Origin of the sequence: Legionella rowbothamii (assembly GCF_900639985.1) — a bacterium.
Taxonomy (GTDB): Bacteria; Pseudomonadota; Gammaproteobacteria; order Legionellales; family Legionellaceae; genus Legionella; species Legionella rowbothamii.
This window is the reverse complement of record NZ_CAAAIM010000001.1, coordinates 865,073-1,271,492: the sequence shown is the minus strand read 5'-3', so window position 1 is coordinate 1,271,492 and position 406,420 is coordinate 865,073. Positions and strand designations below refer to the sequence as shown.

Genomic DNA, 406,420 nt, shown 5'->3' with positions numbered 1-406,420 from the left:
AATTAACCCTATTTCTCCCGCACATCCTTGCATTGACGTAGATTGGGCCTATCGCCCAACATAGCGCGCTGGCGCGGCTAGATGCTTTGTTGGGTCATAGGCCTAATCTACAGGTTAGAAACAAGCCTCAAGGGCTGAAAGAGAGCTAATCGGGAAATTAACTAAATAAAAAAACACTCGCTAGTGCGGAAAAAGTGAAGCAATCCAAGTTTTATGCTTCGAGTTGCTATTTTATACAGAAAATGTCGGAGAAATGCAGCTTAAATGCTGGTTCCAAGCTCTGCCATAGCGGCTGTTAAGGAAAACCTGTTGCTGCTGGCAGTCAGGTTATGCCCCTACTGATTTAAATACCTATCTTTTAGACGCACATAATGCCGAGCAGAATAATCTAATTGCTCTAACTCGGTTGCTGTTAGTTTTCGTACCGCACGTGCGGGATTTCCAAGGTATAAATAGCCGCTTTCTAGAATTTTTCCTGGAGAAACCACACTCCCTGCTGCAACCATAACGTGATGTTGAATATGAACGGCATCTAAAATGAGAGCCCCCATCCCAATGAGGCAATAATCATCGATCGTACAACCATGCAATACTGCTTGATGTCCCACAGTAATCCCTTGACCTAAAATCAAAGGCTTACCTCCTGAAGTATAAGGACCATCATGAGTAACGTGGAGAATCGCACCATCTTGAATACTGCAGGCATTACCTATTTTTATGAAGTTTACATCCCCACGTAAAACCGCCATTGGCCAAATGGAAACATCATCTCCTAAAGTTACATCACCAATTACAGCGGCTTGTGAGTCTATATAGACTTTATTACCTAGGGTAGGGCTTTTGCCCTGGAAACTACGAATAGAATGATTCATCTTTATTACACCATAGTTACAAATTCTTCAGCACTTGTTGGGTGAATAGCAACTGTGTTATCAAAATCCTTTTTACATGCACCCATTTTTACTGCCACACCAAAACCCTGCAACATTTCATCTGCACCTAAGCCGATTACATGCAAACCAATTATTCGCTCTTCCTTGCCAAGGGTTACTAGTTTCATGACTGTTGGAATCTTATCATCACTTGAAGCATAGTACATGGAATTAAAACGTGTCTGATAGATTTTAATCTGTTCCTTACCATATTTTTTTATTGCTTGCTCTTCAGTTAGCCCTACTGTTCCAACAGGAGGGTGGCTAAATACCACAGATGAAATATAGTCATAATTTAAATGAGAATCCGGTTGCTCACCAAATAAGCGATCAGCCAGTCTGCGTCCGGCAGCTATAGCCACTGGAGTGAGAGCGGGTGCCTCAGTAACATCCCCAATCGCATAAATTCCTTGTGTACTGGTATTTTGGAATGCATCAACCAGCACTAATCCATGTTCATCAGTTTTAACTTCTACGGCATTTAAATTTAAAGTATGAGTTCTAGGCTTTCTACCTACTGCAGCAATGATCACATCCAAATCAGAAAGCAGGGCGCCGCTTTTGCAGGCTATGGCTTTTCTACCATCACTATGTAGAGTTACTTCACATGCTCTATGATTTTGATGTACATGGATCCCTTGTTGTTGCATAACTTCTAAAAGAGTATCACCTAAAACATGATCAAAACGACTGAGAGGTTTTTCTCCTCTCATAAGTAAATGAGTTTCAGAACCGAGACCATTTAATACCCCGGCCAGTTCAACTCCAATATAGCCACTTCCAATGATGGCTACTTTTTCAGGTTGTTTCGTTAATGAAAAAAAACCATCAGAATCAATTACATGCTTCATGCCTGTGAGCATGGGAATGACAGGCTCGCCACCAGTGGCAATAATGATATGATGTGCATGGTAAATTTGTTCGTTTACTTCCACTGAGTTTTTATCATGAAATGCGCCATAACCCTGAATGTGGGTAATTTTAAATTGTTCAAAACGTTTTGTATAACTTGCTCTTAGGCGATCAATATATGCGTTACGTTTGTTAACTAAATCATTCCAATCTAATTTAACTGCAACGGGATCAAAGCCATAATCCGGTGCTCGATGCATTGTTTCTGCCATCATAGAGGCATTAAACATCATTTTTTTAGGAACACAACCTAAATTAACGCAGGTTCCACCTAAATGGTTAGGTTCAACTACTGCTACTTTGGCTCCGTGCTTTGCTGCTCGCACCGCACTGGCAATACCACCACTACCGCCCCCAATAACGATTAGATCAAATTGATTGTTTTTCATGATTAAATTCTTTAAGAAATAAAATTATAGTAGCAGGAACTGAATTGCTTACCAACTGATAATTTATTAGATCTAAACGCTATCAATCGAAGAAGCTATTAATTGAAGCACAGAATCGACGTGTGCTTCGAAATTATGATCATTACTATCAATTTTGAATGTAGACAGTTCTTCATAGAGATGATTTCGTTGCTCATGGTGTTTTTATAGGAACTCTTCAAGTGTACCATCTAATAAAAATGGTTGTTGGTTTTGGGCTAGGCGAGTCATTTGGATTTGTCGATTAAGCTGTAAATAGATAACTTGCTCATCTGCATCGATATAGTTCCAACCGAGATTTTCGGAAATAGTTTTTGTTAATAAAATTTTGCCTGCTCCAGGATGGCCAACAATAAATCTTCGAGTATCTGAGTTCATCTTTTATCACCAGTATTTATCTGCATAATTGTATGCAGACAGTTCATTTTGTTAATCAATAGGTATAAATACTATGTGGGAGTACAAAAATTCCGGCTTCATTATGCGCATCAAACGATCCTTGTGTATAATTAATGTACGCACTGTGTTTTTGTTGGTATGGCCATGGGTAAAAGAAAGAGAAATCGATACAAAAGCCATCACGATAATCTTACTAGGGAAGAGATCAAAAAGGAAGAAGAGGTTAAATCTAAAGGTAACTATTTTCAACAAGGATGTGATTTTGTCGGTCAAAGTATCAAGGGGTATTTAACCAAAGAGAACTTAATAATCGCTGGAGGCGAAGCATTTAATTACCTTATGTTGACTATTGACCCCTATCAAAGTGAGATTAGTGATATTGCTGCTGAGGCAAAAAAAGTACTGCATGCAGGCTCAGCGTTTGAATCATTTGCTCAAGGCAACGGTATTAATGTCGAAAATATTCCTGGTTATCATGCTTGTAATACATATATTCTAAACTCTCAAATGGGATATAGTGAGGTCATCGACGATGGTTTAGGCCTCAATGTAATCCAAAATCATAATAAGCTCATCGGGCAAATGATTACCGCAGCCGCAATTAATGTAGCTTCTCAAGTTCCTACAATGATATCGACTCTAGGTCAAAGTGTTACATCGACTTTTCGGTTCTTTGGTTATGGGGTTGGTTATGTAAATAATGCTGCGGCAAAAGCAGATCAAGAAGCCCTTAATTCCTCAGAGCAAGTAAATCCCAAAATGCCTGAATATGGAGCCGAGGGCACGGAAAAATTTAAAGATTTTAAAGATAAATATAACTCACAGAAAAAAGACGAAGAAGAGCTTTTAAGTGATGTTGCTACGAAGCCTTCTTCATCCGGTTTTTAAGCGCTGGGATATGCAATTTTTTGAGTTAAATAAAACATACCCAGCGAATGCTAAGCCTGAACGCACACACGAAGGTTTTGCGAGCTAATGCTGAATTTCTTAGTTTACAGTAAAGATTTTTTTACAGTTGTTATCTGATACATTAGGGTTTTTTACCCCATAAAATGCCCCTTTATCCAAGTCCTCACAGACTTGGTCTGGACTTAATTGATCTAAGCATTCTGCCAATGTTTGATTTTGGCAATTAGGTAAAATAGGATCTAGGGTGCCCAGAGCATGATATTGTTCATTCTTCCATTCATGCAATGAACTCGTGTAGTAGGTGGTAAAGTCTTTGATTCGCAATTCTGGGGTTAAGCTAAATATTTTAAGTGCAGAGTAGTTATGGTGATTACGGCTGATACTTGGAGTGGCATAATCGTATAAATTCATTCCATTGTCTAATCGAATTCTGCGGAATTCTTCCATATGGGTGTGGGAGCTCAGCAAGGTAATTTGGCCATATAAGTTACTGTATTTGTTTAATATTTTTATAAAATCTTGTTCATATTGTTCATACCAAATAGGTTCTCCTAGGTAAGAGCGCCCTGGTGGTTCATGCATCGCAATAAGTAATTGTTTTGCACTGTGGCTTTTTAATTGTTCTTCTAGCCAGCCTAATTGCGTTTGTGCATCGGCGTCTTGGTTTTTGTATTTAGATAAAAATCCATGTCTTAACCAAGATATTTTAGTCCATTGGGTAGCATTTAAGGCGAATAGGATAACCTCTTTGTTATTAGGAATAACATAGCTGGAATAGTAGCCATCGTGATACATGTGGCTGTCATCAATTATTAAACCTTTACAATGAGCACAAGCCCCATCCCAATCAGTAGCATAGGTCAATGGAGAAATACCATTTTTTTCAAAAGGTTGATAGTTTCCTTGCAGAGAATCATTATTTCCTGGAATATAAAATATAGGTTTTTGAGCTACATCACTGCGATATAAGCTTTGAAAAACGGTTTTTTCATATTCTGCTTTCGCTGCGGTAAACAGCAGAGCATGAGCAGGAATATCACCTAAAAAAAGGATAAAATTTACCGTAGGACTTAATTCTTTTATTTTATTTTCGGTAAGTTTAAGCAGCTCGGGTCCGGCGTCTTGGCCATCGCCTAGGCTATTTTTAGCGCCATAATGGATATCGCTCACCGTTAAAAATTGTATTGGGGCTGCATATGTGAAGCTTAATAGGAAAAAGGTGAGGAGCACGCTACGGATTACAAAGCTCAATTTTTTCTCCAAAATAGATGTTAAGGGAGTTCAACTTCGCCCGGGCTTGGGTAGGTAGTCCGGGATCAAAGCTTGAGCTGGCGTTGATCCCGGATTGCGCCACGCTTCCATCCAGGCTAGGAAGTTATCCCTCAGTATTATACACTCAAGCAGCTCAAAAAGGCCATTTTTGTTCTATATGCATATTTTTTATGCGGATTCCTTAATCGTCCACACGCGCACTGCTTGGTTGTTCGTATCTTTAGATTGCACCCACAGTAATGCGGGTTTAGCCGCAGGATTAATGGCTAGGGTTTTAGAGGACAACATCACGGCAAAAGGATATTTTTGCACGACGGATTGCAGTGATGCCCATACCTTATTGGCATCTGATAGATTATCCGTTACCACCAATTCATCGCCACGGTAGATAATACTCACTGCTTGACCACGAAGCACAGTACGTATCGCTGACTCTAAGCGTCTCCATTTTGCCTGATGTGCTTTCTGCCGTTCTATTTGGTTCGGTTTTAATTGAAAATTAACGGGTTTATGGGCAGTCACAAGCTGGGGCGCGTGATTTATTACGGGGCTAAGTTTAAGAAAATAAGTACATAAAGCATCTAATACTGGGCGTCCAGGGCCTGATGATTTCCCTGGTTGTCTATTCACATACATGGCAAAAGCCAAGGTATGACCATTGGCAGTATATAAGTAACCAGATAGGCTATTTATTCCAGTCATCGTACCCGTTTTTGCTCGTACAAAACCTTGTTGTGTGGGAACACGGAATCGCTTTTGTAGGGTTCCATCACGCCCAGAAACAGGTAAAGCGGCAATGTACTCATAAGCAAGAGGGAAGCGTTGGTATAAAAACGTTAATAGCGAAATCGTTTGTTCAGGCGTTACCAAACTATAGCGGGATAGTCCTGAGCCATCTGTAAATATAGAACGACTAAAATCAATTCCAGTTTGTGTTTGTAAAAAGCTTTTGATAAGTGGTTCGGCCTCTTTCCAGTTCACCGGAGCACCATTGAGTTTGGCTGCAGCGTGTAAATATAAACTGTCAGCGTATAAATTATCGGATGGCTTGAGCGTGTCTGCCATCAACTCAGATAAGGCTTTTGATTGTTGGTTGGCAATTAATAACGCTCCTGCAGGTGTTTTACCTAATTGAACTTGGCCATTAAGTTGAATATTGGCTTGGGTTAAATTATTTTTAATCATTCCTTGGGCATAAGCTAGAGGATTTTTTATTGCCATTCGTTGCTGTACGGCCCATTGACCTACCCCTACACAGCCACGAGCAGTGAGGTGATTTTCTTGGTCTAATGAAAAGCCCACACCACACCCCTCTGCATTAGCCTTAGTGATGGCCTGATTGTTAATGCTGATGGCAGCACCGTTATCATTTGCTTCAACAATTGCCTGATCGCCTGCTTTGGCTCCAGGGTTTACCGTGACAGTTAATCGGTTCGCGTCAATCATCACCGGAGCGTTAGGGGCACCATAACTATAAGATAAATCAGTGCTCAGCCATCCTGGGGGATAGGCATCGACATTCGCTAGGTTGCTATCAATATAGACATTGCCTTGAATGGCGTGGATGTCCCAGTCTTTTAAAGCAGAAAGTAATTCTTTTAAATCATCACGTGAGAAGGAGGGATCGCCACTGAGCTTTAGGTAAATATCACCATGTAATACACCTTGCTGCACTTTTCCAGAACTGATGCTTAATTGATTGGTAAAATGATAATCTGGACCGAGCACCATCAATGCCGCTGCTTCAGAAAACAGTTTCATATTGCTGGCTGGGATGTAAAAACGGTCCGCATTGCGGCGATATAAGGTTTCCCCGGAGGTTAAATCAATAACGACTATGCCAAGATTGACATTAGGGTTTACTCGCTTAATTAATGCGTCTACGTCACTTTGTACACTGCCACTTTGAGAGCCTGACGATAACGCCAGCAAACACAAGCCAGTTAGCATCCGTTTTATCAATGTTGGTTCCTTTTTTTAGGATAATTGTTTTTATTAGGGTTAGAGGCTGCTTCTGGAAGCAGATCTTAATCATATCGTAAGCCCAGGCGCTCCAAAAGCCCTGCAAGCGTGTCATTGTTAAAAAATTTCACTTTAAGCCAGCCGCCATCGCCATTATCGTCGATTATTTCTACAGGGGCGCCTACTTGCTCTGCCAAAATAGTTTGTAAGCGCTCAATGTCACGATCTTTTTTGTTATTCTTCACCGGCGTTGAGTTTTTGCTCTTTTGTTCTTTCACAGCCTGTTCTAATTGACGAACAGACCATTGTTCCTGTACCGCCTGCTCAGCTAAATATTCTTGGTCCATTGGGTTTAAGCCAATCAAGGTGCGAGCATGTCCTAAGCTTAGGGCGCGATCGCGAAGATAATCTTTAACAAAAGGAGTTAGGCTTAATAAACGCAAGATATTAGCGATATGACTCCGTGATTTGCCCACCAATGTAGCAATTTCATCTTGATGGTAGTTAAATTCATCCATTAAACGACGATAGGCACCGGCTTCTTCAATGAGATTTAAATCTTCGCGTTGGATGTTTTCAACCAAGGTCAGTGCACAGGCTTGTTTGTCATTGTAATTGCCTATTAAGCAGGGAACTTGTTGCATTCCCGCTATTTTCGCGGCACGCCAACGTCGCTCGCCGGCAATAATTTCATAACGCTCTTTGGCTATAGAACGTACGATAAGTGGTTCGATTAAGCCTTGAGAAGCAATGGATTGTGCCAATTCTTTTAAGGCGTCGGGATTGAAGTCTTGTCGAGGTTGATATTGACCTGCTTGGATGTTTTCTATAGGTAAATAATGAAATTCACTGTGCATTTAATGCAACTGCATGAGTAATTTGTTCAATTGTTTCATATCTAGGTGCGTGGAGGCAAGTGTAGGACGAAACGAAGAGGTGAATACGGGGCTGAAACGCTAATAAGGATTGGGCCTAGTGCAAGCATCGTTTGCTGGGCTTTTGAGCCTAGCAAACGATATAAATTTAAAGCAATCCGTAAACAATCGCAGAAATTGCAATCACGCCCATAGTAATGGTGAACAGATTGCTGATTTTGTGGATGCGATATTTTTGCATTGCAGGTACTTTTGCAATAGCATACATCGGCATAATGAATAACAGTACCGCAATAACCGGCCCACCCAGGGTTTCAATAATTTTGAGTATATTCGGATTAATGGTGGCTGTGATCCAACAAGTAATAATCATAAATACTTCGATAATCAATTGCAGTTTATCTTTACTAATAGTCTTTCCAGACGATTTTAATGAGTTAACAATAATGCTGCTTAGGCCTTCTTTAGCCCCTAGGTAATGGCCCAAAAAAGACTTGGAAATAGCAATAAAAGCAATAATTGGAGCGATGCACGCGATTAATGGGGTTTTAAAATGATTCGCAAGATAAGACAAAATAGAAATATTTTGTTGTTTCGCTTGCATTAAATCTTGAGGAGATAGGCTAAATACACAGCTGAATACAAAAAACATGACCGAAAAAACCATCATTAAATGGCTGTATTTCATTATATCGGTACAACGTTCATCCGCTGCAGCACCATGGCGCTCTTTTTGGCTGACCGCAAAAGAAGAAATAATGGGTGAGTGATTAAAGGAAAATACCATGACGGGAATAACTAACCATAGGGTCATTAGGAGCCCATTCCCACCATTTGCATGTAAGGAATTACTGTGTTGCAAAATGGCATTATTCCAATTGGGAATTAAATATAAAGATAGGAATAGTAAAATAGTCGCGAAGGGGTAAACCATTAGTGACATTGATTTTACAATAAATTCTTGGCCAAAACGGATGATTGCCATTAGAGCAAGTATGAGAATAATTGCTAAAAGAGCTCGGGGTGGGGCGGAGACGTCCACTTGGTTAACCAGAAAACTCTCTACAGTATTCGTAATAGCGACGCTATACATTAACAAGATGGGGTAAATTGCAAAAAAATATAAGGCCGTTAGAATTCGGCCAGAAAACGTACCAAAGTGCTCTTCCACCACATCTGTAATGTTGTTTTGCGCGGAGGAGCCAGACAAAACAAATCGACATAAGGCTCGATGCGAAAAGTACGTCATCGGAAAAGCCAATATGGTCATGATAATTAAGGGTAAAATGCCATTTAAGCCAGCGTCAATAGGGAGGAAAAGAGTTCCTGCACCTACTGCAGTACCGTAAAGACTTAGCATCCAAACTGTATCTTGTTTTTCCCAAGGAGTAGAGCTTTGATTTGCTCCCGATATGGGTACTGTCACTGATTCATTTATCGCCATACATCTTACCTTAAAACGGGCTTGTATCACTGTTCCGAATACAAAGAGGTCCTAATTGTACATAATACTATCATTTTGTGTCTAATTCTTCAACAAAAATGATATTTTTATGCTGCATATTACTTTAATACTACAGATTGGTTAGCATTGTAAAGCGTTGGATACGAAGCCCGTCTTCACTGGAGTAAGACGGGCTTCGTATTTATTAATAGTCTAATTTCGTTCCATAGAGTCTGTCTCCAGCATCACCTAAACCTGGGATGATGTACCCTTTCTCATTCAATTGCTCGTCAATGGCAGCAGTGAAGATGGGAACGTCGGGGTGTTCGTCATGGAAGGTAGCTATGCCTTCGGGAGCGGCAAGTAGGCAGAGGAACTTAATGGATTTGGGTTCCCTCTCTTTAATTTCTTTAACTGCAGCGATTGCTGAGTTTCCAGTAGCAAGCATCGGATCTACAACAATTACATCACGATCGTGCATGTGCTCGGGTAATTTAATGTAATATTCAATAGCTTCTAAGGTTTTGGGATCACGATATAAGCCAATATGGCCGATGCGAGCAGTCGGGACAAGCTGTAACATACCATCAACTAGACCATTTCCCGCACGTAAAATAGAAACAAACACCATTTTTTTGCCTTTGAGGACTGGAGATCGCATTGTTGTCATCGGTGTTTCAATGTCGGCATATTCTATTTCCAGATCGCGAGTAATTTCATAGGCCAACAACATGCTTACTTCATGCATCAAGGTGCGAAACTTTACGCAGCTGGTTTCTTTTTGGCGCATAATCGTTAATTTGTGTTGAATTAACGGATGATTTACTACCACAACTTCTTGATTTTGCATGATAACTCCTAAAATACAGTACCATCACTTATAATTTGTAGTGGAGGGGTACCTTGATTACGTTTTTCCCTGGCAATACGCCGTCCTGCTTCCCAGGTACCTCCTTGCAAGATTTTTGCAAGTGGTAACTCTTGAGTACTTTTGTGTAGATTTTTTCTAATTAAGTCAGCAAGCTCATCTAATAAGGCTACGGTTAAGGCGCGCCATTCCACTACCAGTTCCGAACTGGGATCATGGGCTTGCTGTAAGGCATTCTGATCTTTAACTCGAAGCAAACCTGTGTCAATCAATAATCCCCCGTTGCGATATTCGGGTAAGCCGGTTAATGCTTCAAGCTGTGTCACCTTAATTCCAGCCTGCTCTAAGGGTTCCATAAGTGAGTATGTGAGCCATTGCGATAATTTATGAAAGGGGACATATTCCGAGCCTAAGGTTTGGCTTTTTAATGCACTATGCAGCCACACATCACCCAGGGCTACACCTTGATAACTAAGCCGTGCTGGCCATATCGTATTGAAAGCGCCTAGTACTGCTTGAAAAATTTGTGCAGCTTCCAGCTGGCCATGTGTTGCCATTGAACTGACATAGGTATAGAAATCACCCAAACGTCCAGCTTCACCAAAATATTCAGTATTTTCTTGTATCGCTTTTCCTAAGCGGTTTAATAAAGCGACTCTCCCTGAAACACCTTCAAGAGGATTGCTATTCGTGATTTGAAAACCATGTTGCAGATCCTGTTCACTAAATTCGATTAAGCGTTGAGCGTCTACCCTGAATAGTTCGTGGGGATGAGTGCTAAAGCCCCCACTTTGATAAATGTTTAGGCTTGCTAGAGCTAAGCCTTCTGAACGTGAAAATTCTTTTTCAGAGGCTCGCTCTTTATAACTCCATGAAGGACCGGCTCCAGCATCTAAAAACACACTGATAATTACCAATTCATAAAGAATCTTTCCTCGCTCTGCAGGACTGAGTGGACTGAGTTGTTCCTGCATTTTTTTGATGCGATCAATACCTCCTGCCTCAAAATGACGCCAGCGACTGTGATAGGGGATATCTAAATCGGGGTATTGTTCTTGAATTACTTCAGTAACAAATGAAGCAGTCGCAGCCATTTGTTCTGGCTGCAAGCTAAAATGATTAAGTTTGTTTTGTTTGGCAAGTTCCAAAATGGCATGAGCGCGATGGCGTATAGTACGTGGATCGCGAAGCATAGTTAATACGGGATCTTGTGTTTGTTGTTCCTTATTCATGAAGCTCACGTCCTTTGGTTTCAGCTAATTCATTAATGTCGACGATACGTTCTGGTGAATAATAGCCTGCAGCACGTTTTGCATTCATTTCTACTTGGGCATCAGGAGGAACTAGTTCATCAGGAATCGTGACTCGCTCAATGACCTCGATTCCCGATTTAATGAGGGCATCGTATTTCATATTGGACATCGAAACAAAACGGTGAATTTTGGTAATACCAAGCCAGTGGAGGACATCAGACATAAGCTCTTGAAAACGCATGTCTTGAACTCCAGCAACGCACTCAGTACGTTCAAAGTACTTAGCTGCCGTATCACCACCTTTTTGGCGTTTACGTGCGTTATATACTAGAAACTTAGTGACCTCCCCTAAGGCTCTACCTTCCTTGCGATTATAAACGATAAGCCCTGCTCCTCCTTTTTGGGCCGATTCAATGCAGAGCTCGATACCATGGGTTAAATAAGGTCTGCAGGTACAAATGTCTGACCCAAATACATCCGAACCATTACATTCATCGTGAATACGACAAGTTAATTCTATTTTAGGATCATGGATGGTCGTTACATCACCAAAGAAATACGCGGTAAGCCCTCCAATTGGCGGTAAAAAGACATCAAGGTCGGTACGAGTTACTAATTCTGGAAACATACCAGCGGTTTGTTCAAATAGGGTGCGGCGTAGGGTGGATTCTGAAACTTGAAAACGCTCAGCAATTCCTGGTAAATACCAAACCGGCTCGATTGCTGCTTTGGTCACGGTCACATCGCCTGATTCTTTTAATATTTTTCCATCTGGTTTGAGCCGTCCTTTTTGCATGGCAGTATGTAATTCGGGAATATTAATATGGGCTTTGGTTACTGCAATTGTGGGTCTAATGTCATAACCGGCCTGAATTTCCTCTGCAAACTCTGTGGCAACTATGTGTCCCCAGGGATCTAATGAAATAATTTTTTGTGGGTTATGCCATTGTGCATGTGGGCCAATAGAGACAGGTGGGGTTGTGTCGGTCAGGTCCGGAACGTGTTCTGGATCTAAAACACCAGCTGCCACAGCAAGTGCTCGATACACTGAATAAGAACCAGAATGCGTGCCCACTGCATTACGATTACGAATATTCGTTAAGGAGGCAATAATTGGCCCCCGCTCTTTAGCTGTGGGAGCACCCCATTTAATTTTTAGCGATGGAGCAGAGTGGACTGAAGGATGAGAAGATAGGACTATGTGTCCTTTGGATTTTTTTTTAAAATCGTCGTGCGTCATGGTGTTAATCCTTTAAATATAATCGCCTATTTATTAAAACTTATCATAGCAGAACCACTGCGGAGGTAAAGGGCTGATTTATTGAGTTTATTTTGTTCATGACGTAATATTATTGACACTTAAAATGTCCCATTTTTGCTTTTAAATCCTAAGGATCTTATTTACATGTATAGTAAACAACAAAACCCTTTTCGTTTTACTGGAGTCAAGAAGTACACGTTATTAACAAAAGACATTGAAACGATTTTCCAAAGCATTGAGCGTGGTGATGTGTCAGCGCTAGAGCCTTACACCATGCATTTAATTAGTTCTGCAAATACCGCGAGTATCAAAGATCCAAAATATAAGCTAACCATGGTTCAGTATGCGGCTATGGTGGGGCGGCTTAATATTTTACAGTGGTTTTTTAAACAAGGTATAGCAACGGAATCATCGTTTACAGAAAATGCATTTGATATCAATGGGCTTAAGGATCTAAATTCGATTTTGATTGCAGCCATACATGGCCATAAGAATATCCTAATATGGTTGCAGTCTTGTCTGGGATCCAAGGTTCTAGCTGCTCAGCGAACCACTGTAGAACAATTAGACATTGTTTTATTTGCAGCAATCTACGGACATTTGGAATTGTTCAAATGGTTAGTAGCACAAGACTATGATGTAAATGTTAGTGATTGCTGGGGTAATCCGCCTTTATTATGTGCGGCGAGAAATGGGCATGTTGTGCTGGTTAAATGGATGGTGGAGTTTCTCAAGGTACCTTTGGACGTTAAAAACATGCATGGAGATGGGACTATAAACCTTGCTGTAGCCAATGGGCAGCTGGAGCTACTGAATTATGTGTATGAGAAAAAGCCTACTTTTTTGAATGAGCGAAGCGCAACAGGCATTACACCTGCGATGTGTGCTGCAAGGTATAATACGTTAAATGTATTGCAATGGTTATGTGAAAAACAGGGACTCCTCCCCATTGCTAATCAGCGGGCTAAAGATGGGACAACGGTTTTTTCGGCAGCTCTGTCTTATGGTAGCTTGGATGTATTTCAATGGTTAGTGACTCAGGTGTATGGCAATGGTGAGTCTCCTGATTTATATGGTTTTTTACATTTTGCTGCTAGGAGAGGACAGTTAGAGATAGTGGAGTGGTTGATTACGGTTAAAAATCTTGTTCTTGATGAAAAAACGGTAATGAATGCCCACAAGAGCATGAATGGAGCGCTGCTTATGTGGTTGGGGCAATACCAGCAAAGCAAATTATCTCATTCTAATTCGCTTCCCTCGGCGGCAAAAATTGTTTCAGCTATTGATCTTGGCGATCTTGAGGCATTGAAAACAATGCATCTGCAGTATCCTTTAAACATGCTCGCAGAACAATACCACTTAAAACTTGTCCCATATGTGGCGACTAAAGGTCAGCTTGAAATTTTGCAGTGGCTAATTAATGACAATATATTTTCTGAATTTTCTCTTACCGAAGGAGAAAATGCGATTTTGCTTGCGATAAGTGGAGGTCATGTCAACATAGTTGAATGGGTTCATCAACAATTGGGACGACAGGTCATTACTGCTCAATATGCCAAGGACTATGATGGAGTTTTATTGGCGGCTTATTATGGGCATCTGCTGTTATTAAAATGGTTCTTTGAGCATAATTACTTTTTTGGTGTTCATGCGAAATCAGGCTTTTCTCCTCTATCAGCAGCCATAAAGGGGAATCACTATAAGGTCGTCGAGTGGTTACTTAATGAAGGCCCGAATGTATATGAGTTGGCAGGAGAGATCGGGGATGTTCGAAATCCTGTTTGGTTAGCAACTAGTTTAGGGCATTTAGATATCCTCCAATTACTGGATCGAAAAGGTTATAGCTTGAACTGTGTTAATGCGGATGGGGATACAGTGGTGCACCTTGCTGCAATGAATGGTTTTTCTCCGGTTGTTTTGTGGTTAGTGAATGAAAAGCAATTTTCCTTTAATGCGATAAAGAATAAGGTAGGTTATACCCCGGCGACTTGTGCTGTAATCATGGGTAGGAATCACTTGCTAAAAGAGCTGTGGAACGCCGGAAAACTAGGTATCTCTATTCCTGAGCAAGCTGATTCATACGACGCTGAGGAACGTTATTCTCAAAAGCATGTTATCGAGTTTATTGGGTTGCTGGATATGCTTTCTAAGGAGCAGCCTTATGGGAGCTATAATAAAAAATTACTTGAAAAAAAAGCAGGAGTGCCTTCTGAGCCTCTGTTTACCTTAGTAAGTTGTTTACATCATCATGATGCTAGCTTGTTAAACCAGGAAAATATTCAGCAATTAGGTGTTTTATCTGTAAATAATTTAAGGCGAATCAGCATGTTAGTAGATAATTTGCTAAAACATAATTTGCTTAATAATCTTTCCTTTACAAGCGCACTGCAACGAATTTTAGTCAAAGTACCTTCACCTGCTGAAACGAACATTTTTCAGGTAACAGGATCTGATGATCAGTTAAAAACAGAGACTACCTTAACCAATGGGCATCGTTTTTGGATGAGTAGAGACAATACGCTCTTTGCTAGGGGCGGGCAAGGGACAATTCGACAAGCTTATTCCTCCTCTCAGGATGTGGAGCCTGTTTATTGTATCAAGCAGATACAATCTGGTGTTGTATCTGATTTAAAAGAGGCTGCGCGACGAGAGGCTAAAAATCATGGGCTACTTTCAAGAACGGCTTTCTTTTTTTCTGATCGAGAAGTGGCTTTTGTTGTTTCTTCTTGGCAACCTGGGCAGGCATTAGGGAGATATTCCAGAGCGCAGCTTCTAAATTTGCCCTTTGACATGCGTTTAAAATGTATTATTACCGCATTGCGTGATCTGAATCAGTTGCATTCACGTTATCGAACTTATAATGATATTAAACCCCTGAATTTTATTCTTGATGTGCCGGGGCAAGCATTGAGATTAATTGATTTTGGTTCAGTGCTTAAGCATGGTTCTACTAAGAAGACGATGTATACTGAACTTTATCGAGATCCTGTACATAAAATAGGTTTTCCAAATGATACTTATGGCATGGGGCTCATTGTTGCTGTGCTCTTTCCTGAATTATTTGCCGAGAGTTTTATTTCAGACTCATCGCAGCTTCTCGTTAATCCCAATTCGGCTTCTCCTAAGCACAAGGCGATTATCAAATTGGTACAGGCTTTAACAGATAAGGATATTGAGAAACGATGTACCATTGCGGATGCTCTAAGTTACAGTGAATCGTTGATAGAGAAATTGCCATCGCTTGATGAGGAAAGTTTAGATGCCATGGCGCAATTGACGATTTCTCGTACTACTATTAGGGTTGAGGATGTATTACGTGATGCACGTCTTAGCAGGAAGTGATTATTCTTCCTGCTGTTTTGTGTAAGAGTTAACTTGCTATTTTGTTCTCTTGCATGATGTAATTTGATTTTCAGTCGTGATTTGTGGATTGCGGCTTGATGAACTTCAAGGATCATTTAATGTCCAAACCCGATCGTCGAATAGTATCTCCCTTTTTAATTTTTGTTGTGTTATTGCTCATGGTCTTAATGCAAACAACCACCGATCAATACGTACCATCGTTACCTGCGATTACCAAAATTTTTAATAGCAGTGAAGCTGCAATTCAAATGACCTTGTCGTTATTTATGCTGGGATTAGGAATTTCGCATGTATTTTATGGGCCTTTATCCGATAAAATTGGTCGCAAACCACCACTAATGTTTGGAATTGGTTTAAGTATTTTTGGGAGTTTATGCTGTTTTCTTGCTACTTCGGTTTGGATGTTGATTCTTGGACGTTTTTTACAGGGGTTTGGAATTGGGTGTTGTAGTTCTGTAGGTCGCTCCTTAGTCCGTGATTTATTTACCGGAAAAACCTTGGCAAAAATTGGCTCTTATGTCGGAATTGTTAGTGTTTTTATTATCGTTGCTTCACCTATCTTAGGTGGGTACATTCAGGAGCAATTTGGATGGCGTGCTAATTTTTTATTTTTATTGTGCTTTGGATTGGTGATTTGGGTGCTCGCGTTCTGTGCCTTGCCTGAAACGAATAAAAATCTTAACCCTGATGCGACTAAGTTTAAGGTAATGCGAGCAAATTATTTTATTTTATTACACTCTAAAGTATTCCTAGGTTATACCCTCTGCTCTTGTTTTGCTTGTGCAGGCATTGTTTCCTACCTGATTATTGCACCTTTTTTCTTTCAGGATGTTTTAGGATATACACCTATGGAATTTGGTCAATTAACGATTTTTATTGCTGCAGCTATTGGTTTTAGTGGCATTATTAATAGCCAGCTAGTGATGCGTAAGGGTATCTCTTATATGGTCTTTATAGGAGTATTACTTATGGCGCTTGGCGGGGCTTGTCTTATGGGCTTAGCCTTACTCGGTGTCACTACGATGTGGAGCATTATCCTTCCCGTTGCCATATTTTGTATGGGAGCGGGGTTCACTTTTATTAATGCATTTGCCGGGGCGTTTCATCCTTTTCCGCACATGGCGGGCACTGTAGCTGCATTGTATTCCAGCCTGCAAGATTTAACTGCTGCATTAACGAGTGGCATTATTGCCGCGGTTAAAGGCTATGGGCAGTGGTCATTGGCCGTAATCTTGTTGATCTTGGGGCTAGGTTCGATTGCAAGCTGGGTTCTCGCTTCCCGTGAAAATAAATGACTTAGCCTTGAGGTAATGTGACACCATGGTTCATGTTGTCACTTATATTAGGATCTATGCTTATTTTTTAGACAAAATACTGTTAAAATTAGCCTCCATTTTTAGGAGAGGCTCATGCTATCAAAAGCGCAGTTGCTGCAATTTATTGATGAATGCCAAAAGTTACCACTTATTCTCTCACCCGCGTTAACTGAAAAAGAAATATATTGGATGAGATTAGAAACTACCGTTGGCTTTGATTTTTTTAAGAATTTGGCTAAGCAATTCAATTTTGAAACAGAGCTGGAGGATGTCAATGAGCTCATTAGAAGGTATTTAACTGAGCGAGGAGCCTCCCTAGGTGAGAAAAGCAGTATTGCCTATTTGAATCATCCTTTTTTACCTATAAATCAGCTTTGTCTTAAAGTTGCGGAGGCAATTGCACATCCTGATGAATCAATTTGGACGATTTTAATGCCATCCGTTGATAAATTATGCCGACCCTTGATGTTTTCATTTAAAGAAGATACCGAGGATGATGGACATTTTCCTCTTGAGTATTATGCTTTAGATCAAACTCAGACTAAATTAATTCCAATAGCAGAAATTTTTAATAGCGCTGAGGCGAATACTAATGCGCTGTTTCCAGATTTTCAGGAAAATTCAACGATGCTTCGCTACAAACTAGGTGGACGCGATTTTTTGACCCTAGAACAAATAGGCGGCGAAGCTACCCTTAGATACATGCGGGCGCTAAGGCAAAGCCATAACCGGCAATTTGATGATCAGAGTATTGGTTTTGCTATTAGAAAATTGGTCCAGGACTTGAAAAGAGGGGCTGTGGGGGATGCTGGCACAGAGTTTGTTGCTGATAATGAGGTGCTCGCAGCCCCCATCCATAGTTTTTATGCTTTATGGAGATCATTACCTGAAAATATTAAGGCACAAGTAGCTCCCTTGACATTGCAGCATTATGGTTATGCCAATGTTTCTCTAGAATGCTATTTTTTAACCCTCTTTGCACGATGTTTGGGATGTGCGCTCACTGAGGAAGAATCACAGCGACAACACGAAGCAGATATTTTGCCTTGCGCACAGCAGATTTCAGAGTCACTTGATGAGTATTTAACGCAGCATAAGCAATTATATGCGATCAAGATTAATGGCCAGGATACTGAAGTACAAGCGCTTCCTGACTTAAAGAGATTACGCGATGAAGCCCTAGGCGCTTTAAAAATACGTGGCCAACATCTGGGGCAAGATGACAGTGATTTGTGGAGTCATGTGGCCGTATTATTGACGTTTTCAGGTTATTCAACACTGACGATTGCGCAAATAATAGCACCAGAAGTACAGCATATGGACGATTTGCTGCCGTTAATACTTATAAGTCCCAAATTATTTGCAGCAGTAGTGGGCTGTATCCATCCAAGATTAGGGTTGCTCGAGTTTGATGTGCAACACATACATGAAGTATTACGCTATTTTTCCGCAGAAAATCAACAAATTATTATCCAGGCTCGATCGGAGGAGCTCAAAAAATTTATTTGTGAAAATCCGGAATATTATTTTGTGATTTACAAAGTCTTGAGACCAACAATTCAGGCTAGTTTTGATCAATCTTACTTAAATTGCCTGAGTGATGAAATACAATCGGGTAAGCAATGTGTGTTTCTATTGAGCAAGTTAAATCCGAATCAGCTTGCTAGTATGTTGACCTATTTGCAACCGAGACTCTCTGGGATATTTAAGGATTTTGATTTTGCACAGTTTCTTATATATCGAGCAGAAGGACATCACCAACTGATGATTGATGCTCTTTTTGAACTATTGAACCAATGGTTTAACCCCAATACCTATTTAAGATGGGAGCAATCTTGGGATAGAGCGAGCAAAACTTATTTTCTTAATCGGTACTTCGAGGAAAGAAAGGTCGGCACTTCCTTTAGTGCGCTGCTAAAATTTTTGCAACAATGGGAAGGCAAATGTTTAATACATGAGAGCATCTTAGAATATTGTAAGGCACCGCTAAAAATATGGGTAAGCGATAGTGAACATTTATCTATATTTCTTCACCATTTAGAGTATCCAAGTAAAATCTTAGGTGAGTTCGCTCATTTAATTAATCACAAAGAACTATTTTGTCATTGGCTTAAATTTCTTCCTATTACTTCTAGGCTGCAAGCTATTTCTGCAGTTAATTTCTCCACATTTATTCATTCATTTGCTGTGCTCCAAGAGATAACTCCTAATTTAAACAAAGAAGAGTGCTCAGTTGTACTTAAGCAATTAGTGGGCCATTCATGTCTAAGTGATTCCAATGAATTAGTGGAGTTGAGAAGTACAAAAACTTCATATTTTATTGGGGCATTGGAGAATTATGCTTCTCAATGTAGTGACCAAGGTCGCTTGGAGGTTGCAAATAATTTATTAAAGAAACTTCATAATCCAAAGACGCCATTAGCTGAACTTATAGAGCGGTTTCAACAAGCAAGGAAAAAAATCGATACTGAATACAGCACTGGTCCTTTCTTATTCTTCTCATCTTCTGTAAATAGTCGTTTGCATACAATATTGAAGCGAGCTGAGCAAGAGTTACAAGAACTCCTTGATCTTTCGATGATATTTGACCCCGTTGGTGCAATTGAACAGTTAAAAAAATGGGAATTTCCGGAAAGAATTAGTTTATTTATTGAACGACTGAAGCGCCATCGTGTGGAGCATGAATTTACCTCGAAATGGGTAGATGATTTGATTGAGCAACTTAGCAGTGATCCCGAGAGAGCTTCGGATGAGCTCGTAAAGTTACTAGAGAGCGTCCAGGAACGTATAGTGTCGAGAACAAAAACTATTGGATTAATATCTAGTTTTGTGGAGTCCAGCGCAAAAAATGATAGTCTCTATCTCTTATTGAATCAATTCATAAAAGAAATTAAAGAGTCTTCTTCTCTAAATATGGATGAGGCAAAACAGAACAACATATAGCGTTGCTGTTTGGCTTCATTGCGCTCCCCATCAACTTGCCTCCATGCAAAAGGAAATAAGTATGGGGGCTTGCTTATCCTGCTTAAGGATTAATACAGCGATAAACATACAGTCCATGCTCTTTATGTTTGAAGGCATAGGTACGTGTCGGTATTCTTTGGCAGTGGGCAAAATGTTGGGCTAAACAGGCACTACGATCATAAATATCAATATACAGTGCCTCTTTTAACGTTTTGTCGCTAATTTGCTTATTAATCGCGGTACTCCATTCCGCATATTGATTTTGTTGTGTATCACAACCTAAAGTATAAACCGCAGGGTTATTATTAAGGAAAAATAGCATGCGGGCAGCAAACCAGCCCGAAGTAAAAACTGGGCTGGTCAGTTGAGGATAATCTTCATTAAATTGCTTGATTAAATGATATGGGATCAGTTTTTTCGCTTTAACGATAGGATAAGTATGCGTATTATCGATGATGATAAAAAAGCTTATTAGTGCATAGACTCCAACTAACAGGCTGGCTAATTTACGATAGGAAAAGATCTCAAAACAATATCCTAGCAATAAGGCGCTGCTGATTAGATAAGGGGCTAGCCAATATTCTCGAATTTCTGCTTTACTTGCTGTGTATAAATAAAAGCAAAGAAAGGTAATACTCACGATCCGGCATAATTTTACGATTAACTCTTTCTTCGCATTCAATTTTCTTGTGCTCCACAAAAATGGAGCGAGAAGCATCACATTTAAACAGGGAAGAAATTGTGTGACGAAGGTTTTGCCTGCATTAACGAAGGGATTAATTTCTGTATTAAGTTGATGAGTGCTCAGTTGATAAATGAACGAGAGCCATTGGTTTTGATAATTCCAAATCAGAACGGGGCTAAAAATAGCGATGGAGAGCAATAAAGCCAAATAAAAGTGTTTGTTTTTAAAAATCGAACGATATGGGGTGGAAATCAAGAAAATGAGTAGGGCGAGAATTAAGACGATGCCTGAATATTTTGAAAGCATCATTAAGCCTGCGCTAGCTCCAATAAGATAAAGCTCTTTATTCTCATTTGTTTTTAAGAATTTTACGGTGCAATAAAGGGTAAGGGCCCAAAATAAGGTTAGTGGGGTGTCATAGGTTGTTTGTTTTAATATATCTAGGGTGACCAGGGGGGAAAATAGCCAGGATAGTGTGGCAATGTAACTGGCTTCCTTCGATAAGAAAAAACGTGCTGTTTTATAGATAATCCAACTGGTTAGTGCTGTAGTTACTATGCCTATGAGGCTCAATGCAAAGAGAGTATGGCCAAAAATCAACGTGGCTAGTTTGATAAGATAGGCGATCATCGGGGAGCCGTCGTAATAAGACAAGGCGAGATGACGGCTCCATTCCCAATAATAGTAGGTATCAAATGATAATAAATTGATAGGAGCAAGTCCTAATAGCACCACGAAGTAGAGCGCAAGAAGAAGATAGGTACCACGTGCATAGGTCATAGAATTAGCAGTCGCCTTTAATTATTGAGAGCAAGCTTTTCTCCCCATATATGGCGAGAGTACGTGAAATAATTTAAAAGGGACATTAAACCAATACCAACCCCCATAATTATATTTTCTTGCAGTGCTCCATCTCCAAAACAAAGGACGCCCAGGCGTAGCCAATAGCTTTGTAAGTAAATAATACTAATCGAATAAATCGAAAAGAGAGCTAATCGTTGTACTTTTAGTGCGCGCGAAACGGAGTAGTGCGTGCGAAAAGTAATTTTATTATTCAAAATAAAGTTATTAACGATGGCAGCAAATACGGCAAGCTGCGAGGCACTAAATGGTGAAAGGTGTAAGTAGTTACGCAACAGGTTATAAACCCCAAATTGTACAACCATGCCCATAGAGCCCACCAAGCACATTTTTAAATAGCGTCTGAGTTCGTAATAGCGAAGGGTAAAGACAACGCGTAAGGAGTCAGAAATGCTATTTTTGGGTAGTTTACTGTCTCCTAAATCCCGATCAATAAACTCAATAGGAAACTCGCGAATTCGCGCTTTATTTTTGTGGAGTAACCATAATAATTGTAATTTGTAAGCATAATGATTTGTTAAAAATCGCTGCGGAAGAATTTTTAACAGGTGCTGGCGTCGCGTCGCACGAAAGCCACTAGTAAAATCTTTATATTTAGGGGTAAGTATGGCTCTGGCAATGTAGTTACCTAAAACGGAAAATAACTTACGGTGAAAAGCCCAGTCTTTAGGAATACTACCACCCGGGACATATCGACTGCCTACCACACAATCGCAGTGTTCTAGTTGTTCTAAAATTGGGGCAATATATTTAGGCTGGTGAGATAAATCGGCATCAAATTCAAAGACAATATCTGCATTCATTTCATTGAGTGCATAGTTCATGGCTTGCAGATAAGCAGAGCCTAACCCCGATTTCGCTGATTCGGAACATAAATGTAAGCTTGAGTAGCGAGCTTTTAATGACTGAACGATGAGCTGGGTGTTATCAGTAGAGGCGCTATCAAAAATTAATATATGCACCTCATAATTAGAAATAGAGCTGGTTGCAGTAAAGACTTGCTCTATGGTGGTTTCAATGACCGAGGCTTCGTTGTATGTCGGAATAATGACAACCACTTTTTCCTTGGTTAAAAACGCATCCATGTGCGCATCAAGAGCTTTATTTGCATCGAGAGTCAATTTTATATCCGACAGAGGACTATTTTCGCTAGAGTGTATCAATTAATTTTTGGAAAAAAAAGGTTTGTATTTATTCCTATGGCAGGGGGTTGTGTTGTAGCTTGGATGGAGTATAGCGCAATCCAGGATATGCTTGAATTAGGTGTCGCGCCCGTATTAGGCTTTCGCCAATATGGGCTCCAGATTTCTTCTTTACACTGACTCTAATTGTTTCATCACATCTGATTTAAAGGTATTACTAAAGACCATCACTTTGTTAAATTTGGCACTATCTTTGGCAAAATAAAATAAATCAATAAAATGAGCGCCGACTGGCTGTTGCTTTTTGTTCTGCCAATTAAAATAAAAAGAGGCAATAAGTACTTCCGAATTATTTCGTGACGAAAATAATTGCGGCAATTCGGCTGATGGATGGTTTATGGTGTCAGTAAACAGCTTTTTATAGAACTTGGATGAGGTTTCTGCAATACCCGAAGAAGAGATTACAGTCCCGTCTTCAGTAAATAGCTTGGTAATGCCATCATAATCCCCCTTTCCTAAAAGAGCGACATAGGTTTTCATATTTTCAAGCCGTTGTTGTTCTAGAGTTTGCGTCGCTTCCGCGATGCAGCAGAAAAACATGAACAGAAAACAATAAACAAGACGATGCATAATAGTTCTCCTGAAATAAAACACTCCTTGATGCTTTATAGTAACAGTGATATTAGCATTCGTAAAATATAGAGAGTAGAGAGACCTAGTTGCAAGCAATTAATGCCACAGACCCAAGTTATTTTACCAATACTCTTCACGAATTACCGCAGCTTGGCCACGGTAATTTAGTCTTCTATACGCCACATAATACAGAGCTTGGTCAATTACTACTTCAGCAGAAACTATTAATTGCAAGCAAGCTTATAGTTTTGTACCAAGCGTTAAGGTTACCGATTCAATCGCGTTTTTTGCTCTTTCTCTAAAATGCTGCAGATACGGTTGGGTGGAATGGAAATCGAATGCTTCCTTAGATTCAAAGCATTCAGTCATCGTAAAGATACTTGAATTTTCCACATTTTGATGCAGATTATAGCTGATGCATCCTGGCTCCGCTCGAGTCGGCTCCAGCAAGGTTAATAGGGCTTGATAGAGCTCTTCTTCCTTACCAGGTTGGGAGATAAATTGTGCAATGCAGAGAAAATTTGCCATTATTCATTCCTTAGTTATGGCTAATAATAGAAATCTCATTGTCGGAGATTTCTATTAAGCACGCAATAATTGCTTAAAATTTACTTTGAATGGAAACCGCTTTTTCACATAGGTTACGTAAGGCGGTGGCTATTTGCTTGGCTTCATTGCCATTCAGGTGATAGTCCTCTTTTAATTTTATTGGATCAGTAAAGTTCAGCCAAACTTCGCCATTTTGGTCTTCGGTAACCATTATTCTTAAAGGTAAGTCTAGCGCGATTGCTGGGTTCTCATGCATTAATGGGGTGCCTTTAGCAGGGTTTCCTATAATGAGAACTTCAGTAGGCAATAAGGATTGATTGACTTTATTTGCCTCAGCACCGTGATCGATATGAGCAAAAATTTTACCCCCTTGCTTAGTTACTATCGAACTTAGGCGCTCAATAGTCTGTTGTACTGAATAGGGGCTTTGGAGTGTTTCTGCCTTTAAACCACCGTCCATTGCGGCTAATTTAATATCAAAGGCGGCTGCAATTTTACGGGCTAAAATATCGAGATCAGCAATGTTTTCTTTATTGGCTAAGAGCGTCACACAAACTAATTCATTTGCCGCGGTAAAGCGACTTAAAAAAGCGGAAAATCCGGGGATATTTCCTTTAATCTGCATCAGTCCTGGATGGCCGGGAAACGACCAACCCGCATTTCCAGAAATTTTTTGTTGATTATCCAGCATAGGGTTTTGATATAAGAAGGCTCTATTTTCGGCATTTTTAATGAGAATGCCCCCTGCCAGGCCAATATCCCATATGCTAATGTCTTCAGCAGACGCGAGGATCCCGCTATTGGCAAAAGTGGATGTCCAGCTTATTTCAGGTACAGTTGTAGTGTTCGCGGAATGCCCAACAGCATGTTCTGTAGGATCAACGAAAACGGTTTTTTTTAAAAACTCGCTGTGCTTAAATGGGTTGGTGCCGTTACCTGTTTCATTTTCTAGGGATGATAAAGTATTGATAAAAAAGGTGCGTTGTAATCCCATAGGTTCAATTTGATTTTTAGTCACATAAGCTTCATAACTCATGCCACTAGCTTGTTCTACAATAAGCCCGAGCAGATAAAAATTAGAGGCACTAATTTGACTTTCTGTTCCTGATGGAAATAATAAAGCCTCGTCTTTGATAAAATTAATAATCTCTACAGTAGAATATTGATGGTGGTAAGAAAAGCCTCCACAAGTTGTATAATCAGGTATCCCGGAACTCTGTGTTATCAAATGGCGAATATTTGTTTTTTCCCATGATTTCGGTGCTGATGAGGGTAGATAGCTTATTATGGAATCATCAAGGTTTAATTTCCCGTCTTCTTCAAGCTGCATAATCGCTACGGCCGTAAATGCAGTGGTTATTTGTCCTATATTAAATAGCGTACGGGTTGAAACCAGGCGCCTAGATTGAGTATCCGCTAATCCGTAGCCTACGACACGCGTAATATATGGAGCCTGTACAATGGCAAGGGACATCCCAGGAATCGCATTTTCTTCCATGTATTCAATAATGAGATCATCTACAGATTTTCCTTGATAGATTGTGCGAAAATCCCCACGGCTACTTCCTTGGCTCTCCATTGTTCTCTCCTTTTAACGAATCATTATTTTTTCTGTGGCTCAGATAAATTGAATATTGGTGCGGTATATACCGGTTTTTTTCCCACATCAAATGCAAGAGGGATGTAGGGAAGATTTAAGATAAAGAGAGAGGCCATAAAAAATAAAGCGATGGCAATATTTCCTGACTGAATCCAGGCCCTTTCTCGCTCGGCAGCAACACAAGCACTGAGTGCATAAAGCAGCCCATAGAAAAAGACTGCTAGCAAGCAAATAATTCCATTGATATCCATATAAACATTCTTGCGATAAATTTGCAGCAGCATCATTAGAATTAAGAACAATAAAATTACGCGGTATATTTTGAGTAGCCATTTTAACCATAATGGTGCAGCGGTTTCTTTTTCTACATCCCCATCTTGGTAGTAGGCATTAAAAAATAAAATGCCTATAAAAACGAGCGCGATGAGAATAGGTAATGGGTTAATATAATCGGGCAAATTGTGGGCAGCAGCAGGGCCTATTTGATAGAGAATAAAATAGACAATACTTGTTAATGCGAAGAAGGGTAAGAGGTAATACATCATACGTAATAATAAGAGCCGTAGACTGTATATAATATTTATATTTTGTTGCCCAACCCCTAAGCCAATAAAGAATAAGGTGGAGTTTAAAATTAAAGAAAAATGGATGTTAGTGGAATATAAATTCCATAGATATTCATAACCTAATGTGGAAAAAAGAAGGGCCGCCAGCAAAACAAGTAAATTAGCTAGGCTGGCAAATAGTCCGGCGACACATAAGAGAATGAACATATTCCATACTGCAGCAAATAATGTAGGATAAGTTATTTTCCAAGTATTATTATGATGAATGGCATAATGAAACGAAAGGCCAATATAAACATATACCGGGAATGCCCAGGTAAATATAAGTAGATGCTCGGTCAAGTCATATCCTGTTTTGCCTAGGAAACAGAAGGATAGAATTAACGCACCAAGGAAACTAGTGGCGAGTAGGCGCAGGCGGTGCGTTTCATTATAAGCCAATGTGTAGAGCAGCGCGAAAATAGTTGAGAAGGTAATAATGTAGATGCATGAAAATAAAATCGAGTATCCATTAGCCATTGATGCACTACCCCACGCTGACTCCTGCAGACGATACGCATAATCCAATACAAATCCCAGGACTAGTCCTATTAGGGTAAAAATATAGATTTCTTTTTTCGCAGCCATTATTTGTTTTCCTTAGAGACCTCATATTAATAATAGTTGATTTCCATGTGCTTTCCTGGATCAATTTAGGACACTTGGCTTTTGTTTTGGTCTTTGTTCAGGTAGAATAAAATTTTAAGTAGGCAGGAATATGAGGGGCTATGCAAAGCAAAGAAGAGCGTGGCATACAGTGGCTAGGGGATAGAGCAAACACCGAATCTGGGCAAGCAAAATTACACACTGCCTTATTAATGCATAATTATATCCAGTCAGTCACTAATTTAGGGATGATTAAAGAGGCGTTCACGGATAGTTTCAATTCAGAGTTATTTATTCGTTTGGATATTTTTAATGCTCGGGAGCGAGGCGCTGTATTATTTGCTAAATTGACTGTCGATGAAGCTTTAGAGCAACTGCAGTCTGCTGGAAATGAGCACTTGCGTAATGCCTTACAGGATTTAAGTGAAATTACCGGGAAGCTTTTTAATACCAAGATACCCTCAACAGCGGATGTAAGGAAATTACTGCAGATAGTAAATAATATATTGGATTTAGATAACTCCTTATTTACAGATAAAGCATTGGCGACAAATTTACTTTTTACCCTCTTTCTTATTCTTAATTTGGGCGAGCCGACACTGCAATCTTTGAGTTCCTGGACTTTAAAAGCGGTATCTTGGGTTATTCCCATAGCCGAAATACGAGAAAGTATTGCCACCTTATTGCAAAAAGCAGAAGCAAAGGCCTTGATTCTTATACCAAAGACAGAGGAGGCTGATGAGCTTAATGTGGTTGGGTTTGCCCAATCCTATTTTAATCAACGTTGCCTCTCATTGCTCACCGAACAACCTCCTGATGAGCAGCTCAGAAACAACGATGAATTTACAACTCAAAAGAGGCTAGTGCTAGTTGAAGAAACTATGGCGCAGACTTCTGCAGGTCTTTTGAGTTTATTGTCTTTACGAAGCAGTAACCATGAACTTGGATTAAGGATTAAATCACTGAAAGCATTTCTTGACGTGGTAGTCGAAAATGAGAGTCGTGTTTCTGGCCGTATGTATTTTTTAGATCTGGTAGCTAATAACGCAGCGGCCTATCAAATCTTGCTAACAACCTTGCCACAGCAGAAGAAAAACGCTTTTGAGACGATGGTAAAGCACTTAACCATCATCAATGAGAAAAAAAATCTAACACAGCAAATGTCCTATGGCCTGAGTTGGCTTGCGGTGCCGGTAACGCATGGTTATCGCTATGTTACACCACAAAAAATACAGGATGCCGCATTAACATGGATGCCATCTACTTGGGATAGTGAATGTAAGGGGGTGCTCAAGCAATCGCTAATCGATACTCTTGATGAGCTTAACGGCACACTTCAATCTCAGCAAGAAGAAATTACCCGTATTAACAATCAGCTATTTCTGCAGGATAATGATTTAAAACGTCAAATTTTAAGTGAATCCGATGAAGGGCTTCTGCAGCTCCAGCAAACAGTGACGCTCGCAGCACGTGCAGTGCACACTTATCAAGCTCTATTGCATTCAATGAAAAAAAATCAAGATTTTCTTCATAAATACCAAGCTAATGCGGAGACTCTGGGACATTTTATCCAGATACATAATAGTTTTTGGGTTAAACTTTCTAACTTTTTCGCGCAAATTTGCTGGCTATTTAAAACCGATGCCGCACGAATGCTGGATACCGTCACTCAATGCAAAACTAAGCTTGATGATTTAAATGCCAAATATCAAGAAATGATTGATAGTTCTCTTAAAAAAATTGATCAGAATGAGAATGTTGATGCGAGTATCAAAAGGCAATTAAGAGAGCAGTTTAAAATGGAGATGGAGAGAGAGGAGCGTATTGAGCCTCGTAATCGTCCAACTGGAGAGCGTTCTATTCGTTTATTGGTTAAGAGTTTGGACCGTTTATTTGCTACTAATCCTCAGCCACTAACGCCTGCTTTGGATGTTAAAGAATGCATTGACGACGTGTCGTGTGAACTGCTTAATTTCTAATTGGCTAAAAAAAAGGACTTGTGTTATTTTTTCTTTTTGGTTAAGGTTTGCCCAATTTAAATCATGATAAGGAAACCTCGTATGTTTACTTTTTTTAGTCAAGAAAGTAGTTTTGATCAAACAATGCAAATTTTAAATGCCGGTGCTTTAACTTTAGCCGCAGTACAAATGATAGTAGATCCCAGTACTTCATTCCGTTTTGGTTTTGATCTTGCAATTCATGGTTTAACAATAATTGCATTTAGAAATAAAGATAATTTCTGGGGACGTTTAGCGGCGTCTGGAGCAAATTGTGCCAGATTAGGTGCCATTTATGCTGATGCAACGAGCCAAGGCGTGTTTGGCGTGGCTGAGGCCGCTGATGTGGTATTACATAGTACCAATATAGTGGGTACCCTTTTATCTGGTTCTTATGAACAATCTGAAATGGTTCCTAGCCCTAGTCATAGATAAAATATAAGTCCTAGACCTTGCATTGAATTCTACCTATTGGGCCATGGGCCCAACCTACAATTTATAAATTCCCTCCAAATCTTCTCACTATCACCTAGCTAAATTTGAGCTATATTAAACAGTACAGGACTTAATAATAATAAAAAAGGACATGTCATGAGCGCTTTTCTGCTATTGGCTTTAGCAGTGTCATCCTATTTACCACCCTTTCCCGTGCAATTTATTGAGCAGCAGCAAAAAAAGGTGAATGATGATATTCGCTTTATTAATGGATTAGTCCCTATTGTCTCGGCGGGGCACTCGAGTGCTCAAGCCATTAATGAGATGAATCTCATGCTTCATAATGAAGCACCTCATTTAAATCAACAAGTTATTAATAAAGTATTAATGACCTTAAAATGCGCAAATGAATATAATGTGGATCATAACAATATCCTCACGATTATTGATTATTCAATGCCATCAAATGAAAAGCGTTTGTGGGTTTTTGATTTAAGGGAAAAGAAATTATTGTTTCACACTTATGTGTCTCATGGCATTAAATCAGGTGCCTTAATTTCCAATTATTTTTCCAATCAATACAATAGCAAAGCCAGTAGCATCGGGGTTTATCAAACGTTACAGTCCTATTATGGACGCGATGGGCTTTCATTGCGCCTGGATGGTTTAGATCGTAGTTTTAATGACAATGCATCAAATCGTTCTGTGGTGATGCACTCAGGCTGGTATGTTCAAGAGAGCTTCATTAAGAAATATGGGCGTCCGGGCCGTAGCTGGGGATGTCCTGCTTTACCCTTAGAGAATTCTAAAGCCATTATTAATACGATTAAAGATAAATCTTTATTGGTAATTTATTATCCCAGCGATAACTGGTTTAGCAAATCAAGATTTTTAAATTGTGATAAGGATGTGGCCTCCCACCTTGCTAATCCGACGACTTTGAGCATTCCTGCTACTGCTCCCGACGATCAGCGTGAGGCGATTCTATTTGTTAGCAGTGGCTATCGAGGTAAAGCTACTGAAACTAACCCAGTGGCGGTGATTTCAGCAGATGCTTATCAACGTATATTTCACACTACTGCGCCATTAAAGCGTATGTTAAGACGACAAATCAACAATGCGGAATATATTGCCTTAAGTACGTCAGAGTTGAATTATTTAGCGAATAACCATGCTGCTGATTTAAGTTCAATCTACTTTGTGATCCCCACTATGAAAGAGGTTCGCGGTGGGTATTTTGAAACGCAAATGCAGGTGGTTAATTTAGGTAGGATCAAAGAAGTAAAAGCAAATGGAACTCAGGGAACTAGTTTTACGATTTCCTTTGAAGGGAGGCCAACAATTAATTTAAATGCTTCGAATCAGTTTATACGATGGGTGGGATTGTAATTATTAGATAGGCTGGGCTTTACGGCCCAGCCTATACATCAGCCAGGTTATACCTCTTCCGGCCGCTCATCGCTATCACGTAGCTCAACCCACATTGCATTTAATATTGCAAAAGCACAGGCCAGGCCTGTGCCTAAAATCCAGGAAAAATACCACATAAAATAACCTCCTAATAGGCCGTTTCTTGATTTTTAGTAATCGTTTCTTCAGTTACTTTCCCACGCAAAACACGATAAACCCAAGCGGTATACGCTAAAACAATCGGTAGGAAGATGACTACTCCGACCAACATAATAAATAGGGTTAATTGGCTTGAGGAGCTATCCCAAACGATTAGACTTTGTTCAGGGTTCGTAGAGGAGGGAAGTATGAATGGAAACATGCTCACACCTACGGTGGCAATAATTCCAATCACTGACAGTGCGCTGCACACAAAGGCAAGTTTTGCCCAACGTGTGGTGAGCAAAGCACAAAGTGCAGCTAAAATTCCCACGGCAGGAACGATTATAGTGATTGGCGCATTCCGATAATTATTAAACCAGGCATCCGCTTGTAGACTGACTGTTTTATAAAGTGGATTGGATGGACCATCATGCGGTACAACAGCAGTTAATGCATAGCCATCAATACCATAATGCAGCCAAAATCCTGCTGCAATGAAAATAATGATTGATAGTAGGGCGCAAATTTTTCCTGCTCGTACAGCGCGGCGTTGTATATGGCCTTCTGTTTTGGCGTTAAGGAAAAAAGCCCCATGCATGGCCAACATGAACACTGAGAGAAGACCACAAACTAAGGCAAAAGGGTTAAGCAAAGCCCAAAAAGTGCCGGTATAAAATGGACGTAATTGCACATCAAAATGGAAGGGTACACCTTGTAATACATTACCTATAGCTACCCCAAAAATAAGTGCGGGGACAAAGCCACCAATAAATAAAGCGTAGTCCCAAACCGTACGCCATAGCGGATTATTCACTTTAGAGCGATATTTAAATCCTACTGGACGTAAAATCAATGCCAGTAAGATCAAAAACATGGCCAAATAAAACCCTGAGAATGAGAGAGCATACAAGGCTGGCCAAGCCGCGAAAATAGCACCACCACCGAGAATAAACCAAACTTGATTCCCCTCCCACGTTGGGGCAATGCTGTTAATCATAATCCGGCGTTCCATGTCGGTCTTAGAAAGCCAGGGCAGCCACATCGCTACCCCTAAATCAAAGCCATCAAATACTGCAAAACCAATCAATAATACTCCAAGCAGTACCCACCACATAACTCGTAATGTTTCATAATCTAAAGGCATCATCTTCTCCTAGTGAGCCATATTATCGGGGCCAAGACGGATGTATTTAACCATCAAATACACTTCAACAACCGCGAGCGTGCTGTAAAAGAGCACAAAACCTGAAATTGAGGTAAGCACTTGTGTGGTACTGACAGAAGAAGTTCCCATCATAGTGGGTAATACCCCTTGCACCACCCAAGGTTGGCGTCCATATTCGGCAACAACCCAGCCTAATTCTGCAGCAAGCCAAGGTAAGGGAAGTGCGCAGAATGCGAGACGATGGTACCAGCGAGTGGTATGTAATTTATGTTTTGCAGATAGGTAAAAGCCTACAGCAAAGAGCAAAATAAAGAAGAACCCACAGGCAACCATAATGCGGAATGAAAAGAATAGCGGGATGACATTCGGCTTTAGATCATGGGCTGCTTTATCAATTTGCTCTTCATTTGCGTCCACTACATTTTCAGTATATTTTTTCAACAGCAATCCATAACCTAAATGGGCATTGTGCGCTAGAAAGTCTGCTTTAGCTTGGATATCATTAGGATCTTTTTGGAGTCTGGTTAAGGCTTCATAAGCAAGCATTCCTTCTTTGATTCGTTCTTTCCCCTGAGCAATGAGTTCGGTAATGCCTTCTAGGGGTTGATTAAAACTACGGGTGGCAATTATTCCTAATACATATGGAATTTCGATTGCATAGTCGGTAGTCATTGTTTTTTCATTGGGAAGCCCAAATAAGGTTAGTCCTGCAGGGGCTTTTTCGGTATGCCATATCGCTTCTATTGCCGCGAATTTCATTTGTTGAACATCGTAATCAAAATGGCCACTTTCATCACCTAAGACTACGACAGCTAAGGCAGATGCTAGCCCAAAACTCGTCGCAACCGTCATGGAGCGTTTAGCGAAGGCAAGGTTTCGTCCTCTTAATAAGAAATAGGCGCTGATGGATAAAACGAAAATAGATCCAGTTACATAGCCGGCACTAATGGTATGAACGAATTTGGCTTGAGCTACTGGATTGAATATAACCGCAGCAAAGTCGGTAACCTCCATACGCATGGTTTGGAAGTTAAATTCAGCACCAACCGGGTTTTGCATCCAGCCATTAGCAATTAAAATCCACAAAGCAGAGAGATTTGTTCCTAAGGCCAACATCCAGGTGCAACACATATGTTGTACTCGACTTAATCTGTCCCAGCCAAAGAAAAACAAACCAACAAAGGTTGCCTCCAAAAAGAATGCCATGATTCCTTCCAGGGCTAATGGAGCGCCGAATACATCGCCGACATAATGGGAGTAATAGGCCCAATTCGTCCCGAATTGAAATTCCATCGTTAAGCCTGTTGCAACCCCAAGAACAAAGTTAATTCCGAAGAGCATGCCCCAGTATTTTACCATTTTTCGCCATATTTCACGTCCAGTCATGACATAAACTGTTTCCATAATGGCCAGGATTAATGACAGACCTAAGGTCAGCGGGACAAATAGAAAATGATAAAGAGCGGTTAAAGCAAATTGTAGACGGGAAAGATCTACCAGGTCAGTACCAGGTATCATGGTTCACCTCACTTGTAAAAGCGAATCTGGAACAGAGTCGCATAAATAGAACACTATTTTGGAGCTTTGGATGGTTCTTTGGCATAGGTACTGCCCAATAACCATTGCTCCGTATTTTTATTTGGTTTTTCTACATTTTTGAAACAGACAGCCCACAGCACGAATAACAGGAAAAATTTTACTGTTAAAGTCAATAAGATATCACGAGTCAGTGGTTTTATCATTGCATCACTTCTCCTTTTTTAACATACCAAACTTTAATGATTCGGCGATTTGATTGGCTCTTTGAATTATTTGCTCAGCAGCCTCTTTGGGTAGATGATTTAGCGCTTCTTGTTGGAATAAATTTAGCCACCGGACAAAGTGTATTTCTTGAATTTGGGTGCGTTCTTTGAGTACTACATGCTTTTGGTAGGCATTACCGTGATATTCATTGGTTTTTAGCATGACACTATTCCAAAATTGGCATAGTAGAGGAATATGCTCGTCCCAATTGACTTGGGCTACTTCATTAAAGACCGGTCCAAGGAGGGTATCAGCTTGTACTTTTTGATAAAAGTGAGTTACGAGTGTCTCAATATGTGTTTTGGCCAGCGTGGTCATAATCTACTGCCAATTGATGTAACTTCAACAATATAGAGGACACATGTTGTGGAGCGTGTATTGGAAAGTTACTAATTTTCTAGGTTGAAACTAATGATAATAAAGTTATATTTTAAATGCAATTTTTAATACAAGTTTATAATTACTTTAAGCTATTCTCAAGGTTATTCTCATTGGACTCAGGGGGGATCGATGATAAAGAAGTGCTGTGTTGCCTAAGAAAGCTAAACTTTTTTAAGGTTTCTAACGATTTTTGATCACCGTGAGCTGTTTTTAGAGCTTGCCCGTCATAGAGGCTTATTAATAGCTCAAATTCTTTTATTAAGCTTTCTAAGTCTTGTCTTAACTCTGCTTGTTGTTGTAGTGATTCGTGTAATTGTTTTTGCGTACTCTCCAGATCCAGATTTATTTGAGAGGTACTAATGGCAAAATGGGAGAGATCTTTTTCTTTACTAGTAACAAATTCCTGTAGTTTTTGTTTAAGTAGGTCTTGATGCTCCTCTTTGAGCAGCACAGGGTTTGATAAAGAAATTACAGTGTTTTTAAGCGCAGATACGGTACGAACCATCTGTTCATGTTCTGATTCCAGTTGAATGCGGATTTTTTCTAATTGATTTATTTTTTCAGAAAGTTGGGTCTGAGTTTTTTCTGATTGCTCAGAGACTTCCGCTAATTGGTTTTGAGTGGTTTGAAATAATTCGGATTGCTCTGAGTTGGCGTCTTTTAGGCGGGTGATTGTTAATTCATGAGTATTTATAATCTGTTGTAATTTTTTTTTTGCTTCGGTTAGTTCATTTATTTGTTCAGTTAGGGTTTGGGTCTGCCTATTTAAATGCCCAACATTTTGTTGCAACTGTTGGTTTTTTTCTTGTATGCTGTCAATTTCATTTTTTAATTGCTCATGGACGTTTGTGATTAAACCAATTAGATTACCAAGCAAATTCGTAAGATTTCGCATAATAGTTTTAAACCTCTGAGTATTATTCTGGAGTAAGCTATGATGATCCGTTAGCAAGAACGCAACCGCAGTATAGCCGCTCAAAGCAATCAGACTGACCGCCATGCTGAAAATTACGAATGAGAATGCCACTAATAAGCCTCCACTGATTTGCACCCATAGTGGCCATTGCCCCCAATACGCTGCCGCACGCGAAAGCACGCTTTTATTATCAGCAAATGAATCAATTGCAGCCTCGAGGTCAAGCTGTAATTTTCCCAATTTTTTACACATCTGATCTATTTGATGTAAGGGTAGTTTCTGATTCAGAGTATTATCTTTGGAAACATTAATTCCCTTAGCAAAAGCCATTCTTAAGTCCTTCTTTATAAGCAAGATTAATATGAAAAAACGCGGCCGCATTATTACACATCTATACCTCAGAACCAAACAGTAAAATACTATCTCATGCAGTACATAATGTTATTTTTAAATACAATCTGAGCTATACTAAAATTAAAGAATAAATAAAAATGGGGAATCTATCATGAGCGGAAATATGATGAGTAAAGTTCTACGTACAGCGGTTTTTGCTCTAGGCTTATTTGCTAGTGCGGCATGTAGCGCACATGGTGGCGGCGGCTGGCACGGCGGTGGCGGCGGTTGGCACGGCGGTGGTGGCGGTTGGCACGGCGGTGGCGGCGGTTGGCACGGCGGCGGCGGCGGTTGGCATGGTTACTATGGTGGTGGTGGTTGGTGGGGCCCTGGTGTAGTAATTGGTGCTCCCCTGGGAGGTTATTACTATGACTCCGGGTGCCAAACTGTTCGCGTATGTAACAGCTATGGCCATTGTTGGCTGCAAGAATCCTGTTATTAATCCTTCAAGCTAAATGCAAAAAGCCGTGAGCAGTCTCTTCACGGTTTTTTAATTTATGTGTATCAGAGTAATCCCTGTTTGTTGGTGTAAACCATAAAAAAATGGCCCGAATTCTCGGTCAAGGAATTCGGCGACGGTAGTTTTATCTTTACTATATGGCTATGGTTAGAGCTTACCCTACAATTGTCCTATTCTGTGGTATTATTGTGCATTTTATTGTTTACATTGAGACATTATGGAAAATACATTGGAATACTTGAAGCATTTAAAGTGGGAGCATATCGCGTTTTCTTTAATGCTCCTCTTTTTTGGTTATTTTATTGCAAAAAAAATTAGTGCTTTAGTTGGAAAGTTCATTGAGAATAAATTTTCAAAACATCATGCTATGCTTTCTAGTCGTGTTGTTTATTATGGGTTATTTTTATTATTTTTGGTTTCTGCTCTGCATGAAATGGGGTTTAAGCTTACTATTTTATTAGGTACGGCAGGGTTATTTACCGTTGCGCTAAGTTTTGCATCCCAAACTGCCGCATCAAATCTTATTAGTGGGGTTTTTCTGCTATTTGAACGTCCTTTTAAAGTTGGGGATGTTATTTCGATTAAAGATATTAAAGGAACCGTTGAAACAATTGATTGGTTATCAACTAAGATCAAAACCAGTGACAATCGTCTGATTCGTATCCCTAATGAGGGTTTAATTAAATCGGAAATTACCAACTTGAGTATCTACCCGCTAAAACGAGATGAAATTGTTTTACGTATTGATTCCATTCATAATATTAGTAATATTAAAATGCTGCTGAGAGATATTTGTGATGAATGTGGTCATATCTCACCCAAGTCAGGCACGAAAATTTTATTATCGCAAATGTTGGATAAGGGCGTCGAATTGAAAGTGTTATATTGGTCAAAAACTGATTTAGCATTGGTTCGTGATGAATTATTAACCGCAATTCAGTCTTCTTTTGAACGTGAAGCGATTACATTTGTGCCAGAGCGGGCCCTGGCTTAAAGGTATAGGCTTTCAATTGTAACGAAAACGTTGTCATTGCGGACCTTGGCGAAGCAATCCCGTGCGATGCTTCGTTAACACTGTTACTTCCCTGCATTCGCAATGACGGTATTTTTTACTTCCAACGATTACATCTTTCGGGCATAAGAAGTTGATTCTTCCGCTGCAGAAAGCTCGATTATGCTAACTGGGTCCAACGTATTCTCTTTCTTATCAGTCAAGATATTTTTCGGTAATACGGGGCTAGCTCTTAGCTCATGCCCGTTGATTAACTCTAATACTTCTTCCATAGACGGAGGTTCTTTAGACACTAAGGCCTTAATCAATTGCCGTAACTCCTGGCCTTGTTCCCCACGAAAAACAGGGTGATTAAAATTATACATATTACGCCAATCGCTGTGAGATGTAGGAAATTGCATTGGCAATTCACCACAAGCCAATTCATAAAGTGTTGTAGCTAAGGTCTGGCATTGAATCTTTTCTAAGTTAATCTGATTTTTATTAAATACGCTGGATTGAAAATAGGCTTGGCTGGTGCTGGTGCGATTGCTGGGGATTTCAAGCTCAGAAGAGGCTATTAAGCCTTTGATGTCACTAATAACGATACCCTGCTCATTATTTAATAATATGTTTCCTGGTTTTAAATCGGTATACCAAATTTGTTTTTCATTAATGGCAATAAAAAACTCAGCTATTTTTTTTGTATAACCAAAGAGTTCTTTATGAATATCTGCAGTGGGAATATATTTTAAGTCGTTCCTTTTTCTTAATACATCAAAATGTTTTTGTAAACTACCTGAAGCATAAAATTCACTGTATTCTAGATAAGTTATTTCTTGTTGATCTGCAGAAACAAATTCTATTAAATAAGGTTGAGGTATTTGGGGGAGATCTTGGATTTGCTCGCGAATAAAACGAGGAGAAACTCCAGAATCCTCCTCATTTTTATCCATCCTTAAAAAGCGGACGACGAAACTATCTTCTTCATGATTGACTTGCACAATCGGATTGTTATTACTTTTTATTGAGACGACTTTATACTCCTCATCGACTTTGTCAAGCTCACCTTCTACAAGGGTCCTAAAGCTATCTTTTCCTGTATAGCTCTCATAAATGGTGGGCAATTGTATCTGCGCTGTTAGATCCAAAATTTTGTCGCGCAATTGGTTATTGCTTATTTGATGGTGAATTTTATTTTGGATGTTTTCGATAGGGTTCTCAATAAACCATATGGCAAGAGTCGAGGCCAAATCATTTTTCTGAAGCCTTTTTTGATAGTAGTTATTAAGCTCTGTTAAATAATCTAATGCCTTTTGTGGATCTGACCTATAGTACTTATTAATTTTTCGAATGAATTCATTGACCTTATCTATTTGTAATCGTTTGGAACTGAAGAATAATCCACTGTTTTTTATTGGCGTTAACATTTCTTCCCTAAACCTTAATCCTTTTATTATGATCTAAATATAGACTATATGGTCATTAATGGTTCTTTTTAAAGAAAGAAGAAAAGGTCGTACGCTAAGTGCCGTGATGTAAGTCTTCAAAATAGGATCATTGTTTTTCGATAGTAAAATTCGGCTCTAATAGTCAGAGAGTAACTGTTTTTCTTGCTGTTATGGCTCATAGACGTTAGGCAGGGCACACCCATTAATGATGGTGATGCATTGAATAATCTTAGTTAGCTTTTTTTGAAAAGGATAAAGAAAGGGTTAGTAAATTTAATTCGGGACTACTTTTCGTTTTTAACCTTTCTCTAGAAATAAACAATGGTTAATAAATCGTGCACGAATAAAAGCTAATAATGACGAAGGCCACCTAAGTGGCCCTCCAGCAGCCGCTTTCTTAATAAAAAGAACTTGGCTACATTTTAATTATAGGTATTAAATCAAATTGTGTCAAATTTAACCAGGTAAATTATTGTAAAATATATTGTTCAATTGGGTTCTATACTTAAACTAAACGCAATGTTTAGGCTCTTTAAGATTGGATTTTGGCTCAATTCGATCGACATTAAGGATAGTAAACTTTATTTAAAAAAATTTCTTGCCCTTTACAAGGATTAACTTGATGATTTTTTGGATTAAAATTGTATCCCTGATTGCTGGATGGCTATTTTTTTATAAGATATTAAAGTCGAGAAATAGAAACTTACCTAAAATAAAGGCCACCATTATTACGCTCCTATTTGCCTCTTTAATATTTCAGTTTGGCAGTGATTTCTATGCGAAGCTAAATAGATTTATGTTTTCTATGAATGCTCAAGGAGAAATACCTATTAGCGCATCGATATTAAAAATTCGTCCAAATCAGAACGCAAATTACTGCTTACAATTTACCGATAAAAATCATAAAAAATTATCCATTATTTCTCAAGGAGTCGATGGTCAGTATTGTGGTGAATTTTGGAGGCTCAAAAAGGATCAGTATTTATTATTACCTTACAAAATACTTAATGAGAAACAAGTTCTATATTGGGCTTCTCCCACTTTAGAAATTATTGCCCCAAGAACGGGCTCAGAAGAGGAGTTTCATAAAAATTAAGATGACTTGGGGGGCATCGAAGAGAATCATTTTCGCCAGTAATATATTCTGCTCATCATCGCTCGGAGATGATGAAATGGCGCTTATTTGTACTTTTTTATAAAAGAAACCTTGCTTCAGATAATGAATTAGGCTTCCTTCTTTTTATCTGCTTGCTTAGCTCGGGATGTGGTTTTGGTTTTCCTTTTGTTTCCCATGCTTTCTTTGAGTAGGGAAATAAAGTCAACCACTGAATCCTTGTTTTGACTAGGCGCTTTTGAAACTTTTTTGCCTGATTTTTTAAGTTTCTGAGTTTCCTTGTTCAACCATTTTTGCATGGTCTCGCGATATTCATTATGGTATTTTTCAGGTTCCCAGGAGTTGGTCATGTCTTTAATTAACGCTTCGGCCATTTTTATTTCTTTGTCAGCAATTTTATAGGTTTTGAGTTCCTCTCGAGGAACATTCACTTCCTCTTCTTCACGAATTTCATCGGCAAAATGGATCAAATATAAGAGCAATGCGTGCTCATGGGGAATAATAAGACTCAACGATTCTTTGCTGCGAATAATTACTTTAGCTACACCTACTTTATTCGTATTTTTAAGCGCTTCCCGCAAGAGTACATAAGCTTTTTTGTTTTTGCTTTCGGGTTGCAGGTAGTAGGGCTTTGAATAATAAAGATTATCTATTTCCTTTAAAGTGACAAATTCCTCAATATTAATGGATTTGAACACATCAGGACTTGCCTTTTGAAACGCGCTTTCATCTACAATAATGTAGCTGCCTTTTTCATATTCCCAGCCTTTTACTATATTTTCCCAGTGAACCTCTTTTCCGGTATCCTCATTTACTCGTTGGTATCGTACTCGAGAGTTAGTTTTTGAATCCAGAAGATGAAATTTAAGATCATTGTTTTCTTCAACCGAAACTAAGGAGACAGGAATAGATACTAGCCCAAAAGAAATCTCGCCTTTCCAAATTGATTTAGCCATCATGCCTCCAGTTAATAGGGAGAACTACATCCAATTTATCCTTTATCAGTGCTTAATATTCAGATTAAATTTTGGTAATTTCCTTAGCGGTAAAATTACACTAGTTGATCTAATCGTAAAGACTGTTTAATTAACCAAAAATCTTGCCAGGGATCTTCTTTTAGTTGCTCCAACCGTTTGGGCAAGGTTTTTATAGTATAGCTATTTTCCTCAATTCGCGTGCTAAGTTCCTCCCAAGCAAGAGGGGTGGAAACCGGGGCATGAGGTCTCGCACGTGTAGAATATGCAGCAATTGCAGTAGCTGTTCGTTGATTTCTTAAATAATCCACAAATATCTTCCCTGCTCGTTTGGACTTAGTCATGGTGCTGATGTATTCATTAGGTTTAAGCTTTTCTAAAAACTTAACAAAAACATGGGTAAACTCTTTAATGGTGTCCCAATCGTATTCTGGAGTAATAGGGATTACGACATGGAGTCCTTTGCCCCCAGTGCTTTTGACAAAAGATTTTAGCTGGTATTGAGCTAAATACTCACGAACTTCCCTGGCGGCTGTTACCACTTGTTTCCAAGGAACATCTGGAGCTGGATCTAGGTCAATCACAAGTATGTCGGGTTGTTCTATTTGATCGATGCGACTACCCCAAGGATGAATTTCAAGGACCCCCATTTGTACTAAACTCAACAATCCCTCTCGATTGTTAAGGTAAAGGTAGCGTTCATGTTCAGCATCAGTCGGATCTTCAAATGGGGTTAATGTATCTGGGGTCGATTCATTAAAATGGCGCTGGTAAAAGCATTTTGTGTAATTAGAAGGGCAGCGTACTAAAGTCAACGGCCTTAAAGTAATGTAAGGCAAAATGTAGTCACTAATTGCTTCATAATAGGTAAGCATCTCTTTTTTAGTGATTTTATCCTCAGGATAGAGAATTTTATCTGGATGGGTTATCACAAAAGGGGCCTCTGATTTTTTTGAAGATGCTTTTGCTTTTTTTATTTCTGCTAAAGGTGTTTCTATTTCACGTATCACATCGCTCGCTTTTTTATCTAAACGTATTCCTTTAAAACTTGGATGACGGATGTGGCCGTCTTTGGTCCATTCCGTGAATTCAACTTCACAAACCAAGTTTGGTTCCAGCCAATGTGCAGTCGTATAACCTGGGGGCTTGCTGTTGAATGGATTTTTTAATGCTTTATTTTCTTGTAAAAGCTTATTGATTTCATTTAAGGATTTTTCAGTAAACCCCGTGCCTACATTGCCTGCAAAGTCCAATGTTCCTTCTTTATTGTAAGCACCTAAAAAAAGCGACCCAAAATGAGAACGTCCTCCTTTGGGCAAGGTGTAGCCTCCAATCACAAATTCTTGTCGTTTTAAACATTTTATCTTTAACCAACCCTTGCTTCTTTTTGAAAGGTAAGGTTCTGTACCGAGTTTGGATACTATCCCTTCCAATGCGTGGTTGCACGAGTACTGAAAAAGCTCTTTACCCTCTTTCATAATGTGATCACTATAATGAAGAGGGGGGCTATTTACCGAGAGTATATTTTTTAAAATGGCTTTACGCTCCACCAAGGGTAGGTGTCTTAGGTCATACCCCTCAAAATACAGAATATCGAAAACGAAATAGACAACGGATGTCTTTTTTTGATTTTTTAAAGAATTTTGCAGTAGTTGAAAATCGGAACGGCCTTTCTCGTCTAAAACGACGACTTCACCATCCAAAATTATTTGTTTGAAAGGTAAACGACTCACTGCCTCAACGATTGATGGAAAGTCCCTGGTCCAGGAATTATTATTTCTCGATTTGAGCTCTACCTCAGAGCCATTTTTATAGGTAAGGATGCGATACCCATCAAATTTAATTTCATGCAGCCACTGGTCACCAACTGGCGGGTTATCAACTAAAGTAGCAAGCTGAGGTGCAATAAACCTTGGGAATTCACTTTGAACTAACCCTTGGGGGAGGGTAATTGTCGGTTTTTGTTGATGTTGTATTTTACGTTTTCTTTGAGGTTTTACTGTTTGTTCTCCAGTAGTACTCCAAATACGGTCATAATTGGTGGCAATTTCGTCCATAGTGTAATTAGAAACAACACTTCTATCCAGAGCTTTGGTAATGTCATATTTTTCTTGGCTTTGTGCAAATTCGTCTTCGTGTTTAATTAAAAACCAATGTTTTTCATCTTTAAAACGAATTAAATCCCACCTGCCATTAAGCTTTTCTGCATGAAGCCGGAATCTTAAATGGCCTTTCTGATAGGCTTCATAAGGTTTTTCATCTAAAGGCTCCCAAGTTCCTTTATCCCATAACATGACCGTACCCCCTCCGTACTGCCCCTTAGGAATAATTCCTTCAAAACTGCCGTATTGAATGGGGTGATCTTCGACATGCATCGCTAAGCGTTTTACTTTTGGATCTAAAGAAGGCCCTTTAGGGATAGCCCAACTTTTTAAAACGTCATGAAGTTCTAAGCGAAAATCGTAATGTAAATGGCTGGCTGCATGTTTTTGAATAATAAAAAGACGAGAATGCTCTTTACTTATTTTGCCTTTAGGCTCAGGTGTTTTTGAGAAGTCTCTCTTTTTGTAATATTGACTAAGCCCCATAATCATTCCTTTGATTTGTTAGTACTCTCTTACAAGAAGATAACTTAGAGATTACTCATGAGTTAACTGCAAGTGCCTCATGAACTTTTTACCCTGACACGGAGTTCATTTAGGATATTGGCCAATAATCATAGTTAGAATTGATTTCGGCTGCTTATTTATCCTAGTGTCTTCATATACCATTTATTCTAGAAGCTAGATTATTTTCTGTCTAATCGAAGTAATTATTAATAGGATTAACCCCATTATGGATTTATGGGGTAGAAGTATTTTGCTCAAATTAACTTATTAATAAATAAGTATTTGAAATCTTTGAGCATTAAAGAAGGCTCTAAACTTACAACAGATAGATGTTTTGCAGTATTTTAGTAAAAGGCCTCATAGAGGCCTATGTACGCTACTCTTCCACAGTAATTTCGATTTTTTTCTCAGCAGCAGCTTCTTTTTTCGGAATTCTGATTTCAAGAACCCCATGAGAATAACGTGCGGTGATTTTGGCATCATCCGCAGTCTGAGGTAGGCTAAAGCGACGATAAAACTGTCCTTGAGTGCGCTCTCTTCGGGTATAGCTTTGATGCTGTTCTGTTTTTTCAAACTGACGCACACCTTTTAAAGTTAGAACGTGTTGTTCTAAAGAAATACTAATGTCTTCTTTTTTCACCCCAGGAACATCTGCGAGGACTAAAAAGCAATCTTTCTCTTCTTTGATATCGACCAAAGGTGACCAGCTACTGGTCTCAATGTAGGACGAGTCCTCCTGCTTTTCAATGTTAAAAAAATCATTGAGAAAATGACCCATATCACGGTACATGGGCATAGTTCTTCTTAATGTGTTCATGCTGTCTCCTTAAAATATGTTTTTGGTTGATTATTTAGATAAGGGTTCTTATATAAAATTCAAGACTAATATCTAAAATTTTTGATATGGATATGTTCTTAATATAGAGATGTGCAGTTTCCGGAGCTAAAATTCCTGTACAGAAAAAAACTAGGCAAAGTGGAGTTGTATTAGTTTGTGGAATCCGCTTAATTTGAATACTAAGCTGGTAATAATCAATTGCCAACTCAGTGGGGATAATAAAGCCCTTAAGACTATCTTAATTTTAATCAAGTAAAATAAACGCCTATTCATAAAACAAGCGTTTATATTAATGAAGCGTCATCTTATTCCTACTTCACCGAACGAACGAAAAAGGCCTAAACACTGCAATGTTCAGATAATCTCATCTTCATTTATAGACAATATAGATATAGATAATATAGAGCTTACTTTAAGCATTCCTCAACAATCCGATCTAGATTATATAGAACAAAATAGCTTAATAATAACTAAAAGCATAGATGCAGAAGCTATTTATGCGGTGGAAAATGGAGGAAGTTATAAGGATGAAGATGATGATATCCATATCCCTCTTATCTTGTTGCACAACAAGGAGATTGTGAGCTATATGCAAATGACAATATCCTCAATGGCAAATGATGCCACTATTGATTGGTTAGCTACCGCACCTGCTGCTCAAGGAAATGGATTTGCAAAACTGTTCTTATTAACAGTGTTAAAGGTGATAAAAAGCTATGGGATTGAGCAAATTAATTTAGTTTCTAGTGAGGAGGGGTTGCCCTTATATGTTAAATGTGGTTTTTTACCTGCCAATAAAGAGCTGCTTGTTTTTCTGCAACGGGGGCAGAGTCTATTCGACTCGATTACTCATATGGAGCATTTTATTGCGAATAGGAGTGATGTCAATCTCGAATTATATATGGCTTTTTCTGACGCCCATTGCAAGACAACATTGCAAAACTACTTAGCTGAGAATAGCACTATGCTTGCAAAAATTAATTATGAGCCTCAGGTGCAAACACTAATACAAAATGCTTGTGCTATTGAGCCTACGGGGGGGCCCTCACTATCGCACGCGTCTGGAGAGGAGCATACTCGTTCTCCCTCCTTACAACTTTCTTTAGTCAAGACATTTTTTACTCAGGAAGAAATGAAAGAGATAGGCTTATCCTTAGAAAGAATGCCTACGCCATAGGGCGCGTCGCTTAGGCTGGGGTCATTTATTAGGTTCCACCGCAAAAAAGGACAATAAGTTATACTTAAACGTCAGTCTTTCTAGCAATTGGTTAGTATATTTCACTTGATTGTCACACCACCTAATAATCTGTGGAACGCGTTAAAAGAGCAGGGTGAGGAGCCTCACTAATTTGCCACTAAACTCTTCATAATGCCACTTTCCACAAAGTTCCATTTAAAGAGTTGCTCTGTGGGATGGATTATCCTGATCCTTGATGTCCTTTTCTGGTTGACTAAATAAGGCGTTTCGGTTTGATTTTTTTTCCTGAAGTTCTATTTTGTTTATCAGGTCAACAAGCTCTTTATTCACTCTGTTTTCCTTAATAGCTTCTTTGAGTCCCCATCCATTAGAAGAGATTACCTGTCCCAAGATTTCTTTCCGTATTTTTTCATCTTTTAAGGATATAATTTGTTTCAATAGTGGGTTGATCTGATTGGTAGTTGAAAATAGTGCGATTAGTAATGCATTCCAACCTCCTCGACTACATTGTTTTAAAATATTGGCTTTATCTTGTGGATCAAAGGTATTGAGGATTTTCAATAAGGTTTTGGCATATTTAGGGTGACAATGAAGTGTGGTCATTAGAGAATTCCATCCATTAGGATCGCTCTGAGCCAAGAGATTTATTTGGTCTGTTTTATCTTCGGGCGTATTAAGTAATGTGTCTAACATTTCAGGATTAAAGCGTGCAGCAATTAAAAGCCAGGTATAACCATTTGAACTAACAAATTTTAATTTTTGATTTGAAATGGCCTGTATTTTTTTCCAACTCTCTTGTATTGATAATAATGAAAAACAATGCATTATGGCTTTTTCGTAGAAACGCTCAACAAATACCTCTACTGCCATGAGTACATTTTTGTCATCAGAATGAGCCAAACAAAGTGATTCTGCAATAAGATGATTATCCATTAGTTGGTTGGTTCCTAATTGATTTGCATCAATTAATTGCCATGGTGTATTGCGCTCACTCGGAAAATAACCAACAGTAGTAGTATGATTACCATTATTCAATACAAATGCCACTGGGAATCTGATTTTTTCCTGCTGCATTATTCGATGCATTTCTGCAAAAAAAATAGTTAATTCAATTTGATTATATATTCCCGAAAAACGGATTGGGGTTACTACATTTGCAAGACAGTGAGGGTTAGCTCGGGGATACATTAATAATGCATTGGCAGAACCTGATTCAGGTTTTTTTTTAAAGAGTTCTGGAAGCATATAAGCATTTTGATAGATGATTACTCCATCAAAAAAAGCAAAAATCTCTTCTTTAATAAAGAAATCTTTTTTCGCTTCATCTGCAAATGAATCTACAGGCGTTGCATGTATCTTTCCTATTCGTTGAAAAAAACTCTTAGTATCTTGGGCTAAAATAGCTTGCATTCCCATAAGCCCAATCCCAAAGCATAGTCCCTTATCGTATAATTTATAACCAGATTTTTCCATTCGATCTAAAATCCATTGTTGATTAACTGATATTGGATTTGAATTGACAAAAAGGTTAGATAACCATTCCAAATAAGATAAACTCCAATTTAGTACTAGCATAAAAAAGCCTGTGTTTTTTAGGGACCTGTTATGATTAACTATAGTTCACAGTCACCTAAACACGCTGTTTTCCTTTTAAAGTATTTAGATTATTTTTTAGTATACAGAGCTTCTCTGAGGGGGAACGTTCTATTGTTAGTTTAGCTGCACCGCAAGGTTTAGGTAATTTTTTATCAAGCTCTTCGGTGACACTTGAGGCAAGATATTATTGATACAAATTTAAATGAGGGTGATTTTAATCACCCTTCAATACCCTAAGTTTTTATGTATTTGGCCACCTGAAGTGAAACGAAAGCAGGCTAATTATCTTTATTAAGACCAAGAGTATCATTTAATCGTTAATCTTCCATGACATTATTTTTTAAATTTCGCATATAAATAACCAACCCCAGCAGCCAGTAATACTGAAAATAAGGGTTGTTTTCGAATAGATTTTGTCATGGAAGCAATAGTTTCTTCGACATATCCTTCTGCTGACTCATAAAGATCAGTTGCCGTAGTACCTATTTGTTCTCCTAGTTCATCTGCTGTCGGTTTTGTTTCATAGTAAGCATTCGTTACATTATTTTTTGCAGTATCGTAAAGCTTAGTTGCTTTGTTTTTAATTTCTCTAGCATTCTCATTAAAATCACTCATCATGTTCTCCTATTAAAAAAACAAAGATGTGTTGCATTGCACTACACTAAGCTTAATAAGGAATAGTCATTTGTCAAATCATAAAAAAGATGAACAAATAATTGACTTGCTTGCGGATAACGCGTATCGACAAGGCTCAACTATAAACGTAATTTTAGGCTGTTTATCAAATTTTTATAGGTTTCACAATGAATTAGGAAATACAGATGTCACGATTACTGAGCCTCAAAGTCTACCTGGTAATCGCTATAAAGCATTATTACCCCATGTCTATAAAAATAAGCCCGTACAGAAACGAATTATATCGGTGAAACAATATAAATCCCCACTCAAAGTAATTACACATGAGCAATTGATTCTTTTAAGCGATGCTTGTATAAATTATCGAGATAAGTTCCTTGTTTGGCTTTTATATGAAACGGGGCTTCGTATAGGTCAAGCATTAGCATTAAGACATGAAGATATTACTTGTTGGGATAATGAGATTCGCGTTAAATATCGATGTCAAAATATTAATCAAGTAAGAAACAAAACGCAAAAACCTACTCTGTAATGAACTTATATTGCGAATATGTTAGCTCATTAGATCAGCATAAATTAACTGAATATGTCTTCATTAATTTGTATGACTATAGTTCCTTACGATATTCAGCAGTAAAAAAACTTTTTTTATTATTGAGTAAAAAAGTTGGCTTTCATATACGACCACACATGCTACGTCATACACATGCAACATCTTTAATTAATGCTGATTGGGATATGGCATTAGTTCAAAAACGATTAGGCCATGTGAGCGTACAAACTACTATAAATACATACACTCATATTGATAATAAAAAAATGAAGAGCGCTTTCAAGCTTTATCTTACTAACCAGGAGAAAAGCCAATGAAAGCTCATGCTATTTATCAACATCAAAATAATGATATCGATGAACTATTGAATAAAGACGTTTGGCTTGCTAGCGATATTGGTCTAAAGCCAGATGGGGTACATTCCATATATTCTTTATCTTTTTGCAAAATAACCACTCATTGGCTAAAAAATGCGGCAATGAAATTTGTTAGACTTCAAGCTGCAACAAGAAGCTTTTCAACTTGTCGCGGTTATATTAGAAGCTTCAATCATTTTACAGACATTTAATACTCGTTCAGCTTCAGCTAAACAAAGGTGAGTACAGACACAATTTACCGCGTTGGATCTTTTTTGCGAACCAAGGTGAGTTTACTACTGGTGATTACCTGGAGATAATGAACAAGGCAAGTTCATTAAGTCTGCTCTCTAATGCCATTCTATACTGGAACACCTCTAGGATCAGCAACATTGTCGATGAACTGAGGACACAAGGTGAAACAGTGGATGATAACTTACTGGCCCATATTTCCTTGTTACCCTATAAGCATGTACTGCCGAATGGGACTTACTTCGCCAAAGGGGAGACAATATCAGATAAGAATTAACAGATCTTTAGCCTACGTTTTCGGAGCTGGGGAGTTTTGTACTGAGATTTACGGTTGTGAATAGAACTACAAGGGTGAAACCGTAAATTTCTGTTCAAATGCCCCCGCTAGTCCCTTTTAGAGGATCGTTTACATTTTAATTTACTGTAATTTTTGCGACAAAACCAAGATAACCAGGGGTTTTTGGTTTTAAAAAGCTCTGATTGTTCGACTAAAAGGCATTTAATTTGGTTTTTTCGAAGAGGCGATAGGAAAGGATGAACCTACACCTGGTTTTAATGATTGGATAACTTGTAATTATTATAAAATGCTCGAGGATCTTTTATTTAATAATGAATATTATCTTGAGAGGATTGAAGAGCATTTCGACTATCTACGTGAAACTTGGAATAGAATGAGAGGTAAGAGGGCAATAAAAGAATATCAAGGATTGAAGTTCTTACGAGGATTTGAAGCAAGAGTTGCTTCTGATGTTGACGCAGTTGACCCAGTTAACCCTAGTGATCCCAATATAGTTTTACATAATTTACAGGCATTAGCGGATTTATTTAGGATTATCTTATACAAACGTGGACTAAACAAACACGTGGATTGCCCACCGATTAAGGATAAATTACTGGAGGAATTACTAAACGATAACGTTGCTCTTGCCAAGTGGCAAAGAGCAGAGATATCTCGCGAAGTTTTGCTTACCGACTTATTTGATTTATTGAATGCCGTGGATTCTCGACTTACCGTGGGAGATTTTTTCACCGCTACGAACGTACAATTTAACCGAAATGAGGATTCGCTCAGTTTCAAGCTAACGCTTTCTAATGGTTCAACGACGGAAATAGTGTTGAAATTAGATAAAAGGACTAGTCGATCGGCGTATGTATATCGTGAAGACAGTGGTCTAAGTTTTAGTGAACTATTTAATGATTTAATAAGCGGTATCAGAAGAGACGAGCTCTCTGAACAATTACGCAACCTCCCGTTATCTTTTTTTGTAAACTATGGCAATTATTCTTATAGCGAAACCAGAAAGCTCTTATCTTACCACAGAGGCTATTCAGTAGGGGAGCAGTTAAAAAAACAACGTGATTCTAGTGAGCAGCTCTATTTGTTTGAGGACGAAGCCCCTATTTCCCTAAAAATTTATCAAACATTCAAACACTTACGCGCCTTGGCAGAATTTGTTGCTCCTTTGTCAGAAGAACTTGAGATTGAAAATAGAAGAACTCATCTGACCGATCTCACTTGGGAACTTTCTAACATGTTACCTGCTTTTGAAGGTTATCTTAAAGGAGTGGCCGTAAGAGAGTTAAAAGCAATTTTGGATAATCAAGATTTAGATGATAACGAGGCAGTTAAGAAAGTAGAGGAACAATTAAAAAGGGGGGTAACTCTTGAACTATTAATGAAAAATCGCCAATCAAAACAAGAATCGGATTTAAAATTTTTATCCATTATTTCTATTTTCATCGGTATCGGTATTTTTACTACTTTAGCTTTAGTTTTTAAACGTTTGTACGACTCAGGCGGTAAGAGTATTAATTTCTTTAAGCCATTATCACAAAATTTGTATGAAACAATAGAGCAGATTACTTCAGAGCTTGAAGATGATCCTGAACCATCAAATTCCTCCATTTTATTGTAAATGTTGTGCACATCTGGGATCGTGGTTTGAATTTAAATATTTTTTGGTTTGTGTTCAATTCAGGATTCAAGGTCTGACCTAGGAGTGGTTCAATTAAACCACCGTTTTAGTGAACTCTTGAATATCTGTATTGAAATTGAACTTTCGTGGGTTTCGGCGGTTTAAAAAACTGTTTCAATTAAATATTGTTTAATTTATTGCAAAGGCGCACTTTATTGAACTGAAGCAGGATAATCATGAGATTAACTAAAGGATAGAAGTACCTCTAAGCATCACCGAAGTATTGAGCAACATCGGAAAGTTAATAAAATAGAGATATTAAATACAAAATGGTGTGTAGGGAAAAAAATGATATAAGAGTAAGACTCCATAAAAATAGCCCTACGTAAGGAAAAAATTTAAAAATCGTCTCTAGAGCATACCTTATAACTAAATATGAGTATATTGTTCTGCCCACCTTTAAAGCATATCCTGGTGGTTTATATTCACCATCATAAAAATTATCTGATACTTTAAGTACTAAAAAGCCATTTATGTAATAAAGATTTCTATGAGGAGTTATTTTAGTGGGGTATATTTCAATTAAATTATTATTTCTAGGTATTTTTTTTGCTTCTATATACTTGTGAAGTTTTTTTAAAAAATTCTTAGTCGCTGTGTCGGTAATTTTCTTATCTATTAATTCTTCATAAGTCCAGTATAAAAAAAACAAAATTCCAAAGAAAAAGATAATTTTTAAATTTTTATTTGAAAGCCAGTCCAAATCAATAGACCACAGTCTTGGGATGATTGGTTTTTTTAAAATATACTGTTGTGTGGTAACAATAAGAAGACCTAGAAAATATTTTTTCATGATTCATCCTAATTTCTCAAAAAAACTTATGATTTCCTCGCTATCTCCTATATATATAATTTTGGTTTTATATTGAGCATCAAATTTTTGCTCTTTTAAAAAAGCGCTCCATTTTTTGTCTGTTATATATAAATCAGAAACGGAGAGCATATCGGCAGTATGCTGAATATCCATTAGATCGCCTGATTTAATTTCATTTTTGCTTGTTTTCATCTTAGCTAGTAATGCACATTTTAATGCTACATGGGGCAACTCTTTATAATAAGGCGAATTATAGAAGGCTTTGAGTTCGTTTATAGCCGTTAAATCATTATTATTTAGGGAGCACCACATTAATAAGTCCCATATTTTGTAAGTCGAACTTAATAAAAAATCCAAAGGAGATAGGAGATTCACACTTGGATTTTGCTCTAGAAGAGTATTGTATCTTTGATTTAATTCCTTATTAAACTGCTGCTGATATTCTATATTTTGCTGTATATTATTAGCTCGTTCTTGATTTAAAGAGGTAATTAAATCCCTTTTTATGGATTCCTGAGTTTGCATTGACTGGATAAAAGGATTGAAAGAAGGATAAATTACTATCTGCCTAGCAAGAGTTTCTCTCATCTCTACTACTGGATCATAATCAAAATAATCTAAATAGGATAAGCATATCTCTTTTTTATTCGCTAGGTAACTTTTCATCCCTGCTCGTGTTTGAATATTTTCAATATCCCACGATGAGCTAGCTAGGATTCCTAAAGTAATCGATTGCATGGTATCAAACCACTCTCTATTTTTATCTTCTCCAATTATTTCTAAACCTTGCTCAGAAATGGGGATTAAAATCTTCCCTTCTAGCACTCCTTTTTCCAAATATGGAGATAATAAGGAAATGTTCTTTAATTCAGATTCATTTAATCTATGTGGATTATTATTTAATTTGGTTAGTAGCAACATAACAGAGGTATCTAACCATACTATTGGAATGGGACACTTGGTGATTTTAATCAATAATTTTCTCCTAACATGATGTCATTTTTCTTTAAGGTATTTGTATAAAGTTGGTTTCGAAACCCCTATAAACTCGCATATTTTATTTATGCTATGTTGTTTTCCTTCATAAAGCTGTAAAGCTAATTTTGCTTTATCGTTGGATAATTTTTTAGGACGGCCACCATTCCTACCTCTTGCTCTTGCAGCCTGAAGACCAGCGTGAGTACGCTCTCTAATAAGGCTGCGCTCAAACTCAGCTAATGCACCAAAGATATGAAAAATTAATTTTCCTGAGCTTGAAGATGTATCAATTGATTCATGTAGGCTTTTTAATCCAATTTTTTTAGAATCGAGCAGGGCGACCATTTCAATTAAGTCTTTAAGAGAACGGCTTAATCTATCTAGACGCCAGACAACAAAAACATCTCCTTCACGAGCAAACTCTAATGCGGCTTCTAAGCCTGGTCTTTGAATTTTACTTCCAGTCATGTGATCTTCAAAAATTCGCTCACAACCAGAAGTTTTTAAAGCATCATTCTGTAAGTTTAAATTTTGATCATCCGTTGAAACACGTGCATATCCAATTAGCATAATATTTCCAGTTAAAAATCTCGATAAAATTTATATTAAGTTAACGTAGAATATTTTACCATATTTATTTACCAAATTTGGACTTATAAATTAAAAAATTTTAATAGTTTTAAAAAAGTAAAATAAACCCCGTTTACTTAACTCTATTAGCATAACAATTGTGTCTGCGCGCAGACATATTGTAGGGGAAGGAAGTGGATAGAGAACTCTCTAGCATAAATGAAGAACAGTTGTATTCTGATATCAGTCAATTGATAGAGGTCACTCAGCAACGAACCTTGCATGAAATTAATAGGGCAGGGGTTCTATTATATTGGCATATAGGGCGGCGTATTAATCACGATATATTAAAACATGATCGAGCGGCTTACGGCGCGAATGTTATAAAACTCTAGCAGATAAGTTACAGACAAAATTTGGAAAAGGTTTTGGTTTGCGTGTTATACATCGGTGTGCTCAATTTGAAAATTTTTTTCTGATGAGAGAATTGTTTTATCTCTAAGTCAGCATTTGAAATGGACTCATTTTGTATCTCTACTAAACATTAACAACAAGCTTAAAAGAGAGTTCTACGCTGAAATGTGTCGAATTGAAAGATGGAGTACAAGAGAGCTCTCAAAAAAAATTGACGACATGTTATATGAAAGAACAGCAATTGCTAAGAAAGCTGACGACGTGATTGAAAAAGAAATTTCAAAATTACGTGAAACGCAAATATTAGAGCCTGATTTAATTATTCAAGATCCCTATATATTCTCATATTTAAGTTCTGAAGTATTAAATGATGAGAAAACATTAGAAGATGCGATTTTAAAGGACATTGAGGAATTTTTATTAAGCATGGGGAAGGGATTCACTTTTCAAGAGCGGCAGAAAGTAATTGAAATAGATGGCGAATTTTTTAGAATAGATTTACTGATGTTTCACCGAAAATTACGCTGTATGGTAGCGATTGAATTAAAAAAAGGTAAATTTAAAGCTGCAGATAAGGGACAAATTGAATTATACCTACGATGGTTAGAGAAGCATGAAATGCAACCTGGATAAAATCCACCAATTGGAATTGTTCTTTGTTCAGAAAAATCTGATGAGCGAGTTGAGTTATTACAATTAGAGAAAAGGGGAGTCAGAGTTTCTCAATTTATTACAGAGCTTCCGCCTAAAGCCATATTTGAGAAAAGGTTGCACGAAGCCATTGAGCGCGCAAGGGAAAAAGAATTTAGTCATAAATTACAGGAATAAAATAAAAGCTGAGCCTTTAATAAATTTTTAACTAAGGAATGCCATATTGATAAGATAGAGGCCTAGGGCTTTGATTTTAATGATAATTTTACTGATTATTGTAATAATTACCCCACAGCAGCGTCAACTTAATGGTGTTATGGGCTGTTGCTTTGAGAAGACCAGTGATTGAGATTTAGTCTTACAGTGCGATTTTTGAATTTTTAGACTAACCTAGTTGTCAAGTATGGTGTAAAATTTAATTGATCTTATATTGAATGAAAGAGACTAATGGATATTTTACAATGTTTAAAAAGTTTCACTACTGTGGTTGAATGCAATAGTTTTGCTGCTGCTGCCAAAACACTATCTATTTCTTCCTCCAAGATAAGTAAGCAAATTACTAACTTAGAATTGGAGTTAAAAACCAAATTATTTATTCGTTCCACGAAGCAATTAATATTAACTGATAAAGGGCAAATGTTATATGAGAAGGTTGGGAATTTATTTGATGAATTAAAAGTGATTAAAGAAATAGCTCTTCAGGAGCTTCCAATAGGTTTAGTGACTTTAAAATTGTGTTTAACGGTTGGCCCCGCTGTACTTTATTTGACAAATTTAACAACCCAGTTTATGCAGGCTAATTCTGGAATTACAATCGATCTTCAAATTGGTTCAAATATTGTTGATATGTATGAATATAACTTTGATTTGGCTATAACATTCGATGTAATTCGACAACCTAACATGGTTTGTAAAAAATTATTTTCTATTCAGAGATATATTTATGCTTCTCCGGAATATTTGGAGACGCATGGCTACCCGTCTACCCCAGAAGACTTAATCAATCACAATTGTTTAATTAATACTCTCTATGGACTGCAAAATAAGTGGATACTAAACTCGCAAATTATTCATGTATCGGGAAACTTTAAAAGTAATAATGCTGAGGTCTTAAAGCAGGTAGCTGTAAATGGGGTTGGTTTGATTTGGGTCCCTTATTTTTCCGTGCGAGAAGAAGTACAGGCAGGTAAGCTACTGCCAGTATTACCGAATGACAACTCTCCTGAAATTATGCTTTATGCAATTTATAAAAAGCATAAAAGAAATAATGAATACATTGATTTATTCTTGCAGTATCTATGCGAAAAAATAGTCACGGATGGAATAATTGAGCTTGATTAGTTAGGGTGCATTTAGCTAAGTTACCTCATTAATCATCTTCTGATGAGAGTATAGTTATTTCATTTAAAACCCCTTTCCTAATTTCTTTTAAAATACCACAGCTAAAAGATAACAATCTTTTGGCGATTTGATTTAGAGTTGATTTAAATGAAAGATTTAAGACCCGCAATCTGGTGAAGCGCTTGCAGGCTTATCATACTAGGTGTATGTTGGATCTTGAGGATTCTAAGAGTGAGGGTATTGAAATGGACTCAATGATCGAACTGATAGGATATGTTGCTTCTTTCTTAGTTTTTGCAACGTTTTATGTTAAGAAAATTTTAACATTACGTTTAATTGCGATTAGCTCCAATGTTGCATTTATTCTATATGCTCTTGGTAGTGACTTGCATCCCATTTTTCTTTTACATTCATTGTTATTGCCGTTAAATTTATACCGTATTTTTGAGTTAAAAAGAAATACAAGTAATTTAAATAGCGCGAATGTAGAGGCGGCAAGTTAATTGTCTCGAACATAGTGAAGGATCTTTAGCAGAGAGCCTTCACCCGGTTCAAGATTATTTAACATTTAATGTACGTTATCCTGAGAAGTTTCTGATGAAGGATATCCTGAGGGTGGCACGTTCCACGCCACATTCAGGAGTTCCTTGTTTTACTCGCGATGGTGTTGCTTCCCTACGTGTTCAATGGGGTTGTTGGATCATTTATCTTAAGGCTTTTGCAGTACGTAATTGTTTCGCCGGTTTCTGGGGCCATGAATTCTCTTGTGGTGAGTCCGTGGGCAATCAGGCGGCGGTTTAGATTAATTACCGGGTCATTTATTTTTTCCATGGACAAACGAAACGTTTGGTGGTGAGTTGCGATGCTTAAGCTGCTTTGCAAATCAATGCTGGCTAAAATAGCTTCTTCAGGATTCATATGATGGTCTTGCATAAACCAGCGTGGCTCATACGATCCTATAGGCAAAATGCTAATGTCCGGTGCACCTAAGCGTTCTTGAATCAACTTGAAGTGAGAACCATAGCCTGAATCACCACAGAAATAGACCTTCAGGGCATCACATTGAATCCAAAATCCACCCCAAAGCGCAGTGTTGGTATCTTTAAATGTGCGCATTGACCAATGTTGTGCAGGAACTAAAGTAATCGCATGCATCTTAGTTAATGCTTGGGTTTGCCACCAATCCAATTCAATTACCCTAGGAAATATTTTTGTTTTTAGGTACTTACGGTTACCTAAAGGAACGATAAATAAGGGTTGAAACATCTGTTGTAATTTTTTGAGTGCGGGTAAGTCCATATGGTCATAATGATTATGGCTAATGAGCACCACATCAATTGTTGGTAACTCATCTAACTCAATACCAGGTCTACGAACTCTTTTGGGGCCTAATAAATATATTGGCCCCGCTCTTTTAGAAAACACAGGGTCAGTTAAAATATTCATATTGTGTAGTTGAATCAGATGGCTTGCATGATTTACATAAGTAATTGATACCTCATCGTTTTTTAATTGTCCTGCCAGTTCCGGTGTTGCCTTATTTTCAACAAAACTAGGCCAGGGATTTTTGCCTTTACGTTCTCTAAGCATTTTCCATACGTGTCCCCAACTTTTGGTCGTGTTGAGTCCAGGGTTGAAAAAAAGCTTACCATTGCAGTGATCTGATTTAGGATAATGCGAAGCAGAGACATTCAGCTCTGGTTTGGTTAGGGTGTCATCAGTGCTTGGAGGCATATCATTACGTCCTTCATATTGTTTTTGAAAATTATAGCCCAGGGTTTATTTACATTCCTACTTTCAGGGCCAAAATTGCTCTATTTTGAATAGACGCCGCTAAAGCAGCTTGGCGGCTTCATGTCACCCTGAGCTGGCAAAATAAACTGGGTCATGCCGCATTCATCGGTCCGATATAAAGGGATGTTTAATGTATTCATACTCGTTAATGTTTTACTGTGAGGGAAATGAAATCGGTTATCAAAACCTAGAGAGGCGATTGCGTAACGAGGAGCAACCTCCAATAAAAAACGATATGAGGATGAGGTTTTACTGCCATGATGGGGAACAATTAATACTTCTGAGGCTAGCTGAGGACCATATGTTGTTACCAAATAATCTTCTGCTTCTTTTTCGACATCCCCTGCTAATAATACCCGTCCACTCGCGCTCGTCACTTGCAGGATACAGGAATTATTATTTTTGTTTTTAAAGGGGATATTAATGGGTAAAAAGCGAAATCGTACTTGATCCCATTGCCATTCAGGGTAGTTATGACATTTTACCCCATGCCGGTAGTAGTGTGGTTCATTTACCAGAAGTTGTTTGACGGGGATTGCTGCCTCGATTGATTGCAGCCCACCTCGGTGGTCTTTGTCGGGATGGCTTATAACAATGACATCGAGGCTTTTGATGTGTAAGGTATCAAAATAGGGTAAAACAACCATTTTTCCCAGGTCACTGCCTTGAAAAAATCGATCTCCAGTATCATAAAGCAGCACATGATTTTGAGTGCGAACGCTTACGGAGAGTCCTTGGCCTACGTCTAAAACATCAATCCATGCTTCACCTGGTTGAATGAGTGGCCGAGGAGGGAAAAGAGGAACTAGTAACCATAACCATGCAAACCAGCGAAAAGGGTTAATAGGTAATAAAACCCACATGAGCAAAGCGCCCATTAAGGCTAAGGTGAATTCAACAGAGTGCAATGAATAATTGATATTCATTGCAGCTAACTGCTCAGTCCAATGTAATCCCTGCAATAAAAAATTGATTGACCACGATAATGGCTGCATGATTAATCCCGCCCAAGATGATGCGCTAATCAGCATTGTTACTAAGGCTAGAGGGACAATAACAAAGCCTACTAAAGGAATAGCAAACAAGTTAGCTAAGAACCCATTAATTGACCCGTAAGAATACCAATGCAAGGTAAGAGGCATTAAACCGATTAAACAGCTTAATTGTATGGCGAGACTACTTTTATAGCCTTTAAATCGCCAACGTTGTTGGGTCAGGAATAAGCAAGATACCGCGAGGAACGAAAAATAAAATCCTTGCATAAATACTGCATGTGGCTCGATACACAGCACTAAAAAGAGGGCATAACGCCATATTTGCCAGGGGGTAAAACGTTGTTTTCCCATACTACACAGTGCATAAAAAAAGCAGCCGATCAAGGCACGTTGTACGGGTGGCTCGAATCCGGCTAAAAAAGCATAGAATAAGGCAATGAGCAAACCACAGCCACTGGCAATATAGGGAGCGGGGATATAGAGACAGGCTTTGGAACTCCGTGACCATAACCAGCGGCTAAGCCAATAAATGAGACCGGAAATGAGAGCAATATGTTCACCTGAGATTCCAAATAAATGAGTGGTTCCGGTGCGTCGGAATAGTTCCCAAGATTCTTGGCTAATGTGTCGCGTTAAATTTAAGGTTAGGGCTTCGATAATTCCTGCTGTTGTCTGATTTGGCGCTAATTGGGTCAGTTTATCCCCGAGAGAGGCACGTAATTCAACCCAGCCAAAGTTTAGGTTTGTTTCTTTAATTAATTGCGCGCCACGAGCACGTATATAACCAGTCCACATAATGTGACGCTTGTTAAGCGATGTCACATAGTCGGCGCTCCCTGGATTAAGGAAATTGCGTGGTTTTTTTAGTTTTACTGAAAATTGCCACTGTTGTCCTGCCTGTAATGCTGGGGCCTTAGTGTACCACGCTAATTGGACTAAGCCTTGGGCCGGATGTTGATTGACTTGTGCTAACTCAAAGAGAAATTGTGTTTTATGCGGGTTTTGCTGTGGAATCGATGCAATTTTTCCCCGAATAGTAGCATGTTGAATGACTGCGCTATTGGGAAGTCCACTGGGCATAATAAACCATTGATGAGCCCAGGTGATGCCACAACCTAAAAAGAAAAAGAAAATAATAGAGTAGCTGGGGGTAATGTAAAACAGCAGTAAGGTAATTGCGGGTAAATAAAAATTAAAGGTATAGGTATAAAGTATGCCGAAGAAAAAGCAAAAAATTTCCATTTAAATTTCAGTGTTGGACTATCCAGCACGCATAGTAGGAAATTCGTAACTGCCTGTAAAGTAAATTTTATTTAGGGCACCCAGCAATCATTTTGGATTACACCCTCAGCATCGGTAGCTATTTTTTTATTGCTCTGATCAATTAAAAATTCAGCGCAATGCTGATCTTTTGTTTGCACTCCTGTAGCTATTGCCCTTAGGGTATATGCTGTTAGGCTAGGTTTGATTAGGCTAATTAGATAATAACCTTGGGAAGACTTATGGGGGTAGGGGGTTAAGTGAGCGCACTCTTTAGCGTAGGAGTGGTTTTGTGCATAGCAGGTCTCTAGTATCATTTGTTCTTGAGTTAAGCTCGTCAAGGCATCTACGCGGTGCGTTTTTAAGAGAAAAGAGACATAGGAGGGATAAGCCATTATAGCAAAGCTTGCTAGAATGCATAATGCAATTAATAGTTCGATTAAACTAAAGCCAGATATTGTTTTTGAATTCAAGGTACCCCCTAAGACTAAAACCTTATCTCGAACGTAGTGAGGTACCAGAAGCTGAAACTCCCTCACTATGTTCGAATGATGTATCTAACGTTCTCAGCGCTTAATCAAAATATGAAGGGCGCGAAGTAATCACTTCCTCTTCTTCCGAGTCACTAGGCTGAGCTAACGAGCTAACGAAGTTAATAGGCTTTCTTTTTTTCAGTGGGGGTGGGGTTGTATTTGGGCCAAATTCTTCACCAAATTGTCGAGCTGCTGTTTCTTGTTCAAAGATTAGAGGAGCTAGTGTTTGTTGCTGACCAACGGGTGAAGTCATTGTTCTGGGCCCAAAAAGTGGCAACGAAGAGTTTTTCAATGCCGTATATGTTCTCATGAGTCTTGCTGGCCGTTTAAATGTATCTGACATGCTGGGCTCAGCAGATGGAGCAATGTCTTCAAATACTAGCTTTCTTTTTACTGGCTCATCGTTTCCAAATTGTAGCTTTCTTAATACTTTATTTTCCCTAGATACTGCACTATTTTCTTTATCAACATCGGCAACGAGACTACCTCCCTCTCTTTCGTAGTGCACTACTTGGGTTTTAGCATTTTGCTTTTCCCAACTTACAGTTAGCTTAGTATTTTCCGAAAAAGTTTTTAACCATGCTTTAATATCGGCTCTCGAGCAGAGATGAGTTTCTATTACTTTACCATTGTGACCTTGCTCCTCAATAGTTAGGACTTCAGGTAATTGAAATGGAAGTTTGTCCTCATTGGCAACAAGGATTGCTAAAATCCATTTAAGGGAATTAAATGAAGGGCGGAAATCACCACTTTTATTATTAAGTTTGAGCAACGTGGAATAGTCATAACTAAAAAACAGATTCCCTGCGGTTTTACAATAAGCGGCATTTCGGGGAGAGCCTGTCATTTTATAATGAGCAGGTGCGGGTGGAGCACTAGTGTGAGTTTCTCTAGCAAACCATGCTTTTCCATTTATATCGACCAGGTAACGTAAATCAGGAATTTCGTTACCTTTTTTCTTTTCAGCTAACAACTCTCCTAAAGTTGCTAGCGAATGAATAGAAAACACCCCGTTTCGTGTTGTTTTTTTCAAGTTATTTGATAGAAATCTATCGTTTTCGCTTGGTGGTGTAGAGAAAAGTTGCTCTAACTTCGATTGCATAAAAAACGCCTTTTATCAATAAGATATGTTAAAAAAGGCGCGAATTTTACCACAAAAGTCACTTTTTATCCATTATTTTGATCGTATTTTTTCCGAATCGTTTTTTTTCTGCCTTTTTCTTGTTTTCTGGTGATGGTTTTCTATTTTTCGGAGGACCTTTTCTTACTTGAGTTGGCAATGATGAACTAGGAAGGTGATGATTGGGTTCAAAGTCATCAATTTCAATACGATCTAACTTGCGTTTAATTAATTTTTCAATCGCCTGTAATTGCCCAACTTCATCAGCGCAAACTAGGGATACGGCCATACCAGATGCTCCTGCACGACCTGTACGCCCAATACGGTGTACGTAATCTTCTGCTACTTGTGGCAAATCAAAATTGACAACACAAGGCAGTTGGTCAATATCAATTCCGCGAGCAGCAATGTCCGTAGCGACCAGAATATGTAATTCACCTGATTTAAAATCAGCTAAGGCTTTAGTGCGTTGCGATTGTGATTTATTACCATGAATTGCTGCAGCATAGATATGCTCCTCAGACAATTGTTTTACCAGTTTATTGGCACCGTGCTTGGTTTTCGCAAAAACCAAGGTTTGCCCCCATTTATTTTTATGAATTAAATGACTTAATAGAGCCGCCTTACGACTTTTATCGACAGGGTGTACGGTTTGTTTGATTTTGATAGCGGTCGTATTTCGAGGCGCAACATCGATTTCAACAGGCTGGTTCAGTAATCCTTTTGCTAATGCACGAATACCATCAGAAAAGGTTGCGGAGAATAATAAATTCTGGCGATGTCTTGGTAGCATGCTAATGATGCGTTTGATGTCGTGGATAAAGCCCATGTCTAACATACGATCTGCTTCATCTAAAACCAGGGTTTTAATTTCATTGAATTGGATGGCGCGTTGCTGATGTAGATCCAATAAGCGTCCTGGAGTTGCTACTAAAATTTCCACCCCGCTACGTAATTTCATCATTTGCGGATTAATTTTTACACCGCCAAAAACTACGGTTGAACGTAGAGGTGTATAGCAGCCATATTGTTTGACACTCTCGTACACTTGGGCTGCTAGTTCACGGGTGGGGGTGAGAATTAATACTTTAGCCTGGTTGGCTTTGGCTCGAGGCTGGTCGTGGAGGTTTTGTAAAATAGGCAATACGAAGCTTGCCGTTTTTCCCGTTCCTGTTTGTGCAGAGGCAAGAAGGTCATGGCCGCGTAAAATGGCAGGAATGGATTGCGCTTGAATAGGGGAGGGCTCAGTGTATCCTGATTCATTGATGGCGCGCAGCAAAGGTTCGATTAAACCTAAGGATGTAAAACTCATGGTATTTCCTTAAATAAAGATGGAGTGGTAGTTCAAATCGTGTTTTAACAGGTCAATGTGAATAAAATATGGATAAGTGTACCATAATGGGGGTGTTTAGGGGAATTAAATTTTAGGTACGTCATTCTGATGAGCCGTGTAGGCTGGGCTTTTCCGCCCAGCCTACACAACTCAGCTCACGAAATAAAAGATTAATCCCAGGCAACAAAGGCATCAATATCCTTAGTATTCTTTCCCAGTTTAGGTTGCGGCTGGGGGTGAAGTTGTGGCTTGGAGCAATGCATTGATGACTTAAATGTCTTTAACGCCCTTTCTAGGCTGACAAAAGTATAGCCATTTTCTTTATATAACTTAATAATATCCGGTAACACATAGGCATTAAGCAAATTCGCATGGATTAATAAAATTTGGGCTTGTTGACCATTGTGATGCTCCTCTGCTCGCAGGGTTTGTTCCCAAATAAAATCCAAATAAAAGGGTTTTAACTCCTCAAGGTAGGTACGTCGATTTAATTCAGGTACCGCAAGCAATCTTTGGTTGAAGACAAAGTCTTTAGAATCTACAGTGATTGGTGCTACTTGGTAATTCTTTTTCGCGAGAAAACAAAGGATCGCGTCTTTCTTTTGTCCTGAGCTCATTGATAAATAAGGGTAACGGAAATATTTTGGTTCCGTTAATACTGGGGATAAAATCGCATCTGCCTCGCCAATTTCACGAATCGCCTCTTTAGTTCCAAGTCGACCAAGATTAGCATGTGTCAAGGTATGATTCCCTAAGCCAAAACCAGCATCACGAAACTTGCGGAGAATTTCCCAGTTATCTTTACGCACCTCACTGGCAATAATAAAGCCTGTTGCGGGAACCCGCTGTTTGTTCATGGTTTCAATCATCATATTTAAATGAAAATTTCGATACTCGCCAACAAAGGGTAAATCATCGATGGTAATTGAGATGAGCTTTTTTGAGTGTGGCGCCTTATGATTGCTTAATTTTTGAGGCTCATCAGTTGATGCTTGCATTGAAGGTAGTGCAAAACTTACTGTGGGGAGGGCTGAAAAAAGCATTAAAGCGGGAATTATATTTTTAATTATTAATTTAATTTTCATCAGTGCAAGATACAACAATATTAAAGAAAGCGGCATTGTAACAAAATTTAAGAACTTAATCTAAAGGGGAAAGATGAATCATAAATTATAAGTAAATCTGAGTAGTCGCCAAAACAGCTACTACTCAGAAAAGGAACAGGTTATCCGTTATTGTAAGCTTGTCGTGGGTGCATCTAGAGGTAAGCTATCCGTGTTGGCTGTATCTGGAGTTTCTGCCTTTTTGCCTAACAGACCAAAGGAATTATATGCGCCTTTAATCAAACTAACAGCACTCCAAGCAGAAGTTACAGGCTGCTCTACTTTTTCGCTTTGCTTCATGGTGATGAAAATTTGTTTGCATGCGCTATCCCGACTAGAGCAAATCGCCTCAAAGAACAAATTCAGTACTTCAGGTAAGTTGAATCCTTCAATCTTGGCAAATGGATGGGATTCATTGATTACCTTTTCTACGGGTTTTTTTTGCTCGGTTTGCTTGTTTTCCAGAGTTACATAGCGAATAAAATTATTTGCTGCGTGCAATAAAGACTCATGATCTAGGTGGGATATGCTCTCTGCTCCAAGTAGCTCACCAAACTTCTTATGGATCTCAGAGTTATCAGGAGAACGCAAAAGGTAAGTTTTTTGAATTTGTTTACGGACTAAATACATTGATCCTGCGAGGATGGCGGTTTTTTCTGTATCTTTAATGCCTAAATTTTCCACTAAAGCACAAATTTTTTCTAGGAAATTAAGTTGAGTAGCTCGAGCTTGTACCTCATTAATTGTCCCTTTCTTTTTAGAAACCAACTCTGCAGTGATTATGCCTTCAAGCTCTTTTTTCAGTTCAGCAAAAGATTTAAATCTTTCGGTAGCTGAGGAAGGTGTTTCTTTTTCAACTTTGAATGCAGAGATGTCAATAACACTTTTTCCATTTGCAGCTAAACCATCAACTACTGTGGTACGCGCATTTTTTTCAAATTCATAAGCTTTTGTGAGTATTCTTTCTAGAGCATCTTTTGGTAATGCGGAAAGCATGTGATCTTCTTTAAAGCCTTTGCGTGCATCACCCTCTGGAAAAAGCTGGGATTTCATTAATGCATTGAACATTACATAGAACGTTTCATAGTAATTGGGGCTTGGAAGATTATCAATAGCAACAGATGCACCTACACCTAGAGCTTCGGCGATGCGAGAGGAGAGTATCGTGGCGCGATTACGGTTAATAGAACTAATATCGTGTTGAGCTATTAACATGGCTCCGTAATATGCCAATTTGTAGTTATGGATATTCTCATTAAGCCTACTTTCAAGTTTTTTCTTGGCTTTTTCGGCATCTTCTTTTAGTCTGGTCGGGCTAAACTTTGGTTTTTCACCGTCTTGCTTTGTTTTTTCAAGCTCTAGCTTTAACTTTTCGTCTATTTTAGCGAGCTTTTCCTCTGTATCTTTCGTGACAATATTAATTTGTTCTTCTATCTTTAGTAAAACAGTCTCCTGTAAAATCATGGCTGAACGCATGTTTGGTTCTTCAAGTCGATCAAAAGACATAGCATTTTCGTATTCGAGTACAACCTCTTTTGTGCGGTTGAAATGATCTTTTAATTCCTTCAAAGTTTTTAACTCAAACGTCATGTTTTTCTCCCAAAATCCATTAAAAGTCATGTAAGTTCATCTTACAGCACCCAGTGTAAACTAAACTAAACCGCTCGTCATGTATTTTCATTATACAAATTATGGATTTGAAAAAAGAATAATAAATACAGCGTGTTATTACTTAAAAAAGAGAGTGTTTCTCCTACTTAAATAGAAAAAAATGTGAAAAAATTTGTATTAATTTTAATAACAGGTAATATTCTGCTTCATTTTTAAGAGACTATTTACTTTTCTTGTTGTTTAGGCTAGAGAAAAGGTAAACAGCACTTTGTGGTAAAATTTTTTTGTAGCTCATCTAGTTTGACTACTAAATGTAATATTGAGTGGGGGGCAGTTTTGAATATAGAAAACGATAAACTATTACAAAGGCAATTTTTAAATCATGCATTATTTGTATTGTCTTTCCTTCTAATCTGTCGTGTTGTCTCCATGTGCTTTATTCCTCTTAACGATGTTTCTGAAGCTCGTTATGCGGAAATTGCACGTAAAATGCTGGAAACTGGAAATTGGGTCACTTTATTTCATGATTATGGCGTTCCATTTTGGGCAAAGCCCCCTTTGTCTACCTGGCTTTCTGCGCTTTCAATGAAATTATTTGGTGTGAATGAATTTGCGGCACGTTTGCCGGGTTTGCTGTTGTCTATAGGAACGCTATGGCTGGTTTGGGATCTGGCTAAAAAACATAGCGGTCAAACTGTGGCAACTTTAACGGTTTTAATTCTTGCAGGAACTCTGTATTTTTTCCTTGATGCAGGGACCGTAATGACGGACCCATCCTTAATTTTTTGCACAACCTTGGTGCTAGTTTCCTTTTGGCGTGCAGTCGTCGATGACCATAAACTCTGGTCCTATGCTTTTTTCGTTGGTGTTGGCTTAGGTTTATTAGCAAAAGGGCCTGTCGCAACCGTGTTAGCTGGGATGCCGATTTTTTGTTGGGTCTTATTGCGTAACCAATGGCGTAACTTATGGAACAGACTGCCCTGGATAAAAGGAACTCTTCTTACCTTCGCAATAGCACTTCCGTGGTATATCTTGGCAGAAATGCGTACTCCAGGGTTTTTAAATTATTTTATTGCCGGAGAACATTTTCACCGATTTATTACGCCTGGATGGACGGGTGATAAATATGGATTTGCTCATAAAGAACATTGGGGAATGATTTGGGTTTTTGCTGCAGTGGGTAGCTTCCCTTGGGGATTGCTTGGTGCTACGTGGTTTGTAAGTTACCGCAAAACCTTGCCTTCTTTATTTCGTGATGAGGATGGATGGTTAGGCTATCTATTCTTATGCACAGTTGTTCCGCTGATATTTTTTACTTTTTCTAGCAATATCATTTACACCTATGTATTTCCTTCATTACCCGCATTTGCTTTGTTTTTCACTGAGTATTGGGTAAGGGCGGGGGCGATGTTACGCGCTAAAAAGTTAGTGCTGGGTTTATCCGTAAGCTGTGGCGTACTATTTTTAGCGGCAGCGATGGTGTTTAACATGATTCCCGAGGTCGTTTCTAAAACACAAAAAGCAGTTGTGGCCGCTTGGCAAGCGCAAAAGCCGGTATCTGGCGGCAAACTTATTTATTGGGATTATAAAACTGAATATTCAGCTCAGTTTTATGCTGCCGGTAATGTAGATTTTGTTTTTAGGAATAATCAACTTTGCAAGCTACTCTCGAACAATGAGGAAAATTATATTGCAGTAAGCCCCAAAAAAATATCTCAAATAGAGCCTGACTTATTGGCGCGTATGCAGAAAGTAGCGGAAATTGTTAGCAATGGGCAGTCGTTAGTGCTGTTGCGTAGTTCGGGAATACACTGTTAGTAATGCGAACGAATTGGGGAATCTAACTCAATACGGAGCACTATTTTTTTACGCGCCATCGTGATTGAGTACGGAGTGAGGCAACCCATGGTTTATGGCCTTGATCTGGGAGAGCTTCGCTTCGTTACATAAAGATACCAATTTGATTTAATTTTTGTTATACTATTGCGCAATTTTTAAGCCATAATGTGAGGAGTATTTGTGTCGCATTCTGTAGCAATGGATTCGAGAACTTTTGTACCTCGTGGTGATCTGATGGCTTGGGTTGTATGCCTTTCCGCCGGACTGTTTTTTTTATACGAGTTTTTTCAGCTCAATATTTTTGACGTAATTAATCAGCCCTTACGTAATGATTTCAGTATTGATGCGACGCAATTAAGTTGGATGTCTAGCGCTTATTTATGGGCTGACATTTTATTTCTTCTTCCCGCTGGCGTTATCCTCGATCGCTATTCTACTCGCACCGTTATTTTATCTGCTATGTTGGTGTGCATTCTCGGTACGGTAGGTTTTGCTCTAACGCACTCATTTATTCTGGCCTCATTCTTTCATTTCCTTTCCGGAATAGGTAATGCTTTTTGCTTTTTATCCTGTGTCGTGTTAGTCGCTCGCTGGTTTCCACCTCGACGACAAGCCTTGGTTGTGGGTTCTTTAGTTACCATGGCATTTATTGGGGGCATGATGGCGCATACCCCTTTTGCATACCTTAATGAGCTATTTGGTTGGCGTCAAGCCTTGCTAATTGATGGTGCTGTAGGTGTGGTTTTATGGCTGTGGATCTACTGGATTGTTCAAGATAGACCTCACGATGCTCCTGTGAAAAATCAGAGCAATGAAGGAAACGTTCTTGCAAGTTTTATGAGCGCATTATCCAACCCTCAAAATTGGTTAGCCGGATTATACACTTCCTTTTTGAATTTGCCGATTATGGTGTTGTGTGCTTTATGGGGGGCTAGTTATTTGCAAGTGGCCCATCAACTGCCGGAAATGGCTGCCAGCAATGTGGTCAGTTTAATTTTTATGGGCAGCGTGATTGGTTGCCCATTGGCTGGCTGGTTGTCTGATTCACAAGGTCGACGTAAACCTTTGATGATTATGGGCGCACTGGCCACTTTACTGACCGTACTTCCGCTCTTTTTAAATATTGCGCTTTCTCAGCTGACTTTAAGTATTATCTTTTTTACCCTAGGCTTGTTTACCAGTACGCAAGTAATTTCATATCCTTTAATTGCAGAAAGCAATTCTGCAGACAATACCGGCGCCTCTACCGGTATCGCTTCAGTCATTATCATGGGCGGTGGTGGCGTGGGACAAGTATTATTTGGCTGGTTAATGGCCCATCATGCAAATACAGCAACAACATATACAGTTACTGATTTTCAATTTGCTATGTGGATGTTTCCCATAACTGCGGTTGCGGCACTAGTAGCCGTATTATTGACCCGTGAAACGTATTGCAAGCGTTAATTCTGAGGAGTAAAAATGCACATGGTGGATGAATTTCGAGGATATGAGGACGTAAAATCATCATATTTACCCTGGATGGTATGTTTTGCTGCCACGTTATTCTTTTTTTATGAATTTATCCAAGGAAACATGTTTGCCTCCATCGCTGCAAACATCATGCAAGATTACCAAATTCAGGCCGATAAAATGGCTTGGTTATCCAGCATCTACTATGTATCGAATGTGCTCTTTCTTTTTGTTGCCGGAATAGTCCTAGACCGATTTTCAATTAAAAATACCCTACTCATCGCCATGTTCTTATGTGTAGCGAGTACTTTTTTATTAGCTCACTCTCATTCATTTGCAATTGCATTGTTTTCCCGTTTTATTACCGGTATGGGTAGTGCTTTTTGCTTTTTAGGTCCGGTTCGTTTGGCATCCCACTGGTTTCCTCCTAAGCGAATGGCTTTAGTAACGGGAGCTATTGTGACTATGGCGATGGCTGGTGGCATGTTAGCTCAGTATCCTTTAACCAAATTGGTAAGTATGGTTGGATGGCGTCAGGCGGTGCAGGATGTAGGGATTTTAGGATTTGCAATGCTTGTTGTGATGTTTTTTTGGATCAAAGAAAGACCACAGGTAGCCGTTAAAAAGGCTGTTCCTGCACTTGATGTATTAACCGCAGCCAAGAAAGCTTATTTTAATCCTCAGTATATCCGTGCTGCATTTTATGCAAGCCTTATGAACATGGCGATTGCTGTATTTGGGGCGATGATGGGCTCTTTATATCTGCAGCAACGTCTGGAAATTAATGCAGAAGAAGCTTCAGTAATCAATGGAATGCTTTTTTTAGGTGCGATTATTGGTTCTCCTTTAGTTGGATGGATCTCTGATAAAATTGGATTACGAGTTATGCCTATGAAAGTTGGTGTCCTGGTATCCTTATTAACTTTATTAGCTATTCTTTACGTCCCTGTATCTTTTGGTGTGATGATCGTCTTATTTTTCTTACTGGGATTATTTACCTCAGCTCAAGTAATTAGCTATGCCTTAGTTGCAGAAAGCAGTTCCCCAGCAATGACTGCAACGGCCGTGAGTGTGGTTTCCATTTTGACTCAAGGCGGTTACATTGTTTATCAAAACATTTTTAGCTATTTATTAACCAATCATAGTGGCATGCATCTGGTTAATGGTACCCCAGTTTATTTATTAGATGCCTATCAACATGCGGCAATTATTTTACCAATTGGTTTATTAATTGCATTTCTCATGCTATTTGGTTTAAAAGAAACACGTTGTCAACAAATTGAGGAATAAGCATGACTGGACGAGTTTGTATTTTACTCATGGATTCTTTTGGTATTGGTGCAAGCCTTGATGCCGCACGTTATGGTGATGAAGGTGCAAATACCTTTGTACATATTCACGAGGTATGTGAGCAGGGTGGGGGCGATAAAGCGGGTTTACGTCAAGGCCCATTAACTTTGCCCAACTTAGCTAAATTAGGTCTTTATCATGCGGCGCTTGCCAGTTCTGGATTAAGATTTGTTGAGTTATCTACGTTTGCAGATCCAATTGGCTATTATGGCTATGCTGTTGAGCAAAGCTTAGGTAAAGATACTCCAAGTGGACATTGGGAAATTGCGGGTGTTCCCGTAACTTTTGAGTGGGGTTATTTTCCTGAACAGTCCTCTTGCTTCCCTAAAAAATTAATTGATACATTTCTTCAACGTACAGGTCTTCCAGGGGTTTTGGGCGAGAAGCATGCATCTGGAACTACTATTCTTGATGAACTTGGTGAAGAGCATATGCGTACGGGTAAACCTATCGTGTATACCTCTGCCGACAGTGTGTTTCAAATTGCAGCTCATGAAGAAAGTTTTGGTTTAGAGCGTTTGTATGATATTTGTGAAATTGCTCGAGAACTAGTTGATGAATATCAAATTGGTCGTGTTATTGCGCGTCCTTTTATTGGCAAACCTGGCTCCTTTAAACGTACTGGAAATCGCAAAGATTATGCAACCCTACCTCCTGCAAAAACCTTACTTGATCATTTAAAAGATGCAGGCCGAGAGGTTATTGCCATAGGCAAAATCGCGGATATTTATGCCCATCAGGGCATAACACAAACAATTAAGGCAGATGGCAACATGGCCTTATTTGATGCAACTTTAGAGGCGATGAAAACAGCACCTCAAGGCAGTCTAGTTTTTACAAACTTTGTCGATTTTGATTCTTCATATGGCCATCGCCGTGATGTGATTGGTTATGCGCATGCCCTTGAAGAGTTTGATGCACGCTTGCCAGAATTAGATGCTTTATTACAACCTGATGATTTAGTCATTATTGCTGCTGATCATGGCTGTGATCCAACGCGCCCCGGTTCTGATCATACTCGAGAACATATTCCTGTTCTGGTTTATGGGCCTAGCTTAAAAGGGCGTTCTATTGGTCGTCGAGATACTTTTGCAGACATTGGACAGAGTATTGCCCAACATCTGGGATTAAATAGCTTATCTCATGGCCTATCTTTTTTAATTTGACCCTATTGTTTTTTTATTTTTCATCCCCATGTAGGTCTTAAGTATTTTTGTCATTCCCGCATTAGCGGGAACTTTCAATTAGCCTTAAGTTTAGTTGACGAACACTACTCTCGAATTACCGCAGTTTGACCGCGGTATCCATAAGTCGGAGTCCGAAGTGAGATACCGCTGGATACGGCGGTCAAGTCGTGGTAATTCGGCTTTCTGATGTCAAGTGAAAACTAGGGGTAATTGAACAGTTGGAATGACATGCCAACGTATAGTTAACCTAAATTCGAGGATTTTATTTTGGAACAGTTTCGTGGGACAACCATTCTTTCCGTAAGGCGTGGCAACCAGGTCGTTATCGGTGGCGATGGTCAGGTTACCTTAGGTAATACAGTGATGAAAGGGAATGCGCGTAAGGTTCGCCGTCTCTATAAAGATCAGGTGATTGCTGGTTTTGCTGGAGGCACGGCGGACGCATTTACTCTTTTTGAACGTTTTGAAAGTAAGTTGGAGATGCATCAAGGCCATCTGGTACGTGCCGCGGTTGAATTAGCTAAAGATTGGCGAACCGATAGAATGTTACGCCGTCTTGAGGCGGTGCTTGCAGTTGCTGATAGTAAGTCTTCTTTGATTATTACGGGTAATGGTGATGTCATTGAGCCTGAAGAAAGTTTGATTGCGATTGGTTCTGGTGGCCCATTTGCCCAAGCTGCCGCGCGCGCCTTGATGCAAAATACTGAGTTATCCGCTGTAGACATAGTTCGTAAAGCACTGACTATTGCCGGTGAGATTTGTATTTATACCAACAACAATTTAACCATAGAAGAGTTAAACAATGTCAGCAAATAATAGTATGGTAATGACTCCACGTGAGATCGTTCAAGAATTAGATAAACACATTATTGGGCAAGATGATGCCAAAAGAGCGGTAGCTATTGCATTAAGAAACCGTTGGCGACGTATGAAGATTCACGATGCTGCTTTGCGTAATGAAATCATGCCGAAAAACATTTTGATGATTGGCCCTACTGGTGTAGGAAAAACAGAAATCGCTCGACGGTTGGCTAAATTAGCTCATGCACCTTTTATTAAAGTTGAGGCGACTAAGTTTACTGAGGTAGGCTATGTTGGCCGCGACGTCGATTCAATTTTGCGTGATTTGGCGGATATTGCGATTAAGCAAGAACGTGAATTAGCAATGAAAAAAGTCGAGCACTTGGCTGAAGAGGCAGCCGAAGAACGCATTCTTGATGTTCTATTGCCACCTGCTCGCGGGAGTTTAACGTCTAGTGAAAAAGACAGTACTGCCCGACAAGTATTCCGTAAGCAATTACGGGAAGGCTTATTGGATGAAAATGAAATTGAAATTGAAGTATCTGCAACTCCTGTTGGTATTGAAATTATGGCACCTCCAGGTATGGAAGAAATGACAAGCCAGTTGCAGTCGATGTTCCAACAAGTAGGAACCCATCGCACCAAAACACGTAAAATGATGATTGCTAAGGCGATGAAACTTTTACGTGAAGAAGAAGCAACCAAATTAATTAATGAAGATGATATCAAAATTCGCGCTATTGAAAGCGTAGAACAAAATGGGATTGTCTTTATCGATGAGTTGGATAAAGTTGCCAAGCGTTCAGAAAGTGGTGGTGGAGATGTTTCTCGTGAAGGGGTGCAAAGAGATCTCCTACCCTTAGTAGAGGGAACCACAGTATCTACTAAATACGGAATGATTAAATCTGATCATATTCTTTTCATTGCGTCCGGTGCGTTTCATGTAGCAAAACCTTCTGATTTAATTGCTGAATTACAGGGGCGTTTACCGATTCGTGTGGAGCTTTCTGCCTTATCGGTGGATGATTTTGTGCGTATTCTTACCGAACCAACCGCCTCATTAACCTTACAATATACGGCACTGATGGCAACAGAAGGGCTAACTTTGAGCTTTGATGAGTCTGGGATTCGACGCATTGCCGAGGTTGCGTGGCAGGTCAATGAGCGCATGGAAAATATTGGCGCACGTCGTTTATATACGGTTATGGAACGTTTATTAGAAGTGGTTTCTTTTGAAGCTACTGACAAATCAGGCGAGTCTGTCCACGTGGATAAAGCCTATGTTGATAAGAACTTGGGCCAATTAGTTGCAGATGAAGATTTAGCACGTTATATCCTTTAAATTTCCATCCGTTTTCGTTCTAGCGTGGCTTAATATAGGCTGGGCTGTTAAGCCCAGCATTGTGAGTTGCTCAAACTGTGTTTGTTAGGCTTTTCGACCCTGCTACACCTTTCGCCATAATTTTCTTTTAGTAAATCCCATCAGTTGCAAGCATCTGGCTGCAATTCTATAGTTTACTCATTTCCATTCTAATGTATGATCCATCTCCTAGAAGAAAATCATGGAGTTATTGATGTCTAATCCTTATATTCTCATATTGTACTATTCAAGAACTGGCTCCGTGGCTCAGTTAGCTCAATATATTGCCCGAGGGGTAGAGCGAGTTATTGGAATGGAAGCGCGCTTGCGCACAGTACCTCCAGTTTCCACTACCTGTGAAGCAGTAGACAGTTCGGTTCCTGATAGTGGGGCCCCTTATGCAACTTTAGATGATCTGCGCCATTGTCAGGGATTGGCTTTAGGTAGTCCCACTCGTTTTGGGAATATGGCCGCTCCCTTGAAATATTTTCTCGATGGCACTTCTGCTTTATGGCTAGCCGGAGACTTAATTGATAAACCTGCTTGTGTTTTTTCTTCCTCGGCAAGCATGCACGGGGGGCAGGAAAGCACCTTATTAAGTATGATGCTACCCTTATTACATCAGGGAATGGTTCTTTTAGGAGTACCTTATTCTGAGCCATCCTTAAATGATACAACAACTGGTGGAACGCCTTATGGAGTAACACATGTTTCTGGTGTGGCTAATAATCGTACTCTAAGTGGGGATGAAATCATGCTGGCTAAGAATTTAGGCGAGCGCTTGGCACATGCCGCTCTTAAAATGGGTAAATAAGATGAAAGTAATTTGTTTTAATGCCAATGGTATTCGTGCTGCTGCACGCAATGGGTTTTATGAGTGGTTGGCTGCTCAAAATGCTGATTTTGTCTGCATTCAAGAAACTAAAGCTCATACAGAACAACTAGTACCTGAAGAATTGTTCTTCCCTCGTGACTATTTCTGTGATTATTATTCAGCGCAAAAGAAAGGCTATAGTGGGGTGGCGATTTATGCACGTCATAAGCCCATTCGCGTTGTCAAAGGTATTGGGTATGATTATTGCGATAACGAAGGGCGTTACATTCAATTTGATTATCCTAAATTAAGCGTTATTTCGCTTTATTTACCTTCGGGAACCAGTGGTGATGGACGTCAGGAAGTTAAATATGCCTTTCTGGAGCAATTTGCAAAGCATTTAATGCAATTAAAGAACGAAGGGCGCGAATTGATTATTTGCGGGGATTATAATATCGCTCATAAGAAAATTGATTTAAAAAACTGGCGCTCTAACCAGAAAAACTCCGGATTTTTACCAGAGGAACGTGCCTGGATGGATGAGTTATTTGGTTCGATGGGCTTTATTGATGCTTTTCGGGTACATAATCAAGAAGAAGAACAGTACACGTGGTGGTCTTATCGCAGTAGAGCTTGGGAAAAAAATGTAGGATGGAGAATCGATTATCAGGTTATTACTCCTGGTTTAACTGAAAGTGTGGTGGATAGCTGCATATTTCGCGAAGCTCGTTTGTCCGATCATGCACCATTTATGATTGAATACAAAGGGGATTGGTATGCTTAAATTAGCCAGTTGGAATGTCAACTCATTAAAAATCAGGTTAGAGCAGGTACTGGCCTGGATGGATTCGACACAAATGGATGTTCTTGCTGTACAGGAAACCAAATTAATTGATGAAAACTTCCCTGAGTCTGCATTTACCGAAATGGGTTACCATGTGGTATATGCGGGCCAGAAAACGTATAACGGTGTTGCCGTAATCAGTCGTTATCCTATTACTGAGGTACTAACGGATATTCCAGATTTAGATGATCCTCAGCGACGTATTCTGGCCGTAACGGTTGCAGGGATACGCTTAATTAATTTGTATGTTCCAAATGGTTCTGAGCTTACTTCGGATAAATACGAATATAAATTAAATTGGTTACAGAAAGTAACCCTTTTTATCCAGCAACAATTGAGTATTTATACGCAAGTTGCAGTAGTTGGGGATTTTAATATTGCCCCTGAAGATCGAGATGTACATGATCCTGCAGAATGGGAAGGCTGTGTATTGGTAAGTCCGCCTGAACGAGAAGCTTTTGCTGGATTGTTACAACTTGGCTTACATGACAGTTTTAGGAATTTTGAACAGCCTGAAAAAACATTTAGCTGGTGGGATTATCGTGCCGCGGGTTTTCGACGCAATAGAGGCTTACGTATTGACCATGTGTTGTTAAATCAGGGGTTGAATGCTTTGTGTCGTAGTTCGAATATTGATGTTGAGCCGCGTAAGTCAGAAAGACCATCGGATCATGCGCCAGTGTGGGTTGAGTTGGAGGTAGTGGGGGACGTTGACCAATAATACGCTGGCGAATAGTACGTCATCTTTCGTCGTAGCTTCCGCAGAATGACGGGCCTACAACAAAAATAAATTTCTGTGCTATAGTAAAAGATTGGGCACAGTCCCCATGCGAGCCAATACTAGAAAAAATTGCTTTACAGAAATTTTTCTGCTATTGTTTCGCGTCATTTGTATAGAATATGGTGCTTGGCAATAGGGTCCAGGTGGCGATATTCATTTGAACTATAAGAGAGTAGTGTTATGAAAGCAACGATTCATCCAAATTATGAAGTTGTTAAGGTTACTTGTAGCTGTGGCGAGACCTTTGAAACTCGTTCAACTTTATGTAAAGATTTAAATATTGAAGTATGTTCACAATGCCATCCTTTCTATACTGGAAAGCAAAAATTAGTTGATACTGGTGGTCGTGTTCAGAAGTTCCGTGATCGTTACAGTCAACGTGCTGCTGCCGCTGCATCAAAAGAATAGTTGTGAAGCGCGCATTTTTGCGCGCATTTAATTAACTTATTGAAAAATTATTATCATCATGGTAGTTTTTTACTAAGTTGCCAGGGCATTGACGCTCAAATCTCCTCTCAATTCGTGTTTTCTCCGCGACTTCCTCCCCGGAAATTAGATGTTTGGTAGCTAGCATTGCTACTTTAACTCCTCTTCCGGATTAGTCGCGACAGATCGATGATGATTGGAGGGTGAGCAAGCCCTATTTTGTATTGGTTTTTATTTAAGAGAGTAAGTACCTTGGATAATGAAGTTTTAAAACAGTCAGCATTGGATTATCACGAGTTCCCCATTCCAGGAAAGCTCAGTGTTCACCTTACTAAGCCAACTAACTCTCAGCATGATTTATCTTTGGCCTATACCCCGGGCGTTGCAGCTCCTGTATTGGCCATAGCAGAAAATCCTGAAAATGCTTATCGCTATACTAACAAAGGTAATTTAGTAGCTGTAATGACTAATGGTACCGCGGTACTTGGTTTGGGTGACCTCGGGCCTCTTGCCAGTAAGCCGGTTATGGAAGGCAAGGCGGTTTTATTTAAGCGGTTTGCTGATATCGATGTGTTTGATATTGAAATTGATGCCCATGACCCGCAAGCATTTATTACTACTGCCAAAAATATTGCTCCTACCTTTGGTGGAATTAACTTAGAAGATCTTAAAGCGCCAGAGTGCTTTGAAATTGAACAAGCGTTAATAGAACAATTAAGTATCCCTGTATTCCATGATGATCAGCATGGCACAGCCATTGTTGTTGCTGCAGGTTTGTTAAATGCCTTAGATTTACAAAAGAAAACTTTGTCTGATGCAAAAATTGTATGTATTGGAGCAGGGGCTGCAGGTATTGCATCCATGCGTTTACTTGCTGCTTTGGGAGCAAATAAAGAGAACATGACGCTTTTGGATACTAAAGGCGTTATTCATTCAGAGCGTACCGATCTTAATCCTTATAAGTTTGCTTTTTCCCGTACTACATCATCCCGTACTTTAGCTGATGCTTTGGTTGATGCAGATGTGTTCATCGGCGTTGCCAAGCCTAATTTATTAGATGCAGATTTATTAAATTTAATGGCGCCTAATGCTGTTATTTTTGCGTTATCCAATCCTGATCCGGAAATAAGACCGGAGGTTGCTTATCAAGTTCGTAATGATGTAATCATTGCAACAGGTCGTAGTGACTATCCTAATCAGGTAAATAATGTGTTATGTTTTCCATATATTTTCCGTGGTGCACTGGATGTGCGCGCAACATGCATTAACCAAGCCATGCAAATTGCAGCAGTTGAAGCAATACGCCAATTGGTGCATGAGCCGGTTCCCCAGGTAGTGAAGGATAATTACCCAGGCGTTACAGATTGGGAGTTTGGGCCTAATTACATTATTCCCAAGCCCATTGACCCTCGCTTAAAAGAGCGGGTTCCTGCAGCTGTTGCTAAAGCGGCAATTGCTAGCGGCGTGAGCCAAAATAATCATTATTTAAAATAACGGTAACTTCTCGGTAGTTATCCTGGGCTGCAGTATGAGATTTACAGGATGAAGCGTTCTGCCTAATCAATGAAGTGCTTTGCTGTACCTTGGATAAAACCTTGGAGTTAATACAAAGAAAAGCGTGATCGCTCTGGCGCACGCTTTTACTTAACCCAATAGTTAAGGAGATGACTTTGCTTTCTGAGAATCGTAAGAATTACACCCTAATGGGGTGGTTTATTTGTGCTCTTGGGGCAATATTCTACAGTTATGAATATTTACTAAGAATTGCACCTAGTGCGATGGAACCGGCTTTGCGGACCCACTTTGATTTATCTGCAACTGGCTTTGGGCACATTTCTTCCATCTATTATTATGCCTATGTTCCCATGCAATTACCGGTAGGTTTGTTGCTTGACCGTTATGGTCCACGTCGTCTATTAACTCTTGCATGTGTTATTTGTGTGCTCGGTACCTTCTTGTTTACAGGAACTGCAAATTTTTGGGTGGCTGCTTCGGGACGTTTTTTAGTTGGTCTAGGTTCGGCATTTGCCTTCGTTGGTGTATTAAAGCTTGCGACGATTTGGTTACCAGAAAACCGTTTGGCTATGGTTTCTGGAATGACTGCAGCATTAGGTACTATAGGTGCGATGCTCGGTGATAACTTCTTAGAAATTTTTGTAGAAAAGTTAGGTTGGGTTAGAACGCTTAATACCACTGCTGCTTTCGGTATTGTTTTGACATTTATCTTATGGGCGGGCCTTCAAGATAAGAAAGGACGTCATAGACAAAGTGGCACGGTTTCTTCCTTCAAAAAAGGTTTAGCCGATTTAGCAATTATTGCCCGTAACAAGCAAATTTGGGTTAATGGCATGTATGGCTGTTTGGTTTATTTGCCAACAACCGTTTTTGCTGAATTATGGGGTATTCCTTATTTAAAACATGCTCACGGCTTATCAGCTCACGCAGCAGGACTTGCCAACTCATTGCTGTTCCTAGGTTTTACCTTAGGCGCCCCATTGATGGGTTATATTTCGGATCGTTTCGAGCGTAGAAAGTTTCCCATGCTCGTTGGTGCTACTGGTGCCATGATCATGATGTTAATTATTTTGTATGTTCCTGGTTTAACGGAAACCAATGTACAAATCTTAATGTTTTTATTGGGTTTATTGTATAGTGCGCAAGCAATTGTATTTGCTGTGGGTCGCGAATTAAGTCCTGGTGAGGCTGCTGGTACTGCAATGGCAATTACTAATATGATCGTTATGTTAGGCGCAATGTTGTTGCAACCATTGGTTGGACATTTATTAGATTTTAGTTTTTCAGCACGAAGCGAAGCGACTGGAGCTATTGTAGAAAACGTCCATAAGTTGTACACTGTGGCTGATTATCAGTTCGCACTATCTATTATACCCCTAGGTATATTTATTGCGGCCATATTAACGTTCTTTTTACGAGAAACTTACGCTCTAGTAGATAAATAAATATGAATGCTAAAAAACAATTGATATTTGGTTCGCTCATCTGCTTTGTTGGGGCAGTGTTCTATTGTTATGAGTTTATCCTGCGTATTATACCAGGTGTGCTGCAGGCGGAGCTCAGTATTGCTCTGGGGCATATTTCTGCAACAACATTTGGCCAAATATCAGCGCTCTACTATTTTGCATATTCACCAATGCAAATGCCAGTAGGGATGCTTATGGATAGATATGGGCCTAGACGATTACTTACCTTTGCATGTATTTGTTGTACTGTAGGCTCATGGATGTTCACCTTAACATCATCCATGTTTTTAGTGGGGGCCGGCCGCTTTTTAGTAGGGTTTGGCTCATCCTTTGCTTTCGTTGGGGTTTTATCTTTAGCATTGCATTGGCTACCTAGACGTTATTTTTCGCTTGTTGCTGGTTTAATGACTACTTTAGGAATGTTAGGGCTGGTTTATGGTGAAGTAAAAATCACTGAATGGTCTCAACGTGTTGGTTGGGAACAAGTATTATTGTTCATTGCCCTCATTGGTTCTGGCTTGAGTGTTTTGATGTTGCTAGTGGTACGTGATGGACCTACAGGTCATCAATCCAATAAACATCCCTTACCTGAGTTTTTCCATAATGTTCTTAAAGTTTTAATGGCTCCAGAGGTGTGGTTAATCGGTTTTGTAGGAGCTTGTCTTTATACTTCCTTATCGGTGTTTGGGGAGTTGTGGGGTAAGACCTATTTAGAACAGGCACATCACTTAACTAAGGTTGAGGCCGCTAGAACAGTATCGGCTGTATTCTTAGGTTGGGCTGTAGGTGCCCCTATAGCTGGATATCTTTCTGACCGTACGGGGAGAAGATTATTACCTTTGGTTGTGGGTGCTATTCTTTCATTAATTTGTATTAGCTTAGTATTATATATGCCAGGATTATCTTATAAGTCACTTAATATTCTATTGTTTTTGTACGGTGTATTTAGTGCTACAGAAATCATTGTATTTATTATGGCTAAAGAGTGCAGTGGGGCCAAGTTGTCAGGTACGGTTTTTGCTGCGACTAATATGATTGTGACGTTAGGGGGGGTTGTTTTCCAACCTTTAGTAGGTAAGTTACTAGATACTTTTGGTGACAGTGGTATCGTAGGGGGCGAGCATATTTACACCGTTGTGGATTATCAGGTTGCCTTATCGATATTACCTATTTCTCTTTTATTAGTTACAATTCTTGCCTTTTTTATTAAAGATCATTCCCCAAATTAAAAAGCGAAACCTGGTTGCTTCCAACCAGGTTTTCTTTATTACCTCAACTAAAAATAGCCAATAACTCTTTAACCGGTCGACGTAAATCCGTCCGACAATTGATATACCGTGATACAGGGAAACTTTTAATTTTTGCTTTGCTGTAATGATAGCGGGTAAATTCAGTATCATGATTTGATAAGATAACCGGAATACCTTTCGCTGCCGTTTCTTTGGCTAACTCAGTCAGCTCAATCTGATCTTCTGTAGTAAATAGTTTTTGGTTATAAGGTAGGAGCTTTGTTTTTTCTGAGAGCGGCACATAAGGTGGATCGCAATAAATTACATCACCTCGTTCAGCTTGCTCAAAAGTCTTTCTGAAATCTTGATGAATAAATTGAGTGCTTTGGCATTTTTCATGGAACAATTGCATTTCTTTATAAGGAAAATACGGTCTTGTATAAAGTCCAAAGGGAACATTATATATGCCTTGAGAGTTATAGCGGCATAAGCCATTATAACCATGGCGGTTTAGATATAGGAATAAGGCTGCTCTTTGAGAAGTATAGGGCGCCTGATTAAACTCGCTGCGAAAAGGATAATATTTCTCTTTGCAATTAAATTCAGGGGTAAAATAGCTACGGCACTGCTCAATAAACTCATCACCCTCCTGTTGCAGATAAGTAAAAAGATGTACTAAGTCCAAATTACTTTCTGCTAACAAATAAGACGAGTAAGCCGTATTCATAAAAATAACCCCTGAGCCGGCAAAAGGTTCAATTAAACGCTGGCCCGCAGGCAGAAAGGGGATAATTTTATCCAGACAATTATATTTACTACCTGCCCACTTTAGAAAAGGTCTTATTTTGATCATAATTTTATGGGGGATGAATTCAGAAGCAAGTATTGCTCATTTTGGAGAAAAAAAACAGGATTTTATACCGGGCCTTCATGTTTTTTTGAGGGACCAGTGAACTTCTTAAGATGCTTAAGCTATCTATGTTGATTGGAGGCTAGTCGATAAGTGAGTAATTTGCAGGTTGGTTCCCTGCAAAGCCCAACAATCACACTTATTGCCTACACCTTGTTCTAAAGTTTCGCCGGTAGGCTCGTCAATACGTTTAGAAATGTCACGGGCTGTTTTTGAGAATATACCCAAGGTAGAATATATTCCATGAGCAATTCGTGCTCCTGTAAGATTGCTTAGAAACTTAAATATTTTATCTTCTGGTGAGAATATAGCGTGAGCTAACTCTTTTAATTGAGCAGTTTGCTTATTTGTATTGTGACCATTAAAGAGGATACCTAAGGAGTCTTCGTGGAATTTCCTAAGATCTGTTATTTCTTGAGTGCTTTTTGCTTGTCGTATTCTTTCGACGAAATATTTATGTAGTTGATTGATCAAGTAGCATTCACGTTTGAATTTTTCTTGGTCTTTGATAAATTGCATCTCATCTCATCTCATCTCATCTCATCTCATCTCATCTCATCTGCAACTGCGCTGGGAACTAGGTTATGAACTTGAATACGCGTGTTGTCATGAGTAAGCTTTTCTATCTAGAGTGTTTTACCACCGAAGCCATATTCCGCCCAGGAGTTGATAGTAGTTTATTTTTTAATTCTCCTATCACTCGATCAGCAATCTCAGATTGTTCTTGATAGTGTTTTTTTATGCTTATTAGTGTCCCTTCATCTGCTTCAATGGCTGAGTTAGGTATTCTGGCTGAGTATACATCTGGCGACGGAAGGAAGCAGTAAGCCTTGGGATTCGCGTAAACAGTTGCGTTCTCCATGTTATACCACGCAGTGGGCTGTAAAGCCCAGCAAATGCAGTTTGCCCAACTGCAATGCTCGACTTGGCAGCCTGCATCGGCTGGTGCTCAAAAATTAGCTTTACATGCTTAAGACAGTTTCATTAGAGGACTCTAAATAAAGATCGGCTTTGAGATTTTTTTGTAATGAATCTAAAGCTGCTAATGTTTTTCTTAGCGCAGCGGATAGGGGGCTCATTGTTATTGCATTCCAAATAGGGTGTTTTCTTGCATAAAGAACATCGGCATGGCTTATTATGGTGGATGTTTTTTGATAAAAATCACTTAGTTCGTCTAGGCTTGTAGCGCGTAGCAATTCTTCTAATAGGCACTTATATTTCTCTTGTAATGCCGTTTCTTTTTTGGAAATTGGAATTGGAGGATTATTAGAGTAATCATTGAAATACTTTTCTAAGGTAGGGCGAATAGTATTGAGGATGCGCGCAAAGTACATGCGTTGGGTGATTTGTATGAATGCCGCATCAACATTCCTTTTTTTTAGTCCCGATGTTTCTAAATACGCAATATTTAACTTTTGAGCCTGCTGTTGAGCTTGTTCCTCTGAGACCCTGCGCTTTTGTGTTAAATCTGATTTACATGCTATGAGCATGATAGGGAGGTTCGGTTGTGCTTCCCGCAGCTTTTCGACGTAGTTGCTTACTCTGATCAATGAAAATGGATTGGTTACATCAAAGCAGACTAGGGCGCCATTGGTATCCGGAAGGTATCTTTTAACCAAATGCCAAAGGCCAGGGTCTCCTCCGGCATCCCAAATTCTTAAATCAAGCTGCGTGTTAAAAAGAAAAAGAGAACGTACTTTTTGATCAACGCCGCAGGTTGCATAATAGCAGTCAGGGTCAAGTTCCTCGACAAACTTTTGCAATAAAGTTGTTTTTCCAACGGCACGATCACCAAGGAGCAGGAGCTTAAAAAAACTATTTAGGTCTTGTTTTTGCTGCATCTTACACCTCACATCTATTTGTACGGTTGATTACCGAGCTATAACCGCTGCAGTCATACGAACAATACAAGTTTTTTTCCCTGCTTCGTTAGAAATAATAACTTCCCAAACTTGAGTTGTTTTGCCGATATGGATTGGGGTGGTTACTGCTGTGACGATGCCTTCTTTAACCGCACGCAAATGATTGGCATTGATTTCTAGGCCAACACAGTAATAGTGTTGTAAGTCCACAACCCCATTCGCGGCAGTACTGGCAATGGTTTCAGCTAAGGCAACATTGGCTCCCCCATGCAGAAGGCCGAGCGGTTGTTTGGTCCGTTCAGTTACCGGCATGGTAGCTTTTAAAAAATTATCGCCTATTTCGACGAATTGAATACCAAGAAATTCAGACATGGTATTTTTCCCAAACTCATTCAGCTTTTCGAGAGAAACTTCTTTAAACCAAATAGCCATTTTGATCTCCTTTCTTCCTTTAGATAAGATAAACTGTATTATAGATAAAACCAATAAGAATCTTTTATGAATAATCAATCCTGCATGCGTTGTTTTATTTCAGGTAAGGTGCAAGGGGTTTGGTATCGTTTCTCGACGAAAGAACAAGCCCTACAATTAGGAGTTAATGGCTGGGCTCGCAATTTGCCTGATGGTCGAGTTGAGGTTTTTGCTTGCGGATCACAGGAAAAATTGGAACAGTTGTATCTTTGGCTGCAACAAGGGCCACGCTTGGCTATTGTGAAAGACTGTTCTCGTGAGGATTTGCCTTGGGAAGAGTGTGAGGGGTTTTATACTTTTTAAGTGAAAATGTAAAGCTATGTCATCCTGAACACCTCCCCAATGTGGCATTGCCGCTATGGATTAGCATGTACCCTATTAAGGAGGTCCTTCATCACAATACTTCAGGATGACATCGTTTATTACCGCAAAGCAATCCCGGCAATATCCACGAAATACACATTTTGGCTGGCTAAGCCGATTTCATGCTTATTGATAATAAACCACAACGCTTTTTGAGTTTGATAGATATTGCGAATAGAAAAGCCATTATCCCAGCAGGAGTCTGGTTTTTGTTTTAAAGTTAATTTGTTGACGCCATTGAACCAAAATTCCAGATCAATTGAATTTGGATTCTCTGAGCAATATTCAGAGGGAATACTTTTTACCATGAATTTTTTTGTACCCCCATTGATAATATCAACCCAACCGGCCACCGACTCTGGTCGATTATCAGTAATTGCCATATGTGCTTCAGAGATGTATTGATTTTCTAGATCAATCTCATATTCTTTTAAAACAGTACGGTTTTTTTCCAGAAGGTGGTCGACCAGATCGGCAAGTTCTTTTTCATCCCCATCCATACGATAAGCACCATCTTGGAACAATGGCTCTTCTACTCCTGCTTTTTTAATAATTAAGCTTGCAAAAGGAGCATGTGAGGAGGGGCCGAAATGGGTCAGCATAAATGCCGCGACTGTGCCCTCTCGTGTGGTGCCAACCAGCGCATAGCGGGCAATTGAGGGTGGTGCTGCATGAGCTTGATTAAATAAGAAAAATAAAACTAACACTAAATAAAATCGTATAACTTGAATCATATATCGTCCATAATTGATAATCCGACTTAAACCAATCTTGAATTTTAGCCATTATCGCCATGAGGTCAATAGTGATATATTCCAATCTGCATTTCGAAAGGGAAAAAATGTCTATAATTAACTCATAATTGTTTTTGTTTAATGGAATTGCCATGACCCATCGTGTTATTCAAAAAACGGTAGATATTTATCAATATCCAAAAGAGTTTGAAGGAAATTCGGGCTCTGTAACTATTGGCGATCTCCATGGAAATGCGGTTAAATTACTCCATTTTGCCTTACGTCATGATGTTGTTAAATTTAAAGCCGGTGTAGAAAACCCTGAGCAAAGCTTTGCTAATTTCGTTGATTTATACGATAAAATGGGTGCTGCGGTTGAAGTTATAAAAAATAGCGAATTCACAATAAAATCACAACAAGACCTAATGGGTCGCCATCGGAAAAATCTAGATCGGCATGCAGAATTAACCGTTAAGGCAGAGCGAACACCAGAGGAGGATAAGGAGCTAGCCTCTATAAATCCTGAGCAATTGAAAGGATTTATAGTTGGTAATGAGCAAAAAATTTCTGAAGAAAGGCAAAAAATAAACGATAGTAAGAAAATATTACCGGGTCTGGTTGACGAGTTTCATCAGTTTTTAGGACAAATTGAAGTTAAAGATAAAAAAGCAGTGGTCCGGCTTATTGGTGATGAACTTGCTGACCGAGGCAGTAATGACTATTTTACCCTGCGTTTCTTGGAGTTATTAAGTGATAATGGCGTTAAAATAAATATTACTATTTCTAACCATAGTAATGAGTTTGTTACAGCATATGAGAATCTACTTAAGGAGCGGGGACTCAAAGCAAGAGGGGATGTTTCTGATCCAGATAAACTATCTTTCTTAGGTTTGAAATTGTTGGTTGACGAGGGCATAGTTCAAGAGTCTGCTATCACTGAGATGGTCGAGAAGGTCTATAAACCTACCTTAAAAGTCATTGATTATACTTTAAGTGATGATGGAATTAACTTATTTACACATGCCCCAGTGCGTTTTGAGATTATTCAACATGTGGCTAACAAGCTAGGGGTGGTTTATGACGATTCAACCAAAGAGGCATTAGCCGCGACCATTGATAAGATAAATGTTAAATTTAGCCAGGCTGTTGCAGAAAATCGCATTAACGAACTATGTGATACGTCCAACATTGGAATATTAGAGAATTTAACTCCTCAAGAAATGGCGGCATCACCTTTAGTCAATCTTATCTGGAATCGATGGTCAGCAATGGCGGATACAGAAGATGCTCGTCCCAGCGAGAAAAATGGATACACAATTGGCTATAACCATGGGCATGATCCCTATCAAAGTCAGTTTGAAAATGTTAATAATTTGGATACTTCATGTGGGAAAGGTGCTCCAAGACAAATTGCAAAGAAATTGGCTGAAGCGCAAGCAGTAGTGGATTCACCCACAGAATCCCCTGAAATTAAGAAACTGGCTCAAGGTTATATTAACGGGGTAAATAGTTACAAAGTACTTGATTCTGATGAGAAAAGTATGGAGCATCAGTTTACGCCAGAAGCAATTGATAAAGAGTTTAAACAAAAGAATCAATCCTTTTTTGAGGCTTTATTTGATAAAGTGGCTCAAGCAGCCAAAAGTGTGGTTGACGGCGTTAAAGGCTTATGGGGAAAAGTCAAAGAAACGATTTCTAATTTGGTTAACCCGGATGCCAAAGAAAAACCGCTTCAAGAGGCTTTGGCGAAAATGAGGCAAGAAGTCCAAGTGTACGAAGGTGCACGAAACCGGTTGGAGTTGTTTTTAAATAATGTAACTGAGAAGTCATATTCCTATGCTGATGCCAAAGCCGATATGGCCCTAATGAAAAATGGTGCTGCAAATATAAAAGAAATGACTATCCCCCAGGGAATGGAGGCATACGCAAAGCAATATGAATTTGCAAAGAATGTGAGTGATAAACTAAATTGGACAGCCTATTCGGAATGCAACAAAATTCAAAAAGGTGAGGTAACGTATAATAGATTATCTGAACGCTTCGACGATGCTTTAAGGAAAATAGCACAACAACAAAAGCATGAGCCATCTTCCTGGGCTAGAACGCAGCCACAAGAACGCCATAGTTTAGTGGTGAATGATAAGCCCGGCAGCACCATAGACGCCTCCCATGAGATTAAAGACGCACTGCACATACATAAAGAAACGGATGGAAGAAGCAACAATGAAGACGAGCAAGAGCAGATTTCAATCAGTAACCCATAATCCTATGGGCATAAAGTTGAGGATGGAGCCAGCCTGCTCAGGGAGCAGGGCTACTTACCCAACCCAAAGCAGTCGATCTCGATTATGAAAAAGTAAACTGCTTCAGGATAACTTTTATGGACTCAAATTTTGTCACTATATTTTTAGGTTTTATTGAGGGATTTGGTTTAATTATTTCCCCATGTATTTTACCCATTTTACCGGTATTTCTTGCTGCTTCATTAACAGGTTCTAAAAAGCGGCCTATTGGTATGATCATAGGTTTTACTTTCTTTTTTGCCCTATTAATTTTTTTCTCTCGTCAATTAGTAAATTATTTAGGAATTAATTTTGAGGTCATACGCAGCATGGGCTATATTTTTCTGCTGCTCTTTGGTTTGATTATGCTTTCTGATTACTTAACTGAACAATTCAGCAGGATAACTCAAAAGCTTGCTCAGGTTGGCTCGATTTTTTCTTCTTTGAATAAGGCTGAAGGAGGCTTTTTCAATGGAATTCTTTTGGGAGGATTAATTGCCATTATTTGGACTCCCTGTGCGGGCCCTATTTTGGCTGCAATTATTGTACAGACGGTGGTGCAAAAAACGACTCTGCTGAGTTTTTTCACGCTGCTGGCTTTTGCTTTAGGGGCTGTCATTCCCCTGTTTATTCTTTCCCTCTATGGGAAAAAAATAATGAGTACTTTTATCTTTTTTAAAACACGGGCTGCGTTGTTTCGTAAATTATTGGGGGCAATCCTGATTGCCAGCGTAGTGTATATGATCTATTTCGAAAATACTTCCGCATCGACTACCATATCGACGGGAGTTAAAACGTCTAACGCCTTAATTGATGGTTTATGGCGCCCATATCCTGAGCCACAGATTGCTGGAATTGCCACTTGGATCAATTCAGGCCCTTTGAGGCTAAATGATTTGCAGGGAAAAGTTGTTTTAGTTGATTTTTGGACCTATTCTTGCATTAATTGCTTACGTACTTTGCCTTATATTAAAGCCTGGTATAACCGATATCATGACAAAGGGTTAGTTATTATTGGGGTACATACACCTGAATTTGATTTTGAAAAAGATGTGGGAAATGTCCGTGCTGCAGTTCAACGAGATGGTATTCTATATCCGGTCGCGCTTGATAATCAGTATAATACTTGGATTAATTTTAACAACCATTATTGGCCTGCGCACTATCTAATAAATAAAAAAGGAGAGGTTGTTTATGAGCATTTTGGGGAAGGAGATTATGATGTCACTGAAAATAATATTCGTTATTTATTAGGCATTAATGAACTAACCACCTTAAAAAATGAACCAGCACACGCAGCTCAGGCATCGCAAACACCAGAAACTTATTTAGGATATGAGCGCGCAGATTCTAATTTTAGTCCTAAACTAATAAAGAATAAGGTTTTTCAATATCAATTTCCGCTGCAATTAGTCGAGAATGGTTGGGCTTTAAATGGAGCATGGCAAGTTAATGCAGACAGTATTACCGCTGCAAAAGCATCAGCCGCATTGAAAATACACTTTAATGCCCGCAAAGTATTTTTAGTCATGGGGACGAGTACTGGCAAAGCAATTAAAGTGAATGTAGTACTTAACCATAATCGGATAAAAAATATTTTAGTTGATAAATATTCAATTTATGAGGTAGTAACTCAAGCACAATTTTCTAGCGGTGATTTGGAAATTATTGCTACAGAACCAGGAATTAAAATATACACGTTTACGTTTGGCAGTTGATTATTTAAGGAAGATGCTTATGCCTCATATAAAAGTTAATGATATTTCAATGTATTACGAAATTTATGGCCAGGGGGAGCCTATTGTTTTTATAGGTGGATTTACTGCAGATCATGTTGTGTGGAGTGCAACAATAGGTCATTTCAAGGATTATCAAGTTATTTTATTCGATAATCGGGGGGCGGGGCAAACAGATGCTCCCGATGGTCCATACAACATCGAGCAAATGGCAGATGATGTTGCTGCACTATGTGAATCATTAGGAATTTTGCGCGCACATTTTGTGGGTAATTCTATGGGCGGTTTTATTTTACAAACATTGATGATGCGTCATCGTGATTTGGTAAAATCAGCAACTATTTCTAACTCTGTACTAAGTCCTCGTGCACCATTTCAAATTTATCTGGAGGCACTTCGCGAATTACGGAAAAGCAACGTTTCAGATGAAGTCCTAATCAAAATGGCCTGCAGCTGGTTTTTTTCTTATCAGTTTCTCGCTCAGCCTGGAATGCTGGAAGTATTAACGCAAATGGGCGTGAAAAATCCATATCCGGTTACTGAGAAAGGCTTTGAGGGACAATACGCTGCTTTAGATAAGTTTGATTCGAGTTCATGGGCCCAGAAAATTAATGTACCGACTTTGGTATTGGCAGGAGATCAAGATTTGGTTTTTAGAGAGGGGTTGGTAAAACAGCTTGCTGCTTATATTCCCAATGCACGATATTACTGTTTTTCCGAGTGTGGTCATTTGCCGCAAATAGAATATCCAGAAAAATTTGCCGAGTTTGTGGATATTTTTATCAAAAGTTTGAATTAATTAAACCCGATGCTGGTAGCCCCGCATCGGGGGGGCACGAACGGTGTTTCCTGGGGTTGTGTCAGCCCAGCCTGCCGGTATTTCTAAAGTATAGAGACTATGGTTGACCCACAAAATGTTGAGGACTCAAATTCTCATACATTGCTGAGGCTTCCCCATACACATCCTCAGGATGACGTGCTGCCTACATCCGTCTTCTCCTTGACCTCTTTTTTAGCAATAAAAATAATTTTAGTCACTTCAGCAACAACTTCACCGGCTTCGTTAGTAATCTCGACCAAAAACTCAGGCTGAATTTTTTTCTTTTCTTCTACTTCTTGGCGAATTTGTTCAACCTGCTCTAAAGGTAATGAGAATTTGGCATAAATAGTACCTTTAGCGGGTATCTTATAGCGTATCGAAGCTGATTTATCCCAGACAATATACCCTTTACCCAATAATTGCATAAACATCAGCATGTAAAAGGGATCTGTCATGGAATACATTGAGCCACCGTAGTGGGTGCCTACATAATTTTTATTCCAAAAACGCATTTTCATTTGTACGACAATGTTGGTGAAATCAGGGCTAAAACTTTTGACACTGATTCCCGCACCCCAAAAAGGTGGCCATATTCGCATTAGTTTTAATAGAGTTGAAAATTTCATAAAGTACTCACTCAGTGGTGGTATTTTCTTAAATAATTAATTATAGATTAACACGTAAATGAATATATAGAACAAGCTGAGATTGTGTTACCATTTTCCCCTGGCTACTAAATTATCAAAATGTATGGAACCTGATATTATTTTTATTGGCGCAGGCCCTATCGGGCTTTTAGGCGCAATTCAATTAAAGCTGCAATGTCCTGAAATAGAAATCAAGATGTTTGAAAAGTACAAAGAACCTTTGCGTACCCATGCAATGTATGTAAATCCTAGCTCGTTTGCTGGAATGGATCGAAGCGAAGGATTTGGCGATATTCTTGATGCGATCCCCTCCAAGGTAATCATTAGTGATTTAGAAAAAACCTTAAGAGAATTTGCAATAAAAATTGGTATCGATATTCAATATCAAGAAATTAAAGAGTTTAAGACTTTGCAAGAGCAGTATCCTAATACCCATTATTTTGTGGGTAGTGGAGGGTTACGAGGCATTATTCACCCACAAGTTTTTCTAGGTAAGAAGCAGATTAATGAAACGCTACGCTATGCCGTTGAAGTAAAGTATAAAGTAGAGGGGGCGGTTCGTTCTTTAAATAAGCTTACCGAGTTGCCTGGAGTATTGGCGAATACAGAGCATGTAGTTTCTGAATATGTTGGCCACCTGAAGGATGGGCTTACCCCAGTTTCGTTGAGAATTTTTATCTCAGAGAATGATTATGAAGTAATGCAGAGGGCTACCTTTAAGTCACCTTATACGCTTGAAGACAAAGCGAAAATTCCTGAAGATTTATACACAACGATAACTCTTTATTTAAAAGCCAGAGAGCATCTTGCTAAAGAGCAAATCAAAGAGGGCAGTTTAAAAATTTCATCAATTACGATGTCTATTTATGCCAGTAAATCTTTTTGTACACAGGTTGACGAGAATATAATATTTCAACTCGGGGAAGAGGCTTTTGCTTGCCCTTTTTACCGTAGTTTTAACGATAATGCGTGTTGTGTTCCTTATTTTGCTAAAGCTATGACGGCCTTATTTAAAAAGCAGAATATAACGGCTGAAAGCAGTTCCAGTTTAATGTTTAAACCAACAATAGAAGATCCGCTTAGCTATTATTACCGTAAAGTACAAAAATTAGTTCAGCAAGAAATTTACACTATTCATGCTTTAAATTTTGGTTTAAAAGTGATTGAATCGTCGTTTGTTTCATCTCGATCTACACCTGAAATATCCTCCTCTAAGTTGTATACGACGCAAGGTGGGAAAGAATTTATGGGGGAGGTGAAGAGGATAAAACGGGAGAAGGATGGTGATGAATCAGAACCAACTTCAATTAGTAGATGTGTTTTGATGTAAACTTAAACTACTTGGCTGGATGGCTATAACTTGTAGGTCGGGCATGGACCCAACCTACAAGCTATTAATATCATTATTAAGTTCTTTAATAATCAGCATCACCGCATCATCCATAATTGTTCTTTTTGTCTCACTGTATATGAGATCAAACAATGGACAGGAGCTTTCATCTATATAGCCCATTGGCTCTATTGAACTGATATCTCTCTTGATTTTAGAAAGGATGTTTTTTTTATCAAATGAGAGATGTTCTAAGCCGATAAGTTTATCAATGGTATTAATTAATGCTGAGGATTCAAACGCCATGAAAATGCGTTCTTCCTTGAGTTTTTCTTTGATCAGCCGCCGCATTTCTGGAGATGCTTCATTTTGGAAGAAAAGATACTTAGAGTAAACAATTCCCTCCGTATCTTCTTTGATTTTACTGGATATTCTTATTGCCTCAGCGGTACTTTGATTCCTTAGAAAATCCCCAATGCGTTTAATTAAGATGCTATTAAATTGATGATAATTGTTGTCTAATTCACTTGTGATTGAGCTAATAGTCAAAAGTTTCGCCCGCACATCAATAATGCAATAGAAGATAAGAACTACGGCGGCATTAATAAACGTTTCCGAGATGATGGTCAAAAAATTTTCATTCAATGTGAAGAGCGGAAAGCTATTTTTAAATAAGCTAAAGGTTAAGCTTGGTTTTGATGTCTCGGTCACAATAAAAATGAAATAAAAAACAAGACCTAATATAAAATACTTATGTCGAACTATCTTTTTCCAGAGCATTTCTTAGAGATTACTTTCTTAAAGTTTAAAATTATGGAGGAGAAAACTCAGCCAACAATGTACTAATTATAATTTAATGTGGCGCATACATCTAGGGGGTCTTTACAGATAGGCACGAAATTTTCCAGCATACTCATACAAATTTTTAGATAAGTTTCCCCTAATCTCCTAGAGTTTTTTATGGAGCTTCGATGAGGGTATAACTAATACCGATAATAAATCCAGCATTCAGTGAACTCACTAATGAGCTATTGAGGCTTTACGATTGGGATCTGCTTAATCCCCGAGGTTTTAAAATGATTTATTTTTGCACAACTAGGGCTATGCTATTATATTATCATAATAGTACAATAAAGATTCAAATGTATATTAAACGATATGGTGAGGAAATAAGCTTAGAGATAAGTGAATAAGGGAGGGTCAACGATAGTGAGGGCACTTCATACTATATTACTCACAATAATTCTGGCCACCCGGCCTTAGCTGTGTTTGCTGGGAACATTTTTAAAAAATTATTAGGCGACTATCAACCTAGTTATTATTTGACCTCAGATATTGGGAGAGCCTGTAATCTACTAGAGGAATTCGCACTTTTTCAGTTATCGCAAAGCTCTCTTCTTAGTGTTGCATATAAGGGGTCTAGTTATCCTTTTAGCAGGATTAAAAATTTTTCTGCCATCATTATCGCAGGGTATTATTTGGGTGAAGTTGATTGGGATAATTCTAATATTGGGTTTGTTCCTGCAAAGGGTGATGATACTAACCACTATGATTTAGTCGCAGTGAGAATAGATCCTGGAAATAGTTTTCAGTTTAACCAAGTAGCAGTCTTTAATGTTGATCATTTTGAAGAGGTCTTGGATGATCCATTTCGAATGATTATCGGTGGTATTAATTACCAAGCATTTAAAGATGGACACACAGAAGGAATTAATGATTATTATTTTAGTGATTTATTTGAGGATTTGTCAGCGACTGGTAAGGAGTTAGATGGCTTAGAAGAGAATGAGCAATTGGATAGATCTCATACTACGAACGGAGTATTAGCCTCTTTAAATAATCTTGGTTATCGAATTCCTGAGCTTAAAGAGCTGCTTAATAATACTCAAGAAATTGAAGAGGTAATGAAAAAAATCACATACTTAGAAGATGGTGTGCTTGAATATCTTGCCGAAGAATCTGGTTTGAGCCAAAGGAAATAGACAAAATAATGGGCCTTCTCAAAAACCGACGCTCGCTTACAAATTGTGCTGGATGAATCTGATTAAGATGGGGGCACTTTCGTGGTGAGCGGGTTCGGGTCATGTAGGTACATCGTGGTGCCAGCATCGGCGATTTGTTGTTCATAAATGAGAACCAGAACATTTCCTTGATGTACCTCTAAATGAATTTCTGGTGCTTGAGTTCGGTTAAAGCATGAGTTTGTTCCTGGGAAGCTTAATTGGGTGGCATTAAGTTCCCATTGTAATCCTTTTGACGAGAGGGTGGCTTGTGGGATCCCCATTAATGAAATTTTGGTTTGAAGAGGCAACCCGCAATTTAATTGTGAGTTTTCATTAAGAACCAAACCTGTTATTGGTGGTGAATACAAAAGACAATTTGTTTCTAGAAAAATATTAATATTATTTAATATGTGATCTAAATAGCCCCCATTAACTCCGACAACAATCGCAGGTAATAAGTCTTTTTCTTTTAGGTAAGCTAATGCTTTTTGATAATCATTACTGCTTTGATCAGGGAGGCGTAAGTGAGAATGGCTGTCCAATAGTTCAGGGTGAACGGAATCCAAATCACCGATAATTAACTCAGGATGAATACCAAATCCATGCAGGCTATTTGCAGCACCATCAGTAGCAATTATTGGTAGATTCATTTCAATGAAGAAGGATGATGCGGGTAACTCACCATTAAGGCATAAAATAGAGCGATAGTCGGTTAAATTAAGGGCGTTGAACATCATACCGTCTCTTTAATAGGATAAGGAGGAGGCTAATTAATAAACCCGCAATATTTGAGCTAATTACGAAAAAGGAGTTCGTGCCACTCCCATATATAATCCATGCTATAGAACAAATTAGATAGTTAATGAGCATTAACATTGACAAATCTTGGGTGGATTTAGTTTTAACGGATTTGATAATTTGCGGTAATAAGCCAATAAACGAAGTAATAAAAGCAACAATACCAGAACACATAATAAGAGACACATTTTCCTCCGCTCAGATGAATGAGATCAGGTTCAAAGGGTTGGTTTATCCTCTCAGCCAGATTGCTCATGGCACCCCTAATGTACAAATATTATTCTATCATGAATGAAGCTAAGTGCCAATTAGAAAAATTTGGTAGGGGTTTTCCACGATGAGGCTAATCCTATTTGCAAGAAAACCTCTTAACTTGTTAGACTAATGAAACGATGTGTCTTATTTTAGGAGGCTGCCTTATGATAACGATCGATCTACTTAAAAATCATCTACATACGTTACCGGATTTAGCAAAAATATGGTACGACGGACTAGGACGTATCTGGTTGCCTGAGGTATCTTTAGACCAAGCCGCTGAACGTTTTCGTGATCATGCGAACTCCGATACGATGCCTCTGACTTATGTCGCACTTCATGAAGGCCAAGCGGTTGGCATGTGTAGTTTACGTGAAAACGATGGGATTCGGCCTGATTTGACGCCGTGGTTAGGTTCACTTGCAGTGGATGAAGTTTATCGAGGGCAGGGTATTGCCCGTCAATTGGTAGAGGTTATCAAGCAAGAAGCAAAAAAATTTGGCTTTAGTACGCTGTATCTTTTTGCGTTTGATCACACAATTCCTGATTACTATCAATCTTTAGGATGGGAAATTATAGGAACAGATCAATTTAAAGAGCATCCGGTAACAGTCATGAAAATATCTGCATTCTAATCGGATGATTTCATTCATATTTTGATTATTTTGTTTTAATTTTTTTGCAATTGGAATAATTGTATACTAAATTTATTTTCACTAGCGAAAATTATTTCACTAGTTTAAAAATATAATTTAGGAGAAATTCTAATGAATAAGGATATTTTTGAAGGAAATTGGAAAGAAATCAGCGGCAAAATGAAACAAGTTTGGGGTAAGCTGACTGATGACGATCTTAAAAAGATCGAAGGTAACCATGAAGAGATCTATGGTAAATTGCAAAAACACTATGGCTATACCAAAGATGAAGTTAAGAAATTAGTTCATGATTTCCAAAAAAGAAAATTTCATTAAAAGTTATTGAAGGAACACGTCATGTCATCCTGATTGCGACGAAGGATCTTCCGAGATGGGCATCGAGCCATATTCAGGAGCTCCCTCATCCTGTCGGGATGACGTGTCGCCTTAGAGCAGCCGGTCCTTGTCCGAATCACCATTTAATACATAAGCGCAATAATAAGCAACCCTGTGGCAATAAAACCGATTAAGGCTAAGCTTGAGTTCCCACCAGGGATGAGATGGCCTTCTGTAGCCATGACGCAAGTTTTTCGACCTTTCCATGCCATAATTGCTGGCAAGAGTAATAATAAAATTACACAGCAAACCCCGGCATAGCTTAATGCATGCAAATAAATTCCAGGATTCAATAGCACTACGGCTAAGGGTGGAAGAAAAGTTAAGGCAAGAATGTATTTACCTTGGCTTCCTGATTTTTTTAGTTTTAAGCCATCAGCGAGAAAATCAAATAGTCCCAACGAAACCCCTAAAAAAGCGGTAAGCATACAGATGGAGGTAAAAAATCCAAAAAAACCACTAATCCATTGGCTTTGTACGGATTGGCTTAATGCTTCTGTTAAGCCGCTCGTTGCATGTTCTGAACTCATTAGGGCGATTAAGCCGTTCTCACCTTCACGTGAAACAACCCCCATGATTACCGCATCCCAAACGATATAGCAGGCTAGGGGGATTAATGAGCCTAAAAGAATTACTCGTCTTAATGAGCGGATGTCTTCACCAAAATAATCTCTTAAGCTGGGAATAATTGATGCATAACCAAAAGAAGTAACTAAGATCATTAATGTTCCTGTAAAGGCACGCGCGGAACCCCCCGTTAATCCTTCAGAGGAGGCATGGGGACTGATAATGACCACAAGTAAGGCATAGACACCTAATTTACCAAACATTAATCCACGATTGACATAATCTACGGAGCGAATTCCTTTATATACAATCAAGCTAAAAAGTATAGTGAATAGTATGGAGGTAAGGCTCGTGGGTAAATTAATACCTACCTTATGCAGTAAATTGTTAAATACATCACTTCCTCCGGAAATGTAGGCAGAAAGTAAGGTGTATAGTAAAAACAGATAGGTGATCCAAGCAATAATTTGTCCAGGCATACCCAAAGTTGATTTTGCCATAGAAATCATATTACTACCTGCTGGGAGGCGCAGATTGACTTCGAGAACCAGAAGGGCGCCTGCAGTCATGACTAACCAACAGAAAAATAAGAAGAAAATAGAATTAGTAAAACCTACTTCCGCTGTAGATACTGGCAGAGCAAGCATTCCACCGCCTATTGATGTACCTACAATGAGTAATATCCCGCCGATTAATTTTGAATTGGTCATGTGATATACACCAAAGATGTTCAAATATAGAGCAATATGCTACTTTATTTTTCATTCAAAGTCAATAATAGGCCTTGCAGGCCTATTTAACTTCCCAATAATCCCCAGAGTTCGTGTGCTAAAAGTAAAATGGAAATGAGGAGCACGGCAACCTGAGTTATTTTACCACCAGGAACGATAAAGGTTGAGCTGTGGTTTTTTCTTCCAAAATAACACATTAATGCAGGTAAAAATAGTAGCAAGATAATACAGAAAATACCGGCGTAACCTAAGGCATGAATATAGGCTCCAGGGTAATAGATTACGATGAGTAAAGGGGGAACAAAGGTTAAGAAAAATAATCCAATACCATGACGGCCATGGGTACGTAATTTTAAGCCATCAGCCAAGAAGCTATATAAACATAAAGACACTCCTAAAAAAGCAGTGAGCATGCAGATGGAGGTAAAGAAATTAAATAAAGCGCTAATGGTAGGGCTTTGTACTCTGTTTGACAGTAATGAGGCTAAGGCACTGGTTGTATGTGGATTTTGTATCAAGCTCTCAAGGTTTTGACTGCCTTCAGCAGGAATGGCCCCCATAATTACCGCATCCCATGCTAAATAACAAAATAAAGGAATTAAGGAACCAATAAGGATAACCTTTTTTAGCTGTTTGATGTCGTCATCAAAATACTCTCTAAGATTTGGGACGATAATCGCAAAGCCAAATGACGTAATTAAGATCATGATTGTACCGCCAATATAACGGATATTCCCGTGTTGGAAGTTTTGTACGTCAATGTAAGGAGCAATAAGAACAATTAATAAAAAATAAACAGCTAATTTGCCAAACATCAGGGCTCGATTGGCATAATCGACATAACGAATGCCCCCATAAACAATTAACCCAAACAATAAGGTAAATAGGCAACTTGCTTGCCAATCGCTAAGATGCAAATCAACCTTGTGCAGTAAACTATTTAGTACATCAGCGCCACCAGAAATATAGGCTGAAAGTAGGGTGTACAATAAAAAGAGGTAACTGATCCAGGCTGCTAGCAACCCATAATTTCCTAAAGTAGCTGCTGCCATAGAAACCATATTTTTACCCTTGGGTAGGTACAGATTGGCTTCAAGGATAAAAAATGCGCCTAAGGTCATAAAAACCCAGCACACGAATAAAAACGCAGAGGACTGCCAAAAACCAGTAGCTGCATTGGCAACAGGAAGGGCAAGCATGCCACCTCCTATAGATGTTCCAACAATTAAAAGAACTCCACCTATGAATCGTGAATGCATGAGTACACCTTAAAACATCGTTGAATTGTAGCCCGCATTCGCCCAGGGAATACAGGGATTTTGCTTCCTTTCCAACCCGTATTGATCTGCAGAAAATACGGGCTAGATTATTTATTTCATCGCGAAATTTACTTTATTTGGCCTCATAACACAGCATTTTTGCGGTGTTCTGCCAATAAACCATTGAATTTCAATGCGTCGATTAAATGCGCTACCATGGATAAATGCATTATCGCCTACAGAATTTTTATCGCCATAGCCCTCTGGGTGTAAGCGGGTGGCCTGAACGCCATTGGCCCATAAGAAAGTCATCATGCTTTCTGCCTGGGCTTGTGATAGTCGGTTTTTACGGTATTCGGTTCCCACATTATCCGTAAATCCTGCAACATAAACCGGGTTATCAGGGTAGAGTCTTAATAGGTCAATAATATGGTTAAGTCCAACATAACGTACTTCATTGAGGCGAGGGCTTTCAAACATGAAATACTTATCTGTGGGGATAATTAAGGTCATGGTATCGCCGTATTGAACAAATTGAATATCACATTTGTTTAGGTTTCTGATAATACGGTGTCTGGGATTAGTGCCCGCTCCTAATATAGCTCCAACAGTACCTCCTACGGCGGTACCTGCTAATGCTCCAGGAACTGTTCCCGTGGTGGCTGCCCCAATAGCTGTTCCCATCGTTGCACCAATTACTGCACCACGAGCAACAAAATTACGGGGTTTAAAATTATTATAAGGAGGATGTGCACAACTACTTAGTAGACAAGCAATTAGGCCACTGTAAATAATTTTTGTTTTTGTTAATTTGAGTGGCATGGTCACTCCTTAGTTTGCGCGATTTTATCATTATTAAACATCTAGTTAAATTTCGCAATGTAGATACGCTATTTGGAGTGTAGAATTACTTATTACAGCCATTAAATGCTCTAATGGCTGCAAAAATGTCAATTAATGAGAAACAACAAGACTATCTTGTAGGCCATGGAAATCGCTATGGTGCATTATTGGTACTTCAGATTCTCTTGGTTCTTTAGGTTGGAAAAATGAAAGTATTGCTCTTTCTGAATCATATTCTGCACTATGTCGTGCAGTGCCTTTAAATCCCTTTAAACACTCGAGACAATTGCCCGCAGCTTTCAAAAATACCCCCCCAACAGCGATTGATACGGCAAGGCCTAAAGTGGGTTGTACAATTAGCATGGGTAATGCAACAAGGAAAATAGAGGCGTACATGGTAATGGTTGCGGAAGCCCAGAATATAAGCTCGCAGACATTATAACAGTTATGGAAGAAGGCATTTATTCTTCGCGCATCGTATTCACGACCAATCGCTTCATTTGACGCTTTAAAAAATTCCTCAATTTGATCAGGGGATGTGGGTTGTTGATGTCCAATATTGTAGGCGTTATTTAATAAGGTAATGTAGTTTTCGTAACTGTTCACAATTGCATTTTGCGTTTTTTCATTTTTTGCTGTACGTAGAGAAGTATTGTAGTAGCCTTGTATGGCATTGATGTGTTTTTGTATTTTACTAACCGTTTCTTCATCATTTATTAACTGGTTAAGTAGTTCTTTTGTTGCTTCTAATTGGTCATGGTAACCATTAATACGGCTTTTAGCGTCTGTATAATATAAGGGCATGATCGATCTCTTTAAAATTAATAAGAAATTATTTGTACAAAACTATTGCGACAAACGAGTAGACGACATCAAGTGGTTTTATAACACAATGAGAAAAAAAACCAAAGTAAATGGTCTCTTTTTGTACTTATGAGGGATGTGCCTGGAATCGGCATAGGCTTTGGAAAGAGCATTGTTGGCAAATTGTTAATTGAGCGGGTTGAGGGGCGCAATGGCCTTCCTGAAACTCTTCTGCTAGATGAGTTAATTGATTGTGCCAATGAGTGCGACAATCGTCCCAGGTTTCTTCTTTTTTTAATGAACTGATACCACTAACGGCTTGTTTTTCTTCACTAAAACCACTGCAAACAATTTTTCCGGCTTTAATTTGCAACAAGAGCAAGGCATTAATTTCTTTATCCAATAATGCATACAGTAATAATTGCGGTTCTTTAGGGCGGTCTTCATACCACGGTCTGCTGCTAGGGAGGCTACTCTTATAATCAATGACCCACTTTTTATCAGCAACCTCATCAAGCCGATCCACTCGAACATTGAAATCTAAGCCCGCCAAATTAATAGTAAATGATTGTTCCAAGCCTGAAATAGTAAATGGGCTGCGTTGCTTTTCCCATTCTAGATAACTAAGAGCTAATCGTTTAAGACGCGTATATTCGACAGTTCGCACCAGTTCTGGAAATGTTTCTGGATGTAGTTGGGTTAATGGTTCTAAAGCCCTGTGAATGGCAGTATCAATATGCTGTTCTAAGCTAGTGGCATCTAAAGTAAATAATGCCTGTTGGCTTTGCAATTTTTGCCATAATAATTCCATGACTTTATGAATTATTTGTCCTCTGGTTTTTGCATCCAGGCCATCATTGGTTTGTGATGATTCTTTTGCACGTAATCGATGCTCAGCAAAGGATCTAAACGGACATTTAGCCTGATTAGCAAGTAGTGCTGTGCCACCAGAAATTTGCTCCTCAGCTTTGAGGGGTAGCAAATAATGTTCTTCACGATTTATTAATTGCGTTTCTTGTTGGCGATTGATTTCGTGTTCTAAACGAATAAATTCAGGATGTTCGGTAATCAACGAGCAGGGTAAATTAGGTGTATCACCTTGTAATTCTGCATAACTGAATATCACCGATTTGGCACTTTGTTGTAAGCGGTTCAGTGTTTGTTTGGCAAATTGTAATTCCCGTGCCGGAATACTATGGGGCATATGCCGGTCACGTTGCAGTTGAGGCGGAATAAATGCAGATAAATTTACTCTTTGCGGGAGGCATTGATCGGTTAGGCCCGTCATCCAGAGGTGATCAAATTCACAGCCTGAAGCTTCCAATAAACCCGAAATTTGGATGATTGAGTCAGTTTTTTGGGCTTGGAAAATAGTGTTTTCTACAAGTTGTTCTAAAATTTCTAAAGCTTCTGTCTTAGTTAAATGGGGACAGAGTATGCTTAACTGTCTTAATTCATCAAAAAGAAGGGAAAAGCGCGAAAAACACTGATAATTTGCCGAGTTTAATCCGCAATCGCCGGGAAAAGCCATAATATTTAAACGTTCTTGAAAAAGCCGTATCCAATCATGCAGGGAGGCTTCCTTAGGGTAGGTGCTGATTTGGCTAATTAGTGCGGCAAGCTTTGGCGTATAGGTTTCAATGTCTTTAATAAACTGTTCGAAAGGAATATTTTGATCTTCCAACAAAACACTATTTTGCAGATATTCAGCACGAGCAAGGAATTCTTCTTTTGCACTTCCCAAGTAGGGGGATTGCAGTAGCAATGCGGCTTGGTGCGCTCTTAGATATTTGGTATCTAGATTTAACCAGCATAAGGCATGAGCAACTAGAGGGAATTCATTTAATGCTTGACCTAAGGATACATTAAACACAGCCGGATCAAAATGTTGCGCCAAGAGTCTGCGTATTGTTGAGGGTTTTTGTTGTAAGTCGGGAATCACAACGCCAATACGCTGGCTTCCTTCCAGAATTTTTAGCTGTAACCAGCTAATTAATTGGTGGTACTCTTCTTTTTCATCCTTGGCCACAAGTACTTTGATATCAGACGTTCGAATTGGTAGGTCGTATTGGTACTGGGGAAATCCTTGTTGTTCAAGGTGTTGATGCAGTTGGTTTTGTTGTGGGGTGAAATCATCAAAGCAAGCCCAAATCACTGGTCCGGAGAATAATGGGCTGTGGGCATTAATTAAATAAGGAACGAGCTGGCATTCCGCAATTAAATTTTTTTTATTTAATTCCTTATTAAATGATTGCCACCATTGTTGAAATTGTCGTGTTTGAGGCGTGTATTGAAAACTAGGATCATCTGAGGCAATTTGCCATTGCTCGCAGCGTTCCCAAGCGCTGATTACGGCCTGTAATAATCCGTCGCTGTAGGTAATATCAGCGCGTGATTTGATTAACTTACGCCATAAATAAAGGCATTGATTGCTGTTTAATAGAGTAGGATATGTCGCTAAGGGGGCAATAAAATTAAGCTGCGCATAAGCTTTCACCAGGGCAACTCCGTACGGCAGACAAAGCGGTTTGTCTACCGTATTGCTGTTTTGCGCATAGAAATACTGTTGGGTTATGGCGTCACTAAGTCGATTGTTAGGCGTTATAACCGTTGCGCCTTCGGCTAATAAAGCAAACAGCTGCTCTTTATTGTTTAAAACATGCATTAATTAGTTATATCCCTGGCTTATATTTTTTTATGGTGCGTCGCATGTGCTTTATGCAAAGTTTTAGTCCGAGTATGAGCTGATACAAACCGTGGCAGACGCATGCTTTTTCTTTTATCAGTATGTAAGATATCGTATACCAGCCACCCACGTAAATATAGAGCGGCACACCCTGATGCAATAGCAAGTAAGATACCAAAGAGTATATAGCTGTATCCGAGAATAACAAGATAGGAGTAGGTTAAATTTTTAAAGCTACTGACTGAAAATAAAGCCGTACTGCCTTTGTCCATAAAAAACACAAGGCCCAACGCAAAAAAGGGCAGTGAGACGATAACCATTATAAAACCGAGAGCAAAGGTTTTTGCATAATAAGGCTTAGGACAGTGGATGATTTGTTTACCAAATAAAGCGCCTGTTGCGGATGCCACGATCATCCCCACTATAATTGCTTCAAAGAGTGGCACAAACTCTTCAATTCCAATTAGGGATAGGAATGCATCAATCAAAATGGTTCCTACTACAGATAATAATCCAAAATATATTGCACCCAGCAAACGGGGGTTGGAAAAGTACAGTGCTGGATCGTGTGTTTTCATGATCTGCTCCTAAGCAATGCTCATATATGTATAATTTTAGTACAATTTTTTATCCTTGATCTGATTGAATCATGAATAAAAGATAAAGTAGGTATCAAAAAGACCTGTAAAACGTATATACTTGAGTACAAATAATTATAGATAGTTAATGTTATGCAAAAATTCGGACACTTTATTTTAAAATTATTTGGTTGGAAGATTGTTGGTGAGTTGCCTAAAGATAAAAAATACCTGGTGGTGGTCGCTCCTCATACCAGTAATTGGGATTTTATGGTTGGGTTATTTGCCCGTTTCTCGCTGGGCACAAAAATTAATTTTTTAGCAAAAAGTCAGCTTTTCTTTTTTCCTTTAGGCTTTATTTTAAAAATGCTGGGCGGGGAACCTGTAGATCGCTCTAAAAAGAATAATGCGGTAGACAAAGTGGTGGAGTTATTTCACGCTCAAGATGAGTTTCGACTCGCGATTACTCCTGAGGGCACCCGTGGACCGGTAACTCGCTGGAAAGAAGGTTTTTACCATATTGCGTGCAAAGCAAAGCTTCCATTAGCTATGGTTGCTCTTGATTATGCGTCGAAAGAGGTTCGCATTCGTGAAGCATTTTGGCCTACTGGCGACATAAGCGCGGATTTTCCCCAGATATTGGATTACTTTCGCCAGATAAAAGGATGTTATCCTAAAGTAGTACCAGACTATTTACCTTATAAGAAAGATTAATTTAGAAGGGCCATAGACTGAGCTGCAAAGCACAGGGCACCCAGTGTATACTGCTCTTGCTGCTGGGCTTTGCAAGCCCCGTCTGCATTAATCAAACATTTACAAATGGTTACTTTTTTATAAAAACCAGGGATTTAGGTGACGTGAAAAAGAAAATAGTATTAACCGCTAGCTTACTGCTGTCTTTTCATTGTAATGCTGCTGATTTAATGCGTGTGTTTCAAGAGGCATTGGCCCATGATAATTTATATCAAGAGGCTATTCTCAGGACTTTATCTCATAAGGAAGATATTGCCATTAGCAGAGCAGATCTATTACTGAATGCTCATCTGGAACTTCAACCCTCCGCAGATAAACAATATAGTTACGGCGCTATAGTGCCTGAAATACAACCTCCGCGTAATACTTTGCGCAGTTATGAAATGCGGCTTAGCATAACGCAACCAATATTTAATTTTGGTGCTTTTTCGCGATACAAGACTTCTAAAATAGCGGCTCAGGAGGCTGTAGCACGTTTGAATTCTGATTTACAAGATTTAATGTTGAGGGTTACGGATGCTTATTTTAACGTGTTACGCAGTGAAAAAAGAGTGTCTTATCTTAACGCACATAAAAAAGCGCTAATGAGGCAATTGTATGATGTGGAGCAAAAACTCAAGGTAGGGAAAACCACCAAAAGTTATGTGTATGTGGCAAAATCTTCCTACAGCGCTGCGGAGTCTGATCTCATATCAGCAGAGGCTCAGTTAGCTTCAGACAAGGAATATTTAACGCAGCTTACTTCTTTTGAATATACTTCTTTAGCTGATTTGCATAAAAAAATACCGTTGCTCTCCCCACAGCCTGCCAATATAGACAAATGGGTACATAAGGCGCTTACTGGAAACTGGGTGGTTAAGGCAAACGAATTAAAGCTACGATCCTCTCGTGAAAAAATAAAAGCCCACTATGGGGAGCATTTACCTACAGTTAATGCCAAATTATTATATGATGATAACGCCTTTCACTATTCAGAAGGCAGTTTGATTGTTGCTGCAGGGTCAAGCCGTGCGCGTAATGCTGGCGCATTTCTTAATGTAAATGTTCCCCTTTATTCCGGGGGATTCGCGGTTGCTTCGATACGCAAAGCTAAATATAGTTTCCGTATCGCTCAGCAAAAATTGGAACATTCGGTCAGAGAGGTAACTTATGAGACGCGTAAGAGCTATCGAAATGTTTCAGCAAATATTAAGAAAATTCGCTATGCTAGTGATGCAATTCAATCGGCACAAAGCTCACTGGATGGTTTAAGGCAACGTTATGTTTCGGGGGCAGGGAGTTTGACTGACGTATTGGCGCAACAAACGCAATTGCTGGATGCACAAATGCAATATGAGTCTGCTCGTTATGATTATATTATTAATTTATTACGTTTGAAAAAAGAGGCCGGAACGTTAAGTGCTAATGATTTGTTTGCAGTGAATCAATGGTTGCAGCATGGCTGAGTTCTAAAGGCACATTATTCTATTTACTCTATATACACCAAGTTCGTCCTTGTGAGCCTTGAAGTCACCTGGCATTCGGGCTTGCTTCGATTTGCTCGCAATCACGGCGATAAAAATCTCTGTTAATCCAAGGTCTTACGGTAAAACTTATAACTAATAAAAATAAGCACAACAGCAAATACAATAATCGGCCAAATATTAGGTAAAATATCCATAAAACTCGAGTTCTTTAGCATGACATCCCCGCTAATTTTCAGAAAGTAGGTGCTGGGAAATAAATCACTAAGCCATTGTGCCCAGGTTGGCATAGAGGCTGTCGGAAATAAAAAGCCTGAAAATAAAACCGCTGGGAGGGTATAACTTCCGGCGATTTGTGCTGCTTGGAATTGGGTTTTGGCTATGCACGAGGTTGCGATTCCAAAGGACAGGTTAGCAATAATAAAGGGGAATGCGGCCAGAGTAAGCAAAAGAATGCTGCCATAAAAAGGAACCTTAAAGAGAAAAATCGAAACAAGCAATATAGAAAAAAATAGAATATAACCTAAAAGAATATTAGGTAATAGTTTGCCTATGATGACCTCAAGGGGGTAAATGGGGGTGATCAATAACATTTCCATGGTGCCGCTTTCGTATTCTCCTGTAATGGAAATCGCCATCACTAAAGCTAGGGATATTGTTAATATGGTTGCTAATAAGCCTGGAAGAGTATGATATTGAGCTTTAACCGCAGGATTATATTTGGCGTGGGTATCGATAACAAAACCTGGTTCTTGGGGCTCAAGATACTTTAAAGGCCCCAGGGCAATTTCTTTTAAGGTATTTCGAGCAATTGATGCGGAAGCATGGAAGGCATTATTGATTACCGTAGGATCGCTGGCATCTCCTTCTAAAAGAATATGGGGTGAATCATTACGAATCAGATCACGAGTAAAATCTTGGGGAATGTGGATAACAAAATGAACAATCCCTTTTTTTAGCAATTGCTCTGCTTCAGCTTCGTCCTTAATGACGTCTTTAATCTTAAAATAACTGGTATTACGAAATGATTGAATCAAGCTGTCAGTGATTGGAGATTGGTCTTTGGCAACAACAATAGTCGGAATATGTCGTGCATCATGATCAATAATGAGGCCAAATAATACTGCTTGTAAAAATGGAGTAATAAGCACAAAGATATAGGTGCGATAATCACGTAATATTACCCTTAATTCCTTTTTAAACATGCCCCATAGCCGTAAAGAGCGATAATTTTTAAAGTCCATAGCTTAGGATTTCCCTGCTTGATGTTTTGTCATCCAGACAAATACGTCATCCAGCGAAGGCTGAATTATTTGCCAGGTAAAGTTTGGGTTCCCTACAAATGGCTTAAGGGCTCTATTTAAGATTTCTTGATTTTGGCCGCTGATATGTAGCGCATCCAGTAAGGTTATGACTTGCTCTATTCCTGGAGTTGCTTCGAGCTGTTTAGCCAGTAATAAAAGATTCTTTCCTTGTACTTTCCAGGTCGTTAGATTGATATCACGAATGATTTCTTTAATTTTTCCGCTGAGCAGTAAATTCCCATCGGAAATATAGGAAATACGGTGGCAGCGTTCAATTTCATCCATATTATGAGAACTGAGTAATATGGTCATGCCTTCTGAAGATAAATCACGCATGATTTCCCAAAAATCCATGCGAGACTCTGCATCGACACTTGCGGTAGGTTCATCCAAGAGTAATAAGAAGGGCTGGTGTATTAACGCACAAGCAAGCGCTAAACGTTGTTTCCAGCCTCCGGATAGGCCTCCAGCTAATTGATTTTTTCTTGAGCTAAGCCCGAGATGGGTCATGATTTGTTGGGCTGATCGTTTCCGATCAAAAACTCCATAGAGCTCGGCCATAAATAAGATATTTTCATAAACTGTAAGTTGCTTATATAAGCTGAAGTGCTGTGGTATATACCCCACGTGGCGACGAATGGTTTTGGATTGCGTCAATATATTATAGCCAAGACATGTTCCTGATCCGGTATCTGGAGTCAAAAGGCCACATAGCATACGAATGGTGGTGGTTTTTCCTGAACCATTGGGACCTAGAAACCCATAAATTTCTCCAGGTCGGACTTGTAAACTTACATTAACAACGGCAGGCCTATGCTCAAAATTTTTCCCTAAGTTTTTAACATCAATAATTAAATTCTTTTCGTCCATATTTAGTTATTATTATCCAGAAATACAGTAACTGGTTGGCCAGGATGGACCGCTGAGTTATTTTCTGTAAGGGGTAGGGCTTCAATTCGGAATACTAGTTTATTGCGTTCTGTATCGCTAAAAATCACGGGGGGAGTATATTCTTCCTTTGGAGATATGTAGGTAATTTTTGCTTTAATTGCTTCGGATTGTCCATCACGGGCAACATACACAAGCTGATTTAGCTTGATGGTGCTGAGTAATGGTTCAGGAACGTAAAAAATTATTTTTGATGAACCTGACGTAAGTAATGAAAGCACCGGTTTATTGGCTTGAACTTGTTCATGTTCAGAGTAATAGGTTTGAAACACTAGGGCATTTACTGGTGCCGTAACGGTTTTTTGCTGTGATGACCATTGGGCTTGACTTTGTTTCGCTTGTACTTCTAACAGATTTGCTTCAGCAGCTTTTTTATTGGCTGCTGCTGTAGTGAGGTCATCGTTGCTTTTATCCAACTCTTCTTTGGATATGACCTCTTTTCTAAACAAAAATAGATTGCGTTCGTGGTTCTTTTTTTGCAAAGAATAGTTTGATTCATGCTTCTTTTGCTCATCGAGTGCTTGTTGTACCCGTGCATTCGCAGCGAGTAGCTCCGTATTTTCAGGGGCGGGTTCTAAGGTGAATAGTGGTTGCCCTTGTTTGATGGTATCACCTGCAGTTACATTGAGCTGCCTTAATTCTCCCGAATAATAAGCAGAAATATAAGTAAATTTTCCTTGAATATACCCAGGAAAGGCAATTTTTTTGCTGTTTTGGCAACTGGCAAGTGTTAAACAAGCAAAAAGTGTTAAGAGAAAAACTCGGTAAATGTTCGCTTTCACGAATGGATTATCCTTTCCAAAAATGTGTTATTTTTTTGATAAATTTTTTCAACAAAGGGGTTGGGGGCGGTTTCACAGAACGTACAATTAAGTCAAAATCCCTAAATCCCAAATTGTGCAGTTTTATCATGATTACATAAATTTCATCATGATTTAATTCTATTAACCCACTATTTAATATATTTTCTAATGTATTTTTAGCACTAATTTGTTTAAAAAGCACCTGCTCCAGACGAGAAATATTAGGTTTATTTTGTTCGTGTAGATAAACTACGTTTGGGCTCAACTGAGTATTTTCATTCGTTACGGAGTTTGAATGATGTTGGGCTCGTTCAACCAATTCCTTAATCTTTTCTGTAGATACCTTACTTAGTGCATGACGCATTAGATTCATGAATATAAACCGTTCACTTACTCTTTGTAGCGAAGGATAGATTGTTTCATGATTTTTTAAGAATTTATAAAAACTAAGTAAGTCAACGCGTAATAAAACCATATCAGTTATTGCGATAACTGATGCGACCCTCACTCCTTGTTGGCAATGAAATCCAGATTCATTTAACCCAATTGCATTATTAGGGCCTAAAGTAATTACATGACGGGGAGTGGTTTTCTTGATTCTTTTTAAGGATTTTGATACGGAGGCTGTTCCTGAAACAATGAGGAAGAAGCCATCAAAATAATCCCCTTCACAGACTATGACCTCATTAGGTCGTACGTGAACTTCCTCTACCAACAGGGCAAGTTGATGGATTGAATCAGGAGGCAGTAAACAAAAAACGGGATATTTAATAATATGCTGTTTACGTGCTTCAATAGGAATATAGTTTTCTACAGCAACTTCTTTCATGAACCAACCTTGTACAACACGATTCATAAATATATTTATGGAGTATAGAACAAGGAAATTGATTTTCCAGGTTATTTTGTATTTAATTTAGTCCATTTGTGTCTTTGTCGTTTTGTTTTGTTTGATTTTTTTCCATTTTTGGAGTTGACGCATTTTAAATGGAGGACTCCTATCCCGTATTAGGGCATCGCCTAAATATGGGGTAGGAGTTCGATTTATTTCTTGCAGAATTATCCTTTTAGGGCAGCTTTTCCTCGATAAGGTAGAAAAGAAATTTCATTAATTCGCAATAATTGATTGTATTTGGCAATCCTGTCAGTACGGCACAAAGAGCCTGTCTTGATTTGCCCACAACCGGTTGCAACTGCTAAATCTGCAATAAAGGTATCTTCTGTTTCTCCAGAGCGATGAGACATCACACAACGATAGCCATTTGTATGAGCTAATTGAATAGTTTGTCGGGTCTCACTCAATGTTCCTATTTGATTTACTTTAATAAGAATAGCATTGGCAATACCTTGATCAATCCCTTCACGTAGAATTTTAGGGTTAGTAACAAATACATCATCGCCAACTAATTGAATTTTTCCGCCAAGTTGACGCGTTAATTCCTTCCAGCCTGCCCAATCTTTTTCATCCAGGCCATCTTCAATACTGATAATTGGGTAGGTGGAAACTAGATCAGCATAATAGCTTACTAATTGTTCTGAGCTAAATTGCTGATTCTCCGAGGCCATATGATAGCTGCCTTGCTTATAAAGCTCGGAAGCGGCCACATCAAGGGCAAGTACTATTTCATCGCCTAATTTAAAACCTGCCTTGTTAATCGCTTCGCTCAGCAGATCTAAAGCTTGACGATTTGATTTGATATTGGGAGCAAACCCTCCTTCATCACCTACCGCTGTATTTAAACCTTGCTTTTTTAATACGGATTTCAGCACATGAAAAATCTCTGTACCCATCCGTAAGGCCGTTGGAAAATCGGGAGCTCCCACCGGCATAATCATAAACTCTTGAATATCGACGTTATTATCAGCATGGGCGCCGCCATTTAACACATTCATCATTGGCACAGGCATGCTCATTATTTCGCCTTGATTCAATGCGGCGTATAAAGGCTGGTTAAGGGTATTAGCCCGGGCTCTCGCTGCGGCAAGAGAGACGGCTAGAAGTGCATTGGCGCCTAAACGGGATTTATTTTCAGTGCCATCCAACTGACGTAAAGCTTGGTCTAACACTTCTTGATCTTCAACAGAACTATTTTTTAATGTTTGATTAATTTCGGTGTTTACTGAAGTAACAGCGTGTTGTACTCCTTTGCCACCATAACGTTTAGGATCATTATCGCGCAATTCACACGCTTCGCGACTTCCTGTTGATGCTCCAGAAGGTACACTTGCTCTTCCCATGTGTCCATTATTTAAAATAACATCTGCTTCAACTGTAGGATTGCCTCGTGAGTCTAAGATTTCCCGGGCGTGGATTTTAGTTATTTGCATGTTGTTTCCTGATTATTGTTATTTTTGTTATTTGGTATTTTTACTATTTTGGTCCGAATGAAACAACTTCCAACCTACAATCATATAGAAACGTTCACAGGGATACCAATTTCGTCCTTGCGAAGCAACTCGGAGTATGGTGTTAGAACGCACTTCTAGTTGCTTCACTGAGTTCCCAATGACCTCAGCTTTTTGAAAACATACCTTAAAAATGTACAGCACCTAATTTTTTCAACGCCTGCGCTAACGGAAATAAAGGAAGTCCAAGAATCGTGTCTTCATTTCCTTTTACTTCTTGAAATAACCATTTGCCTTGGGCTTCATAGTGATACGAGCCGCAGCTATGATAAGGCTTTTCGCTCACGAGGTAGGCTTCAATGGTTTGTTTGCTTAACTGGTACATAGTTAAATCGCTTATTTCATGATGTTGCCAAAGAATTTGTTTATTTTTTGCAATGCAAAGACAGGAAATTTGCTGATGATTTTGGCCGCTTAAAAGACTTAACTGCTCAATTGCTGTTTGATGATTAAGTGGTTTATTTAGCAAGACTTCGCCAAGTAAACATAATTGATCGGCAGCAATAACAAAATGTTCTGGATAACGTTGGCTTACCTCCAGTGCTTTGTGAGCAGCAAGTACATAGCCTAACTCGATCGTATTTAGGCTGCCAAAAGATTCTTTAAGTGTGTCTTCATCACAATGAGAGGGGATAATCGTAAACTCCAATCCCAGCGATTGCAGCAATTTACTGCGTATGCTGGAATTAGAAGCAAGGATTATCGGTTGCTGTCGTAAAAATTTAGACATAAATAGCGACCGTAGCCATTAATGAGAACCCAATGATTACAAAACTAAAATCCCTTAGATTGCAACAACGCTCTACCATAACGCAGCGCTCTAAACCATGTAGAGTGCCTAAATAAAGGAAGGTTCCTGCAGAAGCCGCCATTAAAATAGGATCAAAAATGGAGTTTGTTTCTACTCCATGGCCAAAATACCAGCCAAAATAAATTCCTAAAGGGGTCATGAAACTAAACAGGATAAAGAAGATCAGGTTTTGATTCATCGTCATTGAACTTTTATTCAGTTGCACTGCAATAGCGAAACTCTCCGCCCACTTGTGAGTAATAATTGCTAAAAAAAGCATAATAATCACGGAGTTATAATGAGCCAAACCCAAAGCAGCACCAAGCATGATGGAATGAACGGAGAGCATTCCCCAAGCTAATAAGGCAAAGGCAGGATGTTCTGCATTATGGTGATGGTAGAGCTCTTTACCTAAATGTTCAAACCACAGGAAAATTAGAAAGACGGCTCCAGTAATAATGAAGGCAAAGGGATAGTTATAACCCATGGTTTTAAACATGGAGTTCGCTTCTGGTAGCATATGCAGTAAGGCTGCGCCTAAAAATACACCCGTAGCCAAAGTTTCTCCAACTGGAAAATCAATATGCTTATCGTCTTTAATGCGTTTTTTAAAGGGATACCAGCCTGCCAGCAAAATTACGACGAAAATGGAGCATGCAAAGATTATTTTTAAACTGGTAGCAGAGAACATGAATCATGCCTATCGGTTGATATCGTAAAGTTTTGGGGGCATATTTTACCTAAAAAAAGACTGGAGGTCACGTAAATATAGAGCGGGAAGGGAATACCATATTGCCACAGCTTGAACGAGATATCCTGATGCACCTATGGACAAAGCGGTCAAGTCATGGTGAGCGGAAATCTTGGTAAGAAAAACTAAGGCAAATGGCGATCTTTGTGTGCTATTTCGAGAGCTTTATTAGGTAAGGAAAACTTATTAAAGTTATTCCTGCTGCATGATTTCATGCAAACTAAACAACCGGATCTCTTTAATATCTGATTGTAATTTCAATGCCAAAATTACTTGTTCGTGTAATTCGTTCCATTGGGTAAAATGTTCTTTGCAAACGATATCAATGCTGATTTTGCCATCCAAATAATGTAGGTTCCAAAAGAGTATCTGTGGAAAATTAAGATGTACCTCAATGAGCAATTGCTCATAAATTACTTTACGGCTTGGTAAGTGCAGCGAAGGGCTTGAGATTTCATCATCCTCAGGATCAACATGGACAATAACATCAGTCACACTATCAATTTGGTTAACGAGCGCCTGGTGTACATGTTGTGCGATGTAATGTCCCTCGGAGACTGATATTTTTGGGGAAACTAAAATATGGACGTCGATGAGCACATTTTCACCCATAAAACGACTACGCAATTGATGGATTTTTTCTACTCCAGGTACATTTTGAATCACTTGTTCAATTTGAGCTAAGAGCCCAGGACTTACTGCGGTATCGACCAGTTCTTTAATGCTGTGCCAACCATAATCCCAGCCCATTTTGGCGATCATTAGAGCCACAATAATGGCAGCTACTGTGTCGAGATAAGCGTAGCCTGCTAAGCTCCCTATGAGTCCAATTAATACCACCATTGAGGAGGCAGAATCAGTGCGATGATGCCAGGCGTTGGCAATGATTAATTTAGAGCTAATGCGTTTGCCTACGTGTAAGGTGTAATGAAATAAGGCTTCGTTTGCCACAATAGAAACGCATATTACCGGTAAAGACAGCCATTGTGGCATTGTGTAGCTTGTATGTATTAGTTCGTATACAGAATCCCAGGCAATGCCCACTCCTGCAAGAATAAGTAATAAAGACAATAGGAACGTTGCTGCAGTTTCAATACGCTGATGGCCGTAAGGATGGGTATCGTCTGCATCAAGGCTACCGTATTTGGAGGCTAATAATACCATCCCATCGGCAATGAGATCAGAAAAAGAATGCAATCCATCTGCGATGAGTGCATGAGAATGAAATAAGGTGCCACCGATTAACTTAATTACGCCTAAGAGTGCGTTAGAAATACCGCCTATAAGGGTAACTTTTTTAGCTTGCCAGTATCTATCTTGTTGAGTCATAGAGGGGTCTTTTTTTTGTCTGTAGTTATTTAAACATGGTTAGCAATTATTTTGTATTAAAATTTAAAAACCATTGTTCTATACACGTTGTTTTACACCCTATACACAGACTTATCCACAGAATTTGTGGATAAGTTTTTTAACGTTTAAGACAAACAAAGGATGTACGGGCCTAGTAAAATAAGGGTTTTATGGTGTTTATTATAGAAGATGTTTCTTTATTACTCGCAGGGCGAAGAAGAGATATCCACAGAAAGATTTGCTAGGTATGGAAATCGGGGTTGGGTATATTAACAAAGAAAAAAATAAAAAACAGTCTTGACTTGGCATTTTTTTAAAATATTTTTGAAATATGAATCAGCCTTGCAGAAATTGTTCGAAATTACCTAACCAACGTTGGGTAATCATTTTTGCGGTGACTGGTGCATTTAGTACTAAATGTTTAGCTATGGGAGGTAAAAGCGCTAATAATTCGCGATCACGATTGAGATCGGCAATTTTAAATTGGCGGTATCCAGTTTGTCGGGTGCCTAAGACTTCTCCTGCACCACGTAATTCCATATCTTTTTCTGCAATAATAAATCCGTCATTGGTTGCGCGCATGATTTTTAAACGTTCCGCTCCTTGAGGCGATAGAGGCGATTGATACAATAAAATACAATGCGATTGAGTGCTTCCTCTACCAACACGTCCACGTAACTGATGTAATTGCGATAAGCCTAAACGCTCAGCATTTTCAATAATCATTAAACTGGCATTGGGCACATCAACCCCCACTTCAATAACGGTGGTTGCAACTAATAAATTAATTTCACCTGCTTTAAAGGCAGCCATGGTTGCATCCTTTTCAATAGCCTTCATTCGCCCATGTACTAAGCCCACTCGTGCATTAGGAAGTTGAATCTGTAGGTTTTCAGCTGTTTCGGTTGCAGCCATACATTGAAGTTTTTCTGACTCTTCAATAAGAGTGCAGACCCAATACACTTGACGCCCATCAGCGATGGCAATGTGTAAACGTTCAATAATGGTTTCACGTTTATTCTGACTTAAGACGGCGGTAGCGACTGGAATGCGTCCTGGTGGTAGTTCATCAATAATCGAACTATCTAAGTGGGCAAAATGAGTCATGGATAGGGTTCGGGGAATCGGGGTCGCAGTCATTAATAATTGATGGGGAATGAGTTGATCCTGTTGTCCTTTTTGTTGCAATGACAAGCGTTGCTCGACACCAAATCGATGTTGTTCGTCAATAATAACTAGCCCTAAACGCGCAAAAGTGACTTCCTCTTGAAATAGAGCATGAGTACCAATAATCAGTTGGCAACTGCCATTGGCTAAGGCTGCAAAAGACTTGCGACGCTCCCCAATTTTCATCTTACCACTTAACCTGTAAATCGTGATGCCTAAAGGTTCAAGCCATTTAATCAGATTATTTGCATGTTGTTCGCTTAATAAATCAGTAGGAGCCATAAAGGCTACCTGTTGGTTATTAGCTACAGCCTGCAGCGCTGCCAGTGCTGCCACAATTGTTTTTCCTGCACCGACATCGCCCTGTACTAAACGTAACATGGGTTTGTTTTGCGTCAAGTCTTGGCTGATTTCCTGTACAACGCGTTGCTGCGCCTGAGTAAGAGGAAAAGGTAGCGAATCAATAAATCGTTGGCTTAAGACGCTATTCACTGGTAAAGGGATAGCATGCAAGGCCTTACGTGACTCGCGAGCAAATTGCATGCTAAGGCGTTGGGCCAACAATTCATCAAAAACTAAGCGTTTTAGAGCTGGGTGCTTTCCTTCTTCAAGGGATTGAACAGAAATATCTGGAGGGGGATTATGTAATAAGTTAATTGCTTCGGCTAAGGGATAAAAACAATGCGTCTGCAATAAGGCCTCATCCATCCATTCTAATTGTTGCAATTCTTGCGTGCATTGGTTCAGAGCAATCTGCACAATTTGCCTAATTCGGGCCTGGCTTAAGCCTTGAGTTGAAGGATAAATAGGGGTTAAGGTTTCATTGACGGTGCATTCTTCATTTTCATCCAGCAATTGATATTCTGGATGCGTCATTGTTAACTGACCATTGAATTCACGTACCTCCCCAAAAGCATGAATCATGGCGTTATTGTTTAAATTGGTGATTTGCTGTTTGTTAAAATGAAAAAACTGTAGCTTAATTATCCCCGATTGATCATCAACATAGCAATGTAACATGGAGCGTTTACCCAATTTTACTTCCGTTTTACATACTCGTCCGGTAATAACTGCCCAATCATTAGGCCGTAAATCTTGGATGGGGGTAATTCGGGTGCGGTCTTGATACTTATAAGGTAAATGAAAAAGCAAATCCTGCACGGTATAGATGCCGCATTTCGTCAATTTGGCTGCCAGCGCAGGGCCGACACCTGATAATGAGTCGCAAGGGTTGGATAGCACAATAATTAATTGGAGTAAAAAATTTTAGGGGCCAGTTTAACCTGAATTCTAGGTTTATGACACAGATTCAGAAAGAAAGCTTAATTTTTTACTTGCTATAATTGCTCAAAAAATTTACAATAATAGTATTTAGCACAAGGATTCGTCAAAGTGTTCTTTCAAAAAAAAGTTGTTTCTTTAAATGATTATTTAGCCTTAAACGCGCTAGAACGCATTTTTTTAAATGAGTTTATAGCGATGTCTATTGAGGATAAAATTAGTACAGTTGAAGATTTAATTTGCCAAAATCAATTTGATTTTATTGTTAAATTAAGCTCTAACGAGATTATATTCCGGGAAATTTGTCTTGACCAACGATTTAATTCAACCTGGGAAAGTTGCTGGAGTACCTTTGGTGTAATAATTACTGGTGACCCTAATCGCGCATTTTTTGATCAGCCATGTAAAAATGTCTTTGATTTATTTTTAGGTGTTTATCTTTATAACAAGTCGCGGGCTTTTAGAGACACGCCCTCCATTGAGAACGCTTATTTGGTGACAGCAACTAAATACGGTTCCATTCATGCTTTGCAGCGTTATTGTTTTTCTCTTTATGAACGCCTGGATAATGAAAATGAACAATTGGATATGGCAGTAACCCCAAGGAAAATAGAAGGGCTAATAAGAGCTATTAAAGAATTCTTACCTTTTTACAGAGCCTATGCTTATTTGATGTTGGCTGAGGCCTATATTCGATATGGGAGACTTAAGCCTGAGTTAGCATCCGAGGCCACAAAAAGTGCATTAACGGCGTGCAGCCATGCAAAAAAATTAAATAAAGAAGGGGACCCCGTTGTTTTTAATGCCAGCTTGGGGGCTGGCTTGGCTGCCAGTAACAGCAAAGGCTATGCAACCCCTGAAGAGGCTGCAGAAGCGATTGAAAGCCAACTTTATGCTGAAGCCCCTAAGAGGCAGCAAGCTCCCTAAGAATTTATTAAAGAGGAAATTACACTTTTTGGCTAGCCGTATGAATCGTCTCATTACAATTATCTTCTTCAGGAGGGGGGGCAAAAATAGAGTTACTCATCGATTGCACTAAAAGTCCAATATGTAGCTGAGGTTTTGTAGCCAGGCTTGGAGCAGTAGTAATTGGTTGCACTTCAGGAACAGCAAATAAATCATCCAGGTTCTCTGAGTCGTCTACTCCAATATCATCCTCAGCTTCATCGGAATTACTTACTGGAATCATTGGTATAAATTGTTGGCGCAAATATTCACGTTTGTCTTCATCACGCTCCAGTGTTGCCAGAAACTTGACATCGACTTGGTGGGGGGAAATGAGTGGCAATAACTCTAGAGAGATTAGGCCTTTCTCAAATAAAACACTCAATGCTTTATTTTGGAAAAAGCTTTTTGTTTTTCCAGCAGTTAATAGCTGAACCAGATTATCAGAAGAGATATTTAGCTTATCATCAAGTTCATGCTTTACTATAGTCGCCAAGAAAATTAAATTTGATACAACAACACGACACGCTGATTTATTTACACCTAAATGATGTCCTTTTTCAATTAAAGCATTAAACACAGCTGTAGGATTGAGTAGTCCTTTTTGCATTAATATCAAAAGATTTTTATCAGTAAATATTGTTTTAAAATCTGGAGTTTTTAATAAACCCTCCATAATATGGGCTTGATAAAAAGCCAACTCAAAAAGAGGGTGCGAGTTGTTTATACCAAACTCTGTTGCAAAAGGATAATCTTTTTCTATCTCTAATGCGGCGAAAAGTAGCTCATGAACTAGTGGATAGCGCTCTTTGTAACATATATTAATAAGTGCCTCAGTATTAAACACAGCCTCTGATTCGAGCTCTTTAACGGCGATTCCGGCATGATGTGCAGCAAGATATTTTATCGCCTTATTACGGATTTTACCCTGATTGGCACCTTTTTGAGGTAGAGGATATAAGGTTTCTTGTAAAGATTGGGCGAATTTGGAGCCAGCAAGCAGGGTGCTATTCAGTTCTTCAGGCTTGTCTTCTTTTTGTTTAACATCTCTAACATAATTAAATAACGTATTAACACTTTGTGAATAGACCATATACATGGGGGATAATTCAGCCCAGCCTAGGTAGGTTACATCAGCAGTTGAGTTGTTCGTTTTTTCTTCCAATAATGGAAGAATGTTCTCATCTTCTGCAGTGAGTAATAAGTGTTGTAAAGAAAATATGGGGCAATGCACACTATCTGCTTGATAAGTCGCGCCACCTACAACGATAAACTGGACACCAAGTGCCTTTGCAAGACTCTCAAATTCAGAATAGTAACCGTTATGACCACGGTAATGATCGCCGACAAAAGCTAAAGGTGTCTTGCCGGAACGGATAAACAGATCTACGGCACAATAATGGATAGTATCAGGGGTTCGTTGTTTTAATTTACTTCGTTCACCCACCTCAATAATAAATTGATAATGACCTGGCGTCGTCATCAAGGGATGGTTTTTAAGAAAATTCGAGAACTGATCTTTATGGATTAAGTGTATATTCAGTTCCTTATTTTTATTATATAGAGCCTTCATGAAGTGTATTGCCTCTTCACTGGCGATATAATCGGACTCGTGATTGGCTAGTTCAGCCAAATCATCACATATTAACTCAGATAGAGAACGTCTCATTTTGATTCTCGGTTTAAATATTTAGTACTGAATCCTAACAAAAACTTATTAAGGGAATATTAATAAGCAAAGAACTTAGCGCAAATTTTATTAAAAATGGAGATAATTTGCTGATTGATGAATTTTATTTTGACCAAATGGACCTTTATTTTGATTTTTGGGGTTAATCACGAGCCAAGGGCGGTTCATTTAAAACCTTTTCATCTGGCACGAAAAAGAGCATAATAGCCATCATTTTTTTGATGGAAAATAAGTCGCATGAAACAAACTGTAGAGCATCTTTTAAGACAGGCTTTAGCCAATTTGCAACAATCAGGAGAAGTCCCTGCTGAATTGAACGTAGATATTAAAGTGGATCGTTCTAAAGATTCAGCTCACGGTGATTATGCCAGTAATCTGGCTTTGACATTAGCGAAACCCTGGCGCCTGGCCCCTCGTAAAATTGCAGAGCTTTTAGTTGGAGCTTTACCTGAAGATGCTTCTATAGAAAAGGTAGAAATTGCTGGTGCCGGTTTTATTAATTTCTTCCTCCGTAACGATGCGCGTTCAAAAATTATTACTCAGGTTTTAACCCAGGCTAGTGAGTTTGGCCGTAGTACTATTGGTCAAAATCAAAAAGTTCTGGTCGAGTTTGTTTCTGCAAACCCTACGGGTCCCTTGCATGTGGGGCATGGACGTAGTGCCGCTTTTGGAGCCACCTTATGTAATGTTTTAAGTGCTGCCGGGTATGAGGTTAGCGCAGAGTATTACGTTAATGATGCAGGACGGCAAATGAATATTTTAGCTGTCAGTGTTTGGTTAAGATACTTAGAGTTAGCTGCTGAGCCTGTTGTTTTTCCTGCGAATGCTTATAAAGGCGAGTATGTTATTGAAATCGCTGAAATTCTATGGTCAAAGCATGGTAAGCAATTTGTACGCCCATGGGCTGAAGTGCTTGAAGGCATGCCAGCAGATGAACCACAAGGTGGCGATAAAGAAATTTATATTGATGCGATGATCGAACGAGCTGCCTCCTTAATAGGAAAAGATGCCTTTGCTTTGTTTCATCAACATGCATTGAATACGGTTTTAGATGACATTAAAGATGATTTGACTGAATTTGGCGTTCACTACACCAATTGGTTTTCGGAACAGTCTTTATTTGAAGATGGTTCTATAGAAAAAGGAATTCAGGCACTTAAAGATGCGGGGCATACCTTTGAACAGGAAGGAGCTTTATGGTTTAAGGCAACTGAATTTGGCGATGAGAAAGACAGAGTACTTGTACGTGCTAACGGACAAAAAACTTATTTTGCTTCGGATGTAGCTTATCATTGGAATAAATATGATCGGGGTTATGACCGAGTAATTAATATTTTCGGTGCGGATCATCATGGATATGTAACTCGTTTACGTTCTGCAGTGAGCGCTCTGGGCCATGACGAAAATGCCTTGACAGTACTGTTGGTTCAGTTCGCGATCCTTTATCGAGGCGGTGATCGGGTGCAAATGTCTACTCGTAGCGGCTCGTTTGTTACCTTACGAGAGCTCCGTGATGAGGTGGGCAATGATGCCGCGCGTTTCTTTTATGTAGCGCGAAAATCAGAACAACATATGGATTTCGATTTGGATTTAGCAAAGTCAGAGTCCAGTGATAATCCGGTATACTACATTCAGTACGCTCATGCACGTATTTGCTCCGTACTAAGACAATTAAACGAACGTGGCTTATCTTGGGATAAAGCAGTAGGGCTGGAAAATATTAATTTATTAGATCAGCCTCATGAAGCGGCATTGATTGCATTAATTGGTCGTTATACTGAGATTGTAGAACAGTCCGCCATTCAATGTGAGCCCCATCAAATTGCTTACTACTTACGTGAATTGGCTAACGGATTACATAGCTATTATAATGCGGTACAACTTTTATGTGAGCATGAGCAATTACGCTATGCACGTTTATGTTTGCTAGAAGCCGTCCGTCAGGTATTAAACAATGGCTTGGAATTATTGGGCGTATCCGCTCCTGAGAGTATGTAATGGGAAGAGAATATAGCACTAAGCGGTCTGGGCGTGCGCACACTAGTGCGCCACAACAGATTTTAGTAATGGCGGTGTGTTTTTTGCTAGGTTACTTTACTGCGACTGTTTTTGATGTTGATGCCATTAGCCATTGGGTTAATTCTCAGGTTTTGGCTCATCATGAGGCCCGCAAAGAAGCCCCAAAGCCTCAGCCTGGACGCCAGGCTGCAATTCCTCCTAAACCGAAGTTTGAGTTCTATACTCTATTGACCAATGAAAAGACTCCTAATTCGCAACAAGTAGCAAACAATGCCGCGGCAGCTCGTCCTGCGGCCACGACGACTGCTGCAACAGCTACTGCCGCGGCTGCGCCTAATGGGAGCGCTACAACGGCACAAACCGCGGTAGCTGCCACTACATTAACTGCAACGGCGCCAAAGCCTGCGATTGCTAAAGTGCAGGTGCCTGCATCCGCCCGCGTTGCTGAAGTACGTCCTGTAGCGCCCGCTGCTAGCAGAGGCTCTTTTTCAGTGCAGGTTGCAGCCTTTAAGGCACGCCACGATGCGGAGCAAATGAAGGGAATCTTAACGCTTAAAGGGTTTAATGTGAGCGTTATTCCAATTAATCATGCTACGAGAGGAATTTGGTACCGGGTTGTGGTTGGGCCGTATCCGAATCGCTCCTTAGCACAACGAGCGCAAGGAGATTTAGCGCGAAACTCACGTTTACGTGGAATGGTTACTGCAGGTTAGGGATTTATAATCCTGATGTAGTTCCGTATTACGCTTGTTTAATACGGACTAACATCGCGATTGATTCTTTAAATCGACAATTGTTCTAACTTGTGTAGTAATTCTATTGCTGTATTGCGTTTTTCCGGTTTTGGAGCAATGCATGATTTAATGAGTGGTCCAAAAAAACCACATTGAGGGTAGGTTGGCGTCGTTGTTTGTGTAACAGAACCAAAAAACGATTTTTTAGTATGGGGGCGGCGATGTTGCTGTTCTTCCTCCACAAATTCATCAAATCTACCCGCTAAGACTTCATCTTCAGTTCTATGTGGCTTACGACCCGTAGCAAGCTCCCATAAGATAATGCCTATACTAAAAATATCACATTTAGGGCCTGAAGTTCCTTTACCTTTAATTAATGCTTTTGCAGTTTCTGGGGCAGCATAGTTCAGGGTGCCGCCTTCTGCGCCTCGTACCACACCGGAAGCAATGGTCGTGCCTAAAATAGGAATAGTAAGTGCATGAACTTCTTTAGCAATGCCAAAATCACCAATTTTGGCTTTAATATCAGGTGTGTTTTCAAATCGATCAACCAGAATATTTTCTGGCTTTAAATCTTGATGAACAATCACCTCTTTTTCAAATATGCCTTGCGATAGATTATGCAAATGCATCACTCCTGTTACAATTTGAATCGCAATGGATAATTTGGTTTTCCAGGATAAGTTGGGGAGGTTATCTAGTAAGTCACGCAGCGAACCACGCATAAACTCTGTAATGATCCATGTTGTATGATTTACTCGCGCTTCTGCTATTAAACTAATGATTTGTGCATGAGGATTTGCTTTTTTTAATAAGATAAGCTCATGTTTTTGCAGTGCCTCATATTTAGCATCTTTGGGCATTTTAACTGCTACAGGTTTATTTTCGAGTTGATATTGATGTACCGCTCCAAATGCTCCTTCGCCGAGTATTTTATCCGGGCCTTCCATGATCCGTCCATCGGTGAGCTGAATTCTTTGACGAGGAGGTAATTGCTTGGAAAATATAGCATTTGCAATCATGGCCATGATTGCAAGAGAAATTCCTGTAAGTGCTAAGCCTAATAAGATTTTACCTAAAACGATAATACCGCCAACAAAAAATGTAAACACAACTATTCTCTTCAAACAAATAGGGGGGCGATAGTATCATTATTAGGCATTAATGTGTATTTTTTTACTTTTTATGAACTCAATTTAAAGAGGCTTAACGACGCACAATGACTTGAATATTATCCGCATTTTTTATCGCATGAGGTTTACTAACACCTACAATAAGCTGGGTTACCTTAAAATTTTCTTGAATTAACCGAGCCACTTCATTAGCCACTGTTTCAATAAGTTGAAATGCTCTCGACTCCACAAATTGTGTCACTGTTTCACAAAGAGCTGCATAATCAATTGTTTTATTAAGGTCTTCTTGGCATGAGCTTAAGTCGGTATCAATACTAATATCGATAAGTAATTGTTGTATAATATGTTGTTCCCAGGCGTATACGCCAATGCGGGTATTTGCTTTTAAGTTTTTAATCTGTAAGGTATCCAATCTGTTTCCTACATTATTTTGTTTGTAATGATTTTACCTAAAATTTCCTTCTTAATTAAGCCTGATTTGTATTGCTTATGGTAATATAAGCACATTTTTATCCTGGGGTTGCACTATGTATGATCTAAACCAATCTTTATTTCTCCGAGCGTTAAGACGTCAACCCGTTGAAAGAACACCTATATGGATGATGCGTCAAGCGGGTCGTTATTTACCAGAATACCGCAAAACACGAGCCCAGGCAGGTGATTTTTTAAGTCTTTGCAAGAACCCAGAATTAGCGTGTGAAGTAACCTTACAACCATTGCGACGGTATGCGATGGATGCGGCGATTTTATTTTCTGATATTTTAACTATTCCTGATGCTATGGGTTTGGGTTTGTATTTTGCTGAAGGCGAGGGGCCTTGTTTTCAGCATCCCGTGCGAGATCTTGAAGCGATTAAAAAGTTGCAAGTACCTGAAACTACTGAATCGTTGGCTTATGTGATGAATGCAGTGAGTTTAATTCGTAAAGAGATGCCCCTGGAACTTCCTCTCATTGGTTTTGCAGGTAGTCCATGGACTTTAGCCTGTTATATGGTTGAAGGGCAGAGTACTAGAGATTTCAAGCGTATTTTAAAGTTGATTTACACTGAAAGCGAAGCCGCCCATCTTTTATTGCAGAAACTGGCTGTATCTGTAGCGGACTATCTGGGAGAGCAAATCAAGGCAGGTGTGAATGCCGTGATGCTTTTTGACACCTGGGGCGGAATACTCACGCCAGAAAATTACCAGTCGTTTTCATTGGCTTACATGCAGCAAATTATTCAGCAGCTGAAAGCTAATTATCCTGATGTCCCGGTTATCTTATTTACCAAAGGGGGCGGACAATGGTTAGAGCGCATGTTGGTTACAGGCTGTGATGCTTTGGGATTAGACTGGACCTGTGATTTGGCTGAGGCGCGTCGTAGAGTTGGAGATAAAGTGGCTTTGCAGGGTAACTTAGATCCTTCGGTCTTGTTAAGTTCAGAGAAATGTATTCGTGAGCAGGTCCAGAAGGTATTAGCGTCTTATGGGCATGGTACTGGGCATGTATTTAATTTAGGTCATGGTATTACGCCAGATGTGCCACCCGAACATGTGGCGGCGATGGTTGAGGCAGTGCATGAGTTTAGCCCCTTTTATCATCGGTGATGAATTACTTTTAATTTAATGGTTATATTATAAATTGTAGGTTGGCCCGTGGCTCAACCTACAATATCATTAGCCTCGAAATTGTCGACTTAACTGCAAGGCCATTTCAATCGATTGCTCATAGTTTAAGCGAGGATCCACCAAGCTATGATAAGCCGTTTTTAGATCATGCGCTGCTAAACCCCGAGCACCACCAATACACTCAGTGACATTATCTCCGGTTAGTTCAAAATGAACCCCGCCTAGATAACTGCCCATACCACGGTGAATTTCCAGAGCTTGTTGTAATTCTAAAAGAATATTATCAAAATGACGTGTTTTAATGCCATCTGCAGTGCTTTCAGTATTGCCATGCATCGGATCACAAGACCAGGTCACTGGAATGTTGGTTTTTTTCACCGCTTCAATCAGCGGAGGTAATAGACGATCGATTTGTTGTGCGCCCAAACGCGTATACAATAAAAGGCGTCCTTCTTCTCGATTAGGATTTGCAATCTCGAGAACTTCTTGCAACCACTCTGGCGTAGCACTAGGGCCAATTTTTATGCCTAAAGGATTTTGCACACCGCGTAAGAATTCTAAGTGAGCACTGTCTGCTTGAGCTGTTCTCATGCCAATCCAGGGCAGATGCGTGGATAAGTTATACCATAAGCCATCTTCTAATTGCCGAGTCAGGGCTTGTTCATAATGCAGATGAAGCGCTTCATGAGAGGTATAAAAATCAACCTTCGATAAATTGCTGGATTGAATACCATCTATAGTTTCCAGAAAATCTAACGCATCACTAATTGAATTAACCAATGTTTTATATTCTTCTTTTTGTTGAGAATGTTCTACAAAGCTTAAATCCCAACGTTGAGGATGATTCAAATCCGCGAAACCACTATCCAATAAAGCACGAATAAAATTCAGGGTGATGCCTGAGTAACTGTACGCTTGAAGCAATAAATTAGGATTAGGTTCCCTAGCTGCAGGGGTAAACTCTGGTGAGTTGACCAAATCACCACGATAACTGGGTAAAGAAATCCCATCAATAGTTTCAAAATCTGATGAACGAGGTTTCGCATATTGCCCTGCAATGCGACCAACACGAATAATGGGTTTGCGCAGGCCATGCAATAAGATTAAACTCATTTGCAGCATGATTTTCAACTTATTACTAATAATCTCAGGGCGACAATCATTAAATGATTCAGCACAATCACCACCTTGAAGAATAAACGCTTCTCCGCGTCCTGCACGGGCAATTTCTTTTTTTAAGTGTTTTACTTCACTACTGGTAACCAGTGGTGGCAGCAGGCTCAATTGATCCACAGCTTTTTTTAGCTGTGTTTCATCAGCATAGTTTGCAGCTTGCAAATAGGAGCGCTGGAGCCAGGAAGTTGGCGACCATTTTTGCATAATAAATCCAAGTGACTTTTTCGGTGTCTAAGTATGGAATAAATGGACACATACTGCAACAGGGCCTATCTACATTTCTAATATCTTGGCTAGTAAACTGTAAGCACGTCCTTATTGATTTACAGTTCCACTATCCTGGCTTCAATGCTCCGATTTTCTCCATGCTCAATGAGCTCGCATTACCGCGGTATCTATTAGTTTTTGGGAGACCTAAAGTAGATAGCTCTAAACGAAGTAACTTATTTAAAAACCAACCCTTGAAATTTATAGCGCTTGTCCCCATGTGCATAGTTCAGGTTAGTCAGGAGTTATTTGGATGAGCAAACACGATAAAAAAGATTGGAATAAATTTAAAGAAGAACACCAAGCTCACGAGGAGCAACCTACTGAAGAACAAAGTGATGTTAACGAGCCGGTTCATCATGAGGAAGGTTTGGAGCATGCGAATTATAACGAATTAAGTGAGCAATTAACCCTTGCTGAGCAAAAAGCCCATGAAAACTGGGAAAAGTCCGTGCGTGCTATGGCTGAGTTGGATAATGTTCGCCGTCGTGCTGAACGTGAAATTGCTAATGCGCATCGATATGGGGCTGAAAAACTAATCAGCGCTTTATTACCGATTATTGATAGCTTAGAACAAGCCCTTCAATTGGCTGTTAAAGCGGACGATGTAGCAATGCGTGAAGGTCTTGAGTTGACGATGAAGTTATTTGTTGATGTATTACAGAAATTCGATGTACAGCAACTTGATCCAATGGGGATGCCTTTTGATCCTCAAGAACATGAAGCAATGACTATGCAGGATGCCCCCGATGTTGCACCGAATACAGTTATTGCCGTATTCCAGAAAGGTTACAAGCTTAATGATCGCGTAATTAGACCTGCCCGCGTCATTGTATCAAAAAAATAATTCAGGAACTGGGTTGAAATCAGAGGGATATACCCCATATGAATTTCATCACATAGTGAAAAATATTAATTTGGAGTAAGAAGAGAATGGCAAAGATTATTGGAATAGACTTAGGTACTACTAACTCATGTGTCGCGGTAATGGAAGGTGATAAACCTCGTGTTATTGATAACAGTGAAGGTCATCGTACAACCCCTTCAATTGTTGCCTACACTGATGACGGTGAAATCTTAGTTGGTCAATCTGCAAAACGCCAATCAGTAACAAACCCTGAAAAAACCTTATTCGCGATTAAGCGTTTAATTGGTCGTCGTTTTGAGGATGGCGTAGTACAAAAAGACATTAAGATGGTTCCATACAAAATCATCAAAGCAGACAATGGCGATGCTTGGGTTAAAGTACAAGGCCAAGATAAAGCGCCACCACAAATTTCTGCTGAAGTTTTACGTAAAATGAAAAAGACTGCAGAAGATTATTTAGGTGAAGAAGTGAACGAAGCGGTTATTACTGTACCTGCTTATTTCAACGACTCACAACGTCAAGCGACTAAAGATGCGGGCCGTATTGCCGGTCTTGAAGTAAAACGTATTATTAACGAGCCTACAGCAGCTGCTCTTGCTTACGGTATGGACAAAAAACGTGGTGATTCCATCATTGCTGTATATGATCTTGGTGGTGGTACCTTTGATATTTCCATCATTGAAATTGCTGAGGTTGATGGTGAACACCAATTCGAAGTATTAGCTACGAATGGAGATACTTTCCTTGGTGGTGAGGACTTCGACTTAGCACTAATTGATTATTTAGCTGCAGAATTCAAAAAAGATTCAGGCATTGACTTACATAATGATCCATTAGCATTACAACGTTTGAAAGAAGCTGCTGAAAAGGCAAAAATTGAATTGTCTTCAGCACAACAAACAGATGTTAATTTGCCTTACATTACTGCAGATGCGAGTGGGCCAAAACACTTAAACATTAAATTAACTCGTGCGAAGTTAGAATCCTTGGTTGAGAAATTGGTTGAGCGTACTATTGAACCATGTAAAACAGCATTGAAAGATGCGGGCTTAACTGTATCACAAATCAATGAAGTTATTTTGGTTGGTGGTCAGACGCGTATGCCTTTAGTACAAAAAACTGTGGAAGAGTTCTTCGGTAAAGAACCACGTAAAGACGTGAATCCTGATGAAGCAGTAGCTGTGGGTGCGGCAATTCAAGCAGCAGTATTGTCTGGTGAAGTGAAGGATATTCTTTTGCTAGACGTAACTCCATTGTCTTTAGGTATTGAAACAATGGGCGGTATTATGACCAAGCTTATCGAGAAAAACACGACAATTCCTACTAAAGCAAACCAAGTGTTCTCGACGGCGGATGACAACCAAACTGCAGTAACTGTACACGTATTGCAAGGGGAGCGTGAGCAAGCATCTGCGAACAAATCTTTAGGCCGATTTGATTTGGGAGATATCCCTCCTGCACCACGTGGCGTGCCACAAATTGAAGTGACTTTTGATATTGACGCGAATGGTATACTTAACGTTTCTGCTAAAGATAAAGCAACCGGCAAAGCGCAATCTATTGTCATTAAAGCCTCAAGTGGTTTGAGTGATGAAGAAGTTGAAGCGATGGTTAAAGATGCGCAATCCCATGCTGAAGAAGATAAGAAGTTTAAAGAGGTGGCAGAGCTTCGTAACCAGGCTGATAGCTTGATCCACAGCTGTGAGAAATCAATGAAAGATTTAGCTGAGGAACTTTCTGAAGATGAGAAAAAAGGCATTGAAACTGCAGTTGCTGAATTAAAGGAAGCGGTTCAAGGTACTGATAAAGCAGAAATTGAAGCGAAAGTAAAAACTTTAACGGATGCTTCTGCGAAAATGGCAGAGCGCATTTACGCTAAAAAATCAGCAGAAGGCCAAGCTCAACAAGGTGGCGCACCGGAAGAACATGCCCATGAATCTGCAAAAGCGGATGATGGTGTTGTGGATGCTGAATTCGAAGAAGTTAAGGACGATAAGAAGTAATCGTTTTATTCAAAGGGTTTAGTAAAACTTGATTGGGCCGAAAGGCCCAGCAATAATCCCTATTCATGGCTATAATGCAATGAATAGGGATTATTGCTGGTGCTATCGGCTTTTGTTAGTCGTAAAGTTTAAGGAGTGGCCTCTCTTCTATTGTCGCGGGTTGACTGCGGGAATTCGGTGAAGCGCTGTCCTTATCGGCAGAGGCGTACAAGCCCAAACTGCGTTTTACAAGACGGTATCAAAACTAATTTTATCTATATATGTGAGTAGTAGTTATGGAACAGCGGGATTATTATGAGCTTTTAGAAGTAAGTCGAACGGCGAGTGATGCAGAAATTAAAAAAGCATATCGAAAGCTGGCGATGAAGTACCATCCAGATCGCAATCCCGGTGATTCCTCCGCAGAAGAAAAGTTCAAAGAAATTCAAAATGCATATAGCATTCTTTCCGATCAACAAAAACGAGCGGCCTATGATCAATTTGGTCATGCTGGAGTTGATCCATCGCGTGGAGGCGGCGGCTTCGGCGGTGGTGGTTTTGGTGGTTTTGGTGATGTCTTCGAAGATATTTTTGAAAACATTTTTTCTGGCGGCCGTGGCGCAGGGCGTCAATCGCGTGGCCAACATGGCGCGGACTTACAATTTAATATCACCTTAACACTGGAAGAAGCGGCCACAGGCAAAGATGTTGAGATCACTGTGCCCAGACAAGGTTCATGTAACACCTGTAGTGGTTCTGGAGCCAAGCCAGGGACTCAGCCAAAGACTTGTGAAACCTGTAACGGTATGGGGCAAGTTCGCATTCAGCAAGGCTTTTTTTCAATTCAACAAACCTGCCCAAGTTGCCATGGAGAGGGTAGAGTAGTTACCGATCCATGTACAAGCTGTCATGGCCAAGGTCGTATTCGTGAAAGTAAGAAATTAACAGTTAAAATTCCTGCAGGGGTTGATAACGGTGATCGGGTACGATTGACTGGTGAGGGTGAGGCCGGAATATATGGTGGCGGACCTGGCGACCTGTACGTGCAAATTAATATTAAAAAACACGCAATTTTCGAACGCCAAGATAATGATTTGCATTGTGAGGTTCCTATTAGCTTTATCACTGCTGCATTAGGCGGTTCCATTGAGGTTCCTACGCTTGAAGGCCGAGTTACATTAAAGATTCCTGAGGAAACTCAAACAGGCAAAGTGTTTCGTTTAAGAAGTAAGGGCATGAAGTCGGTACGAGGACATGGTCAGGGCGATTTATTATGTAAAGTCGTTGTTGAAACTCCGGTTAATCTTTCTCGTGAGCAGAAGGACTTATTAACGCAATTACAAGAATCTTTAGAAAATGCTAAGGCAAATCATTCACCGCGTACTAGCTCATGGTTTGCAGGAGTGAAAAAGTTTTTTGAAGACATGAAATTTTAAGTTAATTAAGTTACAATGGCGCATTATTTTTATGTGTAATTTATGCACATTTTTGTGCTTATCAGCATAGTTTGATTTAGGATTTAAACTATGCTGATTGAATTGCACACAACCTAGAGTGTGTCCATGATGAATCAACCAGCAATTTTAGTGTTAGCCGATGGAACGGTGTACGAAGGTATTTCGATAGGCGCTAGTGGTGACTGTGTTGGTGAGTTGGTTTTTAATACCTCTTTAACTGGCTATCAGGAAATGCTTAGCGATCCCTCCTACGCCCGCCAGATTATTACCCTGACTTCCGCTCATGTAGGCAATACCGGTTGTACTTATGAGGACATGGAGTCTAATACTGTTTGGGCAGCTGGTTTAGTGATGAGGAATTACTCCCTCACCCACAGTAATTATCGCGCAGAGCAATCACTTGGTGAATGGCTTAAGAAGCATGGGGTGGTTGCTATTGCTGAGATTGATACGCGCGATTTAACCTTAAGACTACGTGAACACGGTGCAATAGGTGCTTGTATTAGTACTGATGTAAGTAATCCTGAACAGGTTCTTGCTAAGGCAAAATCATTTGCAGGGTTGCAAGGTATGGATTTGGCCCTGGAAGTTTCCCGAAAAACTACAGAGCGTTGGCATGAGGGGCAAGGAGAATGGGGACAGGGCTCTCGCCCACAACAGTTTCACGTAGTCGCTTATGATTTTGGTGTAAAGCACAATATTTTACGCATTTTATATGATAAAGGATGTCATCTTACGGTCGTTCCAGCGCAAACCTCGGCTGAAGAAGTATTGGCAATGGAACCAGATGGGATATTTTTATCGAATGGCCCTGGGGACCCTCAAGCTTGTGACTATGCAATTAAAGCAACTCAAGAATTTTTAAAACAAGGTGTGCCTGTATTTGGCATTTGCCTTGGCTTCCAAATTTTAGCTTTAGCATGTGGTGGTGTGACCAAAAAAATGAAATTTGGTCATCATGGAGCGAATCATCCAGTTATTGAAACTGAGGGTAGCCAGCGGGTATTTATTACCAGTCAAAATCATGGATTCACGGTGGATGAAAACAGCCTGCCAGAATGTTTGGCAGTGACTCATCGCTCTTTGTTTGATGGAACCTTGCAAGGTATTCGTCATAAAGAAAAACCAGCACTCGGTTTTCAAGGGCATCCTGAAGCAAGCCCAGGACCACATGATATAGAAGTAATCTTTAATGAGTTTATTAAATTAATGGGGTAACCCCTTAAAGAGGATTTACAATGAATGAAAGCTTTGTCTTCACTTCCGAATCGGTTTCTGAAGGACATCCAGATAAGATAGCAGACCAGATTTCTGATGCGATCTTAGATGCTATTCTTGAACAAGACCCTAAGGCCCGTGTAGCTTGTGAGGTTTTTGTTAAAACAGGAATGGTTCTAGTTGGTGGGGAAATTACCACTAAAGCTTGGGTTGATGTTGAGGCTGTAACGCGAAATGTAGTTAAGGATATTGGATATAATAGCTCCCAAATGGGTTTTGACTGGGAGTCTTGTGCGGTGCTGTCGGCAATCGGTAAACAATCACCGGATATCGCTCAAGGTGTGGATAATACCACAACCAAACTTCAGGGAGCAGGCGACCAAGGGATAATGTTTGGCTATGCTAGCCGTGAAACTGATGTCTATATGCCCGCACCAATTGCTTATGCCCATCGTTTGATGGAAAAACAGGCGCAATTACGTAAGTCAGGTGATTTATCTTGGTTACGCCCGGATGCAAAAAGTCAGGTGACCTTACGCTATGAACATGGTATGCCGGTTGAGGTGGATACGGTAGTATTTTCAACTCAACACTCCGAAGAAGTTAGCCATCAAGATTTGGTAGAAGCGGTGCGTGAAGATATTATTAAAACGACATTACCTGCAGAATGGTTAACCGATAAGACTCGTTATTTTATTAATCCCACTGGCCGTTTTGTTATTGGTGGCCCATTAGGGGATTGCGGTTTAACGGGACGTAAAATCATTGTTGATACTTATGGTGGCACCGCCAGACATGGGGGAGGTTGTTTCTCAGGTAAAGATCCCTCAAAAGTTGATCGCTCTGCTGCTTATGCTGCGCGCTATGTAGCCAAAAATATTGTGGCTGCAGGCTTGGCGGATAAGTGTGAAATCCAGGTTTCTTATGCTATTGGGGTTGCAGAACCTACCTCTATTTTTGTGGAAACTTTTGGGACCGGTCGTTTAGCCAATAAGGAAATTATTGAATTAATTCATGCTCATTTTGATTTAACACCTCAAGGTATTATTGAACACCATGATTTATTACGCCCAATTTATAGAGAAACTGCAACGTATGGACATTATGGCCGCGAGCAATTTCCTTGGGAACGTTTAGATAAGGTCGCTCAATTACAGAAAGCACTGTAAGGAGATAGCTATGGAATTAGCAAATAAGGGAACTATGAATCAAGATTATAAAGTAGCAGATATTTCTTTAGCGTCGTGGGGACGTAAAGAAATTGCGATTGCAGAAACGGAAATGCCGGGTTTGATGGCCTTACGTGAAGAGTTTGGTGGAGCAAAGCCTTTAAACGGCGCTCGTATTGCTGGGTGCTTACATATGACCATTCAAACTGCGGTTTTAATTGAAACGTTGGTAGCCTTGGGCGCGGAAGTTCGCTGGTCTTCATGTAATATTTTTTCTACTCAAGATCATGCAGCCGCTGCCATTGCTGCGGAAGGAATTCCTGTTTTTGCGTGGAAAGGTGAGACTGAGGAAGAGTATTGGTGGTGTGTGGAACAAACTTTAAGAGGCCCTGATAATTGGACTCCTAATTTACTTTTAGATGATGGCGGTGATTTAACGCAGATCATCCATGAAAAACATCCAGAGCTTTTGGACGGAATCAAAGGGGTTTCTGAAGAAACGACTACAGGGGTTGCTCGCCTATATGAAATGGCGAAAAAAGGTGATTTAAAAATGCCTGCGATCAATGTGAACGATGCGGTTACTAAATCTAAATTTGATAATCTTTATGGTTGCCGTGAATCGTTATTGGATGGATTAAAGCGTGCAACCGATGTGATGATTGCAGGTAAAATTGCTTTGATTTTAGGCTACGGTGATGTAGGCAAAGGCTGTGCACAGGCTCTACGTGGGCAAGGGGCGACCGTCTTTATCGCTGAAATTGATCCTATTTGTGCATTACAAGCGGCAATGGAAGGGTATCGAGTTGTCACTTTAGATGATGTGGCTGAGCAAGTAGACATCGTAGTGACTGCAACGGGTAATTACCATGTAGTGACACATGAGCATATGAAACGTATGCGAAACCAAGCTATTTTATGCAACATTGGTCATTTTGACTCAGAAATTGATGTCCACAGTTTAAAACAGTATCCATGGGAAAATATTAAACCTCAAGTCGATCATGTTATTTTCCCTGATGGTAAACGTATTATTCTACTGGCTGAAGGACGTTTAGTTAATTTAGGTTGCGCAACCGGACATCCAAGTTTTGTCATGTCTGCATCCTTTACGAATCAGGTTCTAGCGCAAATTGAATTGTTCCAACATCCGGCGAACTATGAAAGACAGGTATATGTTTTGCCTAAAATTTTAGATGAAAAAGTAGCACGTTTACATTTGGGACGTATTGGTGCGAAATTAACGCAATTAACTCAAGTGCAAGCGGAGTATTTGGGTCTTGACGCTGAAGGACCATACAAGCCTGAACACTATCGGTATTAAAATCCAGAAAATACAACTGTTTGCGTGCCTGCCGATGCTGGGCTTTACAGCCCAGCCTATACCTCTTCAATTAGAATAGTTCTTCCAGGTTGTAAAATAAAACATTGAGACTAAACTTAAATCAGGGCAATTAAATAGTGAGTTAACGCCTATGTCTCTAAAAAAGGATCATTTTTTAAATGAGAAAATCAATCTCACGAAATCCAATTTAGTACAGGAAGAATTGGACGATTTGCAAAGTCTTAAAGCTTTAGCTGAGCTAAGTCGTGCCAAAGAACATTGCCAAGAATATATAGATGAGCTGGTTGTGCTGAATTTTTCTTACAATAACCAATCTGTTAATAAATGGGTTCAAGAGATTTATGAACAAATTAATGCAGCACGCAGCGAAACGGAGCTTGATGAAATTCAGGTAAGTATGGAGGCTATTTTAAATAAAATCGTTAGTAACAATGTGGTTGATCAAGCAAAAAAAGTGTGCGAAACCTTTTTGCATGGCATTGAGAAATGCGCTAAAAATGATACAAACATGAATGAATTTATCATCGAAAAGCGCCAGGTTATTGCGCAAACCCAAAATGAAGCGGAAATAACGACGATAACCAAAGATTTGTATCAAGTATTAGAACGAATGCAAATAAGCACAATGTCTAACAATCAGCGTTTTAAAACGGAATTTCACAATATTAAATCATCACAAGACGAACTAAAGAATGAGTCAGATGGTTATTCTTTTGAACCTTAACACAGACCTTAAGAGCCCTTATTTAAGTTTTTTTTATCCAAATAACGTGCACGAATTACGGCGATATCCATAAAGACTGAGTGAGAAGCAATGTAAATTTGGATACCGTGGTCAAGCACGGTAATTTAGCCTGCTAGATGCCACAGAATCCTTATCTTAACCCAGTAATACCTAAATAAGTGCCATTCAGAACAGCCTCTATTCTTGTTTTGTTATTTACCTTATACTGAGTTGCGCTTTATCCATTTTATAAGGAGATTGGGGTATGCACACTAAAGCAGGGATTATCGGTTTAGGGCTTTTATTCATAGCTCACGGGGCTTTCGCTCTTCCTAATCAAGATGACATTCATATTATTATTAAGTACAAACAACAAATAAAAAATACGACTTCATTAAAGTCACAAATTACTCAATTTGCACAGTTGCCTGTTAAAGAATTTAAGCCAATGGCTAACGGAGCGTACTCATTAATACTGGATGCTCCAGTGAGTCTTTCTCAAGAAAAAACCGATCCTACAGTCCTTGTTCTCGAGCGTCTTCGTAAAAATCCTGAGGTACTCTATGCGGTAAAAGATCGCATAGGCTATTTTACACCAGTTCCCGATCCCAAAACGTATAACTTAGTTGATTTACTAACCCATGAAAGCCAATGGGATGAGTTTGAGCGTCCTGCAGGTGTAATGTTGGAGTCCAAGCCTGGCTCCCGAGATGGTGCATGGGCTTATACAACTGGATTAGCGAAAAAACCAATAGTGGTCGCTGTACTAGATACCGGGATTACCTTACATGACAGTTTAATTAATAATTTGGTTAAAGACAGTGAGGGCAGAGTTTGGGGATGGAATTTTGCTGCAAACAATAATAATTTATATGATGAAACAAAATCATTTCATGGAACTCATGTGGCTGGAACAATTGCAGGGTATGGAAATATAATGAGTGGTATGGGTGAGGATCTAAAGATTTTACCGCTAAAAATTCCTGCCGCCTCGGGCATGTTTTATGAAAGTGCGGTAGTGAATGCAATTTATTGGTCTGTTGGCGGTGAGGTTCCTGGAATTCCCACTAATATTCATCCTGCTAAAGTACTTAATATGAGCTTTGGAGTAGATAGAGGCCCTAAGGATGAAATTGATTTTTGTGACCAAGCACTGCAAGAAGCAGTTTTTTTTGCGCGAAATCAAGGGGCTGTGCTTATTGCTGCGGCAGGAAATGACAATCGTTGGGAGCATTATAACGCACCTGCAGTCTGTAATGGAGTAGTTAAAGTTGCTTCCACAGGTCCAGAAGGATTACGCTCTTATTTCTCAAATTATGGCCCTGGAATTACTCTAGCAGCACCAGGTGGTGATAAGCGTTATGGCTTATGGGGTGGTATCTTATCTACCGTAAATCCAGGCGGTGGCTACAATGGCTCAGGGTTTGATTATTATCAAGGTACCAGCATGGCGACACCACATGTGGCTGGGGTTACGGGATTAATTTTCTCTGCCAGCGATAAAGTTTTAAGTCCTGAGCAAATAGAGCAAATTCTATTTACCACTACTCATGGTTTTGGTGTAAGTGCAGACCCTAATAAATCTTGTATAGGTAAAAAACCTTGCGGGCATGGAATTTTAGATGCTGAAAATGCAGTAAAGGCAGCAATTGCTTCTTATGATGTGCTCTTTACTTCACCCAAAATAAAACAGTTAGCAACTCAAGTTTGTGGTACCAATGGTCTATCTGCGGGTGCAAAACGTATTCAGGCAGGGGATACGTTTTGGGTACAGGTTCAGTCTGGATGTGAACCACTAATAAATTACCAAAAACCACAGCTTGTACAACATAAAGATGGCAGTATAATTGCGTCATATGGTTCAGTTAGTTACCGACTAGATCAAGCTGATTACAAATCTTGCCAAATCATTGGTTATGATGGAATAGGCTGTTATTTGTAAAAAGTGGCGTTTTAACATAAGAAGAGTGCTTTCACGCTGTTCGGGATGACGCGCTCTTGTGCCTTTTTACAAAAAGAGTTTTACGAATCCTTCTTTACCCCTCTTTCTGCTTCTAGGAGAGGGGATTTTCCTTGTAATTAATGGGGAATGTCTTAAAATTCACTCTATGTTAAAAACACTTTTTATGTAGAGAGTTTCATGTCTGATTTTTATCAGAAGTTCAACACACGACGCACTTTTGCGATCATTTCTCACCCTGATGCCGGTAAAACCACCGTGACTGAAAAGTTATTGTTATTCGGGGGTGCTATTCAGATGGCTGGAACGGTTAAAGGCCGTAAGGCAGATCGGCACGCTACCTCAGACTGGATGGAAATGGAAAAGGAGCGTGGAATTTCAATTACTACTTCCGTGATGCAATTTGTGCATAACCAGCATGTGATGAACTTGTTGGATACTCCAGGACACGAAGATTTCTCGGAGGATACCTATCGTACTCTAACCGCGGTGGATTCAGCACTGATGGTGATTGACGTGGCTAAAGGGGTTGAGGATAGAACTGTTAAATTAATGGAAGTATGCCGTTTACGCGATACACCCATTATGACGTTCATTAATAAACTGGACCGTGAGGGGCGTGAGCCTATCGATTTGCTGGATGAAGTGGAATCCGTTTTAGGCATTAAATGTGCTCCAGTAACCTGGCCAGTTGGGATGGGTAAGCGTTTTAAGGGTATTTATCATCGCTATCAAGATATTGTTTATTTGTATGAACCTGGTAAAAACGCCCAAAAACAAGATGCTCTCCAGATCAAAGGCTTGAATAACCCTCAATTGGATGAACTACTCGGAGATAGTGCCCAAGAGTTGCGTGATGAAATTGAACTCGTTAAAGGAGCATCGCATGAGTTTGATTTAGACGAGTATTTGGCAGGTAAAATGACCCCAGTCTATTTCGGTTCAGCAATCAACAATTTTGGCATTAAAGAGCTCTTGGATGATTATGTTAGTTATGCTCCAGGTCCTCAGCCACGAGCTACCCAGGAACGAATAGTTTCTGCTGATGAAGAACCTTTTTCTGGCTTTGTATTTAAAATCCAAGCGAATATGGATCCGAAACATCGGGACCGAATTGCTTTTTTAAGAGTATGTTCAGGAACTTACAAAAAGGGGATGAAGTTATCTCACTTACGGATTGGCAAGGAAGTGCAGATTTCCAATGCCTTAACCTTTATGGCAGGTGATCGCTCCCATACCGAAATGGCTCTAGCTGGCGATATTATTGGCCTACACAATCACGGTACGATTCGCATTGGTGATACCTTTACTCAAGGAGAACAATTAAAGTTTACTGGCATCCCGAATTTTGCTCCTGAATTATTTCGTTTAGTCCGTTTACGCGATCCGTTGAAGAGTAAGGCTTTATTAAAAGGATTAATTGAATTGTCCGAAGAGGGGGCAACTCAAGTATTTAGGCCTTTAAACAGTAACCAATTGATTTTAGGGGCTGTAGGGGTGCTGCAATTTGATGTAGTCGCACATCGTTTAAAGCATGAGTATAAAGTAGATTGCGTTTATGAAGCTGCTAATATTTCTTGTGCGCGTTGGGTTTATGCTGAAGACGATAAGGCTATGACTGAGTTTCGCACTAAGGCATATGATTATTTAGCGTTAGATGGCGGTGATGCGCTGATGTATCTCGCACCAACGCGCGTTAATTTAACTATGGCTGAAGAGCGCTACCCGAAAATTAAATTCCAGGCCACTAGGGAACATTAATTTTTCAATGTAATACGGGGATTTGTTGTTGCAACACCCTGTATTACAACTTCGTCTAATACGAGCTATGTGACCGTACCTCATTCCTGTTTTTTACCTTTCCGTACGTCCCAACTAAGACTACAATTATTATGCGTACCTTAATAATTAATGGCTGCTGGGGGAAAAATGCCAATTTTTAGCGAAATTCAAAATGAGAATGAATTAATTGAGGGAATTAATTATTATTTCTACTCCAAACCTATGTCGGTGGTTAACTTCAAACGTTTGCAAATTCCGCTTCCCCAGCCTTTAAGAGAATTACTCTCAGATGATAAGCGATATTTATTTCGTATTCGTTCCTCACATGGTTTGCTGCATGTACTTGCTGCAGCCGAGCTGATTAGCGAGATTGATGAGATTTATATTCAATATGTTGAAGGGTATACGGCAGCTTTAGATGAGATTGCGCAAATATTTCGTATTGGCCAGGATTATTTGCTGGATTTAATTCGTATCGCGGTTTTATTACATGATTCAGGGCGAGAAGGAGATGGCATTGATTTATGGGATGCTAAAAGCGCTGATAATTGCCGCAATTATATCATTCAAATGAATATTCGCGCTGATTTAGCGACGCTCATTGCGGATACCATTCGTCATAAAGATGACCCTAAAGAATTCCAGCGCAAATACCAACATATTCATCCTAAAATCGATTTTTTAAGGCACTTGGTGAATATGGCGGATACGCTTGAAGTCATTCGTACACGCGATATTTTTAAGCCTGAATATATGCCCATTGCCAATTTGGTTAATGAAAAAATAATGGTACAACAAATTATTCCCCGACTTGTAGTGCCACATCGACAATTGATTATTGAGCAAGGGCGCTTAGCTAAGAATGGTGAAATCGAGTTTGATGGCAATACATATCAATTTGATGATTCCGCATACTCAGCTCAATCTGGTACTGATTCACAGTTAATGTTCGCTGCTTACTTGGAAAAAGTACAGCGTTTTAATTTATCCGTGCTTGAAATTAATCAAAGAAATTTACCCAGCGTACTCCAACGGGCGATTCGAGGTATGGAAACTTATCTTGAAGACCATAAAAATCCCGGAGTCCAGTTTTTCCATAATGGTTGCTTTAGCCCACGCTATCATAGTCCGGTAGAGCTCAGCCGAGCGCGTTTTTATCGATCTATTTTAAAGAGTATTGAACAGCCTAATACCGAGAAAATTAAGGCCTTATGTGCTTTGTTTACTAGTAAGGAGGGTTGCACTCTTAAAGAGGCAGTATTACGTAGTTTTAATCAGGGAAATGAAGAGACCATACGTTCTGAATTATATGGGTTGATACAGCCTGATCGGAATGAACAGGATGTAATCAATGGGGTGAATCAGGATATTGATCGGTATATTTGTAGGGCTAATGGTATTCGGTAGAGGGGTTGGGCCTATGGCCCAACATTGAGTTTTGAGGTGGCTCGATGGCTTGCTGAACCCAACCTACAAATTTTGATGGCTGATGATCCAAGCCCATTCTCTAAGCTGTAGTACAACTCGCTTTAACAGTAAGCTCCCCTAAGTTGATAATTTTTACACGGGCGCCTGAATCAGCACTTAATTTTAAAGTTTCGCCATTAAATACAGGGACGTGCATGGACTCTCCTGCAGTCAATGGAAAGTCATTAATTTTACCTTTTTTGGCTAAGGCTTGGAAACTCAGAGTTACGTTTGGGTTTTCAGTAGTAATCACGCAATTAGCGGTTATAGTCCAAAACATGTAGTTTGCTAGTATTAGCGGCTGGTTAGGTAGAAACTCATAGTCAACAGTAGTCGCTACTTGCGGCTTTATTTCATTATATTCTAAAGAATAAGCATGAGTATTTAAAGAGGCAGCCATACATAATAAACCGAAGCCTATTGTTTTTAGCATAAATAACTCCAAAGTAAAAAATAACTGGCTAAGATACAGTTTTTTTGTTTATTTGGCAAACTTGGCGGCTATTTATAAGAGAGCCAGTGTACAATTGAATCAATCTGTAAGGCACGTTATCTTGAAGCGTTTGCAACGAAGGACTCCCTGAATCTGGCACAGTATGAATTCAGGTCTACTCAGGAGGTCCTTCGCGCGATAACGTACTATAATTCTTCTAGTGCTTTTGAAATGGATTCGGTCATCATTTTGGCATCACCGAAAAGCATATAGGTATTATCATGGTAGAACAATTCATTTTCTACGCCAGCATAACCAGGCGACATACTGCGTTTTACGAATAATACCGTTTTCGCTTTTTCCACTTCTAAAACTGGCATACCATAGATGGGTGAGCTGGGATCTGTTTTTGCTGCAGGGTTGGTTATATCATTAGCGCCAATGACAAAGGCTACATCACAGGTTGCAAAATCACGGTTGATTTCACTTTGTTCGAACACACGATCGTAAGGAATATTGGCTTCAGCAAGCAATACGTTCATATGACCAGGCATGCGGCCTGCTACAGGATGAATCGCAAAGCGTACCCGTATTGAGCGCTTTTCTAAGGCATCAACTAACTCTTTTACTGCGTGTTGCGCATGAGCTACTGCCATACCATAGCCCGGTACAATAATCACATCTTTAGCATTGCTGAGCAAGAACGCAGCATCTTCACCATTCGCTTGCCGAACGTTGCGTGATTCAGCTCCAGCAATAGCTTGGGAGGAACTCCCAGAGGATTGAATACCCCCGAAAATCACATTAAATATAGAGCGGTTCATACCCACACACATAATGTAACTTAGGATTGCCCCGCTTGCCCCAACCAAGGCTCCAGTAATTACTAAGAGGTTATTATTTAATGTAAAACCAATACCTGCGGCTGCCCATCCGGAATAGGAGTTCAGCATGGAAATTACCACGGGCATGTCTGCGCCACCAATGGGGATAATGAGCAGTACCCCGATTAAAAAGGATAAGCCGGCCATGATGCAAAAGAAGGTCAATGTTTGGTTTATAAAAAATACAACTAAGGCCGCTAAAATCGTTAGAGCAATAAGCAGATTTACACCGTTTTGGCCTGGAAATTTTACAGGCACACCGGACATGATGCCTTGTAATTTTAAAAATGCGATTACTGAGCCTGAAAAGGTAATCGCTCCAATAATTAATCCTAAACTCATTTCGACAAGGCTTGCTTTGGCAATATCGCCAGCCGCACCAATATGAAACGACTCAGGAGCAAGGAAGGCACAGAAGGCTACAAGGACTGCGGCCATACCTACTAATGAGTGGAAGGCTGCAACCAATTGTGGAATTGCGGTCATATTAATTTTTAAGGCAATAAAAGTACCGATAATACCCCCGGCAATGATTAAACAAATTAATATTAGATGATGATGTGTGGTTGGCATCATTAATGTAGAACCTACTGCCAAAATCATCCCTGTGATTCCCAGTAGATTTCCTTTTCGTGCACTAACTGGGCTGGCTAGGCCTTTAAGCGCTAGGATAAAGCATATAGCCGCCAATAAGTAAAATAGGGGAACCAGGTTTGTCATAAGAATCCATCCTTTATTTTTATTTTTATAAAAGGTCGCCTGTAGTACCTACGTACCTCGAGACATAGGTAGACTGGGCGACATACGGCTTATTTTTTATACATACTTAGCATGCGCTGTGTAACCACAAAGCCGCCAAAAATATTTATTGATGTGATAAATATAGCAAAACCACCTATCCAGGTTATTTGCCCTATAAATTGACTCCCTGCGGCGATGAGGGCGCCTAAAATGATAATACTGGAAATCGCATTAGTAACTGACATTAATGGAGTATGTAACGCAGGGGTAACTTTCCATACCACGTAATATCCTACAAAGCATGCCAGAACGAAAATGGTGAGTACGGTCACATAACTCTCATGCATTTTGTGTCTCCTTAGTTGCCTGGAACGGTAAATATTGACCTTGATGACAGAGAATGGCTTGCTGAATGATCTCATCTTCTGGATTAAATTGTATCTCTGTGGATTTATCAGCTAATAATTTTATGAGATGAACCAAGTTATTCGCATAGAGCTCACTGGCTGTTGCAGGTACAAGGCCTGCCATATTACTAATACCAACAATGGTAACGTTTCCGTGTTTAATTGTTTCATCAACCACGCTAAGCTCACAATTGCCGCCTCGTGAAGTAGCTAGATCCACAATGATTGAGCCGGGCTTCATTCCTTCAACTGTGTTTTTATGCACGAGAATAGGAGCTTTTCTGCCGGGAATTAGGGCCGTAGAAATCACAATATCAGCCATTTTGGCATATTGATCGATCAGCTCTGCTTGCAGCTTTTTATATTCGTCGCTGGTTTCTGACGCATAGCCACCTTGGGTTTCGCTGTCTTGGTCTTGGCTGACTTCTACAAATTCTGCACCAAGGCTTTCAACCTGCTCTTTAGCCGCACGTCGTACATCAAAGGCATAAACTACGGCCCCTAAGCGTTTGGCTGTAGCAATAGCTTGTAATCCTGCCACTCCTGCACCAAGAATGAGTACCTTAGCTGGTTGAATCATTCCTGCTGCAGTCATCATCATTGGAATTGCGCGCTGAAATTGGTTGGTAGCCTCCAAAACCGCCCGATATCCGGCGAGATTAGCCTGCGAAGATAAGCTATCTATGCTTTGAGCGCGGCTAATGCGTGGAATTAAGTTCATTGATAATAAGCTAATTTGCTTTTGCAAACACCAGGTGATGAGCTCCGCCTGTGGCTCGTTATCAATATGCCCAACGATAAGAGCTCCAGCGGATAAGCCTGTTAAATTTGGGGGGCTAGGTTCATTAATACAAAGGAGAATGTTCGTTTTTTCGAGGATTGATTTTCGGTCTTTGCTGACTTGTACACCGACTTGTTCATAGTCTTTATCAGCAAAGCCAGAAGATTGGCCTGCATTTGATTCAATGATTACTTCAAATCCTGATTTGAGATAGTGCTTTGCAGAATTAGGAGTAATCGCTACTCGTGTTTCGTGACCTTTTTCCAATAGGGCTGCGATAATCATGGCAAATCCTTTACCTAAATTAAGTTTTTATCTTATTGTAATTTAATCTGTTTTGCTAGAGATAGTAATACCTAGTGTCCCAAATAAAGAAAGGGCGTATCACTACGCCCTTTGTCCGAATTGGTATAGACAGTAAGATTGAGTACAGTCCTTATTCACTAAGGTGGACTCCTCCGGAGTATTTTAGGCTTCTTACAGTTTCTAAGCATGCACACCATACCCTCAATCTGGCTCCCAATGTCGTGCTGTTGGCTGAACAATGTGTACCGTCTATGCTTCAATCATAGGTCAGTCTTTGCGGGAATGCCAATAAATTTGCGCTTTTTATTGCAAAGATTGTGTAAGGACCTTTTTATCGAGTTTAAGCGCTCCGCCTAAATGTAATACCACCAAATGAAACACCGAAGGGAGGTCTTCGGGGGTGGGTATGGGTAGAAACCTGAGGATTTCCTTTGGTTGTACGTAGGAATAGTTGTGTGTAATAAAGTTTACCTTGTTTGTCGCGAATTACTCCAATACCTGTCAGGTCGTAATTCCCAACAATATTTCTTTTATGGCCAGAGCTACGTACCCATTGCTGAACTACGATCTGTGCATTTTTGTAATTATAAGCAACGTTTTCTGCCCCTGCGCCTGTGTTTTTTATCTGTTTATGCAGACGAGTGATGCGCTTGGAAAAGTCTTGATGGCCAAAAGGCATTCTATGAGTAGCCATATCGAGAGAATGTTGTCTGGCTTCTCGTACCATGTTGTTGTCCATTTTCAATGGGGACAAGCCATGCTGTTTGCGATAGTTATTAATCTGAACTAACACCGCATTTTGAATGGCGGTTTCACTTTCCAAAGCCTGGGGTTTGGTATTTGCATAAGTGTTAGATAAGAATGCTAATGCAATGAAGCCTAATACGAAGCCTATATTTTTTTTAAAATGCATGCTGACTCACCTGTCTTGATTTATGTGTGGGCCGCATGGTGACTAAAAATCTCTCATTTGTCCATAGTTTGGTTGATTTAAATTTACTCAAAAATAAAAGAGGGTATTCTTTTGAGTTAAAAATACTTGCAACTTAGGCCGTATTGGCGCAACGGGGATAGGGGATAATGCATCAATCAGGTTTAATCTCATATTACTGGTTACTGGCGCTAATACAAGTTACGGTTAGCTGGTTAATGCGTTAACCGTTTAATAGTTTCTTGCAGGTTCTCTACTTCGCCAGAGAAATGATAATAGATTCGGTTGTTCGTACAATCGACAATGCATAATTGTTCTTGAGGATTATTATTAAATTGTTTAAATACCCAAAATAACCCATCGTAGTGTTGTTTTTCTATTTCAGAAAGTAAATCCACCATCTTTTCTTTTTGTAGTTCGAAATGAGGATAAAGAAATCCACAAGAGCCACGTGTAACTTTATAGGCAAAATGATTTTCTTTCATGGTAACACCTTGTTGTGCAAAAAAAGATCATATATTAGAATTATAGCCTTTTGCGGTGAGAAAACACGGTGGCGAGGGGCATTTCTTAAATGGAAACGGGTTTTTAATATTTTTTAGTCATTGCGAAGAACTCGAGGCAACCCAGGGGTTCTGGGTTGCCTGGTCACTATGTTCCTTGTAATGTGGCACTTTGAGCGATTCGTGGCGTTGTGATAGGTTCGTTATAAATTAACAGAAAGCCCTACTAAAACCGCATGTAGAGTAGGAATATTGGTTAGATTTGTTCTTTTAGAATATGGGTCTAATTGAGCATTCGGTTTATTTCCGTATATTCCTTGATACAACAAACTCAAACTGGCTAAGGCAGTAATTGGGTAACCAAAGCCTGCTTGTACTTCTCCGGCTAATTGAGAGATCTCATTCACCGGAATGCGATTAATTTTCCAATGGCGGTACGCAATACCACCTTTGAGTTGCGCAAAAAATGAGCTATTAAATAAGGGGTCTGTTTTTGTGGTAATTAACAAGTCTAAGACAGGAGATAAGGTCGTATGAACTGGGGTCCAGCGGAGACGGCTCAGGGATTTTTTAGGAATAGTTAGGCAAATTTTATTACCTGTTTGCAGCCCTAATTCAAGGCCTAAGGCGATATCGCCGGCAAGTAATAATTCGTTACCAAGAGCCAATCTGCCTAAGGCAGAGTTTTTATCATTCGCATCAACTTGGTAATGAACACTGCCAACACTAGCCGTGACTGACCATGGCTGGTCTTGGGACGTGAGTGTCGGTATGTAGCTTGCTGCATGAGTAGCGAACGAAAACAAAATTCCTACTGCAGTAGATAGTTGTGCAAAGCATCTCTTCATTGTTTTATCCCTAAATGCATTAGTTTATATCAGCTGGGAATAGGGGCAGTGACCCTTGTTTGGCGGAGAGAGAGGGATTCGAACCCTCGATACGTTGCCGTATACACACTTTCCAGGCGTGCGCCTTCGACCGCTCGGCCATCTCTCCATTGCGGCAAGCTTATACATGTCAGCTAATAAAATCAACCCTTATACATCCAGAATGCATGTTTTTATTGCATTGAATGTTTATATTTGTATATCGTGTATACTAAAATGAAGATGATCAATGGTTTTAAAGGAATTAAATTATGTTCACACGGCTTATTATTTTGTCATTGACGTATTTATTCGCAAGTCCATTGTGGGCAATTACCTGCTATTATACGTTGGCAAAAGATAATTGTTGGCTAAAATTTGACGTGACGGTTGAAGTAATGGATGCCCTAAGTGCAAAAGTTTTAACCACAATTACGGTACCTGCGGGGCAAGCTTGGGGACGAGTTACCTTCCCCTGTGAAACTAATGGACAGAAGTTGATGTATCGTGCTCGCTACTCTCCTTATTTCTGGGAAAGTGAAAAAGGAAAAGTTTATTCGGCGAAAAATTACTGGTCTTTGCCTAATGAGATAAAACCTGGTGATTCAGCATGGAATGTTTCTGTATGCTATCCGTCTGACTTTGCTGCAGTGCCATTACCTCCTGAAGCAACAAATAATTGTCAATGTGATTTTTCTAATATTCCAGTTATTCCGCCAAAACAATTATAAATTCCAATTCCTTTCCTAAATGTGGGAAAGGGGCATTGCCATTAAGTTAAGGAAATGTCATTCCTGCAAGGGGGAGAATGACATTTCCTATCTAATTTACTATCTATGTATAGGAGGAGACCAAAAAATTGATTACTTTAAGAAATAAAATTGGTCAAATGCTGATTCTGGGATTTACCGGCAGCGAAATTCACGAGCGCAGTCCTATTGCAGAATGGTTATCACAGGATGGTTTAGGCGGCGTCATCTTGTTTGATCGTGACGTCGCCACTGGCGGTTACGGTAAAAATTTAAAGCATCCACAGCAAATAAAACAATTAATTCACCAGCTAAATTATTATTCAGTACAGCACTATGATGACGATAATCTGCGGATGCCCTTATTTACTGCGATTGACTATGAAGGCGGAGCTATTGATCAATTAACTCATGTTGAAGACTGCATGGCGACCATGCCTGCTTTAAGCATGACTCATTTAGCAGAAGATGCTTTGGATGCTGAGCTCAGCCAAATGGCCGAAACTATCAGTTCTTTAGGGTTTAATCTCGATTTCGCTCCAGTAGTTGATTTACACATGCATGACGAGCGAGGAATTATTGGTGCGATGCAACGCAGTTTTTCAGATAATCCAGAAGTAGTTATTCGCTTGGCACGCCAATTTGTACGAGTATTTCGTCGTTATGGTATTGCAACGTGCTATAAACACTTTCCAGGCCATGGCAGTGCTGTCGGAGATTCTCATGAAGGCTTTGTCGATGTAACCGAGACCTTTTCAGATGCTGAATTAGTACCTTATTATGAGTTAGTAAGAGATGTAGATCAGCCAACCATGATTATGACTGCGCATGTTATTAATAAAAATTTAGATCCTCGAGGGTTACCTGCTACTTTATCTCATGCCATATTGACGGACCTCTTACGGAAAGAAATGAGATATGATGGAGTCATTATCAGTGATGACTTACAAATGCAAGCAATTACGGATCACTATTCCTTGGATGAAGCCCTACACCTCACAATTAATGCCGGCTCAGATATGATAATATTTTCGAATCAATGGGATACAATTACCGCACCAGAGGTCATTGAACGAATCGAACACTTAGTGTTAACTCAAAAAATCAATCCACAACGTATTGAGGAAGCTTATCGACGGGTTATACGCCTAAAACAAAGCCTAATATATTGATGATTCGCATTAAATTCTCTTGACGCTGGCGCTGAGTGTGTTAGAATAAGCACTTGTTGTACATATTTTAATCAGATATTAAAGGTTTATATGCGTTTACACACCCGATTTATGATTTCTCATTTTATAAACTTAAACGCTAAGTTTCTTTCTTGTTGTTGCTGTTAATCATTTTAGTTTCCCTATCTTTACCTGTCTATTTTAAGGATTTACTATGTGTGCAGCTCACCAACAGAAGAAAAGTTTCATGTTAAGTACCCCAATTATCTATTCCTTGATGATCGGTTTGGGAATTCTCAGTGGAATGTCGGGTATCCCTTTTTTAAAGGATATTGGCCTACTGGTTTCCGATTTATTTATTAAGCTTTTTAAGTGCATTAGCTTACCTATTATTTCTTTATCCATTATTGTGACCTTAGCGAATTATACAACCGATGGATTAATGAAAAAAATTTGGCAACGTACGATTAAATATACGTTTTCAACGACCATTATTGCAGCCACAATTAGTTGTTTTTTATATGTCTTAATTCAACCTAGTTCCGTGCAAGTAAATATCAATGCGCAACATCTTACTCAATCGACTAATAGCTTGGGATATTTTGGGCATTTAGCAAATATTATCCCTACGAACTTATTAGCTCCATTCCTTGAGCAACAGGTTATGGGTGTTTTATTTTTGAGTATTATTATTGGTATTGCGGTTCGCCAAATCCCTGAAGATGGCGCACGTGAGACACTGACATCTTTTTTCCGTGGCGCTCATGGCATGTTTTTAGTCATGACTCGCTGGATTATAGCGATTATTCCTTTAGGATTATTTGGATTTATGACCTCTACTGTGGTTCAGCTTCAGTCAGGTAAGGATCTTAAAGGAATTTGGCAATATTTATTAATTATTGTCTTGGCAAACCTGATTCAAGGTTTTGTTGTTCTGCCTTTGTGGCTAAAGAAAAATAGAATTAAGCCCTTTACAGCAATGCGAGCTATGTTACCTGCTTTATCTGTAGCATTCTTTTCTAAGTCCTCGGTAGGCACTTTACCTGTGACGATGAACACCATAGAAAATAATCTAGAGGTAAAACCGGGAGTAAGTCGTTTCGTACTGCCTTTATGCACCAGCATCAATATGAATGGTTGTGCGGCATTTATTTTTGCTACGGTAATTTACTTAATGCAAAATCATGGTATGCCCATTACTTATGCCACTATGGCGCTTTGGGTGGTGGTAGCTACTGTTGCTGCAATTGGTAACGCTGGTGTGCCTATGGGATGTTTTTTCCTCAGTGTTAGCTTGTTATCCAGTATGAATGTTCCTATTGAATTGATGGGTATAATTTTACCCTTCTACGGCTTAATCGATATGTTGGAAACCGCACTTAATGTTTGGTCTGATGCTTGTGTCACTAAGATTGTTAATGATAAGGCTTTGACTGAAGAGCTAGGGGAACAGCAACCAAGACGTCATTCTTCTTTTGCACCGGAGTTAGGTTAGAATTCTGCCTAGGTTGTTGAGCCTGCGTGTGATTTCCAATACTGGGCTTAACAACCCAGTCTACCTTTTAATAAAGCTCGCTTAGCACTGGGAGTTTGATTGGAGTAACGCTAAACTTAATACCCACTGTAAGTCAACGCGGGCAACTCCTCAGACTGAGGGCAAGGAAATTTTTCAGTAAATAACCTATAAGTTCGGGCACTATGGGTGGGATTAAATCCTCCGGATTTATTCTCTGGGTTTTCTCTAAATGGATGACGATGAGAGGCCAACTCTTGAAGAACCCTGTTGGCTTGAGCTGATTTTTGGAGCGCAATATCAAATCGTTCTAAAACGGGTACTTTAGCCATCGCCTCTTCAATTCGTTGTGCTTTTGCTTTCATGCCTACCGTATAGAAGCGGCATTCATTACGAAACTTAGCGATAATATTATGCATTTCTTTAATTACAGGATGCTTCGCCATTTGGGTTACATAACTTTTTAGTTGTAATTTTATTTGTTGCAGTTCTTCTTTCGTTTTTGCGTTGTCAATATCACGCAGATGTTTCTCTTTAAACCGTATCATCTCTAAATCTTTTTCCCCAAACTGGAATGTTTTTATCTCTTTTAATAGGCATATACAGGCTTTTTTAAGCTCAACAAATTGTATATTTTCGCAAATCGTGTCTTTTAAGGCTTTTAGTTTTAGGTCTAAAGTAGGGAGGTCATTGTCGTTCTTTATTTGGTTAAGATATCCTAGAGCTTTAATAATGGCCTTATCAATTTCTGAATCATTGAAACCACGTTTATACTGCCGAAATTGATATATACGAATTTTGTAGCGTTCTAAGGCTAACAAAAACTCATGGGCAGTTTTTATTTTTGTTAGTTCATTTATGACCTCATCCATTGACGGGCGTAGTTTGCTGTCTTCCTGAGTTAATTTTTCTATAAGCGTTTGTAATAAGGCACCCGATGGTGTGCGAAAAATTGGTTCAGAGAAGTCAGTCTTTTTTCCGATTACATCGTCTAGATCAGCAGCCTTGGTTAAAAATTGATAGAGATTCTTTCCGAGCATGAATGTATGAGCTTTATCTGCGGAGCTTGGGGGAGGTATACGGCTATTTAATTCGGGGGGTATTAGATCCATCGTACCGGTGATGCCATAAAACCAATAATTTTGCGGGATTGTCATATCTAGAAGCCCGGATTCATCGATAAATAAAAAAGATTTAGTATCCGCTAGTTTTAAGGTCCCGTTATCGATAAGCCAATTGGAGTTCTTCATATCGGTAAAGGCACAGCCATCGCTAACAATATTTTTTAAGAGGCTTGCCATTTGCCGATAGATATCTAGTGCTAGAGAAAGTAGTTCATTGATAGGACGTGATACCTGGGCATAGGTTTCTAAATCAGAGCCTTGGCAATAATCGGTAACTAGAAGTGAGCGAGTAATATGCTGGTTTTTATGATTAATAAAGCTGGCATCACGCTCAGCCCATATTGGAGTACACACATTTTCTAATGAGCGTTTTCTTAGGTAGATGTCGGCATGGCGGGGATATTTTTCGCGAAAATCTATTTTGAGGACTAAGTTTTTTCCATTGTGTGTATTGGTTATTTTAAAATTACGAGAATTTCCACCACCCAAACTCATTATTGTGTGGGTGTGTAAAAACATTTCAAAGTCTTTATAACCTTCCTCATCGGGCGAATATAATTTGATAAGTTCGGCTCGATTGAAATTTGCACCTTCAAAAAGAATTTTTAACAAACCATCCACTTTTTCTGGAGGCATGTTGGCTATAAGTTCAGGCAGTGATGTTGGATCAAAATGTAAGGGTCTTGAGGCGAGCTGATCCTCTAAAGAGTTTTCTTGTAGGGAACTAATATCTAACGAGGTAAACTCATCTTTAATTTCTTTAAATAACTTATGGTGAATTTTTTGGTGATATTCCGGACAAGATGCAATAATTTGTTGTGGGAACCGGTTGCTTAATGCTTTTTGCATTTGGTAGATTTGAGATAGAATTAAGCATCTTTTTCGGTAATTCTCTTCACCATTATAATTCTCTATTAAGATATTCAATTCCATAAATCCAATAGCTACATCAGTATAAAACTGTTTGAGCTTTTTATCAGTTATAGAGTTTGGTTCTTTAATAGAACAAATGGTGCTGATTTTTCCCATAATTAAGAAAAAAGTGAAAGAAAAAAGGTATCATATAACCTTTGTCAATGAACATCCAGTATGTATGCTTACTGTTCTGCTTGTCGGTTTCATTTTCTTAACCACCGACTTGGTTGGGGCCGGTGGCTGATTAAGGCGCAAACAGGTTTTTCTTCATGTCCAAGGCTATGAGATTTCATTGTTTGGGATTAGGCTGCAAGCATCGATGGTTATCATATTTTTCACAGTGATTCATGAAATATTGTTTTACTCCAGAAACAAAAATGGTTTCACCATTATCCATAAGAAAAATGCGTTCAGGTTGCAATTCGGCGTAGTTAGAGTCTCTTAATATCCCTTTATATAAAGAGCCTGCATTTGCAAATAACCATCTATCGAGGAAGGGGAGAACTTTATCTGGATTATTGGAGTAAAAGTTTTCATTCACATCGTTAAACAATTTATGTTTCATTTCATAATTGCTTTTGAAATAGAAATTACTGCGATCCCGTCGGTATTCAGTGAATGGAGGCTTAATTGGATTTTTTTTCATGCCTGCTGCAAAACTTAATGAAATAATAAGGCCCTTAGCTTGTTCGATTTTGAATTGAGTATCGAATAGGGTAGAGCCATTATACTCCTGAAGGTAGTTTTCTAAATAGGCTACCGCTTCATCATTTACGGGATCAAAATAACTATTAATTATAAATTGGGTGGCGAGAAATGTTTGGGGGTCATAATGACAGCTTATATAAATCGCATAAATAAAGTGTTCATTAACTATGTTGTCTACTAAGATTTTATTGATTTGGTTGTGGACCTCGTTACAGGTTATTTGTTGCTCTTTTATCTCGCTTTCCATACGAATAATTTGAGTTGGATAATCTATGTTGCGAGTTAGTAACTTTAATTGATTCAGGGTTGTTGACTCATTAGAATAACTCATGGCTCGAGTATTTTTTTCTGGGGTTGGGGTGAGTGACATGGCTTGATGGTTATCATTCGGGTGGCTAAATGCGAAAAGCGGCACTAAAACAAGCGCGACAACTAAAGAATTAAATTTCATAACAAACTCCTTTTTCTGTAGCCTTATATTGCATCCTTGGCGGATCACATTGTGATGGCTCACATTTTGAGTATAGATGAGGTGTTTTAGAATTAGCCACCTTGTTTATTAATAAAAAAATGATTAATTCACAAGAAACATCTCAATGTGGTTATAATTTGAGCATGAATCATCATCCCAAACATTTTGAATGATCTCTTGGATAGGGCTAGATGTGTTGGTAAGGAGATAATGCTACATTTAAGAGAGCACTACTCAGGATGAGGTGTGTAACGTGGTTTTGAAAAGGGGGAGATCCACCTACAGCTTATCGGGTAAAAAACCACCGGCTTGCATTTTCCACATGCGGCTGTAGTAACTGGGTTTCTGAACCAATTCGTGATGAGACCCATCTTCAATAATGCGCCCTTTTTCAAAAACTAAAATCCGGTCCATTTCGGATAAGGTAGACAAACGATGAGCAATGACAATGGTTGTTCGTTCTTGCATTACCAAATGCAAACCGTCTTGAATTAGTTTTTCTGTAAGTGAATCTAACGCGGAGGTTGCCTCATCTAATATGAGTATAGGTGCATCTTTTAAGATAGCTCTGGCAATGGCAATTCGCTGTCTTTGTCCGCCTGAGAGTTTAATCCCCCGTTCGCCCACTAAGGTGTCGTATCCTTCAGAAAGTTGAGTAATGAATTCATGGCAATGAGCTTTTTGGGAAGCCCTAATCACTTCCTCATCAGAAGCATTAATTCGACCGTAACGAATATTGTCCATTAAGCTGCGATGAAATAAGGTGACATCTTGAGGAATCATGGCGATGTGCTCACGTAATGAATCTTGAGTTACTGCTTTGATATTTTGCCCATCGATTAAAATTCGGCCTGATTCCACATCAAATAAGCGTAGAATTAAATTAACAAAGGAACTTTTTCCTGAGCCAGATAATCCTACTAAACCAACTTTTTGCCCAGGCTCAATCACGATGGATTTATTTTTAAATAGATGCGCCGATTCATCATAATGGAAACTCACATTCTTAAATTCGATGCGCCCCTGGGTGACAATTAGAGGTTTAGCATTTGGTTTATCGGCAATTTCATGAGGTTCAGTAATGAGGGTTAGCGCTTGACGGCACTTACCTAACTCCTCAGCGAAGAGCACAAACTGGCTGGCTAGATACCAAAGGTTGTAAAAAATACTGATGGATAGGGAAATGATAAAACTAAAATCACCAACAGAGACCTGATTTTTACTATACATCACCACAAGCATGTATAAATTGGCGGCAATTAACACAATGATGCTCACATCCCAATAGATCCGCATTTTAAGAATAACCCATTGCATGGTTTGGTCCGTAGCGACCGTATCTTGGGTGGCGTTTTGGATTAATTTATTTTCATAGCTTGCTCTGGAGAACATACGTAGGTTGCTTACATTACTGATGCTGTCCACAATTTTCCCTACCAGCTTGGTTTTACTGGCGGCAAATATATTCGACATATCGCGAACTGGCTTAAAGTAGACCACCGCAATCGTGAGGAAAGATATAGTCCATAGCAAGAGGATCAGAGCAAAGATAGGATGTACCAGCAGCATGCTGATAATTGCAATCACCACACCGATGATTTGCGCTAATGCATCATCAATGGTGGTAAAAATGGTGATGGTACCGGTCGTCATATCTGAGATCTTATTTGAGAGACTGCCAGCAAAGTTATTTTGAAAATAACGATGTGAATGGCGATTCAAATAAGAAAACATGGTATCGACAATGTCATAGCGTAAGCGAGGAAATAGCTGTAAACGAATCCAATCTACTAAGCGCATAGCAATAGCAATCACTATCCATAATACAATATAGAGAATTACCTCGGGGAGAACGGCATTGAATACAGCAGTTCTATTTCCCTCAAAAGCAGTTACTTTATCAATAATAAGTTTAAGTACATACGGAGAGAGCGTATTATTAATTCCCCAATATGAAGCTACTAAAAGCAATGAAATAACATAGTACTTATGTGGTTTTAATAGCTTAATAAAAAATTGATAAAGTGAAACTTGTGTATTCATTTTAATAATCCATCCCTAATCTCATAGCTTGCGGTGATACCAATCTCTGCTAAAAAATCAGCGTCATGTGAAATAACGATTAATGCTCCAGGGTAGGCTTTAAGAACCTGGATGACGTGAGCACGGGTTTCTCTATCCAAGTTGTTAGTTATTTCATCTAAAATCAATAGCTTAGGATTGATCGCTGCAATCTGTGCCAGAGAGAGCCTTGCTTTTTCTCCTCCTGAAAGTGTTTCAACTAAAGCATCCACCTCTTCATTTTTACGAAACAGAAAATCATTCAGATGCCTCCTGATTTCAGTATAGGATCGATTAGGTAACAAACAACTCAATGTTTGCCATACTGTGTTTTCGTGGCTCAAATTATGATAGTGCTGATCCAGGTAACCTATTTCCTTTGCATGAGGTAGATACCACATTCCGGTGCGTACTAAATTGGGGGCAGTCAATAGTGCTTTGATTAAAGTGGATTTTCCGCTGCCATTATTGCCGTGAATAGCTATACGATCCTGGCCTTTAATGACGATGCTAATGTCCTGAAGAATAAACGGGCTTGTTGCATAACGAACCCGACCTTCACTAATTGTTACCAAAGCATGATTGGATGGCTTACCGTTTAACACAAATGTGGGGGAAAGAACTTCCTCTATGTGCAATTCGGTTAAACGTTCAGTGAGTTCTTGTCTTTTATTGTTTAAGGCCTGTTTTTTACGACCGGAGGTTTCTTGAGCAGTTCTTACTTTGGTTCCGGAGACAAGAGCAGGCCATTTTTTTTGGTTCATTTGCTTTTCGCCTAATTGGCGGCTGCTTTTGGCACGCTCCTGTTCTTTCATCAGATTAGCATGCATTTGCTTTCTCTCTCGGCTGACATGATTTATTTCGTTCTCTAAGGCGATTCGTTGTTTGGCTTGCTCTCGCATATAGTTGGTATAACATCCCGTAAAGATGTGTATGTGTTTTTGTTCAATATGCCAAATTGTATCTATAGTGTTTTGTAATAAGTCCATGTCATGAGTTACCATAATCAAGGTGCCGGGAAAATTAGAAAGCAGTCGTATCAATGAGTGTCGATTATGACTATCTAAATGATTCGTTGGTTCATCAAGCAGTAGCAGCTCGGGGGTATGAGCTAGTGCCTGAGTTAATAATTTATTAAAGCATTGCCCACCACTTAGTGAATCAAACACATCAACGAGTTGGGGGATGTATCCGCAGGGGAGATCTTTGGGAATGCACAGCGTGCCTTCAACTGCAGTTTCTAACCCGGCAAATAGTTTCAGTAAGCTGGATTTTCCAGAACCATTACGTCCAATGATCGCAATCCGACTGCCATGGGGAATCTGACCAGAAAAATCGGCAAAACAGGTTTTATGGGGGAATGAAAGGCTAAGGCTTTCAAATTGGATTGGCTCATGCATCATAAACTCTCTTAAGTGTTCTAAAGGGCGATTAATTAACTTGCCCGGATTAGGGCGTACTTAAGAAACTTTGTTCATGATGTGTTCGAGCCTCATTGATAAAATTTGACAGATATTATGTTAATCAAAGAGAGATGACTTGTCAATTTACGAGTAGGATGGGCTTTTAAGCTCAGCAAACAAGACTCATGCTCCACTCAATTCTGGGCTACACCGACGAATCTAAATTAGGAATCAATTCCTTACAATGACGCATGACCCGCTGATTTTCTGGGGGCAGGGTGAGGTAGTCGCCAAATTGTTGAGTTAATAGTTCTGCTGCATTATTCGGAATATTAAAATGACCTGTTTCAAATAGGGTTCGTTTTAAAGGATAGATATCTTCTTGTTTTAGGAAGTTTTTTCCTACACAATTATAGCCACGACCCCAATAAGGACTGTCACTATTATTTGCTTTTTGAATGATAGAGTCCAAGCTCGATTCCAACATGGATTTAGGGAGAAGCTTTCCAAGCGCTTTATAGACCCCAACATGATGGCCAATACTAACTGCCCCATACTTGGTGCTTAAAAAGCGAGAGATTTTTTTTGCTAGAAACTTATAACGTTTACGTTGTTTTTGATCTTCAGGCATGCGGTCATAAACAAAAACATCGATAAAAATCCCTTGTACATAGGGTTCATTGCCTTGTTCATGTTTCTCGATGTAACGGCTGGAGCGATCTCTAATTTTTAATGGGGTTGCCATATTAAAGTAGCCGGGATCTGTATGGATGGTTTGCAACCAGATGTGATCCGGTAATTCTTGTGGAGCGATGCGCAAGAACTCTTCATAACTAGCTCGAGGCATGGCAATATCCATATCATCATCCCACGGAATGAAACCTTGATGACGAACAGCACCTAAAAGCGTACCTGCATCAAGCCAATAATCAAGACTATGTTTCTGACAAATCGCATCGATAACTTCCAGCATTGCTAGCATTTTTAATTGAGCTTGTTTTAAACGACCATCATTGAATGCTGTATCCGCTGAATGTGGATTGATTTGTTTTTCTAGGGCCATGAATTATGTTCCGTAGTTTTGCTTGCGTGGAGTATAAAATAAATTTTTCTGTAGGGCTACTTAACTAGACTCTGCCCTAATACTCCTGTTTACTCTGTTGCGCTACTTCAATACGATGGAAAGAGACAGGAAAAAGCCTAAAGTTGATGCCAATAAATCTTGCTACGTCACTTTTTTTCTTATAGTGTATCGCGGTGTTATTATGATGTTATGAGTGTTTCATGTCTGATGTTCAAACCCAAGCAGAGTCTTCCTGTGAAGCTCTTTTATCTGGATTAGCAAATGAGGTTGCTGGATGTACTCGTTGCCCTCTTCATAAGACTCGTAAGCAAACAGTTTTTTTTCGTGGCAGTCCTCAAGCGAAGCTGATGATTATTGGAGAGGCCCCTGGGTTTTATGAGGATCAACAAGGTAAACCTTTTGTGGGAAAAGCAGGTGGTTTATTGAACCAAATGATGCAGAGTGTGAATCTGTTTGAGGAGGATTTTTATATTGCCAATGTTTTGAAATGCCGTCCTCCGAATAATCGTGATCCTCAGTTAGAGGAAATTGTGGAATGTAGTACTTATTTAGAGCAGCAAATCGAACTTATCCAACCGGATCTTATTTTGGCTTTGGGGCGTTTTGCCGGTCAGTTTTTACTTAATAAACCTGTGGCCTTGAACCAATTACGTAATAGAATTCATTATTATAAAAAGATACCGTTTATGGTTAGCTATCATCCTGCATATTTGTTGAGAAGGCCTGTAGATAAAAAAAAGACCTATGCTGATTTACTTGCTGTGAGGAAATTTTTAGAGGAAGGAGGGAGCGTGACTAATCCTCTTTCAACTTAATGATTAACAATTGTAGGTTGTCCTATACACTAAGGGCCAACCTACAAAAGAGAGTAAAACAATTACTCTTTAGGCATTGCAGCTTCAACATCACTAGTAATATCAACCCAAGAGTTGTCGGAAAAAACCACGGAGTTGGAATTGAGTACTGCATTAAGTTGTTTTTCTTTAGCAATTTTATTAACTGTTGATTTCACTAAATCAGTGAATTTTTTTAGTCCTTCGGCTTGAACTTCTTGAATTTTTTTCTGATACGCTTGGCTCATTTTATTTAGTTGGGTTTGCTCTGCAGTAATTGCTTGCGCTACGGTTTTCTTTTTGTCATCGCTGGTTTTTTCATAAGAACCCATTAATGCTTGTATCTTCGCTTTTTGAGCCTGTAATTTTTCTTCCATTCCTTTAATGTCTTCTTGAAGGGCTTTACTGCTGTTTTGGATGAATGCAGAATTGTTATACAATTCAGTAACATTGACCACACCGATTTTTAATTGGTCTGCTGCTAAAGCAAATGGTGCACAACAAGCTAATAAGATAAATCCAAGTATTTTTTTCATAATAAATTCCCTAATGAGTTAAATTTCGAAGGTCATCATAGGGTGAATTATTGAAGAGTTCAAGCATCGTTTTTGATGTTTTTATTTTAAAAATAAATTAGTTAGGAGTAAGTACATTAACGTCTTTTTGTTCTTTTCTAGAAGAGGTGGATTCGGAATTTTGGGGTAAAGTGCTTTGCCATAGAAAATATCTATTTTGAACATCACGAGATACAGAGTAGGTAATATGGGCGATTGTCGTCGAGGCTACTACTACTCCTGTATTGGTTGCTGCCTTACAAAATAGACTTAGCATAATCATTTCCCTTTATTGAATATGTTGATATTATACCGTTGAAGTGATAAAAATCACCCCTTTTTTCTATTTTTGAGCAAATGTGGCCCGTTGCAAGCAAGAGCACCCTAGTCACATCTTTGCCTACGCCAGCAGATACGCCATAGGGCGTAGGCAACAGAAATTATTTAGGTTTTGCTGAAGGAGATGCTTCGAGGACCGTTTGGGGTTCTTCGGCTTTTTCTTTGGTCGCAAAAAATCGATACGATTTTAAAGCTTCTGTATCCGGTTGATTTTCTGAAGGAACTATCTTAGCTAAGGGGGTGGGGCCGAGTTTTTCTCCAATACCCGCAATAAGCGAAAAGATCATTGCTGAAAGAGCCATTCTTAATGGAATTTGTTTCCCTGAATAAGTAATAAACGTTTTAGCGGCCTGTGTCGGATTTTGATAAAAATCACTGTAAAGGTTTTTTATTACATTATATGTTGTCTCATTAATTAATTGCCCGCTCTGAGAAACTTTGGTTCGTGCTAGAGTTAAATCTTTAAGTGAGGCGAAAGGATATGCCGCTAAAGCACCGAAAGCACCACTAATTGCTCCAGCAGTAGCATGTTTGGATGTTGAATTCTGCATGCTTAATTGATTCGCCATCCATGTTTCAAATTGTAACATAGCAGTGAAATTAATAATTCCGGAAGCATACCGTGCTGAAAACCCATTTAATAAAAGTGCTTGGACATTATGAGGGGTATACCATTTAAAATTAGGAGGCAAAAGACCGGGTGTTTTTTTCATTTGCGCCAATGAATCAGGTATTTGCGTTATTGCAAGGTCCCAAAACGCTGCGTGCATTGTGTAGCTGAATGGGATTTTTTGTGTTGGTCTGAGTGGTTCTTCACGGGTTGTTTCTTCCCGTACAAGAGATTCTCCAACCAAGCTCTCAATGGGCCTATTATTTTTAGTGGTAGTAACATAAGTAGTTCGCGCTGCAGAGCTATAAAGGCTAGTTTTTGTTCCTGTATAAAGCGCTCTAAAAAACCCAAAGGTTCCGCCTGATAGAGAGGGTACTACTGGAGCTTGCGCGGCCATGCGTGCCAGTAAAGTTTTCGTCGGGCTTTGTATGCTAAGAATGGCGATGTTAGTTGCTCCTGCAACGGTTAAAAAGTTACTGGCATACCAGACAGCTGGAGGTATTTTTATTGGAGAGGGGCCAGATTGAGGCAATTGTTTTTGTTGTTCGTCAGTATTAGCAGGTGTTTTAGGATCGCCTGGCATCATAAACCTCTAGATTAGCGTTAAAATCTGCCTTATTGTATGAATGAATAATTAACAAAATATTAACAACAGTACTTTTTTGATCTATTTTTTGATCATAGAGTATTTTGAGGGACTTAGCCCGTATTAGACGAAGTCGTAATACGGGATATGGAGGCAAAAAGCCTTGTGCACTCCCTAGCTGAGGGTATTTAGTTCGTTCATCGCCAATAGAAAAGATTCTTTTTTGTGGGCTTCAGAAGATTCAAGTAAATTCGTCAGATTTCTGGCACACCAACGTGTTGCGCTAATTAGGGCAAGAGGATCTTTATTTGCTTGCAAAGCCCATTCAGCATATTCTAATAGCAAGCTAGCTATATAGGTTTGAGTTAAGGCAAAAGCAAAATGACGGGCGCCTATTTGCTGTTCTTCACTATTCCTATGAGACATAGAAACCATATAGCGTTGAATTGTTTGTGCTGCTTCTACAGTATTGTTTTTGGCTGACTGAAGTTTAGGGTTGTTGATCATGTCAAGGCGTTGGGCAACATCCTCGAAAAAGGCTGTGGCTGCATTTTCTTTTTCAATGGCTCGTAAGACGTCCAGACTTAAAATATTTGTGGTTCCTTCCCAAATAGATAGAACTTGGGCGTTACGCAATAATTGCGGAAGCCCGGTATCCTCAATATATCCTGCCCCACCAAAAGCTTCCAAGGCTTCGCTGACTACCGCAATAGCTTGTTTGGCTGTGTACAATTTAGCAAGCGGGGTTAAAAGTCTTAATAGGGAGCGTTCACGTTCTGTAGCTGTACCTACTTCGTCTTTACCGAGCAATTCAATCGCATGGAAAACAAGATGGAAGGCGCCAGTGAATTCTAGGTGCATGTGAGCTAATGTTTCCAGATGTAGACCATGTTGGGATAGCGGACGACCAAAAGCAACACGCTTATTTGCATAATCACGTGCAAGAGCAAGTGCACGACGCATATAACCAACAGCACAGCAGGCATTATAAATGCGGGTAATATTAAACAGTGAGGATATTTTTTTTACCCCATCCCCCATACCTCCAACTAAGGTTGCTTGAGCATTATCCAGCGTTAATTCCGCGGTAGGAAGGGCTCGCGTTCCTAGCTTGTCTTTTAAGCGATTGATACGTATGCCATTGAGCATGCCTTGAGGGTCGCGTAGCTCCAAATAAAATAAACTTAGCCCCCGACTCCCTTCAGGTGCTCCTTCAATACGCGCCAGTGTCATAGCCATTTGTGAAGTGGTTGCTGAAGTAAACCATTTAACACCACTTAAACGAAACTGAGTTCCATCTGCTTTCGCAATAGTCGATGTACCACTTACGTCGGAGCCGCCAGTACGCTCGGTCATCCATTGTCCAGAGGTCCAGAACTGGGATGGATCTGTTGAGGTTAAATGTGAAAAAGCACGGTGCTTAAGAGAGTCATCCGCATACAGCTCTAAAGCGCGCGCTGCGCCATCAGTCATTGCGAGCGGGCAGGTATAAATTGCGGAGGAGGGGTGGAATAAATAAAGTTTGGCAAATTGGTGTATGCGTGATAGCGCGTCGTGTTTACGTTCATAACCAATGGCAATAAGCTTTTCTTCGGCTGAAATGCGATCCAATGCGTTCCAGGCAGCATGTACTTCAATATGATCAATTCGCTTTCCCCAAGGATCATAGGGAACATGCTTGGGAGGGTAAGCTTCTGCTTCTTGCCCTAACTGATAGATCTCTTCAATAACCCTTTGCCCTAAATGCTGTAATTCAGGTTGAATTTCATTAAGCATGGTTGCAGGAAGCTTCCATTCGAGATAGTTTTTGAGAACTACATCATCATCGTATTGATTATTTAAGCATGGGGGTGTTTGAAAAAAATCACTCATGGGGAATCCTTTCTTATGATTTTTAAAGATGTCTTATATTAGCCGGATTTTAATGATTTTAGAAATAGAGTGTTTCTTGATCTTCATCAAAAAGTGGTACTGATTAATACTTGCTTAGCTGCTACGTGCCCCATCAAGATTACATTTTCTTCCGTGCATGCCAATAAAACCCTAACGGTATAAAACCCAAAAGAATACTCCCAATGCCAATAATATCAGTTATCAGACTAAATTTAGGAATACTTAGGCAGGCGATAAAAATAAGAAAGATTGCGCTGAAAGCTGGCCAAATAATATAACCTATTAATTCATATATGTTTTTATATATGAGGCGATGGTACCAGGCGCAGGCAAATCCGGTAAGACTGTAATAAAAAGCCACCAACAAGCTAATTGCATTGATGGAGTCATGGATGATGAGATTTATAGTGGAGTAATTAGAGGATAACGTCAAAAAGATAATGCCTAAAATCCACAAAATCACAATAGCCACCCAGGGCGTATTCCATTTTTGATGAAGATGGGCATAACGAGAATGAATGGTTCCATCTCGAGCTTCAGAAAAAAGAGTTCGAGTAAATTGAATAATGTTTGTTTGTAAGGTACCAATCGAACTAATCATTACGGTGATAACTGCTAGGTAACTCCAAGGCCGGGGCATAATTTTATCGGCCAATGCAAAAATTATATTGGGTCCAGAATGTTGAATTTCGCTGTCAGTAAATGCAAGTAGTGTCACTATTGCAAATCCTACAAAGACTAAAATAATGATTAATACAGACCAAAAAGCGCCAAGGCCTGGAATATGTTGTGTATCTTTCGTTTCTTCATTTAAATTTAAGGTGACATCCCAGCCCCAATAAAGAAATACAGCAACTAACGCGCCACTGGCAAATAAGCTGGGAGTAAAATGAGTTAGAGAAAGCCAGTCGATTGAAAATTGATGAGCCGGAGTTTTGGCAAAAAGAATAGAGCCCATTACAATCACATAAAGCAAAAATAGGACTTCAAATCCGGTCATTAATACTTGTAGGTAGGCGGTTGGCTTGATTCCTCTAATTGCTATTGCTGAAATGACGCTGATCCAAAGAATGCTTACAAAAGCAATCCAACCAGGGCTATGTCCTAGGGATGGCTTGATAAGTAGTAAAGTGGCCGTTGCGGCGGGAAGCGATCCTGAAACCATAAATAATGCGGAAGAAACTAGAACGGTCCACCCAACAAAAAAGCCTAAATACAAACCAAAAATTTTGGAAACCCAGGCATAGGAGGCACCGGCATTAACTAATACCTTATTCAGATGAATAAAGGCTAAAGAAATTCCAAACATGACTAGCCCGCAATATAAAATGCTGGCTGGCGCTAAAATTCCTACGGTTATAACAAGCGGCGCTGTGGCTGCAGAGACACTAAATGCTGGTGCGGAACCAGCGGTTCCCATGGCAATAGATTTTCCTATTCCTAACGAATCTGCGGCAAGCTGCTGTTCTTTCTTTCCGTTCATGGTATAAAGGTTCCATTGCAATAGGCGCATGATTAATTATTAGTTTAGTTGATACGAGATTTTATTGTTGGAAGTATAATCTGCTATGTTTTTATGTATGACCACATGAATTGTTTTTGTTAGGGAGCATTCTTGAAACTAAAATCATATAATTTATTAACCTGGGTGCCTCATCTTTTTTTATTTTATAAAGAAAAGGTTTTTCGAAAATTATTACCGATTATTGCAATCGTTACTATTTATGCCATTTTGATCCTTTGTTTTTTTGAGAATGCCAAAAAATACAATATAGGTCAATTTCATCTGATTTTTAGCTTTATCTTAGCAATAGTTATCAGTTTTAGAGTGAATACCAGTTATTCACGCTGGTGGGAAGGGCGCATATTGTGGGGAGGAATTAATAATAACTGCCGTAATTTAGCCCTGAAGTTTGATGCTTTCATTGGTTTAAATAAGCATCAGGACTTTTATGAATTACTCACTAAATTACCCATTATTATCAAAGCTCATTTACGCAAGGAAACGGATGAGGTGGAAACTGAATTGCTGTCTTTATGTATTCATGAGATAGATTCAAAGAACCCGGTACTTTTTGTAACGCAGAGGATGTACGTTATTCTCAATCAATTGCGCCAAGAAAATAAATTACAATTAGAGCAATATTTGGCACTAGATACGCATGTGGTAAATCTAATCGACCTTGTTGGTGGTTGTGAACGCATTGCTAATACACATGTGCCTCCACCTTTCGCCTTCTTTGTGAAGCAAGCTTTACTCTTTTATGCTTTAATTTTTCCGTTTGGCTGGGTTAATACCTTTGGTTTCTTAGTGATCCCGATGATGGTGATGATTGTCTATATTTTACTTGGTTTGGAGATTTTATCCGAAGAATTGGAAGAGCCTTTTGGAAAGGGTGATAATGATTTGCCACTCAATAATATTGCGAAAAATATTGTACGCAATATTGAGCAAATTGCAGTCGAATCGCGACAAAGAGATTTATAGCTTAGGGTGATCGAGCGTGTGCCCTTGTTCCTCATGTTCTTCCTGCTCGCGCTCTTTCATGAGCACGCGACTTTGTTCGATGTAGTCCTCTAACGATTGTATTTGTTCAAGATGAGTTCCACCGAACTCGTGTTCAAACTGTTGCAAGGTGCTAATTAATACTTTAGGGGTAACGTGTTCTGCATTGTACCTAGATGAATTGGGATTTTTATTGATGTGATTTATTAGTACATTAAGATTTGCTGGGTTTTTGACCGGAACTATTGGTTGAGCAATAAACAACTCTTGATAAATAGCGGCCTTAATTTCATCAGCAGTATCGACATTAATTAATTGAATCACTTTGTTTAAATGCTCAGTTAGGTTGATTTTTTGCGAGCGAGGATCCATGAGCCATGCACTAAGTGAGTATGAGTTGTCTTCCATTCCTTCAGCAATATTCGATTGATAAATATAGCCAAAAACGTCTTTCTTAGTCTTTTCGCAAGCGAGTATTACATAGGAGTGTCCTGGAATATCGATGCGAATCAGTTTAGGTAAATGTTTACCTAACTCTTTAGCTAAGGAGGGGAGTTGAGGAGGGTTTTGTGTGTGTGGAATAAATAGGGTGCTTTGGGTCAGTAATGTACAGAAGGAATTTGCGATGTCACCACAGCCCACAGGGTAGAATAGGGATTGCTCAATTGATTTTTCCAGTGCGCCCATCTTTTCAAATACGAGAAGCATGTTTACCATGGTCTGCAAATCACATCCTTGCAGTGCCAGATGAAATTGAGCACTCGCTACATTATCAAATCGTTTTCTATAGGAGTCGAGTACTAGTTTTCTAAAGTACTGATCAAAGTCATCCGGGGTGAGCTGTTGGCCATCTTTTTGAAAAAAAGAGAGTTCACTTTTAAAATTCATAAAATTTTTGACCAAATTAATATATAATTGTATCAGATTAATATTTTTTTTCCTTTCTGCAAAGTAAAAATAGAAGATTCTTATGACAAACACAAATGTGAATACTTATAAATTTTTTACCGAAATCAATACGGTACAGAACTTTCTACAGGTTCTATTGAACCAATTAAAAAAAAGTAACCCTGCTCATGCGGAGCTAGTTAATAACTTACAAGCTATAGTAGATGGCGTAGAGGTTGAAAATTTACCTAAGGAGTTAGAGCCCATAATTACTTTTTTAAATAAGCCTCAATTAATTATTCCCAACTTAAGTTGTGAAGGTAAAGAATGCTTTAATACTGCGGTTAAGAATAAGTTGTCTGACTTTATTATGGAATTGAGGCAGCAAATGAATGTAGAAATGCCTGGCATGCAGGGATAAACGGGTAGTATGATCGAAAGACCTAGATGGCCTGAGAAATCGGCCATTTTTATTGCAAAGATAATAATGCCAGAGCCAGTTCCTCAGTACGCTCCGCGGACAAGTCGCGGGGCGTAGAAATAAGATGTAATTAATTTATATCATGCCCCCACGAGATAGGTGTTCTACGCGTTCATCCGTTGTTTCCATGCGTGTCTTGATGGCGCTATTCATATCTTTAATAAATTCTTTAACTTCTCGTGTATTTGCATGGGGATGCTTTATTTGTGCATAATTTAAATATCGTTGGGCGATATCTTTGCAGTCATCTGGCCCATATGTTTTTCCCTCATACAGTTTTTTTAGAGCTGCAGCTACTCTTGGACCGCTTTGCTTTTCTTCTCTTACAATCAGTTGTAATTCGCCAGGATATATTTTTCCGGGGGGGAGCTCTCCTGAATGTCGGTTGAACAATGACTGGGTATGTAGCTCGCTTAAGGCTCTTTTTTGAGCGGCTCTTGTTTCTGCATACTGTGATGCGGCTTTTATTGCTTCATCCAGTATTGCTTCGGAGCATGAATAGTTAATCTTTAGGTTATGCTTGCTAAATACTTCCTCAACTTCGGGACTACGTAATACATCAGCCATTTCCGATAAACTGTGAAAACCAGATTTACAAGTGAATGAAACGAAGACTTTCACAATGTTATCGACATCCATTTGTAAATTAGGTTCTTTGGGATTTTGTTCGATGTATTGATCTAAGACTGCCGCTAAGGTATAGGCTGTACCTGAAACAGAGTTTACAAAAGGAACATCTACATTTGTTGATGAATAACCACTGTCAACCTTTTTATTAATCAAAAAACTATCCGTGATACTGCCTGTAACCGCTTTTTCTCGACGTTCATCTGCTGGTGTAGGCGTGTTCGCTTTAATAATACCTGGATTCATGGTGTCACCAACATCCTTGCTATCTCGTTTCCCACCACGGTCCTTAAATTTGGAGATAGGTATATTTTCTTCGCGTCTCATGGAGGATTCGCGGGACAAAATAGACTCGGTTTTTTCCCCAAAGCCCCTCATTGCGGCAATGACCATCTCCATATCTTCAAGATTATTAACTTTTTTCAATTTTGAGAAACTTTCTTTTTCAGCATAAAGTAAATTGGCACCTGCCATGAATTTGGCAAAACGATCCATACTGTCTTTGTGTGATTCATCGTTAAGAGAGTTCCATTGCTCATTAACCAAATGGTTTTCAAAATACCTCCTACTCTCAACTTTTTCAGGTTTGCTATTTTTAGCTGCTCTTTTGGCTGTAGATTCGAATAAGCCTGCAATGCTTGCATCATTAAGGGTTTTTGCGGCGCTAATAAGTTTTTCTGTTGCTGCTTCATAATCGAGATTTAAATAATCCTGCATAGATTCCTCTATTGATTGTTGAACTAACATGTCACTTGATGACGTCGCTTTTTCATTATGGAGCATGTCTAAGGCAATCAAAATAAAATCCGAAGTATCTAATTTTTTAGAGGACAACATTTTCTTTAAATCACTGGTTTTTTTGCCCATGTCTTGCTCCTTAACTTATGTTTGTATAAAATTTAACAAACACTTAATCCTATAAATAGTCAATGTGAAATAATAAGGTTCTTACTCTATAATAATAGAACAAAATGGATTCAATTTAAACATATAAGGGGTGATTTGTGATTTTTAAGAGCTCTCCTGCCATTTTTAAGGCAATTGAAAGTAAGGACATGAAGCAGTTTCGTCAGGAATTAAATAATCTTAGTGCTGAAAAGATTGTATTGCTCCAGTCAGGATTGGTGAGAGCCGGTACTGTTTCAAGGAATTATAACCTTCTTGAAGCGTGTTGTTTGACGGAAAATGAGAATGCCCTCATGGAGCTGAAAAAGCATGATTTAAATTGGTCGCCGATTCAATTAAAAAGAGCTGCTGAGTTAGCTGTGAATGCCAGGACTAAGAGTGGGAGATTAATGGAAGAGCTTCTTTCATTAAAACTTCCTGGTTATGATGCGCTTTTAGCGGCATGTAATGCGGGTAATAATGAACTTGTTCAGACCATTTTATTGAAAAATGAGAGTATAAGTAAAACAGAGGCAGGCCCCATCATGAGCGCCGCTTCTGGTGGTTTCCTTCCTGTTTTACAAACATTAAGTGATTCAGGTTTTAACCTACATTCTGGTGAGGACGAAGCTTTATGTCTTGCAATTCGCCATCGCCGCTATGAATGTATTGAGTATTTAATAGCGAGTGGGGCTAACGTCAGTACTCAAAAGAGCTTGCCCCTAAAAATAGCTATTTCTATAGGTGATATAGAGGTTGTAAAGAGGTTGTTGGATAAAGGGGCTGATCTGGAGCCCATTGCCGAAGAAGAGTATGTCTCCCAAGCGGAGCGCCACCATCATACTGAGTTAGCTCACTTTTTGCGCCAGAGAATGATAGCACTGAATATAGTTTTTCCTATTAATACCAAACAAAGCACTCATGTAAGCAGCGTGGATCGAACAGCCGCAGAATCCATCTTACGGCTTAAAAAGCATTATGGAGAGAGTCTTTCACTAGCTGATCGACAACAATATTTAATTGATTTGGCTGCCTGGGCTCAAAATTTGGATCCTTCTAAGGCTACATCTAAGGTTGCCCAAAGAGCGGTAGAGTTGATTGTAGATGGTACTCCTATAATTCATGAGGAAATAGGCGTTTCTTTGAAAGACGTTTTAGTTTTTTGTTGGATGGCCATTAATGACTCGTCTCAACGAAAAGGGAGCCTGGCTGATGCTCTTAATATGTTGCAAGAAGGGCTTTATGAATTACAGCGAGGATATAATTTATCTAATAAAGGAATCGATTTAGGGGGGGAGGATGAAGAGGTCTGTAAACCCGCAATGTTTACCAAGCTGATGGAGAAATTAGTTAGTCTTCATTCTGATGTTGAAATCGATTTTATTACCAAAGAAGTTGCCTCCTTAAAGTTAAATGCTGTTGTGAAAGAAATCGCTCTAGCCTGGTATAAAGCGAATCCTCTCTTAGTTAATAGTCTGTTCAATAAAAATTATACTGTCGAACCTATCTGGAATAAGATTCGTGAACAGGTGAAGAAGAAAATGTTTGAAGATTTTTCCTCTTTATTTTCATCCTACGATGATCCTGAGTTTAATGCCTTCATTGATGCAGGCATTGATGCCGATATAAATTGGAGTGCATCTACTGCTTCAGCCACACCTGCTGCAGCGCCTTCACGCAATATTTAGTCGCCACTTTGCGCGCCTTTTTGGTCTATTATTAATTATGTAAATTCCATGATGGGCGTGCAGACTCTAAAGACGATTGCATACAGTGGTTTGCCCCCGCAAGAAGGATGATAGCCATGACAAAAAAATCCATGAAGGCAGCAGTTGTCAAAGAATTTCAAAAACCCTTAATTATTGAAGAAGTTCCTATTCCTGAACCCCTGGCAGGGCAAATTCAAATCAAAATAGTTGCATCTGGGGTTTGTCACACGGATTTACATGCCGCGGAAGGAGATTGGCCAATAAAACCTAGTCTACCTTTTATACCTGGACATGAGGGAGTTGGCTTTGTTTCTGCCGTGGGCGCTGGTGTAACTAATGTTAAAGAAGGAGATCGGGTCGGAGTCCCCTGGCTTTACAGCAGCTGTGGATATTGTTCTTATTGTTTAGGTGGCTGGGAAACATTGTGTGAAAGCCAATTTAATACTGGGTATTCTGTCAATGGCAGTTTCGCTGAATACATTATTGCCAATCCTAATTTTGTAGGCCATATCCCTGAATCTGTTGACTCTATTGAAATTGCTCCGATTTTATGCGCAGGAGTAACCGTATATAAAGGTTTAAAAATGACCGAAACCAAACCAGGAAACTGGGTGGTTATTTCTGGTATAGGTGGACTTGGTCATATGGCGGTTCAATATGCTAAAGCGATGGGATTAAACGTAGTTGCAGTGGATATTGATGATAAAAAATTAGCATTAGCGACACAATTAGGGGCATCACTCACGGTAAATGCGCTTCAAACCGATCCAGTATCCTTCCTTAAAAAAGAAATTGGCGGAGCCCACGGAGTATTAGTTACTGCTGTATCTATAAAGGCATTTGAACAGGCACAAGGGATGCTTCGACGTGGAGGTACTGTTGTTCTTAATGGGTTACCGCCCGGTTTTTTCCCTGTATCCATTTTTGATATGGTCTTAGAAGGAATCACACTAAGAGGATCTATTGTGGGTACTCGTCTTGATTTACAGGAGTCGCTTGCTTTTGCGGCGGAAGGAAAAGTTAAAGCAACCGTCATGACTGAAAAATTAGAACAAATTAATTCAGTATTTGAACAACTAAAACAAGGAAAGATTAATGGGCGTATAGTGCTTGATATTGGCTCTTAAGACCACATATCAATCATTTCAGGTGAAGTAACCCAGGATTTGGTGCTTCGAACTTCTGGGTTGCCTCGTTATTACTAATTGACTTCAGATATTCCAAGGGTTTCCATTAATCAATAATTTTTGATTATCCAACGTAAAATCAACTATATAATTATCGCCATCTACTTTTAAAAAACCTTTGTTAGTTAAATCAGCAATTAATCGTTCGGCTTGCTTTTCTGCTTCTGCATCGAGGTTTGCAGCAGCAGGGGCAGGAAAGGTTGCTATTGGATTAGTTATTGATGCAGGTTGTTGCTGTCTTTTTTTAGCTAGATCACTCTTAAGTGAAGTAATCATTAAGGATTTAACTAAGCGAATAGGTGCTTTAAAATGCCCTTCGCCTCGGACTTTTTGCATTGCTTGAGACGAATCGTTAACTTCATTCTCAGGAAGCCATATTTTAAAGTTGCCTTTAATTTGGCCTTCAGGTAACGTTAGGTTCATCTCAGCGAGTTCCACAACCGGGCCTTTGGCAAGTAGTTTGGGTAGTTCTGCACCTATAGCCAGCATCGCAACATTCGGATCCACATTATTCTCAACCATATTGGCTTCTTGTTGATTTAGTTTGGCTATTACATTGGGATCTAAATTTTTAATACTGAGTTTAAAAATGCCAGGGCCATAATTTTGATTATCAACTAAGAGTTTTTCTAAAGATAATTTACAATTAATCTCCATTTTATTATCGTTTACATCGGAGTTAAATTGTAGATCGAGTCCTTGCAGTTTAAAGTTCTGAGCTTCAGTTGCATTAATTATTGCAGAAGCCAGGCCTAAATGAGATTGGCCAACCCATAACCATTCCTGATGACGCCATAATTGAATATCATGCTCTAATTGTCCAAAGTCAAAATTAACATTGCTGGCAGAGCCACTGAGTCCATATACGTTGAAATTAGCATTAATCGTGTCAAGATTTGATGAAACCCTGAGTACAGTTTTTAAACCCTCCCAATTGATTTGCACCCCTCCATCTACGGTTCCATCATTGCCTTTCAGAGTCACCGAAGGGAGGGAGTATTTAATTACGGTTTCCCTTAAATAATTGATTAAGGCCTTATAGTGTGTCTCTGGACGTGTTGCAACTTCGGCAATACCAAAACGGAAGCCATTATCTGTCCAAATGAATGGTCCATGTTTGATGCGGATAGGAAGGCTTATATCCAGATTAAGAGGCGTATCCATTTTTACAACGCCATTTTTATCTGTGATTTTTTGGGCAGGTATATGCATTTGTAAATCTAATTGAGCTTTAGATGAAAACCAGCCTTGTCGGTATTGCTCCAAATGCAGATTTATTACGGATGATTTAGGAAATGACTCTATATTCTGGGTTAACGTGGTTTTTGCCATACCGCCCATAACGTAATAAGCGACAAGAACAATTACAATGAGAGAGAACAACCCAATCCATTTTTTCATGATTATTTTTATAGTAGTCCTTATGGTCCTTAATTATGTAGCTTACAAAGTGTTGTTTGTAAAATGAATCAGATCGTTGTTGATGAGCAATCGTCACTGTTAATCTTTGCCTCACGGCATTCGGGGTGGACACTTAAATATTTTCACCAATCTTTTCAGCATCTGTTAACAGACTTATCCACAGATTTTGTGGATAATTTTTAAAGAATAATGGGGATACTGGTGTGCGAAATGCCATATGAACACAGGCTTAAAGATATGTTGGATTTCTTTCTTAAATAAAAAAATGGGATGGTATTTAGAAGTTATTCACAGGAATTGCGATGTATTAAAAGTATTGCCTCCGCATGATAACAAAAAAAAAAATGAAAAAACAGCTTGAAAAAATTCTTTTTTATACTACGCTTTTTGTTTAAAAAAAATCAGCAGACAACATAGCCCTATTAGCTCAGGGGCGGCATGGTTCGTTTAATTTTCTGGGTTATTATTTTTCTTGACCTTGTTTTATATTTTGATTAGTTTTAATGATGCATTAAATAAAAAACGCCTCAAAAAGGACTAGTAGGAATGGAGTTATTAGAGGAACAGTGCACAAATTCCAAGACATCAATAGGCGTTCTAATTATAGTAACTATTGGTGTTGGTATTGGCTCTGGTTTAATTGGGATGTCTCTAGCTTTGTTGCTCCATTACATACAACATGTTGCTTATGGTTATAGTCCTTTCCACATCATCAGCCCTGAAAGTTTTTTAGATGGAGTGAGTGCCTCTAGCTCAACGCGTAGGCTTTTCATTTTAGGGGCTTGTGGCTTATTCGCCGGAGGAGGTTGGTTAATTATCCAGCGCCTTGGTAAACCCTTAGTGAGTATTTCTCAATCCATCAAAACGGGCAAAATAATGCCCCCGTTAACTACGACATGTCATGCTCTATTGCAGATCATCACGATTGCATTAGGCTCCCCTTTAGGGCGAGAGGTTGCTCCGCGAGAGGCTTCAGCGGTGTTTGCTACTTGGTTTTCTCATAAAGTGGGTCTCTCTGTGGATGAAACGAACGTTATGCTTGCATGTGGCGCAGGCGCAGGTTTAGCGGCTGTCTATAATCTGCCTCTGGGCGGCGCAGTTTTTGTAATGGAAGTGCTTTTGTTTAATTTCCATTGGTCTATTTTGTTACCGGCATTTGCTACTTCTGCCATTGCTACGGTGGTGTCTTGGTGGGGATTGGGGCAAGAGGCGACGTATTATATTCCTGAGTTAACTTCGATTAGCGCCTCTCTAGCTATTTGGTCCATTGTTGTTGGCCCTATTTTAGGTTTTTTTGCTTTTTGGTTTATTGAGATTGCAAATAGGCAACGAGCTAAGGCATTTAGTGGCTGGCCCATGTTTTTTGCATGTTTGGCTAACTTCATCATGATTGGTTTTCTGGCTATTTATTTTCCTTCCTTATTAGGGAATGGGAAGAGTGCTGCACAGTTGGAGTTTAGCCAGTTATTATCAATAGGCATGAGTGCTTTGATCCTAATATTAAGAAGTTTTATTGTGTGGAGTAGCTTACGTTCGGGCGCATGGGGAGGACTTTTAACTCCTTCGCTGGCTAATGGTGCGTTATTGGGAGTGTGTTTAGGTGGGATTTGGAATTTCGTGTGGCCTGGTACCCCATTGGCGGCTTATGCGGTGATTGGAGCTGCTGCGTTTCTTGCGGCGGCTCAGAAAATGCCTCTAACGGCAACTATCATAATTTTTGAATTTACTCGGGTTGATTTTGTCTTTCTAGCCCCCGTGATGTTTGCAATTTGCGGAGCGATGGGGGTTGCGACTTTGGTGGAAAATAGGCTTGAAGGGGAGTATTAGCAAATGTTTATACTCCAATTAGTAGCTTTATGAATTACCGTGATAATTCGACCTATAGAGGTTCTCGTAAATGAGTTGTTGCAAACATCCCCAGGCTTTGTGTAGGATTGATTTTTACATCCACCCATCTGCGTCATGAACTATTTAAAATCCTATTTTCTTAACGGAACAACCCTAAGACAAGAAATTCTGGCTGGTATTACTACCTTTTTAACTATGGTTTACATTGTCTTTGTAAACCCAACGATTTTACATGATGCGGGTATGGATCAAGGTGCGGTGTTTACTGCAACTTGTTTGGTGACTGCATTTGCCTGTGCTTTAACAGGCATCATTGCTAACACGCCGATTGGCATAGCTCCAGGAATGGCCTTAAATATTTATTTTTCCTACAGTGTGGTGCAGGGGATGGGGATTGATTGGCAACATGCGCTGGCTATGGTATTTATTTCTGGGGTATTATTTTTTTTCGTGACCCTAACGGGGCTTCGACGTTTGTTAATTGAAGCCATCCCCTATAATTTGCAAATAGCAATTCTGATTGGCATTAGTTTGCTAATCGCATTGATTGCTCTTCAAGCTAATCACATTATTGTTGATGATGTCCATAATTTAATGCGCTTAGGTGATATTCGTAAGCCGGAAATTGGCTTGTTCTTTTTGGGTTTTCTAATCATTCTCGTGTTGGATTATTATCGTATTGCTGGGGCGATTATTATTGGTATACTCACTATTAGTATTTTAAGTTTGATATTGGGAATGACTCAATGGCAAGGTGTATTCGATGTGCCCCCTTCAATCGAACCTACCTTTTTAAAACTTAATTTTTCCGGAATGACGACAGCACTTGCTCTAAAAGCCATTTTTACTTTTTTCTTAATTGCTATTTTTGATGCCACTGGAACCTTAATTGGTTTACTCAATCCCACCATTTTTAAGCAAAAAGAGGATTACGCTCGTCGCATTAGTTATACCTTAACCGCCGATGCTGCTGCTTCCACCCTAGCTGGCCTTTTAGGTTCGGCGAGTACTTCACCCTATATCGAATCGGCCACAGGTATTGAAGCAGGGGGGCGTTCTGGATTAACGTCTATAGTTATTGCGCTGGGATTTATTCTTATGCTGTTTTTCTTTCCTTTGGCAAAGATGATTCCTGTTTATGCAGTAGGGCCGGCATTACTTTATGTGGCCTGTTGCATGATGAAACATTTAACGGATATGAAGTTAACTGATGTCAGCGAAACAGCCCCAAGCATGACCACAATTATGATGATTCCCTTTACCTCATCGATTGCTAATGGTATTGGGGGCGGAATTATTCTTTATAGCGTTTTGAAACTTTTAACCAGACAAAAATTGAATCCTTTGGTGATTATTTTGAGTTTGATTTTTGTGCTCTTTTTTTTAATTAGTTAGGTGGTATTACACGTAAAGAATAGAGGTTAAAAACCCGTAGGTTTTTGTGTGAAAATAAATTACACTGTGTCTTTTATTTTCTCTCTAGCGGGGCTGGCTGTGACCTTTGACGACAAAAATAACATTATTGAAGTTTGTATTTTTGAAAGCTTCTTAGCAAAATATTTTCTTGATCATCCAGAAATTTTTGATGCGCTTTTAGATAAAATGTATGACGCTTTAGATACTATGATCAAAGCTAATATAAATAATAGGCACTTTGAGCGAACCCTTTATCTCGTGTTCACTCAGGTAAAGCAAAGCCATCCCCAAGTTACTGATTTAAATGCAGTAAAAGAGTCAGGCTCAGTGCTTGTATGGAACGAGTTTTTAAAGTTTTTTTCAGAATATGCCATGACCATGGAGGGTTTGAATTATCCTCCGTTAAAACCAGTAAATCCTAAGGAGTCTCTTAACGCGTTGGCACATTATAGTTTATTTAGCAATGACCCGGCTCAGGCTCAGAAACGATTATTGGCGAAAATGCGCCCGGATTATTTGTTTTCCGATGATGATAGGGGATGTATCGAACTGGATGACTCTAAAGTAAAGCCCAGTTTTAATATAGGTATTATATCTGAAAATATGAATACAACGATTCCCGAAGAGCTGGTAAATTATTTAAAATTTGAAAATTACCCTTGTAAACAAGTTTATGCACCCAAAGAAGATAGTGAAATGGCCGATTGGCTTCGCGAACATTATTTACCTGTTATCAGTGGTGCTTCAGGTACTATTGGAAAGACCGTAAGCGCTTTAAATGCATTGTGCCTTTTTTCCTCTAAAGAATATAACCTCTTAGGATTATTAATTGCTTCGGCAACGGTTGCGTTAGGGCATCATTCCTTTTTTGAGGTATTGAGACCACTAAGTTTTATGACAGGTTTTATCGAGGAGCAAAGCAATCTATTAGACTTTTATGAGCAAGCAATTCCGAAAGAGGTTACAGCGCTGGAGTCTTATAAAGAACTTAGGAACAGTCCTTATGGTGGCTCGTTGATTAGGGAAATGAGTTTTGAAGAAACAGACGATGAGGACTCTGAGCTCCGTAATTCTTTGTAACGATGAGATGTAGCCTGTATTGTAGAACAGGCTACGCTTAATAAAAATCAATTGTAGTCGTCGTTACATCAACGGGGCTTCTATATGGATACCTTATTAGCGGCTCAACCACTGTGGCAGAGGCACGTTCCCTGCATATAATTTCAGAGCGAAGACAACATCCCTGAAGTGATAAAATCGTTAATGCTAAAATGATCCATTTCATTCTCAATCTCTATATTCAACAGCGTGTAGGGAAAACAACAAAAAGACATCTATATCAAGTATATATCATAAATCAAACAAGTAAGGGACGTGTTTGAATTGCAAACCGAAGCAATTAGTCTAGAGTTTTTATAATAAAGAACCAAGCAACAAGGAGAGTTGAAATGAAAACGTATAAAGCTGTGGAAATTACGACCCCTGGCCAGTTAAATATTGTTGAACGACCTGTTCGTGAGCCAGGTCCTGGCCAAGTTCGTTTGCGTGTGGAAGCAGCTGGGGTGTGTCACACTGATGTATTCGCCGTTGAAGGAGTTTGGCCTGGATTAAAATATCCATTAGTACCTGGTCATGAAATTGCTGGTCGGATTGATGCTCTTGGCGAAGGGGTAACTACTTGGAACGTAGGGCAACGTGTTGGGGTGGGTTGGTTTGGGGGAGAATGTGGCGAATGTGAACCTTGCCGACGCGGTGATTTTATCAATTGCATCAATTTGATTATTCCAGGTTTTACTCGCGATGGGGGATATGCTGAATTGGTTATTGTGGAAGCCCGCTCTTTAGCATCTATTCCGGAAGAACTCAGTGCGGAAGAGGCGGCGCCACTGCTTTGTGCGGGGGTTACTACTTACAATGCTTTGCGAAATGCTAAACTACGTTCGGGCGCAGTGGTTGCCATACAAGGCATTGGAGGTCTTGGTCACCTAGGGGTTCAATTTGCACGACGAATGGGATTTTATACGGTCGCTATTGCTCGTGGCAAAGAAAAGGAAAAGCTAGCATTGGAGTTAGGGGCTGATAAATATATTGATAGCAACAGTGAAGATCCTGCAGAAGGCTTATTAAAACTGGGTGGGGCTGATGGAATTTTAGCCACTGCTGCAAGTGGAAAATCGATGGGTGGTTTAATTGCTGGTCTAAAGGCACGTGGTAAATTAATAGTTGTGGGCGTTTCTAATGAGCCGATAGAGATCTCAATTCCACAGCTCATTTCCGGTACCAAAGATATTCACGGGGCCGCATCAGGCACCGCAATGGATATTGAGGATACGCTGAAATTTAGTTGCCATCAACATATCCATTCGATGAATGAAGTAGTCCCTTTTGAACAAGCTGAAGAAGCTTATAATAAAATGAAAAATAATGCCGCGCGCTTTAGGATGGTTTTAACGTTTAAATAATGTGGTTGAAAACCTGTAGGTTGGGTTCATGGCCTAACATTGAGTTCTTGGGGGCTCAATGCTTTGTTGGCGCATGAGCCCAACTTACAATCCTTAACTAAAGACAGTATCTACATTTAAATTGATGCCAGAGGTAGTTTATCATCTCAAATAATAAAAGTGCTAAAACCCCATACTGTCCATACTCGATGACCATGCGAATCAGGCCGTTAACATAAATATGATGGGTCATCAGATTTAAATTAAAGGTGTAATACATGCCAAAAGTAAATACCCGGGCCCATTGTGCTACATCATAAACAAAGAGCCCGCGCATAAAACCCGCAGCTTTAAACCGATAGACGCTTTTAAGCAATGCAATGCCTTCAACCAGAAATAAAAGGCTGGTTGCGATAAGCCACGTTCCTATAATTAGAGTATCGTTCAATGCAGCAGTGGTTGTTGCCGCTAATCCTGAAATGGATAAAGCACCATGCAGGATGCTATTGGTGCTACTCCAACTTAAAATGATGCGTCTGCAGCTCAAGCTAAATAGATAACGCGCGATGATAAAGAAACCTGGTAAATACAAGATATAGCCTAGCGGTATTAGGGTCTGATAGAGAAGTAGCGGAAGAGTTGAACACAATGAATAACATAACAAGGCTATCGCTTGCGTGCTTACCGTGGGTAATAAAATAATGCCAATATTTACTTGCTCTAGTTTAATAAACAGCCTTGCTAAATTAATGCAGGAGCAAGGCACATAAACCAACCAAATAAGAACAGCTATAAAGGCGCATCCCCAGGCAACAAAAGGAAAACAATGAATGGTTTGTAACAACAATACGGCAAGCAGGGATGAACCAGCAACCCAAGTACCCAAACCAAATTGATTTTTTTTAAGTTGAATGCTGCGCCTGAAATATCCATCTCGATATTGTTTAAGGTAACTCATAACTAAATACAAAAAGATAACCAGTAATTCTAGAATAATGAATTGCTTAATCGCATCTGGAATAAAAGGAATTCTTGGTAAGGCATCAAAGGAAAATATCCCTACAGCCATCACAATACTGCCATCAGCTGTTTGGGTTCGCGGATCTTTTTTATACGCACGATGAATGAGTCTTGAAATAAAAAACAAGATAAAAAAATACAGCAAAATATAGATGCATTCATTGGTCATTTTTCAATCTTCTGATAAAACCACTTGGGTATTGTATTGGGTGCGAATAAGACAAAAACTCCATAAAAAGTAATTTTTATAAAATAAATAAGAAATTTTTTAATTTAAATTTTATGTTAGATTTATTTCCCAATAAATACAGAGAATCTTAATGATATTCAACAGCTAAATGAATTAATTACCCTGGCTAAGAGACATAAACAAGCCATGGTAATCCGATTTTTTATAAATCAGATGATAGGTATTTTAGCTAAGTAAGCCTACTTGGGGCTAATTTGGCGCAATCATCTGCGATTGGGAGTCTCTATTATTTGAATGAGCAACATTTATATTTTTTTTAGAGGATTATAATCATAAATAGTATCACTAGGTTCTGAATCTACAGCAATATGGTTAAAAAAAGAGATTTCACTTGCCCTTGATTGTTGCTTAACCTCACGCATATAGTTAATAAAAACAGGAAGATTTTCTGCAATCCAAGGTTCTAGGTCTTCAAAGGTGTCTGGAGACATCACTTGGTCAGGGTCAAGTCCATTATCTAGCGTAAATTCCAACAACATATAAATGGCTACGCTATTTTCTGATGCAAGCGCAACATCTATTGCCGTTTCTTCATTATTATTTTTAGCTGTTAAGCTGGCTCCATGCTCTAATAATAGGTGAATTATGTGCTGATTCACTTCTGAACTGGGTAGTGCACAAGCATAGTGTAATGGACCATTTCCAGCATTCGAAGGTTGATTAATATTTGATTTTGGTAATAATGCCCAAACAATATCCACAAGCCCTAGGTAAGATGCTGCACATAAGGGAGTGATATCCCCACTATTTCCTTGGTCTACTAAAATATCTTCGCGCTCGACTAATTTTTGGACAATGTCATAATATCCATACTCACAAGCGATGTACAAGGGAGATTTTTTATTCTGGTCTCCAACTACTTGATTCACATCAATTAGTTTGTGTTCTAATAATGCTTGAACGACTAGAGTATATTTTTTTGCACAAGCAAATGATAAAGGTGTTTGTTTTTTTAAATTACTTTCGTTAACTGCGATCTCTGGGTGCTTTAATAATTCCTGAACAACCTCAAGATGTCCTTTTGCACAAGCAATTAATAAAGGAGTTTCTCCTCTTAGGGTTTTAGTATTAACTGAAACGGTAGGTTGCTTTAATAAATCTTTAATGACATCAAGATGATCATGCCGGCATGCTAAAAAAAGCAGCCCAGTGTCGAGATGGTCATGTATCTTAGCTTGTTTGAATGTAATTGGGTGTTGAGCATGCAAATCCTCAAGTGCGGATTGGAGTGTGGGATTTTCCTTATTTGTTAGTATTTCCATATTTATGACAACATGCGGATACTTTTCGGGCACAAATGACGTAAAAATGCTGTCGGCAAGTTCTTCAATCGTCAGGTTGTGAAAATAGGAGTTATTCTCCAAACCCAAGACATTGATATCTACACAAAGCCAAGTTCTATTTTTTTTATGGTATTTGAGGCAAATGGAATGATTAACATTTCTTACTATCATAGGGAGAGAAGTATTTGTATCGTCAAATACATTTGCTAAATTATTTAAATAATTTTTTAGGTTTTGTTTATCAAAAGCATAAGGCTTATTTAAAAGATGGGTGAGTTTAGTGTCTTTAAGTTTTTTTGAACTTATAAATGGATAAATCTTGTTAATATCTTCCTGTGAGATGATGTCATCAAATAAATCAATGTGTTGAGTAGGTACTAAATATAATTCTATCCCATCAAAAAAGGCAAGCACCTCAAGTAATTTTTCGCTTTTTTCATCAAGAGGTTGGTCTTTGCTGGATTGGACTTTCTTTTTTGCTTCTTCGATATCTTTTTTTAAATTATTAAAAAGAGGCTTATAAGCGGCGATAAAATCAAGCCGCTCCCAAAAACTTTGTTCATCTTGAGCAAGAATTGCTTGCACCATCATCAGTGTAAAACCGTGGCATATACCGGTATCTGATAACTGGTAATCAAGTAACTTACCTAAACTATATAGGTCTAAATGGGTTAGTTTGGTCATAGTTCTGACTCTTTAATTTTCGCACAGAATAATTTATTTTTGATTCCTTTGGTTTATTTTAGAGCAAAAATAAGGTTGCAACAAGATTTTGGCATGCTATGCCATGCCGAACTCAGAGAAGATGACTTAGTTTTAAATGGATTTATGTGGTTAAAGGATTGTTATAATGTTTTAGATAGCTGGTTGCTAAATGATAGGACGCGTAATCGCTTAAATGCCCTCTATCACGAAGCAACGGTATGCCATTTATCTCGGCTTTACATCGGCCCTGCGGGCATTGTACTTTTACTGGGTCGATAATGATTAACTGAGAATATTTATTTTGCAGGCGCGAAAATAGTTCATCTTGCCACTCCAACTTCTTCGAATTGATATCAAACTCACATTGTTTTGGGTCATACTTTGTACGTGTTTTTAGGTGATGTAGAAAACAATGATACGAATTATTTGTTACAATGGATTTAATTAAAATGGGCTTTGCTCCCGAATCAATAATAATTTGCAACGCTTCAGCTAATGCCCCTTCAATGCGTTTTTTTACCATTGCAGTAGATTCATTAGGAATTAATATGTTCCCTAAATAATCATCCCAATTTTGGCCTAAGATCACAAAATCGTAATGATTTTTCTTGATCATTGTATAGTAGCGTTGAGTTTGTTCATAGCAGGCAGTATAGTCTTGGGCATTCCAGTCATATTGACGTATTCCAGGTAATGAAAGACATGCTGAAGTTGCATGAGAGATGACTGATATATTAGCTTTTTGGGCAAGTTCATCTATAAATCCCCAGAAATGATTTGCATGAGAATCTCCAAACAAAAAACCGGTTTTGTGGGAATGGTGCGCCCCGAGAACACAATTGGCATTGATTGCCACGTTTTTTTCGCCAAGACATAATGGTCTTTGTGGGTAATTGTAGCGTTTAAGTTGGCTTGCGATTCGAGCTGTTTCTTCAAAACGCTGAGGATAGCCCTCATGGTGTTTAACTAAAGAGCTCCCGATATAAATTAATGCAAGCGGGGTTATGAATAGAATAACCAGACTATAACCGAATTTAAGCGTGTTAAACTTTTGGGCCGGTTTCTCAATAAACTTCCAGGATAAAAAGGAAATAATAAAAATAAAGCTAAAGGCTAAGACGAAAACCGGCGCCGTTCCAGCTATTCCCAAATAATGCAGTAACACGAATACAGGCCAATGCCAAACATATAGGGAATAAGAAATTAAGCCGATAAATACTAAAGGTTTTATGGAAAGTAATTGAGTAAGAAGAGATTGCGGGTTATTTTTACCTGCGGCGATTAGGATACTGACTGCAGCACATAAAATAAATGCATAACTATTCGGAAAGCCCCAGCTAATGTTACCGCGTGTTGCTATGTAAAATATTGCCAAAAGTGCAGCGAAGCTAATCACTTCAGAAACATATTTGTTCAAAATCATTCGATTTGAGCTAAAAGCAACGCATGAGCCGATTAAAAACTCAAAGATTCGGCTAGATAAATAGTAATAGGTTTTGCTAGGTTCCTTTGCTGAATAGTATAAAGCAAGGGCCAAAAAGAATAGAGTGAGTACGTAGATGATCTTGCTAAGCTGTCGAGGGGGAAAAATACGATATAATGCATACATGATAACAGGCAGGATCAAATAGCATTGCCATTCTATAGATAATGACCAAGTATGTAACAAAGGTAATTCATTCGCTTTAGCTGAAAAATACCCTTTAGTTGCTTTTTCAAAAAAAACATTGGAAGTAAAAAGTGTGGTTTTCCGAGCACTTTTGAAATAATTTACGAAATCTTCAGGTAAATAGAAAAGATAAGTGGCGCAGATGGTAGTAAGAATTAAACAAATGAGTAGGGGCTGTAACCGCCATAACCTTCGACTATAAAATTCGATGAACGAAAAACGATTTTTTTGCAAAGAGTTATGCAGAATAGTAGTAATTAAAAATCCCGAAATGACAAAAAATATATCAACTCCCACAAACCCCGAAGGAACTAATTTAAGACCACTATGGAATAATAATACAAACAAAATTGCAATTGCTCTTAATCCATCAATATCTGGACGATAGGTCACGTTAATCTACCTGAAATCTTAGTGCGCGCATTTTAGCATAATTTTTTTTGTTTATAGCGCTTAATTTTATGCAGATCCTGTTCGATTTGGAGGAAGTGTTTTACAATCCGCAACTAGATTTAACCCGCATCAAATCAAACTATTTATAGAGGGAATTATGAATGAATTAATACAGGCTATGATTACTAACCCTGATGAATTTATCCGCTTACTTTTAGAAAATCCCCAAGGTTTTTCCCTCGAGTATGCTACTTATTTGGATGAAATTGACCCGCTAAAAAGTACGCAAGAATTATTTTCCTATGATGATTTGATTCCTTTTGCAGGTCATTCTTTAGGGCCAGTATTTAAGCCTGCGGTTGATGAAATCGAACGCATACATCAATTACAAGCAAAGCAGTTACACGAAGGACATTTTTCTGAAACTAAAGAAAAAAGTGGAAATTGGTTTGACTGTGATATTGAGCAAGATGCTATTTCTGCCATGCAAGACATGTTAGGTTTTTCAGAGCCTTATGAGTTCCTATATACCCAAGAAGGTTTGTCGACTAATCTCGGTCGGTTGTTGGATACATTTTACCGGCCCACTTTAACTGATTGGCAGTCAGGAAAAACAGCAATTTGTCATTTAGGAAAGGAGTTTTTTTCGGATCAGGCGATTATTGAATCCGTCTTAAAAAGAGGAATACAACAGGCAAAAAATTTTGGCGTTTTCACTAATTCGTCTATCCCTAAGCCTGAACAGCTTACCTTAAAAGTACTTCCTGAAGAAAAAGGGCTTTATTCTGAAGATGCAATTATTTCCTTTATCAAAAAGAATGCGGAACAAATTCAAATTATCCATTTATCTGACGTGGTTTTTAGTACTGGGCAACGTCTTGATCTAAAGCGCATCTTCACTGAGCTAAAAGAGCTTATCGAACAAAATCAGATTATTGTTGGTTTGGATTTAGCGCATACTGGTGGGAATAGGGCATTAATGCTACGCGACCTACCTATTACTTATGCAGTAGGCTGTAGCTACAAACATATCTGTGGTTCTGCCGGTAGTGGTTTTGGCATTTATGTAACTAGGGAAATAGACTTAGAAAAATACCCACCGATTCAAGGATGGAAAGCCGCTGCTTCAGAAAAAGTTTTTGGTGTTATTGATGGTTATGATTCGCAAATTATGATGTCAAAAGGCGCATGGGCATTTCGTTGCAGCAATCCTTCTCCAGTAGATCTTGCTCCGGTGAAAACCTACATCAAAGTGATGAGTCAGATAGGTTGGGATAAACTTTATGCTAAATCAGAATGTCTTACTCGCTATATGCGTAGGGTATTGCAACAGCACATGGGGGAGCAGATGGAATGGATTACTCCTGAAGAGCCTCCACAGCGTGGGGCTATGCTAGTCTTTCGTCTCCATGGCATTGAGGATGTGAGACAAGTCGAAACTTTATTGAAACAAACCAGTGATTTAGGACGATTTGAAGTTGACGTACGTCCTCCCAATAATATCCGCGTCACGGCACATTATGGATATACTCGATTTGCAGATATATATAAAATGGTACTACGCTTAGAGCAAGTGGTATGTTTATTGCTCGAGCAAAAAGAGCAGGCAGCATCAAGACAACAGGGAAGTGGCTTTTTTGATAAACCAATAAGTCCAGGTCGAATAAAACAAGTCGATGTGCCAATGCAAGATACATGCTTGGGGATGAACTAACTTTTTATAGGGATGTTATGGGAGTTCACTCAATGCTAATTAAAAACATATACGTTTATAATCCTGTTGGAATTAAAGAGTTAAAGCATGTGCTGATTACCAATAGGGGAGAGCAGATTGTTTTTAATCTCGATACCGATTTAACTCAGCTTCAAGATGCCGATATTATTGACGCGAAGGGTGGCTATTTCTTAATGCCAGGGATGTTAGATTCCCATGTTCATGGGCAGGGCGGCATAGATTTTGCTGATTTAGCTGATGAGGGTGATGATGAGCGAGTAGAACACATCGTTAAGGCGCTAGGAGCAACGGGACTTGCTTATGCCTTAGCAACCTTCGTCTCAATGCCTATTGCTCCCTTAAAAAAAGCATTGATAAAAATTAATAAATTTATTCAGAAACAGGAGCAAAATCCTATTCCGGGTTGGACTCAAATTCTTGGGGTGCATCTGGAAGGCCCATTTATCTCTAAACATTGCAAAGGAGCTCATGCTGAGGAAGCATTACAAGAGAGCATTTCTATAAGCAAATTTAGAGATATTATCGGGGTGGCACCAAATATCAAACACTGGAAAATAACCATTGCTCCTGACTTATTGGGGGCGGAAGAGTTTATTAAACAAAGCAAGGAGCTTGAGCAAGAAGGTATTTTTGTAAAAGTTTTTATTGGCCATTGTAATCCGGAAAGCATGGACGCTATTGAACGTGCCATTGATGCGGGGGCTTGTGGATTTACCCATCTCGGCAATGCATGCCAAGAATCGTGCAGTCGAGATATACGTGAGCTTAGTATTCATGATGTTAAAAGTCATCTGGTGCAATGGGTACTTAACAATCCCGAACGCTGTCCGCCAGGTGTTGAGTTAATTACTGATGGGGTGCATTTATCGGCCTCTTTTATTTCCCTTATTCACAATACGATTAAAAATAAGATTATTCTCGTAACGGATGCTTTAGGCCCCACAGGGTGTAAAAATGGATTATATAAACTAGGCACGTTGGATATTTGCCAAGAGAAGTCTAGTTTTTATTTGACCAATGGAACAGGTGATTTTCTAATGAAAGAGGGAATTTTGCCTACGGGGGAAAAAGGTTTAGTAAAAATACTTGCTGGCAGTGCTGCTTCATTATCTCGTTGTGTACAAAAATACTTTGAAGCGATGCCCCTGGCAATAGTAGAACAGAAGATGGATTTCTTGCATGCGGCCCTGATTACTAATCCTAGAATGGCTTCCTTATCAAATGAGGCGATAAAAAACTTATCAAATACTAATAATTTTTCTATCTTTAATGATAAAGGGCAACTTATTTTAAGTTCATGTTACGGTCAAGTCATCGAACATCAGCCATTGCGCTCCACAGCGGGTTTGCATCAATATGGATTTTTAGCACCGTTATTAACTGGAGATAATAAAGACCATGGACAAAGTAGCTCGTATCGCTTGAATTAGATAATCAATATTTTGATCTATACTCATTAGTAATTGATTGCAGGTAGGAAAAAAATGAGCCCAAATAAATTAGATGATCAGCAGTTAATTTTTTTTCAAAATTTAGTTCCTGGGACGCAGAACTCTCCTTTTATTGACCGGTATAAAGATGCTTATTTAAAGGATGAGGCGCCAAACAGTGAACGAAAGCTTTTTTTAAATGCGTTCCCGCCCGTTTTATCGTTTTTCGAAAAGCAGAAAAAAGAATTTTATGATCAAGAGGCAAAAAACTGCACACAATTTTGCTGTGGTGGCATGGGTATGTCCTATGGTATAGATGGTGATGTAGCTTTTAAAACAATAGATCATTATATGTTTTCCACAGGCTCCGGTACTCTTTATGAGGGCAGTGCAAATAATATCAAGGCACATATTCAGAGTGATATTCAACAAAGTGGATTTGGAAGTAAGCAGCAAAATGATTTAATCAGTGGATTACAACAATTTAATTCTGCTATATCGGAAAGAACACAACGTATGAGCGTAGAGCCCTCTCTCATGAGTGAAATGACAGGTCCAGAAGATAGCTCATTGAGTCCATTTAAAACATCGCCCACTCCACCCAAAGAGTAGGGTGTGCAGTGTCATATGTAGGTTGGGCTTTGCAGCTAATGGCCGCCCAGCCTACATCAACATAAACGCCGATTAATGTATAGTCATGCGTTGATAATTATCTTCTTGCTCATTAGCACCACATGCCTGAACCCAAGTAGATAATAGTCGAGTAATAAAGGCTAAACTTTCAGCCATGGCATTGATGGGAGTCATAATAGCAAGGCCCAGAGATAAGCTAAAGTGCACACCTAAATCACGGACATCTTCCAGTGCATGTCTTGGCTTGCATATAGTTATATTAGTAATTAAATCAATTGCTGCCCCCACTCCTTTAACTGCTTCAACTAATGAACCAAAGCTGCTTTCTAACGTAATTGATATAGGAGAAAAAAACTGGCTTATAAGGTCCACAGCATCTTCATAGGGAGCGAAAAATCTTGTGCCTTTGAAATAAGCTGCGGAGGGAAGTGTAGTCGGGTGCTTATTAATTTCTTTAGATAACTTGCCGATTAATCCATGTTTGCTTAAATCTTCACGAGGCTCTTCACCAACTAACCATGAGGCAAGGAGTCGAGTAAGGAGTTCAACTAAATGAGTTAACGCATGAATTGGTGCCATTACTCCCACACAAAGACCTAGAGTAATATTACTACCCACATCATCGAGGGCATCTGCCATATACCGAGGTTTTAAAATTAATAAGTTACCTACGGCACGCATTACCGCCCACACCGCACGAGCGGTGTAATAACAAGTCGCCAAACCATTTACAAGAGGTAATCCGCATGAGATACCAATGTGAGACCAAAACTCTACGCTACTAGGAAACTGGGTGGTAAATCGTTGAGAAGAAAGGTAATTACTGTCAGGTAGCAATCCATTCTTGGTTAATTGAGTAAATTCATCATGATAGTTCATAAGTCCTCTTATGTGGATATTTTAGAAACCAGGAGTATAACAAAATTCCATTAATGGTCAATATTAATTCATTTTGTATTTATGGAATATTTTAGGTCCTAGTACATGAAGGTGGATAAATTTGCTAAAAGGCTAGTTCCGTTTCATCAGCCCTGTGGTATTTCTAAACAAAATTCCCATCAGTATCATTGCCATAGGCAGAGTCCAAAAAAGACCAATACCTAATGGTATGGCGCTAATCGTTAGGATTATTCCCATAAGCAGCAAGCAAACAATGAGGATTAGTCCATTGTTATATAAAATAGAGCCAGTCTGTTTTAATGCAGCGAATACGCCGTATCGTTTGGTAATAATCAAGGGGATAGTGAATCCCTGAACAGCGAAACAAAGAACAGAATAAATTGTGGTTCCGACTAGGGGAATTGATACTTTTCTCCCGGGAAAAAAGAGATTAAGCAGCTCGCCACTATATTCAATGAATAACAGAATGAAAAAAATAAGCAAAATACGCCCTGAATGACGAAGGTATTGCAGGCATATTGTGGTTAATTTGGGAGCTAGACCAATAGCACGTCTAATTCCGAGTATTATCATTAGGTTACTTATAGTAAAAAGCGAATAATTTAATAAAATGAATGCAATAAAAAAGCTGAGGAGTGTGGAAATGGTCGCCGTAGCAATATCAGCTAAGGAAAATAACGTGCTGGAAAGGAATATAATAGGGAGAAAGTAGAGAAGAGCAATCCCAATGGGGAGTAAAATACCCAGGGCAAAAAAAAGTAATTTAATTCCATTAGTAAGTTGCCATGACTCTTTGAATAGAGCGGCTGTTTGGGAGAGAATACTGGTCTCATTAGAATTCTGCTGGGGCTTATTCATAGTGTATGATTGAAATCATAAATAAGTAGTATAAACCAGAATGAGGGAAAAAACGCCTCCGTTGCGAACACAGTCAAGCAATCTAGGAGGTGCTCTAACGACACTTTGTCCTAAATTAGTTCACTGGTTGGCAATGATGAAATGCATGTATACTAATTTAGTATTTTAATATCAAAAGGTTGTAGGTCTTCATTTGTTTTTAAGAAATCACGAACCTCTTCTGCCCCTTTAATGGTTGCCGATGAATGGACCCCGGTGGTACAGGTTGTGTCATTATATGCATCGGTCACAATAACATAATCACCTTTATTTTTGACAAGCGAGCAAAGACAAGTAGCTTTATTTGGCTCGCTTTTATTAATCTTACAAGGACTATCCAAGCACCAAGCCCACGGGCGATCATTTTTACAAATGGCATAGGATTTAATCGGATAATAACGTGATTTAATCAGGGATCCTTTGGTGCTTTTTTCTAAGCTTGAACAGGATTCTGTACCAGCCGAATATCCTTTTTGAACGCTACAATGACAAGAAACCCAACCTTTTTTTCCTGGTATTGGATCACACAAGGCAGTAGTGCATAATGCAAATTTATTTTTACATACAGTGTAATTAGAGTTCTTTGCACTTACCTGATAAGTAATTAGCAATAACAAGATACAGATTAGACTTTTTCTCATGACAAATCCTTATTAAACTGTAAATTCCCAATAGATAAAAATATCTTAGATAAGACATCTTAACTTTGGTTCTCTCTTGGAATTTTGTCAAGCAGGGTAAACGTGATATGATAAGGGGAAAAGATATGCCACATCCTTGTGGCGCCACCTCGCGTCCCTGAGGTGTTGATACTCCCTGTACCGACATCCATTGTCTCTTTTCACTCTATAAGTTTAGAACACGCAGATAAAAAAAGCATCATCAAATATGCTTAAACTTTTGTAAGATATCTCTCAATTATTGCACAAATCTTCATTTTTATAGCGTTGGGATTCTACAGAAGATTGAGCTTCTTGAGCCTTTGCATTTTTAGTGCAGACAAACAACAACGTGTTAAGCACTGTCAATCCTTGTAAAAGAAAAACTTGTATTGCACTTTTGTTAAAATGGGGTATTAATTTGAGTTATTTGATTGACCTCTAAAATCATATCTTAAGGATGTGCATGTTAAGCCGTCAAGCTGCGGGAATTCGGTATTAAAAAAACAATAGAGGTTTTTGAGACGAATACCTACGCTTGACGGTTATGGGTTGGTAAATCCAGCCAATTATTTAGGCAGTCACTTACTTAAAATCTAATTGCCTCCACGCCTCATATAAAACAATAGCCGCAGCATTGGAGAGATTTAAACTTCGATTGTTCTCTCGCATGGGAATGTAAAGTGATTTATATTGATCCAATATTTCTTCAGGTAAGCCTCGGGATTCAGGTCCAAATAAAAGCATATCCTCGGGTTCATATTGAACGGTGGTATAACAGGTATTTGCACGAGTGCTAAGGCCATAAATAGTTTTATTTTGATGTTGCCGAATAAATGCCTCCCAGTGTGCATATTGGGTAATCGAGGCCCATTCATGATAGTCCAACCCTGCACGTCTTAAAGCTTTTTCCTCTAGTGAGAAACCGAGAGGGTGAATTAAATGTAATTTGGCCCCAGTATTGGCGCATAAGCGAATAATATTTCCTGTATTGGGAGGGATTTCGGGCTGGTAAAGAACAATATGTACCATAAGTTTTATTGGCGCCTAATTAATTGAAAGCAGAAATAATAAATGTTCGAGTAGGAATTAATCAAATGATTTATTTTGATAAACATTAGAGTAGGCCCGTGAACTGGTTGTAATTCATGATTCAAGGCCTACTCCGAAGCTATTTATCGATGTCCGGTAATAAATTGCTAAAGTATCACACAAGGCTTAGCGCACCGAGGGAGGCAATCGGTGGTGTCAGAGGGTTTTGTATTAAAAAAACGATGCTGAGAGATATTATTGTGATCTAATAATATTGGCGAGGAGGGAGGCGCCTCCGCGCTAAGGGGGGCTATTGAGGGCGAGGGGTTTAATACGGAGACGGTGGGCTTGGCTGTATTTTCTTCCCATACTCGGCGAGCAATAGGGGGCATTTCCGAGGATTGGAATAAACTCCTGCTCTTATTTTGGTAATAGGGAGAAGGTGGGCATTCGGAGACGATAGCTGCTGGAGACGTTGTTGTCATACTTCTTTTTCTTAATTCTTCTTGAGTTTGTTTTAGCTCTACTGAAGAATAATAAGCAGCTCGCCCTCTGGGCCCAAAAATTGTACTAATTGAGGCTAAGGCTTTTTCTTCGTTTGTAGGAAAACTTCCTGATTTTCGATTAATTAATAGTAGCTCTCCATTGCGATAATAAACTTCCCCACCAACAATTTTATCAGCTTGAGCGTATTGTTTATAAGGAGAGATTAAAAAGTCATGTCCAGAAAGAGAGGCATTTTTTCGCAGTAATAAAGTGACCTTTTGGGAGTTCTGCTCATTATTTAATGCTTTATGGGGACAAATTATATAAATGTAATCTTCGGTTATTATTTTGCTCAAGCCCTTAGCCGTAGGTACCTGAGCCGCCTCAAAACCAATGTTGGAAGGACGATCTGATAAGAGTGATTTCCCTTGGTATTGATAATATTGGTTGCCTTTTATAAATAGGAAAAAAGCACTTTTCAGTGTTCCCCAAGGTTCTCCTTGTTCGGGTAAATTGCCAACCAATTGGTACCCTTGATTTTGCAACGTAGCTATTTTTTCTTGTGCACTTTGATAGCTATAGGTTTCCTTTTGATGGAGAGGTGTGCATTTATTTTGGTACATGTTTAATTCGCTCCAAAAAATTATTAAGTGTAACGCATATGATGTAATTTGGCTGCTGCTATTAATTTGTGAATCGGTAAGAAGTTAAAATTGAATATCGAATGTCTGACCTGCCCCTACTCAGCGCATGACCTCGTATTTAAGGCTCCAAAATTCTAAATAAGTTTTCGGCTCGCTAAAAAGTCATGCGCAACTTTTTGTGGGGGGATTTTTTTTACATCAATGAGATAATTTAAATATTGCATGGTTTTATTATCAAGAGCTCCCAATAATGGAGCTAATACTGCGGCAATTTGAGGATTGTTCTGAAGAGTGAAATTGCGAATTACGGGAGCAGCATCATACGGCGGATAAAAATGCTTATCATCCCGTAAGATGTTCAGATGAAACTCAGCTATTTTTCCATCAGTTGTAAAGGCCTCAATTACTTGTACCGCGTTATTTTTAATGGCCTGATAAACTAGATTAGGTTGCATCTGAATGATTTTCTGAAAATGAAAATCATAAGTTTGGCGCAGACCGGGCAATCCATCGGAACGTTTTAAGAATTCAGCCGGAACGGCAAGCGTCAATGTATTGGCTATTTGACTTAAGTCACTTAAATTGACCAAATGATGCTTTAGGGCAAACTCTTTTTTGACGGCTAATGTTTCGGCGTTTTCAAATCCAAAAGGTGGCAGCCAAATCAGGTCATAGTCTCTTTTGTATGCGGCGCGTATATAATCGTAGAGTTGTGGGGAATTAAGTTGGCCATTTTTTTTAAGCACTACACGATATGCGGTACCTGTATATTCTGGATAGAGATCAATTTGCCCTGTTAATAAAGCGTTATGTAATATTGTTGTGGTTCCAAGATTAAATTTTCTTACTACGTGCAAATCAGTTTTTATTTCTAATAATTCCGCCATCAAGTGACCTAATAGGTATTGCTCTGTAAAGTCTTTAGAGCCAATCACAATAACTTTTTTGTTATTGGGTGAAGGAATTAGCGGCTGGGTGGCAATGAAAAATAATGTTCCTATTATGAGGCTTACCAAAATTAGTTTCGTTTTTTTAAAGCGCAGTGTTAAACGACGCCGACCTGATACTAAAACAGTAAAGGTTGCCATGACATAGTCGACATTCAATGCAAGTAAGGCCACTGGAATTGCGCCTAATAAAATCAGTTTAGGATCATTTAAGGATAAACCTTGAGTAATAAAATCGCCTAGGCCTCCCGCACCGATAAAGGCGGCAATGGTAGTAATCCCTATGACCATCACCATGGATGTTCTAATGCCTGTCATTATTACCGGAAGGGCGAGGGGGAGCTCAACAAGATATAAGCGTTGCCAACGGGTAAAGCCCATGCTATCGGCGACATGCAGGTAGTTGGCTGGAACCTCTTTTAATCCTGCATAGGTAGTACTGGTAATTGGTAATAATGCATAGACAACCAATACGATTAATGTAGGAGCCAATCCGATTCCTACAAAAGGAATCAAAAAACCGAGTAACGCAATACTTGGTATAGTCTGAAATATATTGGTTAGGGCGAGAACAGGTGTTCTTAATTTGGGTAAGCGATTAATAAGCAACCCTAAACCCAGGCCAAGCACAACCGCTATGAGCATGGCTGAAAGAGATATGGAGATATGCTCAATTAATTTAGTATAGAGCTCAGGTAAATGTGTTTTTACTACATCCCAATAATTATCCATAACTGGTTTTATTCAGTAATTGCTTCACAAAATCGGTAGCAGGTTGAGTGAATACAGTCTCTTTCGAGCCGATTTGCTCCAGACTGCCTTGATGCATAATGGCAACTTTGTCCGCCAAACGAAAGGCTTCATTAATATCATGAGTAACAAAAATAATGGTCTTATTAATTTTTTTCTTTAACGTGATGATTTCGTTTTGTAACGCCTCACGGGTAATTGCATCCAGGGCTGCAAAAGGCTCATCCATGAATATGTAGTTAGGATTGGTTGCTAAGGCTCGAGCAACACCAACGCGCTGTTGTTCACCACCTGATAACTCATCAGGATAACGATTAACATAGTGCTTAGGGTCTAAATTAACTAACTCTAATAATTGATGAACACGACTAATTCGTTTTCTCTTTTTGATGTTCATTAAGCGCATGAGAATGGCTACATTTTGGGCTACTGTCATATGAGGAAATAAGCCGATATGCTGAAAAACAAATCCCATTGAGCGTCTTAACTGAACTTGTGGATAATCGCTGATTAATTTTCCATCAATTTCTATCCTGCCTGCACTAGGTGTCAATGTATTATTTATTAATTGCAGTAATGTTGATTTTCCACTACCTGAAGAACCTAAAAGTACTAAAGTTTCACCATCAGCAACCGTTAAGTTAATGTTTTTAACTGCATAAGATACATTGTCATCAAATGATTTGTAAACATTATGTAGTGTAATCATCGCTAATTGAGATTCCTTTCAAGATTATCAACATAATAATACCTATTTAACCGGGTTGTAAATGATATGTAAATTTAATGAACTGATCAAAAATAACCCAAGCAAGTTAAAGTATAATTTTAGGCTATTAAGAATTAGTTTTTATAAATACACATTTTGCTCCATAGCCCATATGCTCTAAAACTTTATAAGCAAGTAGTTCTTTTAAATCAGGTTTTGCTAAAGGATTTGCATACTTATAATTATCCCGGCACGATAGCCATTTGAAAACGTCTTGACGTAGGATCTAATGGAAGGCGTATAATCTTCATCTTAGCGACACAGCCCATTTGAATGCCCCCCCTTTTTTATCAAAATCTTTATTTTTGCTCCAGGATATTTGTCTTGCAAGTGATTTATAATGGATTCACACAGGGACTCTTCTTGAATATTCCCGTTGAATTGTTCACGTTTGTTATAAAAGATGATAGCTACTACAAAGTAGATCTATATGTCATACATAGTCCCTCCTGTATAAATATAGAACAGATCGTGGAGAAGCGGGGGTGTTTATGAGGGAGTTAATGAATTTACTAGAATCCGCAGCCTGGATATTAATCCAGACTGCATTTATCTTATCTATGCCAAGTACCACTATGCCTTACTACTTTACAATTACCATGATAGCAGGCTTTATGAACTGATGTTTTGTGGCATGTATTGCCCACACAATTCACATGATTTCTATTCTTGACCCAAGCTGCAAAGCTGGTAGAGGTAAAACTGATAATAACTAGGCCTAAGACAACTTTTTTCATATGGGACATGAACATAGAATTGCTCCTTTAGTAGATTGTTATATCCTCAGAGTGAGTATAGTTGAATTTCTCTGATTTGCTTATTTATGTTCAGTGGGTTCGTTTTTGGAGCATTATGTGCCGTGCTTTTTACTTCTATGAGGGAGAGAGGAGCTGTCAAGAAATTTTGCCAGGGCTCGTCGGTTGGGCGTTAGCCTCATGTACTTATTTAAGGTTGAGCGGTAGGCTGCTTGATGTTGGCTGGGCTCTTAGGCCCAGCATTGGGTGTGGCACAAACTGTGTTTGCTGGACTTTTCAGCCCAGCTTACCCCTTACGCTATAATTTTTTCCTTAAGTAAGCGCCATTGAACCTTTGGACCACCTCCTAAAACAAACTTTCTTCTACTGGTGCCATTTGTCCTTGATCATTGCTAGCGTTATAAACCAATGCTGGATCTTCCTCTGCTGGAATTTCTTTTTGACGGAAATATTCAATAATCCCATTGGGCTGATTAGGTCTAGCCAATAAACCACTACTTGGGTCAATACGTACTGCAACTACATCTTCAGGTTGCTTCATGTCATGCTCAGGCTTATCTTTCAATGCTACTTTCATGAAGTCAATCCACAAGGGGAGGGCAAGATTTGCTGCGTATTCATGCAATGATTTTGGATTATCAAAACCTATCCATGAAGTAACAACTAAATCACCATTAAATCCAGCAAACCAAGCATCTACTTGATCGTTTGTTGTTCCAGTTTTACCGGCAATATCTTGACGATTAAGTACTCTTGCTGCTCTTGCTGTACCGTGCTGAATTACATCTTTTAAGGCGGAAGTCATTAGATAAGCAATGTCTGCAGGAATTACCCTTGGCGCTAAGGCTGAATGATCAACACTCATATCGCACTGGGAGCAGGCAACAGAAGGCTTCGCTTGCAGCAAAACTTTACCATCTTTATCGGTGATGTGATCGATTAGATAAGGTTCTACTTTATAACCACCATTAGCAAATACGGCATAGGCAGCGGTTAAGTCCATAGGACTAATTGATAAGCTTCCTAAGGCAAGAGACAAGCCTCTTGGCAAGGTTTTCTTGTTAAAGCCAAAACGAGCCAGGAAGTCGATAGAATAATTAATACCAATATCATCCAGAATACGAATTGATACTAGGTTTTTCGATTGAACTAAAGCTTGTTTTAAGCGTGTTGGCCCATTGAATTTTAAATTAACATTATGAGGACGCCATAAATTGGGCTGACTTGGATCATCCACAACAATCGGCGCATCGTTAATTAAGGTAGCCAAGCTATAACCGTTATTTAATGCCGCTGCATAAACAAAGGGCTTAAAGCTTGAGCCAGGTTGTCTACTTGATTGAGTGGCTCGGTTAAATTTACTTTTTTGGAAGTTAAATCCACCAACCAATACTTCAATAGCACCATTGTTAGGATTTAAGGCAACCATAGCTGATTCAGCTTCAGGTATTTGTGCTAATTCCCAATGTTCTTTGGTGGAATGTACATAGACTATGTCACCTACTGCCACAACTTGCATGGCTTTAGTTGGGGTTTTCCCCATCCATCCACTTTTAAGTGCAGGCCTGGCCCAAGATAAACCTGACCAGGGAATAATTACGGTATGCCCATTTTGTAAGGTTACGGTTGCTGCACGGTCATGAACCTCAGTCACTACTGCTGGAACCAAATGATTCAGCGCAGGGTATTTTTCCAAATTCTTTTGGATAGCGCTTAATGATTTACTGTCTTGCTCACCGATAGTGGCAATGGGACCGCGATAACCATGGCGGTGATCGTAGGCGATCAAATTCTTTTCTACAACCTGATTTGCTGTATTTTGTAGATTACCGTCAATGCTCGTGTACACCTTGTAGCCTTTAGTATAGGCATCAGGACCAAAGTTATCGTATAAGGATTGACGAATCATTTCAGCAACATAAGGCGCGCTGACTTTAATGTCAGTGCCATGATATTTGGCTGTGATTGGCTGGCTAATCGCATTTTGGTATTGCTCTTCAGTAATGTATTTCTCTTCCCGAAGGCGTTCTAATACGTGGTCGCGACGTTTTTTAGCTGCGAGTGGATTTGCGATAGGATTTTGTGTTGATGGTGCCTGAGGAAGTCCTGCTAGCATTGCCAGCTCAGCTAAATTAAGTTCTTTTAGGGACTTACCATAATAAACCATGGCTGCCGCTCCCACGCCATAAGCACGGTTACCTAAATAAATACGGTTCAAATAGAGCTCTAGGATTTTTTCTTTGCTTAGTTCGCGGTCTATTTTTATAGCCAACATGATTTCATTGAATTTACGTAAAAAGGTTTTTTTACGCGACAGGAAAAAATTCCGTGCTACCTGCATGGTGATAGTACTACCACCTTGAGACTTGGTTCCTGTGCGAACCATACGTACGGCGGCACGACCTAATCCCATGATGTCAACACCAGGATGTTCAAAAAAGCGTTGATCTTCAGTGGCAACTAGTGCATGGATTAATGTTTGTGGTATTTCCTCATAAGTTACAGGAATACGTTTTTTCTCACCATACTCTTGAATCAACAAACCTTCTTTACTGAAAATCTGCAAGGGAACTTGCAATTGCACTGTTTTCAATGAGTCTACATTGGGGAGCTGGCTTTCTAGGTAAAGGTATACGAAGCTACCTGCAACTAATAAAAGGAAAAACAGGCTCATTAGCGCCCATAGACCTTTACGCCAGAAATATGCCATTTTTTTCATAGAGTCATGTTGTTTAAAATGAAATTAGGGGCGTATTATACCGTGATTCCTCATAAGATTGCGAGTTTTGTACAAAAAAGAGCAGAATTTTGCAATTAGGTTAGATTATTTAGAGGGCGTAGCCCTTATTAGCGCAGTATAATAAAGGTATTGGAGCCACGACATCCCGTATGGTTAATACGGGATATGCATCCTGAGTTAATTAAAGATCCACTGTTGAGGAGGATGTAGTACTTGGTTGCTTACCCTGATCTTCGTTTATTGCTCTATTGAAGTTTTGGTAGAATAGCAGTGAAGAAGGTCTTCCATAGAATGGCATGAGACCATTAGGAATAACTTGCCTTACTTTTTCCTCTCTAAGTACTTTTACTTCCTGCTGCAATTTTTCATTTTCTGCGCTTTGTTTAGAAATTCTAGCTTCGGCCTCTTTTAATGCTTCTTCTGTTTCATTGAGTTTAGCTTCTAGCATTTTACGTTCTTGCGCATCAACTTCTATTTTTTGTTCAAGTTCATTAATGATGTTTTGTAATTGCTGTAGCTTTTCTTCTTTTTCTCTAAGTTTTTCCTCTAAAAGCTTCAGCTCCACATCCAAACGATCGCGTTCTTGGCCATGTTGTTCTTTCAGCTCGTGTATGGTCGTTTGTAATTCTTTATGGCGAGCCGCCATCAGTGCATGTTGATGCCCTTCACAGATATGTTCTGCAACAATTCTGATTTCACTCGAAGTGGATGACTCTGTAAGATTAAATCTATCTAATAACTCCACTTTAACAAGATCCCCTGAATTGCATAAAGGAGAACTCTTTAGCATGCCAAACATATTGGTAACGCCTACAGAGTCAATCATGCCATGTAGACCTAATTTAGTTACAATGGGATCATTGAATTTTTTGATGCGAGCTTCATAAACTGATGCTTTCTGAGTGATTAATAGGCCTTTAAAGTCCATAAGCAACATCGCTATTTTGTTCTTATATTCATCAAATTCGCTATTTGTTGACTCATCATCTGTTTCTAAAAAAGGAGTGGTGCGCAGAGATACCTCTTTAAGTGTTTTTATTTCATCTTTGATAAATGTAAGTAAATCAATGCGCCTAAAGTCTGCATATTGTTTGGTACATTCTACATTTAATTTTGCAAATTCCTGGTCAAAATCTTCTAATTGTAATAGTTTTATTGCATATTCACGAGAGGCTTTTTTCACTGCTGTAGGCTCGGTTTCTTTAATACAGACATTGATTTTTTGGCTGTCGTGATAACGAATTAAAATTGTCGCAAGCGATGTAATTAAGTCATTTAATGAATGGGCCATCTAACTCTTCCTCCATAAAACAAATGTGAAATTCCCTGACAGATTGATTCTTCACTATATTAAATGTTTTCTTGGAGTTCAAGATATTTGGGACGTAAAAAAAAATATTCAATTTGTTATAAAGTTACGATACTATTCGCGGCTAGATTTATGGAGTTTTTGTGATGCATAGGCTACTCAATGGAATACGAGGCCTGCATAACATGGTTCAACCTAAGCGTAATTTAATTATAGGACTGGATATAACCTCAACAGCGATAACTATGTTGGCACTGTCCGAGGGTGATGGAGTACTTTGCGTCGAATGTTATGGGCGCGAACTCTTATCGTCTAATGCTTTGGGAGCCATTGATGCAGTCCCCATTATAATTAAAAGACTGGCTCATCAGTTGCCACCTCATTACAAGCAGGTCGCTTTGGCGCTTCCTGACGCGGCGATTATAAGTAAAATAATCCCGATAAATGCTTATTTAAATGATACTGAAATCGAGGAATTGGTTTATCTCGAAGCGGATAAATACATTCCTTATCCTATAAATGAAATCTATCTTGATTTCGTAATTATTGGGCCTTCAATAAAAAATCCCTCTTTAGTTGATGTGCTCATGGTTGCTTCACGTGCTGAACAGGTAATTAATCAGGTTGCTTTGGTAAACAAAGCGGGTTTGCAAGCACATAGTGTGGATGTTGCCTCTTATGCTGTCGTACGAGCAACACAACAATTGAGCCATGATTTACCTGCCGGAGTGCTTGATAAAACAATGGCTGTTATTCTGCTTAATGCGCAGGGCATCAACGTGTTTGTGTTACAGAAAATGGCACTGATTTACTCTCGAGAAACACAAGTAGCTAGTATGCAATTACCTACTGATATAGAGACTCTTAAAGAATATCTTGCCGTGCAAGTAAATCATACGCTGCATTTTTTTTACTCGGTGAGTCAAGAGCCAAATGTGGCGCATATTGTATTAGGCGGTGGTTTGGCCTCGACGTTCGGGTTAGTAAGTCTAGTCCAGGAGCACACGGGAATTATGACCACTATCGCGAACCCATTCTCTCATATGGTCATTGGAAAAGGGGTTGATAAGAATGCGCTTTATCGTGACGCTCCAGAATTGATGGTAGTTTGCGGATTAGCACTAAGGAATATAGCCTAACATGATGGTCCAAATTAACTTATTACCTTGGCGTGAATACAAACGTCAACAAGAAAAAAGAGCATTTATCATAAGGTTAAGTCTTGGCAGCATCCTTGCACTATTAACGACATTCTCAATTAATTATTATGTATTGAATTTAACAAATAATCAGCAAATCAGAAACCAGATGCTGCGGCAGGAGCTTACTGTTTATGACGGACAGATAAAAGAATTAAAAATCTTGGAAAAGACACGGGCCAGGCTCTTGTCGCAAATTTCCGCAGTTCATCACTTACTTTCAAAGCGCAGGCTGATTGTTCATTTATTTAATGAGTTAACTTGGATTGTTCCGACAGGTGTATATTTGCGTAAAGTGGAAGAAAAAGACGATGTGATTTCCCTATTTGGTTATGCTAAGTCCAATATTGATGTTTCTTGGACCTTGCAAAATATGGTGCATAACGAATGGATTCAGCACCCAATTCTTCATGTGGTTAAACAGGTAGACGATAAGCAGCCTATAAATAATGGCTTTAAATTAACATTCATTCTTGGACCTAAATACTCAGTTGGTGCCCAATTATGAGTCGTATTTCTTTTCATGAGCTAACCTTAGAAACAATGGGACAGTGGCCAAAATCAGTGAAGACAGGCATGTTGTTAGGTCTGAGTGGTTTAATTCTCATTTTGGGATATTGTTTGGTAATTCATGACAATCTCTCTAGTTATATGGAATTACACGCTCAAGAAATTATTTTGAAAGCAGATTTTGAAACCAAGCAACGACAGGTGGTTAATTTAGATGCTTACCGTCATCAGCTATTTAAGCTGAAGGAGCAGTTTACTCCCTTACTTAGATACTTACCGGTAGACAATGAACTTTATGGTTTATTGGAGAAAATTTCGAAAATCGGAATGATTTCTGGCCTTAAGTTTCTTTTATTTGCCCCTCAGGCTGAGGAAGTGCATGGATTTTATACCATATTGCCAATAAAAATTTCTATTGAGGGAGATTATTTTCAATTGGCATCATTTCTAAGTCAAATAACAACCATGGAGCGTATTGTTACTTTTCATGATTTTAGTATTAAAGGGGGGCTGTCACATTGTAATCAACCAGCCTGTGACGAGGTGTTGGTGATGAATGCCACCGCTAAAATATACCGCTACCGTAATCAATAAATGAATTATAAGCCGCAAATTACAATCTGTATATTTTCCTTATTATTAGGAGCTTGCTCCAACGATAATCATGATTTAGCACAGTATATTCAACGGGTGAAACAGCAAAAACAACGCGCAGCGCCCGCTAATCCGTTATTAAAGCAAGAACCTCTTTTTAAATTACCTAATGCCATGAAGCGACGGAATCCATTTAAACCAACTGATTTACAAAAGCCATATTTACGGGCTGGAAAAAGGTATTTAGATGCTCATCCTTTGAATTCACTAAAATTAGTTGGAGTCTTAATACAAGGGGCTAGGCGCAGGGGGTTAATTGTTGGGCCTGAAACGTCGATCACTCAAGTGAGAGTGGGTGATTATCTAGGAAAAGAGAGGGGGCGCATTGTAGCTATTAACCTGGATGAAATCAGTTTGGAAAAAACCATTAAGAGCAGTTCAGGAGCTTTGGAAAAGCATAGAGCTACTCTGAAATTGCATACAGAAAAACAGGAGTAAAGGTGCAAAAGATTATCGTATTCATCAGTTTAATAGTTGCTAGCTTTACGGAGGTATTTGCGCAGAATAGTTTATATCCCCCAAATTTAAGCCGCCGCCCTGTGCTACTGCAAAAGCAGGAAGCTAAAAAAAGCCTTGTTGCCGGTAAACATATTTCGCTTAATTTTCAAAACATCAGTGTTCGTGCCGTATTGCAGATTATTGCTGAGTTTACTCATTTGAATATTGTAGTAAGTAAGCGGGTGAGTGGGAATATTACTTTGAGTTTAAATGATATTCCTTGGGAGCAAGCCTTGGATATTATTTTAACGACGCATGGCTTGGAGATGCATGCTGCAAATAATGTCATCTTGATTGACACTAAAACAGCGAGAAGGAAGCTTGAAGCTTCATACATTAAAAATCGACAGCAGGCTGTCCTGGTTCGTTCCGAACTAGTACAAATCAATTATGCTAAAGCGATCGATATAGTCGCTTTGCTCAAAGATGGTCAAAACTCGATGCTTTCGGAACAGGGGAAGATTAGCGCTGATGTTCGTACTAACTCTATTTGGATTCAGGATCGCGTTGATAAAATTACCGCGGTTCGGAAGTTAGTGAATCAGTTGGATGTGCCGGTCAAGCAAGTTTTAATTGAGGCGCGTATTGTTGAAGTATCGAAAGACTTTTCGCGTGATTTAGGGATTCGTTGGGGTGTTTCAAAACCAGGCAGACTGAGTGGTACTTTGGCCGGTGTGAATCAAATGGGGCAGGGAATCCCGCCTGCTGATGTTAATCCCTATTCACAACGATTAAATTTAGATTTGGTTGCCGTACCCATTGCGGGAATGAATCCTGCTTCTGTCGGTATTGCGCTTGCAAAACTTAGCGATAACATTCTACTGGATTTGGAGCTTTCTGCTTTGGAAAGTGAGGGCCGTGCTGAATTAATTTCCAGCCCAAGATTGATAGCGACTAATCAGCAACCGGCGGTAATTAATTCTGGCCAAGAAATACCTTATCAAGAGGCTATGGCTAGTGGCGCTACGTCGGTTTCTTTTAAAAAAGCTGTTTTGAGCTTAAAAGTAACGCCACAAATTACTCCAGATAGTAAAATTCTAATGGAATTAAAAATTAATCAAGATACGGCATCCGCACAACTATTTAATGGGGTTCCTGCTATACTTACAAAGGAAATTAAGACAAATGTGCTAGTAAGTAATGGTCAGACTATTGTTCTTGGGGGTATTTACCAGCAGGACAAGAGTAAGACAATCACGAGAATACCTTTTTTAGGGCAGCTGCCTGTTGTTGGGAATTTATTTCGAAATACGCAAGTTTCATTGAAAAATGATGAATTGCTTATTTTTATTACACCAAAAGTAATAAATTCCTTGGTTAATACTTCCTCAGGAAAGTAAAATATATATAAGGACTGTCATTTAGTCCTGAAAGAAGGATTGGTAGGTGTCTATTTGTAAATTTAGGCGTAAAATCGATATAAAAAATAGTATTATTTCTTATATCTAACTCATATTAAATAATTTTATGGGTTTTTATCCTGTATTTGTGTAGAATATTCAACGTAGTTTTAGGAATAATTGATAATTCTCCTACAAATAGCACAGTTAATGACTGCGAATAGTGGGATTTATTGTTATAATAACATGTTTAATTTATGACACCACAGTAGAAAGAGGTATGTAATAAAAAATGAGCATAGTTAAAGTACGAAATATTTTTCTGATTGGGCCTATGGGTGCTGGAAAGAGCACAATTGGTCGTGCTTTGGCAAAGGAGCTCAAATTAGAATTTTTTGATTCAGATGAGGTCATTGAAGAGCGCGCAGGTGCAGATATATCTTGGATCTTTGATATTGAAGGCGAGGAAGGGTTTAGACGCCGTGAACAAAAAGTTATTGATGAGTTAACGCAAAAGACTAATATCGTTTTGGCCACTGGTGGTGGAGTTGTAATTACGCCTGAAAATAGAAACGCGCTTGCTGGACGAGGGACTGTTATATACCTCAAAACATCATTACAGCAACAATTTGAGCGAACCAAGCGTGATACCAAACGCCCCTTGTTGCAAACGAATGACCTTGAAGGAAGATTAGAATCACTAAGAGATGAGCGTGAGCCATTCTATGATGAGTTAGCCGACGTAAGTTTTGAAACAGATAAATTAACAGTTAAAGCGGTGGCAAATAATATAATAAAATATATTTATGGCGAACTTTAAGGTTAATGAACAGGTTGATGTTTCATTAACCGGGCATTGTTATTCCATTAGTATATGTCGCGATGGTTTGGGCTGCGCTGATTGGTTGCGAACCTTCGTGAAGTCTCCGCAAGCTCTTGTTGTCACGAACTACACTGTTGCGCCACTTTATTTAAACTACATACAATCTGCATTAAGCGACATTCAATGCGATGTAGTTATTTTAGACGATGGGGAACAGCATAAAAATCAACACAGTTTATTTGCCATTTATGATGCATTAATTCAAAATAAACATCATCGTGATACCACAATTATTGCCTTAGGTGGCGGAGTAATTGGTGATATGGCTGGTTTTGCTGCCGCAACCTATCAACGTGGGGTTGGATTTATTCAAATACCAACTACCTTATTAGCCCAGGTTGATGCTTCAGTTGGGGGAAAAACAGCAATTAATCATCCTCAAGGTAAAAATTTAATTGGCAGTTTTTATCAGCCGCAAGCCGTGTTAATTGATATTGCCACCTTAGACACCTTACCCGAACGGGAGTTTCGCGCAGGTGTTGCGGAGATAATTAAATATGGTCTGCTTGCTGGTGGGGATTTTTTAGCGAAATTAAGCCAGGCATTGAAAGAGGGTTTAACCGCGAAGAACCCAGATTTACCCCAGCTTATTGCGGCATGTTGCCAGATTAAAGCTCGTTTTGTGGAAACGGATGAAAAAGAAAGAGGTCAGCGTGCTTTATTAAATCTTGGCCATACATTTGCTCATGCTTTGGAAGCTTACACTCAGTATCAGCAATGGTTGCACGGCGAGGCCGTCGCCATAGGATTATATTGCGCCGCGGTGTTATCTCATAAAATCGGTTTAATTAATGAGGAGTTAGTCAATTCCGTTGAACAAATGTTACGTGATGCGGGACTACCTCATAAAATTCCAGCGACTATTGATTTGCACAAATTAAGAGAGCTAATGAGTTTAGATAAAAAAATTAAAAATAATTGTTTACGTTTTGTGCTGATTAGAAATCCAGGAGATTGTTATCTGGAAGAACAGGTAACAGAAGATAGTTTATATGATACGCTGAGTGTTGCAGTTGAAGGAGAGTAAAAATGAGGGATGGATTGTTTCAGTCTGAGTTAGCAGCTGTAGTACAACCTAGAACATTGTTAAAGCCAGAATCATGGTTGTCAAAGATTGAGTTCATTAATCATTTGATTCTTTTTAATAATACGCTGATTACCGTATTGTCTGAAAAGGCCGGGGGCAAAACTTCATTTGCCTCGTTACTGCAAGAGAATTTAGATCCGCAAATAAATCCACTAGTAATCACCATAAAAGCCCCCTGCAATCGCGAAGGAATCATTAGTAGTATCGCTGACCAATTTCACTTGAAGCAGGATGAACATACAGATATGTCCTCTTTGGTGGCGCAAATTAATGAGCGTAGAGCGCATGTTCTTTTGATGATTGATGATGCTCAACATTTACCTGAAGTATTTATCAAAGAGGTTATGTTAGCGATTAAAAATCAGGAAAATTTTAATTTTTTTCATCTGTGTTTATTCTCCGACTACTCGATTGTTGCTGCGTTAAATGGTTTTTCAGCATCATTTTTTAATGGGTTAGTCCATACGATAGAGTTAGGAGTATTAACTGAAGTTGAAACGAGAACTTATGTGCTTGAACGGGCTACAGCTTCTCGTTTAATTACCAAGCCACTTTCCGAAGTCCAGCTTAAAAAAATTTATCAGTTAACTAAGGGAAATGTGGCTAAAATTAATTCGAGTCTCGAATCATTCATTTTTAACTTTGCCCATAAGAAAGAACTCTCGACTCTTGATATGGTGAAAAAATTCAGCATTCCGGTGGGGAGTGCAGTTCTTTCGACGCTTTGTTGTTTATTTATTGTTAAGGCCTTTAATCAAGAGCCCCCCATAAATAGAGTCAATACCGCTACTAAACCCGTACAACAAACAGTATTAGCCAGCCAAATTCCGTCATGGCAAGATTCCGCTACACGAGAATTGGTTGAGCATAAAATAGCTGTAAAACAAAATTTAGATTTAATTGGAAATGAAGTAAATGGCGCCGTAATCACTCAGCTAGAACAGGCGCAAAGGCACGCTAAGATTGATCGCAACAAAGCCGCTATTGCTCGAGCTTTGCAAGAAAAATTATATACAATTCAATTGGTTGCGAGCACTGATAAAATTGATATGAAACGTTATATCAAAAGCAATAAATTACTTTATTCCACTGCAAAATTAAATCATTACAAAGAGCATAATGTTGTCTGGTATGTGCTTACTATCGGGGAATACAGCAATATGACTGATGCACAGGATTCTATTAAAAAATTGCCTCCATCATTGAAGCGGCTTAATCCCTGGGTACGGCCCATTGCGACATTGGGCTAGTTTGCAAATCCCTAGGTGGGACCCAATCTACAGGTTATAAAGATAATTCATGGATAATGGCAGTGAGGTGCTAATAAATACCTACGTCGAACTTCCTCTATAAGTATCCGGCACCGTGTCATTAGATGGAGCATTATTTTCATTAGTATCAGGAACTTCGGAAAAAAATGTAATAGGCTTAGACTTTCTTTTTTTAAGTAGAGGCTCTTGATAGGCAAACTCCGGATTTCCTTCTCTCATTCTTCTCGGCCTATTAGGAGGATTTTCTAAATCGTAGTCTACATCCATTCGCTCTGGAGATGCACCAGCCGCATATTTTAATTGCTGGATTAAATTCTGTTGCTGATGTTCATTCAGCAATTGCTCAAAGTTTTTACTAGATTCTAATCGTAGAGAAAGATGCTCTTTTGTCAACAGACCTTGATCAGCTAATTTTTGCAATAACTCAAATTGTTGGTGTTTAACAAGGAACTTGAGAGGGGATTTAGTGCCTCTTGTTATCCGAACCTCTTCATTAATATCTTCTTCAGTTAATAGCTGATGATCGATTAATTTAGCTAGCGCAGAAAATTCTTTTTTTTCTGCAAGTACTAGTACATTGATTGCTTTTTTTTCGAGGAGTGATTTAATTAAATCAAACCTCTCTGCTTGAAAAAGCAAATCTAGAGCTGTTTTTCCTTTATAAGTACCACTTCCTGCTTTAGCAATGAATTGCTCTGTTTTAAGTAATTGTTTATCAAGTAAATTTTTTAATAAATCTATTTGATTATAAAGGATTAAAATCCAAATACTATTTTGTTGATAATGCACCCCCGCTTCAATTCTATAACTCAAATGCTGAGGTTGAATAGCCCCCTCTGCTAATAACGAGCCAAGAATCTCCCATTTTTGGGCCATAGCAAGTTGTGTCGTAGTTAATGAGCCATTTCGAAAAAGTTGCTTAATCAGGTCCGTTTGATTTTGGGTGTACAATATTTTTAAAGCAGGAGTTTTAAGATGGGGTGATACGCGTAGAAGCATTGCTTCAGAAATTAAACCTTTATCAGATAGTTTGCCAATCAAGTCAAATTGTTGATTTGAAGCTAATAGACAAATGGTTTTCTCTATATCTACATGTTTATGAGGACCTACTAGTGCATAATTGAGAGGATAACGAAAATGGTCTGGGCCTAATACATCGTGCTGAAGTAATGAGTTTAATAGCTCATATTCTTTATTTAGCGCCAGTTTATAGGTATCAATTATTCCGCATTCACCGAGCTGCTTCAATACGTCAAATTTTTCAGCTCTATGGAATGAGCGCACAACCTGAAGATCCACAACAAATGAAAATGCTTTTTGGGGTTGATGTTGATTACGAATGATTTCTTCTATGAGCTCCACATTAGAGCAAGACAACAAATAAGCAACATCAACATCAGGATCACTAAGACATTGTACCAATTCGTTTCTATAGTAGGGGTAATGTGTCCATAATTGATTAACTAGCTCGATTCCTTGGGTCTCAAGGACAGGATGCCGTTCGACTTGCTCTCGCGTAAAGGGCTTTCTTGTTCTAAGATATGGTGCAAAAAATTGGTGTGGGGTACAACTTTTTATTTCTGAACCTTCTTCAATCCAGATAAACGATTCAGCGTAGTTTAGGGTTCTAGGGGCATCTTCTAGTGTTACTATATTGGATGTTGTGTTCCACTTACAAAATAATTTGTAGAATTGTTTGATGGTCGTTACATGGATCTCAGTTTCATTAATTGGCTTGGGGCTAAGTAGTAATCCATCTTCATCACTTTGCATTATTGAGTGCATATCAATCGTCATTAAAGGGCTGTAACGATCATTAAATGGCTTAATAAGTTTTTCTGCATTACTAATGAAATCAGCAGACCATTCTACCATTTTTTTATCTTTAAATAAGGTTTCCTGGAGTGGCAGGAGATCCAGCAGCATTTGCTCTGTTAAAAAGCGAATTACGACCTGAGGAGTTAGTTGGGCGTTTAGATACGCTATGAGTTCGTCTGAATATTTTTCAGAGCCAGGGGTTTTAATATTATCATTTCTTTTAGCCACACCATAGCTATCAGTTACAACATCATAGAAGGCGTTAGCAAGATGGATTTCATTGCCTGGTTGTATGTTGAAGTGGTTCAAATTGATAAAATTCAATATTTGTTGCTGAATCAGTTTTTTCTTAGCTGATGCTATAGTTTGATCTAGGCCTGTTGCGGCTTTTAAATCATCTTTAGCATCAATAATGTTGGTTAAGGTGCCATCTCCACATACCACAATCCCTTCCTGGAGGTTCATTAAAACATTTTTTTTACTATCAAATGGTATTCGTTCATCGTGTAATAATAGGTATAATTCTTCTAGGGACTTTTTACCCTCACTAAAAAGTATGGCAGCACGAATACTAAAAAAATCATCTGGATCAAATAAACGATAGTAAAATAATCTAATTGCTGAAATTCCTTGTGGATCGTCACTTCTTACTCTTATTAGTGGAACATGATTAGCAACGCACCATCTTCTAATGCTGGCTAGTATTTGCTCATACTGATTTTTGAATGAGTCGTAAGAAGGCCCCGTTTTAAATGCTAGTAATTGAGCATGTGTATTCGGATCATCTGTAGCGTTAAAATAGATCGGCGTTTGCCCTTGATATAGAGCAGAAAAATGTTCTTTATTAACTGGTTCTATCGTTTGATTTCTTTTAAGAAAGCTCGTATCGAATATAAAATTGGGCATAAAGAATATTATTTGGTTTGTTTGATTTAAGTTTACACTAATAGGGCGAAAAAAGAAGTTTATGCCTTATTTTATTCTTTTCGGTGGTAAGCCATCGTTGATATGAGGAACACCACCATCTGAGGAGCTTACTACGAAGGATCTCTTGAATTTGCCATGATACCCATTTTTAACGTGTGTGCTTCATTCAGGAGATCCATCACTCTATACGGACGACATTGCTACACTTTACTTCGATTTGATTTGTTCAATACGATCATTTGCGGCCTGATATATTTCCTTAAAGCTGGTGAAAAAATTTTCCGTATCTAATGCCTTTAATGAGTGTTCGGTAATACCATGGGGGGTCGTTACTCCGGCTCGTAATTTAGCAAAAGAATAGTTCGACTGCCTTGCCAAGGCTGCTGCGCCACTTACTACATCAATGGCTATTTTTTCTGCTAACTCTTCAGGAATATTTTGACTGACTGCTGCCTTTTGTAGTGCCTCCATGAACAAGAATACATAAGCCGGAGCACTGCCAATAGCCGCTGTCAGAGGGTCTAATAGTTGTTCTTTATCAACCCAGAATGCAGAGCCTACAGCGTTAAAGAGTGCCTCAGTTATTTTTTTATGGGCATGCGTGGCACATGAGTTTGCAAACAGGGCAGAAGTTCCTTTGCAAAATTCCATGGGGGTATTGGTCATAACTCGGATGATACTTAAATCCGGGCCCCCAAGCCATTGAGCAATTTGTTCTATTTCCGTTACTCCTGCCAATGAAATAATGAGTGGTTTTTTCATTTGCACTTTTGCGGCGATTTCTTGACATACATCCTGCATAAATTGAGGCTTTACTGCAAGTATAAGCAGTTCTGCGGCATCGACGGCCTCGTTATTTGTTGTTGCTGGTAAAACAGCCAACTCATTCACCAAACGACTTAATTTATCCTGGCTGCGATTGCTGACTGTAATGGATTGAGCGGGATAGCCACTTTTGATTAGCCCGCATAGCAACGCGCGGCCAAGATGGCCCGCACCGATGAGGGAAATAGATTGTTTATCGTTCATGTTTCTACCTAGGAGTATTGTTTAAATATTTTCTTAGCGCTTTCTACACCTGGTTGATCAAATGAATTAATGTTCCAGATTACTCCTTGCACAAAAATTTTATGCTCATACAAGGCAATAAGCGCGCCGAGAGTTCTAGGAGAGGAATCGGCTAAGGAAATGTGATTTACCGGGAGCTCCCCTTGGATATAGCTGTAAGGATTATCCTCTGTAGCAACTCCTTGGGTGAGTACCTTTCGATGGCCAAGACACATTTTGTTAATAGGTTCTTGATCAAAAATTTTTACACTAATTAAATCTGCTGAAATTTTGCGAGTTCCCTGACACAGTAGCTGATAATAACTATGCTGGGCATGATTTCCGGGACCACCCCAAATAATTGGGCCTGTATCGTAATTAACTCGCTGACCTTGTTTATTCACTGATTTTCCATTGCTTTCCATATCGAGTTGTTGCAGGTAGGGAACCAGGAATTTTAAATCTTCAGAATAGGTCAGCATTAATAAGTTATTATTATCTAAAAAGTTGATATTCCAAATCCCTAATAAGCCTAAAAGAACGGGTAAGTTTTTGGAAAACTCAGTAGTTTTGAAATGCTGATCCATGCTATTCGCGCCATCAAGGAGAGCAGAAAAATGCTCATAGCCTATAGCAATACATGTAATTAAATTAATGGAAGAGCAAACAGAATAACGACCACCAACCCAATCCCAAATGGGAAGAATTTGCTTAAAGCCCAATTCACGGGCCCTTTCTACATTAGCGGTGATGGCAATAAAATGTTTATCTACATGTTGGTCTAGATTCATCCACGCCAAAGCTTTCTCCATGTTATATACAGTTTCTGGCGTCGTGAATGATTTTGAGGAAACAATGAACAGAGTCGTCTCTGGATTTAATTTGGCGCTAACGCGTGTAAATGCATTCGGATCTACTTCCGCGACAAAGTGAAAATTTAATTGACTCGTGACATAATCGCTAAGAGCATCAACGCAAAAGAAGGGGCCAAGCATAGAGCCGCCAATTCCTAAATTAACAACATCCGTAATCGGTTTACCCGTATAACCTAACCATTTTCCCTCTCTAATTTGAGTGGAAATAGTCTTCATTTTTTGGCGCACATCGGTGACATTAGAAACTACATTATGCCCATTAACATAAATTTTATCCTGCTCTTGAGCACGCAAAGCAGTATGTAAGGCGGGGCGGTCTTCTGTATTATTAATGCGTTCACCTTCAAACAGGGCAAGCATATGCTCAGATAATTTGCTTTCATGAGCAAGTTCAAGTAAAAGGTTTAATATTGAGTCACTAATTGGCTGTCCACTATAATCCAGTGTCAGGTGCTCGCTTGAAACGTATGCGTTTTGTGGGGCAGAAGATTTCGGTAAACTAGGGGCGCATCTTTTAAGCTTTTTCCATGAGTTTAGTTCAGTTGGGCGATTCATTCTTTCTCTCTCATTGTTATATGTTGCCGAAAGCTACGGGTAACTGCCCCTAGTTTCTACCTGGGGTTCGGTGTTAACCTATTCAAGTTAACAGCAAAAGCTATAGATTTTACGGATTATTTTTAAACTATGCACTTAAAATTTGTTAGCTCAGATGGTTTTTCTGATATTTTTTAGATAGGTGGTTGTTAAATGTATTCTTTGGATTGGTCGCGGGTTTATGGTTTACCACAATCTACCGCACATTTAAAATGCGTACCTGAAGATTTTCAGGTTAACGAATTCTTTGATACTCCTTTTAGTGGTCAAGGCGAACATATTCTATTAAGGATAGAAAAAAGTGGTTTGAATACTGAAGAGGTTGTGAAATCTCTTGCCTCGTTAATTCATAAGCCAGTTAAAATGATTAGTTATGCCGGATTAAAAGACCGTCAAGCATTAACCACTCAATGGCTAAGCGTGCATGCTCCAGGAGAAGAAATTCCGGGGATTGAACAGCTTTCAGCACCGGGGTGGCGGGTTCTGGAATGCACCCGTCATCATAAAAAACTTAAGCCAGGATTTTTAACGGGCAACCAGTTTATTATTCGTTTGCGTGATCTTACTGATGAGGCCGCGTTTTTACAGCGCGTAGAAGCAATTAAAAAAGCCGGTGTACCTAATTATTTTGGTGAACAACGATTTGGCCATGATGCAGGTAATTTAAGTCGGGCCGAAGAGATGCTGGTGCAAGGGCGTAAAGTAAAAGATCGTTTTCGTAAAGGAATGTATTGCTCGGCTGCGCGTTCATGGATTTTTAATTTAATTTTGGCGCATCGTGTTAGTGAACGAAATTGGAATACTCCTTTGACCGGCGATGTGATGCAACTTAGTGGTTCAAAGAGTATTTTTGTCATTGATGAGGTACAAGAAGAATTAATGCAGCGCATTCGGGATAAAGATATTTCCCCTGCCAGTCCTTTGCCTGGAAAAAGTAAGCATAAGGTTCAGGGAGAGGCTTCAGCGTTGATCGATAAAATCTATGCTGATTGGCAACCCTGGTTGGCTGGATTAGAACGTGTGGGATTGGAGGAAGCATGGCGGGCAAATATTTTGCATGTGGAACAATTTGATTGTGTAATTCAAGACAAGGTTGCTGAGTTGTCTTTTATTTTACCTGCTGGGTCTTATGCCACGGCGGTATTAAGGGAGCTTGTTTTATATTAGTGAATGATGTTAAAAACATCATTCACTAATATTTTAATCTAAATATTTATAGATAACTTCCGTTGTATAAGCTAATTGCTCTTCGGTATGCATATAATTAATAAATAACCTAATTCGTGCCAAATCTCTTTCTACAGCAGGATAAATAATCGGATGCGTATATATTCCTTGCTGACGCAAGTTTAGGCAGAGTTGTACTGTTTTTTTCTCATCTCCGATGATAATAGGAATAATAGGAGTATTCTCACTAGCTCCCGTATTTATCCCATGTTTTTTTAAATCAAGAAGTAGTTTTTGCGCATTTTTTTGTAATAGTTGGGGTCTATGAGGTTCATTCTTTAATAGTTGAATGCTAGCCAGAGCTGCTGTCGTGTTCGCGGGAGATATTCCGGCAGAAAAGACAAAACCGGCACAACTGTAACGAATGTAATCCATTAATTCTTTTTTACCCGAAATATATCCACCACAGCTAGCAAATGCCTTACTAAGGGTGCCCATCCAGAGTTCAATATCATTTGCGGACAAATTAAAATATTCTCGGATTCCCTCGCCATGTTCGCCGAGGACACCAATAGAATGGGCCTCATCGATCATTAAATGTGCATTATATTGGTTTTTTACTTTGATAAACTCGGGAACATTCGGGATATCTCCATCCATACTGTAAATACCTTCAATTAAAACAAGAGCTCGCCTGTAATGAGAACGTTCTGCCTCCATTAATTTGGCTAAGGTATTAAAATCATTATGAGGAAAGGGGATACGCTTTGCTTTAGAGAAAATAGCACCTTGTAAAGAGCTATTATGGATTAAAATATCATGGAAGATAACATCTTCGATACCGAATAAATGGGTAATGACTGATACGTTGGTCGCGTGTCCTGCAGAAAATACGACAGAGTCCTCTGTGCCAATCAACTCTGAAATGGCTTGTTCTAACTCCATATGAACGAGTTTTTGCCCGGAAACTAACCGGCTTGCTGATACCGAGGTACCGTAATTATTAATCGCTTCACTAGTCATTTTGATGACACGCTCATCACCAGAATAACCTAAATAATTGTATCCAGAAAAATTAATGAGGCTTTTTTCCTCTAACTGAATGCAGTTATCAGAAATTCCTGAGATTGCATTAAAATATAATTGATTAGCGACTTCTCCCAGCATAGTGCGAGTTTGATGTATTTTTTGATATTCAGGTAAGTGTTTTAACTCCATCCATTGTTGTTGCTCTTCTGAAGAGTAAACTTTAGTAGGTATCGAGTGGTTTATAGATTTTTCTGGAATTTTACTTCTTTTAAGTTGTCTCTGGATGAGTTCAATTAAAGAGCCTACGTCAGAAATAGCCAAAATGTCTTGAATTGGTAATTCAATCTGTTCGGGGAACTCCAATTGCAAGCGGCCAACTAGTTCGGCCATGAGCAATGAGTCAAAACCTAATTCAGCAAAAGAGCTGTCTTTTGAGATGTTTTCCATAGGCGTATTACGCAACAATTGGTGAATAGAATTAAAAATGAGTGACGATACATTATTATGGGAAGACTCTTTTTCCAATTGCTCAGGAGGAATGACTCTTGGTTCTTCTTCATTAGGTATCGAATTGTGCTGATAGGTAAATAAAGTAGGTAGCTCTTTGTTGATGAATAATTGCTTCATTTCTCGGCGCCTTACTTTACCACTAGTCGTTTTTTTCAATGTTCTTGGTTCTAATAAAGTAATTACATCTGGAGCTATTCGTTGAGATTGGATTAAGTGTTTTTTTATCAGATCGCAAATTTCCACATAATTATTTTTAGTTTTTATTTCAACTAATACGATTAATTGTTCTTGTTGCCCACTATCAACTGAAAAAACATTCACACAGCCTACACGGATATTGGTATGTACTTGTTCAACAACATGTTCAAGGTCTTGAGGATAGAAGTTTTTTCCACGAATAATAATCAGATCTTTTATTCTGCCGGTTACATAAAGTTGATTATCTTTAATAAAACCTAAATCTCCTGTTCTAAGATACGAATTATCTTGGCCCTCAAATTTTGTTTGAAAAATCTCATCGTTATCTTGATTCCAGTATCCTGGATTCACACTAAGGCTCGAAACCCATATTTCGCCAATTAATTGTTCTTCTAGAATTATATTGCTTTGAGGGTCGACAATAAGTATTTGATGTTGATTTATACTGGGATCAATATCTCCGCTGCTTACGAGTTCTTGGCAATCCTCATCGAGCGAATCCCTGATTTTAATTCGGCCGGCTTGTAGCTCATATTTGTCAATGATTAGTGATTTAAATTGAGGCTGTATATTTTTTGTGGTAACAAATAAAGTGGATTCGGCTAAACCATAACTGGGATAGAAACTTTCAATTTTAAAGCCACATTCTTTAAAGCAATTATGAAATTGGCGTAAAGTCGATATTCTTATTGGCTCTGCTGAATTAACAGCGACCCGCCAATGGCTCAAATCTAATTTCGCTTTTTCTAACTCAGTTACTTTGGAAACACAAAGACTATAGGCAAAATTAGGTGCAGCCGAAATGGTGCAACGATATTTTGACATTCCTTGTAGCCAGCTTAATGGTTCGGTCAAAAAGTGAAATGGGGAATCAATAATAGTATAAAGACCCGTGTAGATGGGGGTCAAAATGCAACCGATAAGTCCCATATCATGGTATTGAGGTAACCAGCTGTATAAACTATCTTTGTCTTCTTGGATGTTCAGGACGTATTGTATTAATTGAATGTTATGCAGCACACTTTGATGAGTAACGACTACGCCTTTAGGTGTACCTGTCGAACCTGAGGTATATTGCAAAAATAAAGGCGCTTGGAGATCAATAGGGGCTAAAGAAAAATTATCTACTGAAATAGCTAGGTTATCGGTAGTTAGCCATTGTAAAGAAAAAAAGTGCGACTCCCAAAGTGGAGTAAATTTTGATATTAAATTTTTACCAAATTTATTCACTATCGATCCAACGATTGGTTTTTTACTTAATTGATTGATTAGTTTTAATTTGTTGAGCTGATTGTTGAGCTCTTTTGTAGTTAGGCACACTACAGGCTTTGCATTGTCGATAATGAGCTTTAATTTATGCGCTGTTTCTAAATTCACTGGGGGAATGACCGGAACAATAATCATACCGGCATAGGCACAGCCGATAAAACTAGTAATAAATTCTAATCCAGGAGGGTAGACTAATAAAACGGTGTCCCCTGGATTACCGAACGAGCGTAGTAAGGTCGCTATCTGCTTTGCTTGATAATCAAGTTCCCCATAAGTAATTGATTGCTCAGGTTTATTGGGGTGCAAATAAGTGAAGATTTTTTTATGTGGCTGTTCAGCCGCTTTTTTGTAAAATAAGCTGATTAAATCAGTACTCATAATTATTCATCCTTACTCACTTTAGATATGGGGCGTCGTACTAAAATATCGAAATAAAAATTAAATAATTGGAACAATGGGCTGTGAAAAATTCTCAGGAAGCGAATAGAAAAGCCTGGAGTAATATGAAATTTGTTTTTCTTGATGCCCTGAACAATGCAGTCTGCAATTGTATCCGCTGGCCAGGGCTGTACTGTTCCGGTAATCCTTTGGGTTTCAATAGGCTTTGTTTTTTCTTCTTGAATTAATTGAGGGGTGTTGGTATCAGGTGGATAGACAATAGAAACATTAATGCCGTATTTTTTAAACTCAGGCCTTAATGCTTCAGCAAGACCGCGAATAGCAAACTTTGAAGGGCCATAGGCACTATAACCCCAAATTCCTATCAATCCTGCTCCAGATGAAATTAAAACAATATGTCCCGATTTTTGTTTTTTCATATACGGGAATACGGCTTTAATTGCATATAAAGAGCCTAAATAATTTATAGAGATGTTTTTTTCAAATAGTTCTGAACTGAGGTTGTTAAAATAATCACAGTGCGCGACACCAGCCGAGGTGATTAATAAATCTGGGTAACCCTGTGTTGAAACAGCCTCTTCAATCGCATGATGAATTTCAGCCTCTTTAGAAACATCAGCACTAAAAGTAAGTATTGGGGGGGCATTGGAACAGTGAGCAATAATTTCTTGTTTCGCTTGGCATAATTTACGCTCATCCCGTGCAATAATGCTCAGAGAATATCCTTGGTGAGCGAGTTTAATCGCGAGGGCTTTACCAATACCACTTGACCCGCCCGTTATAATCGCATGCTTGTTCGTGCTCATAGTTTTATATCTCTCCAGGATGCTCATTCGCCCAAAAGCTTATTTAAATAGCCATTTGAGAACATACCTTGGGGGTCGACTTGCTTACGAATGTCTTTAAACTTCGTTAAGCAAGGATATAAATTTTGGATTTCTTTATGGGATAACCAATGCATTTTTCCCCAATGAGGCCTGCCTTGATTTTCTATAAAAATCTTTTCAGCTTCTCTAAAAATGGGTTCATAAATATCTTTGGTATAGGCGTGGACAGCAATCCAAACTGTTTTACGCTGATAGTTAGGGCTAAGATAAATATCATCTTCAGCGACACTGCGTACTTCAATTGGAAAAGAAACATGAACATCATGCTGATTCAACAATTGGCGAATCTGCTGAATAGTAGTTACTGCTTGCTCTATGGGTATAGAATATTCTATTTCTCGATGGTTAACTAAGCGCGTGGTCGCGTAGCATTCAGTGCTAGGGGCCGTATTTTTTAAATTAGAATTTAGATTTTTAAGTATATAATTAGCGTGTTTTCTATAAAAATCAGGAAAATTACGTGATAATTCGCACAATAACCACAACGCGCCATTTTCCAAGACATAATCGTTAAATAGTTTTTTAAATTTTTTTGCTTCTGTTTCCTCAGAAACTATATTATGTTTTTTTTCAAAAACAAAATTGGTGTAAGGAAACCAAAAAAACTCATAATTTCTATTATTTGAAAATGACGCAATTAAATTGACAAGTGCTTTATCAAAATCAATAAGATTACGTTCTTGTTGCATGTAATATTTAGGTAATACTTTGATTTTTACCTTATTAATTATTCCTAAAGTTCCTAGAGATACTTGGGCTGCTTTAAAGAGTTCAGGTTGTTGGGTAGGAGAACATTCTACTACCCTGCCATCTGCGGTAATTAGTTGAATCCAGGTTATTTGGGTGGATGCAATGCCAAAAGATAAACCCGTACCATGTGAGCCTGTCGCAATTAAACCGGCAATAGTTTGTTGATTAATATCACCAAGATTGTATAGGGATAAATTATTAGCAAATAACTCGCTTTCCAGATCCGCAATTTTAGTTCCCCCTTTTACGGTAACTGTCATTTCGTCGTAATTAATCTCTTCGATGCCGTGATAGTTATCTAAGGAAATAATGGCATCATTACTGCAAATTAATGGAGTATAAGAATAGCGTGATCCCATAGGCCTTAATTTTTTGCCTTCTTTGGCACAGTGTTGTAATATCTGACAAATATCTTCTTCTGAACAGGGAGCGTATATTTTATTTGGCAAGCATTCAAAAGTTTTTCCCCAATTTCTAATCGTATTATGATGGTTCATACTATTCTCTCAATTGCTCTAGTTGTTTCTGTACTAATTGAACAAGATCTAAAGCAAAGCGATAACAATCGCCTGGCCAGCGTCCTGATAAATAATTGTCGTCCCGCACAGTAAATTGGCTGCATAAAAATTTATGGGTGAATTGCATAGGAAATACTTTTGCTTTACCTGTAAAAAATTGATTTGGGCTTTTTAATAGCTTTTGAATTTCCTCTTGGGCTGTTACCGGATAAATTCGATAATAATCATTAAAAAAATGACGTGTTAGATACCAACCGGATAACTCCATCCAACGGGTGACTGCTGTTGTTTCTCTATTAAAAAGAACCGATTTTTGAGTTTTAGGATCGATGCTTCGAGCAACAGTAAGCACTCCAGTACATAAAGCAGCAATAACTTTATTTTGGTCAAAACATTCAACTATTTTTTGGTGTAAAATAGTCGACTCCAACATGGATTTTATTCCTTCACCATGGCCACCGGGAAAAACCATCCCCAAAATTGAATTAGTATTGATTTCCTGGTAAGAAAGAGGATTTTGGAACTCTTTTGTTTGACTCATATGGTGATAGTGTTGTAGTACACTCTTTCGGGTCATAAGGAAGGGAGACAATAAACCAAGCCCTTGAGAGGTCATTCGCTCATCTGCGTATGCTTGTTGCCCATCTGGGGTGGCAAAAGCAACTGGAATATTGGCTTTTGATAAAAAATACCAAGGGATCGCTGTTTCCGTGGGATCAAATCCTCGGATAGGCAAATTAATTACAATCATGACTGCTCAAAAATATATTCAATAGATTTAATTATAGGCCACTATTGCCATTCACGGAGGATGCACTTATTGCAAGCCACAATATTGTCCTTATTTGGCTCATTTTGAGCATCCATTGATCTTTCTTAGTGTTTGAAAATAAATAATATTATGCTTTTTTTGGCACTTTCATTTCTGTTAACTATACTCAATTTAAAGTTGTGGTGATAAAGGAGTATCGTTCCATGAGACAAAAGGGTTCTATTACAAAAGCTGTATTTCCAGTAGCGGGGTTTGGTACACGTTTTCTCCCTATCACTAAAACAATTCCAAAAGAAATGTTGCCTGTTATTGATACCCCATTAATTCAATATGCTGTTCAAGAAGCCATTGATGCAGGTATTAATGAGCTTATCTTTGTGACCAGTCAAAATAAAGTCGATATTGAGGATTATTTTGATAAAAATACCGATTTGGAAAATAAATTAAGTCAGGATGGAAAGTCCCAATTGCTTTCATTGATCCACCATATTTTGCCTCCAGACGTAACCAATGTATATCTAAGACAAGTCGATTTATTAGGACTGGGGCATGCAATTTTGTGTGCTAAAAAACTAATTGGTAATGAACCCTTTGCTGTGATTCTGCCTGATGATTTGATGGAAGAGCCTAATAGTTCCTGTTTAAAAAATATGATTTCGTTATATGAATCGAATGAGGATATCTCATGCGTTTTAGCAACAAAAGAGGTTGAGCCAAGCATGCGACATCATTATGGAATAGTTGCTTTGCGCAGCAATGATCCTGATGAAACCCAGGTGGAGGCGTTGATTGAAAAGCCTAAGGCTAATGAAATTGATTCGAATTTAGCAATATTGGGTCGCTATATTCTTTCTCCAGAAATTTTTAGTGTATTAGAAAGAAATACCATAACGAAGAATAATGAATTGCAACTTACTGATGCAATTCATGGCTTACTTTCGCGAGAAAATGTCCATATCTATCGCTTTAATGGCTCGCATTTTGATTGTGGTTCGAAGATAGGTTATATCAAAGCAAATGTCACCTATGCGTTGAAACGTGCTGAATTGGAACAACCATTCAAAGAGTTTATAAAGCAAGTGGCTCAAGATTTAGAGTAGTTGTTTCACTGTTTTAAAGTGTATGGTTGTTTGCATGTTGTATATTTAGTTTCCAACGAATACGTCCGAATTACCGCGGTTAAGCCGCGGTAACTCAATCTTTACTCCCCTTATTTATAAAACCACCGTTAGTCGAGCATCCGCAGTTTCCAATTTCTCCAACAAATCTCGAGTACGTGTACTGACATATCCAGCCTTGGAAAGCCCAAATACTGTATGCCCAGATAGTGCCGCTGGATAGTCATTTTTGACCTTTTCCACAGCCTTAGTCACACTCATTGTATACGAGTTAGTTATCAGAGCATTGAGTGCATCCATTTTCGTCTGCTTTAAAGTTTTATTAGGGTAGGGCCAGCAACTATGAATCTCTTTAAACAAACTACTGATTGCATCATTTACCTCATTTAGTTGCTCAGGGCTTAATGATGAGTTTTGAGCGGATTTATCGTTATTTGAGGAGGCCTCTTCCACAACCGGAGGAAACATGCCAATGGACCCTGAAGACGATTTTCTTTGGGGGGGAATTGGCTCTACTACTGGAGTGTCAACTGATGAAGAGGGTACAGGTTTTTGTTCCGAGGAGGGCTGAGCATTAGTCACCGGCACTGGTGAAGGAAGCACTGGTTCCTCATGCGTCTCAAGCATCTCCTTCGCGTCCTGTTCCACAGGTGAAACATCTGTATTGACGGGCACTGGAGTCGGGGTTTTCTCCAGGTGGTCTGCTTTTTCTGTACTGGTAGTTGGTATGGTATTGGCCGGAGAGCTCTCATTTTTTTGGGTAATTTCCGCAAGCTGTCCTAGGTTACGCTCTATAATATTCGTAAAGGCCCCTGGGTTAATACCATAGCTGTTTAATGGGGCAGTTGAGATGGTACCAATATAGGCTTGTAATGTTTTGCCAGGATTAGTTCCTATTGTAAGAGTAGTGGATTGCCAGTGCTCCCCCACATCGCTAAGCCCATAGACTACATTACTGCTGGAGGGGTTATAAATGGCGCATGATTTCCCTGCAGTGTTCATTAAATAGTCTGCAACAGCAATAATATCTTTAGTCGTACGCGCGACGTTAGCTGGATTGTTTGCGGTTTTTAATGCGCTATCAAAAGCACTTTTATGGTTAGCCGCATTATAAATAATATTTAAGGTTGGATATTCTTGAGCAACAGCCATGAGCGCACTAAAGTGCATTTCAGGGCTACCGCCATGATTGGTTAACCCTGCTGCAGGCATAACGATATACTCCCGCTGCTCAGAAACTGCGGCATTGAAGAGATTGCGATACATGCTGGTAATAAATTTTAATTGTTCGTCTTTCTCTTTTAACGCGTTGCTATGATCTCTATTGAGATTAAGCTTAGGGCTAGAAAGGAGAAGAAAAGCCGGGGCTTTTGAATGAATACTGGCGCTGGGGCGAACAGTTGTATGCGCTCTTCCATGGTTACTTACACAGGTTGTTACAAGTAAGTCTATCTCTTGCGCATGGCAGACGGCAACCGCAAGATTTTCCCAATTCACTTTGTTATTTTCTTTAGGTAATTTTTTTTGCTCTGTTAATTTTTCCGTTAGCGCTTTTCGGTAGTGACCAGGAGGAAAAATGCTAGTATCCACATAAATTTTAGCGCTGCTGAAAAGACGGTCTAGGCGTTTTCCGCTAAGGGTTAGTGTACTTTCTGGAGTGTTTGGGGTAAAACTACGTACATTTATTTTAGAATTGCCGGTTGTTTTTATATCTTTTTTAGCAGTAAGTAAGACATGTTTATCATCATAAGTTTCAGGACCACCCAGAGCTGCAATAACTTGTTGGGAGGGTTTTGATGCAAAAGGAATTCTATATGTATGGCTGTTGCCTATGGTTTTATGTGATTTTGAAAAGCTACCAATGTCTTCATTCTCATTAATCGTTTTAACTAAATCCTTTAAGCTTGTCATAAACACATCTCCTTAGGTTGTGGGGCAGAAGTATCGTCATATCCACTTCTACATTAACGTCATCCAGGTCGAAGTGAGGGATTTCCGGAATAGGGGAGACAACATAGATTGGTATCATGCTACGCTCAGAATATTCTTTGTCGTAATCTCCTTAGGCTCACCACTATTAACTTAAGGATTATATTTACGCCGTGTTGGTTAGCCAATGGCCCCAAAAGACATCGAGCCACATCATAACTTCATGTTGGGCCATCGCCCCCTCAATTATTGCAAAATTTCCTTAACTTAATAACTGTGACTCTTTGGATGACGTGCTTATTAGCAAGATTTAGAATATCGCAAGGTGTTGGGCTACGCAATTACCCCTGTTCGTTAAATTCTTTAAGGGTTTTAAGAAAATCACTACCATAATGAGCTAATTTATGTTGTCCCACCCCAGGTACAGCGAGTAGCTGCTCTGTATTTTGTGGTTTAGCTTCAGCCATGGCTTGCAAGGTTGCGTCGCTAAAGATCATAAATGGTGGTTTATTTTCTTCATCGGCAAGCTTTCGTCTTAAGATACGTAATACTTCAAATAAAGGACTGTTGCTGGATTGAAATGGCAGGCGTTCTTTCTTTTTCTTTTTAGTGCCTTGCAGATCATTATTAGGAATTGTTAATGAAATTTTCTCTTCACCTTTGAGTAGGGGAATTGCTTTTTGCGTTAAACGCAGTACATTAAAGTGGCCAATGTCCTGAAAACAATAATCCTTATGAATAAGTTGCCATGCTAATTGCTTCCAATAATGGGCAGATTTATCTTTGCCAATACCGAAGGTACTTAATTGCTCATGACCAAATTGCTTGATTTTCTCCGAACTGCTACCACGTAAGACTTCAATGGTATAAGTAAGTCCATAGTTTTGACGTAGTCGGTAAACGCATGATAAAAACTTTTGCGCATCCTCTGTGGCATCGGCGGTGGTGGGCGGGCTATCGCACACATCGCAGTATTTGCATTCGTTATCCCAAGGCTCATCAAAATACCGTAATAAGATTTGTCGACGGCAATGAGATGCCTCAGCAAAGGCAAGCATGTGATTCAATTTATTGCTTTCTACACGGCGTTGTTCTTCACCTGGGGAACTCATGATCCAGGAGCGTAAGCGGGCACTGTCTGCGGCATCATATAGGAGTAAGGCCTTGGCCGGTAAGCCATCACGTCCCGCTCGCCCAGTTTCTTGATAATAGCCTTCGATATTTTTAGGTAAATCATGGTGAATGACAAAGCGCACATTCGGTTTATCAATGCCCATACCAAAAGCAATGGTTGCAACAACCAGATCAATGCGATCATAGCGGAACAAATTTTGTACCTCTTTGCGCTCTTTATGCGATAGTCCGGCGTGATAAGCCCGGGCTTTGAATCCTAAGTCTTGTAGCTTTTCAGCCACGTTTTCCACGCTATTTCGAGTACCACAATAGATAATACCTGATTGTTGTTCTACCGATTCTAAAAACTGGCTTAATTGTTTTATCACACTGGTTTTGGGAACAACTTTGTAGTGGATGTTTGGGCGATTAAATGAGGCTATGTATTTTTTAGGTGCATAATTTAATTTAACCACAATATCCTGACGAGTTTGTTTATCCGCAGTTGCGGTTAAAGCAATCACCGGAATTTCAGGAAAATAGCTTTTTAATAATCCTAAAGAGGCGTATTCAGGGCGAAAATCATGCCCCCATTGTGAAATACAATGCGCTTCATCAATGGCAAATAAGGAAATGTGACATTCTTGCAAGCGTTCAATAAAGGCTGAGCTGATGATTCGTTCAGGGGCAATATATAACAAATCGAGTTCATCATTATGTAACTGTGCCAAAACTTGCTTTGCTTCTTCGCTGCTTAGTGACGAATTATAGTAGGCCGCGCGAATACCTTGCAATTTAAGCGCAGTTACTTGATCTTCCATTAAAGAAATAAGAGGGGACACTACAATACCAACGCCGGGCCGGACCAAAGAAGGAATTTGATAGCAAAGCGATTTTCCGCCACCCGTAGGCATGAGTACGAGTACGTCATGTCCAGCAATAACATCATTAATAATATCTTCTTGTGGCGTTCTGAAGGAGTCAAAACCAAAGTATTCTTTGAGTACTGCCAGTGCTTCTTTATTGGCTGTCTTGGTTGGCGCTAGTGTTTCCATATCTTTATTCTTGTTTTACCGGCCCTTGAGGCCTGCAATCATATCATCATGGCTTGGAAATAAAAGCATTATCTTTGATGTAAAAGCGTAATAATTTTTCTGCCCATTCTTGGGCGTAGTGCACCCCGATTCGTGGTTTTTCGACAATAGTAAAGGGCTCTTGATTTTCGAGGCAGGCAATATAAAAATTATCACTCGTGAGATCATGAGCATTGAGTTGCTTATCAATGGCCATGGCTTTAGAGAGTAAGCCTGGGCCTTGGGTACGTTCGTGAATATTTTGTATTGGCTCTAAGGCGCGTAAGAGCACCCCTGAACCAATACCTTCCGTTTCAGTAACTACATTAGTGCAATAATACATCCCATAAATAAGGTAGATATAGGCATGGCCTGCAGGACCATAGAGCACTTTAGTTCTTGGCGTCAGTCCTTTCGACGAATGCGCGGCAAGATCATGTTGGCCTATATATGCTTCAACTTCGACAATTTTTCCGATGCGTTCCTCATGAATTAGGTATTTACCTAAAAGTTCTTTGGCGACCGTGACCGTGTCACGCTCATAAAACAGATGAGGTAATTTGTTCATGTTCAAGCCTTGATGAGAATATTTAGTAATCATATGTTTCATTAAGCATATGCTATTCTCTAAGGGTGTTGGTAATGAAAAAGCATTAAAGCGATTTTGTTTTGACTCATAATATGTCTAATGCTAACGAACTATCATTTTATACGCGAACAATTGGGTGATCGGGCGGGGTATTTTGAGTGGGATATTAAGCGATTGAGTGAAACATATGAGAATAACATACTAGGTTTACGATGAACTATGATACTTTTAATGAGTTACGTGCTGCAATTCATCATTTGGCAGCAGAACAGGTCGAGTTATCACAAATGTTAGATGATGTGATGCAAGATTTCGTTACACATAATCCCGGCTTAAACCCTCGTTAAGCTAATAATTATGATTTTTCAAAGAAAATTTTTACAATATAACTCTTTTCCGACTATAAAAAATTGGAAATAATATAGAGTTTCTATACCCTAGGTATAAGTCTAAAAAAAGTTGAGCTTTATAATCTTCAATGCATCGAAATTTAGAGATTTTTCAGTGCATGAGCCATTGATTTTAGGAGTTAACAGCTTTTTTTAAGATAAAAACTTAAATATAATAAAATTTCTAAGGATGGTTTATGGACTTTAATTTCACAGAGGAACATCTCGAAATTCAAGAGATGGCTGCAGATTTTGCTCGTGACAAATTGGCCCCTATGGCGGAACATTGGGACGAGCACAGCGAATTTCCAATTGAAATTTTACGTGAAGCAGCTGCATTAGGAATGGCCGGTATGATGGCCCGTGAAGATATTGGCGGCTCTCAATTAACCCGACTCGACTCGGCCTTGTTATTTGAACAGCTGGCAACCGGTTGCATCAGTACGAGCGCTTATCTTTCTATTCATAATATGGTTACTAATCTTGTCGATCGCTATGCTGGAAAAGAGCTAAGGGCTAAGTGGGGACCTAAATTAACCTCAATGGAAGTACTCTCCAGTTATTGTTTGACTGAGCCTGAATCAGGTTCAGATGCTGCCTCCTTAAAAACCAAAGCAATTAAAGATGGGGACCATTATGTACTCAATGGTTCAAAAGCATTTATTTCCGGTGGTTCCGTAAGCGATGTATATTTATGTATGGTGCGTACTGGCGATGAAAGCCATCATGGAATCACCTGTTTATTAATCGAAAAAGGTACCCCAGGTTTAAGTTTTGGTAAGTTAGAGAAAAAAATGGGCTGGCATAGTCAGCCTACCTCTATGGTCTTCTTTGAAAATTGCCGTGTTCCGGTGAGTAACCAAGTAGGTGATGAGGGGATGGGGTTTAAAATTGCTTTAAATGCCTTAAATGGTGGACGCATTAACATTGCTTCCTGTTCTTTAGGGGGGGCACTTGCTTGTTTGCGTTTATCCCAGCAATATATGCATGAGCGTAAACAATTTGGTAAAAAGTTAAATGAAATGCAGGCCTTGCGTTTTTATTTTGCCGATATGCTCACTGATTATGAAGCGGCTCGTTTAATGGTTTACCGCGCTGCGGCTGCGATGGATAAAGGTGATCCACAGGCCCCAATGTATTGTGCTATGGCGAAGCGTATGGCCACTGATATTGCTTTTAATATTAGCGACAAAGCGATGCAATTGCATGGTGGTTACGGCTATTTACGCGATTATCAAATCGAACGTATTTTTAGGGATTTAAGAGTTCATCAAATTCTTGAGGGAACGAATGAAATTATGCGTGAAATTATCGCAAAGGCAAGTTTGGACGATGGCTTTGTTTTGCGTTAATCAATAGAATTAAACAGGAGTAATACAATGAATGTAGTTGAACAAGAATTAGATAGTCAGGGAATTTTGCTGTTAACATTAAACAGACCCGATAAGCTGAACGCTTTAAGTGCTGAAGTACTGAATGAATTAGCGGCTATCTTTCATGCAGCTAAAGAAAATCCCCAAGTAAAAGCGTTGATGATTACTGGTAATGGCAAAGCTTTTTGTGCTGGAGCGGATATTAATCGTTTGGCAGAATGCACCGCGCAAACTGGTTATGATTTTGCTTGTTATGGGCAGGAAGTATTTCGTTTATTAGAAACCATGGGCAAACCTTCTTTAGCTGCGGTTAATGGCTTTGCTTTTGGCGGGGGGTGCGAATTAGCGATTTCGGCAACTTTAAGAATCGCATCAACCATGGCGCAATTTGGTCAGCCTGAAGTAAAATTAGGGGTTATTCCTGGCTATGGGGGCACTCAGCGCTTGGCGCGTTTAATTGGTAAAGGGCGTGCTTTAGATTTATGTTTAACGGGACGCTTTATTAAAGCAGAAACTGCATTGAATTGGGGATTGGTAAGTGAGGTTGTTGAACCTGAAGCCTTAATCGAGCAGGGTAAAAAACTATTGCAAGGCATTTTAAGCATGGCGCCACTGGCAATTGCTGGGGTAATGGAGGTTATTGATCATGGTTATGATTTATCACTGACTGATGCCCTACATTTAGAAGCGATTCATTTTGCCAAAACATGTGCTTCAGAGGATAAGCAAGAAGGAGTTTCCGCGTTTCTTAGTAAACGATCTGCCCAATTTAAAGGAAGATAAATCATGACTGAAGACGTGCTTTTTACACAGGAAGGTCAGTTAGGATTAATCACATTAAATCGTCCAGGCGCTTTGAATGCGCTAACTTTAACCATGATTATTGCCATGCAAAGGCAATTAAGTTTATGGAAAGAGGATGAAAGTATTCGTGCTGTGGTGGTACAAGCAGCACCGGGGAATGCTTTTTGTGCCGGAGGAGACATCCGTGCACTTTATTTTTCTGGCCGATTAAATGATTCAGAGCAAATGCAGTTTTTCTGGCATGAATATCGTTTAAATCATTTTATTCATCATTTTGGCAAACCCTATATTTCTTTAATTGATGGCATGGTTATGGGTGGGGGGGTTGGTATTTCATTGCATGGAAGTCATCCTATCGCCTGCGATCGTTTTGTTTTTGCGATGCCAGAAACCAGTATTGGCTTTTTTCCCGATATTGGGGCAAGTTATTTATTAACTCGTTGCCCTGGTCATTTAGGGACTTATTTGGGATTAACCGGTAACCGGCTCGGTCCTCATGATGCATTGAAAGCTGGTTTGGTGAAGAAGGTAATGTCTTCAGAACTTATTCCGGTACTACTCAAGGCTTTACAGCAAGCGGATTTATCAGCAGATGCATCTAAAGGTGTTGATCAATGTTTGCATGAATATGCTTCATTAGCCTCCGATTCTGAGCCTAGCCAAATAAAACCGGCGATTAATGTCTGTTTTGCTCATCCACGTGTGGAAATGATTAAAGCCTCATTACAGGATCAGGAAGGTGTGTGGCCTGTTAGTATCGAGAATGCCTTATCACAAAAATCCCCACTGAGCCTTAAGGTTACTTTAGAGCAATTGAATCGCGCTAAAGGATTAACGTTGGCTGAGTGTTTGCAAATGGATTACACTCTAGTCAGTCATTTCATGCATGGCAAGGATTTTTACGAAGGCGTACGCGCTTTATTGATTGATAAAGACAAGAAACCCCATTGGAATCCTGAAAACTTGGATATGGTAAGTGAGAGTATGGTGACAAATTATTTTGAACGCCGACATACAGGATTGGAGTGGGTGAGTTAAGCACATCATCTGTGATGTAGGCTGGGCTGTAAAGCCCAGCTTTCGGGATTAGCGGAACTGTGTTTGCTGGGCTTACAGCCCAGTCTATGCGCTACTCTACAACTGTGAACGGTCCTACTTCAGCCAATCACTAAGAATATCGACAATTTTTTGCGCTTGGTCCGCACTAGAAATATTAAACTTAGACTTTTGCCAATACTGATTATTACGTTTTTGATAACGGCGAATGGAGTATTTCACTGGTCCAAAATCGTTTTTGCTATTATCCCAATCCTGGTATTTAAATATAATAGTAGTCCAGGCTCCTTTGCTTAATACCTGTTTACCTAGTTCTTTAGTTACTTCTGTACCGTTTTCGCTAAAGGCAATGGTAATATCATCAACTGTTTCCGTCATTCAAGTGGTACCTTATGTTATTTAGTTGATGGATTGTAGTTTGCCATTAACAAAAGTCAAGGTTACCGTTGGTTGATATTGACCTGGTTGATAAATCCATACTTTAGGTTTTTCTGCAGTGGGCACTACTTCATTAATGTAGGTATTATTGGTTAATGAAGGGCTACCGCAGGAATAATAAACTTTTTCCACTGGATCACCAACTTGAATACTATTACCACCACAAATAGAAATAGAATTACTATCTGAACTATTTAACTTAATACTTCGTACTTTTTGATCGACGATATCAACTTCCAGCTGAGCGCCACCATTACCTGTGGGGATGTTCCATACGCCGTAAAATGCAGTATCGGCACCTTTGTTATTATAAATAAGCTGTTGTACCGGGATCTTCCTTAAAACAGGCTGATTTGAATCTTGTTGGCTGATGGGTTGACCACAGGCGGCGATAACCTGGTCTGGAGACATGCCAATGCTAATGTAGGCATGGTTCTCCGGGCAATAGAACTGGTCATCAGCAAATAGACTAAAGGGTAAAATAGCTAATGCTAAACCAGTGTAATGCGACAATTTCATAATTTCATCCTTGTAGCCCTTGTCTACAAATAAGTATAGTTCGTTTTAGAGTATTCTCCAGGGAAGGTTCGCATTAATGAATAATGTAATAACTTTCAAAATCATAAGCATGATAAAGGGGGAGAAGTCAAAACCTGAAATATCAGGAATAATTTTGCGTCCTAATTTCAGTAATGGGTCGGTTAATGTTCGCAAAAAAGACTCAATTGGACCATTCCAGGCAGGATTAACAAAGCTCATAATCACGCGAATCAAGATTGCGAAGAAGAGAAGATCGCAGGGCTGAATAATTAAGTCAGCAATAACATAAATTATAAAATAGCCTATAGGCATTAGAGCATGAAATGCGATCATGCTCAGGATAAAAATCTTGAGTATTTCAACCAGCACGAGCACAATGATTGCTGCTGTGTCGTATTTTTGCCCAGGCTTGGGAGTTAATTTCAGTAAACGTTGTACGGGGATTACGAGGTGATCCGTGATGGTATGGATCAATTGGCTTAGTGGGTTAATCGTACTGACACGGAAGTAGCGAAGTGCCATACGTAACCAGATACTGAAAATAAGTACTGAAAAAGCTAAAGAAACAACAAATAATCCTACAGCGGTTAAACCTGACATATTTACCCCTAATCCTATTACTTTTGTTGATATACACCAGCTAGTATATACCTAAATGGGAGAATGCAGGATAATAAAATTCTATTTTCTTTAGATAGAGTTACGGTTTCAACCATTCCCTTTTTCACGCTCACCAAAAATAGCTCGTCCAATACGAACAATAGTAGCCCCCGCCTTAATTGCTGGAACCAAATCATCGCTCATTCCCATCGATAACGTATCCATCTCTAAACCTAATTGCTGGTTCAGGGATTTTAAGAGTCGGCTCATTTGCATAAATAGTTCATATTGCTTTTGTGAATCATGCTCTGGGGGAGGGATGGTCATTAAGCCTTTAAGTTTGAGATGCGGCAATTGACTCACTGCTAAAGCCAGTTCAGTTATTTCTTCGGGACTTATTCCTGATTTGGTTTCTTCCGGGATTAAGTTAACTTGCAAGCACACGTTTAATGGTGGCAAATATGAGGGACGATGCTCACTGAGTAGCTGCGCTATTTTTAGTCTATTTATACTATGTACCCAATTAAAATCACGAGCAATATTTTTGGCTTTATTACTCTGAATTGGGCCAATAAAGTGCCAGCGTATAGGCAAGTCTTTAAGCGTACTAATTTTTTCTTGAGCTTCTTGAAAATAGTTCTCGCCAAAATCGCATACTCCAAGCTTAAATAATTGGGCAATCGATTCCGCACTTTGCTGCTTACTGACCGCAAGCAATAATACCTCGTTAGCATTTCGGCCATTTTCTAACTCTGCCTGTTTAATAAGATGCTGTATTTGATTTAAATTATATTGAAGATTCATCATGTATGTACTGTTTTTTAAAACGCTAACAATAGCAAAAGATAGAGCGTTTGCCGAGTAGATCCTTCTATGCTAACCTGCTGTTCGTAGCTAATACTCGCAGTAATTTGGAAGCATTAACTTATGGATATAACAGAATTGTTGACTTGGGCAGTGAACAACCACGCTTCAGATTTACATTTGTCTTCTGGCATGGAACCTCGGATTCGTGTTGATGGCGAATTACGCAAAATGAACTTACCGGTTTTAGAGCATCTCGATTTATTCGCCATGATTCATGAACTCTTGAGCACACAACAAAAAGAAGAGTTGGCAAAGCATTTGCAGCTGGATTTTTCCTTTGAGATTGCAGCACTTGGCCGTTTCCGAGTAAATGTGTTTCATCATCTGCGGGGTATTGGGGCTGTTTTTCGGCTAATTCCTACAATGATTCCAAGTTTTTGTGATTTGAATTTGCCACCTGTTTTTAATGAACTAATCAATTACTCTCATGGATTGGTATTAGTAACAGGGCCAACGGGTTCAGGAAAGAGTACAACCTTAGCGGCTATGATTGATGGCATTAACCTCTCACGCCATGGGCATATTCTTACTATCGAAGATCCAATTGAGTTTGTGCATCCTAGTAATAAATGTTTAGTGAATCAACGGGAAGTGCATAACAATGTCCCTAGTTTCCAAGCCGCACTACGTTCTGCTTTACGTGAGGATCCCGATGTCTTGCTGGTGGGGGAGCTGCGCGATTTAGAAACAATTCGTTTGGCTATGAGTGCTGCAGAAACGGGGCATTTGGTGTTGGGGACTTTACATACAAATTCTGCGGTTCATGCAGTTAACCGTATTATTGATGTATTCCCTGGAGAGGAAAAAACTATGGCACGCTCTATTTTAGCGGAATCATTAAGAGCGGTTATCGCTCAAAGATTAGTGAGGCGAAAGGAAGGGAGGGGACGTATTGCTGCTTTAGAAATTATGATTTGTACTGGTGCGATACGTAATTTGATTCGTGAAGATAAAGTAGCGCAGATGGTTTCTTTTTTGCAAACGGGGCAGGCAATAGGAATGCAGACTCTGGATCAGCATTTACTAAAATTGGTGATGAATGAAAGTATATCTAAAGATATTGCACTTGAAGTTGCAGTGGATAAGGCATTGTTTTAATGAATCCCCTACCAAATAATAAAGAGAATTACCGCGGTGTGCCCGCGGTATCCATAAGTACGGAATGAGAAGCCAGATGAATCTGGATGCCGGGGGTACGCCGCAGTAATTCAGTCTTCTCTAAGGCTCTCGGCCCTAACAGTGAGTTTTGGTGTGGCTCAATATCTTGTTGGGCCATGGGCCCACCCTAGATATCGAAAGCAGCAATGTTCACGTTTAAGCGTTTTTTTGTAACTCAATTAGCTGAGGAATTCCGATTTCAGCCAAAGCAAGCATGCTGTTTAACTCATCGCGATTGAAGTTTTTATCTTCTGCAGTTCCTTGTACTTCAATAAAATGCCCTGCTTCAGTCATTACAACATTCATGTCAGTTTCAGCAAGTACATCTTCTGCATAATCTAAATCAAGAACAGGTTGCCCTCTATAGATACCTACAGAAACTGCGGCAATATAATTAAATGTAGGCATTCTACGGATTTTTTCACGCTCAACCATCCAAGTAACAGCATCTCTCATTGCAACACAGGCACCCGTAATGGCGGCAGTACGTGTTCCACCATCTGCCTGAATTACATCACAATCCAGAGTAATCGTATTTTCACCTAAGAATTTTAAATCCACACAAGCTCTTAATGAACGACCAATAAGGCGCTGGATTTCCATAGTTCGTCCACCTTGTTTCCCTTTTGCAGCTTCGCGCTCTGTACGGCTGTGGGTGGCTCGAGGAAGCATGCCGTATTCTGCAGTTACCCAACCTTGGTTTTTACCTTTAATAAAACGAGGTACACCATCAATCACTGAGGCGGTACATAGAACCTTAGTATCTCCAAACTCAACAAGCACCGAACCTTCTGCATGTTTTGTAAAGTTGCGGGTTAATTTTATAGGACGAAGTTGATTGGCTTCACGATTACTGGGGCGCATGAGATAATCCTCGCAAAAAAGAGTAATTATACCGCTTAACGCGGAGAGTTGCACCCATCATGTAACAATCTAGCTAAATCCAGTCTTGAGATCCATATTTCCATCTAAAGAATGTTCTGTAAATTTTATGCGTTTTGCCTCTGGAGTATCGTTTGAAAACAGTGATTTCCTTTTTAACGGGGAATCCTTCATAGTAGGACGACGAGCTGTTATTAAGCTTTTAAATTGAGCGTTTATTTTATTTAATGAATCTAAATAGTGCGGCTCCTGGCTTTGTGCGCTAAGAAACTGCATTCCGTTGGTATATCGATTATTCCACTCATCTAATTCTAAAGCATGCGGCGCTGAGTAAAGTGTGCTGATGTATTCATTCGTGAATTCCACTAAGCCATGAGCAGCAGCAATTACCTGCTGTGCTTGCTTGTTTTCACAATCTTTTTCAAAGGCTGTTACGGTTTGGTACAGTGAATTAATTCTCTGAGCATGTCTGAACAGCGTGACAATTTGGTCTTTCCCATCGATGAAGGCTATATCCTGAGGACAGAGCATAATCGTATCATTTACAATTAGTTTTTGTTTTACTAGGAAGTTAAAGCGTTTATTAGCTAACGCATCCTTTGGTTTAAAATCTTTGATGGGCCAAGGTAGGGATACACTTACATTAGCGCCAAATTTTATTAACTCAACAACGGCTTCCACATTCCCATTAATGACAGCCAGTAGGAGAGGAGTGAATCCGTTTTTAGCTCGCACATTAAGATCGGCGTTATTTTGGGCAAGACGCGTAAGTACCTTAGTATATCTATCACTTATAGCGTAATGTATTGGAGTCCAGCCATTAGGTTGATTAACCACATTTAGATTCGCTTTATGTTTTGCAAGTACATCGATAACGTCATCATATCCATCCATCGCAGCTATCATAACAGGAGTAATTCCGTCCTTGTCTGTAAACTCAATATTTGCTCCATATCTAGCTGTCTCCTCAACAATTTGGGCATCGCCTTGTTGTGAGGCTAGATAACAGAGATTAACTTGCTCTGTACGCCGAGCTAGATTACTGGTTACTGGATGTTTTGTCCTGAGTTTGGAAAGTTCTTCTGTTAATTGATTTATGAACGGATCTTTTTTTACTGTAATTACTCTTGAGGCAAAGGCAACATAAGGGCTTTCATGTTCCTTGAAGCTTTCAACAATATTTCTGGCCAGTTTTGGAGTGCTCTCTTTTGAGAAAGATTCTGGTGGATATTCATTAATATCCATATAGCGCCATTCTCCTCTTCCCGTGGTATAGATTAGTGCGCTTGTATGCGTATGACTGGATAACAGAATACCAATTTTTTTTCCATGGAGTGGACAGTGCTTTTCTAGGGCTTGCCCTAAATCATCTAAATAAAGTGCAATTTCTTGTTCGTTATAGATTAAAGGATGAGAATAAACTTTAGTAAGTCCACCTAACTGTTCTATCGTATCAGATGAACCCAGCGTAGATGCTTTATCAATATCCTCCTGAAGTATAGGGAGGCTACTATTAAATAAGCTTCTCTGTTCAAAGGGGGCTTGAAAAATGTATAGGTGATCCATAAAGGCCTGGATTTCAAGTAAATATTTATCTTCTTTAGTTAAGTTTTCTCCTCGTTTTGCTTTGACTGCCTCAATGGCTGTTTTTAGATATTTGCCGTAGGCGGCGATTTTGAGGAGGCGCTTATGAAATTTGGGTTCTTCGTCTAAGAATGAAGCCTCTAACCAGCGAAGTGAGGTTCCATGGCAACAGCCCTGATCATCAACGGAATAGCCAAGAGATACGTAGGCACTAATAAGGGCTTCATGTGTATTCATTTATTTGGTGATTTGGTGGTCAATGTGTATGGTCAGTATAAGGTGTGAGGTAGTCTTATTCAAATCACCAATGGTACAAGCTAATTTTAGATCCTATTAAGATAAAATTTTCAATAAATCTTTTAGAAATTCATCAAAAGAATCAGATATATGGGTGATTTCTTGACTAGCCTCGCTCCATAAATATACTTTCGCTTGCTCTTGCTCCCATTTTAAGAAATAAATTGAGTGAGTCTCGTTTTCTGCAAACGGAAGAGTTTCTAATCCTAAGTGTTCGCTACATTTATTAATGGTAAACCAAATATTCAAGGGATTCTTTTTATCCTTACCCACTATATAGAAATGATTCATATCATATTGCTTCAGGCTAGCACCATTATAATTTCTAAAGATTTCTTTCAGATTAAAAGGGAGGGGATGATCAAAATAATTTTCTAATTCGATTATTTGCGCTTTATTGGCCGGTACTGCACTGTGTTCTAGTTTTAATTCATTTAGGTTAAAAGATAGGTCATTCATAGCAAGTTTTATTTTAGAGTTTATTTGTTCGCTATTGTGCATAAAAATTGAAAACAATCAATTCTGTTGTAGAACGACGGAATTTTTGCTGCGGTTGACAGCCTAGCAAACACATTATAATGCTCGCTTAAGTTGATTATGATCAGTTCTGTCCAATTTTCTGAAATTGAGGTATAGTCGCGCGACGTATCTTCAATGGTATTTTTATGATTCAAAGTATGACTGCCTTTGCTCGGGCACAAAAACAGATCAATGCCGGAACTCTTTGTTGGGAGATTCGCTCAGTAAATCATCGGTATCTAGATATTTCATTTCGTTTGCCAGAACCATTTCGTTTTATTGAACCTCACTTGCGCAATGCGCTACGTGATAAAATAAGTCGTGGTAAATTAGAGTGTCAGCTGAAGTATCAGGATGTGGGTTCTGATAGTCAGACTATGCTTGTAAATACAGCAATGGTAAATGCCTTGGTGGATTTAAGCCATCAATTGTCTGCTTCCCATCACTTAGCAAATGATTTTGGGGTAAGTCGTATTCTTGCTTGGCCTGGGGTCGTGCAGGTAAGTGCTCCGGATGTTGAAGAACTCGGTCAGCAAGCAATTTCTCTATTCGAAGATGCCATCGAACAGCTCAAACAAGTTCGTGCTACTGAAGGAAAAGCGTTACAGTCCCATGTGCTTGGTCGTTTGCGGGATATAGGTAACGAAGTAACCCGTTCACGAGAGCTTGTGGCAAATCAAGCAGGACAAATTAAAGATAAATTGTTTTCTCGTTTGCAGGCCGTGCAGATTGAAGTTCCGGAGAATAGGGTAGAACAGGAAATCGCGTTAATTCTTACCCGGTTGGATGTAAGTGAAGAATTAGATCGTTTACAAACTCATATTAATGAAGTGAGTCGAACTATAAATTGCGATAAAATAGCTGGAAGACGCCTTGATTTCTTAATGCAAGAGTTGAATCGAGAGGCGAACACCTTAAGTTCTAAGTCAGATTCTGTGGAATTGACTCAGAGCGCAGTGGAAATGAAAGTACTAATTGAACAAATGCGAGAGCAAATTCAAAACATTGAGTGAGTCTTATTGTGGGTAATTATTTGGGTAATTTATTTATTGTTGCTGCACCTTCAGGAGGGGGCAAAACGAGTTTAGTGAGAAATTTAATTGAGACTTTGGAACAAATAGAGGTTTCTATTTCACATACAACTCGTGGGATGCGGCCAGGAGAGGCTCATGGAGTAGATTATTTTTTTGTTGATGAAGGCCAATTTACTGCTATGATCAATGCAGGTTCATTTATTGAACATGCGCAAGTTTTTAGCCATTTGTATGGTACTTCCAAGACACAAATTTGTGAGCGTTTGGCACGTGGCATTGATGTGGTTTTAGATATTGATTGGCAAGGCGCGGCCCAAATTAAGAAAAACTTTCCTGAAGCAGTAAGTATCTTTATCATTCCACCATCAATTGAGGTCTTGAAGGAGCGTTTAACCAATAGAGGTCAAGATAATGATGAAATAATTCGTGGTCGAATGAAAAAAGCCCAAGATGAACTGAGTCATTATTCGGAGTTTGATTACCTTATTGTTAATGATACCTTTGAACATGCTGCCGCGGATTTACGTACAATTGTGTTGGCTAATCGGCTGCGTATCGAGCGCCAGGTAAATAAACAAGCAAAATTACTTTCATTCCTGATGTCATCGCAGTAAAATAAGAAGTTTTGGTTACCGGAGGATGCAATTATGGCACGAGTTACAGTTGAAGATTGTTTAGAGCATGTAGCAAACCGTTTTGAATTAGTTATGGTGGCTACAAAACGTGCACGACAAATTGCTGTGCGCGGTGATCAGCCTATGGTTGAATGGGAAAATGATAAGCCAACAGTTGTTGCTTTACGTGAAATTGCTGAAGGACTGGTCACAGCAGATATTTTAGACAAAGAATAAGATTGGGGTTTTGTCATTCTCGCCCAGGCGGGGATGACGAAATGTCAGTTCATACTCGTATTAACGCCGCTTAATACGGGGAAATCGTGCTACAGAGTTCATATTAGTGTTTTGTCTAGTAGGGCTGCTCGTACACAAGGTTCTGTTATTTTTTTGAATTAAATAAAAAACTACCTTCATTGCGCCCGCAATGACGAAATTTACATACAGCGTGAACGGTTACAATACGGGTATGTGTTTTTAAGCAATTTTAAATGGTCTATTGTGCAGGTGCACCATTTTTTATGGTTTGGACTATTATTTTAGTATAGGTTCAATTTTTTTGCTTGGATGTGAGGGGTTGTTTCCATTATCTTAGCCAAAATGAGGTATGACCATGTTGGACATCAGGGAGTGCTGCGTGAGCTATTTTAAAGAGCTTGACGAAGAGCTGAAGTGCTATCTTGAGCAAGCTCAAATAGAAAAATGTTACCAAGCTTATTTGGTTGCTGAAAAGGCACACCATGGTCAAATGCGTCGTTCAGGAGAGCCTTATATTACTCATCCTGTTGCCGCAGCTTTGATTTTGGCCCGAATGCGGCTCGATTATCAAACCATTATGGCGACATTGCTCCATGATGTAGTTGAAGATACCACCGTAAGCAAAGAAGATTTAACCCGCCAATTTGGTGAAGACATCACCGCCCTAGTCGATGGGGTTACCAAACTTACCAAAATCAAATTTGAATCCAAAGCAGAAGCCCAGGCTGAAAACTTCCGCAAAATGGTTTTGGCTATGGTCAAAGATATTCGCGTAATTATCGTAAAATTAGCGGACCGACTGCATAATATGCGCACATTAGGTTCGATGCCTGCAGCAAAACGACGACGTATTGCTATTGAAACCTTAGAAATTTATGCTCCAATTGCCAACCGTTTAGGGATGCACTCCATCTACGTTGGCCTTGAGGACCTGGGATTTCAAGCCTTATATCCCATGCGTTATCGAGCAATTAAATCCGCCGTAGAAAAATCACGCGGTAATCGACGAGAATTAACCCAGACTATTGAGCGTGATTTACAACAGGCTCTTGCGCAATTAAATATTCCCTATGAGCAAGTATTTGGTAGACAGAAGCACTTATACAGTATCTATCGAAAAATGCGGCAAAAAAAGGCCTCCTTTACAGAAATTACCGATGTATTTGCATTCCGGGTTATTACTGAAGATATTGACTCCTGTTATCGTATTTTAGGTGCTTTGCATTGCACTTATAAACCTGTTCCTCAGCGTTTTAAAGATTATATAGGTATTCCTAAAGCGAATGGTTATCAATCTTTGCATACCACCTTATTTGGTCCCTTTGGGGTTCCACTGGAGGTGCAAATCCGTACACGAGATATGGATAAAGTTGCAGATAATGGGGTTGCAGCACATTGGATTTATAAATCTTCAGGATTAGAAGTAAATGAGGCGCAGTTGCGTGCTCGCGAATGGGTACAAAGTTTATTAGAAATGCAGCGTAGTACTGGGAACTCTCTGGAATTCATTGAAAACGTTAAAATCGATTTATTCCCTGATGAGGTTTATGTATTTACTCCCAAAGGCCATATTATGGAGTTGCCCAAGGGGGCAACCCCGGTTGATTTTGCTTATGCAGTACATTCAGGAGTAGGGAATAGTTGTGTGGCCGCAAAGGTGAATCGGCGTTTAGTACCACTGAGCATCCCTTTATCGAATGGACAAACCGTAGAAATCATTACTTCCTCCAGTGCTCATCCTAATCCGGCATGGTTAAATTTTGTGGTTACTGGCAAAGCACGTTCGAATATTCGCCATTTCTTGAAAAGCCAACAAAATGAAGAATCCATTGTTTTAGGAAAACGATTGTTAGAACAATCTTTAGCAGAGTTATCCAGTGATTATGCGAAAGTACCACCGGAGACACTGCAAGCCCTATTAAGTGATTTACACTATAAAACAATAGATGACTTACTCTATTCGATTGGTATTGGTAACCAAATGGCGATGGTGATTGCGAAACGATTGGTGGTCAGTCAGGATCTTCATGAGTTGGACAAAGCAGGCAAAGTTCGCCCCTTTGCTATTAAAGGTACTGAAGGAATGGTGGTACATTTTGGTGAATGTTGCCAGCCAATTCCTGGCGATAACATCATCGGGGTCTTCCAACAAGGTAGAGGAATCATTGTGCACAATAGCGATTGTGCTACCTTAAAAACTTCCCGTATGAACCCCGAACAATTCGTTCCTTTGCGTTGGGATGAAAAGGTTGAAGGGGAGTATTGGGTCGATATTACTGTTGATGTAGCTAATGAGCGCGGAGTATTAGCCGCCTTAGCGACTGCTATTTCCGAAGCAGGATCAAATATTGGTAATATCAATGTGGATCCGCGTGATGGGCGTCATAACGCCGTAACGTTTTCAATTAGTGTGATTGACCGGACGCACCTGGCGCGTGTAATGCGCCGATTACGCGCAAATAAAGTGGTGATGCGTCTGTACCGAAAAAAACAAGGGGATAATTAATGCAGCCTGTACATACCAAATTCGCTCCAGAAGCTATTGGAACTTATTCACAAGCAATTCAATGCGGTAACACCGTATATCTCTCAGGGCAAATACCACTAGACCCTAAAACTATGCAAATGTGTAGTGAAGATATTAGTGAACAAATCACTCAAGTTTTAGAAAATCTATCTGCAGTATGTGAAGCTGCGGGTGGTAGTTTGGCCCATATAGCGAAATTAAATGTGTATTTAACTGATTTAAGCCATTTTCCCTTGATCAATGAAGCCATGGGCCGTTATTTTGTAGAGCCTTATCCTGCTCGAGCAGCAATCGGTGTTGCAGCATTGCCTCGAGGGGCACAAGTCGAGATGGATGGGGTATTGGTATTGTCTAAGTAGGTTGGTTGGGCCGATGGCCCAACATAAAGTCCTGGTGTGGGCTCAATACCCTTGTTGGGCCATGGGCCCAACCTACAGTGTAATATGAGCCATTAATTTTATGGTATTGATTTCGTGGAAGATGGCCCACAAATCAACCCAAATGTTTCAATTTTTAGAGTTTAAAGTATGAGTATTATTTCCCTTCATGACGTAAGTCTTAATATTGCTGGCAATCAACTGTTAGATAAAGCCGATTGGCAAATACAGCCACAAGATAGGGTTGCCCTAGTAGGCCGAAATGGAGCAGGGAAATCAACGCTTCTTAAATTGCTGCAAGGAGATATTATTCCTGACAGTGGACAAATCCATCAATTATCAGGTTTAAGAGTCGCAGGTCTAACCCAAGAGGTTCCCATTACCGGGGATGACTCAGTTTACCATTTTTTAGTGAAAAGTTTAGGCGAAGTTGGTGAGGTTTTATCTCAATTTAATGAACTATCCCAACAAGGGGATATGGAGAAATTAGCTCGCGTCCAACAGCGTATGGATAATCTTCACGCTTGGGATAAATTGCCACAAATCGAAACGATGGCCAGTCGTTTGGGTATTACTACTAAAGAGCGGATGAATAATTTATCCGGGGGAATGAAGCGTCGAGTACTGTTAGGGGCAGCCCTGATTGCTTCACCCGATTTATTATTATTGGATGAGCCAACGAACCATTTGGATATTGAAGCAATTGAATGGCTGGAAGCCTATCTCAAAAGTTTTAAAGGTGCCGTATTATTGGTAACCCATGATAGAGAGTTCTTAAGTCAAGTATCAAATCGAATTGTAGAAATTGATCGCGGAAAATTACATCAACATGATTGTGATTATGAAACTTATCTTGACCGACGTGAGACAATTCGTCAGAGCGAACAAAAGCAAAATGAATTATTTGATAAAAAACTCGCTGAAGAGGAAGTCTGGATTCGCACGGGCATCAAAGCTCGGCGTACACGTAACGAAGGGCGAGTTCGTGCGCTTAAAGCATTGCGTGAAGAATATAAAGCACGCCGTAATCAAGTAGGAAAAGTTAAGACTATTGCTTTAGATGTAAATCGCTCAGGCTCTGTAGTTATCGAAGCAAGCAATGTGAATTACTCTTTAGGGCAAAAGAAGCTATTAGAAAATTTTTCTTTATTACTGACTCGTGGAGATAAACTTGGAGTTATTGGACCTAATGGCTGTGGTAAAACTACTTTAGTGCGTTTATTGCTGGGGGAACTGCAACCTGATTCAGGAGAAATCAAACAGGGCACTTCCTTAAACGTAGCTTATTTTGATCAGTTGCGTCGGCAATTGCAAGAAGATAAAACGGTAATGTATAACGTGGGTGAGGGCGCTGATTATGTCACGATTAACGGCAAGCAAAAACATGTTGCCAGTTACTTGCGTGATTTTTTATTTTCTGCAGAGCGATTTAATCAACCGGTTTCTGTATTATCAGGTGGGGAGCGTAATCGTTTATTGTTAGCTAAGTTATTCGCTAAACCAGTTAACTTTTTAGTGATGGATGAGCCTACTAATGATTTAGATATCGAAACGCTAGAGCTTTTGGAAGATATGTTGGCTGATTATCCTGGTACATTAATATTAATTAGTCACGATAGAGCCTTCATTAACCAGGTGGTAACTAGCGTCTTAGTGTATGAAGAGGCCGGACAATTTAGCGAGTTTGTTGGTGGTTATGATGACTATAAAATGCATAAGAAACAACAGCAACAACAGCAGCGTGAGCGTGATACGGCGGATAAAAATCCAGTGGTGAAGCGCAGTCCATCGACAAATAAGCTAAGCTTTAATGAACAGCGTGAATTATCCCAGTTGCCACAGAAAATTGAGCAATTGGAAAAGAAAATTTCTGAGTTGCAATTACAGATGGCTGATCCAAAATTTTATCAGCAAGATGCATCGGCTATTGCAAAAATAAATCAGAGTCTTGCTGAGGATGAAGCTGTATTAATGGAGCACTATGCGCGTTGGGAAGCTTTAGAGGAACGATTGTAAAGAGTACCAATTAGTTTTTAGATTTATGTTTGAGGAACAAGTAAATGTTATTCACACTGACTATGGTTATCCTGTTGGGGGCTATTACGGTATTTTTTTCACAGGAGTTCCTCGGAGTCATTAAAAAAATTTTTGCGGTTAAAGGTGTTAAATTATTTTTGCCTCTCTTAGTTGCGTCTTGGTTTGTATTTAGTTTTAGCGATTGGGTTATCTTGGCGATCACCTGGTATCGTGAAATTCTAGTGAAGATATTTACGGTTTTGGTGTCAATAATACCTCTCCCACAAATAGCCGAACATGTGACTGTAGTGATTGTATTAACCCTTGTTTCAGTACTCCCTGTATTCCTAATTGATTTATTCATGCGTAAGCGAAGTTATAAATCGTACAATTATCCTTACATCACCAGCACGTTACTTTTTATTGTAAGTACCTTTGTTTTGTTGGCGCTGTAATAGTGTAGCCCGTATTCGCGCAGCGTAATACGGGGATTTGTGCCCCAAAACCGTATTACCACGGTTGTCCACCCCGGGCTATGTGAATTCAGCAAACTAAGCAAAAGTTACATGACTAACTACAGCGACAAGAGTTGGTGTATCAGGCGCTATAGCCTCTGACCTATCTACTGTAAAGCTAAATAGCGCTGTGGGTAGAGAAACATTGCCAGCAGTATTAGTCGCGGGGAAAGGTGAAGGAATGCCCACCTTCATTTAACGCTAATGGTATAAAGGTCCAATTACCACCACTATCTGTGGTAACGTGCCCACAGGGATGCCGTTATCATACGCGGTGATGACAGAACCAACCGTTGCGGTTCCATTGAATGTAGGGGCGTCGTTTGTTGTGCCGCCATTTGCTATCGGTCCTATTGGTGGTACATCACTCATTACGCTGACAAGTACCGGTGGTGGTTGACTCACAGTTAATAGGGCTGCATTACTGATTGCCTGACCAATACGGTTAGTAAATATAGCCTTATATTGTGTACCATTATCGCTCGTCACCAAAATACGTAGTATACGTGCTTGAATTTGCTCCTGAAATGTCAATTCATGTAATTCCATCGGTACTGGATTGCCATTTGATGCTTGGTGTCGGGGTACCCGTGGTGCTAGAGGAATAATTTAATTTTTTTTGCCAAATCATCTTCTTCCGCATAAAAATATGCAGTGGGAACGGACAATACTTTTGCGATTCTTTTTAAGGTGGAAAAATCGGGAGAATGTTTTCCGGTTTCATATTGATTGATACGAGGACTGGCTGAAAACTCATCTATTCCGGCAGCAATGCCTAATTGTTTTTGTGATATTCCTACGGCAATACGGGCTTCTTTTAATCGCTTTGGTAAAGGCGAATCGGTCATTTTAACTTTTCCTACTAATTTTTCATTAAAAACTAAGGATCGCTTAGTATCCGCTTTCCAATGAACCAAATATGATCATTTGGTTTTTTATGGGTTCATGAAGTCTAAATAAAAAACGAAACTGGTGTTAACAAGTTAAATTTTATCAATTTTGTTTAGGGGTTCCTAATGAAATTAAGAATATTGTTAGTAAGTGTGTTTATTGGTCTTTTTAGTTCTTCTAATCTTCTGTATGCCTGGGGTAATTATCACCATCACCATAAACGCCGACATCACCACCATCATCGAATTCAACCTCATTATTATCCAAATTATCCAAGACCACAGGTGCATGTGCATCAACATTATAGTACCAATCGCTATCCTAGTTTGCATTGTCATAATAATATATGTGAGTAGATGTACTAATAACATTGTTCTAAAGACGTTACTGTGAGAAAAAAATGAAAAAATTTATTGCCATTATTCCTGTTTTATTACTACTTGTTAGTTGTGCTACAGGTTACCACCCAATGTCTTTATCGGGAGGATTTGAAGATTTCCGCTTAAATGATGATACTTATACGGTAAAGTTTTTAGGGAATGAATACACAAGTCGCGATCAAGCTTATCAATATGCGCTAAGACGTTCTGCTGAATTAACCAAAATGAACGGTTATCGCTATTTTAAGATTCTTGATTCTGCATCAACAGTAAATAAAAGAACCTATCAAACACCGATAACTGAAACTACCACAATGGACTCGACTTCTGAGCACCATCGTCATCGTCGCCATAATACAACCACTACAAGTACGACAACTATTTCCGGTGGGCAATGGGTAACTGTAGAAATTCCAACAACATTTATGAAAATAAAATTGTACCGTACTCATGTTGGTGGCGTAATGGATGCCGAGGCTGTTTTAAGTAATTTCAAAAAGTAGTTACACTATACTTTTATAAGAGCTGTAGGTTGGGCTATGGGCCCAACCTACAATTTAAATATAACTCTTAACTGTCCATAGACCAAAGATACCGCTTCAAATCCACACGTCCACCAAGCATCACAATACCTTCCATCTCCAGCAGTCCTTTCTGATACTCATATGCTTCGCTGTGCTGAGGAAATGCGAGTTGCCCATTTGATTTGATGACGCGATGCCAGGGGAGTTGGTGTTTTTGCGTGCCTGAATGTAAAAGCCACCCCACCTGACGTGCTGCACGAGGACTTCCGGCAAGTCCAGCAATTAACCCATAAGTGGCAACTTTTCCCTCTGGAATCGCTTTAATAAGCCGAATCACTTCCATAGAAAATTCCGTTCCTACTTTCTGGTCTACAGTCACTAAGATTCCCGGCTAATTAAAGTTGCTAACTCGCGTAAGGCGATAAAAAATTGAGTGTAGTCAACTTCTTGACTGCTGAATAGCATTTCTAATAGCTGCTCCCAGCGATTTTTTATGAAGGTATTCTTAGACAACCAGAAATCAATTAACTCATCCGCTTTAAGTGGCGTTTGATCTTCTTTTAAAATGGCGATCGTGATACGACGTTGTAAGTTATCTAAATCTTCGCGTAAGGAAACTCGTGCCAAACTATTCCAATGCCCCTCACGAGAATCTGTTGCAATCTGATCGCGAAACCAAACTAAATTAAATTTACTACCTATAGTAAAATACACTTCGGCAGTTCGTTCTAAATCAAATTTATTTTGGGTGGCTACCTCGACTACGTTTAATGTGGTATACAGCGCGCGCGTAGCGGCAATTTTCTTCGCAGTTTCTTCAGCAATCCCAATCCCTACAAATTGGGCAACCAGTTTATCTAAATAATCTTTAGTAATTCCAGCCATTAAATAGGGAATCATGGTTTCAAGTTTATTAATCGATTGTTTGTAGTGCTCAATATTACTCGCGAGATCTCCATGTAGTCGCCCATGGTGCAAGAACCAACGGGATGATAAATTCATGAGCTGGCGCACATGATGCAGCAATTCATACTGAGTTTGCACGGATACCTTATAGTTCAGCGAATCAATTAGTTCATGCAATTCTTGCAGACCATAAGCTTTAGCTGCTAAGGTGTAGGCACGAGCAATATCAGCGATTGACATGCCTGTTTCTCTTTGCAAACGATACATAAACGTAATTCCTACGGTGTTTACGATCTGATTGCTTAATTGAGTAGCAATAATTTCACGTCGTAAGCGGTGTTTTTCCATCTGTTTCGCATAAAGCTTTGTTAGCAGTGATGGAAAGCCAGCTTCCATAGTGGCGAGAAAATAGGGATCATCGGGTAAATCTGATTTTAATAACTCCCCGGTGATGTAAATTTTGGTATAAGCCATAAGAATTGACAGTTCTGGGCGCGTTAACCCTTGGCCGGATGCTTTGCGTTCCAAGAGTTTCTTATCATCAGGGAGAAACTCAACTGTTCTATCCAAATTTACTAATTTTTCCAGTTCTTTGATATAAGATTGATATAGGCCACTATACAATACAGTATTTGCGGCAGAAAAACCGAGAACCAGTGCTTGATTATAGTTATCTTCCAGTACCAGTTGGGCAACTTCTTCCGTCATTTGAAAGAGGTCTTGATTGCGTTTTTCTTCAGTGAGATGCCCTTGATTTATTTCCTTATTCAACAAGATTTTTATATTCACTTCGTGGTCGGAACAATTCACTCCTGCTGAATTATCAATCGAATCCGTATTAATATGACCGCCATTTAGCGCATACTCTACACGACCAAGTTGCGTAAATCCGAGGTTACCTCCTTCACCTACGACCTTACACCGCAATTCACTACCATTAATGCGGCAAAATTCATTGGTCTTGTCCCCAACATCCATGTTTGATTCAGTTGATGCCTTAACGTAAGTACCAATACCACCATTGAATAATAAATCAACGGGGGCTCTTAAGATGGCCTTAATGAGTTCATTGGGTGGCAATGAGTTCTGGCTGATGTCCAGCGCCCGTTTTATTTCAGGAGAAAGTGGAATCGACTTGAGAGTACGTCGGTACACTCCCCCGCCAGTGGAAATGAGCTCTGGAGTATAATCCTCCCAAGAGGAGGTGGGTAGATTAAAGAGACGTACTCGTTCATCAAATGATGTACGTGCATCAGGATTAGGATCAAGGAATATATGACGATGATCAAATGCAGCGAGGAGGCGACTATTTCTGGAGTAAGTAAGCCCATTTCCAAATACATCACCACTCATATCCCCAACACCAACTACGGTGAATTCTTGTTCTGCGAAGTTAATATCCAATTCACGAAAATGCCGTTTAATTGATTCCCAAGCTCCACGGGCGGTAATCCCCATTCTCTTATGGTCATAACCTGCAGAACCACCTGAGGCAAAGGCATCACCCAACCAGAAATTAAACTCTTTAGAAATACCATTGGCGATATCGGAAAAGGTTGCTGTTCCCTTATCAGCGGCTACTACTAAATAAGGATCTGCCTCATCATAACAAACGGTATTAGCAGGTGAAACGACTTTATCTTCAATAAGATTATCGGTGAGATCAAGAAGACCGTGGATAAATAATTTATAACAGTCAATAACTTCCTTCTTGATTTGCTCACGGTCGGAAATGCTGTCTAGGCGTTTTAAAATAAAACCGCCCTTGGCCCCAGAGGGTACAATTACAGAGTTTTTGACTTTCTGCGCTTTCATTAGACCAAGAATTTCTGTGCGAAAATCTTCAGGTCGTTCAGACCAGCGGATCCCCCCACGCGATACTTTGGTGCTACGTAAATGGATGCCTTCAAAACGGGGAGAGTACACATAAATTTCATACATGGGTTGACCCGGTGGTAAGTCAGGAACTTTTGCTGAATCCAGTTTAAATGATAAATATTCTTTTAAATGCCCATTGGCGTTTTGGAAATAATTGGTGCGCAGGGTCGCTTTAACTAAAGACCAGAAATAACGAATAATATAATCTTCGTCCAAGCTGCTAATTTCATCGATGCTGGTTTGAATTTCATGCTCTAATTGCGCCATGGATTTTTTAATTTCGGCATTTTGTTCCAGGCTAAATTTAAAAGAAAATAGTTGAATGAGCATTTTGGCAATCGATGCATGTGTATCAATAATTTTTTCTAGGTATTGCTGACTGAAGCGAAATCCTACTTGATGCATGTATTTTGCGTACGCACGAATGATGTTCAGCTCACGCCAGGATAATCCTGCGCCCAAGACCAATTTATTAAACCCATCATCTTCGCAAGCACCACTAGCTATTTGCAGTAAGGCATCACTAAAAATGTTTTGAAGTTGCTCAATAGCAAGGGCGTTACTGTGGGTTGAGGTAACATTAAAGTCACTAATCCAATATTGTTGCTCATTAAGAACAATCTTATAAGGGCGTTCAGTATAGGTACGCAATCCCATATTTTCTAGCATGGGGAGGATATCTGATAAAGGAATAGGGGGACCAAAGCGATAAATTTTCACATGCAAGGGATATTCGGAAAGGGTTGACTCATAGAAATTGATAATTGTTGAACGCTGAGCGGATAACTGATCAAGCAGTAATATATCGCTTGTGGCCTCTTCAACCGTGTGTTGCTCGCAATAACTCATCGAGAGGGCATTAACGAATTTTTGGGAGTTAATATGTTTTTCTAATTGCTGATTTAATTGCTCTTTCCATGAATGGTCCATTTTAGATCCTAAGATGAAAAACGTTATTATTTAACTACAGTATAGGTGATGAAAATTTTCCGTCCATTTTTAGTGATAGCTAGTATTTAATCGAGCACCAATATAGCTACACAAGAAAGCCCTAGACACTCCCTAGAACTAAACTTACAATGATGAATGCAGCATTATTTTAATAAACATCAGTAACTTAATTAATGATAAAAAAAATACTATTCTTAATCTCCATACTAATAGGATTATGGGGCTGTGGTAAGGGAGTAAAGCAGCAAGTCGTTGCGCCAAAGCAATTTCCCTCCAGTACAAAAGCTTACAAACCTTTAAATAATTTACCGTGCCTTGCATGGTGGCAACAATTTCATGACGAAGAATTGAATCGTTTGATTGAGGCTGGTTTGCGTTACAACATGGACATCCATATCGCTTTAGGAAATTTGCAGCAGGCGCGCGGGGAATTGTTGCGAGTCAAACTGAGTTGGATTCCTACCATTCAATTATTAGCGGGATATTCAACAAATCCTGCATTGGGTGTTCCCGGAGGTTTTTATGGTATTTGGCCATACTATGCTTTGAATATGATGAAGCTGTATACCCAAGGAAAAGAGGCTCGCTATAACGTAGAATTTCACCGTGCGGCAGTTGACGGAGCTCGTTTGACGGTTATTGGGCAAATAGCGTCCGCTTATTTTACCCTCATGTCTCAACAAGAACAGATCAGGCTTTTACAGCAGTTAAATAAGGATCTTAAAACGCTCATCACGTTAAGTGAGTACGATATTAAAATTGGTTTAGACAATGATATTGTATTAGCGCAATTGCAATCTGATGAACGTTTGATTGCGGCTCAAATTGAACCCGCTTTACATAACATGGTGTATAGTGAAAATGCACTGCGGTTTTTAATTAATGAAAATCCAGGGCGAATAAAAAATAAAAATAATTTCGCAAAACTCGATTTTTCCCGTTTTAAACCAGGTAGCCTTCCGGCTACAGTGCTTAATAATCGCCCGGACATGCACATGGCCATCTATGCATTAAAGGGAGCTCGTGCCAGTGAGTGGGTTGCTTGGAGTGATTTTTTTCCCGCATTACAACTGGATGATTTGGTGGGACGGATACATCTACCAGGTGGGGTATCGGCCAATGTGACTGATGCCTATGCGGACTGGGATTTAATACCAAGTTCTTTAGGAAAAGTTGCCAGTAGTAAGGGCGCGCAGCAGGCTCAATTAGCGGAACTTTATAAAACAGCCAAACGAATTTTGCGCGAGGTAGATACTGATTATTCAGCCAATAAGCGCATGAATGAACAATTTAATGCCTACGTATACGCAGAAAGTGAATATCGCCGTAAATATAAATTACAACAGGGCTTGTTAAATACAGGGTTAATTTCGTATAAAGAGTTATTACAAAGTAAAATTTATTTAGATAACTTAGCACTTAGAACAAACCAGGCTAAGTTAGAGCTAGCTATCTCCTTGGTTGTTTTATACCAGGATTTAGCCGGAGGCTATGCGATTAAGCCAAGCGCAGAAAAGTAAAAATAGTGTAGTTTGTTTGCAAGCAACTAGACAATGCCAATAAAAAGAAATTATTTGAGAGGGATATGATCAATTTTACCAAGCTGCGTAGCCAATTTAAGCAACGTCTTTCACGGGCCAAGCGTTGGGTTACTTTGGCGAATACTATTATTTTTATTGGTATTTTCACCACATTTATTTATCTTTTTTCGTTTTTATTTCCCTTTACAGATAATGCCTTTGTGATGAATAACGTTCGCCCAGTTGCGGCACTCACTAGCGGTTACATCACTGGGCTTTATGTGCAAAATGGTGATGTAGTTCAAAAAGGACAGAAGCTTTTCACTGTATTTAAAAGACCTTATGCTTATGCTCATGATCAATTTATTGCGGACTTAGCAAGTGGCGAAGCGAAATTGGCGGCTTTTAAGGCAACCTATGAACGTGATCTGAGGCTTAGCCGCAATGAAGAGCGAAATTACATTAAACTAAAACAAGATGATGAAAAATACCGAAAAGGATATCGCTTACGTTCCGTTTCCTTAATTACGCTACAAAATTCTGAACAAGAAACCATGGCTGCTAAAAATCGTTGGGAAGCGTCTCTAAAGCAGTTAGACATTGATAAATATCAAATTCAAGGTCAAGAAAGTGAAATTCAATCGATTAGCGCACGTTTACGAAATGCAAAAGTGAATCTAAACCTCACCGATGTTTATGCTCAAGGGAATGGGGTAGTACAAAATTTATTTTTTACAGTGGGCACTCCAGTAAACATCAATCAACCCTTATTTTCTTTAGTTGATACCGAGAATATCTATATTCAAGCAAACTTTAACGAAACAGATTTAAGTTCAGTACGCAAAGGCTCTAAGGTGGTGGTGTTTCCCAGAATGTATTTAGGACGAAAAGTCTTTCATGGAATCATTGAATCAGACTATTGGTCTGCTAACCGCCAATTGGTTGATCCCCGCACGCAATTGCAAAATGTTACTAATGAAAATCAATGGATTCTATTGCCTCAGCGTTTGCCAGTAATTATTCGCATCACTGATCCTGATCCTAAATACCCACTTCGTCTTGGCAGCAGTGCTTATGTTTACATCAGGGTTTAAAGAATGGCTTGAGGAATATGATCCTTATGGTGCACAAAGGGTCGTTCTCCCTAAAGCACTTTTTCTTGCCACCGTCGCGACCTACGTGTATTGGTTATTTCAACCATCTAATTTTCAAAGTTATATTATTCCTTTTTTGGTGATTGCTTTTTATGAAGCACCAGCCTTGGACTCTTACCCAGAAAAAGAGCGCTTATTAGTTTTTATAACCATCGCACTCATATTAATTAGTGTGTCTTTTTATCTGGTTTACCCCTTTAAAGGGACTTTTTTCTTTTTCTCTGTGCTGGTTTTGGCACTTACTTATTTTTCAATCCTAAAGTATTTTTATGCACTAAAGAACTTAACCATGCTGCTATTGGTTAATGGGACGGTAGTTTTAAGCACTGTGCCTTTAGGAAGTATTCAAGTCGCATACACCTTTATTTCTTCAACCTTATTGGCCATGCTAACTGCATTTATTTGCCTCAAAATTTATCCAACAAATTATTTGTGGATCTGGAATAAGGCGGTGCAAAAGTTTATTCATTGCCTCCAAGAGGGGATTGATTATGCGATTAGAAAAGAAAAGAAAAGTTCAGCATTAGAGATACAGCACTTAGGAATGGCACGTAATTACCGTAAGTTAATTCCTCCAAAATACCGAAGACAAGCTTATCGTATTGCGGTTAATTTGCGTAATATCCAGCATTGTTTGGATAGCCTTTATTATGAGGATAAGAATGTGGCATTTTGGCATGATATACAAGCAAATTTTGAATTACTTCGTCTTAATATGAATACCTATGCTCCCTGCGGTTTGCCAAGAATGACTACCTTAGCAGAAACGCAGTTACAACATTATATTTGTCGTTGTTTAAAGCAAGTTTTTATTCACTGGGATAAATTATGTTATCTACAGCGCAAATGAGAAAAAGGCTTGATTATGCTCGGTTTACTCACTTAGCGAGCATGTTTATGATTGCCATGTTTATTTATTTATTTTCAACTATCCCACATAAATTTTGGGTTTTACTTACTGTGTTAGTTGTGAGTGCAGGGATTGAGCCAGGGTTAATTACGAGAAGGGCCATCCACCGTATGAGTGGAACTTTTATTGCGCTCGCGATTTTACTGCCTTTAATTTATTTAATGCAGATGAATTACCGATTTGTTTCCGTAGTGTTTGTTCTGGCCCTTGTTGGCTTGTCTGTTTCCACCTTAAATCCGCGTCGCTATGATATTAGCGTATTGTTTACGACAATTATGATTTTTTTATTATTAGCACAAACCTCAGAGAGTAATTCACAGGAAGGCCCCTTTGATATGGTAGTTAACCGTGCTATTTGCACCTTAATTGGCATTGCAATTATCTTGGTGGGGGATTATTTTTTATTTCAAAGCTATCATTATTCGCAAAAGCTTTATTTATTTCATCAGCGACTGGTTTTTAATTTTTTTAGAGATAGCGTCCAAGAGGTTATTAAAACAAAACCAGAAGATATAAATACATTTATTTTTGTTGAAAAACTCCGGGCTAATGTAATTAAAAACTGTGCTCCTATCGCGATAAGCTCTGAAAATTTATTGCTAGAGAAAAAACTTAACCCTGATACACAAAAGAAAATAGATGAATTTCAAGACGCGCTTTGGGATATGCGTCGATTAATTTTTGCCTTAACTATTTCTAAGTTTGTTCTGCATACTGAGGCTACAACGGAGAAACATTTGCTACGGTTCCAGGAGTTGCTGACAAAAGCTCGGGAAAACTTCATATAAAATTTGCCGGCATTGTGCACGAAGAGCAGCAATCTAGAATCAATCTTTAATGAAGGATTGTTGTGGGTTGATTGACTATGAGTCACAGTGATGAGAAGTTATAAATTCTGCACAGACTGTTAAACGTCTTAGCATGCTTCTTTGTGTCAAAAAAAATCAATATGCTCTATAATAATTCTTATGGGTTGATGTATTCCACTTCTTATGGAATGTCAGTTTAGAGGTTCATTATGCCTAAGCCAATAAAAGTCCCTGAATTATTAAGACAAGGTGATATGCATGCTTTAACTACGCTGTCGAATTCAATTGAATCGGTCTTTGAAATTGGTCGTAAAAAGCAGCTTGGGATAGCGCACACTAAAAATATAGCTATCTACAATAAGCACGTATTGAACATTAAAACAAGCGTTGAGGATTTAACACGATTGCATAATGCTCTTAAAACAGGGGGAGTCGAAAATCCTCAGGAGATTCTTGCGCAAAAGGTTAAAGCAATAAAAGAATCAATGCAAATTCTAGAAATGACCACCCAAGACCCTGCCAAAAAGCAATTTTTGATGGGGCAGATGAATAATGTATTGAATGCGCTAAGTTATGCACAAAGCGAAATGGTGAGAGCACCATTAAGAGATCAGTTTACAGAAGTGCGGCAGCAAACAGAAACTGATTATAAACAAGGAAAGAATGGTTATTATGATGCTTATGTGAAAGAAAAGTGGGGAAGTTATAGTGCAAATTATGGAAAGCAGCTTCAGGAACATATTGCAATAGTACATAAAAAAGAGTTCGAGGCAGCACTTGAGAAAAAAGTTCAGGAGACTATAACCGCGGGCGGTTTAGGATTAGATAGAGAGTTTGAGGAGAATCATTTAGAGAGTTTCACACGCCTCAAAGAATACGAACTTGAAGCACAGGGAAAAACATTTAAAACGCTAACCGCCGAAGAAGGAAAGGCAATTCAAGCAGAGTTTAATGCTAAGTTTAAAGATTGGGTGAAAGATCGAGTTTTAGCTCAAGGATTTAAGGAAAGTTTTCAAGGAACTCCGCCCAAAGTGTTAGAAAAAGAGTTTAAAGCCGATTTCGATAAAGGCTTTCACAAAGCATATATAGAGCACTGCAAATCTCGGATTAAACATTATGAAGATGAAATTAAAGTTAAACTTGATGACCCGAAAGATCCTAAGTTACAACTAGGGCATATGAAAGATGTACTAAAAGAGATACAAAAAACAAACACAGGAAAAAGTAAACAAGACAAAGTAGCCGCAGAAACCTGTGAGCTCTTGGTGGGCTTTCTTGAGAAACTCGAAAGTCAAATAAGTATGTTAACTAAAGGGGGCATAACCACTGCAGAGGCTGGGGCTGCAGCACTAGCTAACAATCAGATACCTCAAGGTTTTGCTACACTCTTGAATAATTGTAAGAGCTCAAAAGCTAAAGAACTAATGGCACGCGAATTTCCTGAGTTTTATCAGCAAATACAAGGGATTAACCGAGATATACAGGCAGCTCAAATGAAATGTGAAATGAGTGCTTTACAAAGAATGCAAGGTGAAATGTCAGGTAAAAAACAACTTGAACAAGATGTCATGTTAAGTGATGAGTTGGCAGGTGAGCCCTTAGTTGTTGATCCTGTTGTAGTATCGAGTACGGTAAAGGAAAGCTTTTCTAAAATGAAAACACAACTTCATGCTCAAAAGAAAGATTCAGGCCTAGATGAGAGTGATGAAGAGAGTATTAGAGCTCATTTGTAATTATATTTTACCAGTTTAAGGAGCAATATGTTTACGGAGACGCAATTAGGTATATATGAAACCTCCAAAGATTACATTTTTATTCGATTAACGAATTTGGTCAACCGTTCACATGAAGCTGGTGTTGCTTCAGTTAAAGCCTTTTTTTTCCAATTGAAAGTGGCACTCGAATATAACAAAACTTATACTGATTATATAGGACAAAAATTTTATCCATCTCATGAAAAAGTAAAACTCTTTTTTTCTGGACTTAATGATTTATTAAATGGGAATGCTCCTGAACATATATTTATCACATCAATTAGTGATCCTCGTTTTTTTTCTGCGGAAAATAACAATAAAGAATACAAAAAAGCATTATTAATGGAGTTTAGCAGAAAACTGAAACAGGACGTCAACGAATGGTATGCCGAAGAATTAAAAAAAACAAAATTAAACGATTCAGACATGTCTGATTTGCATTCAAAATATCATTGTGAGTTTATCAACACGCTAGCAAGCACAAATAACAATCGACAGTGACAACGGCGGGTTAACTGTCTAGCCATGCGCGCAGGACTATCTTTTAATCTGCCTAAGACCATATAGGCTGTTATTAAAGCAATCGAAAATATTAGAACTTGCATTAAAAATAAAAGCTTGTGATAAATAAGTTGTTTTAGCTTCCTAACCGTGTAGGATGGATAATCTCTAATCTCGTTTTCTTGTATAGAGAAAAAATAGCTGGCCTTCCAGGTTGTATTGCCATGGCCATATTGACTATGGAGCCTTCATTAAAAACATATTTCTGTACCGTAATTTATTTTATTTCCTACCCCTAATTGGGCGAAAAACGTCGTACATCAAAGGTTAGTAATTTAAAATAATCGTAGGACATATAAAACTCACCATTATCTCCATAATCATTCCCCCAAGAGTTACGTAATGTTAACAATCCCGTGTGTTTCTCCCCGTAATTATCAATTGCAACCGCATTATCATCGTAACCGGTAATAATCAGCCCATGTGATGCTTGTATATTTGTTAAGCCGAGTAAGATATCTGATGTGACTAACCAAGTATCATTCTTTGTTTTATAATTTCCAACAGCACCTACAGTACCTAGGTCAAGGCGTGGTAGCATGATCGAAAAAACGGATCTGTCGCCTGCGCGGAGTGCTTCTTTCACCTCATTTAAGGTCCGGGTAGAACTCAGTCTCCAATAGATATTAGACCAGTTCACTATTTTTCCGAAGATTAACTCATTCATGGTGCTGTATTGCTGCGGATCTATAAAAGACTCAGGTTTTTCATCCGAATAAGAGGGGTATTCAGTCAAGCCACCACAGCCATTTTTTCTTTGGTTTTCTTTATTAATAATTCCATACTGTTCCATCTGATTTATTACTGAAATAGGAAAATTGCCATCCCAACCACTCAGTACAAACCATCCATGTTGTTCTAGGTAATTGCCTAGTTGTAAAAGGCACAATTGGCTAATGTAATCTCCGCGCCCAATCACGGCGTCAAGCGCACCAGTCATGGCGAAGGTGATGCATGTTCCATGTCGACCTTGGTCTAGTACGGGAACATTATTCATGGCCAATTGAACCCTTGGCGGTGTTTCGGTACCTAACAATGAATATAAAGCCTGAGGATTAGCGCGGGTGATCTCTTTAACGCGTGCCTCTAGCAATTTTTTAGCTTCATCGGACAGCTCTATTTTCAGTAATTGAATGACTTTTGGGTTATTCGGTTTGCTATAGCTGAACGAGGAATTGGTAACTGGTTTTATTGCATGATTGATGTTACCAACTACATGAACATCCCCAGAAATAGCTCCCTTCATTATCAATAAGGTTAAAATAACCACTTGTACTATAGGGGGTATAATTTTCAGTGCGTTCATAATAATTGGCATGTAGAAGTGTTTTGTGTGAACATTATGCATTTTTACCAATTAGTTATCAAGTCTACTGGGCAAGTATTCAAGCCGGGGTAATAATTTTAATAGCGTAATTAATGGTGATGATAATCCATTCTGTATTTAATATAACCTTTTTAGGTGGAGCTTTCTTGAATGGCATTTCGTCATTGTTCAAGCATTTTTGCAATGACGAAATGGGCATGGCTCTATGAGGCAACTGCTATCCAAGTATAAATAATAATGTACACCACATAAATTATTAAGCTAATGGCTCCAATTGTTAAAGAAACTGAGGCCCGCTTTTTTTCATCCTGATATTTAAGTTCGAGGCCAATAGAAGCCAAAATAGAAATGATAATTACCAAAAAAGTTATCATTTGGATGGCATCTGCAAGACCATAACTTGGACTTGGCGGTAATCTTGGGTCAATGATGTATTTATTCCCGATAAACGCAACAACTGATCCTATAAATACGGTTGCCCGGGCGGCAAAAGGTAATGAACTCATCATATATACCAAATGTGCTAAAATGCCAGCCATAAAGAAACCAATAAAATAACTAATATACAGTTTCCATCCGTTGCGCTTCACTTCAATAATAAAACTAAGCCGGGCATAGGGGCTGCTATCAATAGAGGCATTACCGAAATTAGTTGCATAATGAGTAACAGATTTCATTAGGCTTAAGCCAATAATGTTCCAACCTGGCATGGTGAATTCAGAATGAAGTTTTGATTCTGGGTAATCAGGTTCAAAAATCACCTTATTCTCATCTGCAAAATCCTCCATTTTGATTGTTAAAAATTGTCGTCCAAATGGAAAATATTTACTATTCCAAGGCTGATGTATTTTGGCGTAATAATGGGCGTACGTAAAATACTCATTACCCACTTTGCCTTTACCACCAAATTTATATGAATAGTCACGAGCATTTACAACTTCAATACTTTTGGTTGGATTATAGTTTTTATCTGTAGTTCGCCACCAGGCATAATAACTAATGCTGAATGTGCCATTTGCTGGGTCAACATCATAAATGCTAATAGGATAGACTCCAAAAGTAACAACATCAGGACTTGCTGCCCATGCAGGAAAAATAAACCATGAAATCATTACGATAAGAAAAGCTTTTTTCATCTCCGAAATCCTTTTGAGACTAACTCCATGTTATCGGGAGCTGTTCGGTTATACAGTCGATAAATTAAATACTATCACAGAACGTTGGTATGTCTAATTTGAGTACTAAGTCGTTATAAATCTGTTGGCCTAAACCTGTGAAAGTGTATTCCTATCCTTGAGTTATTGAATTTTTATATTAAACTTTGGTTATGTGTGTCGATATTTTGGACATATAGTGTTTTGTGGGGATTAACTTAGTTCTTAATGCTATTTGGAGCATTTGTATTGAACTTTGAGGAATAACGAACATGGAGTGTTTTTATGAAAACAATTAGTAAAGAAGATCTGAGTAAAATAACTCCAGACCAAGCTATTGATTTACTTAAAAAGGGAAATGAGCGGTTCATAAATAATTTGCGATATAACCGCAATCTTCTACAACAAGTGAATGAAACTGCTAAAGAGCAATTCCCTTTTGCTTCAATTTTAAGTTGTATTGATTCCCGAACTCCTGCCGAATTTATATTTGACCAAGGTCTTGGTGATATTTTTAGTATTCGGATTGCCGGAAATATTGTGAATGACGACATTATTGGAAGTTTGGAATTTGCCTGCAAAATCGCAGGCTCTAAATTAATTGTTGTACTTGGTCATACCAATTGTGGCGCAATAAAAGGGGCTTGTGATGAGGCTCAATTAGGATATTTAACGCAGCTTTTAGATAAGATCACACCTGCAATCGAGCAAGAAAGCTCTTTTAAAGAAAATCGAAATGGTGGCAATTCTGCGTATGTCACGGAAGTGGCCAAAATTAATGTAGATAACAGCATAAAAATGATTTTAGAGAAAAGCAGTATCCTAAGGGAGTTACTCAGCAAAAAAAGCATTAAAATTATCGGTGGTTTATATGACACCACCTCTGGTGAAGTTTCATTTTTTGATGAATAGCAGCCGAACAATCTCAATTTACAAGAAAACCGTAGCCTTGATGTAGCACAACGTCATCAAGGTTTTCATTTCGCCAGCAAGAGCAGGTTAATAAGATTTTTTAGCCGATGGGCTGGGCTCACCGTCAGGCTCTGGTAATTTTTTAGATTGGTCCTTAAATTCAATTAGTTCAGTCCTAATTTGCCGTTGGGCCTCGATATGAGATGATGAAGAGCTACTTGCTGTGGGAGTACTGGCCGTAGAAAGTGGATGACGAATGGAGGCCAGTTGAAAACGACATGGGATAGTGACATCATCTTGATTGGTGCAGCCCTCTTTATTCACAGCCATCTCATTACCAGCACCACTTTCGCCGACTAAGATAATAGGTTGCCTATCCGCTGTTTTATAACAGGCAGCGACACCATAATTAAAATCATCGGCAACATTTATTATGGGGGCGCCTTCCTTGCCTAGAAAATGTTTGCTTAGGTTTTTGGAAAGCATGCCTACTTTATTTTGGCTATCCGTGCGTGGTTTGCTAAAGAGCTGAATTTCCTGAATTCCTGGTTTATTGAGTAAGTCGAGTAACGCCATGACATTGTCTATTGCCCCATGATTTGCATGATACAATCCAATATCACCATTAGTGTATTTAAATATGACGGGAAAGCATGATTGAAAAGAGTTGCTCCAAAGGCATCCTCCATCCGTTGCAGATAAAACCCGGGAACCTTGAACAGGCACCTCTATTGATGTTCCTCCTCGGCCACCCTCTGTTAGTGCGATGGTTGTTGAACGATAGGTTCCAGTAGCGAAATTCTCAGGAGATACGGCACGCCCATCAGTGTTTAATGTAATCGTCGGCATGATTCCCGCCTCAATATGATCTTCCTTGTATTAATCTTAGTAAAAAATAGTATGAATATTTAGGATAAGGTATTTTTACGGAATTCCCGTTGCGGCAATGTCGGGGGCATGTTGTTCAATATTATAGTCGTAGACTGTAAACGGGAAGCAATTTCGAAAGGCACGGGCCTAAAATAAACCGCACGAATTACCGCAGCTTGACCCTGAGGCCTCAGGAATAAGTGCGGTACATGGAGTATCATTTCGTGCGGGGAGTATTTCTTGTCGCAGTCGATCAAGATTTCGGAACCGAACGTCCTTCTTCAAAGAAGGTTACTTGTCCTGTTTTAATATCATGAATCCCCGCAACAATGCCTACTTTGTTATTTTCCACTAACGCCTTGAGGATGGGGCTTTTTTCTTGGATATCTTTTACCATGTTTAATGCATTAGCCCGGGCAATTGCATCTACTAATTTGGGATCTGAACAATTCTTATTATCTTCTGCTTTCATGGTCATTTCCACTGCTGGATGAATTTTATCTAAAACATCAGTCAAGTGGCCTAGTTTCACTCCATTACATGCGCCAGCAACTGCACCACAAGAAGTATGAGCCAATACGACAATTAAACGAGCACCTGCAGCTTTAGTTGCAAATTCCATACTTCCTAAAATATCGTCATTGACTATATTTCCGGCTACACGCAAGGTAAATAAATCAGCCAAGCCTTGATCAAAAAGAAACTCAGGAACACTACGTGAATCCATGCAATTCAACACTACAGCAAAGGGATATTGACCATAAGAAGATTGATAGGCTTGTTTTAAATAGTCTCTAGTAACAAGCTTATTATTTAAAAAACGTTGATTACCTTCTTTTAAACGTTGCAATGCTTGTTTAGGAGACATTTCTTGCTGTTTCGCCTGAGTCATTGTCTTCCCAAGAAGCGGTATCTCTGCATCTGTATTCGCAAAGCTACTCATAGAATAAATAAAACTACAAGCTAAAAAAACTCCTTTTAATAAATGGCTCACCGGAAACTCCTTCTTTCTTTGTTATTAATATTCTTACTCATGATAGCCGTATTTATATTCTTTACAACAAAATTATTATCGACTTGAAAACCGTAGCTTATTGGTGAATGTCAGTAGGGCTAAGAAAATTTATCAAAAAGTTAGGATTTACCTATGTAGTTTGGTTTGAGAGAGTATCTACAATGTTGTGCTACATGGTAATTGTCTCTATGATATTTAAGTGAAAATCGTATGGGACCATGATTAATTCGTGAGGAAAAGGAGGATTTAGTGCATTATCAGCGTCAACATAAAATATTTGGAATGAAATTTAGTTTAGGGCATTATCAGCGGATTAATTTATATCTTCAAACCCATTCTATTTTACGCAAGCATATGAATATATTGAAAAGAAAAATAACAATCCATTATTTATTTTTTTCTATTTTGCTATGTTTTTCTGGAGGAGTGCACGCTCTTGCTTCAATGCTTCCTGAATTGATGCTTCAAATAGACCAGCCAGATGCTAAGACTATGATCCCTTGTAATAGGGGAGTGGGAGCCTGCTCAGTGACTATTGCACAACAGCTCTCATGTTTATCGCAACCTGGTTCAATAACGATTACTAATACCTCCAAAATTGTGGCACAAAATATTAGAGCATTTTCTGCCGACAGCAATTTCTTGGCTTATGTGGTATCCAATAATAAATGTCCCGCACGATTACTTCCTGGGGCCAGTTGTAACATTTCTTTTTACACCAATATTGGAATAATGTTTTTAGTAGCAAACGTTGCTATTAAAGGAAATAATACTGCTCCCGTTTATTTTGATATGCAAGCAATTAATTGTAATCCCCCGGTCGCACTTATTAGTGCCTCTCCATCATCGTTAAACATGACTACCACTTCACCTGGGAATGTACAGACTATTTCTGTGGTAAACAGCGCCTCATCATCCATTAATGCCGAGGCGATCACTGTTGATCTAAGTGGTACTGGGGGAGCTATTAGTGCAAGTTATACTAATTGCAACTCAGTGGCTCCTGGAGGTACTTGCACGATTACACTTACAGCAAATAGTGTATTGCCAGCTAGTACTATTTCAATAAAAGGGCACAATACAAATTTAGTGTCTGCAAGTGTTTCTGTTGTTTCCCTATCGTTATCTGTACCTTCCACTGCAATAGTTCCGGTTAATGATTCTCTAGGTATTGATATTACAGTAACTAATTTGACAGCAGATACCCTAACTAATGTGGGCATTGATTTATCATCTACCGGATGGACTGGTGTGACAAGTACGACTTGTCCTGTTCTTAACGGATTTGGGACCTGTACAGTCAATATTGCGTCAAATACAACGACCCCCTATTTAGCTCAAGGAGGCATAATTTTTACTGCGGATAATTTTAATGTGTCGACACCTATGGCCTTAGCATTTTCCATGTATGGTTATTTAGTATTTTCTATTCCAGATAGCTCCACAGCTTATGTGGTGGATACTAATGATGCTGCTGGCTCACCCGTTATTTGGAGTTCTACGGGGATTAGTGGGGATACGGATTATACGAGTCTTTGGGGAATTGGTGAAACGTCAACAAGTACAATACCTATTCCTAATGCAACAGAACCTTCAGGGCAAACGGCTACTCAATACAGTGGCCAGCAAAATTGTAATGGAGGGAGTGATGGGGCTTGTAATTCAGAAAATATTTTTATTTATTATAACTCTATAATTAGTGGTGCCCCGGTTTCAACTGATTATTATGCCGAAGGTTTATGTTACCGAATCACCACGGATAATAGCGGAAGTGTATCCCCAGGAACTTGGTTTTTGCCAGCCATTTGCCAATTAGGTATTTATGGTGGAGGAATTGATGCTGGTTGTGGCTCCAGTACAGAAAATATAACCACCAATTTATTTTTACTTGGTTTTGTTGGGAATTTACAAACCAATCAATTTTACTGGAGTTCAACAGAATCATCATCGACCCCATTGGGGAGTGCATGGTATCAGGTGTTTCGTCCAGGCCCCGTTTCTGAACAATATCCTAATGTTAAATTTGGCCAATTCAGCGTGCGATGTATACGTGCTGTGAGCTATTAGGGCTCTTTCCTAAACAAGAAAGGCAATTTAATTTGACGAAGTGAGGAGCGTAGTCGGGCCATGGGCTCGACCTATGCCAGCTTGGCGATTTAAGTCTGTTGATGATTAACTATGTGCTGCAGGCTTGGTTGGTGCAAGTACTTAGGATTGGTGCGGAAGTAAGTGAATCAAGAGGCTTACTTAATCGAGAAAATAGAAGCGTTAAATTAAATTTTAAAAAAATAATAAGAAAAAAAAGATATGGTACCTAGGGTGGGACTCGAACCCACACGGTGTCACCACCACCGGATTTTGAATCCGGCGCGTCTACCAATTCCGCCACCCAGGCACTATGGCGGCCATTATAACAAAGAAATAGATTCCCACAATGGGTTTTGGTATATAATTCTAAAAAATATTAGATAAATTAAGGCATAGGATGAAAACTAATTATTTATTTTCGGGACTGGCCCTTATCATGTGGAGTTCGATTGGTTTGGCCATGACTTGTCCTGATCCGGGGACAAGCTCATTGCAGTGGGGGGAGCCGCCTGCTCCTTGGGTTGTTAATCCTTACTCACAGCATCCACCGCAAGGAGAGGAGGGGACTCGTTTTGTGCGTGCAAATATTTTAGTGGCTCAGTATGGGCAAGGCGTGGTTTGCACCTATCGAAACTCTCTTGGTGATTATTCAATTTGGCTACAGGCACTTACCAAGATTCCTGCTCCAGCAGACTATAGTTGGATTAGAACTTTGGGTGGGTATGTCTGCACGCAAGGTGTTGATGAATGTCAGTTTTTTGTCGCAGAGTTTTAACGCGCGTGCATTAAAATAAACAAATGGATTTATTTTTAACCACATTTGCCATATAATGGTCCCAAATAAAATATTTTAGAGCAAACATAAACTGTTCTAAAAGGTTATTTGGGAGTTTTGTTTATGCTATCTATCCCTGAGGAAGGGCGGTTGTTGGTTCAACACATTAATCAGTTAACTGTAGGCAAAGATGAGCAACTTGCCAGTTCAGGGATGGAGCATTTCTTAACTGCAGCAGAAATTGAAGTGCAGGGACCACTTTTATATCCTTGTTCCGGTTCAGACGTAGTATATCCAATATTACTTTTTCCCAAAGTGAATGAGTTTATTTTAATTGATGAACACCCTTTATTTTCTGCAAATCCAGAATTAAATTATGCCGATTTATCACAGTTAGAAAAAATCCCCAATTTGTCTCAAGGAATGGGCTTTTGGGGATATGGATATGATTATACCAATATATTACAAACTTTTAATCGATTGGATGTGTCCTTTAACTCCGATCCCTTTCAAAATAGAGTTGGAGCCTTATTATTAGTTCGCCTGAGAACTTTGTGTGGTATGGAGCTGCTGCAAGTATCTAAACTCGAAGATGGAGTTTATAAAATTGTGGGGCTTTGTAACGACGAGCTTAAAACGATCTATTATGTGCAGCATCATCTTGGCCATGAGTCAAATCCCTATGAGTGGCTGCTGGCACAAAACATTCAATTTCAATCGTTGTTCATTAAAGCTTTTTCGGTTTCTATTAATGATCAGGTGATTCAGCGCAGTATCTTTCAACAAATTAAAGGACTTTATCCAGATAACTTAGAGCAATTAACGGTTGTGGCGGAGGCTGATGGTATTTATGGATTCAATCGCACGTTACCTCATTTACTTAATCCAGACTGTCCTTATTTTAGTGCTGAAACTAATTTTGCTTACGGCTATTCAAACAAGTTGGTGCTTACTAATGGTTTGGGGCTTTATGTGGAATATCCTGAACATTTACTTGCTTTACAACAAATTCAAAATGAATATATTGCTGAACAGTGTAATGAGCAATTTATTGAGCAGCAACGGAGTGAAAAGGCGTTGCAGTATTTTTTACAGTTGGATAAGCATAAGAAGTTTGATTGTATGCAGCAGGAAGGCTTGCTTGGGGTAATTGATAATACATTGATAATTAAACTATTTGATAGTAACAACCTTCACTCCAAATTGACAGATAAAGCGATGATAGAAATCTTAGAGGTTGCTCAAGAAAAGAATTTGCACGCATTGCAATTGAATTTAGGACGGGCGTATACCAATTTAAAACACCAAGAGTTAGTCACAGGTTTTATTAAACGACTCGATGCTCTGGAAGGGAAGGGCATTTGTTCTTTATCCATTAATGCATCAATTGATGAGGTTAATTTTAAAAGCTCTTTTGCGATTGCTGCCGCAGAAGCATTAAAAGTTCATGGCAAAAATTTAGTAGAAATTAATGTGCGGGTAAACGATCAAGCCGCTTTGGCTTTTATTGATACCTTTCAATTTTTGCAGCGAGAAGGGAAGTTAGCGAAAGGAATCATTGAACCAATTGTTAGTTGGCGAACTGAGACCCATCAAGCAGTTGTTGCTTTTTTTCTCCAAAATATCCATCACGATTTGCAGTGGTCTGCTTAGCGTAGTCTGGTTGCAGCCAACCCGACTACGTTTATATAAATACTTATCTTTTTCCCTCAAGATATTGAATTGAAATTATCCCTTTTAAGGGAGGGTTAAAATTATTCTATGAGTCCAGATAAAATTTTTGATGGGAAGTTACGTCCTTAACTATAGGCAAAATTCATAATCATATTCTCTTTTGAGGTGACTAGGATAAGAGGTCATAGAGTCAGCTTTATGGCTCTACATATTGCAGGGGCATTTTAAATAAATTAACGTATCCTTTGGTTTTAGGATACGTTAATTTAATAAGAGAGGATTAAATTCTGTCTTCTGTAATATCGATCATCATTTGTAATGATTTTTTCGCATTTTCAATAACCCACTGTTGATCATTTACTGGCAAGCGGTTGCGGGTTCCTGTAAATTCATTTACTACATCTCCTGCATTTACTTCATTGTAAGACATAGTTTTTCCTTGCCTTAACAAATCGACTAAGGCCACTAAATGGGGCGCGTCATTACGTGACATGGTAGCACAGCCACACCCTATTCCTTTTTCATCATCAGCTTTTGGTGCTTCGGCTAAATTGACTACGTCAATTCCTAAACTTTTGCAATGTTGTTTTAGGTTTTCCACCATGTGGTTTTCAGTGCCAATGGCATAGCGTTTGGTATTGGCGCGATCATTCACAACATAATCCCAAATAAATGCAGTGGAGCCTGAGTGCTTGGCTACACGAATTACGGAGTTGCGGCACTCGGGATGCACGATGGTGGTGTAAGACTTACTATGCCAATAGTCACACATTTCAGGCTGGTAGTAGGTGTGTACTGCGCATTGGCTGGCAAACAGAATCAATTCTGAATCATCAAATTGCTTCAGCGTTTTGCTGTCCTGGGCGGCCAATGAATACTGGGCTCCAGCAGTTCCACCTGGCCAGTAGGCTAGGTTTTTGATCCCAAGCCAATAGGCAACGTTTTCCCCCATGTGCTGATCGGGGATAAAGAGTATTTTCTTATTTTGCTTTTGCGCCCATTGGAATATTTTTTTCACATTGGAACTCGTACATACTGCTCCACCTTGGGCTCCAGTCATGGCTTTAACACGTCCCGAAGTATTCATGTAGCAAACAGGCAAAATATTTTCTGCGCCATAACGTTCATTTAAATCAAGAAAGGCTGGTTCCACCATAAAGTCTTTAGCAAGCATTTCCATGGTGCAGCCTGATTTTGGGTTGGTAATATAAACCTGTTGGTTGCTGTTCGCGAGAATACTGATTGATTCCGCCATGAAATGTACAGCCGATTCAATAATCACGGATTTTTCCGGACGTTCAGCGGCCATTAAGGCGAGTTGATACGAGTCGCCGATAACACCACCAAATTGTTCTACTAAACGGACAATATCACCACCCATGTAATAGTGCGCGAGTAATAGTAATTTATCGCCAAAATGATCTTGGGCTTTTTTCATGTATGGAGTCATCCACTCCAGCACTGTTGTGAGTTTACGGTCAGGTAGTGCCTGATATTCTTCAGCATAAGGAATAAATTCTTCTTGATACCAATCTAAAGGGTAATCACTTTGGCAAATACTCATGTCGTTGCTGATACGCATTAGGGTAGTTTCAGGGGTATAAACAGTTGAATTCTTAAACATCTTTATTTTACCTCTAATCGACTCGTTCTATTATTCCGCAATGTCCATTAATCCCATTTTGGCAATGCTTTCTTGTGCTTGGGGTTTCTTGTCTGGATAATCTTCTCGGTAGTGGCCACCACGTGACTCCCGGCGTGATAAGGCTGCGCGGACAATTAATTCGGCATTAAGAATAATATTTCTTAATTCAATAAAATCTCGGGTAATGCAATGTTTCCAGTAATACTCTTCAATTACTTTCTTACGATTCATTATTAATTGTAGTACATCTTGCAGACCAGCTTCAGTGCGTACTATACCCGCGTAGGATGTCATTTCGCCACGTAAACCGCGCCATTGGGCGTTAATTTGGCTCGCGCGCCTGGTATTAACTTCACCAGGTGAACTCCAGTTAGGGATGTGGGCGGTATATTTCCAGGGAGAGGAAATATCTTTTAGTGTACAACGTGCCGCATTAGATCCCATTACCAAAGCTTCTAATAAGGAATTACTGGCCAAGCGATTGGCTCCATGCAAACCTGTAAAGGCTACTTCACCAATAGCATATAATCGTTTTAAATCTGTTCGTCCGTCAATGTCTGTAAGTACGCCACCACATTGATAATGTGCTGCGGGTACCACAGGGATCATGTCCTGACTCATGTCAATGCCAATAGACATGAGTGTGGTATAAATTTGGGGAAAACGCTTTTCCAGGAAACTTTTAGGTTGATGGGTGATATCCAGATAAACATAACCACCTTGGCTGCGTTCAATTTCGCTAAAAATAGCACGAGCGACTACATCACGGGTCGCCAGTTCCATTTGCTGTGGTGCATAGTGTTGCATAAAGCGTGCCCCAGTTTCAGCATTTTTAAGAATAGCGCCTTCACCACGCACGGCTTCAGAAATCAAAAAGTTATTCAACGAATGGTGATGTAAAAGGGTGGGATGGAATTGATAAAACTCCATGTTGCCCACACGAGCCCCCGCTCGGTATGCCATGGCAACCCCATCACCAGTTGCCACCATCGGGTTTGTTGTATAGCGATAGGTTTTGCCCGCGCCACCAGTAGCTAATATCACGCTGTTAGCTAAAAAGGTATGAATAAGATTATTGTTACAATCTAAAATGTATGCGCCAAGCACCTCGCCCTGGGTATCCGTTCGATGCGGATGGTACTGGGTAATTAAGTTCACTGCGACATGATGTTCAAAGAAGTGAATTTGCTCATGCTGGCGGGCTAATTGATTCATCGTTTGGGTAATTGATAAACCTGTTTGGTCGCCGCAATTGAATATACGCCGATGGGAGTGTCCACCTTCTTGAGCAAGGTTAAATTCACCATTAGCATCTTTTTTAAAATGCACTGAATATTGATTCAGTTGGCTAATTGTTTCCGGCCCCTGGCGAATAATAAACTCTACTGCTGGCGGGTAACACAACCCATCGCCAGCAATTAAGGTATCTGAGATATGAGATTCCAAAGAGTCTTCTGCTGAAAAAGCAGCTGCAATTCCTCCTTGAGCATAGCGGCTGTTACACTCAAATGCTTCTGCTTTACTAATCAGAGCAATCTTTACACGTGGTTGCATGCTTAGTAATTGCAGGCAGTATTGTAGTCCTGCTAATCCTGTACCGATAACAAGAACATCGAATTCAAACGTTTGCCCTTGTTGCGATAAAGTTCCTGTCATGAAAATGCCTTAACAAGTTGTGCTGCCAAACCAATATAATTTTCAGGGGTTAGCTTCGCCAGTTGTTCTTTAGCTTCCTCGGGGATTGATAAGGTTTGAATAAATTGTTGCAAACTGATTCCATCAATTCCTTGGCCGCGAGTTAATGCTTTTAGTTGCTCATAGGCATCTGGAACATTATAACGACGCATCATGGTCTGTATGGCTTCTGCCAAGACTTCCCAGTTGGTTTTTAAATCATCCTGCAGTGCGCGTTTATTAATTTGCAGTTTATCATTCCCTTTAACAACGGAAAGATAAGCAATTAAACTGTAAGAAAATGCCACACCAATATTACGGAGTACGGTAGAATCTGACAAATCGCGCTGTAATCGCGATTGGGTTAGCTTGTTCGCAAAGTGAATGAATAGTGAATTCGCCAAACCTAAGTTACCTTCAGCATTTTCAAAATCGATTGGGTTCACTTTATGAGGCATGGTGGATGAGCCAACTTCTTCAGCTACGGTTTTTTGCTTAAAGTAGCCTAGAGAGATATAACTCCATACGTCTTGGGTGTAATCCAAGAGAATGTTATTTATGCGCACCATAATCTGTGATACTTCTGCTAAACCATCATGCGGTTCAATCTGGGTGGTATAGGCATTGAAAGATAGGCCTAAAGAAGTCACAAAATTAGAGCAGTGCTTGCGCCAATCTACTTCTGGATAGGCAACCACATGGGCATTATAGTTACCCACCGCGCCATTGAATTTACCAGGGATTAACACCTCAGCTAATTGTTGCTGTGGTCTTTTCAGACGAGCTACAAAATTCACTAACTCTTTACCCATAGTTGTTGGGGTAGCGGGTTGGCCGTGTGTTCTTGCCAACATAGGTATGTCGCCGTGTTGTTTACCAAGAAGCGTAATCCCCCCCATGATTTCTGCCAGGGTAGGTTGGATCACTTGTGCGATCGCCTGTTTTACCATTAAGGCATAAGCCAGGTTGTTGATGTCTTCTGAGGTGCTGGCAAAATGAATAAACGCTGTTACGTTTTTCAAATGCTCGTTATTCAGGAATTTCTCTTTGAGGTAATATTCAACAGCTTTCACATCATGGTTTGTTTGACGCTCAAAGTCTTTGACTTTCTGTGCTTCGGCTTCATCAAAATTAGCAATGATTTGATTGAGGTAATCCTTAGTTTCTGGATTCAACTTGGGTACTTCAGGAATCGAGTCATTGGCTGCTAAAGATTCAAACCAGCGAATTTCAACCATTAATCGATAATAGATTAAGGCAAACTCGCTAAAATAGGGACTCAAAGCCCGGGTTTTGTTGAGGTAGCGGCCGTCTATAGGGGAGATGGCGTTTAAAGGAGTTAGAGTCATAAGTAGCTTGCCCCTGATAAGAAAGCACATATGATATTAGATGCGAGGCAAGATGTGAATTCTAGAGAGCCAAATTATCTGTAGAAAATGTTTTTGTGATTAAAAATTGAACATAAAGATTATTTATATATACTTAGATCATATTTTCTTTTTCTGTGGGTATTAAAATAGTCTTTTATAGACGTAAATCTTGAGAAGAATATGACATTTTTCTTGCTTGTGTGCTTATAATGTCAGCAATTTTATTTAACTCAGATTTTATCTCATTCTTATGAAAACTATCATTGAATCTTATCAGGAAGGCTTATTTCATCGTAAGTACTGGCTGCAAAATATAATTTCAGGCTTGATTGTTGGGATTGTTGCTTTACCCCTCGCTATGGCTTTTGCAATTGCATCCGGTGCTAAACCAGAACAAGGTTTGTATACCGCAATTGTTGCTGGATTGATTGTTTCAATCATGGGCGGCAGTCGTTTACAGATCGCTGGACCTACAGGGGCCTTTATTGTTGTTCTCTCAGGAATCACTGCAAAATATGGAATTTCTGGTTTACAAATTTCAACGTTGATGGCTGGCTTTATTTTGCTTTTTTTTGGCTTGGCGCGTTTAGGGGGACTTATTAAGTTTATCCCTAATTCGGTAATCGTTGGTTTTACAGCAGGTATTGCCGTGGTGATCTGGGTAGGACAGTGGCATTATTTCTTTGGTTTTTCTTCCGGTGGAAGCGGGCATTTTCATGAAAAATTATGGTACTTATTAAATTCGTTCCCTCACCTGGATTTCATTACCACTGGTTTAGGGTTGCTTGCTTTAGCGCTCGTTCTTTTTTCTAATAAAATTCCAGGATTAAAACGAGTTCCTGGACCCTTAGTTGCCCTATTAGTAGTTACATCTTTGCAGTCTCTATTTCAATTTGAGGGGGTAGCAACTATCGGTTCGATGTTTGGTGGAATCCCTCAAGGCCTACCCAGCTTTGAAGTTCCAGAGATTACGGTTCATCGCATTATTGAACTGATGGGGCCCGCCCTTACTATTGCGATGTTAGGCGCTATTGAATCTTTATTGTCTGCCGTAGTTGCTGACGGTATGGCAGGAACAAAACATAATTCAAACCGTGAGTTGGTTGGGCAAGGTATTGCTAATATTTTTGCCCCATTATTTGGTGGTTTTGCTGCAACAGGAGCAATTGCGCGTACGGCAACAAATATTCGTAATGGAGCAAATAGTCCCTTAGCAGGAATTATCCATGTCTTTACCTTAGTGCTAATTATTCTCTTTTTAGCGCCTTTAGCAGTGAATATTCCACTTACAGCACTTGCGGCAGTCTTATTCGTAGTGGCATGGAATATGAGTGAGGTGAAGCATTTTGTTCAGATAATTCAACATGCTCCACGTGCAGAGATTGTTATTTTATTGGTGACGTTTTTCCTCACTATCTTTGTGGATTTAGTCGTCGCCGTAGGTGTTGGGGTTCTTCTTGCCATAGTATACGGGAGTTTCGTGAGGCTAATGGGTAGTAATCGGCATTTACCTGATTGAAGACTGGTTAAACGCGCGCATTCCAATAGCATCATAATTTCAGTAGAATGGCGTTCACTTTATGGATATGAGGTAGGGGTAGTTATGGCAATCAAAACACATATTATTGATTTAGCACAGCTTGGCATGCGTGACCTAGAGCAGGTGGGCGGTAAAAATGCCTCATTAGGTGAGATGATTAGTCATTTGTCTTCGGCGGGAGTTGCTGTTCCAGGAGGCTTTGCCACTACGGCTGATTCGTTTAAAGAATTCCTATCCCAAGATGGTCTTGATAAGAAAATTTATGCAAAACTATCCACACTGAATACCGATGACGTACATCAATTAGCCACTGTGGGTAAAGAAATTAGAGACATGGTGATTAACACGCCGTTTACCTCCGAGTTTGAGCAGGAAGTACATACTGCTTATCAAAAGATGTCTCAAGCGATTGGCCATGATGATTTTAGTGTTGCCGTTCGCTCTTCCGCTACGGCAGAAGATTTGCCTGATGCCTCATTTGCTGGCCAGCAAGAAACTTTTTTAAATGTTAAAGGCATTGATGCTATTTTAGAGTCCATTAAGCTTGTTTTTGCTTCTCTCTTTAATGATCGAGCGATAGCTTATCGTACCCACCACGAGTTTGAGCACCATGATGTTGCTTTATCTGCGGGTATCCAGCAAATGGTGCGCAGCGATTTAGCTGTGAGTGGTGTGATGTTTACCATGGATACGGAGTCAGGTTTTGATCAAGTCGTATTCATTACCTCATCTTATGGTTTAGGTGAAATGGTAGTGCAGGGTGCGGTAAACCCAGATGAGTTTTATGTTCACAAACCCGGTTTACAAGCAGGTAAACCCGCAATTATTCGTAAAAATCTCGGCAGTAAGGCATTAAAAATGGTTTACTGTGATGATCCAAGTCAAAATCGTCGTGTTAAAACAGTTGATGTTGATGCCGCTGAACGCCTGTTATTTTCTTTGATGCCTACGGAAATAGAAAGTTTGGCACGCCAAGCTATGATTATTGAGAAACATTATGGTCGTCCCATGGATATTGAATGGGCAAAAGATGGAACCAACGGCAAGCTATATATTTTACAAGCACGCCCAGAAACGGTTAAAAGTCGTGACAATAAGCAAATACTCGAGCGATATACACTGCAAAAGCAGGGTGAGGTATTAGCAGAAGGCCGCAGTATTGGACAGCGTATCGGCCAAGGCAAGGCACGTATTATTCGCGATGTCAGTGAAATGGATCGCGTACAACCAGGTGATGTACTTGTTTCTGATATGACTGATCCGGATTGGGAACCCGTAATGAAACGCGCCTCAGCGATTGTTACCAATCGTGGAGGTAGAACCTGTCATGCTGCAATTATTGCTCGTGAGTTAGGTATTCCTGCGGTTGTAGGGTGCGGTGATGCAACCAAAACGATTCGCGATGGTGATGAAGTAACTGTAAGTTGTGCTGAAGGTGACACTGGTTTTGTTTATGAGGGCTTGTTACCGTTTGAGCAAATACAGCTTGATGTAGAAACTATGCCTGAATTACCAATGAAGGTTATGTTAAACGTGGGCAATCCTGAGCGTGCATTTACCTTTCAATCGATCCCTAATTCAGGAGTTGGTTTGGCGCGTTTGGAGTTCCTTATTTCCAATACTATTGGAATTCACCCGCGCGCTTTATTGGATTTTGACCGCCTACAAGATAAAGAACTGAAGAAATTTATAAGTGAAAAGACAGCAGCTTATGATTCTCCAGTTGAGTATTATATCGAGCGTTTAAAAGAGGGAATAGCAACAATTGCCTCTGCTTTTTATCCAAAACCCGTAATTGTTCGTTTGTCTGATTTTAAATCCAATGAGTATGCTAATCTTACTGGTGGCTCATTGTACGAACCACATGAAGAAAACCCAATGATAGGTTTTAGAGGTGCATCACGTTATGTTTCTCCAGAGTTCGCCGATTGTTTTGCTTTAGAATGTAAAGCCGTGCGCCGTGTACGTGAGGAAATGGGTTTGACCAATGTTGAAGTAATGATTCCATTTGTGCGTACAGTGTCTGAGGCTGCTAATGTTATTGAGGTATTAAAGCAAAACGGTCTTGAGCGTGGTAAGCATGGGTTAAGAGTAATTATGATGTGTGAGCTTCCTTCCAATGCCTTATTAGCTAAAGAGTTTTTAGAGTATTTTGATGGTTTTTCAATAGGCTCTAATGATTTGACGCAGTTAACTTTAGGTTTGGATCGGGATTCAGGGTTGGTTGCCGCTCAGTTTGATGAGCGCAATGACGCTGTTAAAGCTTTATTACATATGGCGATTTCAACCTGTAAAGCAGCAGGTAAATATATCGGAATCTGTGGTCAGGGGCCTTCAGATCATCAGGATTTTGCCCAATGGCTGATGAATGAAGGAATTGAAAGTGTTTCATTAAATCCAGATTCCGTCTTGGAAACCTGCTTGTTTTTAGCGAAGCATAAATAGATATTGGACTGGCAGGCTTTCTCTCCACTCTTACTGTTATTGAGTCAATGAGTTGTAGGTTGGGCCCATGGCCCAACAAGGGCATCGATTCGCCCCAGAGCTCCATGTTGAGCCATGGGCCTAACCTACGTCACTGCAAAATTTCTTTACTTGAGGGCCAGGGTAGGGGGGAGAGATTAAACACCTTCCCTCCAAGCTTGACGAACACAGCTTCAAGCCCCAACATAGACAACATCAATTAGCATCATGCCAAAATTTATCAGAGAGGTCTAGTTTAATGCAGCATCGTAAATGGTGGTTATTTTTAGCCGTATTAAGTCCGGTTGTGGCATTTGCATCTCCAGCAGGAGAAGAAGCCGATCCCATAACCTTTGTATTACTTGGCGTCACTACTATATTTTTCTTCGCCATTCTTGGACGATATATCGCCAGACGTTTAAACCAGCCCAGTGTGCTTGGTGAGCTGCTCATGGGGGTATTGATTGGCAATCTGTTTTACTTTTATGGTTTTCAATTAATTATTTTATTACGCGAAGGGGCGGCCACTTTTGATATTGTCCGCGAACTTTTAAACGGTGTTCCCCTAAATACCGCGGTAACACAGATCATTTCTAATCCTGAGCATGCCCAACAAGTCATTGCTGCTTTAGGCAGTCCTCGAGGTGCTGATTATCTTAAAATTGCCTATGTTGTGGATATTTTTTCACGCTATGGCGTTATTTTCCTCTTATTTATGGTGGGCTTAGAAAGTTCCATTGAAGAGTTAAAGCATACGGGACGTGATTCATTACTTGTGGCAATTATTGGTGTGGTTGTGCCGATGCTTCTTGGGTTTGGCGTAGCTTTTTTATTAATGCCCGAAGCTTCTTTCCAAGCTGATTTATTTATTGCGGCTACCTTAAGCGCCACGAGCATCGGGATTACCGCCCGTGTTCTGGCAGAAATGAAAAAATTACGTACGCGAGAGGCCCGCACCATTCTTGGGGCAGCGATGTTGGATGACGTCTTGGGTTTAATCATTTTAGCGGTGGTTAGCTCGGTAGTAATTAATGGTGCTGTCGATTTTATGGTGGTGCTACGTATTGTTATGGCTTCTATACTCTTTTTTATCAGCGCCCTACTATTAGGTCCTTTCATTTTACGTCGTTCCATTCATTTTTTCCGTTTTCTTGAACCTTGGGAAGCTAAGTTATTTATCTCATTTTTATTTATCATGCTGCTTTCGTGGTTTGCTTCGTTTATCCAGTTGGCAACGATTATTGGGGCATTTACAGCGGGTGTTATTCTGCATGACGATTATTTTAAATCGCTTGAAGTCAATTCGAAAGAGAAGGTTCATCGCTCTATTTATCATTTATTATCCCCCTTAGAAACCATATTGGCTCCCATGTTTTTCATTTTGGTTGGCATTCAAGTCAAATTGGAAAGTTTTTTCCATTGGAATGTGATTATTTTAGCTTTGGGTTTAATTATTGCTGCAGTTATTGGAAAACTGGTGAGTGGTTTGGGAGCTAGTGCTAAAGACGATCGATTGCTTATTGGTATTGGGATGTTGCCTCGAGGTGAGGTAGGATTAGTTTTTGCTTCTATTGGACGCACTCTAGGAGTAATTTCTGATGACTTGTTTTCAGCGATTGTATTAATGGTTATGATCACTACTTTTATTGCTCCTCCATTATTAAAAGCGCGTTTTGTAATGCAGGAAAAAAAGGCACTGTAAATGAATAAACACTTATCACAAGTACAGATTGATGTAACTCATGCGTTGCAAGAAGATGTAGGCACTGGGGATGTTACCGCGGCCTTATTACCAGAACACTTAATGGCCGAAGCCGAAATTATTTCACGAGAACCGATGCTCATTTGTGGTCAACCTTGGGTTAATGAAGTATTTAACCAGATTGATAAGAACATTAAGCTTAATTGGCTGGTAACTGAAGGAACTTGGTTAGCTAAGCCGACTACCTTATGCCGTATTTCTGGATCGGCACGCAGTATGTTAACTGCGGAGCGTACTGCGCTCAATTTCTTACAAACTCTGTCTGCAACTGCAACACAAACATACCATTATGTGGAACAACTAAAAGGTACTAAGACGCGTTTATTAGATACCCGAAAGACCTTACCTGGACTACGTGTGGCCCAAAAATATGCAGTGACCTGCGGTGGTGGAGTAAATCATCGTATGGGGCTTTATGATGCCTTTTTGATTAAAGAGAATCATATAAGGGCATGTGGCTCAGTAGCTAAAGCTATTGCTTTGGCAAGACAGACTCAAAATACTATTCTAGTAGAGACCGAGGTTGAAACTTTAGATGAATTACTAGAGGCGCTGGCTGCAAAACCTGACCGAATATTGCTCGACAATTTTAGTTTGGAAATGCTTACTGAGGCAGTACGTATTAATCAATCTAACCAATGTACTTTAGAGGCCTCCGGAGGAATTACTCTTGAAAATATTGCCAAAATAGCAGCATCTGGAGTAGATTTTATTTCTGTTGGAGCAATTACTAAATCCATCCAAGCAATTGATTTAAGCTTATTGATTAGGGAAATATTATGATGCCAAGTATCCTTTTTACCGGAGGCGGAACTGCAGGCCATGTAGCGCCTAATATTGCGTTGATTCAAGAGTTTCGTCATAAGGGATGGGATATCGCTTATGTAGGTTCTGCTGAGGGCATTGAGAGTGAAATGATCAAGCCACTTGGTATTCCATTTTATTCTGTGAAAAGCGGTAAATTGCGACGCTATTTAAGCGTTAAGAATTTATTGGATCCGTTCAAAATCATTTTAGGTATTTTTCAAGCATTTTTATTACTTGCCAAGTTAAAGCCCGATGTAGTGTTTTCAAAAGGTGGTTTTGTTGCTTTTCCTGTAGTCGTCGGGGCTTGGTTAAACCGTATTCCTGTAGTCGCTCATGAGTCGGATATGAGCCCGGGGCTTGCGAATCGTCTATGTTTCCCTTTTGTGAATAAAATCTGCCTTACTTTTGAGGCTGGCAAAAAGCATTTTAAAAATCAGGAAAAAATAGAAGTAACGGGAACACCCATTCGTGAGCAATTATTTTCCGGAAACAGTGCTGCAGGACTGGCATTATGTGAGTTTAATACGGAAAAGCCCTGTCTTTTAGCTATTGGTGGAAGTTTGGGGGCAGGGTCAATTAATCGTAGTATTCGTGAGGCTTTACCCCGGTTAACCCAGAACTATCAAGTCATTCATCTTTGTGGTAAGGGAAAAAAGGAGGATGCATTGATGAATGTTGCTGGCTATAAACAATTTGAATATGCAAATGAAGAGTTAGCCGATTTATTTGCTGCTGCATCAGTGGTTGTATCCCGTGCAGGAGCAAATTCACTGTATGAATTACTGGCCTTAGGCAAGCCTCACATTTTAATCCCTTTATCGGCACAGGTTAGTCGTGGGGACCAAATTCAAAATGCCAAGTATTTTCAAGGATTGGGTATTAGTTTTGTCATTGATGACCGCTCCTTGAATGCAGAGACTTTAGTGCAAGCTCTGAGTGATCTCGAAAAAAACAAGGATGAGATTTTTAATAAAATTAAAGCGTTAAAAATCAAATCAGCTACGGAACAGATTGTGGTTATTATTGAGGAGCAAATACATGTTCAATCCCCAAGCGCTGTATGATTTTATTCGACAGCAATGGCAGGAAGAGATTCTTCCCAGTTTATGTGATTACATTAAAATTCCAAACAAGTCACCTCATTTTGATGCGAAATGGAAAGAGCATGGATTGATGGATCAGGCAGTAGATCATATTGCTGATTGGTGTAAAGCACATGCTCCCCAAGGTATGCAATTAGAAGTTATGCGCTTAGAAGGGCGTACTCCATTGATTTTTATGGAAATACCCGGAAAAATTGATGAAACCGTATTAATGTACGGCCATTTGGATAAACAACCAGAAATGTCGGGATGGCATGAGGATTTACATCCTTGGAAGCCGGTGCTCAAAGATGGGCGTTTATATGGGCGAGGTGCTGCTGATGATGGCTATTCCGCCTATGCTTCCTTAACGGCAATTCGTGCCTTGGAAGAGCAAGGCCTTCCTTTCCCTCGTTGTGTATTGATTATTGAGGCTTGTGAAGAAAGTGGCAGTTATGATTTGCCTTATTACATCGAATTATTGAAGGAACGCATCGGTCAGCCAAAATTAGTGATTTGCCTTGATTCTGGAGCAGGTAACTACGAGCAGTTATGGATGACTACATCTTTACGCGGAAATGTCGTAGGCGAGTTGTCTGTGGAGCTAATCAGTGAAGGTGTCCACTCAGGGAGTGCCAGTGGTATTGTGGCCGATAGTTTTAGAGTTGCTCGCCAACTAATTAATCGGCTGGAAGATGAAACAACAGGCACGATTAAGCTGCCGCAGCTATACTGCGATGTTCCTGATGAGCGTGTAACACAAGCGCTTCATTGTGCAGAGGCTTTAGGTAATCATGTTTATGATGAGTTTCCTTGGCATGATGGAGTAGAGCCTGTAGTTCAGAATAGACAAGAACTAATTTTAAATCGTACCTGGCGTCCTGCATTAACAGTAACTGGAGCCGATGGGTTCCCTCCCATTGCCAATGCCGGTAATGTGATGCGTCCATTGACTGCATTAAAATTATCGATGCGTCTACCTCCTCTTGTAAATCCCAAAATTGCTGCCGCAGCAATTCACGAAACATTAACCCAAGCTCCTCCGTATAATGCTAAAATCCATTTCTCCATAGAAGATGGCTCCAAAGGTTGGAATGCACCTAAGCTTTCCCCCTGGTTGGAGGCTGCTGCGGATGATGCTTCTCAAATCTACTATGGCAAGCCTGCTGCTTATATGGGCGAGGGTGGAACTATTCCCTTTATGGGAATGTTGGGCGAAAAGTTCCCTGATGCCCAGTTTATGATTACCGGAGTATTAGGCCCACATTCCAATGCTCATGGTCCGAACGAATTTTTACATTTAGATATGGTGGAAAAGCTAACCGCTTGCGTGGCTTATGTTTTGTATAAGTCGATCGTCTGAAAAATAGCCGTCATTGCGAACGCAGTGAAGTACCCCTGGGTTGTGTCCCGCACACTCCGGGTTACTTTGTCATTATGCTTCTCGCAATGACGGTTTTTTGTTTTAAGTTTTAAACGTTTTATTCTCTCATTCACGCTTGCTTGAACAATTCCCTCTAAAGCATCCAAAAAATTCTAGACAGCTCCCACAAATATTGGGATACTGCTGTTGGCCCTGGAACGGGTCTTTTAGTCCAACAATTAGGAGAAATTTATGAAAGCACAAATACTTGCTGCTGCATTATCATTATTGGCAGTAAACCTGGCTGCTCATGCAGGCACAACTCACAGCGTTAATCCCGAAAAACAAACTTCTCTTGCTTCCAAAAAAATTGACCTCAATAAAGCGGATGTATCTTCTTTAATTGGTTCTTTTAAAGGTATAGGCAAGAAACGAGCTGAGGCAATTATTGCTTATCGCACCAGTCACCAAGGTTTTAAATCAATTGAAGAACTTTCGGAGGTGAAAGGTATAGGGCAGCGTTTTGTGACCGCAAATAAAGAAAAATTAAACGAAATATTTGTTATTAATTAATCTTAACTCTAATTCTCTACCCCTGTTGTAGGCTGGGTTGTTAAGCCCAGCATTGGGGGCAGCATGAACAGTTTTGCTTGGCTTAACAACCCAGCCTACGTGTTACTTTAGCCACGTGTAAGCAAATCTCTCGTTATTGTTATAGCTACTAATGAAGAAATTTACATACTCCGAAACTACATATTTAATATTGCCATGTGTTTTAAACTTAAACACAAGTTCATTTAAGTGATTGATGCGGCAGCAAAAGCGAAAGATGAAAATTTGGTTGAACAAAAAATTTACTTTTTTATTTGAAATTGTTGCCCTAGAACAGTCGATCTTTACGCAAAATTAGTATAAAGTAACGCACAAAAAAAGAATGGGATAGTGCTGCTTATGTTCAGGAAATTAAGGGGCGTGTTCTCCAATGATTTATCGATTGACTTGGGAACCGCTAACACATTGATTTATGTAAGGGATAAGGGGATTGTCCTTAACGAACCCTCCGTTGTTGCATTGCGAAATGAATCAGGTCAAAAGCGCGTTGCAGCGGTAGGTCTAGAAGCAAAACGTATGCTTGGAAGAACTCCAGGCAACATTAATGCGATTAGACCGATGAAGGATGGGGTAATTGCTGACTTTTTCGTTACTGAAAAAATGCTGCAGCATTTCATTCATAAAGTTCACGAAAATAAATTTTTGCGTCCTAGCCCACGTGTGCTGGTTTGTGTTCCTTGTGGTTCTACCCAAGTTGAGCGCCGCGCAATTCGTGAATCAGCTATGGGTGCTGGTGCTCGAGAAGTATTTTTGATTGAAGAACCAATGGCTGCTGCTCTAGGTTCAGGAATGCCAGTAGAAGATGCTAGTGGTTCGATGGTTGTCGATATCGGTGGTGGTACTACGGAAGTCGCGATTATCTCTTTAAGTGGTATCGTTTACCACCAGTCAGTACGTATTGGTGGAGATAAGTTTGACGATGCAATTGTATCTTATGTGCGTCGTAATTACGGTACGCTTATTGGTGAAACAACAGCTGAGCGTATTAAGCATGAAATTGGTTCTGCATTCCCAAGTCGTGATTTGTTTGAAATCGAAGTACGTGGAAGAAATCTTGCGGAAGGTGTGCCCCGTAGTTTTGTTTTAACTAGTGCAGAAATCTTAGAAGCGCTACAAGAACCTTTATCAGGAATCGTAGGGGCTGTAAGAGCAGCTTTAGAATTGGCTCCACCTGAATTAGCTGCTGATATTGCCGAGCGTGGTATGATATTAACCGGAGGCGGGGCATTATTGAAAAATATTGATCTTCTGCTGATGGAAGAAACTGGTCTACCTGTATTAATCGCTGAAGATCCGCTAACTTGCGTTGCTCGTGGTGGTGGTAAAGCTTTAGAAACCATGGACTTACGTGGCGGTGATTTCCTCTCAACAGAATAATAATCGAAACAGATTATTTAGCCGAGGCGGGCACAATCCAATAGGATTTGTGCTTGCTTTGCTTATTTCTGTTTTCTTAATGTTTTCTGACTACCACTATCGTTATTTAAATAGTGTTCGTAGTGGTTTTTCTTTAATTGTAGCTCCATTGCAATACGCTGTTGATTACCCTGTGCGTGTGTTTGGTTGGATCCAGTCATTAGTTAGCGCGAAAAAGGCGTTAATTGATGAAAACATGCGATTACGTTATCAACAGGCAATGTTAGAAGCTGAGTTACAAAAATTATTAGTTACTCAAAAAGAAAATTTTCAACTTAAAGAATTATTACTTACCTCCTCACAAGCCGACATGCGTGCAATGGCTGCGCAAATTCTTGCTGTGGATACCAGCGACTCTCGACAAATTGTCGTATTAAATAAAGGTGAGCGCGATGGTGTTTATGTTGGACAGCCAATATTAGATGCTAAAGGGGTGATGGGGCAGATCATTGACGTGGGCCCTTTAACGAGTACTGTATTATTGATTTCCGACGCTAAAAGTGCCGTTCCTGTAAGAAATAATCGAACAGGGGAGCGGGCTATTTTGGTTGGTACTAATGATATTGAAACTTTATTTTTAATTAACCTGCCTAAAACCTCATCCATCCATCCTGGTGATGTATTAGTTACTTCAGGTTTGGATAGACGATATCCTGAAGGTTATCCTGTTGGACGAGTAGACGAAGTTAATAGTCTTCCTGGCGAAGATTTTGTGAAAGTCAAAGTAAGACCGGTAGCCCTTCTTAACCGTAATCGTCTGGTTTTATTAATCTGGCCGGATAAAGAGCAGGAGCAGTTAACCGCGCAAATTAACGAGCGTTTAAATGCCAAGGAGACCATGTAATGAATCTTCGTTTACGCTTAGCCGTAGGATTTATGATTACGTTGATTTTATCAATACTGCCTATGCCGGAATTAGTTACTGACTTTAGACCACCCTGGGTTTTGTTGTTGGTATTGTATATTGAATATTTTCTCCCAGGAAATTTTAATCAGGCCACCTTATTGTTTGTAGGTTTGATGCTTGATGTGTTGTTGGCGACAGTGATCGGCGAACATTCCTTTGCTTTATTGCTAGTGACTTGGATTGCCTCAAGTAAATCCAGACGCTTTCAATTTTTCTCAATGATGCAGCAAATCTTTTTAATCGGCTTTTTCTGTCTCTTATATCAAGCAATTATTACGTTAATTACCGCATTGCTTGGTTTTAAATACAGCTTATTTATGCCTGTAGCAAGTGCTTTTGTGGGTATGTTCCTATGGCCTTGGATTCGTTTACTCGGTGAAGATACACTCCTACCCCGTTTCGCGTATCGATAAAAAATGTAGCCATATTAGCGCAGCGCACTACGGGAACTGATTGGTGCACTGAGCCAAAAAAGAAGCCAAGATTTGGGCCATAGGCCCAATCTACAAGCCATGAATTAATGGTAGTGAGCATGAGGATAGGGGTGTTCTATGCGCCTAGACCTGCACAATTTTAAACTCACCGGGATTCAATTCATCGAGCTGCCAATCCCAAATTCGATGGCGCACCAACCTCAATGTAGGAAAGCCAATAGCTGCAGTCATGCGCCGTACTTGATGATTTTTCCCCTCACATAAGACAATTTCCAACCAACTAGTAGGAATACTTTGTCTAAATCGAATAGGAGGATTCCGAGGCCAAAGTGAGGGCTCGTCAATCACTCGTACATCGGCCGGTAAAAAACGGACGTCTTTAAGTGCCAAGCCTTTTCTTAATGGTTGTAATTGTGCCTCGGTTGGCATCCCTTCAACTTGTACCCAATAATATTTTTTCTTATTAAACTTAGGGTGCGTTAACCGATGCTGTAAGGCACCATCACTAGTTAAAAGCAATAATCCTTCACTGTTTTTATCCAATCGTCCAGCCGCATAAACATTAGGAATATCAATGAACTCTGCCAATGTATGATCATGTTCCTCGCCAGTAAATTGGCAGACTACTCCATAGGGTTTGTTGAATAAAATAAGTTCTGGCATAAAATTAGCTGGCCTATATTCAAATGCCTTAATGGTAGAGGGATTGCTCTGCTTTGTGAAGCTCATCTTTGCATGAAGTTGTATTTTTAGGGCAATTATTATACAATGGCGACCAGTTTTCCTATTAACGTGAATTGAATCTATGCGATATTTTTTACTCGTTTCAATATTTTTCTCTCAATTTACCTATGCAATGAACCATCTTGTAATGGTTGGTGATGAACAGGTTGAGATTAAACACACAGTTGGTCGAGGTAAAACATTCATTCACGTACACCACAATGAACAGACGGCGCTAAAAGCAGCTCAAGCTGTAGTTAAGAGAGAAGGTGGCAGCCTTATTACATTAGTCCACTCTGGCGGTCGTAACATTGTGTTTAATCTGCATAATAAACGTTATGAATTTGATCCTAATCGGATTTTTACCGATAACGGTATTAAAAAAACGTTAACTAGCCTTAGCCAATACAGCCCAGAAGCTCATCGAGAAGTTAAAAAATTAGCGAATAAAATAAAGCAAATATTACCTAAGGGTAAGGTTGTTGCGGTACATAATAATGCATCGTACTCACTTAAAGATTATCTCCCTGGAAATTCCTTACAACATGATGCGCAAGCTATTCATATGGTGCCGAGAAACTATTATCGAAATTTTTACCTGGTAACCAAAATTGGTGATTTTTTACGTTTAAAAAGCAAAGGTTATAATGGAGTATTACAAAAATCTACGGCAACGGATGATGGCTCACTGTCTATTTATTTAGCCAAAAATGACTACATCAATGTGGAAGCGGGCTATGATCAGCTAATAGAACAGATTAAAATGTTGCAGCACGCATAAACTTCAAACACTAATGTTTACCTTGAAGAAAATCTATTGCATTTTTTCGTATTATCCTAACTAATTTCACGCAATGGACTTGGGATTCCAAGTTCTAGCGTGCTATCATTATTACCTCTAAAATTTACGGAGTTGTCAATGACGTACGATAAAATCAAAGTGCCTGCACAAGGTGAAGTGATTACGCTTAACGCGGATCATTCTCTTAATGTGCCGAATAACCCAATTATTCCTTTTATTGAAGGTGACGGTATTGGTGTCGACGTAACACCTCCTATGATCAAAGTTGTTGACGCTGCGGTTGAAAAAGCTTACGGATCTAAAAGAAAAATTTCTTGGATGGAAGTTTATGCTGGTGAAAAAGCAACTAAAGTTTATGGTGCAGATGAATGGTTACCACAAGAAACCTTAGATGCCTTAAGAAAATATGTAGTTTCTATTAAAGGTCCTTTAACTACTCCAGTGGGTGGTGGGATTCGTTCATTAAACGTGGCAATTCGCCAACAGTTGGATCTGTTCACTTGCTTACGTCCTATTCGCTATTTTTCTGGTGTACCAAGTCCTGTAAAAGAGCCTTGGAAAACGGATATGGTTATTTTCCGCGAAAACTCAGAAGACATTTATGCGGGTATTGAGTGGCAAGCAGATTCTCCAGAAGCTAAAAAAGTAATTGAATTCTTAAGAAAAGAAATGGATGTTAAAAAAATCCGTTTCCCAGAACATTGCGGTATCGGTATTAAACCAGTTTCTAAAGAAGGTACAACGCGCTTAATCAAAGCAGCAATTCAATATGCTATTGATAATGATCGTAAAGTGGTAACTTTTGTTCACAAAGGTAACATTATGAAGTTTACCGAAGGTGCCTTTAAAGATTGGGCTTACCAAGTTGCTCGTGATGTTTTTGGTGCTAAAGAATATCAAGGCGGCCCCTGGATGGAGTTCACAAATCCTAAGACCGGAAATCAAATTATTATCAATGATGTGATCGCTGATGCATTCTTACAACAAATTCTTTTAAGACCTGAAGAGTACAGCGTTATTGCTACTTTGAATTTGAATGGTGATTATATTTCTGATGCTTTAGCTGCTCAGGTTGGTGGCATTGGTATTGCTCCAGGCGCTAACTTAAGTGATCAAATCGCTGTATTTGAAGCAACCCATGGCACTGCACCAAAGTATGCAGGTCAAGATAAAGTGAACCCAGGTTCAATCATTCTTTCTGCGGAAATGATGTTACGTCATATGGGATGGAATGAGGCCGCTGATTTAATTATCAAGGGCACTGAGGGTGCAATCGAAGCAAAAACTGTGACTTATGATTTCCAACGCACTATGGAAGGGGCTATTTTAGTAAGCAGTTCCGGCTTTGCGGATGCAATCATCCAGCACATGTGATTGCTTTTGTACAATAAAGCTAAGAGAAATTGTAGCCTGGATGGAGCGTAGCGCAACCCGGGAGAAGTGTTGAGTCAGGCATTGATCCTGGATTGCGTTATGCTCCATCCAGGCTCCATCTTAAGTTACCGCGAAACAAAGTAAGGGCCGAAGTTGCTATAGGCGAATAGGGCAAAGGTTGTCCATTTTCCTGGAAGCTATCTAACCAATATGTTTTTGATTACCCCAAAGGTCAATTTTTTCATTAAAATTAGCTGTTTTTACTGGCCAAATGCCTGTGGGGAGTCTATAAAAATAGTAAGAGGTTGTATGTTATGAGCGGGCAAAATATCGAGGAAATTGTAAGGCAAAAGGTTGCTGAGCCAGAGGTACGGACAGAAAATAAATTGCCAAGAAAGTACAAAGTAGTGTTGCTCAACGATGATTATACGCCGATGGATTTTGTTGTTGATGTACTGAAACATTTTTTTCATCTAAACGAGGAAACAGCTGTTCAGGTGATGTTACAGGTTCACATCCAAGGAAAGGGCGTGTGTGGTGTATTCACACGAGACATCGCAGAAACTAAAGTCGCTCTGGTAAATGAATATGCCAGAATGAATCAGCACCCATTGCTATCTAGCATGGAACCGGAATAATTTGTTGTGGGCTGAAGAGGAGCAACGACAATGTTAAATAAAGAACTTGAATTCACCTTGAACCTTGCATTCAAGGAAGCAAAAGAGAAACGTCATGAATTTATGACCGTTGAGCACTTATTGTTGTCATTGCTTGATAATCCAGCTGCTGGAAATGTGTTACAGGCATGTGATGCCAATATAGATGCGTTACGACGTGACTTAATTGAATTTATTGATGAAACCACTCCCAGAATTCCCGACGATGAATTAGATCGAGAAACACAACCAACATTAGGGTTCCAGCGCGTATTGCAACGTGCCGTATTCCATGTGCAATCTGCAGGTAAAACCGAGGTAACAGGCGCCAACGTCCTCGCTGCTATTTTTAGTGAACAAGAAAGTCAAGCGGTATATTTCTTGCGCCGTGAAAATATTACACGTCTTGATGTGATTAACTACATTTCTCATGGTGTATCTAAGTACCAAAATAATGATATGCACGAGAATATGAATTCATCAATGGATGAAGATATGGGCGCTGCAGAAGGTAATGAGTCTCCTCTAGAGAGCTATTGCACGAACCTTAACAAACGTGCAAAACAAGGTAAGATTGACCCCCTCATCGGACGTCATGAAGAAGTTCAACGTACAATTCAAGTACTTTGCCGTCGTAGGAAAAACAACCCATTATTGGTGGGTGAGGCCGGTGTCGGTAAAACAGCTATTGCTGAAGGTTTAGCCCGCCGCATTGTGGACGGTGAAATACCTGACGCTATCCGTGATTGCATTGTGTATTCACTCGATTTAGGGGCTTTGCTCGCAGGTACCAAGTACCGTGGGGATTTTGAGAAGCGTTTGAAAGCGGTACTCAAACAATTAAGCCAACAAGAGGGTGCAGTTTTATTCATCGATGAAATTCACACGATTATCGGAGCAGGGGCTGCTTCAGGTGGGGTGATGGATGCGTCTAACCTTATCAAACCTTTATTGGCAAATGGCGAATTGAAATGCATTGGGTCAACAACTTATCAAGAATACCGTGGTATTTTTGAAAAAGATCGTGCTTTAGCTCGACGTTTCCAAAAAATCGATATTCCTGAGCCGTCAATTGATGAAACTTTTGAAATTTTAAAAGGTTTAAAAGGCCGCTTAGAAGAGCATCATGGGGTGAAATTCACCATCCCTGCGCTTAAAGCAGCAGCTGAATTGGCTGCTAAATACATCAACGACCGTTTCTTACCAGATAAAGCGATTGACGTAGTTGATGAAGCGGGTGCTTATCAAAACTTACTCACCGCGAGTAAGCGTAAAAAAATCATTAGCGTCACTGAAATCGAGAGTGTGGTTGCAAAAATTGCTCGTATCCCAATTAAGAAAGTATCTGCACGTGATAAAGATACCTTGCGTAATTTGGAGCGTGATTTAAAACTCTTAGTTTACGGACAAGATCAGGCAATTACTGCCCTATCCTCTGCAATTAAACTGGGACGATCAGGACTTAGAGAGCCGCAAAAACCAGTAGGATGCTTCTTATTTGCTGGCCCAACTGGTGTGGGTAAAACCGAAGTTACACGTCAATTGGCGAATGTTTTAGGTATTGAATTGTTACGCTTCGATATGTCTGAATACATGGAGAAACATACTGTTTCACGTTTAATCGGTGCTCCTCCAGGATATGTTGGTTATGATCAAGGTGGCTTGTTAACCGAAGCAGTAACCAAGAACCCTCATGCAGTCTTACTGCTTGATGAAATAGAGAAAGCGCATCCTGATGTCTTTAATCTGTTGCTGCAAATTATGGACCATGGAACCTTAACTGATACCAATGGCCGTCAAGCTGATTTTAGACACATTATCCTAGTAATGACGTCTAATGCGGGGGCTAGTGAGTTGGTTCGCAATTCAATAGGATTTGCGACTCAGGATAATAGCAACGACGGATTGGAAGTTATTAAGAAACAATTTAGTCCTGAGTTTAGAAACAGACTAGATGCCATTATTAATTTTGCTCCATTAGATGCTGTGACTATAGGTTTAGTTGTTGATAAGTTTATTATGGAACTAGATGAGCAATTAAGTCATAAAGGCGTTACCTTTGATGTAGACAAAGCTGCACGCGAATGGCTAATTGAGCATGGATATGACAAGGTAATGGGGGCAAGACCTATGGCTAGGTTAATTCAGGAAAATGTGAAGAAACCACTCGCCGATGAGCTTTTGTTTGGTAAATTAATACATGGTGGCCATGTGACATTAAAAGTTAAAGATGGTAAGTTACACTTCGATAGCCATGATCATAGAGAGGGCGTTGTTTAAATGGCATTGACTGTAACCGTAATTGCTAAAAATGAAGAACAAAATATTAGGAGATGCCTGGAATCAGTACAGTTTGCTGATGAAATAATAGTTCTGGACTCGGGTAGCACGGACAATACCGTTGCAATCGCTAAAGAATATACAGAACATGTTTACTCAACAGACTGGCCTGGTTACGGGGCCCAAAAACAGAGGGCTTTAGCAAAAGCCACGGGCGATTGGGTTTTAAATCTTGATGCGGATGAAGCGGTAAGTGAGAAGTTGAAACAGGAAATAATGCAGGCTATGGTATTGGATGAAGCTGATGCATACCGTGTTGCAATTCAAATGTACTTCTATAACCACCCCTTGAAATACTCTTCCAGTCCTAAACGCCATGCACGTTTATATAAACGTGATGGAGCACATTTTAGTACGGATATCGTTCACGAAAAAATTGTTCTTCCCGAAGGCGCGCGTATCGGAAAACTTAAAAATTGCATTATGCATCATTCATTTAAAGATGTGAGCCACGTGCTTTACAAAATGAACAAATATTCTTCTTACAGTGCAAAAACCTACATAGTAAAACAAAGAAAAGCAAGTTTCGCGAAAACCCTAGCCAGCACTTCATGGATGTTTTTTAGGTGCTATGTATTACAACGGGGTTTTTTGGATGGTAGAATTGGTTTTTTGTTTGCGGTGTTTAATGCTCAAGGTACCTTTTATCGAGGTATCAAGCAACTATACCAGGATAGCAACATCGAGCAATTACCGAACCTGACCACAGCTAATGAGGACTTAGTGTGAAACAACTCTTTTCGGAAGAAAAAAGCATATTAATAGCACCTTTTTTTATTGTTTTATTTGTTTTTTTTGTGCCTATTAGTTCCAGCTTAAAATCAATTATGGCCGGCCTTGGGCTAGTTGCATTGCTCTTGACGCCATATTATAGAAATCAATTGCTGGGTGCTTACAATAGTTTATGGGGCTGGGCGGGTATTGCCTTGTTTGCTTATGTGCTTATTGGCTGTTTATGGTCTGAAGCACCATATCATTTACGTTATACTGTAGTTGATAAGTACTCTAAAGCGCTTTATCTACCAATACTGGCCGTAGGATTTATTAATCCTAAAACCCGGCGTTGGGCTTTTAATGCTTATTTTGCTACGATGTTGATAACTTGTGTTATTTCCTATTTAAAGCATAAAAGTTTATTTGTCATCAATAACCCCGTAGATACTGGCGAAGTGTTCCATAATCATATCGTTACAGGATTTATGGTTGCTTTAGCAGTATATTTTGCGGCGATTATTGCTTTAGAGCCTGAAGTCAATAAGTGGCAGCGTATGTACTGTTGGTTGATGATAGTCGCTGGAAGTTACCAAATATTTTTCCTAAATACAGGAAGAACAGGTTATTTCATTTATGCCTTTTTAATGCTTTTCTTAATTGTTCAAAAGTTCTCTTTAAAGAAAGCAGCACTCGGGGTGACCTTGCTTATTGCGTCTATTGGGATGGTTTATTTGGCAAGCCCATTAATGCAGTTACGTACGGGTATACTTATTAGTGATATTAAGTTTTTGAAAAAGCATGAGGAAAATACCTCTTTAGGGTATAGAATGCAATTTCATAAATATGCTCGTTCTTTGTTTGAAGAGCACCCTGTTTTTGGTATCGGTACGGGTTATTTTAAATACAGTTTCCATCGCGATAAGCCCGTCCCAGGTTGGGAGGAGAAGCTTAATGAGCCACACAGTCAATACTGGCTTGCCTTAGTTGAAGGTGGCATTGTTGGGCTAATGTTCTACCTGACGTTTATAGGCTCGTTGTTTATTTTAGCATTTAAATTAAGTAAAACAGCGCGACTTGTCATGCTTGGCCCACTGATTGCAGTATGCTTTGGTTCTTTTTCAGATAGTATCTTCTGCTATTCACCGGTAGGCAGCATCTTAGTTGTAATTTGCGCTATGGGATTTGCTGAGCTATTAGAGAAGAAAGCCGCTACTATAGCCTCTGTAAAAGAAAAGACATATCTATCCTCTCATACTGCTGAACTAGCGGTTTAAATGATTGTAGGTTGGGCCATGGGCCCAACCTACAAGTCATTGCGTAGCATGGAAGTACTATCGTGCTTTAAAACTCAGTAAATGAAATTGGCCATAGATGATGGAAGTGATGCACTGGCCCATGTCCTTGACCAACACTGTTGTCTTTAGCTGCTTTAATTGCTTCAAAGAGGTAGTTTTTTGCTATTGCACATGCTTTTTTCATAGGAATATTTTGTGCCAAGCACGCGGTAATGGCCGCGGAAAGGGTACACCCTGTGCCGTGGGTGTTTTTAGAATTAATTCGTGGACTCTCAAACCAATGAGAGTCACCGTTGTGGCTCATCAATAGATCATTCGATGTGTAGGAGGTTAAATGGCCTCCTTTAAGTAAAACATGTTGAGGCCCCAAAGCTAATAGCCTTTGTCCTACGATAATCATTTCTTCCGCAGATTGTGCATTTAAATCGGTAAACGTATGTGCTTCCGGAAGGTTAGGGGTAATCAGAGTTGCCAATGGCATGAGCTCGGAAATGAGGGTATCAACTGCTTCAGGCAATAAAAGTGGATCGCCACTTTTAGCAATAGTAACTGGATCGACGACGATAGGGATGCCCTGAGCATGCTGCTTAAGAAATACTGTCACTAACTTGATAATATCACTATTAAACAACATGCCAATTTTAATGGCATCTGGCTTAATGTCATCAAAAATAGCATGAAGCTGTTCTTCAATAGCTTGTAAGGGAATTTCATAGCAATTTCTTACACCACACGTATTTTGCACTGGCAATGCAGTGAGTACGGTCATTCCATAGCAACCAAAGGCTGAGAATGTTTTTAAATCTGCTTGAATGCCAGCTCCACCGGAACCATCGAATCCAGCTATCGATAACGCTTTGTACTGCATGCTAGCATCCTTTAATCGCGTGATTAAAAAAATCCCAATTGGGCTGATATAAATTATCAATAAATAATTGTCTAAATGAGCCTGGGACTTGGGTTTGCTGATGCGTTTGCTGACCACATAGGCTAAAGTACGCAGTAGCGTGAATTAAGGCTTGAAACATATTGGGATTAGAGGCAACAAAAGCACTAAGAACAGCGGTCATAGTACATCCCATCCCTGTTACTCGGGGCATTAATTCAGAACCAAAGGTAAGCATTTGTTCTTGTTTTCCATCGGTAATGAAATCTTCAGGGCCACTAACAACGATTATTTTATGATGCTTTTGGGCGAGGGTGCGGGCGCTGGTCATCGCTTTAAACACCGGATCAGAAGATTCAACCCCTTTTGTTGCACCATTTTCTCCTGCTAATGAAATGATTTCACTTGCATTTCCTCTAATCACGTTGGCTAAGGGAAGTAATTCTAATGCCGCAGAGGTTCTAAGTTTGCTGGCTCCTGCGCCTACTGGATCGAGAATTATAGGTTTATTTAAATAGTTAGCAATCTTAGCAGCGTATAGGGCGCGTGCCATGAAGGGCTCATTTAGTGTACCAATGTTGATGTAAAGTGCATGGCTAATACTAACCAGTTCTTCAATTTCCTCATGTGATTCAGACATTAACGGTGCTGCACCTAAGGCTAAAAGCGCATTGGCCATAAAGTCCATAGTGACATAATTCGTCAGACATAAGACCAATGGCTGTACTTGTCTTAACTGGCTAAGGGTTGATTGGATTTCATCGATCATGGGTATACATCTCCCGGATATTTTATAAACTACCAGGCCGCAATTCTATCTGTAGGAGTTTGTAGTGAACATTCCTCAGAAACAGAACCGTCATTACAAACAACAAGGCCATTAGGGGCAGTAAGCGAATTTACAACACCACCTTTCCATAAGCAACAACCACGGATCAGTTGCAAATCCATCACCGCATGTGGAGTGCAAAAGCAGGTAGAGTAAAAGCCATTATTACATACCATACGCCCGGCAGATGAGTCACAATAGCTGATGCCGCCCATCCCACCACAACAGGCGCTTGGATTTTGTTTCGCAAATATAGGGGTAACTAGTAGACTCAATGCGCCTACGAGAAATAGTCTTTTAAATGATAGCATCTTGATTTCTCTGATGATTTATTAACCCTAGAATAGCATAGACTTTAGAGCAAGTGTAGCCTGGTTTAACAAGGAAAATTGTCTCTTTAAATGAGCAAATTTAGTGTATTTTGGGCAATAGTTGATTTTTTTTAAAATGAAATTAACATGGAAGTATCCCTAAAAACTCCCGAACGTAATCATGTCCAATAAATTGCCTAATTTTATGGGATCCCAATATTTATGGAACACTACTTGGGGTTTAATTAAAGATTATTTTATTAATTCTGATGAAAAGCTGCGTGCCTGGCTTTATTTATTAGGAATTAGCTTGTGCACCATTTCCCTTGTTGGGCTGACGGCTGCTATGGCGTGGTTATCTGCGGGGTTTTGGCAGGCACTAACCGCAAAGGCACTTCTTCCTTTTCTTTTTTCAATAGGGGAATTTGCGTTCATTGTTGGTATTTACGTAGGTGTGCACATCTTAAAAGATTATTTTATGGGTAGGTTATCTATCTTTTGGCGCGCCTGGTTAACAGATAAAATAATTAATAAGTTTTTTGCTAGTGAAAATAATTACTTAGATTTAAAACGATTTTCATCCAAAGTTGATAATATCGCTCAACGCATTCAAGAAGATGTGAAAATTTTCGTCAAGCTAACTATTGAATTGGTCAGTGATTTTTTAAAATCAGTGCTTAGCTTTGTGATGTTTGCGGGTACTTTATGGGTTGTTGGCGGGGCTTTATCCGTTCCTGTTTTAGGCGTAACTATTGTGATTCCGGGTTATTTATTCTGGACCGCTTTAATGGCTGCAATGACTGCTACGCTGATTGCCAATTCGATAGCAAAATCAATGGCTGAAACCAATCATAATGCTGAAAAAGCAGAAGCAGATTTACGCCAAAATATTGCTGAGGTGCAGAAGGAAGCTGAAAATATCGCAGAAGAACATGCCGAGCAGTATTATAAAATAGCAATAAAAAATAAAATTAAAGAGATTAATCTTCGTGCCAATCAAAAACTGGGTATAGGCTTAAAGTTAGATGCATTTCAACATTTCTATTCCCAATTAGCTGAACTTTTACCTACACTAATCGCCGCGCCCTTGTATTTTGCAGGGCTTATTGAAATTGGGCAATTGATACAGGTTGGTATGGCCTTTAACCAAGTTAACTCATCACTTAGTTGGTTTGTATGGGCTTATGATGAGTTGGCCAAATATAAAACGAGTATTAAGCGAATTACTGAGTTACAAATTTCTTTAGAGAAAGAGGGATTAAACGCGCATCCTAAATTAATTATTAGAAATGAGCATGATAAAGACACCATTAAAGTTAAGCACTTAAATATTCTGCATCCCCAGGCTACAAGTACGACACATATCATGTCCAACCTTAATTTAAAGTTCACACCTGAGGAGGATGTTTTAATCAAAGGAGACTCGGGCCTGGGTAAGAGCACGTTTTTTAAGACGATTTCTGGTACTTGGAGCTATGGTAATGGAGTAATTTTATTGCCCTCGGGAAAAAGATTATGCTTTTTACCGCAAACGCCTACTTTAACTCATGATACTTTAAAAGCAGTTTTAGCTTACCCTGACCCGGTAGAGACTTATACGGAAGAACAATACGTCATGGTTTTGAATAAAGTGGGGGGAATGCAAGATTACATTTCTAGATTAGATGAAAAGTGTGTATGGGATGGTGAATTATCCGGAGGACAGAAACAAAGAATTGCGTTTGCTCGCGCCTTACTTAAAAAACCAGATTGGGTCTTTTTAGATGAAGCAACCTCCGCTCTTGATGAACAGAGCGAAGAACATGTTTATCGTACGTTAAAGGAGTTAACTGGCGCGACTTTAGTGAGTATTGCACACCGACGCACAGTAGAGAAATATCATTCGCGAATTGTTATGTTCCGTGCGAGGGACAATAGGCAAATTGAGGTGAGTGAAGAAGGGCCGAGAGGGCTTCATTATAATGAAGGCTGAACTGTCAAGCCCAACATTGGGCGTGAATCTGGTTGGATTTGCTGGTTTAACATCCTAACCTACGGTGGCTATTGAAATATTTGTACATAATTCGGGTAGTAAGTAAACAAATAACTCGTAGCCAGTCCCGCCAATAAACCAAAAAAGTGAGACTCCCACGATACGCCTTTCTTTCCTGGAAATATGCCCAAGAAGATACCGGCAAAGTAATAAACACTGAGCAGGCCCAAAATAATCGTGGTTACGGTACCGGTCTGATATAGATTAAGAACCAAAAAGCCCCAGTAACCTGTTATAACGCCACTTGCTCCAACATGCACGCCTGGCTTGGCAAAACACCATACACAGATCCCCGTGATTAGGGTAATGATCAGCGTTACAGCAATATAATAAGACAGACCATTAATTAAAATAAAATTACTTAATACAACTAATGGGATGCAGTTAAAAAATAGATGGTTGAAATTCAAATGCAATAAGGGTGAAAAAAGTATTCCGGGTATGCCTTTGAGACGCCTTGGTATAATTCCCAGTAATAACAGGCGACGATCCAGGCGTGTAATAAAAAAGATGCTCCACAGAGTAATTACAATAGTAGCTAATATGGAACTATTCATTTTTGTTTGGTAAATAATTAAATTAAGGCTGTCAATCAATTCATCAAGCATGGTCTTGCTCTAATCCTTTAATATTTTTTATTTCACATGAAAGTTTGCCTTGGGCTAAACGCACTTCAATTGAATCGCCAATTTGGGTTTGTTCAGCAGAAAAAAGCACCTTATCTTTTAGTGTAGCAATTGCGTAGCCTCTATCCAGTGTAGCTAAGGGACTTACTACGTGCAAGGTAGACATTTGTGTTCGCAGGTGAAACTTGAGCTGGCTCAGCTTGTTTTGCATCTGTTGGGTTAGTTGCTGGGTTTTCTGTTGCAATTGATTTTGCGCGTATTGAATTTGCGTCTTCGGATTGTGTCTATTTAATTGATGAGTATCTAAATGCAATTGATGAGTTTTTTGTTTGATGATTTGGTTCATGCTTGAAATTAACTGTCGTTCCAAATAATCAGTGGTTTGCCAATAGCTTAAAATGGTTTTTTGTGGAGAAGAAATCTTATCCATTAAATGGCGAAGTTTTATTTGGTTTTGCTGTAGGTGCCTATGGATGGCCTCTTGCAAACGTAACATTGCATGATTTAATGCTCTTAATAGTTCCAGAGAGTCCGGAGTGACGGCAGTCGCTGCCGCAGTAGGGGTCTCAGCACGGTAATCCGCAACGAAATCAGCAATGGTAAAATCGGTTTCGTGCCCTACACCGGATACCAGTGGAATGCTGCTTTGGGCAATTTGTCGGGCTAATTGTTCATCATTAAATGCCCATAAATCTTCAATGCTTCCACCGCCACGTGCAAGAATGAGTACGTCACAGCGTTTTTCTGTATTGGCGCGCTGCACTGCTTTAATCAGTTGCAGCGCCGCTCCAGCTCCCTGGACTTCACTTGGATAAATAAATACCTTAGCTAAGGGATAGCGTCGCGCTAAAGTTGATAAAATATCACGAATTGCGGCTCCAGTTGTTGAGGTAATCACCCCAATGGTTTTTGGCATCCTAGGAAGTGCTTTTTTCTTATCCGGATCAAAAAGTCCTTCCTTCGCGAGCTTGTTTTTTAACTCTTCAAAACGTTGATACAAAGCACCAAGACCTGCTTCGGTTATTTGGTCAACGATTAGTTGATAATCTCCGCGGGCCTCATAAAGGCTTAAGCGGCCACTGGCAACTAGATGTTGACCATCACACAGTTTCGCGGCGGAAGAGCCAAAGTGCCGATTTTTAAAAAACACGCAACGGATTTGGGCACCGCTATCTTTTAGGGTAAAGTAAAAATGTCCCGATGCAGGCTTACTTAAATTAGAAATCTCTCCTTCTACATGAACAATTCCTAGCTCATTTTCAAGGTAACTTTTCACCTGTCTGTTAAGCTGGCTGACAGTAAGTACTGAAACCTGTGTTTCCATAAAAATTATTCACAATCTAAAAAAGGAACACATATCTTAACAAACTATGATTTGCATCCCAAACAGAATTACTGGTTAGGGCAGGAAAAATTAACCGTAACGATCCTCTGTAGATGCGGGTTAATGCCGTACAAATATTGGCAATCGCCACCATATACGTTATCATCAAAGGATTCGATAAAACCTTAATAAAAATAAAAATGAACAGTAGTCAAACTAATTTCTTCAAAGCATCTTTTTGCTTGTTTGCCGCATTTTCCATGGCAAGCTGTGTTGACTTGTCGGGTGCAAGATACCATTCGGCTAAGAAAAAGCCTCCAGTACAAACTAATGCTACGGGAAAAAAAGTAGCGCAGGACAAAAACGCTAAACATTACCGTGGTGAAGTTCATACCATGCTGGGGGGATTAGGGGTTTTCAGTACGGGTATGCAAGAGTTAAGCGACTCTGTTGAGGCGACTTACCACATCCCTGCTCCAAGTGGCATGTGGTATAATGCTGGTGCTGTATCTCGTACTCTTATTACTAATTATTACACGCATAAAAATCCTAAGCCGATCGTTCTTGTTGGACATTCTTTAGGCGCTAATGAACAAATCAAGGTGGCACGTAATTTAAATAAAGCAGGAGTCCCTGTTGATTTGCTTGTTACTATTGATGCGGTGTCTCAAACCGTTGTGCCGCCTAATGTGAAGCATGCAATGAACTTTTACAAAACAGGCTATGTACCCATGTTTAGTGGTTTAAAACTTCGAGCTATTGATGCTGCTAAAACTCAAATAGACAACATTGATGTTACAAAAATCAAAGGGGTAAATGTTAATCATTTCACCATTGATAAACATCCCGTGGTACAAGCAATGATAATGGAAGAAGTTAAAAAGGTAACAAGTAATGCAAATAGAGCAAAAGCCTAAGGGTATTTGTCAGCCGCGAGTCTGTGTCATTGGTGCGGGTCCTAGTGGGCTTGCCGCAATTAAAAACTTGCAAGAGCAAGGGGTTTCTCAGATCACTGTATTTGAAAAAAATAATCAAATAGGTGGTAACTGGGTCTATGATGAAGACAACGATCATTCCAGTGTGTATGAAACAACCCACATTATTAGTTCAAAGCGTTGGTCCCAATTCGAAGATTTCCCAATGCCTGAATCCTATCCTGACTATCCTTCGCATAGGCAGGTTTTGGCTTATTTTCAGAATTATGCACGTCATTTTGATCTAGAAAAATACATTCGTTTTAACACCTCTGTGTTAAAGGTCGAGCAAAACAGCCAAAAACAATGGCAGGTAACCTATCAAGATGAGCAGGGAGTTCATGAGGCTACTTTCGATTACCTTTTGGTCGCTAATGGGCATCATTGGGATCCATTTATGCCAGAATATCCCGGCCAGTTCGATGGTGAGATAATTCATTCACACCAATATAAGAAAGCCTCTGTTTTTGCAGGCAAGCGGGTTTTGGTTATTGGGGGTGGCAATTCGGCTTGTGATGTGGCGGTAGAAATATCACGCGTATCTCCTGAAACTTATATTAGCATGCGCCGTGGTTATAATATTTTTCCAAAGTTTGTGTTTGGTAAGCCAACGGATGACGCGGTTGCGAAAACTCGATGGATGCCTGCTGGGATGCGCCAAAAGCTTTTTAAGCTGGTCATTCGAGTATTACAGGGCCGGTATGCTAAGTATAAGTTGCTTAATCCTGATTGCGGACCTTTGGAAATTCATCCAACGATTAATTCTGAGTTATTGTACTTTATTCGTCATGGAAAAGTACGTCCACAACCAGGGATTACCCATTTTGAAGACAAAAAGGTACATTTTACGAATGGGGAGACGCTTGAGTTTGATACGGTAATTTTTGCCACTGGTTATAAAATCAGCTTTCCCTTTTTTGATAAGCAATTGATCGATTTTAGTGACTCAACGAAGGTGCCATTGTATCGTAAAATGATGCATGCGGATTTGGATAATCTTTATTTTATTGGTTTATGCCAACCACAAGGTTGTATCTGGCCATTAGCGGATCATCAATCGAAGATTGTTGCGCGCATCATTATGGGGACATTGAAACGACCTGAACAATTGCATCAGAAAATTGATCAGGAAATGAATAAGCCCCATTACCGATTTATGTCACATATGCGTCATGCCCTAGAGGTGGATTACCATATGTTTCGCCGGGAGTTATTGGAGATGTTGGGTTAAATCCATTTTTGCGAAAAAATAGTAGGATAGCATCGTCGCTTGCAACCACTAATCCTTCCTAATTGCCGCGGCTTGACCGCGGTATCCGTAGCATGAAGGGATAAACAAGCTCTGTGAATAGCGTCACAAACCGCATTAATTCTGTTTTGCGTACATCATGCAAATGTCTTATTAATCTTCACTACACTGAACGTATCTACCTATATAGAACTTGAAGCATACGAATGAAACCCGACGGATTTCGTTCGTATGTTACTGATTTATATTAAGATACTTTACGAGATTCTTGGCGCTTGATTAAAGCCGTCATTAATTTTTCAACATTGGTCGCATGAGGATTTTCTTGATCTAGCATCGCTTGAGTCCGTTCGTCACAATACCCTTTAACTTCTTTATCCGGGAAAATATAGAATTTTTTCAGAGCGACTTCGTGCACAATATGCTGCGCTATATCCATTGCTGGGCGTGAATGAGCTAATAAGGATTGTAATGCGCCATGCAAGCTTGATTGGCCTTCTCCAGGATTGGAGAGTAATCCAGTATCTGTGAATGATGGAAATATTACAGAGACATCAACCGGTTTATCTAAGCGATGCAAATCAAAATATAAAGATTCTGATAAAGCCAAAACCGCATGTTTGGACATGGAGTAGGGGGCAGTTTGTGAGCCAGCGCATAAAGCGTATAAGCTTGCCATATTAATAATGTGTGATCGGAAACTTTGTTGAAATAAAAAGGGGGTAAAGGCTTGGATTACATGGATCATCCCATGCAGATTAACATTCATGACTTGTTTGATCTGCTCCGCATTTAAATCCCAAACTGGGGCTAGTTGGCCAATAATCCCCGCATTATTATAAAGCCAATCGATACGACCTAATTCACGCTGTGTTTGTTGAGCTAGAACGATTACCTCATCTGCCTGAGTGACATCACAAGCAATGGCAAGAATTTTTCCTGGAAATTGAGTTTGCAGAAGCTCTGCTTCATGATTAAGCTTAGAGCGGTCTCTATCAACCATAACCACAGTATTTTCTTGTTCTAAGTGAACTTGAGTTAATGCTAAGCCTATACCATTGGCAGCGCCGGTAATTACAGCTACTTTCATGTATAAAACACCTTTTTTAGGAAAAACTCGATTTTGCTATACTTTAGCTACGGAGTGCAAATAATAAGGAGCTATTTTGAAAAACAGTGACGAAATACCTGAGCCTAATGAGATTCCTGACTCTCCTGATGAATATCCATCAAATCCAGAACCTATTGAGCCAGGGGATCCTAATCTTCCAGAGCCGGAACCGGTGAAAACGCCAGAGCCGTCTGGAGATTAAAAGGCAGTGAAATATAGGTTAGATCTATGAACCCTATTGAGTTCTAATGTGGTTTTTAGAAGGCTGGGGTGCATAGTGCCGCATTAGGCTCAATAATAGGAAGAGAGACATCTTTTGCTGGGCTTTACAGCCCAGCCCATTTAGGCTCCAGTTATCAAATGTCGTAACGCTGAGCCAATATCAGCCGCTCGCATTAAACTTTCCCCAATTAAGAAGGTATTAATCCCATTCGCTTGCATTAAGGTTATATCCGCGTGGGTATTAATACCACTTTCAGTAATAACTATTCTATCTTGTGGAACTACGTCCTTTAAATTAATACTTAATTGAATGTCTGTTTTAAAGGTATGCAGACTACGGTTATTTATTCCCATTAGTGGTGTGGGTAAATGCAGGGCGCGGTCTAACTCTTCGCGGGTATGACTTTCCACAAGCACGGCCATATTTAGCTCTTGAGCTAACTGACAATAATCAGCGAGCTGTACATCATCGAGTAAGGCAACAATTAATAAAATACAATCTGCGCCTAGAGATTGGCTTTCATAAATTTGGTATTCATCGAGGATAAAATCTTTCCGCAATATTGGCAAGTTGCAATGTGATTTCGCAAGGGCTAAGTAATTGGGATGGCCTTGGAAGAACTCAATATCCGTCAGTACGGACAAACAACGCGCCCCATTCTGCGCGTAGATTTCCGCGATTTGCGCTACATCAAAGTCTTCTCTGATCAAGCCTTTACTCGGCGAGGCACGTTTAATTTCGGCAATGATAGCTGGGGTTGTGCTCTCTTTTAAGGCAGCAACAAAATCACGGCGCTCCCATTGGGGTAATTCTAATGAGCTTAGAGGGCGTGTTTTTTTAGCTTGGGCGACTTCATTTAATTTATGCTGGGCAATGCGTTCTAAAACACTATTCATAATGTGATTCTTTATTTAAAGTTTGAGTTAATTGACAAAGTTGTTGGAAACGTTGTGCGGCTCTACCACTATCTAACGCTTCCTGAGCGTGTTCTATAGCTTGGGTAAATGAAAGCTCTTCTTTGGCGCAGTAAATTGCTGCCGCAGAGTTTAGCAATACCATATCGCGGGGAGCTCCTTTTGCTCCTGAGAAAATAGATTGGATAATTGTTAAGCTTTGACTTGGTGAGTCCACAATAATTTCATCAAGTGAACTATGGTGGATACCATAATCAGCGGGGGTAATCGACCATTCCTGGAAAGCACCTTGATAATATTCAACCACTTGGGTGGGCGCAGCAATACTAATTTCATCCAAACCATCTTGGGAGCTAATCACTAAGGCACGTTCACTTCCCAAGTTCGCAAGTACCGTGGCTAAAGGTTTCTGCCAGCTTGTTGAGAAAACTCCAACAACTTGTCTTTTTACGCGTGCAGGATTGATTAGTGGCCCTAATAGATTAAACATGGTACGAATACCTAATTGCTGGCGGGCTGTACGGGCGTGTTGCATGGCGGGGTGGTAACTTGGAGCAAATAAAAACGCCAGATTGCATTCATGCATGCACGTTTTCATATGTGGGTCAGAAAGATTAAGTACAAAACCAGCTTGTTCGAGTAAATCAGCACTACCACTGCGACTCGATACGGAGCGATTGCCATGTTTGGCCACGGAAACCCCCGCGGCAGCGACCACAAAACTGCAGGCAGTGGATACGTTAAAGGTATTTTTTCCATCGCCGCCAGTACCCACAATATCAATTAAATTAGTCCCTAATTCAATCGTATGAGCTAATTCCTGCATCACCTTTGCTGCGGCAGTTAGTTCGTTCGCTGTTTCTCCTTTAGCGCGCATCAATGCTAAAAAGGTAGCGGTTTGTAGGTCATTATATTGACCAGACATGCAGGCATGAATTACATCATGCATTTGTTCAGCATTTAATTCCTGCCTTGCGATTAACTGTTCAAATAGAAGATTGGGTTTCATAGGTTAAGAAGTTCTCTAATAATTGCTGACCATACTGACTTAAAATTGCTTCAGGGTGAAATTGTAGCCCAAAAACAGGGTATTGACGATGTGAAATTGCCATAATTGTGTTATCTACCCAGGCATCTATAGAGAGGCAATCGGGCAAGCTGGATGTTTCGACTGCAAGAGAGTGGTAACGGGTTGCCTGAAACCCCACAGGAATATTATGGAACAGCCCTCGTTGATGATGCTGAATCAGCGATGTTTTTCCATGCATGATTTCAGGAGCAGAGATAATTTGACCACCAAATGCTTGGGCAATACATTGATGTCCTAAGCAAACTCCTAAAATGGGAATTTCTTGATGAAACTCATGAATGGCGGCTAGGGAAATACCCGCGTCATCAGGGCCTTTAGGGCCAGGAGAAATAACCAGATAGTCTGGGTCTAATTCACGTATTTGCTTGATGCTTATTTGATCATGTGTTGAAACGAGCACTTCCTGATTTAAGCACTGAAAATATTGCACCAGGTTATAAGTAAACGAATCATAATTATCGATAATAAGTAGCATGATGTTAGTCTACAAAGTAAAGTCTTCACCCAGATAAACCGCTCTAACCTGCTGATTTGAAAGAATTATTTCCGGCGTTCCTTCACATAATATTTTCCCCTGGCTTACAATATAAGCTCGTTCACAAATATCTAGTGTTTCTCGGACATTATGATCGGTAATTAAAACACCAATGCCTTTATTACATAAATGTTGAATAATTTTTTTAATATCAATGACGGAAATTGGATCAACGCCGGCAAAAGGTTCATCAAGAAGGATAAATGAGGGTTCAATTGCTAAGGCGCGGGCAATTTCTACCCGTCTGCGCTCTCCTCCAGATAAAGCCATACCCATGCTATTACTAATATGGGTAATATGAAATTCTTGCAGTAACAGATCCAGTTTTTCTTCACGAGCTTGCTCGTTTAAATCGGGTCTAAGCTCTAAAATAGCCATAATATTTTCAGCTACTGTAAGCTTACGAAACACGGAAGCTTCTTGGGGTAAGTAGCTAATTCCCAGACGGGCACGTTGGTGCATTGCATGCGAAGTAATGTCTTGATTGTCGATGATAATTTGCCCTTCATCGCAAGACTGTAAACCCACGATCATATAAAAGCAGGTGGTTTTCCCCGCGCCATTAGGGCCTAATAAGCCTACACATTCACCTTTTTTGATGTGGATGCTTACCCCATTGACTACTGTTCGCGATTTAAAGGATTTTTTTAGGTTTCGCGCTTCTAATAAATTCATAGCGATTTCTTTTCAGGATGATAAATTATAGTTATTCTTTGTTTTTTATCACCATTAGACAGGACATGCTGCTTGATGGTGTCATAGCGTATTTTAGCTGCTGAAAATGAATCATTTCCTTGTTCTACCCGCGCATTTCCAATGAGCTCAATAATGTGAGTTAAGGGGTAGTAACGTATTGTGTCGGCATAGGCATGCATGGGAGGCTTCTTAGGATCGGTGGTGGTCCAATAATGTGCTTGTTTGCCATCACTACCCTTGGCGATTGCTAAAACCAGCTGGTTTTTCTCATTCCCTTTAGTAATAGCCTTTGCGGCCTGTAAATTGGTCGTGCCTTGTATTAATTCCACATTACCAATATAAACGCCTTTATGATTTTGTTGGTTCAAATCTGCTGAATCCGCCTGCACGTGCATTACTTGTTCTTTATCGGTGGGCAGGGCATAACTGGGGCATGCCAAAACGCATACCGCACTATACAAAATACCTTTAACCATTTGCTGGAGCATAGCTTCCTCGTGCTTGATGAAGTAATTCTACTCTTTTTTCATCCAGGTACGCATTCATTCCTTTGGACTGAATAATATTACCTGGTTGCTCATAGGTTACAAGCAGATCGGTAGATGCTTTTTTCTCATTAGGATAATAAGTTACCTCTTCAGTTTTTAAGGTACTCCCTTGAACATTATCCCCCTGGGTTTGATGGACAATGACATCACCGATAAAAACGATTCGCTGACCACCTTCAAAAGATTTAGCATGATTTGAGCGGATATCCCAAGGCGGCTGCTGTTCTTGGCTTACTAAAATATGCGGTTTTTGGAAAAAATATACATCACCTTTTTGAACGTGTCGCATCTTAGGCGTTGCTAGAAGAGTTGTTAGCGAGCCTTTTTCATCAAATTGGCGTACTTTCACACGAGAAATGGTGGTGTCAACGGAGTTGGCTAAAGTTTCACTGTCCAAGCGCAGGATGTTTGAGGAATGACTGTAATACCAGCCGGAACCTGCTAGGGCAACGAGCATGAGGAAAAGCCAAAGACCTTGTTTTGCTGCATTCATTATTTTAGATATCCTTCTATCGCCAAATCCACTTTGTTTTGCGCGTTGAGAATAAGGTCGCATAATTCACGGACAGCTCCACGACCTCCAGAATGTTCAGTTTGCCAAACGGCTATTTCTTTAACTGCCGGTAGGGCATTCGCTACAGCGACGCCTAAACCTACTTTTTTTATTAGCGGCACATCCGGAAGATCATCGCCAATATAAGCAAATTGTTCGTCTTCAAGATTTAATGTTTTCTTCAATTGTTCATAAGTGTCTTGCTTATTTAACTGATCTTTGTAGTAATGCTTGATGCCTAATTGTTGCATGCGGTGATCTACGACCGCATTACGGGAACCAGTAATTACGGCAACTTCAATTCCTACTGCCATAAGTAATTTTAAACCTACGCCATCATGAATGTGGAAGGTCTTAAGCTCATTAAAATGATTATCAATATATAAGAGGCCATCAGTGAGCACACCATCCATATCGCAAATCAGGCATTTAATTTTTTGTGCTCTTTCGATTAATTTATTCATTTAAACAACACCTGCTTTTAACAAATCATGAAGGTGAACGACTGCAACAGGGCGGTTATGTTCATCCGCTACAACTAATGACGTAATGCTATGCTTTTGCATTACGGCTAGCGCTTCTGCCGCAAGAACTCCCGGACGAATAGTACGTGCGTTTCGCGTCATTACGTCTTTAAGTGGAGTAGTATTTATATCACATTGTCGGGTTAAGGTGCGGCGAATGTCACCATCGGTATAGACACCAACGAGATAACCTTTAGAATCTGTAACACAAGTCATCCCGAGTTTTTTATTCGTGACTTCAATGAGTGCTTCGCTGACTGTCGCATGTTCGCTAATTAAGGGCAATTCATGACCTTGATGAGCAATATCATCAATGCGTAGTAATAGACGCTTACCTAAAGAGCCTCCTGGATGTGATAAAGCAAAATCTTCTTCACTAAACCCACGGGCCTGTAATAGAGAAATAGCTAAGGCATCCCCCATAACTAAAGCAACCGTGGTGCTTGTAGTTGGTGCGAGACCTAAAGGGCAGGCTTCTTGTTTAATGCTCACATCCAAATTTACATCTGCAGTACGGGCGAGAATCGATTCGCTATTACCCGTTAGAGTAATTAAGGGTATCTCCATACGTTTTAATAAGGGAAGCAGGGTTACGAGCTCGGCGGTATTACCTGAGTTAGAAATAGCAATCACCGCATCTTGGCGGGTGATCATTCCTAAGTCTCCATGACTGGCTTCACCTGGGTGCATAAAAAAAGAAGGGCTACCTGTACTTGCCAATGTTGCGGCAATTTTATTGGCAATATGCCCTGACTTTCCCATTCCTGTAACAACAATTCGCCCTTTGCAGGCAAGCAGTAATTCACAGGCTTTGGCAAATCGCTCATCAATACGTTGGGTTAGTTCAAAGACAGCTTGTGCTTCAGTTTCGATGACAGCAAGTCCAAGTGTGCAAAAATTCATAGGCTACTATCTGATTCCTTTTTGTTTAGTTTTCATTCTAACATAACGAGTCGTCGTTGCAAAACCGTGGCAGTTTTATAAGGACTTTTAGGTTGGGCTCATCTACAGAGCTCAATTTATCCAATTTATAAGGTTTTGAAATCGGCAATATTACATTAGCTAAAGCTCATTATTTTTTAATAATAATGGAAAGCCAAAAACGGTGGGAAAGGAAGTCTATTAATCAGAACAAATGGACATCGGAGTATTACAATCGACTTAGTAGACAAAGGAGGTAATAAATGAATCCAGCAGAACAAGACTTTGAACCCTGGGGTTAAGGTGGGGAACAAACGTGTCAGTTCAGGCTTCCCACGATTAACGTGATATAGCACAACGCTGACAACAGAACGCTCTCCATAGAAAGCTTATCGGTTCAAACATCTTACCCTGCTGGTTAAAGTAAGTATAGCACTTGAATTGGATAATAATAAATTTATAACTATTTTTAATCAGCCAATCTCTATCTTAATTTTTTACAATCATTCCAGGTAATACGTGCACATGCTAATGCGCAAGGTTTTGCACCCGGTTAATGCGCGATTCATGAAGACTTTTATGACTAACTTTTAAAAACAACTGCCATAATAATGACTAGCAGACCAAGTGCTTTGCGAAAATAGTTCACACCGCTTGTTATCTCTAGCCATGACCATGTAAAGATAAATCCAAAACTGAGTAAGTTAAAAAAATTATGGATTTTGGGCTGATTATTGCTCCACAGCAAATTGAATAGTGTAAGTAGCAGCCAGCAAATGAGCGGCAAATTAGGTGTTTGGAATATAACAATCTGACCTTTACTGTCTTTAAAAAAATCTAGAAATTTATACATATCCTAATTTCCTGAAATCAAATTATAACAATTTTAGAAAGCTAATACTTATTTAAACACTACCACCCTAGTAATACTATCCCAAATAAACCTTCTCGCGGCAAAAATTGAATTGAATGCGCTTTCCCTTTGCGGGGGCAATCTTGACGAGGAATAGCTACGTTGTTTGAGCGCTTATGCATTTCAAATTCAATTAACTGCGGATATCTAGTTCAGTTATTAATAATTCAGTGTGAATGTGTTGGATATCTCTAAAATAGCCCTAAATAATCTCGATATATTGTTCTTCTGTTTTTATTGTTAAGGCATGACCTAATTGATAGCTGGACACTTGCAGTTAGTAAGCATTTTCAAAAAATTTAAGAAAAATAAAGTTACTTTTAATTATAACTTTAACAGTAGCTCTGACATTTTCTGTAGTAGGACAGAGATGGATGGTTTGTTGAACCCTAAAATAAAGCCTATAAGAAGCTAAATTAATCGCCTATATCCTCACTCCATAACTTTCTATTTTGAGCAATGAAGTGTCTCATCATGGTGATACATTCTTTATTTTGTAAGACCTCAAGTTTGACACCACGTGATGATAATAGCGATTCTTCACCCATAAAGGTTTGATTTTCTCCAATCACAACATAAGGAATTTTATAAAGAAGGATGGCTCCGCTGCACATGATGCAAGGAGAAAGAGTGGTATATAAAATAGATTGCTCATAAACTTTAGCTTGCTGTCTACCCGCATTCTCTATTGCATCCATTTCACCATGTAATATGGTGCTTCCTTTTTGAACTCGTTGATTATGTCCGCGCCCAATGATCCTGTCTTGATAAACAAGTATAGCACCAATGGGTATCCCTCCCTGAGCAAGACTTTGTCGTGCTTCTTTTATAGCTTCTTCAAGATATCGTTGATGTGGCATTGGCATGGTTATCCCTTCAAATGACAGTAAAATTAGTGATGCTTTCAAGTATTTAAGCGTTTGAAACAATATCCAATAGTAATAACTGCTTAATTAGAGTCTGCTTTTCATTTTGCCCTCAGTCGCTACATCTACTCTTTATCAAATCTAGAAAATAAATTGAATGTCCCTACCAATTTTTAGTTTGTTTTTTATATTATGATATTTGTATGGATTATAGACCGTATTGTTTATTCCATAAAACGATAGGTTTGTGGAATGTAAATAAAAGAGAGGTAAACATTTGTTTTTTAAACTAAATTGGTTCAAAAACTCGTGCCAATAATGAGAGTACGTATTTATTTGTAATACTTGAGTTAATGAACTCATTCTGTGTATAAATTGAGTGTTCAGATAGTGATGTTGGGATTTAACAATTACACGGCTTTAATCAAAGAACCTAGAAAATTAGGTTGCTCCCTATATTTTTTCATTAAATTATAAATGTGTTTTTTTGAATATTAGCAAGTCAATGCTTCAAATCAATAAGATTAGATCTTAATCAGTTATTTAAAAGTTTTTTGACAAGTTTCATCTTTTAGCTTTAGGTCATAAAGACCTCAAGAATAATCTATTAAGAATTTTTTGGGACATTAAACTCATTTTTCCATGCGCACTCTGATTTCTTTTTTACTTTTTGTTCTGCTTTAAGGTAGCTGATTTAGAGTGCTTTCCATATTCACAATTCCCGTCAGCCTTTACTCGCGCCGCCATAATACCTTCATCAAATCTTATTGTTTTATACTCAATCTTTCCAATAATTCTTCCATTAAACTGTGCTGCACACTTCTGAATTAATTTTTTCTTTGCAATAGACCGCGCTTCTGAAAGGGCGCCTCCAAAGGGGTTGATGATTGTGCGAAAAGAAATATTTTTTTCTCCTCTTGCACTTAATTTTTCTATATGAACTCCACTGGCAAATGTCGAACAAGATAAAATAAGGAACGTCATACCAAGCATATTTTTTTTCATTCGTTACCTCTTCTAAATAGTGAGATTCATCTAAAAACGAGCACTTAAAAAAATCATAATAGCATAAAAGTTGCCAAGACATGCTTATATTTCTACGATTTATTTAAATTTCGATCATCCTGTGGTGAGTTAGTTGTTTTCTCTGCGTATTTTTTTACATCCCGACCCTCTGATGATACTTCTACCTCTGCTGATGGGGGATAATGCCAATCATTTTCCTATCTGCAGCAATTCTCCGATTCTGTCGAAAATATTATAGTTAAGTTATGATTTTTGTAAAAAGGCAGAATATGATCTGTTTTAAAGGACGTCATTCCCCAAAGATTTAATATTGATGGCAATCCGCTGAAAATCTCAAATTACATCTTAACTAGCCTACATTGTTTGAATTGAACTATTCGAAATTATAGACATCCGACTTTTGGGAGGTTATTTTGGATTAAAAAAGTCATATTTGGGGCTCTGTTAATCGAAATATTGAGACGTTATCAACTAGTATTCATTCTTTCAAATTTTCATCATACGTACAAATCTCAAAGAAACATTATTAGGAAGCGTTATAACTTCCTCACAAACTGCTTTATAAGCCAAGGTAGTGTATAGCTTCACTCCGGGAAGTGTGGCCATCATTTCAAATTGAGTAAATCCATTTAAAAGTGCTTCATGTTCACAATGCTTTAGAAGCATACTTCCTAAACCCTGTCTAGCAAATTTGGGATGAATAAAAAAGGCTCTTATTTTGGCAGCCTCTTTTGAGGGCTCGAGATACGTAGCCTCTTCTCGACCTGGAAATTGATTACCACCAAATAACGTTTTACGTTTACTCCACCCACCACAACCGGCTATTTCTCCATCTTTTTCAATAACAAAATAAGTCATATCTTTAACCAATTCAGTATCTACACCAAATACGTACTGGATTGCCCCTTCAATTTCTTGCTCTGAATATATATCTCTGCTTAATTCTCTTGCCGATAGGGTAATGAGTTCATTTAAAGTTATAACCTCATCAATATTAGCCAATCTTATGGTAATCACAATTTTCTCCGCGTTTTAGGAGAAAATAATCTATCATGAAATTTAAATAAATAAATTTCTTATTTATATTATAAAAATTACCTTTTATAATGTTTTTTTTATAAAATGGGTAATATATGAAAAAGACTCTCAACTCAACTCATTTAAAATTGACCAATAAAAATTGTGAAAATGAATTATTAGATAAAACAGACAGAAAAATTCTCAATATTCTTCAGACGGACAATCAGATTACAAATCAAGCACTTGCAGAGAAAGTTGGGATTTCAGCACCTCCTTGTTTCAGGCGAGTAAAGCGTTTACGTGATGAAGGGATTATTCTCAACGATGTTTCTTTAGTCGATCCTTTTAAAGTGGGCAAGCCATTAATTGTCTTTGTAAATATTACCTTAGAAAAGCAAAGAGAAGACCTATTGGCTCATTTCGAACGAAAAATGTCTGAGGAACCCGAAATAATGCAATGCTATTTTGTATCAGGCGATACGGATTATTTACTCATTATTCATGTAAAAGATATGAACGATTATAATGACTTTGCAAGAAGAGTATTTGCCAACGAACCTAATATAAAACAGTTTCGAAGTAGTTTTTGCCTCAATCGAACGAAATATAACACTCAAGTCGTTTTATCAGAAGACTAAATAATTTACTCTGGCTTAGATACCTTTTCGTTCCAATGAGTGTCACCGCCTAATTAGTTTTTTAGGAAACCGTTTGCGTCAATGGGACAAATAAAAATCAATGGTATTGCGTTGCTCATCAATTGCGCGATAGAGATATTTCCATTCGCCTTTTATCTTGATATACGTTTCATCTAAATGCCATCGCCTTACATCGCATTTTTGGGCCAGTCTACCCGCTTTTTAAGCTCGGGCGCATAGTGCTTTACGCAGCGGAATATCATCAACATATTTAAAATATAAATACTCATGATAATTTTGTCGAACACAATCAATGCCCTGTGTGTACGGTTCCTTTTTAAATAAAAAATATGGCCCAAGCCTCATTGCCAGTTTGGGATGATATGCGGTAAAACCCAATATTTTATGAAGCTCTTAAAAATGGATTGAAGATGAATAATACAATAGAAAACTATTCAAATAGTTGATGAGCATTGGCAGATGCTTGAGGATATATCATTCTCTCAAAATGAACGCTCTAAAGATCTAAAAGCTTATGCGAGAGTTAATTCGTGAACGTAGTCGGGAAAAAGCAGCCATTGCTGCAGTACTTTAGAAAAATGGTATTATTCCAGTAAAAAATAGCTGAACAACTGGATATTTCTAAAACAACTTTATTAGTGCCTGCGAGCTAGAATGTTCGTATAGGGTAAACATTATTTTTTCCTTAACCTGATATGAAATCATAGAGGAGCTTTTTTCTGTGCAAACAGTTAACATAGAAAACAAATTTGATTTATTTAATGAATATTGGTCACCAAAGATAGTAGGTGATCTGAATGATTCTCACGTAAAGCTGGCAAAATTCAAAGGTGAGTTTGTATGGCATAAACATCATAATGAAGATGAGCTATTTTTTATAATTAAGGGAAACCTCTTAATAAAATTTAGAGATCATGATGTTATTTTAAAAGAAGGTGAATTTATTATCATTCCGAAAGGGGTTGAGCACTTGCCCGTAGCAGAAGAAGAGGTGCATGTCATGTTAATTGAGCCAAAAGCAACATTAAATACTGGAAATGCCACGAGCGCTCTTACAAAAACAGATTTGGACCGAATTTAATAATTTTTTATTGTGATAGATTGAATTGCTGAGTAACTCAGGACGACCAATCAAAGAAATAGTGAATCTGATTAATTTCACAATTTCGGAGGGTAAATTATTTTAGAATTGATTTAAATAAACACTTAGTTTATGCTAAATTAACAAATTAAAGAATTTAAACTCATGCCCCCAGTTCTCTCTATATTTGATTTTGATCAAACCCTAACTAAATTTCATACCTTTAGAGTACGCCGTCGTCCTATAAACTCTTCAACTTATGATAGGAATGCGCATTACCAGTTAGCAAAAATAGATGCAGCAAGTCAGAAAAAAGAAAAAATAGAGAATTACCTGGTTCATAATGATAGCCAAATTAGTGCAATAGCAGCATACCATAATAATCCCGCCTATATTGCGGGGTTTGTGTCTGCGATACTCAATCTGGACTTAGATTTTGAGGAGACTCTTGTTTCACAAGACACCCCAAGAATAGCTCTAGATGTGTACACCGTGAAGGGGCAAAAGTATCCTTTTTTAATTTCCTATATCCCAGAAACAAGGGATTTTTCTAATACTGTTCAGGCGTTACAAGAAACTGGTAAAAACAAGCAGTTAAGTTATTTAGTACAGGTTCTTGAAGAAAAAAAAATCATATCTTCTGCCAAAATACAGATCAAGTTTTATGATAGTGTTTTAAAGAGTTATTCTCAGGCTATAAATCTTCCTTTTATTAGCCAAAGTTATAACGTAGACGCTTCAGCTCCCCATTTTAAGATCTCCAAATGTCTCAATAAACACGTCCTTAAAACTTTACCTGACATCCCTCCCACTGATGAGAAAAAGTTACTATCGTCAAGTTTATTTCTGCAAATTATGAGTTGTCCAGCTTCTAAAATGATTAGAGGCCTGCTTATTATAGGGGGACTTGCAGCATTAGGTTTCTTTTCAATGGGTACACTGGGGGCTGGAATAGGTTTGGGGCTGGGAATTGGACTTTGTATGGGGATAGGCTTTTTTGCGAACTATAAAAAAGCTAGCCATGAAACTGAGTCTCGGGCGGCGATATACGAAAACCAACCCGTATTGGGGGGCTAGCGCAGAAATGTCCAGGGTTCCGTCCAGCTAATACCAGATGTTTCAGAAGGAGATAACTCAGCTGGTTAAAAAATCAAAGGCTAGTCGTTTTGAATTTATAACAACCTCTGTGAGTTTTCGATCATTTTAATGGCTACTTTAAAACTCAAGGCTTGGTCCTGGGCATATGGGGGGCGTCAAAATCATCGTAGTTAAGAGGAGAAGGAACAGGCTCTTCTTTTTTTGTGGTCATTATTTCACTTTCGTCATTTCCATATAGACTAACCCCACCTAAAGAGTGTTTATCGGACTCTTTTCTATCTTTTGAAACCATAGAACAAAGAACAGGATTCATGCTCGGTATCGCTTCATCTTTTTTATCATTTAAAATATGTTCTGCTTTTGAGTCAAGATTTTTTTGGTTGGTTATTGATAGAATAATTTCGTCAGTCGTTACTTCTTTTTTATCAATTAAATCGATCATATTTAAAACCGCGCCAGAAGAGTGCAGGCCACAACTTACCCCGTCAAAAAATGGTTGGGTACCTAGTCTGTGCACCGTCACCTCTTTACCCAAGAACGAAGATTGTACCTCTTTTCCAATTCCAAAAGCCCACAAACCAAAGGCCTTAAAAGGTGCTTTAATAAAGCCCCAAACTTTTTCAAAAAAATTTGGCGATTCTGATGAGTTAAAGAATTGATTGGGAGAGCTTATTTTGGAATCAAATACAGTTATTCTTCCATGCTCTCCTTTTTCTTTGAACAGAGTTGTATAGTGACGCTCCCCAGTTCCCTTGCCTAATAGAGAGCAACCAATACCAAAGTTTTTATTGCCTATTTGATTCTTTATTGCTTCTACAGCCGATTGGTAAGAGGGTTCTTCGGCATCTCCACTTCCTTGTTTTACAGCAAGTGGACTAGGAATAATTACAAAATTCCTATTTTTATTGTAAAAGTAAGTGACATTTATTTTCATAAAAGAAACTTGAACAGAAGCTTCTTTCTTTTCCCATTCGTTATTTCCAGTGAGATGTTTCTCAATTATTGAATTCATTTCGTTTGAATCAAGCATCTTTCTGGACATTTTTTATAAACCTTAACTTTTTACTTATTTTGTCCAGTATATATAAATTTTATTAGGGTTTTCTTAAGTGGAGGCTTGATTAACGCCACGCGGAGCACGCCAGCGCTTTGACCTGCACAGGCTATGAATCGTAATTATCAAATAAAATTAACATAATTATAAGAAGGAACAGGCTTATCGCGAGACAAAGTGTTTGTCCTTTATTTATCAAGCCGTGCAGGTTCATTCGAGAAAGGGGCTTATTTTTATATAAAAAAATCATTTATTGATCTAAGTCAAGGTAATTTGTTTATTTTAGTGTCATTATTTGAGTCACTAATGACTGTAATAGCCTTAATAGGGGAGTTCAATATGCTTTGTTTTAATGAAACAACTGGAGAAACCGTCCTATCTGGATTAACTAATGTAAATGGCGATGAGTTAATTCGCTCTATTTTTAGAATCAACAAAAATACAAAACATCTGGACATGGGATGGAATAATTTTGGCAAAAGATCAAGTAATGAATTGCAAGCAGCGTTAACGAACTTAAATGACCAAATAAAATTTTTAACTTTACGTGGAAATAATTTAGGCAAAAAATCAGGAGAAGATACCGCACTTGTTTTCTCATCATTAAGGCACGTTACTCAAGTAGATTTAAGTTTTAATGACCTTAATACTCAAAAAGATCTGGCTGTTGGATTAAATGGTTTTGCCTCAACTCCAGTAAATTCATTGGATCTGGGTTCTAATAATTTAGGTCGTTATGATAACAAGCAGCTAAATAATGCTGTTGCTGTTCTTAAACGGTTAAAATCATTAAGTATCAGTTACAACAATTTGGATATGAAGAGCGAACAAGAACTAGAAAATCTTTGCCAGGTTTTCTCAAATAGCTTAGAGCATCTTGATATTAGTAACAATAATTTGGGCAGCAAAATTAGAGTAATTAGAAAATTACCTAAAAATATTACTTCTTTAAATATTAGCGATAATGACATCGCCCAATTAGCTGTAGAGGAAATTAATAATTTAAAAGATTCATTAACTCATTTGCAAACACTTTATATTAGCGTTGATGAATTCAATAATATGACCCCAAAACAAAAAAAAGCTTGGGAGCCTATTCTTGGATCTATAAATAAAGTTGTTTTTCTTAATTCATCAGGAAAAGAAGTTACACCTGAACAATCTCATTTTTCAACCAATAGATCGGCTTTCTTTGGCCACAATTATGATAAAAAAGAGCAGGATATTGTTGAATCGCTTAAAGGTTTTGCGAAATCTATTAGTGATAGCTTACGAAAATAATACTCAAGAGGATTTTTGTCCCCTTTAGTGAAGGAACTCCTAGGGGGCAGGCTGAATTGTGAGTTATAAGTAATTAATAGTTCAATATGACCAGATTATAGAGAGAATTTCCAGGGCTTTGTATCCTATTATTTCAGGTCCATTCAAAGTAATATTAGTTGATAAGGAAAGAATCAAAATATTACATAACCGAACAAGAATTACTGTTGCTGCTATCTTCACTAGTATAATTAGCAATAAAGTGAGGTTTAGCTTTAGGGGTAAATGCATAGCTGATGATATACAGGCTTAATTCATTATTTGGGCCTTATACAGGGCAACGCCACAATTGGCGCAGGTGTCTAATAAAACCTGCGCCACTGCTCCTAAGGGCAGGAATTTTTTTTAACAAGGGTTTTTTCGGGGGCGTTATGCTCATTTCTATTTTGGGTCCGAAATAATGAATGCGCACTTAGAGGAGTCTTCTCATTTAATTTGATTATTTCTCTGGCAGATTCAAAACCAACTCTTGCTTTGCTAATGGAATAACGAGCCTCCGGATTTAAATTCAACATTCCGAGCAATGTATCTTTTATTAGACGTCTTGCGTTTATATCCAGAACTTTAATGCCACTAAAGATAGAGCATAACATTCTAACTGGAGTAGCATTGAAATAAACCGATAGATCATCATAGGTACTGTAATCAACATTCCATAATAAAGCGATAACGCGTGCGAGAGAGAAAACATCTGCCTTAAAATTGATGAGGCTTGAATATTGCCTTACCTCGGGAGCTAAATAGGGTGGAGTGCCATTTATGATAGTATTTAAATGAATGGCATCTCTGCTCAATCCAAAATCAATAAAATGTATCTGAATTGGAGGTCCTAGGTGGACCAGGATATTTTCTGGTTTTATGTCACGATGTACAATCCCTTGGTTACATACTTGCTCCTCTAATGCATTGACTAAAGCGAGGCTTAATTCAATTCGCTGAAGTGCAGATAAGTTCTCGCGCTCATTGAGTAGATAAAAAAGCTCATCTCCGGGGAGTTGATTCATAGTGGTAAAGCTCAGTTGAGCCCCCGAGGAATTGGTAACAATTGTGGGCTTTTTTACTGCAAGATGAGCAGTTTTTTTCGTTAACCTATATTCATTATCCAGTGCTGTGAGTGGATTGGACAAATGGTGTCGTTGTATTTTAACGATGCGTCTTTTGCCATCTGTTCTTTGTTTTTTTATTTTTATGGACTGTTCATCCAAGCTCATTGTACCTTTAATCTTATAGACTTCGCCAAAAGTACCCACACCTAAAGAGGGTTTATTGCTGATTAGCTCATAGCGCAGCCCAGAATGGCCTTCTTTTCGTTCACGGCAAAAGACATTATTTTTTAACGTAATAATTGTGCCATTTTGTAAAGTATAGGGGGTATCTTTTACCCAGAGATTTATCCCTGCTTGTGATTGCATGGAAAAAAACTGAATAAGTAATTGCACAAACTGCATTTCCACTTGTTTTAGGTTAATCAACAGTGGTGTGTCTTTAGTATCAGCGGAGAGTGGCATAATTTGGGGCTCTATCTATAAATAAAAAAATAAATTCCATTAAAATAACTTAAATTAATATATAAATCCTCACTTAATTAAGAAAAAAAGCTAAATTATTAAAAGATATTGATATATTGAAAAATATTTAATCTGTTCATTCTCTGTGCGCTACGGAGGGTGAGGTGCGTCAGCGGACAGGCGACGCTGAGAGCCTCAACGTCCTCACTATCCGGGCATATGGATCAGGTTTCGGGTGGTGAAAACACACATTGATGCATCGTTTAAAAAAATAACAGAGAAAATTGCTTTTAAGTCTGATTATCAAATTAGATAATACCCTATATATCATAATCAATGGAGTTGAGACATGAAACTATTTGTAATTTATATTGGTGGTACTCACCCTAAATCTTTGATTGAAGTTCATGATATTCGATTCATCGCTGCAGAAAATTTAGAACAAACCTACGAATTCCTTAAAACTAGTTGGTGGGGTAACCCTAAAAGCTTACATATTGATGCATGGGGAGTTTTAACACACGTAGATGGATATGACATTTCATTTGCGAAACAAGTAACTCCTGAAACCCCGAAATTGTTTTTTGTAAATCTGGGGGGATATGATAATAATCAGTTTACAGAATTGCACAAGAATATATTTTTAGTAGCTAAAAATGAAAATGAAGCGAAAAAGCAAGCCTTAGCGCAGGCTAAAACATGGAAGTCAGCACATCGTGATAATTTATATGATGTTGATAACATAATTAATGTATCATTAATTTTACCCCCAGAATTTAAGTTACACTTAACGCCAAATGTAGTTGATAAAGATTTTGAGTTTACTTGCTGTTATTTGCCTATAGGAAGAGTTTAATTGTATCTGTATCGTTTTTTTGATTAATTGAGGGGGAGCGATATACTTCACCCACCTCAGCACTCGATGTTGGGCTCAACCTAAAACAACGGATTAGACTGTTCTTTATTTGTTCATTGTGTCTTTATTTGATTAAATTCATAATTTTTTTTAAATTTAAGAGACTCATTTTTCTAGGAACCAGTATATACTTGTATTTTTGGCCAGAACTGGAACTTGAAAGCATGCCTGAAAATTGGGTTGAAATTAATGATCTGATCTTTACTCGAGAGAGTCGTCGCATCTTCAATGGCATTAACATGACCGTAAAACGAGGTAAAATTACGGCCATTATGGGGCCGAGCGGTTCTGGAAAAACAACATTATTGCAATTAATCGGCGCACAATTAACACCTCATAGTGGTACCATTCAGGTGAATGGTCAAGACATCCATCAATTACCTCGCAAAGCATTATATGATGCGCGTCGTGATATGGGGTTACTTTTTCAAAGCTCTGCTTTATTTACTCACCTTAATGTATTTGAAAATGTCGCATTCCCATTAAGAGAACATACGCAACTTAATGAATCTATGGTGCGTGATATTGTATTGATGAAACTGCAAGCCGTAGGCTTACGCGGTGCTGCAGAATTAATGCCCGCCCAACTATCAGGCGGAATGGCGCGTCGAGTTGCATTAGCTCGTACCATCGCTCTAGATCCTGAGCTCATGATGTACGATGAGCCATTTACTGGACAAGACCCAATTTCATTAGGTGTTCTGGTACGTTTAATTAAACGTTTAAATCAATTATTAAATACGACAACCATCATCGTTTCTCATGATGTTGAAGAGACCTGCTCTATTGCAGATTATATATATCTGATTGCAGGGGGGAAAATAATAGGGGAGGGTACTCCTGAAGATTTAGTCCGCTCCTCTGAGCCTCAGGTCAAGCAGTTTATGCATGGAGAAGCTGATGGAGTGGTACCATTCCATTATCCAGCCCGTCCTTATACAGAGGAGCTATTAGATGCTTGATTTGATTATGCGATTGGGAAATCGTAGCACTCGTGTTTTACAAAATATGGGTAGCTCGGGTTTGTTTTTGTTTTTGATGCTATTTCGCAAGCCCAATATTAGAAAATTATGGCCTTTATTGCGTTATCAAATTCATTTTGTTGGTGTCTTATCGTGTTTAATTATTGTTGTTTCAGCCCTATTTATCGGTATGGTTGTGGGATTACAGGGTTATAATACGTTGCAAAAATTTGGTGCAGCCACCCAATTAGGCCAGCTCTTGGCATTAAGCATTGCCAGAGAACTTGGGCCGGTAATTAGTGCATTATTATTTGCTGGTCGAGCTGGTTCTGCATTGACTGCAGAAATTGGGCTGATGAAGGCCACAGAACAATTATCCAGTATGGATATGATGGGAGTCGACCCCTTGGGCCGAGTTATTTATCCTCGCTTTATGGCGGGGTTTATTACGCTACCCGTTTTAGCATTAATTTTTTCAGCAGTGGCGATTTTTGGTGGCTACTTTATTGGGGTGCATTGGTTAGGTGTAGATTCTGGAAGCTTTTGGTCCAATATGCAGGCGGCAGTAAATTTTCGTATTGATGTACTCAGTGGTATCATTAAGAGTTTGGTGTTTGCTTTTGTTGTAACGTGGATTGCGGTATTTCAGGGGTTTGAGTGTGTGCCTACAGCAGAAGGTATTAGCCAGGCGACGACCAAGACGGTTGTTTATTCGTCGCTTGCTGTGTTAGGCCTGGATTTTTTGTTGACTGCAATGATGATTGGAGATTGGTAAATGAGTAAGCAACGTTATGTAGATGTGAGTGTTGGCCTATTTATGTTGCTTGGTTTATTGGCCCTACTGGTCATGGCAATGAAGGTCAGTAATATTTCTGATTTTATGTCTCATAAGAGTTACAATGTTACCGCGGATTTTACCGATATAGGTGGATTAAAAGTGCGAGCACCGGTTACGGTTGCTGGCGTTAAAATTGGTGAAGTAACTCGTATTGAATTACAGCCAGGCGAACTTAATGCCAAGGTCACTATGCGTTTACAGAGTGATAAAAAAATACCCTATGAAGATTCTTCAGCACGAATTTTAACGCAAGGCTTGCTTGGTTCTAATTATATTAGTATTGTTCCCGGTTTTGACGATGATGCAAATCGTGATCATCCTTATTTACGTAATGGGGATGTTATCGCCAAGACTCAAGAAGCAGTGATTCTTGAGAACCTAATCGGTCAGTTGTTATTTAATATTAATAAAAAGTAATTACAATAAAATTAAGGTACGGACATGAGAATATTAAAACATATTTTATTTGTTGTTGGCGTGATTTTATCTCCAGTAATCATGGCTCAAAATTCCCCTGTGCCTATGCTAGAACAAACTGCAAATGAAATTATTGCGACCTTAAAAGAGAATAAAACAAGCTTAAAAAATAATCCAGGCATTATTTATGCGGCGGTTGAGAAGCATTTATTACCTATTGTTGATGTAGCTGGTATGTCTCGTTCTGTTTTAGGAAGACAGGCTTGGATGAAAGCTTCTGCAGCGCAAAGAGAGCAGTTCTCTAGAGAGTTTACCCGTTTGGTCATTCGTACATACTCTAGTCCTTTGGCTCAATATTCTGATGAGTCGGTGCAGTTTTTACCTCTTAGAGCGGCGGCAAATACCCGTTTTCTTCGTGTTAACAGCGTAATTGTGCGAAGTGAAGGTCAAAATATTCCTCTAACGTATAGCCTTGTTGATAAAAATGGCCAGTGGAAAATTTATGACATTAGCGTTGAGGGTGTTAGCCTATTGCAAAGCTTTAGATCGCAATTTGCCCAAGTACTGCAAAACTCCAGTATGGATGAAGTGATCAAGCAAATGCAGCAAAAACAATTAAAAAGGGCTTCTTAAGGTGAAAACAGTTCATTTTAAGCCTCTTGAGCTTAGCTTCAAATCAGTCGTTGAGGTGCGAGCTCAACTTTATAAGACTTTAATGGATGAGACGAGTAATCACTTAGTTCTTGATTTAAGTGAGGTAACTCATTGCGATAGTGCCGGGATGGCGTTGCTTATTGAAGCCAGAAAGTTGTGCAAAAAAAATAATAAGACTTTCGAGATTATCGGTATGTCCACAGAGACTGAGTCTCTAGCGGACTTTTGTGGTGTGAAAGATATTTTGGAAGTTATTTAGGGTATACATTGCTGTTAGGTTAAGAATTTTGTCATTTCCCGCACAGGCGGGAATCTCTCTTCCTGGATGGACTGAAACCCTGCAGGAATGAGGTAAGTGTTCACGGGCTATGTTATTTCTTTAGAATAAATAAAAAAATGTCGTCATTGCGAACGAAGTGAATCAATCCAAGGTTCCGTGCTTCTAATTCTTGGGTTGTTTTGTCACTACGTTCCCCCCAATGACGGCATTTACATACCCCGTGAGCGCGTACGAAATGGGTTCCTTTCTACGTGAAGATGACAGTAAATGCAATGAAGTATGCTCTAAAATTCTCCATTTTGTTATGTTATCACTTTTACTCTAGATTAAGCTGATCGTACACGCAGATTTAATCAGTAGAAAACTGTATTTATTCTAATTTGTGAGCTAATTTTAATGGTAAGTAATGAAGAAATAGAACAAAAACTTAGATCTACTAACGAGGTATTTTTCGTTAAAGTGGACGGGGACGGTTATCAATATAAGGTAACTGTAGTCAGTGATGTATTTTTAAATAAGTCAAAAGTTGCTCGGCAACAATGGGTATACGCACAACTAAAAGAATTAATTACCACTGGCAAACTGCATGCGATAAGCATGGAGACGTGGACACAAGAAGAATGGGGGAGACAACATGGATAAATTATTAATTAACGGCGGTAAGGCATTAAATGGTGAAGTGGTTATTTCCGGTGCAAAAAACGCGGCTTTACCGATTATGGCAGCCAGCTTACTTGCCAGTGACCATGTGACAATTTCCAATGTTCCTCATCTTAAAGACATTACCACAATGATGGAGTTATTAGGACAGTTGGGCGCTCATTTAATTGTTGATGAAAAAATGAATGTTCAGGTTGATTCTGGTCAGGTGAATGAATTTGTTGCCCCTTACGATTTAGTTAAAACCATGCGTGCCTCTATTTTAGTATTAGGCCCAATGTTAGCACGTTTCGGTAAAGCAGATGTGTCTTTACCTGGTGGATGCGCGATTGGGACACGTCCAGTGGATCTACATCTAAAAGCATTAAAATCTATGGGTGCAGACATTACCGTTAAGAATGGTTACATCAATGCACGTTGTAAGCGTGGTCGTTTACAGGGTAAGCGTATTATGTTTGATACCGTGACGGTAACCGGTACTGAAAACATTCTCATGGCAGCTGCTCTTGCTGAAGGTACTACGGTAATTAAAAATGCTGCTCGTGAGCCAGAGGTGGTCGATTTAGCGAATTTCCTCATTCAAATGGGCGCTAAAATTTCTGGTGCTGGAACTTCAATTATTGAAATTGAAGGGGTTGAGGCACTTTCAGGTGGTACTTATTCAGTAATGTCTGATCGAATTGAAGCAGGTACTTATTTAGCTGCAGCTGCTTTGACGCGTGGTCATGTGACTGTAAAACGTGTACGTCCTGATACTTTATTATCACAATTATGTAAGTTTGAAGAAGCAGGCGCTGAATTAACCATTGGCGAAGATTGGGTAAGTCTCAATATGAACAATTTGCGTCCTCAAGCCGTGAATATTTCTACCGCACCTTATCCTGCTTTTGCAACAGACATGCAAGCTCAGTTTATGGCAATGAACTCTGTAGCTGAAGGTCCTTCAACAATTGTGGAAACCATCTTTGAAAACCGCTTTATGCATGTTCAAGAATTACAACGTATGGGCGCTCAAATCCAGTTAAATGGTAATACGGCGATCATTAACGGAGTTGAAAAATTAACTGGTGCTCCAGTAATGGCAACAGATTTACGTGCTTCAGCTAGTTTGATTCTAGCTGGCCTTGTTGCTGAAGGGGAAACCACTGTAGAACGCATTTATCATGTGGATAGAGGATATGAGCGTATCGAAGAAAAACTCTCTTTATTAGGTGCTGACATTAAGCGAGTTTCTGATCGGTGATTACCCAAAAAGAATTAACCTCACACCTGCAACAGCTGTTAAGCTGTGATCGTTTTAAAGATTATGCGCCTAATGGCATGCAGGTAGAGGGTAAAGAACAGATTAAACGCATCTGTACCGCAGTAACTGCCTCTGAGGATGTGATTTCTCAGGCAATTAATTGGAAGGCAGATGCTTTATTAGTACATCATGGTTATTTTTGGCGTGGCGAGTCGCCTGTTATTACCGGTATGAAACGCCAGCGGCTGCAAAAATTATTAAGCCATGAGATCAATCTCCTAGCTTATCATTTACCACTTGATTGTCATCTTGAGTTAGGTAACAACGCTTGCCTGGCAAAATTGTTTGAAGTTAATGCAATACAAATGCATTGCATTGATGGTATCGATAATTTGCTATGGTCAGGCCAATTAGCAAAACCAATGACTAATAATGAGTTGAGCGAGTTTTTAGCTGGCAAATTAGGGCGGCAGCCTCTAATGATTGAGGGGCATAATCGCAAGATCAGTCGCATCGCTTGGTGTAGTGGGGGCGCCCAAGATTATATTGAAGAGGCAAATCGCTTAGGTGTGGATGCTTATTTAAGTGGTGAAGTATCGGAACGTACGTATTATGAGGCTCAAGAATTAGGAGTGAATTACTATGCTTGCGGCCATCATGCTACAGAACGTTATGGTATTCAGGCTTTAGGTGAGTATTTAAGTACTTCTTTTAATTTGGAACATGTGTTTTTTGATAGTGCGAATCCGGTTTGAATAATCTCAAAAATTGAAGGTTGGGCCATAGGCCTAACCTTACAAGTCTGCGTTATCTTGAGAACCTGGCGTATTATGTGGCATCAAGAATCTTATTGCCTCCACCTTTTCTCATTCTGCACTTGTACCACTTAGCCGCATAAGCTAACATGTGTTCATAATCGCTAATGGGCTGTATTAATGAGCAATTTCCGGTACATAATACTTTCTTTCTTTTTATTTTGCTCCTTCCTGTCAGATGCTGGCGCAGAAGCACAAAATAAAGCTTTTCGCAGTTTTTGGCATCCTACATATCAAGGTGAACGTCTCGATTATTGCACGATTGATGGCAAAGAGTGTGGTAAAGCTGTGGCTAATCGCTATTGTAAAATAATGGGCTACGAGTCAGCAAACGAAAGTGTCATTGCATATAATATTGGCTTAACTCATTTTATATCCAGCAAAGCGCAATGCAAAGGCTGGCGTTGTAATGGTTTTATGACTATCGGCTGTGTCTCTCATTTGTCCCATACACCACCTAAATCCTATCATTACCGTGAAAAACGTTATGTTGTACCACGTTTTGACCATTATCGTGTAGATTGGTGTTACGATAAGAAAAAAGGATGTGGTTCACGTGCGGCTCATTCTTTTTGTCGACGTATGGGGTATATGCGGGCGAAACATTTTGCTAAAGAAACACACGTCGCGGCCACTAAAACTATAGGTAGTCGAGAACTGTGTTTTGGTAATCAATGTGAGGCGTTTAAGATTATAGTTTGCTATCGCTAAGAGGCGACTACAAGGAAGTTAATAAGTTCTGCGTTGTATATGATTGTAAAGCCTAGCAAACAACGTTTCTGCGAACCCCGATGCTGGGCTTTACAGCCCAGCCTACTCCCATTCTAAGGGTATGCCTAATGAACTAGGTGAGGTATCGCATTAAGGTGTGCTCATTCAATTATTTTTTTTCTTCTTCCGACTTAGACTCGTTTGTGGTTTTTGTTTCTGCAGGTTTAGCTTCTTCGCTTACATCAGGTTGTGCACGCTGTTCTTTATAATCGTGGATAATCTGAGTAACACTCGTTTTAATATCCCCGAATAATTTACTTGTCATTGAAGCCAGCTCTTTGAGATCAGGCATTTTTGATTTTGGCTCGCTCATCTCTTGTCACTCCATTTTGTAACATCGGTTTAGGTAATATTTGATTTAAGTATATACTATTAAATACAAATTTGCTGATTTACATAAAAACGAGTTGAGGCGCAAAAATACCCCGTATTCGACGACGTCGTAATACGGGGAGCGGGGCACGGATTTTGGCATTAGGCCCAAGGATGCATGAATCTCATAGCGGGTTTTAGTAATTTATTTGCCAAAGAGGTTTTTGGCGGAATGGCCAATTTGAATACCTTATACCCGGCTAGTTTATCGATAAGGTATTCATCACTAGTAGCTAATTTATCCACAAGTTTTAAATCTAAAGCATCAGTAGCTAACCAATGTTCCCCTGTAGCAATTTGATCCATATCTAATTGCTCACGATTAGCGGCAACATATTTTCTGAATGCAGCATGTATTTTTTCTAAATCTTCTTGAAATTTTTTACGGCCTTTTTCGGTATTTTCCCCAAACATGGTTATAGTACGCTTATATTCTCCAGCAGTTAATAACTCTACATCAACATTATGATTTTTAAGCCAACGGTGGAAATTAGGAATTTGTGCCACAACACCTATGGAGCCAATAATTGCAAAAGGAGCTGCAATAATGTGATTAGCAACACAGGCCATCAAGTAACCACCACTCGCTGCAATTTTATCAATACTCACGGTAAGGGGGATTTTTCTATCGCGAATACGCTGCAATTGAGAGGCTGCTAAACCATAGCTATTCACTACACCTCCAGGACTATCCAAGCGGATTAAAACCTCATCCTCCGAAGTAGCAACTGAAAGAACAGCGGTGATTTCTTCACGGAGCTGCTCCACTTGCGATGCTTTAATATCGCCATGAAAGTCAATCACATAAAGTGAGGGACGCTTGGAGTCTTTTTTCTTATTTTTTTTCTTAGGTATTTTCTTGCCAAAAATTTCCTTGCTCATTAGTGAATGCAAATGCTCATAATGGTCATTTAAGGAGGTAATCTCTAATTTACCTTTGGGTTTTTTGCTCATTGAAAAAAATCCGGCAAAAACCACCAAAAAGGCAATAACCACAGTGATGGATTTTAAAAGGAATAAACCATATTGACTCAAGAATTCCATTGCAGTCCTTTCTAATAAATAAAGCCTGATTATGGCGGTCAATAGGGATATGTGCAAGGCCAAAAAGCGTGAATTCTAAAAAAAGCAGGCGAATAGCTACTTCACTGATAGTTAGAGATTTTTTCTGGTTTCTATACAAGTTATTTTATTATGCAGCAAGGGATGCTTCATGTTACGAATTGTCAACAGACAGTGGTTTTAGTACCATGCATACTTTCTAATAATGACTCATATTTCATGCTTGATGTAATTAATCTCAGCTTTGATTATCAAGAGCAACCTTTGCTAAATAATGTTGCTTTGCATTTGCCCGCGGGAGGCTTACTCCATCTTCAGGGGGCAAATGGTGCGGGAAAGACCACTTTACTCAAATTGATCGCCGGTTTATATCGTCCTGCTGAGGGGGAAATACATTTTGCTCAAAAAAATATTCATCATGATTTAGCTGAATATCAACGTCAAATATGCTTTGTGGGGCATAAAACAGGCATAAATCCTAATTTAACTTTAAGGGAGAACTGTTTGTTTGATCTGCACTATAAAAAGCAGCCGATTGACGAGTTAGCCGCAACTTTCAAGTTACAAGCTCATTTGGATCAACCTTGTGTACTATTATCTGCTGGGCAGCGTAGACAGGTTGGCTTATTACGCTTGTGGATGACCAATGCTAAACTGTGGTTGTTAGATGAACCTTTGGTTGCCTTAGATGATACCGCTTTAGAAATTATCATGACTAAAGTAGAAGAGCACAGAAAACAGGGAGGGGCTATTTTGCTTACCTCCCATCAAAAATTACCGTTGAACTCGACTGATTATCAGGAGCATAGGTTATGAGCTCCGCTATTTCTTTATTCAAAAATCAGTGCAAACGCGAATTATTAATTCAAGTACGGCAGATTCGCTTTCTGGTTAATTCCTGCCTTTTTTTGCTTATCTTCTTGTTTATGTTTCCTTTAACCCTGAAGCCTGAAATTGAATTATTAAGAACTATTGCTCCTGGATTAGTCTGGATGGCAATACTTTTATCCATGTTATTGTCCGCTGAACGCTTGTTTCAGCAAGACTATGAGCAAGGGGTGATTGAGCAATGGTTGGTTTCAGGACAATCATTACCCTTAATGGTTTGTGCTAAGGTAATTGCTCATTGGTTGTTTCTTTTACTCCCTTTATTGATTTTATGCCCATTAGTCGCACTCTTATTTTCTCTAACAGCCTGGGAAACCTGGATTTTGGCTTTGACTATCCTATGTGGTACGCCAGCTTTATTGTTTTTATGTGCTTTGGTTGCAGCTTTTGGCGCTGGAAGTAATCAGAGAGGTGTATTGATGGCATTAATATTATTACCGTTAACCTTACCCTTACTTATTTTTGGCAGTGGAACCTTGCATGTTGCCATGCAATCTTTACCAGTAAATGGCTATTTAGCATTATTGTTGGCTATGTCGGTGATTGCGGTAGGTTTTTTGCCTTATGCCATTACTGGGGTGATCCGAATCAGTCATGCAGAGTAACAATAGAGTGCCCATTTTGCGAAAGCTCAGTTACATGATAAAATCCGTCTTTTTTTGACTTCCTTTATTCCTATGTGGAAAATATTATATCAATTGGCTTCGCCAAAATCATTCTATGAATATACTGGGCGTTTGCTTCCCTGGCTTTCATTAAGTGCAGTACTTACTCTAATCGTAGGAATTGTTTGGGGGCTTGCTTTTACTCCTCCTGACTATCAACAGGGTGATGCCTTTCGTATTATTTACGTTCATGTACCCAGTGCTTTTTTATCTATGGCACTTTATGGATGGATGGGGTTTCTGGCCGTTTTACTCTTAGTTTGGCGGATTAAAATCGCGGGCTTGCTGATTAATCAAGTGGCTCAATTTGGAGCATGCATGGCGTTTCTCGCCTTGGTAACTGGTAGCATTTGGGGTAAACCGATGTGGGGTGCCTGGTGGGTTTGGGATGCTCGATTAACCTCTGAACTAATTCTTTTATTACTCTACGCAGCGATTTTAGCCACACACCAAGCGGTAAAAAACAAAGAAGACGGGGATCGTATTATCGCTATTTTAACTTTAGTCGGTTTAATTGATTTGCCTATAATTCATTACTCAGTTTATTGGTGGAACACGCTACATCAAGGTTCTACTTTATCGGTGTTTGCGAAGCCCAAGATTGACGGCAGTATGTTGTATCCACTTCTGTTGAGCATTATCGGATTTTTCTTATATGCATTGTGGATTATTTTAGAAAAAGCACGTCAAGAGCTGTTACTTAGAGAAAAAAGACAAGCTTGGGTTAAGGTTCAATTTGAAGGGGAAGTTAAGTGAGTCAGTTTTATGAATGGTTAACAATGGGTGGGTACTCCATCTATGTTTGGCCTGCTTATAGTTTAGTTTCTGTAGTCTTAGTGATGAACCTTTTAGGGATGAAATGGAAAAAGAAACAAACACGTCAAAAACTACAACAATGGTTTAAACGCTAATGAATCCAGCTCGCAAACGTAAGCTTTTGATTTTATTGTCTGCTTTTATTGCCTTATCTATAGCTTCAGGCTTGGTCTTATATGCCTTAAGGCAAAATATCAGTTTATTTTATACTCCGACCCAAATTGCAGAGGGCAAAGCGCCAGCTAAACAAGCGATTAGAGTGGGAGGAATGGTTGAAAAAGGCTCATTAGTGCGGGCCAAAGAAGGCTTAAGGGTTGAGTTTAAGGTCACTGATTTGAGGCAAACTATCACTGTAGTTCATACCGGTATTTTGCCTGATTTATTTCGTGAAGGGCAGGGGGTTGTGGTGGAAGGACAATTAATTGATAACCAGCATGTTCAGGCAACTCGTGTACTGGCAAAACATGATGAAAAGTACATGCCCCCTGAAGTAAAAGCGGCATTAGCGCCAAAGGTGAACTCATGATTGCTGAGTTAGGACTTTTTTCTCTTATTCTGGCATTAATGGCCTCCCTGGCTTTAGCCGTAATCCCTTTAATCGGCTTGCAATTAAAACGGCCTGAGTGGATGGATGCAGCAAAATCCTATGTTGTTACCCAGTTTTTATTTATCGCATTGACCTACATTCTTCTTACTATTTGTTTTTTAAAAGATGATTTCTCTGTCATCTATGTGATGAGTAATTCCAGTGTTGCCTTACCCTGGTTTTATAAGTTGTGCGCTGTATGGGGTGGGCATGAAGGTTCGATGCTGCTTTGGGTTGCGATTTTGAGTTTTTGGACCTTGATGGTGGCCTGCTTTAGTTCAGGCTTAGATAAAGAAATGCGTACGCGCGTACTTGTTGTTCTAGGATGGTTAAGTATAGGTTTTATTCTCTTTTTATTAACGACCTCGAATCCTTTTTTACGACAATTCCAAGTGTTAAATACCCAGGGCCGTGATTTAAATCCTTTATTACAAGACCCGGGATTTTTATTCCATCCGCCCATGTTGTACATGGGCTATGTCGGCTTTTCAGTGGCTTTTGCTTTTGCTATTGCGGCCTTATGGGCTGGGAAAGTTGAAAGTAGCTGGTCTAAATGGACTAGGCCTTGGACTTTAGCTGCTTGGTGTTGCTTGACGGCTGGAATTACTTTGGGCAGTTGGTGGGCTTACCGAGAGCTAGGCTGGGGCGGTTGGTGGTTCTGGGACCCAGTTGAAAATGCTTCCTTTATGCCTTGGCTTGTGGGAACAGCTTTATTGCATTCTTTGGCAGTAACTGAACAGCGCCAGCAATTTAAAGCCTGGACTATGCTTTTGGCCATTGCAGCCTTTTCTTTAAGCCTCATTGGTACGTTTTTGGTACGTTCAGGTGTGCTCACTTCTGTGCATGCTTTTGCAGTGGATCCACAACGAGGTTTATTTATTTTAGGCTTTTTATTGTTGGTTATTGGTGGTTCCTTGTTGTTGTTCCTCTTTCGTGCTCAAACACTGCATGCAACGAATAACCCTAGCCCTTTATCACGTGAAAGCGCCTTACTCTTGAATAATGTATTTCTAGTAGTGATTATGCTCACAGTTCTCATGGGGACAGTCTATCCATTACTGGTTGAAGGTTTGGGTTTAGGTAAATTATCGGTAGGGGCTCCTTATTTTAATGCCGTGTTTGTTCCATTAATGATTCCTATGTTGTTGCTGATGGGATTGGGTATTCATTTAAAATGGCACTCAGATAGCTGGACGGGCATATTCAAGAAATTATGGAGCGTGGCTGTGTTGAGTATTGCGCTACCGTGCGCCTTATTGTTACTGACTCATCATGAATTTGATGCTTCAGCCTTTTTGGGATTGATTTTAGCAACTTGGATTGTGTTAAGTACCACCAAGGCGGTGATTAAACGCATCAAAGAGCGCGGTGGTTTTACTGGTGTTGGTCAAGCTTATTGGGGCATGGTATTGGCGCATTTCGGCGTTGCTGCTTCAGTGATTGGTATTGCTGTTTCTACTGCTTATGGCGTGCAAGATGACGTACAGATGCAACCAGGGAAAAAAATCGATTTGGTTGGGTACTCTATTGAGTTTGTAAATCAAAAACCTTTAGATGGCCCCAACTATAAGGGAACACAGGCTCAATTTAACATCACTCATCATGGCCAGGCAAAGCTTATTTATCCGGAAAAAAGACTCTATACTATTGGACAAATGGCAATGACTGAGTCGGCAATTGATGTTACTCCGTTTCGAGACATTTATGTTGCCTTAGGTGAGCCTTTAAATGGAGATTCTTGGTCGGTTCGTCTTTATTATAAACCCTTTGTGCGCTGGATTTGGGCTGGTGGATTTATGATTTTAGCCGGCGGTTTTTTTGCTTTGACTGACAGACGGTATTATCAAAAAAGACAAACAGCGGGGGCCTCAGTATGAGAAAAATAGGATGGAGAATAATTCCTATAGTGCTTTTTATTTTATTGAGTATTTTTCTTTGGCGCGGGCTTTCTTTAAATCCCCGCAATTTGCCTTCAGTGCAAGTAGGAAAATTGGTGCCTGAGTTTACACTACCTGAATTGCATCATCCTGAGTCCTCTTTTAGCTCTCAGAAAATTCGTGATCACGTCGTTTTATTAAATGTCTGGGCCAGTTGGTGTGCAGCCTGTAGTGACGAGCAAGTTTTCATGCTGCAATTAGCACGTGAAGGTGTGCCTATTTATGGGTTAAATTATAAAGACAAGCCTGAGGATGCATTGCAATGGCTAAGCCAATGGGGAAATCCTTATAAGTTAGTAATGCAAGATCGAGACGGGCGTGCTGCAATTGACTTAGGTGTTTATGGTGCACCGGAAACTTTTGTTATTGATAAAAAAGGAGTGATTCGTTATCGCCATGCTGGAGCTATGAATCAAGAATTGTGGCAAAAGGAAGTCTTACCTTTGATCAAACAGCTGGAGCAAACGGCATGAAGCGCTTACAGTGGATTTATGTTTTGCTCTCGGTGATTTTAGTCCCAACCTGTGTTTGGGCGAATGGGATGTACCCTTTAGACTCAGTAAAAAAAGAAGCCCAATTTCACCATTTGTTAAAAGATTTACGATGTCTGGTATGTCAAAACCAGGATTTAGCGGATTCCAATGCGGAGCTGGCCAAAGATTTAAGAGGGCAGGTCTATCAGTTAGTGAAGGAAGGGAAGAGTGACAGTGAAATTACCGATTATCTTACCGCGCGCTATGGAGATTTTATTCTGTTTAAGCCTCCTGTTAAAGCAATAACTTATTTATTGTGGTTTGGTCCGGTTTTATTTTTAATTTTAGGTTTTTTGATTTTTTGGCGAACTTGTTTTGCTAAGAAAAAAATCTCAGTGAGTCCTTAATATGAATGAATGGTGGTTATTAGCGTTACTCGTTACACTCACTCTTTTAGCTAGTATGGTAATTATTTACCCTTTAAGACGCCATTGGCTTGCTAGTTTATTATTAGTCCCAATTATTTTTATCCTGACATTTACTGGCTATTTCAATTGGGGTGGATTTGACAAGTGGCAGGACTATTTACAATTTCAAGAAAACCAGCAGAAAGCAAATGCTATGCTTAAATCGATTAAAAGCCCCCAAGAGTTAATCACTAAGCTACGTGCCAAATTGGATGATACGCCTAAGAGTGCGAAAGGTTGGTATCTTTTAGGTCGTTTGTACACTGGTCAAGAAGAAAAACAAAACGCAGTAGATGCTTTTGCGAAGGCTTATCAATTTGACCCGAAGGATGAGCAATATGCTGTTAATTATGCACACAGTTTATGGGTATTAAATAATCGACAGTTTACTGAGCAAGTTACACATATTTTTGTTAATTTATTAAAAAATAATCCTAATCAACCCGATGCTCTAGCAATGATGGCGATGAATGCTTATGTAAGTCGTGCTTACGAGGATGCTATCGCTTATTGGCAACGTTTACTTAAGTTAGCTCCTCAGCAGTCTGAAGAGGCTCAAGCGATTCGCAAGGCTATTGCTAAGGCGGAAGAGCAGATTAAGCTTAAAGAGACAAATATAGAGTGAGTGGGATTCAGAGCGCAGCGAATTCCTAATGATGCTGCGCAAAATATAAGACTACTTTATCGGAGTATCATAACAAGAATAAACATACCCAACTTTCTGCATATCCATGTCCGGATCCACAAACTCTGGATAAACCCGAGTCACGTGAGCATGAATGTTCCTCATATGGCTACGCAGTATACAATGACCATTCCGCTCAAAGATTTTTTCTGCAGTAAATGAACGTACTTCATCTTTGTATCTATAGAGTAGAGATGAACTGTTTTTCTGTTCTTGTCTAAAAATCTCGCTATTAAGGTAGTGACAGATTTCATGAACCAAGGTGCTGGCTATTTCTTCTACTGTGCGATCTGAGCTTAAATAGATATGTTGATCGTCGTAAATAATTCCTGAGTATTTTCCTTCAATAATTTTTACGGTTTCATCGGAAGGTGGGTAATCTGACGGAATAGTAATTTTCTCTTCCTGTAACAAATCTTCTTGTATTTGTTGATAATAACTGTGTGAGATATTAAAAAAAGAATTTACTGTAACTAGATTAGATTCTAGAACTTCTAATACTCGTTCTGCAACGATGGACTGATTGTTTCTGATTAATTCGATTGCTTCATTAAGTTTGATATCAAACTCATTTTTTCTCTTAGAGGATTTATCCGTAAAAATTTTAAAGAACATTCCTTTCTCCCTCTGGGTTTCTTATAGTTATTTAATTATAAGGGTATAACTAATGCTAGCTAAGCTTTGTAGGATATTCCAATTTTGCGTCCTTGTTGGCTAATTTAATGTCAAGCTACAATTTCATAAGAAATCTGCTAGTCTATAAGATAGACATCAGTATTTTAAGGAGAAAATGATGTATAAGAGGGTATTGTTTGCTACTGACTTTGATGAGGTTGGCGTATTGGCAGCCCATAAGGCAAAAAAAATTGCTGATGAAAATGGGGCTGATTTGATTTTAGTTCATGTGGTTGAACCTATTCCCGCTTATGCCTACCCGGGTTTTGCAGGCTTTGCTGAAGTGGAATTGTCTATTCGTGAACAAGCAGAAAAAGAACTAAATGAATTAGGCGATAAATTAGGGGTGGATGACCAACACCGCTTTATTGAATTTGGTTCTACAAAGAATGAAATATTAAGAGTGGCTAAAGAACGTAACATTGATTTAATTGTTACCGGTAGTCATGGAAAACACGGACTCTCTTTATTACTGGGTTCTACCGCTAACTCCATTTTGCATAATGCTCAATGCGATGTTTTAATTGTGCGTTCTCAGATTAGTGAAACCACAGATAGAAAATAGTAAGTCCCTATCCTCACTAAAAAGCCCATATTAGTATGTGAGCTTTTTAGTGACTTTTAGTCTGATTTAACTCCAAAGTAACTTCCGCGCCAGGCGCACAATTACCCTTTAAAACCTCAAAGGGACGAGCACAATTAACGAGGATTATATAAACCGCAAACAGTAATTCCCTGTTTCTTTCCCTTATCATTTCTCAATAAGCGAGAAAAGAAGTATACTATGACGTTTTAGTTTATCGATTGAATGATTCAATGAGATTGTTGCGTGGTATTCACCATTTTTCTGTTTTTGATAAGGGCGTGGTTGCAACTATTGGCAATTTTGATGGGGTTCATTTAGGACATCAAAATTTAATTAAAACCTTAAGGGCTAAGGCTAACGCCTTGAATCTTCCTTTAGTTTTAATTTTATTTGAGCCACAACCACGAGAATACTTTCAAAAGGAACAAGCTCCAGCGAGACTTTCTGGTTTAAGAGAGAAGTTGGATGTGTTGCGTCATTGTCAGGTCGACTATGTTTATTGTATTAAGTTCGATGACGTATTTGCACAAACTCCGGCAGCTGAATTTGCACGCAATTATTTATTTTCTACTTTAAACATAAAACATCTTCTTGTAGGCGAGGATTTTCGCTTTGGAAAAAACAGAGAAGGGGATGTAAACTTGCTTCAGCAGCTAAGTTCAGAGTATGGCTGTAATGTACATATTTATTCTGATTTTTGTATTAATGAAGACCGGATTAGCTCCACAAAAATTAGAACGGCATTAGGTGCAGGAGATTTAGAGTCTGCGGCTAAATACTTAGGTAGAACCTATAGTATTTGTGGGCGAGTAGTTTATGGAGCGCAACGTGGGCGTCAGTGGGGAATTCCCACTGCAAATATCGGTCTTCGGCGTTTGTCTGTTCCTTTGCAAGGGGTTTATGTGGTAAAGGCTTGTCTTGCATCCAAGCAAACAGTATATGGGGTTGCTAATATTGGAAAGCGACCTACAGTAGATGGCACCAAATGTGTTTTGGAGGTCCATTTATTTGATTTCGAACAGTCAATTTATGGAGAATTAGTGCAGGTGTTTTTCTTGCACAAGCTACGTGATGAGGTTAAATTCACTTCGGTGGATGCTTTGATCGAGCAAATACGTGATGATATTGAGGTGGCGAAAACATTCGTCAATAACCTAACGATTTCGTAAAGTGGTGGTCAGTTATGGCAGAATATAAAGATACATTAAACCTTCCTAATACTTCATTTCCAATGAAGGCAAGCTTGGCAACTCGGGAGCCAGAAGCTTTGGCCCAATGGCAGGAAAAGAAAATTTACGAACAAATTCGTAAAGCGCGTGCCGGCAGTAAAAAATTTATTCTGCATGACGGTCCTCCCTACGCCAATGGTCATTTACACTGTGGTCATGCCTTAAATAAAATTCTTAAAGACATTATTATCAAGTCTAAATCGTTTAGTGGATATGATGCACCTTTTGTTCCTGGTTGGGACTGTCATGGTTTGCCCATTGAATTGAACGTTGAGAAAAAAATAGGCCGTGCGGGTGATAAGGTTTCCGCTCGTGAGTTTCGTGCAAAATGCCGCGAATACGCTGGTAGCCAAATTGATATTCAACGTGAAGAATTTGAGCGCTTGGGTGTGTTAGGTGATTGGTATAATCCTTATGTCACTATGGATTTTCGCTATGAGGCCAATATTGTCCGTGCTTTAGGTTTAATGATTAAAAATGGCCACCTGCAGCAAGGATTTAAACCCGTCCATTGGTGTATCGATTGCGGCTCTGCTCTAGCAGAGGCTGAAGTAGATTACGAAGAAAAAACCTCCATATCTATTGATGTAGCTTTTAACGCGGTTGATCCAGAAGAGTTTATCAATCACTTTAATATTAAAGCAGATGTTAAAAAGTTGAGTGTTCCTATTTGGACAACGACTCCATGGACTTTGCCTGCGAATGAAGCGGTATGCTTGCATCCTGAAATTGAGTATTCTCTAGTTGATGCCGGAAGTTTTTATTTAGTACTGGCGACAGATCTTGTTGAATCTGCAATGGAACGTTACGGGATCACCGGCTACACCATTAAAAGTTCAGTTCAAGGTAAAGCCTTTGAGCATTTAAAATTGCAACATCCTTTTTACAGTCGTGTTGTTCCTGTTGTTTTAGGTGAGCATGTAACGACTGACTCCGGTACGGGAGCCGTACATACTGCACCAGCTCATGGTCCTGATGACTACTTAATTGGTAAAGCTTATAATTTACCCCTAATTAATCCAGTTAAGGCTAATGGCTGTTTTGCCGAAGATGTAGGTTTATTTTCGGGGCAGCATGTATTAAAGGTCAATGAACGTGTTGTTGAGGTATTGGCTGAAAATGGGGTTTTATTATCTAAAGGAACCATTAGACATAGTTACCCTCACTGCTGGCGTCATAAATCACCGATGATTTTTTTAGCAACGCCACAATGGTTTATTTCTATGGATAAAAACCAGTTAAGACCGGCGATTATAAAAGAAATTGATAGCGTGAACTGGGTTCCAGATTGGGGTAAAGCTCGTATTGGCAACATGGTTGAAAATAGACCTGACTGGTGCATATCAAGACAAAGAGCTTGGGGTACACCAATGCCATTATTTGTACACAGTACCAGCCGTGAATTGCATCCCAACACTCTGGAGTTCATTGAGCAGGTTGCTACGCGTATTGAGCAATTAGGAATCGATGCTTGGTTTGAAATGGATAAAGCAGAATTGCTAGGCGATGATGCACCATTTTACGATAAAATTAATGACACCATGGACGTTTGGTTGGATTCAGGTGTAACGCATTATTGTGTCCTACAGCAAAATAAAGAGTTGTCTTTCCCTGCAGATATTTATTTTGAAGGTTCTGATCAACATCGTGGCTGGTTTAACTCTTCATTGACCACTTCTGTGGCTATGTATGGTGTGGCGCCTTATAAAACCGTATTAACCCATGGTTATACAGTAGATGCTGAAGGTAGAAAGCTCTCTAAATCTAAAGGAAATTATGTAGCTTTAGATCAGATGGTTAACCAGCATGGGGCGGATATTCTACGTTTATGGGTATCTTCGACTGATTACCGTCATGAAGTAAGTATTTCGGATGAAATTATTAAACGTAATGCCGATGCGTATCGTAGAATTCGTAATACAGCTCGCTTTTTATTGGCGAATTTATTTGATTTTGAGCCTCAAGTAGATAGCGTTGATGCTAAGGATCTATTGGAGTTAGATAAGTGGGCGATTAAGCGTTGTCAGCTTTTACAAGAAGAAATTATTGCTGCTTATGAAAGCTATCAATTCCACGTTATTTATCAGAAAATTCATAATTTCTGTGCTGTGGACATGGGTAGTTTTTATTTGGATCTAATTAAAGACCGCCAATATACGTGTGCAAAACAAAGCAAGGCACGACGCTCCTGCCAAACAGCGATGTATCACATCATTAGAGCCTTTACTTTATGGTTGGCCCCTATATTGTCATTCACTGCGGAAGAGATTGCTAAGTTTATTCCTGGCTATACCAATGAGACGATTTTCACTGAGCTTTGGTATAATGAATGGCCGGCAGTTGAGGGCGTGAACATGGCTGAGTGGGAAGAATTGCATGTGATACGCGATGAAGTAAACAAAGCTTTAGAAGAAACACGGCAAAAAGGAGAAATTGGCTCTGCTTTAGCTGCGGAAGTTTCTTTATATGTTGAGAGCACTACTTTACCTAAGTTAACTCGTTTAGGTGAAGAATTACGTTTCTTACTTATTACTTCTGGTGCAACAGTACAGCCTATGAGTACTGCTCCTGCTGGATTAGCGACAACGGAATATGGTGTATCTATTTTAGTAGCACCGAGTGCTCATGAGAAATGCGCCCGTTGCTGGCATCGCAGACCTGATGTAGGACAGGATGTAAATCATCCAGAACTGTGTTTACGCTGTGTTGGCAATATTAGTGGCCAAGATGAAACGAGGCAATTTATATGAAAAAATGGCATTGGTTTGCGTTAAGTATTTTAATTATAGTTTGTGACCAGGCAAGTAAATACTGGGCTGGAGCTTCTTTAACTGCTTATAAACCTGTGCCCATTTTTCCTATGCTTAATTTCACTCTTGCATACAACACTGGTGCCGCTTTTAGTTTTTTAAATGGGGCAGGGGGCTGGCACCGTTGGTTTTTTGCCAGTTTTAGTTTAATCATGAGTGTGGTTCTTATTGTTTGGCTAATCCGCGCTTCGAATAAAGATCGCCTTTTATGCGCCGGGATTAGCCTTATTTTAGGTGGTGCCGTCGGTAATTTAATTGACCGCGCCTTTTATGGTTATGTGATTGATTTTATTGATGTGTATTATCAACATCACCATTTTGCAACCTTTAATGTTGCTGACAGTGCGATTTGTGTTGGTGCTGCTTTTTTTGTATTAGATGTTCTTATAAATCGGAAATAACCGGATAGAGTTGGTGCCGATGAGCCATCGAAGCCTGACCTACATCTAGTTGGGCTGTATAGGTACCCATAAGTAACATAGTCCATTGCTGTAGATTAGCAGCTTGATTCTGGTATCTATCAGTACCCAAGATTCGATGAATCCCGCGGGTCAAACCACGGGAATTCGAAAGTAGCTATAAATATTAATTCTCATCAGATGGTTATGGAGTATTAGGTATTAAACCAAAATACTTGTTGCAAGTGCGGCTAATTGTTTTTTATCGGGGTTATTAATCCCAACAGCTGCTACTGCAGGTAAATTCAGAAAATGCTCTGCTTCTTCCCATTCAATTTCAGCTGGGAATAGTTTTAATCCAGGCAAGCATTTATTCAGTATGGTACAAAAAGCTAAATCAGCAGGGAAGGGGCGAACGTGAACATAACCCAGGCTCATTGCGGCCATTGCCTCTGATATAGTTGCAATGCCAGGCAGATAATTCATGGAGTAAACCGTCGCTGTTTGCGCAATTGAGGGTAAAAATCCAGGACTCGTGGCAAAATGCACTCCCGCATGATAGCAATATTCTAATTGCTGCACCTCTGTTACTCGTGCAGCACCGATCTTAATTGATGGGAATTGGGCTATTGCTTGTTGCAAGAGTTTGGTTTCGGTGGAATTAATTTCAACCAATGAAAAACCTGCATGAGCAATTTGTGCTAAGCGCTCAAATAAAAAATTATCAACATCCAGAGAGATGATTATGGATTGATTGCCCAATAACGTATCTAAAATCATTTTAATTCCACCTGTTGATGATGAGCGAGACTTTTATAATAAACGGAGTAGGTGGGGCTGTAAAGCCTGGGATATTCCTAATCTTAATGATATTGATTTGCTGATCCAGTCATACGCTGAGCTAATAGGGTTACAGCTTTTGTTTGTTAGGTATGCAAATGAAAAGCTGGTTGCTTGCAATGTCACTTAACTCGAATTCCCGCGGCTTGAGCGCGGCAATTCGGTCCCTATCCGCGCCAAGCCCTACATAAATTAAGTGCAAGCAACCAGGCTAGATATTATTAATAACCTGTTTTAAATGGTGATGGGTTAAATGGTTTCATTTCTGGCTCTTCAGGTTTAGGAGCTGGCGGTTTAGGACCAATTTTTGGATGTGGGCCATCTAAAGGAGGTGACATTTTAACATCCTGTTGCAAATCTAAAGGACCTTTTTCTGTACTTACCCCTGGTTTGGATTGAACCGCTCCAAATCGTGACATATGTTGTAGCAAAGATTGCATGGTTGTATCAGGTAGAGGAGCAAGAGAAAGTATTTTGCCTACTCCTAAGCTTTTTAATAACTTAGTGAAATAATCCGTAACCTCTTTTTTATCTTTTTTATTTAAGGTTTTATCATCATTGATTTCATCAAATGCACGTTTCGATGAGAAACTAAAGAAAGGTATTACTTTATGAGAAATCTTAATTACTGATTGTGGTGGAGGTGGTAATGCCATTGATGGAGCCGGAGTCTTACCTGAAGCTGTCGGTGTAGGCTTTGGCGCAGCGTCTAGTTCTATTCCGGGATTTTGTTGGACAAAGGATGCCTTTACGGACTGTAAAAGAACTATTTTATTCTCAAGATTCATTTTTTCATCACGTTTTGCTTGAGTTTTTGCACTGACATCATCTAGGCGTTGATCCAGATTATGGAATTCTTTTTCCATCTTAAGTGTTTTGGTTACAGCCTTACTAACCGTTGAAATTTCATGTTCTGCTTTTTGGAAATCAGATGAGGCTTTAGCAAGTTGCTCTTTCGTCATGTCCTCAACTTTATCTTCTTTCTTCACTAGGTAATACTGTCCGTCTTTATTAATTACTTTTTTATCGTTGTTTACAATAAAGGTTGCTTCTTTGGCTGAAGGGACTTCTACACCGTTTGCATCATAAAATGATTTTTGTTGCGCACGTTGAGAACGTATGTCTTTTAGCTGTGCTAAATCAAGGTTTAACGCCACTTGTTGATCCAACAGCTCGCGTGCTTTGTCTTCACTTCCCGGTTCGTTACTGTCTAATATGTCTAAAATAACCTCAGTTTGACGATGAAGTTCCTCTTCTATCTCGTTCATTTGAGTATCGAGCTCTTCATCGGATAATAGTTCATAGCTTTCGATTTGTTCATGAAAGGCGGCCATTTGGTTTAGGAACAAATCATGTTTGTTATTCAGACGCGCTTTTTGTTTATGTAAGTTTTCGAATTCTTCAGTTAATTGAGATTCTTCTGCAGAGACTAATTTATGTTGTTCTTCACATTCTTTAATTGCGGCAATATAGCTATTTAAGGTTTGTTGTAGCATCTCTCTTGTAGGTGGTTCTTTTGAAGTTTTAGGTTGCTGTTTCTCATCAGGCTTACTTTGATGAATGGCCTTCGCATTTTGTTCTTCAATAAGCTCTCTAAGGTGGCTTGCTGCATGCCCTTTTTTTTCAATGAACCAAAGTAGCAGGTGTGCTTTGAGACGGTGCATTAGGTTTTCATGTTCGCGGAGTTCAAACATTTGTTGTTCTTCAATAGCTTCATCAAGTGCTACTTGAGCCTTGATTTCAGTCTTAAGACTTTCTCCAGCGGATGTTGATAAAAATGCTTTTACCTGGGTTGCATTATGAAGACCAAAACGACTTAAATTAATTGGGGAATCTGGGTCCAGATCTTTATCAGATGGCTCGGCAAAATACAGCGGTTGAGACTTAATTGCCTCGTCTAACCAGTGGTCTGCCTCGGGGTTGCTTGCCAGGGGATAATCGCGATCGGTGGTAGATTGGTATGTCATATATATGTTCCTAATTGCCCCATTTCTGTTAATTATACACAATATTGCCTAATAAAGCACCAGCTTTTTTGGCCTCTGCTGCGGGTATTAAATATTTTTACTATGATTTAACTATTTTTTATAGGATTAATTACTTTTTCTATGAAAATAAATAGATAAACCCTATCTGATACTGTTTATTGCAATTTACTGATAGCGTGTGATGGACTGGCTCTTTCCTCTACAGGCTGCTCTAAGGAAGGCACTGATGAAAACAAATCGTAATGAGTTGGCTCGATGCAGGCTGATTGTGGAGGGCTGTCTGGTTGTTCCAGTAAAGCTTTTAGCAAACAATGATGACTGTCTTGACGATGGGGAACAAGCTCATAGCGACTGGGCTTATCTAGAAAATAACGCTCATCGGTTAGTAAGGTATTTAATGTACTATTGGGGGCAACAAAGGCCCAGTGATGTAAATTTCGACGTTGGATTTCTATATACGAAAGCAAGTGTTGTTTTCCTCCACTTATCCCATTATCCATCCAATTAAATAAGATGGTTAATCCATCAGCGCTGCGTGCAAATAAGGAACCTGCAAATGGATCCCACATCGCCCCAAAAGTACAAAGAACCAGTCCCAGGGAATAAGCCAATACACGGGTTGGAGGATTAATAAGCATAATGCTTAGACGAATGCTCAATGAGCACATGTCGATTAGCGGTAGGATCAATAGATTTTTAAGTAATTGCAATATCGGTAAAAAGAGACCAAGTCCCGTATTTACACCCAGATTAATAAGGGTATTATCTGAAAAATGTACGAAGGGTGAACTAAAACCATAAAGTGGTGAAAAGCTAAAACTAGCAAGAAGATTAGGTCTTGGAGCTCTGTCAGCAAATGTCAGCAGTACCTTACCGATGGGTTCAATATGTCCTAGTATACCTAAAATTTTGGTAAGTAGATTTGTTATACCACGAAACGGTACATGAATAAAAAGAGAACCTATTCCAATTAATACAAGGGTAATGAGTGATAAAGACAAGTCGGAAATAGCTGCAAAGAATTGCTTGCTGAGTTTTTGGAACAAAGGAATATTCTTTTTGCCACCTTGAATAAATCCATCATGAAAACCATAATAAAATCCTTCGATAAAAGGAGCGACAAACAGTTTTCCCAGTGTGAGAAAGCTTTTGCAAGTCCATTTACACGTACCTAAAAACCAATCATCACCAGGATGCATGATGGTATCATACATTGCTGCACCACTCTTACCTCCTAAGGCAGCATAGTTTGTGTAGGGAAAATCCCCCATTTCTCTTTCTAAAGCTGGGATGGCTTTAGTCAAACCATAGCCTAAACTTAGTGCCAATGCGGCGATAATAGCAATTTGCACCGGATCTTCTTTAAGAACTTGAAAGGCTTCAATAAAAAACTTATCCATATTCCCACCCACAATCGTACTTTGCCAATATAAGACGGATACGGATACTGCTTGCGAGTAGGTGCCATGATTAAGTAGATGCCCCAGTTTTTGAGTGGGTTCTATGGCACTAATCAAACCGCTTAAGTGTAGTTTTATTAAAATATCTTCTAATTGCTTAGAGGCAAGAATGGCTCCTCCACCGAAAGAATATGCAGCAATTGCTAAGGAGCCAATTAGGGGATTACGTTCACTGGCATCAATAAAAATATTCCCTATGTGGCGAACAATATTGAGTATCCTATGCAGTGGATTATCATAGGTCGGGGGGATAGGGGGATGGTTTTCTTGGGCAATCACATAGGGATTATTACGAATTTGTTCTTTGATGAATTCCTCTAAAGTTTGGCCACTCATGAGCAGGCCTTTGTTTCTTAAGACTCGAGCCAATGAGTTTTTCTTGGGACTTCGGAGTTTGGGTTGAATAATCTGCTGTTGCGGAGTGTGGTGCGAGGCATGTACATGATTTACAAATTCTTCTTTTAAGTCATGAATAATAAATCGATGCATGCGTTTATAAAAATTAGAAAAGAAATAGGGAATGCGCGTTACGAAGGTTTTAAATTGCAAACTTGCTCGCTCAGGAAGATAGAGGTGCCGTTTGCAAACCTGGGCCAAGGTATAAAGATCTTGGCCTGTAGGTAAGGGATAGAAATGTTCTCCATGATTAAAATAACGTAATTCCGCTATTTTATTTTCTTGCCTTACTAGGATTCGTTGCTCTTTGGCAATAACCACGCAGTGGGCATGACCTTGATTACTCAGTATTTTTTTTGCTTGCTTTACATTATCGGCAAAAGTAGGCTCATAAGGACTTTGTATTAAATCGGCAACAAGCTGATTGATACTTGAATATGCTTTTTGATCAAGCCCCTGTAGTTTGTAATAGGGGGTGATTTGTATTAAGGAAATACCTTGTCGTGGTTGTTCCTCTTCAATTTTATGTTCGGGCTTGTTTTCCGAAGCCAGATGCTTAATCCAATCATGACCGTCATGCCACATTTTATAAAAAAATGAATGGATTTTTTCAAGCCGATTTGCCGGTACATCATTTAAACTGGGGGCGGGAGGAATTTCATAATAGTGACAAATAACCCTTAAGGCATCATCTAAATCCCGTTTATTATGCCCAATGTGTACTTCACTATCCCAGATGAAACATGGACTTTCAGTATTTGCTTTTTTGATTTTACTAAAATCCATTTGATCTTGACGCGAAACGGAATGAATACGACTAAACGAGTAATTTTGTGCAATTTTATAGGCATCAAAGAGGAAATCTCCCAATGAGCCTTCAGAAATCAAGGGATTATTAGCTAGCATGCGGTTTTTATCGCGGTACTGCTTAATAATACTAATGGCTTTCCGTCTTAATGCTTCTTGCTGTTCGTAATCATCGCTAGTTAAGCGGCGCTCCTCTTTTAATAAAGGGTGTAGCCCGTTAATGCAATCATTGGCGATTTGTAGTTTTTGCTCTTGTGGCAAGGAAAGAGGATGGGTATAACTTTCTGAACGGATGCAATAGCTTTGGACCTTATTAATAAGATCCGCAATTAACGATGAATGACGTTTTCCCGGAAGCCGTTTAATGAGCTCTGCCTGGTGCGTAAATAACATCAGTTGCACCGTTTTTTGATCGTGATTTGCGATAAGACGTATCCGATCATCATTGGGAAGGAGGTATTCCATTTTATAATGGCCTATGAGCACGGCTCCCGCCTCATCGCTAAATAGATTTCCGGCGACTGTTGGCAGCGCTTGATGACTAAAGGGGGTTATCATGAGTGGAATAATAACCTGGGTGTGTCCTTCAGTTGTGAGAAAATCAGCCATAGACTTTGTTCATTGTGCAGATATAGTTCAGCATACTTGGTTTTTATCTGAAATAGCAAGTAGGAGGTAATGATGTCTGGCTATTTGATGGGGGCACTGATAAAATGTCTTAAAAGTATACAGGAATAAATTAATGACTAGTTATTGTGGTTACATCGCCTTAGTTGGCAGACCGAACGTGGGAAAATCTACGTTGCTTAATCGTATTTTAGAGCAAAAAGTAAGTATTACATCCAAAAAACCGCAGACAACGCGGCATAGCATTTTAGGTATTCGTACAGAAGGCGATTATCAATTTGTTTATGTTGATACCCCAGGTATTCATCAGCAGGGAAATAAAAAAGCAATGAATCGCTTGATGAATAAAACTGCGATTAGTGTGTTACGTGATGTTGATGTGATCGCGTTTTTGGTTGATGGGACGCATTGGCAAGATGAAGATGAATATGTATTGAAGTTAGTTAAACAAGCCAACATACCCTGCATTTTAGTTGTTAATAAAGTGGATAAGATTGACGATAAAGCACAACTGTTGCCTTGGATGGAAGAAATGAGTCAGCGCCATGAGTTCGCGGCAATCATTCCCGTTTCTGCACGAACAGGAGTGCAGGTTACTGAGTTGCAGGACAAGTTGCAAACTTATTTGCCCGAAGGCCCTCATTTATTCCCGGATGACCAATTGACTGATCGCCCCACAAAGTTTCTTTGTTCTGAATTACTACGTGAAAAAATCTTCCGTTTTTGCGGGCAAGAATTGCCTTATGCAGTTACTGTAGATATTGAATCATTTAAAGACGAAGGGAACCTAGTACGTATTCATGCATTAATTTTGGTTGAGAAAGACAATCATAAACGGATGATTATCGGTGATAAAGGTCAGAAATTAAAAGAAATGGCAACTGATGCACGTATTGACATGGAACGACTATTGGGTAAAAAAGTGTTCTTACAATGCTGGTGTAAGGTAAAATCTGGCTGGGCTGATGATGAGCGTATGTTAAAACAATTAGGCTATGACTAGAACAATCGAAGCGTGGGTTGTACATAAGCAATGGACCGGGGATACCAGTGCAAGAGTAACTTTTTTTACTCGTGATTCCGGGCTGGTTCATTGCCTTTGCAAAGGAGGGCGTACTCCCAAAAAACAGGCTTTGTTACAAGCCTTTACTCCTTTATGGTTGACCGTTGATGAGCGTTATGAACGTTTGTATATGAAAACGGTCGAAAGTATTTCCCCATCTTTAGCCCTTGAAGGCCATGCCCTTTTTTCAGCATTATATGTGAACGAAATCCTTTATTATGTTCTAAGCCCCCAGGCTCCAGATCCCTCATTATTTGATGCCTATTTATTTACTTTGAATGGTTTAACTTTGGCGAAAGAACGTTTGGTGCTGGAGGTGTTACTGAGGCGTTTTGAATGGGCTTTGTTGAAATCCTGTGGCTATTCTTTTTCGTTAACGTATGAGGCTCGCTCAGAAGAGTTGATTCGTGTGGATAGACACTATCAGTTTATTGCAGGGGAGGGGTTTGTCTTGAGTGATCGGGGCATACCTGGTGCTCATATTTTTGCTTTAGCCCAAGATAATTTGGTGGAACCGGGGTGTTTGCATTCGGCAAAAGTGATTATGCGTAAGGCCGTTGATCACTTGCTAGGGGGAAGGGAGATTAAGGCTCGGGGATTGTATTTGGTGTAGGTTGGGCCATGGGCCCAACCTTCCGTAAGTTATCTCACTTCTTCCTCATCATCGTCTTCTTCATCCTCCTCAGACTGATCGCCACCATCATCTTCATCACCAAGGAACTCATCATAAACGATCTGGTTTGCCTCAAAGCCCAGGACTTTAAAATAATCATAGGACATATAAAAATCGCCTTTATCCCCAACCTGAGTCCCCCAGGAGTTACGTAAGGTGAATAAACCAGTATGGACACGGCCCAAATCATCAACCGCTGTTGCATTATCGTCATAGCCGGTAATAATCATTGAATGGCCTGCCATGAACGGGTATTGGTAGAGTTCACGCTCAATCGTTGTCGATAAAACCCAGGTATCATTAGCTACATGATGTTTGCCTACCGCGCCGGCAACACCTAAATCAATCGCGGGCAATAAGCTAATCATAGTAACTCGTTGCTCTCTATTAATTGCTTGCTTAATATCACTAATCAATTCTTGGGTATCTACCTCATTAGTAAGCATTGCTTTATAAGCATCAAGGATTGGTGCTGAATAGATCTTATTATCGATTAAGCCTTCACTGAGTTTATGGTAGCTATCAAAACTAATAGCTGTGGTTGGTGCTGGGTCCTCATTCCCTGGATATTCATTAAGACCACCACAGCCTACGGTACGTTGGGTTTCTTTAGAGACAAAACCATGATCTTCGAGTCTGCTTAAAATGCTGCGATTTAACGAGCCACTCCAACCACTAACTGAATAAGAATATTTATAATTTCCCAACTGGAGTAAACATAGCTGGCTTATGTAATCCCCTTTTCCTAAGATCGCATCAATAGCTGCGGTATTAGCAAAAGTGACACACGTGCCAAAATAGCCTTGATCAAGAACTGGAACACCATTCATTCCTAATTGGTTCTGCGCTGGCATAATGGATGGGATAAAGCTTTTTTGATGGGTGGCTTGAACTTTTTGTTGCATTGCTTCTATAGCATTACTTGATAATTTAAAATGCAACAGCTTGAGCCTTTTAGGCAGAGCAAACTGAGCTTTTCCGGCGGGTTTTAATGTATAATCTATAGTGCCTGCCGGCTCTATTTCAGTAGCAAATGCATTACCAAACAATGCGATACTTAACATAAGAACTTTATTAAACTGCATGGAGTAACTCCTTTATCTACTGAATCTATTAGTCAAAGTTAGCGCGAACAATTTGTTGCGCTTCGAGTACCAGAACACGGAAATAGTCATAAGACATATAAAAATCGCCTTGATCTCCCGCATCACTACCCCAGGAGCCGCGTAATGTCAGTAGGCCTTTATGTTTTTCTCCCATCTCATCTACGGAAATTGCGTCATTATCATATCCAGTGATTATCACGCTGCGATAATATAAGGTAGGGAAGTTATAGAGATCCCGTTTCATTTGGGCATTAAGAATCCAAGTATCATTCTTTTCATGATAAGAGCCCATAGTACCTAATCTGTTCCCATCTTTATAGAATGCTAAAAAGCCCATGGTAGCGCGATGTTCCTGGTTTATAGCTTTTTTGATCTCAATTAGGGTTTTTTCGGTATTTACCCGTTCACTCACTGATTTATGTAAATTTAAGAGCGGGAACCACATTATCGAGTCTCCGATAATATCGCGGCTAAGTCGATTGTAGGTTTCATAATTTATAAAAGGGGTATCAGGGTCTTCGCAGCCAGCACCTTTCTGATGCACTTTTCTGATGTATCCATAATTTTCAAGTCGGCTTAATGAATGATGCAATGTGAAACCAAAGCCCTTATTTGACGGATCCATATAATTACCTAATTGGATAAAGCAAAGTTGGCTTATATAATCGCCTCGACCCAATAGGGCATCAATTGCTGCTGTGCTAGCGTATGCCGAGTCATAATAGTTATCACCTTGATCAAAAACAGGAATATTGTTCATACCCAACTGCTTTGCTGTCGCGAGGCCTTCGTTTGCACGCATCTGGTTTGAGTGCTTTAGTGATTTCAGACGTGCTTGTACTAACGAATGTATTTTTTTGGTTACAGGATATTTAAGGGATGTCTGTGCAGTGGGCGTGGTGGCAAATGCATTGCAGCTAAACACTATACTCAAGAAAAGTGCTTTGTTAAGTCTCATAATTATTCCATTTTGATGAAAAATGAGCAGCATGGTAGCAAGTTTACTAAGCTAATGTAAAGCTCAGCTTGAGTTTAGATAGGCAGGAACATTATACTCTTCTTTTTACCTTGTGTGGTGCAAAATGAGTAAGCTGATTTTATTAGGTGTAAATATTGATCACGTAGCTACAGTGCGACAAGCACGTGGTACCCGTTATCCGGATCCTGTACAAGCGGCCATGGATGCTGAAGAAGCTGGAGCTGATGGAATTACCTTACACATGCGTGAAGACTTACGCCACATTCAAGCACGTGATGTGCGTTTGATAAAAGAAGTATTACAAACTCGCATGAATCTTGAATTAGCCGTAACTGATTCTATGCTTGAATTTGCAGAAGAAATATCTCCTGAGCATACTTGTTTAGTACCTGAAAAGCGTGAAGAAATAACAACTGAGGGTGGGTTGGATATTTTAACGCACCAAAAAACAGTTGAGCGTGCAGTGCGACGTCTGCAGGCAATGGGCAGTGAGGTTTCTTTGTTTATTGACCCCGATCTGGATCAAATCAAAGCTGCTGCAGATGTGGGGGCTCCTGTTATTGAATTGCATACTGGTTGCTATGCCGATGCCACTCATGTTGAGCAACAACAACACGAGTTAGAACGTATTAGACGAGCAGCGGAATATGCAGCCAGCCTAAACTTAATTGTTAACGCGGGTCATGGATTACATTATCACAATGTACAAGCGATTGCTGCAATTAAAGAGTTACATGAACTTAACATTGGTCATGCCATTATTGCGCGCGCTTTATTCTGCGGAATGAAAGAAGCCGTAAGACACATGCGTCAACTAATGCTGGAAGCGAGACTTTATGTTAATCCGTGACGTGATTGTTTTGAACGCCTAGAAATTTAGACTATGAAAAAGAATGGCCAGAATAATTATTACTGCAATAATATCCGTATTACTTGGCTCATAGTCAAATCCATAAGTAGAGCGTGTGTTCATCTTTTTAATAAAAATTTAAAAATTATTCTTTTAAATCATTCGTATATACAAAGAATCCCGGCAACTGCCGGGATCGGATAAAGGAGACTCATTGGACTCCTATAGAAAATGAGTGCACCATCATTTAGAGCTGACAATGGGTGGTAGAAACTAATGGCTCTACTTCCATACTTAAAATTTCATTTTGCATTTGCGCAAATTTCTCTGTATAAACTTTTCCTCTTAGTTTCTTATTGAGACAATCCTTTTTCTCTTTGTTATTTAACTGTAATAGCATTTGTACGTATTCATCGCTAACAGTTTCCGTATCCTCGTCAAGGCGATGGGTTATTGAGCCTTGTGTAACAAGCTCAACTAACTCGGTGAGGAAGGGATTTTTTTCTTTACTGGCGTTTTGGCTGATCGTCTCTAAAGATGTTTTGAGCAAGTGTAAAAACAAGGTCAGGCCTTCAACTGGATTAATGCTACCTCGCGAGACTGCTTGTAAAATCACTAAGGATTTTTCCCGACATAGTTGTTCGATGACGTCATCAAGGTCGTTCACAAAGGGGGGTAGCTCAGTAGTTGAGTTGAGACTATTCATTAAATGAGTGCCACTGAGCAGACAGGCCTTCGGTCTTTCATCTTTGTTTAAAATGGTTTCATCAATTAATGCAGGAAATATACTGTTATGGCAAGCTTCGCTAAGCAATAGGTTAGCTTCTGAGCTGCGGCCGCGGCCATGTTGCAGATAAGTATGGCCCAATACGGGACTCAGGTTTTTTTGATAATAAGCAATCATGGTATAAAAAAACAGATCCACACGCATATTCGCATGCTCCAGAATATTCTTTTTGGCGAGTAAAAGGAGTTGGGCAGCGGATTGTTCGTCTGGATTCAATTGTTCATTGCTTAACGGAAGGGCTAATGAGGCAGTATGGTTTTGTTGATAACTAAACTTTTGGCGCGCGCGTTGAGGGAATAATTTTTTTGCTGTTGTTTTTAATTGTTCGGCACTGCATTCTTGCGAGGAGAAAAACTGTAAATTAGCTGATTTTTTTTGCTTGGAGAGGCTTGATTGAATGGATGGAGCTGGCTTGCGTGCCGCTTCCTTGGACGATAGTGTAGTTTTCCCTTTAGTGTTAGGCATATGACGTCTCCTAATTATTCAGTCATGGTTAAGTAGTTAATGGTGCATGGTGAGCAAAGCCTCCTGTGGTTGAGAGATAATGAACTTTTAGAGTATCGGATAATTTTAGGGAAAACAATGTGCAGTCTTATTAATTTTTAGATTAGATTCGGATTTACTCTGTTTAAATAAAGTTTTTTTGCACGTTTATTTTGTAATTTGTTATAATTATGCCCTTGGGTGAAAAAGCCCTAACTTGAAGGAGATATGTAGAAGATGTATAGCAAAGGTAATGGTTTTTTCCCCCCGGCACTGGCAAGTTTTTCTATTGATAACCGCATTGAGCAACCTGATTTTGAAAAAAATCTTCCCTCAACAGTATACCAGCCATTCTTAGAGGGTTTATTTAAATTGTTAAGTATTGAGTTTCCTCGGCATCAATTTATCTTGACAGGTAGTGCTGCGAAACAATTACAAGATCCGACTAGGCCGAACCCTAATGATCTTGATTTTCTTATGGGAAATGAAGATTTAATTCAAGGCATATCACAAATAAAAGCAGTCTTAAAACAGATGAATGTTCAATTTACATTTGACGACATGCGCGGGACTTTAGTAGTGGTCCACGATGGTCATGCGATTAAGATTCAAGTAATTGATGCGCATACCAGTAATCATTGCTATCCACCCAAAGACCATTTAAACGATTTACGTGCTAATGGTTCGATTCGTATGCTTGCAGCTGAGGTAATTCCAGTGGTAGATATCTCTGATGACATCATTGATTTGGATGGGAATGAATTAATAGTTAACGAGGTAGAACTGTCTGATTTTTCAATATAATAGAGTGGGCGGTTGCTGATTTACAGTTTGTTTTCCATTTTTAAATAAAACATCGTCATTGCGAACGGAATGAACCAATCCAGAGTTCCTTGTTTCGAACTCCTGGGTGCCTCACTGCTACGTTCGTTGGAATACTGGTAGGGCCAGTCTAAAGTTTATAAACTGTTCCCTAAAATTAAAGCAAAAAAATCCCAGCAAGTGCCGGGACCAAGTAGAGGAGACCGATTTTAGTCGCGGCCTGAGAATGCGCTTAATATATTGAGCAGGCTCACGAACAAATTGTATATAGATACAAACAGACCTACTGTGGCAGCAATATAATTTGTCTCACCATCATGGATTATGGCGCTGGTTTGGAGCAGAATTAATCCAGAAGAAATCAGGATAAATGCTGCTGAAATAGCTAATTGCAATGCTGGGATCTGAATAAATATTCCAGCAATCATCGCTAAGACCGCCACCATCATGCCAACAAAAAGGAATCCACCTAGGAAGCTGAAATCTTTTTTCGTGGTTAAGGCATAACCTGAAAGGGCAAAGAAAATCATACCCGTACCACCGAGCGCGGTAGCAACTAGCTGAGGTCCATTACTAAAATTATGCATGTAAAAGTTCAATAGTGGGCCTAAGGTGTAGCCTAGAAAGCCCGTAAAGGCAAAAACACTAACCAGACCCCAAACACTATTTTGTAAGGCATGGGTTAAAAACATTAAACCATAAACCCCTACAATCATCACCAGGACGTTTACTGGGCGCGCACCACTTGCCATAGACATATAGGCAGTAAACGCACTAAATAAGAACGTTAAACTAAGCAGCAGGTAGGTATTGCGCAGTACCTTATTGCTGGACAGTGCCGATTCCCTACGTTGGCTAATCAGGGTAACATCATTTCGGTTCATCGTTTAGAACTCCTCTTTCGTTTATATTTATTCTAGCACATCTGGGGATAAGTTTCCTATATTTCAAGTAGTATAGGGCAATTTTGTCAAGAAATATTTGAATTTTTTTGAATTCCAAATTCTTTGAGGATCTATACTAGTCTATAGTATGATGAAAAATTCTTAATGCAGTAGATGAGGCGTACTATGGCTCGAGTTGCGGTGGCCCAAATGGTTTCTTCAGCAAATGTGATGGAGAATTTGCAGCACGTTGAAACCTTGATGGTGCAAGCACGTGAACAAGAAGCAGAATTAGTTTTATTACCTGAAAATTTGGCCTTTATGGGGCATAAGGATGTAGACAAGCTGCAGATTGGGGAAGTTTATGGCCAGGGCCCAATCCAGGAGAAGATAAGCCAGCTAGCAAAACGTTTAGGATTGTGGGTTATTGCTGGGACACTCCCTATCAAAGTGAGTAGTTCTAAGGTTCGTGCAAGTAGCTTAGTCTATGATAATCAAGGGCTTTGTGTGACACGTTATGATAAAATTCATTTATTCGATGTAAACGTTTCCTTACAAGAGAGTTATCAAGAATCTGCCACTATAGAAAGAGGACATGAGCTTGCCCTTGTGGATACGCCCATAGGCAAGGTTGGATTAACAGTTTGTTATGATTTACGTTTTCCGGAACTCTATCGGGAATTAGCGATTCAAGGTGCGCAGCTGTTCACTGTTCCTTCCGCATTTACAGCAATAACGGGTCAGGCTCATTGGGAGGTTTTATTGCGGGCAAGAGCGATTGAAAACCTTTGTTATGTATTAGCCGCCAACCAAGGAGGGCAACATGAAAATGGGCGATCTACTTATGGACACAGCATGATTGTTGATCCCTGGGGCAGGGTATTGGCTGAGCAAGAAGAAGGTGTTGGAATAGTCACCGCAGAGATTGATTTGCATGGTCTGCATCATTTGCGAAAAACCTTTCCAACGGTGGACCATCACGTATTAAATTTAAAGGGTACTTAAATGACAGAAGCATTAACTACAGCAAAAGAGATTCTACTGGCTCCAGCATCTTTGGATGAAACCGGTATTGAAAAACTGTTTAAGTCGATGATGAGTCATCATATTGATGATGCAGATTTATATTTCCAAAGCTGCAGTTACGAATCGTGGTATTTAGAAGATTCGGTAGTGAAAAGTGGCAGTTTTTCTTTAGATAAGGGCGTAGGCATCCGTGCAGTAAGTGGTGATAAAACAGGCTTTGCATATTGTGATGACATCCTTTTACCTTCAATGCTGCGTGCCGCCGATGCCGCTCGATCTATTGCCCTAGCTGGGGCGAAGGTTTTACAGCCGGTTCACATCAATACGGTTGCTGAATCACGTTATCATGGGCTAAACCCCATTGAAGGAATGAGTAAGCAAGAGAAAATTGCTTTACTTGAAGCTATTGATAAAGAAGCACGTAGTATCGATCCACGAGTAGTTCAGGTTAATGCCTCATTAAGTGGATGTTATGAAGTGGTTATGGTTGCTGATATGCATGGCAAGATGGTTGCTGATGTTCGCCCTTTAGTCAGTGTGAATGTAAGTGTTATTGTTGAGGATAAAAACGGCCGCCGTGAATCAGCTCGATCTGGGGGGGGCGGACGTGTCGCCTACTCTTATTTCACTGAAAAAGACAATGCCTTAAGTTACGCGCGCGAAGCGGTGCGGGAAGCTTTAGTTAATCTCGACGCTAAGCCTGCACCCGCAGGAACTATGCCTGTTGTTTTAGGGCCAGGTTGGCCGGGTGTGCTATTACATGAGGCTGTGGGGCATGGTTTGGAAGGTGATTTCAATCGTAAAGGGTTATCTGCGTTTTCAGGTCGCATTGGACAGCAAGTCGCAGCTCCGGGGGTAACTGTGGTTGATGACGGTACCTTAAAAGACCGACGCGGCTCTTTGACTATGGATGATGAAGGAACACCTTCTCAATGTACCACCTTGATTGAAGACGGAGTATTGGTAAATTATATGCAAGATAAACTGAATGCCAAGTTAATGGGTATGCAATCCACAGGTAATTGCCGACGAGAGTCTTATGCTCACGTACCTATGCCTAGAATGACCAATACTTATATGTTAGCTGGTCAGCGTGACCCAGAAGAAATTATTCGCTCAGTCAAACGAGGTTTATATGCAGTGAACTTTGGTGGTGGGCAAGTCGATATTACCTCGGGACAATTTGTTTTTTCTGCCAGCGAAGCTTATCTGATTGAAGACGGTAAGATCACCGTCCCTGTTAAAGGTGCGACCTTAATTGGTAATGGTCCGGATGTAATGAAAAAAGTCAGTATGATTGGTAATGATTTATCTTTGGATCGCGGGATTGGGGTCTGTGGTAAAGATGGCCAATCGGTACCTGTGGGAGTAGGGCAGCCTACTTTGAAAATCGATGCCTTGACCGTGGGTGGAACTAGTTGAAGCAAAGAGGCCAGTAGATTTAGCCCGTATTATACGAAGTCGTAATACGGGTTGTGATGGCAAAAATCCCCATATTAGGCTGCGCTAATTCGGGCTATGTTTTTGTTTGGCGTATTCATCTGAGTCATACCTGCAAGCAATTTAAGAAATTTCTTACACCACAACAAGTATTATTCATCAATATTCTTTCAGACTAATTCGTTATAATAATCATGTTTGGCGCAGCTGGAATAGCGACAGGATGTCGCACTTGATAAGGACAATTAACAGGGATTATTACAGCTGTCGCACAAACACGATGAAGCTTGCGACGGATAATTGCTGCATCACAAACTCCTCAAATGATTATTCTAAGATTATGGACCTGCCTTATTACTCATGGTTACAATGGTTTCTAGAGCCTCAAAATTATCAGTCTCATACTTTTGCAAAGTACAATCAGGGCGAAGTGTGTATTTATACTCAAAGTAATTTTTAGCAAAATTACTTTCTTTTAGGCGTTGTTGAAAATATTTAATAGCATCTTCATCCTGATGAGACACGGATAAATCAAGCCAGTCAAATCCCGCGCGGTAATCAATGCTTAAAGGAGGAAATACCACCTGTATATCTTCATCCATCTCATTTTTTAATGCCTCAAAGTCACAAAAACAAATGAGAGCTATTTCGAGTTGAGCACTAGAGTAACGCTGTCCCTCACCGGTTTTTTCTTTTCGTTTTGCGATTAACAATGTCTCTTCAAAGTATTCGTTGAAGGTTAATATACGCTTATCTCCCTGAAAGAAAGAGTCATATTTATATTTCATTTTAAAGGCTTCGATTTTTTAAAGCCTTATTGTATAATTAGTTTACATAAAGATCAATGCTTGTTTATCGGCTTAAGGATAGGATAAGCTTTCCTTAGTATAATAATGATATTAAACAGATAATTTGGAATATAGGTATCGTGGCTAAAAATAAACAACTTAAAAGAGAGAAAGTAAGTATCATTCGTGATGAATATGGCCATTATGTCGTCCAATCGGAAAAACATAGAGGTTTAGTATGCAGTGGCGGTGGTGCTAAAGGTATTGCTTATATGGGGATGCTCAAAGCGCTGCAAGAGCGCGGCTATCTTGAGCAATTAACGCATGTGAGTGGTGCTTCAGCAGGAGCTATGACGGCAAGCCTGATTGCTGTGGGTATGAGCCCTGAAAGTATGACCAAATTAGTTAATGAGCTGGATATCAAAAAACTTCTTGATGTTCAAGGAGTTGGTTTTAGGGCTAAAGGAGATAGCTTTCGAAATTTTCTTGATGTAATTTACATGATGCAGATCAAAAATCATTTGAAGGATTTGCCTAAGCCAATTCCGGAGGACTTAGAAATAAATTACGTTCAATTGTTCAGCAAAGTAAGTCTATATGAACACGCTCTGGCGGAACAAGGGATAGAAATTGATAATGTTGATGATGTAATCCAATTAGCCAAGTCGGTTGAAAGTATTCAAAAAATGAATGCTGCTCTGGCTACTGTACCCCAACAAATTATGGGCCAAAATGGTGAGGAATTAGAAAATCCACGGCTTACCTTAGGAGATCTTGGGCTCCTTCGTGAATTGTTATCGGACACAGAAAAGCATCGGATTAAAAATTTATCAGTCGCCGTAACGAATCAAACAAAAAAAGAATTGGAGCGCTACAGCGAAGAGAGTACCCCACAACAATCTATTGCTCAAGTTGTTCAATGGTCAGGAGCTCATCCCGTTCTTTTTGTTCCTGGGAAAAATGCAAAGGGAGAGTTCGTCGCCGATGGTGGGATCTTAGATAATATGCCTGAAATTGAAGGCCTGGATCGAGAGGAGGTATTATGTGTCAAAGCAGAGGCCGCGGGAGCTTATGAAGCCCGTGTGCAAAAAGCGGAACGACATCTTCCTGAAATAGTATCTGCATTTAAACAAGCTTTAGATTCTGTAATTACTTATGCTATTGGCGGAGAATGGCTGAAAGCCACTGCTGCCTTATTAAACCGTGAAAAAGTATTTCATCACATCGATAATATGATTTATATCAATACCGGTGAAGTCACTACAACCACGACAGCTCCAACTGAAGAGCAAAGAAAGCAAGCCATTGCAAATGGATATGAACAAACTTCAGCGCAACTTGATAAACATAGAAAAACGTTTAGTCATCCTTTATTAGCAGTACTGTATGTCGGGATAGACAGATTAGATCAAACAATGCTTGATGAACAGCATAATCCTGAGCTATTCCATGCGGCAGCTTATGCAAAAATCATTACCAGGTTGCAAGAACAAATAGTACATGAAATCAGTCTTGGTCACTACGAGCATATAAAGAATTACACAGACCAAATCGACGAACTCTTAACTGATGATAATCTTCTGTTAGACATTGACGAAGAACAAAAAGAGCAAGTGCGTGCTTTGTGTTATAAGCAAGTGAATCATCTTACTGAGGGTAAATTCCTTGACCATATGGCTAAAGTTGCAGCAAAAGAGCTGGCCGACGCGCAGCCTGGATGGGGAATTCGCATATTGAGTTTCCTATTAAAGCCTATAGAATGGGTCCTTTCTTTGTTTAAGTCTTCATCTCTTTCCTCAGATGAAAAGACCTCTCCAGAATTATCTCATTCCGTGACTCGTTATAAGCAGGCTCTATCAGAGCAACAACAAGATACTGACAATGATGATGAGTTCGTAATTAGGGCATATTTGTGATTATTATGGCTATAAATGTTGATGTATTTGCAGCACTTCTCTAGGAAGCAAGCTGCAAGTTACTGATGGATGAGAAATACTAAAATGGCAATGTTACCTCAATTTTTGATAAACAATATTTGCCTGGGTACATGAGAGAATATCTTAGATATTTTTATATTTATTAGAAACCCTGGTTTGTGCGAGTAACATGTGACCCCATTCTTATACGCCCAAAAGTTAGGCCGCCAACTATTTGGCGAATCTAATATTTTGAAGGAGTATGCGTAGAAGAAGTAGCTTTATTAAACCACAGAGCATTATTTACCTAAGAGGGTACGAGGAAGAAGTGCCACATCCTTGTGGAATTGCCTCAATCCGTGAAGCGAGAGTACTCCCTGCACGACATCCTTTGTCTTTCCTCGTATATAGAGCATAGGACATGTTGCTTGAAATGTCAGGATGACAGAGGCTTAATTTGCTATAAGATATTTCTCAATTACATCAACTCACTTTGGTGGTATTCTAAAATATATTAACAGCGCGTATTGTGGGATAGGAGATGTTCATGAATGTTAATGCAAATAAAAGAGGCTTTGTAATTACCATACGAGCTCGCTTATTCATTGGATTTATGGCGCTGGGCTTGCCTTTACTGTTCTTAATTATCTTTTTAATTCCTAAAGTACATACCATTGTTTTTTTAAATGAAAAAATTGGGAAGGAAAGTTTACCGCAAATTCTAGACAGCCAAATCTTGCAAACTCAAGATACACTTGAGGAATGGGTAATGACTGGAGAGCTTAAAGATAGGGAACATTTTCAGCATCTTTGGGAGGAAATTAATAGTGCCAGAATCCTATGGGATACAACTATACATTCCTTAGATAACCAGCAATTACGTAAAGAATGGGATAGATTACAAGAATTGTATACAGCCCTTTATAATGTTCAATCAAATATAATAAATGCACCCAGGGATCCTAACAATAGAGATAGCGTCGAAAATAGTAAAGCCAGTACTCAGGATTTTATCAAAGAAATGATTTCGATTCTTGATGGGGTATACTCCAAGGAAGAAGGGAAAAGAGTTGGTGGTATATTTAATCTATTGGCAAGTGGGGTGGAGCATAGTGCTAATTTAATTAGTTTAGATTTAATCGCATTAGAGAATTTTGCCTATGGATTACTGATTTTTGCGATTTTATTAACTCTTATAGTTCCCTATATGACCCAAAGATCTATATCCGTTCCTGTAGAGAGGGCAATTAATATCGCAGAGCAAATTGCTGCAGGTGAGCGTAATATTGAAATTAACATCGCCACTAAAGATCAATTAGGAAAATTGCTTTCATCGCTTAAAGTCATGCAGGAATCGATTAGGAATAATGAAAAAAGCCTTCGTATTAAAGAAGAAGAGTCCCGGGAGTTATTTGAAAAATTAGTTAGTTCTTCGAAAAAATTTAGAGAGCATAGCAGTAAAGTTGCGGCAGGGGATTTAAGAGAGCGTTTGAAAATTGATGAACAAGATGTCTTACAGGATTTAGGTAATGATTTAAATTTAATGACGGATGGCTTGGCTACTATTACTAAGAAAATTACTAAAGTCAGTAATGATATTGTAACTATGGTTGAGACGGTTTTTGCTTCAGCAAATGAACAATCAGAAAGCATTATTTCCCAAGCATCAGCAATTAATGAAATTAGTGTCTCTTTAGAGGAGATTGATAAGAGTTCGAAGCAAACAATGACTAAGGCACAGACTTTGAGAGAGGTTGCTAAAAACACGTATGAGCAAGGGAAATTAGGCACTGAATCGGTAGAGCAGAGCATTGTAGGTATAAAAGCTTCAGAGGAAAAAATGAAGCTCATTGCGCAAACAATTCTTGACTTAAGTAACCACACCCAACAAATTGGCGACATCACTTCTGTAGTGAATACTTTAGCTCAGCAATCAAAAATGTTGGCTTTGAATGCTTCGATTGAGGCTTCAAAAGCAGGCGAGGCGGGAAGAGGGTTTGCTGCAGTGGCAACGGAAGTCCGAAATCTTGCTGAGCAATCAGAACAATCAACAGTGCAAGTACAAAAAATTCTTGAAGATATTCGCCGTACCACAGAAAAAGCAGTCACTGTGACTGTAGAAGGGGAAAAAACATTAGATTCAGGATTGAAACTCATTGAAAAAGCAGGTCACGTTATTCAAGCCTTAAGTAAAATGATTAATGATGCTTCGATTTCAAGTCAACATATTGAGGCATCTATTCGCCAAGAAGCAGTTGGTATTGAACAAATCGTTGAGGGTATGAGTGAAATTAATCGTACAACAGCTTCTTTTTCAAGTAGTATCAAAGAGATGATGGCATTTATTCATAACTTAGATGCGATTGCAAAGCACTTGAAAGAGGACATAAATCTTTATAAGGTATAGGGACTGGAGAGGATTAAGCACTTAATAATGGTCGTGGAGAGGCTACTGTATCTAGTGTATAAAGAACATGTCCCAGATGGATGAACGAATAGAGCCTATGTTTATAGGGTTGCTCATGCCATTATTGTTAATGTGTGAGAGCGTACCGCCATTATCTATGAGCAAAGCATGGCTCGGGATGATAGAGGGCTTAATTTATTTGAGGGGCTCACGATTAATGAGAAGGATGTGCACCCATCACTAACTTAGTAGTCCAAAGAAATACCAAAATGGAATAGACGCGATAACAATTCCTAGTTTTAAGAGTGAAAACCAAGCATTTAATTTAAGCAAAGGACTAAGATGAAAATTATTATTAGGTTTTAATAATTCTTCAAAACACAGAAAATAGCTGGATTGATAAGGAAAAATCCATGCTTCTGTAGCGACTAAAATGACAAAAGCGACAACCCAATTACTAATAGAACTGTGATTGGCAATAGGCATAATTAGGGTAAATAAAATTGCTGGAGCAATCATCGTACCCAGAAGCAAACCTGTTAACCAACTGATCGCATAGACAACAATGATAAAGTAGAGATAGTTCATTGTTGCCAAATAGTTTAACCATTGAAAATGTCCCACTACCCATGTTTCCAAGCCTGTATTTTGTAAGGCGTGCATGATGCCAATGATGGCGCCAAAATAAAATAAAAAGTTCCAGTTAATTTTAGAGGCCAGCTCTTTTGTATTTAATGCCCTAGTGCTAAATAATAAGAGGAAAATGCCCATGCAAGTCCACGAAGTTGATGTATTTTTCAAAGTGGCGATAACTGAACCTATAAAAAAAAGGCCTAAACATAATAAGGCAATATATTCTTCAAATGATAACCTTCCTAAGGCTTTAAACTCGTTTTTTAATTTAAAATGGTCCATTTCTAACGGAGTTGTTGATTTGAAAATCCGCGATTGGATCAAAAAGAATAAAGCAACCAACAAGATCCCAGGAAACGAGGCCGCCCCGAGCCATCCTAACCAATTTCCTTGCCATTGATTTTGCTCTGATAACAAACCAAAAACAATAAAATTGCTTGATTTACCTGTAAGGAAAATAGTCGATAATAAAATACATCCATTGAACGCTGCATTTGCTAAGGCATTCGCTGTATCACTGCGGGGATTAATAGAGCTGCTTTCTAAAATATCATCTAACAAGGGAGCCATTAGGGCAACTCGGGAACTTTGTACACTCATTATTGGGGTGATAAGAGCACCAAAGAGAAACAAAAACTTTTGTAGAAAGGACTGTCTGGATGGTAAGTGCATTAATAAAATTAATGATAAACGATAGAACAAACGGGATTTAGTAATAATAGCGCCGACAGCAAATACACTTGTGGCAAGAAAAAAGCTATTGGAACTGTAGCCTGAAAGAGTAATATTTTCTGGAGCAATACGGAGAAAAATAGCGGCTAAAATGAGAACTAAGGCTGGGATGTATTCTGGAACTAATCTTAAAATCCACATCAATAATGCGGCAAGTAAGGTCACGGCAAAGCTTGCCTTCGCAAAATTTAGCGCCATACTCTGATGTAAATACAAAGTGAGTATGACGCCACATAATGCGAAGATAATTAAAGCCTTCCATGGTATTGTCGTTATTCTTCCCAGTAAAGTCTTCTTTAGCTCAAAAATCATGTATTATTTTTATGTCATTAATTTATCAAGTAAGCTGTGAATTTCAAAAATACGCTCCTCTGGAGTGGTACTATCCAAGGTAAAACGTAATCGTTGTGGGCCTTCCATTTGATAGCGTTTGGCATGCACTTGAATCAGGCTAATTAATACCCCCGGATCAATCGATGGGTTTTCATTAAAGTCTAATTTACCCTGTTGTGCGCCCGCACTAATTTTTAGAATACCCATCTGCTGTGCTTTTAATTTTAAGTCCGTGATTAACAGTAAGTTTTTCACCGGCGGAGGTAATAAACCAAAGCGATCAATTAACTCAATTTGCAGCTCATGCAATTGCTGTTTGTCTTTGGCATTAGAAATACGCTTATACATAATGAGTCGATTATGTATGTCCCCAATGTAATCCTCAGGGATTATTGCGCTAATTCGTAAGTCAATTTCAGGGCCTTGGTACATTGGAGCAGACAATTCGGGTATTTTTCCTGCTTTTAAGTCACTGACTGCTTTGTCGAGCATTTCCATGAATAAGCTAAAGCCGATTGCATGCATATTACCGCTTTGCTCTGCACCTAAAAGCTCACCGGCGCCACGAATTTCCAAATCATGAGTTGCTAAGGTAAAGCCTGCACCTAAATCTTCTAAGGACACAATAGCTTCTAAGCGTTTCACCGCATCAGAAGTTAATGATTTTTCATTGGGAGTTAATAAATATGCATAAGCCTGGTGATGTGAACGACCAACACGGCCACGCAATTGATGTAACTGAGCCAGCCCAAATTTATCAGCGCGATCAATAATGATGGTATTAGCAGTAGGGATGTCGATTCCCGTTTCGATAATGGTGGTACATACCAATACATTAAAGCGATGATGATAAAACTCAGACATCACTCGCTCCAATTCGCGCTCACGCATTTGACCGTGAGCAGTACGAACCTTAGCCTCAGGAACTAATGTTTGTAGATCCTGACTAATACGCTCAATGGTTTCAACATTATTGTGCAAGAAGAAAACTTGGCCACCGCGTAATATTTCACGCAAAATTGCTTCACGGATGGTGGCATCTTTCCTTTCTTGCCAGAACGTTTTAATTGCCAAACGTTTGGCCGGTGGAGTGGTCATAAGTGATATATCGCGGATTCCGGCCATGGCCATATTCAGTGTTCGGGGAATAGGGGTTGCCGTCATTGATAAAATATCAACATGAGTCCGTAATGCTTTAATGTGCTCTTTTTGCTTGACGCCAAAGCGATGCTCTTCATCGATAATTAATAGGCCCAGATTTTTAAAGGCAATGGAGCTTTGAAATAGTTTATGCGTACCAATAACAATATCGACCTTCCCTGATTTTAATGAAGCTTGCACTGCCTCTGTTTCTTTGGCTGAGCGAAAACGTGACAGCAGTTCAATATTCACTGCAAAATCAGCAAAACGATCTCTAAATGATTCAAAATGTTGTCCAGCAAGGAGGGTAGTTGGGACCAACACACAAACTTGCTTGTTATTTTGCACGGCAATAAATGCAGCGCGCATGGCTACTTCAGTCTTACCAAAGCCTACATCCCCACAAATCAAGCGGTCCATGGGTTTGGTCGAAGACATGTCACTCATGATCTGGTCTATAGCTTGCTGCTGATCTACGGTTTCTGTAAAAGGAAAGGCACTGGCAAAGCGAGCATATTCGTTATGGCTAATTTCATATTGATGCCCTGGTTGCGCTTCTCGTTTCGCATAGAGATCAAGCAGTTCGATGGCCACATCGTGAATTTTTTCTGCAGCTTTTTTCCGCTCTTTTTGCCATTGGTCCGAGCCCAACTTATGCAGGGGAGCATGTTCGCTGTCTACGCCTGTATAACGACTAATTAAATGCAAAGAGGTCACTGGGACATAAATTTTATCTTCACCGGCGTAAGTGAGCACTAAAAATTCGCTGGCAGTACCATTGGTCTCGATATGTTGTAGTCCTTGATAACGTCCCACCCCGAATTGCAAGTGGACGACTGGGGCGCCTAAGCGCAATTCAGCCATATCACGGATAATTAAATCCGGGTCAACCGTTTTTTGCGCACTGCGTCGTTGAGGAGTGCTTTGCTCACCAAATAATTGCGACTCTACAATTAAAACCGTATTACTCTGGATCAATTCGCAGCCGCTAACTAATGCTCCGGTGGTGATATTAATCGGAGACGAATCTTTGATAAAATCATGCCAATTACTTTGAGTTTTAGGAAGAATGCCGCTGGGTTTAAGCAGGTCCAGTAATACTTCACGACGTCCCGCACTTTCTACCACAATTAGATAACGGCGGGAGGTATCCGCACAGTATTCACGTAAACGACTTAATGGCTCTTGTGTTTTCCTATCGATGGGTAATTCTGGTGCAGGAGTAATCTCAAAATTGGTTACTGCACCTTTCTTACTGCTCGGAGTGTGGAATAACCGCAGTTGTTGGTATTCATTAGCTTTGGTTAAAAGCTCTGTCGGATTAAGAAAACAGGCTGTTGGCTCAAGAATCGGTCGGCTAATGTCATAACGACGTTGCTCATAACGCCCGGTTAATTCTTGCCAAAATTGCTCGGCATTATCTTGAATGTTTTCAATCAGACAGACTTTGGCGTCTTGAGGCAGATAATCAAAAAAGGTAACTGTTTTTTCAAAAAATAGTGGCAGGTAGTATTCGATGCCTGCAGGAAATTGCCCATGACTGATGGCTTCATAAATGGGGCATTGGCTGGGATTTCCTGGGAATAATTCACGAAATGTCCGGCGAAATAGCGTTTGGCTTTGCTCATTGAGCGGAAATTCACGTGCAGGTAATACGTTTATATAGGGAATTTTTTCTATGGTGCGTTGGGTTTCGGTATCAAATTCTCTTAAACTTTCAATTTCATCGTCAAAGAGTTCGATACGGAAGGGGCGGGTAGACCCCATAGGATATACATCAATAATTGAGCCGCGTAAGGCAAACTCGCCATGCTCTAATACTTTATTGACGCAATGATATCCTGATTGTTGCAGTTGGTTTCTAAAGGCTTCCAGATCCAGCTTTTGCCCCTTCTTAAGCATGAGGGCGTACTGGTTTAAAAATTCAGGTGGGCAGAGTCGATGCATTAGGGTGTTTGCAGAAGTAATAATAATGGCATCGCTGACTTGCTTAATACGACTTAAGGTATAGAGCCGTTCTGAAATAATATCTTGATGTGGGGAAAATTGGTCATAGGGTAAGGTTTCCCAGTCGGGGAAAAATAAGACTTCTTGCTCTGATTGTTTTGGATTTAAAAAGAACTCTAATTCAGACTGCAATTGATTGGCGCTGAGATTATCCTGGGCAATGAGCAACTTAATGCCCGGTGTCTTTTGGCAATATTCGGCTAAAGCAAGAGCTAAGCTGCTGCCATGAAGTTGTCCCCATATTTGTTTGGTCTGTGTACTTTGGTAGAGTAGTGTTTCCATATTCATTACTTGTTTAATCTTCAATAATTTAAAAATTCGTAGCTGTAGCCTGGTTGCTTGTAACCAGAAATTCTCTTTACTCTGCCTATACTTTTATATACCAGAGTCCTATCTGGTGGTTGCTTTTAGGAACCTGGCTGCAAGCAGCCAGGCTACGCCTATTATGCTTACTGCAGCTTAGGATATCCTCTATATTCATCTTGCACCAAATGGCCATGACCCTCAACTTGAGGATAGATAGGCTGATAACCCGGCTGATAAATAGTATTGTAAGTTGGTGGTTGCTGAGTTTGAGCAACGTGTTGGCTGTATGAAGGTGGCATTACCCTGTTAACCACTTGATACGATTCTTGATGCCTTCCTTGTGTCTCTGGATGATCATTTTCATGTGCGCTAGAAGAACAGCAACAGGATTTAAGTAAGCTGAAGAGCCCGCCAACTACATCCATGGTAATGCCTAATGCATGAAGACCAACAAAAGTTAAAGCAGCTACTGCGCCTGCTTGATATAAAACATTGGAGCCAACGTATGCGGCAATAGACAACCCCAAAAGAGAGAAATTAGCAACGGTTGCTAAAGCACCAGGCCAGAAAAGTAATCCAGCAGCAACCAAAAGACCAATGGTCATCGCTGTTTTTGCGAATTGGAAATAGTTATATAGTGTGATCACGATGTTTTACTCCAGTGTTGTAAAATCGAGGTGGATTGTAGCAAATAAATTGAGAAGTTAGAATATAAACTGCTCAATTTGTTGATGAGTTTATTCCAAACTACGTTGACCTGCTACGTCATCCCGAACGAAGTGAGGAATCTCCGGAATGAGGCACGGATTAAAATGTGCCTCATTCCGGAGATTCTTCGTCATAACTCCTCAGGAGGACGAGGAGTTTTTATGCTTCCTGACTTATTTCGTCCGTTTCAATTAATTCTATTTCTTCTAAATCGATATCTACCGATTCAATTTTTTGAAAGCGGGAGCTAATCTTTTTCGCTGAAGTATTCACTTCATTCACATCTTGATGTGCCAGATTAATATGCTTGGATAATTTATCCATTCTCTTTTCAAAACGTTGGAAATCATCTGCTAATGCATGTAAATGCTTTTGAATGATATGGATTTGCTTGCGAGTAGCATCGTCTTTAAGCACTGCCTTCGCGGTGGTTAATACGGCCATTAAGGTACTGGGGGAAACCATCCATACTTTTAAGCGTTGTGATAATGCAATTAAATCAGGGTAGTTTGCATGAATTTCTGCGAAAATTGATTCGGCAGGAATGAACATCATGGCGCCATCACTGGTTTCATTAGGGATGATGTATTTTTCTGCAATGTCTTTAATGTGTTTTTGAATATCTTGGCGAAATTGCTGTTGCAACGTCTTGCGCTCAACGGAACTCACTTCGCAATTGATAAGACGTTGATAGTTTTCTAAGGGGAATTTTGCATCAATAACCACATTTCCAGTGGGATCTGGCAAAAACAAAATACAGTCGGCGCGCTTTTGATTGCTTAGTGTGTACTGCATTTGATAGTGAGTTGCTGGAATCATATTACCAATTAAGGCAGAGAGTTGGACTTCACCAAAAGCTCCGCGCGCTCTTTTATCAACTAATACATCTTGCAAACTGACCACATGGCTTGAGAGCTCAGTAATTTTCTTTTGTGCCTCATCAATAATGGTTAGTCTTTTTACTACATCAATAAACGTTGATGAGGTTTTTTCAAAACCTTCAGTCAGTTTATGATTAACCTGTTGCGTTAGGCTATGTAAATGGTTGCGAATTTCCTCGGTAAGAATTTGTAGATGAGAGGTTAGGGAACTGGCGTGCTGTTTGAAGCTATGGCTCATCTGTTCACGCACATCAGTCATTTGTTTATGTACGGTGTCATGAATTAACTGTTGCGTAAGTAACTGCCCTTGACCGATTTTCTCGTTAAGATCGAGATGCACTTGATGCAATTGGTTAGTAAAGGTTTCAACTACTTTATCATTAAGTCGTGCGCTTAATTTTTTGTGTTGACTTTGGCTGACCAAGAACCAAATAAAGAAGAAAAACTGTAGGGCAATTGCCAATGCAATGCCCTCAAGAAGGGGGAATGACGATAAAAATTGCATGCATTAATCCATGAGTTTGCTAAGTTTTATTGGTTCATCGTATTGATAAACGGTTTTCAACTGGCCGTAATCAGTAAGATGTAGATAACCAACGGATAGCGTATCCTCTGTTAAATGCTTGGAATTGTCAAAGCTAAATTTAATTGTTTGTTTTCCTGGTTCTAACCATTGTGCGCTTTGAGCCGTTTCGACGGGTAGAAGCTGTCCTGCACTGTTACGATTAAACAACACTGTTTGCAAAGCGTAGCGACTTGCAGTTGATACCTCTACGGTTGCCGCAAAGGTTAAGGGATTAGAGGATAGCTTTTTCAATGTGACCAAGCTTGCTGATGGAATTGAGTAGGAAAATGCGCTTCGTGCAGTACGTCGTACATGACCATCTTCCTGCTCACTGAATACCTCTGCTTCTACATACCAATTATCGCCATGTGTGTTTAACTCAGATGATAACTTAGCTTTAGCTTTAAATTCATTATGCTTTACTTTGCTCAGTTTTAAAGGAATAAATTCATCATTGGTGCCGATCAATGACACATTAACATCATCTATAGAATAATCCGTGTCATAATCTTTTAAAGAAATTGTCGCGGAAAATTCATCACCATACTGATACTGCAAGGAACTTGGCTCAATCTTTAAATAGAGCAATGAAAATTTATCAAACACATTAATCAGGTAGGAGTTTGCATCATTGGCTGTGGTAGTTTGGCTTTTAAGAATAAAGGTACCAAAGCCTAGTTCAGGCTTTAATTGGGTCATGGTTTGATGCTCTGCCACGAGTAATGATTCATCTAAATCTTCATCTTGAGAATACAGTGCGGAAGCTTCTTTTAGACTTAGATGCTGATTTTGTGGTGTTTGTAGTACTAGATTGGGCACTGATTTTTTTTGTAGAGGGGTAATTCGCACCACTGCGCCGGGAGCCCGAGTCGATATGGTGACACCCTGACTCAGCTGTTCTCGAGTAATGACTTGGTTATAGCTATAACTCTTCTGGTTGTTACTGACTTTATGTGTTAAGGGCGTCTGAGCAATAGTCCAGCTAGCACGTAACGTTTCATGAGATAACTTATTGCACTCATTACATTCATAAGCTTTAGTAGGATGCTGAGGTAATGTATATGCATGGGCTTGGGTCAAGTAAAATGCAGACATTAAAAAAAGATGGGTTGTTTTCATTGTACAGCTCCTTCTGTAGCTAAGGCACTTATAAGAATTTTATCCAGCCCAAAGCAGGCGTGTCTGCTTTGGTTATGACTTAAAGTCAAATTGTTTTCCAGACGATCTTTATCGAGAAACCAGATTTCTCCTGCTGCTTCTTGTGAGCTGCAATTTAAAAATCCATCGGAACATTTATCAAGATATAATTTAGTAATTTTTAATCCACTGTTAAGTAAGTAGCCATTGCAATAGCTGGCTGAAGATAAAGGTGAGGCCACCACATCGGTACCGATGATTGGGTTAAACGGGACGGGCAATGAGGGGCGACCCTTGGTGCCGAATAGTAATTCTTCGTTATATATACGCATATCACCGATGCGTTGCTGTTTGATGGCATCGCCATGGAAGCCTAAAATCCAGGACAAGCTGGAGCTGATAACATGACCACTTAATACCAAGTCCGCAAGGGGTGTGCCTTTGCTTGATGGGGCTAAAGCAACTACTTTTCCAATGTGTTTTTTTAGCTCCATATAACGCCTACTGTATGTGGGATTTGATAAAATCCAGCGCAATACATTTCCCCCATTAGAATGAGTATAAACTGTAAGCGTGCTGATGTTTTTATCGTGTATGAACTTTAATAATTGATCCACAGTACATTCGCCAGCTGTTTCATCCCACATGTAGTTACTGTAATTACAATGTATGACGACATAGTTTTCAGGATTTGCTAATCCTTGAGTGACGCTATCAATAAAATCGACTTTCCAATAACTTCCATAGGCATCTGCACGATGATCTCCGGTACCATGTACAAAGGCAAGGCCTGGATTATCCTTAGCTTGAATTAATGTTGAAAATATAGCTAATAAAAAAGCAATTAAAACACGTCTAAAGTCCATTTTTGTCATGCCTCAATATTCGATTGAACCTGTATCTATAGCATAAATTTTAATGATAAACTAATGTTTTAAGCCCAGATTTAACCATTTTTATAACGGTGTGTAAAACACTGTCATTACGCGTATTAGCGAAGCATCTTCCAGCGAATTTCCGCGTTTTTAGGGTGTGGGCGGTTAGGCAAATTTTTCTTATTTAAAGAACGGATATTTTATGAGTATTAACGAAATAGCAGGGCAAATTAACGAACTAAAAGAGAAGATTCGGCAATATGATTATCATTATTATGTGCTCGATGAACCTCTAGTCCCTGATATAGAATACGACCGTTGCTTTCGTACCTTACAAGATTTAGAAACTCACTATCCGCAATTGCTTACTGCAGACTCCCCCACGCAGCGTGTTGGAGGGGCTCCTGCTGACGCTTTTATGCCGGTGTCTCACCGACAACCAATGTTGTCTCTTTCTAACGTGTTTACTGATGATGAATTACAGGCTTTTGTAAAACGAGTCACGGACAAACTGGATGAACCCAATCAACAGCTAGTATTTGTTTGTGAGCCTAAACTGGATGGTTTAGCAGTTAATCTCACTTATGAACATGGGATTTTGGTTTCTGCGGCAACCCGAGGAGATGGTGCTACTGGTGAAAATATTACTGCCAATATTAAAACGATCGCTTCTGTTCCTTTAAAATTGCGGACGGATAACCCTCCGCCTTTCATTGAAATTCGTGGCGAAGTCTACATGCCCAAGGCCGGTTTTGCAGAATACAATAAAAAAGCGCAAATGCAGGGGGAAAAAGTTTTTGCCAATCCCCGTAATGCAGCAGCTGGAAGTTTACGTCAATTAAACCCGGCCGTTACAGCACATCGGCCATTGGCAATTTATTGTTATGGCATTGGTGCGTGTGAGGGTTATAAGCTTCCAGATACCCATTGGCAGCAATTAGAGTTGTTGAAAGAATTGGGCTTTCGCGTTTCGTCTGAAACTTTGCGTGTAAATGGGATGTCTGGTTGTTTGGATTATTATCATAGCATACTGGCAAAACGGGAGCAGTTGCCTTTTGAAATTGATGGCGTTGTCTACAAAATTGACAGCATCCGTTTGCAACAACAATTAGGCTTTATTTCACGAGCGCCTCGTTTTGCTTGCGCCCATAAATTCCCCGCATCTGAGGAAATGACTGTGTTGCTGGCTGTTGATTTTCAGGTAGGGCGCACTGGGGCATTAACCCCAGTTGCACGCTTAGAACCGGTTAATGTGGCAGGTGTAAGGGTGAGTAATGCTACCTTACACAATATGGACGAGATTGCCAGAAAAGACATTCGTATTGGCGATACGGTAATCATTCGTCGTGCTGGAGATGTGATTCCAGAGGTGGTTTCGGTGGTTAAGGAGCGTCGCCCTGAGCATACACAACTGATTCACTTACCGGAAAAATGCCCAGTTTGTGGTTCTGATGTGGTACGTGAAGAAGGGGAGGCGGTGGCACGCTGTGTAGGTGGTTTATTTTGTAAAGCACAATTAAAACGGATGATGTGGCATTTTGCTTCGCGTAAAGCAATGTACATTGAGGGCTTAGGTTCTGTATTAATCGATCAATTGGTTGATGAGGGTTATATTCGTCATTTATCGGATCTTTATGAGTTAGATGCTGCCACCTTGGAGAATCTGCCACGTATGGGCGCCAAATCAGCACATAATTTATTACAGGCTTTGGAAGAGAGTAAAAAAACCAGTTTTAATCGCTTTTTATACGCCTTAGGTATTCGCGAGATTGGCGAGGCAAGTGCTCGCGTTTTGGCGGAGCATTTTGGCGACATTCCTTCAATTGCTGCTGCCACTGAAGAAGAGTTAATGAGTTTAAATGATATTGGTCCTGTAGGTGCATCCTATGTGGTGCATTTTTTTGCTCAAGAACATAATTTGCAAATCATTAAGCGTTTATTGGAGCTAGGAATCCATTGGCCAGCAGTTGAGAAAAAGCAAATTAATCAGGAAAATCCTTTTTTCGGTAAAACAGTGGTTTTAACTGGAACGTTAAGTACTATGGGGCGAGAAGAGGCGAAAGCAAAATTATTGGCGTTGGGTGCGAAGGTTAGTGGTAGTGTATCTGCTAAGACGAATTATGTGGTTGCAGGGACTGAAGCAGGGTCTAAGTTGGATAAGGCAAATAGTTTGGGCGTTGCGGTTTTGGATGAGGAGCAGTTTTTGAGCTTGCTTGCCGGTTTATAAGGTATTTTTGCAAGGATGAGTAGGTTGGTGCCATAGCCCAACGTTGAGTTGGGCTATGGTGAGCTGCTTTGTTCCGTAATGGGCTTAACCTACCTTTATAAATATAATTCATCGCCACAATTCGTTTAAAAATAAGGATGTACCATGACACTAAGAACAGGATTGTTCCTAATACTGATGCTAAACAGCATCAATCTAACCCATGCTAGCTCCTGGGTTTTTAACAATCCTTACCCCCAAAGCCAAGCAAATGAACTTATTTTTTACGCCTCTTTCGGCGAGCAACCAAAAACTTTAGATCCAGCATTATCCTATTCATTAAACGAATACTTATTTATCTCGCAAATTTATGAGCCTTTACTCGAATATGATTATCTACTCCGCCCCTATCAGTTAATTCCCTACACCGCAGCTCAATTCCCACAAACTAGATATTTGGATGCCCACGGTAAACCGTTGGCCGAAAAAAGCCAAACAGCAGCTGCATATACTGTATATACCCTACACATTAATAAAGGCATTTATTATCAACCTCATCCTGCATTAGCACGAGCCCAAGATGGTCATTACTTATATCATCATTTAGCACCGGATTATTTAGATGAGCATCGCATTAATCAGTTATCCGATTTTAAACATGTCGGCACGCGCGAGCTAATTGTTGATGATTACATTTATCAAATTAAACGTTTGGCTAATCCTGCTGTCAGTTCTCCCATTTATGGATTAATGAGTGGATACATCGTTGGTTTTAAAGAGTATGGGAAAACACTTCCCGGATTAAATGCTTATACCGATTTACGAAAGTATCCTTTGGCAGGGCTAAAAAAGCTGGATGATTATACTTTTGAGATCACCTTGAAAGGTCAATATATGCAGTTTCTATTTTGGCTGGCTATGCCTTTTTTCGTCCCCATTCCTTGGGAGGCTGATGTATTTTATTCCCAACCTGGAATGAGTGATAAAAACATTTCCTTAAGTTGGTATCCCATAGGCACAGGGCCTTTCATGCTGACCACCAATAATCCTAATAGCAGCATGATCTTGGAACGCAACCCTAATTTTCATCCGCAATTTTTTCCAACAGTAGGTTCGGATGAAGATAAAAAAGCTGGATTTTTGCGTCATGCAGGAGAGCGATTGCCCTTAATCAATAAAATTGTATTTACTTTAGAAAAAGAAACTATCCCACGATGGAATAAGTTTTTACAAGGTTATTATGATGATTCCACCATCAGTTCAGACAGCTTTGATCAGGCAATACATATTAATAAACACGGAAATGCAACCCTCACTCCAGAAATGCGTCAGAAGCATGTGTACCTAACACAAACACAAGAACCTAGCGTGTACTATCTGGGATTTAACATGTTAGATAGTGTGGTTGGGGGCGCAAGCGAACGGGCGCGTAAATTAAGACAAGCAATTTCTATTGCGGTAAATGACGATGAGCGCATTGCTATTTTTTATAATGGGCGAGGGAATGCTGCTCAAGGTCCTATTCCTCCTGGTATTTTTGGTTCTCGAGAGGGGAAGGCCGGCATTAATCACTATGTTTTTGAATGGAAAAATAACGAGGCTGTTCGACGCTCAGTAAGTGATGCACAAAAATTAATGACTGAGGCAGGCTATCCTGGAGGGATTGATCCGCAAACTGGTAAGGCACTCATTCTCCATTACGATACCATGAGTACCGGAGGACCAGGAGATAAAGCCATGCTGGATTGGATGCGCAAACAATTTGCCAGTATTGGTATTGATTTGAATGTACGAGCAACATTGTATAATCGATTCCAAGAAAAAATGCGCGCAGGTAATGCTCAAATATTTAGTTGGGGCTGGGTTGCGGATTATCCCGATCCGGAAAATTTCCTATTTCAACTCTACGGGGCTAATGGAAAGGTAAAGCATGGCGGTGAAAATGCGGCTAATTATCAAAATCCTGAATTTGATCGCTTATTTGATCAGATGAAAAATCGTAAAAACGATGCAATAAGACAGCAGATTATTGACAGCATGTTGGAAATCGTTCGCCGGGATGCGCCTTGGTCTTGGGGGTATAACACTGAGAATTTTATTCTATCCCACAATTGGGTTTCCCCGACGAAACATAACACCATTGCTTTAGGTACTTTAAAATATGTAGCGATTGATGTGCCAGAACGTAATCGTTTACGACTTGAGTGGAATCAACCCATTTTTTGGCCTTTAGGTTTATTACTCGTTGTAATTCTGGCTTTAGTTTTTCCCCTATTTATTGCCTATGGAAAGAAAGAAAAACAGCCTGCTAAGAGGATTAATCTGTCATGATGAAGTATTTAATACGACGATTTTTTTATGCAATCCCTATCTTGTTTGGTATTAATGTACTCACTTTTATTTTATTTTTTATGGTAAATACCCCAGATGATATTGCTCGTATGCATTTGGGTCAAAAACATGTACAACAGCAAGTTATTGACGATTGGAAAGCGACACATGGCTATGATTTACCCTTGTTTTATAATGAGCAGAAAACAGGATTAGAGAAGCTCGAAGCGACTTTATTTTTCCAAAAATCGATGCGCTTATTTACTTTCGATTTTGGGATGTCGGATGCCGGCCGTGATATCAGTCAAGATATTACCTTCAGGATGTGGCCCAGTTTAGCTATTGCCATACCGGTTTTATTTCTTGATGTGCTTAGCAATATTGTATTAGCTATGTCTATGGCATTTTTTCGTGGTACTTATCTTGATTTAACTGGGGTGATTTTTTGTATTATTTTAATGTCCATTTCCAGTTTATTTTACATTATCGGTGGTCAATACCTGTTTGGAAAATTACTGCGTCTGGTACCTATTTCAGGCTACGATGGGGGTGTGGAAGCATTTAAGTTCATTATTCTTCCTGTGGTAGTGGCGGTGCTGGGAAGTTTAGGGGCTGGGGGTCGTTGGTATCGGACTTTGTTTTTAGAAGAAATGCATAAGGATTATGTGAAAACGGCGCGAGCTAAAGGCTTAACTGAGCGCAAAATCATGTTTAAGCATGTGCTAAAAAATGCAATGCTGCCGATTCTAACTGGGGTTGTGGTTATTATTCCTTCGCTGTTCATGGGAAGTTTAGTTTTGGAATCCTTTTTTGGTATCCCTGGTTTAGGTAGTTATATTATTGATGCGATCCAACAACAAGATTTTGCGATTGTTCGTGCCATGGTATTTTTGGGCTCGATTATGTATATCATCGGTTTGGTCTTAACTGATTTTTCATATATGTTGGTCGATCCCCGGGTTAAGTTGTCGTGATTATTAATGATAAGCCCATACTCCTGAAGTACCGAGGTTGGTTTGCGATTGCAGTAGCCGACTTACGAGGAACGGTTGATGATAATAGAGAATAAAAAATGACATTTGAATTTTTATGGACCGATAAATGTTTTCTCATCCTACTGATATTGGGAACACTTACTATTTTATTGAGTCTACGCAAACAACACATCCGACGTTCTTTTACGATGATCCTTCATCGTCCTATTGCCGTTAGCGCAGGAATTATTCTTTTAGCATTTATGACTATAGGCGTATTAGACTCAATTCATTTTCAACCTAATAACCAGTCCAACGCCACCATATCCGTTCTGGATAAACTCTTATCGCCAATTGATGAAATTAATGAAAAGACCTATTCAGCCCCCTTAGCTTTATACCAATTTGTTACAGATACCATGCTTGTTAATGGCGTTGTCACTCAGTTTTTTCCACGTTTAAATTATCCTGCTAAATGGGTGAGCACTGAGGCAGAAAAGGTACTGGTTATTAAAAGCAAGGCTTGGTATTCGCTGCAATGGGGGGGGGGAGTTGGCCTAGTGTTTTCCGGTATGCTCATCCTTTATCGTTACTTGCGTGGTATCAGGCCATGGTGGCATTTCAATTCCACAAATCTTAGTGTGGTACTTACGCTAAGCATCCTTACTTTTTTTATTGTTTATGGTTATCAGCTCTCTCGTGTTTTCCATGTTTTAGGAACAGGACAAATTGGCCAAGATATTTTTTATTTTACCATTAAAAGTATTCGCACCGGTTTAATCATTGGTTTATTAACCACACTCTTTATGCTGCCTTTGGCCTTATTCTTAGGTGTGGTTGCCGGATATTTTGGTGGCCTAGTTGACGACATTATTCAATATGTTTATACCACGTTAAGCTCTATTCCCGGAGTGTTGTTAATTACCGCGTCGGTTTTGTCATTACAAACCTACATTGCTAATCATCCCGAGCAATTTCCTACTTTGGCACAAAGTGCGGATGCTCGCTTACTCGCTTTATGCCTGATTTTAGGGGTAACCAGTTGGACTAGTTTATGCCGTCTTTTACGAGCTGAAGCCTTGAAATTACGCGAGGTTGATTATGTTTTGGCGGCACGAGCTTTAGGCTCTAATTGGTTTACCATTTTGCGCAAACATTTATTGCCTAATGTAATGCACATCGTAGTGATTACGCTTGTTCTTGATTTTAGTTTCTTAGTAATGGCAGAAGCGTTGTTATCCTACGTGGGCGTTGGTGTTTCACCTATGACCATTAGTTGGGGGAATATGATTAACAGTGCCAGACTGGAGTTAGCCCGAGATCCAGTGGTGTGGTGGCCTATGCTAGCAGCCTTTATATTTATGTTTTTGTTGGTTCTTGCAATTAACTTATTTGCTGATGCAGTGAGAGACGCTTTTGATCCCCGGCAATAATTACGTTAGAATCGACCCAGATTAAAACCGGCGATTGAGTTTATTCTTCTATGCAACAACGTTTCGTTCACCTGCGCGTTCACACGGAATTTTCATTAGTTGATGGTCTTGTGCGAATTAAGCCATTAATGAAGGCATTACCCTCACGGGGGATGTGCGCCGTTGCGATTACCGATCATTGCAATTTATTTGCCGCAGTAAAATTATACAAGTATGCATTAGATTCAGGTATCAAACCGATTATCGGGAGCGACCTTCCTTGTCATGATCCTCTACAACCAGAGCGGATTTCGTCTTTAGTGCTGTTATGCCTTAATGCAGAAGGCTATAAAAATTTGACTTGCCTAGTTTCTAAAGCATACCAAGAGGGGCAGCATCAAGGACTACCACGTGTTCAGAATAAATGGGTTGAAGAGTACTCTGCAGGCTTAATTGCCCTGTCCGGGGGTAAGTTTGGTGACATAGGTCAAGCTTTATTGGCTAATGATTTAGAATTAGCGAAAAACCGTGCCCTACATTGGAAAAATTTTTTCCCTAATCGTTTTTATTTAGAAATCCAACGCACGGGTAGACCGGATGAAACTCAATACAATGAGCAATTGATCGCTTTAGCCGATGAATTGCAATTGCCGCTGGTCGCAACTAACGATGTACGCTTTATTGATGCCGAAGACTTTGATGCCCATGAAGCACGTGTTTGTATTCACGATGGCTACACCTTAGCGGATCCTCGTCGTAGCAAGCAATATAGTGCCCAACAGTACTTGCGTACAGCAGATGAAATGGAGGCTTTATTTGCCGATTTGCCTTCTGCTATTCAAAATACCGTAGAAATTAGTAAGCGTTGTACGGTAAAACTGGACTTAGGGAACAGCTACCTACCCAATTTCCCTATTCCAGAAGGCTCTACGGTTGAGAATTATTTATCGCATCTATCCCAAGTCGGTTTAGAGGAGCGTTTAGCACAAATATTTAAAAACAAATCTGCAGAAGAGCTGGCTGCTGCACGTGACGAATATGACAAGCGTTTGCAAATTGAGCTTGATGTAATTAACAACATGGGATTCCCCGGCTATTTCTTAATCGTTGCTGATTTTATTCAATGGGCCAAGCTCAATGGTGTTCCCGTAGGCCCTGGAAGGGGATCGGGTGCAGGCTCTTTAGTTGCGTATGCATTAAAAATTACTGATCTTGATCCTTTAGAATATGAATTGCTCTTTGAGCGTTTTTTGAACCCCGAGCGGGTTTCCATGCCTGACTTTGATATTGACTTCTGTATGGAAGGACGCGATCGGGTCATTGACTATGTGGCGGAAAAATACGGCCGCCAAAGTGTGTCTCAGATTATTACTTTTGGTACCATGGCCGCAAAAGCGGTGGTGCGCGATGTAGGACGGGTCTTAGGCCATCCCTATGGTTTTGTGGATAAATTAGCCAAACTAATTCCTTTTGAAATAGGAATCACCCTAAGTAAGGCGATGGAGCAGGAGCCAGAGTTAGAGCGTCGTTATCAAGAGGAAGAAGAGGTTAAGGAGCTAATTGATTTAGCACTTAAACTGGAAGGGATCACCCGTAATGCTGGAAAGCATGCGGGGGGGGTGGTTATTGCCCCTTCTTTGCTTACTGATTTTACCGCAATTTATTGTGAAGAGGGCTCAACGCAAATTGTGAGCCAGTTCGATAAGGATGATGTTGAAGCCGCAGGTTTGGTGAAGTTTGACTTTTTGGGTTTAAGAACACTAACCATTATTGATTGGGCTTTAGCTACCGTAAATAAGCAAAATCAAAAGAATGGTTTGCCTACAATTGATATCAGCCAAATTCCTACGGATGATGAAGCTACTTTTGATTTACTCAAAGCCTGTAAAACAACCGCCGTATTCCAGCTAGAATCTCGCGGAATGAAGGAGTTGATTGGTCGTTTACAACCCGACTGTTTTGAAGACATCATTGCGTTGGTGGCCTTATTCCGACCCGGACCTTTGCAATCGGGAATGGTGGACGACTTTATTGACCGCAAACATGGGCGTGCGGCGGTTGATTATCCCCATCCTGATTTGGAACCTATTTTGAAACCTACCTATGGGGTTATTTTATATCAAGAGCAGGTGATGCAGATTGCCCAGGTTCTTGCGAATTACTCCTTAGGCGCGGCAGATTTATTACGTCGCGCGATGGGTAAAAAGAAACCCGAAGAGATGGCCAAGCAGCGGGAAATTTTTACCGAAGGTGCCACCGCACGAGGGGTCGATGAAAAAGTCGCAACCTATATCTTTGATTTGATGGAAAAATTTGCTGGCTATGGTTTCAATAAGTCACATTCCGCTGCATATGCTTTAGTTGCGTACCAAACAGCCTGGCTTAAAGCTCATTACCCTGCAGCCTTTATGGCTGCTGTAATGTCTTCGGATATGGATAACACCGATAAAGTAGTAACCTTTATCGATGAATGCGCACATATGAAATTAACTGTGTTGCCTCCATTAGTTAATCAATCGATGTATCACTTTACGGTGATTGATGACAGTACCATCGTCTATGGTCTTGGTGCGATCAAAGGGGTAGGAGAGAATGCTATTGATTGCATTACTCAGGAGCGTGCAGTTCAAGGCCCCTATACCGATTTATACAGTTTTTGCCAGCGGTTGGATTTACGTAAAGTAAATCGTCGGGTACTTGAGGCTTTGATTAAAAGTGGTGCTTTTGATGTGTGGGACGTTGAGCGAGCGGTGCTGACTGCGTCATTGGAAAAAGCACTAAAAGTTGCTGAAAAAGAACATCAAAATCAATCCAGCGGGCAGTTCGATTTATTTTCTCTATTAGAAGATGATGCCAGTAACCAAGAATATGTAGAGTGCAAGCCTTGGTCTGAAGCGCAGCGGCTGGATGGTGAGCGAGAGGTATTGGGCTTTTATTTAACTGGACATCCGGCAGATCAATATCGCCGTGAGTTTGTGGATTTTATTGTTCCCATAAGCCAATTAAACCCTTCCGTTCACAAAAAAGCAGTGATTTGTGCTCAAGTCTCAGGTATTCGTAAGATCATTACCAAACGTGGTAAAAAATTGGTAATCATTGGTATGGATGATTCAACCTCGAGGATGGATGTTGTGGTCTTTGGTGAAGTCTTTGAATCGTTTACTTCACCTCTGGCTTCAGGGGATATGCTCGTAGTTGAAGGAGAGGTTGCCCACGATGATTTTAGTGGGGGAGTTAAAATGACGGCCTCATTTTTGTATAATGTCTCCTCAGCACGATCAAGATTTGCCCGTTGCCTGGAATTGCGTTTAAAATCAGAGCACCAGGGTCTGTTGCCCTCAATTCAAACTATATTAAAAAGCCATTCCGGTGGTTGTGCTGTCCAATTTGCTTACACCAATGAGCATGCAAAGGCACAATTAAGCTTAGCAAAACAGTGGTATGTTGAACCGAGTGATGAATTATTAGGGCTTTTAATCAACCTACTTGGCGAAGAACGTGTATTAATGAAGTATTAAAAGATTTATTTTGGAGTTTAAAATGTCTAAAAATGTAATTTATCCTACCCTGGTAACTGAATACGGTATGTTTGGCTCTACTAAGCTCCGTTTTAACGCGCTGTTAAGTCCCATTCAATCTCGTGATTACAAGCATTCAGATTTTTTAATTTATGCAGGTCGCCCCATCATGGATCTAATTGCGGTCCCATCTTTTCTGCTTGATGCGGTAATTTCTGCATTTAATTGTGTCTCTTCGGTGATTGCAGCGGGGCAACTTTGGTCTAGTAGTGTTTCTCCAAGAGGGCTTCAGAGCGATGCCCCTCTATCAAGAGCTAGGACACGATGGGAACATTCGAAGGAATATTTTTACAACTGCGTGTCTGCGCTCGTTGCGGCCATCATTAATCCGTTGCTGAGCATCATCGGTTTATTTACACGCCCTGTGGCGAGCGTTGTTCATATGGTAGCTGATCTTTGTGCTGATAGTGCAAACTATAAATTCCGTTAAGTGATAATTGAAACCTGGGTGCTTGCAACCAGGTTTCCTTAACGACAAATAAGATTACATCAACGTTACACTATATCTAAATGCCTAGTAATTCTATCTTCTTTTAATCCTTGCTTAAAATCATTCATGACTTTATTGGCTGCAAAAAAAACTCCAGTACACGCTCCAAGGAGGGAGGCATAGGATGGAATTGCTTCATCAATGGTTGGCGTTACTTGGTTAAATTGCGGCGAGCGTGAAAAATGCAAATATTTTTCTTCTTCAGCCGCATAGTCCCCATTTGGGTCGATGACTTGATGATTAATCTGCGCATAATTATTCCATGATTCTTTAAAAAGATAACTGGAACTCCAGCCTAAGGCGGCACCAGCAATCGAATAGAGCGAAATAGTTAATACGGCTTTGGGTGCGTAACGTGCTGCAAAAAGTAAATCACTGATTAAATCTGGAGAGCTAGTATTTGATGTGGGCATATCGAATAAAACAAAAATAAATAGTGTTCATATACTGCGCTAAATTTAATTTTTAGTCAATGTGTTTCCATTAAGCAATATTCGATGTTTATTTTGCCACAGAGATGATTTTCTGTGGCAATTGGATTGTTCCTCTTTTATATCAACCCAGTAATAATTTATCTAATTTTGCGGCACAAATAAAATCATTATGACTTAAACCATCTAAGGCATGGGTCATAAAGCTTACATGGCAATAGTTATAACCCACTTCTAAATCAGGATGATGGTTTTCAATGTTTGCTATCCAGGCAAGCGCATTTACAAAAGCCATTGTTTCGTAAAAATCTTTAAAGGATAACTCACGGCGAATAATGCGGTTATCCGCGCTAACTTGCCATTGCTTATTTAATTGAGGCAGTAAATTGTTAACTTGCTCTGCGGTCAATGCAGCCCCAATTCCTTCACATGATTCACAATGTTTACTGCTTAAATCACTCATTTCGACTCCTTTTAACGATAGTAACTTTTTAGTGCTTCAAGAAAGCGAGCATTTTGTTCTTGAGTTCCAATAGTTACTCGGATGTAATTATTCATTCTATAGGGATGAAGCGGTCGAACAATGATACCTTTGTCTAAAAGATAATTATAGAGTGACATCCCATCTTCCTTACAGTTAAAGGTAAAGAAATTACAGGCTGAAGGCAGGTATTCTAGATCTAAGTCTTCAAAACCCGCACGCATTTGTTCCATTCCTTCTGCATTAGTTTTCAAACTTAGTTGGAGGAACTCTTGATCATCCAAAGCTGCGTGTGCAGCAGTTAATGCTGCTTGATTGACGGTAAATGGGAGTTGTACTCGTTGCATGATGTCGATAATTGAGGGATGGGCCAGCGCATAACCTAAACGTAATCCGGCTAAGCCATAGATTTTAGAAAAAGTGCGGGTAATGATGAGGTTAGGGTGTTTGGCTAACCAATCGATACTGTTGTTATTATAATGTGATGCTGCAAACTCATAGTAGGCTTCATCAATCACTAATAGGGTGCTTGCAGGAATGCTATTAAGCAGATGCTGTATTTCTTGTTGATTAATGAGTACCCCAGTCGGATTATTGGGATTGGCTAAGAAAATAATGCCTGTTTTCGGAGTACAGGCTTCAATAATTGCAGTGATATTGACGTGCCAGTCATCATTTATCGCAACAGAATGGACAGGGATGTTTAATGTCTGTGCCTGAATAGCATAAGTGCTGAATGCATAATCATGAACAAGGATGTGCTTATCATGATGTAACACGAATGAATTTAACAGAATGGTATAGATGTAATCGGAGCCATTGCTAACAAAAATTTGATTTGTGTTTACTTGATGCTTTTGTGCTAATTTAGGTATTAATGGGTGATTTGCAGGGGAGGGATACATTGCCAGTGTATGAGGCGACATATCACGAAAGGCTTTTAAAGCCTTAGGGCTACATCCCAAAGGGTTTTCGTTGCTGGCTAATTTAATAATATCACTAATTCCTTTTTCACGAGCCAGTTCTTCAATGGATTTTCCTGGTTTATAAGGTACTAATGAACGTATTCCTGCATGTGGTACTTCTTGATAATTAACTACCATAAAACATTCCTTGCTAAGTAATTGATTTCATATTACCTAAGGCAATGCTTTCTGTCACGAAGCAAACAGTTTTATTCGCGAGTAAATGATTCAGGTAAATTAGGCTGCGCTTTTTCAGGAGGTTACATAGGGACGATAATTGAAATTTTTTTTCATCATTAGCAACCATAATGCCTTTCCCTTCTGTGCTTAAACGAATAAATGATTTTTTTTTACGGGGAGGTAAAGCGTTGGAATTGTTCATTTTCAATTTAGAGGCAAGATAGAGTCCTATAGGACCAGCACCAATAATGACTAGTTTGTTTGTCAAAAAAGATTATATTGAAACAAAAGCGAGCATTCTAGGGGAGAAAGGTTAAGTCAATATTATGCCCCAGGTAGTATCTGCTTGAATTTTAATGATTAGAACGCTATTCTGCGCAGGTAACCAACCTCAGGAATTATGGAATATGAATCAGCAAAAGGGATTTTCCCTTGTCGAAGTGCTGGCATCGCTTTTGCTCGTGACAATGGTTGCTTTATCCTTATTGCAACAGCAATGGCAAAGCAGACAATTGCTCAAACAATTAATCTGGCAGGAACAAAGTTCTCAGTTTTTGGATCAAATTGAGGAAGCCTCATTTGCTCATCTGCAACAACTTCCTGCTCCGCCGCCATTCTATCAGCTACAGATTGAACATAATGCTCAGGGTACTCGTGTATTGCGTGTAGATCATCTTGCCAAACCCAATGTTCTGACTCGTCATCATATGAAATTGGCAGGTTCCGCATGAAGAAACAGGCGGGAATTAGCTTATCGGAAGTATTAATCGGCCTGTTTCTTTCAAGTCTTCTAATGACAATGCTAATGCAACTTTATAGCCAAAGTAAACAGGGATATATTGAGATGGAAACCATGCTCGCAACCCACTTTGATTTACGCTGGGTGAGTGATTTATTGAGTGACAGCATTCGTCGTGCGGGTTTTACCCCCTGCTTGGGTCTCGAGCAGTTAAAACTTAAAAAGCAAGGAGCGCTGGTCCATAGCGTGCACATCGAAAATGGGCCGCGGTATTTACTGCAGATTAATCGCATGCATGAGCAGTTTGCCGAAGTAGTCAGTATACAGAATACAAGGCAGATTCTGGTACCTCATGCCACCTCATTTAATAAAAAACGCCCCTTAATCATTGCGGATTGCGACCATGCAGAAATACAACAAAGCTTCACGATGAAGCCCCATGCAAAGGGTGTCTTAATTATCTTAGATAAACCCTTGCAGTTTAAGTATACGAGGACTGTTTATGTGGGGGAATACTGGGAGGAGCGATGGTTTATTAAGAAAAATACTCAAGGAAAACCCGCTTTATTTTATCAACTGGGCCAGCCAGAGGAGGTGACTCCATTAATCCAATCATTGCATAGCCGTCGCCAACGCAGGCATGGGACTGTGTTTATGCATTTAGCATTAGGGCTTACGGAGGGGAGTACGCACAATGTTATGGTTACGGTCCGTGGCTCATGAAACGACACCAAAAAGGGTTTATTTTTCTAATAGTCTTACTTATTACAGCAGTAATAAGTTTGTTGGTAGCAAGCTCGATGCACCACCTATTGTTATATCTCAAAGTAACCAATCATCAAGAGGTGTTGCATCAGCGTTTTTATCAGTTAGAGGCTGTAGCACTCCAATTGGTTCAACAGAAACCTTTTACTTTAGGCTGTATACGCCATCAAGACTCAGCAAATCATGCGTTGAACAGGCTGTTGCAGCATCAAGGCTGCTCTTTTAATGATGGGGAGTTGACTTACCAATATTTTATCGAGGACTTAGGCTCCTTTGATTGTTTAGTGGTTTATGAGCAAGGGCAAAAACGATCAAGCCATCATCTACGGGTTTCTATTGCCTTAATGGAGGAGGGGAGGCCTGTTTCTTTTTTGCAAATTCGTTATATTAATTCACGTACCCTAGTTAATTGTGAGGGCAATGAACGTCTAGTTCGCTTGGGAATGAGCAGTTGGCGCTATTTGGGATCCATATAGGTATTTCTCACAATAAAATAAATGAAATCAAGTGGTTGATGGGGTATACTATTGACCTTTTTAACGTCATAGCACATAATTTGGGTTAAAAATAATCAATTTTTAGTTGCATTATTTTCCATAACGTGTAAAAATTGCCCTCCATGAAAACAAAAATACTTTATACATCATTATTTGTCGCCATTGCAGCACTAGGTACAACAGCCTGGTGGTTTTGGCATTCCAAGCAACTTAAACAGCCTGTAGAACCGCAAAAAACTGCATCTATGTTTAGGCCGGTTACTTTTAACCAACTCCCTGGATGGACGTCTGCTGATTTAAAGCGCTCATTAACTACTTTTCAAGTTTCTTGTCGCGCTTTTGTGAAGCAAAAGCCTGAGCAAGTGGTTGGAACCGATCATATTGTGCTCCAAGTAAAAGATTGGCAACCTGCCTGTGCTGCTGCCTTAAACATTCATTCAATTACTGATCAATCAGCTAAATTGTTTTTTGAGGAATGGTTTCAGCCGGTGGAGTTTTTTGATCCCGATACTGGGCCTGGTTTATTTACTGGTTATTATGTTCCAACAATTAAGGGTAGTTATACTAAATCAAAAGAATTTAGTGTGCCTTTATATGAAACACCAGATGATTTAATTACTTCTGATCTTGGAATGTTTTCTGGAGATCTGAAGAATCGCCGTATTGTCGGTCGTTTGGTAAAAAAACAACTCGTTCCTTATTATACGCGAGCTCAAATCAATAAAGGGGCTTTGAAGGATAAAGCTAAAGTCTTGGTTTGGATTAATAGTCCTATTGATCGCCTATTTTTAGAAATTCAGGGTTCAGGGCTTATTGAACTTGAGAATGGCGAGCGTCTCTCTGTAGGTTATGATGCGCAAAATGGACAACCTTATACGGCTATTGCGGGAGTTTTAATTAGAAAAGGAGTTATGACTCGTGATAATGCGTCCATGCAAGCGATTAAACGTTATTTGACAGAGCATCCTAAACAGTTGCATCCAGTAATTAACCAAAATAAATCTTTTGTATTTTTCCGGAAAATGAATCAAGGTGTTGCTTTGGGGGCGCAAGGTGTGTGGTTAACTCCCGGCTATTCCTTAGCAGTAGATAAGCAGTGGATCCCCTTAGGCACTCCATTATGGTTAAATACGACACGACCAAATAGTCTTAATCCTGATAAAAACAAACCCATGCAGCGTTTGATGATCGCTCAAGATACGGGTGGAGCAATTCGTGGCAAGATTCGTGGAGATGTTTTCTGGGGAGATGGGGAACGCGCAACCTCGATTGCCGGTCATATGAAGAATACGGGGCATTATTGGCTGTTACTACCTAAACACGCTATTTCTCGAGTCGTTCAAGTTTCTTCTTCTTAGTATTGTCCAAGTACGTGTAGGCTGGGCCATGGGCCCAACCTGCAATGGCAACTCTCTCAGGAGGAGTGGGACGATTACCTTACAATTGATTAAGGCGCCACCACCTTATTCACAACCGCCTCTTTAGGAGTCTGCTCAGTAAGATTTGAAGATTCTGCACTCGCATTTAAAGGCTGCACTGTATCAACTCTCAACGCATCGGCAAGACTAATAAATTTGTATCCATTCTTTTTATACATCTCAATAATATCTTCTAGACAGTAGCTGTTTAGTAGATTCGCGTGGATAAGTAATATTTGTTTTATTGGCTGTCCATTAAACTTGTTGGATCTGCGTTCTGCTGCCAGAGTTTGTTTCCAAATGTAGGCTAAGTAACGCTTCTTAAACTGATTAATGTTTTGTGCTCTCTTGCGATAAGGAATTCTATAAAACTGTGCATTGAACTCATAATCTTTACTGTCGATAGTAACTGGGGCAATAGTGTATTGGTGTGCCGCTAAATAATTCACTACCTGTTGTTTTTTCTCGCCGTTTCCCTCAGCAAGGTAAGGATAGCGGAAATATTTTGGTTCTGTTAGTACTGGCGCTAATTTAACATCTGCTCGCTCGATATCCGCAATGTATTTGTTAGCGCTCATGCTGTTTAGACTATCATGGGTATACGTATGATTACCTAATGCAAAGCCTTGATTGCGGAAAGTCTCTAATAGATCCCATTCATTTTTTGCTACAGCGCCACCAATTACAAAACCTGTGGCAGGTACTTGATTATCAACAAGTGCTTTCACTATAGCCATAAATCGGTCTTGGGTTCGTTTTAAACTGGCTGGAGTACTCGTGCCTGAACCAACAAAGGGTAAATCATCAATAGTGATGGCTATTTCACGTTCATCAGCAGCAAAGCATGGGAGGGTACAAAAAAATAAAGCGATAGCGGTCCATCGACGTAACATGACATCCCCCGTTTGTTATTATTCTTATTAGTCTTAAAACTATAGTAGATAATTTAAAAAAAAACAGGGAATGTCATTAGTCATTTCAGACTGTTAAGGGCCAGACTTTGCAATTGTTTCGGATAGATTTTCTTCCTCGGTATTTTTTGGAGATATTGGTTTTGTAGAAGGAAGAGAAATGACGGGACCAAAATGAGCTACCTCTTGAGGCTCTAGAGTTACTTCTATTGTTTTTTCAGCTACGGGAACATCATTTGGATTCGGGTATTTGTGAAGTAGTGTTTGTACGTACTCTGCATCCTCATCAAGATATAAATCTGGCTTAAGTTCCCCATCAAACTCCATGCGATAGCGATCATCTAATAATGTATTGCGATTGACGTACGTGTAAATTCCACCAGTAGCAAGGGAAAGGAAGGCGACTCCAGCAAAAACCGCAGGAACAGCCATTGCAATGATTGGTGAAGCAAAAAGAACTGGTGGGAGTAGAGCACTTAAGGCACTTAAGCCCACAAAGCCAACTAATGCTGCTACACCAATAATGGGTACTCGATGAAAACCAAAACGATTACGGTCTCCATTGGCTAGCCAGGCAGCAAGCTCTTGAGGTGTTTGGCACATCAATTTAAGCCCTTGCTCTTGATAGCCATTTAGATAAGAGCCTAATTCATATAAACGGTACCCCCACTTTTCTTCATTAACTTTAGTCATCTTACGAGCATAAATTTCAGCTCCAATGGCAATTAAAGGCATTGCAACCATCATGACGGGTAATATAAATGTAGCTAGAGGAGCAAAAAAAGCAGTAGTTGTTGCCACTACAGTAAACAAAATTGAGGCAAGAACTACGGGTGGAAATGTAGCTGCTACGCCCCAGGCGATACCTTGAGCTATTTTATCGTTGGTACGCAGCATACTTTTTTGCTCATCTTGATGACCTAAAAGAAAGTAGGGTAAATTAGCTTTGGTTGCGAAAAGATCGTTAACCACGCCATATAAAATTCCACTTAAATAAGTAGAGGCACCGGTAAAAAGCCCGGCAGAAACAGCGGTAAGCCAAAAGGGCGCGCCTCCAATAAGGGTTGTTGCTACGAAAAAAGCGACAATTACTGCAGAGATTCCTACACCTGTAAAACCGGCGCGTAGAAGTGGGTTTAAGCCGTCATATTGTTGGCCAAGCATCCTGGGATTACGATACAAAATACGATAGACCCCATTTTTTTTAAAATGGTCGAGTGTTGATTGACCGCCATCCATCTGTTCAAGTAAAGCAATTAATTTATTTACATTATCTCTAGCTGCACTTAATTGTCCCTCTTGCTCTTTAAGGGGCTCTTGGCAATCAGAAATGAGTTGGTGTATTTTATTATCTTGTTCTAGATTTTGATTTAATGCTTGTTTTGCATCCTCAAGAATCGCATGGAGCAAGTATATTTGTTGTGCTTCTGTCATTTTTCGAGCATCGGATGAAGTGAGATTTCGTAGATCAGCTTCTGTTACCGCCATGTTGGACTCCAAAGTACAAATAAGAGATACTAGAGTATATTAAAAAAAGTCTTTTTGGTCAATATATGATCTTTTTGTTCTCTGCACTTCATTTGAATTATTATTGTAACAAAGCCTAGGTAATAGTATTTTTTGATGCATACGGAAGATATTGAAATTGAATTAGCAAAGTACAGAGTGAATACGAAAGTAGAAAATATTGAGATTATATACGAGTCTTAACAGGATGTTGGTAGGAGTCACCAAGAGATTAGCTTTGATGGTGGCCAGAGACGGAATCGAACCGCCGACACGAGGATTTTCAATCCTCTGCTCTACCGACTGAGCTATCTGGCCCCAACGGGATGCATTAAACCGTGATATGGCCTTAGAGTCAAGCATTGATTTCATTTTTTATGAAAAAATCTGAGGCCATTCAACAAATTGGGTTGTTATTTTTCAAAGTGGTTTAATTTGGATTATATCCAGCGGGTTTTTCTGAACCTTCACCGAAGAAATATTTTTGCATTTCTTCTTTTAAAAATTCTCTCGATTTGGGTTCGAGTAAATTTAATCGATACTCATTGATTAACATGGTTTGATGAGACAGCCACATATTCCAGGCTTCTTTAGAGACTTCATTGAAAATTCGCTCACCTAGAGCACCAGGGAAGGGAGCTTTTAACATACCCTCAGCATCACGATTTAACTTACAGCAGTGAACGATTCTAGTCATAATTTACCTCTTATAGCAGTTAGTGTAGTCCGTTTGTTGACAAACAGGTTATGTTTTTTAGTAGAATGTCGGAGCGTGTGATTCAATCTAATTAATAGGCCGCAGGGTACGGACCTATTAGGAAGGGGTAGTTTACTGTGGATTCACTAATTTTGTAACCTTTTAGTCGGAGCGGGTTTTTACTTGTCCCAATAAAATATGCTGGGATAAAATTTGCTCTTGCTCATCTGTTAGGCCATTAAATGTTACCGCAGTACGATAATGGTGGTCGCTTTGATATTGGCTGTAAACTACAGTTGCTTCTAAAATAATCGGAATCATTTTGGGCTTGGTATAGATAACCATCTTTAAATTGGTCTTTTCTTTAATAAGCTCTGTTGTTTTAAATGCCATGCCGCCAAGACTAATATTTACCTTACGCATTTGAATGGTATTGGTCATAAGCATTTGCCGAGACAAATAGTCTATTTTGGTATTTAATAAATTAAGATAATGCGCTAAAGCAGGGTCCTTTAATGCAATAGCCTGGGTTAATTCAGCTAATTCGTAGTCAATATTTTGGAAATAATGCGATGCTTCCAAATAGCGCTGTCCATTTTTACCCAATAACTCATCGACAACGGCTCTATCCGAGCACATTTCACCCGGTTCCATAATTCGGTAGTTAAAGTATATATAATCCTCGATACGGAAGTGTTGTCGTCGCTCATGTATTGGCATAATAACTCCATTTATTCAATATGCTTTATGCTGTCTGTTTTAGATATGAGTTAGCGTTGAAAAGACCAACTTATCTATAATATAGACAATTTTTAAAGCATTGCTAAATATGAATTGGAAAACAGGTATAATATAACTTGTTGGCCTGAACTGTAAGCCTTAGTTGCTTTTTCTTTGCCTAACTAATTGAGTTTATTAAAATAAGAGCTCTTCCTTGAGCACTTATCGTTGGCGCTTAGCAAACTGCTGCTAAGGAGTTTTGAGCTGAGGGATTAGTGGATTCAATTTCCTGTGCAGCAACAGCCGCCATTAATGAATTGAGTGCTTCTCCTTTAAAAACAATACTCGTGCCGCGTAGAGTCGCTCTATTGAAGAATCTATTTTTCTTTCGTGCTTGATAAGAACTTGGTTCTTGTTTTTTAACCGCGGCAAAAAATTGCAGAGTTGATTTTGCTTTTTCTTGGTGCTCAATTTTTTCCTCCTCTGCATCTGTTTCTGCTTCTGGAGTTGTATCCGAACTTGGATTGGGGATAAAAACTACACTGCCGGAATTTTCTTCCTCTTCTCCGTCCTCGTCATTGGTTTCAGCACTACTTTTAATGATGACGCTAGCTGCTTGTGATTCCTTATCCCCATCCATTTTCGTTGTTTTATGAATCACAATACTACTTGAAAGGGATTCATCCCCTAAGGATTCCTCAGTCAACTCTGAGTCGGATTCCTCTGAGGATAGACTTGCCACTTGTTGCTGCAGTGGTTCATTGGGAGTTGATTCTACCTCATTGCTATCTTCAGAAAAGAGTGTCGCAAGTGCGGTTTTTATTTCCGTCATATTCGCTTGTAAGAAATCTATCACGTGTTGCGATTGTTTCGCTCCCAAATGGAATAGATGGGTTTTAGATAAGGATATAAAAGGAATAAAATGGGATTGGAATTCGGGTCCTGAAAAATCCAAAGCAATTTTTATTTGCGTTACATTTGTTATCTCGGGTACACGGAAGTAGCCAAAGGATACGTAATGAATCAATTTTTGAGTGAAGCTAGCATGTTGCCAGTCTTGGTCTAATAGGCTTTTTTCAATGGATTTTGAAAGGTTTGTAAAATAAGACTTCGAGCATTGTTGATAACATTTAACCGCTAGCTTTTCAGCAAGTCGATTTAGGCGACATTCCTGAGGATCTCGAGTACTTAATTGAATAAAGAGAGGATTGGCTTGTTTCAATAATTCCTCATTCCTCAGATTACTATTCAATAAGGCCTGAATTTCATTATATTCTTTTTCAAGTCCCACTGATGCTGAAGGCAGCATCTTTTCTACGTCTTCATAAAAATTAATAGGTTGCTTACCGATGATAGTTAATAATTGCTGCATTTGGCTAATGGACAGTCTTTTACCTTCTTCGTGGCGAGTCATTTCGCGAATGAGCAAAATATAGTTCTTTATTTGATTGTTTCCGTCTTTAAAATAGGACTCTATATCGCAATCAGGATTCCAATAATCATCGGGGAGGTCATCCATTTTTGTTAATAGTAAGAATTCTTTAAGAGCCATACCTACTTGATATGCCATAAATTGTTCCATATCAAAACGGGTTCTATAGGCTTTGGCTACATATGCATCCTGGTCTTCATTGAGGCAGTCAGTGTATTGTGGTGGTGCATATTGAGGTGAAGAGCGTAGATTTGATGCAAGTTGAGATTGTCCGCTAACAAAGGTTTTTCTATCTGCAACAAGTAATCGATTATTATGCGCCAGGAAGTTACTTAATTTTATATCTGGATGGTATACATCCGCTTCTTTTAATTTGAGGCAAAAGTTATTTATTCTTTCGAAGTAATGTTTTGCACTGCTCAAAATGAACGCGGTATTTTTGTCCCTTAATCTTTTCGCCACGCTCCGCAAATCGCCTTCTTTAGCAAACTGACTTAAGACTAAAGGCTTATAGCAGACATCCCCGTCCCCATCTTTGAACTGAATCATCGAAAATGCAACATCATCAGCAAAATAATCAGTTACTTCATAAGACTGTAATTTTTGTTCAATACCCAATTGCGGGCGATCTTCGATACGTAGAACAAATCGCTTAGATTCTTCTTTTTTAGATTCTTCTTTTGCAAATTCCTCTTGAAGCACCTTGATGTCTAGAGTGAAATTAAAATTGTTTGCTTGGTGATCACCTAAAACAGCAGTTTGATAATTTTCGCTCTCTTCTTGGTTATGGCCTTTAATTGCTGATAGTTTAGCTTTGGCTCGGGTTAAATCAAGAAGGTGTCTGGTTTTAGTTACTTTATATTTGGGTTCATTCTCCATTAAATAGTCAATACGACAGGACAAGGCGATGTATAAAGTTCTATCTTCTGCACCTAGAACGGTTTTTTCAAGAAGCTCATCTCGTTTCTGCATTAGCTTATGGAGATCGTTATAGGCTGCATCTTTTACTAAGGGAGGGTAGGACCTCATTCTGCTTTTTATCGCTTTTGCAAACTGAGCGCTTTTTAAGAAAAAGGAGCCATCCGGTTCAATACCGTAAGTAGTTAAAAGTGATTCCCAAGAGCCAGTCCGGTCGGGGTGGCCATTGCGCCAATTAAATAAATTCTCATTTAATGGAACCTTGTTCAATTGATACTGGATTCGCTGTAACTGAAATATACGCTGAATATGATCATCTTGAGGAAGCGCATTAAATTGCTCAATAAATGTTTTTAGGGGGCCTCGTCCATATTGAGGATAAGGGTCAAGCTTTGCAAATATTTGACTTATCCGATAGTTCAGTTCAAGGAACTGGGTTCGGCAACGTTCAAAAGGTAGGTTTTGTTTTAATAATTGATTAAGAGCTTCTGTTAATTTCTGTGCGCTCTCTTCTTTACGTGCTGTAGGTCGTTGTTCTGTACTGTTTGCTACTACATCAGCAAATTGAGTCGTTTGTAACAGGGATTCTGCAAGAGGATTAATCTCTAAAGACATTAATAGTGCTTGCCAACTTCCTTCTTCATTTGAACTGGCATTGATCCAACGAGTTAATTCTGCATCAGCTTGAGTATGTTTCAATAAAAAATTAATTTTTTGTAAGTAAAAACAGCGCTCAAGATAATTCTCTTTTGGAATCTCATTAAACTTGTCTATAAGTTTTTGAATTTCGGGGTTATTTGCTTGGTCAAATAGATTGTTTAATTGAGGCATTGGTGCTCCGGACAAAAAGCGATGATGGTATAAAAAGGTTCTAGTTGAACCTTAAAAATAAAATTGATTAAATTTAACACAGGATGGTGTATCATTCAAGAGCACAGTGATTATTTTTAAAATTTAAATTACAGATCAAGCCCGATTAATGTGGCCGCAGCACGGTATAATTACTACCACCAATACTGGGTTTTATGCTTTAATAACAACTATTCTCTATTCCCATTTTGAAAAGGTTTATCATGACTTTTGTCGTAACTGAAAGTTGCATTCGTTGTAAGTACACTGACTGTGTAGAAGTTTGCCCAGTTGATTGTTTTTATGAGGGACCTAATTTTTTAGTGATTCATCCTGATGAATGCATTGACTGTGCATTATGCGAGCCTGAATGCCCAGTGAATGCTATCGTTTCTGAAGATGATTTAACTGATGAGCAAAAGCAGTTTAAAGAATTGAATGCTAGACTGGCGCAAAAATGGCCCAATATTACAGCAAAAATAGATGCACCCGAGGATGCGAAAGATTGGGAAACGGTGACTGATAAACTGCAATATTTACAAGAAGAGTAATCGAAATCACTTCTCTTAGCGAATCATGTCGGCACAACCTAAGTGAAAAAGGCCGGCTTTCAACAGCCATCCCAGGATTTATGGCTAGAGCCCCTCAGTCTGATTTGGCTGAGGCTATTGCTCAGGCTATTGAGGATAAATCAATACTAGTTGCTGAAGCAGGGACTGGAACTGGCAAAACCTTCGCCTATTTATTGCCTTGTCTGCTTAGTGGTAAAAAAGCACTCATTTCTACCGCCACTAAAACATTACAAGATCAGCTCTATCAAAAAGACTTGCCTACCTTAGTTCGTGCTTTGGGCCTTTCTACGCGCATCCAAAATTTAAAGGGCAGAGCAAATTATATTTGTCAGCACCGTGTTGAATTGCATGCTGAGGAAGGGCAATTTCAAAGCCCACAATGCGCACATGAGGTTGCTCATGTGCGGAGTAAATTATCGCAAATGAAATTAGGGGATCGCTCTGAATTACCTGAGTTAAGCGAAGATTCCCCTGTATGGCCTTATGTGACCTCGACCGTTGATAATTGCTTAGGCGCGGAATGTCCTAATTATGAAGACTGTTTTTTGGTAAAAGCGCGTAAACGCGCCTTAACCGCTGATGTGGTTGTAATTAATCATCATCTATTTTTCGCTGACTCTCGTTTGAAAGATGAAGGGTTTGGGGAATTATTACCGGGTGTTGATGTAGTGATTTTCGATGAGGCCCATCAATTAGCAGAAATTGCCACACATTTTAATGGCGATCGTATCGGTACACGTCAATTTCGTGATTTAGTTGATGATGTAATTCGCGAGTGGCCGGCGATTGATTTGGCAAACCAGCCCTTAAAAGCGCTAAGTTTTAAAACAGATAAGCTGATGGATGAATTAGTAACGCATGTATCTGCCTTTGATGAGCGCAGTAGTTGGGAGGAACTCAAACGCAATAAAACTTTTATGGGGATTTGGGATAATTGGTTGAGTTTACAAAGCGAATTGCTCGGGTGCTTTGATGCGGAGGCGATTGCGGAAAAGCCTGGTTTAGTGCGTTGTAAAGAGCGTTTAGAAGAGTTTAGTGCGGTCCTGCAACTGTTTACTCAAACGCAAAATGATAAAATTCGTTGGTTAGAGCGTTTTAAACATACCTTAGTGTTTCATGCAACTCCTTATACGGTTGCTGAACCCTTTAGCCAGTTACTTAAAAGACAATCCTGTACCTATGTTTTTACGTCTGCTACCTTAACTATGGCGGATTCTTTTGAGTGTTTTTGTAATCCCCTAGGATTAGATGAGGCTAAGACCTTACTTTTACCAAGTCCGTTTGATTATCAGGAACAAGCCTTACTTTACTTGCCTCGCGGATTACCGGATCCTAAAAATCAAAATTATTACGATTTATTGCTCAAACGAGTCATACCTATTATTGAGGAACTGGGGGGACGCTGTTTCTTCTTATTTACCAGCCATAAAGCGCTAAAACAGGTTGCTCAAATGATGGACGGTGTCTTAAACTATCCGATATTAATTCAAGGAACTGAGGCAAAGCCTATTTTGTTGGAGCGTTTTCGACAATTAGGAAATGCGGTTTTATTAGGTACAGCAACCTTTTGGGAAGGAGTTGATGTTAAGGGAGAGGCGCTTTCTTGTGTTATCATTGATAAATTACCTTTTGCCAGTCCCGTTGACCCTGTTACACGAGGGAGAATGGCTTATTTAAAAGAAAAAGGGTTGTCTGGATTTGATGAATTATCCTTACCCAATGCGGTAATCGCATTGAAGCAGGGAGTAGGGCGTTTAATTCGAGATAATACGGACAAAGGTATCTTAGTCATTGCTGATCCGCGTCTTACCGGTAGAGAGTATGGTCGACGTATTTTAGCCAGTTTGCCGAAACTTCCCATAACGCGTGATGACCAAAAGGTTTTAAAATTTATTAGAGAGTTGGCATTGGATTATGAAACTATTAGCGATTGATACATCAACAGAGCAAGCAAGTGTCGCGGTATCGTTTGGTGATGAGCTCTTGCATCAAGAACAGGGAGCCCAACGAACCCATGCGCAATTTTTGCTGCCTATGATTGATGAGTTATTGGCAAAGGCAAATATACCAATGAATCAGCTAGATGGTATCATTTTTGGCTGTGGACCTGGTAGTTTTACGGGCTTACGTATTGCCTGCAGCACTGCTAAAGGATTGGCTTATGCTCATGATTTGGAATTAATTCCGGTAAGCAGTCTGGCTGCCATCGCTTGGCGCGCCCGACAACAGACAGCGCAGGCCGATACTGCTGTATTAGCAGTACTGGATGCGCGTATGCACGAAATGTATTGGGCGTATTACCCGCAAGCACAGTATGTTGCAGAAGAGCGAGTGAACGCAGTTGCTAAAATTTCAGTGCCTACTCAACAACCCATTGTGCTTGCCGGGGTAGGTATCGATGAGTATTGGGCTGATTTTTCTGATACTTTAAAAGCACAAGTAAGTAACAGGTTAAGCGTATATCCAAACGCTGCAGCGATGATTGAATTGGCACGGGCAAAGAATTTACCTGCCATTCATGTTGCAGATGCGCAGCCAGTATACGTTCGCAATCAAGTAACATACGATAAGAACTCTTAAATGAGTGAAGGAGATCTTGGTGGATAAAAAATTATTGGAAATTTTGGTTTGTCCTTTATGCAAAGGTAAACTTATTAATAAAAAAAATGAATTAATTTGTAAATTTGACCGTTTAGCGTTCCCAATTCATGGTGATATTCCGGTCATGCTAGAGCATGAGGCTCGGGTTATTCCTTTGGAAGAAAAAGATAAGTTATAAACTCCATTCACGTTATTATTCGTTTGGAGACCTGGTTGCTGGCAACTAGGTCTCCAACAAGCAGTATCAATCGCATTCCCATAAACCCTTGAATTACCGCGGCTGTGGTAATTCGGTCTTAAAATCGGTTCTAATGAGTGAGCTTACTATGGCGGGAAAGTAATTAGATTCAGCGGTGGTTAGAGAGGGCACAAATTATTTTGCTCCTCTCTACAACTACTTATTTTATGAATAAGCTGCACGTGCGATCCACTTGGTCATGCCATTTAGATGCAGTGTCTAGCCATGACTTATTAGGTGCGAGCTGCTCTCCTGCAGTAATCGCAGCGTGGGGTAAGGGCGTAATGATCGTAGTGAAAAAGCTATGATTTTTGTTACTCAAAAGACTGGTCTCTTGAGGGAGGCTCTTTAATTTTTCACCTAATAGAGTTATCTTTTTCCCTGTTTCTACTCCTTGCTCATAAGCTTGAATAGCGTAAGAGTATGCATAGTAGGCTCCTCCCGCCATGAGTCCCAGAATAAGCAGTGAAGGTGCTAAGGAAAATATAAAAGCCAATAAAAGGGCTGCCCCAGTGAATAAAACAGCATTACACGTACTATCTATTGCAGAAAGCAGTTGTTGATTGCATGCAGAAACTTGCTCAATAAATTTGACAATCTCTGGTTTCTTTTCAATAAAACCAACAAAGGTAGAAATTTCTTGGTTATGGCTTTGTGTATTATTTATAGCCTGAAGATGGGTAAGCATCTTATCGATAATATAGAATAAATCAGCAATGTTTCCTTTGCGTATGTACGTCATTGCGATGTTATAAAAAAGGTTTGATATGTTGGGCTCTGTGTTAATGAATTCCCGTGCATAAGCTGCGACTTCATTTGAGAAGTCTTGAGGTAATTTGCCAATATATAAATCCTTTTTTTTCCAAAGTTTTATTCCGTGATCATACTTGGGTAGCTCGTTATTAAAGGGAGTATTCCTTACTGCAACGGATTTTAATAAGCTAACGTACATGTAAAACTTACCAAAATCATCTGTTACTTGATTTTCAATTTGTTGGCACAATAAATCTAACTTGTGTGATGGCATGATACTCTCTCAGGATGTTGGCACGAATACCCGTATTACGTTGAGCTAATACGGGCTTCGTAATGCTATAAACTGGCTTCTTGGCGTCTTTTACGCCAGTAAAGCAGGACGGCAGGTAGGATCATTACAAAAATACCTATAGAGAAAACCAAACGGAAATGAGATGCACTACCAAAATTCATAAATTCAACAGGAGGTATAAAACCTACAATTAAGGTCATAGTACAGCCGCATAAACCCAATAGGCAGGTAAGATAATAGCCTGGTTTACCACCTGGTATTGCAAAAGGTCTTTGTACCTGAGCAAATTTTGCTTTCAGCTTCAACGCAGCAATAAACATCAGTACATACATCATAATGTACAATTCGGTACTTAAATCGGTGAACAACCAATAAATCGCATTCACACTTGGGAATAAAAGAAAGCCGCTGCATAATACTGTCACCAATAGGGCTTGCATGATTAAAATGCGCGAGGCAACTCCATGCTTATTTAATTTGCAGAGGGATTTAGGTAAAAAATTATGATTTGCGGCCATGAGTAAGCCTTTTGCGGGTGAGATAATCCAATTAATCATGCTACCCAAGCTGCCTAAGAGTAAAAGAAAAATCAAAATAGGCATGAGCCAGGTCAAGTGATAAGCCTGGAAAAAATTATTAAACGCCTGCATTACCCCATCCACAAGGCTAATTTTCTCTTTGGGTAATACGAAGGCAATCGCTAGAGAACCTAAAATCATCGTTGATAAGATAAGTAGCCCTGAAAAGAGGAGTGCTCGGGGGAAGTTCTTTTGCGGATCTTTCACGTTACGCACATGTACAGCCGCCAGCTCCATACCTAAAAACGAAGTCATGATTGCTGTAAGTGAAACCCAGGATTGGCTGTCTTTCCATTGCGGCAATAAATGAGAAAGGCTCATATCAATAGCAATGGGATTTCCTTTTATAATCCAGATAATTGCCAGCACAATAATAAAACCCATCGGAATAATCATACCTAAAATGGCACAGATTCCCGCAAAATGGGCTGAAGCACGTAGACCTGATAAGCCAACAAAGGTTAAAGACCAGAATATGGTGAGAATTACAGCAATCAAATAGTATTTATTTTGGGCTAGTTCGGGATTGACTAAATAAGCCAATGCACCGGCAATAAATGAAAGGATGGTGGGATACCAGACCAGGGTATTAATCCATTGCAGCCAGATCGTAAAAAAGGCCACATTTTCACCGTAGGCATGATTTACCCAGCTATAAATACCTCCTTCTTCTTCTGACCAAGTGGAGGCTAACTCAGCCGCGACCATAGCGACAGGAATCAAAAAAACAATAGCAGAAAAAATAAAAAAGAAAATTAACGACGAGCCGAACAATGCCGTACCGGGTAAATTTCTGATGCTATCAATAGCACCGGTTATCAAGAGGACTAAAGCAAGTACAGAAATTTTTTCCGAAGACCAGTTGTTCATTAATTCGTTCGAGTTGTTAAAAGGGAAGCATTATATACTTAACATACTTTAAAATGCTATGTATGCCATTAATTTCCTCTGATTTAGAAACTACGATCCTTGCCTAAATAAGTTAGCAAGTAAAAATAATAATATAAACGAAGGAGATTAATTGAGTTCTTATTAAAAAATTAGAAAAATTATAGACTTAGAAACGAAACACGAGTTATTGTTAATACCCAAAATTATGGACTCGTTGGATAGAATCGTACAGGACGCAATAATGAATATAAGGAAGTGTTTATTTTTACTGAACTCTTTGTTGGCATTTGTTTCTTTAGAATCCACGTCATTTGCTGCCAAAGAACAGTGTGGGGAGCTACTTGATCAAATTATTTTGAAATATAAAAGTGTTAATAGTCAGGAGCAACCTGAGCTTGGTGACTCATGGTGGGATGGTTTTGCAAAAAAAAGCGGGTTGCCGATACAATCAGTTAAACCGCTGGTCAGCGGAGCTTATCTGGTAGTCATTAATTCAGAAAAATTAACGCGTTTATCTTCCGCCAAAAATGTTTTAACAGACCAATATTTTAATGCGGGTTTACGCAAAATATTAAAACAAACTGATGTTCAATATGCTGATCGTGACATGCGTTATTGCGTGATTAAACCTCCAGTACATACATCAAGCCCTAGTGCATTGCCCTCACCCTTGCAGGTATCAATTTCTCATGCTTCTCAATGGGATGAATTTAGTTATCCAGGAGTTATGTTGGAATCTGCCCCTGGTTTGTTAAATGGAGCCTGGTCGATAACCTTAGGGTATGCAGTTCCTCCGATTGCTATTTCTAATTTTGAAGCGATTAATTACAATCCTGACTTAACCCCTAATCTTTTGCCGGGTTGGAATTTTAGTAATAATAGTACCAATGTCAGTCAACCCGGAGACGAACATGGTACGCATACTGCCGGTACAATTGCAGCAACAGGAGCTGTCTCAGGAATTACGGGAATGGGGCCTTCTCTTAAAATCCTTCCTATTGTTCCCGGCTCACTTTCAGATTTAGAGCAAGGGCTCTATTGGGCCATGGGCAGAGATATTCCTGGAGTGCCTCATAATAATTACCCAGCAAAGGTCGTGACCATGAGTTTTAATTACCCATCATATGTTGGGTGCCAACCATCCTTGCAAGAAGCCCTTGATGCCTTCATTCAAAACAATGGGATTATTACGGTTAGTGCTGGAAATGATAATGTACCGGCCTCAAACAATCCACCTCGGTCATGCAATAATGTACTGGTGGTGGCAGCAACACAAATTAATGGTTATCGAGCTAATTATTCAAATTATGGGCCCCGGGTTACCATTGCAGCTCCAGGAGGAGAACAGGTTGACGGAAATCCCTGTGACGTCAATGGTATTTTATCTACAGTCTCTGCGGGAACAGGATGCCAAAACAGTGGTTTTTCCTTTTATGAAGGAACTAGTATGGCAACACCTCATGTTGCAGGGATAGCGGGATTAATTTATGCCTTAAATCCTTATATCAGTTCTCAGGAAGTAAAAAGTATTCTATTGGAAAGCGTTGATCCTTTTGCCCCCACCTCTGATCCCGAACGTTCCTGCCTTGGTGAGAAGTCTTGCGGAGTAGGAATTGTAAATGCCTACAAGGCGGTGAAACTTGCAATTTCAGGTCATACTATTATTGCGGCTCCCTCATCCACAGATTTGAAGTTGAAAAACTCTTTTGATCCCTTTAATCGTTGTCCTCCTAATTCGTACGTGGCGACAGCGCGTTCAATTCCTTCGCCCCTTGCTACCAAGTGGGAAATTAATCAGGCGACTCGCGCATGTCAACTTCTTTCAGCCTATGAAACTCCTATATTACAAGTTAATGGCTCACGCCTTATGGTGACTTATGGACGTACAGTATTGACCTTAGCAACACCTGGGGTAATGTGCCGTATTAACAATTCAAATGGCTTCATATGCTAAAGGAATATAGCTTGGGCCCATGGCCCAACACGGAGTTCATGTGTGTGGTAGATGCTAGGTGGATAGCAGAGGAGCCCACTCTGCAATTTCGTTTCGCGACGTAGAGGAAAAAAATGAAAAAGAATTTATTGGTTGTAGTGATGCTCATTGTCTCTAAAGCAGGTATGGCTGGCGCTTTTTATGCTAAGTTTGGCGCAGATTACTTACGGAGTCGTAGTGATAACTACTCCCTCAAACGGACCCATCCAATTGCCGGTTCTATTTCACCAGAAATAACAGCAGGGTCCCTCCATAGTAGCAACGGAGCAGGTAATGTGGCACTAGGGGTGAGCCATTTGCTAAATCCAAATTGGAAGTTGAGCTTGGAAGCTTCTTATTTACAATTATCTGGATATTCTAAAAAACTTAACCCCTTTATGGCGGGTCCTTACGAACGTGATGACTTAATTAATATCTTTCATTCTACAATGAACGGTAATGTGGGGGCGGCGATTTTTAATATTGACTATTTCTTTAAACATAATTATTCAATCTACATGGCTCCCGGATTAGGCATTGCAAATATGAGGACCCACTCTGAATTAAATTATCAAGCCTACGATTATGAAGAGAATTTGGTGATGAAATCACAAAAGACTCAAACTAATTTTAGCCCTCAGGTGGCTGTCGGCCTCAAATATGCCATGACTCAGCATCTAATGCTTGATGTAGGAATAAGTTATATTTGGCTTGGAAAAGTACGTTTTGGTGAGTTATCACGAGATAGCGATGATGAAACTAAAACTGAGGTTATCGCAAGAAATACTTATTTATTCGGGCCAAAGCTTAATTTAATTTATTATTTTAGTTAAACGTCCCCAACGCGGAGCTTGGCTTAAGAGCATAGGCTGGGCTCGAAAGCCCAGCAAACATCATTTGTGCCACTTCCAATGCGGGACTTGGCAGCTAGTCTACATTTTGTGGCCCAATCGAGGGTGTAATCATCAACATAATGTCTTGGGGCCTAACCCACAACGTATCTATTTATTTTTATAGCCATCACGACAAGAGGGTGACTTAGGAACGGCTTGATTTTTCTCCCATTCATCTGGAGTGTAGAGATGCATGCTTAACGCGTGCAGCCCTAAGTCAAATTCACTAGCAAGTAAACGATTAACTAGTCTATGTCGGGCAACACGATTTAAATCAACAAATTTAAAAGAGGTGGCTGTGACTTTAAAATGAGTTTCTGCACCTTGAGGAACATGATGATTTGATGACTCATCGTCAACACTTAAATAAACTGGATTAAGTTCCTGGTTTAATAGTTCTTCTATACGTATTTTTCGTGACATATTAAATCCTACAATTCGCGGGTACATATCGGTTATTATTTTTTTCAGTTACTGCGCAAACCCAAGTAATCGTTGTCGTAGGCGGTGTGCCAGCACTGAGGAGTTCACCATTGGATTTGGGACTCATAGTGATTGCAACATTTTGAGCGAGTGGCGTGTAATTAATCGTAATTACCCCAGTGTCTTTGGCAATACTGACACTTTTTACAATAGCAGTAGCTGATGGGCTGGTCCATCCCGTACTTAAATCAGTATTTCCGGTCATGGCGTTTTCAGAAACTGTAGTTTGTGCGGTAGTGGCTAAACTCAAGCCTTCTGTGACTCTGGCTCTAATCAGATAATCCTGATAGGCAGGGATAGCAAGGGAAGCAAGAACACCAATAATTGCTATAACAATCATCAATTCAATTAATGTTAAGCCTTTCTGTTTCATGTGTTGCTCCTAAAATATAATCGTATTTGAGATAAGGCTACCGGGGCAACAATTCCTTATCATTTAACTTAATGGCAGTTGCCCCTGTAGTATAAAATTAACCTTAAAGTTTTTTTGCAATCAACTGATTTTTTAAACGAACATAATCAGGTAACCCATTAATATATTCAGGATAGGCTTCACCTTGAATCAATGGAGCTAAATAACGTCGGCATGCCTCGGTAATTCCCATTCCATCTTCAGAAATATATTCTGCAGGCATGGCCTTTTCCTGATTTGCTACGTCTGCTAAAGGTACATGACTGATAGACCATTGATAGGGTTCATCCTGTTCACGGACAACAATAGGCATGATCGCATTATGGCCTTTAACCGCGTATTCAACCGCAGCTTTTCCTAAAGCATAAGCTTGTTCTACATCTACCTTGGAAGCAATATGGCGAGCTGCACGTTGGAGGTAATCTGCTACCGCCCAGTGGTATTTATAGCCTAGCTCAGTTTTAACTAACTCAGCAATAACTGGGGCAACACCGCCAAGTTGTGCATGGCCAAATGCATCACGTAGGCCGGCATCACTCAAAAATTTACCTTCACTATTGCGAATTCCTTCAGAAACAACCACAACGCAATAGCCATGCTCTTTAACACAGTCATCCACCTTTTTCAGAAACTTAGTCGGTTCAAAAACGACTTCAGGTAATAAAATAACATGGGGTGGCTCACTGGGGTTTTTACTGGCCAAGCCGGCGGCTGCCGCGATCCAGCCTGCATGACGTCCCATTACTTCAAGAATAAATACTTTAGTAGAAGAGGCTGCCATTGAAGCTACATCAAAGCCTGCCTCTTTAGTTGAAATTGCAACGTATTTGGCAACAGAACCAAAACCAGGACATGCATCAGTAAATGGTAAGTCATTATCTACTGTTTTGGGAATTCCAATACAGGTAATTGGATAGCCCATTTTCTCTCCTAACTGAGATACTTTGTGCGCGGTATCTTGGGAGTCGCCACCACCATTATAGAAAAAATAACCTATGTTATGAGCTTTAAAAACTTCGATTAGACGCGCGTATTCGTCACCATCATTTTTTAATTTATAACGGCAGGAACCAAAAGCACCAGAAGGTGTTTGCATTAATTTGGCGATATCAGCATCAGTTTCTAATGACGTATCGATTAATTCTTCGTTTAATGCGCCAATAATCCCATTTTTGGCAGCGTATACTTTGCCGATCTGCTCCGGATATAACTTAGCGGTTTGAATTACTGCGCAAGCTGAGGCATTAATTACTGCGGTTACACCGCCTGATTGTGCATAGATAGCATTTTTTATTGTCATTTTTTCTCCTGCTTGATGAGTCTATTCGTCTGATGCCAGTCTGTGTTTAAAAGTGTGTCATCCTAAGGTTAATGTTTGCTGGGCTTGACAGCCCAGTCTACGTTTTATTATTACTTGACTTTTTCATCCTCGCGTGCGGGGACTTTCAACTTGTCTTGAATATCACATGACTCCTTATAGGGCCGGATTATGGCGGTCAAGTTGCGCTAATTCGAGAGTCGTGTTGCAACTAAAAAAATCAGCTCATTTTGGCTCGGATACTAAAAATGTCAACACGCTCTAAGTATTTTTTTCAGGTAGATTTTCATACTCACTAATTACTGCATCAATACTTTGAATTAATTCGGCAAAAGGAATGGCCAATTCATCAATAGAGGCCGGGCGAGCGGCCATCTTTTCTACCTGAATGACCTTAGCTTGTAAGGTCGGTACTCCGGAGAAACAACAGGCGCCGTGAAGCTTATGCGCCGCGGCACCAAGCTGTTTGATGTCCTTTTTATGCATTAGCTCAAGGAATTCTTCACGATTTTTATGTAACTCTTCAACAAATTGGCTTAAGAATTCTTCAGCGAGCTCTTGGTTTCCAGAAACTTTTTGTACACAGAGTTGCCAATCAATAGCAGCATGTTTTGCTCTATCAACAATACGTAGAATATGCATCAGTAATTGTTTTTCATCAATGGGTTTTTGTAGGCAAAGATTGATGCCAGATTTCTTTAAGTCCGTATTATTGACATCACTGCTATTAGCGCTAATCAAAACGACGGGGGTGTGCCGGTTGAGCTGCGATTTTTGGCGAATGATACGGGCGGCCTCTAAACCATTTAGCTTAGGCATTTGCAAGTCAAGCAGGATAATATCGTATTTTTTTTCATTGCATGAAGAAACAGCCATCTCCCCATCGTCGACCGCATCGATATTGGCATGAGTTCCTAATAATGAGTCCAGTAGCATTTTATTTACAGGGTTATCTTCAGCAATCAATAAGTCTGGGTGCAGAAAACGTAATTGCTCTCTTAAACCATCTAGTTCATGATTTCCTTGTTTTTTTTGGGGACTTTCATTAATGAGTAATTCAATAATATCTTGGAGCTTTTGGATACTAATCGGTTTAAATAAAAAGCCATGGGCACCTAATGCCGCATAATCATGAATATGCCATTTAGAAATAAGTACATAAGGGAAATGATTATGTGCTGCAATAATTTTTTCTATTTGCCGTTCACAGCCTTGATTTACGTTCAGGAAGGCCATTTTACAATCCATATTATCATCTAAGGCTTGAGGCAGCTGGCTAAATGAATTTACAGAAATACATTCTATTCCCCAATAACCTAAACCATTGCATAGAGCTTCTAAATGCAGTGGGTTATCATCGAAGCACAATACTTTAAAATGGGCAAAGCGATGTGTTTGATTCTTTTCTATTTCATAAGCAGCTAATTTTTCCACTTTGATATGGGCAGTAAAGGCAGAGCCTTTATTTAGCTCACTCGTCATACTCAAACGCCCCCCCATTTCCTCACAAAGCTTTTTACAAATTACCAGGCCTAAACCAGAGCCCCCATAACGGCGGGTAATACTCGTATCTGCTTGATTAAATGCAGTGAACAATTTGCTTTGATCCTCGGGTGATATTCCCAATCCAGTATCACTGATCGTAATGCAAAAGGTGTAATCCTTTTCCGTTTCTTGCTCAATATGAGTTCGTATAAGCACATAGCCATGATCCGTAAATTTCACGGCATTGGTTATTAGATTACTAATGAATTGTTTAATACGGAAGGGATCACCCAATACCGTTTTGGGCACATTAATGTCAGTAATCGGGATTAAATCAATTCCTTTTTTATGTGCAGTAGGAGCTGCTAGGGTAAGTACCTCATCAATGCAATGTCGAATATTTAAGGGAATGCAATCCAGATGCAATTTTCCTGCATCAATTTTCGAGAAGTCGAGGATATCATTAATAATACCTAATAAATCTTGAGCAGAGGATTTAATGGTTTTTACATAATCCATTTGTAATGGGTCAAGTTTACTTTCCAGTAACACATTAGTAAAACCAATAACGCCATTCATTGGCGTACGAATCTCATGGCTCATATTGGCAATAAATTCAGATTTTTGCCGACTTTTTTCTTCGGTTTTTTTCTTTTCTAAAGACAACTCAATATTTTTTTCTTCTAAAAGCTCCAGACTTTGCTGTAAGTCCTCAGTAGCGACCTCAATATGCTGATTAAGGTCTTTGATTGTATCGATGTATTTTTTTTGTAAGTGGGCGCATCCTTTTTCAATAATGCCTAACTCACCTTTACTTGAGGTTTTTATTTCCGTTTCAAACTCATTACGTAGAATTTGTTTCATACTACGCCGCAAACGCGAAATGGGTAAATAAATACGTTTAGAGAGAAAATAATGGCTGGTTAATCCCATTAACAGGCCAAATAAGGTAATGAAAATAGTAACAATCAGCATTTGATAACGTTTGATTAACATAGAGCGGGTATCAATATCAATGGAAAGCCAACCAAGAATGTCATCGGCTTGGAAGGTTGAGGCATTCGTTAAATTTCTACTAAAAGTATTATTGGAGTACAGATTAAATTTAGGAATAGTGACTGGGGCAATGAAGTTAATGGTGAAGGGGTTTATCTGTTTGCTTTCAATATAATCCCCCGTAAAGTCGGGCGGTGTAAAGGGTTTATGCAGGGAGTGCTTGCCGCCGCGATAAGCCAATAATTGCCCTTCGCTATTATAAAATGCAAGTGCTTTAACTTCTGGGTTAATTGTTGAGGCATTAATTAAGCCTTGTAGGGTGCGATCATCTCGACGAAGCATTGCATACTGAGCTGCCGGTACTAATTGGCGAATATAAGCCTCCCCAAGCCGGGACATGTGTTGTTTTAGGTCATTACCAAAGAGGCCATTGTAAAAGACTGCGAAGAGTAATGCGACGAGAAATGCTGGGATAAGGGTGGTGATTCTTAGTTGATATTTGATACCAATACTTTTCAAGGATGACTCCTGGGGGTAGATAATCTGGCGTTTGTTTTCTGTGTATCACAACTTATTTGCTGCATTCAAGTCCTTATGTAAGGCGCTTCACCCAGACTACAAAGTCAGTTATTATATACTCAAAATGCTATTTTAAAAGTGCTGCCATTAAGTTAAGGATTATATATATGTTGTAGGCTAGGCCAGGGGCCCAACCTACAACCTTTCCTTAGCTTAATGGCAATGTATTATTTTATCCCATAACAACAGAAGAGATTATGACTGTTAGAACTCGATTTGCACCAAGTCCAACCGGATTTTTACATGTAGGTGGTGTCCGCACTGCTTTATTTTCATGGCTTTATGCAAAACGCCATAAAGGCCAATTTATTTTAAGAATTGAAGACACCGATAGAGAACGCTCTACTCAAGAGTCCGTGCAAGCTATTTTGGATGGCATGGCTTGGTTAGGATTAGATTGGGATGAAGGACCTTTTTATCAAACTGATCGCTATGAGCGATATAATCAAGTAGCACAGCAGTTTTTAGATGAAGGCAAAGCCTATCGTTGCGAATGCAGTAAAGAGCGCCTGGAAACATTGCGTGAAGCCCAATTGGCTGCTAAAGAAAAGCCACGATATGATGGTCATTGCCGTAATAAAAATTTGCCGCAAACAGACAAGCCTTTCGTTATTCGTTTTAAAAACCCAGAAGAGGGTACGGTTTCATTCACCGATGAGGTTTATGGTGAAATTCATGTAGAGAATAAAGAATTAGATGATTTAATTCTGGTGCGTTCTGACGGGCATCCTACATACAATTTTGCGGTAGTTATTGATGATTTGGATATGAGCATTACCCACGTGATTCGTGGTGATGATCATGTGAATAATACTCCAAGACAAATTAATTTGTTTCGCGCATTAAACGCACCTGAGCCAGTATTCGCTCACTTACCCATGATCTTAGGTGACGATGGCAAGCGTTTATCTAAACGTCATGGTGCAGTAAGTGTATTGCAATTTAAAGAGCTGGGTGTTTTACCTCATGCTTTATTAAACTATCTGGTTCGCCTTGGATGGTCTCATGGCGATCAGGAGATTTTTAGTCTGGATGAAATGATTTCCTGTTTTGATCTTAAAAATGTAAGTAGGGGAGTTTCTAGTTTTAACTATGATAAGTTGTATTGGTTAAACCAACATTATCAAAAAAGTGATTCGCCTCAAGAAGTTGCTAAAGCACTGAGCTGGCATTTTGAGCAAGCTGGTGTGGATTTATCTAAGGGACCCGATTTAAAAGAATTGGTCGCAATCCAAGCTGAACGCTGCAAAAGCTTAGTTGAAATGGCTGAAATCAGTATGTATTTCTTTACCGATTCTATTGAATACAATGAAGATGCAGTGAAAAAGCATTTACGCCCAGTTGTTTTAGAGCCGTTAATGGCACTTTATGAGCGGTTTAAAGCAGTTACTGAGTGGCAAAAAGATGTATTGCAAGAATGCATTAATGATACTTGTGCTCAGTTTGATATTAATATGGGTAAAATAGCTCAACCTTTACGGGTTGCAGTCACTGGCTCTAGTATGTCGCCTTCTATTGATATGACTCTGCTTTTGTTAGGCAAGGATAGAGTACTAAGTCGCCTAGAAGGTGCTTTAGAACAATTAAACATTCGCGCCTCATCAACCAATTAATTCGCAAGCGTTCACATCGATGTAAATTTTATCTTTGTGAACGCATCGGTGAATGCCTAGCTCAAGGAATGAATGTTGAAGATTAAATCATCTGTCTTAGGATTAACCGCGTTATTCCTTTCGCCTTTTACGTATGCCGTTACAAATTCAGCGCCTTATGTTACGGATTTCTTAAAAAAAACAGTTGATGGCTACTATAAGAAATACAGTAAAAAGGAAAAATTTACAGCAGTTCAGGCATCGGTATTAATTCCTCAACATCAAGGGAATAATCAATATGAGGTTAAAACGGCATTTACAGGAACTTTCGGTTTGCCGCCAATTTCAAAAACCGTGAATGCAGACAGCTTATTTGATATAGGCAGCATCACTAAGTCGTTCACCTCGTTAATGCTCCTGCAGCTGCAAGCGGAAGGGAAATTATCATTGGAGGATCATTTGGATAAATGGCTTCCCCAATATCCTCATTGGCGGGATGTGACTTTGCGACAATTGTTGAATATGACCAGTGGTATTCCTAATTATTCTGTAGACGATGATTTCAATAAAAAGATGGAAGCTAATCTATCTCGGGTTTGGACTGATGAGGAGCTATTAAGCTATGCTCATCCAGAAAAACCATTACCTAAGCATAGAAAAAACACATATGAGTACTCTAACACTAATTATATACTTGCAGGAAAGGTCATTGAAAAAGTGACTGGAGATACTTTTGCAAACCAATTGAAGTTACGGATTGTTAGTGCCAAAAATGGATTAAATCAGACTTACTATCCTGCTGGTCCTGAGGGCCCAGCAACACAAAAAACTATTTCTTTAGAAAAGGTACATGGCTATTATTTAGATCAAGAACCCCCAAAACTTGTGGATACCTTTAACAATGATCTTTCATGGGCGGGTGCTGCAGGGGCGATTGTGGCCAATACCCAAGATGTGGTGCAGTGGGTCCAATTACTGTATCACG

General features: G+C 39.4%; 357 protein-coding genes, 3 tRNA genes, 4 pseudogenes and 1 riboswitch (1 of these 365 only partly in view). Of the genes and pseudogenes, 181 read left to right on the top strand and 183 right to left on the bottom strand.

The features are described 5' to 3' along the window. Positions 1-335: 335 nt before the first annotated feature. The 3 genes from E1P08_RS05385 to E1P08_RS05375 form a co-directional block, all read right to left on the bottom strand. The gene (locus E1P08_RS05385; protein ID WP_133135957.1) at positions 336-872 is read right to left on the bottom strand and encodes a gamma carbonic anhydrase family protein; all 537 of its coding nucleotides are present in this window, start codon (positions 870-872) and stop codon (positions 336-338) included. A 5-nt stretch (positions 873-877) separates the two neighbouring features. After that, on the bottom strand, positions 878-2,233 hold the full coding sequence (gene gorA, locus E1P08_RS05380; protein WP_133135956.1) for a glutathione-disulfide reductase: 1,356 nt from the start codon (positions 2,231-2,233) through the stop codon (positions 878-880). A gap of 204 nt (positions 2,234-2,437) precedes the next feature. Beyond that, positions 2,438-2,650 carry a P-loop NTPase family protein gene (locus E1P08_RS05375; RefSeq protein ID WP_133135955.1) on the bottom strand — a complete coding sequence of 71 codons (213 nt, stop codon included), beginning with the start codon at positions 2,648-2,650 and terminating at the stop codon, positions 2,438-2,440. 165 nt (positions 2,651-2,815) lie between these two features. Here E1P08_RS05375 and E1P08_RS05370 point away from each other — a divergent pair, with 165 nt between their 5' ends. Next, a complete protein-coding gene (locus E1P08_RS05370; protein ID WP_133135954.1) occupies positions 2,816-3,559 on the top strand; it encodes a hypothetical protein in 744 nt (247 codons plus the stop codon). A gap of 99 nt (positions 3,560-3,658) precedes the next feature. Here E1P08_RS05370 and E1P08_RS05365 read toward each other — a convergent pair whose 3' ends face one another. The 7 genes from E1P08_RS05365 to E1P08_RS05335 form a co-directional block, all read right to left on the bottom strand. Then, positions 3,659-4,831, bottom strand: coding sequence for a metallophosphoesterase (locus E1P08_RS05365; protein ID WP_133135953.1), 1,173 nt, complete (start codon positions 4,829-4,831; stop codon positions 3,659-3,661). A gap of 189 nt (positions 4,832-5,020) precedes the next feature. Next, positions 5,021-6,811, bottom strand: a complete 1,791-nt coding sequence (gene dacB, locus E1P08_RS05360) for a D-alanyl-D-alanine carboxypeptidase/D-alanyl-D-alanine endopeptidase (protein WP_133136010.1) — start codon at positions 6,809-6,811, stop codon at positions 5,021-5,023. A gap of 68 nt (positions 6,812-6,879) precedes the next feature. After that, positions 6,880-7,671: a ParB/RepB/Spo0J family partition protein gene (locus tag E1P08_RS05355; protein WP_133135952.1), complete on the bottom strand. Its 792-nt coding sequence runs from the start codon at positions 7,669-7,671 to the stop codon at positions 6,880-6,882. Positions 7,672-7,837: 166 nt separating this feature from the next. Continuing rightward, the gene (locus E1P08_RS05350; RefSeq protein WP_133135951.1) at positions 7,838-9,133 is read right to left on the bottom strand and encodes a serine/threonine transporter; all 1,296 of its coding nucleotides are present in this window, start codon (positions 9,131-9,133) and stop codon (positions 7,838-7,840) included. A 205-nt stretch (positions 9,134-9,338) separates the two neighbouring features. Continuing rightward, entirely contained in the window at positions 9,339-9,983 is a 645-nt protein-coding gene (gene upp / locus E1P08_RS05345; protein ID WP_133135950.1) for a uracil phosphoribosyltransferase, read from the bottom strand. A gap of 8 nt (positions 9,984-9,991) precedes the next feature. Next, entirely contained in the window at positions 9,992-11,233 is a 1,242-nt protein-coding gene (locus tag E1P08_RS05340) for a URC4/urg3 family protein (RefSeq protein ID WP_133135949.1), read from the bottom strand. Then, positions 11,226-12,494 carry a GTP cyclohydrolase II gene (locus E1P08_RS05335; RefSeq protein WP_133135948.1) on the bottom strand — a complete coding sequence of 423 codons (1,269 nt, stop codon included), beginning with the start codon at positions 12,492-12,494 and terminating at the stop codon, positions 11,226-11,228. Before E1P08_RS05335 ends, E1P08_RS05340 begins: the two co-directional genes overlap by 8 nt. Before the next feature lie 165 nt (positions 12,495-12,659). Between E1P08_RS05335 and E1P08_RS05330 the strand changes: the two genes are divergently transcribed. The 3 genes from E1P08_RS05330 to E1P08_RS05320 all read left to right on the top strand — a co-directional run bounded on the left by E1P08_RS05330 (position 12,660) and on the right by E1P08_RS05320 (position 20,137). Further along, positions 12,660-15,857 (top strand): ankyrin repeat domain-containing protein, encoded by a 3,198-nt coding sequence (locus E1P08_RS05330; RefSeq protein ID WP_133135947.1) that lies wholly within the window; start codon positions 12,660-12,662, stop codon positions 15,855-15,857. A 119-nt stretch (positions 15,858-15,976) separates the two neighbouring features. Further along, positions 15,977-17,173 (top strand): multidrug effflux MFS transporter, encoded by a 1,197-nt coding sequence (locus E1P08_RS05325; protein ID WP_133135946.1) that lies wholly within the window; start codon positions 15,977-15,979, stop codon positions 17,171-17,173. Between the two features lie 114 nt (positions 17,174-17,287). After that, positions 17,288-20,137 carry a hypothetical protein gene (locus E1P08_RS05320; protein ID WP_133135945.1) on the top strand — a complete coding sequence of 950 codons (2,850 nt, stop codon included), beginning with the start codon at positions 17,288-17,290 and terminating at the stop codon, positions 20,135-20,137. Between the two features lie 82 nt (positions 20,138-20,219). On the opposite strand, the gene E1P08_RS05315 is transcribed toward E1P08_RS05320, so the two are convergent. From E1P08_RS05315 to E1P08_RS05290, 6 genes are all read right to left on the bottom strand, one after another. Beyond that, the gene (locus E1P08_RS05315) at positions 20,220-21,623 is read right to left on the bottom strand and encodes a glycosyltransferase family 39 protein (RefSeq protein ID WP_133135944.1); all 1,404 of its coding nucleotides are present in this window, start codon (positions 21,621-21,623) and stop codon (positions 20,220-20,222) included. Positions 21,624-21,640: 17 nt separating this feature from the next. Next, entirely contained in the window at positions 21,641-22,825 is a 1,185-nt protein-coding gene (locus E1P08_RS05310; RefSeq protein ID WP_423202193.1) for a glycosyltransferase family 2 protein, read from the bottom strand. Positions 22,826-23,017: 192 nt separating this feature from the next. Further along, positions 23,018-23,476 (bottom strand): hypothetical protein, encoded by a 459-nt coding sequence (locus E1P08_RS05305; protein WP_133135943.1) that lies wholly within the window; start codon positions 23,474-23,476, stop codon positions 23,018-23,020. Positions 23,477-23,719: 243 nt separating this feature from the next. Beyond that, the gene (locus E1P08_RS05300) at positions 23,720-24,007 is read right to left on the bottom strand and encodes a putative quinol monooxygenase (RefSeq protein ID WP_133135942.1); all 288 of its coding nucleotides are present in this window, start codon (positions 24,005-24,007) and stop codon (positions 23,720-23,722) included. A gap of 73 nt (positions 24,008-24,080) precedes the next feature. Continuing rightward, the gene (locus E1P08_RS05295; RefSeq protein WP_133135941.1) at positions 24,081-25,607 is read right to left on the bottom strand and encodes a serine hydrolase; all 1,527 of its coding nucleotides are present in this window, start codon (positions 25,605-25,607) and stop codon (positions 24,081-24,083) included. Positions 25,608-25,630: 23 nt separating this feature from the next. Next, entirely contained in the window at positions 25,631-26,821 is a 1,191-nt protein-coding gene (locus E1P08_RS05290) for a hypothetical protein (protein ID WP_133135940.1), read from the bottom strand. 140 nt (positions 26,822-26,961) lie between these two features. Between E1P08_RS05290 and E1P08_RS05285 the strand changes: the two genes are divergently transcribed. The 3 genes from E1P08_RS05285 to E1P08_RS05275 all read left to right on the top strand — a co-directional run bounded on the left by E1P08_RS05285 (position 26,962) and on the right by E1P08_RS05275 (position 30,660). Continuing rightward, a complete protein-coding gene (locus E1P08_RS05285; RefSeq protein ID WP_133135939.1) occupies positions 26,962-28,818 on the top strand; it encodes a hypothetical protein in 1,857 nt (618 codons plus the stop codon). 81 nt (positions 28,819-28,899) lie between these two features. Further along, on the top strand, positions 28,900-29,271 hold the full coding sequence (locus E1P08_RS05280; protein ID WP_133135938.1) for a hypothetical protein: 372 nt from the start codon (positions 28,900-28,902) through the stop codon (positions 29,269-29,271). Between the two features lie 156 nt (positions 29,272-29,427). Then, complete coding sequence (locus E1P08_RS05275) at positions 29,428-30,660, top strand: murein L,D-transpeptidase catalytic domain family protein (protein WP_133135937.1); 1,233 nt, start codon at positions 29,428-29,430, stop codon at positions 30,658-30,660. 47 nt (positions 30,661-30,707) lie between these two features. Here the strand turns inward: E1P08_RS05275 and cydX are convergent, their stop codons facing one another. From cydX to E1P08_RS05250, 6 genes are all read right to left on the bottom strand, one after another. Next, the gene (gene cydX, locus E1P08_RS05270) at positions 30,708-30,818 is read right to left on the bottom strand and encodes a cytochrome bd-I oxidase subunit CydX (RefSeq protein WP_133135936.1); all 111 of its coding nucleotides are present in this window, start codon (positions 30,816-30,818) and stop codon (positions 30,708-30,710) included. 11 nt (positions 30,819-30,829) lie between these two features. After that, the gene (gene cydB / locus E1P08_RS05265) at positions 30,830-31,966 is read right to left on the bottom strand and encodes a cytochrome d ubiquinol oxidase subunit II (protein WP_133136008.1); all 1,137 of its coding nucleotides are present in this window, start codon (positions 31,964-31,966) and stop codon (positions 30,830-30,832) included. A 9-nt stretch (positions 31,967-31,975) separates the two neighbouring features. Continuing rightward, on the bottom strand, positions 31,976-33,505 hold the full coding sequence (locus E1P08_RS05260; protein WP_133135935.1) for a cytochrome ubiquinol oxidase subunit I: 1,530 nt from the start codon (positions 33,503-33,505) through the stop codon (positions 31,976-31,978). A gap of 53 nt (positions 33,506-33,558) precedes the next feature. Then, positions 33,559-33,729 carry a cytochrome oxidase putative small subunit CydP gene (gene cydP, locus E1P08_RS17130; RefSeq protein ID WP_165485090.1) on the bottom strand — a complete coding sequence of 57 codons (171 nt, stop codon included), beginning with the start codon at positions 33,727-33,729 and terminating at the stop codon, positions 33,559-33,561. 4 nt (positions 33,730-33,733) lie between these two features. Next, positions 33,734-34,108, bottom strand: a complete 375-nt coding sequence (locus tag E1P08_RS05255; RefSeq protein ID WP_133135934.1) for a group III truncated hemoglobin — start codon at positions 34,106-34,108, stop codon at positions 33,734-33,736. A 142-nt stretch (positions 34,109-34,250) separates the two neighbouring features. Next, the gene (locus E1P08_RS05250) at positions 34,251-35,417 is read right to left on the bottom strand and encodes a hypothetical protein (protein ID WP_133135933.1); all 1,167 of its coding nucleotides are present in this window, start codon (positions 35,415-35,417) and stop codon (positions 34,251-34,253) included. A 175-nt stretch (positions 35,418-35,592) separates the two neighbouring features. Between E1P08_RS05250 and E1P08_RS05245 the strand changes: the two genes are divergently transcribed. Continuing rightward, a complete protein-coding gene (locus tag E1P08_RS05245) occupies positions 35,593-35,922 on the top strand; it encodes a hypothetical protein (RefSeq protein WP_133135932.1) in 330 nt (109 codons plus the stop codon). A gap of 235 nt (positions 35,923-36,157) precedes the next feature. Beyond that, on the top strand, positions 36,158-36,934 hold the full coding sequence (locus E1P08_RS05240; protein ID WP_133135931.1) for a mechanosensitive ion channel family protein: 777 nt from the start codon (positions 36,158-36,160) through the stop codon (positions 36,932-36,934). Between the two features lie 128 nt (positions 36,935-37,062). Here E1P08_RS05240 and E1P08_RS05235 read toward each other — a convergent pair whose 3' ends face one another. Next, positions 37,063-38,361 (bottom strand): protein kinase domain-containing protein, encoded by a 1,299-nt coding sequence (locus E1P08_RS05235; RefSeq protein WP_133135930.1) that lies wholly within the window; start codon positions 38,359-38,361, stop codon positions 37,063-37,065. A 643-nt stretch (positions 38,362-39,004) separates the two neighbouring features. On the opposite strand from E1P08_RS05235, the gene E1P08_RS05230 reads away from it, so the two are divergent. Then, positions 39,005-39,478, top strand: coding sequence for a hypothetical protein (locus E1P08_RS05230; protein ID WP_133135929.1), 474 nt, complete (start codon positions 39,005-39,007; stop codon positions 39,476-39,478). Between the two features lie 128 nt (positions 39,479-39,606). Here E1P08_RS05230 and ku read toward each other — a convergent pair whose 3' ends face one another. The 3 genes from ku to E1P08_RS05215 form a co-directional block, all read right to left on the bottom strand. Next, a complete protein-coding gene (gene ku / locus E1P08_RS05225) occupies positions 39,607-40,452 on the bottom strand; it encodes a non-homologous end joining protein Ku (RefSeq protein ID WP_133135928.1) in 846 nt (281 codons plus the stop codon). 95 nt (positions 40,453-40,547) lie between these two features. Next, positions 40,548-43,058 carry a DNA ligase D gene (gene ligD, locus E1P08_RS05220; protein WP_133135927.1) on the bottom strand — a complete coding sequence of 837 codons (2,511 nt, stop codon included), beginning with the start codon at positions 43,056-43,058 and terminating at the stop codon, positions 40,548-40,550. Positions 43,059-43,455: 397 nt separating this feature from the next. Further along, positions 43,456-43,896, bottom strand: a complete 441-nt coding sequence (locus tag E1P08_RS05215; protein WP_133135926.1) for an Hsp20/alpha crystallin family protein — start codon at positions 43,894-43,896, stop codon at positions 43,456-43,458. A 313-nt stretch (positions 43,897-44,209) separates the two neighbouring features. Here E1P08_RS05215 and E1P08_RS05210 point away from each other — a divergent pair, with 313 nt between their 5' ends. After that, positions 44,210-45,094 carry a GNAT family N-acetyltransferase gene (locus tag E1P08_RS05210; RefSeq protein ID WP_133135925.1) on the top strand — a complete coding sequence of 295 codons (885 nt, stop codon included), beginning with the start codon at positions 44,210-44,212 and terminating at the stop codon, positions 45,092-45,094. Positions 45,095-45,310: 216 nt separating this feature from the next. On the opposite strand, the gene E1P08_RS05205 is transcribed toward E1P08_RS05210, so the two are convergent. Both E1P08_RS05205 and E1P08_RS05200 read right to left on the bottom strand, forming a co-directional pair. After that, positions 45,311-46,690 carry a hypothetical protein gene (locus tag E1P08_RS05205; RefSeq protein WP_133135924.1) on the bottom strand — a complete coding sequence of 460 codons (1,380 nt, stop codon included), beginning with the start codon at positions 46,688-46,690 and terminating at the stop codon, positions 45,311-45,313. Between the two features lie 354 nt (positions 46,691-47,044). Beyond that, the gene (locus E1P08_RS05200) at positions 47,045-47,329 is read right to left on the bottom strand and encodes a hypothetical protein (protein ID WP_133135923.1); all 285 of its coding nucleotides are present in this window, start codon (positions 47,327-47,329) and stop codon (positions 47,045-47,047) included. A 67-nt stretch (positions 47,330-47,396) separates the two neighbouring features. Here E1P08_RS05200 and E1P08_RS05195 point away from each other — a divergent pair, with 67 nt between their 5' ends. The 5 genes from E1P08_RS05195 to E1P08_RS05175 all read left to right on the top strand — a co-directional run bounded on the left by E1P08_RS05195 (position 47,397) and on the right by E1P08_RS05175 (position 50,424). Then, entirely contained in the window at positions 47,397-47,879 is a 483-nt protein-coding gene (locus E1P08_RS05195; protein WP_165485088.1) for a tyrosine-type recombinase/integrase, read from the top strand. Next, complete coding sequence (locus E1P08_RS17730; RefSeq protein ID WP_133135921.1) at positions 47,879-48,217, top strand: tyrosine-type recombinase/integrase; 339 nt, start codon at positions 47,879-47,881, stop codon at positions 48,215-48,217. The genes E1P08_RS05195 and E1P08_RS17730 overlap by 1 nt, the downstream gene beginning before the upstream one ends. Beyond that, complete coding sequence (locus tag E1P08_RS05185) at positions 48,214-48,468, top strand: hypothetical protein (RefSeq protein ID WP_133135920.1); 255 nt, start codon at positions 48,214-48,216, stop codon at positions 48,466-48,468. Before E1P08_RS17730 ends, E1P08_RS05185 begins: the two co-directional genes overlap by 4 nt. Then, positions 48,468-48,785, top strand: a complete 318-nt coding sequence (locus E1P08_RS17725; RefSeq protein ID WP_207387338.1) for a Tn3 family transposase — start codon at positions 48,468-48,470, stop codon at positions 48,783-48,785. The genes E1P08_RS05185 and E1P08_RS17725 overlap by 1 nt, the downstream gene beginning before the upstream one ends. 307 nt (positions 48,786-49,092) lie before the next feature. Next, positions 49,093-50,424, top strand: coding sequence for a hypothetical protein (locus tag E1P08_RS05175; RefSeq protein ID WP_133135919.1), 1,332 nt, complete (start codon positions 49,093-49,095; stop codon positions 50,422-50,424). A gap of 301 nt (positions 50,425-50,725) precedes the next feature. Here the strand turns inward: E1P08_RS05175 and E1P08_RS05170 are convergent, their stop codons facing one another. The 3 genes from E1P08_RS05170 to E1P08_RS05160 are packed head-to-tail and all read right to left on the bottom strand — an operon-like array spanning position 50,726 to position 52,846. Beyond that, positions 50,726-51,277, bottom strand: a complete 552-nt coding sequence (locus E1P08_RS05170; RefSeq protein ID WP_133135918.1) for a hypothetical protein — start codon at positions 51,275-51,277, stop codon at positions 50,726-50,728. 3 nt (positions 51,278-51,280) lie between these two features. Further along, a complete protein-coding gene (locus E1P08_RS05165) occupies positions 51,281-52,273 on the bottom strand; it encodes a hypothetical protein (RefSeq protein ID WP_133135917.1) in 993 nt (330 codons plus the stop codon). A gap of 21 nt (positions 52,274-52,294) precedes the next feature. After that, positions 52,295-52,846, bottom strand: a complete 552-nt coding sequence (locus E1P08_RS05160) for a recombinase family protein (RefSeq protein ID WP_133135916.1) — start codon at positions 52,844-52,846, stop codon at positions 52,295-52,297. 194 nt (positions 52,847-53,040) lie between these two features. On the opposite strand from E1P08_RS05160, the gene E1P08_RS17625 reads away from it, so the two are divergent. The 5 genes and pseudogenes from E1P08_RS17625 to E1P08_RS05140 all read left to right on the top strand — a co-directional run bounded on the left by E1P08_RS17625 (position 53,041) and on the right by E1P08_RS05140 (position 55,755). Further along, positions 53,041-53,241, top strand: a complete 201-nt coding sequence (locus tag E1P08_RS17625; protein ID WP_133135915.1) for a DUF1016 N-terminal domain-containing protein — start codon at positions 53,041-53,043, stop codon at positions 53,239-53,241. 85 nt (positions 53,242-53,326) lie between these two features. Beyond that, positions 53,327-53,482 (top strand): annotated as a pseudogene (locus tag E1P08_RS17620) (DUF1016 N-terminal domain-containing protein); the annotation flags it as partial. Beyond that, positions 53,480-53,893, top strand: a complete 414-nt coding sequence (locus tag E1P08_RS05150; protein ID WP_242602381.1) for a PDDEXK nuclease domain-containing protein — start codon at positions 53,480-53,482, stop codon at positions 53,891-53,893. The pseudogene E1P08_RS17620 and the gene E1P08_RS05150, both read left to right, overlap by 3 nt. Positions 53,894-54,358: 465 nt before the next feature. Beyond that, the gene (locus tag E1P08_RS05145) at positions 54,359-55,252 is read left to right on the top strand and encodes a LysR family transcriptional regulator (protein ID WP_133135913.1); all 894 of its coding nucleotides are present in this window, start codon (positions 54,359-54,361) and stop codon (positions 55,250-55,252) included. 245 nt (positions 55,253-55,497) lie between these two features. Continuing rightward, complete coding sequence (locus E1P08_RS05140; RefSeq protein WP_133135912.1) at positions 55,498-55,755, top strand: hypothetical protein; 258 nt, start codon at positions 55,498-55,500, stop codon at positions 55,753-55,755. A 172-nt stretch (positions 55,756-55,927) separates the two neighbouring features. Here the strand turns inward: E1P08_RS05140 and E1P08_RS05135 are convergent, their stop codons facing one another. The 7 genes from E1P08_RS05135 to E1P08_RS05105 all read right to left on the bottom strand — a co-directional run bounded on the left by E1P08_RS05135 (position 55,928) and on the right by E1P08_RS05105 (position 65,010). Then, positions 55,928-56,986 (bottom strand): MBL fold metallo-hydrolase, encoded by a 1,059-nt coding sequence (locus tag E1P08_RS05135; protein WP_133135911.1) that lies wholly within the window; start codon positions 56,984-56,986, stop codon positions 55,928-55,930. A gap of 80 nt (positions 56,987-57,066) precedes the next feature. Further along, entirely contained in the window at positions 57,067-59,283 is a 2,217-nt protein-coding gene (locus tag E1P08_RS05130) for a DNA internalization-related competence protein ComEC/Rec2 (protein ID WP_133135910.1), read from the bottom strand. Positions 59,284-59,354: 71 nt separating this feature from the next. Next, positions 59,355-59,774 carry a type IV pilin protein gene (locus E1P08_RS05125; RefSeq protein WP_133135909.1) on the bottom strand — a complete coding sequence of 140 codons (420 nt, stop codon included), beginning with the start codon at positions 59,772-59,774 and terminating at the stop codon, positions 59,355-59,357. 100 nt (positions 59,775-59,874) lie between these two features. After that, positions 59,875-60,936: a hypothetical protein gene (locus tag E1P08_RS05120; protein WP_133135908.1), complete on the bottom strand. Its 1,062-nt coding sequence runs from the start codon at positions 60,934-60,936 to the stop codon at positions 59,875-59,877. Between the two features lie 58 nt (positions 60,937-60,994). Then, positions 60,995-62,266 (bottom strand): DEAD/DEAH box helicase, encoded by a 1,272-nt coding sequence (locus tag E1P08_RS05115; protein WP_133135907.1) that lies wholly within the window; start codon positions 62,264-62,266, stop codon positions 60,995-60,997. Positions 62,267-62,457: 191 nt separating this feature from the next. After that, positions 62,458-63,285, bottom strand: coding sequence for a polysaccharide deacetylase family protein (locus tag E1P08_RS05110; protein WP_242602380.1), 828 nt, complete (start codon positions 63,283-63,285; stop codon positions 62,458-62,460). Positions 63,286-63,519: 234 nt separating this feature from the next. Continuing rightward, a complete protein-coding gene (locus E1P08_RS05105; RefSeq protein WP_133135905.1) occupies positions 63,520-65,010 on the bottom strand; it encodes a hypothetical protein in 1,491 nt (496 codons plus the stop codon). A 327-nt stretch (positions 65,011-65,337) separates the two neighbouring features. On the opposite strand from E1P08_RS05105, the gene E1P08_RS05100 reads away from it, so the two are divergent. The 13 genes from E1P08_RS05100 (at position 65,338) to E1P08_RS05040 (ending at position 80,065) form a co-directional block, all read left to right on the top strand. Then, a complete protein-coding gene (locus E1P08_RS05100) occupies positions 65,338-66,819 on the top strand; it encodes an ArnT family glycosyltransferase (RefSeq protein ID WP_133135904.1) in 1,482 nt (493 codons plus the stop codon). A gap of 201 nt (positions 66,820-67,020) precedes the next feature. Continuing rightward, a complete protein-coding gene (locus E1P08_RS05095; RefSeq protein WP_165485086.1) occupies positions 67,021-68,286 on the top strand; it encodes an MFS transporter in 1,266 nt (421 codons plus the stop codon). A 15-nt stretch (positions 68,287-68,301) separates the two neighbouring features. Then, positions 68,302-69,582: an MFS transporter gene (locus E1P08_RS05090; protein ID WP_133135903.1), complete on the top strand. Its 1,281-nt coding sequence runs from the start codon at positions 68,302-68,304 to the stop codon at positions 69,580-69,582. Between the two features lie 2 nt (positions 69,583-69,584). Next, the gene (locus E1P08_RS05085) at positions 69,585-70,808 is read left to right on the top strand and encodes a phosphopentomutase (RefSeq protein WP_133135902.1); all 1,224 of its coding nucleotides are present in this window, start codon (positions 69,585-69,587) and stop codon (positions 70,806-70,808) included. Between the two features lie 288 nt (positions 70,809-71,096). Beyond that, entirely contained in the window at positions 71,097-71,645 is a 549-nt protein-coding gene (gene hslV / locus E1P08_RS05080) for an ATP-dependent protease subunit HslV (protein ID WP_133135901.1), read from the top strand. A 4-nt stretch (positions 71,646-71,649) separates the two neighbouring features. Further along, positions 71,650-72,972, top strand: coding sequence for an ATP-dependent protease ATPase subunit HslU (gene hslU / locus E1P08_RS05075; protein ID WP_207387337.1), 1,323 nt, complete (start codon positions 71,650-71,652; stop codon positions 72,970-72,972). Between the two features lie 232 nt (positions 72,973-73,204). Continuing rightward, positions 73,205-73,804 (top strand): NAD(P)H:quinone oxidoreductase, encoded by a 600-nt coding sequence (gene wrbA, locus E1P08_RS05070; protein WP_133135900.1) that lies wholly within the window; start codon positions 73,205-73,207, stop codon positions 73,802-73,804. Position 73,805: 1 nt separating this feature from the next. Continuing rightward, positions 73,806-74,588 (top strand): exodeoxyribonuclease III, encoded by a 783-nt coding sequence (locus E1P08_RS05065; RefSeq protein ID WP_133135899.1) that lies wholly within the window; start codon positions 73,806-73,808, stop codon positions 74,586-74,588. Beyond that, positions 74,581-75,369 carry an exodeoxyribonuclease III gene (xth, locus tag E1P08_RS05060; RefSeq protein ID WP_133135898.1) on the top strand — a complete coding sequence of 263 codons (789 nt, stop codon included), beginning with the start codon at positions 74,581-74,583 and terminating at the stop codon, positions 75,367-75,369. The genes E1P08_RS05065 and xth overlap by 8 nt, the downstream gene beginning before the upstream one ends. Before the next feature lie 240 nt (positions 75,370-75,609). After that, positions 75,610-75,837 carry a 50S ribosomal protein L31 gene (rpmE, locus tag E1P08_RS05055; protein WP_133135897.1) on the top strand — a complete coding sequence of 76 codons (228 nt, stop codon included), beginning with the start codon at positions 75,610-75,612 and terminating at the stop codon, positions 75,835-75,837. Between the two features lie 270 nt (positions 75,838-76,107). Beyond that, on the top strand, positions 76,108-77,349 hold the full coding sequence (locus E1P08_RS05050) for a malic enzyme-like NAD(P)-binding protein (RefSeq protein WP_133135896.1): 1,242 nt from the start codon (positions 76,108-76,110) through the stop codon (positions 77,347-77,349). Positions 77,350-77,525: 176 nt separating this feature from the next. Beyond that, positions 77,526-78,815: an MFS transporter gene (locus E1P08_RS05045; protein WP_133135895.1), complete on the top strand. Its 1,290-nt coding sequence runs from the start codon at positions 77,526-77,528 to the stop codon at positions 78,813-78,815. 2 nt (positions 78,816-78,817) lie between these two features. After that, positions 78,818-80,065: an MFS transporter gene (locus E1P08_RS05040; RefSeq protein ID WP_133135894.1), complete on the top strand. Its 1,248-nt coding sequence runs from the start codon at positions 78,818-78,820 to the stop codon at positions 80,063-80,065. A 43-nt stretch (positions 80,066-80,108) separates the two neighbouring features. Here the strand turns inward: E1P08_RS05040 and E1P08_RS05035 are convergent, their stop codons facing one another. Together E1P08_RS05035 and E1P08_RS05030 are read right to left on the bottom strand one after the other, a co-directional pair. Continuing rightward, positions 80,109-80,918 (bottom strand): Dam family site-specific DNA-(adenine-N6)-methyltransferase, encoded by an 810-nt coding sequence (locus E1P08_RS05035; RefSeq protein WP_133135893.1) that lies wholly within the window; start codon positions 80,916-80,918, stop codon positions 80,109-80,111. Positions 80,919-81,041: 123 nt separating this feature from the next. Further along, a complete protein-coding gene (locus tag E1P08_RS05030; protein ID WP_133135892.1) occupies positions 81,042-81,494 on the bottom strand; it encodes a hypothetical protein in 453 nt (150 codons plus the stop codon). A 273-nt stretch (positions 81,495-81,767) separates the two neighbouring features. Here E1P08_RS05030 and E1P08_RS17720 point away from each other — a divergent pair, with 273 nt between their 5' ends. After that, positions 81,768-81,935, top strand: coding sequence for a DUF4113 domain-containing protein (locus E1P08_RS17720; protein WP_133136005.1), 168 nt, complete (start codon positions 81,768-81,770; stop codon positions 81,933-81,935). A gap of 2 nt (positions 81,936-81,937) precedes the next feature. On the opposite strand, the gene E1P08_RS05020 is transcribed toward E1P08_RS17720, so the two are convergent. Further along, positions 81,938-82,816: a GTP-binding protein gene (locus E1P08_RS05020; protein ID WP_133135891.1), complete on the bottom strand. Its 879-nt coding sequence runs from the start codon at positions 82,814-82,816 to the stop codon at positions 81,938-81,940. Positions 82,817-82,846: 30 nt separating this feature from the next. Then, positions 82,847-83,269 (bottom strand): hotdog fold thioesterase, encoded by a 423-nt coding sequence (locus E1P08_RS05015; RefSeq protein WP_133135890.1) that lies wholly within the window; start codon positions 83,267-83,269, stop codon positions 82,847-82,849. A gap of 66 nt (positions 83,270-83,335) precedes the next feature. Here E1P08_RS05015 and E1P08_RS05010 point away from each other — a divergent pair, with 66 nt between their 5' ends. After that, positions 83,336-83,611 (top strand): acylphosphatase, encoded by a 276-nt coding sequence (locus E1P08_RS05010; RefSeq protein ID WP_133135889.1) that lies wholly within the window; start codon positions 83,336-83,338, stop codon positions 83,609-83,611. Between the two features lie 119 nt (positions 83,612-83,730). Here the strand turns inward: E1P08_RS05010 and E1P08_RS05005 are convergent, their stop codons facing one another. Beyond that, positions 83,731-84,405, bottom strand: a complete 675-nt coding sequence (locus E1P08_RS05005; RefSeq protein WP_133135888.1) for a hypothetical protein — start codon at positions 84,403-84,405, stop codon at positions 83,731-83,733. A 152-nt stretch (positions 84,406-84,557) separates the two neighbouring features. Between E1P08_RS05005 and wip the strand changes: the two genes are divergently transcribed. The 3 genes from wip to E1P08_RS04990 all read left to right on the top strand — a co-directional run bounded on the left by wip (position 84,558) and on the right by E1P08_RS04990 (position 89,222). Further along, a complete protein-coding gene (gene wip / locus E1P08_RS05000; RefSeq protein WP_133135887.1) occupies positions 84,558-86,669 on the top strand; it encodes a Dot/Icm T4SS effector Wip in 2,112 nt (703 codons plus the stop codon). Positions 86,670-86,785: 116 nt separating this feature from the next. After that, a complete protein-coding gene (locus E1P08_RS04995) occupies positions 86,786-88,405 on the top strand; it encodes a cytochrome c biogenesis protein DipZ (protein WP_133135886.1) in 1,620 nt (539 codons plus the stop codon). Positions 88,406-88,424: 19 nt separating this feature from the next. After that, on the top strand, positions 88,425-89,222 hold the full coding sequence (locus E1P08_RS04990; protein WP_133135885.1) for an alpha/beta fold hydrolase: 798 nt from the start codon (positions 88,425-88,427) through the stop codon (positions 89,220-89,222). A 167-nt stretch (positions 89,223-89,389) separates the two neighbouring features. Here E1P08_RS04990 and E1P08_RS04985 read toward each other — a convergent pair whose 3' ends face one another. Then, the gene (locus E1P08_RS04985) at positions 89,390-89,869 is read right to left on the bottom strand and encodes a DUF4442 domain-containing protein (protein ID WP_133135884.1); all 480 of its coding nucleotides are present in this window, start codon (positions 89,867-89,869) and stop codon (positions 89,390-89,392) included. A 124-nt stretch (positions 89,870-89,993) separates the two neighbouring features. On the opposite strand from E1P08_RS04985, the gene E1P08_RS04980 reads away from it, so the two are divergent. Beyond that, a complete protein-coding gene (locus E1P08_RS04980) occupies positions 89,994-91,220 on the top strand; it encodes a hypothetical protein (RefSeq protein ID WP_242602367.1) in 1,227 nt (408 codons plus the stop codon). A 54-nt stretch (positions 91,221-91,274) separates the two neighbouring features. Here the strand turns inward: E1P08_RS04980 and E1P08_RS04970 are convergent, their stop codons facing one another. Continuing rightward, complete coding sequence (locus tag E1P08_RS04970) at positions 91,275-91,850, bottom strand: hypothetical protein (RefSeq protein ID WP_133135882.1); 576 nt, start codon at positions 91,848-91,850, stop codon at positions 91,275-91,277. A 635-nt stretch (positions 91,851-92,485) separates the two neighbouring features. Between E1P08_RS04970 and E1P08_RS04965 the strand changes: the two genes are divergently transcribed. Continuing rightward, complete coding sequence (locus E1P08_RS04965; RefSeq protein ID WP_133135881.1) at positions 92,486-93,202, top strand: hypothetical protein; 717 nt, start codon at positions 92,486-92,488, stop codon at positions 93,200-93,202. A gap of 62 nt (positions 93,203-93,264) precedes the next feature. Here the strand turns inward: E1P08_RS04965 and E1P08_RS04960 are convergent, their stop codons facing one another. Together E1P08_RS04960 and E1P08_RS04955 are read right to left on the bottom strand one after the other, a co-directional pair. Beyond that, positions 93,265-93,960, bottom strand: coding sequence for a thiamine diphosphokinase (locus E1P08_RS04960; protein ID WP_423202192.1), 696 nt, complete (start codon positions 93,958-93,960; stop codon positions 93,265-93,267). After that, on the bottom strand, positions 93,941-94,195 hold the full coding sequence (locus E1P08_RS04955) for a SemiSWEET family sugar transporter (protein ID WP_242602379.1): 255 nt from the start codon (positions 94,193-94,195) through the stop codon (positions 93,941-93,943). The genes E1P08_RS04960 and E1P08_RS04955 overlap by 20 nt, the downstream gene beginning before the upstream one ends. Further along, positions 94,194-94,296, bottom strand: a riboswitch (TPP riboswitch). It overlaps the preceding gene by 2 nt. Positions 94,297-94,440: 144 nt before the next feature. Between E1P08_RS04955 and E1P08_RS04950 the strand changes: the two genes are divergently transcribed. After that, positions 94,441-94,911, top strand: a complete 471-nt coding sequence (locus E1P08_RS04950) for a GNAT family N-acetyltransferase (RefSeq protein ID WP_133135879.1) — start codon at positions 94,441-94,443, stop codon at positions 94,909-94,911. A gap of 132 nt (positions 94,912-95,043) precedes the next feature. Beyond that, positions 95,044-95,247 (top strand): CsbD family protein, encoded by a 204-nt coding sequence (locus E1P08_RS04945; RefSeq protein WP_133135878.1) that lies wholly within the window; start codon positions 95,044-95,046, stop codon positions 95,245-95,247. 143 nt (positions 95,248-95,390) lie between these two features. On the opposite strand, the gene E1P08_RS04940 is transcribed toward E1P08_RS04945, so the two are convergent. From E1P08_RS04940 to E1P08_RS04915, 6 genes are all read right to left on the bottom strand, one after another. Next, positions 95,391-96,584 (bottom strand): amino acid permease, encoded by a 1,194-nt coding sequence (locus E1P08_RS04940; RefSeq protein WP_133135877.1) that lies wholly within the window; start codon positions 96,582-96,584, stop codon positions 95,391-95,393. Positions 96,585-96,670: 86 nt separating this feature from the next. Next, the gene (locus E1P08_RS04935) at positions 96,671-97,864 is read right to left on the bottom strand and encodes an amino acid permease (RefSeq protein ID WP_133135876.1); all 1,194 of its coding nucleotides are present in this window, start codon (positions 97,862-97,864) and stop codon (positions 96,671-96,673) included. 111 nt (positions 97,865-97,975) lie between these two features. Next, on the bottom strand, positions 97,976-98,686 hold the full coding sequence (gene cmpA, locus E1P08_RS04930; protein ID WP_133135875.1) for a C-OmpA-like family protein CmpA: 711 nt from the start codon (positions 98,684-98,686) through the stop codon (positions 97,976-97,978). A 132-nt stretch (positions 98,687-98,818) separates the two neighbouring features. Then, complete coding sequence (locus E1P08_RS04925; protein ID WP_133135874.1) at positions 98,819-99,511, bottom strand: DUF5638 domain-containing protein; 693 nt, start codon at positions 99,509-99,511, stop codon at positions 98,819-98,821. A 127-nt stretch (positions 99,512-99,638) separates the two neighbouring features. Further along, the gene (locus tag E1P08_RS04920) at positions 99,639-102,176 is read right to left on the bottom strand and encodes a PD-(D/E)XK nuclease family protein (RefSeq protein WP_133135873.1); all 2,538 of its coding nucleotides are present in this window, start codon (positions 102,174-102,176) and stop codon (positions 99,639-99,641) included. A gap of 20 nt (positions 102,177-102,196) precedes the next feature. Then, the gene (locus E1P08_RS04915; protein ID WP_133135872.1) at positions 102,197-102,775 is read right to left on the bottom strand and encodes a hypothetical protein; all 579 of its coding nucleotides are present in this window, start codon (positions 102,773-102,775) and stop codon (positions 102,197-102,199) included. Between the two features lie 153 nt (positions 102,776-102,928). Here E1P08_RS04915 and E1P08_RS04910 point away from each other — a divergent pair, with 153 nt between their 5' ends. Both E1P08_RS04910 and E1P08_RS04905 read left to right on the top strand, forming a co-directional pair. Beyond that, positions 102,929-103,489: a lysophospholipid acyltransferase family protein gene (locus tag E1P08_RS04910; RefSeq protein ID WP_133135871.1), complete on the top strand. Its 561-nt coding sequence runs from the start codon at positions 102,929-102,931 to the stop codon at positions 103,487-103,489. Between the two features lie 143 nt (positions 103,490-103,632). Next, positions 103,633-104,973, top strand: coding sequence for a TolC family outer membrane protein (locus tag E1P08_RS04905; protein ID WP_133135870.1), 1,341 nt, complete (start codon positions 103,633-103,635; stop codon positions 104,971-104,973). Between the two features lie 122 nt (positions 104,974-105,095). Here the strand turns inward: E1P08_RS04905 and E1P08_RS04900 are convergent, their stop codons facing one another. The 9 genes from E1P08_RS04900 to recG form a co-directional block, all read right to left on the bottom strand. Continuing rightward, a complete protein-coding gene (locus E1P08_RS04900; protein ID WP_133135869.1) occupies positions 105,096-106,235 on the bottom strand; it encodes an ABC transporter permease in 1,140 nt (379 codons plus the stop codon). A 3-nt stretch (positions 106,236-106,238) separates the two neighbouring features. Then, positions 106,239-107,165 (bottom strand): ABC transporter ATP-binding protein, encoded by a 927-nt coding sequence (locus E1P08_RS04895; RefSeq protein WP_133135868.1) that lies wholly within the window; start codon positions 107,163-107,165, stop codon positions 106,239-106,241. 2 nt (positions 107,166-107,167) lie between these two features. Beyond that, complete coding sequence (locus E1P08_RS04890; protein WP_165485085.1) at positions 107,168-108,025, bottom strand: HlyD family secretion protein; 858 nt, start codon at positions 108,023-108,025, stop codon at positions 107,168-107,170. 7 nt (positions 108,026-108,032) lie between these two features. Beyond that, positions 108,033-108,875: a cyclic nucleotide-binding domain-containing protein gene (locus E1P08_RS04885; RefSeq protein ID WP_165485084.1), complete on the bottom strand. Its 843-nt coding sequence runs from the start codon at positions 108,873-108,875 to the stop codon at positions 108,033-108,035. Between the two features lie 230 nt (positions 108,876-109,105). Further along, on the bottom strand, positions 109,106-110,374 hold the full coding sequence (eno, locus tag E1P08_RS04880) for a phosphopyruvate hydratase (RefSeq protein WP_133135865.1): 1,269 nt from the start codon (positions 110,372-110,374) through the stop codon (positions 109,106-109,108). A 205-nt stretch (positions 110,375-110,579) separates the two neighbouring features. After that, positions 110,580-111,182, bottom strand: coding sequence for a Maf family protein (locus E1P08_RS04875; protein WP_133135864.1), 603 nt, complete (start codon positions 111,180-111,182; stop codon positions 110,580-110,582). Then, positions 111,175-111,933 (bottom strand): ZIP family metal transporter, encoded by a 759-nt coding sequence (locus tag E1P08_RS04870; RefSeq protein ID WP_133135863.1) that lies wholly within the window; start codon positions 111,931-111,933, stop codon positions 111,175-111,177. Before E1P08_RS04870 ends, E1P08_RS04875 begins: the two co-directional genes overlap by 8 nt. Positions 111,934-112,185: 252 nt before the next feature. After that, positions 112,186-113,322, bottom strand: a complete 1,137-nt coding sequence (locus E1P08_RS04865; RefSeq protein ID WP_133135862.1) for a cation diffusion facilitator family transporter — start codon at positions 113,320-113,322, stop codon at positions 112,186-112,188. Positions 113,323-113,679: 357 nt separating this feature from the next. Further along, positions 113,680-115,752 carry an ATP-dependent DNA helicase RecG gene (recG, locus tag E1P08_RS04860; RefSeq protein WP_133135861.1) on the bottom strand — a complete coding sequence of 691 codons (2,073 nt, stop codon included), beginning with the start codon at positions 115,750-115,752 and terminating at the stop codon, positions 113,680-113,682. A gap of 150 nt (positions 115,753-115,902) precedes the next feature. On the opposite strand from recG, the gene E1P08_RS04855 reads away from it, so the two are divergent. Next, positions 115,903-116,718: a DUF5630 domain-containing protein gene (locus E1P08_RS04855; RefSeq protein ID WP_133135860.1), complete on the top strand. Its 816-nt coding sequence runs from the start codon at positions 115,903-115,905 to the stop codon at positions 116,716-116,718. Between the two features lie 19 nt (positions 116,719-116,737). Here E1P08_RS04855 and E1P08_RS04850 read toward each other — a convergent pair whose 3' ends face one another. Further along, entirely contained in the window at positions 116,738-118,405 is a 1,668-nt protein-coding gene (locus E1P08_RS04850) for a YopJ family acetyltransferase (RefSeq protein ID WP_133135859.1), read from the bottom strand. 258 nt (positions 118,406-118,663) lie between these two features. Between E1P08_RS04850 and argS the strand changes: the two genes are divergently transcribed. Beyond that, positions 118,664-120,424: an arginine--tRNA ligase gene (argS, locus tag E1P08_RS04845; protein ID WP_165485083.1), complete on the top strand. Its 1,761-nt coding sequence runs from the start codon at positions 118,664-118,666 to the stop codon at positions 120,422-120,424. Next, positions 120,424-121,158, top strand: a complete 735-nt coding sequence (locus E1P08_RS04840) for an SPOR domain-containing protein (RefSeq protein ID WP_133135857.1) — start codon at positions 120,424-120,426, stop codon at positions 121,156-121,158. Before argS ends, E1P08_RS04840 begins: the two co-directional genes overlap by 1 nt. A gap of 68 nt (positions 121,159-121,226) precedes the next feature. Here E1P08_RS04840 and E1P08_RS04835 read toward each other — a convergent pair whose 3' ends face one another. Both E1P08_RS04835 and folB read right to left on the bottom strand, forming a co-directional pair. Further along, positions 121,227-122,291, bottom strand: coding sequence for a protein kinase domain-containing protein (locus E1P08_RS04835; protein ID WP_133135856.1), 1,065 nt, complete (start codon positions 122,289-122,291; stop codon positions 121,227-121,229). A gap of 94 nt (positions 122,292-122,385) precedes the next feature. Beyond that, positions 122,386-122,724, bottom strand: a complete 339-nt coding sequence (gene folB, locus E1P08_RS04830; protein ID WP_133135855.1) for a dihydroneopterin aldolase — start codon at positions 122,722-122,724, stop codon at positions 122,386-122,388. A 115-nt stretch (positions 122,725-122,839) separates the two neighbouring features. On the opposite strand from folB, the gene hemE reads away from it, so the two are divergent. Further along, the gene (gene hemE, locus E1P08_RS04825; RefSeq protein WP_133135854.1) at positions 122,840-123,898 is read left to right on the top strand and encodes a uroporphyrinogen decarboxylase; all 1,059 of its coding nucleotides are present in this window, start codon (positions 122,840-122,842) and stop codon (positions 123,896-123,898) included. A gap of 69 nt (positions 123,899-123,967) precedes the next feature. Here hemE and E1P08_RS04820 read toward each other — a convergent pair whose 3' ends face one another. Beyond that, the gene (locus tag E1P08_RS04820; RefSeq protein ID WP_133135853.1) at positions 123,968-125,299 is read right to left on the bottom strand and encodes a 3-deoxy-7-phosphoheptulonate synthase class II; all 1,332 of its coding nucleotides are present in this window, start codon (positions 125,297-125,299) and stop codon (positions 123,968-123,970) included. A gap of 316 nt (positions 125,300-125,615) precedes the next feature. Between E1P08_RS04820 and grpE the strand changes: the two genes are divergently transcribed. The 10 genes from grpE (at position 125,616) to E1P08_RS04770 (ending at position 139,274) form a co-directional block, all read left to right on the top strand. After that, the gene (gene grpE, locus E1P08_RS04815; protein WP_133135852.1) at positions 125,616-126,209 is read left to right on the top strand and encodes a nucleotide exchange factor GrpE; all 594 of its coding nucleotides are present in this window, start codon (positions 125,616-125,618) and stop codon (positions 126,207-126,209) included. 86 nt (positions 126,210-126,295) lie between these two features. Beyond that, positions 126,296-128,233 (top strand): molecular chaperone DnaK, encoded by a 1,938-nt coding sequence (gene dnaK, locus E1P08_RS04810; protein ID WP_133135851.1) that lies wholly within the window; start codon positions 126,296-126,298, stop codon positions 128,231-128,233. A gap of 275 nt (positions 128,234-128,508) precedes the next feature. Further along, the gene (gene dnaJ, locus E1P08_RS04805; RefSeq protein WP_133135850.1) at positions 128,509-129,648 is read left to right on the top strand and encodes a molecular chaperone DnaJ; all 1,140 of its coding nucleotides are present in this window, start codon (positions 128,509-128,511) and stop codon (positions 129,646-129,648) included. 126 nt (positions 129,649-129,774) lie between these two features. After that, complete coding sequence (gene carA / locus E1P08_RS04800) at positions 129,775-130,887, top strand: glutamine-hydrolyzing carbamoyl-phosphate synthase small subunit (RefSeq protein WP_133135849.1); 1,113 nt, start codon at positions 129,775-129,777, stop codon at positions 130,885-130,887. A gap of 20 nt (positions 130,888-130,907) precedes the next feature. Then, on the top strand, positions 130,908-132,056 hold the full coding sequence (gene metK / locus E1P08_RS04795) for a methionine adenosyltransferase (RefSeq protein WP_133135848.1): 1,149 nt from the start codon (positions 130,908-130,910) through the stop codon (positions 132,054-132,056). Between the two features lie 10 nt (positions 132,057-132,066). Next, positions 132,067-133,380, top strand: coding sequence for an adenosylhomocysteinase (gene ahcY / locus E1P08_RS04790; RefSeq protein ID WP_133135847.1), 1,314 nt, complete (start codon positions 132,067-132,069; stop codon positions 133,378-133,380). A gap of 151 nt (positions 133,381-133,531) precedes the next feature. Further along, positions 133,532-134,125 (top strand): hypothetical protein, encoded by a 594-nt coding sequence (locus E1P08_RS04785; protein ID WP_133135846.1) that lies wholly within the window; start codon positions 133,532-133,534, stop codon positions 134,123-134,125. A 265-nt stretch (positions 134,126-134,390) separates the two neighbouring features. After that, positions 134,391-136,067: a S8 family serine peptidase gene (locus E1P08_RS04780; RefSeq protein WP_133135845.1), complete on the top strand. Its 1,677-nt coding sequence runs from the start codon at positions 134,391-134,393 to the stop codon at positions 136,065-136,067. 198 nt (positions 136,068-136,265) lie between these two features. Then, positions 136,266-137,846, top strand: coding sequence for a peptide chain release factor 3 (locus E1P08_RS04775; protein ID WP_133135844.1), 1,581 nt, complete (start codon positions 136,266-136,268; stop codon positions 137,844-137,846). A gap of 168 nt (positions 137,847-138,014) precedes the next feature. Beyond that, entirely contained in the window at positions 138,015-139,274 is a 1,260-nt protein-coding gene (locus tag E1P08_RS04770) for a hypothetical protein (RefSeq protein ID WP_133135843.1), read from the top strand. A gap of 100 nt (positions 139,275-139,374) precedes the next feature. On the opposite strand, the gene E1P08_RS04765 is transcribed toward E1P08_RS04770, so the two are convergent. The 8 genes from E1P08_RS04765 to E1P08_RS04730 form a co-directional block, all read right to left on the bottom strand. After that, positions 139,375-139,767: a hypothetical protein gene (locus E1P08_RS04765; protein WP_133135842.1), complete on the bottom strand. Its 393-nt coding sequence runs from the start codon at positions 139,765-139,767 to the stop codon at positions 139,375-139,377. A gap of 206 nt (positions 139,768-139,973) precedes the next feature. Next, complete coding sequence (locus E1P08_RS04760; RefSeq protein ID WP_133135841.1) at positions 139,974-141,371, bottom strand: NAD(P)(+) transhydrogenase (Re/Si-specific) subunit beta; 1,398 nt, start codon at positions 141,369-141,371, stop codon at positions 139,974-139,976. 89 nt (positions 141,372-141,460) lie between these two features. Next, positions 141,461-141,739 (bottom strand): proton-translocating transhydrogenase family protein, encoded by a 279-nt coding sequence (locus E1P08_RS04755; protein WP_133135840.1) that lies wholly within the window; start codon positions 141,737-141,739, stop codon positions 141,461-141,463. Then, positions 141,732-142,865 (bottom strand): Re/Si-specific NAD(P)(+) transhydrogenase subunit alpha, encoded by a 1,134-nt coding sequence (locus E1P08_RS04750; protein ID WP_133135839.1) that lies wholly within the window; start codon positions 142,863-142,865, stop codon positions 141,732-141,734. The genes E1P08_RS04755 and E1P08_RS04750 overlap by 8 nt, the downstream gene beginning before the upstream one ends. A 361-nt stretch (positions 142,866-143,226) precedes the next feature. Beyond that, complete coding sequence (locus E1P08_RS04745) at positions 143,227-143,799, bottom strand: CAP domain-containing protein (protein WP_133135838.1); 573 nt, start codon at positions 143,797-143,799, stop codon at positions 143,227-143,229. 233 nt (positions 143,800-144,032) lie between these two features. Beyond that, the gene (locus E1P08_RS04740; protein WP_133135837.1) at positions 144,033-144,302 is read right to left on the bottom strand and encodes a hypothetical protein; all 270 of its coding nucleotides are present in this window, start codon (positions 144,300-144,302) and stop codon (positions 144,033-144,035) included. 221 nt (positions 144,303-144,523) lie between these two features. Continuing rightward, positions 144,524-145,168 carry a hypothetical protein gene (locus E1P08_RS04735; protein ID WP_133135836.1) on the bottom strand — a complete coding sequence of 215 codons (645 nt, stop codon included), beginning with the start codon at positions 145,166-145,168 and terminating at the stop codon, positions 144,524-144,526. A gap of 60 nt (positions 145,169-145,228) precedes the next feature. Beyond that, positions 145,229-145,316: transfer RNA gene (locus tag E1P08_RS04730), tRNA-Ser, on the bottom strand. A 142-nt stretch (positions 145,317-145,458) separates the two neighbouring features. On the opposite strand from E1P08_RS04730, the gene E1P08_RS04725 reads away from it, so the two are divergent. The 3 genes from E1P08_RS04725 (at position 145,459) to E1P08_RS04715 (ending at position 148,602) form a co-directional block, all read left to right on the top strand. Further along, positions 145,459-145,917 carry a hypothetical protein gene (locus E1P08_RS04725; RefSeq protein ID WP_133135835.1) on the top strand — a complete coding sequence of 153 codons (459 nt, stop codon included), beginning with the start codon at positions 145,459-145,461 and terminating at the stop codon, positions 145,915-145,917. Between the two features lie 128 nt (positions 145,918-146,045). Next, positions 146,046-147,107 (top strand): glycoside hydrolase family 3 protein, encoded by a 1,062-nt coding sequence (locus E1P08_RS04720; RefSeq protein WP_133135834.1) that lies wholly within the window; start codon positions 146,046-146,048, stop codon positions 147,105-147,107. A 214-nt stretch (positions 147,108-147,321) separates the two neighbouring features. Beyond that, entirely contained in the window at positions 147,322-148,602 is a 1,281-nt protein-coding gene (locus E1P08_RS04715) for a dicarboxylate/amino acid:cation symporter (RefSeq protein ID WP_133135833.1), read from the top strand. A gap of 116 nt (positions 148,603-148,718) precedes the next feature. Here the strand turns inward: E1P08_RS04715 and E1P08_RS04710 are convergent, their stop codons facing one another. The 5 genes from E1P08_RS04710 to E1P08_RS04690 all read right to left on the bottom strand — a co-directional run bounded on the left by E1P08_RS04710 (position 148,719) and on the right by E1P08_RS04690 (position 156,366). Then, positions 148,719-150,671 carry a protein kinase family protein gene (locus E1P08_RS04710; protein ID WP_165485082.1) on the bottom strand — a complete coding sequence of 651 codons (1,953 nt, stop codon included), beginning with the start codon at positions 150,669-150,671 and terminating at the stop codon, positions 148,719-148,721. 277 nt (positions 150,672-150,948) lie between these two features. Beyond that, positions 150,949-151,818, bottom strand: coding sequence for an Lpg0189 family type II secretion system effector (locus tag E1P08_RS04705; RefSeq protein ID WP_133135831.1), 870 nt, complete (start codon positions 151,816-151,818; stop codon positions 150,949-150,951). A 300-nt stretch (positions 151,819-152,118) separates the two neighbouring features. Further along, entirely contained in the window at positions 152,119-153,882 is a 1,764-nt protein-coding gene (locus E1P08_RS04700; RefSeq protein WP_133135830.1) for an ABC transporter ATP-binding protein, read from the bottom strand. Then, positions 153,879-155,303 (bottom strand): ATP-binding cassette domain-containing protein, encoded by a 1,425-nt coding sequence (locus E1P08_RS04695; RefSeq protein WP_242602366.1) that lies wholly within the window; start codon positions 155,301-155,303, stop codon positions 153,879-153,881. Before E1P08_RS04695 ends, E1P08_RS04700 begins: the two co-directional genes overlap by 4 nt. Positions 155,304-155,508: 205 nt before the next feature. Next, positions 155,509-156,366, bottom strand: coding sequence for a LicD family protein (locus tag E1P08_RS04690; RefSeq protein ID WP_133135829.1), 858 nt, complete (start codon positions 156,364-156,366; stop codon positions 155,509-155,511). 221 nt (positions 156,367-156,587) lie between these two features. Between E1P08_RS04690 and E1P08_RS04685 the strand changes: the two genes are divergently transcribed. Further along, positions 156,588-157,202, top strand: coding sequence for a uracil-DNA glycosylase (locus E1P08_RS04685; protein WP_133135828.1), 615 nt, complete (start codon positions 156,588-156,590; stop codon positions 157,200-157,202). A gap of 62 nt (positions 157,203-157,264) precedes the next feature. Here the strand turns inward: E1P08_RS04685 and E1P08_RS04680 are convergent, their stop codons facing one another. The 5 genes from E1P08_RS04680 to E1P08_RS04660 all read right to left on the bottom strand — a co-directional run bounded on the left by E1P08_RS04680 (position 157,265) and on the right by E1P08_RS04660 (position 162,685). Next, the gene (locus E1P08_RS04680) at positions 157,265-157,756 is read right to left on the bottom strand and encodes an OmpH/Skp family outer membrane protein (RefSeq protein WP_133135827.1); all 492 of its coding nucleotides are present in this window, start codon (positions 157,754-157,756) and stop codon (positions 157,265-157,267) included. A gap of 97 nt (positions 157,757-157,853) precedes the next feature. Continuing rightward, positions 157,854-158,051 carry a hypothetical protein gene (locus E1P08_RS04675; RefSeq protein WP_133135826.1) on the bottom strand — a complete coding sequence of 66 codons (198 nt, stop codon included), beginning with the start codon at positions 158,049-158,051 and terminating at the stop codon, positions 157,854-157,856. Positions 158,052-158,214: 163 nt separating this feature from the next. Beyond that, positions 158,215-159,309, bottom strand: coding sequence for a hypothetical protein (locus E1P08_RS04670; protein ID WP_133135825.1), 1,095 nt, complete (start codon positions 159,307-159,309; stop codon positions 158,215-158,217). Between the two features lie 174 nt (positions 159,310-159,483). Then, the gene (locus E1P08_RS04665; RefSeq protein ID WP_133135824.1) at positions 159,484-161,181 is read right to left on the bottom strand and encodes an acyl-CoA dehydrogenase family protein; all 1,698 of its coding nucleotides are present in this window, start codon (positions 161,179-161,181) and stop codon (positions 159,484-159,486) included. 139 nt (positions 161,182-161,320) lie between these two features. Then, on the bottom strand, positions 161,321-162,685 hold the full coding sequence (locus E1P08_RS04660; RefSeq protein ID WP_133135823.1) for an APC family permease: 1,365 nt from the start codon (positions 162,683-162,685) through the stop codon (positions 161,321-161,323). A 132-nt stretch (positions 162,686-162,817) separates the two neighbouring features. On the opposite strand from E1P08_RS04660, the gene E1P08_RS04655 reads away from it, so the two are divergent. Then, positions 162,818-163,690 carry a bestrophin family protein gene (locus tag E1P08_RS04655; protein ID WP_133135822.1) on the top strand — a complete coding sequence of 291 codons (873 nt, stop codon included), beginning with the start codon at positions 162,818-162,820 and terminating at the stop codon, positions 163,688-163,690. Here the strand turns inward: E1P08_RS04655 and E1P08_RS04650 are convergent. Then, complete coding sequence (locus tag E1P08_RS04650; protein WP_133135821.1) at positions 163,685-164,596, bottom strand: hypothetical protein; 912 nt, start codon at positions 164,594-164,596, stop codon at positions 163,685-163,687. The two genes, E1P08_RS04655 and E1P08_RS04650, sit on opposite strands and share 6 nt — an antisense overlap. An 82-nt stretch (positions 164,597-164,678) precedes the next feature. Between E1P08_RS04650 and E1P08_RS04645 the strand changes: the two genes are divergently transcribed. Beyond that, positions 164,679-165,017, top strand: coding sequence for a hypothetical protein (locus E1P08_RS04645; protein ID WP_133135820.1), 339 nt, complete (start codon positions 164,679-164,681; stop codon positions 165,015-165,017). Between the two features lie 135 nt (positions 165,018-165,152). Here the strand turns inward: E1P08_RS04645 and E1P08_RS04640 are convergent, their stop codons facing one another. Then, positions 165,153-166,571, bottom strand: a complete 1,419-nt coding sequence (locus tag E1P08_RS04640) for a hypothetical protein (RefSeq protein WP_133135819.1) — start codon at positions 166,569-166,571, stop codon at positions 165,153-165,155. Between the two features lie 137 nt (positions 166,572-166,708). Here E1P08_RS04640 and E1P08_RS04635 point away from each other — a divergent pair, with 137 nt between their 5' ends. Then, a complete protein-coding gene (locus E1P08_RS04635) occupies positions 166,709-168,277 on the top strand; it encodes an ankyrin repeat domain-containing protein (protein WP_133135818.1) in 1,569 nt (522 codons plus the stop codon). 116 nt (positions 168,278-168,393) lie between these two features. Continuing rightward, positions 168,394-169,425 (top strand): alcohol dehydrogenase AdhP, encoded by a 1,032-nt coding sequence (gene adhP / locus E1P08_RS04630; RefSeq protein WP_133135817.1) that lies wholly within the window; start codon positions 168,394-168,396, stop codon positions 169,423-169,425. A gap of 84 nt (positions 169,426-169,509) precedes the next feature. On the opposite strand, the gene E1P08_RS04625 is transcribed toward adhP, so the two are convergent. After that, entirely contained in the window at positions 169,510-170,886 is a 1,377-nt protein-coding gene (locus E1P08_RS04625; protein ID WP_133135816.1) for a YdgA family protein, read from the bottom strand. Positions 170,887-171,453: 567 nt separating this feature from the next. Here E1P08_RS04625 and E1P08_RS04620 point away from each other — a divergent pair. The 4 genes from E1P08_RS04620 to E1P08_RS04605 all read left to right on the top strand — a co-directional run bounded on the left by E1P08_RS04620 (position 171,454) and on the right by E1P08_RS04605 (position 176,633). After that, a complete protein-coding gene (locus E1P08_RS04620) occupies positions 171,454-172,734 on the top strand; it encodes a chloride channel protein (protein ID WP_133135815.1) in 1,281 nt (426 codons plus the stop codon). Positions 172,735-172,869: 135 nt separating this feature from the next. Next, positions 172,870-174,150: an NCS2 family permease gene (locus E1P08_RS04615; RefSeq protein ID WP_133135814.1), complete on the top strand. Its 1,281-nt coding sequence runs from the start codon at positions 172,870-172,872 to the stop codon at positions 174,148-174,150. Between the two features lie 48 nt (positions 174,151-174,198). Next, the gene (locus tag E1P08_RS04610; RefSeq protein ID WP_133135813.1) at positions 174,199-175,251 is read left to right on the top strand and encodes a hypothetical protein; all 1,053 of its coding nucleotides are present in this window, start codon (positions 174,199-174,201) and stop codon (positions 175,249-175,251) included. A 368-nt stretch (positions 175,252-175,619) separates the two neighbouring features. Beyond that, positions 175,620-176,633: an alcohol dehydrogenase gene (locus E1P08_RS04605; RefSeq protein ID WP_133135812.1), complete on the top strand. Its 1,014-nt coding sequence runs from the start codon at positions 175,620-175,622 to the stop codon at positions 176,631-176,633. Between the two features lie 97 nt (positions 176,634-176,730). On the opposite strand, the gene E1P08_RS04600 is transcribed toward E1P08_RS04605, so the two are convergent. The 3 genes from E1P08_RS04600 to E1P08_RS04590 form a co-directional block, all read right to left on the bottom strand. Further along, positions 176,731-177,801, bottom strand: a complete 1,071-nt coding sequence (locus E1P08_RS04600) for a TDT family transporter (protein ID WP_133135811.1) — start codon at positions 177,799-177,801, stop codon at positions 176,731-176,733. Positions 177,802-178,127: 326 nt separating this feature from the next. Next, entirely contained in the window at positions 178,128-179,756 is a 1,629-nt protein-coding gene (locus tag E1P08_RS04595; RefSeq protein WP_165485081.1) for an ankyrin repeat domain-containing protein, read from the bottom strand. 235 nt (positions 179,757-179,991) lie between these two features. After that, entirely contained in the window at positions 179,992-181,932 is a 1,941-nt protein-coding gene (locus tag E1P08_RS04590; protein ID WP_133135809.1) for an acyltransferase family protein, read from the bottom strand. Between the two features lie 157 nt (positions 181,933-182,089). Between E1P08_RS04590 and E1P08_RS04585 the strand changes: the two genes are divergently transcribed. The 3 genes from E1P08_RS04585 to E1P08_RS04575 are packed head-to-tail and all read left to right on the top strand — an operon-like array spanning position 182,090 to position 185,709. Next, the gene (locus E1P08_RS04585; protein ID WP_133135808.1) at positions 182,090-183,646 is read left to right on the top strand and encodes an aminotransferase class V-fold PLP-dependent enzyme; all 1,557 of its coding nucleotides are present in this window, start codon (positions 182,090-182,092) and stop codon (positions 183,644-183,646) included. Between the two features lie 32 nt (positions 183,647-183,678). Continuing rightward, positions 183,679-185,097, top strand: coding sequence for an N-acetylglucosamine-6-phosphate deacetylase (locus E1P08_RS04580; RefSeq protein ID WP_133135807.1), 1,419 nt, complete (start codon positions 183,679-183,681; stop codon positions 185,095-185,097). A 54-nt stretch (positions 185,098-185,151) separates the two neighbouring features. Further along, entirely contained in the window at positions 185,152-185,709 is a 558-nt protein-coding gene (locus E1P08_RS04575) for a hypothetical protein (RefSeq protein WP_133135806.1), read from the top strand. Positions 185,710-185,781: 72 nt separating this feature from the next. On the opposite strand, the gene E1P08_RS04570 is transcribed toward E1P08_RS04575, so the two are convergent. The 9 genes from E1P08_RS04570 to E1P08_RS04530 form a co-directional block, all read right to left on the bottom strand. After that, on the bottom strand, positions 185,782-186,609 hold the full coding sequence (locus E1P08_RS04570; protein ID WP_133135805.1) for a type IV secretion protein Dot: 828 nt from the start codon (positions 186,607-186,609) through the stop codon (positions 185,782-185,784). Positions 186,610-186,741: 132 nt separating this feature from the next. Continuing rightward, entirely contained in the window at positions 186,742-187,488 is a 747-nt protein-coding gene (locus E1P08_RS04565) for a hypothetical protein (RefSeq protein WP_133135804.1), read from the bottom strand. Positions 187,489-187,640: 152 nt separating this feature from the next. Next, positions 187,641-188,168, bottom strand: coding sequence for a hypothetical protein (locus E1P08_RS04560; RefSeq protein ID WP_133135803.1), 528 nt, complete (start codon positions 188,166-188,168; stop codon positions 187,641-187,643). Positions 188,169-188,771: 603 nt separating this feature from the next. Beyond that, positions 188,772-189,218: a tRNA (uridine(34)/cytosine(34)/5-carboxymethylaminomethyluridine(34)-2'-O)-methyltransferase TrmL gene (gene trmL / locus E1P08_RS04555; RefSeq protein WP_133135802.1), complete on the bottom strand. Its 447-nt coding sequence runs from the start codon at positions 189,216-189,218 to the stop codon at positions 188,772-188,774. A gap of 167 nt (positions 189,219-189,385) precedes the next feature. Further along, positions 189,386-190,327 carry a hypothetical protein gene (locus E1P08_RS04550; protein ID WP_133135801.1) on the bottom strand — a complete coding sequence of 314 codons (942 nt, stop codon included), beginning with the start codon at positions 190,325-190,327 and terminating at the stop codon, positions 189,386-189,388. Positions 190,328-190,482: 155 nt separating this feature from the next. Beyond that, positions 190,483-192,027, bottom strand: coding sequence for a glycine betaine ABC transporter substrate-binding protein (locus tag E1P08_RS04545; RefSeq protein ID WP_133135800.1), 1,545 nt, complete (start codon positions 192,025-192,027; stop codon positions 190,483-190,485). After that, positions 192,020-192,754 carry an ATP-binding cassette domain-containing protein gene (locus E1P08_RS04540; RefSeq protein ID WP_133135799.1) on the bottom strand — a complete coding sequence of 245 codons (735 nt, stop codon included), beginning with the start codon at positions 192,752-192,754 and terminating at the stop codon, positions 192,020-192,022. The genes E1P08_RS04545 and E1P08_RS04540 overlap by 8 nt, the downstream gene beginning before the upstream one ends. 1,161 nt (positions 192,755-193,915) lie before the next feature. Beyond that, entirely contained in the window at positions 193,916-196,288 is a 2,373-nt protein-coding gene (locus E1P08_RS04535) for a penicillin-binding protein 1A (RefSeq protein ID WP_133135798.1), read from the bottom strand. Positions 196,289-196,490: 202 nt separating this feature from the next. Next, on the bottom strand, positions 196,491-197,600 hold the full coding sequence (locus E1P08_RS04530) for an AAA family ATPase (protein ID WP_133135797.1): 1,110 nt from the start codon (positions 197,598-197,600) through the stop codon (positions 196,491-196,493). A gap of 164 nt (positions 197,601-197,764) precedes the next feature. Between E1P08_RS04530 and pilM the strand changes: the two genes are divergently transcribed. The 8 genes and pseudogenes from pilM (at position 197,765) to E1P08_RS04490 (ending at position 205,039) form a co-directional block, all read left to right on the top strand. After that, positions 197,765-198,757 carry a type IV pilus assembly protein PilM gene (gene pilM, locus E1P08_RS04525; protein WP_207387336.1) on the top strand — a complete coding sequence of 331 codons (993 nt, stop codon included), beginning with the start codon at positions 197,765-197,767 and terminating at the stop codon, positions 198,755-198,757. A gap of 1 nt (position 198,758) precedes the next feature. Next, complete coding sequence (locus E1P08_RS04520; RefSeq protein WP_133135796.1) at positions 198,759-199,325, top strand: PilN domain-containing protein; 567 nt, start codon at positions 198,759-198,761, stop codon at positions 199,323-199,325. After that, on the top strand, positions 199,322-199,921 hold the full coding sequence (locus E1P08_RS04515; RefSeq protein WP_133135795.1) for a type IV pilus inner membrane component PilO: 600 nt from the start codon (positions 199,322-199,324) through the stop codon (positions 199,919-199,921). The genes E1P08_RS04520 and E1P08_RS04515 overlap by 4 nt, the downstream gene beginning before the upstream one ends. Beyond that, on the top strand, positions 199,922-200,419 hold the full coding sequence (locus E1P08_RS04510) for a pilus assembly protein PilP (protein ID WP_133135794.1): 498 nt from the start codon (positions 199,922-199,924) through the stop codon (positions 200,417-200,419). Between the two features lie 107 nt (positions 200,420-200,526). Continuing rightward, positions 200,527-201,819, top strand: a pseudogene (locus E1P08_RS04505) (type IV pilus secretin PilQ); the annotation flags it as partial. Between the two features lie 292 nt (positions 201,820-202,111). After that, positions 202,112-202,639, top strand: a complete 528-nt coding sequence (aroK, locus tag E1P08_RS04500) for a shikimate kinase AroK (RefSeq protein ID WP_040534720.1) — start codon at positions 202,112-202,114, stop codon at positions 202,637-202,639. Next, positions 202,626-203,729 carry a 3-dehydroquinate synthase gene (aroB, locus tag E1P08_RS04495; RefSeq protein WP_133135792.1) on the top strand — a complete coding sequence of 368 codons (1,104 nt, stop codon included), beginning with the start codon at positions 202,626-202,628 and terminating at the stop codon, positions 203,727-203,729. The genes aroK and aroB overlap by 14 nt, the downstream gene beginning before the upstream one ends. Before the next feature lie 2 nt (positions 203,730-203,731). Then, positions 203,732-205,039, top strand: a complete 1,308-nt coding sequence (locus E1P08_RS04490) for an SPOR domain-containing protein (protein WP_133135791.1) — start codon at positions 203,732-203,734, stop codon at positions 205,037-205,039. A gap of 81 nt (positions 205,040-205,120) precedes the next feature. Here the strand turns inward: E1P08_RS04490 and E1P08_RS04485 are convergent, their stop codons facing one another. The 3 genes from E1P08_RS04485 to pgi form a co-directional block, all read right to left on the bottom strand. After that, complete coding sequence (locus E1P08_RS04485) at positions 205,121-207,784, bottom strand: hypothetical protein (RefSeq protein WP_133135790.1); 2,664 nt, start codon at positions 207,782-207,784, stop codon at positions 205,121-205,123. 228 nt (positions 207,785-208,012) lie between these two features. Continuing rightward, positions 208,013-208,834, bottom strand: a complete 822-nt coding sequence (gene proC, locus E1P08_RS04480; RefSeq protein ID WP_133135789.1) for a pyrroline-5-carboxylate reductase — start codon at positions 208,832-208,834, stop codon at positions 208,013-208,015. 8 nt (positions 208,835-208,842) lie between these two features. Beyond that, the gene (gene pgi / locus E1P08_RS04475; protein ID WP_133135788.1) at positions 208,843-210,282 is read right to left on the bottom strand and encodes a glucose-6-phosphate isomerase; all 1,440 of its coding nucleotides are present in this window, start codon (positions 210,280-210,282) and stop codon (positions 208,843-208,845) included. Positions 210,283-210,474: 192 nt separating this feature from the next. Here pgi and truD point away from each other — a divergent pair, with 192 nt between their 5' ends. After that, complete coding sequence (gene truD / locus E1P08_RS04470) at positions 210,475-211,488, top strand: tRNA pseudouridine(13) synthase TruD (RefSeq protein ID WP_133135787.1); 1,014 nt, start codon at positions 210,475-210,477, stop codon at positions 211,486-211,488. Positions 211,489-211,521: 33 nt separating this feature from the next. On the opposite strand, the gene E1P08_RS04465 is transcribed toward truD, so the two are convergent. Genes E1P08_RS04465 through E1P08_RS04450 form a run of 4 tightly spaced genes read right to left on the bottom strand, consistent with a single transcriptional unit; the run spans position 211,522 to position 217,799 of the window. Next, the gene (locus E1P08_RS04465) at positions 211,522-214,872 is read right to left on the bottom strand and encodes an aminotransferase class I/II-fold pyridoxal phosphate-dependent enzyme (protein ID WP_133135786.1); all 3,351 of its coding nucleotides are present in this window, start codon (positions 214,870-214,872) and stop codon (positions 211,522-211,524) included. Positions 214,873-214,874: 2 nt separating this feature from the next. After that, entirely contained in the window at positions 214,875-215,699 is an 825-nt protein-coding gene (locus tag E1P08_RS04460) for an SDR family oxidoreductase (RefSeq protein WP_133135785.1), read from the bottom strand. Between the two features lie 23 nt (positions 215,700-215,722). Then, positions 215,723-217,027, bottom strand: coding sequence for a D-arabinono-1,4-lactone oxidase (locus E1P08_RS04455; protein ID WP_133135784.1), 1,305 nt, complete (start codon positions 217,025-217,027; stop codon positions 215,723-215,725). A gap of 1 nt (position 217,028) precedes the next feature. Then, on the bottom strand, positions 217,029-217,799 hold the full coding sequence (locus E1P08_RS04450; protein WP_133135783.1) for a type 1 glutamine amidotransferase domain-containing protein: 771 nt from the start codon (positions 217,797-217,799) through the stop codon (positions 217,029-217,031). Positions 217,800-218,023: 224 nt separating this feature from the next. On the opposite strand from E1P08_RS04450, the gene E1P08_RS04445 reads away from it, so the two are divergent. After that, positions 218,024-218,920, top strand: coding sequence for a UTP--glucose-1-phosphate uridylyltransferase (locus E1P08_RS04445; RefSeq protein WP_133135782.1), 897 nt, complete (start codon positions 218,024-218,026; stop codon positions 218,918-218,920). A 114-nt stretch (positions 218,921-219,034) separates the two neighbouring features. On the opposite strand, the gene E1P08_RS04440 is transcribed toward E1P08_RS04445, so the two are convergent. The 3 genes from E1P08_RS04440 to E1P08_RS04430 all read right to left on the bottom strand — a co-directional run bounded on the left by E1P08_RS04440 (position 219,035) and on the right by E1P08_RS04430 (position 223,621). Beyond that, positions 219,035-220,849 (bottom strand): hypothetical protein, encoded by a 1,815-nt coding sequence (locus tag E1P08_RS04440; RefSeq protein WP_133135781.1) that lies wholly within the window; start codon positions 220,847-220,849, stop codon positions 219,035-219,037. Positions 220,850-221,208: 359 nt separating this feature from the next. After that, positions 221,209-223,035, bottom strand: coding sequence for a DNA helicase RecQ (recQ, locus tag E1P08_RS04435; protein ID WP_133135780.1), 1,827 nt, complete (start codon positions 223,033-223,035; stop codon positions 221,209-221,211). 46 nt (positions 223,036-223,081) lie between these two features. Next, positions 223,082-223,621: a DNA-3-methyladenine glycosylase gene (locus tag E1P08_RS04430; protein ID WP_133135779.1), complete on the bottom strand. Its 540-nt coding sequence runs from the start codon at positions 223,619-223,621 to the stop codon at positions 223,082-223,084. A gap of 233 nt (positions 223,622-223,854) precedes the next feature. Between E1P08_RS04430 and E1P08_RS17615 the strand changes: the two genes are divergently transcribed. The 4 genes from E1P08_RS17615 (at position 223,855) to E1P08_RS04415 (ending at position 227,246) form a co-directional block, all read left to right on the top strand. Next, complete coding sequence (locus E1P08_RS17615) at positions 223,855-223,989, top strand: hypothetical protein (protein WP_278042184.1); 135 nt, start codon at positions 223,855-223,857, stop codon at positions 223,987-223,989. Positions 223,990-224,228: 239 nt separating this feature from the next. Then, a complete protein-coding gene (locus E1P08_RS04425; RefSeq protein WP_133135778.1) occupies positions 224,229-225,383 on the top strand; it encodes an acyl-CoA dehydrogenase family protein in 1,155 nt (384 codons plus the stop codon). Between the two features lie 27 nt (positions 225,384-225,410). Then, positions 225,411-226,187: an enoyl-CoA hydratase/isomerase family protein gene (locus tag E1P08_RS04420; protein ID WP_133135777.1), complete on the top strand. Its 777-nt coding sequence runs from the start codon at positions 225,411-225,413 to the stop codon at positions 226,185-226,187. 3 nt (positions 226,188-226,190) lie between these two features. Next, positions 226,191-227,246 (top strand): enoyl-CoA hydratase/isomerase family protein, encoded by a 1,056-nt coding sequence (locus E1P08_RS04415; RefSeq protein ID WP_133135776.1) that lies wholly within the window; start codon positions 226,191-226,193, stop codon positions 227,244-227,246. A 114-nt stretch (positions 227,247-227,360) separates the two neighbouring features. Here the strand turns inward: E1P08_RS04415 and E1P08_RS04410 are convergent, their stop codons facing one another. From E1P08_RS04410 to E1P08_RS04395, 4 genes are all read right to left on the bottom strand, one after another. Beyond that, on the bottom strand, positions 227,361-227,642 hold the full coding sequence (locus E1P08_RS04410; RefSeq protein WP_133135775.1) for a hypothetical protein: 282 nt from the start codon (positions 227,640-227,642) through the stop codon (positions 227,361-227,363). Positions 227,643-227,663: 21 nt separating this feature from the next. Then, positions 227,664-228,221 carry a DUF2845 domain-containing protein gene (locus E1P08_RS04405; protein WP_133135774.1) on the bottom strand — a complete coding sequence of 186 codons (558 nt, stop codon included), beginning with the start codon at positions 228,219-228,221 and terminating at the stop codon, positions 227,664-227,666. A 45-nt stretch (positions 228,222-228,266) separates the two neighbouring features. After that, positions 228,267-228,842 (bottom strand): YggT family protein, encoded by a 576-nt coding sequence (locus tag E1P08_RS04400; protein WP_133135773.1) that lies wholly within the window; start codon positions 228,840-228,842, stop codon positions 228,267-228,269. 108 nt (positions 228,843-228,950) lie between these two features. Then, positions 228,951-229,646 (bottom strand): YggS family pyridoxal phosphate-dependent enzyme, encoded by a 696-nt coding sequence (locus E1P08_RS04395; protein ID WP_133136001.1) that lies wholly within the window; start codon positions 229,644-229,646, stop codon positions 228,951-228,953. Between the two features lie 123 nt (positions 229,647-229,769). Here E1P08_RS04395 and E1P08_RS04390 point away from each other — a divergent pair, with 123 nt between their 5' ends. Continuing rightward, entirely contained in the window at positions 229,770-230,807 is a 1,038-nt protein-coding gene (locus E1P08_RS04390; RefSeq protein ID WP_133135772.1) for a type IV pilus twitching motility protein PilT, read from the top strand. Positions 230,808-231,023: 216 nt separating this feature from the next. Here E1P08_RS04390 and rph read toward each other — a convergent pair whose 3' ends face one another. The 3 genes from rph to E1P08_RS04375 all read right to left on the bottom strand — a co-directional run bounded on the left by rph (position 231,024) and on the right by E1P08_RS04375 (position 234,131). Continuing rightward, a complete protein-coding gene (rph, locus tag E1P08_RS04385; protein WP_133135771.1) occupies positions 231,024-231,731 on the bottom strand; it encodes a ribonuclease PH in 708 nt (235 codons plus the stop codon). A gap of 69 nt (positions 231,732-231,800) precedes the next feature. After that, positions 231,801-233,570 (bottom strand): ankyrin repeat domain-containing protein, encoded by a 1,770-nt coding sequence (locus tag E1P08_RS04380; RefSeq protein ID WP_133135770.1) that lies wholly within the window; start codon positions 233,568-233,570, stop codon positions 231,801-231,803. Positions 233,571-233,666: 96 nt separating this feature from the next. Next, on the bottom strand, positions 233,667-234,131 hold the full coding sequence (locus E1P08_RS04375; RefSeq protein ID WP_133135769.1) for an SMI1/KNR4 family protein: 465 nt from the start codon (positions 234,129-234,131) through the stop codon (positions 233,667-233,669). Between the two features lie 164 nt (positions 234,132-234,295). Here E1P08_RS04375 and E1P08_RS04370 point away from each other — a divergent pair, with 164 nt between their 5' ends. The 7 genes from E1P08_RS04370 (at position 234,296) to E1P08_RS04340 (ending at position 241,430) form a co-directional block, all read left to right on the top strand. Continuing rightward, positions 234,296-235,162 (top strand): YicC/YloC family endoribonuclease, encoded by an 867-nt coding sequence (locus E1P08_RS04370; RefSeq protein WP_133135768.1) that lies wholly within the window; start codon positions 234,296-234,298, stop codon positions 235,160-235,162. Between the two features lie 8 nt (positions 235,163-235,170). Beyond that, the gene (gmk, locus tag E1P08_RS04365; protein WP_207387332.1) at positions 235,171-235,797 is read left to right on the top strand and encodes a guanylate kinase; all 627 of its coding nucleotides are present in this window, start codon (positions 235,171-235,173) and stop codon (positions 235,795-235,797) included. 33 nt (positions 235,798-235,830) lie between these two features. Next, the gene (gene rpoZ / locus E1P08_RS04360; RefSeq protein ID WP_058535685.1) at positions 235,831-236,034 is read left to right on the top strand and encodes a DNA-directed RNA polymerase subunit omega; all 204 of its coding nucleotides are present in this window, start codon (positions 235,831-235,833) and stop codon (positions 236,032-236,034) included. Positions 236,035-236,434: 400 nt separating this feature from the next. Further along, on the top strand, positions 236,435-238,561 hold the full coding sequence (spoT, locus tag E1P08_RS04355) for a bifunctional GTP diphosphokinase/guanosine-3',5'-bis pyrophosphate 3'-pyrophosphohydrolase (RefSeq protein ID WP_165485079.1): 2,127 nt from the start codon (positions 236,435-236,437) through the stop codon (positions 238,559-238,561). Further along, complete coding sequence (locus E1P08_RS04350) at positions 238,561-238,941, top strand: RidA family protein (protein WP_133135766.1); 381 nt, start codon at positions 238,561-238,563, stop codon at positions 238,939-238,941. Before spoT ends, E1P08_RS04350 begins: the two co-directional genes overlap by 1 nt. A 168-nt stretch (positions 238,942-239,109) precedes the next feature. Next, entirely contained in the window at positions 239,110-240,975 is a 1,866-nt protein-coding gene (locus E1P08_RS04345; protein WP_133135765.1) for an ATP-binding cassette domain-containing protein, read from the top strand. Positions 240,976-241,019: 44 nt separating this feature from the next. Next, complete coding sequence (locus E1P08_RS04340) at positions 241,020-241,430, top strand: hypothetical protein (RefSeq protein ID WP_133135764.1); 411 nt, start codon at positions 241,020-241,022, stop codon at positions 241,428-241,430. A gap of 261 nt (positions 241,431-241,691) precedes the next feature. On the opposite strand, the gene E1P08_RS04335 is transcribed toward E1P08_RS04340, so the two are convergent. Both E1P08_RS04335 and E1P08_RS04330 read right to left on the bottom strand, forming a co-directional pair. Continuing rightward, positions 241,692-242,039 carry a hypothetical protein gene (locus E1P08_RS04335; protein WP_133135763.1) on the bottom strand — a complete coding sequence of 116 codons (348 nt, stop codon included), beginning with the start codon at positions 242,037-242,039 and terminating at the stop codon, positions 241,692-241,694. A gap of 47 nt (positions 242,040-242,086) precedes the next feature. Continuing rightward, positions 242,087-242,338, bottom strand: coding sequence for a helix-turn-helix domain-containing protein (locus E1P08_RS04330; protein WP_133135762.1), 252 nt, complete (start codon positions 242,336-242,338; stop codon positions 242,087-242,089). A 168-nt stretch (positions 242,339-242,506) separates the two neighbouring features. Between E1P08_RS04330 and E1P08_RS04325 the strand changes: the two genes are divergently transcribed. After that, on the top strand, positions 242,507-242,737 hold the full coding sequence (locus tag E1P08_RS04325; RefSeq protein WP_133135761.1) for a hypothetical protein: 231 nt from the start codon (positions 242,507-242,509) through the stop codon (positions 242,735-242,737). Between the two features lie 44 nt (positions 242,738-242,781). Further along, positions 242,782-243,264: a CC0125/CC1285 family lipoprotein gene (locus E1P08_RS04320; RefSeq protein ID WP_133135760.1), complete on the top strand. Its 483-nt coding sequence runs from the start codon at positions 242,782-242,784 to the stop codon at positions 243,262-243,264. Between the two features lie 67 nt (positions 243,265-243,331). Here the strand turns inward: E1P08_RS04320 and E1P08_RS04315 are convergent, their stop codons facing one another. After that, positions 243,332-243,664: an MGMT family protein gene (locus E1P08_RS04315; protein WP_242602364.1), complete on the bottom strand. Its 333-nt coding sequence runs from the start codon at positions 243,662-243,664 to the stop codon at positions 243,332-243,334. Continuing rightward, complete coding sequence (locus tag E1P08_RS04310) at positions 243,664-246,999, bottom strand: NAD-glutamate dehydrogenase (protein ID WP_133135759.1); 3,336 nt, start codon at positions 246,997-246,999, stop codon at positions 243,664-243,666. Before E1P08_RS04310 ends, E1P08_RS04315 begins: the two co-directional genes overlap by 1 nt. A gap of 194 nt (positions 247,000-247,193) precedes the next feature. On the opposite strand from E1P08_RS04310, the gene E1P08_RS04305 reads away from it, so the two are divergent. The 6 genes from E1P08_RS04305 (at position 247,194) to E1P08_RS04280 (ending at position 253,668) form a co-directional block, all read left to right on the top strand. Then, positions 247,194-248,540, top strand: coding sequence for a TolC family protein (locus E1P08_RS04305; RefSeq protein ID WP_133135758.1), 1,347 nt, complete (start codon positions 247,194-247,196; stop codon positions 248,538-248,540). A gap of 65 nt (positions 248,541-248,605) precedes the next feature. After that, the gene (locus E1P08_RS04300; RefSeq protein ID WP_133135757.1) at positions 248,606-249,634 is read left to right on the top strand and encodes an HlyD family secretion protein; all 1,029 of its coding nucleotides are present in this window, start codon (positions 248,606-248,608) and stop codon (positions 249,632-249,634) included. After that, positions 249,615-250,544: a hypothetical protein gene (locus E1P08_RS04295; protein WP_133135756.1), complete on the top strand. Its 930-nt coding sequence runs from the start codon at positions 249,615-249,617 to the stop codon at positions 250,542-250,544. Before E1P08_RS04300 ends, E1P08_RS04295 begins: the two co-directional genes overlap by 20 nt. Beyond that, positions 250,523-251,392 carry an FUSC family protein gene (locus tag E1P08_RS04290; protein ID WP_133135755.1) on the top strand — a complete coding sequence of 290 codons (870 nt, stop codon included), beginning with the start codon at positions 250,523-250,525 and terminating at the stop codon, positions 251,390-251,392. Before E1P08_RS04295 ends, E1P08_RS04290 begins: the two co-directional genes overlap by 22 nt. Before the next feature lie 230 nt (positions 251,393-251,622). After that, entirely contained in the window at positions 251,623-253,146 is a 1,524-nt protein-coding gene (locus tag E1P08_RS04285) for a hypothetical protein (protein WP_133135754.1), read from the top strand. A 27-nt stretch (positions 253,147-253,173) separates the two neighbouring features. Next, positions 253,174-253,668, top strand: coding sequence for a hypothetical protein (locus tag E1P08_RS04280; RefSeq protein WP_133135753.1), 495 nt, complete (start codon positions 253,174-253,176; stop codon positions 253,666-253,668). Between the two features lie 295 nt (positions 253,669-253,963). Here E1P08_RS04280 and E1P08_RS04275 read toward each other — a convergent pair whose 3' ends face one another. Both E1P08_RS04275 and E1P08_RS04270 read right to left on the bottom strand, forming a co-directional pair. After that, a complete protein-coding gene (locus tag E1P08_RS04275; protein ID WP_133135752.1) occupies positions 253,964-255,034 on the bottom strand; it encodes a C1 family peptidase in 1,071 nt (356 codons plus the stop codon). 224 nt (positions 255,035-255,258) lie between these two features. Next, positions 255,259-256,191 carry a ligand-gated ion channel gene (locus E1P08_RS04270; RefSeq protein WP_133135751.1) on the bottom strand — a complete coding sequence of 311 codons (933 nt, stop codon included), beginning with the start codon at positions 256,189-256,191 and terminating at the stop codon, positions 255,259-255,261. A 303-nt stretch (positions 256,192-256,494) separates the two neighbouring features. On the opposite strand from E1P08_RS04270, the gene E1P08_RS04265 reads away from it, so the two are divergent. Next, positions 256,495-257,121 (top strand): carbonic anhydrase family protein, encoded by a 627-nt coding sequence (locus E1P08_RS04265; RefSeq protein ID WP_133135750.1) that lies wholly within the window; start codon positions 256,495-256,497, stop codon positions 257,119-257,121. 87 nt (positions 257,122-257,208) lie between these two features. On the opposite strand, the gene E1P08_RS04260 is transcribed toward E1P08_RS04265, so the two are convergent. Then, entirely contained in the window at positions 257,209-257,970 is a 762-nt protein-coding gene (locus tag E1P08_RS04260) for a hypothetical protein (protein WP_133135749.1), read from the bottom strand. Between the two features lie 274 nt (positions 257,971-258,244). Beyond that, a complete protein-coding gene (locus tag E1P08_RS04255) occupies positions 258,245-258,934 on the bottom strand; it encodes a carbonic anhydrase family protein (RefSeq protein ID WP_133135998.1) in 690 nt (229 codons plus the stop codon). A gap of 321 nt (positions 258,935-259,255) precedes the next feature. Here E1P08_RS04255 and E1P08_RS04250 point away from each other — a divergent pair, with 321 nt between their 5' ends. After that, the gene (locus tag E1P08_RS04250) at positions 259,256-261,073 is read left to right on the top strand and encodes a hypothetical protein (RefSeq protein WP_133135748.1); all 1,818 of its coding nucleotides are present in this window, start codon (positions 259,256-259,258) and stop codon (positions 261,071-261,073) included. 241 nt (positions 261,074-261,314) lie between these two features. On the opposite strand, the gene E1P08_RS04245 is transcribed toward E1P08_RS04250, so the two are convergent. Further along, a tRNA-Leu gene (locus E1P08_RS04245) sits at positions 261,315-261,401 on the bottom strand. 90 nt (positions 261,402-261,491) lie between these two features. Here E1P08_RS04245 and E1P08_RS04240 point away from each other — a divergent pair. Together E1P08_RS04240 and E1P08_RS04235 are read left to right on the top strand one after the other, a co-directional pair. Beyond that, positions 261,492-261,869 carry a DUF3757 domain-containing protein gene (locus tag E1P08_RS04240; protein ID WP_133135747.1) on the top strand — a complete coding sequence of 126 codons (378 nt, stop codon included), beginning with the start codon at positions 261,492-261,494 and terminating at the stop codon, positions 261,867-261,869. A 123-nt stretch (positions 261,870-261,992) separates the two neighbouring features. Continuing rightward, positions 261,993-263,522: a hypothetical protein gene (locus E1P08_RS04235; RefSeq protein ID WP_133135746.1), complete on the top strand. Its 1,530-nt coding sequence runs from the start codon at positions 261,993-261,995 to the stop codon at positions 263,520-263,522. Between the two features lie 301 nt (positions 263,523-263,823). Here the strand turns inward: E1P08_RS04235 and nadA are convergent, their stop codons facing one another. The 3 genes from nadA to purB are packed head-to-tail and all read right to left on the bottom strand — an operon-like array spanning position 263,824 to position 268,211. After that, entirely contained in the window at positions 263,824-265,167 is a 1,344-nt protein-coding gene (nadA, locus tag E1P08_RS04230; RefSeq protein ID WP_133135745.1) for a quinolinate synthase NadA, read from the bottom strand. Positions 265,168-265,197: 30 nt separating this feature from the next. Continuing rightward, a complete protein-coding gene (gene nadB / locus E1P08_RS04225) occupies positions 265,198-266,844 on the bottom strand; it encodes an L-aspartate oxidase (protein ID WP_133135744.1) in 1,647 nt (548 codons plus the stop codon). Then, positions 266,841-268,211, bottom strand: coding sequence for an adenylosuccinate lyase (gene purB / locus E1P08_RS04220; protein ID WP_133135743.1), 1,371 nt, complete (start codon positions 268,209-268,211; stop codon positions 266,841-266,843). The genes nadB and purB overlap by 4 nt, the downstream gene beginning before the upstream one ends. A gap of 271 nt (positions 268,212-268,482) precedes the next feature. Between purB and E1P08_RS04215 the strand changes: the two are divergent. The 10 genes and pseudogenes from E1P08_RS04215 to mreD all read left to right on the top strand — a co-directional run. Then, positions 268,483-269,724: pseudogene (locus E1P08_RS04215) on the top strand (SulP family inorganic anion transporter); the annotation flags it as partial. A gap of 111 nt (positions 269,725-269,835) precedes the next feature. Next, a complete protein-coding gene (gene ppsA, locus E1P08_RS04210) occupies positions 269,836-272,217 on the top strand; it encodes a phosphoenolpyruvate synthase (protein ID WP_133135742.1) in 2,382 nt (793 codons plus the stop codon). 277 nt (positions 272,218-272,494) lie between these two features. Then, positions 272,495-273,937: a cation:proton antiporter gene (locus tag E1P08_RS04205; RefSeq protein WP_133135741.1), complete on the top strand. Its 1,443-nt coding sequence runs from the start codon at positions 272,495-272,497 to the stop codon at positions 273,935-273,937. Then, on the top strand, positions 273,938-274,780 hold the full coding sequence (gene nadC / locus E1P08_RS04200; protein ID WP_133135740.1) for a carboxylating nicotinate-nucleotide diphosphorylase: 843 nt from the start codon (positions 273,938-273,940) through the stop codon (positions 274,778-274,780). It begins immediately after the preceding gene. Further along, complete coding sequence (locus E1P08_RS04195; RefSeq protein WP_133135739.1) at positions 274,777-275,868, top strand: undecaprenyldiphospho-muramoylpentapeptide beta-N-acetylglucosaminyltransferase; 1,092 nt, start codon at positions 274,777-274,779, stop codon at positions 275,866-275,868. The genes nadC and E1P08_RS04195 overlap by 4 nt, the downstream gene beginning before the upstream one ends. Beyond that, a complete protein-coding gene (locus tag E1P08_RS04190) occupies positions 275,843-277,249 on the top strand; it encodes a M20 family metallopeptidase (protein ID WP_133135738.1) in 1,407 nt (468 codons plus the stop codon). Before E1P08_RS04195 ends, E1P08_RS04190 begins: the two co-directional genes overlap by 26 nt. 252 nt (positions 277,250-277,501) lie before the next feature. Then, positions 277,502-277,822, top strand: a complete 321-nt coding sequence (locus E1P08_RS04185) for a ComEA family DNA-binding protein (RefSeq protein WP_133135737.1) — start codon at positions 277,502-277,504, stop codon at positions 277,820-277,822. A 378-nt stretch (positions 277,823-278,200) separates the two neighbouring features. Next, positions 278,201-279,238, top strand: a complete 1,038-nt coding sequence (locus tag E1P08_RS04180) for a rod shape-determining protein (RefSeq protein WP_058535650.1) — start codon at positions 278,201-278,203, stop codon at positions 279,236-279,238. Next, positions 279,216-280,121: a rod shape-determining protein MreC gene (gene mreC / locus E1P08_RS04175; protein WP_133135997.1), complete on the top strand. Its 906-nt coding sequence runs from the start codon at positions 279,216-279,218 to the stop codon at positions 280,119-280,121. Before E1P08_RS04180 ends, mreC begins: the two co-directional genes overlap by 23 nt. Beyond that, the gene (mreD, locus tag E1P08_RS04170; RefSeq protein ID WP_133135736.1) at positions 280,121-280,597 is read left to right on the top strand and encodes a rod shape-determining protein MreD; all 477 of its coding nucleotides are present in this window, start codon (positions 280,121-280,123) and stop codon (positions 280,595-280,597) included. The genes mreC and mreD overlap by 1 nt, the downstream gene beginning before the upstream one ends. Before the next feature lie 144 nt (positions 280,598-280,741). Here the strand turns inward: mreD and E1P08_RS04165 are convergent, their stop codons facing one another. Further along, a complete protein-coding gene (locus E1P08_RS04165; protein WP_133135735.1) occupies positions 280,742-281,281 on the bottom strand; it encodes a pseudouridine synthase in 540 nt (179 codons plus the stop codon). Positions 281,282-281,423: 142 nt separating this feature from the next. Between E1P08_RS04165 and E1P08_RS04160 the strand changes: the two genes are divergently transcribed. The 6 genes from E1P08_RS04160 to E1P08_RS04135 all read left to right on the top strand — a co-directional run bounded on the left by E1P08_RS04160 (position 281,424) and on the right by E1P08_RS04135 (position 288,501). After that, complete coding sequence (locus E1P08_RS04160; protein ID WP_207387331.1) at positions 281,424-282,122, top strand: protein tyrosine phosphatase; 699 nt, start codon at positions 281,424-281,426, stop codon at positions 282,120-282,122. A 138-nt stretch (positions 282,123-282,260) separates the two neighbouring features. After that, a complete protein-coding gene (icd, locus tag E1P08_RS04155; RefSeq protein ID WP_133135734.1) occupies positions 282,261-283,517 on the top strand; it encodes an NADP-dependent isocitrate dehydrogenase in 1,257 nt (418 codons plus the stop codon). A gap of 314 nt (positions 283,518-283,831) precedes the next feature. Beyond that, positions 283,832-284,155: an ATP-dependent Clp protease adapter ClpS gene (clpS, locus tag E1P08_RS04150; protein WP_133135733.1), complete on the top strand. Its 324-nt coding sequence runs from the start codon at positions 283,832-283,834 to the stop codon at positions 284,153-284,155. Positions 284,156-284,185: 30 nt separating this feature from the next. After that, complete coding sequence (gene clpA / locus E1P08_RS04145) at positions 284,186-286,453, top strand: ATP-dependent Clp protease ATP-binding subunit ClpA (protein WP_133135732.1); 2,268 nt, start codon at positions 284,186-284,188, stop codon at positions 286,451-286,453. Next, entirely contained in the window at positions 286,454-287,242 is a 789-nt protein-coding gene (locus E1P08_RS04140) for a glycosyltransferase family 2 protein (RefSeq protein ID WP_133135731.1), read from the top strand. Then, a complete protein-coding gene (locus E1P08_RS04135; RefSeq protein WP_133135730.1) occupies positions 287,239-288,501 on the top strand; it encodes an O-antigen ligase family protein in 1,263 nt (420 codons plus the stop codon). The genes E1P08_RS04140 and E1P08_RS04135 overlap by 4 nt, the downstream gene beginning before the upstream one ends. 67 nt (positions 288,502-288,568) lie before the next feature. Here E1P08_RS04135 and thiD read toward each other — a convergent pair whose 3' ends face one another. From thiD to E1P08_RS04120, 3 genes are read right to left on the bottom strand one after another with little or no spacing between them, the layout of a single operon-like run. Further along, positions 288,569-289,390: a bifunctional hydroxymethylpyrimidine kinase/phosphomethylpyrimidine kinase gene (gene thiD / locus E1P08_RS04130; RefSeq protein WP_133135729.1), complete on the bottom strand. Its 822-nt coding sequence runs from the start codon at positions 289,388-289,390 to the stop codon at positions 288,569-288,571. Position 289,391: 1 nt separating this feature from the next. Further along, positions 289,392-290,177: a hydroxyethylthiazole kinase gene (gene thiM / locus E1P08_RS04125; RefSeq protein ID WP_133135728.1), complete on the bottom strand. Its 786-nt coding sequence runs from the start codon at positions 290,175-290,177 to the stop codon at positions 289,392-289,394. A 29-nt stretch (positions 290,178-290,206) separates the two neighbouring features. After that, positions 290,207-290,548, bottom strand: coding sequence for a neurogenic locus notch (locus E1P08_RS04120; protein ID WP_133135727.1), 342 nt, complete (start codon positions 290,546-290,548; stop codon positions 290,207-290,209). Between the two features lie 181 nt (positions 290,549-290,729). Here E1P08_RS04120 and E1P08_RS04115 point away from each other — a divergent pair, with 181 nt between their 5' ends. Next, the gene (locus tag E1P08_RS04115; RefSeq protein WP_133135726.1) at positions 290,730-292,520 is read left to right on the top strand and encodes an ABC transporter ATP-binding protein/permease; all 1,791 of its coding nucleotides are present in this window, start codon (positions 290,730-290,732) and stop codon (positions 292,518-292,520) included. Between the two features lie 68 nt (positions 292,521-292,588). Here E1P08_RS04115 and E1P08_RS04110 read toward each other — a convergent pair whose 3' ends face one another. Together E1P08_RS04110 and xseA are read right to left on the bottom strand one after the other, a co-directional pair. After that, positions 292,589-293,188, bottom strand: a complete 600-nt coding sequence (locus E1P08_RS04110; RefSeq protein ID WP_133135725.1) for a rhomboid family intramembrane serine protease — start codon at positions 293,186-293,188, stop codon at positions 292,589-292,591. Further along, positions 293,181-294,530 carry an exodeoxyribonuclease VII large subunit gene (xseA, locus tag E1P08_RS04105; protein WP_133135724.1) on the bottom strand — a complete coding sequence of 450 codons (1,350 nt, stop codon included), beginning with the start codon at positions 294,528-294,530 and terminating at the stop codon, positions 293,181-293,183. Before xseA ends, E1P08_RS04110 begins: the two co-directional genes overlap by 8 nt. A gap of 200 nt (positions 294,531-294,730) precedes the next feature. On the opposite strand from xseA, the gene E1P08_RS04100 reads away from it, so the two are divergent. Together E1P08_RS04100 and E1P08_RS04095 are read left to right on the top strand one after the other, a co-directional pair. After that, the gene (locus E1P08_RS04100; protein WP_133135995.1) at positions 294,731-295,447 is read left to right on the top strand and encodes a hypothetical protein; all 717 of its coding nucleotides are present in this window, start codon (positions 294,731-294,733) and stop codon (positions 295,445-295,447) included. Further along, a complete protein-coding gene (locus tag E1P08_RS04095) occupies positions 295,425-296,735 on the top strand; it encodes a flavin-containing monooxygenase (protein WP_133135723.1) in 1,311 nt (436 codons plus the stop codon). The genes E1P08_RS04100 and E1P08_RS04095 overlap by 23 nt, the downstream gene beginning before the upstream one ends. A gap of 265 nt (positions 296,736-297,000) precedes the next feature. On the opposite strand, the gene E1P08_RS04090 is transcribed toward E1P08_RS04095, so the two are convergent. Continuing rightward, the gene (locus E1P08_RS04090; RefSeq protein WP_133135722.1) at positions 297,001-297,843 is read right to left on the bottom strand and encodes an SDR family NAD(P)-dependent oxidoreductase; all 843 of its coding nucleotides are present in this window, start codon (positions 297,841-297,843) and stop codon (positions 297,001-297,003) included. Between the two features lie 76 nt (positions 297,844-297,919). On the opposite strand from E1P08_RS04090, the gene E1P08_RS17125 reads away from it, so the two are divergent. Beyond that, positions 297,920-298,066, top strand: coding sequence for a hypothetical protein (locus E1P08_RS17125; protein WP_165485078.1), 147 nt, complete (start codon positions 297,920-297,922; stop codon positions 298,064-298,066). 140 nt (positions 298,067-298,206) lie between these two features. On the opposite strand, the gene trpC is transcribed toward E1P08_RS17125, so the two are convergent. The 11 genes from trpC to E1P08_RS04030 all read right to left on the bottom strand — a co-directional run bounded on the left by trpC (position 298,207) and on the right by E1P08_RS04030 (position 307,690). Then, a complete protein-coding gene (gene trpC / locus E1P08_RS04085; RefSeq protein WP_133135721.1) occupies positions 298,207-298,983 on the bottom strand; it encodes an indole-3-glycerol phosphate synthase TrpC in 777 nt (258 codons plus the stop codon). Then, a complete protein-coding gene (gene trpD / locus E1P08_RS04080; RefSeq protein ID WP_133135720.1) occupies positions 298,976-300,010 on the bottom strand; it encodes an anthranilate phosphoribosyltransferase in 1,035 nt (344 codons plus the stop codon). Before trpD ends, trpC begins: the two co-directional genes overlap by 8 nt. Beyond that, positions 299,988-300,566: an anthranilate synthase component II gene (locus E1P08_RS04075; RefSeq protein ID WP_133135719.1), complete on the bottom strand. Its 579-nt coding sequence runs from the start codon at positions 300,564-300,566 to the stop codon at positions 299,988-299,990. The genes trpD and E1P08_RS04075 overlap by 23 nt, the downstream gene beginning before the upstream one ends. A 9-nt stretch (positions 300,567-300,575) precedes the next feature. Next, the gene (gene lptB / locus E1P08_RS04070; RefSeq protein ID WP_133135718.1) at positions 300,576-301,301 is read right to left on the bottom strand and encodes an LPS export ABC transporter ATP-binding protein; all 726 of its coding nucleotides are present in this window, start codon (positions 301,299-301,301) and stop codon (positions 300,576-300,578) included. Further along, complete coding sequence (gene lptA / locus E1P08_RS04065) at positions 301,298-301,810, bottom strand: lipopolysaccharide transport periplasmic protein LptA (protein WP_133135717.1); 513 nt, start codon at positions 301,808-301,810, stop codon at positions 301,298-301,300. The genes lptB and lptA overlap by 4 nt, the downstream gene beginning before the upstream one ends. Continuing rightward, complete coding sequence (gene lptC / locus E1P08_RS04060) at positions 301,791-302,363, bottom strand: LPS export ABC transporter periplasmic protein LptC (RefSeq protein ID WP_133135716.1); 573 nt, start codon at positions 302,361-302,363, stop codon at positions 301,791-301,793. Before lptC ends, lptA begins: the two co-directional genes overlap by 20 nt. Beyond that, the gene (locus E1P08_RS04055; RefSeq protein WP_133135715.1) at positions 302,363-302,887 is read right to left on the bottom strand and encodes a KdsC family phosphatase; all 525 of its coding nucleotides are present in this window, start codon (positions 302,885-302,887) and stop codon (positions 302,363-302,365) included. Before E1P08_RS04055 ends, lptC begins: the two co-directional genes overlap by 1 nt. Beyond that, entirely contained in the window at positions 302,888-303,850 is a 963-nt protein-coding gene (locus E1P08_RS04050) for a KpsF/GutQ family sugar-phosphate isomerase (protein ID WP_133135714.1), read from the bottom strand. It lies immediately after the preceding gene. Positions 303,851-305,197: 1,347 nt separating this feature from the next. Continuing rightward, positions 305,198-305,641 carry a nucleoside deaminase gene (locus E1P08_RS04040; RefSeq protein WP_242602361.1) on the bottom strand — a complete coding sequence of 148 codons (444 nt, stop codon included), beginning with the start codon at positions 305,639-305,641 and terminating at the stop codon, positions 305,198-305,200. 669 nt (positions 305,642-306,310) lie between these two features. Further along, entirely contained in the window at positions 306,311-306,652 is a 342-nt protein-coding gene (locus E1P08_RS04035; protein WP_133135711.1) for a hypothetical protein, read from the bottom strand. A gap of 507 nt (positions 306,653-307,159) precedes the next feature. After that, positions 307,160-307,690, bottom strand: coding sequence for a GNAT family N-acetyltransferase (locus E1P08_RS04030; RefSeq protein WP_133135710.1), 531 nt, complete (start codon positions 307,688-307,690; stop codon positions 307,160-307,162). Between the two features lie 116 nt (positions 307,691-307,806). Between E1P08_RS04030 and E1P08_RS04025 the strand changes: the two genes are divergently transcribed. After that, positions 307,807-308,331 (top strand): Lrp/AsnC family transcriptional regulator, encoded by a 525-nt coding sequence (locus tag E1P08_RS04025; RefSeq protein ID WP_133135709.1) that lies wholly within the window; start codon positions 307,807-307,809, stop codon positions 308,329-308,331. 84 nt (positions 308,332-308,415) lie between these two features. Here the strand turns inward: E1P08_RS04025 and E1P08_RS04020 are convergent. Next, a pseudogene (locus E1P08_RS04020) lies at positions 308,416-308,520 on the bottom strand (DDE-type integrase/transposase/recombinase); the annotation flags it as partial. Positions 308,521-309,073: 553 nt separating this feature from the next. On the opposite strand from E1P08_RS04020, the gene E1P08_RS04015 reads away from it, so the two are divergent. Further along, the gene (locus tag E1P08_RS04015) at positions 309,074-309,433 is read left to right on the top strand and encodes a cupin domain-containing protein (protein WP_133135708.1); all 360 of its coding nucleotides are present in this window, start codon (positions 309,074-309,076) and stop codon (positions 309,431-309,433) included. A gap of 165 nt (positions 309,434-309,598) precedes the next feature. Beyond that, a complete protein-coding gene (locus tag E1P08_RS04010; RefSeq protein ID WP_133135707.1) occupies positions 309,599-310,510 on the top strand; it encodes a hypothetical protein in 912 nt (303 codons plus the stop codon). A gap of 145 nt (positions 310,511-310,655) precedes the next feature. Here the strand turns inward: E1P08_RS04010 and E1P08_RS04005 are convergent, their stop codons facing one another. After that, positions 310,656-311,573, bottom strand: coding sequence for a hypothetical protein (locus E1P08_RS04005; RefSeq protein WP_133135706.1), 918 nt, complete (start codon positions 311,571-311,573; stop codon positions 310,656-310,658). 318 nt (positions 311,574-311,891) lie between these two features. Here E1P08_RS04005 and E1P08_RS04000 point away from each other — a divergent pair, with 318 nt between their 5' ends. Further along, positions 311,892-312,866 carry a leucine-rich repeat domain-containing protein gene (locus E1P08_RS04000; RefSeq protein WP_133135705.1) on the top strand — a complete coding sequence of 325 codons (975 nt, stop codon included), beginning with the start codon at positions 311,892-311,894 and terminating at the stop codon, positions 312,864-312,866. Positions 312,867-313,231: 365 nt separating this feature from the next. Here the strand turns inward: E1P08_RS04000 and E1P08_RS03995 are convergent, their stop codons facing one another. Beyond that, positions 313,232-314,413, bottom strand: a complete 1,182-nt coding sequence (locus tag E1P08_RS03995; RefSeq protein ID WP_133135704.1) for a protein kinase domain-containing protein — start codon at positions 314,411-314,413, stop codon at positions 313,232-313,234. 349 nt (positions 314,414-314,762) lie between these two features. Here E1P08_RS03995 and E1P08_RS03990 point away from each other — a divergent pair, with 349 nt between their 5' ends. The 10 genes from E1P08_RS03990 to E1P08_RS03945 all read left to right on the top strand — a co-directional run bounded on the left by E1P08_RS03990 (position 314,763) and on the right by E1P08_RS03945 (position 321,909). Then, on the top strand, positions 314,763-315,269 hold the full coding sequence (locus E1P08_RS03990; protein WP_133135703.1) for a DUF1543 domain-containing protein: 507 nt from the start codon (positions 314,763-314,765) through the stop codon (positions 315,267-315,269). A gap of 224 nt (positions 315,270-315,493) precedes the next feature. Next, a complete protein-coding gene (locus E1P08_RS03985; RefSeq protein WP_133135702.1) occupies positions 315,494-316,291 on the top strand; it encodes an ABC transporter ATP-binding protein in 798 nt (265 codons plus the stop codon). After that, on the top strand, positions 316,284-317,066 hold the full coding sequence (gene mlaE / locus E1P08_RS03980; protein ID WP_133135701.1) for a lipid asymmetry maintenance ABC transporter permease subunit MlaE: 783 nt from the start codon (positions 316,284-316,286) through the stop codon (positions 317,064-317,066). Before E1P08_RS03985 ends, mlaE begins: the two co-directional genes overlap by 8 nt. Continuing rightward, positions 317,067-317,546, top strand: a complete 480-nt coding sequence (mlaD, locus tag E1P08_RS03975) for an outer membrane lipid asymmetry maintenance protein MlaD (RefSeq protein WP_058535624.1) — start codon at positions 317,067-317,069, stop codon at positions 317,544-317,546. A gap of 24 nt (positions 317,547-317,570) precedes the next feature. Further along, a complete protein-coding gene (locus E1P08_RS03970; RefSeq protein WP_133135700.1) occupies positions 317,571-318,179 on the top strand; it encodes an MlaC/ttg2D family ABC transporter substrate-binding protein in 609 nt (202 codons plus the stop codon). A 1-nt stretch (position 318,180) separates the two neighbouring features. Beyond that, positions 318,181-318,459 (top strand): STAS domain-containing protein, encoded by a 279-nt coding sequence (locus E1P08_RS03965; protein WP_133135699.1) that lies wholly within the window; start codon positions 318,181-318,183, stop codon positions 318,457-318,459. Positions 318,460-318,876: 417 nt separating this feature from the next. Further along, on the top strand, positions 318,877-319,122 hold the full coding sequence (locus E1P08_RS03960; RefSeq protein ID WP_133135698.1) for a BolA family protein: 246 nt from the start codon (positions 318,877-318,879) through the stop codon (positions 319,120-319,122). Then, on the top strand, positions 319,115-320,383 hold the full coding sequence (gene murA, locus E1P08_RS03955; RefSeq protein ID WP_133135697.1) for a UDP-N-acetylglucosamine 1-carboxyvinyltransferase: 1,269 nt from the start codon (positions 319,115-319,117) through the stop codon (positions 320,381-320,383). Before E1P08_RS03960 ends, murA begins: the two co-directional genes overlap by 8 nt. Further along, the gene (locus E1P08_RS03950; RefSeq protein ID WP_133135696.1) at positions 320,380-321,138 is read left to right on the top strand and encodes a Nif3-like dinuclear metal center hexameric protein; all 759 of its coding nucleotides are present in this window, start codon (positions 320,380-320,382) and stop codon (positions 321,136-321,138) included. The genes murA and E1P08_RS03950 overlap by 4 nt, the downstream gene beginning before the upstream one ends. A gap of 180 nt (positions 321,139-321,318) precedes the next feature. Continuing rightward, complete coding sequence (locus E1P08_RS03945; RefSeq protein ID WP_133135695.1) at positions 321,319-321,909, top strand: hypothetical protein; 591 nt, start codon at positions 321,319-321,321, stop codon at positions 321,907-321,909. Between the two features lie 169 nt (positions 321,910-322,078). On the opposite strand, the gene E1P08_RS03940 is transcribed toward E1P08_RS03945, so the two are convergent. Together E1P08_RS03940 and sohB are read right to left on the bottom strand one after the other, a co-directional pair. Next, positions 322,079-322,282 (bottom strand): hypothetical protein, encoded by a 204-nt coding sequence (locus E1P08_RS03940; RefSeq protein WP_133135694.1) that lies wholly within the window; start codon positions 322,280-322,282, stop codon positions 322,079-322,081. Positions 322,283-322,443: 161 nt separating this feature from the next. Beyond that, complete coding sequence (gene sohB, locus E1P08_RS03935) at positions 322,444-323,385, bottom strand: protease SohB (RefSeq protein WP_133135693.1); 942 nt, start codon at positions 323,383-323,385, stop codon at positions 322,444-322,446. A gap of 237 nt (positions 323,386-323,622) precedes the next feature. Here sohB and ccmA point away from each other — a divergent pair, with 237 nt between their 5' ends. The 9 genes from ccmA to E1P08_RS03890 all read left to right on the top strand — a co-directional run bounded on the left by ccmA (position 323,623) and on the right by E1P08_RS03890 (position 329,860). Further along, on the top strand, positions 323,623-324,219 hold the full coding sequence (ccmA, locus tag E1P08_RS03930) for a heme ABC exporter ATP-binding protein CcmA (protein ID WP_133135692.1): 597 nt from the start codon (positions 323,623-323,625) through the stop codon (positions 324,217-324,219). Continuing rightward, positions 324,216-324,896 (top strand): heme exporter protein CcmB, encoded by a 681-nt coding sequence (ccmB, locus tag E1P08_RS03925; protein WP_133135691.1) that lies wholly within the window; start codon positions 324,216-324,218, stop codon positions 324,894-324,896. The genes ccmA and ccmB overlap by 4 nt, the downstream gene beginning before the upstream one ends. 72 nt (positions 324,897-324,968) lie before the next feature. After that, positions 324,969-325,712 (top strand): heme ABC transporter permease CcmC, encoded by a 744-nt coding sequence (gene ccmC / locus E1P08_RS03920; protein WP_133135690.1) that lies wholly within the window; start codon positions 324,969-324,971, stop codon positions 325,710-325,712. Then, positions 325,709-325,867 carry a heme exporter protein CcmD gene (gene ccmD / locus E1P08_RS03915; RefSeq protein WP_133135689.1) on the top strand — a complete coding sequence of 53 codons (159 nt, stop codon included), beginning with the start codon at positions 325,709-325,711 and terminating at the stop codon, positions 325,865-325,867. The genes ccmC and ccmD overlap by 4 nt, the downstream gene beginning before the upstream one ends. Beyond that, entirely contained in the window at positions 325,867-326,298 is a 432-nt protein-coding gene (gene ccmE, locus E1P08_RS03910) for a cytochrome c maturation protein CcmE (protein ID WP_133135688.1), read from the top strand. The genes ccmD and ccmE overlap by 1 nt, the downstream gene beginning before the upstream one ends. Then, a complete protein-coding gene (locus E1P08_RS03905; protein ID WP_133135687.1) occupies positions 326,295-328,235 on the top strand; it encodes a heme lyase CcmF/NrfE family subunit in 1,941 nt (646 codons plus the stop codon). Before ccmE ends, E1P08_RS03905 begins: the two co-directional genes overlap by 4 nt. Further along, positions 328,232-328,768, top strand: coding sequence for a DsbE family thiol:disulfide interchange protein (locus tag E1P08_RS03900; protein WP_133135686.1), 537 nt, complete (start codon positions 328,232-328,234; stop codon positions 328,766-328,768). The genes E1P08_RS03905 and E1P08_RS03900 overlap by 4 nt, the downstream gene beginning before the upstream one ends. Then, positions 328,765-329,175 (top strand): cytochrome c-type biogenesis protein, encoded by a 411-nt coding sequence (locus E1P08_RS03895; RefSeq protein WP_133135685.1) that lies wholly within the window; start codon positions 328,765-328,767, stop codon positions 329,173-329,175. Before E1P08_RS03900 ends, E1P08_RS03895 begins: the two co-directional genes overlap by 4 nt. 1 nt (position 329,176) lies before the next feature. Further along, entirely contained in the window at positions 329,177-329,860 is a 684-nt protein-coding gene (locus tag E1P08_RS03890; RefSeq protein ID WP_133135684.1) for a tetratricopeptide repeat protein, read from the top strand. Positions 329,861-329,911: 51 nt separating this feature from the next. On the opposite strand, the gene E1P08_RS03885 is transcribed toward E1P08_RS03890, so the two are convergent. Continuing rightward, on the bottom strand, positions 329,912-330,535 hold the full coding sequence (locus tag E1P08_RS03885; protein ID WP_133135683.1) for a hypothetical protein: 624 nt from the start codon (positions 330,533-330,535) through the stop codon (positions 329,912-329,914). A gap of 178 nt (positions 330,536-330,713) precedes the next feature. Here E1P08_RS03885 and E1P08_RS03880 point away from each other — a divergent pair, with 178 nt between their 5' ends. The 4 genes from E1P08_RS03880 to lspA all read left to right on the top strand — a co-directional run bounded on the left by E1P08_RS03880 (position 330,714) and on the right by lspA (position 335,621). Further along, a complete protein-coding gene (locus E1P08_RS03880; RefSeq protein WP_133135994.1) occupies positions 330,714-331,160 on the top strand; it encodes a universal stress protein in 447 nt (148 codons plus the stop codon). Between the two features lie 251 nt (positions 331,161-331,411). Continuing rightward, entirely contained in the window at positions 331,412-332,350 is a 939-nt protein-coding gene (gene ribF / locus E1P08_RS03875) for a bifunctional riboflavin kinase/FAD synthetase (protein WP_133135682.1), read from the top strand. Positions 332,351-332,364: 14 nt separating this feature from the next. Beyond that, on the top strand, positions 332,365-335,160 hold the full coding sequence (gene ileS, locus E1P08_RS03870; RefSeq protein WP_133135681.1) for an isoleucine--tRNA ligase: 2,796 nt from the start codon (positions 332,365-332,367) through the stop codon (positions 335,158-335,160). Continuing rightward, the gene (gene lspA, locus E1P08_RS03865) at positions 335,157-335,621 is read left to right on the top strand and encodes a signal peptidase II (protein WP_133135680.1); all 465 of its coding nucleotides are present in this window, start codon (positions 335,157-335,159) and stop codon (positions 335,619-335,621) included. Before ileS ends, lspA begins: the two co-directional genes overlap by 4 nt. Here the strand turns inward: lspA and E1P08_RS17120 are convergent. The 4 genes from E1P08_RS17120 to E1P08_RS03850 form a co-directional block, all read right to left on the bottom strand. Then, a complete protein-coding gene (locus E1P08_RS17120; RefSeq protein WP_165485076.1) occupies positions 335,605-335,751 on the bottom strand; it encodes a hypothetical protein in 147 nt (48 codons plus the stop codon). The two genes, lspA and E1P08_RS17120, sit on opposite strands and share 17 nt — an antisense overlap. Before the next feature lie 89 nt (positions 335,752-335,840). After that, entirely contained in the window at positions 335,841-336,398 is a 558-nt protein-coding gene (locus tag E1P08_RS03860) for a multidrug DMT transporter permease (RefSeq protein WP_133135679.1), read from the bottom strand. Positions 336,399-336,679: 281 nt separating this feature from the next. Further along, positions 336,680-338,425, bottom strand: a complete 1,746-nt coding sequence (locus E1P08_RS03855) for a hypothetical protein (RefSeq protein ID WP_133135678.1) — start codon at positions 338,423-338,425, stop codon at positions 336,680-336,682. A gap of 176 nt (positions 338,426-338,601) precedes the next feature. Further along, positions 338,602-341,718 carry a hypothetical protein gene (locus E1P08_RS03850; RefSeq protein WP_133135677.1) on the bottom strand — a complete coding sequence of 1,039 codons (3,117 nt, stop codon included), beginning with the start codon at positions 341,716-341,718 and terminating at the stop codon, positions 338,602-338,604. A gap of 133 nt (positions 341,719-341,851) precedes the next feature. On the opposite strand from E1P08_RS03850, the gene era reads away from it, so the two are divergent. Together era and recO are read left to right on the top strand one after the other, a co-directional pair. Next, entirely contained in the window at positions 341,852-342,739 is an 888-nt protein-coding gene (era, locus tag E1P08_RS03845; RefSeq protein ID WP_133135676.1) for a GTPase Era, read from the top strand. Further along, the gene (recO, locus tag E1P08_RS03840; protein WP_133135675.1) at positions 342,732-343,412 is read left to right on the top strand and encodes a DNA repair protein RecO; all 681 of its coding nucleotides are present in this window, start codon (positions 342,732-342,734) and stop codon (positions 343,410-343,412) included. Before era ends, recO begins: the two co-directional genes overlap by 8 nt. Before the next feature lie 29 nt (positions 343,413-343,441). Here the strand turns inward: recO and E1P08_RS03835 are convergent, their stop codons facing one another. Continuing rightward, a complete protein-coding gene (locus tag E1P08_RS03835) occupies positions 343,442-344,557 on the bottom strand; it encodes a C1 family peptidase (RefSeq protein WP_133135674.1) in 1,116 nt (371 codons plus the stop codon). A 28-nt stretch (positions 344,558-344,585) separates the two neighbouring features. Next, a complete protein-coding gene (locus E1P08_RS03830) occupies positions 344,586-345,536 on the bottom strand; it encodes a C1 family peptidase (protein WP_133135673.1) in 951 nt (316 codons plus the stop codon). Positions 345,537-345,660: 124 nt separating this feature from the next. Between E1P08_RS03830 and pdxJ the strand changes: the two genes are divergently transcribed. Then, positions 345,661-346,407 (top strand): pyridoxine 5'-phosphate synthase, encoded by a 747-nt coding sequence (gene pdxJ, locus E1P08_RS03825; RefSeq protein ID WP_133135672.1) that lies wholly within the window; start codon positions 345,661-345,663, stop codon positions 346,405-346,407. Positions 346,408-346,654: 247 nt separating this feature from the next. On the opposite strand, the gene E1P08_RS03820 is transcribed toward pdxJ, so the two are convergent. Next, positions 346,655-347,659: a hypothetical protein gene (locus E1P08_RS03820; RefSeq protein ID WP_133135671.1), complete on the bottom strand. Its 1,005-nt coding sequence runs from the start codon at positions 347,657-347,659 to the stop codon at positions 346,655-346,657. Between the two features lie 255 nt (positions 347,660-347,914). Here E1P08_RS03820 and E1P08_RS03815 point away from each other — a divergent pair, with 255 nt between their 5' ends. Then, the gene (locus E1P08_RS03815) at positions 347,915-348,481 is read left to right on the top strand and encodes a hypothetical protein (protein ID WP_133135670.1); all 567 of its coding nucleotides are present in this window, start codon (positions 347,915-347,917) and stop codon (positions 348,479-348,481) included. Between the two features lie 227 nt (positions 348,482-348,708). Here the strand turns inward: E1P08_RS03815 and E1P08_RS03810 are convergent, their stop codons facing one another. Beyond that, positions 348,709-349,383, bottom strand: a complete 675-nt coding sequence (locus E1P08_RS03810) for a Bax inhibitor-1/YccA family protein (RefSeq protein ID WP_133135669.1) — start codon at positions 349,381-349,383, stop codon at positions 348,709-348,711. A 186-nt stretch (positions 349,384-349,569) separates the two neighbouring features. Between E1P08_RS03810 and E1P08_RS03805 the strand changes: the two genes are divergently transcribed. Together E1P08_RS03805 and tldD are read left to right on the top strand one after the other, a co-directional pair. After that, a complete protein-coding gene (locus E1P08_RS03805; protein ID WP_133135668.1) occupies positions 349,570-350,388 on the top strand; it encodes a carbon-nitrogen hydrolase family protein in 819 nt (272 codons plus the stop codon). Beyond that, a complete protein-coding gene (gene tldD, locus E1P08_RS03800) occupies positions 350,389-351,831 on the top strand; it encodes a metalloprotease TldD (RefSeq protein ID WP_133135667.1) in 1,443 nt (480 codons plus the stop codon). A 356-nt stretch (positions 351,832-352,187) separates the two neighbouring features. On the opposite strand, the gene E1P08_RS03795 is transcribed toward tldD, so the two are convergent. Continuing rightward, complete coding sequence (locus E1P08_RS03795) at positions 352,188-352,637, bottom strand: hypothetical protein (protein ID WP_133135666.1); 450 nt, start codon at positions 352,635-352,637, stop codon at positions 352,188-352,190. 140 nt (positions 352,638-352,777) lie between these two features. Here E1P08_RS03795 and E1P08_RS03790 point away from each other — a divergent pair, with 140 nt between their 5' ends. Together E1P08_RS03790 and E1P08_RS03785 are read left to right on the top strand one after the other, a co-directional pair. After that, positions 352,778-354,553, top strand: coding sequence for a patatin-like phospholipase family protein (locus E1P08_RS03790; protein WP_133135665.1), 1,776 nt, complete (start codon positions 352,778-352,780; stop codon positions 354,551-354,553). A 547-nt stretch (positions 354,554-355,100) separates the two neighbouring features. Further along, entirely contained in the window at positions 355,101-356,960 is a 1,860-nt protein-coding gene (locus E1P08_RS03785; RefSeq protein WP_133135664.1) for a methyl-accepting chemotaxis protein, read from the top strand. 240 nt (positions 356,961-357,200) lie between these two features. Here the strand turns inward: E1P08_RS03785 and E1P08_RS03780 are convergent, their stop codons facing one another. The 6 genes from E1P08_RS03780 to E1P08_RS03755 form a co-directional block, all read right to left on the bottom strand. After that, positions 357,201-358,637, bottom strand: coding sequence for an SLC13 family permease (locus E1P08_RS03780; protein WP_133135663.1), 1,437 nt, complete (start codon positions 358,635-358,637; stop codon positions 357,201-357,203). A 9-nt stretch (positions 358,638-358,646) separates the two neighbouring features. Then, positions 358,647-362,093, bottom strand: a complete 3,447-nt coding sequence (mfd, locus tag E1P08_RS03775) for a transcription-repair coupling factor (RefSeq protein ID WP_133135662.1) — start codon at positions 362,091-362,093, stop codon at positions 358,647-358,649. A gap of 161 nt (positions 362,094-362,254) precedes the next feature. After that, positions 362,255-362,758 carry a hypothetical protein gene (locus tag E1P08_RS03770; protein ID WP_133135661.1) on the bottom strand — a complete coding sequence of 168 codons (504 nt, stop codon included), beginning with the start codon at positions 362,756-362,758 and terminating at the stop codon, positions 362,255-362,257. A gap of 220 nt (positions 362,759-362,978) precedes the next feature. Then, entirely contained in the window at positions 362,979-364,205 is a 1,227-nt protein-coding gene (locus E1P08_RS03765) for a DNA recombination protein RmuC (RefSeq protein ID WP_133135660.1), read from the bottom strand. A 3-nt stretch (positions 364,206-364,208) separates the two neighbouring features. Next, positions 364,209-365,384 carry a DUF4785 domain-containing protein gene (locus E1P08_RS03760; protein ID WP_133135659.1) on the bottom strand — a complete coding sequence of 392 codons (1,176 nt, stop codon included), beginning with the start codon at positions 365,382-365,384 and terminating at the stop codon, positions 364,209-364,211. Further along, complete coding sequence (locus E1P08_RS03755; RefSeq protein ID WP_133135658.1) at positions 365,381-366,268, bottom strand: hypothetical protein; 888 nt, start codon at positions 366,266-366,268, stop codon at positions 365,381-365,383. Before E1P08_RS03755 ends, E1P08_RS03760 begins: the two co-directional genes overlap by 4 nt. Positions 366,269-366,479: 211 nt before the next feature. Here E1P08_RS03755 and ligA point away from each other — a divergent pair, with 211 nt between their 5' ends. From ligA to E1P08_RS03725, 6 genes are all read left to right on the top strand, one after another. Next, the gene (gene ligA / locus E1P08_RS03750) at positions 366,480-368,504 is read left to right on the top strand and encodes an NAD-dependent DNA ligase LigA (protein WP_133135657.1); all 2,025 of its coding nucleotides are present in this window, start codon (positions 366,480-366,482) and stop codon (positions 368,502-368,504) included. 144 nt (positions 368,505-368,648) lie between these two features. Continuing rightward, on the top strand, positions 368,649-370,814 hold the full coding sequence (locus tag E1P08_RS03745; protein ID WP_242602360.1) for an ABC transporter substrate-binding protein: 2,166 nt from the start codon (positions 368,649-368,651) through the stop codon (positions 370,812-370,814). Then, on the top strand, positions 370,811-371,788 hold the full coding sequence (locus tag E1P08_RS03740; RefSeq protein ID WP_133135656.1) for an ABC transporter permease: 978 nt from the start codon (positions 370,811-370,813) through the stop codon (positions 371,786-371,788). The genes E1P08_RS03745 and E1P08_RS03740 overlap by 4 nt, the downstream gene beginning before the upstream one ends. Before the next feature lie 98 nt (positions 371,789-371,886). After that, positions 371,887-373,221, top strand: coding sequence for an ABC transporter permease (locus E1P08_RS03735; RefSeq protein WP_133135655.1), 1,335 nt, complete (start codon positions 371,887-371,889; stop codon positions 373,219-373,221). 50 nt (positions 373,222-373,271) lie between these two features. After that, positions 373,272-376,718, top strand: coding sequence for a DNA polymerase III subunit alpha (gene dnaE, locus E1P08_RS03730; RefSeq protein ID WP_133135654.1), 3,447 nt, complete (start codon positions 373,272-373,274; stop codon positions 376,716-376,718). Between the two features lie 22 nt (positions 376,719-376,740). Further along, positions 376,741-377,208 (top strand): hypothetical protein, encoded by a 468-nt coding sequence (locus tag E1P08_RS03725; protein ID WP_133135653.1) that lies wholly within the window; start codon positions 376,741-376,743, stop codon positions 377,206-377,208. A gap of 65 nt (positions 377,209-377,273) precedes the next feature. Here E1P08_RS03725 and E1P08_RS03720 read toward each other — a convergent pair whose 3' ends face one another. From E1P08_RS03720 to E1P08_RS03705, 4 genes are all read right to left on the bottom strand, one after another. Next, the gene (locus E1P08_RS03720) at positions 377,274-377,681 is read right to left on the bottom strand and encodes a hypothetical protein (RefSeq protein WP_133135652.1); all 408 of its coding nucleotides are present in this window, start codon (positions 377,679-377,681) and stop codon (positions 377,274-377,276) included. Positions 377,682-377,823: 142 nt separating this feature from the next. Continuing rightward, positions 377,824-378,162: a 4a-hydroxytetrahydrobiopterin dehydratase gene (locus E1P08_RS03715; protein ID WP_133135651.1), complete on the bottom strand. Its 339-nt coding sequence runs from the start codon at positions 378,160-378,162 to the stop codon at positions 377,824-377,826. Between the two features lie 11 nt (positions 378,163-378,173). After that, a complete protein-coding gene (hisC, locus tag E1P08_RS03710) occupies positions 378,174-379,283 on the bottom strand; it encodes a histidinol-phosphate transaminase (protein ID WP_133135650.1) in 1,110 nt (369 codons plus the stop codon). Positions 379,284-379,296: 13 nt separating this feature from the next. Then, positions 379,297-379,593, bottom strand: a complete 297-nt coding sequence (locus E1P08_RS03705) for a hypothetical protein (protein ID WP_133135649.1) — start codon at positions 379,591-379,593, stop codon at positions 379,297-379,299. 139 nt (positions 379,594-379,732) lie between these two features. Between E1P08_RS03705 and E1P08_RS03700 the strand changes: the two genes are divergently transcribed. The 4 genes from E1P08_RS03700 to mltA all read left to right on the top strand — a co-directional run bounded on the left by E1P08_RS03700 (position 379,733) and on the right by mltA (position 382,684). Continuing rightward, positions 379,733-380,056, top strand: coding sequence for a PilW family protein (locus tag E1P08_RS03700; RefSeq protein WP_133135648.1), 324 nt, complete (start codon positions 379,733-379,735; stop codon positions 380,054-380,056). Beyond that, positions 380,053-380,787, top strand: coding sequence for a PilW family protein (locus tag E1P08_RS03695; RefSeq protein WP_133135647.1), 735 nt, complete (start codon positions 380,053-380,055; stop codon positions 380,785-380,787). Before E1P08_RS03700 ends, E1P08_RS03695 begins: the two co-directional genes overlap by 4 nt. Further along, on the top strand, positions 380,784-381,305 hold the full coding sequence (locus tag E1P08_RS03690; RefSeq protein WP_133135646.1) for a type II secretion system protein: 522 nt from the start codon (positions 380,784-380,786) through the stop codon (positions 381,303-381,305). Before E1P08_RS03695 ends, E1P08_RS03690 begins: the two co-directional genes overlap by 4 nt. A gap of 143 nt (positions 381,306-381,448) precedes the next feature. Further along, positions 381,449-382,684 carry a murein transglycosylase A gene (gene mltA / locus E1P08_RS03685; protein WP_133135645.1) on the top strand — a complete coding sequence of 412 codons (1,236 nt, stop codon included), beginning with the start codon at positions 381,449-381,451 and terminating at the stop codon, positions 382,682-382,684. 89 nt (positions 382,685-382,773) lie between these two features. Here mltA and E1P08_RS03680 read toward each other — a convergent pair whose 3' ends face one another. The 6 genes from E1P08_RS03680 to E1P08_RS03655 form a co-directional block, all read right to left on the bottom strand. Then, a complete protein-coding gene (locus E1P08_RS03680) occupies positions 382,774-383,637 on the bottom strand; it encodes a polysaccharide deacetylase family protein (RefSeq protein WP_133135644.1) in 864 nt (287 codons plus the stop codon). A 93-nt stretch (positions 383,638-383,730) separates the two neighbouring features. Further along, positions 383,731-385,143, bottom strand: a complete 1,413-nt coding sequence (locus tag E1P08_RS03675; RefSeq protein WP_133135643.1) for an ABC transporter ATP-binding protein — start codon at positions 385,141-385,143, stop codon at positions 383,731-383,733. Between the two features lie 260 nt (positions 385,144-385,403). Then, positions 385,404-385,479: transfer RNA gene (locus E1P08_RS03670), tRNA-Phe, on the bottom strand. Positions 385,480-385,591: 112 nt separating this feature from the next. Then, positions 385,592-385,858, bottom strand: coding sequence for an oxidative damage protection protein (locus E1P08_RS03665; RefSeq protein WP_133135642.1), 267 nt, complete (start codon positions 385,856-385,858; stop codon positions 385,592-385,594). Positions 385,859-386,020: 162 nt separating this feature from the next. Next, positions 386,021-386,578, bottom strand: coding sequence for a PilZ domain-containing protein (locus E1P08_RS03660; RefSeq protein ID WP_133135641.1), 558 nt, complete (start codon positions 386,576-386,578; stop codon positions 386,021-386,023). Positions 386,579-386,813: 235 nt separating this feature from the next. Then, the gene (locus tag E1P08_RS03655; protein ID WP_133135640.1) at positions 386,814-389,759 is read right to left on the bottom strand and encodes a hypothetical protein; all 2,946 of its coding nucleotides are present in this window, start codon (positions 389,757-389,759) and stop codon (positions 386,814-386,816) included. Positions 389,760-390,001: 242 nt separating this feature from the next. Between E1P08_RS03655 and fdxA the strand changes: the two genes are divergently transcribed. Genes fdxA through E1P08_RS03635 form a run of 4 tightly spaced genes read left to right on the top strand, consistent with a single transcriptional unit; the run spans position 390,002 to position 393,128 of the window. After that, positions 390,002-390,328 carry a ferredoxin FdxA gene (gene fdxA, locus E1P08_RS03650; protein ID WP_133135639.1) on the top strand — a complete coding sequence of 109 codons (327 nt, stop codon included), beginning with the start codon at positions 390,002-390,004 and terminating at the stop codon, positions 390,326-390,328. Then, on the top strand, positions 390,310-392,283 hold the full coding sequence (gene yoaA / locus E1P08_RS03645) for a DNA repair helicase YoaA (protein WP_133135638.1): 1,974 nt from the start codon (positions 390,310-390,312) through the stop codon (positions 392,281-392,283). The genes fdxA and yoaA overlap by 19 nt, the downstream gene beginning before the upstream one ends. Further along, positions 392,264-392,929: a tRNA (adenosine(37)-N6)-threonylcarbamoyltransferase complex dimerization subunit type 1 TsaB gene (tsaB, locus tag E1P08_RS03640; RefSeq protein ID WP_133135637.1), complete on the top strand. Its 666-nt coding sequence runs from the start codon at positions 392,264-392,266 to the stop codon at positions 392,927-392,929. The genes yoaA and tsaB overlap by 20 nt, the downstream gene beginning before the upstream one ends. 19 nt (positions 392,930-392,948) lie before the next feature. Then, on the top strand, positions 392,949-393,128 hold the full coding sequence (locus tag E1P08_RS03635; RefSeq protein ID WP_133135636.1) for a Trm112 family protein: 180 nt from the start codon (positions 392,949-392,951) through the stop codon (positions 393,126-393,128). Positions 393,129-393,348: 220 nt separating this feature from the next. Here E1P08_RS03635 and E1P08_RS03630 read toward each other — a convergent pair whose 3' ends face one another. Both E1P08_RS03630 and E1P08_RS03625 read right to left on the bottom strand, forming a co-directional pair. Continuing rightward, positions 393,349-394,215 carry a hypothetical protein gene (locus E1P08_RS03630; RefSeq protein WP_133135635.1) on the bottom strand — a complete coding sequence of 289 codons (867 nt, stop codon included), beginning with the start codon at positions 394,213-394,215 and terminating at the stop codon, positions 393,349-393,351. A gap of 65 nt (positions 394,216-394,280) precedes the next feature. Continuing rightward, positions 394,281-395,684: an APC family permease gene (locus E1P08_RS03625; RefSeq protein WP_133135634.1), complete on the bottom strand. Its 1,404-nt coding sequence runs from the start codon at positions 395,682-395,684 to the stop codon at positions 394,281-394,283. Positions 395,685-395,946: 262 nt separating this feature from the next. Between E1P08_RS03625 and E1P08_RS03620 the strand changes: the two genes are divergently transcribed. Both E1P08_RS03620 and E1P08_RS03615 read left to right on the top strand, forming a co-directional pair. Further along, entirely contained in the window at positions 395,947-397,659 is a 1,713-nt protein-coding gene (locus E1P08_RS03620) for a S8 family serine peptidase (RefSeq protein ID WP_133135633.1), read from the top strand. Between the two features lie 113 nt (positions 397,660-397,772). Continuing rightward, positions 397,773-398,510, top strand: a complete 738-nt coding sequence (locus E1P08_RS03615) for an outer membrane beta-barrel protein (RefSeq protein ID WP_133135632.1) — start codon at positions 397,773-397,775, stop codon at positions 398,508-398,510. 168 nt (positions 398,511-398,678) lie between these two features. Here E1P08_RS03615 and E1P08_RS03610 read toward each other — a convergent pair whose 3' ends face one another. The 4 genes from E1P08_RS03610 to letS form a co-directional block, all read right to left on the bottom strand. After that, on the bottom strand, positions 398,679-398,993 hold the full coding sequence (locus E1P08_RS03610; protein WP_133135631.1) for a BolA family protein: 315 nt from the start codon (positions 398,991-398,993) through the stop codon (positions 398,679-398,681). Position 398,994: 1 nt separating this feature from the next. Continuing rightward, entirely contained in the window at positions 398,995-399,426 is a 432-nt protein-coding gene (locus E1P08_RS03605; protein WP_133135630.1) for a pilin, read from the bottom strand. 103 nt (positions 399,427-399,529) lie between these two features. After that, entirely contained in the window at positions 399,530-400,765 is a 1,236-nt protein-coding gene (locus tag E1P08_RS03600; protein ID WP_133135629.1) for a 6-phosphofructokinase, read from the bottom strand. A 279-nt stretch (positions 400,766-401,044) separates the two neighbouring features. Continuing rightward, entirely contained in the window at positions 401,045-403,783 is a 2,739-nt protein-coding gene (letS, locus tag E1P08_RS03595) for a two-component system sensor histidine kinase LetS (protein ID WP_133135628.1), read from the bottom strand. Positions 403,784-404,040: 257 nt separating this feature from the next. On the opposite strand from letS, the gene gltX reads away from it, so the two are divergent. Then, on the top strand, positions 404,041-405,456 hold the full coding sequence (gltX, locus tag E1P08_RS03590) for a glutamate--tRNA ligase (RefSeq protein WP_133135627.1): 1,416 nt from the start codon (positions 404,041-404,043) through the stop codon (positions 405,454-405,456). A gap of 75 nt (positions 405,457-405,531) precedes the next feature. Then, positions 405,532-406,420: the 5' portion of a serine hydrolase domain-containing protein gene (locus E1P08_RS03585; protein ID WP_133135992.1), read on the top strand. It continues 368 nt past the right edge of the window; the window shows 889 of its 1,257 coding nt (coding positions 1-889); it begins with the start codon at positions 405,532-405,534; its stop codon lies beyond the right edge, outside the window.

Coding starts and splice junctions, on each gene's coding strand:
- dnaE (WP_133135654.1), top strand. CDS start 373,272: ATGCAACAACGTTTCGTTCACCTGCGCGTTCACACGGAATTTTCATTA.
- E1P08_RS03755 (WP_133135658.1), bottom strand. CDS start 366,268: ATGGACTTTAGACGTGTTTTAATTGCTTTTTTATTAGCTATATTTTCA.
- E1P08_RS04280 (WP_133135753.1), top strand. CDS start 253,174: ATGTTTACGGAGACGCAATTAGGTATATATGAAACCTCCAAAGATTAC.
- E1P08_RS03605 (WP_133135630.1), bottom strand. CDS start 399,426: ATGAAACAGAAAGGCTTAACATTAATTGAATTGATGATTGTTATAGCA.
- E1P08_RS03690 (WP_133135646.1), top strand. CDS start 380,784: ATGAAACGACACCAAAAAGGGTTTATTTTTCTAATAGTCTTACTTATT.
- E1P08_RS03820 (WP_133135671.1), bottom strand. CDS start 347,659: ATGCCTAACACTAAAGGGAAAACTACACTATCGTCCAAGGAAGCGGCA.
- rph (WP_133135771.1), bottom strand. CDS start 231,731: ATGCGCCCCAGTAATCGTGAAGCCAATCAACTTCGTCCTATAAAATTA.
- E1P08_RS04310 (WP_133135759.1), bottom strand. CDS start 246,999: ATGGACCATTCATGGAAAGAGCAATTAAATCAGCAATTAGAAAAACAT.
- E1P08_RS05375 (WP_133135955.1), bottom strand. CDS start 2,650: ATGAACTCAGATACTCGAAGATTTATTGTTGGCCATCCTGGAGCAGGC.
- tldD (WP_133135667.1), top strand. CDS start 350,389: ATGACAGAAGCATTAACTACAGCAAAAGAGATTCTACTGGCTCCAGCA.
- E1P08_RS04695 (WP_242602366.1), bottom strand. CDS start 155,303: ATGATGCATGAGCCAATCCAATTTGAAAGCCTTAGCCTTTCATTCCCC.
- E1P08_RS04375 (WP_133135769.1), bottom strand. CDS start 234,131: ATGCACAATAGCGAACAAATAAACTCTAAAATAAAACTTGCTATGAAT.
- tsaB (WP_133135637.1), top strand. CDS start 392,264: ATGAAACTATTAGCGATTGATACATCAACAGAGCAAGCAAGTGTCGCG.
- E1P08_RS03620 (WP_133135633.1), top strand. CDS start 395,947: ATGAATATAAGGAAGTGTTTATTTTTACTGAACTCTTTGTTGGCATTT.
- E1P08_RS05110 (WP_242602380.1), bottom strand. CDS start 63,285: ATGCAAGCATCAACTGATGAGCCTCAAAAATTAAGCAATCATAAGGCG.
- E1P08_RS04775 (WP_133135844.1), top strand. CDS start 136,266: ATGTCTGATTTTTATCAGAAGTTCAACACACGACGCACTTTTGCGATC.
- E1P08_RS04510 (WP_133135794.1), top strand. CDS start 199,922: ATGAATTATAAGCCGCAAATTACAATCTGTATATTTTCCTTATTATTA.
- E1P08_RS04600 (WP_133135811.1), bottom strand. CDS start 177,801: ATGACCAATGAATGCATCTATATTTTGCTGTATTTTTTTATCTTGTTT.
- E1P08_RS03815 (WP_133135670.1), top strand. CDS start 347,915: ATGTATAGCAAAGGTAATGGTTTTTTCCCCCCGGCACTGGCAAGTTTT.
- E1P08_RS04920 (WP_133135873.1), bottom strand. CDS start 102,176: ATGCATGTTTTAAACAATAAAGAGCAGCTGTTTGCTTTATTAGCCGAA.
- E1P08_RS03990 (WP_133135703.1), top strand. CDS start 314,763: ATGAAACTATTTGTAATTTATATTGGTGGTACTCACCCTAAATCTTTG.
- E1P08_RS03970 (WP_133135700.1), top strand. CDS start 317,571: ATGAGAATATTAAAACATATTTTATTTGTTGTTGGCGTGATTTTATCT.
- E1P08_RS03810 (WP_133135669.1), bottom strand. CDS start 349,383: ATGAACCGAAATGATGTTACCCTGATTAGCCAACGTAGGGAATCGGCA.
- eno (WP_133135865.1), bottom strand. CDS start 110,374: ATGCAAATAACTAAAATCCACGCCCGGGAAATCTTAGACTCACGAGGC.
- E1P08_RS17615 (WP_278042184.1), top strand. CDS start 223,855: ATGAACTATGATACTTTTAATGAGTTACGTGCTGCAATTCATCATTTG.
- hemE (WP_133135854.1), top strand. CDS start 122,840: ATGTATGATCTAAACCAATCTTTATTTCTCCGAGCGTTAAGACGTCAA.
- E1P08_RS04255 (WP_133135998.1), bottom strand. CDS start 258,934: ATGAGTAGCTTTGCGAATACAGATGCAGAGATACCGCTTCTTGGGAAG.
- mreD (WP_133135736.1), top strand. CDS start 280,121: ATGAATCTTCGTTTACGCTTAGCCGTAGGATTTATGATTACGTTGATT.
- E1P08_RS04090 (WP_133135722.1), bottom strand. CDS start 297,843: ATGAAAGTAGCTGTAATTACCGGCGCTGCCAATGGTATAGGCTTAGCA.
- E1P08_RS04465 (WP_133135786.1), bottom strand. CDS start 214,872: ATGAGTACTGATTTAATCAGCTTATTTTACAAAAAAGCGGCTGAACAG.
- E1P08_RS04430 (WP_133135779.1), bottom strand. CDS start 223,621: ATGAACAAATTACCTCATCTGTTTTATGAGCGTGACACGGTCACGGTC.
- E1P08_RS04075 (WP_133135719.1), bottom strand. CDS start 300,566: ATGCTACTTATTATCGATAATTATGATTCGTTTACTTATAACCTGGTG.
- E1P08_RS04875 (WP_133135864.1), bottom strand. CDS start 111,182: ATGTCTAAATTTTTACGACAGCAACCGATAATCCTTGCTTCTAATTCC.
- ccmB (WP_133135691.1), top strand. CDS start 324,216: ATGAGCTCCGCTATTTCTTTATTCAAAAATCAGTGCAAACGCGAATTA.
- E1P08_RS05160 (WP_133135916.1), bottom strand. CDS start 52,846: ATGCTAATTGGATATGCACGTGTTTCAACGGATGATCAAAATTTAAAC.
- E1P08_RS05385 (WP_133135957.1), bottom strand. CDS start 872: ATGAATCATTCTATTCGTAGTTTCCAGGGCAAAAGCCCTACCCTAGGT.
- E1P08_RS04530 (WP_133135797.1), bottom strand. CDS start 197,600: ATGGCCCATTCATTAAATGACTTAATTACATCGCTTGCGACAATTTTA.
- E1P08_RS04990 (WP_133135885.1), top strand. CDS start 88,425: ATGCCTCATATAAAAGTTAATGATATTTCAATGTATTACGAAATTTAT.
- E1P08_RS05150 (WP_242602381.1), top strand. CDS start 53,480: ATGTTATATGAAAGAACAGCAATTGCTAAGAAAGCTGACGACGTGATT.
- clpS (WP_133135733.1), top strand. CDS start 283,832: ATGAGCGGGCAAAATATCGAGGAAATTGTAAGGCAAAAGGTTGCTGAG.
- E1P08_RS04685 (WP_133135828.1), top strand. CDS start 156,588: ATGTCTGATGTTCAAACCCAAGCAGAGTCTTCCTGTGAAGCTCTTTTA.
- E1P08_RS04395 (WP_133136001.1), bottom strand. CDS start 229,646: ATGAATCTTCAATATAATTTAAATCAAATACAGCATCTTATTAAACAG.
- E1P08_RS03780 (WP_133135663.1), bottom strand. CDS start 358,637: ATGATTTTTGAGCTAAAGAAGACTTTACTGGGAAGAATAACGACAATA.
- thiM (WP_133135728.1), bottom strand. CDS start 290,177: ATGATCGATGAAATCCAATCAACCCTTAGCCAGTTAAGACAAGTACAG.
- E1P08_RS04675 (WP_133135826.1), bottom strand. CDS start 158,051: ATGCTAAGTCTATTTTGTAAGGCAGCAACCAATACAGGAGTAGTAGTA.
- E1P08_RS04885 (WP_165485084.1), bottom strand. CDS start 108,875: ATGAAAGAAGTTGCTGTAGAAAACTATATTCCTATTGAAGCACGTAAA.
- E1P08_RS04095 (WP_133135723.1), top strand. CDS start 295,425: ATGCAAATAGAGCAAAAGCCTAAGGGTATTTGTCAGCCGCGAGTCTGT.
- rpmE (WP_133135897.1), top strand. CDS start 75,610: ATGAAAGCAACGATTCATCCAAATTATGAAGTTGTTAAGGTTACTTGT.
- nadB (WP_133135744.1), bottom strand. CDS start 266,844: ATGACAGGAACTTTATCGCAACAAGGGCAAACGTTTGAATTCGATGTT.
- E1P08_RS04540 (WP_133135799.1), bottom strand. CDS start 192,754: ATGATTACACTACATAATGTTTACAAATCATTTGATGACAATGTATCT.
- E1P08_RS04780 (WP_133135845.1), top strand. CDS start 134,391: ATGCACACTAAAGCAGGGATTATCGGTTTAGGGCTTTTATTCATAGCT.
- E1P08_RS04010 (WP_133135707.1), top strand. CDS start 309,599: ATGCCCCCAGTTCTCTCTATATTTGATTTTGATCAAACCCTAACTAAA.
- lptA (WP_133135717.1), bottom strand. CDS start 301,810: ATGCTCCAGCAAATGGTTAAAGGTATTTTGTATAGTGCGGTATGCGTT.
- E1P08_RS04640 (WP_133135819.1), bottom strand. CDS start 166,571: ATGGGCAAAAAAACCAGTGATTTAAAGAAAATGTTGTCCTCTAAAAAA.
- E1P08_RS05090 (WP_133135903.1), top strand. CDS start 68,302: ATGCACATGGTGGATGAATTTCGAGGATATGAGGACGTAAAATCATCA.
- ccmC (WP_133135690.1), top strand. CDS start 324,969: ATGTGGAAAATATTATATCAATTGGCTTCGCCAAAATCATTCTATGAA.
- E1P08_RS04620 (WP_133135815.1), top strand. CDS start 171,454: ATGGAGTTATTAGAGGAACAGTGCACAAATTCCAAGACATCAATAGGC.
- adhP (WP_133135817.1), top strand. CDS start 168,394: ATGACAAAAAAATCCATGAAGGCAGCAGTTGTCAAAGAATTTCAAAAA.
- ligD (WP_133135927.1), bottom strand. CDS start 43,058: ATGGGGCTTAGTCAATATTACAAAAAGAGAGACTTCTCAAAAACACCT.
- E1P08_RS05010 (WP_133135889.1), top strand. CDS start 83,336: ATGAATAATCAATCCTGCATGCGTTGTTTTATTTCAGGTAAGGTGCAA.
- E1P08_RS04390 (WP_133135772.1), top strand. CDS start 229,770: ATGGATATAACAGAATTGTTGACTTGGGCAGTGAACAACCACGCTTCA.
- E1P08_RS05325 (WP_133135946.1), top strand. CDS start 15,977: ATGTCCAAACCCGATCGTCGAATAGTATCTCCCTTTTTAATTTTTGTT.
- E1P08_RS03600 (WP_133135629.1), bottom strand. CDS start 400,765: ATGACAATAAAAAATGCTATCTATGCACAATCAGGCGGTGTAACCGCA.
- E1P08_RS04925 (WP_133135874.1), bottom strand. CDS start 99,511: ATGCCCTTATATTATACAGACGCTAAAAGCCGTATTAATGGTTACCAT.
- E1P08_RS04335 (WP_133135763.1), bottom strand. CDS start 242,039: ATGGAATTACATGAATTGACATTTCAGGAGCAAATTCAAGCACGTATA.
- E1P08_RS05255 (WP_133135934.1), bottom strand. CDS start 34,108: ATGACCACGCTGGCCAAAACACATATTGAGACACTCGTAACTCACTTT.
- E1P08_RS04165 (WP_133135735.1), bottom strand. CDS start 281,281: ATGCCAGAACTTATTTTATTCAACAAACCCTATGGAGTAGTCTGCCAA.
- E1P08_RS04945 (WP_133135878.1), top strand. CDS start 95,044: ATGAATAAGGATATTTTTGAAGGAAATTGGAAAGAAATCAGCGGCAAA.
- E1P08_RS04950 (WP_133135879.1), top strand. CDS start 94,441: ATGATAACGATCGATCTACTTAAAAATCATCTACATACGTTACCGGAT.
- E1P08_RS04450 (WP_133135783.1), bottom strand. CDS start 217,799: ATGATTGTAATTAATTTGCCTATCCGAGGATTTGATCCCACGGAAACA.
- E1P08_RS05215 (WP_133135926.1), bottom strand. CDS start 43,896: ATGAACACATTAAGAAGAACTATGCCCATGTACCGTGATATGGGTCAT.
- E1P08_RS05245 (WP_133135932.1), top strand. CDS start 35,593: ATGAGCGGAAATATGATGAGTAAAGTTCTACGTACAGCGGTTTTTGCT.
- E1P08_RS05035 (WP_133135893.1), bottom strand. CDS start 80,918: ATGATCAAAATAAGACCTTTTCTAAAGTGGGCAGGTAGTAAATATAAT.
- E1P08_RS04415 (WP_133135776.1), top strand. CDS start 226,191: ATGACTGAAGACGTGCTTTTTACACAGGAAGGTCAGTTAGGATTAATC.
- E1P08_RS04565 (WP_133135804.1), bottom strand. CDS start 187,488: ATGAATAAGCCCCAGCAGAATTCTAATGAGACCAGTATTCTCTCCCAA.
- recQ (WP_133135780.1), bottom strand. CDS start 223,035: ATGGAAACACTAGCGCCAACCAAGACAGCCAATAAAGAAGCACTGGCA.
- cydP (WP_165485090.1), bottom strand. CDS start 33,729: ATGATAAAACCACTGACTCGTGATATCTTATTGACTTTAACAGTAAAA.
- E1P08_RS04260 (WP_133135749.1), bottom strand. CDS start 257,970: ATGCCGACGATTACATTAAACACTGATGGGCGTGCCGTATCTCCTGAG.
- mfd (WP_133135662.1), bottom strand. CDS start 362,093: ATGAATATGGAAACACTACTCTACCAAAGTACACAGACCAAACAAATA.
- E1P08_RS05040 (WP_133135894.1), top strand. CDS start 78,818: ATGAATGCTAAAAAACAATTGATATTTGGTTCGCTCATCTGCTTTGTT.
- E1P08_RS03850 (WP_133135677.1), bottom strand. CDS start 341,718: ATGGCTGATTTTCTCACAACTGAAGGACACACCCAGGTTATTATTCCA.
- E1P08_RS04160 (WP_207387331.1), top strand. CDS start 281,424: ATGCGATATTTTTTACTCGTTTCAATATTTTTCTCTCAATTTACCTAT.
- pgi (WP_133135788.1), bottom strand. CDS start 210,282: ATGAATCGCCCAACTGAACTAAACTCATGGAAAAAGCTTAAAAGATGC.
- E1P08_RS04270 (WP_133135751.1), bottom strand. CDS start 256,191: ATGAAAAAAGCTTTTCTTATCGTAATGATTTCATGGTTTATTTTTCCT.
- E1P08_RS04740 (WP_133135837.1), bottom strand. CDS start 144,302: ATGAAAGAAAATCATTTTGCCTATAAAGTTACACGTGGCTCTTGTGGA.
- E1P08_RS03695 (WP_133135647.1), top strand. CDS start 380,053: ATGAAGAAACAGGCGGGAATTAGCTTATCGGAAGTATTAATCGGCCTG.
- E1P08_RS04345 (WP_133135765.1), top strand. CDS start 239,110: ATGAGTATTATTTCCCTTCATGACGTAAGTCTTAATATTGCTGGCAAT.
- E1P08_RS04700 (WP_133135830.1), bottom strand. CDS start 153,882: ATGAATACACAAGTTTCACTTTATCAATTTTTTATTAAGCTATTAAAA.
- E1P08_RS04665 (WP_133135824.1), bottom strand. CDS start 161,181: ATGAGTGATTTTTTTCAAACACCCCCATGCTTAAATAATCAATACGAT.
- gorA (WP_133135956.1), bottom strand. CDS start 2,233: ATGAAAAACAATCAATTTGATCTAATCGTTATTGGGGGCGGTAGTGGT.
- purB (WP_133135743.1), bottom strand. CDS start 268,211: ATGACTCTAACTCCTTTAAACGCCATCTCCCCTATAGACGGCCGCTAC.
- E1P08_RS04985 (WP_133135884.1), bottom strand. CDS start 89,869: ATGAAATTTTCAACTCTATTAAAACTAATGCGAATATGGCCACCTTTT.
- E1P08_RS04195 (WP_133135739.1), top strand. CDS start 274,777: ATGATGCCAAGTATCCTTTTTACCGGAGGCGGAACTGCAGGCCATGTA.
- E1P08_RS05370 (WP_133135954.1), top strand. CDS start 2,816: ATGGGTAAAAGAAAGAGAAATCGATACAAAAGCCATCACGATAATCTT.
- E1P08_RS04285 (WP_133135754.1), top strand. CDS start 251,623: ATGCCTAAGCCAATAAAAGTCCCTGAATTATTAAGACAAGGTGATATG.
- wip (WP_133135887.1), top strand. CDS start 84,558: ATGACCCATCGTGTTATTCAAAAAACGGTAGATATTTATCAATATCCA.
- E1P08_RS04755 (WP_133135840.1), bottom strand. CDS start 141,739: ATGCATGAGAGTTATGTGACCGTACTCACCATTTTCGTTCTGGCATGC.
- E1P08_RS05115 (WP_133135907.1), bottom strand. CDS start 62,266: ATGAGTTTTACATCCTTAGGTTTAATCGAACCTTTGCTGCGCGCCATC.
- E1P08_RS04580 (WP_133135807.1), top strand. CDS start 183,679: ATGCTAATTAAAAACATATACGTTTATAATCCTGTTGGAATTAAAGAG.
- E1P08_RS03625 (WP_133135634.1), bottom strand. CDS start 395,684: ATGAACAACTGGTCTTCGGAAAAAATTTCTGTACTTGCTTTAGTCCTC.
- E1P08_RS03795 (WP_133135666.1), bottom strand. CDS start 352,637: ATGAAATATAAATATGACTCTTTCTTTCAGGGAGATAAGCGTATATTA.
- E1P08_RS05140 (WP_133135912.1), top strand. CDS start 55,498: ATGGACTCAATGATCGAACTGATAGGATATGTTGCTTCTTTCTTAGTT.
- E1P08_RS04935 (WP_133135876.1), bottom strand. CDS start 97,864: ATGCATTCACGATTCATAGGTGGAGTTCTTTTAATTGTTGGAACATCT.
- E1P08_RS03765 (WP_133135660.1), bottom strand. CDS start 364,205: ATGCAATTTTTATCGTCATTCCCCCTTCTTGAGGGCATTGCATTGGCA.
- E1P08_RS03760 (WP_133135659.1), bottom strand. CDS start 365,384: ATGAAAACAACCCATCTTTTTTTAATGTCTGCATTTTACTTGACCCAA.
- E1P08_RS04340 (WP_133135764.1), top strand. CDS start 241,020: ATGTTATTCACACTGACTATGGTTATCCTGTTGGGGGCTATTACGGTA.
- argS (WP_165485083.1), top strand. CDS start 118,664: ATGAAACAAACTGTAGAGCATCTTTTAAGACAGGCTTTAGCCAATTTG.
- E1P08_RS03880 (WP_133135994.1), top strand. CDS start 330,714: ATGTATAAGAGGGTATTGTTTGCTACTGACTTTGATGAGGTTGGCGTA.
- xseA (WP_133135724.1), bottom strand. CDS start 294,530: ATGGAAACACAGGTTTCAGTACTTACTGTCAGCCAGCTTAACAGACAG.
- E1P08_RS04770 (WP_133135843.1), top strand. CDS start 138,015: ATGCCAATTTTTAGCGAAATTCAAAATGAGAATGAATTAATTGAGGGA.
- E1P08_RS04185 (WP_133135737.1), top strand. CDS start 277,502: ATGAAAGCACAAATACTTGCTGCTGCATTATCATTATTGGCAGTAAAC.
- mltA (WP_133135645.1), top strand. CDS start 381,449: ATGAAAACAAAAATACTTTATACATCATTATTTGTCGCCATTGCAGCA.
- E1P08_RS04305 (WP_133135758.1), top strand. CDS start 247,194: ATGATAAAAAAAATACTATTCTTAATCTCCATACTAATAGGATTATGG.
- xth (WP_133135898.1), top strand. CDS start 74,581: ATGCTTAAATTAGCCAGTTGGAATGTCAACTCATTAAAAATCAGGTTA.
- E1P08_RS03715 (WP_133135651.1), bottom strand. CDS start 378,162: ATGAGTGATTTAAGCAGTAAACATTGTGAATCATGTGAAGGAATTGGG.
- trpD (WP_133135720.1), bottom strand. CDS start 300,010: ATGAAACCCAATCTTCTATTTGAACAGTTAATCGCAAGGCAGGAATTA.
- E1P08_RS03660 (WP_133135641.1), bottom strand. CDS start 386,578: ATGCCAATACATGAGCGACGACAACACTTCCGTATCGAGGATTATATA.
- ileS (WP_133135681.1), top strand. CDS start 332,365: ATGGCAGAATATAAAGATACATTAAACCTTCCTAATACTTCATTTCCA.
- E1P08_RS03785 (WP_133135664.1), top strand. CDS start 355,101: ATGAATGTTAATGCAAATAAAAGAGGCTTTGTAATTACCATACGAGCT.
- clpA (WP_133135732.1), top strand. CDS start 284,186: ATGTTAAATAAAGAACTTGAATTCACCTTGAACCTTGCATTCAAGGAA.
- E1P08_RS04445 (WP_133135782.1), top strand. CDS start 218,024: ATGAGACAAAAGGGTTCTATTACAAAAGCTGTATTTCCAGTAGCGGGG.
- ribF (WP_133135682.1), top strand. CDS start 331,412: ATGAGATTGTTGCGTGGTATTCACCATTTTTCTGTTTTTGATAAGGGC.
- E1P08_RS03680 (WP_133135644.1), bottom strand. CDS start 383,637: ATGTTACGTCGATGGACCGCTATCGCTTTATTTTTTTGTACCCTCCCA.
- E1P08_RS04035 (WP_133135711.1), bottom strand. CDS start 306,652: ATGAAAAAAAATATGCTTGGTATGACGTTCCTTATTTTATCTTGTTCG.
- icd (WP_133135734.1), top strand. CDS start 282,261: ATGACGTACGATAAAATCAAAGTGCCTGCACAAGGTGAAGTGATTACG.
- E1P08_RS04290 (WP_133135755.1), top strand. CDS start 250,523: ATGTTATCTACAGCGCAAATGAGAAAAAGGCTTGATTATGCTCGGTTT.
- E1P08_RS04000 (WP_133135705.1), top strand. CDS start 311,892: ATGACTGTAATAGCCTTAATAGGGGAGTTCAATATGCTTTGTTTTAAT.
- carA (WP_133135849.1), top strand. CDS start 129,775: ATGATGAATCAACCAGCAATTTTAGTGTTAGCCGATGGAACGGTGTAC.
- E1P08_RS05290 (WP_133135940.1), bottom strand. CDS start 26,821: ATGGCTGCGAAAAAAGAAATCTATATTTTTACCCTAATAGGACTAGTC.
- E1P08_RS05335 (WP_133135948.1), bottom strand. CDS start 12,494: ATGACGCACGACGATTTTAAAAAAAAATCCAAAGGACACATAGTCCTA.
- E1P08_RS05210 (WP_133135925.1), top strand. CDS start 44,210: ATGAAGCGTCATCTTATTCCTACTTCACCGAACGAACGAAAAAGGCCT.
- E1P08_RS04180 (WP_058535650.1), top strand. CDS start 278,201: ATGTTCAGGAAATTAAGGGGCGTGTTCTCCAATGATTTATCGATTGAC.
- E1P08_RS05185 (WP_133135920.1), top strand. CDS start 48,214: ATGAAAGCTCATGCTATTTATCAACATCAAAATAATGATATCGATGAA.
- E1P08_RS04005 (WP_133135706.1), bottom strand. CDS start 311,573: ATGTCCAGAAAGATGCTTGATTCAAACGAAATGAATTCAATAATTGAG.
- E1P08_RS04455 (WP_133135784.1), bottom strand. CDS start 217,027: ATGAACCATCATAATACGATTAGAAATTGGGGAAAAACTTTTGAATGC.
- E1P08_RS04625 (WP_133135816.1), bottom strand. CDS start 170,886: ATGAAAAAATGGATTGGGTTGTTCTCTCTCATTGTAATTGTTCTTGTC.
- E1P08_RS04955 (WP_242602379.1), bottom strand. CDS start 94,195: ATGTGTTCTGGTATTGTTGCTTTTATTACTTCGTTTATTGGCTTATTA.
- E1P08_RS04570 (WP_133135805.1), bottom strand. CDS start 186,609: ATGAACTATCATGATGAATTTACTCAATTAACCAAGAATGGATTGCTA.
- E1P08_RS03740 (WP_133135656.1), top strand. CDS start 370,811: ATGATGAAGTATTTAATACGACGATTTTTTTATGCAATCCCTATCTTG.
- E1P08_RS04265 (WP_133135750.1), top strand. CDS start 256,495: ATGAAAACAATTAGTAAAGAAGATCTGAGTAAAATAACTCCAGACCAA.
- nadC (WP_133135740.1), top strand. CDS start 273,938: ATGAATAAACACTTATCACAAGTACAGATTGATGTAACTCATGCGTTG.
- truD (WP_133135787.1), top strand. CDS start 210,475: ATGTATTCTTTGGATTGGTCGCGGGTTTATGGTTTACCACAATCTACC.
- E1P08_RS04535 (WP_133135798.1), bottom strand. CDS start 196,288: ATGAAAAAAATGGCATATTTCTGGCGTAAAGGTCTATGGGCGCTAATG.
- E1P08_RS04910 (WP_133135871.1), top strand. CDS start 102,929: ATGCAAAAATTCGGACACTTTATTTTAAAATTATTTGGTTGGAAGATT.
- aroK (WP_040534720.1), top strand. CDS start 202,112: ATGAGCATAGTTAAAGTACGAAATATTTTTCTGATTGGGCCTATGGGT.
- E1P08_RS04115 (WP_133135726.1), top strand. CDS start 290,730: ATGTCCAATAAATTGCCTAATTTTATGGGATCCCAATATTTATGGAAC.
- nadA (WP_133135745.1), bottom strand. CDS start 265,167: ATGTTTAAGAATTCAACTGTTTATACCCCTGAAACTACCCTAATGCGT.
- E1P08_RS03890 (WP_133135684.1), top strand. CDS start 329,177: ATGAATGAATGGTGGTTATTAGCGTTACTCGTTACACTCACTCTTTTA.
- E1P08_RS04325 (WP_133135761.1), top strand. CDS start 242,507: ATGAAATTAAGAATATTGTTAGTAAGTGTGTTTATTGGTCTTTTTAGT.
- E1P08_RS04585 (WP_133135808.1), top strand. CDS start 182,090: ATGAATGAATTAATACAGGCTATGATTACTAACCCTGATGAATTTATC.
- E1P08_RS03985 (WP_133135702.1), top strand. CDS start 315,494: ATGCCTGAAAATTGGGTTGAAATTAATGATCTGATCTTTACTCGAGAG.
- era (WP_133135676.1), top strand. CDS start 341,852: ATGACTAGTTATTGTGGTTACATCGCCTTAGTTGGCAGACCGAACGTG.
- lptC (WP_133135716.1), bottom strand. CDS start 302,363: ATGAATGCAGCAAAACAAGGTCTTTGGCTTTTCCTCATGCTCGTTGCC.
- E1P08_RS04380 (WP_133135770.1), bottom strand. CDS start 233,570: ATGAATACACATGAAGCCCTTATTAGTGCCTACGTATCTCTTGGCTAT.
- E1P08_RS03940 (WP_133135694.1), bottom strand. CDS start 322,282: ATGAGCGAGCCAAAATCAAAAATGCCTGATCTCAAAGAGCTGGCTTCA.
- E1P08_RS04485 (WP_133135790.1), bottom strand. CDS start 207,784: ATGCCCAATTTTATATTCGATACGAGCTTTCTTAAAAGAAATCAAACG.
- E1P08_RS04850 (WP_133135859.1), bottom strand. CDS start 118,405: ATGAGACGTTCTCTATCTGAGTTAATATGTGATGATTTGGCTGAACTA.
- aroB (WP_133135792.1), top strand. CDS start 202,626: ATGGCGAACTTTAAGGTTAATGAACAGGTTGATGTTTCATTAACCGGG.
- E1P08_RS05320 (WP_133135945.1), top strand. CDS start 17,288: ATGCTATCAAAAGCGCAGTTGCTGCAATTTATTGATGAATGCCAAAAG.
- hisC (WP_133135650.1), bottom strand. CDS start 379,283: ATGGTAGTTAATTATCAAGAAGTACCACATGCAGGAATACGTTCATTA.
- E1P08_RS04725 (WP_133135835.1), top strand. CDS start 145,459: ATGTTCACACGGCTTATTATTTTGTCATTGACGTATTTATTCGCAAGT.
- E1P08_RS03725 (WP_133135653.1), top strand. CDS start 376,741: ATGTCTAAAAATGTAATTTATCCTACCCTGGTAACTGAATACGGTATG.
- E1P08_RS04995 (WP_133135886.1), top strand. CDS start 86,786: ATGGACTCAAATTTTGTCACTATATTTTTAGGTTTTATTGAGGGATTT.
- E1P08_RS04240 (WP_133135747.1), top strand. CDS start 261,492: ATGAAAACTAATTATTTATTTTCGGGACTGGCCCTTATCATGTGGAGT.
- E1P08_RS05250 (WP_133135933.1), bottom strand. CDS start 35,417: ATGGCTTTTGCTAAGGGAATTAATGTTTCCAAAGATAATACTCTGAAT.
- E1P08_RS05170 (WP_133135918.1), bottom strand. CDS start 51,277: ATGAAAAAATATTTTCTAGGTCTTCTTATTGTTACCACACAACAGTAT.
- E1P08_RS04690 (WP_133135829.1), bottom strand. CDS start 156,366: ATGGCCCTAGAAAAACAAATCAATCCACATTCAGCGGATACAGCATTC.
- E1P08_RS03745 (WP_242602360.1), top strand. CDS start 368,649: ATGACACTAAGAACAGGATTGTTCCTAATACTGATGCTAAACAGCATC.
- E1P08_RS03610 (WP_133135631.1), bottom strand. CDS start 398,993: ATGTCACGAAAAATACGTATAGAAGAACTATTAAACCAGGAACTTAAT.
- E1P08_RS04645 (WP_133135820.1), top strand. CDS start 164,679: ATGACAAACACAAATGTGAATACTTATAAATTTTTTACCGAAATCAAT.
- E1P08_RS04520 (WP_133135796.1), top strand. CDS start 198,759: ATGATGGTCCAAATTAACTTATTACCTTGGCGTGAATACAAACGTCAA.
- E1P08_RS04110 (WP_133135725.1), bottom strand. CDS start 293,188: ATGCTTGATGAATTGATTGACAGCCTTAATTTAATTATTTACCAAACA.
- pilM (WP_207387336.1), top strand. CDS start 197,765: ATGCATAGGCTACTCAATGGAATACGAGGCCTGCATAACATGGTTCAA.
- E1P08_RS04515 (WP_133135795.1), top strand. CDS start 199,322: ATGAGTCGTATTTCTTTTCATGAGCTAACCTTAGAAACAATGGGACAG.
- E1P08_RS03700 (WP_133135648.1), top strand. CDS start 379,733: ATGAATCAGCAAAAGGGATTTTCCCTTGTCGAAGTGCTGGCATCGCTT.
- E1P08_RS04785 (WP_133135846.1), top strand. CDS start 133,532: ATGTCTCTAAAAAAGGATCATTTTTTAAATGAGAAAATCAATCTCACG.
- E1P08_RS05285 (WP_133135939.1), top strand. CDS start 26,962: ATGCAAAGCAAAGAAGAGCGTGGCATACAGTGGCTAGGGGATAGAGCA.
- E1P08_RS04055 (WP_133135715.1), bottom strand. CDS start 302,887: ATGAATAAATTAATCGAAAGAGCACAAAAAATTAAATGCCTGATTTGC.
- E1P08_RS04615 (WP_133135814.1), top strand. CDS start 172,870: ATGAACTATTTAAAATCCTATTTTCTTAACGGAACAACCCTAAGACAA.
- E1P08_RS04190 (WP_133135738.1), top strand. CDS start 275,843: ATGTTCAATCCCCAAGCGCTGTATGATTTTATTCGACAGCAATGGCAG.
- E1P08_RS05030 (WP_133135892.1), bottom strand. CDS start 81,494: ATGCAATTTATCAAAGACCAAGAAAAATTCAAACGTGAATGCTACTTG.
- metK (WP_133135848.1), top strand. CDS start 130,908: ATGAATGAAAGCTTTGTCTTCACTTCCGAATCGGTTTCTGAAGGACAT.
- ahcY (WP_133135847.1), top strand. CDS start 132,067: ATGGAATTAGCAAATAAGGGAACTATGAATCAAGATTATAAAGTAGCA.
- E1P08_RS05130 (WP_133135910.1), bottom strand. CDS start 59,283: ATGGAAATTTTTTGCTTTTTCTTCGGCATACTTTATACCTATACCTTT.
- E1P08_RS04705 (WP_133135831.1), bottom strand. CDS start 151,818: ATGAAATTTAATTCTTTAGTTGTCGCGCTTGTTTTAGTGCCGCTTTTC.
- thiD (WP_133135729.1), bottom strand. CDS start 289,390: ATGCAGTACAAAGCGTTATCGATAGCTGGATTCGATGGTTCCGGTGGA.
- E1P08_RS05065 (WP_133135899.1), top strand. CDS start 73,806: ATGAAAGTAATTTGTTTTAATGCCAATGGTATTCGTGCTGCTGCACGC.
- E1P08_RS03630 (WP_133135635.1), bottom strand. CDS start 394,215: ATGCCATCACACAAGTTAGATTTATTGTGCCAACAAATTGAAAATCAA.
- E1P08_RS05295 (WP_133135941.1), bottom strand. CDS start 25,607: ATGGAGAGCCAAGGAAGTAGCCGTGGGGATTTTCGCACAATCTATCAA.
- E1P08_RS05135 (WP_133135911.1), bottom strand. CDS start 56,986: ATGCCTCCAAGCACTGATGACACCCTAACCAAACCAGAGCTGAATGTC.
- E1P08_RS03665 (WP_133135642.1), bottom strand. CDS start 385,858: ATGACTAGAATCGTTCACTGCTGTAAGTTAAATCGTGATGCTGAGGGT.
- E1P08_RS04295 (WP_133135756.1), top strand. CDS start 249,615: ATGTTTACATCAGGGTTTAAAGAATGGCTTGAGGAATATGATCCTTAT.
- E1P08_RS04205 (WP_133135741.1), top strand. CDS start 272,495: ATGCAGCATCGTAAATGGTGGTTATTTTTAGCCGTATTAAGTCCGGTT.
- E1P08_RS04370 (WP_133135768.1), top strand. CDS start 234,296: ATGATTCAAAGTATGACTGCCTTTGCTCGGGCACAAAAACAGATCAAT.
- wrbA (WP_133135900.1), top strand. CDS start 73,205: ATGTCTAATCCTTATATTCTCATATTGTACTATTCAAGAACTGGCTCC.
- ku (WP_133135928.1), bottom strand. CDS start 40,452: ATGGCTAAATCAATTTGGAAAGGCGAGATTTCTTTTGGGCTAGTATCT.
- E1P08_RS03945 (WP_133135695.1), top strand. CDS start 321,319: ATGAGCAATTTCCGGTACATAATACTTTCTTTCTTTTTATTTTGCTCC.
- E1P08_RS03735 (WP_133135655.1), top strand. CDS start 371,887: ATGACATTTGAATTTTTATGGACCGATAAATGTTTTCTCATCCTACTG.
- E1P08_RS05300 (WP_133135942.1), bottom strand. CDS start 24,007: ATGGCAAATTTTCTCTGCATTGCACAATTTATCTCCCAACCTGGTAAG.
- E1P08_RS05235 (WP_133135930.1), bottom strand. CDS start 38,361: ATGTTAACGCCAATAAAAAACAGTGGATTATTCTTCAGTTCCAAACGA.
- E1P08_RS04750 (WP_133135839.1), bottom strand. CDS start 142,865: ATGATTATCGCAGCCCTATTGGAAAAAGGTCACGAAACACGAGTAGCG.
- E1P08_RS04760 (WP_133135841.1), bottom strand. CDS start 141,371: ATGACAAACCTGGTTCCCCTATTTTACTTATTGGCGGCTATATGCTTT.
- E1P08_RS04895 (WP_133135868.1), bottom strand. CDS start 107,165: ATGGACGAAAAGAATTTAATTATTGATGTTAAAAACTTAGGGAAAAAT.
- ccmE (WP_133135688.1), top strand. CDS start 325,867: ATGAATCCAGCTCGCAAACGTAAGCTTTTGATTTTATTGTCTGCTTTT.
- E1P08_RS03655 (WP_133135640.1), bottom strand. CDS start 389,759: ATGCCTCAATTAAACAATCTATTTGACCAAGCAAATAACCCCGAAATT.
- ligA (WP_133135657.1), top strand. CDS start 366,480: ATGAGTATTAACGAAATAGCAGGGCAAATTAACGAACTAAAAGAGAAG.
- E1P08_RS04300 (WP_133135757.1), top strand. CDS start 248,606: ATGATCAATTTTACCAAGCTGCGTAGCCAATTTAAGCAACGTCTTTCA.
- E1P08_RS03675 (WP_133135643.1), bottom strand. CDS start 385,143: ATGGCGGTAACAGAAGCTGATCTACGAAATCTCACTTCATCCGATGCT.
- E1P08_RS03855 (WP_133135678.1), bottom strand. CDS start 338,425: ATGACATACCAATCTACCACCGATCGCGATTATCCCCTGGCAAGCAAC.
- murA (WP_133135697.1), top strand. CDS start 319,115: ATGGATAAATTATTAATTAACGGCGGTAAGGCATTAAATGGTGAAGTG.
- E1P08_RS04400 (WP_133135773.1), bottom strand. CDS start 228,842: ATGTCAGGTTTAACCGCTGTAGGATTATTTGTTGTTTCTTTAGCTTTT.
- E1P08_RS05105 (WP_133135905.1), bottom strand. CDS start 65,010: ATGACTTTTAATGGATTTTGGGAGAAAAACATGACGTTTGAGTTAAAA.
- lptB (WP_133135718.1), bottom strand. CDS start 301,301: ATGAATTTATTAGAAGCGCGAAACCTAAAAAAATCCTTTAAATCGCGA.
- ccmA (WP_133135692.1), top strand. CDS start 323,623: ATGCTTGATGTAATTAATCTCAGCTTTGATTATCAAGAGCAACCTTTG.
- E1P08_RS03960 (WP_133135698.1), top strand. CDS start 318,877: ATGGTAAGTAATGAAGAAATAGAACAAAAACTTAGATCTACTAACGAG.
- dnaJ (WP_133135850.1), top strand. CDS start 128,509: ATGGAACAGCGGGATTATTATGAGCTTTTAGAAGTAAGTCGAACGGCG.
- E1P08_RS04120 (WP_133135727.1), bottom strand. CDS start 290,548: ATGCTATCATTTAAAAGACTATTTCTCGTAGGCGCATTGAGTCTACTA.
- E1P08_RS04900 (WP_133135869.1), bottom strand. CDS start 106,235: ATGGACTTTAAAAATTATCGCTCTTTACGGCTATGGGGCATGTTTAAA.
- E1P08_RS04735 (WP_133135836.1), bottom strand. CDS start 145,168: ATGAAGAGATGCTTTGCACAACTATCTACTGCAGTAGGAATTTTGTTT.
- E1P08_RS04650 (WP_133135821.1), bottom strand. CDS start 164,596: ATGAATTTTAAAAGTGAACTCTCTTTTTTTCAAAAAGATGGCCAACAG.
- E1P08_RS04680 (WP_133135827.1), bottom strand. CDS start 157,756: ATGAAAAAAATACTTGGATTTATCTTATTAGCTTGTTGTGCACCATTT.
- E1P08_RS05205 (WP_133135924.1), bottom strand. CDS start 46,690: ATGCTAGTACTAAATTGGAGTTTATCTTATTTGGAATGGTTATCTAAC.
- E1P08_RS04605 (WP_133135812.1), top strand. CDS start 175,620: ATGAAAACGTATAAAGCTGTGGAAATTACGACCCCTGGCCAGTTAAAT.
- E1P08_RS04235 (WP_133135746.1), top strand. CDS start 261,993: ATGCTATCTATCCCTGAGGAAGGGCGGTTGTTGGTTCAACACATTAAT.
- E1P08_RS03895 (WP_133135685.1), top strand. CDS start 328,765: ATGAAGCGCTTACAGTGGATTTATGTTTTGCTCTCGGTGATTTTAGTC.
- E1P08_RS05330 (WP_133135947.1), top strand. CDS start 12,660: ATGTATAGTAAACAACAAAACCCTTTTCGTTTTACTGGAGTCAAGAAG.
- E1P08_RS04425 (WP_133135778.1), top strand. CDS start 224,229: ATGGACTTTAATTTCACAGAGGAACATCTCGAAATTCAAGAGATGGCT.
- E1P08_RS03835 (WP_133135674.1), bottom strand. CDS start 344,557: ATGCAGTTTAATAAAGTTCTTATGTTAAGTATCGCATTGTTTGGTAAT.
- trpC (WP_133135721.1), bottom strand. CDS start 298,983: ATGAATAGTGTTTTAGAACGCATTGCCCAGCATAAATTAAATGAAGTC.
- recO (WP_133135675.1), top strand. CDS start 342,732: ATGACTAGAACAATCGAAGCGTGGGTTGTACATAAGCAATGGACCGGG.
- E1P08_RS05005 (WP_133135888.1), bottom strand. CDS start 84,405: ATGATTCAAGTTATACGATTTTATTTAGTGTTAGTTTTATTTTTCTTA.
- E1P08_RS04745 (WP_133135838.1), bottom strand. CDS start 143,799: ATGCATTTTAAAAAAAATATAGGCTTCGTATTAGGCTTCATTGCATTA.
- E1P08_RS03885 (WP_133135683.1), bottom strand. CDS start 330,535: ATGTTCTTTAAAATTTTTACGGATAAATCCTCTAAGAGAAAAAATGAG.
- E1P08_RS05230 (WP_133135929.1), top strand. CDS start 39,005: ATGATTTTTTGGATTAAAATTGTATCCCTGATTGCTGGATGGCTATTT.
- E1P08_RS04410 (WP_133135775.1), bottom strand. CDS start 227,642: ATGACGGAAACAGTTGATGATATTACCATTGCCTTTAGCGAAAACGGT.
- E1P08_RS04595 (WP_165485081.1), bottom strand. CDS start 179,756: ATGATGGTGCAAGCAATTCTTGCTCAAGATGAACAAAGTTTTTGGGAG.
- E1P08_RS05315 (WP_133135944.1), bottom strand. CDS start 21,623: ATGACCTATGCACGTGGTACCTATCTTCTTCTTGCGCTCTACTTCGTG.
- E1P08_RS05175 (WP_133135919.1), top strand. CDS start 49,093: ATGCTCGAGGATCTTTTATTTAATAATGAATATTATCTTGAGAGGATT.
- E1P08_RS04715 (WP_133135833.1), top strand. CDS start 147,322: ATGTGTGCAGCTCACCAACAGAAGAAAAGTTTCATGTTAAGTACCCCA.
- E1P08_RS05200 (WP_133135923.1), bottom strand. CDS start 47,329: ATGATGAGTGATTTTAATGAGAATGCTAGAGAAATTAAAAACAAAGCA.
- E1P08_RS04275 (WP_133135752.1), bottom strand. CDS start 255,034: ATGAACGCACTGAAAATTATACCCCCTATAGTACAAGTGGTTATTTTA.
- cydB (WP_133136008.1), bottom strand. CDS start 31,966: ATGCCTTTAGATTATGAAACATTACGAGTTATGTGGTGGGTACTGCTT.
- proC (WP_133135789.1), bottom strand. CDS start 208,834: ATGAACGATAAACAATCTATTTCCCTCATCGGTGCGGGCCATCTTGGC.
- E1P08_RS05355 (WP_133135952.1), bottom strand. CDS start 7,671: ATGCACAGTGAATTTCATTATTTACCTATAGAAAACATCCAAGCAGGT.
- E1P08_RS04050 (WP_133135714.1), bottom strand. CDS start 303,850: ATGAATTTTTGCACACTTGGACTTGCTGTCATCGAAACTGAAGCACAA.
- E1P08_RS05120 (WP_133135908.1), bottom strand. CDS start 60,936: ATGCAATCGAAGTTAGAGCAACTTTTCTCTACACCACCAAGCGAAAAC.
- E1P08_RS03860 (WP_133135679.1), bottom strand. CDS start 336,398: ATGATTTTAGATACGTTATTGGGCAATCAATCCATAATCATCTCTCTG.
- E1P08_RS03900 (WP_133135686.1), top strand. CDS start 328,232: ATGAGAAAAATAGGATGGAGAATAATTCCTATAGTGCTTTTTATTTTA.
- E1P08_RS04320 (WP_133135760.1), top strand. CDS start 242,782: ATGAAAAAATTTATTGCCATTATTCCTGTTTTATTACTACTTGTTAGT.
- E1P08_RS03720 (WP_133135652.1), bottom strand. CDS start 377,681: ATGCCCACATCAAATACTAGCTCTCCAGATTTAATCAGTGATTTACTT.
- E1P08_RS04550 (WP_133135801.1), bottom strand. CDS start 190,327: ATGTACCAAAATAAATGCACACCTCTCCATCAAAAGGAAACCTATAGC.
- mlaD (WP_058535624.1), top strand. CDS start 317,067: ATGAGTAAGCAACGTTATGTAGATGTGAGTGTTGGCCTATTTATGTTG.
- E1P08_RS17730 (WP_133135921.1), top strand. CDS start 47,879: ATGAACTTATATTGCGAATATGTTAGCTCATTAGATCAGCATAAATTA.
- pdxJ (WP_133135672.1), top strand. CDS start 345,661: ATGAGTAAGCTGATTTTATTAGGTGTAAATATTGATCACGTAGCTACA.
- E1P08_RS04840 (WP_133135857.1), top strand. CDS start 120,424: ATGGGAAGAGAATATAGCACTAAGCGGTCTGGGCGTGCGCACACTAGT.
- E1P08_RS04560 (WP_133135803.1), bottom strand. CDS start 188,168: ATGAGAAAAAGTCTAATCTGTATCTTGTTATTGCTAATTACTTATCAG.
- E1P08_RS04405 (WP_133135774.1), bottom strand. CDS start 228,221: ATGAAATTGTCGCATTACACTGGTTTAGCATTAGCTATTTTACCCTTT.
- E1P08_RS03830 (WP_133135673.1), bottom strand. CDS start 345,536: ATGAGACTTAACAAAGCACTTTTCTTGAGTATAGTGTTTAGCTGCAAT.
- E1P08_RS05275 (WP_133135937.1), top strand. CDS start 29,428: ATGAGCGCTTTTCTGCTATTGGCTTTAGCAGTGTCATCCTATTTACCA.
- E1P08_RS04660 (WP_133135823.1), bottom strand. CDS start 162,685: ATGAACGGAAAGAAAGAACAGCAGCTTGCCGCAGATTCGTTAGGAATA.
- E1P08_RS04490 (WP_133135791.1), top strand. CDS start 203,732: ATGAGGGATGGATTGTTTCAGTCTGAGTTAGCAGCTGTAGTACAACCT.
- E1P08_RS04420 (WP_133135777.1), top strand. CDS start 225,411: ATGAATGTAGTTGAACAAGAATTAGATAGTCAGGGAATTTTGCTGTTA.
- E1P08_RS05280 (WP_133135938.1), top strand. CDS start 28,900: ATGTTTACTTTTTTTAGTCAAGAAAGTAGTTTTGATCAAACAATGCAA.
- E1P08_RS05085 (WP_133135902.1), top strand. CDS start 69,585: ATGACTGGACGAGTTTGTATTTTACTCATGGATTCTTTTGGTATTGGT.
- E1P08_RS04460 (WP_133135785.1), bottom strand. CDS start 215,699: ATGAGCACGAACAAGCATGCGATTATAACGGGCGGGTCAAGTGGTATT.
- E1P08_RS04140 (WP_133135731.1), top strand. CDS start 286,454: ATGGCATTGACTGTAACCGTAATTGCTAAAAATGAAGAACAAAATATT.
- E1P08_RS04765 (WP_133135842.1), bottom strand. CDS start 139,767: ATGCTAAAAACAATAGGCTTCGGTTTATTATGTATGGCTGCCTCTTTA.
- upp (WP_133135950.1), bottom strand. CDS start 9,983: ATGCAAAATCAAGAAGTTGTGGTAGTAAATCATCCGTTAATTCAACAC.
- dnaK (WP_133135851.1), top strand. CDS start 126,296: ATGGCAAAGATTATTGGAATAGACTTAGGTACTACTAACTCATGTGTC.
- E1P08_RS04025 (WP_133135709.1), top strand. CDS start 307,807: ATGAAAAAGACTCTCAACTCAACTCATTTAAAATTGACCAATAAAAAT.
- E1P08_RS04960 (WP_423202192.1), bottom strand. CDS start 93,960: ATGATGTTCAACGCCCTTAATTTAACCGACTATCGCTCTATTTTATGC.
- mlaE (WP_133135701.1), top strand. CDS start 316,284: ATGCTTGATTTGATTATGCGATTGGGAAATCGTAGCACTCGTGTTTTA.
- E1P08_RS04575 (WP_133135806.1), top strand. CDS start 185,152: ATGAGCCCAAATAAATTAGATGATCAGCAGTTAATTTTTTTTCAAAAT.
- E1P08_RS03995 (WP_133135704.1), bottom strand. CDS start 314,413: ATGCCACTCTCCGCTGATACTAAAGACACACCACTGTTGATTAACCTA.
- E1P08_RS04350 (WP_133135766.1), top strand. CDS start 238,561: ATGCAGCCTGTACATACCAAATTCGCTCCAGAAGCTATTGGAACTTAT.
- fdxA (WP_133135639.1), top strand. CDS start 390,002: ATGACTTTTGTCGTAACTGAAAGTTGCATTCGTTGTAAGTACACTGAC.
- E1P08_RS03615 (WP_133135632.1), top strand. CDS start 397,773: ATGAAAAAGAATTTATTGGTTGTAGTGATGCTCATTGTCTCTAAAGCA.
- E1P08_RS05260 (WP_133135935.1), bottom strand. CDS start 33,505: ATGATACCTGGTACTGACCTGGTAGATCTTTCCCGTCTACAATTTGCT.
- sohB (WP_133135693.1), bottom strand. CDS start 323,385: ATGGAATTCTTGAGTCAATATGGTTTATTCCTTTTAAAATCCATCACT.
- E1P08_RS05305 (WP_133135943.1), bottom strand. CDS start 23,476: ATGCATCGTCTTGTTTATTGTTTTCTGTTCATGTTTTTCTGCTGCATC.
- E1P08_RS04100 (WP_133135995.1), top strand. CDS start 294,731: ATGAACAGTAGTCAAACTAATTTCTTCAAAGCATCTTTTTGCTTGTTT.
- E1P08_RS03805 (WP_133135668.1), top strand. CDS start 349,570: ATGGCTCGAGTTGCGGTGGCCCAAATGGTTTCTTCAGCAAATGTGATG.
- ppsA (WP_133135742.1), top strand. CDS start 269,836: ATGGCAATCAAAACACATATTATTGATTTAGCACAGCTTGGCATGCGT.
- E1P08_RS05350 (WP_133135951.1), bottom strand. CDS start 9,133: ATGGCGATAAATGAATCAGTGACAGTACCCATATCGGGAGCAAATCAA.
- grpE (WP_133135852.1), top strand. CDS start 125,616: ATGAGCAAACACGATAAAAAAGATTGGAATAAATTTAAAGAAGAACAC.
- E1P08_RS04820 (WP_133135853.1), bottom strand. CDS start 125,299: ATGCAAAAATGGTCGCCAACTTCCTGGCTCCAGCGCTCCTATTTGCAA.
- E1P08_RS04330 (WP_133135762.1), bottom strand. CDS start 242,338: ATGACCGATTCGCCTTTACCAAAGCGATTAAAAGAAGCCCGTATTGCC.
- E1P08_RS04915 (WP_133135872.1), bottom strand. CDS start 102,775: ATGAAAACACACGATCCAGCACTGTACTTTTCCAACCCCCGTTTGCTG.
- trmL (WP_133135802.1), bottom strand. CDS start 189,218: ATGGTACATATTGTTCTTTACCAGCCCGAAATCCCTCCCAATACAGGA.
- lspA (WP_133135680.1), top strand. CDS start 335,157: ATGAAAAAATGGCATTGGTTTGCGTTAAGTATTTTAATTATAGTTTGT.
- E1P08_RS04670 (WP_133135825.1), bottom strand. CDS start 159,309: ATGATGCCAGGCGATCCTAAAACACCTGCTAATACTGACGAACAACAA.
- E1P08_RS04440 (WP_133135781.1), bottom strand. CDS start 220,849: ATGACAAGCTTAAAGGATTTAGTTAAAACGATTAATGAGAATGAAGAC.
- hslU (WP_207387337.1), top strand. CDS start 71,650: ATGGTAATGACTCCACGTGAGATCGTTCAAGAATTAGATAAACACATT.
- E1P08_RS04870 (WP_133135863.1), bottom strand. CDS start 111,933: ATGTTCTCTGCTACCAGTTTAAAAATAATCTTTGCATGCTCCATTTTC.
- E1P08_RS05015 (WP_133135890.1), bottom strand. CDS start 83,269: ATGGCTATTTGGTTTAAAGAAGTTTCTCTCGAAAAGCTGAATGAGTTT.
- gltX (WP_133135627.1), top strand. CDS start 404,041: ATGACTGTTAGAACTCGATTTGCACCAAGTCCAACCGGATTTTTACAT.
- E1P08_RS05340 (WP_133135949.1), bottom strand. CDS start 11,233: ATGAATAAGGAACAACAAACACAAGATCCCGTATTAACTATGCTTCGC.
- E1P08_RS04040 (WP_242602361.1), bottom strand. CDS start 305,641: ATGCCACATCAACGATATCTTGAAGAAGCTATAAAAGAAGCACGACAA.
- cydX (WP_133135936.1), bottom strand. CDS start 30,818: ATGTGGTATTTTTCCTGGATTTTAGGCACAGGCCTGGCCTGTGCTTTT.
- E1P08_RS05145 (WP_133135913.1), top strand. CDS start 54,359: ATGGATATTTTACAATGTTTAAAAAGTTTCACTACTGTGGTTGAATGC.
- E1P08_RS05240 (WP_133135931.1), top strand. CDS start 36,158: ATGGAAAATACATTGGAATACTTGAAGCATTTAAAGTGGGAGCATATC.
- cmpA (WP_133135875.1), bottom strand. CDS start 98,686: ATGCCACTCAAATTAACAAAAACAAAAATTATTTACAGTGGCCTAATT.
- E1P08_RS05020 (WP_133135891.1), bottom strand. CDS start 82,816: ATGCAGCAAAAACAAGACCTAAATAGTTTTTTTAAGCTCCTGCTCCTT.
- E1P08_RS04980 (WP_242602367.1), top strand. CDS start 89,994: ATGGAACCTGATATTATTTTTATTGGCGCAGGCCCTATCGGGCTTTTA.
- E1P08_RS04940 (WP_133135877.1), bottom strand. CDS start 96,584: ATGACCAATTCAAAATTAATCGGCGGGATATTACTCATTGTAGGTACA.
- E1P08_RS04865 (WP_133135862.1), bottom strand. CDS start 113,322: ATGACTCAACAAGATAGATACTGGCAAGCTAAAAAAGTTACCCTTATA.
- rpoZ (WP_058535685.1), top strand. CDS start 235,831: ATGGCACGAGTTACAGTTGAAGATTGTTTAGAGCATGTAGCAAACCGT.
- E1P08_RS04545 (WP_133135800.1), bottom strand. CDS start 192,027: ATGGATAATTATTGGGATGTAGTAAAAACACATTTACCTGAGCTCTAT.
- E1P08_RS03905 (WP_133135687.1), top strand. CDS start 326,295: ATGATTGCTGAGTTAGGACTTTTTTCTCTTATTCTGGCATTAATGGCC.